Genomic DNA, 461,373 nt, shown 5'->3' on the forward strand with positions numbered 1-461,373 from the left:
CCCAGGTAATCGTTAAAGCTATAAATAAGCTTTGCCCCGGCATCGGTACCGTATCCTTTAGCTTTGTGCCGGTAGCTTACCGGGTGTTCAAACTCATTGATTAAATTCCAATTGCCTTGTGCATTATAATTTACCTGGTTGTAGGTAACATCGGCAGTAACCTTTAGCGCGTGCGAGAGCCGGTAGGTGGAGCGCACTTTTATAAAAGGCCCTTTCCAGTTGGTTTGATAACTGCTGTTTAAACCCGGGAACTGCCCGCTGCCATCAAGAATGTAAAGCGATTGTCTGCTTATCCCATAGCCAATATAAGGCACAAGGCTTAGCAGGTATTTGTTGATAACGGCGTAGCCTATACCCGTATGCCAGGCATCGGCATAGCCTTTGTTATCAATAAAGTTTTGCTGATAAACAGGCGATGTGCGGTTATCACCGCTGTAATCCATATCATTTACTTTTCCGGATGTTACATTTAAGCGGCTATAATCGGCCCAAACAAAAAAACGGTGCCATGCATTCCATTGTGCCGATGCATTATAGTTACGCCCCTTAACAGTTTTCCATTTAAGTTCTGACAGTACATTCGGGCTTTGCCCGTTAGTATTTCCGGCGATAGACCAACGCAGATCTTCCTGCTGACGCCCGGTTGATAGGGATAGCTGTAATTTATTTTCGATACCCTGTGCATATCCTAAACGGATATAGCACAGGGTTATCAATACAAAAAAACTAAGTTTTGTAAGTTTGCTCAATTAAAAAATGTTAGTAAGGCAGCTTTAATTAGCTTTATATACCCTTACATAGTCAACATACATTTTTGCAGGTAGTTTGCTTTCATCAACAGTTTGTCCCGGAAAATCTCCGGCAACGGCCATATTCAGCAAAATAAAGAAAGGCAGGTGAAATGCCCCTGTGTTATTGATGTTATTGGCAATATTGGCGGTTACATATAACGTATCATCAATATACCAGCGTATAGAGCTGTCGTCCCAGTCAATAGCGTAAATATGGTAATCATCAGGTGTTGGCGTGGTGGTGGTAAGGCCGTATTGCACATGTCCGTTAACGTTCCAGTGCATGGTGCCGTAAATAATATTATCGGCATTAACATGTTCCATAATATCAATTTCGCCACAGGTTGGCCACGATACCGAGTTGATATTTGTACCCATCATCCAAAAGGCAGGCCATAAACCGGCACCTAAGGGCAACTTGATCCGCGCTTCAACACGGCCAAGCTTAGCCGACATTTTGTTTAGCGTATTCATCCTGGCTGATGTGTATGGCATACCGCCGACAGATTCTTTTTTGGCCGTGATCACCAAATTGCCACTCTCCACGGTAGCATTTGCAGCCTGGTAATATTCCTTCTCGTTGTTTACGCCAAGGCTGCCTTTTTCCATATTCCAAATGGTGGTGTCAACAGCAGTACCGTTAAACTCGTCAGACCACAGCAGGGTATAAGTTACCGGGGCAACTGGTGTTACCGGCGTAACCGGGGTTACTGTTATGGTTGATGTTTTATTGGTTGTGCTATCCTTACTGCACGAACTTGCAAAAGTTACAAGTGCCAGCATAATGCCGGCACCTGTAATGGTGTTAAAGTATTTTTTTCTCATAATAATTGGTTCACTAAATATAGTAATATTATTATCGTAAAAGGTAATTATATTTCTACTTATTGACCCCGAATGATTCCCATCCTGATGCAGTTGTTCGTGTGCAAGTCATTGGCTGTGTGCCATCTTCGCTCGAAACATATTTGCCGTTGCTGCCTAATAGTGTAATTGTACCATCGGCATTGGTTCCCCAGGTAAAAGTTTCCCAGGCACCCACACTTGTGCGGTTACAGGTAATGGCCTGTGTACCGTTTTCTGACGATACATATTTACCCTGGCTCTGCAAAGCAACCTTGCCGCCGCCTTCATCAACCACTAAAAATTGCTCCCATGCTTGTGGGGTAGTACGGGTGCAGGTCATGGCGGTAGTGCCGTTCTCACCGCTTACATAATCATTATTAAAACCTTTTAGGGTGATGGTTTGGCCAACCGGCGGCCCGCTTGCTGTGCCCGACATGCTATAAACCCTTACATAATCAACCAGCATATTAGTAGGTAATGACCCATTATCAATGGTATTGCCTGGAAGATCGCCACCTATGGCCAGGTTTAGGATAATGTAGAATGGCAGTTGGAACGCCCCAGTATTGTTAATATTATTTTGAATATTACCGGTTTGGTATAAAGTATTATCTACATACCAGCGGATACTGCTGCTATCCCACTCTACAGCATAAACATGAAAACTGCCTGGTGTAGTTGTGGTACTGCTGCCATACTGCACATGGCCGTTGCCGCCGTTCCAGTGCATAGTACCCAATATGGTGTTTGTGGTGTTTACATGCTCCATAATGTCAATTTCGCCGCAGTTTGGCCAGCCAACCGAGCCAATATTATTGCCTAACATCCAAAAAGCAGGCCAGGTACCTGTTACCATTGGCAGCTGTATGCGCGCCTCAATACGACCGTACTGCACTGAAAATTTTCCCGATGTATTGAGCTTTGCCGATGTATAGGGCTGCCCGCCAACACTTTGCTGTTTGGCTGTTATAACCAAATTACCACCGCTTTCGGTAACGTTGGCTGCCTGGTAATATTCCTGCTCATTATTAACGCCGGGGTTGCCATTATCTATGTTCCATTTGCTGCCGTCAACGCCGGTGCCGTTAAACTCGTCAGACCAGATCAGGTTATAGGTAACCGCTTTTAGTGTTGGCTTCTGGGCATTTGCCAGCTCATAAGTTTTTGACGCATTTGCAGCATCCTTTTTACACGATGTGAACAGCGTTACCAAGGCAAGTACAATACCTGCGCTTGTTAAAAGGTTTAAGACTTGTTTTTTCATCTGATAATTAGTTTTAACAGCACTGAACCATCATCCTGCCTGGAATAGTAGTAAGTAACTGTTTATTGGTTTAACATTTGATTGATTACAGGTTTAATATCAGCCATCCTGAGTTTGATCAGGATGGCTAATGGATATTGTCTATTTATTGGTTCACTTTAAATGATTCCCAGCCCGATGCCGATGTGCGGGTACACGTCATGGCTTGTGTGCCGTTCTCGCTTGATATAAAATCACCATTGTTACCTTGCAGGGTAATGGTACCATCAGCATTTACGCCCCAGGTAAATTCTTCCCAGGCACTATAACTGGTGCGGTTACAGGTAATGGCCATAGTCCCGTTCTCGCTCGATACGTATTTGCCCATGCTTTGCAGGGCTACCTTTCCGTTACCCGCATCAACCACTAAAAACTGCTCCCATGTACCCGCAGTAGTGCGGGTGCAGGTCATGGCGGTGGTGCCGTTTTCGCCACTTACATAATCGTTATTAAAACCTTTAAGGGTTATAGTTTGCCCAATCGGCGCAATAGAACCGCTGGATTGCGTGCCCGACCATTTGAAAGTAGCCACTGCACCGGCAGGCAGGGTATAGGTAAATGACTCGGCCCCCCATTTAATTTTAAACGTTTGGCTTGATGATGCAGTGTTAAGTGCCACAACTACCTTAGTGCCATCAGGGTTTTTAAAGGCTACGTTCTGGATGCTTGATGAAAAGGTATTTGATGAGATGCGCACGGCGCCGGCTTTCACAAATTCGGATGCGTGGGCAACCGTATAGTAAGCTGTATTGCGGGTATAGTTGTTTCCCGATATGGTGACCGCACCTAAGCAATTAGAGCAGCCGCCAGCGGTATGCGGATTATAATTAGGATCGGCAGCAAGGTTCCATTCCAGTACCACACGGCTCCAATTACGCGGTGCACCAATTATCAGGTTATTAACATGCCACGACAGGTCGCCGCCAAAGTTACCCGGGCCACCAATATACTGCTCGGTAAAGTAAATGTTTTTGCCAGGGTAGGCATTATGAACGGTGCTCAGTGCACTGATGTCGCCTGCATACAGGTGGAATGCAGAGCCATCTACATAAGGGTTAGCCCCCGAATCGCCTAATACGGCCTCCGGATAACCCGGCTGATCGCAGTTGTGATCGTAAGCAATGATTTTTGTGGTAATGCCATTTGATGAGAACTGCGGACCTAAATTGTTTTTAATAAAGTTGGCCTCCTCGTTTGATTGCATGGTCATGGCCGGGTTGTTATTAGCATTCAGGGGCTCATTTTGTGGGGTTACTGCGTAAATGGTTATACCCTGGGCCTTCATGGCTTGTATATATTTTACAAAATAGCGGGCATAGGCATCGTAATAAGCGGTATTTAAATTACCGCCTGTAAAGCCGCCGTTGCCGGTGGTGCTGCTTTTCATCCATACTGGGGCAGTCCAGGGTGTTGCTAATATTTTGATAGATGGATTAATGGCGATGATCTTCTTTAAAACAGGCACCAGGTCGGTCATTTCCTGGCTAATGCTGAAGTTGTTAAGATTTACATCTGTTTGGCCCGAAGGCATGTCATCATAAGTAAAATCAGATGCACTCATATCAGATGCACCTATAGTGATACGCACAAAGCTTGACCCTACATGCCCTGAAGCCGTTGAAAAAATATCATTCAAAAAGGTACTTTGATTAGCACCCAACCCATTGATTAGGGATGCGCTGCCGCCGGTTAGGCAATAGCCAAAGCCATCAATGGTTTGGTAGGTGGTATTTTCGTCAACGGTAATGGTTGTTGCATTGGTGCCCGCATCGGCAGCAAAATTTATACTGGTTTGTTGTGCCAGCAGTTTGCTTTGGTCCGCTGTGGTTTCCCAAACGCCAACGGTTTCATTGGCTGCACGGGCAACTGTTGTGCTCCCCGTATTGGTTAAACCTGGGATGGGTTTGGAAAGATCCTTTTTACAGGATGAGTAAAATAATACAGGTAATACCAGCAGTACCGCCAGCAATTTGATTTTGTAATTTGTTTTCATAAAAATGGTTTAGTTGATCAATTGGTTTAAGAGCATTTAAATTAACCCTGTAAAAACCATGCAATTGCACAATTAAGCTTGCTGAAATTAACCCACGCTTAAAAAACAAACATCAATAAGCCGATAGCCGGGCAGGTGCTTTAAAAGTTTTTCAATAACAGGTAGCTGTATAGTTTATACTTGGTATTACAAAGCTATGTTAATTTAAACTTAAAAAACAAATAAAATATTTATAAATAGTTGATTTATAATGAATTATAGTTAATATAATACGCTTTAAACACAATACATCAGCTTGCAAAAACAGCTTTAGCGCATAGGAAAGTGTATTTTATACAATAGGCACATTAATAGTGATACGCTTACCTCACATATTAATTTTTAAGCAAGTGTGATCATTTAGCTTAAAAGTCAATAGGATGTTAAAGCAGGAAGATATTTTGGGAGAACTATTGTGTGTCGTAGCAGCTATTATTCTATTACTAATTTGCTCCAGCCTTTGTCGCCGGCATTTTTTAGGTCGTTCTTTTTGCTGTTCATCACTTTTTTAATGCGCGAGCTGTAGGCCCAGCAAGTGCTTTGACGAATGGAAAGTATTTCGGAGAGTTTATGGGATGATATTTTTCCATTGGTGGAGTACATTAAAAATATCATGTAAAAGGCTTTGTTAATGGGGATGCGCGTGTTCTGCAATATTGTATAAGCAATAACCGATTCTTCGTAGCCACATTTGGAGCACCTGCGGCTGTAGGGTAAATGGCCGTGCCCGTAATGCGTATTACTGCATTTACGGCAGGCATAGCCGTTATCCCATTTAAGATCTGATAAAAACTTGAAACAGGTTTCATTATCCGGGTAAATTTTGCTGAACTCCTCAAAATCAACCTCGGTAGACATAACGCGGCTATGCGTTATTTTTTCAATATCATTATGCAGCGATGTATTGTCCTGTTCAAGCAATACATTCATCCTTGATATTTCTTCGGCCTGTAGCTGCAATTGTTGGTTAGCGGTTTTTAATTCTGCTACCTGCTGCTCAATAAGGGTTGATTTTTCAACCAATTCTTTGGTGCGCTGGTGTACCTGGCTCTCTAAATTTTTATTCAGGCTATCCTTTAGTTCCTGATTTAATTGCAATTGCCTTATTACCCGCAATTGCGCCTGCTCTTCATTTTTTTTAAGGATGCGCACTTTATCGCCAATGGCGAATGATATAAATACCATCTCCATTATAAAACAAAAACTTAAGCTGTAATAGTTAGCGGCAGTAACCGGCAGCCACCATATATTTAATGCAATAAGTGCTTTAATAATAAAACCCGTAAGCAAAAAAGAATAACCGATAACAAAAAAGCGGGCAGCCCGGTAGCCTTTTATTAAAACATAGCAACCTGCAAAGTAGGCCAGCGCTAAAGGCACTATCTCAATTATTTTATAGCTGAACCAGTTTGGATTTATCGTTAAACATAAAATAAAAAATAAGCTCCTTAATCCAATAACCCAACCGATGAGCTTATTTAGGCGGGGGGCATTCACCTTTAAGTTTAACAGGCTTTGTGCAAAAAGTACTGAAAATATGCTTGCCGAAAAAAGCGCCACCCCGTAAGCATTATGGTTCCACATGGGCGAGCCGGGCCAGATGTATTGATAGGCTATGCCGTCGGCACACATTTCGTAAAGGCCAATGCTCAGGTTATAGACTATATAATACAGGTATTGCCTTTGCCGCATGGCCAAAAACATCATGAGGTTGTAGAGTCCGAAAACCAATATCATCCCATAAAAAATGCCGAAGAAAAAATATTCATCAAGTGCATAGCTGATAAACCAGTTTACCGAACGCAGCACCATGATCACATTTACTGGCTGGTGCGAGCGGATGCGGATATAATATACCTGGTTGCCGGGCTGGCTGTTGTTGATATTAAGACTAAAGTTTTTATGCTGATAAAGCCTTGCTGTAAATGGCCTGCTGCTGCCAAGCTGGGTGGTGCGGTAACCGTGCTGCTTAAGGGGCGAGTAAACGGTGATGCTGTCAATCGTCTGGTCGAAAAACTCCAGGATCCAGTTATTAGCTGATGCTGGGTTGCCGGCTATTTTAATACGGTACCAATAGGCAGAGTTAGGATCGGCTGTGATGGGGGTAGCCTCTTTGTTTACTTTGAACTGCCCGATAAAAGCCGGGCTGGTAATCTGACTAATGGTAAGTGTTGAATGAACATCCTCCAAATAATCAACCTGGTTATACCTGAAGATCTGTTGTTTTGACGTATCGCTTATTTTAACGGCAAGCTGCGCATGGGCAAATACCGGGTTTAAAAGCATCAGCAAAAACGCGGGCACAAAAATCCTCAGTAAAAATTTACTCATACGCAAATGCAGGTGGCCAACTACTTAAATAGCTTGATTTAAGAAAAATAGGTTTATAATTGGTTAGCTGGGCAATGATAATATTTTTCTTTTTATAATCCTATTAAAGGTAATTTTTACAGTTATTCTGCAACGGGAGGCTCAAGGTACTTTAAAGCCTAATGCTTCCATATAGCCCTTGTTTGGCCTGCAATTTTCAAATTTGCTGTTCTCTAAAAAATCGTACAACGCTTTCTTTATCTGCTCGCGGTTTTGTGGTGCCGCTTTGCGGATAGCTTCAAAATTGCCGCGCGGTATTTCTGTATAATTTATCAGGCTATCGTATTTTGCAGGTACATTAAAAGTGATAATGCCTTTGGTATTGTCTAACTTTTTATAAGGCCAGTAATGCCAGCCAATATTATTTTTTTCGAGTAATTTTTTAAAGGTGCCAACCCACTCATCTGTGTTTTCGCCGGTTTCGCCGCAGTAAATGGGTACATTGTATTTATCCCTGAAATCAACATAATCCTGTATCACATTTTGGGTTGGGTCGGTCCAGTATTTATGAAACTGGTAAACTAATTTCGGGTCGAACGGGGGGCCAAATGCTTTAAAGTTACTATCCCACTGTGCACCACCTAAAATCAGGATATGGTTTTTATCCACCATGCGGATGGCTTTGGTTATCTGCTTGTAAACAGGCTCCAGGTGGGGGTTAAGTTCGGCAGCATTAAAATAAGTAGCAATAGGTTCATTTAACAGATCGTACCCTAAAATGGTGGTTTCATTTTTATAATGGGCGGCAATCCGTTTCCATATATCAGCAGTTAACTGGCGCATGGCGCTGCTTTTAAACAAAAAAGGATAGCCATAACCGTCGTCAATATTATCACCTGTTTGGCCGCCTGGTGCGCAGTGCATATCTAAAATAACATATAAACCTTCTTTTTTACACCAGCCAACTACCCTGTCTAACAACTCGAACCCCCTGTTTGGGTTGTTTTGGCCCATGTAGCTTTCGGTAGTAAAAAGGCGGTAATTAAAAGGGATGCGGATAGAGTTCATACCCGATGCCTTTAAAAAATGAATATCGGCAGCGGTTATGTAAGTATCCTGGTATTTTTTCCAGAAGATAGAAGTTTCTTCGGGACCCAGCAATTCCAAAAAGGCCTCATTAATAAGCCTTGGTGAACTGATGTCTTTAAACTTGAACATATAACCTTCGGGCACCAGCCAGTTACCCAAATTGGTACCCCGCATTAAAAAGGGTTTGTTATTTGTGTCAATTATTTCTTTCCCTTTTACGGTGATGAATTTACCGGTTTGCGCCATTAGCACTACCGGGATAAAAAGGGTTAAAAGCAGGGTGTATAAAACTGTTTTTTTCATGGGGATTGCTTATTTCCAAACGTAGGTTGCTGCTGCGCCTGCTGCCAAAGTGCTGCTAACTGATTTGCCATTAAATTGTATATTGAATGTTTGACTTGCACTTGCCGAATTCATCACGATCAGCACTTTTGAGCCATCGGTATTTTTAAAGGCTACGTTTGGCAGGTTAGCAACATCGGGCGATGCTATGCGCGTAGCCCCCGGCCTTACAAACTTAGCGGCATGCGCTATAATATAGTACGATACATTGCGGGTAACTACACCACCGCTAATGGTTAAAGCACCCTGGCAAACGCCGCAGCCACCAGCAGTATGCGGCCCTAAAAAGCCATCGGTAGCCAGGTTCCATTCCAGTACGTTGCGGCTCCAGTTTTTGGTTGCGCCAACAATAAGGTTGGTAATATGCCAGTTCAAATCGCCGCCGAAACCTCCGGTTGATGCGGTATATTGCTCCGTAAAATAAACGTTTTTGGTTGGGTAAGCATTGTGCACCGGGGTAAGCGCATCAATACTGCCAGCATACAGGTGAAATGCTGAGCCATCAACAAAAGGGTTGGCAACCGGATCGGCAAGTATAGCTAAAGGGTAATCGGTACGGTCAGTATTATGGTCGTAAATAATTATTTTGGTGGATAAGCCTGCCGTTTTTAACTGCGGACCTAAATTATTCTTTATAAAGTTACATTCCTCTACGGGCTGCATCACCATCGCGGGGTTATTGTTAGCATTCAGTGGTTCGTTTTGCGGGGTTATGGCATCAATGGTGATACCCTGTGCCTGCATGGCCTGTATGTATTTTACAAAATAGGTTGCATACACATCATAATAGGAGGTATTTAAACTCCCGCCGGTAAAGCCGTTATTGCCGGTTGTGTTAACCTTCATCCAGGTTGGGGCGGTCCATGGGGTGGCTAGTATCTTTATTTTAGGGTTAAGCGCAATTATCTTTTTTAATACTGGGATCAGGTCTGTTTTTTCCTGATCAATGCTAAAGCTGCTTAAACTAACATCTGTTCCTGATGGTACCTCATCATAAGTAAAATCACTGGCGCTCATGTCTGACGCACCTATCGAGATCCTTAAATAACTGATGCCTATATGGGTACTATCCGTTAAAAACAACTCCTTCAATAAGGCATCCTGCTGTGCAGCTGCCAGTCCGTTTATTACCGATGCACTACCGCCGGTTAAACAAAAGCCAAAACCATCAATGCTTTGATAGGTTGTTGTAGTATCAACAGCAATAGTTTGGTTTGCATTGGTTGCGGCGCTAAAAAGCAGGCTTATATTTTGTTTTTCTAATAATGATGATCGGTTGGCGGTGGTCATCCACATGGTAACATCTGTTTTGGCAACAGTTACCGGGGGTGTTACCGGGGGTGTTACCGGGTTTGGCTGCGGCGATGTGCTTACCGCTTTTTTGCTACAGCTAATACCCGTAAATAGGATAACGGCTAATATAAAAACGGTTGCAATTTGAAAGATGCTTTTTTTCATAAATTTTTAAGCAGCTGCTTTGTTAAAGCATTTTTGTAAGGTAAAATGGATGTAGTTGGTTTATAATAGCAAGGCCGAAAAGCCCTTATATTGCTAATATAGTATTAATACCTGTTAACCTTTATATACTTTTACGGTAAGTTTTTTAGTTTTATTGAGAGATTAAAAATTCTGATACGGTTAAATAACAAGGTATATTAGTGCATTATTAGCTGTTTTAGCTATAGGGAGTAAAAAAGCGAACGATATAATACCAATACAATGAAACGGATAAAAATTTTACTTGGGATACTTATATTTTTAAATGTACCGGTTTTTGCACAAAATTTAAAAGTGGCGGTAGCCGCCAACCTGCAGGCAGTTATTAAAGTATTGCAAAAGGATTTTAAACAAAAAACCGGGATTGAGATTGAGCCCATTGTAGGCTCATCGGGCAACCTGGTAAACCAGATCAGGAACGGGGCGCCTTACGACCTGTTTTTATCAGCCGATATGAGCTTTCCTGCAACTTTGTATAAGGAGGGTTTGAGTATAAAAAAACCGGTGGTTTATGCACAGGGCAGTTTAATTATTTGCAGCGATCAAAACATTGGCTTTGAAAACTGGGAAAGGATGTTATTAACCGCCAGGGTAAAGAAAATTGCCATTGCCAATCCTAAAATTGCACCTTACGGCAAGGCGGCCGAAGAAACCTTAAAGGGTAAAGGGATTTTGGACGATGTTAAGCCAAAGGTTGTTTATGGCGAAAGTATATCGCAGGTAAATACTTATATAACCACGGGTGTAGTTGATATTGGTTTTACCACACTTGCATTGGTTAAAGATCCGGCCAACAAAACAAAGCTATACTGGCAGGTTATTGATGCAAAGGCATACGCGCCAATAGAGCAGGGGATGGTTTTACTAAAAAAAGCAGATAGCAATGCCGAAGCCCAAAAGTTTTACCAGTATATATTAAGCCCTGCGGCCAAAACCATATTTGAAGAATATGGCTATCACGTAACAAAATAATAAGTTCAACCTTATCAATGGACCTGACCCCAATTTGGCTTACGCTAAAGCTTGCTGCCATAACCACCGTGTTATTGTTAGTTGTGGGCTTGCCTGTTGCCTGGTGGCTTTCACGGGGGCGGTCTTTTTTTAAAATAGTGCTGGAGGCTATTATTACCATGCCATTGGTTTTACCTCCATCGGTTTTGGGCTTTTACCTGCTGCTGGCTTTTAGCCCACAGCATGGCATCGGTAAATGGCTGCATCAAACTTTTGATGTTCAGTTTGTATTCTCGTTTAAGGGGCTGGTTTTAGCCTCGGTTATTTATAGTATGCCTTTTATGATAGGGCCTATAAAATCAGCATTGCAGCAATTGCCGGTATCATTGTCTCAGGCATCCTATTCGTTAGGTAAAAGCAGGTGGCAAACATTTATCAGCATATTATTACCCAATATAAAGCCACCGTTATTAACCGCAATAGTGCTCACCTTTGCCCATACCCTTGGCGAGTTTGGGGTTGTTTTAATGATAGGCGGCAACATCCCTAACGTAACCAGGGTAGCCTCTATAGCGGTGTATGATGCCGTTGAACAGATGGATTACAACACCGCCAATACCTATTCGCTTATCCTGTTTGCTATTACTTTTGTTTTGGTGATAGGTGTGTTCATTTTTAATAAATACCAGTTAAAAAGCCCCTTGGAATGATCAGCATCGATATAGAAAAAAAGCTAAAGGCTTACCAGGGGCAGCAGGTATTAAAAGTTGTAAGGCAGTTTGCTGCGGGTAGTATCACCAAGGTTTATGGCCCGTCGGGTGTAGGGAAAACAACATTTTTAAAAGTGATTGCCGGGTTTATTAAACCCGAAAAAGGAAGTATTTTGGTTGATGGCATTACCTGGCTTAATACCGGTTCAAAAACAGACCTTGCTCCACAAAAGCGAATGGCTGGCTTTGTTTTTCAGGATTATGCACTTTTCCCAAACATGACGGTTAAGCAACACCTAAAATATGCTACGGATGATGAGCAATGGGTCAACAGGCTGCTGATAACCGGTAAGCTGGAAACATTGATCGATCATAAACCCGAACACCTGTCGGGCGGGCAACAGCAGCGGCTGGCTATTTTAAGGGCATTGGCTAACAAACCTAATCTGTTGTTAATGGATGAGCCGTTTTCGGCCCTTGACCAGGAAATGAAAGTGGAGCTGATTGATAAATTGAAAGTGCTTTTTAAAGAATTAGGCACAACCGTTTTAATTGTAACCCATAACCCCCAGGAATTAGCCGGACTTACTAACGACGAACTTTTGATAAGCTAATTGCACACCTGCCAGTTTATGCAATCAGCTTTCAATTATTTTATAATGCTTTAGCAATGGCGCTTATGGATGCCCTTTTGGTGTAATCCTTATCAAACTGAATAAAAACTATTTTGCCGGCACTGTTTATTACATAGGTAGCCGGCACTGGTAAAACCCTGTCAGTATTGCCATTATTTTGATCCAGGTCAACGCCATAATTTTTTAGTTTGGCAAAGGTTGCATCGTCCACAGTATAATTTACCTGGTAAGCCTTCATTATTTTATAACCTTTATCCTGCACTATCGCAAAGGATGCATGTGTCTTCTCAATCGTTTTGTTAATGTTTCCGCTGGTTTCAGGCGTTACACCAATTACGTAAGCGCCCTTACCGGTAAGCAGCTGTAATGAATCCTGTAATTGCTGGATATGCTTATTACAGTACGGGCACCATTGCCCGCGGTAAAAAAACAATACCACTGCCTTATGTGATTTAAGCAGGCTTTTAAAATCAACTGTTTTACCCGAATTATCTTTTGTAATAAAATCTGGTGCCTGCATCCCATTTTTGAGCCCCGTTTGTGCCGAAATCTGTATCGATATTAGCAGGCTAACGGCTATTATGATATATTTTTTCATTGTATTGTTGCGTATAAATTCTTTTATCAGGTTAGTTTAAAATAGAAAAGGGGAATGATTCCCCTTTTCTCATTCAAGCAAAAAAAACTCACATTTTGCTTGGGCTGTCTTTAACCATTTTGCTTTTATCCATCTTCATCTTGTCCATCTTTTTGTCGGTTTTCATTTTGTCTTTCGACATTTTGTCCGTTTTCTTTTTATCCATTTTATCCATCTTCATTTTGTCCATTTTGCCGGTATCGCTAACAGCAACAGTAGGTGTTGCAGATACATGGGTTAATGGTTTTGCCTGAAGATTTAATGATAAACAAGCTACAATGGCAGTTGCTAATACTGCTCCGGAAATAATTGATTTCATACTTTTGTTTTTTTAGTTTTTAACTGTTATTTCCCGTTTAGTCGTGGCCTTACAGCAAACCTTACAAAGTATTTTAGTTTTTATTAAGCTCTTCTTCAATCCTTTCCTGCAGCTCTTTTTTAAAGCCATCGTCAAGTTTAATATCCTCTTTTATCGAGCTTCGGAAAAGCTCCTGTACCATTTCATTAATTACCCGGCTTTGTTTTTTATATAATCTGCAAAATGAGCAACCGTATAAATGGATCCGCAGTTCAATCATTTCTTTAAAGCTTATCCTTCCGAATGATTTTTTTTCGATCAGGAAGGTAGCCTGTTTGCAGTTATATATAATTTTCTTCAAATTGCTCATAGCTAAAATTTTTAAATCCAGTTTTTCTGAAGGCAGGTCCTCAGGTTAAGTTTGGTACGGTGAATTATTACCCAAAAGTTTGATGCTGTAACCTTTAGTTCGGTACATATAAAATCAGTAGCCTGCTCTTCTATATGCTTCATGGTAAAAACAGCCATCCATAGCGATGGTAATTTTTGCATACACATTTGCATAATTTGCTCAAACTCTTTGTTGACTAAATGATCTTTATCTTCAATTCCAATTTCTTTAGGGCCATGTTCTGGCTTCCAATGCCCGTCATCCTCAAAAAAATCCTGTTGTTCCTGTTCGGCATCTTTTACCTCAATGTTTTTTAACCCTGATGATTTTTTACGGTACACATCAATGATCTTGTTTTTGAGGATGGCCGTGAGCCAGGTACGTTCGGCACTTTTACCTTCAAAATTTGTAATTTTTTCTAAAGCAGCTAAAAAGGTATCCTGTACCAGGTCGCGCGCCTGTTCTTCATCATTAATACGGGTTATTGCAAAACTGTAAAGGTAATCGGCATGTGCTGCTACCCAATCATGGGGGTTTAGTTTATGATTCATGTTATTTACATGGTAAAATAAAAGTGTTTGATCTGGCCACAAAAATGGATTAAGCACTTTGTAGATCAATAGTATCTTCTTTTAGTCGTAAATATTAAAAAAACCTTACAAGCTATTAAATTATTAATTCATCCAGCACAAATACAATTTCGTAACTATATTTAAGGTAAGCTATTAAATTGTTTTGATACAGGCATTTAAAATAATTGATAAAATTTGTAAGGATTTTAAAAGGAGCGCGACTAAGCGTGAAAAGACCATTAAACTAATTCGTACAAAAAAATGAGAACGATAAAAATATTAAGCCTTGTTGCCTTATTGGCAATAACAGCCATAGCTTCGAGCGCGTTTATTAATGCCAGGGTGTCAAAAAAAATAAATGGTGATAATAAAGGATTTGCCGTTGTAGAATTGTTTACTTCCGAGGGGTGCTCAAGCTGCCCGCCGGCAGACGAACTAATAGCTAAAATTGAGAAAGAAAGTAAAGATAAACCGGTTTATATACTGGCGTTTCATGTAGATTATTGGAACCGTTTAGGCTGGAAAGACCAGTTTAGCAGTGCCGATTTTTCAAAAAGGCAAAATGATTATGCTAACTACCTGAACCTGCAATCGGTTTATACCCCGCAGATAGTGGTTAACGGTAAAACGGAATTTGTAGGCTCGCAGGAAGGTACATTACGCAATGCACTCCGCAGCAGCCTGCAAAAAGCAGCAACTGCTCAATTGGAGCTAAATGTGTTAACAGCCGATCATAAACAAGCCAGCCTGAAATATAATACTGAGGGGGTGGATAAAAACACTGTATTGCAGATAGCTGTTATTGAAAAATCAGCACAATCAAAAGTTGAACGTGGCGAAAACAGCGGCCGTACATTATCGCATGTGCAGATAGTGCGTAAATTGCAGCAGGTTGCTTTAAACAGCAACAGCGGCATGGTAAATATTGCGTTACCGCAGGGCTTTGATGCCAAAAGCTGGGAGATCATCGGCTTTTTCCAAAATACGGCAAATGGCTCAATAACAGGTGCTTCAAAGGCTTCTTTTTTAAACGAAACGGGAGCAGGCAGTATGTCGGCAGTAAAAAATTCTAAATAATATTAGCTTAACTTTGAGTATAAAGTATTTGGTTGTGCGGTAAAGCAGCCAAATACTTTAAAAATTAAAATCTATACAGAGTAATGAAAGCCATAAAAGAAAAGCACTCATTAGCCATGCGGTGGTGCCATTGGGTTAACTTCCCGATACTGACCGTAATGATATGGAGCGGAATGCTGATCTACTGGGCAAACGATGAGTATTCCATAACGCTGTTTGGCCATACCTTTTTTCGCTTCTTTCCGGATTGGTTTTACACTTATCTGAAAATTCCCTTTCGATTGTCTGAAGGGCTGGCCTTTCATTTCCTGTTTATGTGGTTCTTTACGCTTAACGGTATCCTGTATATATTATACACCCTTATATCAGGCGACTGGCGCGAGCTGGTGCCTCAAAAAAAATCATTTAAGGAAGCCTGGCTTGTTTTGCTGCATGATCTGCATATCCGTAAAATGGCACCTCCACAAAAAAAGTATAATGCCGCCCAACGGATAGCTTATACCGCAATTATTGTAATGGGGCTTGGGTCTGTTATTACCGGTTTGGCTATTTATAAGCCTGTACAGTTTTATTATTTAACGTGGCTTTGCGGAGGCTACCATTTTGCCAGGATCATTCATTTTGCATTAACCATTGGCTATGTTTTGTTTTTTGTGATCCATATTGTACAGGTTGTACTGGCCGGGTGGAATAATTTCAGATCTGTTATTTCAGGTTTTGAGATAGTTAATGAAGATCCTAAACCTGCTATTCAAAACACTAATAAAGATGAGTAATCCGGATAAAGAACCCAAAAAAGAACTTACTGTTCAGCAAAAGATAAACAGGCGCAACTTTATATCTTTTACCAGCTTTGCGGTATTAGCTGGCGGCGCTTTTGAGGGCTGGCGCTGGTTATATAAATCGCCGGAGGAAACCGCCGGAATTACCGCTGGTGCACGCAAGCCATTACGCCGCGCGCTTAATAAAACCGAACTTTTTTTTAAACGGGTTTTCAGCGATAATCATTTGGTTAAAACTTATCCAAAATCAATGGCGGCCAAACACGTGCGTGTTAATAGTGATATTGGGGTAGAACAGGTAAAAAAGTTTGACCCTGCTACCTGGAAACTCCAGGTTAATAAAAAGGGCGGCGAAGTATTACAGATCACCTTACAGGAGCTGATGACATTGCCCAAAACGGAGATTGTTTATGATTTTAAATGTGTTGAAGGCTGGGATCAGATCTCGCATTGGGCAGGTGTGAAATTCAGCGATTTTATTAAACATTACCAGCTGGAAGATTATGCCAAAATGGAATTTGTAGGTATGGAAACCCCCGATAAAACCTATTTTGTAGGGCTTGATATGCCAAGTGCCATGCACCCGCAAACACTGCTGGCTTATGAGATGAATGATCGGTTGCTGCCCTTGCAAAACGGAGCGCCGCTGCGCCTCATCATCCCGGTTAAATACGGAATAAAAAATTTAAAGCGCATTGGTACCATTAGCTTCAGTAATACCCGGCCTAAAGATTATTGGGCGCAACGGGGGTATGATTATTACTCGGGCTTGTAGTGATAATTATTATTGATTCAAAAAAGTATAAAGCTTCTGAATATGCTGACTTGGGATGCCTCAATATAAGCAGCCTGTAATCACAATAAAAATTCAATTAAAACTTCAGGTTGGTTTTAAGCCATTGCTGTACTTCTTCCTGTTTAGCTATTTCTGCAGGTAGCTTATCGTGGATTAGTTTTTCCATTTTATTACCGGTATTGGCAAATCGATAGTCCCACAAAATCATCAGTTTGTTAATCAGGTAAACAACCTCATTCCCTTCTTCTTTATTAAAAAGGGTATCATCGGGCCTGCCGTTAACATGCGGGTCATTCTGAACGTACGATGTCCATTTATAATCTGAATAATGTAAGTTTCTTCTTGAAAACAGCGTCATGTGCGGGTGGGATTTCTCTAAAGGTACTTATAATTAACGGGCTTAGTCCGTTTTTCTGTGCCGCGGGTATGTTATGGTTATAATACTTCATGTTCTGTTAAAATAACATTCAGGATCTCTACAGAATGCTGTCAATCTTTCTACAGAATAGTGGCCTATACTTGATTAAAAAAAAGCGATGAAAAAGAAAATGATATTAGCCGGAATGCTTGTAATTGCAGTTATCGGCGTAAAAGCACAGGATCTGAAAGTTAGTGAAGTGCCCAAAGTAGTAAAATCAGCATTAGCAAAAAAATACCCAGAAGCTGTAAAAGTAAGCTGGGAAAAGGAAAAAGGGAATTATGAAGCCAACTGGGGAGGCAAATCAGGCGAGGATAACTCGGTTCAGTTTACCCCGGCGGGTACATTTATTGAGCTTGTAAAAGCTATCAAAATAAGCGATCTGCCTAAAAATATAGCGCCTTATGTAATTGCGCATTATAAAGGAGCAAAGATTCGTGAAGCCGGTAAAGTAACAGATGCCGCTGGTAAAACCATATACGAGGCCGAAATAAAAGGCGGCGACCTGATTTTTGATGAGAACGGCATTTTTATTAAAAAGGACTAACAAAATGCAGCTCTCTGTGTATCAATCTCAGTGCACTTTGTGGTAAAAATAACCGCAAAGGGCACTAAGATTAATCTCAAAGAAACGCGGAGATTGGAATGCGGGCTTTGAAGTTTATATATCTAATGGCTGTTTTGCTTTAAACTACCAGCCTTTAAGCCGTTTAATATAGGCGGTTAACTCGTCGGCAATCAGTTTATGTTCATCTATATCGGGGTGGGTTCCGCAGCCATTGCTGAACCGCCTGGAGAAAAAGTATTTACTTACCTTTTTATCACTCTGTTTATTCATATAGGCAGTAATGCTGGTTATATATTTTTTTAATACCGGGCTTAATGTATTATCGGCCATTGGGCTGTTCAGGCAAATAATATCGGCATTTGGGTATTGCTGGCGCAGGGAACTGATAAACTTAACATAAGCGCCGCAAAACTTAGTTGAATCCTGCGGGCCGTCATTCTGCCCCAGGCATATAGTAACAACATCGGGCTGGTAGTTTTTAAAATCCCAGGTGATACTATCTGCGGCCAAAAATACTTTATCATAAACCTGCGGAAGCACATATTTTAAATTACAGCAGCTATGAATAAGGCCAATGCCCGCCCATGAGGTTAGCTGCCATTGCGCATCCAAATTTCGCGATGTGCGGGCACCGTAGGTCATGTAGGCATTATGCTGATCGTACCATTGACCTTTATCGCAGGCAATAACTGATTGGTCCATACCGGCACCGCTGGTGATAGAATCGCCGAAGTACTCAATTTTACGTTTAGGCTTTGCCGGGAGGGATAAAAGCGCTTCGCAGCGGAAGCCAATAAAATCAATGTACCCTATGTTTGATTCAGTATCCTTGCAAATCAATATCGTATGCTCCCCGGCGGATAAGCCCACAGGTACTTTAACTACATTGTTTTTTTGAGTGATCTGGATGCGGTAGGGGGCATTGTTATCAATCACTATCTCCAGATAGTTGTGATTATTGCCGCCCAGCGCTTCATCATTAATAATGGCTTCACAATATGCACCCTTAAATTTTGCCTTTATGTATACACCCGGCGCCCAGATGCGGGGCTTGGTTTTGTCGGCAAAATCTATGCGGCCATAGTATTGTATATTGCTGTTATCTGCTTTAAAAAATTTCAGATCGGCATGTTTATTTGATGCTTTGGCTATTGATGTATTTATAAGCAGGGCAGCAAGCAGGTAGATAAAACACTTCATCATAAATGGTTAAATATGTCAACTAAATTAAACAATTGCCCGGTGCCGCATTAATAGTATTATAACATTTAATTGATGGCATATAAACGGGGACCAACAAAAAAAGGTGACCTGATACCAGGCCACCTTTTTATATAAGTATTTTAAAAGCTTATTGCTGATTTTGCTCAGGCTCTTCGGATGGTAAACCTACAATTTTATAGGTTTTGTTGCCATTGGCATCAACCTGTTCCTGGTAATAAACACCATCCGGAGATACATAAAGCTTCTCGCCGTTAACTTTTATCTTTCTGCAATCCTGCGGTAACTGAGCAACAATATCGCCCATTTGCGGGCCTTGTGGCTGATCGTCCTGTACGGCACCACCGGTATTTAATTCACCGTCTTTACCGGCAATCTGGTAAACAATAGTACCATCATCCTTGGTAACCGGTTGGTAGTATACACCATTCAGCTCATAATATTGCTGACCATTGATCACAATAGATTGTGCCTTATCTGGTAAATTAGTAACCTCGGCGCCTATTGGCGGTTCAACAACTGTATATTGATTGTTGTCGTACTGATAGAACAAACCATCGCTGTAATAAAACTGGTAATCGCCATAAAAGAATGGATAATAACCATAAGGTAATACGCCGATTGAAAATCCTAATCTTGGTAAATAGTAAGAGTTGTAATACCCGTGATAATAGTGGTAGTAACCATGATTACCCCAGTAACCACCCCTGCCATAACCAATTGCCGGAGCTGTACGGTAATTACCGCCACCATAAGTGCCACCTCTTGGAACTAAAGCCGGACGGCCACCACCTGCAACGCTAACGCCAGGGCGTGGAGCATAACCGTAGTTACCCCTGTTAACACTAACGCCGGGACGTGGTGCATAACCGTAGTTGCCTCTTTGCGAAACACCTACACCCGGGCGTTGCTGCCCGCTTTGGATAGTTCTGGGTGTGCCAAATGAAGCACCACCTGATGGTCTTGAAACGCCTCCGCCTGATGGCCTTGAAACGCCTACGCTTCCACCTGATGGTCTGCCGCCGCCACCGCCTCCGCCACCTGATGAATGGCTGCTACCACCTCCACCGCCACCGGTTGAGGGTCTTTGTGCACTTGCAGGCAATGCTAAAGCCACACATACAAGTGCGCCTAAAGCGGTACTGAGTAAATTTTTATATGTAGTTTTCATGATGAAAAAGTTGTTAGGAATACATTAAACATTGTGAATCGGTTCATCTATGGAAATTAGACTAACAAACTGATAAACGGTTTAATGCGTATTAAATTATTTGTAATAATAATCAAAAAACAAGCCAAGTTTCAAATACACCAGCATTATTACAAATAAGGATGATAATCGCCCGGTTGAAAGAGTTATTATGACATAAAAACAGGATTTTATGACTTATAACTCTTCGGCTATAAACAAAAAAGGCTCATTAAAATGGAAACTGATCATGCCATCATCAGTAGTGCTGTATTTATTACTGCTGATCTTTTTTAGGCCCTTAACGTGGAGATCATTTACTATGCTCAGTAATTCAATGGTTTCGCCACTGGGTTTCCATTTGCTAAAGCCGGGGCTTATGGGGTAAATTTTATGATGCTTATTAAAAATTACCAGGTTTATTTTATCGGCAAAGTGCTCATAATCCTTTATCAGCAGCTCATCGGTTATAATGTTTACCGATGGATACTCATAACTGGTAAGGTAATTTAAAGCGGCATCGGTTAGGTTACCATCCCCGGCAGACATCAGCTTAACATCCGACTGTAAAACTTCATTATCGCCGTTGGTAATAATCCAGTCTATCTTGATACCGTAGGCATTCAGTTTTTCGGCTGTTTGGGCGGTTGTTATAACGGTAGGGCTCCATTCTAAAAGCTGACCCAGCAATTCGTCAGAAAAATTATCAAGGCCCAGCACCAGCAATGCAGGCTCCTGTTTTTCGCGAACGATATGATGGGATGACATGGGCTGATTAAATTAGTAACCGGTTAGTATATCTGATGATAAAATGCTTTCAATTCCTTGCCGGGATCAAAAGCCATATTAATGGCTGCCGAAACAGCTATGCCAAAAATACCGGTTTCCATCAGGTTATTCACATCAATTAAATGTATGCCGCCTACTGCAATAACCGGGATCTCTATCTCCGGATGGTGCTGTAACAGGCGGTAACCTTCGTAGCCAAGCAATGGTTTATTGTTGGGTTTGGTATCGGTATGCGCAAAAGGGCCATATCCACAATAATCAACAACCCCTGTTTCCTGAACATCAAGCAGGCGCTTAATGTTTGTGGCCGATGCGCCTAATGTTTTGTCTTTCCCTATTATGGTACGGATCTCTTTCAGGTCGGCATCGAAATCTTCAATATGCACGCCCTGCGCATCAACCTTGTTTAATAAATGATAATGGTTGGTAAGTATCAGAGTTGCGCCCCAGTTATCGCAAACGTCTGCTATTTCATTAATCTCCTCAATCAGTTCATCGTCGGGTTTGGTAAGGCAGCGGTACTGGATCCAATTTGCGCCGGCCTCACAGGCGGTGGTTACCTGTTTTAAATGGCTGCGTACCCGCAGGTCCTGTGTTAGGTAATGGAACTTTGAGATGTACTTTTTCATAGCATTAATAAAACCGGGAAAATGCTTTTACATCTTCCCGGTTTTTAGTGTTTACTGTGCTTCTTTCTTTTTAAGCACTTCGCTTATAGGCTGGCCAATACTTCCGTTTGGTGCCTGTATGTGTAACAGGGCTGCAATGGTTGCAGCAATATCTGTCATGTGGGTTTCGCGTACCAAGCTACCATGTTTAATACCCCAGCCCATAAATACCAATGGGATATGGTTATCATAAGGATTCCAGGTGCCATGGGTGGTTCCGGTTGGTCCGCTATCGCCTGATCCGTGGCCGGTAAAGTAGCCGGGTTTTAAAATGATCTGTATCTCGCCGCTATGCTCTTCACTATAGCCGTTAATAATGCGGGTACGTAAGGCCTCAGGAATATTAGCGGTCTGTACTTTTTTCATGTCTACCACAAAAGCAACAGCCGGGTCTTTTTGCAGAAAATTAATACAATCCTGTTTCAATACATCCTCATCAAGGTGCAGGTACCTTACATCTTTATAGTTTAAGTTTACCTGGTAATTGGTTAAGCTTAATACCAAATGATCGGCTTTGTATTTATCTAACAGATATTTATTAAGATCTTTTAAAACAACACCATCATCCCAAACACCGGCAGGGATTCCATTATCATTTAAAAATGCTGTGTTATGTGCAGCACCATGATCGGCAGTTAAAAAAACAGTATAGTTGCCTTTACCTACCTTGGCATCTAAAAAGGTGAAGAAATTGGCCATATCACGATCTAAACGGAGGTAGGTATCTTCAATCTCAACAGCGTTAACCCCAAACTGGTGGCCAATATAATCGGTTGATGAAAAGCTGACAGCTAAAAAGTCGGTTGCCTGGTGCTGGCCTAATTCTTCGCCGTTTATGGCAGCAACAGCAACGTCAAGCGTCATGGTGTTACCATAAGGTGTCGAGCGGATCAACCCTAAATTGTTCTTATACATTCCCGATGTTTTAATCGGCATTGTAGGGGCATCCATCCCCTTAAATTTACCTTCGTACTTGTTGTTATCAGGTGTGCTTTGCTGGTAGGTGTCAATTGGGTATAAGGTATTCCAATCCTGCTTTAAATAGGTTTCAGGTAGTTTTTCGTCGTTTAAATCCTTCATCCATTGTGGCAGCTCTTTCATGTAATAAGTACTGGTTATCCAGTTGCCACTTTTATCATCAAACCAGTAAGCTGCATTGGCTGTATGACCGGCAGGTAAAATACCGCCACGGTCTTTCAAGGCTATACCGATCACCTTTGAATGGAAATTTGTAGCCAACCTTAACTCATCAGTAACGGTAGTGGTTAATAAATTGCGGGGCGACATTCTGCCTGCTAACGAGGTGCTGCCAACTGTTTGTACGGTGGTATCCTCGGTGCAATAAACAGATTTACCGGTTGCCTGGATAATAAAATCATTACCGGCTATACCATGTATAGATGGTACCGACCCTGTGTAAATGCAGGAGTGGCCGGGTGCGGTAAAAGTTGGTATATAATCAACCTGTGTGTTATCGCAGGTAAAGCCTTCGTTTAATAAGCGTTTAAAGCCATTATCCTGGTAGCGGCTATAAAAACGGTACAGGTAATCCCAGCGCATTTGGTCAACAACAATACCAACCACTAATTTTGGGCGCGGCAATTCTGTTGAGGTTACCTGAACCGGAACATTGTCTTCAGTTTTATTTTTGTGCTTGTTTTTTGTTTGTGCCGATACGGTAAGCGTACCAAAAGCCAAAGTGATGAAAAGCAGGTTTTTGATCTTCATTTAAAAAAATGTTAAGTAAACGCAAATATCAACAATGCAATTAAAATTCAATGTGATATTTGCGTTACCCTAATTTAAATTTTATGGTGCAAAGGTTAGCAAGGCATGCTGGCTTGCAGTATGCAGATCGCGCCAGGCGCGGTTAATTTCAGTATCGGGGCTTGCTGCTGCAAGGCCGCATAAAGGGTAAAGCACATCTACAATTTTGCGTGCATGTTTTGCAAGCTGATGACTGGTAGTGCTTACCTTGTATAGTTCCTCATGAGGAATTACAGGGTTATTTTGGATGGATGCCCAGGATTGATCTACAGCTTCAAAAAAGGCTACCCTAAACTGGTCCATTTCTTTTTTTGCATTTGACAATTCATCATCCAAAAATATCCTTTGCGCATCTGTAAGCCGCGGCTGTTTAGCCTTTTCGCGGAAGATGTCTTCGCATAAATCCATAAAATGAATAGCTATGCCCGATATATTTACAGCCAGGGTAGCCTCGGCCAATTGCAAAAAGGGATAAAGATATAATGGTGCATTAACTACGGCTGCAGATGGTGCTATTTTAAACTGCCTGTTTGCTGCTACTGCCAGTTCCTTAACCTCAAAGGCATCGCTGGCGGTGGCTATCATGCCGGTATATTTCCAGGCGGGTAAAATGTTTACATCCTTTTTATCAAAGATGAAAGGTAATATCAGCTGCTGCCCGTCATCATCCAAAACACGCACTCCATCTTTTTTAATGATGCAGTTGGCCGTAATATGGGTAGCGTGATGCGCCCCGCTGGCATATTTCCAGCTGCCGTTTACTGTGTAGCCGGTAGCTGTTACTTCGGCAGTACCAAAGGCTGCTCCGCTGCCTGCAAGGCAAACCGTATCATGGCTAAATACTTCAGCTGCTATATCAGGATGTATAAAACCACCGAACCAGCCTGCGCCACTGCAAAGGGTAACTACCCATCCGGTACTGCCATCGGTCCAGCTTATGGCTTCCTGCAGGCGCACCAGGTTTGGTAAAGTTATCTGGCAACCTGAGTAAACCCCGGGCACTAAAAGCCTGAACCATTTTTGCCTGTAAATAACGGCTAACTGTTGTGGGTGCAGCATTTCCATTTGTTCGGCTGCGGCGGCGGTGCTGCGTATAATATTTACATCTTCGGCATCAATAAATGCTGAAGGATGGGGGATGATGGTGTTTTCCATTTTTATTGAACTAATAAAATACCTTCACCGGCTTTGTCTTTTTTAATAATGGCAAGCCAGTCAAAAAAGCCAAAAAAGGCCACAACAAACAGAAACAGTGTTAATGCCGAAAACAGGATAAGCTGCTTATAGCACAGCAGCGGGATTGCAAACAGGTTGGAGATATTGAGCCAGATCCAATTCTCAATTTTTCGCCTGGCCAGCAGCCACATACCTGCCCATGCGGTTGACGATACCAAAGCATCCCATACCGGTACGTTTGATGTAGTGAACCGTTTAAGCAATACATATAATATTGCCCAGCCAGCAAAAACAATGAATAAAGTGATGGTAAACTCGCGCCGGGTGCTCCAGGTAATTTTAACCGGGGCCTGGTTCCGTTTTTTTACCCAGTAGATCCAGCCGTAAACACTCATTACCAGGTAATAAACATTCAAAACCGATTCGGCATACAGGCCCGCCATCAGCAATATATAAATACCTATAAACGTGCCCGCAATACCTGTTGGGTAAAGCCATATATTGTTCACTTTGGCTAATAATACTTCGGCTACGCCTAATAATACAGCCGCCCATTCCCATAGGGTAGTTTCGTGTAACTGTTCTGTAAAAAGTTGTATCCAGTGCTGAAGGTTCATGATAAATGATTTTTGTTAAGCCATCATCATTTTTGAAAGAGAGTAACTCCTTTTCAAAAACGATGATGGGCTTTAATTATCTTAAAACCTTAAACTTAAAGATGCTAAAAAGTTGATAGGCGCCTGCGGGTAGAAATAGTTGTAGTTTATCACCTTGCCGCCCTCGATATCCGGATAGGTTGCCCCGTCAGACTGGTACTTTTTGCTGAACACATTGTTTACCAGCAAGCCTACGCCAATATTTTTAACGCTTTTTATACTGAAGTTGTAATTAAGGCGCACATCATTCACCATATACCCATCTAACGACCGGCTTTGGGTTGATGTATTGTCTAAATACTGCCTGCTTACATATTTACTGATAAAGGCAATCTCCCCGTTTTTTATAGGGTGATAACTGATGGTGCTTGAACCTACAAAATCAGGTGAGTATGCAATATCTGTTTTACTGTATTGCTTGCCGTCTAAGGTATTGGTATCATAATTCATTAAAAATTGCTGAAAGTTTTTAACCTTATTGGTGCTTACTGATGCGTTTACATACCAGCTTAACTGCTCGGCTATTTTAACGCGGGCATTGGCTTCAATACCTGCGCGGTAGCTATCCTTTATATTGGTGCGGATAGCTTCGCCAACATCATCAAGGGCGCCGGTTAATACAAGCTGGTTTTTATAAAGCATATAAAACCCGTTAATGCCTGCGCTAAAAGTTGGTTCGCTTACGCGGTAACCAAATTCAAGGTCTTTCAGGTTTTCGGGTTTAGGGCGGCTTAAGGGCGATGAGTTTACATAATCGCTCCTGTTAGGTTCATGGTTACCCACCGCTACCGATGCATACACATTGCTGTTTGCATTTAGCTGGTAGGTAATACCCGCCTTTGGGTTAAAAAAGTTAAGGCCAACCTGTTGTTGTACATTATTTAAATTTTCATCAAACCCTAAAAACGAATAACCGATGTGGCGGTATTGCATATCGCCATAAAACAGCAGCTTGCCTAAATGATATTCGGCACGGGCAAAAATATTAAAATCTGTTTTTTTGGCGTTATTGCGTGAATATTCATAGTCTGGAGGAATGTTGGTGCTTTGCTGCGTCCACTCAATATTATTATAATGCGCGCCTTTATACTCGTTATAGGCGCCGCCTAATATGGCGCTCAAATCCTTATTGGGCTTGTAGTTTAAGTTATAGGTAAGGCCATAAAAATCATTGTTAAGCCATAAGCGGCGTACCAGGTCGGTAGCTGCAATGGTAGTACCGCCAACAGTAACCGGGGTAACACCATAGTTTTTTAGCGAGTCGGCATTTTTATATTCTTCGTAATAACCATAACCTTTGGTATAATGCAGGGCACCGCTAAAAGAAAGCTTATCACTTAGCTGCTGGTTATATAATAGCTGGTAATAGTTCTGCGTATAATTATCGGTTTGGTTTTTATAAAAGCTATTGGTTGAATTAATATACCCTAACTCGTTATAGGTACGGTTGCCTTTATTTACACTATCCTGTGGTACGCCATCCCAGGCCTGGTATGTTTTTTCGTAACCCGAAAATACATTGAGCCTCAGCACGCTTTTTTTACCGTAATAAGCACCGCTTAAAAAGAACGACCGCAGGTTAGACGATGCGCGGTCAATATACCCGTCGGAGCTTATTCTTGATGCCCGGCCGTCAAAACTAAAATGGCCGCCCAGCAAGCCTGTCCCCAAGCTGATGGTGTTTTTTACCGTTCCGTAGGAGCCTGCCGAATTGTTCAATTCGGTATAAGCTGTATCGCGGCGGGTAGTGGTTTGTATATTAATGCTGGCACCAAAAGCACCTGCACCGTTGGTTGAAGTACCTACACCACGCTGTATCTGTACATTATCAACAGAGGAGGCCAAGTCAGGGAGATCGACAAAATAAACACCCTGGTCTTCCGCATCATTAAGCGGGATGCCGTTGAGCGTTACGTTGGTACGGGTAGCGTCAGAACCGCGGATGCGGATGCTGGTATAGCCAATTCCGGCACCTGCATTTGAGGTTACTACTGCCGATGGTGTTTGCTCCAGCAGGTATTCAAACCCCCGGCCCGAGTTGTTTTTATCAATATCCTTTTTACTCAGGTTGGTAAAAGCCGTTGGCGAATTATCGGTTGCGCGGGTTGCACTAACAGTAACCTCTTCGGTTAACAGGGTTGCACGCACAATGGAAAAATCATTTACCGCATTGGCAGTTAAACTAATGTTTTTGGTGATGGTTTGATAACCGATGTAGGATACCTTGAGCGTATAGCTACCGGTTTTGAGGTTATCAATGTGGTATTTTCCGCTGGCATCGGCAATAATACTAATGGCTGGGTTGCTTAAACTAATGGTAGCGCCGGGCAGTGCTTCGCCGGACTGCTGATCTGTGATCTTTCCTGATATGGAAAGCTGGGCTGCCGCCAAAACAGGAAGCAGCAGGGCGATGAACGCCGCAAATAAATTTTTCAAAATGATTAAAAATAAATAGTAGTTAAACCATCTCCGTATCAGGGCAATACGCAGTACACTTAACTTGTTACCTCTCCCTACGCCGGCATTACCCGGATCAGGTGCATGTAATTGGTCATTAGGTCATCAGTTGTATGGTTATTGGTTTGCTTTCACAAAACCTTAAACCTGCAACTAATTACTTATAACTAATTACAATGGGTTTGATCTCAGCCTGTCTTTCAGTTTGGTAAAATAATCTGCAGTTTATTTTGCAACCAAAGCAAGGCACCCCTTGAGAATTATGGGGCAAATATATATTTTTTTAGGTATTAAAGGTAAAAAATGCAGTATCTGCCCTAAGTATTAAGATTTTTTATAGGGTTTACTTCAGTTTCCACGGTGCAGACTTGCAGACATTCCGACTAAAACCCTACTTTTGCAAACTTTATAAAATGCTATCATGTTAAGAACACATACTTGCGGCGAATTAAATATCAGCCATTTAGGTGAAACGGTTACTTTATGCGGTTGGGTGCAAAAATCACGCGACCTGGGCGGAACAACATTTATTGACGTTCGTGACCGTTATGGTTTAACCCAGTTAGTTTTTAATACTGATACTGATGCCGCCCTGCGCGAAACCAGCCGTGAGCTTGGCCGCGAGTTTGTTATCAGGGTAACCGGTAAGGTATTGGAGCGTTCAAACAAGAATGCAAAAATGGCTACCGGCGAAATTGAGATAGTTGTTGCTGATATTGAAGTATTAAACGCCGCTAAAATTCCTCCGTTTATGATTGAGGATGAAACCGATGGTGGCGAGGAGCTGCGTGCAAAATACCGTTACCTTGATTTACGCCGTAACCCTATCCGCAATAACCTGATGCTGCGCCACAAAATGGCACAGGAAGTACGTAAATACTTAGATGGCCGCGATTTTATTGAAGTTGAAACCCCGGTGCTGATCAAATCAACCCCCGAAGGTGCACGTGATTTTGTAGTACCAAGCCGCATGAACCCGGGCGAATTTTATGCTTTACCGCAATCGCCGCAAACCTTTAAGCAATTACTTATGGTGAGTGGTTTTGACCGCTATTTCCAGATCGTGAAATGTTTCAGGGATGAGGATCTGCGTGCCGACCGTCAGCCGGAGTTTACACAGATCGACTGTGAAATGGCTTTCATTACACAGGAAGATATATTAAACATATTTGAGGGCCTTACCCACCATTTATTCAGAACGGTAAAAGGTATTGAATTAGGCGCCATCCCAAGGATGCAATACGCTGATGCCATGCGTTTATACGGTTCTGATAAACCTGATATCCGTTTCGGGATGCAGTTTGTTGAGCTGAACGATGTGGTAAAAGGTAAAGGTTTCAGCATTTTTGACAATGCGGAGCTTGTTGTAGGTATTAATGCTAAGGGTTGTGCCGATTATACCCGTAAGCAAATTGATGAGCTTACCGAATGGTTAAAACGCCCGCAGATTGGCGTTACCGGGATGATCTATTGCCGTTATAATACTGATGGTACTTTAAAATCATCGGTAGATAAATTTTACAGTGAAGATGAGCTGACCAATTGGGCTGCTGCCTTTGAAGCTGAACCGGGCGATTTGATGCTGGTACTTGCAGGCAATGCTGATAAAGTACGCAAGCAACTGAACGAACTGCGTTTAGAAATGGGTAACCGTTTAGGCCTGCGCGATAAAAATACATTTGCAGCATTATGGGTACTTGATTTCCCGCTGTTGGAGTGGGATGAAGAGAATGGCCGCTACCATGCCATGCACCACCCGTTCACATCGCCAAAACCCGAAGATATTACCATGCTGGATACAGCACCCGGCGATGTCAGGGCAAATGCATATGATCTGGTAATTAATGGTACTGAAATTGGCGGCGGTTCAATCCGTATCCACGATCGTGCTTTACAATCACTGATGTTCAAACACCTTGGCTTTTCGCCCGAGGAAGCTCAGAAGCAATTCGGCTTTTTAATGGATGCCTTTGAATATGGCGCACCTCCGCATGGTGGTATCGCGTTCGGTTTCGACCGTTTATGCTCTATTTTTGCCGGATTGGATTCTATCCGCGATGTGATCGCGTTCCCTAAAAATAATTCAGGCCGCGATGTAATGATCGATACCCCATCAACCATTGCTGATGCGCAGATGAATGAGTTGAAGATCAAAACAGTATTATAAGATATAGTCAATTTAATCAAATATTTTAGCCCCCTGTCAGCCCTTTTGACAGGGGGCTGCTATTTAATATGGCTTTTTATACCTTTAGTACGTCTATTTATATGCCATTTATTATATTGGCATCCTGATTGTTAATCATTAATTAATGAAGCAAAAATTTTATGATACTGCTGTGAAGCAGGAGCGGGCTGTTTTGGTTGGCGTAATTGTACAAGGCGAAACAGATGAGCAGGCGAAGGAATATTTGGAAGAACTGGAATTTTTAGTGGCCACGGCTGGCGCTGAAACGGTAAAAACATTTACCCAGAAATTGCAGAAACCGGACAGGGCTACCTTTGTAGGCTCGGGCAGGCTGGAAGATATAAAGGCTTATGTAACAGCCGAAGAAATTGATATGGTTGTTTTTGATGATGAGCTAACGCCATCACAACTGCGTAATATTGAAAACGAACTACAGGTAAAAATTCTTGACCGTAATAACCTGATCCTGGATATTTTTGCCGGCCGTGCACAAACGGCACAGGCACGTACACAGGTTGAACTGGCACAATTACAATACTTATTACCACGATTAACACGTTTGTGGACTCACTTAGAGCGCCAGAAGGGTGGTATCGGGATGCGTGGTCCGGGTGAATCACAGATAGAAACAGACAGGCGTTTGATCCTGAATAAAATATCACTGCTAAAAGATAAGCTGAAGCTGATTGACAGGCAGAATGAAACGCAACGCAAAAACAGGGGCCAAATGATCCGTACGGCATTGGTAGGTTATACCAACGTAGGTAAATCAACCATCATGAACATGATCTCCAAATCGGAGGTATTTGCCGAAAACAAACTTTTTGCTACGCTTGATACTACCGTGCGTAAGGTGGTTATTGAAAATGTACCATTTTTATTGTCAGACACTGTTGGGTTTATCCGCAAGCTGCCTCACCACCTGGTTGAATGTTTTAAATCAACGTTGGATGAAGTGCGCGAAGCCGATATATTGATTCACGTAGTGGATATTTCACACCCTCATTTTGAAGATCAGATCCGTACGGTAAACGAAACGCTAAAAGATATTGGCGCTATTGATAAACCGGTTATTACTGTTTTTAACAAAATAGATGCCTTTAGACCAGAGCAGCACCAGATAGAGGAGCAAACAGAACCAATTACCCTGCACGATTTTAAGAATAGCTGGATGGCGAAAAACAACAGCCCCGCTATATTTATATCAGCCACCGAAAAGGAAAATATCGACGAGTTCAGGGCGTTGCTTTACGAAGAGGTAAAAGCAGCACATACGGTAAGGTATCCGTATGATCATCTGTTATATTAATAGTTATTTATCTGTTTAGAGGGTAGAGACACAAAACGGGTGTAATGGCTTTAGGCAGGTCATCGGGCTATGATTGGATTTCTTTTTTACATCTGTTAGATAGGTCATACCCTAAGTTTGGGCATACGTTGAAAATACTGTTTCCAGGAGATATTGAAAAAAAACCAAAACTACCACCTTTATCCGACTTCAACGATAAACTGAACAAAGCCCTTAACTACAATCCAAAGAAAGATAAGAAGGACGATGAAGATGACGACGAAGATTTAGAAACTGGTGCTGTTGTATTAAAATAAAAAATCCTAACTTATTTCATACATTTAAGCCACCTAACAAGTGGCTTTTTTTATTTAAGGAATGGATCAAAAAAGAATAACGATATTAATAAAGTCTTCATTGATTTCATTAGCATATGTTGCATTGGGTACAGTTGCTGTTTTATCAAGCTATCCAAGTTCGCCGCTTTATGGGGAATGGGTTTTACCAACTACGCTTATAACATTTCCAGTAAGCATTTGGAGTTTCGGAATTATGTTTGCTGATTCTCATGCTTTTTGGTTGGTAATAATTGTTCAAAGTATTGTTTTCTTTATTTTTTGGCTAATACTATTTAGATGGATGCAAAGAAAATTAAAGAAACATTCAATTTAAGAAAGATATTTGGTGTAAAGTAGTATATAGTTACCAAAGTATTGTTTCTCTACATAAATCACATGATTGGTGTAACAATTCAAAATCCCCTGTAGAGGCACAATACATTTGTGCCTCTATATTTGGCACTAAATGCAACTACGCTGTTTGCAGCGCTGTGGTGGTAAAGTAAATAACAATAATTACTATACCCGCTACAATACGGTAAACACCAAAAAGCTTAAAGCCCTTTTTCTCTAAAAAGGTAATAAAGCTTTTAATAGCCAGCAAGGCAACAACAAATGCAATGGCACTGCCTATAAGCAGGTATATAATATCATGATGCATTTCATCGGCAGTAAGGGTATTGTGTTTGTGGAAATCCCAAAGATCTTTTAATGTAGCACCAAACATAGTAGGTACCGCCAGGAAGAACGAAAACTCAGCAGCAGCCTTGCGGCTTAGCTTTTGCGACATACCACCTACTATTGATGCCGCCGAGCGCGAAACACCTGGTACCATAGCTAAACATTGAAAAAAACCGATTTTTAAAGCGGTTAAATGGCTTATTTTTTCTTCGTCATCAACAGTTGGTTTATTAAACCATTCGTCAACAAAAAGCAGGATAACACCACCTACTACAAAAGCAACGGCTACCACAAGCGGGCTCTCTAACAATATGTCAATCCTCTTTTTTAACAGCAGGCCAAATATTACAGCCGGGATAACACCTATAACTAATTTGATATAAAAATCTATCGACCTGAAAAAGCGCTTAAAGTAAAGCACCACAACGGCAAGTATTGCTCCTAACTGAATAACAATTTCAAAAAGTTTAACAAATGCATCGGTACTGATGCCCATTAGGGAACTTGTGATAACTAAGTGCCCGGTTGAGGATACCGGCAAAAACTCTGTTAAGCCTTCAATAATTGCAAGGACTATAACTTGTATAATATTCATTAGGGTTGTGAGGTTAAATCAGGTTTGGGGGTTTAATTAGGTTATTAGTTAACGCTTGGCTTTTTAAATATAGCAAAAAAGCCTAAGGCAAAGCCGGCTAATACAACCAATGGTGCTATAACAATTTTAGTATTGCTGTAAATATCGGTAGTGCCCGACATTAGTATAAACCCGAATGCTACCACCGCAATGCTGATGATAAACAGGCGGTAATTGCCTTTATCAAATATAAAGTTTACTGCTTTTGCTTCGGTAGTTTTTGCAGTTGCTGGTTTAGTTATGCCCGAGGCTTTTGCTGCAGTTGGTTGAGCTTGTTTTTGTGCCATGTTGAATATCTTTTATTTATTGAATGATCAATGGTGATTTAAAATGCTTTCGCCTTTTTTACCGGTAAAGGTTATATATTTTTAAACGTAAAAATTTATTTACTGCTAAAAAGGTGCTGAATCCGGATATAAAGATACCTGCTCCTAATAGTCCGATAAATATCAATCCAAATTCTGTATAATTTCTGAGGATGATCAGATCAGGGATTTCTTTATAAGCCAATGAAAGGGTTCCTACTAAAATTACGATAGCAATAAGGCCCCCTAAAAGGCCATGCCAAATACCATACAGCATAAATGGCTTGCGGATAAATCCTTTGGTAGCACCAACTAACTGCATTGATTTGATCAGGAAACGCTGCGAATAAATTGCTAACCTGATGGTATTGTTTATTAAGGCTACTGAAAGAATGATAAAGATCCCGGCAAATACCAAAATGATAAGGCTGATGGTAGTAATGTTCTCATTCATCTGATCAACCAATGATTTTTGGTATTTAACCTCTTTTACCAATAGATTTTTAAGCAACTCAGCTTTGAATCTTTCAATATCGGTATTGTTGGCATATTCGGCCTTAAGGTAAATATCTAAAGATTGCGAAAGCGGGTTGTAACCTAAAAACTTGACAAAATCTTCACCTAAATCTTTTTGCAGGTTACGGGCGGCCAACTCTTTACTTACATATTGGGTTTGCTTAACCATAATATTGCCTTCAATTTGCTTTTGCAATTGCAATACATCGGTTTCGTGCGCGGCATCATCCACAAAAACGTTAAGTACAATGTTTTCCTTAACGTATCTCGACAGGTTATTTGCTTCAACCAATATTAAGCCCAACAGGCCTATCATTGATAAAACCATAGCTATACCAAATACGGTAGAAATGTATATCGTTTTAGTTTTTTTTGCGGATGCGCTTGCTTCAAATTCTTCCATACATAGATTAGATTTGAGATGTTAGCTTTATTATTGGCGATATAAAACAGCGTTGTACACCCTTCAACATAAATCTTTTACCCATCTTAATTTGCGAAAATAAGAAACCTAAGCCTAAAGGTAAAAGTTTATCTGTTATTATTATTGCCACTGGCTATAAACGCTAATAAGTTTAACAAAATTTAACGTGTTTTTAAGCTTGCTTAATAAGCCAGTAAGCGCTGCATGGTTTCTTCCAGACGGGCCTTTGCTAAAAACTGGTCTTCCAATGCTTTATTCATGGGTATGGCGGTATCTAAGCTGGCACAGCGCATAATGGGTGCATCTAAATATTTAAAGCAATGTTCGGCCAGGTGGGCGGCTACCTCGCTGCCAAAACCATTGGTTAGCGTATCTTCCTGTAAAATCAGTACACGGCCTGTTTTACGGGCGCTTTGCTCAACGGCCTCTTTATCCCAGGGTTGTAAGCTGAGCAGATCAATGATCTCAACAGATAACTCAGGATGTTTGGCTGCATATTCAATGGCCCAGTGTACACCCAGCCCAAAGGTAATGATGCTGGCGGTGTTGCCTTGCTGTATTACTTTGGCTTTACCAATCTCCACATAATAATCACCCTCGGATACTTCGCCGCTGTTGCTGCGGTAAAGGTATTTATGCTCAAAGTAGATAACAGGATTAGGATCGTCAATGGCTGCCATCAGCAAGCCTTTGGCATCGTCAGGAAAAGCCGGGTAAACTACTTTTAGTCCCGGTGTTTTAGTGAACCAGGCCTCATTAGTTTGCGAATGGAACGGCCCGGCACCCGTGCCCGCCCCGGCTGGCATCCGGATCACTACATCAACCGGCTGGCCCCAGCGGTAATGTGTTTTGGCCAGGTTATTAATGATCTGGTTAAAGCCAACGGTTGCAAAATCGGCAAACTGCATTTCCATAATGGCTTTATAGCCATTAAGTGCCAGCCCCATTGCGGCTCCAACAATGCCCGATTCGCATATGGGAGTGTTGCGTACGCGGTGTTTTCCAAACTCTTCCACGAAGCCCTGTGTTATTTTAAATGCACCGCCATATTCGGCAATATCCTGTCCCATAATCACCAGGTTATCGTACTTGCGCATGCCCTGTTTAAGGCCATCGCTTATGGCATCAATATATCGTTTAGTTGTTTTAGTGGCCGATGGCTGGTAAGCAGGCAAGCTGTAGGCTTTATACATATCATCCACCTCTGTTGCTATGTTGGGGATAATATCGGGCTCGCTAAAAACTTTTTCTATTTCTGTTTCTATTTGTGCGGTAAAATCGGCTTTTATTTGGGGGATCCATTCAGGGCTAAGCACTTCTTCATCCAGCAGGTAATTCTGAAAATTTATCAGCGGATCCTTTTCACGCCATAATTCAAATAAATGCGGCGGTACATATTTAGTGCCCGATGCTTCCTCGTGGCCCCGCATCCTGAAGGTCATACACTCTAACAAAACAGGGCGCGGGTTTTCGCGCATGCTAACCGCCAACTCATTTACCGTATGGTAAACCTCCAGTATGTTGTTGCCATCAATCTGCCTGCCCTCCATGCCGTAACCAATGGCCTTATCCACCAAAAACTTTGCCTTGTATTGTTCACTAACCGGGGTCGACAGCCCGTAGCCATTATTCTCTATCAAAAATATAACCGGTAGGTTCCAAACGGCGGCAATGTTTAAAGCCTCGTGAAAATCACCTTCGCTGGTTGCGCCTTCGCCGGTAAATACTAATGTTGCTTTTTTCCGGTTACTTAAAACATCTGCCAGGGCAATACCATCGGCCAGGGCTAACTGCGGCCCCAGGTGCGAGATCATCCCGATAATCTTATACTCTTGTGTGCCGAAATGAAAGGAGCGGTCGCGCCCCTTAGTGAATCCAGAAGCCTTGCCCTGCCATTGGGCCATCAGGCGGGATAAGGGAATATCCCTTGCCGTAAAAACACCCAGGTTGCGGTGCATGGGCAAAATGTATTCGTCGGTATGCATGGCCAGGGTGCTGCCAATGGCTATGGCTTCCTGCCCTATGCCCGAAAACCATTTGCCTATGCGCCCCTGCCGTAAAAGGATCAGCATTTTCTCCTCAACAAGCCGCGGCCATAACAACTTTTTGTAAAAATCTATCAGTTGGTTATTATTTAGGGTTTTTCGGTCGAAAATCATACAGTAAAACTACTGAAGTTTTTAAAACTTTGTATGTTTGAGTAATAGTTCAAAGGTTCAATTATTTGCCGGTTTAGCGATTGCTTTATATAAGCCATTTTAACCGGTGCGATGCTTGCCGAAGAATTACAACTACCGAACCCAGCAACTTTTAGATGAAACGTACCCCCTTTGTAATATTGATCTTAGCTGCCGCAATTGGCATTGCCGCAACCACGCATGATTATTTTATGCTGCCCGAAAACTTTTTTATGCACAAAGGCGATAAGCTTAACCTGCACCTGTTAAGCGGCGATGTATTTGTAAAGGATGCTGAAATTGCTTATCAGCCGGCTAAAACAACCAGGTTTATGTTGTTCAACGGATCAAAAAAGATTGATCTTACTAAAATGGCCAAGGATAGCGCCGTGCCGCTGATCAACCATGAACTGGTAAACAGCGGACAGTATTTGGTAGAGATGACCAGAGGGTATGAATCCAGCAGTTCATCACGCGATACTTATGCCGAGTTTTTAAACAGCCAGGGGCTTGATAAATTAGCTGAGAAGGTGAAAGCGGGCAATCAGTTCAGGGTGAAGGAAAAATATACCCGCTATATGAAAACTCTTTTTTCTGTTGATGACCATGACGGAAAGGCTTATGAAAAGGAGTTGAATGAGGAGTATGAGATCATCCTGAAAGATGATCCTTACAGCAAAAAATATGGGGATGACCTGTCGGCCGAGTTGAAATTTCAGGGAAAACCTGCAAAGGGTGTTTCGGTACAGTTATATATTAAAACAACTACGGGCAATGTTTATACCCAAAACTTTACTACCGATAATGATGGCCGGATAACATTTACCATGAGCCGCGAAGGTATTTATTTATTAAGAAGCGTAAGGGTTGATGCAACCAAGGATAAGGATGCAGATTATGAAAGCTGGTGGACGTCCTACACCTTCCCCTTCAGCAGCTCGGACGATGTGCCGAACACTTATAAGGAGTTCGGATTTGGAAACAAGCATTAGGCTTATAGGTAGTATGGCTTAGCGTGTAAGGGGCCTTAATCAAATTTGGTATGATTGGCATTTTGCAGGCCTGTCATGGTGAGGCACTCGAAGCATGAGGGCAAAGGCCAATATACAACCGGATAAGCAAACGATGAGTCCACCGCACGCATGCTTCGAGTGCCTCAGCATGACAGGCTCTTTTGGGAAAAACAATGGGAGGTGTTGTCTTCTCGAACTATATGAGTATGGCCTCTGCGCTTATCCTTTGAATATCTCAGGAAGGTACCATCTAAAAAAAGCTAAAAAGAGTTACTCCAGCCCATTCTTTTCTTTCCATAACTGGCTGAATGATTTGTCGGCAACTTTTGGCATCTCTTTAAAATGACCCCATGTTTTTTTGAAGAAGGTGCGGAGCATAAAGTTTTTCATTCGCCCGCCAAAAAAATCAGTGAGTTTGCGGCTCAGCATTCCTTTTTTCCAGATGGCCCAGCCCCATTGTTCTTTTTGGGTTACCAGATTTTCTTTAACCGCATCGCGGCGGTTAAGCAACAGCATTTTATGAATATCAATTTTTACAGGGCAAACCTCCGTACATTTACCGCAAAGGCTTGATGCGTAGCTCAGGTGTTTAAACTCATCCATCCCGTTCATGTGCGGGGTAATGATGGAGCCTATTGGGCCGCTGTAAGTAGTTTCGTAAGTGTGGCCGCCTATGTTTTGGTATACCGGGCAGGCATTTAAACAAGCCCCGCAGCGAATGCAGTAGAGTGCCTGGCGCTGGTCCTTTTGAGCAAGCAGGTTGGTACGGCCATTATCCAGCAGTACAACATACATTTCATCAGGGCCGTCAGTTTCTTCGGGTTTGCGGGGGCCGCTTAAAATGGTATTATAAACGGTTAGGTTTTGGCCCGTTCCATGAGTGGCCAGCATTGGCCAAAATAAATCAAGATCAGCAATTGAAGGGATTACTTTTTCAATACCCACCACCGCAATATGTATTTTGGGGAACGATGTGCTTAAACGTGCATTGCCTTCATTTTCGGTAATGGCAATACTCCCGGTATCGGCAATTATGAAATTAGCCCCGGTAATGCCAATATCTGCCTGCACATATTTTTCGCGCAGCAGCTCGCGGGCTTTTTGGGTAAGTTGCTCGGGGGTGGCATCAATAGGGGTGCCAAAGCGTTCATTAAATAGTTTGGCAATATCCTCTTTTGATAGGTGCATGGCCGGTGTTACAATATGATAAGGTTTTTGCCCCAACAATTGTACAATATATTCGCCCAGGTCTGTTTCTAATGATTCAATGTGGTTGGCTTCCAGAAATTCATTCATCTGAATTTCTTCGGTAACCATTGATTTTGATTTTACAACTGTTTTAGCACCTGCCTTTTTTATAATGTTCAGGATCTCGCGGTTGGCTTCTTCGGCATCGTTTGCCCATATCACCTTGCCACCACGCTTTTGGAAATTAGCTTCAAACTCGGGCAATATCTTGTCCAGGTTTTCCATCACCTTCCACTTAATCACGTGCCCTTTACGTTTGGCATTTTCAAGGTTGATGATCCTCGATAAACCTCTGTCTACCGCTGTATCGTACTTACCAATATTATAGTTGATGATTTTGCGATGGCGCAGATCAAATGCCTTGTCTTCCGAGGCAACCAAGAATTCTTCCGCAGTGCTTCCCATATATGCGAAGTTAGGGATTTTGTTTTATTAAGTAAGTAGCCGGCCGTGCTGATTGTATTAATTTATTGTTCTTAATTTAACAATCGGCCCGGTCAGCTACTTCAACTTTAATATTATTTTTTGCCGTCAACAACCGGGCGGTTGTCTGCATTTAATATGTCCCAGGCGGTATAAAATACCAGCTGTGCACGTTTTGCCAGCAATGGGAAATTGATCTTGCTTACTTCATCGCCAACACCGTGGTAATCGGCATGTACGCCGTTAAAGTAAAAAATAATCGGTACGCCGTGCTTGGCAAAGTTATAATGATCGGAGCGGGTATAAAAGCTATTCGGATCGTTCGGATCATCGTATTTATAATCCAGATCCATTTTAGTATAGGTTTTATTAGCCTTGTCATTTGCGTTATGCAGATCGGTACTTAACATGCCGGAGCCAATTACATATACATAATTTGCTGAATCAGGCTTGCCTATATATTCATAACCTACGCGGCCAATCATATCAATATTTAAATCGGTAATAGTTTTTCCTAAAGGGATAACCGGATGATCGGTATAGTATTCAGAACCTAACAATCCTTTTTCTTCGCCTACGTTACCCAAAAACAAAATGCTGCGGCGCGGGCCGTGTCCATCTTTTTTTGCTTTGGAAAAGGCCCTTGCAATTTCTAATATACCGGTCGTTCCTGAGCCATCATCATCGGCACCATTGTTAATCCTGTCGCCTTTTGTACCTTCAGGTAATAAACCGATATGGTCATAATGTGCCGAGATCACCACAACCTCATCCTTTAATTTAGGATCAGAGCCTGGCAGGTAACCTAATACATCTACTGCTTTCACATCCTTACCTTCGGTAGCATAGGTGGTTGATATATCTGCCCTTACCGGTTGTGTTTGCGGTGTGCCTGCCTCATCAATAGCCGCTTTAAACTTGGCATAAGTTCTGCCTGAGTTTTTAAGCAGTTGGTCGGCTACATCAGTAGTTATGTTAAATACGGCTGCCTGTGCTTTTGGGGCCTCGGTGGCTTCTTTTTTAATGGTTAAACGCGGGGCGCCTATCTGCGCACCAAATCTTTTAAGGTTGGCAGCTACATTGGGCCCGGCTGATAATATTAACAGAGGATTTTTACTTTGGATAAATTTAAGGCGTTTTGAGCGGTTGGTGCTCCAGTCTGATTTTTTATCAGTACCGGTAATTTTTGATACACCGTTTACAAAGGGCTCCCCATCGTTTATATATAATACTACCTTCCCGGTAATATCAGTGCCTTTTAAATCGTCGTAGTTATCGGCACCAATACCGTAACCTATAAAAACAATGTCGCTCGCTGTAATTGTTTTGGCATCACCGCTGCCTGAAGCGTAAAAATCTTTACCGCTTGTGTATGATGTGCCGTTTATGGTAAAAGCGCTTACTTTAAAAACGTTTTCAACCAAGGGGACATCTAAGAAATAAGAGCCTTTCACTATCGGCTGCAGGCCTAATGATTTAAACTCATCAGCAATATAATGAGCAGCTTTATCGGCACCGGGTTTGCCGGTTTCACGGCCCTCAAAGGCATCCGAAGCAATAATACTCAGGTGTTTTTTAGCCAGATCAGCATCAATGATCTGCGCATACTTTACGGCGGTAGGGTTTTGCTGCGCACAGGCAACAGTTACCAAACCAACCGAAGCCAGTACAAGTAGTGTTTTTTTCATGTATGATTAATTTTAGAGATCAGTTTCTTATTAATGCCATGCGCAATCAGCAGGCAATTTTATTTACCCGGTTTGCATGGCGGCCGCCTTCAAAATCGGTGCTTAAAAATACTTCAATTATTTTTTTAGCCTCATCAATACTAATGTGGCGCGCAGGGATGCAAACAATGTTTGCGTTGTTATGGCTGCGGGCTCTTTCTGCCAGTTCTTCGTTCCAGCAAATAGCTGCGCGGATGCCCTGGTGTTTATTGGCAGTAATAGCTACGCCATTGCCGCTGCCGCATACCAATATGCCAAGATCAAACTCACCGCTTTCAACGCCTAATGCTACGGGATGCGCAAAGTCGGGATAATCGGCAGATGCTGCCGAATAAGTACCGAAATCTTTAACCTCCTCAACGCCGGCAAGCGCGTCAATAATAAATTGTTTGTAATCAAAGCCGGCATGGTCGGCACCAATGGCAATCTTAAGCCCCTCTTTCATATCCTCAAATTTAATATAATTGTAAGGGGCTAAAGGTAAAATTTTTGTTAGAAATAAAGTGTTGGCCGGTGCTGATTATTATGCCCGGGCAATGTAACCCCAACAAAAAAAAGTCTTCCCGGTTTGGGAAGACTTTTTTTTGTTATTTAAGTTTCTGAAGAGATTATGACTCCATCAGGTCTTTGTTTCTTTTTATTTTGCGTCTTTCAACTACTGCCGATACCAGGATACCTACTTCATAAAGTATTAAAAGCGGGATACTAACTATCGTCATGGTTAGCATATCGGGGGTAGGGGTAATTACCGCAGCAACTATTAATATAACCACAATAGCATAACGGCGCGTTGAACGCATAAACTTTGGCGTAAGGATACCTAAGCTTGATAATATGAAAACCAGGATAGGTAATTCAAATACCACACCGGTTGCCAGCGTAAGCGTACTTACTGATGAAAGGTATGAATCAATACTGAACAGGTTTTCGATACTGGCGCTTACCTGGTAATTGGCAAGGAAAGCGATTGACTCGGGTGCTATTACATAATACCCAAACATTACACCAACTATAAACAGGAACGTAGCATAAACTACAAAACCTGATGCTGCCTTACGTTCTTTTTCGTGCAGGGCGGGTTTTATAAAGCGCCATAGCTCCCATAACAAGTAAGGGAAGCCCAGCATAATACCTATAATTATGGATGAGTTTATTTGCAGTGTAAACTGCCCGGCCATTTCGGTATTGATCAGTTTGCCCGGGATTTTGGTTATGCAAAAACCATCCATGTGCAATGCGGCACCCAGGTGGCACATTTGGCGGTATGTCCAGAAATTGACATTCATGGGGCCCATGATAATGTCGTTCCAGATAATATCGTAAAAATAAAAAGCAACACCTGTAAAAACAACGATGGCTAAACAAGCGCGGATAAGGTGCCACCTTAAAGCCTCAATGTGCTCAAAGAATGACATTTCAGACTCGATGTTTTTTCCTTTATCCTTGATCGCGTTGACCAGTTTACTGCCTAAGTTAGCCATTGTTGATTGTAAATCGCCGGGTGCAAAATGCACCGGAGTTGGTATATACGTTTAAAGTTTAAAACGCGGTTTCAATTATTCGGAATATTCAAAGGTTTCCATAAACTTGGTAGTAAAATTACCCGCACGGAAGTTAGGATCCTGCAATAATTTCAGGTGGAAAGGTATGGTTGTTTTAACACCCTCAATTACAAACTCGCTCAACGCACGTTCCATAGTACTTAAAGCCTCATCGCGGGTTTGCGCCATGCAGATAACTTTAGCAATCATTGAATCGTAGTTTGGCGGAATCACATAGCCTGTGTAAACATGTGTATCAATACGTACACCATGACCACCCGGCGAATGGAAATTAGTGATTTTACCCGGTGACGGGCGGAAGTTGTTAAAAGGATCTTCGGCATTGATACGGCACTCAATTGCGTGCAATATCGGCTCGTAGTTTTTGCCCGAAATTGGGATGCCCGCGGCAACTTTTATCTGCTCTTTTATCAGGTCGAAATTAATTACTTCTTCAGTAACCGGGTGCTCTACCTGGATACGGGTATTCATTTCCATAAAGTAAAAGTTGCGGTTCTTGTCAACCAAAAACTCTACTGTTCCGGCACCTTCATATTTAACGGCTTTGGCACCTTTTATAGCTGCTTCGCCCATTTTTTTACGCAGTTTATCTGTCATAAAAGGAGAGGGTGATTCTTCAACTAATTTTTGGTGACGGCGCTGGATAGAACAGTCGCGCTCAGATAAATGGCATACTTTACCATATTGATCACCAACCACCTGTATTTCAATGTGGCGTGGGTCTTCAACATATTTTTCAAGGTACATGCCATCGTTACCAAAGGCAGCGCCTGATTCTGCACGGGCCGAATCCCAGGCGGCTTCAAACTCTTCATCTTTCCAAACAACACGCATACCACGGCCGCCACCGCCTGCGGTTGCTTTTAATATAACCGGGTAACCTATTTTTTTAGCGATCTCGATACCTTCCTTTACGCTCTGTAATAAACCTTCAGAACCGGGGATGGTGGGCACACCAGCTTTTTTCATGGTTTCTTTAGCCGAAGCCTTATCACCCATTGAATTGATCTGCTGTGCGGTGGCACCAATAAATTTTATACCATACTCGGCACAGATTGCAGAGAACTTTGCATTCTCAGACAAAAATCCGTAACCTGGATGGATAGCATCAGCATTAGTTAGTTCGGCAGCTGATATGATATTTGGAATATTTAAATAAGAATCGCGACTTGGCGGCGGACCTATACAAACAGCTTCATCAGCAAAACGTACATGAAGGCTATCACGGTCGGCAGTTGAATATACAGCTACGGTTTTAATACCCATTTCCTTACAGGTGCGAATAATTCGCAGGGCAATTTCACCACGGTTAGCTATTAATATTTTTTTAAACATGTTTTAAATTAGTTATTAACTGGTTGGGTTAAGCAAATTTACGGCATTTAAATACCGTAAATCACAGGCCTATCAGCCAAATAATTACATAGGTTCAACTAAAAACAAAGGCTGGTCGTACTCAACCGGCGAAGCATTATCAACCAGTATTTTTACAATACGGCCTGATATTTCGGCTTCAATTTCATTGAATAATTTCATAGCTTCAATAATACAAAGCACTGATCCTGTTTTTATTTCATCGCCCACGTTTACAAAAAGTGGTTTTTCAGGGCTTGCTGAACGGTAAAAAGTTCCGATCATAGGCGACTTGATGGTCACATATTTTGAAGTGTCATCAACAGGCTGTGCAGCGGGTGCACTTGCTGGTGCAATAGCTAAAGGTGCAGCGGCAACAGGGTGTTGTGCATCTGGTATAGTTGCATTAACTACAGTTGTTACCTGGTTGGTTTTGATAGTGATCTTGAAATTTTCCTGCTCTATAGCAACTTCGTTCACTCCTGATTTAGAAACAAAGCGTATAAGATCCTGAATTTGTTTAATATCCATGCTCGGGCGTTAATTGGTTTTGGATAAGTTTATATCTAAGTTATATGATAATTTGCAGCGGTGCAAATATACACCAATGCAATTGTTTTAATTAGTATTCAGTAAATTAACAAAACATATTTGATAATGTTCCTTCCTGCTGTGCAATTTTGGATGCTTAAACCAAACGATTTGTACCGTTTGTGTTTATATCAACTGCACATTTAAACACTGCAAGTTAACTATGCAGATTAATAAGCCCATTTTAAATAAATGGAACCCCAGGTAAATCCTCCGCCAAAGGCCGCTAATATTAAATTATCGCCTTTTTTGAATTTGCTTTCCCACTCCCACAAACATAAGGGAATTGTTCCATTTGTTGTATTACCGTAGCGCTCAATGTTTATAATTACTTTATCCGCACTAACTCCTGTACGGTTAGCGGTTGCATCAATTATGCGTTTGTTGGCCTGGTGCGGTACCAGCCATGCAACATCTTCAGATTGTAAATCATTGCGCTCCATAACTTCGGCAGCAACATCAGCCATTTTGGTAACCGCAAATTTAAAAACTGCCTGGCCTTCCTGGTAGGCAAAGTGCTCACGGGCGTCAACAGTTTCGTGAGTGGCAGGTTTTATTGAGCCACCTGCTTTTTGATGCAGATAAACTACGCCCGAACCATCACTTTTTAATATAGAATCAATAACACCGTTACCTTCGTCATTAGGTTCTAACAAAACAGCACCGCAGCCGTCACCAAATATGATGCAGGTGGCGCGATCCTGGTAGTTGGTTATTGACGACATTTTATCGCCGCCTACTACTAATACTTTTTTATGTTTTCCGCTTTCGATGAACTGCGATCCGGTTGCAAGGCCAAATAAAAACCCTGAGCATGCAGCCTGCAGATCATAACCCCATGCATTGGTGGCCCCGATTTTATGTGCCAATATATTTGCAGTAGCCGGAAATACACGATCGGGGGTAGTGGTGCAAAAAATGATCAGGTCTATCTCGTCAGCACTAATGCCGCGTTTTTTTAACAAGCCCTCAACAGCCGGAACTGCAAGGTCTGATGTGCCAAGGCCTTCGCCTTTTAATATTCTGCGCTCTTTAATGCCTGTACGGGTGGTTATCCACTCGTCATTAGTATCTACCATCGTTTCCAGCTCCTGGTTAGTTAGTATATACTCGGGTACGTAACCATTTACAGCTGTAATAGCAGCATGAATTTTGCTCATTTTAATATATTTTACTAAGAAGCAGGTTTATTTTAATTGCAAAAAAACTCTTAACTATTTTTTGTTGAAGTGCAGATCAATAGGCCCATTTTAAATAAATGGCACCCCATGTAAATCCTCCGCCAAAGGCAGCTAATATTAAATTATCGCCTTTTTTAAATTTGCTTTCCCACTCCCACAAACATAAGGGTAATGTTCCGTTTGTAGTGTTACCGTAACGTTCAATATTTATAATCACCTTATCGGCACTAACGCCGGTGCGGTTTGCAGTAGCATCAATAATGCGTTTGTTGGCCTGGTGTGGTACCAGCCATGCAATATCATCGGCTTTCAGGTTATTGCGCTCCATAACTTCAGCGGCAACATCGGCCATATTGGTTACAGCAAATTTGAATACTGCCTGTCCTTCCTGGTAAAGGAAATGCTCGCTATCGTCAATAGTTTCGTGTGTTGTTGGTTTAACCGAGCCACCTGCGGGCTGGTTAAGATAAGGTAAGCCCGATCCGTCACTTTTTAAAACAGAATCAATAATTCCGTAACCTTCGGTATTGGGTTCTAATAAAGCAGCCCCGCAGCCATCACCAAAAATTATGCAGGTTGCACGATCTTTATAATTGATCATTGACGACATTTTATCGCCGCCAACTACCAATACTTTTTTATGCTTTCCGCTTTCGATGAATTGTGCACCGGTTGCCAGGCCAAATAAAAAGCCCGAACAGGTAGCCTGCAAATCATAGCCCCATGAATTAACAGCGCCAATTTTACTTGCCAGGATGTTTGCAGTAGCCGGGAATACACGATCAGGAGTGGTGGTACAAAAAATGATCAGGTCGATCTCGTCAGCATTAATGCCGCGTTTTTTGAGCAGGCCTTCAACAGCCGGAACTGCCATATCTGATGTGCCTAACCCCTCGCCCTTTAATATCCTTCTCTCTTTGATACCGGTACGGGTGGTTATCCACTCGTCATTAGTATCTACCATTGTTTCCAGCTCATGGTTGGTTAATACATACTCGGGTACGTAACCGTTCACAGCCGTAATAGCAGCATGAATTTTGCTCATTCTAATATTTTTTACTGGAAAGCCAGTTTTATTTTATCTACAAGGGCGCTTTCAACCATGTTTTTTGATAAAAGCACCATGTTTTTAATAGCCTCGGGGCTTGATATGCCATGCCCAACAACAACCGGTGCATTAACACCTAATATAGGGCTGCCACCGTATTGCTCATAATTAAACCTGTCAAAAAACTCATTCTTTAATCCCTTTTTAAGGGTGATCACGTAGAATGATTCGGCAAGTTTTAAAATAATATTACCGGTATAGCCATCGCAAACTATTACGTCTGCCATATCATTAAAAAGATCGCGCCCTTCAACGTTACCAACAAAATTAAAAAGCTTGGTTTCTTTCATCAGGGGGTAGGTAGCCTGGCAAAGTAAATTGCCTTTTTCCTCCTCCTCGCCAATGTTCATCAATGCAACCCGCGGATTTTCAACATCATAAACATATTGTGCAAACAGGCTGCCCAATACGCCAAATTGTAATAAAAATTCGGGTTTGCAATCGGCATTGGCACCTACATCAATTAAAATACCCAAGCCGCCTTTTAGCTTAGGTACTATAGTTGTCATTGCAGGGCGTAAAACGCCGGGAATGGCTTTTACGCTAAACATAGCTCCAACCAGCATAGCTCCGCTATTGCCGGCCGAAGAAAATGCCTGAATACTATCCTCTTTTAGCAGTTTAAAACCAACAGCAATGCTTGAGTCGGTTTTTTGAACTATTGCTTTTGTAGGATGTTCGCCCATGCCAATCACCTCCGTTGTGTGAACAAACTCGAAGTGATCAGGGCTAAAGTTATTTTCCTGAAGGATTTTTACAGCTTGCTCTTTGTCGCCAATTAAAACCAGTTTCTGGTCGGCAGACAGATGCTCATAAGCCGCAATTGCCCCTAAGACTGTTGCTTTGGGGGCGTAATCACCGCCCATAATATCTAAGCCAATCTTCATTTCAGAAAATTAAACTTATGCTACAGCTGCTTTCTCAATCAGTAATTTACCGTTGTAGTAAACATTACCATCAACAGTATAAGCTCTGTGCGGTAAGTGTACAGCGCCGGTAGTTTTGCAGGTAGTTAAGGTAGGGGCTACAGCTTTGTCGTGTGTTCTGCGCTTATCTCTCCTTGATTTGGATATTTTACGTTTTGGATGTGGCATAAAACCTGTTATTAATTAATCATTTAAATTTTTTGAGCGCATCCCACCGTGGGTCTGTTAGCTCATTCTGTCCATCATTTGCTGATAGCTTGTTAAGGCTTTCCAGCATTTCTTTATCACAATAAGGGGTGTTACCCTCATCATCGCATACCGTTATAAATGGCAATGCAACGTTTATATATTCATAAATCAAACCTGAAATATCGATCTCGTGATCGTTTTTATTCAGTGTGATGATCTCTTCATCCTCGTCAATCGCCTCTTCACTAAACTTGGCTACCTGCTGTTCGTTTATATCCACTTGCTGTGGGTATTGCGCCAAACAACGGTCGCAGTTAGTGTTTATAGTGCCATTGATGTGGAAATTCAGGATGATCATAGTTTCCTGTCTTTCCAGCTCTACATCACATTTTAAGTTTGCTTTTTTAACTAATGAGTATTCAAACTCGTTAAAAAATGCATCATCAATAGTGAACTCAAACTGGTGTTTCCCCAGTTTCAGGCCGGTAAAAGGAATCGAAAATATTTTTAGCGATTTCAATGAGCGACAATTAGCCCGCAAATGTAAGGATAAATATCATATTAGAAAAGTGTTTTTTCAAAAGAATAAATTACCCTTATTTACATAAAACCACGAGGCCTAAAAACAACAAAAGGCCCTGGAAAGGGCCTTTTGTTGTTGTGATTTTTATGGTATTAGTTTTTGGTAGCCAAATCCCACCATAACCTGGTGCCGCCGTTATCAGGGCCGCCAAGCAGTGAGATAGCCTTGGTTACCTCTGCAAGATTGTTCTTATACTCATTTTGTGAGAAAGGTAACCTGCGGATAAAGCCTGTGGTAGATATAGTGCCCTGGCTTGCATTAATAACTACTGGCATTAAAACCGGGTAGTTTGTTCTACGTTGCTCGGCCCATGCCTCATCGCCATCAGGCCATAAACCCAGCCATTTTTGTGTGATGATACGCTCTAGCTTGTGCTGGTAGGTATCGGCCTCGTTCCACTTAATAGTAATGGTGCTCAGGTAAGGTGAGCCAGCAGGTACGTTGTTTGATGCCCTTACAATATCATTAAAAGGTGCTTCGGTACTGGTTGCATCATTTAAATAGTTACCTATTGCTGCGCCGGCCTGCTCAAACGAAAGGTTTACACCCTGCTCATAAAAGCTTTGGGCTGTACCACCCATGTTCCAGCCGCGTAAAGCGCCTTCGGCACGTAAAAAGGAGATCTCATCTGCAGCCATAAACCTGATTGCCGAGGTTTTGGTAAGATTAAGCTTGCTGGCTGGCGCATACTCGTCTGAGTTATCTAACTGTACCCCATTGCGAATACCGTGGTATACACTTGTTCCTTTTATTGCAAGGGTATCAGGGTTAGCAACAAAATAGGCACTTAAACGGCTGTCTTTATAGCCTTTTAAATAGCTTTCCATTGGTGCACCCAGGTTAATATCAAGATACTCATAACATACCGACCATAATGGATTGGTAAAAGTAACGCCATTAGCTGCCTGTACATAAGCATTATCGGCATTGGTAGCAATTAATCCGCCGGCATCGTTTACTGCTGCTTCCGCTTCGGTTTTTGCAAGCGCCGGATCAACCATTGAGATACGGATAGCTAAACGAAGTTTTAAAGAGTTGGCAAATTTTATCCATTGCTTGTAATCGCCGCCATAAACCAGGTCATAAGGTGCAAAAGGTTTATCACCCGGATGTGCCTGAACGTAAGCTTTCAGGGTTTTAATAGCAAAGTCAAGCTCGGTAAAAAATGTGGTATAAATAGTTTGCTGGCTATCATACGGTGTAAAGAAACCGCCTTTACCAAACTGGGTGTATGGCATTGGTCCATAAACATCGGTTACGCGGTGCATGCCTTCAACTTTAAGTATGTTGGCAACAGCAAGATAATCAGGTGCTGATACAGCAGCTCTTTTGCTGATCTGTAACCAGTTTGACATGATGGTACCAAAACCAATATCAAATGGGGCGGTGTTCCAGCCTGTATTAAGGTTGTAGTTATGATTTTCAGCACTACCAAATCCGGCATCGCCAGACATCATATAGCCCGAAAATATATCAGCATTCAGGTTTTCCTGAACCTGGAAGTTATAATTCACGCTGTTGTAAATACCCAGTTGCATTGGCAGCATAAATGTGCCAAGCCCTTCGCCGTCAATTTTTAATAATGAATCGGTTGCGTTGTATTTATTGGTGTTATATTTTTCAAAATCTTTGGTACACGAAGATTGAAAAAAGGTAAAGCCTAAACCTGCAATGGCCAGTGCAATACCGAATTTTGTATTTAAATATTTTGTTTTCATTTTACTATCGTTTATGAATTTAATAATTAAAACTGGGCACTGATTTTAAATCCTACGCTTCTGATGGTTGGCAGGTTAAATAAATCAAGGCCTTGCAAACCATTACCTGTTGATAAGGCAGCATCCGGATCAAACGGCGCGTTGTTTTTGATGAAGAATAAGTTACGGGCCAAAACAGAGATGCCTATGTTTTTAACTTTATTATTAAAGTATGAACCCGGCATAGTATAGCCTATTGCTAATTCGCGCAGGCGGATGTTTGTAGCGCTGTATACATACTCAGATGCTACACCGTTTCTGCTGCTTATAATATCGTAATAAGCTTTTGAATCAACTTTTTTACCGTTCACATCAACACCACCGTTATCACGTGCCTTGCCTGTTGCAGCAGAAGTACCAAACTGGTCAAGAACCGCATTGGTCATTGATACCACCTGGCCACCAAAATGCCCGTCGATCAGGAAGCTTAAAGTAAAGTTTTTATAACCGAACTGATTTTGGAAACCAGCAAGGAAGGTTGGGTTATAGTTACCTATCTTGCTGTAATCTGATGATTTTATTGGCAAGCCGTTTGAATCAGTGATGTACTGGCCGTTAGCATCTTTCTCTAACGTATGTGAGTACATATCGCCAAATGAACCACCCTTTTGTACCCTTAGGTCAAAAAAGTCGGTTGATAGGGTTACATAAGGCACACTTACAGGGCCATGTGTATATGGGTCAGTATATTCAAGTACGTCTAATATCTTGTTTCTGTTTAAGGAAAAGTTTACGTTTGATCTCCAGGTAAAGTCGCCAAGTTTGGTGTTATAACCAACAGTTGCTTCTAAACCTTCATTTCTTACTTTACCACCATTAAAATAGTAGCTGCTGTAACCGGTAGACTGGCTTACGGCAACAGTATAGATCTGGTTAGTGGTAAATGATTGGTAAGCATTAACAGTTAAGCTCAGCTTATCATTCAAAAATCTCCAGTCGGTACCTATTTCGTACGAGCGGGTATTCTCTGGTTTAAGCGATGCAAAAGGAGCTGCCCCGATAGCATTGGTAGTACCGTTGCTGATAGCGTAGGTAGGATTAGTAGCATACGGAATAGCACTTGCTCCGCTACCAACATTGGTTAAGTTAGCCCTTAACTTTGCAAATGATACAAAATCAGGCATTTTAAATATCTGGCTTAAAACAGCATTTAAACCAATTGAAGGGTAGAAGAAATTATCCTTTGGGGTAAACGCAAGGCTTGAGTCCCAATCATTTCTTCCGGTAACATCCAAAAATAATTCATCCTTGTAACCAATGGTAGCTGTACCAAATAATGATTGGATCTGGCTGCGATCTGAATATTGGGTAGGGAACACACGGGTATAATCAATATTTGAAATTGAAAATACGTTGGCAAAATTCAACAAGTTACCGGATGTGTTTGAGCCCGAGCTTAAATTGTTTTGTAAGCTGGCACCCAAATTGGCGTTAATCGTAAAAACGCTAACTTTTTTGTTAAAGTTGGCAATAAAGTCGGCATAGGTTTGGGTTACACCACTTGGGTTATATTGATAGCCACCCTTTGAGCCAACCAAGGTGTTAATAGTTGAAGCATAGTTTTCAGCTTCAAAAACATCGTTTGAGCGGTCAACCTTAATACGGCCCTGTATGTTAAACCAATCGGTAAACACATATTTAGCCGATACTGTACCCAATAGGCGGCTTAACCTATCCTGGTTAATATTGCGGTTAACTATCCAGTACGGGTTTTGTGTAGCAATATCAGCAACAGCATATGGCCAGTTCTGAACCTTTAAGTTCCTGTTCGGGTCATACACTTCGTAGTTGTTTTTATATTGATTAAAATCAACTCCACGAGGGAAAATGTATAACGGAACAAGCGGGTTATAATAAAATCCCTGGTTAGGTCTGTCATCAACATTTTGTGTGATATAATTTGCAGATACATCCAGGGTTAACTTGTCGTTTAAAAACTGGCTGCTGTTACGTACAGTAAAATTGTATTTATCCAGCTTATTGTTTGGAATTATACCTGTAGCGTTAGTGCTCTCGAACGAAAAATAGGTTTGGTTAGTTTTAGTACCAGTTTGTATAGATAACGAATTGGTATAAGTTTTACCTGTGTTGTAAAACGACTTAGGATCAAATGTTGACGGCGAAGCTAATTTTGTATTGCTCCAGCTGTCATTTGCACCATCAGATGACGGGCCATAGCTGTTTTGAAACTTAGGTAGTTCAAAAGGATTTTCGAACGTTGTGTTTGATGAAAAATTGATCACCGTTTTTCCGGCAATACCTTTTTTAGTAGTTATCAAGATAACACCATTTGCTCCCTGGCTACCGTACAGAGCTGCTGATGCCGAACCCGGTAATACAGTAATGCTCTCCACATCTTCTGAGTTCAGGTTTTCAATACCGTCACCTCTGTCCATACCGCCAAATACACCGGCAATCTGTCCTGATTCTAACCTTGGCATTGGTATACCGTCAATTACAAATAAGGCATTGTTATCCCCATTGATGGATTTGTTACCACGTAAAACAACCTTGGTTGATCCGCCTAAGCCCGATGCGCTTTTTGTTATTTGCGCACCTGCAACTTTACCCGATAGAGTGTTTACCAGACTTGGGTCTTTTACTGTATTAACATCACTCCCCTTAAAGGTTTGTACACCATACGAAAGTGTTTTTGACTCCCTTGAGATACCAAGCGCTGTTACTACAACTTCCTGCAATGTTTTTGAGCTGCTGCGCATTACCACATTGATGGTGCTTTCGGTACCTACTGTAACTTCTTTTGTTGCATAGCCTATATAGGTAAACACAAGTACGTCACCGGCATTAGCGTTTAAAGTAAACAAGCCGTTAACATCGGTTTGGGTACCTGTAGCAGTGCCTTTAATTGATACAGATACACCTACCAGTGTTTCGCCGGTGGTATCTTTTACTGTTCCCTGTATTTTTAACTGCCCTAATGAAACAGCATTGGCCGATACGATCAGCGTGTTTTTAAATAGCGAAAAATGCAAGCCGGTTTGGTCTGCCATTGCAGTCAAAACATCCTGAACAGGTTGGTTTTTGCAGTTGATAGAAACTAATTTTTCTTTGTTAAATGCATTACGGTCGTAATGAACGTCAAGACCGGTTTGCTTGCTTAAGCTTGCTAAAACCTCCTCCAATGGTTTTTTCACAACATTCATGGTCAATGTTGTTGCCGGTTCTTTTACCGGGCTTGCAGTTGCCGGCTGGGCTAAGATACCCACTGGTGCCAGGAGTACCGCCAAACAGCAGATCTTTAAAAAGTGTAAAGTGATTTTCATATTAAATGATTAATTGGTTGCTAATTAAGTGTGATGTTGTTTTTATTGATGTTAAAGGTTAATCCCTCGGTAAGGCATACTATTTTTAAAACATCGGCAAGCGGCTCATTTTTAAATGTGCCGGTATAGCTCCAGTTTTTGTGGTTGTTACGGTTGGTTATGGTTACGTTATAGTGGTTTTCAATAGCGTTGATAACCTCGTCCATTGAAGCATCCTGAAAAATTAATACTTTATTGGTCCATGCGGTAATAGGGGTTTCATCCTTAAAATCGGCCTTTACTATAGTACCCGATTGCTTGTTAAGTACAATTTGCTGGTGGGGCAGTAATATTTTTGAAGCTTCGGTAAGCTTTGCGGGGTGCAGGTCATCCACCCTTATTTTTCCGTGAATTAAGGAAATAGATATTTTATGCTCCTTTGAATAGCTGCGGATATTAAATGCGGTACCAAGTGCCGTGGTTGCAAACTTGTTGGTATATACGGTAAAGGGGCTTGTTTTATCTTTGGCTACATTAAAAAGGGCTTCGCCTTCGTCCAGGTAAATAGGGCGTTTATGGTTGATGAACTTAACAGGGAAACGTAATTTGCTGGAAGCGTTGAGCGTTATCATACTCCCATCAGGAAGGTTGATATTATAATTTTTGCCTTTTGGTGTTTTTATATATACCCAGCCGTTGGCAATGTGGCGCTCAATAACAGCTTGTTGCGTTAACGGACCTGCACCTGTTTTTTTAAAATAGAAGTTCCAAACGAGGGCCGATGCAGATAATAGCAATATTAAGGATGCCGCAACAGACAGCCATTGTTTGTTTTTACGCAAAACAACTACAGGCGGGGCAGCTATATGTCCGTCAATCCTGCTTTTAACAAATTGCAGGTTTTCATCAATAAGGTCTTGATCAAAGTTGCCGTTATCGTCATTTTTTATGGTCGATAGCCATTCCTCAATAATTTGTACTTCGGCCTTTGAAGCTTTACCCTGCAGATATTTTTTAAGAAGATTTTTAAGTAGATGTTTATCCAATTTACCTTTGGTTTAAAAAGGTAGTCGGGCAAAGCGCGGGCAGGTACTATCCGTTTTGAAAATAAATTTACGAAAGCAGTAAAATAAAGGAAGTGAAAAGGAAAATAACATCAATGCTCATATAATTAAGCCGCAGGATTCGCAGTGCTTTTGAGATCTGGTTTTTTACAGTTTGGTTGGATAGATTGGTTTTACTGGCAATAGCATTGGTTGATTGATGCTTAAAACGGCTCAGGATAAATATTTCCCGCATCTTCTCGGGCATTTTATTTACGGCGACCTCTATATCCTGTAGTTTTTTACGCTGATCAATCCGGTCGGTGATCAGGGAATGGTCAACAATATAATCGGCTAAGCCCGAAAGATATTTTTGATATTTAACATCGCGGCGGTATATATCAATAATTTTAAAACGCGCCGCCTGGAAAAGATAGGCTTTTAACGAGGTGTCAATATCCAACTCGCCACGTTTTTCCCAAACATTAACAAAAATATCCTGCAAAACATCGTTGCAAATATCCTGGTCTTTTAATTTATGCAGCAAATAAGTATATACAGGTTTGCTGTAACGCTTATAAATTGCATTAAAAGCAGTGGTATCATCCTGCTTTAAATAAATAAGAAGGTCAGTGTCACAATACTCAGCCAACATTGGTAATCAGTGGTATATTGGCGCTAAAGGTAAAGATTTTATAATATGAATTTAACACCTAATGCCACTAAAAGGTAATTTATGTTTTAACCTTAGTGTACCAGTTGAAATTATATTGGGGTATACTGGCTAATAGCGTAATTAAAGCTAAACAGTTTTAGTTGGTATTGACTCTTGTCCCAAATTTGTTTTTGGTCTGTTTATAGCCTTAATGGGTGTAATGATGTGTTAAACGATCCGTATTAATCCCTGTCGCGGCTTAGCTTGGTTATAACCAAAGGATTTTCGTGCAGTTCAACCGTTTCGCGGCGGTGCTTAACAATATGTATGGCTGTAAAAAGGGCTTCGCGGAAAGATACTTCTGACGCTTTATTTTTACCGGCAATATCATAAGCAGTGCCATGATCGGGCGAGGTGCGTACAAAATTCAGTCCTGCTGTAAAGTTAATACCCGATTCAAAGGCAATTTGCTTAAACGGTATCAGGCCCTGATCGTGATACATAGCCAACACGGCATCAAACTGCATATAGGTGCCGTTTGCAAAAAAACCATCGGCCGAGTAAGGGCCAAAGGCCAGAATATTGTTATTGCGGGCTTCTTCAATAGCGGGGATGATCACCGTTTGTTCTTCACTGCCTATCAGACCATTATCGCTGGCATGCGGGTTTAAGCCCAATACCGCAATTTTTGGTTTGCGGATCCAGAAATCATTACGAAGGCTGGCATCCATTAGTTTAAGCTTGGCAACTATTTTTTCGGCAGTAATGCTTTCTGCTACTTTCGAAATAGGAATATGACCGGTAACCACGCCAACCCTCAATGTATCGCTAACCAAAAACATTAATGATTCGGCGGCGCCGTCGCGTTCCTGCAAATATTCGGTATGCCCCGGAAAGTTGAATTGATCGCTTTGAATATTATCTTTATTAATAGGCGCAGTAACTAAGGCATCAATTTCTCCGCTTATCAAATCGTTGGTAGCACGCTCTAACGACATAAAGGCATATTTGCCTACAGCTGCATTGGCTACACCCGGTTCAATTTTTACATCCTCTTCCCAGCAATTGATCATATTGGGTTTTTTATGTTCACGCTTGCTTTCGGCTGCGTTATTGATCACAAAAAAGTTAAGATCCTCAATAGTAGTAGTACGGCGATAAAAAGAAGCCAGCTTGGTATGGCCATAAACAATGGGGGTACAATAATCATAAATTCGGCTGTCGGCCAATGTTTTAATAATTATTTCCAGCCCTATTCCGTTTACGTCGCCTATGCTGATCCCTATTTTTATTTTCTCGCTCATCTTTATATCTATGATTACGCCTTTATAATACAATTATACCGGCGGTATTAGTTTTAACTGGTAATTAGCGGTACAACCGGCATTAAGTTTTTAGCTTTGTGCAGGTACCATAATCATGCAAATAAAAGATTTTAAGCTTATAGTTCATGATTAAAGGACAAATATGTATAATATTGCCCAATATTTTGATTAATAATGACATTGGTAAGAGCAAAAAAGCATCTGGGTCAGCATTTTCTTACTGATAAAAATATCGCTGCCAAAATAGTAGATAGCCTGCGCCCCGGCGAAAAATACAAGCAAGTGCTTGAGGTAGGGCCCGGTATGGGTATTCTTTCTGATTTCTTATTACAAAAAACAGAGTACGAAACATCCCTGATCGATATTGATACCGAATCATACGATTACCTTAAAAAAAGGTACCCCCAGTTAGGCCCCCGGTTAATTAATGCCGATTTTTTAGAGATGGACTTCCCCGCTTATTTTAACGGGCCAATGGCTATCATCGGGAACTTTCCTTATAACATATCGTCACAAATTCTTTTTAAGGTACTTGATAACCGCCAGCAGGTAATTGAAGTGGTGGGTATGTTTCAAAAAGAAGTAGCCGAACGCTGTGCATCTAAAGCGGGCAGCAAAGAATACGGCATACTCAGCGTGTTTTTACAGGCTTATTATAAAGTTGAATATTTATTTACCGTGAAAGCGGGCGTATTCAATCCACCGCCTAAAGTGTTATCGGCAGTGATCAGGTTAACGCGTAACGAAACTGCCGAGCTTGGCTGCGACGAAAAATTATTTTGGCAGGTAGTAAAGGCGGGCTTTAACCAGCGCCGTAAAACCCTGCGCAATGCTTTGTCATCGCTCATCAATAAAGAAAAAATGACCGAAGACCCATTACTGGATTTGCGTGCAGAGCGTTTAACGGTAGCCGATTTTGTAAAGCTTACCATTCAAATAACGGCAAACAGGTAGCAAAAAGCTTTTAAAGGTTCATTGCCCCTGTCTTTAAATTCATTTAAAATACCTGTATCGGTTCAGTTGGTGCAGCCAATTGAAGTTTTTTGACCGAAACGGCCATCCGTTTAATAAACAGATAATTGGCCGTTCCGCCTATTACGGCGCCTACAACCGGCACTAACCTTTCGGCAGTACGGGTGCCTAATATCATTAATAGCTTTTCGGCAATACCTTCAATCATGGTTTTGGTAAGAGTTACGCCGGCTTCCACTTTAAGTGAGGTAGCTATAAGGGTCATAAATTCTTCAAACCCCATCTGGTAGCTGCCCTTGTTATAGTACATTATAGCCATTGTGACCCTGAATTGCTGCGTTATCAGGTTCACAAAATCCATTGGTACGCCTACCACCATGGTGATCAAGCCACCGCTGCCCGATATAATTCCCGACCCCGCCGCAAGGCAGGCACATTGTTCAATAAACCTATCAAGGCCCATTTTATCAACGCCCTTTTTAATTTTGAGCTGGTCAATATGCTCAAATATCTGCTTAAAGCCCTCGTGCGAAAGTTTTTGTGCCTGTACTTTTATATCCGATCTTATCTTTGTAAATTTGATGATCTTCATGGTTTGTTGTAATTAAATTTTTGAGGCAGATGATTTGCCGCTCTACAACCTAATACCATTTACGTGCCAGTTTATAAAACTGGCGAAAATGTCATCTTTCATTAATAAACCTATCAATTACAGTTAATTAATGCTGCCATTTTATAATTTTGCTGCCTTTACTTTTAAGGACTAAGCAATTGGAAAAAAATATTCTCATCGTTGATGATATACACCCCATATTTATTGAGCAGGCCGAAGCAATGGGTTACCATTGCGATTACAGGCCCACTATAAAAGCAGATGAAGCTTTACAGCTCATAGGCAATTACCAGGGGCTGGTTATCCGCTCAAAGTTTTTACTGAACAGACAATACCTTGATGCTGCCAAAAAACTGCAGTTTATTTGCCGTGCAGGTGCCGGGATGGATAATATTGATGAGCCTTACGCTGCCGAAAAGGGGATAACCTTAATTAATGCACCCGAAGGCAATATGGATGCTGTTGGCGAACACGCCGTTGGTATGCTGCTTTCGCTAATGAATAACTTTAACAGGGCCGATGCACAAATACGCAGTGGTAGCTGGCAGCGCGAAGCTAACCGTGGCTATGAACTAAAAGGCAGAACGGTTGGCATTATTGGCTATGGTTTTATGGGGAAAAGCTTTGCTAAAAAACTATCGGGCTTTGAGGTAAATGTAATTGCCTATGATAAGTATAAAACCGGTTTTAGTGATAAATATGCCCGCGAGGTAAGCATGGAAGAAATTGTTAAGCATAGCGACATTGTTAGTTTACATGTGCCCTTAACTAAAGAAACCAATGGTATTATCAGCGAGGAGTTTTTGTTCCACTTTAAAAAGCCTGTGTTTTTTATCAATACCTCGCGCGGGCAAACGGCTAAGGTACGCGCAGTACTTAATGCTATTAAACAGGGCAAAATATTAGGTGCCGGGCTTGATGTGCTGGAGGTTGAAAAATTCCCGGCCCTTGCCGAACAGGAATGGTTTGATGAGCTAAAACAATCGGGCAAGATATTGCTGACCCCGCACGTTGCCGGGTGGACCTTTGAATCGTACCGAAAAATTAGCGAGGTAATGGCCCAAAAATTATCGGCGCTTAATTCAAGGCCTTAAGTTAAAAGTGAAAAGTTTTTAACTTAAGGCTTTGATGTTATCAGCTTAAAATAATATTATCTATCAGCCTTGTTTTGCCAACCTTTGCGGCTACCAGTGCAACGGCGCTTTTGGTGCTTTCGTTAGCCGGGTGCAGGGTGCTGCCATCGGCTATCTCAAAATATTCCAGCTCAACGCCGGGTTCAGCGCTTATAAGTGAGGCGGCCTCGCTTTGTAATGACGCTATTTGGTGGCTGCTGAAATTTTCCTTAACCCAGTAAAGTGTTTTTGAAAGGATAAGGGCATGCAGCCTGTCGTCGGCAGTTAAATGGATGTTTCTTGAACTCATGGCCAGGCCATCATCTTCGCGCTTAATGGCGCACATTACTAACTTTACGGGCAGTTGCATCAGTTCAACCATTTTGCTGATCACTGCAAACTGCTGGTAATCCTTTTGGCCAAAATAAGCGGTATCGGGGTTTACAATGTTAAACAGTTTATAAACTATCTGTGTAACGCCCTGGTAATGCCCCGGGCGAAATTTGCCCTCCAGTAAACGCTCCAGTTCGCCCATGTTTAAATGCCAATGTTCATTACCATCATACATTTCATTTACTTCCGGGTTGAACAAAACATCGCAGTTTACCTGCTCAAGTAAGCGGGTATCGGCCTCAATGGTACGGGGGTATTTCTCCAGGTCTTTAGGATCATTAAACTGGCTCGGGTTAACAAAAATGCTGCATACAATAACATCGTTTTGCTGCTGTGCCTGCTCAATTAATGACAGGTGCCCTAAGTGTAATGCGCCCATAGTAGGCACAAAGCCAATGGTTTTGCCTGCTGCCTTTATCTGCGCCAGGTATTGCTGCAGGGCTTGCTTTGTTGTAAAAATTTTCAATACGATGTAGTTTTATAATTTGGCAAAGTTGTACAATTGATTAAAAATTACCAAAAGTTACTTGCATAATTGGTTGCCAGTTCATATAATAATGCTTATATTTGCACACTCAATTTTTTTGGACTTCTTTATAAATTAAATACTGATATAGTGATGGGTAAATCTAAGCTTTTGTTTATAACTCACGAAATGTCCCCTTTCCTTGAACTCTCAAAAATTTCTGAAATTACACGCCAGCTTCCGCAGGCTATGCAGGAAAAAGGTTACGAGATCCGTATCCTTATGCCGCGTTTTGGAAATATCAATGAGCGTAGGAATCGTTTACATGAAGTGATCCGTTTATCCGGTATGAATATTATCATTAATGATAATGACAATCCGTTGATCATCAAAGTTGCGTCTATCCCTGCTGCACGCATGCAGGTTTACTTTCTGGATAATGAAGAGTATTTTCAACGTAAGCATGTTTTCACCGATAAGGATGGAAAATTTTATGCTGATAATGATGAGCGAATGATCTTCTTTTGCAAAGGTGCTTTAGAAACTGTTAAAAAATTAGGATGGGCTCCTGATGTAATTCACTGCCACGGCTGGATGAGTGCATTGGTACCGGCTTACCTGAAAACTACTTACAAGGACGATCCGACATTTAAAAATTCAAAAATAGTTTACTCTATTTATGAAAATGATTTCAGCGGACAAATGGATGCCGATTTTGCACAAAAAGCAGTAATGGGCGATATGACCGAAAAGCATACCGAAGTGTACAAACCGGGTACAAATTCAGCATTGTATGCTGGTGCTATCCAGTACAGTGACGGAATTGTGCTGGCAAGCGAAACCATTGATGCTGATGTGTTAAATAATGTTAAAAACAGCAATAAATCGGTTTTAGAGTTCGAATCCACCGCAGATTTCGAAAATTATTACAATTTTTACGACGAAATTGCCAGTGAGGAATTGGCACAAGTTGTATAAGCTTTGAGATCATATATGAAATTTTTCCGTTTAGACTTATTAACGTTGTTGATAAGTCTTTTTATTTTGAATAGTTGTAAAAATCAGGATACTGTAGGTTTAGGCGTTAATTCGTCTTCTCAGCTCAACGGCAGCCTGGTTGATACATCAACAATTGTTATCAATACGGTTCTTGATGATACTGTTGTTACCTCGGGCCCGCTTGGTAAAAATCCACTGGCATTTTTTAACGACCCTATTTTTGGTACAACAGAATCAAGCATAGCCACCAATCTTAATTTACCAGGGGCAGCAGCTTACGCACTTCCGGCCGGAACAATCTCTATAGATTCAACCAGGCTTGTTTTGAATTACGCCGATGGTTTTTATGGCGACTCTATTGCCTCGAGCTACAAGGTTAATATTTACCAGCTTAATGAAAAATATAGCAGCAGTACAGGCTATTATAGCAACAAAAAGTGGGATGTAAATACAGGTACTCTTTTAGGCAGCATGAGCTTTAAAGCCCGTACCCATGATTCAATCAAGATCTATAACATTATAACAGGCAAGCCCGATACGCTTATTAAAGTTCCGCCTCAGTTAAGGATCCCTATCAGCAATAGCTTTGTAATTAATAACGTTTTTAATGCAAGTGGTACAACATTAGGTTCAAATTCTGTTTTTCAAAACACGATTAAAGGACTTTACATTACGCTTGATAAAGCAAATACAACGGGTGCAGGCGGTATTATTTTAATAAAACCTACTGATAGTATATTTGTGTACTGCAAGATCACTAACGGAACAACCATTGATACCACGCAGATAAAACTGCCTATCACTCAAATGGCTGCTGCAATTACGCATACTTATTCGGCTGCTATTAATACCGAGCTTAGCAATACAGGCACGTCAAGAAATACCTTCTATCTACAGGGTCTTGCGGGTTTAAGGGCAAGGATCAAGTTTCCTAACCTGTTGGTAAACCTTAGGAATAATCTGCTTAAAAAAGATAGCGATATTGTTCTAAACCGTGCTGAACTGGTTGTAACGCCAAGCCCGGGGTCGGGTATTCCTTATGTACCGCTGCCTAAGCTTACGTTGTATACATTAGATATTGCGCATCAGCGTACAGTTATTGAGGATGCTAATAAAGGCGATCCACGATCTGGTGGCGTAGGTGTTTTTGGTGGCTTCTATAATCATACCAAACAAAACTATCACTTTATAGTAACAGCATACCTTCAGGATCTGTTGCTGAAGAGAAGTATTGATTATGGTACTTTTATAGCGCCAATTGATACCACAAATACCAAAACGGTCGACTTTGCCGCTACACCACAGGTAGCCGCACGTACGGTTGCTGTTGGTAATGATAAAACAAACGGTTACCAGATAAAACTGAATATCATCTACACCAAGATCAAGAAATAAGATCATACAAAATACGTTTAATCCGGAAGGGATGTGGTTAGCTGCATATCTTCCGGATTTTTTATTTTAGGGTATTTTGGGATGATTGTTATAAAGTTGGATCACTTTTTAAAATATTTTAATATTAACGGCCTGCCCTATATCTATACCCGCTAACCACTAATCTTATTACTTTTGTCAGGTTACATTTAAAATTCTATTTATGTGCGGAATTGTTGGTTACATAGGCTTTAGAGATGCCTATCCTATAATAATAAAAGGACTTCATCGCCTGGAATATCGCGGATATGACAGCGCCGGGATCTCCTTATTTGATAAAGAACTAAAGGTTTATAAAAAAGCAGGTAAGGTAAGTGACCTTGAAAACTTTGTTAAGGATATTGACCTGGGCGGTACCATTGGTATGGGCCATACCCGCTGGGCAACACACGGCGCGCCAAGTGATCGTAACTCACACCCCCATTCATCTGGTGACCGTAAGCTTACCATCATCCATAATGGTATTATAGAAAACTACGGTGTTATAAAAGAAACGCTTTTAGCCAAGGGTCACATTTTTAAAAGTGATACCGATACAGAGGTATTGATACACCTGGTTGAGCACATACAGAATGAAACAGGGCTTGATCTGCGCGAGGCCGTCAGGGTTGCCTTAACCAAGGTGATAGGCGCCTATGCTATTGTTATTATGAGTGCTGATGAGCCCGATTTGCTGATAGCCGCACGTAAGGGTAGCCCAATGGTTATTGGTGTTGGCAAAGGCGAATACTTCATTGCATCGGATGCTACGCCGATTGTGGAGTATACCAAAAATGTGATCTACCTGAATGATAACGAGGTGGCTTACATTCGCCGGGAAGATTTGTTGATCAAGAATATTGATAATACCGTACAAACTCCCTACATACAGGAGCTTGACCTTAAGTTAGAAGCTCTTGAAAAAGGCGGCTATGAGCATTTTATGCTGAAAGAGATATATGAGCAGCCACGATCTATCCGTGATTGTATGCGCGGTCGTATCTACCCGCAGCAGGGTAAGGTGCAGTTAGGCGGTATAAAAGAATATACGGAAAAGCTTAAAAATATCGACCGTATAATTATTGTTGCCTGCGGTACATCATGGCATGCGGGTTTGGTAGGGGAGTATTTGATTGAAGAATATGCCCGCGTACCTGTTGAAGTGGAGTATGCATCAGAGTTTAGGTACCGTAACCCAATCATCACCGAAAAGGACCTGGTGATCGCTATTTCACAATCCGGCGAAACTGCCGATACGATGGCTGCCATTGAGCTGGCTAAAGAAAAGGGTGCAACTATTTTCGGGATCTGTAATGTGGTGGGGGCATCTATTCCGCGTACTACACATGCGGGGGTTTATACCCATGCCGGGCCTGAGATTGGTGTAGCATCAACCAAAGCATTTACCGCTCAGGTAACCGTTTTAACACTGATGGCTTTTTACATAGCACAACAAAGGGGTACCATAACCCAAGGTAAATTAGTTGAGTATTTAACCGAGCTTAACCAAATACCTGAATTGGTGGAGCAGGCATTGAAATCAAACGATCATATCAAGGAGATTGCCGCTAAGTTTAAAGATTCAACCAATTGTTTGTTCTTAGGTAGAGGTAGTTCATTCCCGGTTGCGCTTGAAGGTGCATTAAAGCTTAAAGAAATATCATACATCCATGCCGAAGGTTATCCGGCTGCCGAGATGAAGCATGGCCCTATTGCTTTAATTGATGATGATATGCCGGTAGTTTTTATTGCTACCAAGGATTCATCGTACGAGAAAGTGATCAGTAACATACAGGAGGTTAAAGCCCGTAAGGGACATGTTATAGCTATTGTTACCGAGGGCGATACCGAGGTAAAGGCAATGGCCGACTATGTGATAGAAATCCCGGCGACTGATCCGGCATTTGTGCCGCTGTTGGCTACCATTCCTTTACAGTTGTTGGCTTACCACATTGCGGTAATGCGTGGCTGTAACGTTGATCAGCCCAGAAACCTGGCTAAATCGGTTACGGTTGAATAAAGAATGACCCTGATAGATAATAATTAGTCTATCCCGAAATAATAAAGCAAAAAATAAAAGGCCGTTGATCTGATCAGATCAACGGCCTTTTTTGTATTAACATGCTCATGGATTAACCATCAACAGATATTTATACTGTTTGCGGCATTTGTTTCATGGTTTCATTCAGATCAAGCTCAAGGCCTTTGGCAATAGCCATACCTAAACCAATATCAGCACGGAACCAGTGGCAAAGCTGTCTGTTAACTATCAGATCTTTTTTAGGCCCGTCAATACCGCTCATGGAGTTAACAATGTTTTTTATCAGGTCATGTTTAGCCTGTTCGTCCATCAGGCGGTATAAGTTGCCCGGTTGGGTATAATGGTCGTTTTCGCCTTCGGCGTTACGGTCATACCAATCAGCGGCACCTGTTCCTAAATCCCATGATGGTTCTTTGTAGCTTTGGTCGGCCACAATATCATCAAAGCTGTTAGGGAAATAGTTTGGAGCCGAACCTTGATTGCCATCCACACGCATCTGCCCATCGCGCTCATAATTGTTAATGGCATACGGGCACCTGTTTACCGGGATCTGCTCGTAATTACCACCCAAACGATGACGGTGTGCATCAGGGTATGACAGTAAGCGGCCTTGCAGCATCTTATCAGGCGAGTAGCCAATACCATCAACCACATGTGCCGGCGCAAATGCTGATTGCTCCACGTGGGCAAAATAGTTATCAGGGTTTTTGTTTAGTTCCAGCACGCCAACATCAATTAACGGAAAATCAGCATGCGGCCAAACTTTGGTTAGGTCAAATGGGTTCCATTTGTAAGTTTTAGCCTCGTCCTCAGTCATCACCTGAATCTTTAATTTCCATTTAGGGAAATCCCCCTTGTCAATATGGCTTAACAGATCGTGCTGCGCAAAATCAGGATTTTTACCGCGCATTTCGCCGGCTTCTTCATCTGTAAAGTTTTTAACGCCTTGCTCCGTTTTAAAATGGAATTTAACCCAATGCCTTTCATTATTGGCATTGATCATCGAAAAGGTATGGCTTCCAAAACCATGCATGTGGCGGTAACCGTATGGGGTGCCGCGGTCGCTCATCAATATAGTTACCTGGTGCAGGCTCTCCGGATTTAACGACCAGAAATCCCACATCATGGTAGGGCTCTTACAGTTGGTATATGGGTCGCGTTTTTGGGTATGAATAAAATCTCCGAATTTTTTAGGATCCTTCACAAAAAACACCGGGGTGTTATTACCAACCAAATCCCAGTTACCTTCTTCGGTATAAAACTTAATAGCAAAGCCACGCGGATCACGCTCTGTATCTGCCGATCCTTTTTCGCCACCAACGGTAGAGAAGCGTAAAAAGGTTTTAGTTTCTTTACCAATGGTATTAAAAACTTTAGCCCGTGTATATTTTGAAATGTCGTGAGTAACGGTAAATGTACCATAAGCGCCTGATCCTTTTGCGTGTACAACACGTTCAGGGATGCGCTCGCGGTTAAAGTGAGCCATTTTTTCGTGCAGGATAAAATCCTGTAATAGTATAGGGCCGCGTGGCCCAACGGTCATGGAATTTTCATTCTCGGCATAAGGTATGCCCGATGCCGTGGTTAGTTTCTTCTTGTTGTTTTCCATATAGCTTTTAGTTTATAAATCAAAATTGACGATAATTGTTCGATAGAAAAAATCAATAATTACTATATTTGAATAGATTTAATCTATATGACGATTACACAATTAGAATATATTGTTGCTGTTGACACTTACCGGAGCTTTGTTGCCGCAGCCGAAAAATGCTTTGTTACCCAGCCTACTTTAAGTATGCAGGTGCAAAAATTAGAGGATACGCTGGGTGTAAAGCTTTTTGACCGCAGCAAGCAGCCCGTGACCCCAACCGAGATAGGCATTGAGATAATTACACAGGCCCGCATCCTGTTATCAGAGAGCGAAAAGATTAAGGAGATTATCACCGACAGGCAAAAAGAACTATCCGGCGAATTAAAGATCGGTATAATTCCAACCATTGCCCCTTATATACTGCCCAAAATATTACACGGCTTTATTGAAAAATACCCTCAGGTAAAACTCATTGTATGGGAGCAAACTACCGAGCAGATTATCAGTGAGCTTAAATTGGGGATGATTGACTGCGGGATACTTTCAACCCCGCTGCACGAGAGTAACCTTACAGAACTTCCCGTTTTTTATGAAAATTTTGTGGCCTATGTTTCAAAAAACAGCAAGCTATCAAAAAAGAAAAATATCAGCCCGGAAGATATTGACATGGAGGAGATCTGGATACTGAACGAGGGGCATTGCATGCGCGAGCAGGTATTAAATATTTGCCAGCGCCGTAAGGCTACTCAGGGTTTTAAGCATTTTGAATACAATACAGGTAGTGTTGAAACCCTAAAGCGCATGGTTGATCAAAACAACGGGGCCACCATTTTACCCGAGTTGGCATTAGCCGATTTAACCGAGAAACAGCTGGATAAGGTACGATACTTTAAATCGCCGGAGCCTGCGCGCGAGGTAAGCATAGTTATTCAGCGGAACTTTTTGAAGCGCCGCATGATAGAAGCCCTTAAAAACGAAATACTTGAATTTTTACCTAAACGGATGAAGAGCAAAAAGAAGAAGGAGGTGATGGATATATAAATCCACATCACAATTTTGCCCGCTTTTCCAGGTCCGCTTCTTTGGCGGGGATTTAGGTGGGGCTATTCTCAAATAATCCTTACTTTTACCACATGGCAAATGTTCAATCCTTTGTAAATAATCCTTACCAAGAAAACACTTATATACTGTTTGATGAAACCGGCGAATGTGTGATCATTGACCCGGGTATGTATACTGCACCCGAGCAAAATGCAGTAGTTCACTTTATCCGCGATAATAACCTGAAGCCTGTTTTGCTGCTCGATACCCATTGCCATATTGACCATGTACTGGGCAATAAATTTGTGTTTGATCAGTATGGTTTAAAGCCCCAATTTAATATCGGCGAATTGCCGGTATTGCAGGCCGTGGTAGCTTATGCACCGCAAATGGGGATCAGGTATGAGCTTTCGCCATTGCCGGATGAGTACCTGCCCGAAACCGGCAGCATCAGTTTTGGTAAAACGGAGCTTACATTAATATTTGCTCCCGGCCATTCGCCGGCGCATTTATGTTTTTATGATAAGGCAGCCAATATTTTAATAGGCGGCGATGTGTTGTTTCGCAGCAGCATAGGCCGTACAGATTTACCGGGTGGTAATTTTACGCAGTTGGTTGATAATATTGAACAAAAACTATTTACCCTGCCCGATGATTGTACGGTATACCCTGGCCACGGCCCCGAAACAACCATTGGTTTTGAAAAGCAGACTAACCCTTTTTTAACTTAAATAAAGCTTATTACTCAATAATTGAACACCTCCATTTACATAGCTAAGCGGTATCTGTTTTCGCGAAAGAAAATGCATGCCATCAATATTATCTCGGGCATATCTATGTTAGGGGTACTTATTGGCAGCGCGGCACTGATCATTATTTTATCAGTGTTTAATGGCTTTGAGGAGGTGATTCTTTCTATGTACAGTAATTTTACACCCGAAATAAAGATTGAACCGCGGCTTGGTAAAACATTTAACCCTAATACGGTTTATTTTAATGCCCTGCGTAAGGATGCCAACGTGTTTTCGGGCATAGAGGTACTGCAGGAAAAGGCCCTGATAAAATACGAAGGCAAACCATTTATAGGTACTATCAGGGGAGTAAGCGCCCAGTTTATGAAAAACAGGCAGCTGGATAGTATTATCCAAAACGGCTCATTTACCCTGAAGCTTAATGGTAATAACTTTGCAGTTATTGGCTCAACGGTACAGAGTAGCCTGAGCGTGAGCATAAGGGATCAGTTTGCCCCGCTCGAGATCTATTCGCCTAAAAGGGATGCAAGCAGCTCGGCAAGTGCGCTTAACCAGTTTGTAGTGCGCTCCATTTACCCATCGGGCGTGTTTGCTGTAGGGCAGGAGTTTGATGATATGGTAGTTACCCCGATTGATTTTGTGCGCGACCTGCTCGATCAGCCCGTAAATGTATCATCGCTTGAGTTTAATTATAAGCCCGGTACCGATATTGAAGCAGTACAGCAGGCCATAAAAAATAAAATAGGGAATGATTTTACTGTAAAGAACCGTAAAGAACAAAATACCGAACTTTATAAAACATTAAACTATGAGCGTTGGTTTATTTTTATGATATTAACCTTTGTGTTGATTATTGCAATATTTAACATCATAGGCTCGTTAACCATGCTGGTTATTGATAAGCGTAAGGATATAGCCATTTTAACCAGTTTAGGCGCCAATAAACAAATGATACAGGGCATCTTCTTTTTTGAGGGGATGATGATCTCTGTAATTGGTTGCATAGCAGGTATAATATTAGGTTTGGGATTTTGTATATTGCAGCAACGCTATGGGTTAGTAAAAATGGGCTCAAAAATGTCGCTCATTGATGCTTACCCGGTTGCCATAAGGCTTACTGATTTTGGCCTGGTATTTTTAACGGTTGGAGCCATAGCTGTCATAGCATCGGGTATAAGCGCCAGGTTGAGTATTAAAGGGTTGGATGATATTAAACAGGATCTATAATTTTAACAAATGCAGTTAAGGCTGATAAAATATTTAATGTGTGTGTTGGTTATTGCAGTATGTTCGTGCAGTAATAAAGACCAGGAAACAAAATATGTTGTTTATAAAGGGGTATATAGCTTTGGCCCCGAAGAAAAACTATTTAAAGATTGTAATACCGGCCGTGAATTTTGGGCAACCGATAGCTCTAAACAACTGGAACTTAAATACTCGCAGCTAAACTTTGAAAAACCTTACGAACCCGTTTATGTTGAAGTAGAGGGTGTAAAGATCCATTCGGGTAAAGAGGGCTTAGGATCAGAGTACGATAGTACGCTGGTAGTAAAAAAAGTAATAAAAATAACCAAAGAGATTCCGCAGGATATGTGTAACTAAGGCGGGATAAAACTTAAAAGATTTATAGGGTAAAAAGCTTTCTGCTTTTATCTTCATTTATAACAGAATCATGGAATCAAAACGTCAGCAAAAATTTGCAGGAGTAATACAGGAAGACCTTGCCGCTATATTTCAGCGCGAAGGGATGAACTATTTGCCTAATACACTTATTACCATTACCAAAGTAAGGGTAACGCCTGACCTGGCAATCGCAAGGATATTTTTAAGCTTTTTTAATAATACCAATAGCCAGTTAGCTTTAAATACCATTAAGCTGCATGCTTCCGAGATCAGGTATAAGTTAGGTGCACGTATAAAAGACCAGGTAAGGGTAATCCCGCAACTTGAGTTTTTTGTGGATGATACCAGCGAATATGTTGAGCGCATGGATAAGATATTTGACAAAATAAACAAGGAAGACAAACAACCGGAAACGGAATAATTGTTTGTGATGGATTCCAATGCTAAGTTAACCGCTTATCTAAACGCCAACCCTGGTGTTGCAGGTAAAGTAGTTGATTTTAACGCCGCTACTGATAAACTTTATCATTTTAATCTTACAGCATCAAACCAGGAGCTTGATGCTGATACCTTTTCTGATACCAACAAATTTACAAGCTGGATAACCGCAAAGCTTAGCCAGGCCAATTGTAGATATGGCATTGGCGGCTATATGGAAAACAGAACCATTTATGCCCGTAGCGCTCATTTTGATACTACAGACGAACCACGCCGCCTGCACTTAGGTGTTGATATATGGGCCGATGCAGGCACACCCGTTTATGCCCCACTTGATGGCGTAGTACATAGCTTTCAGGATAATGATAATTTTGGTGATTACGGGCCAACTATTATTCTATCACATAATCTGGATGGCCTAACGCTATATTCTTTATACGGGCACTTGAGCCGCGAAAGCCTGAAGAGGTTAAGTGTAGGCCTCGCCATTCATAAAAATCAAAAAATTGCCGCCTTTGGTAAGCTTAACGAAAATGGTAACTGGCCGCCACACCTGCACTTTCAGCTCATATTTGATATGCAGGGTAAAGCAGGCGATTATCCCGGCGTATGCCGTTTCTCTGAAAAGGAGATCTACCTCAAAAATATCCCTGATCCACAATTGATCCTCAAATTTCCTGCTGCTGTTAATCAATAATTAGCACTTATTTGCGCTGTTTTGCATCGGTATAGTTTACCATGCTTCAAAATTGATTTTTTAAAACCTATCAAAATGATAATCATACTATCAAAATGATAGGCTTTCTTGATAGTGTAAATAATACACCGAAATCGCAATTATTTGTAAATCAGTTTGTTTTGTTTGTATTGGGTTTTGTATATTGCCGTGGCATGGCTATTGGCGTAGCAGTTTATCAAAAACTGATCTTCTCAAAATGATAGTATACTGTTATTTGTGTTTAGTCTATGCATTTCTATGTTCCGGTTATACCGTTTTGTACTATCGTTTTCCAATTTCCACTTTATCCTGATTCATGAACTCCCATTTAAAAACACTTTCTTTTGCGGGTGCCCTAATTACCCTTGGTATTATTTTTGGCGATATTGGTACATCGCCACTATACGTTTTTCAAACTTTATTGGTTGAAGGGGGCAAGATCAACCCGGAATTGGTATTAGGATCTATATCCTGTATTTTTTGGACTTTAACCCTGCAAACCACTTTTAAGTACATTGTAATTACCCTGCAAGCCGATAATCATGGCGAGGGTGGTATATTTTCACTTTATGCGTTGGTTAGGCGTTATGGCAAATGGTTAGCTATACCAGCTATAATAGGTGCCGGTACTTTACTGGCCGATGGGATTATTACCCCGCCCATATCTGTAACATCAGCTATTGAAGGCTTGAGCAATGTCCCTGCGTTGGCTTCTATGTTTGTGCCAGGAAACAATCTTATTTTGGGTATTGTAATTGGTATCATGTTATTGCTGTTTTTCTTTCAGCAATTTGGTACAAAGGTGGTGGGCTCTGCATTTGGGCCGGTAATGCTGCTTTGGTTTTTGATGATCGGGGTTTTGGGAGCAATTCAGTTTGCACACAACCCTTCTATTATAAAAGCTATTAACCCTTATTATGGTATAACCTTGTTAATGAATCATCCAAGGGCCATATACCTGTTGGGTGCTGTGTTTTTATGTACCACAGGTGCCGAGGCCTTATATTCAGATTTAGGCCACTGCGGGCGTAAAAACATCCAGGTAAGCTGGATCTTTGTAAAGATAACGCTAATATTAAGTTACCTGGGCCAGGGTGCATGGGTACTGATGCAGCCTGCCGGAAAAGATTTTACGGGTGTAAATCCATTTTACCAGATAGTGCCTAACCCGCATTTGTTTATGATCCCATGTGTCGCATTGGCAACAATGGCAACCATCATAGCCAGCCAGGCATTGATCAGCGGATCATTTACCTTGATAAGCGAAGCGGTAAGTATGAATTTTTGGCCAAGGATCACTATTAAGTACCCATCAAATATCAGGGGGCAGATCTATATCCCAAGCATTAACTGGATCCTTTGTTTTGGTTGTATCGCGGTATCGCTTTACTTCCGTACTTCTGAAGCTATGACAGCTGCTTATGGGTTCTCTATCACTATTGCCATGCTCATGACCACTGTATTAATGTACTACTTTATGCGTTACGTTAAGCATTGGCCTGTTTGGTTGGTTACCATAATTTTATGTGTGTTTTTAACCGTTGAGTTCTCGTTCTTTGTAGCTAATGCTATTAAGTTACTTAAAAGGTTATTTTTCTTAGTGTTTGAGTTTGGGTTAATATTTACCATGTACATCTGGTTCAAAGCTCGTAAGATCAACAACCGCTTCCTACACTTTATTGATCTTAAGGATCAGATCCCTTTGTTAAATGCGCTAAGCTCAGACCAATCGGTAAGTAAATATTCAACGCATTTAATCTACCTTACAAAGGCAAACAACTCAAAACAGATAGAGGAAAAGATCATGTACTCTATCATGAGCCGTAAGCCAAAAAGGGCGGATACGTATTGGTTTATCCACATTGAAACTACTAACGAGCCTTATACTATGGAGTATAGTGTTGAACAGCTTGAAGAAGGTAAAGTGATAAGGGTTGAGTTTAGGTTAGGTTTCAGGATACAGCCACGTATCAATGTATTATACCGTAAGGTTATTGAAGATATGGTTTCGCGTAATGAGATTGATATTACCAGCCATTATGATTCCTTAAAGAAATTTAAGATCACTGCCGATTTCAGGTTTGTGATAATGGAGAAATTCCTGTCGTACAACAACCATTTCAGCTTAAAAGAAGGATTTATATTGAACAGCTACTTCGCCATAAAAAAATTAGGGCTATCAGAAGCCAAAGCTTTTGGATTGGATACCAGCGAAACCTATGTTGAAAAGATCCCAATGATAGTGAAACCATTAGGTAACATTATACTGAAACGGATAGACGCTGTATAAGCTATCCTGTAATTAATAAAAAAAGGGTGTATAAAGTAATTACTTTATACACCCTTTTTTTATTATCTATATTGAACAACTTAGTTGCCGTGAATATCTCCGCTGCCGCTTTTGGCTTTTGAAACATTTTTAGGGCTGCCTGTATAGTGAATATCGCCTGATCCATTAACGGCGGCATCTAATTTTTCACTTGCGTTAACGTAAGCATCGCCCGAGCCTGATACGCGGATTGCGGTGCTTAAAGTAGTAAGATTTCCGCCTGAATAATCGCCTGAACCAACTACGCTTACAATGCTGCTTTCAGCATGGCCCGATAATGTCATATCGCCCGAGCCTGTGATGCTGCTTTCAATTGATTTAGCCGTGATCTTACCAGACATATCGCCCGATCCGCTGATCCTTAATTTAATAGCACCTACGGTGATACCATCTCTGAACCTTACATCGCCCGATCCGGTTATGCTGATGTTATTTAAATCTTTAGCAGTAACATAAATAGCTATTTTTTTATGATTGCCAAACCAGTTGCCCCAGCTAAAGGTATCGTGCTTGCTGTATACTTTTAATACACCGCCGTTAACATCTGTCATAACTCGGTCTATCACATCGGCAGGGGCTTCAACCTTAACAGACTCAACCGCGCCTTGTGTAATAAACACATCAAACGGGCCGGCTACATTAATGGCATTAAAGCCCGATAAATGGCGGTCTACAGTTTCTCTGATACTTATTTTTACCGCAGGAGCTGGTTTTGCAAATGTATAGCCGGTACCTGCCAAAAGTAAAGCAGCCAGCAAAAATTTAGTAATTGATTTCATATTGCTTACAGTTTTGTTTTATAAGACGCAATATATGCGTTTAGGTTGCATACGTGGTAAAATAAGTAGCCTGCATCATTAAAACGGAGCACCTTTTACATTATACTAACCAAATAGTGTCGGGTTTTATTAAGAAATGATTTTTGTTGCTCTGGATTAAAAAGGAGTGTTAAAACTCCAGCCATTTACTTAGTTTTATATTTACTTTATCGCCCTCGGTGTATTTATCAAACTGGTAATTAAGCACACGGATGCCAACACCATTGTTTTCAAGGATCAGATCTTCATAGCAGCCTTTAAAAAGTATTTGCTTAACCTGCCAATCGTTACTGGTCCAGGTTTTAACAATCTCAACCCATTCGGGGTATATCACAATGTGCTCGGCTTTGGTTTTAAGTCCGCAGGCTTTAGCTTCCTCGTTGGTCCACACGTTGCAGTTTGTAAGCAGGCGTGCTGTATATAAATGTTGCGGCATTTGATAAAGCGACTTAGGGTTCCCGGTTTCCAGGATCTCGCCATCCTTTATAACGATCAACTCATCGGCCATAGAGAGTACCTCGGCCGGATCGTGCGATACAATGATCACGGTTAACCCGGTTTCCTTAACTATACGCCTGATGTCTTGCTGCAATCCTTCTCTAAAAGAGGTGTCAACCTGGTTAAAGGGTTCATCAAGCAATAAGATCTGCGGGTTGGTGATCAATGCCCTTGCAATGGCTACCCGTTGTTTCTCGCCGCCGCTCAAATCAACAATGCGTTTATCGGCCAGGCGGGTCATTTTTAGCTGCTCTAATATCCTTTCGGTTTTTTCTTTTTTACCTTTCAGATCGGTATGCGGCAACATGGAGGCTACGTTATCCCAAACTTTGGCAAATAAATTTAAATCGTCGGTATGTTGAGTAACCATTTTCATGGCATCATGGCCGGGTATCAGCTTTTCTTCGGGTCCCCAAATACGGTCGCCCTTAAAAAGTACTTCGCCATTATCTGGCGATAACAAGCCATAAAACAAACGGAGCAAGGTACTTTTACCGCTGCCGCTTTCGCCAATTATGGCGGTAATAAGCCCCGGGGTTATGCTTAAATGTAGTTTTTTAATCCCCGATCCCTGTACGCCCGGGTATATTTTGCTTACCGAAACTGCCTGCAAAAATGATGTAGTAGCCATTGCGGTAAAGATACAACCTGAATCAGGATTTACAGAATTTTAGAATTGGCATAATATTTTAGGCTACCGCGAGTTTAGCACAGCGTAACTTGTGGTAGCTATTGTTAAAGCTTATAGCTTTTAACAAAAAATATTAAAACCCTAAAGTAATACCGAACGAGAAGTTTTTTAAACCCTTTTGTTCGGGACTGTTCTCAAACATATCATTAAAGTAGTACTTGGCAAATATACCCCAGCCGCCATAACCAACACGGGCAAAACCGCCATAACGGAACGTGGTGAAGTGATAGTTATCATCAATTTTTTGCTTGCCGTTTTCCTTGCTGATCTGTTTAACGCGTCCGTTGAGCAGGAAACCACCATCAGGGCCCAATACAAAGTGAAATCTTTTGCCATCGGCATCCTCATTGGTACGGAAATCAAAAGAGAGCGGGATGCGCAGGTAGCTCGACGAAAAACGGTTTTTGCTGTAATCTATATTATCCTGGCGGTAGGTTAATACGGGCTGGTTAGGCAGGATAGTAATGTTTTCACGCAGGCGGATCAATGTCCAGTCGAAACCGCCCGACAAATAGATCTTAAAGTTGTTGTTAAACCTTACACCTATCTGTACCAGATCAAAACCCACGTTACTTGTTTTCCACGACCGGTAGCGCAAAAACTGGTTCTGTGGCGATAAGGTAAAGCTACCATTATCAACCAAAGTAGCCAAGCCCAAATCAAGGCGTGAAATAGTGATGCCCATGGAAAATTTAGGATAGATCTTGCTGCTGTGGGTAACAATTGTGTCGTTCCTGTCTTTATTGATATTTATTGCCGAAGCATCTTCGCCATAACCCAGGCGTATGGTTTTGCCCTTTTTGGTTTTTATACTGTCGGTTTTGGTTTTAACCGTATCAGCATTCATGTTTATTGCAAATGCCCAGGTTAGGGTAAGGCTAATTATGGTTGTAAATAACAGTCGTTTCATATAATGGTTATTAAGGTCAAATTAATTATTTATCAGATTCTTTTTTTATTTTAAATATCCCGAGGTTAACACTGGTAATGTTTGATTCATCGTCGTCATCGGTATCGGTAAATTCAATTATTTTATGCTTCCGTTTATCTACGGTGGCAACCACAACATTTATTAAATCGCCCAGGGTATTTAATCGGTGTTTTTTTACCGGGGCAGCATCATGCTTTACAGCAGGTAACTGCGTTGCGGCTATAACAGGCTTGGTAATAAAAGCAGGCGGCGTATCATCTGTAACCTGTTTAGTTAGCAAGGGCGTTTCGTCACCGGGTACAACAGCATTTATAGCATCGTGTTTTGGTGTATTTGATGCAATTAGCTGTTTATCGTCGGTATTAACGGGTTGTTGTTGTTCAATATCCCGCACTGGTGTTTTTACAGCAGCATTTAGTGTTCTTTTAGGCTGATAAAGATTTTCAATTTTAGGCTGATGAACCTTTGCCATGCCCTTAGCTGCAAGCAAAGTTTTTGTGGCAGCAGGTGCCGGGTTTAAACCGGCAGCATTAATACTGTTTTTTGCTGGCGCCAAAGTGTTTATGGGCTTAGCAACCTTAACCAAATTGTTTTTGTCGGGATGCTGTGTGCTTGTTTTGCCCCCATGCGGGATAAACAATACACCTGCTGCAACTAATACCAATATGGTTGCTGCTATACTTAAAAGAGGCATTAAAAGCTTTTTACGTTTTGAGGTATCCAGCTGTGTGGTTATGCCCTCCCAAACAGCTGCCGATGGCTTAACCTCCAAATCGTTTAGCTGTGCGCGAAATAATTCATCAAATTCCTTATCCTGCATATCCATAACTTTTACCTTCCAATTTTAAAACCTGTTCTTTTAATACGCTTCGCGCTCTTGACAATTGCGATTTTGACGCCCCTTCTGTTATGCCCATTATCTCCGATATCTCTTTATGCGAATACCCTTCAATGGCATAAAGGTTAAATACCATGCGGTACCCCGGCGAAAGCTGCTGTATCAAAGCCAGTAACTCATTAGCTGCCAGTTTTGAAGTAGCTAATGGGTTAGCTGATGTTTGGCCTGCGGCATCGTCTAACTCAACCAACTGCATCATTTTATGGTGCTTTCGGTAATATTCGATAGAGCTGTGTACCATAATGCGCCTTACCCAGCCCTCAAATGATCCGTCGCCCCGGTAATCATCCAGCTTTTGAAACACCTTTACAAAACCATTCTGCAACATATCCTCGGCCTCCATCCTGTCGGTAGCATACCTTAGGCAAACCCCCATCATTTTTGAGGCAAACTGCTTGTACAGCAATTCATGTGCTTTACGCTCATTTGCCTTACAGCGGGTTATCAGTTGATCAATAGTATAGGTCTGTTCCAAAAACATCATTTAAAGGTAAGATGAAAACCTTGGTTAAATGGTTGCACGTAATTGAAAATAAATTTAAGCGAAGGGTAACAAGTAGTAATACAGGCCATAAGCCTTTTAAGAAGTAAATAGCTCTACTTTTTTGTACGGAAGTACTTATAAATTTTAACTGCCGACATAATGATGAGTGTAAACAATACGAGCCCAACAATGCCATACATCCAGTTTACGGCATCTTTTAGTACCGCAAGGAAAACTATAGCGAAGAGGAGTATAGTGGCTACCTCGTTCCAGATGCGTAGCTGGGTTGAGGTCCATTTGTAAATACCTTTGGCCATTTGGTTCATCTTTTTTTGGCAGATGATATGGTAAACCAATAAGCCGCCAACAAAACCAAGTTTAATATGCAGCCAGGGTTGCTGCAGCCAGGCAGGGTCAATATAAAGCATGGTGATACCTGCCGCTAAAACCAATACCATTGATGGGGTAGCTATAATATACCACAGCTTACGCTCCATTATCTCAAACTGTTTGCTCAATATGGTACGGTCGGGTTCGGGTTTTTCCTGGGCCTCGGTATGGTAAATAAACAAACGCACAATATAAAAAAGCCCCGCCATCCAGCAGACTACAAATATGATATGTACAGCTAAAATATATAAGTACATGAGCTTGTTTTAAAGGGCATTATAAAAAAGTCAACCAAATAATATTTTCTTAGCGCGCTCTGTGCTTTTATCTTAGTGTCCTCTGAAGTAAAGTTAACTACAGAGGGCACTAAGAAAGTGTTCAAAGAAACACGGAGATTATGAATTTTTGATAGTGCCCCTTTTTATTTTATCGAAATTAGTATCTGTATTCTTTTATTACCTCTACCGCGTATTTCACGTTATCAAAAGGAATGTCGGGCATAATGCCGTGTCCTAAGTTAAATATGAAACCCTTTTCGTCTTTCATCCTATCAAACAGGCGGTAAATGCGTTCTTTGATAACCGTTTTATCGGCATACAAAATATGCGGATCAAGATTACCCTGAACGGCTATGCCTGCCGGTAAACGCTTCTTCATATCAAGCAGGTCAACGTTCCAGTCTATCGAGATCACGTCCGGTTTAGCTTCGGCCATCAGCGGGGCAAAAACAGAACTTCCCTTGCAGAACGATATAACAGGTATATCTTTTCTGTTTAGTTTGCTGATGATCTCGTAGATGTAACGGTGCGAAAATTCTTTATAATCATCCCAGGCTAAAGCCTGTGCCCAGCTATCAAAAATCTGTACGGCATTAACCCCAGCTGCAATTTGCAGGTTCAGGTAATCGGCAGTTACAGAAGCTATTTTTGATAACAGCTGATGTGCTAGCGCAGGCTCATTGTGCAGCATCAGTTTAGTAAGCTTAAAATCTTTTGATGAACCACCTTCAACCAGGTAACTCATTACCGTGAAAGGTGCACCTGCAAAACCAATAAGCGGGATACTGCCGTTTAACCTTTGCTGTATCACCTTTATGGCATCAGCCACGTATTGCAGCCTTGGCATCACATCAACATCCAGTTTATCAATATCAGCCTTGGTACGTACAGGGTTGGCAAACTTAGGGCCTATGCCCTGGGTAAAGCTCAGGTCGCCGCCCATAGCCTCGCCGGTAACCAATATGTCCGAAAACAGGATGGCGGCATCAATGCCTAAAAGATCAACCGGCAGCATAGTAACATCGGCAGCCAGTTCAGGAGTTTTGCACATTTCCAGAAAAGAATATTTATTCTTGATGTCCCAGTATTCTTTCATAAAACGGCCTGCCTGGCGCATCATCCATACGGGTGGGCGTTCGGTTTGCTCTGAAAATGCAGCTTTTATTAATAACGAATCTTTCATGTATCTATATACGGGAAACAAAGTATGTTGTAACCCTACAATTTGTGTTTTTTTAATTCCTGGCGAAGGCGATCAATAACATCGCGCATTTTGGCATTTATATTGGTATCGTGTTTTTCGGTTAGGTGTAAATAGGCCTCTGCCTTTTCATAGTTACCCATCCTTATGCTGATGTTGGCAACGTGCACCAATGCAGCAACATGATCATTGATTGACCGCAGCGGATATTGGGCTGCTATCTCATAATGCAACTCGGCATCAACATACTCCTGCTTTTGCAGACAAACGCCGCCCATTAAAAATTCATAATAGCCGCGGCGGTTTTTACTCAGCCATTCCGGCCTGAAAATTTCCAGTAAAGTGCGCTCGGCTTTATCATACTGTTTATGATGAAACTGGCGTGCTGCCACAACAAGTGTTCCCTGTTTAAAGTAGTCCCATCCCAGCAATACGATCATGGTGAAGGCTACCGCTGCAAGCTCATAAATATGGATGTGCACTAACAATATCAGCGACAAAAAAAATATAAAACCAATAAATAAGCGTGTCCTGTTTGTAAACATTAATGCTGATTATCGGTAAACTTATAACCTACCCCACGGATAGAGTGAAAGTAAACCGGGTTTTTAGGATCTGGTTCAAAATATTTACGGAAGGTTAGGATAAAGTTGTCAATAGTACGGGTTGATGGGTAAACATCATAGTTCCATACGGTTTCTAATATCTGCTCGCGCGATACTGCATCATTTCTGCGTTCAATAAGCAGCTTTAAAAGCATGGTTTCCTTTTTGGTTAAAGGAGTGATAGATTCATCTTCATTAACCAGCTCGAAAGAGTTGAAATGAATAGTTTTATCACCAATTTTATAGCTGTTAAATTCTTTTAGCTCGTCGCCTTTTAGGCTGCGTTTTACTAAGTTATTAACCCTTAAAATCAATTCTTCCAGGTTAAATGGCTTGGTCAGGTAATCATCAGCACCTTTTTTAAGGCCCGATATTTTATCTTCGTTAGTGTTTTTGGCGGTCAAAAACATTATTGGGACTTCAGAGTTTTCAAGCCTGATAGTTTCAGCAACTACAAAGCCGTCAATCTCGGGCATCATAACATCTAATATAACCAGGTTAAAACGCTCTTCTTTAAATATTTGTAACGCCTTTTTACCGTTATTGGCGGTTGATACCTTGTAACCTTCCAGCTCGAGGTTAAGTTTTATGGCTTCAAGCAAATGCTCTTCGTCCTCGGCTAATAAAATTCTTTTTTTGTTTAGCATGTGATCTTATTTAAGTTTAATCAAAAACTACTTCAAATATACTACCTACCGGGCGGTTATCCTTTACCTTTATGCTTGCCTGGTGTTTGTCAAGTACTTCTTTTACAATGAACAGACCTAATCCTGTTCCTTTAGTATTACGGGTATCTTCACTGCCAACCCGGTAAAACTTATCGAAAATACGGTTTTTTTCATGATCGGCTATACCTATGCCATGATCCGCCACTTCTAAAAATATTTTTCCATCTTTCAAAAACAGTTTTACATCAACCGTTTCGCAAGGACCAGAGTATTTAATAGCATTCTCAATCAGGTTGGTAACAACCGATGTAAGGGCAAATTTATCACCGGTTATTTCAATTTTCGGTTCAATTTCGGCATCAATAATCTGCTGGGTACCTTCGCATTTGGTTATCTGCAAACGGTTTACAATGCTATCAACCAATACCGATAAGCTAAACTTGTCTTTAGGGAAAGTATAGGAGCGGTTATCAATTTTTGAGGCCAGCAGCATATTCTCAACCATATCATCCAAACGCTCAATATCCATTAATGATTTACCGATAAAGTTTAACACCTGCTCTTTGGTCAGATCTCTTTTTTGGATAGTTTGCAGTAATATTTTAATAGATGCCAGTGGTGATTTCAGCTCATGGGTTACCGATAGCAGGAAGTTCTTTTTCTGCTCCTGTAGCTTGCGCTCGCGGTTAATAGAGCGGTGCAGTGAGTATGCCCCGGTAAAAAAAACCACTATAAATATAGAGCCCTCGCCCAATATCATGGCAAAGCTGCTGGGCATCATTTTAACCAGCAGGTAACCCCACCATACCAGTTCGGCTAATGCATAAATAATAAGTGCATAAAATATAACAAACGATCGTTTCATGTTATTCATTTCTGTTTGCTTTAATTATGGTTTATGGCCTGGTATATTTCTGCAGATGCTAATATAACTTGCTTATTTACCGCTAAATACAACTTCCAGGCTCTCAAATATAGCACGTTTTGCTTTCTCCAGGTCTATTTTAGTATGGGCAGCTGATATAAATCCAACTTCATAGCCACTTGGGCCAAAATAAATGCCCCTGTTTAATAGTTCGCGGTGCATTTTTTTGAATTTCTCCATGCTGCCTGCGTCTATCTCGTCGGCCCGGTGGATAGTTTCCTGATCGGTAAAGGCAAACCAAAAGATAGAGCCAATGGTAAATACTTTAAACTTATAATTACGTGCCGTAGCAAAACGCTGTATAGCGGTAGTAAACTCTTCTGTTTTATTGTTCAGGTCTTTATAAAAACCTATCCGCAGCAATTCGGTAAGCTGGGCAATACCTGCGGCCATAGCAACCGGGTTGCCTGATAAAGTACCTGCCTGGTAAACTGCACCTTCCGGAGAGATATTGCTCATGATCTGTGCCGAAGCACCATAAGCACCTACGGGCAGGCCTCCGCCAATAATTTTACCATAGGTGATAATATCAGGTTTGATCTGGTAATGTCCGGCAGCGCCCTCAAAGCCTATCCTAAAGCCTGATATAACCTCGTCAAATATCAGCAGCGTACCGTTTTGGGTGCAAATCTCCCTTAAAAACTGCAGAAAATCTTTTTCCTGCAAAAGCAAACCGTTATTGGCAGGTACAGGCTCAATAATTATGGCCGCTATCTGATCCTTAAAATCTTCGAAGGCTTTGGTTACGGCTTCCTTATCGTTAAGGGCTACAACAATAGTTTCGTCGGCAAAGGCTTTGGGTACACCGGCTGATGAAGTTTCGCCAAAAGTAACCAGGCCCGAACCTGCTTTTACCAATAGTGAATCGGTATGGCCATGGTAACAACCCTCAAACTTTAAAATTTTATCGCGTTTGGTATTACCGCGTGCCAGTCTGATGGCCGACATAACCGCTTCTGTACCTGAACTTACAAATCGTATTTTTTCAATATACTTATTGTTTTTAAGAATCAGCTCTGCAAGTTCGTTTTCCAAAGCAGTAGGTGCACCGAACGACATGCCGTTCTGCATTATCTCTATTACTTTTTCGCGAACCTTGTTATTGTTATGCCCAAGGATAAGCGGCCCCCACGAGCAGCAAAAATCAATAAACTCGTTATCGTCAGCATCCCATAAGTGGCAGCCATCGCCCTTTTTTATAAACAGCGGTGTGCCATATACTGATTTAAAGGCCCTTACCGGCGAGTTAACCCCACCCGGAAATAGCGTTTTAGCTTTCTCAAATAATTCTGCCGATTTTTCCCTGCTGATATCTGGCTTGCTTGTTGAACCTGTTGGCTCATTACCCTCTGCAGAAAACTTCTTTTTTATTGCTTCAAACATGTTCTTCTATTTTATCAGTAACAGGTTAACCCTGTTGCGGATCATTGAATGCTGATTTTTTTATAACCACTTGTTTTCTAAAACCTCTTTTGCGTGGTAGGTTAATATAGCACTTGCGCCTGCCCGCCTTATGCTGGTAAGCACTTCGGTAATGGCACGTTGCTCATTTAGCCAGCCTTTTTGTATGGCTGCCTTAACCATTGCGTATTCGCCACTTACGTTATACGCAGCAACGGGCAGTTCAGTATTATCTTTTATTAATTTTATAATATCAAGGTAGGGTAGGGCTGGTTTTACCATCAGGAAATCGGCACCTTCAAACTCATCCAAGCGGGCTTCAATCAATGCTTCCTGCTGGTTGGCGGGGTTCATCTGGTATGATTTTTTATCGCCGAATTTAGGGGCCGAGTTTAATGCATCCCTGAAAGGCCCGTAAAAAGCACTGGCATACTTGGCCGAGTACGACATAATGGATACGTTGGTGAACTTATTATCATCAAGCACCTTGCGGATATAGCCCACACGGCCATCCATCATATCTGAGGGGGCAATAATATCTGCACCGCATTGCGCATGTGCCAATGCCATTTTACCTAATATCTCCAGTGTTTCGTCGTTCAAAATTTCGCCGTTTTCAACAAGGCCGTCATGGCCATCGCTGCTGTATGGATCCATTGCCACATCAGTAATTACGCAGGCCTCCGGAAAATTCTTTTTTACCTCGCGGATGGCGCGAAGGTAAAGGCTTTCCTCGCGGTGACTTTCGGTGGCAAATTTGTCTTTTAATGATTCTTCGATATTTGGAAAAAGATCAAATGAGTTTAAGCCGAGTTTCAGGCAGCTTTCAATTTCGCGCAGCAAATTATCAATAGAATAACGATAGATGCCCGGCATAGAAGCCACTTCTGTTTTTTGCCCAATACCGTCAACAATAAACAGCGGGAATATCAGGTTAGCAGCACTAACATGGGTTTCCTGCACCATCTGGCGGATCACTTCACTTTTTCGGTTTCTTCTTGGCCTTTGTAACATATTTTTTAGTTCATAACTTATTGCTTAGCCGTTTCATCGGCCCAAAAATCAATAAGCTTATTTAACATTTATAGCTTAAGCAAATAGTTCCAAATACGGCTTCTGCCAGCCCTGTTTCATCGGGCGAATAGGGTAAAGTATATTTAACGCCCATTTCATCAAGCTTTTTACCGGTTGATAAACCAATCGCAATTATTTTTTGATCGGGTTCCAGCAGGTTATCAACAAAGTAAGCCTCAACATTTGATGGGCTGGTAAATACCAATATTTCGGCTCCGCTTCCTTCCACATCATCCTCTAATATGGTTTCGTATATAGGCAGGTCAATGATTTTTGTTTCGGAAGATAAAGCATGCTGAATGCTCCGCATAGAATTTTCGGCAGAAGGAAATACTACGGTTGTGCCATTTGCTATTTTTGCAAATTCGGCGGCTACATCAGCAGGGTCAACACCTGCACCTGTGTAATCAACAAAATGGCCTTTGCGACGCAGCATATCTTCTGATCCGCTTCCCATCACCCCAAACTTTACCTTTTTTGGTAAAAGGGGATCTAGCTGAAAAAAATATTCAACCGCATTTTTACTGCTGAAAAATATCCAGTCTACATTTCTTAAAATATAATTATCAAGCTTGGTTATAACAGGCACGGTACGGATAAGCGAGCGTGCCTCAACTTCAATATGATGCTTGGTTAATGCTTTGTGGAAATAGCTATGGTCAGAAAGCTCGCGCGAGATAAATACCTTTTTAGGGAAAACGCGGCCTGCAGCAAAAAAGGAATATACTTTTTCAACAAGTCCTTCGGTTGATTTAGCCTCAACAAAAAGCCTGTCAGGAAACTCTTCGCTATCATCAGCTTTTGAGGTAAATACCTGGTAGGTATCACCATCCTTGCGGCAGTAACAGCCTAATGGTAAATGACAGCCGCCGCCAAACATTTTTAACAAATTACGCTCAACAGCCAGTGCCTCGGCTACATCAGGATGGTTCAATGCTTGTAGCGCGTTAAACAATTCCGGGTCGTTTTCACGGATCTGGATGGCTAATGCGCCTTGAGCCGGGGCAGGTATCAATTCTGTAGGGCTCAATTCTTCTACATGAAACTCGCTCAAATCCAAACCTAAACGTGAAACGCCTGCCTTTGCCAGCATAATAGCATCGTAGCTTTCGCCGCGCAGCTTATTTACACGGGTGGGTACATTACCCCGCAGCTCAATTATATCCAGGTCAGGGCGGTAAGCTAATAGCTGTGCCTTGCGCCTGTTTGATGATGTACCCACTATGCCGCCGTATTTTACAGATAGCTTTTGGTGCACATCAACACAATCTTTAAATATCAGTAATAATTCGGATGGGTCTTCGCGTTCAGAAACTGCCGCAATAATAAGGCCCGGCGGGTTTTCAGTCGGCAGATCCTTGTGGGAATGTACGGCCAGGTCAATAGTGCCTGCCAATAACTCTTCTTCCAGCTCTTTGGTAAAAAAACCTTTGCCTTCCAGCTTATCAAAACTCAAATTAAGGATCCGGTCGCCCTGTGTTTTTATGATCTTTAAATCAGCAGTTATACCGATAGCGGCAAGGCTATCCTGTACAAAATGTGCCTGCCATAATGCAAGGTCGCTTCCGCGTGTTCCAATAATTAGTTTTCTGTCCAAGGTTAAATTGTTAGCAAGGGCAAATTTAACTTTTTATAGGGATGATTAAAGGAATAATTGAGGATATGAAAGTTGGCTGACTAAGAAGGGATTAATAAGCCGGTATTGGTGCTCCCGCGGGTTTAGCGCAGCGTAACCCGTGGGGTGCCAAGGTAAAAGCTTTTAGCTTGAAAAAAAGAAATGAGTGTTAACGCTAAGCTAAAAGCCTAACAACTTGCCCCGTGATTTAGCACAGCGTAACCTGAGGGAACCAAATAAGGAATGATTAATTATTGTTGATCAATATATCTTTAGCCATTATCATGGGCACGCTGATATATTTTTTCTCCATGTAGTTGATCACTTTCTCCAGTATTTCGCGGGAATGCTGATCCATGTTCTGAACCTCTTCGGCAAAAACAGAATTGATAGCAGTATTACGGATCTCTTTGATCTTTTCAGGTACCTGGCGCATGGCCAGCTCAATGCGGCGTTGCTTTAATTCGACGAAGAAGGCAGTAATGTTTTCATTAATGATGGTTTCGGCATGGGTAAGCTCTTCGTAGCGTTCCTGCAGGTTGCGTTTGGCTACTTCGTTTAATGAATGTACCTCAATAAAGTTTACCGGGTACTGCAAAAGCACATCCGGATGCGTATCATTAGGGATGGCCAGGTCAACAATAGTTTTGCGGCCGGTATCGCCATTTAAAAGCGAGGTGTAAATTTCTGTAGTAATTATGGGCTCAGTAGCTGATGTACAGGTAATAATTACATCAAAGCCACCTTTAAAATCTTTTAATGCTTCCAGGTTAAATGCTTCACCACCTAAATCATCAGCCAATTGCTTTGCTTTTGATACCGTGCGGTTAAATACCGAGAAGTTTGAGAACTTATGTTTTTGCAGATATTTTGAAATATTGCGGTTGGTTTCGCCGGCACCAATAATCAATACGCGGGCATTGGTACACAAATTTAGATCCTTTAGCTTGCGGTAAGCCAATGACACTACCGAAATAGGATTTTTTGAAATATTGGTGTGGGTATAAACTTCCTTAGCTGTTTTAACAATGCAGTTCATAAACATGCGCAAACCATCGCCGGTAAGGCCTGCTTCCTTGCAGTTTTCGTATGCTTTGCGTAATTGCGAAAGGATTTCTTTTTCGCCAACTATCAAACTCTCTAATGAGCAGGAGGTACGCAATAGATGCTCAAGTGCATCCCTGTCTTCGTAAATAGAAGCAGCATCTAAAAAGGTACCTGTTGACATTGGGCAAAGCCCCATATCAATGGCATCCATAAATTGTTTTGCAAACACTTTATCTACCACTTGCGCTGTAAGCATCACAAACTCAACACGGTTACAGGTGGCGAGGTAAAAAATTTCGGAAATACCGAATTGCGTTTTTACCCGATGAAGTTTATCTGTCAGATCCTCCTGGCATATAACCAATTTCCCCAACTCCTTCAGCTCAATCTGTTTATGCGTAAAAGCTATTACCTTTAGATACTTCAAAGCAATTTAAAATTTGACCCGACAAAAATAGCAGGATAAATAAGATGCAGTGTCAATACTTTGTCATACAGATGCATTTAGAATGATTATAAATTACCATCATTTACCTTTTTATGACGTATATATTCTGTTTAAACTGTGTTAACTAAAATATTATATCTTTAATTTATGTATAAACTTAAAAAAATAAGCCTTTTTATATTGATTGTAGGGTACCTGGTGGCTGGGGCAAATCATTTTTACAATCCTGGGTCTTATTATAAAATTATACCGCCTTATATTCCTTTTCCAAAAGTAATGAATGTGCTGGCCGGTTTTTTTGAAATACTGTTTGCCTTAATGCTGATTTTTGCCAAAACAAGAGCGTTGGCAGCATGGGGAATAATATTAATGCTGATTGCTTTTGTGCCGGTACATGTTCAAATGGTTATTGATGCGCCATTTTTATTGGGCGGCACTATCAAAATATCGCCAATGGTTGCCTGGATCCGTTTAGTGGTTTTGCAACCTTTGCTGATATTGTGGGCTTGGTGGTATACCAAAAGTGAAGGTGAGCTGATGCCATTTAAAACGATGGGGAGTAGCAACAATAATGTTTAATTTTGATAATAAACTTTCTTCGGAAATTAACTATGATAAAAAAACAAGACTTCAACATTCCCGGTGCTAAGGGCCGGGGTATGCTGATGGATATTACCTATAAAACATCCAACAAAAATGCACCGCTGGTTATATTTGCCCACGGCTTTAAGGGCTTTAAAGACTGGGGTACGCATAACCTTGTGGCCCGTTACTTTGCCGAGCATGGTTTCAGGTATCTGAAATTCAATTTTTCGCACAATGGTACCACGGCTGATAATCCGTCTGATCTTACTAATATGATCGCCTTTGCTGATAATACTTTTTCTATTGAGTTAGAGGATCTGAAAGCGGTTATTGATTTTGCCTGCGGCGGATCGGGAATTGCTGCGGCCAGCCATGTTTACCTGATAGGGCATAGCATGGGCGGCGGCATAAGCATCATCAAAACAGCCGAAGATGAGCGCATTAAAAAATTAGTTAGCATGGCATCTATCTCAGGTTTCCGTAATTTATGGCCCAAAGAGATGGAGGAGCAATGGCGTTTAACGGGTGTTACTTATATGGCCAATAAACGTACAGGGCAGCAAATGCCATTAAAAGTTGGCTTGCTTAATGATCTTGATAAAAATCCCGCCCGGCTGGATATACTGGGCCATGCCGCACAAATAAAGCAACCCTGGCTTATAGTGCACGGTGATGCAGATACATCTGTACCCTTAGCCCACGCCGAAGAGTTAAAAGCAGTCCAACCTGCTGCCGAATATTTGGTAATTAAGGATGCCGACCATGTATTTAACGCTTCGCATCCTTTTGTGGGCGATTTATTACCTGATGCTTTACTGGAATTTTGCAACCATGCAATTTCGTTTTTTAATAAATAGTTTTACAATTTAGCATCTGCATACAAACATTTTATCGTTAATTATACTTGTAGCGATTGTGAACGCCATGCATTATTTAGCCAAACAACCTATCCGTTTGGTTGAAAAATAACTGAGCAAATCAATTACAATTTGAGCGTTACCGGGAATTATTTATGAGCATAACAGGGGCAAAAAAAAAGGGAAAGAAATTTCAAAACCCAATACCTACAAATGAGGTTGGTTTTGGACAATTTATCCCAATTATAAAAGAACAGATTAATAACAAGGCAGAGAATGTGCCCCATAAAACCTTAGGGTCATTTAAAACCGATATAGCAGTTTATGATACACCTGCCGAAAGTGGTTTAAGAATAACCTGGGTGGGGCATTCGAGTTTATTGATCGAAATTGACGGTAAACGCATACTCACAGACCCGGTTTGGAGCGACAGGGCTTCTTTTACCTCGCTTTTTGGGCCTAAGCGCTTTTTTAAGCCGCCATTGGCGCTTAATGAACTGCCTGCTTTAGATGCTATCATAATTTCGCACGATCATTACGATCACCTTGATAAAGACACGATTAAGTTTTTTGCTGATAAAACCATTCCGTTCATTTGTTCGCTGGGCGTTGGGCAACATCTTGAAAAATGGGGTATTGAAAAAAACTTCATCAATGAGGTTGACTGGGGCGAAAGCGTATTAGTAGGCGGTGATTGTGTGATAACAGCTACGCCGTCGCGCCATTTTAGCGGCAGGGGTTTAACGGGAAGGAATGAAACTTTATGGTCATCGTTTGTAATAAAAGGGGCACAGCATAATATATTTTTTGGTGCCGATTCGGGCTGGTTCCCTGGTTTTGCGGAGATAGGTGAAGCCTTTGGTCCGTTTGACCTTACCATGCTTGAAATTGGCGCTTACGGCCAATACTGGGCCGATATACACATGGGGCCAGATAATGCTTCAAATGCCCATATCGCCCTGAAAGGAGCGCTGATGATGCCTTTACACTGGGGCACATTTAACCTTGCACCGCATGCCTGGTACGAGCCGATTGAAAGACTAACAGTTTACGCTAACGACAAGCATATTAAATTATTTGTACCGGAACCGGGTAAACCAACAGAGCCTGAGCCCTACGTATCCGACTGGTGGAAGAAGTATATGTAAACTGATAGAATTGCGGATGTTTAATTGAAACATCCGCAAATTCAAAATATTACACTAAAAACTCAAACAGGGTTTGGTCCCTGTTTAGTTCAAGTACCTCAAAGCGGTGTGCTTCCATGCGTTTCATTAAGGCAGGATAATCGGCAGCTGATTTCAGTTCGATACCAACCAGTGCCGGGCCGCTTTCCTTCGATGTTTTTTTGATGAACTCAAACCTTGTAATATCATCGGCAGGGCCTAATACGTTATTTACAAACAGCTTTAAAGACCCCGGGCGCTGCGGAAATTTAATGATGAAATAATGTTTAAGTCCCTCATATAGCAGTGATTTTTCTTTGATCTCCTGCATGCGCTCAATATCGTTATTACCCCCACTAACTACACACACCACGTTTTTACCTTTTATTTTATCCTTACAGGTATCCAGTACCGCTACTGATAATGCACCCGCAGGTTCAACAACAATGGCATCCTCATTATATAGTTTTAATATAGTGGTACATACCTTGCCTTCGGCTATGGTAAGCATATCATCCAAAACCTCGTGGCAAAGCTCATAGGTTAATTTACCTACTGTTTTAACAGCGGCGCCATCCACAAAGCGGTTAATATCAGGCAGGCTCACGGGGCCACCATGTTCAAATGCCTTTAGCATGCTGGGTGCACCTTCGGGCTCAACACCTATCAGTAAAATACCTGGTTTTTGATGTTTCATATAACTTCCGGCACCTGCCGCAAGTCCGCCGCCACCTATAGGCATAATAACCACTTCGGTTTCGGGGAGGTCTTCCAATATTTCAACGCCAACAGTTCCCTGACCTTCAATAACACGATAGTTATCAAAAGGAGGGATGAATGTCATTTTATGTGCCTGCGTATAAGCCAGTGCTTCCATCAGGCAATCATCAAAAGTATCGCCAACCAAAACTATCTCAATATTGCCATTGCCAAACATTTCTGTTTGTTTAACTTTTTGTTTGGGTGTTATTTCGGGCATAAAAATTACCCCTTTAATACCCATTTTATTGCAGGAGAATGCTACACCCTGTGCGTGGTTACCAGCACTTGCACAAACTACCCCGCGGTTTAATTCATCCTGGGTTAGCTGGCTTATCATGTTGAAAGCACCACGCAGTTTGTAGGAACGTACCACCTGCAAGTCCTCGCGTTTAAGGTATATTTTACAGTCGTACTTTTCAGAAAGGCCCGCATTATAGAGTAAAGGCGTGTGCTTAACAGTACCTTTTAATCTTTCGTACGCCGAAGCAAAATCCAACTGGCCTTTAGTTTCAGTTTCCATGGTTATTGTTTAACCAAACGATATGCTATTAAACCAAGCAGATCATTATCGTTTATGTTCAATTTATTATCAGCCAGGGTAAGGAAGTTTTTGTAAACTTCGTTCAGCTCATCTTTATCTAAGCTATAACCCAGGCGCTCCATGTGGAACTTCAGTGCATGCCTGCCGCTGCGTGCGGTAAGTACGATGGTAGCATTGGGGAAACCTACGTCCTCCGGCTTAATAATCTCGTAATTTTCGCGGTTCTTCAAAAACCCATCCTGGTGGATGCCAGAGCTGTGTGCGAATGCATTGCTGCCTACAATAGCTTTGTTTGGCTGTACCGGCATGCGCATTTGTGTGCTTACCATGTGGCTCAGCTCGTAAAAATTACGGGCATTTATATTGGTATATAAGCCTAACTGATGAGTTTTTAAAATCATCACTACTTCTTCTATAGCTGTATTGCCTGCGCGCTCGCCAATACCGTTAATGGTACCTTCAATTTGCCTTGCACCGTTTTGTAAGCCTGCAATTGAGTTGGCAGTAGCCAAACCTAAATCATTATGGCAGTGTACAGATATAATGGCTTTATCAATATTCTTTACGTTCTCTTTCAGGAAACGGATCTTATCGCCATACTGGTTAGGCAGGCAGTAGCCGTTGGTATCCGGAATGTTTACTACGGTAGCACCGGCAGCAATAACGGCTTCAACCATTTGCGCCAAGTAAACCACATCGGCACGGCCGGCATCTTCTGCGTAAAATTCAATATCCTCAACAGATTTTTTGGCATATTTTACAGCTTCAACAGCGCGCTCCAGTATTTCTTCGCGGGTGCTGTTAAATTTATGTTTGATGTGCATATCAGACGAGCCTATGCCTGTATGTATGCGCGGGCGTTTTGCGTATTGCAATGATTCAATAGCGGCATCAATATCGCCTTTGTGGGCGCGTGTAAGGGCGCAAACAATGGGCTCTTTTACGGCCTTTGATATTTCAACAACACTTTGAAAATCACCAGGGCTTGATACCGGGAACCCGGCTTCAATAACGTCCACACCGAGAAGTTCCAGTTCTTTTGCTATCTCTATCTTTTCTGGGGTCGTTAACTGGCAGCCTGGTACCTGTTCGCCATCGCGAAGCGTAGTATCAAAAACATAAACGCGGTTTGGATCGTGTAACATATCTTATTATGATTTTTGATGCCTGGTACCAGGTTTGCCGCCTGTAACCTGCATCGGTTAATGTTCATTTTATTTATTCATCCTCAGTTGTAAATTGTGTAATTGAAGCTCAATTATTCCTTTACAGCTATAAATCTTAATCTTTTATAATCGGCGTACCACTGGCCGTCTTCGTTATAATGTGGTTCAAGCAGGGCGGTTATCTCCGTTAGCATTTGCTCAACCTCTGGTTGGGGTATACCTTCAAAAAACTGTGAGCCAAACATTTTTATCCATTTGGTTACACCCTGGTCGCCATCCTGCAAGGGTGTCTTACGGTCAAAGTGGATAGCAAATGTTACCCTGAAACCATGTGCCTCTAAACGGCTGGTATACTCACCCAATGATGGGAAATACCAAACCTGTATTTTGGTTTGCTCTAAATAGCCATGCTGGGTTAATACCTGTTTGGTAGCCGCTATCAGTTTGCCTACATTATCCTTGCCGCCCATTTCGGCCACAAAACGGCCGCCGGGTTTAAGGCTTTTGTAAACACTGTCCATCATACCATCCTGGTTTTTTACCCAGTGCAATGCCGCGTTCGAAAACACCGCGTCGTATTGGCCTGCTTCATCAAAGTTACCGGCATCAGCTACGGCAAACTCAACGGCAGGGTAGTTTTCTTTTGCTTGCGCGATCATATCGGGCGAGTAATCAGTCCCTTTTACAATTGCACCTGCGTTTTGGATCTGCTGTGTTAAATAACCTGTACCGCAGCCAATATCGAGGACGTGCTCCCCGGCTTTAACATCCAGTACTTCAAGCACGTTTTCACCAAACTGGTAAACAAATGCATGTTTTTGGTCATATAATTCAGCGTTCCATTTCATGTTTTAGTCTTTGTGTCATTGATCATCATTCATTGGTTGACTTTTGATCGATGACGGTTATTTACATCTTCCCCTTTAATGGCCGGGGATTTAGCCTAATTCAAGTAGTCCAACACTTTTTGGCCCATTGCCTTAGTGCCTAATATTTTACTTTTATCTGTTTTGGTATCAGCAATGTCGCCTGTACGGTAACCGTCTTTAAGGGCTTTATCAATGGCATCGGTAATTTTTTTAGCTTCTTCTTTTAAGCCGAAGCCTATCTCCAGCATTAGCGCTACCGAAAGCATGGAAGCCAGTGGGTTGGCTTTATCCTGCCCGGCAATATCATGTGCTGAACCGTGGATCGGCTCAAAAAAGCCCGTTCCATCGCCAATTGATGCTGATGCCAGCATACCCATTGAACCAGCTATCTGCGATGCCTCATCCGTTAAAATATCACCGAAAAGATTGGCAGTTAAAACCACATCAAACTTTTTAGGGTTTTTAACCAACTGCATGGCGGCATTATCAATAAACATGTGCTCGGTTTCAACCTCGGGGTATTGTTTGGCTATTTCCTGCACAACTTCGCGCCATAAGCGCGATGATTCCAAAACATTTGCCTTATCAACCGAGCATAATTTTTTGCCGCGTACCATTGCTGCTTCATAAGCTTTTATGGCAATGCGCTCAACTTCGTAACGGCTGTAAACCATCAGGTCTGATGCTGTATTCCTGTCTTCGCTGCGTTTTTTCTCGCCGAAATAAACATCACCTGTAAGCTCGCGGAAAAACAAGATGTCTGTTCCTTTTAATATCTCGGGTTTAAGGCTCGATGCATCCAGCAACTCATCAAAAAGCATAATTGGGCGCAGGTTAGCATATAAACCTAATTCCTTACGGATCTTTAATAAACCCTGCTCCGGCCTTACTTTTGCCGATGGATCATTATCATATTTAGCATGGCCAACTGCACCAAATAATATGGCATCGCTGGCTTTTGCTTTGGCTAATGTTTCATCGGGCAAAGGGTTGCCGGTAGCCTCAATAGCTACGTGGCCCATTAAAGCCTCATCAAAAGTAAACTGATGGCCAAAAGCTTTTGCAATTTGTTCTAAAACAGCTTTTCCCCAGGTTGTTACCTCGGGGCCTATCCCGTCGCCGGGTATTACTAATATATTTTTTGTTAGTCCCATTTGTTATATCTTATTGTCATTGCGAGGCACAAAGCAATATCAAGTTACCTTTCAGCTTTCAGCTTTCGCCTTTAACCCCTTACTTTCCCTCAAACTCCTCAACCAGTTCTTTTTTGCTCAGGATGTAGTCAATATCATCATAGCCATTGGTCATGCAGGCTTTTTTGTAAGGGTTAACCTCAAAAGTTTCCTGGTCGCCGGTAGCTACCAGCCTGATGAACTGATCTACTAAATCTATCTCAATCACCGCATTTGGATCGGCATCGACAGCATCGAAGATCTTCTTTAAAAAATCTTCGCTAACCTGTACCGGCAGTAAGCCATTGTTAAGGGCGTTGCCTTTAAAAATATCGGCAAAAAAACTGCTGACCACGGCGTCAAAACCATAATCGGCAATAGCCCAGGCAGCATGTTCGCGGCTACTGCCGCAACCAAAGTTTTTGCCTGCAACCAGTATTTTACCGCTGTAGATGGGGTGATTTAAAACGAAATCCGGCTTAGGGTTGTCGTTTTCATCAAAGCGCCAATCGCGGAATAAGTTATTGCCAAAACCATCGCGGGTAGTGGCTTTTAAAAACCTTGCGGGAATTATCTGGTCCGTATCTATGTTTTCGATAGGTAAAGGCACCACGCTGGTTTGTATGTGTTTGAATATTTTAGTTGCCATAGCAATTATATATTTTCGTAATGTTCAACAGTTGGAAAAGGGTTATAAAAATGATGTAACAGCCTTTTCCATTCCTGGTATTCGTTTGAGTCTCTGAAGCCTTCTGTATGGTCAGTGAGTTTTTCCCACTCAACCAATAAAATAAACTGACTTGAATTTTCAACACATCTTTTTAATTGATGTGAGCTATAGCCTGCCATTTTTGATATGATGGCCTTAGCCTGGTCAAATGCTTTTAAAAAGGCATCTTCCAAACCGGGTATCACATTTAATATGGCAACTTCAAGTATCATTTTATTCTTTTTGTTATACTATAGCATTCGAGGCATAATGGTAAAGGCCTGTGCGCTCACCCTTCGGGTAACTCAGGGTGACAAGCCTCTTAATTTCTATAATTCTGCAAATTCTGATTCCGACAAAAACTCCCTGATATCAGTTACCACCCCTGTAATTGCCGAAGCAGCCGCGGTTAATGGGCTTGCCAAAAATGTACGTGAGTTTGGTCCCTGCCTGCCTTCAAAGTTTCTGTTTGATGTTGATACGCAGTATTTGCCTGCCGGGATCTTATCTTCGTTCATGCCTAAGCATGCGCTGCAGCCTGGCTCGCGCAGCGGGAAACCTGCTGCATCAAATATCTTATCCAGTCCTTCGCGGATAGCTTGTTCCTGAACTTGTTTTGAACCCGGAACTACCCATACCGTAACGTTATCGGCCTTGTGTTTGCCTTTTACAAATTGGGCAACCTCGCGCAGGTCTTCAATACGTGAGTTGGTACAGCTGCCTATAAAAACATAATCAATAGGTTTGCCTAATAACTGTTCATCATCATGCAGGCCCATGTATTCAAGGGCTTTTTTATATGATCCCTGTTCTTTGGTTTCGAACGATAATGTTTCCGGCACATGCTGCGTAACACCGATACCCATACCCGGATTTGTTCCGTAGGTGATCATCGGCTCAATATCTTCGGCATTGAAGCTTAATACTTTGTCAAAAGCCGCATCAGCGTCAGAGTATAAAGTTTTCCAGTAAGCTACTGCCTTATCCCATTCTTCGCCTTTAGGGGCAAATTCACGGCCTTTAACATAGTTAATGGTAGTTTCATCCGGAGCAATAAGGCCACAGCGTGCACCCATTTCGATGCTCATGTTACAGATGGTCATGCGGCCTTCCATACTCAATGAGCGGATAGTGTCGCCAGCGTATTCAACTGCATAACCGGTACCGCCGGCAGCAGAGATCTGCGAGATGATGTAAAGGATAATATCCTTGGCACCTACGCCTTTTTGTAGTTTGCCGTTAACTTCAATCTTCATCCTTTTAGGGCGCGATTGCAGTAAACACTGGGTGGCCATTACCTGCTCCACCTGTGAGGTGCCTATACCAAATGCAATGGCACCAAAGGCGCCGTGTGTTGAAGTATGGCTATCGCCGCAAACATAGGTGCCGCCGGGGCGGGTAATGCCTAATTCAGGGCCTATAACGTGTACAATGCCTTGAAAAGGGTGGCCTAAGCCGTATAATTCAATACCAAATTCTGCACAGTTTTTTGTGAGCATGTCAACCTGGTAACGGGAAAGTTCTTCTTTGATGGGTAAGTGCTGATCAATGGTGGGTACGTTATGATCTGCGGTGGCGACCGTTTGTTTGGGTCTGAAAACCGGTAACCCTCTTGCGCGCAGGCCGTCAAATGCCTGCGGACTGGTTACTTCGTGTATAAAGTGTGTGTCGATGTATAAAATATCCGGGAACCCCTCGTTGCTACTGACGACGTGTGCATCCCAAATCTTATCAAATAATGTCTGTCCCATAGTGTTATTTGTTTAATAACGCTATTACCGGGAACGAAGCAATCCACTATTTACAGATAGGATTGCTTCGTGCCTGGTAATAACGTGTGGTGAATTTATTTAAAGCTTCCGCTTTTTTACCTTTCGGCTTTCACCATTATTTACGCTTCTACAACCTGGTTTTCAGGGCGTAAGCTGCGTACAGTTTTACCTGCCTGCCATAATTCGCTTTCGCGTAATTCTTTTAATTCAGCATCTAATTTTTCGCGGTAATCATCCTTGCTGTTTGAATCAATTGATTTTTGTGATTCAACACCGGTTGCTACGCTTTCGTATAATTCTTCAAATACCGGTTTAGTAGCATCGCGGAATTTTTTCCACCAATCCAATGCACCACGTTGTGCAGTAGTTGAGCAATTTGCATACATCCAGTCCATACCATTTTCTGCAACCAAAGGCATTAATGATTGGGTTAGTTCTTCAACAGTTTCGTTAAACGACTCAGATGGTGAGTGGCCCTTGCTGCGTAATACATCGTATTGCGCAGCAAAAATACCCTGGATACAACCCATCAGCGTACCACGCTCGCCGGTTAAATCACTGTATACTTCTTTTTTAAAGTTGGTTTCAAATAAGTAACCGCTGCCTACAGCAATACCTAATGCAATAACACGGTCAAATGCCTTGCCTGTTGCATCCTGGAAGATAGCGTAGCTTGAGTTTAAGCCACGGCCCTGTAAAAACATGCGGCGTAATGAAGTACCAGATCCTTTTGGAGCAACCAGAAATACGTCAACATCAGCAGGAGGGATGATGCCTGTTTGCTCGTTAAAGGTGATACCAAATCCATGCGAAAAGTATAATGCCTTACCCGGGGTTAAGTGTTTTTTAACAGTTGGCCATAATGCAATTTGAGCGGCATCGCTTAATAAGTAACAAATAACGGTTCCTCTTTCAAGCGCTTCTTCAATTTCAAAAAGTGTTTCTCCGGGTACAAAGCCGTCACTTACAGCTTTATCCCATGTTTTGGTGCCTTTACGCTGACCAACAATAACGTTGATGCCATTGTCTTTTTGGTTAAGCGCCTGACCAGGACCCTGAACGCCATAGCCAATTACAGCTACAACTTCGTCCTTCAATACTTCCTGAGCCTTTGCTAAAGGGAACTCCTCGCGGGTTACTACATTTTCTTCAGTGCCGCCGAAATTTAATTTTGCCATTGTTTTTGATTTTTATGATTACACCGTTTTTTAATGATTGGTACGGTGCGTGATTTTATATTATGGTTTATAATTTACTTTTTTGTTATGATTATTAAGCCCGATGCCCAGCCCATTTTGGTTAAAACTATATTGTCCCTGCTATCCAGGTAACTTATTAAATTGTTGGCTTTTTCAGCATGACCCGTTGGCCAGTTTTGCTGCGGCAGCATATCGTCAATAAAATAAATGCCTCCTTTTTCAAGCATTTCCAGTGCTTCATCAAGCAGCAGGTATTTACCCGGCCATGCGTCAGCAAAAATAAAACTGAATTTTTGCCCGGCATTTTGCCTTATCCAATCGGCACCATCGGCGCAGATCAGCTGCAGGCGTTTATCTACCCCTAAGTTTTCTTTAGCTATACTTAAAACAGCCTCGTCATTATCAATCGAAATTAATTTTGACGCTGCATCCATGCCATCCAATATCCACGTAGTTGATAAGCCTGTACCAGTACCAAGCTCTAAAAACTTACCGCCCGGCTTTGATGCTGCCAGCGTTTTAAGTAAAGAACAGGTCAATACCTCCGATGGCATGGTAAAACCACTTGCTTCGGTAGCAACCTTTATGGCATTGTAGGCAGCTGGATATTGTTGTCTTATTTCTTCTAACATGTTTTATAAACTGTTGCCATTGCTTCGTTCCTCGCAATGACGCTTTTCTGTATTACATTGTAAAAACTTTTTCGCCTTTGTTAAGGTATTCGTTTTCCATTACGTCTTCGCCCGGTTCAAGTCTTTCAAACTCACGCAGCTTGCTGTTAAAGCCCTCGCTATCTTTAATAATAGCTACACGTGCGCTACGTACAAACTCAATCAGGCCAAAGGGTTGTAAAATGCTGATCAGGTTATCGGTTTCTTCGCGGTGCCCGGTGGTTTCAAACACGGTATAATCCTTACGGATCACCACCGCACGTGCACCATTTTCGCGAAGCAAACGTTCAACGCTTACCTTTTCGGCAATCACATCGGTTGATACCTTGTAAAGGGCCAGTTCCTGCCATATCACATCCTCGTTGGTATGGTAGTATACTTTTAAAACTTCCACTTGTTTTTCTATCTGGCGGGTAAGCTTACGTACCACATCTTCCGATTCGGTGATCACGATATTAAAACGGTGAATGCTCTCAATTTCTGATGGGGAGGTATTCAGGCTGTCAATATTTATTTTTCTGCGGGTAAATATGATAGCTATGCGGTTTAAAAGCCCGATCTGATTTTCGGTATAAACCGTTATGTTATATTCCTGTTTAGCCTCACCCCGGCCCTCTCCAGTAGATAGGGAGGCCTTATTTTCGTTTTTTGAGTTTTCCATTTTTTATTTTTTAAGTCCTCTCCTGTAGAGAGGATTTAGGTGAGGCTGTTATTTTAGCCTGATCTCACTTACACTACATCCCTGCGGTACCATCGGGAATACATTATTCTCTTTGGTAACCATTACTTCTAAAAGGAACGAACCTTTACTTTCCAGCATTTCTTTTAATGCCGAAGGCAGATCCTTACGGTCATCGATCATTTTGCCGGGGATGTGGTAAGCAGCAGCAACAGCTACAAAATCCGGGCTCTGTATATCAACAAATGAGTAACGTCGTTCGTTAAATAATTCCTGCCATTGGCGTACCATACCCAGGAAACGGTTGTTCAGTATAATGATCTTTACGTTAACGCCGGTTTGCATAATAGTACCTAATTCCTGCAGGGTCATCTGGAAACCGCCATCGCCAATTATGGCAACAACATCGCGCTCCTGTGCACCAAATTTAGCACCTATAGCAGCCGGTAAGGCAAAGCCCATAGTACCCAAACCGCCGCTGGTAACATTGCTGCGGGTTTTATTAAGGTTAGCATAACGGCAGGCCACCATCTGGTGCTGGCCCACATCGGTTACAATAACTGCATCGCCTTTGGTTATTTCGTTTAGTTGTTTAATTACTTCGCCCATTGTTAGTTCGGGCGTTTCAGGGTTTAACTCTGCATGTATAACTGCATCATATTCCTTTTGGGTGTAATCATTAAACAGATCCAACCATTCGGTATGCTGTTTTTGCTCAACCAATTGGGTAAGCAATGGCAATGTTTCTTTACAATCGCCCCAAACCGGAACGGTTGATTTTACATTTTTATCGATCTCGGCAGGGTCAATATCCAAATGGATAACCTTTGCCTGTTTTGCATATTTATCAAGGCGGCCCGTAACACGGTCGTCAAAGCGCATGCCTATTGCAATCAGTACATCGCATTCGTTGGTTAATACGTTAGGGCCGTAATTACCGTGCATGCCTAACATACCCACGTTTTGAGGATGATCTGTAGGGATAGCGCCTGCGCCTAAAATTGTCCATGCTGCGGGGATACCGCTTTTTTCGACAAAGGTTTTAAATTCCTGCTCGGCACTACCCAATATTACACCCTGGCCCCAAATGATGAATGGCTTTTTAGCAGCATTGATCAATTCGGCAGCCTGTTGTATGTATTGCGGGCGAACGATAGGTTTTGGCCTGTAGCTACGGATATGGTTACATTTTACATAACCCTCAAAGTCAAACTTCTGGATCTGGGCATTTTTGGTAATGTCGATCAATACAGGGCCCGGTCTGCCGCTTTTGGCAATGTAAAATGCTTTGGCAATAACCTCGGGAATCTCTGTAGCATCAGTTACCTGGTAGTTCCATTTGGTAACCGGGGTTGTAATGTTGATTACATCAGTTTCCTGAAAAGCATCGGTACCTAAAAGGTGCGCAAATACCTGTCCGGTAATACATACCAGTGGGGTGCTGTCTATCTGTGCATCGGCCAAACCGGTAACAAGGTTAGTTGCACCCGGGCCGCTGGTGGCAAATACCACACCTACTTTACCCGATGTACGTGCATAACCCTGCCCTGCATGAATACCGCCCTGTTCGTGGCGCACCAAAACATGGTTAAGCTTTTCTTTGTAATCAAACAAAGCATCATAAATAGGCATAATTGCGCCGCCCGGATAGCCAAAAATGGTATCCACACCTTCAGTTAGTAAAGCTTCTAATAAAGCTACTGATCCTGAAACTTCAACTGCTTTTTTTGCAGCCGGTGCTGTTAGTACTTCCTGTGCAACTTCCATAATGCCCCCCAACCCCCTTAAGGGGGAGTTTTTAATTAGCCTTACCCAAAGGCGGCTATTGTTATTGTTAATTTTATTTATTCTCTATTTGCCTCTTATTTCCCTTTCGGAGATAAGAGGAATCCTACATTTCATCTGTAACACAACCTTCGGCGGCCGAGCTAACAGTTTTTGAGTATTTATATAATAGTCCTTTTTTAACTTTTAATGCCGGTTGTACCCAGTTGGCGCGGCGGGCGGCAATCTCTTCGTCTGATACCTTTAGCGTCATGGTGTTGGTAATAGCACTGATCTCAATAATATCCTCGTCTTTTACAAAGGCAATTAAACCACCATCGTAAGATTCGGGCGTGATGTGACCCACCACAAAACCATGCGTACCACCGCTAAAACGGCCATCGGTAATTAATGCTACCGAAGCACCCAAGCCAGCACCAAAAATGGCACTTGTAGGCTTTAACATTTCGGGCATACCCGGTGCACCTTTGGGACCAATATTGCGGATAACCACCACATCACCAGCACGCACATGGCCGCTTGAAATACCGTGTATCAGTTCAAACTCGCCATCAAAAACACGGGCAGGGCCTTCAAAACGCTCGCCTTCTTTACCGCTTATTTTCGCAACGCTGCCACCTTCGGCAAGGTTGCCGTATAATATTTGTAAGTGGCCTGTAGCTTTTATCGGGTTTTCGGCCGGGAAGATGATCTTCTGTGTGTCAAAATCAAGTTCAGGCACATCAACTAAGTTTTCGGCAATGGTTTTTCCGGTTACGGTTAAACAGCTGCCATCTATCCAGCCTAATTTTAATAAGTATTTCATTACAGCAGGAATACCGCCCACGTTGTGAAGATCCTCCATCATGTACTTTCCGCTTGGTTTCATATCGGCTAATACCGGGATACGGTCACTAACCGATTGGAAATCGTCCTGCGTTAATTTTACTCCCACACTTTTAGCCATCGCTATCAGGTGCAGCACGGCATTGGTTGAGCCACCTATTACCATAATGGTAACAATGGCATTTTCAAATGCCTGGCGGGTCATGATATCCGATGGTTTGATGTCCCTTTCAAGTAAGATCTTTATGGCTTTACCGGCTGCCAAGCACTCGGCTTTCTTTTCATCGCTCAGTGCAGGGTTTGATGAGGAGTAAGGCAAGCTCATTCCCAAAGCCTCAATTGCCGAAGCCATAGTATTTGCTGTGTAGATACCGCCGCATGCCCCTGCGCTTGGACATGAGTTTTTTATCACACCTATAAAATCTTCGGGGGTGATGGTGCCGGCTATTTTTTTACCTAAAGCTTCAAATGCCGATACAATGTTTAAATCCTCGCCTTTATAATGGCCCGGCTTGGTAGTACCACCGTACACCATTATAGATGGGCGGTTCAACCTGCCCATAGCAATTACTGAGCCCGGCATGTTTTTATCACAGCCCGGCAGTGTTATTAAGCCATCGTAGTACTGGGCGCCGCAAACAGCCTCGATAGAGTCAGCAATAACATCACGGCTAACTAAGGAATAGCGCATGCCTTCGGTTCCGTTGCTCATGCCATCGCTTACGCCAATGGTATGAAATATCAGCCCTACTAAACTCTCTTCCCAAATACCCTGTTTTACCAGTTTAGCAAGGTCGTTAAGGTGCATGTTACAGGTATTACCATCGTAACCCATACTGGCTACGCCTACCTGTGCCTTTTTCATGTCCTCTTCTGTTAAACCAATACCATAAAGCATGGCCTGTGCAGCAGGCTGGGTAGGGTCCTGGGTTAAGGTTTTGCTGTATTTGTTTAATTCTACCGCTTCTATCGTTTCGTTTGGTGCACTCATTTTGTTATATGCTGTATCAGCTATTTGGTACTAAAAACTTTAATAATTAAAAGGCTTATCTGGTATTGTAAATTGATATTTGTAAGTTATATATAGCCTCAAGGAATAGCAAGGGTTAAAAAAAAATTATTCAATTAGTATTTTATTCTGTCTTTAATTACTATATCAATATAAAAAGTTGTTATAAAACGATATAAAGATATAAAATATTTCATAAAATAGACCAAAGTTCAAAACGGTATTCAGTACGTTTTTTATGCATGCATAGCATTCAGGCTGTTTTCTTCCTGAAACAGGCGATTTAGCCAAAAAAGCGCAAAAAAAAACGTCCGGGTAGTTATCTACCCGGACGTTTCTCAATATGGTAGAAAATTTATTTTTGCATAATACCTTCAGCCAGAATAATGACCTTGTTATTTGATGCTTCAACAACTCCACCTTTTATAAAAAAAGTATCTTCTTTAGCCGAACCGCCGCGCACAGTTACCTTGCCATCCTCTAATGTAGAGATGATAGGGGCGTGGTTGTTCAGTATCTCAAAAAATCCCAATGTACCTGGAAGCGTTACCGAGGTGGCTTCGCCTTCGTATATTGTTTTATCGGGAGTAAGGATCTCTAACGTCATGTTTTATTAGATTCAAAAATCGGGGATCAGGATTAAGATCACTCTTTTCCTGATTACCGATTCTTATGTTTTGATTCTACTAGTTATTAGCTTCAGCTAATAGTTTTTTACCTTTTTCAATGGCTTCTTCAATGTTTCCAACAAGGTTAAAGGCAGCTTCCGGATATTCATCCACTTCGCCATCCATAATCATGTTAAAACCTTTGATGGTTTCTTTAATATCAACCAATACACCTTTTAAGCCTGTAAACTGCTCAGCAACGTGGAAAGGTTGTGATAAGAAACGCTGTACACGGCGTGCACGCGATACCACTAATTTATCTTCTTCAGATAGCTCGTCCATACCAAGGATGGCGATAATATCCTGTAATTCTTTATAACGTTGTAATGTTTCTTTAACGCGTTGAGCAGTATTGTAATGCTCGTCACCTAAAATAGTCGGGCTAAGGATACGTGAGGTTGAATCCAGAGGGTCAACCGCAGGGTAAATACCTAACTCAGCAATTTTACGTGAAAGTACGGTTGTAGCATCCAAGTGAGCAAATGTTGTAGCCGGTGCAGGGTCAGTTAAATCATCCGCAGGTACATATACCGCTTGTACTGATGTAATTGAACCACGTTTGGTTGAGGTGATACGCTCCTGCATGGTACCCATCTCTGTTGCCAGCGTTGGCTGGTAACCTACTGCCGATGGCATACGGCCTAATAGAGCTGATACTTCAGAACCTGCTTGTGTAAAGCGGAAAATATTATCAATAAAGAATAATATATCACGACCCTTACCATCAGCATCACCATCGCGGAAATATTCGGCAATAGTTAAACCTGACAATGCCACACGTGCACGTGCACCAGGAGGCTCGTTCATTTGTCCGAAAACGAATGTAGCTTTTGAATCTTTCAAAGCTTCAGGATCTACTTTAGATAGATCCCAGCCGCCTTCTTCCATTGAGTGCATAAACGCATCACCGTATTTGATAATGCCTGATTCAAGCATCTCACGTAAAAGGTCATTACCTTCACGTGTACGCTCACCAACACCGGCAAATACTGATAAACCTGAGTATGCTTTTGCAATGTTGTTGATCAGTTCCTGTATCAATACAGTTTTACCTACACCAGCACCACCAAACAAACCAATTTTACCACCTTTTACATAAGGCTCTAAAAGGTCAATAACCTTTATACCTGTAAAAAGGATTTCTGTTTCGGTTGATAGGTCTTCAAACCTTGGAGGGGTTGCGTGGATAGGACGGCCATTGGCTTTGTCCAGATCAGCGATACCATCAATAGCATCACCAACCACGTTAAACACGCGGCCTTTAATATCATCGCCAACAGGCATTTTTATGGCTGATTCCATGTCAACAACCTTCATTCCGCGTAGCAGTCCGTCAGTTGAATCCATCGCGATCGCACGAACACGATCTTCACCTAAATGTTGTTGAACCTCTAAAATAACCTTCTGGCCATTTTCTTTTGTGATCTCTAACGCATCATAAATTTTAGGAAGATGAGCGTCATCAGCGAAGCTTACGTCAACTACCGGACCGATGATCCGTGATATTTTTCCAATGTTTGGCATATATTACCTGGTAATTTATAGTATTTATAGCGAAATAGTACGATAAAAAAATACCTGCTATTTCAGAGGCGCAAAGTTATGATTTATAAACAAATATTAAAATAGGTTTGATAAGATTTTTAACGATGTTATTGATTTAGTAATTTAAGTTGTAAAATTACAGGTATAAGGTTATCAGTTAAGCGGTTAGTTTACGATAATTAGTGGACAGTAAATATTTCTTCAATGATTAAATATTACCCAATAATTGAACTTGAACGCATAAAAACAGCCATATTAAAACTCCAGCACTATTTTACCAATGTGCTCACCGCTTTCCATTAGCCTGTGCGCATCAGCCGCCTTATCAGCTGCAAAAACTTTATTAATAATTGGTTTTATTTGGCCCGAAGCAATAAAAGGCCAGATGGTTTCTTCTAACTTTTGGGCTATAGCGGCCTTAAACTCAGTTTGGCGGCCGCGCAGCATGGAGCCTGTTATGGTGATCCGTTTGCGTATCACTATAGATAGATCAACCTCTACATCTTTACCTTTCATGGTATTGATCATCACCAGGCGGCCCTCGTCTGCCAGCGATTGAAGGTTACCCGGTGTATAGTCGCCGCCTATCATATCTAAAATAACAGCTACGCCTTTGCCCTTCGTTAATTCTAAAATAGCATCCTGAAAAACATCCGTTTTATAATTGATAGCCTTTGTAGCGCCAAGCTCTTCACAGAAGCTGCACTTTTCGGCCGAGCCCGCAGTTACATAAACTTTATTACCCATAGCCTTCGCCATTTGAATAGCGGTAACCCCGATGCCGCTTGAGCCGCCATGTACCAATAGCGTTTCGCCTGTTTTTAACTGGCCCCTGTCAAACACATTGCTCCACACGGTAAAAAAAGTTTCGGGCAAGGAGGCTGCTTCAGTAAAAGATAATTCGCCGGGTATGGGGAGGCACTGGCATTGTGGTACGGCACAATATTCGGCATAGCCGCCGCCATTTAACAGTGCGCAAATTTTATCGCCAACCTTCCAGCGGGTTACATTAGCCCCTGTTTCAATAATAGTACCCGCAATTTCAAGCCCCGGAATATCGGCAGATGCTCCCTTTGGCGGCGGATAATTTCCCTTGCGCTGATAAACATCGGGGCGGTTAACCCCGGCCGCTGCAACTTTAACAAGTACATCATTATCAGTATAAGCAGGTATTGACCTTTCGGCCATCTGCAAAACTTCGGGTGCGCCTGGCTGGGTAATTACTATTGCCTTCATTAAGCTAATATATCTGTTTTATTAACAGCTTAGGTCAGCAGATGTTTGCTTATTCACTTTGCAGGCTGTTTATAGGATTAACCAGGGCAGCCTTGGCTTTGGTATTATATCTATCATAACTCAGCTCATCAATCACGTAAAAAACAATAAGCATGCAAGTTGCAAGCCCTAATGCGAGCCCTGAAATATTCATAAAAGTAAAGCCTTTGTTTTTCAACAGGCTGCGAAATGCGGTTTTAATATAATTCCTGAATATAGTTTAAGCAAATTGATACCCTAAAGCCATAGCTAAATTTTTAGTTTTTAAAACAATCTCAATAAAAATTGACTAAATGATTATGCTGCAAAGGCACAACATTGATTTAATTATTATTTCTTTGCATAAAAAAACAATTATGTCATTACAAACTGGTTCAGCAGCCCCGCAGTTTACTTTGGTATCATCAGCATTAAAGGAAGTATCATTAGCCGATTTTAAAGGTAAAAAAGTGGTCCTTCACTTTTTCCCAATGGCTTTTACAGGAGTTTGCACTACCCAACTATGCACCATGCGAGATAGCTTTGGCTATTATGATGGGTTAAATGCAGTTATTTTGGGAATTTCTGTTGATTCGCCTTTTACACTTGCTAAGTTTAAAGAAGAGAATAATTACCAGTTTGAATTACTATCAGACTTTAATAAAGAAGTCTCAACTGTTTACGATGCAATTTATGAAAACTTTGTATTCGGCTTAAAAGGCGTTTCAAAACGTGCCGCCTTTGTGATAGACGAAGAGCAGAACATTATTTATGCAGAAGTACTTGAATCAGCTGGCGACCTGCCTGATTTTGCTGCAATTGCCGAAGCGGTTAAGTGATTTATAAAGCATCATAATATCCTGGCTGGCTAAACTTAGGTTTGGCCGGTTTTTTTTTATGGAATAAGATTTTGTGGTTTTTTATTGGTGAATTTGGTTAATGGTCATTAGTATAGAGACAAACTATAACTAAATTTAATCCTGTGAAAGCAGTAATATAGCCGGGATCTCTTTTATTTCAGAAAACAAGTTTAAGCTTTTATTAGATCTCACGCTGAGGTATTATATGTTTGAAGTTTTTAAAGATAGGGAAACTATCAAAAAAAGGACAATATTGTGTATAAATGAACGGACAGAAGGATAAAATACACGTTTTTAAAAAAAAAATATGATGATTTAAAAAAAATCCTATCTTTGCAGTCCGTTTAAAAAGGCACTTGTAGCTCAATTGGATAGAGCACCTGACTACGGATCAGGAGGTTAGGGGTTCGACTCCCTTCAAGTGCACTTAACGTTTAAGCCTTTCAGTGTTGTACCGAAAGGCTTTTAATTTGAAAAAAGCATGCTAAATCTGGTATTGTTTGGTCCTCCCGGAGCCGGGAAAGGTACACAGTCACAAAAGCTTATTGAAAAATATGGATTAATCCATTTATCAACTGGCGATATATTACGCGGTGAAATTTCGCAGGGTACTGAGCTTGGTTTAGAGGCAAAAAAGCTGATGGACCATGGTCAGTTAGTTCCTGACGCCGTTGTGATTGGAATGATCAGCCATAAGCTTGACGCAAACAAGGATGCCAAAGGGTTTATTTTTGATGGTTTCCCGCGTACTGTTGCACAGGCCGAAGCATTAGATGTATTGCTTGAAAGTAAAAAAGCACCCATATCAGGCATGATAGCGCTTGAGGTTAATGATACAGAGCTTGAGCAGCGCTTACTGCTGCGTGGTAAAGATTCAGGCAGGCCTGATGATGCTAACCCCGAAGTTATCCGTAAACGAATAAAAGAATACAATGATAAAACTGCACCCGTTGCCGGTTTTTATCAAAATCAAAATAAATATAAAAGCATAAATGGAATTGGTTCGGTTGACGAAATTTTTGATGCCATTGTTGCTATTATAAATAAATATTAAGAAGACCGAAAGTCGGGAAGATCAGTAAAGTCCGGAAGTTTGCTCAGCATCTTCCGGACTTTTCCGATTAAAAAAGTAAATCCGGAATCGTAATTCTAAAATCCGAAATAATATGTCTCAGGGTTCAAATTTTGTTGATTATGTGAAGATCTGTTGCCGCTCAGGCCACGGAGGGGCTGGTTCATCTCATTTACACCGTGATATATTGACTTCAAAAGGCGGTCCTGATGGTGGCGATGGCGGTCGTGGCGGCCATGTTATTGTAAAAGGCAATGCCCAGCTATGGACAATGCTGCACCTTAAATATCGCAAGCACGTTATTGCCGGCGACGGCGATCCGGGTGGCAGCTCGTTAAGAAGCGGTAAAACAGGTCGTGATGAGATTTTAGAAGTGCCTTTAGGAACTACCATAAAAAATGCCGAAACCGGGGAGATCATTTTTGAGATAACCGAAGATGGCGAAACCAAAATATTAACACCAGGCGGCCGTGGCGGCCAGGGTAACTGGCATTTTAAAACATCTACCCAGCAAACGCCGCGTTATTCACAACCAGGAGAAGATGGGCAGGAAGAATGGAACGTACTGGAATTAAAGATCCTTGCCGATGTAGGTTTGGTAGGTTTCCCAAATGCGGGTAAATCAACCTTGCTTTCAGTAGTGTCTGCTGCTAAGCCAGAGATTGCTGATTATGCTTTTACTACCATTGTCCCTAATTTAGGGATAGTTGCTTACCGTGGTGGCAAATCATTCGTAATGGCAGATATTCCGGGGATTATTGAAGGTGCTTCGCAAGGCAAAGGTTTAGGATTCAGATTTTTACGCCATATAGAACGAAATTCAGTATTGCTATTTATGGTGCCTGCTGATACGGCACGCACGATAAATGAAGAATACCAGATATTATTGCACGAACTAAAGGAATATAACGCCGAGATGCTTCATAAGCCAAGGGTGTTGGCAGTTACAAAGTCGGATTTATTGGATGATGAACTGGTAGCCGAAATGAAAAAGGAACTTCCGTTGGATATTCCCTCAATTTTCATATCCTCTGTAGCACAAAAAAATATAGATGGTTTAAAGGATCTGCTTTGGACAGAGATCAACAAAGACAGGGCTTAACCCGATTTATTTCTTCCTTTCCATATAAGCTGAGTACAATACATAATTATCGCTCAGCATGGATATGTTGAAGCCTGCATAACCCGGGAATGATTTCATGATCATTTTTTCTTTTGGCCCGTTATAGCTTTCGGGCAGTATTATGTATAGCGGGCCCGCAAAGCCTTCATAACGGTAATCGTCCATATCAATTTTAAGGTCGTCACCTACAGGGGGCAGTGTAATAATGCGGTTATGGCCAATCTCTAGCCCTATATCATTATTTACAAAAACAAATATTGCATTTTTATTTGCCCTGTCTAATTTCATTATCGCATTTAAAGATGCCTGGTCAATGTTGGGTTGTGATATGCCGGTTACGCCCTTAGCGCTAACATTTTTATTAATCACATAACCTTTAATTACGTATTGTAGTGAAAAGCAAAGTAAAGTAAAGCATGCAGTAGCAAATAGCGTTCGGTATATCGGTTTAAGCCTAATGGCAAGCGTAATAATGCATGGTGCAATTAACAGCCCTATAATACGGAAATGCCTTGCCTCGTACGAGATATTGAGCTGTTTAAGAAAAGCAAAACCAAAAAACAACAAAGCACCAAAGTAAAACACAGCTACCATTATCTTGTAATTATTGTTAGGCGTACTGAGGATGATGCTTACAATAAGCAACAGACTTAATACAGCCAGCAAAACAAGTATGAGGATTGCCCATTGATGATCAACCGTAGGTTTACCAAAATGATAAATCAGGCCGTGAAAAATATCATCCAGCGAAAAGCTGGTAAGTAATGGTGTAGCCAGCGGGAAGCTGAATGTTTCGGCAGCTAATTTAAAACCCTTTGAGGTTGTTGCCGGGCTTTGCCCTTTAGACATGAAAAGGAAATAAATAGCAGCCAATGAAACCGCTGCCGGGATGCCTATCCAAATCCCTTTTTTTATCCATTCAGCAATTCCGGCGCGATTGGCGCATAGGCTAATCCATAAACATATCAACCCGGCTATATAGATCCATAAAAAGGAAGATTTGAAAAAGAAGCCGATCCAAACTGAAATAAGTACAAAGAGCACTAATTTCCAGTCCGGTTTTTTTAAAGCGATACAGCCGTATAAGAACCAGCCTTCAAAGGCAAAAAGTAATATTTCGCCGCCATTATAGTAAACATCGGGTACATAAAAGGCAAGCTGGCAAATAATAAATATAAGGCTCAGCGCTGCTACAAGTGATGAAAACCCAATCCTTTTAAAGAAAAAGTAAAAACCCGCAAGGCCTGATATATTGGCCAGTGTAATAGTTACCGCCGTTGCCTGCCCAAGGTTAATACCGCTTATCAGCTTAAAAAAATAAGGAACAAGGTATTGCCCCGGCGACCACCAGGTTAAAAATTCTGTATAATTTTGTGATATATCGCTTTGATCGGGGCTGGCAAAAACGTTAAACCCGCTGCCCATCTGCATCGATCTTAGCACTTGGAAACCATTTGCCGGATCAGGAAACAGCGCAGGCGGGATACAAATTAAAACCACCCCCATTATTACCACCAGCAGTGCAATAATTATCAGGATTACTTTATGCAGATTACTTTTTTGTGCAGGCATTAAAATAGGTTTTACAGGTAGCTTTTGCAGTAAGCGTCTAATTTATACATAATCTCTAAAAAGATCTTATTCAATAATACGCGAACGCGTTTTTATAGCGGGGTTACCTTGGTAAACAGCATAGGCTTCCAGGTTTTTTGTGGCTACAGAACCACTTGTTAACACAGCGTGCGAGGCTGCTGTTATACCCGGGGTTACCATAGCTGCGGCACCTATCCAAACGCCATCTTCTAAAATAATACTTTTGGTTATGAGGTCGAAACTGGTTTTTTTGTAATTATGGCTGCCTGTAAGTAATATGGCTCCCTGCGATAAGCAAACATTATTACCAATGGTGATGGGCACCAGACAATCAATCCAAACATTTTCGCCTATCCAGGTATGGTTACCAATAGTTAAGTGCCAGGGGTATTTAACATTTACACCGGGTTTTATGGTAACGCTTTTACCTATGCGGGCACCAAATAGCCTCAGCAAAAATGTTTTAAAACTGTTTGATGGCAGCAAACTTGTTTTCAAAAACAAGGCATTAAGGTAATACCATAAAACCCTTTTAACAGCCGAACCGCCCGGGTTAAACGGGAAGTTGTTATAAGTTGACAGATCAGTTTGCTGCATCATTTTTTAATACTTCATCGTGCTTTACCCAAAAGTAAAGCGTAATAGCTATTACAATGTATATAAAAATATTAAATATGGTGTGATGATCGAACGAGTGGCCATAGTTCTTATTCCAGAATATGGCAAGTACCACAAAGCGGATTACATTTAAAACCTCTATACCTAATATACCGCATAGCAGGAAAATGATTTTAGCTTTCCATTTTTTAGGGTAAGATAAAACAAAAGCTGCAAAAAAGCTGCTCACCCCCAAACCAAGGCAGGAGTAAACCAACTGTATGCCCCCGTGCCCGGCTACCAAAAGGTCATATTCATTGTAAATAGCCGAAAAACCAAGCCAGTTTAATATTTGTGCGCTGCATAATAATAGCAGGTGGCGTAGTCCCCTAATGTAATTCAGGTTGTTATCTAAAAAAGCACTGTAATGGCTGCCCGGCGATGTAATACCAAAGTATAGAATATTGAAGTAGTAAAACACAACAAACAAAATAACGAAGGTAAAGATGAAATGCAGGGGTTCATTCTTGCTTTTATTATAGTCTGTCTTCGCTGGTATTTGTTGTTGTTGTAATAGTTCATCAATTTTAATATCAACTACCAAACGGAACCAAAAAGCTTGAAGGAAATGGAATATTACCCCCGTGCGCCCATCTAATATACCTAATTGAAAAAACATACGGTATATAAAATAGAGCATTGGCCTTACGTAACGGGGCATTTGCCACCATAATTGTTTAAGCCTTGCCGTGCGCTCGTCCGGTGATCCCCAAAAGTTGGGTTTAAGTGTTTGTGAACGTAGGGCCATCATTCGTTCTACTTCTTCTTGCGCAACTAAATCACTGTAACGGTTATGCTTGTTAATCCAAAAGCTGATGTTGTTTTCCTTTAAGTTCTCCTCTAAAATATAACCGTCTTTCCAGATCAGCGTTTCCCCGGGAACGATAAAACGATGATCCATATTCTCGTTTAGGTCTGAGTACCCTTTGCCAAAGCGGATCATTTTAAGCAGATAAAGAGGGGAATAACCACCATGCTTTATCCAGCGGCCCTTAAAAAAGTTTTTACGGTTAAAGTAAATGCCGTTCACCTGTTGATAATCGGCATCCTGAAAATTATGGAGCTTATTTTTTAATTCGGGGGTAACTATCTGATCGGCATCAAGGCAAATGATCCAGGGCGTTTTAATATCAAAGTTTTTTAAGGCAAAATCCCACTGTTTTGGATGGTTTTCAAATGCATGGTGCAAAACTGTGGCCCCGGCCTGCTGTGCTATGGCCAGGGTTTTATCGGTACTGCCCGAATCTAAAATAAACAGCGGGGCATTGAGCTCACTGATTGAAGCCAGCAAACGCGGAAGATGAACCTCTTCATTGTAAGTAATAATTATAAATGAGAACTGGTTGTTCAAGATATCCTTGCTTTAATTACCATTGATTTCCAAAAGTAAGGAACGCGCCCGCAGCCTATAAAATCGGTAACTGTAAAACCTGCGTTGGTTAACAGGGTGCTTAACGTAGCTTTAGACCAAAATTTAATATGCCCCCCATGCCAGATAGGCCCTAAATGAGCATCCCATTTATTTAAAATACTGAGCGAAAGGTTTTTTAAATAACCGTGATATGGGGTTGAGATAATAATTTCGCCCTTGCTGTTTAAAGCTGTTTTGCAAAATTCTATAAATCCTTCGGGGTCATATAAATGTTCAATTACCTCGGTGCTTATTATGGTGTTAAATTTTATGGCTTGCAGTTCATCAGGTAATTTCCCTGTCGAAAGATCCTGCAAAAAAAAGCGGTCGGGATTAGCCCGGCGGGCAATTTCTATTCCTTTTTCAGATGCATCAGTACCATAAGCATTGTACCCCTGCGATAGGAGGTAGTTAACCAAATACCCATTGCCACAACCCAAATCAAGGATACACATCTCTTTATTCAGCAGCGAAAGTATGGGGGCCTGCAAATAATCAAACGTATGGGCAGGGCTATCGGTGTAAAAGTTATAGTCTTTGTAATCTGTCATGGTTTAACTATTTGTTGGTACATGCTAATATATTTATGTACTAAATTATCCTCGTTAAAGTCGCTGTAAATAATGCCGGGTGCATCCAGCCTGATGCGCTCAAGCTCCGTTTTTTTATTTTGTGCGATGTTATTTATAGCCCCGCTTAAAGCAGCACTATCTGTTTGGCAAACCCAGCCCAGTTTATTCACCGTCACATAATCGGCTAAACCAACACCATCAGTTATCAGTACGGCAGTACCAGTGCTAAGGCTTTCAATAACTACGTTACCAAAATTTTCATCGTACGATGGCAGCACAAAAAGATCATGCTCATGCAGCATTTCAAATTTATCGTTATTACGGAAACCCACCCAATTTATTTTATCGGTAGCCTTCATTTCTGCAGCCAATACCTTCAATTGGGCTATATAAATTTCATCCCCATTGCCGGCTATGGTAAGCTGGTAAGGAATAGTTAATAAAGGGAGCGCCCGCAGCAGGATCTCCAAGCCTTTTTTTTCTTCTATCCGCGAAAAAAATATCAGTTTTATACAGGGCGCATCTTCCTGCCTAAGCTGTATTTTGTGTTCAGGGAGCTTAACAAAATTAGGCAGTACCACCATGCTTTTTGGGTTTACCAATTGCGCTATTGCTCTATCCTCTCTTTGCGAGGTAACATGAAAGTAACACCTGTTGAGCAACGGCTTGCTCAATAAATTATGAATAAGCCATTTTACGCTGTTGTTTTTATTTTGAAACGAATAAGGACTTAATGTGCCTCTTGGTGATATTACAACAGGTACTTTCCTCAACAGCGCAATAGCGCAGGAGAAAATGGATACTAAATTCCACCAGGTGTGGATATGGATCATGTCAAATTCCGGGCTTTGCTGCCAAACTTTTTTTAATAACGCGGGCGAAAAATGGCTGTGATCTTTTGTTAGGCGGGTAAAATAAGTAACAAAAACGCCATCAACATTGGTTGGTAGATTGGGCACTACCGGCAATTCGGCTTTTCCATTTGCTGTGGTAGCAAATACATGGGTATCAATACCTGCTTTTGCCAGTTGCTCGCTCAGCATAGATACCGACATGGTAGGCCCTCCGTAAACGAAAGCAGGTTTATAGGCAGCACAGATCTGTAAAACTCTCAAACCTCTTTAAGTATGTTTCTGGACCTTAGTATTTTAAAAATGACCAGCATGCTGATATAACTCCAAAAGACAGAGTTAATGAGGAACTCAAAACTCAGGCCGCGCCAAAATATCTGGAACAAACCGCTGAATATAAGCGCGGTGCCCAAGGTATATCCCCCAAAAAGCTTTTCGGCCTTGAGTGCTATGATCTGGGCAATGGCGCCATATAAAAACGAAAATATAAATACCCCAAATGTGCCTGCCGATAAATAAGCATCAACAATAAAAGCCGGTTTGGCCGATACCGATGAGTTTTGGTTAACTACCCCTGCATCATATACGCGCTGCATCACCAAATCTTCGGTTATGGGCTTTGATGGCCAGAAAACACGGGGTATTATAGCTATAGCCGATTGCTCCAGCAGCTGCGTTTTGTAAAATCCTATCTGGCTGGGTGTCGACTTAACAAACAGCGTAAACATATCAATCTCACTAAGGCGGTATACCAAAAACTCCCAGTTGGTATTGTCATTATTATTAAGGGAGGCATCTAAAGCAATCTTTGAGGCATCCTGCGCATTCTCATCACCCGACCATGCATTTTGCCGGAAACTGGCCACATACGATGGCAGTATTATAAATAAAAGGATCAATGCGGGCCCAAACGTAACAATCACTATTTTTTTATAGCTTGGGTATAAAAAAAGGCCTAATACCAATACGCTGATAATAATAGGCTCTTTAAATCCCGATATGGTGGCCTGGTAAAAGTTAAACAGGTATAGCGAAAGGCAAATTAATGTATTGGGTATTTTTTTGAGTGGGATAGCAAAAGCCAATGCTAATGTACCGGCAATAAAACTGAGGGAACTTAGCTGGTAATAAAACTGTGATAAGCCGGGTAAGCGTAAAAATATTTCAGATACGGGGAATGTTATTACTGCCGTTTTCATGAGCAGGTTGGCTAAAATATCCTTTTCTATATAATACTTTTTCTCTACGGGATAATTCATGAAGTACAGGATGCCGGCGGCGAAGGCGGCATGCCCAAGGCAGTAATACCGCTGGCATTCCGCAGTAAGTGCCAGCTTATCACTATCAATTAATAATGCTGCGCCTGCTCTTGAAAAATACTGGTAACCTAATACACTTAAAAAGTAAAAGATAGAGGTGCAGCTCATATAACCGGCAAAAATTATCTGCACAATGAAGATAGGCCGCATTACCTGCTCGGGGATGGTCCTGTCTGTTGGTAAGGGTTTTACTTTACCAGTTAAGGTCATGAAAAAGATAAAGAACGACCCCAGCCAGGCAATCATAAACGAAGTGCCGGGAGCGAACGAAAATAAACACGAAATAGCCCAGGGGATAAATAGTACAATGAACTTAGCTATGTCGTTATCTTTTTTCATAAAAAACTGTAGCAGCAATATGCGCCCTACTTAAATGCTGGTTATTTATATTGCTGGTTAAAGTATGAAAAATCTCTTTAATTGATCGTGTTTCAGTTATCCGTTTAGCAATTTGGCCTCTATAGCCGCTGCAACATGCTCAAATGTCCAATCTTTGATCATATTGCGGGAGTTATTTCCTAAGGAAGCTAACAAATGCTTATCAGCAGTTAAATGCTTTAGGCATTCGGTCAGGCTGTTTACATCACCCTCAATAAATATGGCTCCATTTTTATCTTTTTGTATCAGGTCAATAGCGCAGCCCACTTTATCCGATGCTAATATAGCTTTTCCGCAGGCCATAGCCTCATTAATACTTAAACCCCATGTTTCGCTTTTTGAGGGTAGGCAAAAAAGATCAGCCGCCTGGTACAATACCGGCATGTAGGATTGATTTTTAAAATCAAGAAAATGTATGTTTTCTGCAAGCGTACTTTGAACTGCGTGATTACGTAGCTCATTTTCATTTACACCGTTACCAACCAATAGTAAATGTACATTTTGCCTGTTCAGGTTGATAAAAGCCTGCAACAGCAGATCAACATTTTTAATGGGCTCAAACTTTCCGGCAAATAATATTAATATATCATCTTCTTTAAGCTTCAGGGATGAACGAAGTTCGGCTGCCTCTTCTTTCCGGCTTTCGCTGAAACGGGCATTATCTATAGCATGCGGTGCAAAGCTTAATTGGTTTTGCTTTAAACCATATTTTAAAAAGTAATTTTTATTGTTTTGGCCCACGTAAAAAGCATGGTCAACATGGCTATAGATCCAGTTTAAAAAAGCAGACTTTAAAAGACCTTTGAGCAGCCCGGTATCCCTCAGGATGGTTGAATCTCCCCGAAAATAAACCGGGATCTTTTTACTGAAATAACGGATCAGCTTTAAGTGGCTTTTATATGCCCAGCCAAAAATCAGCAAAGCATCAGGCTGCCACTTCTCTATCTGGCTTGCTAATCCTGGAGTAATTATGCCTTTAAACGACCGCGTATCAGGATTTTCAGCAATATTATTTGCCCATTCATAAGGGTAAGCTTCTAAAAGCGGAATATCCCAGCTTACTACTTTATTAAAACCTGGGTCGTACTTTTCAGCTTCCTGGTTTCCCAGCGTATAAAATACTTTTATGCTGATGTTATTGCGCTGGTGCAGTAGCTTAAATATGGGTGCGTAGTATTGTATAGGGTGAGTGCTTACTATAGCCAGCTTTTTCAATTGCAGGTGAGGTTATCTGTTAGCAGGAATGGGTTTTAATATTTTACGGCTTACCATTTATGGTGCGCTACCGCAAGGTTAAAAAGATCAGTTTGCTGATGGGTTAGCTGCCGGGCACTATAATTATCAAAGCCTTTTAAAAGCGTTAAAGGCGTAAACTTACGTTTGCCCCAATTGCTGAGTGTTTGATACAGCGTATCGGCTATGATGGTTTTATCCGTTGTAAAAGTTAGTATAATGGCATTATTGACACTTTCTGTTAATGCTTTTATAGCGTTACTTTCAGCATTAAAAAAGGCAAGCAATGGTTTTTTGGTAAGCAGGTAAGGATAAATTTTTGATGCAGTATACCGCGGATCATCAGACCCCGGGATAAATAAAGCATCGGCCTGTTGCAGGGTGGCTAAGGTATGGTAATAGCTTATGCGGTCGGTAATTTCAATAACACTGTTTTCAACGCCGTATGTTTTGGCCAGTGGTAAAATGGTAGCCTCGCCTGTTCCCTGCGGTGCATAGCTGGTGCCTATAAAGTAAAATTTTAAATTACCGAACAGTTCCGGTTCAACATTTAAGCCTTTTTTTAAGGCCTCAAAAACAGGGATAATAGCCTTATGCATATCAAACCCACCACGGCCCACATACACTATATTAACAAAGCCAGGTTGCAGCAAGGAGCTAAACTTATGTTGATTTTCGGTGGCAATTTCCAGATCAGGCTCAAAAGCACCAAAGGTTATGGTGCTTGCAGGCACATCCTTTAGTTCCGCATACCGGGCTTTCAAGTCTTCAATATAATATTCAGATACACTGATCAGTCCATCTGCCTGTTTCATAGCTATGGGCTCTAAGCGTTTATGCAAGTTATAGGAAAACCAATATTTTGGTGGGCGCTGCGCTTTGGGCTTATCCTGGTAATACTCGGAGTGCCAGGGATCTTGCATATCAATAACGTAGGGTACACCGAAACGCTTTTTCCAGTAAGCTCCTAATATACAAAGCGGAAACTGCGTGGTTGAAAAATAGATCAGGTCGTACTTGTCTTTTTTTAGCAGCTCATTTATCTTTTTACGATAATAAGGTAAGGAGCGCAGCGCAAGGCTACCCAAGCCCAGCTTAGAAGTGAGCTTTTTACTTAAAGCACCCACATAGTGAAATTTTATATCAGCCGGAACGCTTTGAAGCAGCAACTCATCCTTCACAATTTCGGAGTACTTATCTTCAACACAAACAACCTCAGCTTCCCAGCCAAATTCTTTAAAGTAAGGAAGGCTGGTGCGGATGCGGTGCATATCAGCCGCATTTGAGGGTGCAAAGTGCGGCGAAATAATAAGTACTTTTTTAATGCTCAATATATTGGTTAAGTGTTATGCCCGTGAAAAATATCTTTTCCACCAGCGTTTGTTTTTTAAGTTTTGGCGGCCCTCCGTCCAATCGCAAACCTCGTCAACAACATCGTAATAGCCATTTTGCGCGGCAGGCAGACCACCATTTTCAACATCGGAAATCAGTTTTTGTAAGCCTGCGTAAAATGTTTTGGAACGATAGGGTGGGTGCAATGACCACAAGCCGGGGCTATCGCCCAAAAAGTCGATGCGTTTTAAGTGGTGCTTCTTCAAATAATCAGAGATCATGTGTTCCGGCAGATCAGCATTAGAGTTTCCGTCGATCAGCGCCTTGATCTGCGAACGGATGGCCGGCTTTTTAAGTGATAGTTTCTGAGTTTTAAACCGGGATTTATCAAGCATAAATATCCGCGTGCTCATGTTGGTAAAAGCAAATGTATAAGGGGCTATTTTGCTTTCAATATCCTGGCCTATCAATATATCTTCGGGGTGCGGAGGCCCAGGTAGCGGCGATACGGTGAAGCAGCTTGCATCATTTTTAAAAAGCTGAACTGCCTCATTAATCCAGGTCTGGCTGCCGCCGCCCAAAAAAATATCTGAGTCTAAATGAAAAACAAGGTCATTTGCTGCATTAAACAAACCAAAAAAGTAAGCGTAGAAAGGGCCGCCCCTAAAATCTTTATCGGGGATATGATCCCCACCAAAAAAGTATTGGGCAATGGCTTGTTTAACGGGTTTGCTATAGTCTACAAAAATAATCCGCACTTTGAATCCCGGCTCAATCTCAGTTTTTAAAAAGGTGTTTAAAGCATCTTTATAAATTTCCCAATCCGTACTGAAACGGCCTTTGCTGACGCGGGTATCAACCGTTAAAAGTATCTCATCAACCTGGCCTGATAGTGCTTTAAGCTGGTGTTTAAGCAGGTATTTAGCATGTAAATAATCTCCGGGCGAAAGATTGATCTGCAGGCTTACTTTAGGACTGGAAGGCATGGTTAATTAAGCTTAATAATTTGGTCGACTCATTTTCCCAGCAATATTTTAATGCTGCTTTTTTTGCAACTTCACGGGCTTCGCTTATAGCTTCCGGATCATTGAGCCAGTTTTGCAGACGTTCTATATCTTTTGTATCCGGATTTTTGGGGATCATGATACCGGGGGTAATTTTATCAAAGATCTCTTTTTGCCCGGCGGTTTCGGTTGCTATAACCGGAAGACCCGCCTGCAGGTATTGAAAAAATTTATTAGTTATGGTATAATTACGACTTGGCGGATTGGTTAATTCAAGGGCCAGGCCAATATCAAATTCAGATATTTTTTTGGCGAGCTCTGTTTCGCTAACCTGCGGATGAAAGAATAAGGTATGCTGTGCAGGTATCATAGTTATTAAGTGCTGCTGATAGCCGGTATCAACATCACCAAGCAAATGCAACTGCAAGGGCTTAATCATAGCTTTTAACAGGCCCATAAACTCTTCAATACCACGGCCCGGGCCAATAGTTTGCGAAAACCAAAATAACTTTAAGGGGGGTAAATACGACTTTTCCTTTTGCAATAACTGCTCTTTTAAAGGGAATACGTTGTAGATCACTGCAGGTTGTTTGCAATGGTATTCATCAGCTAATTTTTTTGCCAATGCCTGAGATGTGGTCACACAAAATGTAGCCGTGTTAAGCGCAATACTTTCAACCTTTTTTAAAAGGTTTACAGGTCTTTTTGTTCTTGCTTCGGGCAGCAAATCTGCCGAGTACCAGTCTTCCAGGTCAAATGCTACCTTGTAACCAGCCTCAATTAACCGGGTACCCAAATAGGTAGCTAACTCCTGGTGGCAGCTGTAGAGATCTGCATTAATGGCCCTGCACCTTTTCAGATACCTGTGTGCACCATAACCAAGTGCCAGTGATGATTCAAGCTTAAAATACTGAACCAGCAAACCGCCTAATTTATAAACAAGGCGATCGGTAAAAGAACACCAACCTTTTTGCGTGAGATCAGAAATACTTTGAAGCTGAATAGATGGATGATCTTTAATCAATTCCAGATCCATCAACTGTAACTCTTTTGAAAATATTGAATTTAAAATATGAACGGTATACCCATTTTCACTCAATGCAATAGCCTCTTTTAAAACCCGCGGATTACGGCAAAGATGCGATTGTGATATGATCAGTACTTTATAAGCCAATGAGCCTGTGTTTTTTGGGTAGTTAATTTTTAAAGCTGTTCTTTAATTTTTTGGTAAGCTTCCACCCAATCAGGGTGGCTAATGTTTTTGTATATCCCCCGGCCAAAAACGGAAGATTAGCCCCGCCAAGCGCCTTGATATTTTGTTCGGCTTTGCGGGTTAATTCATTTTCGTAAGGGTATACTTCATGTACAAAGCCCTGCCAAAGGTTTGCGCAGCTTTGCTTAATATGTGCATTATCGCCAAAATGTGCTAAAATAAGTTCCGTTGATAGTTGGATGGATTTGTACAATGATAAATAAGCATTTGATCCTTTTTTAGAAGATAAGCCCTTTATGCCTGACCGGTAGTAAAAAGTAGCATTATGGTTAAATAGTATTTTTTTAGCCTTTAAAAACACCCTCGAATAAAATTCAAGGTCATCATTTAAATTCAGGCTTTCGTTCCATGGCCCGGCTTGTTCTACTATTTTTTTTGGAATGATTACCCTGCCGGGTGTGGTCATTGGGTCATTGTTATGCCAATGATCGTTGATCCAGTCCTCAAAAAAAAGTTCATCGTAAGTATTAGCTTCTTTAACAAAACTGTTGAAGTCATCGCCATAAAAACGACCCCAGTCTGCTAATACCACTACATCATCAAGATCATTTATTTTTTTTACCTGCTGCAAAATAAAATCAGGCTTAACATGATCGTCCGCATCAAAAAATATAATGTACTTGCCTTTTGAATGTTGATAAGCAATATTACGGGCTTTTGCAGCACCGCCGTTGGTTAAGTTTATCAGGGTGATCCTTTGGTCGGTAATGCTTTCAATTTGGGCTCTGGTATCATCTGTAGAGCCATCATTAACCACAATTATTTCAATGTTTGAATAGCTTTGTGCGCACAAACAGGCCAATGTTTGCTGTATAAACGGCCCGCAATTATAGGCAGGCATACAGATGGAGATCAACGGCATGTTTATATTTCCCGGCTCGTTGCTCATTATTAAGTTAGCTGTTGTTTCCAGCTCTCTTTAAAATAAAACTCTTTGGATTCATTAACATAATGATGCAGCACACCCTCTTGTTTTATAATCTGCTCCGTTGTGGGCGACACGATATAATCAGATGGCGGGGCGACAAACAGGTTACCCGATTTTTCCAGCAATATCCCGGTTATCAGTTGCTCCATATAGTATTGTGTACCTAACTGCGTATCAAACTCTTTGATCATGTTTTCGATAAATGGCAGATCCATTTTTTCGCTATGCATAGCATACATGCCCGAATTTACATCATTTTTGATAGGCACCGGCCATATTTTCAGGATCTCGGCATCTGTATAACCATAACTTCTTTGCACATCCTGTATACAAAGTGTATGGTCGGCAATATCACCGTGTTCATTTAGCCAGTTTAAAAATGCTGTTGGTTTGTGTATAAAAAGCATATCGGAATCAAAAAAGATAGCCGGCCCCTTATTACTTAAATGCGGGAAGATCATTTTTTTAAACAGTGGCAGGGTTTCTATCTTTTTAGTTAGATACGGAAACGCAGCTGTGGATAAAACAGCATTAACAGCCGCCATTGATTCCTCAAAGCTGATCACTTTTATTTTGGGGAACCTTGTTTTTAAAATGGCTGAGGTGGCATCACTTAAAGAACCATCGCTGTAATAATTGACAGAAAAAGTTTTGGCTTCATCGGCACTCAGGTGCCTGAAAAAACTGTAGGTGCAAAACAACGACTGATGAATAAATTTATCGCCCGTTAAAAAGTTCAGTTTAAATTTCCCATCCGGCGTAAAGTCACTCTTTATAGTCAGCTTATTTAAAGCATAGGCTTTCATTTCCTGTTCGGCGGCCAGCATATTTAAATAGTTCTGTTTGCCGCCAAACTTTTTAATGGTAGCCTGTTTCGATTTTTTTTCGAAGTAGAGTTTATATACTAATTTGCCTATGAATGACATTTATGCTGTAATAATAAAAGATTTGCAGGCCGGTTTATTGAGTAAGCCCTAATAAAGCTTTGTCTGTTTTTTTTCGTAAATTAATAAATGGCCTTTCAACCAAAATATAGCTTAGCAATCCTAATATAGCGGAGATCAACAGGGCAAGGCCTATAAAAACAATCACCGGAAGCTTGTTCCCTACAAGCTGAAACAATAATTGCTGTACCGGGAAGCTGTAGATATATAAGCCGTACGATACATCGTACCTGATCTTAAATTCAAACAGCTGAAAGGTATTGATCAGCACCATTGCAATTAGAAGCGGCGATAGCAGGTTATAGCCGCCGAATTTTATGAGCATCAGGGTAAAGAGCAGTAAAAAGATAGTTCCTTTTTTATCAAGCGATAACTGATCGCGAAAGATGAAGAGCAGCGCACCCGCCATGTACGATGCATAAAGCTTAAGTGCCGGGGATAATATCAGTATAGTTGGCCCAAAGCTTTTTGAAAAATTAAAGTTGATGGCAAAAAATACAAATACCGTAATGCTGAAAATGAGGTATAAAAACTTGTTCCGGTTAAAAAGGCCCAATGAGCCTGTCAGCAACGTGAAGCAATAACATTGCATTTCGGGAAACAAGCTCCATAAACTGCCATTCAGGGAATCTTTATAAGCTTCAAAATTTAACAGGTCTTTGATGCTCCATTGGTTTATTTTCAGTAAAAAGTTATGATAAACAAACCCAATAGCGCTTTCGGGCCCTGTAAAACTAAAGGTAGCTAACGGCCTGCCGCTTAAAGTAAAAATAAGCGGAGCAATTATAAATGCAGTTATTATTAAGCATACCCAAAAGCCAGGGAAGATCCTTAATAAACGGTGACTTAAAAAGATCCAGATATTTTTGGCCCTGTCAAAACTTGCGGTAATGAGGTAGCCGCTAAGCGTAAAAAAGCCCATAACGCCAAACTCGGCCAAATCTGTTTGCCCTTTTGATGGATAAGAAAGCGGATCATGCAGTTTGTAGCCGCCCAGCAAAATACCATGCGTAATTAATACGCAAAGTGCTAACAGGAGCCTGAGCAGATCGAATGCATTTTTTTTATCCGTCATTTATTTATAATTACTGTAAAGGTCCGTTAATATCAGATAATCCGTCGAATGTTCCGCAGGCCCCGCTCCACCTGATGTGGTTAGCATCGCCTTTCCAGGCCTTGTAAGTAAGCCAGGCTTTAGCTTTTCTTAGGGGCACGGTCCACAAAGGTATTTTTTTCCAGGGGTTGATCTGATGATACTCCAGCAGCTGGATCCATGACCGGTTGGTATTGTTGATCAACCGTGACAGGTATTCAACCTGGGTTCTTTGCTTTGGAATGATGTGCAGCAGGCTAAGTGAAGGGAAATACCCAACCTGCCAGCCTGCTTTAAGTACTTCTAAAACAATATCGTTATCTCCCCCCGAACTTAGTGAACTGCCCGACCTATCGGTTATCAGCTTTGTATTACTGCTTACTTTGGCAATATAATTTTCAAGTGCCGCTTTTCTTATCGCAATGCCTGCACCAATAGGAGATGATGCCGGGTAGGTATTATCCCAAGTGTTTAAAATTATGTTTTCGCCCAAATCGCGCAGCGCTAAATTTCCATAAAATTCTTTCAGCCATTCCGGTTGTTCCTGCTCAAACAGCGGGATGGATTTGCCACCGATAGCACCCGCCATTGGGTTGTTTTTAAAGACCTCTAAAGTGTTTTGCAGGTAATGCTGGTCTAAAATATTATCATCATCAACCAAAATAATAATGTTTGCTTTGGCTGCTAAAAAGCCTTTTAAGCGGGCATAGGTAAGGCCTTGTTTGGGTTCAGCAATTATCCGGCTGTTTGCATGCCAGCTTAAATCTATTTTTTCGGCGATGTTGAAGGATGAATTATTATCTATTATGATCAGTTCCCAGGCATCAATGGCTAAAGTTTGCTGCTTTAAACCGTTAAGTGTTTGGTTAAGCCGCTCAATATTGGGGTTATATGTGGGTATAATTACTGATACATCCATCAGGCTTGCTTAAAAAGGGTTAGTGCCTGTTTATAATAAGCCACCGAGTTTTCGGCGAGTTTCTCTTTGGTAAATTTATCCTCAACTGTTTTACGGGCATTTATTCCCATATCTATTCTTAACTGATGATTGTTGATGAGGATGAGTATTTTTTCGGCAAGATTTACCGGATCGGCCATTTCAGCAAACAGCCCGTTTTGGTTATCTTCTATAATTTCAGGCACGCCGCCAACCCTGCAGCCTATTACCGGCTTACCAAAACTCATGGCTTCTATGTATATTAAACCGAATGATTCATACCTTGATGGGGCTACAAAAATATCACATCCAGCATACGCATTATTGGTTGCTTCATTGCTCGCATTGCCGCTGAAGGTAACGTTGGCAAACACTTGCGGGCTATTCTGAGCCTTAAACCCTGTTTCATATTCATTTTTAGGGTCTGATCCTATCAATTCAAAATGAACATTGGGGTTTGTTTTAAGTACCAATGGAATAGCTTGCAGTAAAGTATCGGTGCCTTTTCTGTATTCAAAACGGCCGACGTATAATATTTTTAAAGGCTCAGTATCCTTTTTTTGTATTGATGCGGCAACTACCGGCAAGTTAATACCATGCGGTATAATGGTGAAATTGCTTGCATTTACGCTGTAAAGTTTTTCTATCTCTCGGGCATGGTCATGCGCATGGGTGATCAGGAAACGGCTTTTTTTGATCATTTTGATTTCTAATTCGCCCAGCTCCCTTTGCGCCCTTGATTTAAAGGGATAGTAATTATCCATCATCTGCAAAAAGGTGGTACTTACCCTTACAACTATGGGCAACTGCTGTTTTTTAAATAGATACAGGTAGCCTAATGAAAAATAGCTGGTTGTTTCAATTACCTGCAGGTTGTATTTCTTTTTTATCCGGTTAATGTTTTTAAATGCTGTAGCCATGCATTTTAGCTTCAGCAAAAGATCAGTTACGGCCCATTTATTCTTAAGCTTTTTATGGAGCCATGCAGGCAGGCTAACCTTATAAGTAAGCAGGTTTATATTTTTGCTGAGGCTTTGCTCGACGGGTACATCATCCTGCTCATAAGCCGAACGGATATGGATAATGACAACCTTATGCCCCAAATTATCCAAAGCTTGTGCCAATACTGCAAAATGATTTGCCAGGCCGCTATTGGTGGTTTGGGCATCAGGATAGTAAGGTGTCAGCAGCCCGATGTTCATGCCTTTTTTACGGGTGTTAAACTCCACATTAGCATGCGGGCAATGGTTTTAATTCTGAAACCTATAGTGAATGGGTTTTGGCCCGTAACATAGTATAATAAGTTTTGCCAGGCAAATAAAATATTGACCTTGTCTTTAGCCATGTATAAACAGCAATAAACCGAGGTATCCAAACATCTTTTTGGCTCATCTATTTTTGCAATGCCATTATTTTGCGCCAGCATTTTGTATTGATAGCTGTAAAAGGTATGGTCGTAATTTTGTGAGCTAAAGCCCGATTCGCCATAAGCGGCTATATCCATGTCAAGGTATCTTTTTTTGAAGCTATCGTTTAAAAATACTTTGAGTGTAAAATGATAATCTGCCGCTGTTTTAAACCTGAGATCATACTTACCAAACTCATTGAAAAGTGAGGCTTTGTAAAAGATGCTTTGGTGATGGATGCCGGTTGATAAAACCTTTGAAAGCGTATCATACACATACCTTGTATCGCTTGATATGCCGTACACGTTACCATAAATAAGATCGGTATCCGTTTTGTTGATCTCCCTTTGTATGTCGCTTAAGACAGCAGGCGAGTGGAGCCTGTCATCGCTGCCCATAAAATAAAACCAGCTGCCTTTGGCTAAATCAAGCCCTTTGTTCATGGCATCGTAAATACCATTGTCGCGTTCAGACAAAATCTTGATCCGTACTTCAGGATTTGATTTTTGAAGGTCTGCAATTATCTGCAGTGTATTGTCGGTAGATGCCCCGTCTACAAAAACAAGTTCATAATCCTTTTCATCCTGCATCAGGATACTATGAATAGTATCATTTAGCGTCCCTTCACTATTATATAATGGAATGATGATAGAAAAGAATGGGGTCAATCGTATTTAGGCTTGTTTGGTACGGATGTAAATATCGCCAAAGCTGGTTTGGTTAAACCCTTCGGAAAAGATGTGGTTGCGCATCTCTTCGGCCGAGAGCCAATCCGTAAGCGCCCAAACCAGATCTTCGCCAATGCTGTAATTACATTCAATATTTTTGTTGTGCTTTTCTATCTGGTTAAGGCACATTATGGCCCTGTCGGGTTGCTCGGGTACGGTATATTCAAAGCTGATCAAACCGATAGGTTGGGTAAGGCCCTTCAGTACCTCTAACTCATAACCTTCCACATCAATTTTTATAAATGAGGGTATGCCATTGGCTTCAATCACTTCATCGGCAGTGGTCATTTCTATCATTACGGCTTTGTTCCAGTTCTTTTCTTTAAAGCGATGCGTGTCTTTAACCGCATTGATCCACTCGTCAGAAAAGGAAGAAATAGTAGAATCATTTGAGATATGGAACTCCTTAACACTCTTTGCCTCGCCCAATCCTTTACGGATAAGCGTTATTTGGTTACCAAATTTTTGTTTCAGAAACTTCGCGCACTTTTCCTGCGGCTCAACAGCCACTACTTTAGCGCCGATATATAATAACGGTGCTATGCGGTTGCCTACGTTGGCGCCAACATCAAAACAGGTGTCGCCTTTTTTGATAAATGACGAATAAAATACGGCTTTGCGCTCAATCTCTCTTAACTCAGATCTTTTTTGAACAGCTGAGGGGAACCAGGTTCTTAATTGAGTTATAACCTTTGGTCCAATTGCTTTCTTTAATGAAGATCTCATTCAGCTGTTATAATTACCATGTGTTTATATTTTTGTTTACTTCTTTTATCCAGGTATCAAGCCCAGTTGGGTTCCAGTGGGTATCACTCCGGTAATAGATATTATCCGGTGCTGTTTTAAACTTATTGAAAATACTTATGACCGGGAAACGGTTATTTTGTTCAACCCGCTCAAGCAGGTGATTATAAGGCATTCTTTTATCATCATAAACCGAAACTGCATTTGGAACAACCGAAAGGATCACCTTTTTAAAGCCGATAGAAAGGTAATATTTATTTGCATCATCCAGGTTGCCGATCAGTTTTTTCAGTTCGCCATCATTTACGTTCCTGAAATCAGACTCGCGGTTTGAGGTATCAACCGTTATGTTCATCAATAACCTCTTCTTATCAGTGCTTACCGCCACCTCTTTAGCCACCCTGCCAAACAGTTTATAATTTATAGCTGCTTTAAGCTCTTTAATTGGCGTGAAAAGCTTATCATCAAAAAGCAAAAGTTCAAGGTTCCGGCTCAGGTCTTTATTAAAAATAACCTTATTTATTCTCTCCGGAATGCTTGTTGGTAAGTAGGCATCAGCAGCACTATTCGCGGTTGTGGGGTTAAAGTTTAATTTAGCGGCTATATCTTTTGCTGCCCATCTTTTTTCGGCAGTTTTGCCCAGGGCGTAATCATTCAGGTTCCTTTCGGCAAACTCCATAATCAGGTAGTTTTGCCTGGTGCTGTCAAGGGTTATCGGGCCAAATGGAAACCGTCTGTCTAAATAAACCACGTTATCAAATCCATCAAAAGCACCACTCAGGGTTTTATCAGCCAGGTAACTATCACCAATTATATAAAGTATGCGGCCGGTCAATGGTTTCCGGCCATCCCGGTTATATTCTTTAAAAGGCTCCAGCGGAAATTTATAATCATGCAGGAACGATACGCCATAAAGGTCGCCGTAGCGCCAGTGGTCTGATCGTACAAAAACACGGTAATACAACGAGCTATTATAACCGGTCGGGGCTTTCAGGTGATCAAAATACCTATCGCTTTTTATTTTGTTAATAAAGGTTTGGTTCATTGATCCTAAAAGGATAACCATACTTATTAATAACACCAGTAAGCAAGCTATTTTACGTATCAAAACTGAAAGTAAATAAATTGAGCCTCGTTAAATATGCCTAAAAAGTAACAGGCTATAATTAACCCAATGGTTGTAATGATCTTTTTTTTGTTAGAGAAGGCGGTATAATTACGCAGGTACCATTCGCCAACCAACAGGCTTATAATAATGATCACACAGTATATAATCTCCTTAACTGCCATAATTGAATTGGCTGAATAAGCCAGGCCATTAAAAGAGCAGATCTTGTGAAGGATATAAAAGCCATCGGCAACGGTATCTGCCCTGAAAAAGATCCATGCCAGGCAAACCATATTAAAGGTAATAAGCCATTTTAAATAGGTAAAGCCTTTTAATTGGATGTTGAGCTTTTTTAAAACCTGATAAATAATCAATAAGCAGCCGTGTATAAAACCCCAAACCAGGTATTTCCAGTTGGCACCATGCCAAAGGCCGCTTACCATAAATACAATAAGCAGGTTTATGCAGGTTATAAAAAATGATACCCGGTTGCCGCCAAGCGGGATGTACAAATAATCTCTGAACCAGGTAGAGAGCGAGATATGCCAGCGTTTCCAAAACTCGGCTATGTTTTTGGCGAGGTATGGCATGTTGAAGTTTTTCATCAGCTCAATACCTAAGGTAAGGGCTGCGCCGATGGCAATGTCCGAGTATCCGCTAAAGTCGCAATAGATCTGGAAGGCGAAAAAATAGGTAGCCAAAAGCAGATCCAGGGCGGAATGACTATGCGGGTGCGAAAAAACCGGATCAACATAAAGGCCCAGCCTGTCGGCAATCACCATTTTTTTAAACAGGCCTACAATTATTAAAAAGATGCCCGTTATAAATTTACTGTTGCTGAATTTATTTACCCGGTGCAGCTGCGGCAATATATGCTTCGGCCTTTCAATAGGGCCAGCCACCATTTGCGGATAAAACATTACATACAGGGCATAGATACCAAAGTGGCGCTCGGCCTTTTGGTTGCCGCGATATACCTCAATAGTATAACTCATAGCCTGAAAGGTGTGGAACGAAAGGCCTATAGGCAAAATGAAATCAAGCAGTGGTATTTTATGTGTGGCTGATGGCAGCAGGAAGTTAATATTCTCCGCAAAAAAGTTAAAATACTTATAAAACGCCAGCACGCCAACATTGGCTATGATGCTGATGAGCAGAAAGAGCTTTCGCTTTTTGCCCGATGCTTTTTCAATAAGCAGGCCTGCTATATAATCAACAATAATGGTGAACAGTATAATAAGGATATACTGCGGCCTGAAATACATGTAAAAATAGCAGCTGGCTGCCAGTAACCATACCCACCTTATTTTATAAGGCAGTAAATAATAGCAGGAGGTAACTATTAAAAAGAACAGTAAAAACAGGAGGGAGTTAAATAGCATTCAGATTAGCGGATACTTTTTGGTGATTATATTAGTTTAAAAAGCCGGTAAAGCTTAATCCTTATCCTGTTTATAAAATTGATCCTTTTCCATTCAAACACTTCGCCGTGTGCATCTGCCGACCAGATCTTTAAATGGTCCTCTTCCCATTTTACCTTTAGTTTAGGGTCGAAAGTTTTGGCATCATCATGCACTTTGGCTATGGCAAGCGGTTGCCTTATCAGCTTTCTTTTATTTCCTTTTACCAGCCGAAGCCATAGTTCAAAATCCATAGAGCAGTGCAGCTCTTCCCATATGGGTTTATGAATATCAGCAGCCCAAAAGGTTGCCGGCTGCACCAGCGCGGGTATCTTGATAAAATAATCTAAAAAAGGCAATACCTTAACCGTGTCAAAGCGGTTTTCGTCGGTATAGTGGTTAACTCCGTATCCGTAAACAAACTTGGCCCCGGTTTTTAAAAAGATGCTTATCACCGTATGAAAAACATTTTTTAAATAATGATCATCGCTGTTGATCCAGCCATAATGATTGCCCGATGCCAGGCTGAAACCCATATTAATGGCATGGCCCTGACCGCCATCTTTTTCGCTTTGCCAGTAGCTTATCCAGGGTGCATATTTTTCTATAACCTGGCGGGTATCATCTTTACTGCCGCCATCCATAATAATGTATTCAAGATTAGGGTAGTTTTGTAACAATACGGCCCTTATGGTTTCTTCAATAAATTGTCCCTGCTGGTACGATGGCGTTACAATAGTGACCTTGGGCCAGTCTGTCCTGCTGTTATAAATGGCGGGATCGGTTTCTTCTGTCCACGGCCAGCCCGATTTGCCTGCCGGTGCCGCGGGTAAAAGAGTTAGTAAACCCTGTTTTGCTGTTGGAACCTGCGGCAAAGGCATCGCCACGCCTTTTGTTGTAAAATTTGAGCGGTATTGTTTTAGATCGGGTAGCTTCATTATTTGTTTAGTGCCTGGGCAGTTATCACTTTTTCAATAATATGGTATACATCCTGCACCCTTATATCATTAATGGTGAATGATGAATACTGATCGTAGTTTTTAATGTCGGCTGTATAGTTAGCAGGGAATACAGTGTGAATATTATGGGTGATAGTTGATGGATAAGGTACAAACCTGCCGTATAGATCGCCTTTTGAAATACAAACAGCCGGTACAGCTAATGCTGCCGCGATATGGATAGCAACGGTATCGCCCGAAATCAACAACCTTGCACCGCCAATAAGCTGGCACAAACCGATTAGATTTAAATCTGGCAGGGCAGAAAACTTTCCGCCGGGGAAGTTATGACCAATAAGGGATAATTCCTTTTCATCATCCTTGCCGCCTGCTGCAATAATATTAATGTTCAGATTTGAAATAATTGACTGGCAAAGTTTATTGAAACTGCTTGCCGGCCATTTTTTATCGGCGGTACTTGCCCCGGGAAAAATTACTATGCTTTTGTTAGGCGTTATGTTTAAATGGTCTTTTTTTATAAAAGGGGCGGAGAGCTGGCACTGCTCACCCGTAAGCGCCTCAAAGATCTGTTTGTTACGATCAAACTCGTGCAGCGGTACGGTATCTACGCTTATAAGTTGGGAATAGTATTTATCGCCATTGCTTTTTAATGCTGCTGATTGATTGATCAGGTCGCCGTCAACCGCAATTTTGGTTTTTGCGTTTATGCTATTTATCAGCTCATCAGCAACATATTTTCGCGAATAATTGGGGTAAATAATAGTTTGTATCCTTAAGCGCTGCAGTGCGAATAGCAATTTAACTAAATCCCATTTTAAAAAGAAACCATCTGCATACCAGTAAAAGCCATCAACCGTATCCGAATCTAAATGGAGCGCCAGATCTTTGCTTGCCCTGTTGGCCAGCAGATATATTTTATAATGCTTGTATTTTTCAGCATTTTTTAAAAACTCAAGGTAGTTGCGGAATAGCAGGTGATCGCCTATGCCATCATTTTTTACTATCAATAACGTGTTCTTTTTGCGGGGAACAAAAAAGAACAGCACCTTAAGTATAGCCGGGGCCAATACCCGGATAATGATAAACTTAAATTTGTTTTTTGCTGAACTAAGGATGGGCATAGCGGCCAGGTTTCAAATTGATCTAATAGTTGATCAGTTTTTTGATCCTGTTCTTTATTCGTTGTTTGATAGAAAGCGGAACTATTTTGAAGTAGTAAAGCAATTTTGAGTAGGCGTTAAGGTTTATAGAGGATTGGTAGACTAACGGAAATTCGGACAGGTAGATATCCTGCTCCAAATCTTCATTACCGCCATGCGTACCGCTGCCATCAAAACCAATATTTTTAGTTAATGATTTGGTAGGAAACACGCCCACGCCGTTATTGATAAATGCGGTGTAGTACCAACGCAGATCCCAGGTGTTCATGTATTTAAGCATGCTGAAATGATTGGTGCTGCCAAAATTGAACCGGCTCCTTAACATCCAGTTATCTTCCAGCGCATCAACATATTTGGGCTCCGTTTCAAACTTTGCCCACCTGTCGGCCCAGGTAGCCCATCCCCACGAGCTTGTAGCCAGCGGGCACAAAAACGTAGTTGGCTCCGTTTCAAAATCAATGGGGAACATAAATGCATTAATTGAAAAAACGCTTTTAGTATCCCCGTACATTTTCAACCCGTCATTACAATATTTCAAAAAGTAGGGCGAGGTTATTATGTCGTCCTCTAAAACTACCACCTTACCATGCTTTTGAACAATCTGGGTAACGCCATCAATAACGTTATCCTCCAGGTTCATATTAGTTTCACGGATGATGAGCGTTACTTCTTTACACCATTTTTTTTCTTTAATAACGGCGCGTGTTTGCTCAATTACTTTCAGATCTTCGGCGCTTGCATTATTTTTTGCCCCATCAGCAAAAACATATAGAACAGAGTTACTGGCATACATATTTTTTTGCAATGCCTCTAAAACGCGCCGGGTATGATCGGGGCGTTTATAAATAAATAATATAATGGGGGCCAGTTCTTCAGTCATCACTTAATGGCTAATAAGGCTTTCGTTTTATTATGGTGATCAATAACTCTTTTCCTGTTTTTAAACAGGGCGCTCCATGTGCCGTAGATCTTGTTAAAAGTGATCTGTTGCTCAGCCGTGGGTTTCCCTAACGAAATAGTTTTGTAGTAGCCGAATATAAGGGTTTGTTTTAAAAGGGTTTTGGTTGCGCCTTTAAACCAATTGTCCATAATTTGTTTAATGGGGCGTTCATCATTATTTAAAATAGCAAAATAACTATTGAGCAGTACATTGGTATAGCTGAGCCAAAAACTTAACGAAACTATATAAGCTAACTTTTGCCTTTGTGCGGGTACAAAATGTTTAAATAGTAGTTTATCGTCAGCTACAATTTTATATCCGCTCAAGTAGATCATAAAGCAGATCTCTACATCCTCTCCACAGATAAGACTTGTTCCGGTACGACCTGTTGTTACCTGCTGCCAGCCATTGTTAAAAAGATCCTGAAGAATACTTTTCCTATATACCGAGCCTGCGCCATAAACCCAATGATCTTTAGCTACCCAGGTTTGCGGGCCATTTACAAAAAAGTTGGTGAAATTGGCAATCTCTTTGTTTAAAGGCTCCTGTGGTGCAAATACCGCATGTGCACCAAGCGCGCCTATTTTAGGGTCGGCACTCATTATGCCGAATGCTTTTTCAATATAATTGGGGGCAAGCCAGTTGTCGTCATCGCAGGTAAGTACGTACGCATATTTAGCGTGGTTTACACCTGTTTTAAATGCATAATTTTTTCCTGGCGTTGGCTGGTCAAGAATAGTAAAGCCTGTATGGGGAACATTATATTTAGCCCATTCCTGCCTTGCAACTTCCCTTGTATTATCCGTAGATGCATTATTAACTACAATTACTTCCCAGGGGATATTGGGAGATACCTGCTGCCCGGCAAGGTGTTTAATAGTTTCGGGTAAGCGAAGGCTGCTATTATAACAGCATAATATTACAGAGATACCCGGTTCCAATACTTAATTATTCATTTAGTTAAGATAAGCGGCATCCATCGCCTCGCTAAATTTTTCGTAACTAAAAAATTGCTGATACTTTTTATATGCATTAAGTCCGTACTCACTACGCAATGCGTCATTATTAATTAGTTTTATAATAGCCGACACATGTTCCGCTTCGTTTAGCGGCGAAACTAATAAGCCATTATAATTATCCTGGATAGATTCGGGTAAACCACCAGCATCTGATACAACGCAGGGTAAATGATTGTACATCGCCTCTAAAACAGCAATGCCATGCGTTTCATGTAAGCTTGGCTGGTAATAAATGATCGCGTTTTTTAAATAAGCTTGCGGGTTGCTAACTGCTCCTTTAAAAGTGATCCGTTCATTTTCAGGTGCTTCTTTTTTTAGTTCGTTCAATTGGGGGCCGTTACCCAGCCACATAAAATGTACATCATTATAAATTGCTGTAACCTGTTTAGCCACGTTGAACCAAAGCACAGGATTTTTATAAGCTATAACGTGGCCCATTGTAATAATATAACGGTTGCTTTTGTCCATTAAATCAGCCGGGGCAGTTAGCGTTTCTGTTTCAGTAATACAATTATAGATCACCTTTACAAAAGACTGTTTATGAGTTGCAATATCCCATTTTTCGCAAAGCAAGGCTTTGTTATTTTTTGACACGGTAATGAGTTTTTTCTTTTTCCCTAACCGGGCATTGCAGGTATAGGTAGTAAAAAAAGTAAATCTGTTTTGCGGCGTTGTATGTACTATATAATTTACCCTGATAAATGGCAGCCACAATAGGTATAAGTATTTTTCAGGCTCTACCACGTTGATGGTTACCCCGGCAAAATTGTTTTTAAGGCAAAGTATAAATATTGATGTAACAGACCTACATACTTTTAAAAACTCCTTTAGGTTTGATAATACCGATGGATAGGCTAAATGCGCATATTTGTGCAGCCCGGATAGGATCTTTATCTTAATAGTGTTTTCTTCGCCAATATTTTTAAGATATTGAAGCTGGTTTTGATCCTCTAATACCAGGATGATATTTTGATCACCGAAATATTTAATGAGCATTTTGAGGTGCGAGTTACTACCCCCAAATTCAAATAGTTTGGTGAGAATAATTTGCTTTCTCATTTAACGCTTGAATTTGCCCTCCAGTAAACAGCACATTTAAATGCCAGCTTTACATATTCCAAACTTGTAAAATAACCGCGAAATTCATTTACCATACTAAACTCAAGTAATACTTTTGGGCTGTATGATGTGGTATGCAAATAAAATGTGCGCACCAGTTCTTTCTTTTTCTTTTTGATAAAGCTTTTAAATAAGTCTGCTTTATAAAATGTCGTATTTTGATTGCTGTCGAAAAGCTTATCCAGCCAGTTCAAAACTTCTTTTAGTTTTTCAAGGCTTTTTATAGGCGTTTTTCTAACTAACAAGGTGCTTGTTTCTATATCCGTAATTGTTGATTGTGCTAAAGGGGCGCACATCATCCTAATGCGGCAACGGTCTGCATTGGCCGATTGTTTAGCCTGTTGTTTTATCGAAACCTGTTCGGCATGCGACCGGTAGGAAAGCAACACTTCGGGCAGGTTTGCCAACTTGCCTAAGGCAGAAATCCTGATCCACAGGTCATAATCCTCGGCCGCAAAAAAATCCGGGTTATAATCTAATTTATGGAAGGTTATAAAGTCTTTCCTAAACATCACCGTAGGATGACCTAAAGCGCAATAATCTAAAAAAGCGATTTTAATACTTTCGTTTACTTCCGGATTTTTAACTATTTCGTTAGAATCCATTAGCTGGTACCATGTGCCGCAAATTGCAATATCAGGATGCTCACTAAGAAAATCAACCTGCTTTTCGAGCCGGGTAGCATGGCTGATGTCGTCGCCATCCATCCTTGCTATAAATTGTCCTTTAGATATGGATAAACCAAGGTTGAGACTGTTGATAAGGCCTGAGTTTTCCTGTTTTTTGATGAAAACGATCCTTGGGTCTTGAAAACCATCAATTATACCACAAGTACCATCAGTAGAATGATCATCGATTATGATCAATTCAAAATCAGTCAGCGTTTGGGTAAGTATGCTTTTGACAGCTTCGGCCACAAAGCTTTCGCAATTATATACCGGCATAATTATACTCACCAACGGATTGATTACAGTGTTATCCAAGTATCAGGGATAATAGTCTGACTTTGTGAATTTAATTGAGGGTCACTAAACCAATTTTTTGGCGCAATAACAATTTTATCGAGTGATGGATTTAACCATGCAGCCCACCAACTGAAACTGCTGTTAGCAATAATATGATGACGGCAATAACTCATCAGCGCCATATCTTTCCAGCTATCTTCGCCCTGATTATGGTTAATATAATGTGTTGCAAGGTTGTCTGTACTTAGGTTTGCCTGCGCCCAAGCCACATCATCCGAAAATACGAAAAGCGTTAATGGGCTAAGTTTATTTTGTAAAAACTCAATAGCCTTTTGGTAATAATCAATGGGTAATACGCCGTGTATATCAGAAACCACCTTCGACTTTAAATAATCACCACGACGGATATGAATACTTACAGCATTAGGAACATCTGTAATGTTTTGATGTGCGACTTTATTCACTAAATCCAACTCCGGAAATTGAAACTCCTTAAGCAATTCCTCCCGGCAATGTTTAAAATATTCTTCAGATTGAAAGTAACCATCAAGATATAAATACTGATTATTAACCGGGTTTGGTAATGATACAAACTCATTTCCCTGTTGTTGCAACAGCCTGAAAAAACCTTTTGAAAAATATATTAAAGCTTTAAGATAAGCCGAAGGCTTTTTAAAAAGGTTGATTTGCTTTAAAGTAGCTTTGCCAGCTTTTATGTTTTTAAAAATATGGAGCTCATATTTTCTTGCCGTAAAGTGCTCAGTATCTTTAAAATTCTCATCTAAAAAACTATGGTCGAGGTAAACCTGACTTTCTTTTTTTAATAATCCCCTCGCCGCAGCATACTGAAACATCTGATTTCCTAATCCACCCTGAAGTTTAGTGAGGATCATTAGAGTACTTTGCTATAAAGAGTTTAATATCATGCAAGTCTTTATAATTGGCTTTTAGCCACTCCTCATCTTTGTCCCACCATTTGAATTTTTCTAAAAATTCAATTTCACTTTTTTCAAATCTATATTTAATAACTTGTGCCGGAGCTCCAACTACAATAGCATAAGCTGGAATGTCTTTTGTAACTATTGCTCCTGCTCCAATAATTGCACCATTATGTATGGTAATATTATCCATAATAATAGCGTTTACACCAATCCAAACATCATGACCAATGATTGTATTCCCCATTTCTTCAAAATAGTTTTTATCACTAAAAGTCATGCCATTTTGTTTAGATAATGAAAAAAAGGAAGGATGCGTGCTTACAAATACTGATGATGGATGCATGCCTAAACTTGCACTAACGCCTTGTGCAATTGAGCAGAATTTCCCAATCGAACAATTCATAAACGATACATTTTTACTTAGATACGAATAATCGCCTACTATTGTATTAAACAGGTAACAGTCTTTTCCTATTTTGCAAAACTTACCAACGCTACTTTTGTCAATGATGTAATTTAATTCTTTAGCAGGTGCATTTAGTTCTACTTTTTTTTTTTTGAAGAATTTATTAATGATTTTCTTAAAAATATAAATCACGTTTTTATAGCCTATTGATAAAGTCTTGATCGAAGAATTAAAATTGGCGGTATTTTACCATTATATCCCATGGCCCTAATCTCTTTTTTTGTTGAAATGCCATATTTTTTACATAACTGAGATAAAACTTTAAGGGCATCAAAATAATAATTGATGCCCTTAAAAAGGAAAAGTCTTTTGATTTTGTCAAATAGATAAAAATTTTCAAATATCTCTATGGTAGGGTTATTTACACAAATATCAGTTACACGTCCCTCAGCGCCAAAAGTTGTTATTAACGCTTCGTTGATGTAATTCACTCTTTTTGTTTTATTTATTACTCTGATATAAAATTCAACGTCTACCAGCCATTTTAGGTTTTTATCGAATATTTCCAAAATGTCTTTTCGGAAAATAACTGCACTTGGACTGCCAATTTTATTGCCAAAAAATAATGATGATGGACATGATCTTAATTTATCTAATTCTTCTATCGATACTTCGTGAATCCAATTTTCTCCATTATCCAGTAATACATGTGACGATGAAAATGCAATGTCAATTTTATCATCAGCTAATAGATTCACATATTTTTCTAAGCTTTCATTAGTTTTAAACCAATCGTCATGATGTAAAATTTTTATATATGTTCCATTAGCTTTCTCAATTGCCTTATTCCAGTTTTGTGGGGAGCCCAGTGGGGTTTGATTTTTAAAATAATGTAGCCGACCTTCAAAATTATATTGATCAACTAAATCTTTTACCATGAATCCGGTTGTGTCATCGGTGATAATTATCTCATAATCCTGAAATGTTTGTATTGCAATAGAGTCTAATGTTAGTTTTAAGTATTCAATTTGATTGTAGGTCGGAATACAGATTGATACTTTTGGCATTAAATACTATTAGTTTTTTGAGCAGTACATACAATAAAGTCTTTTTCAGAGTTATTTCCTATAGTGTGGGTTCTATAATTCTGATATTCAAAAGTTAATACAGTGAATCCCGCACTATTTAACCAGCTGTTTATAACCTCTTCATTAATAAAGAAAGTTAAGTGATGCCCAAGTTTAATTGCTGCTTCATCATCTTTTTGCATATATGGAGTCGAAATTATAAGTTTTCCACCTGGCTTAAGAGCTTTATTAAAAATTAGAAGCAATTTTCTTATATCCACTTCTTTAAAGTGCTCAATTGTTTCGAAAGAGATGATATTTTCAAATTCAGAATTGAAAGTTAAGTCCAAAAGATTGGCATTTATAAAATCTACGTTTTTGTTTTTTTTATATCTTTTTTTAATAGCTTGAACAACTTCTGTATTGATATCTGCACCAATTATCTTTTTTGCTTTTTTTGAAAGCATTATTGATCCATAACCTGTTCCACACGCGAAGTCGCCGCAAGTATCGTCAGGCTTAATTTTCTTTAAAGCATATTCATATCTTTTGTAATGACTTTTTTGATACATGTCCAATTTTTCATAATCAATTTCGTCAGCGAAGAAAATATCAACTCTTTCGCCTGTTCCATCAAACCGATCAGTTTTTTTTTCTAATATTTTCTTTAATTTTCTGTAAGCCCTTCTTATCATACTATTATATAATCTTTTAACTAATTTGATAATTTAATAGATCGCCAATTTAAAAAAGGTCTTACAACTCCTGGGATTGTTCCGGTATTTTCACCCCTTGTTAGGTTATTTACCGACTTATCTATCATCGTGAATGCAATTACATCAGTTTCGTGAAAATGAATTAAAAATGGGCTGTATGTTAATACCGCAATACCCATAATTATTGTGCCTTCAGCCAATAGGTTTCCGGGTACTATTACCGTTGACTCATAATAGCCTGGTACTAACGTTTCTTTAAATATTGGATCAGTAGTTTGATGGGAGTCGAATAAATTAACCCCATTGGCATTAAAAAAATTAACCGCAGGATTTAGCTTAGTTTTATTACTTTTAACTAAATAACGGAAGGTTATATTTACTTGATCTGAAATATCAAAACAATCTTTTATGTTATTTTCTGAATCATGGGCTCTTACTTCAAGCAGTCTGACAGTATCATTCCCAGGACTGTTGTTTTCGTCCCATTTTCTTAATGCTGTTGTTCCAAAATCTGCTCTAAGATAATTATCAATTATATGGTTCGTTTGGCCATATCCTTGTAAGGTGCCATTTTTTAATAAGATGGCGTGTGAGCATAATCGCATTACCGCATCCATATTATGGCTAACAAACAATACTGTTCTGCCTTCTTTGGTTGATACATCTCCCATTTTACCGAGGCACTTTTTCTGAAACTCTGCATCGCCTACGGCAAGTACCTCATCGACAATCATTATCTCGCTTTCAAGGTGGGCTGCAACTGCAAATGCAAGGCGCACATACATCCCGGATGAATATCGTTTTACTGGTGTATCTATATAGCGCTCAACGCCCGAAAAGTCAACTATCTCATCAAACTTTCTCTTAATCTCGGCTTTTCGCATGCCCAATATGGCGCCATTTAAATAAATGTTTTCTTTACCCGTTAGCTCCGGGTGAAATCCGGTACCAACTTCCAGTAAGCTGGCTATTCGTCCTTTAACTTTAATGGCTCCGGTGGTTGGCGCTGTTACACGACTCAAAATTTTAAGTAAGGTACTTTTACCTGCTCCGTTACGGCCTATAATACCTACAGCATCTCCCTGTTCTATTTCAAAATCAAGGTCTTTCAAACTCCAGATAATATCACCATTTCCTTTTTTTGCGCGGTCATTTACCTCACCGATCTTTAAAAAAGGGTCTTCTTTACCTCTTATCTTTGCCCAATAGCGCTCCAGGTCGCGGGTAATTGTCCCGGTACCAATCTCGCCTAACTGATAGGCTTTTGACAGGTTTTCTACTTTAATTGCTGCTGGCATATTTATACGGTATCAATAAAAGTACGCTCAACGCGGTTAAAAATTATAATGCCAACTAACATTATAAAAACTGTTATTATAGTAGTTATACCTAATGATAGCATGGTAAATGAACCTTTACCTAAAAACCCATATCTGAAAGCTTCGATGATAGAAGTCATGGGGTTGTAGGCTACCAGCCACTCGTATGATGGGTACTTTTTCTTAACAACAGAAAGCGGGTAGATAACAGTAGTAAGATACATCATTAGCTGTATGCCAAAAGCTATTAGGAAACTCAGATCCCGGTATTTGGTTGTTAGTGCTGATATGATCATGCCTAAACCAAGCCCCAGCATTGCCATTAATAACAATAGTATCGGGAATAAGAGTATATAAACATTAGGATGCAATGCAGTACCTTTTAACCAATATATACCCATCATTATAAAAAACAAAGTCATTTGGACACCAAAACGGATCAGGTTTGATACTACGATACTAAGAGGAACAATTAACCGTGGGAAATAAACTTTTCCAAACAGTGCAGAGTTAGCCGTAAAAACAGTTGATGTTTTTGTAAGACAATCTGAAAAGTAGTTCCAGGCAGTAATTCCGGCTAAATAAAAAAGGGGCTGTGGCAAACCGTCAGTAGGGATGGCTGCCAGGTTACCGAATATATAAGTGTAAATTATAGTTGTAAATATGGGCTGGATAAAAAACCATAAAGGCCCCAAAATAGTTTGTTTGTAAAACGAAACAAAATCGCGGCGCACCAGCAACAGCAGTAAATCACGGTAATGCCAAACATCCTTTAATTTAAGATCAAAAATATTGTTTGCCGCGGTTATCTCAAGGTCCCAGGTTTCCTTGTCTACATCACTCATTGCGTCAGTATTTTTTCTAATTTATCCATATAATCGTTTTCATTAAAATGCATCAGGCATTTTCTTTGTAACTCTTGTCGTTTTATTTCCGTCAGCGGTTTTGTCAGATGATCGGTAAGGGCTGTTTCTAATTCGTTAATGTCATCAACATTGATTGCTTTGCCAAGTTCACCGTTGCATATAGCATCAACGCTTCCATCGGCATTGCCGCAAATAACAGGTAACCCACAAGCCAGGGCCTCAATAAATACAATACCAAAACCCTCTTTTTTACTTGGCAGCACAAACATATCGGCTAATAAAAAATGGTCAACCAGTTCATGCTCCTCAATAAAGCCGGTAAGTATAACCTGCTCATCAACTTTGTAGGCCGATATTAGTTTTTGTATCCTGATCTCTTCGTCATGATCATACTGGCCAGCCAGTATGTATCTTATATCAGGAAATTGTGATTTAAGTTTACTTATCACCTTTATTACCTGATCGTGACCCTTATATTGCTCGGTAGATGCCAGGCGGGTTAGGGTGAATATTACAGGTGTTTTATCATTTAACCAGTAGCGGCTTAGTAAATGAGCCGGCTTTGTAAACGTTTCCGGTAATTTCATAAACGGATCAACAGCGTTGTTCAAAACAATACAATTTTCAGGTACTGTATTGTGCCTGCTGATCATTTGCTGGCGCGTAAAGTTGCTTACGCAAATTATTTTATCGCAGCGCTTTAAAAACATATTTTTAAATATCGATAGTGGGCGCCATACCTCAATGCCGTGCGCAATAAGCCAAATTTTGCACTTTGGGTTAATAGTTTTTATCAATAAGCCAATAATAGCTAAATTAATATGGCTTAGTATTATAATATCAGGTTTTTGAGCGGCAACCATGGTTTTTAAAACAAAACCTATGCGGTTAATTCCAAACCCCCTAAAATTTTCAGCGGGCAGATATTGCGGCATAAGGTCGTTCTTTTTATCGTAGGCCGACCACAATTTAAAATCCCAATTATTGCGCTGTGCTAAAATATTTAATGAATGAGCTAACGTTCGGGTCATTTTTTGAATGCCCCCGGTAGTACTAAACGTTTGTAAGGTATAAAGTATAACTTTTTTACTCATGCATTTGTATTTGGTAAAGCGCAAAAATTTTGGACCAGTGCATTTGGCCATTTTTGAACCTTTCAACAGCGTTTTGTGCAAATTTGCCTCTATACAAATCTTTTCTGCTTATCTCTGTATGCTGACTCATCCATTCCTGTAAAGGGAAGGTGAAGCCCATTTTGGGCCTGTTCCATGTTGCATTCGGTAAAATGTTCTTAAATGTATCAATTAATATTTTCTTAGGCTGTTTATTGTCAAATCTTATTTCGGTTGATATGCTTTCGGTAAGTTGCTGTAAGTCTTCATCTAAAAAAGGCACCCTTACTTCTAGCCCGTGGCTCATGCTCATTACATCCGTATCGCGCAGTAGCTGGTTTTGCATGTAAAGGTTAGTCTCAAACCAGGCCGCATGCTTTTCATCATAATTACCCAGGCTATTAACAGACACTTCCTCAAACAATATTTCATTTACCTGCCTTGCATCCAGGTCAAGTATTTTGGCAATATCTTCGGGTACATACAAGCCGCGCAGTAATAAATAATCAGCCAGGTGATGATCATGTGCCAGGAATGATACCTTCCGGTACTTATCAGCTTTAAAATAATTAGCCGCATTAAACAATGTTGACGGTACCTTACGCAGATACTTTAGATACCTGATCCTGTTAAAGGATGGATAGCCCCCAAAAAGCTCATCGGCGCCAACTCCAGATAAAACTGCTTTTAATCCATCTTCATGGGCATATTTACTAATAAACCAGGTGTTAATGCCATCGGTTGTTGGCATATCCATGTCACTTATAATGTGTGGAAAAAAGTTTTCAAAATCCTGCTTTTGTACAAGGTGTGCAAACTTTTCGCCGCTTATTTTATCTAATACTGCGTTTTGATAAGCCCGCTCATCGTAGGTTTTCTCATTAAAGTAAATAGATATGGTTTTAAGCTGCTGCTTTTTTTGCTCATTGGCTAATAATGAGATCAGGCTTGAATCAATACCGCCACTTAAAAATACGCCGATAGGCGCATCGGCCATCAGCTGCCGTTGTACGGCGGCTCTGAGCGCATCGTCCAATAGTTGGCGGGCAGTGTTATGGTTGGTAATAAGCTGGCCTGCAAAAACGTTGTTATTATATGGTGCAATACTATGCGTGTTGCTTTGATGATCCCACAACAGGAAATGGCCCTTTGCCAGGCTATATACATCTTTTAGTGTAGTATATGGCTCAGGGATATGTCCAAAGGCAAGGAACCTAACAGGCCAGTTGGCATCAGCATCGTTTGCTATGCCTGCTGTTTTAAAAGCACGCACCTCTGATGCAAAACTCAACTGCCCGTTATTTACATAATAATATAGCGGTTTTACACCTGTGGTATCACGCACCAGGTAGGTTTTAGCTTTGTGAGCATCATAAATTGCAAAGGCAAACATTCCCCTTAGCTTTGCAAATGCTGCAGTACCCCACTGCTTGTAAGCATTAATTATAACCTCAGTATCAGTATTTGAATGGAACTGAGCCCCTGCTTTAACAAGTTGATCCTTTAATTCAAGATAATTATAGATCTCACCATTAAACGTTATCCAAACCTTTTGCTGCGTATCAGCCATAGGTTGATGCCCGTTTTTACTCAGGTCAATAATTGATAGCCTCCTGTGTCCAAACACAAGGCCTTTACTTTCGTCGGTAAATATACCTTCATCATCAGGGCCGCCATGTTGCAGTGCATTGCACATAGTACGTACCTTCTCACTAATTTCATCAACTAATAGTCTATTTGAAATTATTCCTGCTATCCTGCACATAACTTATATTTATTCATAGCTTCGCCCGGTAAGTCACAAAAAATACTGTAACTTATTACTTATCAGTCAATTGTATTTTATATATTTTTACAATTTAATGGCTTTAAATTATAAAAAAATGCCGTCTTGCCAGCTATAAATTACTAACATTAAGCACTTATAATCTGTTTATTAAGGATGATGCCACATGTACTATTATGGAGTAGCCAAGATCATCAAGCCTAAGAACTAATTGCTTTTGTGAGCGATAGGATATTATCTCGCCTTTAAGGCCTTTCAACGGGCCTGCTTTTATCGTTATCTTTTCGCCGGGCTGTAAGTTTTCTTCTGTGATCTCTAACTCATACGAGCTGGCCATTAAAAGTTTAAGCTCCTCAATCTGGCGGCCCGGCATGGATGTTATCTTGCCCGAAAAGTAAATGAACCGTGCTATACCGGGTGTCATCAATACTTCTGTTTGCTCATACTCCCTTATGTTTACAAACAGGTACGATTTTATCAGCGGCTCTTCAACCCACTTTTTACGATCGCTCCATTGCTTAAGCTGACGGTGAAGGGGTAAATAAGCCTCAATGCCTTTATTGATTAATGCCTGGAATGCCTTTTTTTCGGCACGTGCATGCGTGTAAACCGGATACCACTTGTTGATTTCTGTACTTGATTTTAAAGCCATGTCAGCTGTAGTACATCATCGTTTAAATAATCGTCTTATATCCCACCATTTAAGGTCCTTATTATCTATATAATAACCGGAGCTTTCATAGCCGGTATAATCAGAGTAGTAATAATACTTGCCTGCATAACTCTCGCCCGAGAATTTGGTATTATAATACCTGGAGTGTAAAAGATCCTGCTCAAAGGCGTTTAGTACTATTACTGTGTTATCTAAATTATACTCCTGTGCAATTCGTTGCGGAATGGTGGCCGCATAGAATTTTGATTTACCCGACCGGATAACAAATAAATTTATATCGCTTATTCTTATCAATGGTATCGCATCCGAAACAAGACCGATAGGTGCTGTATCAATCATTACAATATCATACCTTGAGGTAAGATCATCAATCAGTTCGGTCATTCTTTTTGAATGTAACAGCTCTGACGGATTGGGTGGGATAGGCCCTGAGATAATAAAATCAAGGTTTTTTTGGTTTGATTTTGAAATTACCTCATTAGCGCTAAGCTGGTTTGACAGGTAACTGCTTAATCCAACATCATTAGGTACATTAAAGGTTTTATGTAGTTTCGAACGCCTTAAATCTGCAGCAACCAATATTACCTTTTTATCAATAAGTGACAGGGTGCTGGCAAGGTTAACGGCCACAAATGATTTTCCTTCGCCCGCAACCTCTGATGTGATACAAATAACTTTACTTGTTTTGTTGGATGCCAGGAAACTCAGGTTGGTGCGGACAGAACGCACAGATTCTGCAAAAATGGACTTGGGCTTACTTATAGCCAATATCTGGGTGCTGTATTCGTCTATCTCTTCAGGAAACTTTCTTATCACCCCGATAATAGGGATAGAGGTAAGGCTCTCGATAGTTTCTTTGTCGTAAATAAAAGGATTAAGTATCCTGATAAGGACGATCAAACCAATACCGATACAAATGCCGAATATGATTGATGACCGTTTAATGCCGTTTTCATCGGGTGATACAGGATTGTAATTAGGTTGCGAAAGATCAATAATTGTAGCCCCCGGTAAAATACCTGAGCGGCTTATCTGTGCATTTAATTTTTTCTCGGATAGCAGGTCATACACCTTTTCGTTAACGCTAAAGCTGCGCTGCAAGCCTGCCATATCATTTTCGGCAACAGGAAAATGGGTTACTTTCTCGTTAACCTGGCCAAGCTGATCCGATATGTATTTTATATTTTTTTCTACAATATTGCGCGAAATGTTAATGTCATTAATGGCCGTACTTTTTATCTGTAATATTTGCTGGTTTATATCATTAATGGGCTGCGCATTGGCATTATAAGTTTTTAATAACGAGTTGCGGGCATAGATCAGGTTATCAAGTTTATTGATAGCTAATTGTAATTGCGGGTCAACAACGCCTTCCATATTAAAGTTGAGCGTTACATTATTCTTTTCCTTTATGATATCTGCTTTTAGTTGGTCAATCGCTATCAGCTGTATGTTTAATAAGGATTTTTGCGATTCCAGGTTATCGGCTTTCGAAATTGCGGCAGTGGCTGCAGTACTAACATCAACAATTTTTAAGTTCTGCTTGTACTTTTCCATTGATTTTTCTGACACGGCAACCCTATCTGACAGGTATTTCAACTGGCTGTCAATAAAATCAATCATCTGCGTTGCCGACTGCATTTTCTGGATCCTGTCATAAGTCAGGTACTCGGTCATCACCGCATTCAACACATCCGATGCAAATTGCGGGTTGGGGTCAGTTTCCTGTAGGGCAATTATATTTGAGTTTTTGGCAGTTTCGGCAATATGCAACCCACCTCTAACCCGGTCAATAAAATCTTCGGGTGCATTGAGTTTAAATAAGTACGATGTGTTTTTTGATATAACGCTTGGTGCGCTTATGTTAAACCCGGTGGGGCCAATCATAAACGGAATATTATAGGCATACGTACGCAGTACATCTTTACCTGCCAGCTTATAGCTTAATGAAAAGCTTTTTTCATTAATTGGCTTAAAGGTGATAATATCATGGTAAAAGTTCAGGCTGTCAAACTTTATAAGTTCAACATCAAGGGGCTTTTGGGGGTATAGTTCATTGGTGCGGTTAAGTACGCGGCCAATAATGTAAAAGCTCATACGGTAATCAAGGTGCTTTATGGCATTGAGTAAAAGCGCATTGCTTTGCATTACAATGGTTTCGCTTTGTACCCTTGAGGTATTGGCCCGGTCACTAACAGGCATAACGCCGGCCAGATCAGGAAGCTCTGACTTTTTTTCCTCCAGCTTCATGGTGCCAAAGGTTGCGTAAATTTTAGGGGTGTACCACAAGTAAATGTTGGCCGTAATCATACAAACAACAATTGATCCTGCTATCCAATACCACCTGCTTACAAATATTTTTGCAACCTTAAAGTAATCAATCTCCTGGTTGGGGAGCTTGTTCTGAGCTTTACTCTTGCTTATTTCTTCCATTTAACGGCGTGTAAACGTTAATATAATTAGTGCCGTATTAAATAACAGCAATGCCGGCTGAATTAGTTGTGAAAGGTTTAAGAAATTATCGTTCCTGATAGCCCGTTTGTTTTTCTCAACATAAACAATATCCCCGCTTTGTAGTATTGCCTTTGGATCATTAATTGCCTGGATATTGCTCAGATCAATTACAGTTACCTGCGGATCTTTTTGTGTACCACGGATTATTTTTATATCAGTTTCATTAGCCTGCTCGGTAATGCCGCCTGCCGTACCTAAAATTTGCACAAGTGTGGTCCTGTCCCTGGTTAACGGATAATTACCCGGCGATTTTACTTCGCCAAATAACGAAACGGTAAGGTTGGTGATCTTTACCTCAATTATAGGGTTTTTAAGTAAAATTTTATGGTAAAGCCCTTCAATTAAGGTTTGTGCCTCAACACGGGTTAAGCCGGCAATAGGAATACGGCCCAAACCTGTTAATGCAACCGTTCCGTCATCTTCAACCAGGTGCCCTTCGGGCTGGTTTTGGGTGGTGTTTGTTTGTATGGCATTAGCGCCGCCAATAGGCGGGTTAAGGTCGACGATGTCTTTACTGTTCTGTAAATTCCTTATCTGTAAAATATCCTGGGGCTTAATGCGGTAGCTTTCCTGTTTCGAAGCAATTTTTTGAGCTGTGGTATCCGTACTGCTGCTTTTTTGCTGAAATAGGTATTGGTATTGTCTTTTTGAGCACGAAGTACATATCAGCAAGACCAGTAAAATCAAATAAGTATATTTTATATGACGCATATATTACCGCAGCATTTTTTTAAGTAACCAATTAATTAGGTATCGACTTCAAAAATACATAAATTTGCGACTTATAAACAGTGTTTTTTCCTAAGTGCAGGATTTTAAGATTTCTTTAATAACCGTAAGCTTTAACGCCGAAGGCACCATCCGCCGCTGCATTGAATCTGTTATCAGTCAAAATTTTAAAGCAATTGAATATATTATTATTGATGGCGGATCAATCGATCAAACCATCAATATTATAAATCAATATAAAAATAATATAAGTATTATATTATCTGAACCTGATAAAGGGATCTATGATGCCATGAACAAAGGGATCAAACTGGCCACCGGGGATGTAGTAGGGATGCTGAATGCGGATGATTTTTTTGCTGACGATAAGGTATTGAGCACTGTAGCAGATGCTTTTATACAGCAAAATGTTGAAATAACTTACGGTGACCTGGATTATGTGAGTTTGGATGATAAGATAATACGTAAATGGAGATCGGGTAAGTATTTGCGTAGCAATTTTAGCTGGGGCTGGATGCCTCCGCATCCTACCTTTTATTGTAAAAGAAATTTATTTGAGAAACTTGGTTTTTATAGCCTGGGATACGGTACTGCTGCGGATTACGAATTGATGTTAAGGTTTATGTTTCTCAACAGGATACCTGCTTTTTATATAAAAAAAGTACTGGTTAAAATGAAAGTTGGCGGAGTAAGTAACAAAAGCTTTAACAGTCGCGTAAAAGGATTAAAGTTTGACTTGAAGGCTATGCGTAACAACGGTATTATTTATCCAATAATAACATTGATCCTTAAGCCGGCACGAAAAATCATACAATATTTTTAAGTAAATATTGAAATGTTAATATGTTAGTAAGAAATGGCGGGTTTAGTTTAGGAATGTTAGTTAATTGCGCGCTGATGCGATAATTGTTAACTGCCCTAACGATAATATTGATTAACTATGATGGAATATTTACACAATTTTACTTTTATATATTACGTTCTGGTAGTGGCTGTATCTATTCTGATCACATCAATAGCCATCCCCTCAATACTCCACGTAGCCCGTTTCCGCCACTTATATGACGACCTTGGACACTTCAGAAAAGAACATGATCATGGTATCCCGAGGCTTGGCGGCGTTGCCATATTTGTAGGCTTTACCATAACATCCCTGTTGCTTTGTATGACTAATAAGTCGTTACCTATCAACTATATACTTACGGCCTGTATCATATTGTTTGCAATGGGTTTAAAAGATGATCTTTCGGGCGTAAATTCAAATACAAAGTTTTTAATACAATTTATTGTTTGTGCTATATTGGTATTATTAGGCAATATCCGCCTTACTAATTTATATGGTGTTTTCGGGATTTATGAACTGCCTTATATAGTAAGCGTTTGCTTATCCATTCTTGTTATTTTATTGCTTATAAATGCGTTTAACTTAATTGATGGTATTGACGGTTTAGCCGCCACTACCGGGATAATTGCAAACGGCGCATTTGCTTTATTATTTATTTATCTGCATCAGTATGAACTGGCGGCAGTATCATTGGCAATGGTTGGTGCAATTATTGGCTTTTTACGATTCAATATTACCCCTGCAAAAATATTTATGGGCGATACCGGCTCCCTGCTGATCGGTTTAATATCAGCTGTGATGGCGCTTAAATTTATGGAAGTAAGCAGAGCCGGCAGTAATACCAGTTATTTTTATCCGGCTCCCGTATTAACAGTTGCTATATTAATAGGCCCTATATTTGATACCATCAGGGTGTTTGTTATCCGGATAGCGAGCGGTGTTTCACCTTTTAACGCTGATCGTAATCATATTCATCACCGGATGCTGCGCCTTGGCTTTAATCATATCCAAACTACACTTATATTAACAGGCGCTAATGTTTTAACCATATTTATGGCGCTTTTATTAAAGGGATACGGTAACTCTGTACTTATAGCACTCATCATACTGATGTCGTTCATGTTCAACTGGGTAATTACATTTTTCCTCCGATCAAAAGAAAGAGAGCGCCTTGCATTCCGTAACCTGTTTGTTTAACCCGGCGGTTTCCTTTAAATAGCCTCAGTTTTTTTATTTCCTGTTATAATTAATGCAGAGATGCAAATGCAATTGCCCTGTAAATACTTTCTTTAGTTAAGGGTAGCAATTACAGGGCAAAGCATATGTTTATTATTGTCTACAAATAGGTAACCCTCAAAAGGGCTTAAATATGTATTAGGCTATTGTTACAAATACGCCTGTTAATTATTTTATTGGTTCAATTACCTTTTTGCTTTTATAGTAGCGTACAGCAAACAATATAATACATCCTAAAGGTAGTAGTACCCAAAAGTTGGCAAGGCTTATCAGTATATACATAAATACATCCCATCCATTCTCTAATGCCATACCCATTCGCTTCATAAACGGAACGTTATAGGCTGATAGGTCATCATTTGCAATGATCTCTTTACTTAGTACATTGCTATCATAAAAACTAAGGGTAATTGTGCTGGTTTTAACAGAGTCGTCAATTTTATGGTTGATCATTTGCTGGTCAACCATGCTGTTTTTAAAGGCCAGTACATTATCGTTGCCGGTACTGTTTTTTTCTTGTTTATTTAATGATTCACGCTGGTTTTTGAGTTTGAGCTGGGTAGAGAGATACGCTGCCGATTTATCAGTTATATCCATATTGCTATTGTTTACATAAATACCTAATCGGGCAACCTGGTTCATGAAGTTCTCCAAGCTTGCGGGTGGTATTTTTACCGTCATTTCGGCTACTGTATTAATAACAGTTACCCTCATTAATGAATCATCGCTCTTTTTTATATCAATGGTATTACCCGGGGTGGCATTCATTACATGATGAATCACCATTCCGTTACAACTATTTGTTAAAGCAACAATGCGTTCGCTGGTTTGCTGTACATTTTTTACTTTAAAATGCATGTCAGCTTTTCGTACCAGCTTAGAGTCAATTTGCATTGTATCTGTTTTGGAAATTGACGATTTATGGAAAAGGCCCGTTTTGCCTGTCGTATCAGCGGCTTCAGATGATCCTTTTCCCTTGCATGCGTCTAACAGAACAACGCCTGCCAGCAGCGGAATTAACAGTTGTGTTTTCATAAAAATTGTTTTGTTTTTGGTTGATATTGATACATGTCAATGCCAAAAGGTGACCCTCAACATACACTGGCTATCAAAATGTTACAGGATTGTAAAAAAAGCAGATTAGCTTTAAGTATAATATATTAAGTTTACAAGCACGTTTTTTCTGCTTATTGTAATGTATTTATATGGCAAATCAAACGGTCATCCGTATGTTCAAAACGCACTATTTATATATGGAATTAGCTGTTTTTTTACAATATTATTATTTATTTAGAACAATTATAAATTAGATATTGCAATCATTTAATTGTAAGTGATAGTGTAATAAGTTTTACTTTTGTGACTGAAAAATTCGGGTTGTACATACATTTCTGCGTGAATATCAATCATTAATAATAAAATTATTTAGTATAAATACACTTTATGAGGAGTTTCTCATTGATTTTTAAACAATTCTCAAGGTCGGTTCTACTGGTTGCCTGCTTTACTTTTTTGGGGATTTCTGCATTTGCGCAGGGGGATGCAGCTAAGGGCGAGGCGCTTTTTAAGGCCAAATGTACCACCTGTCATAAAATTGACAGCAAACTGATAGGTCCTGCTTTAGGCCCAACCATAACATCTGAAACTGATGATAAGTGGTTAACGCACTGGATTCAGAACAACCAGGCTTTAATAGCTGCCAAAGATCCTAAGGCGCTTAAAATTTACAACGAGTATAACCAAAGCGGTATGACCGTTTTTGGCGAGCTTACTGACGGCGATGTGGCCAACATCCTTGCGTATGTACGTACAGAATGGAAAACCATGCAGGCTGCCCCTAAGCCTGGTGCTGCTACCGGAGCTGCTGTTGCAGACGAAGGTCCGAGCAGTCTTGTTATATGGGCGCTTATTGGCGTAATTGTTTTGGCCTTTATTATTATACTGGTATTAAACAAAGTAATTGCAACGCTTGAGCGTTTATTGTTGAAAAACAAAGGCATCGTAATTGAAGAGGATACTACTGACATTGTAGCTGCCGAAAAAGCATCTGCTGATCGTAAGGCTGTCTTCAAAAAACTACTTAAAAATAAAAAACTGGTTTTCTTTGTACTGCTTTGCGGTACACTGGCGCTTGGAAGCTGGACATGGGTTACCCTTTGGACAACCAATGTTCACACAGGTTACCAACCGGTACAGCCTATTAAATTCCCGCATGATCTGCATGCAGGTGCAATGAAAATTGATTGCCAGTATTGCCACTCAGGTGCATACAAATCAAAAAATGCATCTATTCCATCATTAAATGTGTGTATGAACTGCCACAAGGTTGTTAAAACTGAGTCGCCAGAAATACATAAGATCTATGATGCTTTGGGATACGATCCGCAAACACAAAAATACGACAGCACAAAATCACGTCCTATGCAATGGGTGCGTGTACATAACCTGCCCGATCTGGCTTACTTTAACCACTCGCAACACGTTAAGGTTGCAGGTTTAAAATGCCAAACTTGCCACGGTCCTGTTGAAACCATGAAAGAGGTTTACCAATACTCACCACTTACCATGAAATGGTGTATCCAGTGCCACAAACGCACAGATGTTAACATTAAGGGTAACGCATACTATGAGAACTTACAACAGGTACATGACTTGTTAAAAGAAGGTAAAAAGGTTACAGCAGCCGCAATGGGTGGTATTGAGTGCGGTAAGTGCCATTATTAATATTTATTAAAACGTAGCATTACAGTTTATATAGCTTAAATGGATAGCAATAAAAAATACTGGAAAGGTTTAGAAGAGCTGAACAAAACCCCGGAATTTGTTGAATTAAATAAAAACGAATTTGCGGAGCCTATTCCTATCGAAGATGTTTTAACCAGTGGTGGTTTGTTAGGAAAAACCCCTCGTCGTGACTTTTTAAAGGCGCTTGGCTTTGGTGTGAGTGCGGTAACATTGGCTGCCTGTCAGCCGGTGCCTGTGCATAAGGCATTGCCATATTTAATAAAACCTGAAGAGGTAACCCCGGGTATACCCAATTACTATACTTCAACTTATGAAGGACAGGCAATTTTGGTTAAAACCCGCGAAGGCCGCCCAATTAAAATTGAAGGTAACCCTAATGATATTATAGGTAAAGGTGGTGTTAGTGCGCAGGCACAGGCATCGGTACTTGACCTGTATGATGTTAACCGTATTAAAAACCCATTGAAAGATGGTGGTGATTACGGATGGAGCCAGCTTGACGAATTTGTTAAAGCCGAACTTACTGCTATTAAAGCAGGCGGTAAAAAAATCCGCATCATTGCTTCAACAGTTCACAGCCCTTCAACCAAAGCGGTAATTGCTGATTTTGTTGCACAATATCCTACAGCAAAACTGATCAATTATGATGCTGTATCTTATACAGGTATCATCCAGGCAAATCAAAATAGTTTCGGTAAGGCTGTATTGCCTCACTATAACTTTGATAAGGCTGATGTGATCGTTAGTTTCGGTGCCGACTTTTTGGGTACCTGGATCTCTCCGGAAGAGTTTACCCGTCAGTACGTTTCAAACAGGAACAACAAATCGTTACAGGCTAAAAAGATGTCGCGCCATATTCAGTTTGAAACTGGCATGAGCATCACCGGTTCAAATTCAGATGTTCGTATCCCTATTAAACCATCTGAAGAAGGTATTGCACTTATCGCATTGTACAATGCGATATCTGGCGCAACCTTACCGGGAACTAAAAAATTAAATAACGTTGTTGCCGATAAGGCTATAGCTATAGTAGCAAAAGAATTACTGAACGCTAAGGGTAAAGCTTTAGTGGTTGCAGGTTCAAACGATGTTGCTACACAAGTATTGGTAAATGCTATTAACTCGTTATTAGGCAGCTACGGTACTACTATTGATTTAGATAATCCATCATTACAATACGCTGGTAACGATGCAGAGTTTGTTGAGTTTGTAAGCGATATGAAACGCGGCGATGTTGATGCCGTTTTCTTCCTGAATGCAAACCCGGCTTATGATTACTACAACAGCAAGGATATTGCAGCCGGCTTGAAAAAAGTACGCCTGAGAGTATCATTTGCACCAACAACTGACGAAACATCTTCGCTTTGTAATGTTGTAGCACCAAACCACTATTATTTAGAAGCATGGGGTGATGATAACGCTTTAGAAGGTTACTATACCATTGTACAGCCAGCCATTAACCCTGTATATGACACCCGCCAGGCTGAACACAGCTTATTGGTATGGAGTGCAAGTACTTATAAAGATTACTACAGCTACGTTAGAAACAACTGGGATAAAAACTTATTAGCTAAAGGCGGCTTAAGCGGCCAAAGCGGATGGGAAACTTTATTACAAACAGGTTTTGTAAAAGTTGCTGATAAACCAGCAGGTTCATACACTTTCAGCCGTGATTTAAATGCAGTTGCACAAACTATATTAGATCATAGCAGCCAGCTTGCCGAAGGCAACAAGGTTGAGCTACAGGTTTTCCAAAGCCCGGCAATGCGCGATGGTAAGAGAGCTAACAACCCTTGGTTACAGGAATTACCTGATCCGGTTTCGAAAGTTACCTGGGATAACTTCATAGCCATGTCGCCAAGCGATATGAAAAAGCTGAACTACCAGGATGGTGATGTGGTTAAGATTGATGCAAACGGTTACACTGTAAGCTTATCAGTATTATCACAGCCAGGCCAGGCACAGGGAACTATTTCGGTAGCTGTTGGTTACGGCCGCACAGTTGTTGGCCCGGTAGGTATCAACGTAGGTAAAAACGCATTTCCGTTCTTTAGCCTGCGCAACGGTACATTCCAAACCAGCGCACCTGCGGTATTAACTGCAACAGGCGAAAACTCTGAGCTTGCGCAAACACAAACACACCACTCTATTGAAGGGCGTAACAGTATCATAAAGGAAGCAACCTTTACTGAGTACATTAAAAACCCATCAGTAGCAACTGGTAAAGAAGAAGATCACAAAGATTACAACGAAAATAACCTTTTCTGGCAGAAACATGATCGCCCTACTTATGATTGGGTGATGGCTATAGACTTAAATGCCTGTACCGGTTGCGGTGCCTGCGTGGTAGCATGTAGTGCCGAAAATAACGTGCCGGTTGTAGGTAAGGACGAAGTAAGACGTCGTCGTGAAATGCACTGGATCCGTATTGACCGTTATTATAGCTTTAACGATAAAGGTGATGGTGGTGTAACCCGTGAGCATGAAATTGCAAAATTGGAAGACCTGGATCACGTAAAGGTTGTTTACCAGCCAATGCTTTGCCAGCACTGTGAGCACGCACCGTGCGAAACTGTTTGCCCGGTATTAGCAACTGTTCACTCATCCGAAGGTTTAAACCATATGGCTTACAACCGTTGTGTAGGTACCCGTTACTGTGCTAACAACTGCCCATACAAAGTACGCCGCTTTAACTGGTTCAATTACTGGAACGATTCTCGTTTTGATAACTACCTTAACAATGAGCATACACAATTAGTACTTAACCCTGATGTGGTAACACGTTTCCGTGGGGTTATGGAAAAATGTTCAATGTGTATACAACGTATACAAGCTGGTAAATTGAAAGCTAAGATTGAAAAACGCCCGCTTAAAGATGGCGATATAAAAATGGCTTGTCAGCAAACATGCTCGGCTAATGCTATTGTGTTTGGTAATGCAAATGATCCTGAATCAGAAGTATCAAAAGCTTTAAAGAGCGACAGAACTTATTATGTACTGGAAGAATTGAATGTACAGCCAGGTGTTGGTTACCAGACAAAAATCAGGAATATATCAGAATTAGAAGCTTAAATTATACAAGAGAGATTTAAAATATGGCATCTCATAGTGAATCAATAATCCGGGAACCGTTAATTACGGGGAAGAACATCACATACGCCCAAATAACCAATGATGTACTTCGCCCAGTAGAAAACATGCCTGGCAAAGCCTGGTGGATAGGCTTTTCTGTTGCATCGTTAGGCGCATGCCTATGGGTGTTTGCAGTAAGCTACACTTTTTGGTACGGTATCGGATCGTGGGGCTTGAACAAAACAGTAGGCTGGGCCTGGGATATTACGGGTTTCGTATGGTGGGTAGGTATTGGTCACGCTGGTACACTTATCTCGGCAATCTTATTACTGTTCCGTCAAAACTGGCGTAACTCTATCAACAGGTCGGCTGAGGCGATGACCATCTTCGCAGTAATTTGCGCGGCAACCTACATTGTTGCTCACATGGGCCGTCCGTGGATGGCTGTTTACTCATTACCATTACCCAATCAGTACGGATCATTATGGGTTAACTTTAACTCACCCCTTATCTGGGACGTATTTGCGATCTCTACATACTTCTCTGTATCATTAGTATTCTGGTACACAGGTTTATTGCCGGATTTAGCCACCATACGTGACCGTGCTACAGGTCTCCGCAGAAAAATATATTCTGTTCTTTCTTTCGGATGGACAGGATCAGTAAAAACATGGCAGCGTTTTGAAACTGTATGTTTGATATTGGCAGGTATTTCAACACCATTGGTATTATCAGTACACACCATTGTATCAATGGACTTTGCAACCTCTCTTGAACCGGGATGGCATACTACTATTTTCCCTCCTTACTTCGTTGCGGGAGCTATCTTCTCAGGTTTTGCCATGGTGCAAACACTGTTGCTGATAACCCGTAAGGTATTAGGATTAGAGAATTACATTACCATGTTCCACATTGAGGCCATGAACAAAATTATCCTTTTAACAGGATCAATTGTAGGTGTGGCTTATTTAACTGAGTTCTTTATCGCCTACTATTCAGGTGGCGAATACGAACAGTATACTTTCCTTAACAGGTTTATCGGTCCGTACTGGTGGGCAGGTTGTATGATGTATGGCTGTAACGTATTGATGACCCAGTTAATGTGGTTCAAAAAGATCAGAACAAACATCCCTATCTCATGGGTACTATCAATTGTAGTAAACATCGGTATGTGGTTTGAGCGTTTTGTGATCATCGTAGTATCATTACACCGCGATTATTTAACATCAAGCTGGGCTATGTTTTATCCAACCCGAATAGATCTGAGTGTATTTATCGGATCAATAGGTGTGTTCTTTACCTTGTTCCTTTTATTTATCAGGGTGTTACCATCAATTGCAATGGCTGAGGTGAAACTTATCCTGAAAAGCTCAAGCGAGCAATCTAAAAAGAAACTTATTGACGAAGGTCATCTGGATAAAGAGCACGTTGATTTTTACACCGAATCGTTAACCAAGTTTGACAGCGTTGATATGGCTGATTACGAAAAAATATAAAAATGAGCAGCACGAAATATATTTTAGGCCTTTTTGAAGATCCCGATGAAATGATGCACGGGATTGATCTACTACAAAAAAATAGTGTTCCTATTTACGATGTTTATACACCAATGCCTATTCACGGTATTGATGCTAAATTGGGTTTAAAGGATTCACGGTTAGGTTATGCAGCGTTTATGTTTGGCTGTTTAGGTGGTACAACTATATTCAGTATGGCTTATTTCATGCTGGTGCATGATTGGCCTATGAACATAGGTGGTAAGCCAGCCTTCGCTATCCCTGATTTTGTGCCGATCACGTTTGAGTGGACTGTATTGTTCACCGCGTTTGGTATGACATTGACCTTCTTTTACGCCACTCACCTTTTCCCGGGCCGTACGCCAAGGGTAATGGATCTGAGAGCAACTGATGACAGGTTTGTTATAGCCATTGATGCAAAGGGAAATATCCCCCATGATGATATTACTAATTTATTAAAAGAAGCTGGAGCAGTAGAAGTTAAGCATAACGACAGAAAATATGTTAGCTATGAATAAAGTAAAAATATTGGGCATAACCGTTATTACTATTGTTGCTACGATTATAGTTACATCGTGCAAGGATAAGAGGAGTACCGGATGGGAATACGCTCCCAATATGTATGAGCACATTGCATACGACCCCGATCAGAAAAATAATAATTTTAAGGATGGTAAAACTGCTCAGCTTCCGCCGGCAGGTACTATCCCAGTTGGTTTTGTGAAATTTGACTATCCTAATACTAAGGATGGTTACGAAAAAGCAAGCCTTGAAGTAAAATCAACATTACCCCAAACACAGGCAAACTATGCTGAAGGTAAGGTATTGTTTGAGCACTTTTGTTCACCCTGCCACGGTTTAAGCGGCCAGGGAAATGGTTTGGTGGTTCAGCACGGTTACCCGGCTCCTCCATCATACTCAGCAGGACAATCATCACGCGGCGGCGCTATGAAAGATCTGACAGACGGTAAAATTTATCATACTATTACTTATGGTGTAAACGCAATGGGATCATACGCATCACAGCTTGAGCCTAAAGAACGCTGGAAAGTAATTATGTACGTTCACCATTTACAAACTTTATAAGACAATTATTAATGAACAATTCTCATAGTTTCGACGAGCAATTTGAATTTAAAGGCAAGGCCAAAACCTGGAGCTTAGTCTTAATCGCTGTTGGTGTGATTGGAATACTTTACGGTTTTTTGTCAAGTAACGGCGAACGCACATTTGCAAACCTGTTGTTAATGGGTTATTACTTTGCTTGTGTTTGTATTTGCGGTATATTCTTTTGCGCTATTCAATATGTAGCACAGGCGGGCTGGTCTGTAGCGGTACTCCGCGTTCCGCAGGCATTTGCTAAAGTGTTACCTGTTGCAGGTATCATATTACTGGCTATTATTTGTGCCGGTTTATTTATTACACATCCCGGACTTACCGAAGAAGGTAAGCAGGCAGTTATACCATATCTATATAAAGGATGGGCGCTTAAAGGTATTGCTACCAAAGGCGATCCAAACTTTAACCAGGTAATTGCTGATAAATCGGGTTACTTAAATGTTACTTTCTTCCTTATCCGTTTAGTGATATACCTGGGTAGCTACAGCCTTTTAGGCCGTATGATGGTTAAGTATTCAAATAACGAAGATGAGTTAGGCGGTATGTTTAACTACAACAAGAGCTTTAAAATTTCAGTTATCTTTTTATTAATATTTGGTTTTACAGTTCCATTATTTGCTTTTGATACCATTATGTCTGTTGAGGCACACTGGTTCTCAACCATGTTTGGCTGGTACAACTTTGCTGCTCTTTGGGTTAGCGGTTTATCAGTAATAACTTTAACACTTATTATTTTAAGAGAGAACGGTTATATGCAGTGGGTAACTGAAGATCATTTACATAACTTAGGTATGTTTATGTTCGGTTTCTCAATCTTCTGGACATATTTATGGTTTGCACAGTTCTTATTGATCTGGTACGCCAACCTTCCTGAAGAGGCTGCCTATTTCTTTAAGAGATGGGAACCACAGTTTAAACCTTGGTTTTGGTTAAACATCATTGTTAACTTCCTTACACCATTATTATTGCTGATGGCGCGTGATTCAAAACGCAGGATTAAATTACTGAAGGCAGTATGTATCATTTTAATATGCGGCCACTGGCTTGACTATTTCCAAATGATCATGCCTGGAGCTGTAGGTCCGCAAAAGGAATGGTACAACGAGATTGGAATAATTGAGATCACTATATTCCTTGGTTTTGCAGGCTTATTTACCAACCTGATGTTGAATGCTTTAAGTAAGTTTAAATCTCTTGTGCCTAAAAAACACCCATTATTGGCTGAGAGCCTTCATCATCACATATAATAATTGTTATTTTTGCAAAAACTAAAGAATACCAAACATCACATTAAAATGGGATTCAAAAAACTAATAAATTCTAAAAAAACATTGTCGCTTATCGCTGCACTTGTGCTTTTTGGCACAAACCAGTTAATGGCGCAGGATGTAGCAGTAGCACAGGGTACAACAACGGCAACCACTCCTGATTCAATGGCAAGCAGTGCCATGTGGACTGGCGTTGGTTATTATGTATTGCTTTTTCTGATAGCGAGCGTTTGTGTTGCTATTGTAGGTAAAATACTTAAGATCTATGATCTGACCCTTACTATACAGGGTAAAAAAGGATTAAACTGGAATGGTATAATGGGTGTAGTTTGCCTTTTGTTCCTGATCTCTGGTTTATACGGCGCTTATTGGTCATTAACTGTACAGGGAAGCATGAGCCTTCCTGAAGCAGCATCGGCACATGGTGTTGATATTGATAATATGTTTTTGGTAACAGCTATCCTTACACTGATTGTATTCTTTATTACACAAACTCTTTTATTTGGTTTCGCATTCTTTTATCGCGGTTCTGATAAACGTAAAGCATACTTTTTACCACATAACAATACGATCGAAAAGATCTGGACAATTATCCCGGCTGCTGTTTTAACAGTGCTGGTAGTATTTGGATTTTTTACCTGGCAAAAAATTGAGAACAGCACACAGGTTGCTGGCGATATTAACATTGATGTAACCGGCCACCAGTTTGCATGGGAGTTGCGTTACCCTGGTCAGGATGGTAAATTAGGTAATGTTAACTATACTTTGGTTACGCCAAATAACAAGGTAGGTGTTGATTTTAAAGATCCTAACAGTACCGATGATATTCAGGCAGATACTTTGGTTATCCCTGTTTACAAATACATCAGGTTAAACATACATGCGCAGGATGTTATCCACAGTGTTTATATGCCTTATTTCCGTTTGCAGCAAAATGCGGTACCGGGTTTACCAACCTTCTTCAGGTTTGAGCCTACCATTACTACAGCTGCAATGCGTTTAAAAACAGAGAATCCTAAATTTGAATATAACCTTTATTGCAACAAAATATGTGGTGGAATACACTACAATATGCAAAAGGTTGTGCGTGTGGTAACACAAGCCGAATACCAGGATTGGATAGCAAAGCAAAAACCATATTTAACTGACAGGTTGAAGAAGGATTTGAAAATGGCTGATGTAAAATCGGCAGGTAACCAAAAGTTATCAGTAAACAGGTTAGCGTTAAACAATTAATATAAGATTAGCGATTATGTCAACATTAGCAGTTCACGATCACGGCGTTGTACATCACGAAGAGAGTCACGAACATCACCATAAACAATCTTTTCTAACTAAATACGTATTTAGTCAGGATCATAAGATGATAGCCAAGCAATTCCTTATTACAGGTATTATCATGGCGTTTATTGCGATGAGTTTGTCGATCTTATTCAGGATTCAGTTAGCTTACCCTGATAAATCATTTCCTTTACTGGAAACTTTATTAGGACGTTTTGCACCAGGCGGACGTTTAAGCCCTGATTTCTACATGTCATTAGTTACCATACATGGTACCATCATGGTATTCTTTGTATTAACCGCAGGCTTAAGCGGTACTTTTGCCAACTTATTGATTCCACTTCAAATTGGTGCCCGCGATATGGCGTCACCATTTGTAAACATGCTTTCTTACTGGTTCTTCCTGGTAGCCAGTGTTATCATGCTTTCATCATTCTTTGTACAAAAAGGACCTGCAAGCGGTGGCTGGACAATTTATCCGCCACTATCAGCATTGCCAAAAGCTATGCCTGGTTCGGGTATGGGTATGACGCTATGGCTGATCAGTATGGTATTGTTCATTGCATCACAGCTGATGGGTGGTATTAACTACGTAAGTACTGTTTTAAACATGCGTACAAAAGGTATGGACCTTTGGAAAATGCCTTTAACCATTTGGGCATTATTCCTTACTGCAGTATTAGGTATGCTTTCATTCCCGGTATTAGTAGCGGGTGTGGTATTGTTAGTATTTGACCGCAGCTTTGGTACAAGTTTCTACCTTTCAGACATTGTATTGAACGGAACCGTACAGCCTTTTGAAGGTGGTAGCCCGATATTATTCCAGCACTTATTCTGGTTCCTGGGTCACCCTGAGGTATATATCGTTATCATGCCTGCAATGGGTCTGTCATCAGAAGTATTATCAGTAAACTCACGTAAACCAATTTTTGGTTACCATGCGATGGTTTACTCACTTATCGGTATTTCTGTATTATCATTTATCGTATGGGGTCACCACATGTTTGTTACTGGGATGAACCCGTTCCTGGGTGGTGTGTTCATGATCACTACGCTAATTATTGCGGTACCATCGGCAGTAAAAACATTTAACTGGTTGGCTACGCTGTGGCGCGGAAATATCCGCTTCACCCCGGCAATGTTATTTGCTATAGGTATGGTATCATTCTTTATCTCTGGTGGTTTAACAGGTATCTTCCTGGGTAACGCAGCTTTGGATATCAACTTACACGATACTTACTTTGTAATTGCCCACTTCCACCTTGTAATGGGATCGGCAGCTATATTTGGTATGCTTGCGGGTGTTTACCATTGGTTCCCTAAGATGTTCAAGCGTATGATGGATGAACGTTTAGGTTATCTGCACTTCTGGTTAACATTTATTGGTGCATACCTTGTGTTTTTCCCAATGCACTTTATGGGTTTAGATGGCGTTCCGCGTCGTTACTATGCCTTTACCGAGTTTGAATCAATGAAACGCTGGTTAACAGTAAATACATTTATTACCTGGGCGGCAATTATGTCTGGTATAGCACAGCTTGCGTTTGCTTATAACTTTGTTCATTCCATATTCTGGGGTAAAAAAGCAACACAAAATCCATGGAATGCCAATACTTTAGAGTGGACAACCCCGGTTGAACATTTACACGGCAACTGGCCAGGCGAAATACCAACTGTTTACCGTTGGCCATATGACTACAGCAAACCAGGACACGATACTGATTTTATACCGCAAACGGTTCCTTATTCGCAAACAATGAGTTCAAACCTTCCGCATGATTTTGAAGATAATCCTGCAGGTTTGGAAGAGTACACCAAGTGGACTAAAACTCAGCGTGCTAACGAAGAAGTAAAATAATTATACCCACTTATTTTTAGGGTAGGTGCCCAGGTCCTAAGCCACTGGTCTAAAGTTATTAGTCAAAATACTTTTAAATATTTTGACTAATAACTCAGGACTTAGAACTCAAGACCGCAGGCAGCTACCCTAAATTTTTAGATACTATTGTTACAACATCTGAAACGGGCTCACTAACAATACATGTTTATTGCTTAACGCCTTTAGCTTTCAGCTTTAAAATAAATGACGATATCCGCATCAAAATTAAGGTTCCAGAAAACTAACTTCGCTACCATTATTCTGCTTTTTGTACTGATACTTGCCGGCGGAGTAGTTCGTAGTACGGGGTCAGGAATGGGATGCCCGGATTGGCCAAAATGTTTTGGAAGGTATATTCCGCCCGTTAGCAGTTCAGAACTACCCAAAGATTATAAGCAAAAGTATGTTGCAGGCCGCCTGGCTAAAAATCAGCGTTTCGCTAAAACGCTTGATGTTTTTGGTTATAGTGATCTGGCCCGCCGCATCCGCGAAGACCGTTCCATACTGGTACCCGAAGAATTTAATGGTGCTAAAACCTGGACAGAGTATATTAACCGTTTAATAGGTGCAGCATCAGGCTTTTTCCTGTTGTTTACAGCGTGGTTCTCGTTCAGCTACCGTAAAGAAAATAAGCTGATCCCTATTTTAAGTATCCTTAATTTGGTTTTGGTGGTTATCCAGGCATGGTTAGGCTCCATTGTGGTATCAACAAATTTAGTAGCCGGCATTGTTACCGTACACATGCTGCTGGCACTGGCTATAGTTGCCTTGGGCATTACAACGTATCACTTAGCAAGGGTTTATGGCAAGCATAAATTGCAGAGCACCCCTATAGTGCATGTGGTAACCATATTTGCATTGTTAGTAAGCATATTGCAGATAACTTTTGGCAGCGAGGTAAGGGAGAAGATTGATGCAGTAGCAGGCCATTTACAAGGCGGCTACCGCGAAGACTGGATCAACTACGCAGGTGCAATATTTCAGCAGCACCGCGATGTGGCAATTATCGTATTGATATTAAATGTTTTATTGTACGCCCTGATCAGAAGGGGATATAGCAGGCATTCGTTACAGCAACAAATAATGAGCTTTACCTTTTTGATGATAGCATTGCAGATTGTTACCGGCATATTATTATCATACTGGTCATTACCGCCATTTGCACAGGCAGCGCACGTTGTTTTGGCATCACTTATATTTGGTGCACAATTTTACCTGATGCTAAATTTATACAGATCAGTTAAACAAGGGGAGGTATATAAATGATCTGGAGCGACTTTTCAAAACTAATAAAGCTAAGGCTTACCTTTTTGGTAGTGTTCTCGGCTTCCATATCATTTTTAATAGGCAGCAAGGTAAACGGGCATATCGACTGGATGAACTGGCTGAAGCTTATTGGCGGTGGCTTTTTAGTAACAGCCGCAGCAAACTGCTTTAACGAGATCATTGAAAAGGACCTGGATAAGTTAATGAAACGTACCGCCGACAGGCCAATCCCTGCCGGGCGTATGACAACTGGGCAAGGCCTTGTATTAGGCTTGTTTATGGGCATTGGCGGTACCTATCTTTTAGGCAGCCTTAACCTGGTTACCGGTTTGCTATCGGTATTTTCAATACTATTGTATGCATTTGCTTATACGCCGTTAAAACGTAAATCACCAATTGCGGTTTTTGTTGGTGCAATACCTGGTGCTTTACCGCCGCTTATTGGCTATGTAGCCGCACACGAAAAAATTGATGCCATCGCGCTTATCCTTTTCGGGATCCAGTTTGTTTGGCAGTTTCCGCATTTTTGGGCAATTGCCTGGGTTTTGGATGATGATTATAAACTGGCTGGTTTCAGGCTGTTACCATCAGGAAAAAGAAATTTAACCAGCGCAATATTTACCTTTGCATCATCTTTAATATTAATACCGGTTAGTTTATTGCCAACCTATTATGGTTATGGTGGTTATTACGTAGGCGGGGTATCGTTAATATTTGGTGTGGTGTTTTTATACCTGGCATTTAACCTTTTAAAAGATCTGGAAATACCATCGGCCAAAAAGCTGATGTACGGATCATTTTTTTATTTGCCGGTAGTACAGTTAATGTTTTTGTTTGATTTTATAGGAAAAGTGAAATGATGGCTCAGATACAACAGGAAGACCGGTATAATTTTGGCGCAAGAAAATTTAGCATGTGGTTATTTATATTCACATCCTTTATGCTTTTTGCAGCCTTCTCAAGCGCATTTATAGTTTACAGCGGTGGCAAAGGCCACGGGCTTGATGTTATAATGCCACAACCTTTTAAATACAGCACCATACTTATTGTTTTAAGCAGCTTAACGCTGTTTTTAGCATCAAGGGCAGCAAAGGGGCTCGATTTTGACAAACAGCGCCTGTTTTTATGGGCAACGCTTGCTTTGGGATTAGTGTTTTTGGCATTCCAGGTTTACGGATGTTATGTACTAACCTTTAAAATGGGGGTGTTTTTTACTAATCCAAATGCATCACGTACTTTTATTTATGTATTTGTAGGCGCGCATTTATTACACATTTTAGCAGCTATACTTTTATTACTTAACACAATATATAGCACTTACCGGAAAACACCACAGGTAATGAATTTATATAAAATGGAGATGACGTCTATTTTTTGGCATTTTCTCGATATTATATGGATTTATCTGTATGTTTTTTTACTTTTGAACCAATATTAAAACAAACATCCAAGTACAGATGAGTTTAGCAGTAACACAACAAGTTGATGAGGTAAAATCAACACCATGGTCTGGAGGCAGATCGCCTTTTAATGTAGAGTATGGTAAAATAATGATCTGGTTTTTTCTCCTTGGCGATGCATTTACCTTTTCGTCATTACTGATCGCTTATGGCGCCTTACGTTTTAGTGCACCGGTATGGCCGTCACCATCATTGGTATTCCAGTCAATTCCAGGTTTAGTTGAGCACGGCGCCCCGTTAGTATTTGTGGGTTTGATGACCTTTATTTTGATTGCCAGTTCGGTTACTATGGTATTGGCTGTTGAGGCCGGCCACCGTAATTCAAAAAAAGAAGTGGTGATGTGGATGATATTTACCATTATTGGCGGTTTAATGTTTTTGGGTTGCCAGGCATTAGAGTGGAGCCACTTACATAGCGAAGGTTTTTGGTGGTCAGCAATACCCAATAAAGAAACATTGCAGGAATTTTTTGAAAAAGGCGTACCTTACGGGCAGCAGCAATTATCAGCACATCAGTTTGCTAATTTATTTTTTACCATAACAGGTTTCCACGGTTTTCACGTATTTTCAGGTGTTATCATCAATATCATTATCACTGTTAATGTTTTAGCAGGAACTTATGAAAGACGCGGCAGCTACCTGATGGTTGAGAAAATTGGTCTTTACTGGCACTTTGTGGATTTGGTGTGGGTGTTTGTATTTACTTTCTTTTACTTAGTTTGATAATTTAACCCGTTTTATATATGTCATCACAAACTACAGATGTTCATGCAGCAGATGCTGAACATGGCGAACATGATTCAATGACCAAGGGTAGAATATGGAAGGTGTTTTTCATATTATTAGCTATAACCTGTGTTGAGTTCTTTATAGCGCTTTATTTAGCGCCGCATTTTGGAATATCAGCACACTGGATAAACCCTATATATATTGTATTAACACTGTTTAAAGCATTTTACATTGTTGCTTACTTTATGCACTTAAAATTCGAAAAAATAGGCTTAATGATTGCTATCATCGTCCCTATTCTTTTTATCATCGGTTTAATATTGGTGCTTACAAACGAGAGCCACTATTGGATTGATTTAAGGCGATAATGAAGAAAGCCGGTATATTTAAAAAGATCGTGATCCTGGTACTTGTATTAATAGTACCAGGATTTTTATATTATTTACTAACCGCTCATGGCAAAAACAGGTACACCCCCTTGCGTGTATTTGGCCCAAAGCAGGTTGCTAAAACTACGCACAGCGTTAAAGGGAAAGATATTCCGGATACGCTGTACCACTCCATTCCGGATTTTAAGCTGACAGATCAGAATGGTAAACAGGTTTCACTAAAATCGTTTGATAACAAAATACTGGTTATTAACTTTTTTTATACAGGCTGCCCAAGTGTTTGTAAGCTGATGAACACTAATATTACCACGGTTGCATCAGATTATGTGCGCAACAAACTGGTTTACTTTTTATCTATAACTGTTGACCCTGCGCATGACGATGTATCCTCGCTAAACAAATACCAAAAGGAGTTTAAGCCGTTCTCGCCAAAGCGCTTGTTTTTAACCGGAGATACGGGTACCATTTATAGTTTTGCCCGCAACGGCCTTTTAGTAAATGCCCTGCAAACAGGAAAGGATGATTTTATTTATAGCGATAAGTTTATATTAATTGATCCGGAAAAGCATATCCGTGGATATTATAATGGCGTAGCCAATGATGAGGTTACCCGCCTTAATGATGAAATTAAAGTATTGATATCAGAAGTGCTCCGCAAAAAGGAAGCACCATTATATTAAACAAGAAATAAAGCAGGAAGCAGCGCATATTCGTAATCATTTCCCTGCCACTAAAACTATATAGCAATGAACGATAAACTTATATTCCGTTTTGTAGCAGCCATATCAGTATTTGTATTTGTAGTGGTTTTAATACTGAACCGCAAAATTTTACCTACACCGGATGTAATGCCGGCTTTTACGCCCTTTTTGCCAAAGCTTAATGCCATACTGAATGGTACATGCAGTGTATTGCTGCTGGTATCATTATATTTTATTAAACAGCGTAACATTACGGCGCATAAACGGATCAATATTTTAGCATTCTGTTTATCATCAATGTTTTTGGTATCGTACATCCTGTTTCATTACCTGATGAAGGTAGAAACCCGTTACGGCGATCTGAATGGCGATGGAGTACTTTCAGCATCAGAGATTGCAGCAGCGGGAAGTTTAAGGTTTGTATATTATGTTATTCTTATTACCCATATCATATTGGCTGCAGGCGTATTGCCATTAATACTGCTCAGCTTTTACAGCGGACTGCAACTACAGGTTGAAAAGCACCGCAAATTAGTAAGGTGGACGTTCCCGATCTGGTTATATGTAACCGTAACAGGAGTAATAGTTTACTTGATGATAGTTCCATATTATCATTTCTAATCAGCGTTCAATAATTACAGGCTATTATTTTTTTCACGCGTCATTGCGAGGAATGAAGCAATCCCCGACTTTGCAGAATGGACTTTGCTGGGTCTAAGCTATTCTATTTGCTATGTATAGTAAGTGATTGCTTCTTCATACCTCATCGCAATGACGGTATAGTATAGTTCGCTTGTCTCCCACGCGTCATTGCAAGGAACTAAGCAATCCCGGGCATTGCAAGACGGCTTCGCGTTGTCTAACTATTCTGTTCGCTCTGTATAATATGCGATTGCTTCTTCGTACCTCATCGCAATGACGTGATCAGGGGTTGCCTTTCTCACAGCTGCTATCACCTAAATTCTATAAAAACTGATTTTAATAATTCAGTACAATAATCACATGGTCATATTAGTTATTATGGGATAAAATGCAGCTTTACCCCAATTGGTTGCTAAGTAATTATTAGCTAAATTTGTTGTTATGAAAACAGGCTTAAAAACGGCGTTATTTCTAATCGTATTTGCTTTAATAGTTGTTGCTAGCGTACCGGCTATGGCACAGTGCTCACAATGTGCTGCGCAGGTGGCTAACGGTTCAAAAGATGGCAACATGGCTGCCAATGGCTTAAATAAAGGAATTGTGTTTTTATTAGGGGCACCTTACCTGGCTGTTGCGGTTATCGGTTTTATATGGTACAAAAAGTTTCGCCGTAAAAACGTTAACCTCGATATAAAGAAAGAAAAACTGCACTTAAACTAATCTGTATACCATTGCTGTAATACAGTTTGATTTGCATATAGCAATATCAGCATAAATGAGCGCAGCCTCAATAGCATAAACTCCAATATGTCTCTAACCTCCAAATCATGGGCAATGCTGCACACCAAATGTCCGCGCTGCCGTCGTGGTAATATGTTTAGTGGGGGAATGTATGATTTTGGCTCAAATAAGATCCATAAAACCTGCCCGCATTGCAACCTGCACTTTGAGATTGAGCCCGGTTACTTTTATGCAGCCATGTATGTTAGCTACGCCCTTAATGTTGGCGAAGCAATAGGCTTAGTAATCATTACTTACTTTTTAACGCATAATGCCGACTCGCCCTGGCTATATACCTGGGTGTTATTAGCAGGATGCCTTTTGCTTGCACCAATAAATTTCAGATATTCGAGGGTGATATTGCTGTTCTGGTTATCGCCCAAGATAAATTATCAACCACATTTAGATACCGATGATACAACGCCATACCTTTGATTTTTTAAAAGAACTGGTTGAAAATAATAACCGCGAATGGTTTCTGGCAAACAAAGAACGCTATGATGCCGCCCGCGAAAATGTAATTGAGTTTACTGCCGACTGGCTAAAACTGATGCATAAGGTTGACCCCAATATTGATGAAGCGCTTGACCCTAAAAAGTGCGTTATGCGTATTTACCGGGATATACGTTTCAGCAAAAATAAAACACCTTACAAAAACAACTTTGGCATAAGCATCCCAACCCGTGGCCACAAATTAGGTGGTGCAGAATACTATTTACAAATAGCACCCGGAAACTCGTTTATAGCAGGGGGTTACTGGATGCCCGAAGCCCCGCACCTGAAGGCCATAAGGCAGGAAATTGACTATAATGCTCACGACCTGAAAAAAATAGTTGATGATTCGGAATTTATTAACTTATTTGGGGAGTTCAGGAAACAGGATCAGTTAAAAAATGTGCCCAGGGAGTATACTGTTGATAATGAAAATATTGAATTGTTAAAGCTGAAAAGTTTTGTAGCCTTCCATTACCTTAAAAAGGATGAGTTATCAAAAGAAAATGCTGCTGCCGCAGTTGCAGCTATATGCAGCAAAATACAACCGCTTAATGTGTTTTTAAATAATGCCATTGCCTAAAATCATATAAATAAAATGAAACTCAAATACACCTTACTTGCCGCCGTTATTTGTTTAGCGTTACACTCATGCGTGGTGCTATCGCCTAAAAAATATAAGGCTTTACTTGCCGAACGCGATTCATTGTCTATCCGCTCAGGTGCTTTGGAAGATACCGTAGCCCGGCTGCGCGCTGATACCATGCGCCTGCATCGCGAATTAAAAGATCTGCATGCCAGTTATAATACCTTAAATGGTACTTACAATGCGTTGAATGATAAGTATAACTCATTGAACAATAATTTCAGCGCCAGCTCATCAAAGGTCAATGAGTTATCGAGTGATTTGAAAAAGAGAGAGGCCCGCCTGAAAGAAGTGGAGGATGCCCTGCACAAACGTGATGAGGCTACCAATGCGCTGAAGGATAAACTACAGCAGGCGTTGTTAGGTTTCCAGCAAAATGGTTTATCTGTTGATATCAGAAACGGAAAGGTATATGTTTCATTAACTGATAAATTGCTGTTCCCATCGGGAAGTATTGTAATTGATGCACGTGGTAAACAGGCATTGGAGCAATTAGCAATTGTACTAAACAAAGAACCGGATATTAATATAGCTGTAGAAGGTCATACTGATGATAAAAAAGTAATTAGCCTTGGCCAGATAAAGGATAACTGGGATTTAAGCGTATTACGGTCTACCTCGGTTTGCCGTTACTTAACCGAAGTTGAAAAGATTGATCCGCACAGGCTTACAGCAACCGGCAAGAGCCAATACCAGCCAGTTGATCCGGCTAATACAAATGAGGCCCGTACTAAAAACAGGCGTATTGAAATTATACTTTCGCCAAAGCTGGATGAATTGTATAACTTAATAAAATAACCATTGTCTTAAAAATAGACGAAAAGCAAAAGGCTTACAGATTCTGTTAAGCCTTTTGCTTTTTATTGAGAAAAATTATTGAACACTGATATAATCCAGTTCTGGCAATCCCTAAATCCTGAAAATTCTGATCAAAACGGACTTGTAAAAGATTTAAAGTCGGGGAGAATCTCATCCTTTGGCGAAAGTAAAGCATCTTCTGGTGCCACACCCCAGTCAATACCCAAAGCAGGATCGTTCCATAATACACCAATTTCTGATGCCTTGTCGTAATAGTTATTTACTTTGTAGGTAAAAATGGTATTATCTTCTAAGGTAGAGAATCCATGCAAAAAACCCGCCGGGATCCAGAGCTGCAATTTATTATCACCGCTCAGTTCAACCGAAAAGTGTTTACCAAAAGTAGGGGAGTCCTTACGTATGTCAAGCGCAACATCTAATGCCCGGCCGCTAATAACGCGCACTAACTTGCCTTGGGCAAATGGGTTAGCCTGCCCATGTAAGCCGCGCACTGCTCCTTTATGTGAGAACGACTGGTTATCCTGTATAAAATCAACAGGTATGCCAGCTTCGGTAAATTTACTTTTATTATAGCTTTCATAAAAATAACCGCGATCGTCACTAAAAATGCGTGGTTCAATAATCAATAAGCCCTTAATATAGGTTTCTATAATGTTCATTTAATCAACAGTTTTCATTAAAGTGTTAAAGATCACAAACTGGTTCTCAAACTCCTGGTTATGTAATGCCTGTAACTGGTGCAGGTGCTGGTTGTAAAATTTGTTAAAATGTTCAATGGTTTCGGCATAGTACTGAACGCAATAAGTTACACCCTCGTTAGGCGAATCAATAACATTCAATATCTGGTACGATTGAAAATAACCGGTTGCCATTACTGCCGGGATATGTATTTCCTTAACCCAGGCCAGCCATTTATCGTGGATAGCTTCTTCCACAATTACAGTATCGTTAAATATGATCATCGTTGTAAAAGTACAATTTTAGTTGGAGTAAATTGAAAGCGCGGTGCAAATGTTGCAGATAGCTTGCGTGGCAAGAAGCATACATCAGCCCAATATCCGATATATATATATGCGCTAAAAATTTAAGACGATACATCATTCTTATCTCCACGCAGCAGCCTGAAACGTTTGCGGGCTTCATTGAGCCAAAGGCTGCCGCCGTAACTGGTGATGATTTTTTGATAATAGGTTTTAGCCTGCTCTTTGTCCGATAAATGATTTTCATAAATATCACCCAGCATAAAAACGGCATCATCGGCCCAAAGATCGGTGCTGTGTTCTTCGGCAATCTTTTTAAGTAGCGGTACGGCGCCGGCATAATCCTTTTGTTGCATCAGCAAGCGTGCTTTAGCCATCAAAATATCATCAGTAAGGGAATTGCCCGGGTATTTTTTATCAATGCTATCCAAAGTGAGTAAGGCTTTATCGGGCTGCTCGGCAAATATCAGCAGATCGGCGCGGGCATATATTTTAAGCGCGGCACCGCTGGTATCGGCTGCAATATTGTCCGAGATCAATAACGAAAGGTTAAGTGCATCGTTAGCAATTAATTGCGATGTGGCGGCTTTTAAAACATCTAACTGGCCCTTGGCCCAGGTAAAATCGCCGGTATAATAGGCTAATTTAGCATTGCGGTACTTGGCATCCTGGCCAATGTATGTATTAGGGTAATCCTTTTCAACTTGGCTATATAATAGTGTAGCATCCCAGGGGTGATTATTTAACAGGCTGATATCGCCTAAATCGAGCTTGCAGCTTGCCAGCAGGTTAGGGTCAATACCGGGTAAGTTGATGGTTTCTTCCAAAAGCTTTTGGGCATCGGCTAATTTGTGCAGCTTAAATGCCTGCAGGTTAGCTAATTTTTGCATGGCAAAGGCTGTATTATTGTTTTTACCGAACTCCGTTAGCAGGTCAATATAATCTTTTTCAAGACTTAGCAGGTCGTCCTTTGTGTACTTGCCCGATGTTACCCTCAGGTTTTTAGTGTTGATGAGTTCGATTTTTGCAGGGATATAAAATTGACCGTCCTTGCCTTTGCTCACCAGGTATTCGTACCCGCGTATGGCGGCGTCATAAGCATCGTTAGCCGTAAGCGTGCGGCACAGCTCAAAAATAGTTGAGCCATCATCGTTTTGGCGACGGCTTAAAGCCAGAGCCTGATTCAATGCAAGGTCAAACTGTTTTTGTTGTAGGTATTGCCAGGTAAGCAGTTCGGCAAAGAGCGTTTGTTGCGGATCTTTCTGGATGCGTTTAAGCAGGGCAAACTTTAGTAAATCATAATCGGCAGGGCCTTCGTAAAGCGTTGATAAAGTATTTTCGGCCTGGCTGATAAAGGTTGGATTGGTTGGCAAAAAGTTTAAATATTCTTCGGTTATGGCCGTCTTGTCCCTTTTATACCGGTACAGGTTGATCAGTTCGAAAGAAAAAAGCGCATCATTTTTTAAAAGCTTGCGGCCTTGCTGAAATATCCTGATGGCATAATCCACATTGGCATTCTGGTAAAACTGTGAAGCAAGCGTTACAATTTCATTCTGATCAGCGGGGAGGTTTTTAATCAGGTCTTCGTAAAGTGCATCCGCTTTTTCGATAGAGCCTTGTTGAGTGTAGGCAGTGCCTAAGGTGATAACATACTGCGGATCACCAGGGTGCTTTCGTATCATTTTTTTGGTGACGCTTATTGCTTCATCAAACTTTTTTGTGCCCAGCAGGCTATAAATATAAACGTTAAAGTAAGCCTCGTTATCCTGTTTGTAAAGTTTCTGGTATATGTCAAGTGCTTTTTGCTGCTCGCCGTTTGCTGCAAATTGTTTAGCTAAGAGCAAATCAGTATCCTGCGCAAAAAGTGTTGAACAGCTTATAAAAACAAAAAAAATACCGATGAAAAATTGCTTCATTTGCTCAAAAATAATCAATTATTACGAATGATTTGGACACGCTGTTAAATGATTATATAACGCTGTTTATGGGTAAAATTGTAGTGACACTTGTAATAGATTGAGTTTATTGTATAACTTAACCTGATTAATTACCACGACTAATAAACTAATGCTAAAGCATTTTAGAATATTAATTTTTATTTATGCAGTAATGGGTTTAAGTGCCTGCAGGCAGCACAAAACAACCCAAATACCCATTATTGATTTTTTTAAAACGACTGAAAAAAGTGCTTTCAAAATATCGCCCGATGGTAAATACATCTCCTACCTTAAGCCTTATAAAGATAAGCAGAACCTTTTTATACAAACGCTGGCCAACGGGCATGAACGGATGGCTACCTCGTTTAATGATTACTCGGTTAGAAACGATTATTTTTGGACCTATGATAACCAGATAGTTTTTAGCCAGGATATAATTGCCACCGATGAGTTTAAAATGTTTGCCCTGGACATAACTAAATTTAGCGTACGTAATATTTTATCGGAGCAAAAAGTAAGGATAAGTTTACTGAACAGGGACAAGCATGATCCGGATGTGGTTACCATAAAGATGAACAAACGCGACCCGGCGAATTTTGATATTTACAGGTTGAATATCAGAACGGGCGTACTTACTATGTACCTTGTTAATCCGGGTAATATAACCCAATGGTACCCTGATGCTGATGGTAAGATCCGTTTAGTAAAAGCATCAGATGGGGTTGATGAAAATGTAATGTTTCGCCCTGACGAAAACTCACCATTTAAAACCATCATCGCCAATAACTTTAAAACATCCGTTAAGCCGATAGCCTTTACAGGCGAAAAGAATTATTTCTACGCGCTTTCAAACGTGAACCGTGATAAGGCGGCACTGGTTGAAATTAATGCGGAAGACGGTAAGGAAATAAAGGTGGTTTACGCATCAGACAATGCTGATATTCAGGATGCCATTTATTCAAGAAATAAGCACAGGCTTGAGCTGGTTTCGTGGGATGCAGCAAGGCCGCAGAAATATTTTATAAACCCTGATATAAAAGGCATTTATGATAAATTACTGAACGAGCTGAAAGGTAACGAAGTGGATATTGCCGATAGGGATAGTGCCGAAGATAAATTTGTTGTAAGTACCTACACTGATAAAAATCCGGGCTCGTTTTATCTTTACGAAAACAAAGCAAGTAAGCTTACCAAGTTAGGTGATGCAAATACCACCCTTAAAACTGAAGAGCTTTGTGACATGAAACCGGTATCATTTACCGCCAGCGATGGTATGCCTTTAAACGGATATTTAACCTTGCCTTTAGGTAATAAAAAAACTAACCTGCCGGTAGTGGTTTTGCCGCACGATGGCCCTTTTAGTCATAACAGCTGGGGCTACAATCCCGAAGTACAGTTTTTAGCCAACAGGGGCTATGCTGTTTTCCAAGTAAATTATAGGGGGTCAACTGGTTTTGGAAAAGCTTTTCATAGTGCCGGCTTTAAGCAGGTTGGTGGTAAAATGCAGCAGGATATTACCGACGGCGTTAACTGGCTCATAAAAAATAAGATTGCTAACCCTAAAAAAATCGCCTTTCTTGGTGGTGGTTTTGGTGGCTTTTCGGCATTGTATGGCTTATCGTTTCACCCGGGTATGTACAACTGTGCCGTTGTGCAGCATTGCTTAATTAACTTTTTTACCTATATCAAAGATGCACCGCCATTTTTTAAACCATCAGTAAAAATGATGTACGAAATGGTGGGCGACCCTGAAAAGGATGCCAGCCAGTTGAGGGCCATATCGCCCGTATTTAATACGGATAAGATAAAAGCACCTGTACTTATTTTTCAGGGTGCAAAGGACGACCGGGCAAATATCAGCGAGCTTAACCAGTTTGTACGCGAACTGCGCAGGCAAAACGGAAACGATAACGTAAAATATTTTTTGAAACCCAACGAACGGACATTCTTCCGCAGTCAGCGTAACCGTACCGAAATGTATGCCGAAATTGAGCTGTTTCTGGATAACAACATGCGGGTAAAACCATAAGCCTCCTTTATATGAAAAGGCAGGAGAACATCTACCGTAAAAATTTTTCGCTCATCATTTTCTTCCTGGTGCTTATTTCGGTAACCTTTATAATTGCGCTTATTGTATCCTACAGCCTTAATGCCAAATATGTTGAAAATGAATTTTCCTCTAAAAAGATCGACGTATTAGAACAAACCATAAAACCCTATAATGATCTTTTTCAAAATAAAATTCCCGAGATAACCTCCTACCAGGGCTTTTTGGATTCTACCTCCGCAGCTAAATATACCGATGCTGTTTTCCACGATTATAAGTTTGTTAAAAAGGTTGTTTTTTATGATATAGAAATAGGGAAGCAAAAGAACAATGCGGTAGTAAAGGATAACCTGGGCATCTCCATACGGTCAATGTACCAGTTTTGGCCCAAAGATGGCCATGTAACCGGCTTACGTATCTGGAATACTACCGATGAACCTGATTTTAACCAAATGGCGATAAAGCTGGGTAACTACATAGCACTGTCAGATACCACGCGCGGATCAACACAAGCCGAGATCTTCCGGTCTTTTTATGATGTTAAGCCTGATAAGATAAGTTACTCAAACATTTTGCGCAGGGAGGATGTAAAGATGTTCCGCGAGCTGGAGAAACATGGTAATTTATCATCTTTCTATAAACAAAATATGATGACGTTTTTTTTGGATCCTTATTTGTTAAAGGTGAAAAATTCGCATAAGGAGCTTTACCAGGATATTAGCATTCAGCCGGTAGTTTATGATCCGCCCGATAACCAAAATGGCAACCTGATAACCGAAGTGGCCCTGCCTGGTGCTTTTTCTGATTATAAACTTTACTTTAGCTCGGCCCCAAACTATCTGAATGCCGAAACTAACCGCAGGTTTATGCCTATTGGTGCGCTGGTATTGCTTATTTATTGTTTTTTAGTGCTTATTGGCTGGCTTATTTACCGTAACTTAAATGCAAACATTAAGCTGTTTAAGTTGCAGTACGATTTTATAAACAACTTTACCCATGAGTTTAAAACACCAGTGAGTGTTATAAAAATTGCAGGCTCAAACCTGAGCGGCGATGGCGAACTGAGCGAGCGGCAGCGCAAACAGTACGGCAAAATTTTAAATGAAGAGGCAGATAAATTAAACGAGCTGATGAATAAATTGCTTTCATTTACGCAGCTTGAAAACAAATCCATCAACATAAAAAAAGAGGAAATAAATGTTGAGGTATTTGTAAGTAGTTATATTGAAACTTTCAGGGTGAAATATCCTGATTTTAAGCTTAAATTTAAAGTTCTGGATATAATGTCTTTTTATACCGATCCGGTTTTATTAGGCAGTATATTTCAGAATTTAATGGAGAATGCCTACAAGTATTCGCATCCGCAGAAAAAAGAATTAAGTATAACGGTTAGTCACGGCAAAAAGAATATTATATTTTCGTTTGCTGACAAGGGGATAGGGATACAAAAGAATGAACTGCTTAATATATTTAAGAAATTTTACCGCGTAGAGAACCAGTACAACCAAAACGGAAGTGTAGGCTTAGGCTTGGCTTTTTGCAAAGAACTGGTTAATTTTATGGACGGAGAGATAATAGTTAACAGCAAAGTAAATGAAGGGTCGGAGTTTATTGTTACTTTACCCTATGAAAATTGAGATATGAACAGAGAAATAAAGATAGCGCTTGTTGAAGATGATGAAAACCTGCGTTTCCTGGTATCGGAGCGCCTGCAATCAGAAGGGTATAAAGTATTAGAGGCTGCAAATGGTGATACTGCCGAAAAAATTATCCTCCAGGAACTACCCGACATTGTGCTGCTGGATTGGATGCTTCCCGGTAAGCAGGGATCAGAAGTTTGTACCAACATCCGCGAAAAGGGTTTTGATAACCTGGTGATCATGATGACTGCTAAAGGGCAGGATGTAGACAAGATTGAGGCATATAACTTTGGCGTATCTGATTATATCATCAAACCATTTAATATGGATGTTTTAGTGGCGATGATTGATAATAAGATCAAGTTTTCGCTCAATAGCGAAAAATCAGAATCGTATAAGTTTGCTAACATGGAGCATTTGCCAAACACGCACCTGCTGATACGGGATGGCCGCAAAACTGAGCTTACAATATTGGAGAATCGTATTTTGCTTTATTTCCTGAAAAACAAGAACAAAGTAATTAACCGCGAAGAACTGATGATGGAAGTTTGGGGTTATAATGCCGATGTAAATACCCGTACCCTTGATATGCATATTGTAAGGCTGCGCAAAAAGATTGAAACCAATGCCGACTCGCCACAGTACCTGCAAACAGTAAGGGGAATTGGTTATAAGTTTGTTTACAACGGATAGTTATCACCGTGCGTCATTGCGAGGTATGAAGCATTCCCGACTGTACAGAGCAATTAAGCAAGGTTGATCTGCATAGTTCGTGATTGCTTCTTCGTTCCTCATCGCAATGACGATTGTTAAAAAAGTCTTTCTCCGCGCGTCATTGCGAGGTACAAGAAATCCCCGATTTTACAGGGCCGCTAAACATGGTTGATCTGCATGGGTAGAAACACAAAGTATTGTGCCTCTACCAAAAGACTATTCCCCCGCCTTATAAACCTTTGATATAATAAATTCATTGAAAAAGGTTTGTTGCCCAATTACGGTATAACCATTGTTTTTAAAGTGCGTTTCAATATCCGGCAGCCGGGAGGCCTCAATATTACAGAGAATCCTGAAAAACATAAACATCGTCTTTAATAATACATTTTGCCACCATTTACCGGTAAGCTGAAAATCGGCATTCAGCCATAAACCATTTGGCTTAATTAACAGGTTGATATGGTTAAATACCTTTTGCAGGGTTTGCTCAGTAAAATTATCAAACAAAAAGGGGGTTATTACCACATCAAAAACACGGCTCAATTCCGCGTTTTCAATTGGCAGGTTCATGTATGTGATTTTATTAGCGGCTACATTTCTTTTTTTTGAAAGGGCCATCATATTGGCAGCTACCTCAACATAGGTTATCTGTAAACCTGCGGGATGAAGCTTAGCGAGTTCGTCCAGTATCCAGCCGGTACCTCCGCCCACTACAAGGATATTGCTGTTTGCCGGGATATATTGCAGCAGCCATACTTGTGCATTTACCAATGCTTTGCCATAAACCATCCGCGATAGCCTGTCATAAAACCATGCAGAATTGTTGTAGTTAGCAGCCATTGGCGTTTGTTTTAGATAGATGGATTAGCAGGGTATTCCTTAACTAAATCCATACCGCAGCTTTGTTAAACAGCAGCAGCATAAAATATTGCAGTATCAGTATACCATCCATAAAAAAGAAGTAATAGTATTCATTCTTTTCCCATTTAGACCTGAAAATGAGCCAGCCCGTTAATACGGCGGTTAAGGTTAGCGCAAAGAAACTGGCATTAAAGCCCCCGTTCCGGAAAAGGAAGAGCAAAACAACATAGCCAATTAGTAATACCTGGCAAAACAGGTAAGCATTTTTTTCGCCCCATACTACGGGTACTGTTTTTAAGCCCGATTTGCGGTCTTCAAAAAGGTCGCGGATGTCAAAAGGTATGGCAAGTGCCGCAATCAGTAAAAATCGCTTAGCAATAAGGATAGTGGTGTCTCGCAGTGAAACATTAGTGAGGTGCAGGTGTTGTGCTTCCAGAACGGGTAACAGAACGGTGCTCATGGTCCACACTAAGGTGATCATAAAATGCTTTAATCCGGGGATATTGCGAAGGCCGAATTTTTGATCGCCTACTGTAAACAGCGGCAGGCTATAGCAAAAGGAGATGACACTTAAAAAAATAAGCAGTATCCTTGACTCCATCGACATCAGCACAAATAGCGGCACAAGCGACAGCAGCGATACAATGGTAAACGTAACCATTAACCGGTAGTGCGAGAAAAACCAGCGGATCCGTTTAAGCGGCGATTTATCGGGCTGTGCCGGTTTGGTAATTAAAATGCTGAAATTATAAATACCTAATGTTGAGGTAAATAATAAGGCAAGTACCGGGAAAACTGGCTTGGCGCCAATTAAGTAAAACGTTACCAATCCCTGCGCTATAGCACATAGCGACATGAAAATATTACTGAAGAGCAGAAAATCAAAAACGGCGTGTAAATTTTTTTTCATCTTCAATATAAGTGGCCAACCTTAGCCTAAAACCTAAGCTTTATTAAGCAATGGATTGGTGCCACACTTTAATTCAAATATCGTAATCTCCGGCAATATTCCAACCCTTCCCCTGAAGCCTAAAAAGCCGTAGCCCACGTTTACATATAATTGCTGCTGGCCATGGTGGTACAAGCCGGCCCATTCGTTATAAACATACTCAATAGGGCTCCATTGAAAATGTTCGGTTTGGATACCCATTTGCATGCCATGTGTATGGCCCGAAAACATGGCATCAATTTGCGGGTACTGCGGCAATATCTGCGCGCGCCAATGTGATGGATCGTGCGAGAGGAGTAACTTTACCGGCAGATCGTCCGTATTTTTTACGGCAAGGTCCATTCGGCCATGCTTTGGAAAACGGCTTAAATCGCCCCAGTTTTCAACCCCTAAAATGCCAATTTCTTCGCCATCAATTTTTAGTCTGCGGTTTTCATTCATCAGCAGGTCATACCCCATATTTTTATGTGCGGTAATTATTTCCTGCAAATTTTTACGTTTGGCGGCTTCATTTGGCCACCAGGCATAATCGCCATAATCATGGTTACCAAGGCATGAATATACTCCTAAAGGTGCTTTTACCTTGCTGAAAATGTCCTGGTACTGGCCTAACTCACTGCTTACGCTATTTACCAAATCGCCGGTAAAAAATATCAGGTCGGCCTTTTCGCGCATCAGCATTTCAACACCGCCCAGCACTGCTTTTGGGTTGTAAAAACTGCCCGAATGAATATCAGAGATCTGGCCGATCCTGATACCATCAAACGCTTTGGGTAAATTAGTTAAGTATAGTTTTTGGTGCTTTACATGATAATCATAAAGCCCGCTTTTCATGTTCAGTTTTAAAGCAGCCAGCGGCACCGCACCGGCTAATAACCCGGCTTTCATCAAAAACTCGGAACGGGGAATGGTATCCATTTTTGGGGCTTCAGTTTTTTCGGCAGGCAGGGGCTTTTTAAAGCGGTTGCTGGTGTAAATAATTAATCGGCGGATGTCGTCAATCAAAATAACCGGCACATACGATGCCTTGAACAATAGCACCACAAAAAACATAGTAATAAATGCCAGGCGGATCATGTGATCAATCTGAATGTAGATTGAAATAACTAAAATCATCATCAAAAAGGCAGATAAGAGCCAGTAAACCAGTGGAAACTTTTTGCTGTTAACAAAACGCCATTTTTTTGAAGCTCCGCGAAGCCCGTTTAAAACATAGGTGTCAATCAGTAAAAGTACTGCTGCCAGGATAATTATCTGGAGGGTTTGTCCCTTCATTTTGTAAGCTGATGATTTATGTGAGCTGCCCCTTATTTGAACGCAAAGTTTGTGAAAAAAAACTTGCGGTTGGAAACTAAAAAAAAGAAATCTTTTACAGGATGCAGTGCGGACAATGCATCCTGTAAAAGATTGCTCTCTTGGGTGGGAATAACCTTTTAATTAATAACGGTCATCATCTATATCCAGGTCGTCCTCATCGGGCTGCAGGTTAAACAGACTGTTAAACATATCTGAAAACGCAAAGCCATTATCAAGGAAACCTTTATTTAATTGAGAAAATTCAGACAGGCCGTGCAAAACAAATTCCATCAGCAAAAGGTCCTGGTTTTCGCTTAAACGCGGGTGGAATTTTTTAACCAGTGCTTTTAACCCGGTTACCGAATTAAGCATCTTTTTATATTCCTGCTGCGGCAGCTGGTCTATCACTGATAAGCTATTGCCATCGCTAAACCAGGCAATGATCTCGGCATACGGATTTGGTGCCTTTGATTTTTTAGATTTCTCAGGATCAGGGAAAAATTGCAGCATCAGTGTTTTGATAGCTTTGCCGATAAGAATGTTGGCTACTTTACCCGGGCCCTCTAATTCGCCCTCATAAACTAACTCTATTTTACCGGTAATAGCCGGGATAACACCTAAAAAATCAGAGATGCGTACAAACGTGCTTTTTTCATGGTTGATGAGCATGCGCCTTTCGGCATTGCTGATCAGGTTTTCATAAGCCGATATGGTTAAACGGGCTGATACACCTGATTTTTTATCAATATATTCAGAATTACGGGCCTCAAAAGCTATTTGTTCAACCAAATCTTTTACTAATCCATCAGCTTCAACTGTAGCACGTTGCTCTGCCGACAGCGAGGCTTCCTGCTGGGTGATCTTACGGGAGATCTCAACAGAACGTGGGTAGTGAGTAAGAATCTGGCTTTCAATACGATCTTTAAGCGGCGTTACAATAGAACCACGGTTGGTATAATCTTCAGGGTTTGCCGTAAACACAAATTGCAGATCGAGCGGCAGGCGCAGTTTAAAACCACGGATCTGGATATCTCTTTCCTGTAAAATATTAAACAGTGATACCTGGATCCTTGCCTGCAGATCGGGCAGTTCATTAATTACAAATATACCCCTATGCGCACGCGGTATCAATCCGAAGTGGATAACACGCTCGTCCGAATAGGTTAACTTCATAGTAGCGGCCTTAATAGGGTCAACATCGCCAATTAAATCGGCAACGGTAACATCCGGGGTAGCTAACTTTTCGGTATAACGTTCTGAGCGGTGTACCCAGGCTATTGGCGTAGCATCGCCCTTAGCTAAAATTTCATTATGGCCAAACCACGAGATTGGCGCCAAAGGATCATCATATAATTCTGATCCTTCAATATATGGTACATACTCATCAAGCAGGTTAACCAGCAAGCGGGCAATACGTGTTTTTGCCTGCCCCCTTAAGCCTAAAAGTAATATATTATGACGTGATAATATAGCGGTCTGCAGATCGGGGATAACCGTATCCTCAAAACCAACAATACCTTCAAAACCGCCTTCGCCTTTTTGCAATTGCGTTATCAGGTTTTCTCTTAACTCATCCTTTACCGATCGGCTTTTGTAATCAGTTTTCTTTAACTGGCCAAGGGTTTTTATATCTAATTTATTCATTCGTTTTTCTGATAGTTTTAAAAGCCGGTAAACGGCTGCATTAGTAATTGCTCACCTCAATGAGGTTTTGATCAGGATCTCTGAAATATACCAAACGTATTTTACCGGTAGCACCCGTTTCTTCAAATATCCTTAACAGTTAAAACCAGGTAATCTATGCTGTCAATGGTCATTAGTCATTTTGTGTCATTGGGCATCTGCCTGCAACAAACTTACCTTACTGTTTTACGGCGGTTGCGGATATAATCCTCAAAAATATATTCGCCTAAACCGTTCAATGAACTGTAAAATGCCTTGCCACCGTTTGTTTCTGTAAACTTACGTACAAATTGTTGCAGGTAAGGGTCTTTAGCTATCATAAAAGTTGTGATAGGTATTTTGAGCCTTTTACATTGTGCAGCCATATTCAGGGTTTTGTTCACTACCTTTCTATCAAGCCCTATGCTATTTTTATAATATTTATTCCCTTCTTTTAAGCACGTAGGCTTACCGTCAGTTATCATAAATATTTGCTTGTTGTGCGTTTTACGGCGGCGCAGCAAATCTGCTGCTAACTCAAGCCCGGCATAGGTATTGGTATGATAAGGGCCAACCTGTAAATAAGCCAAATCTTTTAAAGTAATGGGCCATGCATCGTTTCCAAAAACCACAATGTCTAAGGTATCTTTAGGATATTTGGTGCGTATCAGTTCGGCCAATGCCATTGCAACCTTTTTTGCGGGGGTAATTCTGTCCTCGCCGTAAAGAATCATGGAGTGCGATATATCAATCATCAGCACGGTTGAAGTAAGGGTTTTAAAGTCCATTTCTTCAACTTCCAGATCGCGCTCGGTCATCATAAAATCACCGATGCCATGGTTTACCTGTGCGTTGTGGATTGACTGCGTCATGTTGATCTGGTCCAGGCTGTCGCCAAACTCAAACTCCCTGCGCTCCGCATTTTTTTCATCACCCTGCCCTGATTGTGGCGCACGGTGATTACCTTTCCCCGATTTTTTTAGCTTCCCGAAGATCTCTTCGAGTGCCGATTGGCGAATGCTTTGTTCTGTTTTTGCGGTGATTTTAATCTCACTGCTTTGTTCGTCTTCACTCAAGTAGCCCTTTTGTTTCAGATCGTCGATAAAATTACCCATGCCATATTCGTCATTGGTAATATTATATTGTTTATCAAGCTCGTTCATCCAGGCCAAAGCTTCGCCTGCATCGCCTGATGTATAGTTAAGCAATTCCAAAAATAATTTCAGTAATTCCTCAAATCCGCCTTTTGGGACTTGATTGGGCTTAAACTTCGAAAATTCAAATCCACGCATACGTTACCCTTTCTGACATAAAATAACGGATTATTTCTCTTAAAAGTTTTAATTAGATGAATTGTTATGATAGAATGACAAAGTGCAGGAAAATATGCTGGTTGTTAATTTATTATAAGCTAATAACGGGGATATGCATTAATCTTTTTGCATGCAGAATGGGCATTAATAGCGCAAAAATGATTTGAACTGTAAGGGCTACCCAATCATTAAAAGGTGAACCTAAAAGTGCAATTGCAAATAAATAATCAATCTATTAAAACATTGCTTTTAAACTATCGTCATAAACTGGGTTTGCACCACGGTGGCCGGCTACAAATGCGCCAACATAACAAGCTTTTTCAATCAGTTGCTGCATGGGCTCTTTTTTTAACAGGCCCGAAACAAAAGCCGCTAAAAATGAATCGCCGGCACCTACCGTATCAACTACAGATACATGACAGCCGGGGTGTTCATAAAATTCATAATCGTGCCAGGCAATGGCACCCTTATCGCCGCGGGTAACGCAAATGGTTTGCGCATGATACTTTTTCTGAAACTCAATAATATTCTCCTTTATATTATGGGTGTTACCACCAATTAAAAGGGCTGCTTCGTCCTCATTCATCTTGATCACATCTGCACCTGCCACCAGGGTTTCAATGGTTGAGAGTGTGTAATGGGGGGCACGCAAATTCACGTCAAAAACTTTTAACGCGGTGGTTTCATTCAATAAATTCAGCAGGGTATCACGGGTGGTACTTTCCCGGCAAGCCAAACTGCCATATATAATGGCAGATGCTTTCTCAGCAGCTTTCGTGAGTAATTTGTCGGGTTGAATGTTATCCCATGATACAGGCTCGGGGATAATATAAGTTGCTGCCCCCTGCTTATCTAATTGAACAGTAACTTCGCAGGTGGGTAATTTATCATCCATCTGGATCAATTCGCTGAATAAGCCGTTGCCTTTTAAAAAGCTAACCAATCCCTCGCCCGAAGTATCCTTACCAATACGGCTGGCAAACTGTACCTCCATATTTTGCTGTACTAGGTGCCTGGCAACGTTCATTGGTGCGCCGCCGGCAACTTTTTCGTCGCCAAAGGTATCCCATAAAATTTCACCGAAGCAAAGTATGTTTTTCATGATGGTAAATATAGTTGCTGGCTTTGAGAATTATTGGAATGATTATGAATTATTGATAAATTAGGAAGCCCGAAAATTTATTATTTAATATGCTGCTATGAAAAAAATCGTCCTTTTATGCCTTTTGTTTATTACAACAAGTTTTTGCCTGCATGCGCAGGATAAGGAAGCTATTTTAAAAGTACTGGAAACACAGCGCCTTGCCTGGAACAACGGCGATATTGAAGGCTTTATGAAAGGCTATTGGAGATCAGACTCGCTGTTATTTGTTAGCAGTAAGGCACCAACCCATGGCTGGAACGCCACTATTGCCCATTACAGAAAAACCTATCCCGACAAAGCCGCAATGGGTAAACTTACCTTTACCGTTTTAAAGGTTGATTTGCTTGATGCCGATAATGCCTTTATGTTAGGCGGCTGGCACCTTGACCGTGAAAAGGATGCACCGGGCGGATACTTTACCCTTTGGTTCAGAAAAATTAACGGCGAGTGGAAAATAGTGGTTGATCATACTTCGTAATAAAAAATCATCGTGGATAACTTACCATCAATGCACAATAAAGAGTTGGCTATGAACGGAGAAGAAGAAAATATTATCCAATAAAAAAGCCCCATCGGGGCTAAATACTGGTAGAACAAAATATTGTTCTTTACCCTGCGTGCCGTAGGTACGTAACCAACTAATAAGGTTTACCGGAAGCTAATTCTCTGTTGGCCCATTTAACCGCCAACTCCTCGCGGAATTTTGCATAGTTAGCCTTAAACGCCATTTTTAAAACACTGTCCAACCCACCTTTTACAGCCAGGTTGTATACGCTCGCTGCTTTACGGGTAATAGAGGCATCCCATGCGCGCAGGCTTAGGGAATAGCCACCTTCCAGGTATTTCATCCAGTGCCAGTAGCCGGTAGGCATAAACAAAGTGTCGCCATGCTCTAAAAATGCTTCGGTGCCCTCAACGCCTTCTAATGCCGGGAATTTTTTGGTGTCCGGGTTCAATACATCATAATCCTCCAGCGCGTATGTTGCATTGGGGATACAGTATAAACGGCGTTTCCATTTGTTTTCAAAAAGGATAACGTGTTTTTTACCGCCAAAATGTGTGTGAAATATGTGCGGAAGATCAATATCGTAATGTAAAAAAGTTACCGAGTTTGATCCGCCAAAAAACATAGATGGCATGCTTTCAATAAAACCGCCCATTAATTCTTTAGGAAAGGCAATATCTTCTAATAAATGCGGGGCTTGTTTAAAAATATTGAAGAAGAAAATCCTCAGCTCAGTTGGTTCAGACATGATTAGGTCGATATACTCATCAAACGGCATTTCGGCTGCTGATGAATTGATCGGCTTTGATGGATCGGCTTTTGAATTATCATAAAGCGGTACTATTTTGCTACCAACGGCTTGCTTCAGATATTCAGGGGTCCACTTTTCGCGGGCGGCCCAGTTATTGGTAAGCCCCTTTATAACCACCGGCCGGCGAGGCTTTAAATAGTTTGCTGTAAAATCTGCCTGGCTAATATTGTCAACAGTGTCTATCGGGTTAAGGATAAAGCTCATATTTTATTTGCTTCCTGTATCAACATAAACTAATAAACATAGTCTATTCACCAGGAACTAACAAAATAACGAAATAAAACCACTAAGTATATTAACAGATTGTTAAAAATTACAAAACTACACGGGTTCGTGCTCTTGCAAGGCCTTATTTGCACGCTTAACTGCCAGCTCTTCCTTCCAATCCATATACTTGGTTTTAAAATTCTTTTTCATCAGGTCGTCAAACTTGCGCTGTACAAGCAGATTGTATAAGCTTTTGGCTTTAATGGCCCATGATTTGTCCCAGGCCCGTAGCGAAATGGAGAACGACCCATCCAGGTACTTCATCCAGTGCCAATAACCGGTAGGCATAAAAAGGGTGTCGCCGTGTTCTAAAAATGCTTCCTGCCCTTCAACCCCATCCAATGCCGGGAATTGTTTAAAATCAGGGTTCTCAATATCATAATCTTCCAAAGCATAGGTAGCAAAGGGGATACAATACAACCGCTCGCTCCATTTCTGGTCAAACAGGATTACGTGCTTGCGGCCATTAAAATGAGTATGAAAAATATGGGCAAGGTCAATGTCATAGTGCAAAAATGTAACCGATCCGGCACCGCCGAAAAACATATTGGGATACTTATCCAAAAAACCGCCCATCAGGTCGGTTGGCGAACGGTAATCATCCAGCAGTTTGGGTGCATGCTTTATCGGGTCGAATAAAAAGATGCGGAGGTCTGTCGGTTCTTTTTGTATCAGGTCAATATAATCACCAAATTTCATTTCTGCAGCCGCTGCATTGATGGGTTTTGATGGATCAGCCTTTGAGCTATCGTACAGGGGGACTAACTGGTCGCCAACAGCTTCTTTTAAATAATCGAAGGTCCATTTTTGCAGGGCCGGCCAGCTTTCGGTGGCTTTACGGATAATGAGCGGCTTGCGTGGGATTAAATAATTGTTAATGAAATCAGCTTTGCTGATATGATCAACTTTATCTATAGGAGAGATAATTAAGCCCATGTTCACAATTATTTAACAACCAAAAATAATTAAAACCTAAAAACCAATAAATACTAAAATTTGTTTTTGATATTTTGCTGACAAAAAGAGGCCCGGCTGTTTTACACAACCGGGCCTCTTTCTTTTGTTTTTTCTGTAGAAGAAAAAAAGCTTAGTTAGGCATTAATACTGTATTTACTACATGTATAACACCATTGCTTTGCATTACGTCGGCAATGGTAATCCATGATTTACCGCCTTTTTCATCAACAAGGTATAGTTTTTTTCCTTCGGCCATTACGGTTAAGGTTCCACCCTCAACTGTTTTTAATTCAGCTTTACCCATACCTGCTTTAACCTGCATCCATAAATCTTTTGATGTTAAACGGCCTGCAACAACGTGGTAAGTTAAAATTTTGGTCAATGTTGCTTTATTCTCAGGTTTTACCAGGTTATCAACTGTTCCGGCAGGCAGCTTGTTAAAAGCTTCGTCTGTTGGTGCAAATACGGTGAAAGGGCCAGTGCCTTCTAAAGTTTCAACCAAACCGGCAGCTTTAACAGCAGCAACCAAAGTTTTATGGTCGTTTGAGTTTACAGCATTTTCAATAATGTTTTTGGTTGGATACATTGCTGCACCGCCTACCATTTTTGTTTGTGCGTTTGCTTTTGGCGCAACTGCAATAGCTACTAATGCAAACGCCGCGATAATTAATTTTTTCATAAATAGATGTAAGTTGTTATTTAAATCAAGTTACGGGGATAAGCCTTGATTGGTTTTATAATGCAGCTATAATCATACTCCCGCAGGTTTTAGGCGGTGGTTGATGAGGGGTATTTATTGGGGATAAGGATTAAATAAAAACTTATCGCAGACTTACCCACCCCAGCCACTTCACAGGCTAAAGCACCCCCTCTAGGAAGGGGAACTGGAAAAATAAAAGCCAGGTCTGTGGGATTCCCTTTTGAGAGGGGCGGAGGGGTGTGTTTTTACTTTTGACAAACTTAAAATGGACGAGCCCACCCCAGCCACTTCGCAATCCTTACGCGCCCCCTCCGAGGAGGGGAACTGAATTAAAAATTAAAAAAATAATTCGGAAGCGATGTGGTCTGCGTATAACTTACCCATAGGGCTTAAGGTAATCACCCGGTCCTTTTGTTCTATCCAGCCGTTTTCAAAAAAGCGCTGTGCTGGGCTATTTAATTGGTTTGATGCGCCCGCCGCAATGGTGTTGAGCTTATCCAGATCAAGCCCCCAAATGGTTCTCAGGGAGGTCATGATGTATTCGTTCAGGCGGTCGGCTTCGGTTAAAACTTCGGTTTCTGCCGAGAGTTCATTTTTCTCCAACACCTGTATGTATTTGGCATTATTGGCTACATTCCATTGCCTGCTTTCGCCGTTAAAAGAGTGTGCCGATGGGCCGATGCCTAAATATTTTACACCTTTCCAGTAATTGGAGTTATGCCTGGAGTAATGCCCTGGCTTGCAAAAGTTCGAGATCTCATAATGCTCAAAGCTATGTGTTTGCATGGCATCCATCAGCAAAATAAACTGCTCGGCGCTTTGCTGGTCGTTCATAGCAGGTTGTTTTTTCTTGTGGATGAATGAAGCAAGTGCCGTTTGGGGTTCAACCGTCATGGAGTAGGACGAAACATGCGGAATATCAAGTGCAAAAACCTTGTCGAGATTATATTTCCATTTTTGATCACTCAGCAGCGGGTACCCATAGATGAGGTCGACCGTTATGTTTTCAAAACCAATATCTTGTGCCCTTTTTACAGCTGCTTCGGCTTCGTTACCACGGTGTACACGGTTCATCCATTCTAAATCCTCATCAAAAAACGATTGTATGCCTATACTGAACCGGTTAATATCTGTTTGGCGCAGGGCCTGTAGTTTTGCCTTATCCAAATCGTCGGGATTAGCCTCAATAGTAATTTCGGCATTGGCTGCAACCGTATGCAGATTGCTTATGGTACCAATAAGCAGGTTAAGTTCGTTAGCGCTTAGTATAGATGGTGTGCCCCCGCCAAAATAAATGGTTTCGATGGTTTCGTTTGCGAGGTAGGTTTTTTGCAGGTTGATCTCTTTAACCAATGCCTGTAGCAGTTCATCTTTATATTTTAGTGATGTGCTGAAATGAAAATCGCAGTAATGACACGCCTGCTTGCAAAAAGGAATATGGATATAAATGCCGGCCATGCAGCAAAGGTAAGGTATTTGCCGCTGCCCGTACTGTTTCACGAATAAATGACACAAAATGAATCACCTTAAATAGCTGAAACAGACCCTTGTTGTAAATCAACCACTTAAACCCTTTGCTTGACACAAGCTGAAACAAAAAGAAACAAAAATTCCGAGTTTTGCTCGTTTTTGCTGTATCACACGAAACAACAAATCGGCTGATTAGGACTGACTGAAATTACATTATGAACACGAGGTAATCAATCTATAAGAACTAATGTATCTAAAATAATGCTTTTATGTTTGATGATGCTGTCGCTTAAATCGCGAAGCCTACAATTTCTGGCTGGTCAAGGCGCTTACCCAGATGTGGCTAAGACCATTGACACAAAGTTGACAGATGACCCTAATGGATTTATAGAAATGGCTGAAAAAGCAATGGTCAAACAGCAGACGATTATTGCTGCGGAACCGGTAGCAGCTCAGACAGAAAAAGATCAAAAGGAAGCCAAGCTTAAGCTTGAAAAGGTAAAGGCAAATAAATGATGCGTTTGCGATAGACGTAATAGGCCGCTGCGGCAGGTTGCTGCATTGCACCACACGTGAGGTTCGCAGCCAGCCTCGCTACCGCAAACAGGCAGGTATTCGTACCTCATACACGCCTGCCTTACAGCGCACATAAAACCCACAACACCGCAGTCACAAAGTTAGCGACACAGGAAAAAAGTCAAGGGTATAATAAACCGCGGCCATCACCGCGGCCCATGACAATTTTCCTGTTTTGGGCTTCGGTTGTTTAAGCGGTAATGTGGCAGGTGTGCGCAGATGAAAAACCATATTATTTATGCGATCTGACTGCCTACAAATTGTGAATGTACGATAGCATCAGCCCCACCGAAAATTGCGACGCTTTGGTATATCCCGGATTGCCGCTTAAATAATTAGCTTCACTCGGATTATCAAAATTTACGGTTTGCAAGTACTTATTGGTAGTTCCATAGGAAAGCAGCAGGCCCGTACGAAGGTTAAATTTGCGCTTTTTAAAGTTGGCGCCTATCTGACAATGATAAATATTGTAGTTGGCGGTGTTTGATCTGTATCCGTCATCATTAATGTTGTAAAGAGATGGGCTTATACTATTAAAGTCGGTGTGTAATGATAGGTATCCCATCAAATCGGGCTTTAACAAATAGCTTGCGCCTATGCCGAAGTTAGTTACTGCTTTGCGTGCATCTTTAAATTTTAAGAATTCAGGCGTGAGAAGATCGTCGCCGATATCCACTCCCTTTATAAAGCTTTGATTTTTAGGTGTTAAAATATCGTACTCGCCCACTTTAGCAAAATATTCAGTAACGATATAAAGCTGTCCTCCTTTATAATCAAAAGCATAACCCAATGCAACGCTTACGGGCATTTTGTAATTAACCTTAAGGTTGCGCTGCCTTGAATTAGTTAGTAAATTGACAGTATCTGCCTCGTGAGGCATTATTAAATTACTGATCTCATTGTCACTTAATAAGTTTCCGCTGCCTGCGATATGTAATAATGGCGATGATAACGTTAAACCGAGGTGATGTTTTTCATTATCATAGGCAATTCCTCCTTTAAACCTGATTCCTACATGATAATAACCGGCAGTATATGATTCCTGTACATTTGAAAACTGGGGAAGCAGGGCACTATTGGTATTATACAAAGCCCTTGAACTTACATCATAATCATAGTCCTGTTTACGGATTTGTCCTTCGGCCGAGATACCTATAGCGAAATGATCAGATGCTTTAAAGCCGCCGCTTATAATTCCGGCCGTTTCATTAATGGTATTTACATTTTTATACTGACCCAAAAAATACTCATTGCCGGGGCTGTAAGAGTCATCAAGCACATTGATAGTAGCATCACGCTGTTGGTTAGCCCGGAAACTCATTACCGGGTTGTTGGTTAACGCATACCCAATTGTAAAAGGATGTTTGCCTTTTAGTGACAACGTTGCCGATATCATTTGAGGAATAATACTGGCCGATGTTGATTTAAGATCAAGCCCGCTGCCCGCCCCGTTTTTAATATTAATACTGCCGTATTGATAAATAGATGCATTGATTGATGCCGTGTTTTTTGTGTTGTAGGCCAGTAATGCCGGGTTCAGGAACATAACCCCGCTGTCGCGGTTAAAGGCTATTACAGCGCCAGGGGTCAAAAAACCTGCCGGATTATAACTTGACGACCAGTAGTTTGCATCTTGGGCCCTAACGGCTTGTGCAAATAAGAAAACGCACAAAAAGGTGGCAAGGGTTTTTGTCATTGGTTCGTTTTTACATAAAAATATTATAAATTCACTTAAAATAAACAATCAACACATGTTTTTTTCATTTTAAGTAAAAACCTTATTTTGTTTTAACTTAAACAACTGCTTTATGAAATTTTTCAGGTCCGCCTTTTTACCCGCCTGTGTGTTTATACTCGTAAATGTAGGTACATTAAGAGCCCAGAATTTAAGTCTTACTCCACCATTAAACTTTTTGCCTGCTGCGAGAACGGACAAGGCCATTGACATCACTAATTTTAAAGGCAGGTATTTTGTTACCTGGAAAGAAGCCGGGGGCGCTGGTGTTATCCACGTTTGCTATCTTGGCAAACAATACGATACTCAATTTTCACAGCATGATGTTATCGTTGGTACCGAAACGAGTGCTTTTTCTCCCGTGCTCAGGATAACCGATAAACACATCTATGTCTTTTGGATAAGTACCGATGGTGCTTTGAAGTACATTATCAACAACAGCGATACCACTTTTAATACCCAGGCTGTTAATACGGTGAGTTTTGACGGTGCGCCGAAATTAAAGTTGGGGATCACAGCTACGCTGATCAGCGGCAAGGTCATGATTGCCTCACATGCCGATAATAAAAATAACATGGTGATTGCTTTGCTCGATGCCGGCGATGATGGGATATTTAAACCTGCTGTTTTAGAAACTATCGCGAATAAGAGAAGCGGCGATTATCCTTTTATAGTTACACTTTCTAATAATCGGGCTCGTATCTGCTATACTAATGATGATGGGATGTTTTATGCTGATTACAATCCCAGGGATAAAACCTGGACGAAAAGAACGGCGGTAGAAAAATCAAAAACGAAGGTTGCCCCTGCAGTTTATCATGCATTTAATACTACCCGTTTATTTTATATGTGGAAAGGGTACAAAAAAGATAACCTTATTTATTATGCTTCAGAAGTTGAACAAAATCAGCCTGTAAATGGCTATAAGCTTCCTGACTATTTTAAAACACTATATCCCGTTTCGATATGTAACGTTGATGCCAAAAAGTTTATCATGGCTTTTGTTGGCGAGGATCAAAAACTATACCTCAGCTATTTTGCAAATTATGACCCGGCAAGTTGGATGGAAGATACTTTGTTTCCGGCAAAGGGCAATTTAACGTTAAAGGATATTGTTATTCCCGGCGCGCATGATGCCGGTATGTCGGCGTTAAATGGTACAGGTGGCATCCATGGCAATTCTATCAATCCATGTAATACACTCACCCAAAAACTCAATATCGGGAAGCAATTAAATGCCGGAATCAGGATGTTTGATTTAAGGGTAGGGGCGTTTAAAAATTCCATTTACACTAAACATAGCTCGTCAGATTGTATGGAAGATGCCATGGGAGGCGGGTATGGTGAACAGTTTAAAGATGTTCTCGATTCAGTTAAAACATTTCTTGATCGCCATAAAAAAGAATTTTTAATTATAACCTTGAGCCACTTTTGCCCGAAAGAAGTTTCGGCAGATCATGTGGCCGATACCATTTTCAGCGTGCTTGGAAAAGACAGGATCTTTAACAACCAGTTAAATAGCATAGATCATATCAAACTGAATGATCTGGCCGGTAAGGTAATCATCACTTTTGAACAGTATGCTAACAGCCAAAAGTTAATTGACTCAAACTCCATGGCCGATAAGTCTAAAACCTTTTTAAACTTCCGTCGCGCTTATGCAGCTACTAATCAAATAGACAAGCTATTGGCAAGGGAAGAATCGTTTTTTAGATCAATGAAAGATGGTATTAATAAAAATGACCTGGTAAGGCTTGACTGGCAATTAACCCAAAGCAGTGAGGAGGCTGCACTGATCTGTAATGCTTTTGAGGACGAAAATGTAAACCCTGTTGTAAATGGATTAATGCTGCTTACAAACGGTGTAAAAAAAAATCAAAGTATAATTAACCTGGCCCAATTTGGCAACAGATATCTGCCACCTAAGGTCAATGCCTGGATAAATAACGGTACCATCAATAAAAACAATAAGCCAAATGTGTTATACGTTGATGTTGCAAGTGCATGGATAACCGATTATTGTATTGAATTGAACGGTTCAACTTTATATAATTAATAGGTCTTTAAAAATGATAATTGCCATTTACAGCTGTTCAATTATTACAAATTAATATGTTAATTTCTTGTAGCGGACTTTTTTTCAGCAAATATTCAAGTTGACTGTTATATGAGCCGTCTGTATTTGCCCAAAAGTTTTTACGTGTTTGACTGAAAATGTTTAAATTAGTGTCCATATAAATCATCAAGCTAACAGATACAACATAATGTTGATCGGTGTACGTGCTATTGGAATTATAACCGGAAACACTTTTATCTCCACTATTTTTTACCGTTGCAGAACCGTATCCACTCGCAGAACTGATTTGTGACTCTCTGTTTTTAGTAACTGTACCTGCAATTCTTCACCATTACTTTTGTAACGACCTTTGGCTTAGCTATTGTTTGGCCCTATGCAATGAATTGGTAGCAATTATTATTCCCAGTAGCAGGTAAATAAAGTTTTTTCATGGCTTTGATGTTATAAATAAATATACTATTTTGATATAATTTAGTAAAAAGCTGCTATATTTTAACATTAATTTGATTTTGCGTATAAAAATATATCTTTATAATTAACCACCACTTTTTGAAAGAGCTATCCTATTTGAAGCATTTATGACTAAGCGTAGATTTTTATTGGTAATAATCCCTGTCTTTTTCTTTGTATTCAACTCACTGTACGGTGAGAATAAACTCCAGAAATCCATATTTTACAAACCGGCACTTGCCTTTATAAAAAAATGAAATAGTTTTTGAAAGAAGAAGCCACTAATAGCAATTATAATTTTTAAAGCAAACGGTCGCGGCCCAATATAAGCGAACTTATGTACCTTAAAAATCATTTACCTGGATGAGAAATTATTTATATCTGTTCTTGTTACTATTCAGCAATTCGGTTTATGCGCAAAAGCCGTATGGCCCACAACGAGATACCCCCTCAACCACATCGGCCCAAAAGCTCGATTTTGTACATATGATGCAAAAGCGCGGTCATGATGAAACAGTCCGAAGTATTAAAAAATACAATGACGGGAAAATTGATTTCCACCAGCGGCGTGCCATGGAGTTATTGAAGGGAATAAATCGGCAAGCTAAAATTGTCCTGAAAGAAGGCATCGATACCGCCGGGATCAAGGTCCTGCTTGATCAAACAACCAAATCAATTGCTGTGGTGAGTGATGGCGTTTTCATCAACAAAGGGACATCACAAACACAAAGAAACTTATCTGTGTCAGCCGCGATACTCGTTGAATTTTCAAAAAAATTAGAAGACAGAAAGATATTACTGGATAATTATACTAATAAAGTAGCAGGCTTTAGATTTAAGATAGATTCTTTGTACAGCGATTCGGTGTTATATGTATTTCCAAATGATTCAGTGGCGGTAAAGAATTACATTGCCAAAATAATTGTGGTAGTTAAAGAAACCGCCCCCATTGATACTGCTATAAATAAAGCCCTGCTAAGTTTACAGGCGCTACAGTTAAAGGTGGATTTATTAGTATATCAGCTGCGATCACTAAAGGAGGATGTGGATATATATAGCAATAACCTATCCGCAAGGGCATTTGAAAATGAATTTCCATTTTTATGGGAGCCTTCAGGGTATAGCCGACCTATAAAAGATGTAATAGAGTTTTCATGGATAAAAGGTAGTTTGGTCTTATACTATTATTTTATAGACCATATCGACGAAATTTTTGTATTGCTGGTATTGATTACCGCTGCGTTCTATTTCATTCGGGCATTGAAGCGGCAGCTGGCAAATGAGGATAAACTTAACACCGCTTTTTCCGGGCAATTGCTGATACGTTATCCCTGGTTATCAGCCACGCTTTTAACGCTATGTGTTTTTCAGTTTATATTGACAGATCCTCCTTTTATCATCAGTTTTATTATTTGGCTTATAGCTGCTGTATGCCTGACTTTTATATTTCACAGATATATCGTTGGCTACTGGTTCAGGTTTTGGATTGCAATGGGTGTGTTTTTTATAGCGGCCGGCTTGGGTAATATGTTACTGCAAATTACCAGGATAGAAAGATTGTTTACTTTATGGCTTTCGATAACCGGTATTGTCTACATTGTTTACAAATTATGGAGACCCTTACGACGAAAAGAGTTGAAAGAACGAAGTATATTATATTTTATACTGTTTGTTTTTTTATGCCAGTTGACGGCTGTAGCATTAAATTGTTTTGGGCGTTTTAACCTTGCAAAAACCTTTTTTGTAAGTGGCTACTCCGGTGTGGTTATCGCCATCATGTTTTTATGGGTGGTAAGATTAATTAACGAGGGATTAACTTTGGCGCTTGGGATTTATAAAAAGCCAAACCGCGAGCTGTTTTTTGTAAACTTTAACCGTGTTGGGAGCGAAGCCCCGACATTTTTTTACGTGATGCTGGTTTTAGGCTGGTTTTTTCTGGTAGGCAAAAATTTTTATGGATTTAAGCAGATTTATGAAGCTTTTGTGGCATCGCTAACGCAACAGCGCTCTATAGGGAGTTATAATTTTTCGATCATGGGGCTGGTCGTGTTCTTAACTATCATGATATTATCACTCGTGTTGTCAAAACTGGTGTCTTTTTTTACTTCCGATGCCGTAACAAGTCATGAAAAGGATAAACACAAAAAAAAGGTCAATTTGGCAAGTTACATGTTGCTTATCCGCATCTTCATTATTTGTGCCGGACTTTTCTTTGCTTTTGCAGCCGCCGGCATAGCATTAGATAGAATAACCGTTATTTTCGGTGCGTTAAGTGTGGGCATTGGTTTAGGCTTACAGGGTTTGGCAAATAACCTGGTAAGCGGTCTTATCATTTCCTTTGAGCGCCCTGTGAATGTAGGTGACCTGATAGAGGTCAATGACAAGATGGTTACGATGAAATCCATCGGCTTCAGGAGTAGTATAGTTACCAGTGCAGATGGATCACACATTGTAATACCTAATGGAGAACTGCTCAACCAGCACCTGGTTAACTGGACCATGGGCGCACACCTTAAGCGTAACACTTTTATAGTTGGGGTGGCTTATGGCAGTGATTTAAAACAGGTTAAATCCATTATTATGAAAATACTGAATGATGACAAAAGGATTTTGCGTGATCCCGAATTTTCCGTTGTAATAAAGGATTTTAATGTGAGCAGTATTGATATTGAAGTGATTTTTTGGCCAAACCATATTTCGATGTTAAAATCAATTAAAAGCGATATTATTGAACAAATTGATGAAATATTCAGGGCGAATGGAATTGTGATCCCAGTACCGCAACAAGATGTATTTATTAAGGCATTGCCGGATAATGACAAAAAGAATGATGCAAAGCCAGGTGCAGGAGTTGACAAAGATTAAAGCTTCCATCCAAGTTTTAGGTTGATAATGTAATCTGATTTGCTGCTCGTTATCGGGGGCTTGCTATCTGTATTGAGCATAAAGCCAAGCCCTGTTCTGAAATGTGCAGAAAAGTTTACCGTCAAATCTGTTTTAACAGCCGAGCGAAAACGGCCCGATTCTGTTAAACTGGGGAAAGCCAATACTTCCGAAACGATATTGATGTCCTTTAGTAAGGAATACTCAAAATGTAAATCGCCAAAAGCTTCGCCGCTCTTGAAACTTTGAGTCGATCCCGAAAATAATTCGTCGTTATAGGTGCCGCCTAACGAAAAAGAGAGGTAACCATTAGTCTGTCGGAAAAAGTAATTACCTGCACCTAAAAAAATAGGTATAACGGTGATCTAAATTTTGTTCGGTACTTGTAAATACAGTTCCCTTACCCAATAGAAACCAGTTAGCTGGTAAAATATAAATGATACTCAAACCAGCACTACCCTTACTGTTGTGGATGGTATCGGTAACAGAGGCGTATGAGAAATAATCAAAACTCAAATCCCAACGCCTGGCTTCGTAGGCTGCACCAAAACTCAGGCTTAGCGTAAAAGCCTTACTGGCCTTTATCTCAGTAAAGCCGAAGTCGGCATTCATTTTAAGCCTGTCAGTTAACTTTTTATTGGCGTAATAATTTATACTGGCAATTTCAAGCCGGGAAATATGAATGGTGTCTTTTTCGCTTATAATGGTTACGCTTTTTTTGGTCGTAGTATCCATTTTTATCTCGCCAATATACAGGTTACCACGTGTATCTAATATTTTAAAGCGGCTGTCGCTTACCAGGTATTCGATTTTGCTCCATTTTAACGGCAAGCCATTCGAGTAAGGCGTGTTCAGCGTTAGTATGTCATGATCTAATGAAATAATTCGCCCCACCATTCGATCACCATTTTTCATGATCATAGTATCATGTTGGGCGAAGGCCTTATGTTGAATGGCAAGTTGCAAGGAGAGGCATATAATTAAACAAAGCTTATAAATACCATGACTTTTCATACCTGATTTCACAAATTGCTAAATTATACAAACTTATCTCACCGCAAAGGATGTTTAGAAGCGTATTGTGATGGCCTTTAAAAAATATAGTTGGATTATCACAAGGAGGGTTAATTTGAAAAAAAAACTTATGAAATCCTATTTTCGCAATCATTTTTGAAAATAACTTAACAATAATTCGAAAAGTGATGAATCCGAAGAAAGCATTAGTAATTTATACAAAATTATGATAATCAGGATTTTGTATAAAATATTAACCGGTCCGATTATCTCTTATTTTCCATGAAAACTAACTGTTTTTTCGATAATATCTGTCACTCTTTATTGTTACTCATTTGTTACTTTGAGATCGTAACTATTTGTAAATCAAATAAAAATAACATTTCGGCCATGCAGCAAAGGTAAGGTATTTGATTTGGCGCAAGCCTCAAGCAAGTAAAAAGTAATTAATCAACAAAGCCTTTGTAAGGCTTGTTCCGCATCATCACCCAGGTTCTGTCGTACGATACCATGTAATGTATTTTTACTACAATAGCCATTATGAGGCCTAACTTTAAATAGCCGGTGCGGTACAAGGCAAAAACCGAGAGGGTGAACAGGCTCCATTCCAATATTAACCTGAGCATACCGGGAATTTCTACAGGGGCAGGTTTAGGATCATTGGCAATCCGGAAAATTCCCCACAGCGCAGCCGCCATCAGCGGGAAGCCAATTGCCGCAGCGTAGCCTAACCAGCCGGTAAATAAATGCAGGCCCCAGTTGCTTAATGCAGCTAACATGGCAACCTCCAATAAAAACCTTACAACCATGTTGATTGGATTGGTATTCATATAAAACTAATACGTTTTTGGCGCTTATGGTTTTAATTATTAATGTTTATTTAAATATCACCCTATAAAACAATCAATTATTAAGGTAATTTTGCGGCTATTATCAGGGTTGGTTTTATACGGATGAGATTTGTTGCTTTATGTTTTCTGCTTGTTTTAATTGGTTGTGCAACGGCGTTTGCGCAGCAGGATTCAACGGCAGTTAGCAGCAGCAGGGTTATCCAGCCAGGTATAAAGCCAGTTAGCACCGTCGCTGTTGATTCAGTCGAGATCGCTAAAGAAAGCCGGGAGCAATTTCAGGCCGATTCTATAGCTATGGGATACCTTATCCCTGATTCGCTGCGTGAAAACCAGTTTATGACACAGGTTTTCAAAAACAACATTGCCAAAATAAATTTCTTTATCAATAAGCCTTTAAAGCAAAGGTATGTAGCAAAGGGGCAGCTCCGTAACTACCGCGATCCGTGGTTGATCTTTGTAATACTCTGTTTGTTTGTTTATACAGCATTGCTCAATCTTTTTTTAGGGAACGATGTACGGAGTGTTATCCAGTCGTTTTATAATAAAAATGCGCTGTCACAAACCGATAAAGAAGGTGGCCTCATTAACTCATGGGCATTTATAGGTTTGTTTGTACTGTTTTGCTTTACCTTAGGCATAGTGTTATACCAGCTAACTATTTATTATAAGGTTGATTATAATATTGGCGGCTTCCAGCTTTTTATTTCATTATCAGTAATTATAGCAATGCTTTTTGCGCTTAAGTTTTTGATGCTTAAGTTTTTAGGTTTTGTTTTTGACATTAACCGAATGGTGAGCGAATATATATCCATATTAAACCTTACGTATTTTAATATGGCCTTTGTGCTGTTAGCTGTTGCCGCCTGTTTAAGCCTGATTGCTGCCCGTTTTGTACCCTTGTTACTGGCGTTTACTGTTATAGCTACTGTAGTAATATTTACGTGGCAATACCTGCGAAACAGCGTAAACGTTATTTCTAATATTCGATTTCATAAATTTTATTTATTTGTCTATCTTTGTGCCCTCGAAATTTGCCCCGTTTTAATTTTGATTAAGGCACTTAACATATAATTTAGGGAGTTACACGAATTGAACTTGGAAGAGAGAAAGAAAAAGGTAAAAAGCATTTTAGTTACTTTGCCAAAGCCTGAAAACGATAAAAATCCTTACGCCGAGCTTTCTAAAAAGCTTAATCTGAAGATTGACTTCCGGTCATTCATTCATGTTGAAGGTGTACCGGCTAAAGATTTCCGTAAGGAAAAGATCAATCTTGCTGATTTCACTGCTGTGATTTTTACAAGCCGTAACTCTGCTGACCATTTTTTCAGGATCTGCGAAGAAATGCGTTTTGATGTACCTGTTGAGATGAAATATTTCTGTCTTTCAGAAACCATTGCCCTTTATCTTCAAAAATATATTCAGTACCGTAAAAGAAAGATCTTTTTTGGTAAGCAAACCGCTTCGGATCTGGCTGAGGTATTGAAAAAACACTCAAGCGAGAAGTTTCTTTACCCATGCTCTGATGTAGCTGCCGAAGAAACACAGAAATTTTTGCTGGAGAATGGTTACAACTTTACGCCTGCGGTTCTTTTCCGTACCGTATGCAGTGACCTATCTGACCTGGCCGAAGTGTTTTACGATGTGATCGCATTTTTCAGCCCTTCGAGCATCCAGTCGCTTTATAAAAACTTTCCCGATTTTAAACAGAACAATACCCGTATTGCAGCCTTTGGTGCAACTACGCATAAAGCTGTTTTAGAGGCCGGGCTTATACTTGATATTCCTGCACCAACACCAGCAGCTCCGTCAATGACGATGGCTATTGACCAGTATTGCAAGCTGGTTAATAAATAAGCACACCCAACGTTGCTTTTTTTAATTTATTACACATAATAACTACATCATTTAGGCGTTATTATGCTTATTGTATAAATTAATTTTTTCTCTTAAGCTTACTGCTGCCCAGCAATTTATCCAACCTTTCTAAATAAATCCTTGAAATTTATTTAACTGTATTGCAACTATTTTTAGAAGTTTATCGTATAAGTGCAAAGTAATTAGCATAATTGTAGTGATAAATTAATGGCAATGTGCATTTACCGGTTTTTGGTTTATGTAATTTCAACTCAAAATAAGGCTGTTTTGACTAATAAAAAATGTTTTTTACAGATTTGTGAGTCAAATTTAATATATTCGGGGGTCACATGGTGTTATATTTATATAGCTAAATATTGATTTTAAGATGAAACAATTATACTTTTTAGTAGGGATTTTGGCAGTAGGGGTTTTAAGCAGCTGCAGTAAGGGGGGCGACAGGGGTGAACTGACGGGTGTCCGTGAGCGTTCATTCAGGGCAGAAGTGCCCTTCGGGATGGTTTATATCCCTGGTGGCTCTTTTTTAATGGGGCAAACAGATCAGGATGTTACCTTTTCGCAAATAGCACAAACCAAGCAGGTTACTGTTCCTCCATTTTTTATGGATCAAACAGAGATCACCAACAGCCAGTACCGCCAGTTTGTTAATTGGGTGCGCGATTCAATCGCCATCACCAATTATGTAGGCGATGATAAGTACTACTATAAACCGGGTAAAGGCGCTGCGCCAAATCCGGGTGGTAAAAAATATATCAACTGGGATTATGTAAAAAGATACCCGGTAATGAGCCCTAAAAAAGGCAATAACTCAAGTGCTGCAACAGCAAAGCTTCAAGGTATGTTTTACCAGGGCGATGACAGGGTGTTTGACCGTAACGAGCTTGATGTACGTATTTTAAAATATGCATTTGCTAAAATGGTTTTGCGTAACGCATCTGACTATAAAAACGACAGAACCAAAAGACGTTCGGATTTCATCCTGCGTGATACAGTGCCGGTTTATCCCGATACGCTGGTTTGGTTAAGTGATTTCTCTTATGCGGCCAATGAGCCAATGGTTGAAGGTTACTTTTCGCACCCTGCCTTCCGTAACTATCCGGTGGTAGGTGTTACCTGGCGCCAGTCACGTGCATTTACCGTATGGCGTACCCGTTACAACGAGGCTTATAAAGACAAAAGACATTTACCACACCGCGCCGATTATGAACTGCCTACAGAGGCTGAGTTTGAATATGCATCCCGCGGTGGTCGTATAGGTACTGATTACCCTTGGGGTGGTCCGTACATTAAAAATGCTAAAGGATGTTTACTGGCAAACTTTAAACCGGGCAGAGGTAACTATACTGATGACGGTGGTGCATATACAGTAAACGTTAAATCATATTTCCCTAATGATTATGGTTTGTACAACATGGCCGGAAACGTTGCTGAGTGGACTTCATCAGCATTTGACGAAGCTGCATCAACATTTGTACATGATTTGGCACCAACATTTAACTACGAAGCTAAAGCAAGTGATCCTGAAGTACTGAAACGTAAAGTTGTACGCGGCGGATCATGGAAAGATATTGGCTATTTTCTTCAAAACTCAACCCGTACTTACGAGTATCAGGACACTGCAAAATCTTACATCGGTTTCAGGTGCATAACCAAATATCTTGGTCGTGACTTAAGAGACAAACGATAAACACGCTAAAAAACAATAAAAACTATAATTAAATCTTTTTCAAATTACTATGGCTGGGAAGAAACAACCTTACGGAATTAACAATATTGTGTCATGGGGTGCTACAGTGGTTATTGTAGGACTGATGTTCAAAATATTACACTTACCAGGAGCAACCTGGTTTATTGCAGGCGGATTATCGGCGGAAGCTATCTTGTTTTTTCTGTTAGGATTTCAGAGAGATGAAAAGGAAATTGACTGGCGTCGTGCTTATCCTGAACTGGATGAGGATTATGACGGCGAATTACCAAAAGCATCAACAAAAAAAGCAATTGTACAGGGCGACAGTTTTTCAAATACTGCAGCTTTAGATGCTATGCTTGCCGAAGCTAAGATAGGTCCTGAACTGATTGGCAGCCTTGCAAATGGTTTAAGAACTTTTGGTGATAAAGTGAGTTCAATATCACGTGTTACTGATGCTGGCGATGCAACTATTGCTTTCACCAACAAAATTAAACAGGCAACTGCAAGTTATGATAACCTGAGCAATGCTTTTGAAAAAGCATCGGCTAACCTGTCTGAAATGGCCAATTCAAATGTTGATTCAAAATCATACCATGAGCAGATCAACAAAATGGCTAAAAATTTAACAGCCTTAAATGCTGTTTATGAGCTTGAGCTGCAGGATTCAAGCAACCACTTAAAATCAATGAACAAATTTTACCAGGATATGTCTGTAACCCTGAGCAATTTTACCGATTCGGCAAACGACTCGAAATTGTTTAAGGATGAGGTTAACCGCTTAGCTAAAAACTTGTCAACACTGAATTCTATCTATGGCAATATGCTATCAGCAATGAATCAGCCGCGTGTTAATTAAGCAGTATATTAAGGTTTTATTTAGTTAACAATATAACAACAAAAGACACATGGCTGGAGGTAAGCAAACCCCAAGACAACGAATGATGGGTATCCTGTACCTGGTACTATTGGGCCTTGTGGCGCTAAGTGTGCCAGACAGTTTATTGGATGCATTTAAAAATATAAAAAACAGTTTGGATACATCAAGCTCAAACGTTCAAAAAGGTATTGAAACCACCTATACAACTTTTGAGAACAGCAAACTGAAAGAGCAGCACGAAAGAGCACAGCCCATATATGATAAGGCTAAAAAGGCAAGCGCTGTTGCAAAGGCACTTAATGATTATATACAGGCTTTAAGAGATCAGTTGGTTGCAGAAGGCGGGGGTATTAACCCTAATACTAACGATGTGGAAGCAAGGGATAACCTTGATATTTCGCCACGTATAATGATCACCCAAAAGAAAGGTGATGAGTTAAGACAGAAAATAGAAGATACCCGTAGCCAGCTATTGGGTTTACTGACAGAGAAAGAAAAGCAAGGGGTTAATTTTTCGCTGAATGTTGATGTACCAACCTCAACTTCGGGCTTAAAAAAAACATGGGAAGATGCTTATTTTGGCGAAGGTATCCCATTGGGTGCAACGTTAACCACGCTTGCTAAAATCCAAACGGATACTAAAAATGCCGAAAGCGAAATTGTGAAAAAGATATTAGGCGAAGTTGACGTAGCGCAGGTTACTTTAGATCAGTTTGGCGCTGTTGCTGTAGCTCCAACAAGCTATGTAATTGCCGGCCAGCCTTACACTGCCGATATCTTCTTAACTGCTTACGATTCAAAATCTAACCCTACCATTACGGTAAATGGAAGTACCATTGGCGTAGCCGACGGGAAGGGTAAGTATACTGTTAATACTTCTAAAGAAGGTGTTTTCACTTATTCAGGTTCAATTTCAGTAAAAGGACCGGATGGTACTAAAACCTACTCTTTACCAACGCAAACTTACCAGGTATCAAGGCCATCGGCTGTAGTATCTCCTGATAAGATGAACGTTCTTTACATTGGTGTACCTAACCCGGTCTCAGTATCGGCACCCGGTATTTCAAAAGAGAACCTGCGTGTGAGTATGACAGGCGGAACCTTAAGCGGTTCGGGCGGTCATTACACCGTTACAGTAAGCCAATTAGGTGAGGCCACGATCAATGTATCGGGCGAATTAACCAAAGGTAAAGTAACTAACTTAGGCAGCTCATTGTTCCGTGTAAAACGTATCCCTGACCCTAAGGCACAGTTTGCCGGTAAAAGTGGCGGTAATACAAGTGCTGCTAACTTAAGGGCGCAGGACAGGGTTTTTGCCAAATTAGAAGGCTTTGATTTTGATGCTAAATTTAACGTTACCCGTTTTACTTTAATGGTAGCTAAGCCACGCCAGGATGTTGTGATATTATCAGCAACAGGCGGCGAATTATCAGGTGCTATGCGCTCATTAATGAATACTGTTACACCAGGTACAACTGTTGTTTTTAAAGATATTATTGCTGTTGGCCCTGACGGAACACAACGTGGACTTGACTCGATTGTATTAAGTGCTAATTAAAAGGATTATGAAAACAAGGATTTTAGTTGTTTTACTCTGCTTAGCCTGCATAACATCTTATGCACAGCGCCGCAAAAAAAAGAGTACAAAGAAACCTGCCAAAACAACGCAGCAAATACCTTATACAGCTACAAGTGCGCAGCCGTCAATTGATACTACAAAAAGGATAGCAAGGGCACCGTTAAAACCTTTTGACAGGCCATTGGATGGTTACTTTAAAAAGAACAATATTTTAAGTGCCAGGGTAACGCCTTATCCAAACCTGCGCGAATCGGACGTTGCGTTTGCTAAACGCATTTGGCGCGAAATTGACATCCGCGAAAAAATGAACCAGTTCCTGGCTTCGCCAAAACAACGTTTAATTGATGTTTTACTGAATGCAATTGATGCCGGTGAATTAACCGCTTATGAGCCTACACAAACCAAAGACGATCCGGGAGGCGATGGTTTTGCTATCCCTATGGCTGCCGGTGGTGCAAGGTCACGCATGGCTGATAGCAGCTTAGTTGATAAGTTTGATGCCAATGGTAACAAAATAGGATCAGTACTAAAAGCAGGTGAGTTTAATCCTGATAGTGTGGTGAAATTCCGTATTAAGGAAGACTGGATCTTTGACAGGCAGCGTTCTATATTTGAGCCCCGTATTATTGGTATTGCACCATTAGTAAAGGTTAAAATTGGTAACTCTGAAGATTATCAGCCGGCATTTTGGGTTTATTTCCCTGATGCAAGGCACATATTAGCTAATAAGGAAGTAGTAAGCCGTAACAGCGATGCTACCGGCTTAAGCTTTGATGATGTGTTTATGAAGCGCATATTTACAAGTTACATTGTAAAAGAATCGAACGATAAGGACGAACGTATTAAGGATTACGCCACAGGTATTGATAAGCTCTACGAGTCGGAGCGAATCAAAAAGGGCCTGATGGATTGGGAACTTAATTTGTGGCAATACTAATTAGTACAGCCCCTGAAAATATAAAAGCCCTGGTGATTAATTCATCAGGGCTTTTTTATTCGTGTTGGTTTTAGTTAAATCAAATCAGCTCCTTCAGGCTTTAGTCCTCAACGGCTAAAGTCTTTTCGCCAAAATAGGCCAGTATAGCTTTGGCTTGCTTGGTATTCACTACCTCCATTAGCTCGGTTTCTGTGGCTAACTTTACCTTTTTTACAGATTTAAAGTATTTGAGCAGTTTTTCGGACGTGGTTTTACCAATGCCATCAATAAGTTCCAACTCGGTAACCAAAGTCCCCTGATCGCGTTTTTTACGGTGAAAGGTGATGCCGAAACGGTGCGCTTCGTCGCGCAGCTGCTGAATAACTTTTAACGTTTCAGACTTTTTATCTAAATACAAGGGATACTGATCGCCGGGGTAGTAGAGTTCTTCCAGTCGCTTGGCTATACCAATTACGGTTACTTTTTTATCAATCCCCAATAATTTCAAGCTTTTTAATGCTGATGATAACTGGCCCTTGCCACCATCAATCACTATCAGCTGCGGCAGTTCGGTGCCTTCATCAAGCATACGGCGATAACGGCGGTGCACCGCTTCTTCCATCGTAGCAAAGTCATCAGGACCTACCACTGTTTTAACATTAAAGTGGCGGTAATCCTTCTTTGATGGTTTGGCATCCCTGAAAACCACGATGGCCGAAACCGGGTATTTACCCTGAAAGTTAGAGTTATCAAAACATTCAATATGGCGCGGCAGCTGGTTCATCCGCAAATCCTTCATCATTTGGGTTAGCAGGCGGTCAGTACGGATCTCCGGGTTTAGTTTTTCGTACTGATCTATCTTTTCCTTTTTAAAGAACATTACATTCTTTTGTGACAGATCGAGCAGTTTTCTTTTTTCACCAAGTTTAGGCACGGTGAATTTGATCGAGGCTTCATCCAGGTCAATATCAAAAGGTACGATGATCTCTTTCGAGTGGCTGTCATACCTGCTCCTGAACTCTATTATAGCCAGCGTTAAAAGCTCCTCATCGCTTTCGTCCAGCCGTTTTTTAAGCTCAATAGTTTGGGTTTGGATAATGGTGCCATTCATTACCTTCAAGTAGTTCACAAAGGCTATTTTCTCTTCGGATGCGATGCTGAAAACATCCACATCTGTAATAGATGAGTTTACAATGGTTGATTTGCTCTGGTAATTGTCCAGTAGCTCAAACTTACGTTTCAAACGGTGTGCCTGTTCATAGTTCATATCGCCCACGGCCTGTTCCATATCAGCACGCAGCTTACGCAGTACAACGCCTATTTTGCCATTTAATATATCAGATATTTCGGTGATGCTATTATTGTAATCATCTTCGGTCTGGTAGTTTTGGCATGGCCCTTTACAGTTACCCAACTGGTATTCAAGGCATACCTTAAACTTACCCTTATCAATATTTTGGCGGGTAAGTGCCAGGTTACAGGTGCGCAGGGGATAGGTTTCTTTGATCAGTCCTAAAATATTATGCATCATACTTACAGATGCATACGGGCCCAGGTATTTGGAACCATCGCGAACGATACGCCTTGTCCAGAAGATACGCGGGTAGTTTTCGTTTTTTATGATGATCCAGGGATAGGTTTTATCATCCTTTAACATCACATTGTATCGCGGCTGATGCTTCTTGATCATGCTATTTTCCAGCAGCCAGGCATCAACCTCGGTATCAACAATTGTAAAAGTTATGTTCCTGATCTTTGAAACCAGTACCCTGGTTTTGGCATTTACATTGGTATCTTTATTAAAATAGCTGGTTACCCGGTTACGCAGATCCTTAGCCTTACCAATATATATCAGTTCTTTCTCACTATCCCAAAATTGATAAACACCAGGTTTATGAGGCACGTTTTTTAATGCCGCCTTATAATCGAAATTGCTCATTAGTTCACTTGTTCAATAGTTCATTGGCCATTTATTTTGAGCTATTTGCATAATTCAAAAATAAATGACCTTAAACATAGTAGCCCTGCAGCTTTAGAATCCTAATTTTTTATCTACCTCGCCGGTTCCTTGTTGCTGCTGTTTGTAAGCGTTACAATCCAGCGTGATGCTTGTGCCATTTTTAGGGGCATCAAAATCAACGTTACGCTTAATGCCCAAGGAAGGGTTGTTATACACCTTTTGCATAAACAGCGCGAATATAGGTAAGGCCGTATTTGCACCCTCGCCAAGCCTTGTGGAGCGGAAGTGTATATCTCGGTCTTCGCAGCCTGTCCAAACGCCAGTTACTAATTGCGGGGTAATGCCCATAAACCAACCGTCGGAATTGTCCTGCGTGGTACCTGTTTTACCACCCACCGGGTTGCGGAACCCATAAGTGCGGATCAGCCTTGAACCGGTTCCATCCTCAATAACACCTTTAAGCATATAGGTCATTACATAGGCGGTTTGCGCATCCATGGCCTGTACTATTTTTGGGGTATGGGTATAAATTACGTTGCCGTTCTTATCTTCAATACGCAGTATATAGGTTGGCTCTGTCCAGGTGCCGTGATTTGCAAATACAGAATATGCCCCCGTCATGTCAAACACCGAAGCATTGAACGTCCCCAGGCATATTGATGGATATGGCGGTACCGGGCTGGTGATCCCCATTTTTTTGATGAGTTCCATAACCGGGATGGGTTTTACCTCGTTCATAATATAAGCAGCCACGTAATTTTGGGAGTATCCCAATGCTTTGCGTAAAGTGATGCTACCCTGCAGCCAGTCTGACGATGATTGTTTTGGCATCCAGGGATCTCCATAACCGGTTATGGTTACGGGCACATTGTCCACCTCCATACAAGGCGAATACCCGTTTTCAATAGCTACCGAATAAGTAAATGGCTTGGCGGTTGAGCCTACCTGCCGGGTACCCATTTTTACCTGGTCGTACTTAAAGTGTTCAAAGTTGGTGCCGCCTACCCATGCTTTAACATAACCCGTGGTTGGGTCCATACTCATCATGGCGTTGCGCAACATCATTTTGCTATAAACAATGGAGTCGATAGGCTTCATTACGGTATCAATCGTGCCTTTCCAGGTAAATAGCTCAAGGCTATCGGGCGTATCGAAGTTCTGTCTGATCTCATCTTCCGATTTTCCCTGCAATTCCAGTTCCTTGTACCTGTCTGACCGGTACATGCCCTGGTCAAGCAGCAGCTTAAAGTTTTTAATGGTTTTCCACCTGCTTACACCGCGCCATTGGTCATTAAATTGTACTTGCAGTTTGCGCATATATTCCTGCTGTGCCTCTTCGGCATATTGCTGCATGGTGGCATCAATGGTGGTGTATATTTTTAAACCATCGCGGTCAAGATCATAAGGTGTACCGTCAGATTTGGTAATGTTCTGATCCTTGAATATTTTTTGAACCTCTTGTTTCAGTATCGCCCTGAAATAAGGTGCAGGCCCGTCATTGTGACTGATCGGGTTAAAACTAAGGTTAAGCGGCTTTTGTTTAAACTCGGCTAATTGGCCCTCGCTTAAAAACTTTTGCTTGGTCATCAACTCTAAAATAAGGTTGCGGCGGCTTAAAGCCCTGTCGGGATGCCTGATAGGCGAGTAATAACCCGGGCCTTTAACCATACCTATTAATAGGGCAGCCTGATCAGGTGTTAACTTATCAGGCGTAACATTAAAGTAAGTGCGCGCAGCTGATTTGATGCCGAAGGTATTATAAGCACCAAAATCAACCGTATTAAGGTACATGGTTAAAATCTCCTGCTTGGTGTAGCGGCGTTCAAGCTGTACGGCTATTATCCATTCCTTTAGTTTTTGGGTGAAACGGAAAAAAGGATTGCGTGCAACCTCGCCCGAAAACAGATTTTTGGCTAATTGCTGGGTAATGGTACTGCCACCTTGTTTTTTGGTAACAATATTTAAAAATACAATGCTGATGACACGTTGAAAATCAATGCCGGAGTGTTCGTAAAAGCGGGAGTCTTCGGTAGCTACCAATGCATTTACCACGTTTGGCGATAACTGCGAATAATTTACGCTCGACCGGTTTTGTACATAATAAGTACCCAAAACTGTTTTATCGGCAGCTAAAACCTCGGATGCCTGGTTACTTTTAGGATTTTCAATAGCCCTGAAGGTTGGCAGCGGCCCGAATAAGCCGAAATATGTAACTACAAGCAGTAAAATAAAAAGCATTAAACCACTGATAACGGTTTTCCATATATACCAGTTGTATCTTCTTATATCCTGCGGAGCGAGTTTAATGATCATTTGGTCAATAATTTTTTTGGTAATAGTCTATATAGCTATCCAATGTTTTTCTGTCGGCTAATTTATCCAGATTTTCCTGTGTTATGATAAAAAAGCTGTATTTATCCTTTGGCACCTTCATAATATCGGGCATTATAGGGATAATTTGCCTGGCATATTTCTTAACATCCTCTAAAGATGCAAATTTACCAACATATATTAATTGAGCATCATCGCCAATAGGTTTCACCAAATGCCTGATGCCTTTACCCGCATAATTGGCCCTATCAAATTGCCCGATACCAAAACGTGATGATGCTAAATTAGTTGTAGCCGTACTTACATTCACAATAAAATAGTAATTGGTACTATCCCGTAAGGAGAATATAGAACTGATGATCTCCGTTTTTTTTATAGTTACCGTACTTAAGTTACTGCTGATGGTTGGCTGTGCCGGAGCATTTGCCGTAAGTGTTTGAGCCGATATTGGTGCCTGTACAGGTGCCGGAGTTGGCACTACAGGTTGTGGCACCTGTGGCTTAACCTCGGGCTTGGGTGCGTTTTCAAAAGGCTGTACATTTTTATGGTAAGCAGTTTGTTTCTTTAAGGCCGAAGTAAGGGTAAAGGGGATCTCCTGCGGATTATCATCGGCTAATACTACAGGGCGGCTTTGCATTTCGGTTTCGTTGGCGCTGATAAAGGCTAAATGCTGATTTACCAGGGGCGTTACTAATTTATCAAGCGGAAATAGTTTTACTATCTGCTGCAGGCTATCCTTAAATGGAGTTACCTTTTCATTATGACCCTCGGCAATGGTTTTAAGGTAGTATAACTGTGCCGAGTATTTGTTACGCGGATACTGCTTTAATAATGCAGGCACTTCGGTAATTACCTCTGTGTACTTTTTATGGGTGTATAAGTCAAATACCTTGTTATAGGCATTGGTAAACTGGTTATCCTCATTGTCTAACTTTTTGGTGTAGTCGGGGTCAATAATTACTTTGGCAAAAGGTGTTTCCGGATATTCCTTTATTAGCCTGTTTTTATACATTTCAGATTTTGCCAAATCAATATCGCTGTATAAACGGTACAGGTTATAATATATAGCCGGTTTGTTAGGATCATCGGGGAAACGGCGCAATACGGTTTCGTAGGTTGCAATCGCTTCTTTTTTATCGCTTAAAACATCCCGGTAAAAATTAGCCAGATCAATATAGGCATTATAAATGCGCAGGTTTGATTGCGAAAGCTGCTGCGGCGTAAGTGGCAGGTCTTTTAAAAGCGCAGCCCTATAGTTGCCCGCCTTAACAGTTGTTTTTCCTGGCGATGGCTCACCGAAGGGATCTACAGAATCAGAAGTGGGTATCTCCGTTGTTGCGTTGTTTGATCGTGTACTTAGCCGCCAGTTATCTGTAAGCTTACGGTTGCCCCAAACCCGTTTAAAATCATTATACCCCTGGCTAACGGCATTTGAATTGTAAAAATAGAAGGAGCTGCCGCCGCTGCCCTGGTTTACCTGCGTACTGGCAGCATTGGCGGGTGCATTGGCAATGGCGGCATTAGCTGTGGCTTGTTGCTGTAAAATCTGGTCGTTCACCATCCTGTCAATTACGGCAAGGCGGGTAGTTTCGTCCATTTTAGCAAGGGCCTGCAGGGTATCTTCGCGGGTAATCATCTGCATTCGGTCGGCAAGTACCTGTAAGTTGTTCCCCTTTTTTTGAATGGCCTTATAGCCAGGGTAATTGATAGGCAGGGTAGTTAGCGTACTGTCGTAATATTTTTTGGATCCTAAATAATCGGCTTTGTTTTTAAAATATACCTCGGCCAGGCGCAGGTACGACAAGCCCTTTTGATTCTGATTTTTTAAACTGCTCCTTACCGAAAGCTTATAATTTTTAATAGCACCATCAATATTTTTATTGGCTAACTGCAATTCGGCTACATGGTAATAGATCTGATCTTTAAACTCCTTGTTGTTGGGGTTGCGCAATAAGCTCAGCAGCCTTTCTGTTTTGCTAAGTTTAATACCTTCCTTAATATCCTCAATACGGATGCGGTTTAGGCTGGCATTAAAAGCCATCTCGAAAGATGCGTTGCTTTTTACAATTTTAGTATAGCTGATAATAGCGTCGTTGTTTTTTTTGTTGAGCTCCTGCAGCTGGCCCAATATAAAGGTAAGGCGCAGCCTTTTTTCCTGGCCGCTTACATATTTAAGGGCTTGTATGGCCATTTCTTCGCCATCGGCATAATCCTGGGTGTTTATATCATATTGCAGCTTGGCGGCATACACATCGGCAGTAATGTTTTCTTTAGGGTTGATGTTTTGTATAGCCGTATCCAAAGCCTGTTTGGCCTGCTTCAATTGGTCGAGGTACAGTAAAGAGCGCGCCTGCCAAACCAGGGCGTCTTGTTTCAGGTCTTCCCTTTTCGGAAAAGAACGGATAACATAGCCGCAATACTCATTGGCATTAAAATAATTACCTTCCAGGTAATAGGCTTTGCCCAAAACAAGGTAAGCGTCGCCTAAATAATGGCTTTGCTCTTTAATGTTGATGATCTTGTTGGCTTTTAGTATGGCCTCTTCTAAATCTTTATCAGGCGTGGCGGTTTGAGCGATGGTATCGGGGTAAACACTTAATACTTCGTTATAATTATCAATAAAGGCAGCGGCATAAGCTTCCTGTTTTTGCCGTAATATTTCTTTGGCATTAAACAGGATATTATAATGCGCCGTAAGATTTTGCATGTTGCGGTTAAACCCGCTTTGTTTTTCGAGTGAACAGCCTGCCATGATAACTATCAATGCAGGCAGCAAATACTTAAAGGATTTTAATACAGGTAATTTGTAAACTCGCTTCAATGTAAACGATGGTTGTAAAAAGCCTTGCTAATTTACTAACAATTATGCCAATAGGATTAATAAATTTGCAGATGGAAAAAAACGGGCAAAACGACAATAAGGATGAGGGAGTTAGCAGCATAGCTAAATTCTCGGGCATAGCCTTCCAGATGATTGCGGTAATTGGCATATTTACTTATGCCGGTTATAAAATAGATCAGGCACAAAATAATACCACCAAATGGTTTACAGCTGCATTATCGCTTATTGGCGTATTTGTATCATTATATATTATTATTAAATCACTAAAAAATTGAAAACTTATAAACCTGTTATTTCCTTTTTAATATTTACTCTGCTGCTGGCCGTGCCGCCAGTGCTGTTAAAGTATTTTTACAACGGTTATTTGCTGGTTAAAGGCTTTTGGCCTATGTTTTTATTCCTGTCGGTTTTAACATTCATCGTTGTAATGTTTGTTTTAATTATCCAGCAAAAAAATAATGAGATGTATGCCGCCGCCTTTTTAGGCGCAACAACTTTCAAAATGCTTGCTTGTTTAGTTTTTGTACTGGTTTTTATCAAAAAAAATCATCCCGAAAAGCTGTTTTTTGTGGCCGATTTTATGTATTTATATTTCTTAAATACGGTCTTTGAAATCTACGGTTTGTTACGTAACTTGCGCAACCAAAATTTAAAGTAAAAAGTTCATTTTAAATGGAAAAAAGGTCGATTTTGTACTCAAGAATTTCTAAGCTTTCCCGTATTTATGCCCTTTTTGTGGTGTTGCTGGTAATTCCTGCACTCGGTTTTTCGCAAGAAAAGGCCTCTGTAGACGGTGAGAAGCCATATGATCCTAAGGTTGCCATTTTTGAGCACATAGGCGATGCACACTCATGGCATACTTTTGGTAAAGGAGCCATTCCGCTGCCGGTAATACTATATACCAACAAAGGTTTAGAAGTATTTATGTCGAGCAGGTTTTATAATGCACAGCACGAAGAGGTGGCTTATAAAGGCAATTACAACTACATCCTGGTAAATGATAAGGTAAAAATTACCGATGATGCAGGTAAGGTTGATGATACCCAAAAGGTTTATGATTTTTCAATTACCCGTAACGTTGCCAGTATGTGGATGGGTATGATAATATTGCTTATTATTTTTGGCAGTGTTAGCGCTGCCTACAAAAAGCGTCATGGTAAGGCACCGCGTGGCTTACAGTCGTTTATGGAGCCGGTTATACTATTTGTACGTGATGATATTGCCATCCCTAATATTGGTATAAAACACGGCAAGTATATGTCGCTGTTGTTAACGGTGTTCTTTTTTATCCTGATCAATAACCTGTTAGGTTTGGTTCCGTTCTTTCCGGGTGCTTACAACCTAACCGGAAATATCTCGGTTACGCTAACCTTATCATTTATTATTTTAATAGTAATAAACTTTAGCGGTAATAAATATTATTGGAAACACATATTTACGCCTGAAATTCCATTGTGGTTATATATCATCATGGTACCGGTTGAGCTGATTGGTATTATCTCAAAGCCATTTGCATTGATGATCCGTTTGTTTGCTAACATTACAGCAGGCCACATCATTGTGCTGAGCTTAATATCGCTGATATTTATATTTAAATCATTAGCAGTATCTCCGGCATCTGTTGTATTTGTGGTGTTTATGGATACGATTGAATTATTGGTAGCCTTTTTACAGGCCTACATATTTACCATGCTATCAGCATTGTTTATAGGTATGGCGGTTCAGGAGCATCACCACGAAGTAGTATAAGAATAATTATCTAACATATATATTAAATTATCAAACAATGACAGGAATGATCGGAATGATTGCCCAGGTTGCAGCAGTAGCTGGAATAACAGGTAAAATTGGAACACTTGGTGCAGGTTTAGCGGTTATCGGTGCAGGTATCGGTATTGGCCAAATCGGCGGTAAAGCCGTTGAAGGTATTGCCCGCCAGCCAGAAGCTGCTTCAAAAATTCAGACAAACATGATCATCGCTGCAGCCCTTGTTGAAGGTGTTGCGTTATTTGCGGTGGTTGTAGCCATGATTGGCTAAAAAAACTAAATATCCCGGAGCGATTGGCTCCGGGAATATTTAAAATTGAAATTATTAAAAGAATAAGCCTAACATTACAGTAAGCATTTATTATGGAGTTAGTTACACCCGAGATAGGTTTGGTTTTTTGGACGACAATATCGTTCCTGATACTATTGATTTTACTGCGTAAGTTTGCCTGGAAACCAATTTTAGGCGCTGTATCTGAACGTGAAAACACGATAGAAAAGGCGTTATTACAGGCTGAGGCAGCTAAAGAAGAAATGGCTCGTTTAACCAACGAGAACGAAGCTTTGTTAAAACAAGCCCGTGTTGAACGCGATGCTATTTTAGCAGAAGCCAAAAAGATTAAAGACCAGATCATCAGCGAAGCTAAGGATGCAGCCGGTAAAGAAGGCGCACGTATGATTGAAATGGCGCGTATAGAAATTAACAATCAAAAAACAATTGCTATGGCCGATGTTAAAAATCAGGTGGCAAGCTTATCGTTAGAGATTGCTGAAAAAGTATTGCGCAAACAGTTTGAAGATCAGAGCAAACAAGATGCTTTGGTTAGCGAACTATTAAAAGAAGTAAAACTTAGCTAATCGGATATTCCGGAATATAAAGATATGTCAGAATTAACAGTAGCAGCCAGGTACGCCAAAGCATTGATCGATCTTGCCGCAGAGCAAAATCTGGTTGAGGTAATAAAAGGCGACATGGAACTTTTCCTGCAGACCTTAAAAACAAGCCCGCAGTTAAAAGCGGTATTGGCTAACCCTATTGTATCTCATTCAAAAAAAGTAAAAATTCTTGACGAGATTTTTGAAGGTAAGGTTAACAAGGCAAGCATTGCATTTTTTAAGCTAATGGTTAATAAAAGCCGCGGCGAGGTTTTATATACTACTGCAATTGAGTATGTAAATCTGTATGATATTAAAAATCATATTGTACATGCTTCTGTAGTATCAGCTTCGGCATTATCAGCAGCTAATAAAGATACCATGATTGCAGATATACAGGCAGCCGTTGGCGGTACTGTAAAATTAAATGCAAAGGTAGATCCATCATTAATTGGTGGGTTTGTTTTAACCGTTGGCGACAGGGAAATTGATACCAGCATTGCCAGCGATTTAAAGAAATTGAAAAAGGAATTTGCCCAAAAGGTAATTACTAATTAAAACTAAAACTCTAAAATAAATTTAAAAATGGTAGAGGTAAGACCAGATGAGGTTTCTGCAATTTTGCGTCAGCAGTTAGCAGGCTTCAAGTCAGAATCTGAATTAGAAGAAGTGGGTACCGTGCTCCAGGTGGGTGATGGTATTGCACGCGTTTACGGATTAACGAAAGTACAATCAGGCGAATTGGTTGAGTTTGGTACCGGTTTACAAGGTATCGTACTTAACTTAGAAGAAGATAACGTAGGTGTGGTTTTGTTAGGTAGATCCGATGATATAAAAGAAGGTGACACCGTTAAACGTACTAACAGGATCGCTTCTATTAACGTTGGTGAAGGCATGCTTGGCCGTGTTGTGGATACCTTAGGTACCCCGATTGACGGTAAAGGACCAATTACCGGTACAACTTACGAAATGCCTTTGGAGCGTAAAGCACCGGGTGTTATCTACCGTCAGCCGGTTACTGAGCCTTTGCAAACTGGTATCAAAGCTATTGACGCGATGATCCCTATTGGCCGTGGCCAGCGTGAGTTAGTTATTGGTGACCGTCAAACAGGTAAAACTGCCGTTTGTATCGATACCATTATCAATCAGAAAGAATTTTATGATGCCGGGAAACCGGTTATATGTATCTATGTTGCCTGTGGCCAAAAAGCTTCAACAGTAGCAAACATAGTGCGCACGCTTGAAGAAAAAGGTGCAATGCCTTATTCTATCATCGTTGCTGCTAATGCATCAGACTCTGCAACCATGCAATTCTTTGCTCCGTTTGCAGGTGCTGCCATTGGCGAGTACTTCCGCGATACAGGTCGTCCTGCTTTGATCATTTATGATGATCTTTCAAAACAGGCGGTTGCATACCGTGAGGTGTCGTTATTATTACGTCGTCCACCGGGCCGTGAGGCTTACCCGGGTGACGTGTTTTACCTGCACAGCCGTTTATTAGAGCGTGCTGCTAAGATCAACCAGAATGATTCAATTGCGCAGGCAATGAATGATCTGCCTGAATCTATCAGGGGCATTGTAAAAGGTGGCGGTTCATTAACAGCATTACCTATCATTGAAACACAAGCGGGTGACGTATCAGCTTATATCCCAACCAACGTAATTTCAATTACTGATGGTCAGATATTCCTTGAGTCTAACTTGTTTAACGCAGGTGTTCGTCCGGCTATTAACGTAGGTATTTCGGTATCACGTGTAGGTGGTAACGCGCAGATCAAATCAATGAAAAAAGTAGCCGGTACTTTGAAATTAGACCAGGCACAATACCGCGAGCTTGAGGCTTTCTCAAAATTCGGATCAGATCTTGATGCTTCTACAAAAAACGTATTAGATAAAGGTGCCCGTAACGTTGAGATCCTTAAACAAGGTCAATACTCACCGGTAACTGTTGAAAAACAAGTTGCTATCATTTACTTAGGTACTAAAAACCTGATGCGTAATGTACCGGTAAATAAGATCCGTGAGTTTGAAAGCGAATTTACAAGCCAGTTAGAATTGCGTCATCCTGAAGTTTTAGCTGCCCTTAAAGCAGGTAAATTTGATGATCAACTAACAGGCGTACTGGAAACAGTTGCAAAAGAACTGGCTGGAAAATATTAATTTAGTTAGTAATGCTGAGCCTTTTTAAATAAAGGCTTAGCATTCAACACTCCAAAAAAAGAATGGCTAATTTAAAAGAAGTAAGAAACAGGATAAAATCTGTAAGCTCAACACAACAGATCACCAAGGCTATGAAAATGGTTTCGGCAGCTAAGTTGAAAAGGGCTACAAACGCTATTGTACAATTACGTCCTTATGCCAATAAGCTAAAGGATCTGTTGGCTAACTTATCTGCAAGTTTAGAGGATGGTTCATCCCCTTACTTACAGGATCGTGAGCCGGTAAAGGTATTGGTAGTGGTGGTATCATCAAACCGTGGTTTGGCTGGTGCTTTTAATGCCAATGTTATTAAAACTGCCAACAACCTGATTGCCGAGAAATACGGCGAGCAGCTAAGGGCTGGTAATGTTTCAATAGTAGCTATTGGTAAAAAGAGCCAGGAGTTTTATCAACGCCGCAAGTACAATGTTATTGGTAACAATAACGATCTGTACCTTGACCTGAACTTTGCCAATGCATCAGTTATTACACAAAGCATTATGGATGGCTTTTTAAAGGGTGATTATGACCGCGTTGAGCTGGTTTATAACCATTTCAGAAACGCTGCTATGCAGTTTTTGATAACTGAGCAGTTATTGCCTGTTCCGAAACCTGAAAAGAAAGAAGAACTTAAAGCAGCACAGGTTGACTATATACTTGAACCATCACAGGAAGAGATTGTAGCCGAACTGATCCCTAAAAACATCAAAATTCAGTTATACAAAGCCGTATTAGATTCAAATGCATCTGAACACGGCGCACGTATGACCGCAATGGATAAAGCTACCGAAAACGCGGGTGACCTGTTAAAGGCACTTAAGTTAGCTTACAACCAGGCACGCCAGGCAGCAATTACTACCGAGCTTACCGAAATTGTGAGTGGTGCAGCAGCCTTATCGGCTCAATAAGTGCTTAAATCCTTTTAAAGGATAATTAAAATATGAAAACTGCTTTCCTGAAAAGGGAAGCCATTTTTGTTTGAGGCTTATTTTTCTGATTCAGACAATTAAACAAAATGCCCTGTTCTGCTGTTGTTTTATTATGACAAAGCCAGTAAACGCAATAGACAAGCCATCATCAACTGACAAGCCGGTAGATAAGGGTGGTAAAAGCAAAGTTCGGAAAGAAGACAAGCAATATCATGCAGACGAGCCTAAGCAGGAAAATATAGCAAAGCGCCATGAAAGGGAAGAGCAGCCAGTTGATCCGGTAAAGACCGCGCCTGTTAAGTAATTAAACTTACGACTTAACAATCCCGGCCGAATTAAACTGCAGATCGTAAAGCTTGCGGTAATAGCCACCATCAATGCGCAGTAATTCCTGGTGAGTGCCCATTTCTTTGATCTCGCCGTGGTCGAGCACAATGATTTTATCGGCATTTTGGATGGTAGACAGGCGATGCGCTATTACAATGGCAGTACGGCCCTGCATCAGCTTGCTGATGGCATTCTGAATCAGGATCTCTGTTTCTGTATCAACCGAAGAGGTGGCTTCATCTAACACAAGGATAGCCGGGTTGTAAACCAACGCACGGATAAATGAGATGAGCTGCGATTGCCCTGCCGAAAGCGTGGAGCCCCGTTCCATCACATTATAATCATAACCACCGGGCAGGCGCTCAATAAATTCGTGGGCGCCAACATCTTTAGCTGCCGCGATGATCTGCTCGCGGGTAATCTCCGGGTTATTCAGGCTGATGTTATTGCCGATGGTATCGGTAAATAAAAATACATCCTGTATCACAGTAGCAATACGCGATCGAAGGTAATTAACATCATATTCCCTGATGTCGATCCCATCAACCTTAACATCTCCTTTACCAATTTCGTAAAAACGGTTCAGTATATTAATGGTTGATGATTTACCTGCCCCGGTTGCGCCAACCAGAGCCAGGGTTTTGCCGGGTTCTAAATGAAAGCTGATGTTTTTTAATACCCAATTCTCATCGTTGTAAGCAAACCAAACATTATTAAATTCTATTTCGCCTGCTAAAACGGCTGGCTTTAAATGACCTGTGTTTATGGCAACTTCGTCGGTGTCCAAAACTTTAAAAATCCTGTCGGCACCCACCATACCCATTTGCAGGGTATTAAACTTATCGGCCAGCTGGCGGATAGGGCGGAACAGCATATTCAGCAATACAATAAACCCGGTAATAACACCCGGTGTAATACCATGCGGCGAAGCCGTAATAGATTTGATCTGTTGATCAGAAAGGATACGTTTACAACCATACCATACCAACAGCCCAATACATACGGCAAATAAAATTTCAACCACCGGGAAAAAGATAGAATAATACCAGTTGGAGCGGATATTTGCATCTCTGTACTTTTGGTTTACCGCCTTAAACTTGCGCATCTCCTGGTCTTCGCGCGCAAAGAACTGGATAATACTGATACCCGAAATATGCTCAGCCAAAAATGTATTTAATTGCGCCACCTGTGTACGCACCTCCTGAAAGGATGATTTGATAGCTTCCTTAAATACGTAGGTTGACAATAATAGGAAAGGCATCGGGATCAGCGTGATCAGCGCCAGCTTCCAGTCGATAAAAAGCATATAACCTATTACCGCAATAACCAACAGCAGATCGCCCATTATTGAGATCAAACCTTCCGAAAAAATATCGGCAATGGTTTCTAAGTCTGATACGGTACGGGTAATCAGCATCCCGATGGGGGTGCGGTCAAAATATTTAAGCCTCAGGCTGGTAATATGATTAAATATATCGATCCGGAGATCGCGGATCACAGACTGGCCCAGCGAGTTGGTTAAATAAGTTTGATAATACTGCGCAACCGTTTGTATAATCAGCTGGCCTATCATCAGCTCAACCATAAATACCAGACCTTTATAATCGTCTTTTAAGATATGATCGTCGAGCGTTTTTTGGATCAGGATAGGTTGTATCAGGGCCGAAACCGCCAAAAATATGGTAAGAAATGCGGCAACGTAAAACGTAACGTTATATGGTTTAACATAATGCATTACCCGCTTTAGCAGGTTCCAATCAAGCGCTTTCCCGGTTACTTCGGCCATTTACTATTTATACAATTAATGATGGTGTTATGAGCAAATTTAAATTTATAAATCCGGAATAAGGCCTTTTGGGTTTGTCGTTTTACCTTTCAGTAACAAAAGGGTACTTAACCGCTGTTAAATAAAGGCCGCAGGCAGGTACAGACATCCCCGCATTGCTGCGGTTCTTACTCTCAATAATAGCGCGAACTGCTTCGGGTTCAATCTCTTTTTTGCCCACTAAAATTAATGTACCTACTATAGCCCTCACCATATTGCGCAAAAAACGATCGGCCGAGATATGGAATACTATACCATCGTCCTTAACCACCCATTCGGCTTTGGCTATTTTGCAGTTATTGGTTTTTACCTGTGTATTTGATTTGCTGAAACAGCTAAAATCGGTGTATTCTGTAATAATGGCCGCTGCCTTATTCATTAGCTTAATATCAGGATAGTCGCGCAACTCCCAGGAGTAGCCGTTCTTAAATGGATCTTTACTAAAATGGATATGGTATTCATAGCTTCGCAAAGTTGCGTCGAACCGTGCATGTGCTTCGGCAGCTACTGCAAAAATATTTTTTATACCAATATCTTTTGGGAGGATGGCGTTAATGCCCCTTACAATCCCTGCTGCTTTTTCTGTAGACCAGGGCATATCTGTTTCGGTAGCTACATCAAAGTGTGCAAAAAACTCTTTACTGTGTACGCCGGTATCGGTACGGCCGCAGCCCGTGGTTTCAATAGGCTGGCGTAAAATGGTTGCAAGGCTTTTGTTTAATATCTCCTGCACGCTAACCGCATTTTGCTGTATCTGCCAGCCATGATAGTTAGTGCCGTCGTAAGCAAGTTCAATAAAATAGCGTTGTTTGGTCACGCTTCAAAGTTAATAATTGTAGCAGTACTTTTAATAACCGGCTTTTAGGGTTTAACTAATGTATTCTTTATAGATCTGCTCAAAGAATAATTTGTTTTCAACGGCAAGGTCAAAAGGCTGATCGAGAAATGAGCTGCTGTACCCAATGGATTTAGCCAGGTTTTTCAACACCTTAAAGTAAGTGATCTCGATGCCTTCAATTTGTTGCAGGTAAAAAAGAATAAAAACATCTTTCTCTAATGCAGTTTTACCGGTTTTGATGGTTACCAGGTAAGCCTCAAGCGTCATCGCTTTTATACTTAACGTATTAGCTTGTGAAGGGTTTTCTCCAATAGCTTTATACACTTCATCCATTTGTTTTATCTGGCTTTCGGTGTCGTCTATGCACTCTTGTAAGGCTTGCTTTAAAACAGTTAGTTTGGCTATATCTTTAACTTCATTAAAAAAATTAATTAAATGATGCTTGCCGTAATATATATAATTCAGATGTTCTAAAAAAGTTCTTTTTAGCAGCAGGTCATCTATCTGTACATCTTTCGGTTGCATAGCGGCTAAGGGCTGGTCCATGATAAAATCAGTAGGGGATGAATTACCGAATAAATATACATTTATTAATTGAAAATAATATTTAGTTGCAGTGCTGCATAAGTAATTCTACAATAGCTAAACAATTATATCTTTGCTGTTATAATTTACCCCGTATGTTACAACGAATACAAAGTATATATCTTTTTTTGGCTGGCCTTGCGCTGTTCGCCTTGTTTCTTTTTCCGCTGGTGCATAATGTTTATGTTAACAGCAAGCCACTAACTATTATGGTTACCGGCGTTTACCAGGATGTAAACGGGCAACCCACACATACCGAGTTTTTTGTAGCCTTAACTGTAGCTACCGCTATTTTAGGCCTTATACCCTTGTTTATAATATTTTTATATAAAAACCGCAAGCAGCAGATAGCCTTATGTTACAGTGCCCTGCTTGTTATTATTGGCTACAGCTTTTGGATGTCGCAAACGGCTAAACAAATAATGGGCGAGGTACAGATAGATACCCATAACTGGGGTATCGGGCTGTTTATGTCGTCGTTAAGTTTAATATTTATATTGTTGGCTATCAGCGCCATTAAAAAGGATGAGAAGCTCGTAAAATCAGCAGACAGGTTAAGATAATCCTATCGCTAATTAAACTTCCCAAATCCCTCAATCTTACGGTATGGTTTGCTGAAAAAATCGCCCACAACCTGGTTAAACATATCCTTATAGTAAATAGGAGTTGAATGCCCCGAGTTTGGTAGTATCCACAAGTATGCATTTGGAATAGTTTGAGCTATCAGCATGGTATGCTTGGGTAGTATCACATCATGATCGCCGCCAATTACAAGGGTGGGGCAGCTTATCATTTTCAAGTCCTCTAATTTAATATGCGGCTCGTACGATAAAAGGTGAAGCAGCTTAAGCTGATCTTTGATAGCAGGGGTAACGGTCTTCATTTTTTTAACGGAATCCTGCCCGATCTTATTCATTTTCATTACATAATTGTAAACAAAAGGATCAACGGCTGTGGTATCGGGCCATAGATTAGCGCCGGTTACCGCTAATTTCTTTACCTTATCCGGATGGTGCATGGCCAGCAGCAGGCCATTGATACCGCCATCGCTCCAGCCAATTACATAGCATTGTTTTAAGTTCAGCTTATCAAGCAGGGCATTAAGGTCGTCAGCCATCATTTCGTAGCTTAATGAATCGGTATGGTCAATTGATTTGCCCTGTGCGCGGCTATCGGCAATTATAACCTGGTAATTTTTTGCAAAGTAAGGGATCTGGTATAAAAAGTTATTGATGGAGCCTCCGTTGCCATGTATAATTAAAAGCGGTTCGCCTTTGCCATAGGTTTCATAATACATTTTAAAACCGCGTATATCTGCGTATTTCCCAGCTGCTGCATTGCGGCCGTATTTAGTGGTATCAAAAGGCGAATTACCTTGCTGGGCAAAGCCCGTTTTAATAAACAGACCGAAGATTAACAGGAGTGATATTTTTAATTTCATGAGGTGATAAGATAAATTGAATAAAAATAAGATAATTATCTAAAAAGTAGATATTTAGGCGGATAAAATACCATTATGATAAATTTCGCAAGAGGTATTGCTATTGTAAATTATAATGGATACCTTTGCGCCCGATTTGGCGATGTAGCCAGATCCGTTATTTAAATTCATGAACCCATTTATTCAACTGGGAATCCGTCATGATATTGTTAATGCCATCTCTGAGTTAGGATTTGAAAATCCTACGCCAATCCAGGAACAGTCAATTCCGGTATTGTTAACAGGCAGCAACGATTTTGTCGGATTAGCCCAAACCGGCACTGGTAAAACTGCTGCCTTCGGACTGCCGCTATTAGAACTGCTGGACTTCGAAGTAAATTATCCGCAAGCACTTATATTGTGCCCAACCCGTGAGCTTTGTTTACAGATCACGAACGACATAAAAAACTACTCCAAAAAAATGAACAACGTTAATGTTGTTGCTGTTTATGGCGGAGCAAGTATTTCTGATCAATTACGCCAGATTAAACGCGGTGTGCAAATTGTTGTTGCAACCCCTGGCCGTATGCTTGACATCATTAACCGTAAGGCGATTGATTTTTCGCAGGTTAAGTTTGTTGTATTGGATGAAGCTGATGAGATGCTAAACATGGGCTTCCAGGAAGACATTGACAGTATTTTATCCACTACTCCCGACGAGAAAAAAACCTGGTTGTTTTCAGCCACAATGCCTTCAGAGGTTCGCAGGATCGCGAAAAAATACATGACCGATCCATTTGAGCTTACAATGGGCGAAAAAAATACCGGTAATGCTAACATTGAGCATGAGTACTATATAGTACGTGCCCGTGATAAGTATGCCGCATTTAAACGTATTGTTGATTTTAACCCTGATATTTTTGGTATCGTATTTTGCCGTACTAAAATTGAAACGCAGGATATTGCAGAAGCTTTGCTTAAAGATGGCTACAACGCCGATTCTTTACATGGTGACCTGTCACAACAACAACGTGATAAAGTAATGAAACGCTACCGCGACCGCAGCCTGCAATTATTAATTGCTACTGATGTTGCTGCCCGTGGTATTGATGTTAGTGATATAACACACGTTATTAACTATTCATTACCTGATGAAGTTGAAAACTACACTCACCGTAGCGGCCGTACAGCCCGTGCAGGTAAAACAGGTGTATCAATCTCTATCATCAACGCTAAAGAATTAGGTAAAATACGCCAGATAGAACGCGGTTTAGGTAAAAAGTTTGTTAAAGCTGAAATACCTACAGGTTTTGATGTTTGCGAAAAACAACTTTTCTCCATCGTACATAAAATACATGATGTACAGGTTAATGAGCAGCAAATTGAGCAATACCTGCCACGTATAATGGAAGAGTTTAAGGATTTGACCAAAGAGGATTTCATTAAACGCTTTGCATCAATTGAATTTAACCGTTTCCTTGATTATTATAAAAATGCACCTGATCTTAATGCACAGGTTGAAGAAGGCCGTCGCTCTGAAAGAGGTGATGAGCGTTCATCAAGCCGTGGCGAAAGCGGTGGCAAATCAGAATACACCCGTTTATTTATAAACTTAGGTTCTGTTGATGAGTTTAACCGTGGCGATTTGTTAGGTTACATCTGCAACCAAAGCAAAATAAGCGGCCGTACAGTAGGTAAAATTGATGTTAAGGGTGTTTACTCTTTCTTTGAAGTACCTAATGATGACGTTGAAAAAGTGATGGCTGGCTTTAAAGAAGCTGAATTTAAAGGTCGTCCTGTAAGGATAGAAGTATCTGGCGAAGGCAGCAGCGAGCGCCGCGAAGGTTCTCCACGTCGTGAAGGTGGCTATAACCGCGAAAGAAGCGGTGGTGGCGAGCGTCGCGAAGGTGGTTACAACCGCGACAGAAGCAGCGGTGGTGGCGAGCGTCGTGAAGGCGGTTTCCGCGATTTCTCTGGCAAACGCCGTGAAGATCGTGGTAGTGCTGGCAGTGGCGAACGTCGTAAAAGGTTCTAAAATTTGTTAGTTTTCATAGTGTTCGTCTCAGGGCGGACAAAAGTTTAGTTTAGTTTTGTTTTACAAAGCCCTCGTTCTGCAAAAGATCGGGGGTTTTTGTATTTACAGGAACTTGTAAGTCTTTTAGATTACCTCGGCCGGAGGCCGGAAAATATTCGTTACCCGGATGGAGCCGGGCGACTGCTGTTTAGGATAATATAAAGGGGTTATTTAGAATATTCTACAGCGACAGAATCAGGACCCATCAGTTTCAGGTAATGATCATCCATTTTTTGTACAACAAATTTGGTGTAAGGCTGGTTACCCTGGAAAGACGTGCATATCGTATCGCCTTTAATAAAGTAATCTTCGTCAATAGCTTCACCATCGTCCATACTAAAACCTTTTTCTGTTATGTTAAGCTTAACAGATCCATCTTTTGATTTCCAGTTTCCCTGTAATTTACTTTTTACAGGGTTTGAACATGCCACAATCAGCAAAGCCAACGCACAGGCAACATGCACAAATGTTAAAGCATATTTATTCATAGGGTAGGGTATTAAAAAACGCCTGCTAAACTGTATTTATTAGCAGGCGTTTCAAAATTAGTGAAGTTATTACATGGGTTTGTCCATCAATTGTGATTTTTTCAGATAAACCCTGTGCCCTTTTTTATTTACATAAAAGTAGTGTGAGTTTTTATTGATGTAAACGGTTTGTCCTTGCGGGCCACATTTACCTTCGTATTTTTTATCGGTAATAGCAGCTGCACCTGTAGCGGCTATCTGTGATGTTTTATGGCCAACCTTTTTAGCTGTTGTTCCAATTTTGTGACCAAGTGTTGAATCTTTGTGAGTTTGTGCCTGGGTTTGTCCAAATGTGAAAATTCCCGCGGTAAATAAGGCTACTTTAAGTATGTTTTTCATGATTACTGAATTTTTATTTCAGTAGCACTAACTCAATTTTTCGGCCAAATGTTTCATTTCTTGTACAGGTGGCCTTTTTTCATATAAAATGGCATAAACAGCATTGCAAATAGGCATATTCACATTGTACTGTTTGTTAACCTGGTGTAGGCAATTTACTGCATAATATCCCTCGGCAACCATGTTCATTTCCAGCTGTGCCGATGTTACGGTATAGCCTTTGCCTATCATATTGCCAAAAGTACGGTTACGGCTAAACTGCGAGTAGGCGGTAACCAACAGATCGCCAAGGTAGGCCGACTCTTTTATATCACGGTTTATGGGGTGTACGGCATCAACAAAACGCATCAATTCGCGGATGGCGTTCGAGATCAGTACCGCCTGGAAATTATCTCCATAGCCAAGCCCGTGGCAAATGCCGCTGGCAATAGCGTATATGTTTTTAAGCACAGCACCATATTCGGTACCATATATATCATCAGATATGATGGTTTTAATATAACGGGTGTTAAACATGCCTGCAAACTCAGCAGCAAGCGTTGTATCGCGCGATGCTATGGTGAGGTAGGATAACTTCTCCAGTGCTACCTCTTCGGCATGGCATGGGCCGCTGATCACTATAAAATCATCGAACGAAACATTATAATGCTGGTTCAAAAATTCGCCGATGATCTGGTTCTCATCCGGAACGATCCCTTTTATAGCTGATATTATCTTTTTACCCGACAGATCTTCTGGGGTAATACCAGTTAACGCATCTTTTAAAAATGCAGCAGGCACGTTGAGCAAAATAAAATCTGCTTTCTGAATGATCGCCTTTAAATCCGACGAAACGTTTTGCGCGGGTATATTGATCTCTACCGAGCTGAGATAGTTTGGATTATGCTTGAATTTCTGAATATGTTCTACCGCATGGGTATTGCGCATCCACCAAAAAATTTCTTTTTCGGTGGTATTATCGGTCAGTATTTTAACATTGGCCGTAGCCCAGCTGCCACCGCCAACAACGGCAACCTTGTTGTTTTTTGTATGCATTAACAATAAAAAAAGTCCTGCCAGGTTTAATTGACAGGACAAAGCTAATTATATTTTTGTGATACTTCAGCAGTTCATTTGCGTATTGGCAATAGGTGCTTTATAAGTGGTTACTTACCATCGCCGGTAAACAGCTTGTTTTTATCAACCTTTTCAACAGTCATATTATCAGTTAATAATTTAGATATGGTAGCAAACGGAGCCGAAACAACCTCGTCGCCATTTTTAAGGCCCGATAATATTTGTATGTAAGTATCATCCTGTATGCCTGTAGTAACCAGCACCTGTTTTACTTTGCCTGCTTTGTATACATAAACATATTCTTTTACAGGGGCAGTGATGGATGGTTTACTGCTATCCGGATCATCCTGTTTTTTATTCAGGCTGTCTTTCTTTTTCTCCTGGCGGGTAGTTACCGATTGTATTGGTACTGATAATGAATGTGTTTGATTGGTATTAATATCAACAGTAGCGGTTAATCCCGGGCGGAAAGGTGATGGGTTGGTAGCTGTTTTAACCAGCAGGTTTTTGTACGAATCAGCACTGATCCTTACCTTAACGGTAAAGTTGGTAACCTGATCGGCATTGGTGCCCACTACGTTAGCCGAACTGCCTATTTCAATTACAGTACCGTTAAAAGTTTTACCCAAAAATGCATCTACCTCAATTTTTGACGAATCGCCAAGTTTTATGCGGTTAATATCATTTTCGTTTACGTCAACATTAACATCAAGCTGACCAAGGTCTGATATGGTCATGATCTCGGTACCGGCAAACTGCTGGGTTCCTAAAACACGTTCGCCTTTTTGTACAGATAGTTTAGAAACCACCCCGTCAACCGGTGCATAAATAGATGTTTTGGCCAGGTTATCTTGTGCTTCTTTAACTGATGCTGATGTTTGTGCCAGGCCATAAGTTGAACCAATAACATTTTGCTTGGCAGCTTCAAGGGCCGCTTGTGCACCTTCAAAATTAGCTTTAGCTGCATCAAATTCAGCTGCGGTTAATACCTTGTTTTCATAAAGTATTTTATCGCGTTTATAAATTGATGCCTGGTTATTAAAGGTAGCTTCGGCTTGTTTAAGTAACTGGCTGGAGTTACCTACACTTGCTTTTTGGCTGTTGTAGGATGCAACGGCCCTGTCATAACCTGATTGTAGAATATCGGGCCTGATACGGCAAAGCAACTGGCCTTTTTTAACCACGTCACCTTCCTTTATAGGCAGTTCAACAATCTCGCCCGATACTTCGGGGCTTATCTTTACCTCCACATGTGGTTTTATTTTACCGCTTGCCGATACCGACTCATTAATATCGCGTACAGCAGCTTTCTCGGTAGCAACCTGTGTTACCTGGGGCTTGCCTATTACACCCGCTACCTTAAGTATAACGAGTAAAACGATCAGCGCGACTAATGAGATCAGAATATATTTTGTAGTTTTTCCCATGATTATAATTGTGAATGGCGTATTGGTGTTTTATTTAGTATGCTAATTTTTTAATTTATGTATTATAAAGTAATCGGGTTACCGATGTAATAATCAATTACCTTGCTTCTGAAAATCATCTGGTAGCGGGCCTCAATCATATCGTTTTGCGATTTGTTGTAATTGGTAACCGCCGTGTTATAATCAAGCGTATTTACAAAGCCAGCATCGTAACGTTGTTTGGTGATATTTAAAGCCTCTTTATTTGAGTTATAGGTTTCTAATGCCGATTGGTAGCTTTTTTCGGCAGCCTGCAAATCAAGTACCGCCTGTATAATGGTTTTACTCAGCGTGTTTTTTGCAAGTTGTGTGGCAAGCTCTGCATTTTGATAGTTAAGCCTTGCTTTGCGTACCGATGTACGGGCCGAAAAGCGATTAAAGATCGGGATTTGTACGCTTAAGCCTATTGATTGGTTAAAGTTATCGCCAAACTGGTTAAACATAGAGTAATGTGCATAAATAGGTTGTAAGCCTGGTGTTACAACTGCCTGCCCAGTTGCCTGCACTGTGCCTATCTGCTCGCTTATGGGTGTAACGCCAATAACTTTTTGAGTAATCTGGTTCGTATAGTTGGTACCCACCCCACCAAATAGTGATACTGTTGGGTAATAGCTTCCCTGAGCAACCTTAATGGCCTGTGCCGATGTTTGCTGCTGCAATTCGGCCAGGCGAATATCCGGGTTTACGCTAAAAGCAGTTTTAATAACTTCGGAAGCATTATACAAGGTTTTAATATCGGTAAGCTTGCTGATGTCCGGCTTTTGAACGGTAATATCATTGTTGGGATCCATCTCCATGTACTGCTTTAATATCAGTATAGAAAGATCAACCTGGTTTTGGGCATTTGTTAAATTAAGTTCGGCAGTTGATACCTGCGCTTTAGCCTGCGCCAGATCGGCAAGGGTAGCATTGCCCTGGTCAAAGTTTTTCTGTGATCTGTCTAAGGTTATCTTGGCCAGGTCAATCTGCTGTTTGGCAGCAATAACTAAATCCTGATCGGTTAATATGGTCAGGTAATCAGTTACTACATTTAAAAGCAGGTCGTTTTTAACTTTGGCAGTGTTGGTTTTATCAACATCAAGCATCAGTTTGTTCTGTAATATCTGGTTGCGCAATTGCCCACCCTGAAAAAGCGTAACAGCCACTGAGGCCTGACCGGTAAGATATAAAAACGACTGGCTGCTATAGGAGTAGGTAGTTAAATTTGCGCTACGGCCAAAGTTGTATGATGCCTGCGGATTTGCCGATACACTTGGCAATAAATTATACTTTGCTTGTTTGTAATCCTCGGTTGCTAAGGCCTCGGTTATTTTGGCTTGTTTTATGGTAAGGTTGTTTTGCAGGGTAAGGTCAACCGCTTGCTGCAGGCTTATTACCTGCTGGGCCTTTGCTGTAAAGCTTAGGGTTGCTGTAAGCAAAATGCTTAATATGCCGGCCTTTTTAAAGTTTAATATACGTGGTGTCATAAGGTTATATTTGTTCATCCGTCATAGTTGCTGCTATGGCGTTCCTAATATCTAAATAATTAATACTTTTAAGCCCAGGTGCAAATGGCTTTTTTGTTATGATCCATTAACCGTTAAAACGAACCAATAAATGTACCCTATAAAAACGCCCTGGCTGCTTAAAAAGCTATATCCCAATTTAATATGGGACGCAAACCGAAGCAGCCGGTGCATTTATCTCACTTTTGACGACGGCCCTGTACCTATTGTTACACCGTTTGTTTTAAATATTTTAAAACAATACAATGCTAAGGCTACATTTTTTTGCATTGGAGATAATGTGCGCAAGCATCCTGATATTTTTGAGCAGGTAAAAAACCAGGGGCATGCTATAGGCAACCATACTTTTAATCACCTTAAAGGATGGGATACCCCTGCCGAAACTTACCTTGATAATTTTTTACAGGCTGATAAACTGCTGGATACCAAATTCTTTCGTCCGCCTTACGGACGCATAAAAATGGCGCAGGCTAAGTTATTAAAGCAGGCAAAGCCCGGGCTTAAAATTATAATGTGGAATGTTTTATCGGCCGATTTTGACATCAATTTAAAGCCGGAACAATGCCTGGATAATGTGGTAAAGAATGTGCGGAGCGGCGACATAGTTTTGTTTCATGATAGCCTGAAAGCACAGGAAAGGGTTGAGTATGCCTTACCACGGGCTTTGGAATATTGGAGCAAAGAGGGCTATAGTTTTCTTACCCTTGATCAGAATTTATAATGAAGCAGTATATCATATCTGGTTAATTAATCCTATTTAGAACATATCCAAATAGTAATTGTACAAATTGCTGACTTTCATTTACCTGTAATTTTTGTAAATTCGCCGCGATAGCTTGCTTACTGGCAGGTTAATCGTCTTTAATTTCACCTAAAAAATCAAATACAAATGGCTTTTGATTTAGATATGATCAAAAAGGTTTACGACCGCTACAGCACCCGTGTGGCTGCTGCACGTAAAGCGACTGGTAAACACCTTACTTTAACCGAAAAAATATTATACGCCCACCTTTCTGAAGGCGATGCAAATACTGCATTTGGCCGCGGGGTTGATTACGTTGACTTTGCACCGGATCGTGTTGCTATGCAGGATGCTACAGCGCAAATGGCATTATTGCAGTTTATGCAGGCTGGCCGTCCGCAGGTTGCTGTACCTTCAACCGTACATTGCGATCACCTGATACAGGCAAAAATTGGTGCTACTGAAGATTTAAGTACCGCCAAGGATGTAAATAAAGAGGTTTATGATTTCCTTGCATCGGTATCAGATAAATACGGACTGGGTTTCTGGAAACCGGGTGCCGGTATAATTCACCAGGTAGTATTAGAAAACTATGCTTTCCCCGGTGGTATGATGATAGGTACAGACTCACACACGCCTAATGCAGGTGGTTTGGGTATGATAGCTATTGGTGTGGGTGGTGCCGATGCCTGCGATGTTATGGCCGGCTTACCCTGGGAGCTTAAATTTCCAAAACTTATTGGTGTTAAATTAACCGGAAAACTTTCCGGCTGGACATCAGCAAAAGATGTGATCCTTAAAGTGGCCGGTATTTTAACCGTAAAAGGTGGTACAGGCGCTATAGTTGAATATTTTGGTGAAGGTGCACGTTCACTTTCTGCAACAGGTAAAGGTACCATCTGTAATATGGGTGCCGAAATTGGTGCTACTACTTCTATTTTCGGATATGATGAAAAAGCAGCAATTTACCTTAGTGGTACACAACGTGCCGAAATTGCCGAGCTTGCAAACGCAGTTGCTGAGCATTTAACTGGCGATGATGAAGTTTATGCTAACCCTGAACTTTATTTTGACCAGGTTATTGAAATAAACCTTTCTGAGCTTGAGCCGCATGTAAACGGTCCGTTCACACCGGATTTGGCTTGGCCTATCTCAAAATTTGCTACCGCTGTTAAAGAAAACGGCTGGCCTGTAAAATTAGAGGTTGGTTTGATCGGTTCATGTACCAACTCATCATACGAGGATATTACCCGTTCGGCATCTATCGCTAAACAAGCAATTGATAAGCACTTAAAGACCAAGGCTGAGTTTACCATTACACCGGGTTCTGAACTGGTGCGTTACACTGTTGAGCGCGATGGTTATTTATCTACTTTTGGCGATATGGGCGGTGTTGTATTGGCTAATGCCTGCGGCCCTTGTATCGGTCAATGGGCACGTCACACTGACGATCCTACACGCAAAAACTCTATCATTACTTCATTCAACCGTAACTTTGCCAAACGTCAGGATGGCAACCCTAATACACACGCATTTGTTGCATCACCCGAAATTGTAACAGCTTTTGCTATCGCAGGTGATTTAACCTTTAACCCATTAACCGATTACCTGACCAACGATAAAGGTGAGCAGGTTAAGTTTGATGAGCCTCAGGGTATTGAAATGCCTTTAAAAGGTTACGCAGTTGAAGATGCAGGTTACCAGGCACCAGCCGAAGACGGCAGCGCCGTTGAGGTTAAGGTTGACCCTAAATCTGCACGTTTACAATTGCTTGATCCTTTTGCAGCTTGGGAAGGTACTGACATCACCGGTTTAAAACTGCTGATAAAGGCTAAAGGCAAATGTACTACCGACCATATTTCTATGGCGGGCCCGTGGTTAAAGTTCCGTGGTCACCTTGACAACATATCAAACAATATGCTGATCGGTGCTATTAACTACTTTAACAACACTGCCGATAGTGTTAAAAACGAATTAACAGGCGAATATGGTCCGGTTCCGGCTACCCAGCGCGATTATAAAGCACATGGTATAGGTTCAATTGTTGTAGGCGACGAGAACTATGGTGAAGGCTCATCACGTGAGCATGCTGCTATGGAGCCACGTCACCTGGGTGTACGTGCCATACTGGTAAAATCATTTGCCCGTATCCACGAAACCAACCTTAAAAAGCAAGGTATGCTGGGCATTACTTTTGCCGATAGCAACGATTACGATAAAATTCAGGAAGACGACATCATTGATATAACAGGCTTAACAACTTTTGCCCCAGGCAAACAGTTAACTGTTGTATTGCACCATAAAGATGGTTCGACAGAATCATTCGCGGTAAACCATACTTACAATGCACAGCAAATTGAGTGGTTTAAAGCAGGTGGCGCGCTGAACATCATCCGCAGACAAATGGCATCTTAGATTTTAGATTCCAATCTGTAATTCAGATTTAAATATTTCAAGCCTCTCCAATTTTTGGGGAGGCTTTTTTTATTGATTCGCTTTGCGGATTAATATACTGATTGTAATAATAACATTACTTAATGTGCACTAAACCGGTGATTAATATGGGTGTCATAAGTTTATAAATCAAAACTTAAAACCATGAAAAATCACCATTTTGTTATTTTGGCTTTCGGCCTTTTTTTATCGTCATGCGCAATTAACCAGCCATCCTATTTCGGCGATAAGTTGACACCAACCACCAATATTGATATTTTTTACTCAACCCACGATGTTAAAAAGGATTATAAAGTAATTGGACACATGAACTATCCAAACGTGGGGCAGGAACAGGTAAAGCAAGTATTTGTAGGCTATGCAAAAAAAATTGGTGCTGATGCCATTGTTATTACCGGCAATAATGTTGATTACAGCGGTAAAACAGGATCGGATGTGGTAAATGCCGATGTACTGAAGTATAATAATTGATTTAGAGAAGTTAAAACTTTAATACTCTGCGCGTCCTTGCGAGCGTTAGCGAAACAATCCCCGAATTACAGAGCCGCTTAGCAATGTTGCTCTGCATAGTGGGCGCGACAAAGTATTGTGGCGCTACAAAAGCGATTGCTTCCAAAAATGTAGAGCCACAATACTTTGTGGCTCTCTAAATTAATTCTTCCTTACCCTTTTTAACGTTAGTAGGTTTTGCCCGTTAACGCTATAGCCTGATATGTTATTTTGATACAGGTTAACCCGCTTATCATAATAAAGTATCACAACAGGCGATTGTTGCATCACTATATTATCCATTTGCCGGTACAGCGTAAAACGTTTTTCGTCGTTCACTTCGTGGTAGGCCTGCTCAAAAAGGGCATCAAATTGTTTATTGTTAAAGCCGGTATAATTAGGGCCATAAGGGATCTTATTTTTGGAGTAGAAAACCGAGAGGTAATTCTCCGCATCCGGATAATCGGCTATCCAGGTTCCGTAAAAAAAGTTAACGCCGTTTTTTGATACCAGTTCGCGCAAACTGGCACCCTGCGTTATCTCCACACTGGTCTTTATACCTACCCTGTCTAACTGTCCTTGTACGTACTCAATCAGGCCACGATAACCTACCGTGGTTTGTAAAACTATCTCGGGCAGGTTATCGCCATTGGGGTAGCCTGCTTCTTTTAACAACTGCCTTGCTTTATCCGGGTTGTAGGAGTAGCCTTTAACCTGTTTGGCATCAAAGCCGGGCATCCCCATAGGTATAAAACCCGCCGAACCGGCAGTACCCATACTGTTGCGCAGGTATTTGATCATCTTTTGCTTATCAATAGCATAGTTGATGGCCTGCCTGATCTTTAGTTTTTTAAGGGGCGATCTTTTAACTATCGGGATGTTACTATCAACCAGCATCCCCAAATAAATAGTATTTAAATAAGGACCTGTACTAAGCGTGAATTTACCCTTGTACTTTTGTGTTACCTGGCCAGCTTTGGTAAGGATATCATCCCGGTAGCTGCCATCAATATCGTTCAAAAAATCAAGCTTTTTACTGATAAACTCCATAAAGGCTGTTTGTTTATCGCCAATAAAAGTAGCCCTGATAGCATCCAAATGGGGGAGGGTGCTGCCGTCTTTATCTTTTTCCCAATACTTTTCGTTCTTCAATAAAACCATTACTTCGCCCTCTTTCCAATACTTAAATTTAAAGGCACCGGTACCAACAGGATGCTGGCGAAAATCTTTACCGTAATGATCAACAACCTCGTGCGGCACTACCGAGCAGTATTGTGCAGTAAGCATGCTTAGCAAGGGTGGAAAAGGCTGTTTAAGCCTGAGTTGAAAAGTACTGTCGTTTTTGGCAATAAAGGGGGTGTCGCAGTCTATTTTATCGCTAAAGATCCATGAGCCCGACGAGGCAACTTTCGGGTCCACAAGGCGGTGAAAGCTGTAAACAAAATCTGATGCTATTACCCTGCGGCCTTTACCGTTTATAAAAAGTGGATCATCCTGAAAGTTAACATCATTGCGCAGATGAAACGTATATACCATGCCATCGGGTGAGATATTCCAGCTTTTGGCAATGCAGGGGCGGGTTTTAAGACTGTCATCAATTTGTACCAGGCCGTTATAAACCTGGTTAACCATCCAAATGGTATTTTGGTTTCGCGCAAAGGCGGGATCAAGCGAGCTAAGACCCTCGTCGAGGTTAATATTGAAGATGGTTTTGCCGGAATTTGAGGTATCAGTTTTACAGGCAATGAATAACGAAAGCAATAAGCAAAACAAAAAGCCGGTCAGTTTATTCATCAGGCTAAATATATTGATTATTGCAGATAAGGGGATAATTGGAAAGTCATAATCTTAAGGGATGCAAAGTGGGGGCCTGTGCGCTCATCCTTCGAGTGCCTCAGGATGACATGCCTGATACCCTTATTAATACACCACGTCATTGCGATGAGGAACGAAGAAGCAATGAGCACCATATAGGTCAACCTGCTTAGTGGCTCTGTAAGTCGGGGATTGCTTCGCAATGGCTTGCAATGACGTGCGGAATATAGAGCCACTATACTTTGTGCTTTTTATCTATACTATCTTTCCGTTTACCAGCTCAATAATCTCCTGCTCCAAAGCAATGGCTTTGCGCTCAATTTCGGCGCCATCAGCAATTACCTTAACTATATAATCCTTGTCTTTGTAACCTGATGCATTGATCTTTACGTTCATAAAAGCACCAATTACAGCGCTGCGCGCACAGAGGGCTGCCACTCCAGCATCGGTAACAGAGTTTGGGTTCCCTGTTTCGGCCATAGCCTTAATAACGGCTAAGCTTTTATAAGCAATCTCCATTACTTTAAAAGGAATCTCAATGGCGTATCTGGTTGCATCCTGTATCGCGTTGTTTCTTACTGCTTTTTCCTCGTCGGTTGATTTGGGCAGACTAAAGGCTTCCATTATTTTATTGAAAGCAACGGTATCCAGGTCAACCAGCTTTATCAGTTCATCTTTATATTGCTGACCTTTTTCGGCCCAGGTGCTAAATTCTTCCCACCGGCTGTCCCATCCTTTTTTGTGAGATGAAAGGTTAGCCACCATAGTTGCTAAGGATGCGCCTAATACACCCATATAGGCCGATATAGAGCCGCCGCCCGGGGCAGGACTTTCACTTGCTGTTTCATCCGCGAAATCTATCAGCGTCATGCTGGCTAATTTTGATGATGCTTTGTCTTTAAGCAAATATTCTATGATCCTTTCTTCGGGATTAAAGGGTGCCAGTTCTGCCAGCCCCATTGATTTGATGGCTATTTTAATCAGTTCTTTTTCACTTACCCCAACAGAACGCTGTTGTTTAAGCAAAAAGTACTTACCCGCATCAAGCATTGCTTTCAGGGGGATCAAGCCTACCAGTTCGCTGCCGGTTACCCGCATGCCACGTTCGGCTGCTTTGGTACATACCTCATCAAAGGCAATATGTAACGGGGTAACTTCAATATTGGTAAGGTTCATGGAGATCTGCGCAATGCCATATTCCTCAATATACCAGCCTATTGCCTTTACCGATTTTAATGAACCCGGTATTGATTTTGGTTTTCCATTCTCATCAGTAATTATCTTGCCATTTATAGGGTCGCCTTCGCGCATTACGCGGCCAGCCTCACGTACATCAAACGCAATGGAATTTGCCCTGCGGGTTGACGTGGTATTAAGATTAACATTATAGGCGATTAAAAAATCGCGTGCGCCGATAACTGTTGCACCGCTTTTGGCATTAAATTCTGCCGGGCCAAAATCCGGCTTCCACTCAGGTAGCTTTATCTTCTTAAAAAAGCCTTCATACTCTCCTGCACGGATCACCGAGAGGTTATTACGCCGGCTATCGGCCTGCGCATGCTCATATAAATAAGCAGGTATGCCCAACTCTTCGCCTACACGTTTGGCCAATTGTTTGGCGTATGCTGCGGTCTCTTCCATGCTGATGTTGGCAATGGGTATCAGCGGACAAACATCTGTAGCGCCCATTCGCGGATGCTCGCCTTTGTGCTTGCTCATATCAATCAGTTCCCCCGCTTTTTTAATGGCTAAAAAAGCAGCTTCAATAACTTTTTTCGGTTCGCCCACAAAAGTTACCACGGTACGGTTGGTAGCCTTGCCGGGGTCAACATTTAGCAGGAGCACACCCTCAACAGATTCAACCTCGTTGGTTATTTGCTTAATAATATCAAGGTTTACACCTTCGCTAAAGTTTGGTACGCATTCTATTAATTTAGTCATTGGTCAATTGTCATTAGGTCAATGGATCTTTAATCTTTTTATTGCTCTTTGTTATTTAAAACAAAATCAGCGAAATCTTTAATCAATAATCACCGGTTTAAGCTTTCCCTGCTGGTAGAGTATTTCCCTGTAATCGGTACAAGGATAAGCTTGCATATCAGCCCGCATTCCGGCTGCTAATATACCACGGTCGGTTAAGTTAAGGGCCTTTGCTGCGCGGAAAGTTAAGCCTGCAAAAACTTCGGCAGTGTTTAGTTTTTCGGCGGCACTCATTATGGCAGCTTGCATCAACAGGTCACCCATTGGTGCCGATCCCGGGTTCCAGTCGCTGGCAATAGCGAGGCAGGCCCCGGCATCCAGTAGTTTTCTTGCAGGCGCATAAGGCATTCCTAAACCTAATGATGCGCCGGGTAAGGTTACTGCTACAGTATTTGAGCCAGCTAATAATTTTATTTCGGCATCGCCGCTTGCTTCCAAATGATCGGCAGAAACAGCACCAACATTAACTGCAACATGGCTGCCACTGGTAGTAAACTGATCAGCATGCACGGTAATATCAAACCCAAACTGTTTAGCTTTATTTAGGTAGACGAGTGCATTATCTCCATTAAAAGCATTTTCCTCAATAAATATATCAACCCGGTTGGCAAGGTTCTCTTTTTTGATAATGGGCAGCAGGTCGGTTAAAATATATTGCAGGTATTCGGTCTGGCTGCCATTAAAATCTTTTGGTACCATGTGCGCTGCCAAACAGGTAGCAACCAGGCTAACATTTATTTGTGTTGCTGCTACCTTTATGGCCCTTAACTGTTTTAATTCCTGCTCAACAGACAGGCCATAACCGCTTTTAACTTCGATGGTAGTAACGCCTTCGGCTAAATGGCGCTCGGCCCTTTTTATTAATAATTGGGTAAGCAGGGCTTCATCAGCAGCACGGGTTTGGGTCACCGAATCCCAAATGCCACCACCTGATCTGGCAATTTCCAGGTAAGTTTTGCCCTGGATCCGCATGGCATAATCTTTAGCCCGACTGCCTGCAAAACAGATGTGAGTGTGGCAGTCAACAAAGCCGGGGAGCAAAACCTGCTGGCCCTGTGTTTCTTTTATTTGTGCCGATGGATTTTCCCCACGTAATTTTTCAAAACTATCCACGGCAATGATCAGCCCGTTTTCGGTCAGTATCCCGCCTTGCAGGATGATCTGTAATTGATCATCCTGCAGCGCACCTTTTAAAGGCAAGCCCGTTAAGGGCAAAATCTGCGTAAAGGGGCCGTGTAGTATTTTCATTTAATATTTTTCTGTTTTTTAAGATCGATCAAAGGATTGTTTCTGTCAAATTCTACCAATCAACCAATGGCAATAATGCCCAATAACTAATATTACCAAACCTTCAGATCAAACCGGTCTGCCCATTCATTGGCCTTTTCGTAACCTGCATCGGCATGGCGGAAAATACCCATTGCCGGGTCATTGTATAAAACCCGGCTTAAACAGCTTGCAGCACGGTCTGTTCCATCAGCCACCACAACCATCCCGGCATGTTGCGAATAACCCATTCCAACACCACCACCGTGGTGGAACGATACCCAGGTTGCACCACCTGCTGTATTAGCCATCAGGTTTAACAAAGGCCAGTCTGATACGGCATCCGAGCCATCCTTCATTGATTCTGTTTCGCGGTTTGGTGAGGCTACCGATCCGCAATCCAGATGGTCGCGGCCAATTACTATCGGACCTTTTACTTTGCCGGTTTTAACAAGCTCATTAAACATTAGCCCGGCCTTTTCACGGTCGCCCATGCCTAACCAGCAAATGCGGGCAGGCAAACCCTGGAACGAAATTTTTTCCTGTGCGTTCTTCAGCCATTTTATCAATGGTTTATCCTCAGGGAACAGTTCCATCAGGGCGCGGTCGGTCGTAAAAATATCTTCCGGATCGCCGGAAAGAGCTACCCAACGGAATGGCCCTTTACCTTCGCAAAACAACGGGCGGATATAAGCCGGTGTAAAGCCTGGGAAATCAAAGGCATCACCCTCGCCGCCCTGCCTTGCAAATTCGCGTAGGTTATTGCCATAATCAAAAGTAATGGCACCGCGTTTTTGCAATTGCAGCATCAGGCCTACATGCCTTGCCATACTGGCTAATGCTAGTTTTTTATATTCTGCCGCATCGGTTTTTCTTAATACCGATGCTAAGGTTAGGGATAAGCCATTAGGGATATATCCATTCAGCGGGTCATGTGCCGATGTTTGGTCGGTAAGCATATCGGGGATAAAGTTGTCATGCAGCAATCTTTCTAACATATCACCGGCATCGCTCACTAAACCAACCGATAGTGTTTCGCCTTTAGCCATCGCATCCTTTACCCAGGTAATAGCTTCCTCGTAGGAGTGAGTGATCTTGTCAATGTATTGCGTATCTACCCTTTTCTGGATGCGCGATGCATCAATATCAGCCCCTAAAAATACAGCCCCTGCCATAGTTGCGGCCAAGGGCTGTGCGCCACCCATGCCACCAATACCAGCGCTAACTATCAGTTTGCCGGTAAGGTCGTTATTAAAATGCTGGCGGCCTGCCTCTACAAAAGTTTCGTAGGTGCCCTGCAAAATTCCCTGTGTGCCGATGTAGATCCAGCTACCGGCGGTCATTTGCCCGTACATCATTAAACCTTTTGATCTTAACTCATTAAAATGTTCCCAGTTTGCCCATGCCGGTACAAGGTTACTATTGGCAATAAGTACGCGTGGTGCCTCAGGGTGACTGCGGATGATGCCCACCGGCTTACCCGACTGTACCAGCAAGGAGTGATGCTCATCCAATTCCAGCAAAAGTTCAATGATCTTGCGCAGGGCTTCCGGGTTGCGTGCGGCCTGGCCAATACCACCGTATACTACCAATTCATCGGGGTTTTCGGCAACCTGGCCGTCAAGGTTATTGAGCAGCATCCTTAACGGTGCTTCTGTTTGCCAGCTTTTAGCGTGCAGTTGCATGCCGTGCGGCGCCTTGTAAACCGGGTGCGTGGCATAGGTTTTAATAAATTCCGAAGTCGTCATCGTCGTTAAGGTTAATATCGTTTTTAATGGCTGTATGGTTTGCAGTGGTTAAAAATTCACCACTGGTAATTAGCTGGTGTAAAGCGTTAATATCGTCGGCAAAAATGCGGTCATCATCAATAAAAGGAACTTTTGTCCTCACAAGTGCATGGCAGGCTTCAATCACCGGGGTTGATCTTAGCGGCCGCCTGAAATCCATTGCCTGTGCTGCGTAAAGCAATTCAATGGCTTGTATATATTCAACATTATCTATTACCTGGTGCAGCTTGCGCCCGCTGATAGAACCCATTGAAACATGATCTTCCTGCCCTAATGAAGTGGGCACGCTATCGGCACTGGCTGGAAAGCAAAGGGTTTTATTTTCAGTAACCAAAGCCGCCGTAGTGTATTGCGGAATCATGAGGCCTGAGTTTAATCCGGCATTGTTGGTCAGTAATTTGGGTAAGCCATAACGGCCCTCGCTCATTAAATAACAGCGGCGATCGGCAATATTGCCTAATTCTGCTGCCGCTATAGTGGCGTAATCAAGCGCCATAGCCAATGGCTGCCCATGAAAGTTACCACCGCTGATGGTGTCTTCCGCGTTAAAAATAATGGGATTATCGGTTACGGAATTAAGCTCAATTTCGGTTAATTCTTTTAGATGCAGCCATGCATTGCGCGATGCACCATGCACCTGCGGCATACAACGCAGCGAGTAGGGATCCTGCACTCGATCACAATTAATGTGCGAGTTGCAGATCTCTGAGTCTTTTAACAAGGTGAATAATCGTTTGGCAACCAGCTTAGTCCCTTTATATGGGCGAAGTTGGTGCAGCCGCTCATCAAATGGCCGCGCCGAGCCCATTAAACCTTCTAATGATAGTGCGCCTCCCAGGTCGGCAGTATTGAGAAGGTCGTTTAAGCGTTGCACCGCTTTTATGGCGAACGAGAGAATAAATTGTGTGCCGTTTATTAATGCAAGGCCTTCTTTTGGTCCTAATACCAAAGGTTGTAAACCATGCTGGCTTAGTACAGTTGCGGCGGCAAATTTATCGCCATTGGCATAAACTTCGCCTAAGCCTAATAGGGGTAAAAACAAATGAGCCAAAGGCGCCAGATCACCGGATGCGCCGACTGAACCCTTTTCGGGCACTACCGGGATAATATCATGGTCAATATGCCAGATGATACGCTCCAAGGTTTCCAGGGCAATGCCCGAGTAGCCTTGTGCCAAAGCCTGTACTTTGGTAATCAGCATTAGTTTGGCAATTTCCTGCGGGATGGGTTTGCCTATGCCAACGCTATGGCTTTTAAGCAGGTTGCTTTGCAGCAATGACGTATCAGCTTCAGAGATGCGCGTATCACAAAGCGGGCCGAAGCCGGTATTGATACCATAAACCGGAAGCTGTGCATGCACTATTTTTTTAACCTCGCCGCGCGATGCCCGGATCCTTTTAGATGCTTCGTTATCAATTATACCTTGTACTTTTCCGCTTGCAATATCCAGGCAGGTGCCTATGCTTAGGTGGCTGCTGCCATAGTTAAATGTTTTACTCATGGTTAGCAGTTTTAAGTTCGGTGTTTAATTTATCGCCAATCCTGTCGGCAAGGCCCGTTACCTTAAAAGCATTCTCTAAGGCACCTATGGATGATAAAAGCTCATTGCAGGCAGGCTCATTGGCAAGCAGTTCGTCCATCGCTAATAAAATGGCATCCCAAATAGGTAATATCTGCGCCAACAGATCGCGGCCGCTATCAGTAAGCTGTACCAATTGCTTGCGGCCATCATTAGCACTGGTAACACTGGTTACCAGCTTTTTATTTTTAAGATTAGTGATGAGCTGGCTTGCCGCAGGGTGGGATACCTCGGTTTGATCGCTGAGCTCTTTGATTGAAAGCGAATTGTTTTTTGATAACAGGTAAAATACCGGGAACCAGCTGGCCTCAAAATCAATTCCCTCATTTTGGTAAGCCCGGTTAATTTCTGACAGAAAACTTTCGCTAAGCCTCCTTAAGCGGCTGCCTAAAACAAGGTAGCCCAGGCTCTGATATAAATTCATAGTGCAATTTATATAAGTGCTTATATAAATGCAAGTATTTTAACATATTTAATGTTTAGGCTTCGCCCCTGATCCTGAAAACCATGCCTTCCATATCTTCACTGATCCGTAACTGGCAGGCCAATCGGCTGTCATGAGCAGCATCGGGCAGGGTATCAAGCAGGTCCAGTTCAGTATCTGAGGGGTGGAAATATTTTTCGGGTCCTTCAAGCACCTGTACGTGGCAGGTTGCACAAAGCGCCATGCCGCCGCAGGTAGCTAAAATATGATGGTCAGTGGCTTTCAAAACTTCCATCAGGCTCAGGCTGATCTCTTCAGGGATCTCAACAGGGCGGCGGGTGCCGTCCCTGTCTTCAATAGTTATATTGATCATGTTATCAATTTTTTAGAATAAAAAACACCTTCAGCCTTAAAATGCGCTAACGCCGTAAACGGTGGTGTATTTAAAGCTTAGCTTTTGATCGGGATAAACCTGTTTAAAAGCGCTTTGGGCCATCAGAGCCGCTTCGTGAAAACCGCAGAGGATGAGCTTTAATTTACCGGGATAAATATTTATATCGCCTATGGCATAAACACCTTTTACATTTGTGCTATAATCAAACGTATCCACCATAATGGCAGATTTATCTACGTTTAAACCCCAGTCTACTATTGGGCCAAGCTTTGGGGTTAGTCCGAACAAGGGGATCAAATGATCGGCTTCAATTATGGCTATTTCATTGTTTTTATCAACTATCTCTACCTCCTGTAAATGGCCGTTCCCTCTTATGGCTTTTATATGTGATTGCAGGATAAGGTTGATGCGCCCCTGGTTAGCTAATTCAAAAACCTTTTCGGCTGAGTCTGGTGCACCGCGGAAAGTATCGCCCCGATGAATCAAGGTAACTTCTTCGGCTATATCGGCTAAAAACAAGGTCCAGTCTAATGCGGAATCACCGCCACCTGCCAAAACTACTTTGCGGCCGCGATAAGCTTCGGGATTTTTGATCATGTAAGCTACGCCTTTGCCCTCAAAATCTTCCAGTCCATCAATGGCAGGTTTACGTGGCTCAAAGCAACCAAGTCCGCCTGCTATTACCACTACTTTGCTATGTACTTCGGTGCCATCGCCAGTGGTGGTAATAAATGAACCATCGGCTAATTGCTGTAGTTCGTTAACCCGTTCGCCTAATGAAAACGTGGGTTTAAAAGGCGCTATCTGCTCCATCAAACCATCGACCAACTGTTGCGCATTAATGGTAGGGAAGCCGGGAATATCATAGATTGGTTTTTGCGGATAAATTTCAGAGAGCTGCCCGCCAACCTGCGGCAAAACATCAATTAAATGGCAGCGCATTTTTAATAAGCCGGTTTCAAAAACCGCGAAAAGCCCAACCGGGCCAGCGCCAATAATGCAAATATCAGTAGTAATAGTTTCCATAACCCCTTGTTGAAATAATAACTAAAATTGCGTGTTATTATAACCTGCGGCAAATGATAAATAGTAATGTTATATTACTTTAGGTTATGGCTTGTAAGGCAAAATCTTTTAAAAAGATCAATCAGTTTGGAGTTTTTACCATGAAGCTGGATGAACTGAAAGGTCCGGAAAATTTCTAAACCTTTAATTTCGATGATACTCAGCTCATTGTATTTTAGCTCGCTGATAACCGACTGGATAGATAAGAATGTAGCCGTTTCGGAGTAAAGCAGGTATTGTTTAATGGCGATACTGCTCTCCAGCCTGATCTCAACATTCAGATCTTTTGGGTTGATGCCTGCATCGCTGAGGGCATTAAAAATAATATCAAGCGTTCCGGAGCCGGCTTCGCGCAGTATAAGCGGGATGTTTAATAATTGTCTGGGACTGATCTCTGCTTTTTTTGAAAGCTGGTTATTGGCCCGCGTAACCAGCACGATCTCATCCTTAACAAATGGTGCATAGGCAATCTGCGGATAATGGGCCGCACCTTCTACAATGGCAATATCAACCTTCTCGGCTAATACCAATTGGGTAATCATATCGGTATTGCCCTGCGTAAAGGTAAAGTTTACTGCCGGGTATGTTTTTTTAAACAGGGCCAGTATTTTTGGCAATATAGTTTGGGCAACCGTGGTACTTGCGCCAATATGCACCGTGCCCGATTCCATATTGTTCAGCTGCGCCAGTTCGGTTTCCAGTTCGGTATAGGTTTGGAAAATACGCTCAGCATATTGCAGCAAAATTTTACCGGCATTGGTTAAAACAATGGAGTTGCCATTACGCCTGAAAAGCTGGTTGTTAAGCTGATATTCAAGTTCTTTAATATGCTTGGTAACGGCAGGCTGGGTAATAAATAATTCGGCAGCGGCTTTGGTAAAGCTTAGCCTTTGGGCAACCGTGTAAAATACCTTTAAGCGAAAATCGAAGATCATTGAATGCTAAGGTAATAATATTTATGGCTGCTAACAGGCAAAGTAAACGCAACCTTAGGTGGTTTTCTTCGCAGTAACAACAACTACAATACCGCCTATTAAAAATATGGCACCAAGGTAGGGGGGCCAGTTCACTGTTTTTTGCCGCTCGGCCGAGATTTGTATAGGGCCTGCATTAACAATGTTTTCTTTTTTGTTATAAGTAAAGCCCGTCCAGATAAGCATTATCGCTCCTATAATAATTAGTACTACTCCTGTAATCCTGTTCATATCAATAAAGTTTATTATGGAAGATAAAAAGGGCTGAAATTGTTTTTGCAGTGACCTTATTATCAAAATATACAACATATAGTTGCAGGACTACATAAAAGCGCAATACGCTTACTAATATATTGTGCTAATTATTTTTACTTCGGCGGGTGGTTACAAATATACCGGTAACAAAAACTACCGCCCCGGCATAAGGGAACCATTTGAGTGAACTTTCCTGAACAGGAGCTGCGGTGGTTTGGATAGTGCCGTTATCATTCATTACCTTGTTACTGCGCGAACTACAGCCATTAAAACTAAGCATGCCTGCACCTAAAAGGATCAGCATAATTCCTAAGGTTTTCATTTGGGGTGGTTTATTGTGCGGTAAATATAAGCAGGTTTCTTATTTCCGCACTATCGAAATTACAATTCTAAACCCATCCGGATCGGTAAAGGTAATACCATTTTTGGTCCAGTAAGGGTTTTTAGGCGTAGCAGGTTTTACCCTGTTGGCAATAAACCTTTCTTTAATTATATTAAATTCCTCTACCGATTCTGCGTAAAATACTAAAAGGTCATCATTATCCGGATAGTGTACCGGCATAGTACCGGATACGGTGAACTCCAGGTGCCAGCCAGCGCCGGGGATACCTAAAAATACACCGTCGTAATTATGATGGTTCTTAAATTCGCCCAAAACCTTCATGCCTAATATCCGGCCGTAAAAATCAATTATACGGTTCAAGTCTTTTGTGTGCCGGGCAATCCTAAACTTCATATTGCTTTATATAAATAAACCCAATTGGCTAAATATAATAATTTATGCGCTGCCCGCATAAAAGCTAGTGGGTATAGGCAAGGCTTCCCGCCTTTGCTTCGCAAAAAGCGCGCAATAAAATTGAAAATGCCTGTTCCTATCATCACTATTTGATGATTTGCAATCAATTACCTACCTTTGTAATCCCTTGAGAATGTGAAAGCTGTTTGACAATGGATATAAAAGCATATATAGAAAGTGGTGTTTTGGAGGAATATTGCCTGGGTTTGCTAAATGCAGAAGAACAGGCTTATCTGATCCAGATAACCATGCTATATCCTGAAGTTAAAGCAGAATTAACAGCTGTTGAGTTGGTGATGGAAAACATTGCGATAGCTACAGCTACAGAACCTGCCCCGGCAAACAGGCAAAGGATACTTAGCTCATTGGGTTTTGAGGATGCCAGCGCAATGTTAGATATTAACAACCTCCCGGCTGTTGATGAAACTGCCGATCACCAAACCTGGCTAAATACTTTAGCCCACCTGATACCGGAAGCGGAACCAACCGAAGATTTTTTGGTACATGTGATTAGGAATGACAGCCGTTACCAGCAAATGCTGGTGATCACTAAAAACGATGTGCCCGAAGAAGAGCATGGCGATCTTTTAGAAAGCTTTTTTATTTTGGAAGGCCATTGCGAATGTACCGTTGGTAACGAACTGTATCAACTAAATCCGGGTGATTTTTTGGAAATCCCGCTTAATGTAAAGCACGATATTAAAATAGTATCACCTTATGTAGTTGGTATTTTGCAGTACCAGTTTGTATAATCAAAAGGAAACCATTCAGCTTCATCTCTCCTTATTTTTAGTCCGTTTTATTTAAGTTCCCTTATTTACTGTAAACAGGTTATCTTTAGTCGTCATAAACCAACCGACTAAACCCATTTTATGAAACCGCCTGTTATTTTATTAGCTATCTTATATGCTTTTTTATCAGTTAACTGTTTGGCACAGCCCGCTATTTATGTTAACCAAATAGGGTTTGATACCAAGGGGCCTAAAATGGCGGTTATAGGTACCGATAAAAAGTTGGCAGGCAAACCAACGTTCAGCATCATTAATGCAGGAGCTATTAATGCCCGTTTTACAGGATTGCTCAGTGCGCCGCAAAGCATTGCAGAATGGACACCCGGAAAAATTTATTACCGTGCAGATTTTTCCTCTTTTAAAACTCCCGGCAAGTACCAGGTTAAAGTAACTATCGCAGGGAAAGCAATTTATTCTTATCCTTTTATAATAGAAGAAGATGCGCTGGCTAAGCATACCATTTCGTCCATCATTCATTATTACAATAAACAGCGGGCCAATACTCCGCAGGAATTAGCGGCAGATGAGCACATGCACATTAAAGGGAGCGATAAAACGGTTGATATGCGTGGTGGCTGGTGCGATGCATCGGGCGATGTAAGCAAATATTTTTCGCACCTGGCGTATGCCAATTTTATGTCGCCGCAGCAAACGCCATTGGTGGTATGGTCAATGGTGAACACCTCCGAGGCTATTCCCGGCTTACTAAAAAAGTGGAACATCAAAGATTCTTTAGATAACGAAGCGCTTTACGGTGCCGATTATATGATGCGGGCACTCTCAAAAGATGATTATTTCTATATGATCATTTTTAGCTATTTTAATAAAGACCCCAATGCCCGGCAGATAGTGGGCTTACGTGCCAATAGTGTTACTACGGATGAATATCAGTGTGCCTTTCGCGAAGGTGGGGGGATGGCTATTGCCGCGCTGGCCCGCATTTCTCAATGGAAAAAGCACGGTGAGTTTACCTCACAGCAATATCTTAATGGGGCAAAGCGGGCTTTTGCACATCTGCTGATCAACAACACACGATACGATGACGACGGCAAAGAAAATATTATTGATGATTATTGCGCGCTGATGGCCGCTACCGAATTATGGATAGCTACAGATAGCTCGCTTTACCGTGATGAGGCCCGCAAGCGCGCTCAAAACTTAACTAAAAGAATGACCCCGGCCGGCTATTTTATTGCTAACGATGCTAATCGCCCGTACTGGCATGCCAGCGATGCCGGTTTACCCGTAGTTTCTTTATCCCGTTACCTGGCTAAAGAAAAGGATGCCCAATTGCGTGCAGCAGCTTTAAATACCATAAAAAAAACATTGGATTATAACCTTGCCGTTACCAATAGGGTAAGCAATCCGTTTGGTTATGCAAGGCAATCGTTTGCTTATAATGGCGCTGTTAAGGATGGTTTTTTTATACCGCACGATAATGAAACCGGCTGGTGGTGGCAGGGCGAGGATGCGCGTTTAGGTTCATTGGCTACTGCTGCATTGCTTGGCGGTAAGTTAGTTTATCCGCAAAAGGGCGGTTGGGGCGTAAAAGCGCCGGTGGCTGCGTTTGCATCGCAGCAGGTAGCGTGGATATTGGGTTGCAATCCTTATGCTATGTGTTTTATGTATGGTTTTGGTAAAAATAATGTGCCTTACATGCATTCAAACTTTGGGCATGGGTCTGAAAGGGGAGGTGTATCAAACGGTATTACAGGCAAAGAGGGTAATGGCGATGGCAGCGGGATAGATTTTAAAACAGAAGACAAAGGCGATGAATGGCGGTGGACAGAACAATGGATTCCGCATGCTGCCTGGTTTTTGCAGGCCATAACCGCAATGGTGCAGGATAAAAAATAATTTGCCCTTCATTCGTTTTGTAAAATGTAAGATGGAATAGCGAGCTATCTGAAAAATAATTGTCAGTAAAACATTTATATTATACCTTTAACACACCAATTGTATCTTTATGCTAAGCGCACCTAACACTTTGTTCAGCAAGTTAAAAGGCTTTTTACTGCTTGCTTTTTTAATAACAGTATCAGCAACCATTAATGCGCAAGGGCGCCGCAATGGTATCCCCGGCAAACCTTTTGAAATAGAGGTTACACCCTTTAAAACCACTATGATTGCCAATGGCAAGGATCAGGCACTTATCAACATAAATATTATTGATGTTAAGGGCGATAGCGTGCAGGAAAAACGGGTTAACGTTAGGTTTTATGTAACCGGCGATGCCAGGCTGATAACCATCTCTCCCGATGGTAATAATGATCTGAAACATACCGATACTACATGGCAGGTTGATGTTGTTGGCAGCTGCCAGGTCATTCTGCAGGCCGGTTACACCCGCGGAAAAATTAAGTTTGAGGCTAAGGCCGATAGCTTGTGGATGGGTTCTACAGAGATCCAGATGGTGCAGCCTGGTATAGCACACGCTGTTACTAAAGACAAATACATCCCCAAAACAGTAACTGATAAAATATTAGGTGCCGACATTTCTTTTTTGCCCGAGTTAGAGAGCAAAGGGGTAAAGTTTTCGGACAAAGGTGTACCTGGCGATGCAATAGAGATAATGAAGGCGCATGGCTTTAATTATATCCGCTTGCGCATTTTTAACCAGCCCGCTAATCCAAAGGGATATTCACCGGGCAAAGGCTTTTGCGATCTGGAACATACCAAGCAAATGGCTAAACGCATAAAGGCCGCAGGCATGAAGTTTCTGCTCGATTTTCATTACAGCGATTACTGGGCCGATCCGCAGCAGCAAAATAAACCTGCCGAATGGGTTGGGCAAAATTTTGCTACGCTTAAAAAATCATTATACGACTATACCGTTAATGTAATGCAGCAGCTGAAAGATCAAGGCACAGCGCCTGATATGGTACAGGTGGGTAATGAAATTAACCACGGTATGGTTTGGCCCGAAGGCGCAATCAATAACCTGGATAGTTTGTCGCAATTGATATACCAAGGGGTTAAAGGCGTTAATGCCGTTAGCCCTAATACGGTAATTATGCTGCATGTTGCCTTAGGCGGTCAAAATGAGGAAGCGCGTTTCTTTTTAGATAATATGGCTAAACGCCATGTGCCTTTTGATGTGATTGGCCTGTCCTATTATCCAAAATGGCATGGTACGCCATTAATGCTTAAAAACAACATGGCCGATTTAGCTAAAAGATATAATAAGCAGGTAATGGTTGCCGAATACTCGCAGCTTAAAAAGGAAGTGAATGATATAGCCTTTACCGTACCTTATGGTAAGGCGGTAGGTTCATTTATATGGGAGCCGCTGAGTACCTGGGAAGGTATCTTTGATCATGATGGTAAATCAAATGATTACATTAACCTTTACCCGGTGATAGCTAAAAAGTATGTGACGGATAAATAAATTAAATAGCCCAGTTTAATAAAAAGGGCTATTTAATTATTATTAGTGTTTACCAAAAAAATATCTTACACCAAAACTCGCGGTCTGGTTATTTACATTAAACCCACTGGATGATAATCCGACACCCTGATGGCTGTAACCGGCACCTGCTATATAGGCAAATGAAAGTTCAATTTTTTTGTTGAGTACAACTCCTGTTTGTGCCACAAAAGAATCCCAAATAGCATCAAGATTGTAAGGTTTCTCTATAGTTGTAGTGGAGTTATCAATATCGCCGCTTTTTTTAAGTATTAACCTGTTATTAGAGTATGTTGAAACGTTAAGAGCTATTCCACCGTCAATGTAAATCTTTAATTTATCAGCATTATAAATATTATACAGCAGTTGTGGGGTTAAGGATACGGTATATTGTTTAAAAGCATAGTCAGCATTTGTATGTAATATTACCGGATATGTTTCTGTTTCTGCTGAAATATACTTAGGATTAACATATGAAAATGAAAGCTCTCCCCTGAAAACAAATTTTTGAACATCAGGATTGCCAAACAGATCAATACCGACATTTATTTTAGGCAGTACATTATTTAGTTTTTCCTGATGGTTATAATAATTAACATTATTAATGGTTGTTTGAGTGCTGTTTATGGCAATACCCGCAAAAAACCTTGCTAATGATCTTCCCTTATTACCAACCTTATTTTTGTTTATTTTATTGATTAAAGCAACAAGGTCCGTTTCTTCGTACTTGATATATTCCACACCATTTATTAAATTGTTACCGGCAGGATAAAATTTGCCTATTTCATATACTAATTGTCTTTTATAAACAGGTACATATTTTATTTCTTTATCATCATTATAATAGGAGTAGTATTTAAGCTCTACAGGGTTATGATCTTTTTCAGCTATAAAATATCTCGGTTTAATCTCGTCGTTATGATAATAAAGTGTTAGGTATTGCCCCGTTGTCAGTAGTTTAAAAAACACTGTTTTAATTTTCTTAGTAGTATCAAAATGATCCGGTAATTCGGGGAATCGGGTTTTATCCATACTTATAAATCCATTATAAGTTATATAGGTTTCCTTTCCGGTTACTTGAAAAGCTTTGGTGTTATTAGGGCTAAGTTGAATTGCATCCTTGTCATCTTTATTGTATTTGAACTCTATTGATGTAGGCGATTGGTCCCATTCGCGGTAGTTGATAAATCCTTTAACGGTATCGCCATTGTTTTTCAAAAAATAGCCTGCACGATAATTAGCTTGTGCGAAAATAAATGACGGAAAAAAAATAAACAGGATAATGCTGATTTGTTTCATTTTTAATTGTGAATAGTTTGGTGCTTAAATGTAGGGAATTTTTTAATGATTAAGGGATAAGCTCAGTGGTCGCTTTTTTAAATGGTTCACATTTAGGTTTGTATTTAAAGTACAGGCAAAGAAATTACACCAGCCGCCAAACCCTTTAACGCTTCCGATGGTTATGTGAACTATAAATACATTGGTTATGAGAGCTATCTGGAAAGGTTCATTGGGTTTTGGTTTGGTAAGCATCCCCGTAAAATTATACTCGGCAGTACAGGCCAGCTCGCTTGATTTTGATATGCTGGATAGCCGCGATCATTCACGCATCCGGTACCAAAGGATCAATGAGCAATCGCGTAAGGAAGTGCCCTATGATAAAATTGTAAAGGGGTATAAGCTGAACGACGACTATGTAATAATGGACGATGCCGATTTTGAAGACGCTGCCCCCGAAAAAAGCAGGGTAATTGAAATTGAAAGCTTTGTTGATATAGCCGATGTAAACCCTATGTTTTACGAAACGTCTTATTATACCGAGCCCGATACTAAAAATAATAAAGCCTATGCGCTTTTAGTGCAGGCATTGATAAAATCAAAAAAAGCAGGCCTGGCAAGATTTGTATTGCGCAGTACAGAGTCGCTTTGTATAGTGCACCCGGTTGAGCAGGTGCTGGTAGTAACCCGCATCCGCTTTGCGCAGGAGATCCGCAGTACAGACGACCTGAATATTGCCGGCGATGTTGCTATAAGTAAAAAGGAACTGGACGTAGGTATGGCGCTTATAAATCAATACGCCGAGCATTTTGATGTTTCGAAATTTAAGGATGAGTACAACGATGAGCTGCTGAAGATCATTAAGCTGAAATCAAAAGGTAAGCGCGCCACCGTTAAAAAGATGAAACCTCAGAAGGCTACAGGCGATGATCTGTACGAGCAATTGATGCAAAGTTTAAACACCAAGAAGGGAGCATAAGATGAGCCTGCTGGATTATATTAAAAAACGCGATTTTAAAAAAACCACAGAACCCAAAAGTGGTAAAAGCGATGAGAAAACATTATCGTTTGTGGTGCAGCGGCATCATGCATCGCACTTGCATTATGATTTCAGGCTGGAGCTTGATGGCGTGCTGAAAAGCTGGGCCGTGCCAAAAGGGCCGTCGATGAATCCGGATGATAAGCGCCTGGCCATGATGGTTGAGGATCACCCGTTCGATTATCGGAAATTTGAAGGGATCATCCCTAATGGTAATTATGGTGCGGGGGTGGTGCTGATATGGGACAAGGGGACTTATGAATCACTGGGCGATGAACGGAAAGATGATGTAAAGAATTTACGTGCCGGACTAAAAGCAGGTAATTTAAAATTCAGACTGAAGGGTGATATTTTAAAAGGAGAATTTGCGCTGGTAAAACTGCACAAAGCCGAAGATAACTCATGGTTGTTGATAAAACACCGCGACGAACATGCCGTAGATGAATTTAACAGCGAGGATTTAGTGCCTGATAAAATAAAGGCCATGAAAAATAACAAGGATGGCGAGGCCACCACCTTGCCACCCTCAAAGGCAGTTAAGGCTCAAAAAAAAACTCCTGAAATAATTGAAGAAGAGCCTGTTGCTGACAAGCAACCACACCCACAAAAAGCATATAAGCCCATGATGGCTAAGCTGGAAGCCAAAGTTTTTGATAATGAAAACTGGATCTACGAGCATAAGTTAGATGGTTACCGCGCGTTGGGCTATACCGGAAACAAGCCTCTATTAATATCACGCAACGATATAGATTTTAGTGATGACTATAAAAAGATTGTAGATGTGCTAAGGTCTGTCCCACAAAAAGCGATCCTTGATGGAGAGCTGGTTATTGAGGATAGCAGCGGGAAAAGTCGTTTTCAGGATATACAGCATTATGATAGCGATACAAAAGAGTTGAAGCTTAAGTATTATGTTTTTGATTTGCTGAATTTAGATGGGCACGATCTGCGCGGGATGGAATTGATAAAAAGGAAGGCGTTGCTTAAATCATTCGTGGCATCCATTAATAACTCCGATATTATTTATAACGACCATGTTGAGGGTAAAGGGGTTGCTCTTTTTGAAAAAGCGAAAAAAGAAGGCTGGGAAGGTATAATAGGAAAAGACGGACAAAGCTATTATGAAAGCGGAAAACGAACAGATCGCTGGCTTAAATTTAAATTGCAAAACTCGCAGGAGGCCATCATTTGCGGATATACTGCCCCCGCAGGATCAAGGAAGCATTTTGGCGCGCTTATTTTGGGAATAAAGCCCGGCAATAAGATGCAGTACATAGGCAATTGCGGTACCGGCTTTGATGATGCCGGGATAAAAGAGCTATATGCAAAACTGCATCCGTTAGAAACTGATGAAAAACCTTTTGATGATAAGGTAAATCACAAAACTAAAATTACCTGGGTTAAACCAGAATTAGTTTGCGAGGTATGGTACTCGGAGTGGACTGCCGATAAACATTTACGTCACCCGGTTTTTAAGGGTTTACGTACTGATAAAAAATCTGAAAAAGTAGTTATGGAAACACCTGATAAACAACTGGCCGATGAGGTGATAATAACCTATGGCCGCAAAAAGCTAAAAATTACCCATCTTAACAAAGTGTTCTGGAAAGATGAGGGTATTACAAAAGGTGAGCTGATCAATTACTACCGGGATATGGCCGATTGGATTTTACCTTATTTAAAAGATAAGCCGATCTCCATGCGAAGGCAACCAAATGGAACGGAAGATCCGGGTTTTTTTCAAAAGGATACAGATACTGCGCATCTCCCTGATTTTATAAAAACGGAGCCGCTATATTCAGAAAGTAACGATAAAAATATCAATTACATTATCGGTGATGATGCAGCTACGCTACTGTATATGGTAAACATGGGCTGTATTGAGATCAACCCCTGGTTAAGTTCGTATAAAAAGCCCGAAAATCCTGATTTTGTGGTGATAGATCTTGATCCGCACGATGTGCCGTTTTCGCAGGCAGTAGAGGCGGCCTTAAAAACAAAAGAGGTTTTTGACCGGATGAAGCTGAATGTATTTATCAAAACATCGGGATCAAAAGGATTACATATTTACTGCTACCTGGGTGCTAAATACGATTACGACTTTGTGAAAATGTTTGCCGAATACGTGGCCAACATGATACACAACGAACTGCCGGATACCACCAGTGTGGAAAGAAGCCCGGCCAAACGAAAAAACAAGATCTATATTGATTTTTTGCAGAACCGGCGCGGGCAAACTATAGCCTGCCCATATTCGGTTAGGCCAAAACCGGGAGCCACTGTTTCAACTCCTTTGCACTGGCACGAGGTTACTGACAGTTTAAAACTATCCGACTATACCATTTTTAATATAAAAGAGCGGGTAAATAAAATAGATAATCCTTGGAAGGACCTGACAAAAAATAAAGCTGATCTGAAAAAGGCTTTAGAACTGTTAAAGAAATAAAAAAAGCCCTGAACATTTATTTGTTCAGGGCTTTTTAACAGAATGAATTTGAGTTTATGTTTAAACAGCCGTTGGTCTTCTGATAAGGCCAAAAACAAAGGCAATAACAGCAATAACCAATAATACGTGTATTAAGCTGCCTACAGCAGTAAAGAAAAATCCGATTGCCCAACCTATAACAAGGATAACTGCAATGATGTACAATAATGAATTCATGATAGATATATTTTAGTGATTATAGTCTTTAGTATTATAATATAATATCCACCTAAAATGTTTTAACAATTATGAAATTAATTTTGGAATGTACGCTGTAACTACTTGTTCAGGAGCCGGATATATGTAAAGTCAACGCGTCCTTGGGAGCGATAGCGAAGCAATCCCCGACATACAGAGGGGCCTAAGAGGGTTGATCTGCACTGCAGGTGATTGCTTCTTAGTTCCTTATCGCAATAATGCGGTTTATAAAAAGAGATAAATTACCCAGCTTATAAATTAAGCCACTTTTTTCTTACCGTTAACTGGTCTGCTGTAGGGTTTGGTAATGAATCTACTTTGTACTTATATCTATTGTTCCTTAACAGGGTTACGTTAAGTGTAACAGGCAATCCATCGCGGTTAACAATAACTATAATTTTATCACCAACCGCTTTACCGCTAAGCAAATTAGCGGCATCGGTTACCGGGGTGCCATCAATTGATACCAGTTCGTCATTAACGTTAATGCCATCTATCCAGGCAGCAGTGCCGCGTATTACAGTGGTAACTATTTTTTTACCATTATTGTTACCTAACATTACCCCTAAAGTGGGTTCGTTGGTGCCTGCTAATTCATCTGTTGATTTGTAGCCGGCATAGCCAAGGTATTTGTTATAGTTAAGCGGGGTTAAGCCGTAAACATAATTTTTGTAAAACTCATCCAGGTTTTTGCCGGCAAATTTTTCAAAACCCTGTTTAAATTCGGCATCAGTATAACCGCGTTTTTTTAGTTTGTAGTAAGTATCATACATGTATTTCATTACATCATCCAGGCAATATTTACCTTTTGAATCATTGATGATCTCCAAATCAAGCAACATGCCTACGGCAGCACCTTTATCATAATAGGAGATACCGGTATTAAACGAGTTCTCGTTAGGGCGGTATGATTTTATCCAGGCATCAAAGCTGGCTTCGGCCAAAGGCTGAATTTTTGCACCCGGCTGGTTCTCTACTATATTGATCTCGCCGGTAACAGCATTCAGGTAATCTTCGGGCGTGGTGATATGCGCATGGCGCAAAATCAGGTTTTGATAATAGGCGGTAAAGCCCTCTGCTATCCAAAGATCGGTTGTGTAATTTTCATTATCGTAATCAAAAGGGCCAAGCACAATTGGACGCAGGCGCTTTACATTCCAAAGGTGAAAATGCTCATGTGCAACAAGGCTTAAAAAGTTGTGGTAACCGGCTTCGCTGCCATATTGATCGCGTGATGCGCCTAATGTGGTAGAGCTTAAATGCTCCAGCCCACCGCCACCGCGCTGATAGTTGTGCACTATAAATATATAATGTTTGTTAGGGTTTTCGCCAAAAACAGCAGTTTCCTGCTCTACAATTTTGGCCATATCTTTTTTAAGGCGCTCTTTATCATAGTTGCCGCCGCCTACCATACATACCTCGTATTTTACACCTGCTGCATAAAAGCCAAAAACATCCTGCGTACCAATTTCAATGGGCGAATCAAACAGAATATCATAGTTAGGCGAGTGGCGGGTAAACTGATCGCCGTTTACCATATCCAGGCTGGTTGATACGGTGGTCCAACCTTTATAAGGAATAATGTGTACGGTTGATGGCTGGTTAAGCATTTTATCAGGATACATAAAGATCCCTGTAGTTGAAAGGAAGCCATGCGAAGCATCAACAAAACTGGTGCGTACCGAAATTTCAAAGCAATACACCCTGTATTTTACCGTAACTGCTGTTATGCCCGCAGTATTAATGTGCCAGCAATTTTTAGTGGTTTTTGGGGCAGCTATGGCTTTCCCGTTGGCCATGGCCGTAAATGATTCCACGTTTTTGGCAAACTCCCTTACCAGGTATGAGCCGGGTGTCCAAACGGGCATTTTAAGATCTAAGGTATTTTGCTGTAATCCTGAAATATTCATTTCCACATCGGCATAATGCGCCTGTGCTTCGGGAAAGGTAACAGTATATGAAATTTTAATATTTGGTGCGGCATTGCCGTTGGTAGTATCCATAAAAAGCAATATTATAAAAAAAAGGATAGCTAAATGAATTGATTTCTTCATTGTTAGTGAGGTCAGTTTATGATGTTATTGTTTGCAGAAAGGTTGCTGCGTAAATTAAACTGCAATTTATAAATTTTTAGCTGTTATGCAGGGCTGACAGTTGTAAAATGATTGATATATACAACTATACAGCAGGTGTTGATAATTATTTTGATTGCCCCGAAAGTGCAAAAATAGCGCTTAAAATACTTTTAATTATGTTGATTACGATTGGCGCAACATTAAATATGCAATAATAAAAAAGTATATTTTTTAAATTGGTTTAAAAAGCTATTTTTGAACTTAATGGCTATATGCTTTGAAACTTGTTTGCTGATTGATGACAATTACATAGATAATTTTGTCACCCGTAAAATATTGGAAGGCAGTAACTTTGCCGGCAACATTATTGTGGTCCGCTCTGCTACTGAAGCTATCAATTCACTAAAAGATGGTATTGTAAAACCGGATGTTATTTTTTTAGATGTCAGGATGCCTTTAATGAGTGGTTTTGAGTTTTTGGAAGAATATGATAAGATAGATATTGATAAGAGTGAAATAAAAATATTTATGCTTTCGTCATCACTTGACCCTGTGGACCTTAAAAAATCAGCAGATAATAAGTATATCACCCAGTTTATTCACAAACCACTTACACAAAAAGCACTCGAAGAACTTTGTCCATGATCTTAGTGGCTGATAGCGGGTCGACAAAGACAGATTGGTTGCTTACCCTTCCTGATAATGAAGTAAAGCAATTCAGAACCGCAGGTTTAAATCCTTACTTTTTATCTGAAAAAGAAATTGTAAAAATATTGCAGGAGCAGGCCGTTGATCTGATAGCCTATGCCAATGATATTACAGAGATATACTTTTTTGGTGCAGGCTGCTCCAGCCCCGACAGGCATGAGATTGTAACCAATGCCATCAGCCAGTTGTTCAACAAATCATACATCAGCGTTGACAGTGATCTTTTAGGCTGTGCCTATGCCACCTGCGGGCACGAAAAAGGCCTTTGCTGTGTGCTTGGAACCGGCTCAAATATTTCTTTTTTTGATGGGAATGATATTCATGCAGGGCAGCATGGTCTTGGTTTTGTATTAGGCGATGAAGGTGCCGGTACCTGGTTTGGCAAAGCGCTGGTAACTGATTTTTTGTACAATAAAATGCCTTATGATATCAGCCATAAGTTTTATGAGGCCTATCATCTGGATAAGCAAACGGTTATAGAATACGTTTATCAAACCCCGAGGGCTAACTCTTACCTGGCATCGTTCTGCCGTTTTTTAGGAGAGATCAGAACTACCGGGTATGCACAAAACCTGTTGCGCAAGGGCCTGTTGGAGTTTATTGAAACCAATATTAAATCGTACCCGCAATACCATAAATACAAATGTCACTTTGTAGGCTCTATAGCCTATGTTTTTACAGATGAGCTTAAAGCTGTTTGTGATGAGCATGGAATCCATATAGGTAAGATCATTAAACAACCGATACATGATCTGCTTGCTTTTATATTAAGCAGGGAGGCATAAAACCTCACCCTGCCCTCTCCACAGGAGAGGGTGCTAATAAAAAATTGCGAAGGTTAAAGTCCTCTTTTTTGGAGAGGATTTAGTTGAGGCTACACCACTACTTTTTTCCTGACCAAAAATCTTTTCAGCACAATAAAGCCAATACCCAATAAAGCAAGCAGGCAGCCAAGTTGAGCTAAATAATCGCCATATAAAACATAAAATGTAAGGTCGGAGTTTAGGTTAATATCCTGTTTAAGGGCTGTTTTAACCCACCATTTTGATTGTTGTACCATATCGCCACGCTGGTTAATAAATGCGGAGATCCCCGTATTGGCCGACCGGCAAACCCAGCGGCGGGTTTCAATGGCACGAAGCTTGGCATAATCAACATGCTGGTCTTTCCCTGATGTGTTTTCCCACCAGCCATCGTTGGTTATAATGGCAATAAACTGCGCACCCTGGTGTATCGATTTTGCAACCCAGCCACCCCAGATAGATTCATAACAAATAACAGGTGCAGCGCCTATCCCGCTTTGTGAGTAGAATACAGATGGGTCCGGCTGACTGCCGTAATTGCCCGTTGCCCCACCCAAATGTGCAAATACAGGTTTTAAAAACGAAAGTGCCGATCCAAATGGCATTGACTCAGCCCCTGGTACTAATTTTGATTTATGATAAAATTGCACCTCGGCAGAGTTTTCAATATTGATGGCCGCGTTAAACGAATCATAAAACTGTCCGTCCATTGGCCGGGCCGTAGACGTAGCATCGGTATTGTATAGCTTAAACGTTTCGGCTCCGGTTATCAGGTTGCCGTTTTTGTACTTATTTAAAAAGTGTTGTGCCTCCAAAAAATAATTGTTGGTACGTATCCTGTCCTCATTTATAGGGTCAGGTATTGCGGTTTCGGGCCATAAAAAAAACTCGGTATTAGGCTGGCCAATAGAGTCAGACAAATTGGTAAGGATCTTTAATTGTTCCTGTGCGGGCACATCTGTTTCCTTGGCGTAAGGGTCAATATTTGGCTGTACTACCACAATATTTGATGGGTTTACCTGTTCGTGGTAATTACTGTACTGGTATAGTGAAAAGCAAATTGGGGCCATCAGCACCACAACAAATGCCGAAATAAGCTTAAGCCTGAGCTGTTTGTTTTGCCCTTCTCTTAACCCTGCATATACTAAAAATGCCAGTATGTTTACCGTCCAAACCCATACGGTACCACCATAAACTCCGGTATATTCATACCATTGTATCCATTTGTGGCTTACGGCAAAGCCATTGCCCAATGTCATCCATGGAAAGTTGAGATCCCAGCTTTGGTGCAGGTATTCGTAAGTTATCCAAAAGCACACCAATGCCACAAGGCCCAGGCCACGGTTTGTTACCAGCCTGAAACGGTAATACAACCAAAATGCCGTTGCCATTAATAATGGCCCCAGGGCATAAGGGATAAAAGATATAGGCACGGCTACTACCTCGCCAACAATTTTTAAGGCATTATACACCCAGTAAATGGATAAAGTGTTCCACACAAAAAAGCCCAAAAATGCAGTGCCGAAGATTTTTTTACCTTTTTTAGAATAATCAGACCGGATGATATTTTCAATGGCCACCAGCATTGGCAGCAAGCCGATAAAAAGTAAAATGGTAGTATAAGGCGTTGGTGGCCACGCTATCCATAACAATAGTCCTGAAAATATGGATAGTAGGATATTTTTCTTCATAAAATTTATTCCAAAAGTATATTGCAGGGATGCTGCAGTGTCACGGTATATAAAACAGTTTTAATCAGCTTCCTGATCTTTTTCCTTTGATGTTTTTGGCGAAGCTCCTGCCACGCACATCACAAACTCGCCCTTTAAAGGGTGGGTTTCAAAATAGAGTTTAACTTCGGCAACCGTACCTCTTACGGTTTCTTCAAACATTTTTGTCAGCTCTCGCGATACGGAGATCTGCCTGTCTGCACCAAAATAGGTAGCCATTTCATCCAGTGTTTTTAATACCCGGTGCGGCGATTCGTATAAGATCAGTGTCCGCTCTTCAGTCGCCAGTGTTTTATAGCGTGTTTGACGGCCTTTTTTCAAGGGCAAAAATCCCTCAAAGCAAAACCGGTCAGTAGGAAAGCCGGAGTTAACCAGGGCCGGGACAAAGGCCGTTGCGCCGGGCAGGCATTCAACCGCTATCTCGTTTTTTAAAGCCTCGCGAACCAGGTAAAAACCGGGGTCGGATATGGCGGGCGTACCCGCATCAGATATTAGGGCGATGTTTTTACCTTCCTTTAAAAACTTAATGATCTCGTTTGATGACTGGTGCTCATTATGCTGATGGTGAGAAAATACCTTTTGGTGGATCTCGAAATGTTTAAGCAGCGGGGCGGATGTGCGGGTATCCTCTGCTAAAATCAAATCTACCTCTTTTAGTATACGGATAGCCCTGAAGGTAATATCCTCAAGGTTGCCTATTGGTGTGGGTACTAAGTATAATTTACCTTGCTGGTTCATTTGTTAATTGTTTGTCGCATAGAAACTATTATTTTATTCATGGCACATAAACTCAAATTACTATGGAACTATAGACTATGGACTATGGACTTATTTATATCTTTGCCTAAAAATAATATAAATGCTGCAAGTTACTTATATCCGCGATAACAGGGAACAGGTTTTAGAACGTTTGGCTGTAAAAAATTTTAAACAGCCGCTTTTAATTGATGAAATACTTCAGTTAGATGAAAAACGCCGCCAGACACAAACCAGCATGGATAGCATATCGGCCGAGGCCAATGCAGCAGCAAAGCAAATTGGTGAGCTGATGCGTGCCGGCAAAAAGGAAGAAGCCGAAGGCCTGAAATCAAAAACAGGTACCTGGAAAGAAGATATAAAACAGCTAAGCGAAACCTTAGCCGCTACCGAAGATGAATTGCAGCAAAAATTGGTGTTGTTACCAAATCTGCCGCATAGTTCAGTTCCGGCAGGGTCAACCCCCGAAGAAAATGTTGTGGTACTTGAAAACGGTACAAAACCCGTATTGCCCGAAAGTGCTTTACCACATTGGGAACTGGCAACAAAATACGGCCTGATTGATTTTGAATTAGGTGTTAAAATAACAGGCGCCGGTTTCCCGGTTTATAAAGGCAAAGGTGCTAAACTGCAAAGGGCACTTATTGCTTTCTTTTTAGATGAGGCCGAAAAGGCTGGATATAGAGAACTGATGCTGCCTTTATTAGTTAATGAAGCATCAGGCTTTGGAACGGGGCAACTGCCGGATAAAGAGGGCCAGATGTATTTTGTTGGTAACGATAATTTATACCTTATACCCACTGCCGAAGTGCCTATCACTAACCTGTACCGCGATGTTATTTTAAAAGGTGATGAACTGCCTGTTAAAAACTGTGGCTATACCCCATGTTTTCGCCGCGAGGCAGGTTCATACGGTGCGCATGTGCGTGGCCTTAACCGTTTGCACCAGTTTGATAAGGTAGAATTGGTACAGGTAGTGCACCCTGATGATTCATATAATGTGATTGAGCAAATGAGCAATCATGTGCAGAGTCTGCTTCAAAAATTGGGCTTACCTTACCGTGTATTAAGATTATGCGGCGGCGATATGAGCTTTACCGCAGCCCTAACTTATGATATGGAAACCTGGAGCGCGGCACAGCAGCGCTGGCTCGAAGTTTCATCCGTATCAAACTTTGAAACTTTTCAAAGCAACCGCTTAAAGCTGCGTTTCCGCAATGCCGAAGGTAAAACACAGTTAGCGCATACCCTTAATGGCAGTGCATTGGCTTTACCACGTATTGTTGCAACCCTGCTTGAAAATAACCAGACTGAAAAAGGGATCAGGATTCCTGAAGTATTAGTGCCTTACACTAAATTTGAGTGGATAGATTAATTACTGTAAATTAAATACAAAACAGCTCATTATAGAAACAACTATAATGAGCTGTTTTTTTATAGCGGTTTTGTGAGAATATACGAGGGGAATAAACTTTAGTTACCCGGTAATATTAGCAACCCACTTAATAATAGAAGCATCAATAAGGGCGCTTAACGGGTTTACCGCTTTTTTACTTAGCGCTGCTTTGTTCAGTTCTTCCCGGTAAATTAATTGATCTACCCCCAAAGCTTTCAACAGGCTATCGGTTTTTTCGTTAGGTGAGTTTTTATAAGTGCAGATCTTTATGTGACTGTAAAACTTATTCACCTTGATACGGCGCAATACTTTTTCCATTTCTTTGCCCATAAACTCATAGTCAAACACAATCAGATCCGGGCTTAATTCATAAATGGCGGGGAAAATACTGGGAACGGCAGAAACATGTTTCACGTTGGTATGCTCAGCCATTAACTGATGCGGAAAAATAGCTGGTGCAACTAAAAGCACTTTCTTAAAGCGCGTACGGATCATGCTTAAACTAATTAGGGAGCCTAAATATAAATTGTTAAATTCATATTGTCAAGTGCCTGTAAGTCAGCTATTAATTGGTTGGATATATAAGTGACCCAATATTTATAAGCAGATATAGCCACTAATTAATTAGAAATTAATTTTTGATACTCCGGGGTTATATTAAGACTTAAAACAGCTAATAATAACCAGTAATTTTATTTTTTTTAAGACATTTTTAAATATACTTTATGAAAATAAATTTCAATTTTATTTAAAAAGGAATAATTTTTTATAATTATTATAAAAGATAAAGCAAAGGATCCGGAAAATCAGCAAAATGATAGTTCCGGATCTTGGTGAAAAATTATTTTACAATTTCAAAAACGGCATTGATCTGGAAGCTTAATTTTATCTTCTTAAAATCAATATCTGATTCGGCTGGTGCTGCATTTGCTGTCATGGCCATGCTTTTATACATCACTGCTCTTGGGGCCGGGTAATTACTGTTATCAACTTCTGATATATCGATTGCGCCACCTAATTTCTCATCAATGCTGGCTAAAAGGTAACCTGCCTTGTCTTTGGCTGATCTGAGTGCTTTTATTTTAAGATCGCGTTTAAGATCGTCTATTTTTGAATAATCGTAGCTGTCAATATTGGTTGATTGTATGCCCTTAGGGTCAACGCCAGCCAATATTTGGTTAAACTTATTCAGATCGTGAAACTTGATAAGATATTGCTTGCTTGCCAAAAAATCGGGGTTCTTTTTCTTTTGGTAAGTATTGTTATAAGCCGATGTACTGCTGATGGTAAAATCATCCTTAGCAATGCCGGCTTGCTTTACAGCTACTTCTAACTGGCTTTCTAACTGATCAATGGTCACTTTGTTTTTACCGTTAATGTATTCCTGCAGCGAGATAGAAACATTAATAATATCAGGCGTTACTTCCTGTTCGGCAGTGCCGCTTACTTCAATTTTTCGTCGCAGGTCAACATTCTGTGCAAATGCACCGCAGGTAAATGTGATAAAGGTTATTAAAATGAATACTTTTTTCATGGTTGTTATTTTGATATGTAGACTATAACAACGAAGGTAAAGTTTAATTGGTTAACAAGGATAATTTGAAAAGTGCATATCACATACACGCCTCATTAAAAGCCGTATTGTTTTTTGGATTTTATACAAGTACGGCATTGCCTGTACCTAAAGTTAACAGCTTGGTTTTTATAGTTACCATCTGTGTTATAAATATCCTTTTGATCAATGCCTTTAACCGGTTCATCAGGCTATGGTGCTGCAATTTTTGTGCTGGTGGATGATCTATCAACCCTTGGTCATTTGATGGATCATTAAAATGATCAGCCTTATCCGGAAAGAAGCTTTCTATAATAATTCTTTCGCGGATGGCAGGGTCGGCATTTACGATGGAATCAAGCTCGGTAAGCTCATTAAATGTAGCCTTACCCGCGCGTTGTCTTTTTATTAATATCTCCAGGCGGTCCTGTAAAAAGGTGCGTCTTTCGGGTTGTTTGTTGTGGCTCATTGTAATATACTTGTTGCTGTATAATAAATGCTCAAACTACGTGCCGATGTTATATTATATTGATAATCAATTTATTGTATAGTTGTTAATGGGCGTATTGAATCAGTTTGATACATAACACTGTACGTATCCGGTCAGTGCCTTTAGCTTTAGTATTTCATCTTTTTTATTAGATTTGGATAAACAGCACCATTCAATGAATATTAAAAACAACTGTCTTGTAATTTTGGCCTCTGTAGCTTTATTAGCAGGCTGTAAACAAAAAGAAACGCCAACCAGTATCACAGCCGATGATATAAAAAGCCACATCGCGGTATTGGCTGATGACTCACTAATGGGCCGTAAGCCATTTACTCCCGGCGAAAACAAAGCCATAGCTTATATATCATCGCAATTTAAAAAGGAAGGATTAGCACCCGGGAATAACGGCAGCTATTTTCAGGATGTGCCTATGGTTGAAATTACCAGCACACCATCGGCTATTATGGCTTTAAGCGGTGCTAAAGGAAATATTAACCTTAACTACATGACTGATTTTGTGGCCTCAACCCGCCAGGAACTTCCGGTAGTAAGTTTAAATAACTCGCCGCTTGTTTTTGCCGGTTATGGCGTTGTGGCACCCGAATATAAGTGGAATGATTATGCCGGCCTTGATGTTAAAGGTAAAACGGTTGTTGTTTTGGTAAACGACCCGGGGTTTAAATCGGGCATAAGCAATTTCTTTAAAGGCGATACCATGACCTATTATGGCCGCTGGACTTACAAATACGAAGAGGCTGCACGCCAGGGTGCGGCAGGCATTATCATTGTTCATCAAAAAGAGCCCGCAAGTTACGGCTGGAATGTGATTACCAATAGCTTTACAGGGGCAAAACTATATCTTCAGCAGCAGGACAAACACCTTTCGCGCTGCAAGGTTGAAGGCTGGATGACTGAGGATGCTGCCAGGAAGTTATTTGCAGCAGCTGGTATAACCGGAGATTTCCGTGCACTTGCCCGCAAGCGCGATTTCAAAGCTATCCCGCTAAATATGATGGCATCTTTAACTATTAATACCAAGCTAAAATATTCAACATCGCATAATGTGATAGCCATGTTAAAGGGTAGCACCACACCCGGTGAATGTGTGCTTTACACCGCGCATTGGGATCATTTAGGTGTGGGCAAACCCGATGCAAAAGGCGATAGTATTTACAACGGAGCGGTTGACAATGCGAGCGGCGTGGCTGCGGTTTTAAGCGTAGCTAAGGCATTTTCGCAATTAAAAGATAAACCTAAGCGTTCAATTGTGTTTTTGGCGGTAACGGCAGAGGAGCAGGGTTTATTAGGTTCGGAGTATTATGCTACGCATCCTATCTTCCCGCTTAATAAAACAGTAGCCGATTTAAATATGGATGCCCTTGGCAGCTATGGCGAAACCAATGATTTTGCAATAACAGGTAAAGGCCAAAACGACCTTGACGATTATGTAGCTGAGTTTACCAATGCCGATGGTAAAAAAATAGTAGGTGATAAAAACCCAGGAGCAGGCGGTTATTACAGGTCAGACCATTTTAACTTTGCCAAAGTAGGCGTACCCGCATTGGATATAAACAACGGCGCCGAAAGTACCGAACATGGCGAAGCATGGGGCAAGCAAAAGCAAAAGGAGTATAATGAGCTGCATTATCACCAGCCATCTGATAATTATTCGGCTGATATGAATACGGCCGGTATGGCCCAGGTAGCCAGCCTGCTTTTTAAAATTGGCGATAAACTGGCTAACGAAACAACTTTCCCGGGCTGGAAACCAGGTTCGGAGTTTAAAGCCATCAGGGAAAAATCAATGCAGAAATAAGAATTAGTCTAATAAGATTATGTCACATATAAAAGCTCCATCAGCAATTAAGCAGATGGAGCTTTTAATTTATAATATATGATAGAGTAGGGAGGTTTTCAGTTTTTATCTATTGGGCTCCCTTGTTGGTTCTTAGTTATTCATCCTGGCAATCTGGTAGCAATCGTAGGCCAAATGCCTGTTGTAATCGTTGGTAATACCTTTATAGTTAATCAGGTCTATCAGGGTACCTATACCTAAAAAGCCGCCGGTAAATAAAAAGGCTAAACCTAAAAGTATCTTGTTGGTCATAAATCTTTGTAAACCTGCAAATCCTAAAAAGCCTAATAAAGTGGCTAATAGTATATCGGTTGGGTTTTTCCTCCTGCTATTGTAAACGGCAATAAAGGTTTGCATTTGGTTTTGGGTAAGCCCAGCTGATGCATGATGGATGAAACTATATTCATCCATAGTCATATCTGCAAATGCTGTATATGAGGTTTGATAAGTTTCCATTTTATTCAGATTGTTGTTGTTTTAATTATCTGGTATAAAAGTATAACGCGGCAGCAAAAATGGCAACGGCAATTAGGTTAGTGGTTTAAACAAGTCGGTAAATGCAGGTTTTTTGTCGGTGGGCAAGATTTTTAAAAAAGCACGTTATTGCGGGCGATAGCGAAGCTTCACTGTTTGCAGAGTCTTTAAGCAAGATTTGATCTGTAAAGTAGGTGATTGCTTCTTCGTTCCTCATCGCAATGACGCAGGGTGTAAAAAGCGATTCTGATGGCAATAACTAAATCCTAAAACTCATAATCGCGTTCAACCAAACAAATGCGGGTTTTATAACTTTCGTACCATTTTTCGCGTCCTTGTTGTTGGGCAAACAAATGGCGGGCATTGGCTTTCCAGTTCCGGATATCCTCTAATGATTGCCAATAAGAAACAGTAATACCCAATTCTTCCCTTGCAGACTCTACCCCTAAAAAACCGGGCTGCTGCTGGGCCAACAGGTTCATTTCATCTGCCATAGAACTATATCCTTCCTCCGTATGGGTGCGCAATGAAGTAAATATTACTGCATAGTAAGGTGTGCGTGGCGTTTGTGCTATCATACTTAATATAAATGCGGGGCTATATGTAATTATAAAATATTTTTTGCTGATATAAAAAATGCCGCTGAATATTATTTATCCGGCGGCATTTAATTATTTAGTCAGCAATTTATATGCATCCAGCACATTTAAAGCTGTAAGCTATTCTCACGTTCCGTACTCAGGGGTGGTTACTTCGCTTTCTTCAAATTCGTAATCGGTTAATGGCGGGCATGAGCAGATCAGCATTCTGTCGCCATAAGTATCGTTTACCCTGCCAACTGATGGCCAGAATTTGTATGCAGCAACATAAGGCAGCGGGTAAGCTGCTTTTTGACGGCTGTAAGCATGTTCCCATTCGTTAGCAGTAATTACTGCTGCCGTATGCGGCGCATTTTTTAAAGGATTATCAATTTTGTCTGACAGGCCTTTTTCAACTGCGTCAATTTCATGACGGATAGCGATCATAGCATCACAAAAACGATCAAGCTCGTGTTTAGGTTCTGATTCTGTAGGCTCAACCATTACCGTACCCGCAACCGGGAAAGATACAGTTGGCGCATGGAAACCATAATCCATTAAGCGTTTGGCAATATCGGTAACCTCAATGCCAAAGTTTTTAAATGAGCGGCAATCCAATATCATTTCGTGTGCGCAGCGGCCACTTGTACCGGTATATAATACCGGGTAATGGTGCTCTAAACGGGTTTTGATATAGTTAGCGTTCAGTATAGCATAACGGGTTGCATCGGTTAAACCTTTGCTGCCCATCATGGCAATATAAGCATGTGAAATGATTAAGATAGAGGCTGATCCCCAGGGGGCTGATGATACGGCATGGATAGATTTTCCTTTTTCAATATCAACTACAGCATGGCCCGGTAAGTAAGGCACCAGGTGATTTGCCACACCGATAGGGCCCATACCCGGGCCGCCACCACCATGCGGAATACAAAATGTTTTATGCAGATTTAAGTGACAAACATCGGCACCAATATTGGCCGGGCTGGTTAAGCCTACCTGTGCATTCATGTTAGCACCATCCATATAAACCTGGCCGCCATTTGCATGGATAATCTCGCAGATCTCGATGATCGATTCTTCGAACACACCATGTGTTGATGGGTAAGTAACCATCAGGCATGAAAGTTCGTTTTTATATTGTTCAGCTTTGGCCCTTAAATCGGCAACGTCAATGTTTCCATTTTCATCACATTTAACAACCGTAATTTTCATGCCGGCCATTGCTGCTGATGCAGGGTTGGTACCATGTGCCGATGACGGGATCAAAGCAATATTACGGTGACTATCGCCCCTGTCGTTATGATAAGCACGGATCACCATTAAGCCTGCATATTCGCCCTGTGCACCAGCATTTGGCTGTAAGCTCATGGCTGCAAAACCTGTTATCTCGCTTAACCAGGTATTCAGTTCGTCAAATACCTGCATGTAACCGCCAACCTGGTCGCTTGGTGCAAACGGATGCATCTTGCTGAACTCTGCCCAGGTAACCGGCACCATTTCAGTAGTCGCATTCAGTTTCATGGTACATGAACCCAAAGCTATCATTGAATGGCAAAGTGAAAGGTCCTTAGCTTCTAATGATTTAATATAACGCAGCATTTCATGTTCTGAATGATGCGAATTAAATAAGGCATGCGTTAAATAAGCCGATTTACGTTGCAGTTCGGCAGGGATAACGGTTACCAAATTAGCCTTTAACTCTTCGTAGTTAACATCACTTAATGTTTTGCCTTTTACCTTAGCAAAAAAGCGAACGATGTTTTTAATATCCTCAGGCGATGTAGTTTCATCGATTGAGATAGTAGCGGTTGAACCTTTATAGTTAAAGTTCATCTCGTTATTCAGCGCTTCTGATTTAAGAGGGCCTGCTAAAACACCTAACTCAACCTTAATGGTATCAAAATAAGAATCGTTTAGCTGCTCGTAACCTAATTCCTGTAATGATCCGGCTAATAAAACAGCTAAGCCATGTACCCTTTCGGCAATCAGCTTAACACCAGCCGGGCCATGGTATACAGCATACATACCGGCCATAATAGCCAATAATGCCTGCGCGGTACAAATATTTGAGGTTGCTTTATCCCTGCGGATGTGTTGCTCGCGGGTTTGCAAAGCCATGCGCAAAGCATAGTTTCCTGCACTATCAATAGTAACACCTATTATACGGCCTGGGATAGAGCGTTTGTATTCTTCTTTAGTGGCAAAAAATGCAGCATGTGGTCCGCCAAAACCCATCGGGATCCCGAAGCGCTGGGTTGAGCCAACAACTATGTCGGCACCCCACTCGCCAGGAGGCGTTAATAATACTAAGCTCATTATATCGGCAACAACGGTAAGTTTAATGCCTTTTTCGTGAGCTTTTGCAGCGTAAGCTGTATAGTTATAAACTGCGCCATTTCCGGCTGGATATTGAACTATGGCACCAAACATATCATCTGTTAACTCAACAGACTGGTGGTCGCCAATTCTTAATTCAATGCCGTAAGGCTGTGCGCGGGTTTTTAAAATATCAATAGTTTGCGGAAACAATTCTTCGGATACAAAGAACACGTTAGCGCTTTGGTTTTTACGCAGGCTGTATTGCATAAACATCGCCTCGGCTGCAGCGGTACCTTCGTCAAGTAATGATGCATTTGCAATTTCCATCCCGGTAAGTTCAATTACCATGGTTTGGAAATTTAATAAAGCCTGTAAACGCCCTTGTGCAATTTCGGCCTGGTAGGGGGTATATTGGGTATACCATCCCGGGTTTTCAAGAATGTTACGTTGTATAACACCCGGAACAATTACATCATAGTAACCTTGGCCAATAAAAGATTTAAATACCTTGTTTTTTGATGCCGTTTGCTTTAATGTGTTTAAATAATCAAACTCACTTTTTGCCGGCGGAAGATTCAGCGGCGCTTTAAGCCTGATCTTTTCAGGTACGGTTTGGCTGATCAGTTCATCAAGTGAATTTACACCTACAGCCTTTAACATTTGTGCGGTATCAGCTTCGTTTGGAGCTATATGACGCGATTGGAATTTTTCCTGGTAATCAATATTCAACATCATCAAATGGGTATCCCTTAAATTTAGCGCAAAGGTACAATTTTAACACATCAGTAGCAATTGGCAGGCGCATGAGTTAGCTATTTTACAGAAGGATGTAATATGCCCTTTTGCTATACCGCAAGCTGCCTTAAATACATTTGGATGGTGTTTTCCAAACCGTAATATAAAGCATCACTTATCAGTGCATGGCCTATACTTACTTCAGCCAATCCGGGGATGTTTTGGGCAAAGTATTTAAGGTTTTGCAAATCCAGATCGTGCCCGGCATTGATACCTAAACCGGCTTTTTGGGCAACTTCGGCAGCCTGTACATAAGGTTCAATTGCCGCCTCCCTGTTTGCCTGGTAATTATGTGCATAGGCCTCGGTATATAGTTCAATACGGTCGGTTCCGGTAGTAGCGGCCGCTTCAACCATCTCAGCAATAGGGTCAACAAAAATAGAAACACGGATACCTGCATTTTTAAATACAGCAATCATATACTTCAAATATTCCTGGTTGGTAATGGTGTCCCAGCCGTGGTTACTGGTTATCTGTCCTAAAACATCGGGTACTAAAGTTACCTGCTCAGGTTTATTGGCTAAAACCAAATCAATAAATTTTTGCTCCTGGCAATTACCTTCAATGTTAAACTCGGTGGTTACATTTTTTTTAAGGTCGAAAACATCAGCATAGCGGATATGCCTTTCATCCGGCCGCGGGTGTACCGTAATGCCTTGTGCGCCAAAACGCTCACAATCTTTTGCTACTTGAACCAGATCGGGGTTGTTACCACCGCGTGAGTTGCGCAGGGTTGCAATTTTATTTATGTTGACAGATAGACGGGTCATAATTTATTTATTGTTTCAGCTATTCAATATCAGTTTTAGTATTATAAGTTTGCTATTAAGGATTTGTGTTTATAAAACTTAAATAAATTTGATCCGTTATTGCAATTGCAAAACTACTATGAAACAAGCATTAAAATATTCTATACTGTTTTTTTTATTTACGATTGGGACAATAGCTGCTAATGCACAGGCTAACTACCGCAAAATTGAAAATTATAAGGTTTACTATGGCTGGGCTAAGCACTTTCCGCAGGATTGGATGATCATCAGGGAGTTTCAAAATGAGGGTAAGGATTATTTTCTTTTGGTAAACCCCCAAACGCTGGAAACCAAAATTGATGAAAGCAATTTTTACCAGGTTAAGCCCATGTCATTATCCGAGGCCCGTACATTTTTTAAAACAAGCCCTTACCAAAAGGCGCTTACCAAAGCCGAAAAACAATCGGTAAATATCCAGGATGCCGGCATTGAAAGCGGGATGCCCAAAGAAACCGGGATCAGCCTTACTGCCGATCTTTGCCCATCACACCGCCCATTAGATAAGCGCATCTTTACCGATATTATAGCTGAATTTAAAAAGGTAGAACATCCTGTACCCGTAGCCTTATCAGTTACCGGGATATGGATGCGCCAGCATCCGCAGGATTTAGACTGGCTAAAGAAAATGCAGGCCGATCATGAGATCTACATCACCTGGATCAATCATTCCTTTAATCACCGCGTAAGCCTGAAGCTTCCTCTTAGGGAGAATTTTTTGTTGGAGGCAGGTACAGATATTAGTTATGAAGTGCTGGAAACCGAAAAGGCAATGCTTAAAAACGGATTGCTGCCATCGGTTTTCTTTCGTTTTCCGGGCCTGGTGTCTGATCAGCAATTGGTGTACAGGATCACTGATTTTGGATTGATCCCTATAGGTACCGATGCCTGGTTAGCTAAGGGTCAGCAGCCACAGGCCGGCAGCATTGTACTGATACATGGTAACGGAAACGAGCCGGTTGGTGTAAATGATTTTATTAAACTACTGCAATCAAAATCACAATCTATCGCTAAAAAACAATGGCTGCTTTACGACCTGCGCCAAAGTGTTGACGAAGAATTTGAAGGAAGTAATTAATTACCAACGGTTTTTTCAGATGCTACGGCCTCGGGCGTCTGGATCTCATTTAATGATAACGGGATCAGTTTTTTGGTTTTAAGATAGGTGATAGTAACAATTGCAATGGTCATACTTCCCCCAAAAATTACCGATGGTACGGTTCCTAATAATTTAGCAGCCGTACCTGATTCAAAGGCACCGATCTCATTTGATGAACCTATAAACATAGAGTTTACCGCCGATACCCGGCCGCGCATGTGATCAGGTGTTAAGAGTTGCATAATAGTCCCCCTGATGATTACGCTGATACTATCAAAAGCACCCTCGGTAAACAGGAAGAACAAGGAAAGATAAAAGCTGCGCGAAAGGCCGAAACAGATAATAGACAAGCCAAAGCCGGTAACTGCTATCAGCAGGTTGCGCCAGGGCTTACCCATAGGCGAGAACCTTGCCATGGCCAGCATGGTTAAAACAGCACCTAATGATGATGTTGCCCGCATTATACCTAACCCTTCGGATCCTACCTTTAAAATATCATTGGCAAATACGGGTAGTAAGGCCACTGCACCACCAAAAAACACCGAGAATAGATCAAGGCTCATAGCCCAAATGAGCATTTTGCTTTTAAAAACAAAGTTTATACCTTCTTTAAGGCTCTCCCAAATGTCTTCCTTCGGAACAAATACCGGCGGGTACGACCGTAGCCTGTAGATCAATACAATAGAAAGGATCAGGAATGCAATGATAACGCTAAACGCAGCCGTGATGCCATAAAAACCATAGATCAAACCACCGGCAGCGGGGCCAAGGATGGAGGCAACCTGCCAGCTTGAACTGCTCCAGGTGCTTCCGTTAGGATAAACCTCTTTAGGGATGCTATGGGCATAAATGGTAAAGGTAGCCGGGCCATAAAAAGCACGGGCCAGTCCATTTAAAAATATCATACTGTAAATAATGGGGATGATCCAGTCTTTATGAATATAGCCGCTCATGCTTTGCATGGTAACGGTAAACATAACGATGGATGCAAAAAATACAAGTGCAGAGATAATGAGGAGCATTTTTCGCTTTTCAGATTTATCAGCAACATAACCTCCATATAAAGCAATGCCAATTGCCGGAATTGCTTCGCAAAGGCCAACAAGACCGAGTGCAAAAGCACTTTTGGTTAACTGGTAAATGTAAAAGCCTACAATAACGGCCTGCATTTGATAGGCAAACGTGAAGAAAAACCGCATACCTACGTATGAGCGAAAGTCCTTGTATCGCAAGGCTGCAAAAGAATCTGTTTTGGGTTGACTATCTCCGTCTTCTGACACTGTGAGTTTTTAAGTTGCCGCAAATTTACAATTTGTGGGGCAATGCAGAAAAACTATAAGCTATTTGTTAAAAAATTACCGTAAATACACAATTAGTGGCTTTACGGTAATTTTTAAATTCCTTCTGGTTTTGAGGTACAAAGTATTGTGCCTCTACAGTACAAATTAAAATCCGTGCTGATCTATCAGGTAAACTAATGATGCCATAGCTGCCGAACCAAGTTCCAGCTCGCGTTTGTTTACGTTTTCAAATACATCTTTAGCCGTATGGTGCAGGTCGAAATAACGTTGCGAATCGGGCAGATAGCCTATAATTACTACGGATGGCGCTGCACTTACAAGCGGTTCAATATCCGAACCTCCGCCACCGGCAATCAGGCGGTCAGCTTCATAAGGTTCCAATAATGGTTTCCATTCTTTATTGATCTTTTTTAATGCTGATGCAGATAAGCCGGTAAAGCCAAATCCCCTTGGGGTAAAACCACCTTCGTCGGTTTCAATGGCGGCAATATGCTCTTCCTTGTTTTTAGCAGCTAATTCAGCGTATTTAATACCGCCTTTTTCGCCGTTCTCCTCGTTCATAAAAAATACCGCCCTGATAGAGTTTTTAGGGTGATAGTTCAATGTTTTTAAAATGCGCAGTACTTCTAAAGATTGCATTACGCCTGTGCCATCATCATTAGCACCCTCGGCCAAATCCCATGAATCCAGGTGACCGCCTACAGTGATAAATTTATTAGGGTTTTCGCTCCCCTTTAATTCGGCTATTACGTTGTATGATAAAGCATCAGGTAATTGCTTGCAGCTTTGCTTAAAGTAAAACTTAATCAAAGGCATTTTGCGCATCTTTAGCATGGAGCTTAATAAGTTGGCTCCTTTGGTTGATATGGCTGCCGCAGGGATCTTTATGTCACCATAAACAGTTGCGCCGGTATGCGGGTAATCATCAATAATTTCGGTAAGCGAGCGTACTATAACACCTACTGCGCCATATTTAGCAGCTTCGCCCGGGCCTAAAAATCGCTGATCGCCTGCTGTGCCGTAGGCCATTCCGGTTTCAATAAAACGCGGGTCAAACGGGCGGTTAAAGAAAACTATTTTTCCTTTAATAACATCTTTACCTAATGTTTTAAGTTCCTGCAAGCTGTGTACTTCTATCACATTGGCAGTTATACCCTCTTTTGGAGTAGCAACCGACATACCCAATGCACAAATAGGTACGGCTATCTCTTTAGTGCCGTCAATTATTTTGGCTTGTTCTTTTTCTCCGCGTACCCAATGCGGTACCATTACTTCCTGTAAAAAAACATGGTCAAAGCCATAGCTTTCCATAAGTTTTTTACCCCATTCAACAGCCTTTTGAGCATTTGCTGATCCGCTTAAGCGCGGGCCTATGTTTTTACACAGATAATGCAGGTTTTCATAGCATTTGCCATTAACCAAAGCTTCATCATAAATTTTACGGATGGCTAATGAATCCTGCGCATTAGCAAGTGCTGTTGTAAAAAGCAGCAAAAGGGAAAGTAAAAGTTTTATTTTCATTCAGATCAGTTTAACAATCGTAAAAATAACATTTACAGCCAAAGTTTAAAGCTGTATTTTTATTATGAAGAGATATGCTGGTTATATTAGGAAATCTTATCCCAGCTAAGACCAAGGTCTTTTGATTTTACGGAGTGGTTAAGGATCTGATTTTCGGGCAGGGCCAGTTGCGGGTCTTTTTCAAATATGCCCTCAACGCATTTGCGTGCCTTTAAAAGTAGTTCCTGATCGGTTACCAGGTTGGCAACTTTTAAATCAAGTATCCCGCTTTGTTGCGTACCATCAATACTGCCCGGGCCGCGAAGCTCAAGGTCGGTTTCGGCAATTTCAAAGCCGTTATTGGTTTTTACCATGGTATCAAGCCTTATCTTTCCATCGCGGCTTAGCTTGTGGGTACTCATTAATATACAGAATGATTGCTCAGCCCCACGGCCAACACGCCCTCTTAACTGGTGCAGTTGCGACAGGCCGAAACGCTCTGCATTCTCAATGATCATTACCGATGCATTAGGCACATTAACGCCTACCTCAATAACGGTGGTTGCTACCATAATCTGTGTTTCGCCTTTTATAAAGCGGTTCATTTCGGCTTGCTTATCCGCGGCTTTCATTTTTCCATGTACAATACTGATCCTGAAATCAGGCAAAGGAAACTCTCTCGACATTACCTCTGTGCCATCCTGCAAGTTCTTAAGGTCAAGTTTTTCGCTTTCCTGAATTAAGGGGTAAACCACGTAGATCTGTCTGCCCTTTGCAATCTCCTGCTTCATAAAACCAAACATCCGCAGCCGTTGGTTCTCATAAAAATGAACGGTTTGGATTGGCTTACGCCCTGCCGGTAACTCATCAATCACGGAAACATCCAGGTCGCCGTACAAGGTCATGGCCAGGGTACGCGGAATAGGGGTGGCTGTCATCACTAATATATGTGGCGGGATGGTGTTTTTGCGCCATAGTTTTGAACGCTGTTCCACACCAAAACGGTGCTGCTCATCAATTACTACAAAGCCTAAGTTTTTATATTGAACCTTGTCTTCTATAAGGGCATGGGTGCCAATCAATATTTTAAGATCGCCGCTTTCTAATTTTTCATGGAGTACCCTGCGTGCTTTTTGTGGGGTACTGCCTGTTAGCAAACCCACTTCAATTAAATCATCGCCAACTAATTCTTTGATGGTTTGGTAATGCTGATTAGCCAAAATTTCGGTTGGTGCCATGATACAGGTCTGGAAACCATTATCAATCGCTATCAGCATGCTCATCAGGGCAACAACGGTTTTACCGCTGCCAACATCCCCCTGCAACAGGCGGTTCATTTGTACGCCGCGCTGGGTGTCCTGCCTTATCTCCTTTAATACACGCTTTTGTGCATTGGTTAATGGGAAAGGTAATTTATGGTGATAAAATTCATTAAATATATTGCCAACGGTACCAAATATATTCCCTTTGAATTTTTGGGTATGCAGCAGTTTGGTTTTTAACAGCTTAAGCTGCAGCAGGAAAAGCTCCTCAAACTTTAAGCGGTGCATGGCCTCATTAAGCTTTGTGGCATCCTCGGGGAAGTGGATGTTACGGTAGGCTTCGGCCCGGCCCATCAGCTTAAACTGCTGAATAATATACAGGGGCAAATTTTCATGGATGTCCCTTATATGCTGCTCCAATAAAGCAGTTACTAATTTTTGGATCCCCTTGCTATCTAAAGTGTATGTTTTTAGTTTTTCGGTAGAGTTATAGGCAGGTTGAAGAGTTAAGTTACCCTTGCGTTGCGCTGTTGCGGCAGGAGCATATAACTCCATTTCGGGATGCGCCATTTGGGCCTTGCCGTTAAAAAAACCCGGCTTGCCAAACAATACATATACCTTACCCGGGATAAGCGTTTTTTCGATCCACTTAATTCCCTGAAACCATACCAGTTCAATTACCCCGGTATCGTCCTGTGCCTGGGCAACCAGGCGTTTGGTATGTTTTTCGCCAATAAGTTCTTTATGCGTTAGGCGGGCCAGCACCTGTACATAGGGTAGTTCGGGTTGTATTTCCTTTACTTTATAAAAACGGGTACGGTCAATGTATTTGTAGGGGAAATAGTTGAGCAGATCATCAAAGTTTGCAATTTGCAGTTCTTTTTTGAGGATCTCTGCGCGGCTAACACCAACTCCTTTTAAATATTCAATCGGCGTATCAAATACCTGGCTGTTCAATTATTAAAATATCAGGGCTTAAGGGCTGTAACAGTTATCTCAACATTAACATTTTTAGGCAGGCCGGCAACCTGAACGGTTTCGCGCGCTGGAAAGCTTTCTGTAAAGTAGGTGCCGTAAACCTCATTAACCAGTGCAAAGTTTTGCATATCCATTAAAAATATACTGGTTTTAACAATATGACTAAAATCAACACCAGCCTCTGTCAAAATAGCTTTAATGTTTTCCATAACCTGTTTGGTTTCGGTTTGTATATCGTCCATAACAAGCTCGCCTGTTGCCGGGTTAATAGCCACCTGGCCCGATACAAATAAAAGGTTACCGGCAAGTACAGCCTGGCTATAAGGGCCAATAGGTGCAGGGGCATTATTGGTATTGATAATTGTTTTCATGCAGTGTTTATGTTTATGAAGGGCAATAGTATGGTATTGTTATGCTGATGCAGCTATTATTTAAATAGCAGCCAATAAACCAGTTTCCAGATGATGGCGATTAAAAAAACACTTATAGCAATTGCATTTATAATATGCATAGCCCTAAGGTTAAAGTTTGTTGGCCTGTTTGGATCTTTTTTCCGGAAAAAATACATGAACAAATTTACATAATTTTTTTTCTCAATAATATCTTCGGGCAATACAAATGACTTTTTATGCGGTTGTTTTAGCGGGGCTAATAAAAAAACAGGCCACAACAAAAAAGGCCTCCCTATTCGGGAGGCCTTTTTGATATAATTTTTCTACAAAATTATTTGTGGAACTCAACGCGACGGTTTGCAACACGTCCTTCTTCAGTTGAGTTATCAGCAATTGGATGAGTTTCACCAAAGCCTTTAACTTTAATACGTTTTGCATCAACACCTGAGTTAACTAAGTAAGTTTTTACAGAGTTAGCACGGTCTTTTGATAAACGCATGTTGTGAGCAGCAGTACCTTCAGATGAAGCGTAACCAGCTAAAGTAAGCACACTTGAAGATGATCTTAAGTCAGCAGATGTAGCATCTAATACTGGGTAAGAAGAAGTCTTCAATACTGAGCTATCAAATTCAAACTGGATGTTTGAGTAAGCAGCAGCAGCTACAGTAGCAGCTTTAACAGTATCAGCTTTAGGGAATACGATAGGGCAACCTGAACCATCAACTACAGTACCTGCAGGAGTGTTAGGGCATTTATCGAATTGATCAGCAACACCGTCACCATCAGAATCTTTCTTCAGGTCATTAACTGCAGTTTCAACATTTGTAACACGGCCTTTTAAAGCTTCAACTTCCTGACGTAAAGCTGCATCGTATAATTCATCATACATCATTGCAACCGGGTTAACCCACTCTAAATTTTGTTTAGATTTAGGACCGAAAGTATACTCTAAACCACCGTAAGTGTATGAGTAGTGGTTAAATGTAGGGTAAGTATGGAAACCTGAGAAATTGTAACCTTTAACAAAGTCAACTGTGTAACCAACATTCAATGCTAACGCATCTGTTAGTTTGAATTTAACACCAACACCAACCGGAGCAACTAATTCTTTTACGTTTTTACCGTAAGAACCTGTATTTCCTGCTGCATCAGTAAAAGTTGGATTGTAGAAATCTAAACCTAAACCGGCAGAACCATAAAAGTTAACTGCGTTTTTGCGGTGTAAAAAGCTAACACTACCGAAATCAACAACGCCACTTAAAGTAACTTGGTTGAATTTAGTTGTGTAAGAAGAGTAGCCAAATTTAGATGTACCACTTGGGTTGTAAGTAGATGCCTGATCTTCACCTTTAACTTTACCGCCAGTGTAATCTAACTGTAAGCTAAAAAAGTGTGATAATTGATCTCTTAATGAAGCGCCATAGCCTAAAGCGGCTTTGAAGTGATTAGTAGAGTTGTTAGCAAAAGGAACAAGTCCTGATGTTACACCTGCATTAATACCAAGGCTGAATGTGTTGTACTGACCTGCACCACCAAATACCTTGGCAGTAGAAGTTGTGTCAGACATTGCCATTTTTTTCATTGATTTAGCTGAGTCGGTTTGGGCAGAAGCTGCACCAACTGCCATCAAGGAAACACAAGACAATACGACTGTTTTCTTTAATGTAGAATAGTTCATAGTTTTAAGATTAAACGATTTAATTGTGATTTTTTTCAAAAATAGTAATTATGTTTGAATTTGTAACCAAACATTGTTCCAAATTTTGTAATATTAGTACAAATAAAGGGAAAAAATTGTTTTCTAAAAACTACAAAACATATATAAATGAAATATCTGCCCATTAATAATGAGATATTTATAAATAACAGGATAAATTACGTTTCACAATTAAAGCCCTCGTCCTTAGCCATTTTCCATTCAAATGATGAATTTCCACGGAGCGGCGACCAAAATTTTCTGTTCAAACAAAATCCAGATTTTTTTTACCTGTCAGGCATCGATCAGGAGCAAAGTATAATTTTACTGTATCCCGACTGTCCTAATCCACTATACAGAGAAGTACTGTTTTTAAGACAAACTAATGAACACATTGCAGTGTGGGAGGGACACAAGTACACTAAAGAGGAGGCAAAGAAGGTTTCAGGCATTGAAAATATTTATTGGCTGAGTGAATTTGATGTGATCTTGCAGTCGGTTATTAACTATGCAGAACACGTATATATTAATACTAACGAGAACGACAAATACGCCGCTACGGTTCCATACCGCGATATAAGGATGTATGAAGCCATGCGGGCTAAATACCCTTTACATAAGTATGAGCGTTCGGCTGTTATACTTCGCAGCCTTCGGGTGGTAAAGTCGCCCATTGAAATTGAATTAACCCAAAAAGCCTGCGCAATTACCCGTGATGCCTTTGTACGGGTGCTTAAGTTTATAAAACCCGGTGTTGCCGAGTATGAAATAGAGGCCGAGATAACCCATGAGTTTTTACGCCAGCGTGCAACAGGCCATGCTTATAGCCCTATTATAGCATCAGGCAAAAATGCCAATATCCTGCATTATAACGATAATAACCATGTTTGTAAAGATGGCGACATCATTCTGTTTGATTTTGCCGCCGAATATGCCAACTACAATGCTGATATGAGCCGTAGCGTCCCGGTTAATGGCCGTTATACCAAACGCCAGCGTGCTGTTTATGATGCAGTGCTGCGTGTTATGCGCCAGGCCACCACGCTGATAGTTGATGGCGCCGTATGGAGTGATTACAATGATGAGGTTGGAAAAATTATGACCAGCGAACTGATTGGCCTGGGTTTATTGCATAAACACGACGTAGCCAAACAAAATCCTAAAATGCCATTGTATAAAAAGTACTTGATGCACGGTACCTCGCACCACCTAGGTTTAGATGTGCATGATGTTGCCAGCCGCTATAAAAACTTTGAAGTTGGCAATATTCTTACTTGCGAACCCGGTATATATATCCCAGAAGAGGATTTAGCTGTGCGTATTGAAAATAACATTTTAATTACTGCCAGTGGTAATATTGATCTGATGGCTGATATTCCGGTAGAGGCTGAACATATTGAAGAAATTATGAACAGTTAACGAGGAGCTTACATTAAGCTATATAAGCAGCAATAAAACTATACAGGTTAAACCCTGGTAGTAAAGAAGCTTCAGCAATTGCATGCTGGAGCTTCTTTTTGTTGATACCGGCCATTTGTTTTTGCTGGATAAGCTTGTAGGCTTTTTCGGATAAAAGAAATTCCTTGCGCTCATTTTTTTGATCGGGCTTTGAAAGAATAAACGCAGTTACCTCATCAATCCCTTCGCCTTTTGAAGCTACTGTTTTAAATACGGGCAATGAATCATGCTTTTTTTGGCCGAAGATCTTTTTTAAATTATTTACAAACAGGTCGGCATCTGCCCTGTCGCCCTTATTTACTATAAAGGCATCAGCAATTTCCATCAGTCCCGATTTTATATTCTGGATCTCGTCGCCGCTTTCGGGCACCAATACCAGTAATGTAATATCGGCAAGGCCGGCTATTTCAATTTCTGATTGGCCTACGCCAACCGTTTCTACCAAAATATAATCAAAACCTGCGGCGCGCAAAACATCCGTCATTTCAATAGCCTTTGCTGATAGCCCACCTAATGAACCGCGTGTGGCCAACGACCGGATAAAAACATCGGGATGGTTAAAGTGTGGTGCCATCCTGATCCTGTCGCCCAATAAAGAACCAAAGTTAAATGGCGAAGTAGGATCGACCGCCAAAACGGCAACCTTACTGCCTTTTAATAATAGGTTGCTGATAAGGGCATTTACCAGCGTGCTTTTACCTGCCCCCGGCGGCCCGGTAATACCTATAACAGGTACACTTTTATTAAAGGTGAGTTTTTTTAAAAGCTCATCGGCGCCGTTAAGGTCATTTTCAACAATAGTTAAGGCACGTGCCACCGAACGAAAATTATCGCTGGTAATTATTGCCGGTAAATTGTTAATGCTGCTCACCCTTGTTGTTTGTAAATGCAAATGAATAAAATTATCTCAACATACATTAATATATCTTTATAATTGCAGTTATAAGCGTTTTTACGTTCATAAATTTATAGTCCTGGTTATTTTAAATGTCAAAACCATCAGTATTAGTTACGTTCGATTCAATGAAAAACCCAAACTCGGGTTATTTTTCTTTTGGAAAAGGCTTAGGTGATGCGCTTATCCGCCAAAACCAGGAACGTTTTAAGCTGGAGTATTACATGTTTAAAAACACAACCTACTTTTTTAATGGTAAGGTTGATGTAATGTACTTAAACAGGCTGCACAATATTTATTTTCCGGCCCGTAATAAGTTTGATGTTGTTCATTTTACCGATCAAACCTGCCGCCTTAAGCCCTACAGTGTAAATGCCAAAAAGATCATGACCATACATGATATTAATAAGGTACACCTGGAGTTTAGCAAGCCACATAAAATAGAGGCACATATCAACAAAATAAAAAGATATATATCCTACTGTGACAAGGTGGTTACCATATCGCAATTTGTGGCCGATGATATATTAAAATACATCCCCGGGGCTCAAGAGAAATTAAGCGTTATATATAATGGTGCTGATAAGCTTATTGTTCCGGCTGATCATCAGCCCGCGTATCAGCCTGAAAAAAAGTTTTTATTTACTATAGGGCTATTATCGGTTCAAAAAGGATTTCATTTATTGCCGCCACTTTTGCAGGGTAATGATTATGAACTGGTGATAGCCGGCATTGAAACCCCGCATAAGGAAAAGATATTAGAAGTTGCCGAAAAGTTTGGCTGCCGCGACAGGGTAACCATAACCGGCCCGGTAAGTGACGATGATAAGGCCTGGTATTATAAAAATTGCAGCGCTTTTTTATTCCCCTCTGTTGCCGAAGGTTTTGGTTTGCCCGTAATAGAGGCCATGTACTTTGGCAAGCCTGTATTTTTATCAAAATTTACTTCACTGCCCGAGGTTGGGGGTGATGCAGCTTATTACTTTGATAACTTTGAGCCTGAACACATGCAACAGGTTTTTAAAAAAGGAATGCAGGATTACCAGGAAAACAACAGATCGGCAGCTATTAAAAAACATGCAGGCAAATTCTCGTGGGATTCAACGGCACAGCAGTATATGGATTTGTACTTAGAATGCCTTGGATAAAAATTTAACCTTTAGGCAGGAAGTTTGTACCTGCCATTAAAATATAATGAAAGTTGCCGGTTTTACATTTATCAGGAATGCGATAAGGAACGACTATCCCGTTGTGGAGGCCATTACTTCCATATTGCCTGTTTGCGACGAGTTTATTGTGGCTTTGGGTAATTGTGACGATGATACCGAACAATTGATAAAAGGAATTGATTCGCCAAAGATCAGGATTATCAATACCGTTTGGGATGATTCCCTGCGAGATGGCGGAACCGTATTTGCTGCCGAAACTGACAAAGCATTTGCCGCCATAGCTGCTGATTTTGATTGGGCCTTTTATATACAGGGGGATGAGTGCGTGCATGAAAAATACCTTCCGCTGATAAAAAAGGAAATGGAAGATAATTTGAATAATAAGGCTGTTGAAGGCCTGTTGTTTAAATACCTGCACTTTTATGGCTCGTACGATTATTATGGGCATTCGCGCAGGTGGTACAGGCGCGAGATCCGGATCCTGCGGAATAATAAAGCCATCCACTCGTACAGGGATGCGCAGGGTTTCAGGTGGGGCGACCGTAAAATAAACGTGAGGTTGATTGATGCCTATATTTATCATTACGGCTGGGTAAAACCGCCCGAAGGTTTAAAAAGTAAGCTACGCAACTTTAATCTTTTTTATCATGACGATGCCTGGCTGGCCGAAAATCTGCCCGAAACGTTTGAGTTTGATTATAAAAATGCCGACAGGCTGATTCATTTTACAGGCAGCCACCCGGCAGTTATGCAAAAACGCATAGCAGCCACCAACTGGAAACTGGACATCGACCTTGAAAAACTCCATAAAAAGATGACCTTCAGGCGCAAGGCATTGCAAAAAATTGAAGATATTACAGGCTGGCGGGTAAGTGAATACCGGAATTATAAAATAATTAAATAGCAGGCATAGTTTAAAGCGCAACAAAAGATGTTTAAAAAGAGGAATGCAATAAGCAAGCTATGGCTAAAGTTTACCGATAAGCCTAAATACAAGGAGTACAAGTACGACTTTGTAAATTATAAGCAGTTTCAGTTTACTGCCTCGCTTACCGGGCGGGTAAATAGCATTGACAAAATAAAAGCAATTACTGATGTAAACCATCAGCTTAATTTGATACACAGCGGTAATGCAGGCGATATTATTTATGCCCTGCCCACGCTTAAAAAAATTCATGAGTTAACAGGCGCGGCCATTAACCTGTATTTTAGGTTAGGCAGGCCTATGGATTTGCCATTATACAGTACTCATCCGCTGGGTAATGTGATGCTGAATCAAAAAATGGCCGATATGCTGTTTCCGCTTATCAGGTCGCAAGCTTATATTGATAGCTGCGAGATCTATACCGATCAAAAAATTGATGTGGATCTTGATTATTTCAGATCGGGCCTGATCCCTATGAACAAGGGGAATATTGCCCGCTGGTGTGGATATGTTACCGGCGTTAGTGCCGATCTGTATAAAAGCTGGTTATCAGTTGAACCTGATAAAACCTTTGCCGATACCATATTAATAGCCCGGAGCGGACGCTACCAAAATACCGAAATAGACCACTCATTTATCAGCAAATATCCAAAACTGGCATTTATTGGGGTTGAAAGTGAGTATAACGATATTAAAAAATACCTGCCCAACATCCAATGGATCCAGATGAATGACTTTTTGCAGATGGCACAAACCATTGCCGGCTGTAAGTTTTTTATAGGTAACCAATCATTTCCGTATTCAATTGCCGAAGCTTTGAAGGTGCCCCGGATCCTTGAGGTTGCTTTTGATGTGATCAACGTTGTGCCCGAGGGCGAAAATGGGTATGATTTCTTTTTCCAGGATCACTTTGAATGGCTGGTAGCCCATCTTAACGGGGATAAATAGTTACGCCCTTGGGTTATCCCTGTGCTTAAACTTATGTATCTGGTACCTGATCCACGTTTTTACGCCGAAATTTTTTAAGATCAGGCTTGCCTTGTCTTTTTGAAAAAGCTCATCAATCTGGCTGCCCGAAAGCCCGGTATGGTTAAAGTTTGCCAATATATGATCCTTATAAATAAAGTGATAAGCCTTATCCCCGCATAGCTTAAGGGTAAGGGCAAAATCTGCCGAGATGCGGTAACGGGTATCAAACTTATACTTTTCAAATACCGATTTTGGGTAGATCATGGCCTGGTGATATGGCCCGAACTTAGCAAACTGATAGGGGGTTAGTTCGCCGAGTCTTTTTAAACCCTCCGCAAATACATTGCCATAATATATTGCGTTCGGGTCACTCAGGTGCAACACCATGTCTGAAAACCCGGGTGCAAGTTCATCATCGGCACCAATAAAATAAACCCAGTTCCCGGCAACATGTGTAAGGGCTTTGTTCATGGCATCATAAACGCCGTTATCCGGCTCGCTTTTCCAAAAACTGATCTTGCTATTGTTGGCTTCTAAAATATTTAGGGTGCCGTCGGTGCTTTTGCCATCAATAATAATCAGCTCAATAGCTTTATACTTTTGCGCAAATATGCTATCCAGGCATTTTTGCAGCGTAGCAGCAGCATTATAGGTTACCACAATTACCGATATTACTGATTGCCGGCTTACTCTAATATCATTTTCCGGATGTTTTATTGGCATAACTAATTGCAGGTGTATAAAGTATCCGGCATTGCAAAGCTATTATATATTTTATTTAACTAATTACAGCGGTGTAAAATTCATCTATGGAGAAGGCATAGTTGGGTATATCAGCCAATAAACAACTTTTTGTTATTTTTATTAGATTAGCTTCAACAATTATAGGTTTCTATTTTTGTTGGAGCTTTTCTTTTTTGCTGCTAAACGGCAGCAATTTGAAATGTATAAAAACAAGCAAGGCGGCTTTGAATTTTTTACTCCCTTGCTTGGTAACAAAGGTATTTATAAGTACTCAAAATATACGTTATCCAATTCCTTGTCAACATGAAAAAACTGTACCTGTTACTGTTCTCAGCACTGCTGTTTCAAAACTTTGTTAAGGCCCAAAGCCAGGAAGTTTATTTTACATCGTACCCAACGCTTACTCCCGATGGCAAAACTGTAGTTTTTAGTTACGAAGGCGACTTGTGGAAGGTAGATTTGAGCAACCCTATAGCCGTAAGGCTTACTGCAATGCAGGGCGAAGAAACACACCCGAGGGTATCGCCCGATGGTAAATGGCTGGCTTTTTCATCAAACCAGTTTGGTAATAATGATGTGTATATAATGCCACTTGCCGGGGGCGACATTAAACAACTTACTTATAATGATGCAGGCGATGAGGTTGATTCATGGAGCTGGGATTCAAAATCTATATATTATACATCAAGCATGTATAACCAGTTCAGCGAATATAAAATAGGCATTACCGGGGGTACACCTTCAAGGCTTTTCAGCAATTATTTTAATACTATACATGGGGTGTTTGAGCATCCGCAAACAGGCGAATTGTTTTTCAGCAATACCTGGGAGAGCTATATTTTTGAGCAGCGTAAACATTATAAAGGATCGTACAACCCGGATATTCAGTCCTACAATCCTAAAACAAAAACCTATAAGCAGTATACCAACTGGATAGGTAAGGATTTTTGGGCTTCGCTTGATCAGAAAGGGAATATCTTTTTTGTATCTGACGAGAGTAACGAGGAGTATAACCTGTACACTTTTACCGATGGAAAAAAGACAGCCCTCACCCAGTTCAATACTTCCATTAAACGCCCTTTTGTAAGTGCCAACGGAGAAAAGGTGGTGTTTGAAAAGGATTACCAGCTGTATGTGTATGATGTTGCTTCCAAGCAAACACAAAAACTCAATTTCACCATCTATCGCAATGATGTATTGCCAAAGCAGCAGGAGTTTAACGTAAGCGGTAAAATTGAGGCTGTGGATGCCTCGCCGGATGGTAAGAAACTGGCCTTTGTATCGCGCGGTGAGCTTTTTGTGAGCGATGTTGAAGGCAAATTTATCCAGAAGATTGAGCGTGGCAATGCCGAGCGTGTTACCGAAGTAAAATGGCTGCCCGATAACAAATCATTAATATTTGCCCAAACGCTGGGTGGCTATTGTAACTGGTATACCATATCGGCAGAGGGTATGGGCAAGGAAAAACAACTCACCAGCGATAAACAAACCAACAGGTTGTTAACCGTTAACAAAGCGCATACACAAGGTGTTTACCTGAGTGGCCGCAACGAAGTAAGGCTCATAGATCTTAAAACCCTGATCAGTAAAACCATTGTAACCGACGAAGTTTGGGGTTTTGAAAACTCGGCGCCCTACCTGTCACCAAATGGCGAATACGTGGTATACAATGCTGTGCGCAATTTTGAGCAGGATATTTTTATTTACAGCACAAAAAATGGCAGCATATTAAACCTCACCAATAGCGGCGTTACCGAGTCTGAACCATTTTGGTCGCCCGATGAAAAGTATATTTATTTTACTTCGGCACGCACCAAGCCGCAATATCCAACAGGCCTTGGTGATGCGCATGTATACCGTATGCCATTGCAAAAGTTTGATGAGCTTTTCAGGATAGATAAATTCAAGGAGCTTTTTAAGGAAGAAAAAAAGGATAGTACCGCTATAAAAGGGAAGGATAAAAAGGCAGCAGCTAAAAAACCCTTATCAGAGCAGCCATCGCCAAAAGCACCTGCCGAAATTGTGATTAATACGGATGGTTTGATGAAGCGCCTGGAACAGGTAGGCCCTGAATTTGGCGTGCAGCATTCTCCTTACGTTATTCAAAAGGGCGATAAAACACTGGTGTATTATATCTCAAATCATGCAGAAGGTAAATCGGCCATTTACCGCACAACCTTGCAGCCTTTTGAAGATAATAAGACAGAGAAAGTTGGAGGGGATGATTTAAATGGTTTTGATATAGTTATAACCGGCGACAAATATTACGCTTTGGGAAATAACGGCAATGTTTATACCCTGAACATTGATAATAATAAATTAGAAAAAATAGACATTAGCTATAAGTTTGACCGCAATTTGGATAGCGAGTTTAAGCAGATGTTTGATGAGGCCTGGGCCGGGCTGGATGAAAATTATTACGATGGTAATTTTCATGGGGTTGACTGGAAAAAAATGCACGACCGCTATAGTACTTACCTGCCTTACCTGAATAACCGTGCCGATCTGCGCATTTTGTTAAATGATTTGCTGGGCGAGCTTAATTCTTCGCACCAGGGATTTTATTCAAATGGCAGCGAGGAAAAAAAGACTCTCAGTTATCAAACTATGGAAACCGGGATAGTTTTTGATAATGAAGACCCATACAAAGTGGTATCCGTATTAAAAAACAGTAATGCCGATAAAGCCGGTATCACCATTGAGGCTGGCGATAGACTGAAAGCTGTAAATGGCAATGTGGTAGATGAGAAACAGGATCGCAACTATTATTTTACCAAGCCATCAATTGATAAGGAAGTACAACTAACATTTAACCGTAAAGGAAAGGATGTGATCGTTAAAATTCATCCGGAAGGAAGAGGCGCTTTTGTTGATGACCTGTACGACAACTGGATTGATAACAATAAAAAGATAGTCACCGAAAAAAGTAAGAACCGTATTGCCTATGCCTATATGAAAAATATGGGTACAGGCGCATTAGAAACCTTTTTGGAGGACATGGTTGATGATGCCTATAAAAAGGATGCCCTGATCCTTGATCTGCGTTATAATACTGGCGGTAATGTGCACGATGCGGTATTGCAATTCCTGTCGCAAAAGCCTTACCTGCAATGGCAGTATCGTGGCGGACAAAAAAGTCCGCAGCCCAACTTTGCGCCTGCGGCAAAGCCTATCATATTGCTGGTAAATGAGCAAACGCTGAGCGATGGGGAAATGACTGCACAAGGCTTTAAAACCTTAGGCCTTGGTAAAATAATAGGAACAGAAACCTACCGCTGGATAATTTTCACAAGCGGCAAAGGCCTGGTTGACGGATCGTTTTACCGCCTGCCTTCGTGGGGTTGTTTTACGCTTGATGGTAAAGACATTGAAAAAAATGGTGTAAGTCCCGACATCTACGTTAAAACCAGCTTCACCGATCGTTTGGAGGGTAAAGATCCACAGTTAGACAGGGCAATTGAAGAAATTATGAAGGATTTAAAGTAGCGTACATTTATTGCATGATGCGACGTACCATTCCCGTCATTGCGATGAGGAACGAAGAAGCAATCACCAACCATTCAGATCAGCCAGGCTTGGCGGCTCTGTAAGTCAGGGATTGCTTCGCTGTCGCTCGGAAGGACGCGCAGTGAGATCCGTCAACGTCATTGCGATGAGGAACGAAGAAGCAATCACCAACTATGCAGATCAGCCAGGCTTAGCAGCTCTGTAAGTCAGTGATTGCTTTGCTGTCGCTCGCAATGACGGTTGGAAAAAAAACGTTATTACTTCTTAACCAAATATTTATCCTGTAACTGCTTTATAAACCGAAGGCCGCGTTTTAACAAACTGCCTTTACGGTTTTTAAGGAAATGCTTAATAGCCTGGTAGGCCTGCTGATCTTCCTTAATTTCTGCAGGGAACTGCTTAACCTGTTTTTTGGTTATCGGCACCTGGTACATATTTTCCTTATTGGAGTGCCTGCCCGTGCCGTCGTTACCAATGTTCTGGATCAGCGATGCTGATGGGTTTAAGGTTAAGCCGCCTTTTAAAAAGATGGAGGCATACCACCGTATGGCCCACGAATCATTTTTACCGGCTTTAAAATGTTCAATCTGTTTCCAAAAATTCATGGTGCCGTTAATAGAGAACTGGTCTATCTTTTTAGCATCGAATTGTTTGATCAGTACATCAACATCAGGTTCAAACTCTTTCCATGCCCTTGCCCAGGTTGCCCAGCCCCAGCTGGTTGCTGCGCGGAAAAAGAAGGTTTGCGGCAATTTTTTATCGGCAAGGTTATACATATAGGCACCAATGTGCATCACCTTTTCTTTGGTGGCATAGCGGGTTAGTGCTTCGTTAAAATATTGCAGCGTATGGGTTGATGATAGCAAGTCGTCTTCAAATACAATTACTTTACCATATTCATTTACTAATTGGGTAACCCCGCTAATGATGGAATTAGCAAGCCCGAGGTTTTCTTTACGGGTTATTATCTTAACCGACTTAAATCCAGTAACCTCTTTTATTAAATGCCTTACCTGCTCTACTTTGGGCTTATCATCTTCTGTTTTTGCCGCATCCGAAAATATGAACAGGCGCGATTCATCTGCCAGCAAATTTTTTTGCAGGTAATTGAGCGTACGCCGGGTATGTTCGGGGCGGTTATAAACAAATAAGGCTATTGGGGCAAGGTTTTGCATAGGTGGTTAACAGGTCAGAATATTTCAAGCTGATGATCGGCTTTTTTACATAGAACGGTATAAGCGTTGGCTAATTGCTCACTCATCTTTTTTCCTAATATTTTACTAAGACTATCCTTAGCCGTAAACTCTGCCGTTATCTTCAAATCGGTAATGATGCTTTTAGCCTTTTTCTGATTTACGTAGGTATTGAATTTGGTAACCTCCGGCGGGATGATCGATGTCAGATCGCCCTCTACTTCAAAACCCTCGGTATTCAGCAAATAGCGTAAAGCGGTAGGGGTATACATATTAATGTGCCCATAAGCCAAAAAATGCTTAATGCGGCTGTCTACTCCTGGCTTATAGTCGATGGGTACTTCAATAATGGTATGGCGTGCTACCCGTTTTATCTCGCGCAGCAAGAGGCGCTCATGTTCTACATGCTCTAATACATGCGACAGGATGATGAGGTCAAAACTGTTGTCATCAAATGGCAGTTTATAACCGTCAAATGCCTGCACGGACTTTACATCTTTTATGTTTCTTGACAGGATATGCTCTACACCGCTTTCAGAGATCTCAACGGCATAATACTCAGGCGCAAAGTTTTGTTCTGAAAGAAATTTCAGGATACTTCCGTCGCCTGCACCAACTTCTAATACTTTTTTAAAGGTGCGGCCCTTGCTCACATCAATTATATGCTGTGCCTTATATTTAGCGCCAAGCATACGCCATGCTTCATCATGGTTTTGGTAAAATTCGTCGTATGCTGTTTTAACGTTATCGCTAATGGCCGATTGCTGCATAATTGTGCTGATTATTCAAGTTTCAAATTTAGATTATTCAGCTCTTTAATGCTGATAAACTTTTATTTATTTACGATCTTAAAATAGGTTGCCTGTTAAAATCTGGGGCAAATTTCGGCAGGATTGGTAGACTTGCGGAAAATATAGCTAATAGAAAGCTCAAAGCCCCCTTGTCCGTTGGTTGCGGTATTTAAGGGCGAAGTATTGAAATCATAGCTCATGCCTATAACCAGGCTTTTTAAGTGGTAACCAACATCGGCCACTACGGCATCATTTACACGGTACATGGTGCCTAATATCAGTCCATCTTCCTCATCAATCTTTAATTCAGAATATACGCCTAATGCCCTTATCTTATTTTGCTGCTGGGTAATGTAAATAGCGTGCGGCGTAATATCAAAATAGTCAGAGGCCTTGATCTTTACCCCTGCATGCAGGTTAAACCTTACCGGTAGCTTGCTGCTTATACCTCCGGTTGCAAAAGGGTCTTTGGCATCGGTTAAATGGGCGGCACTGGCACCTGCAAAAATATTGGCGGTGTGGGTAGGGTCGCTATCGTAATAAAAAATACCTGCGCTGGCATCAAATATGGTAGCATTGGTACTGGCAAAAGTTTCAAAGCTGGGCGAGGTAGGATCGTACCCGGTTATAGGATTGTACTGGTTGCCAAATTGTAGTTTGCTGGGGTCAAAGCTGCGGTTTATTATTCCAGCCTGTACCCCAAAGTGAAGTTTCTGTGTACCATCTGCCGATATTGCTATCCCATAGCCGAATGAGCCATAAGCTGCAAAATAATTGTACCCGGCCGTTCCTGCTGCCTGGTTAATCACATTAAATCCCAGGCCAACCTTATCGCCGGATTTAAAATCAACCGATGCACCGCCGGTCTTGTAACCATTGGGGATACCCACCCATTGGTCTTTAAAGTTTGCATTGATCCGGGTATCACCATCAATAACACCTGTTAGTGCCGGGTTAAGCCATAAAGGATTGGCATAGTATTGCGAAAAGTGCGGATCTATCTGCGCCCTCACCATGCCCACCGCCCCAAACTGGAGCACCACTAATATAATCAGCTTTAATTTTTTCACCTTATTAATGTAATCGTTCCTTTTTTGGTAATCTGCTGGCCGTCGTTCATTACAGCTTCTAAATAATATACATATACACCAACAGGCTCTTTGTTGCCTTTGTAAGTGCCATCCCATCCGTTTTGCTGACCAAAGGAGGCATAAAGCAGTTCGCCCCACTGGTCGTACACATAAAACTTAAGGGTTTTAATATTTTCGCTTTGTACATATACTATATCATTCTTTCCATCGCCGTTTGGTGTAAAGGCATTCGGTACAAATATGTAATCACCCAGCGGACTTGCAGCTATACCTGTTACCGCAGTTGAGCTTCCGCTCAGCTGGCATGACGCGCTCCCTATGGCCCTTACCTGTATCGTTACGCTTTGGCGTAGCAGCAAACCGGTAACTGTATGGGTGAGTCCGTCACTGCCCGAGCTTGGATCTGTAAATGTTTGTCCGTTATCAATGCTTACCTGGTATCCGGTGGCCCCGCTTACATCATTCCATGCAAATGTTACGCTTGATACGGTAGTGCCATCAATCTTTACCACTGGTGCGGCAAGTGGCACAATGAGCTGGGCCTGCGCCGCAGCACGGCTTGCCGAAACGCAGCCTGTTGTAGTAGCAACAGCCTCGGCATAGTAAGTTGTATTGGCATTAACGGCTGGGGTGGTAAATGTACTGCCTGTAAATAAAATATTGCCCCCGGTAGCGCTGGCATACCAGTTTATAGTAACAAAAGGATCATCGCTGCTGGCCGTTAAGGTAGTGGTTGTACCCGGGCAAGTACTGTTGCCTTGTGCAGTAACTACAGGTAACGGATTTACTGTTATGTTTACTGCCGTGCGGCTTACCGAGGTACAACCCGAACCATTGGTAGCATCAACATAATAAGTTGTATTGGCTGTTAATGCAGGCGTGGTATAAGTGTTGCCGGTAAATATAGCTGTACCGCCGGTTGCTGCCGTGTACCAGTTATAAGTTAACGCCGACTGTGTATTTGACACCGCAGGCATAGCTATTGATCCCGAGCATACCTGGATAGGGTTGGTAACAAAAGCTGGTGCAGCAGGCACAGCGTTTACCGTTACTTGTACGCTGGTTAATGCGGGGCTGGTACAAATATCATTTGATGCCTCAACATAATAAGTAGTGTTGGCAGTTAAAGGATTAGTTACAAAAGTAGGGCCTGTATACACCAGGTTATTTTTAGCAGGCGAATCAAACCAATAATAAGTTAGATCGGACTGCGGCGATGCTACCGAGAGTGTTGCAGTATTACCAGAACATATAGGTACCGTTGCGGCGGCAACCACCACATTTGTAGGGCTGCTTTTTATAGTGAATTTTATAACATTACTAATTAAAGGCACGTTACAGGCGCCCGATGTTACCAAGCGGCGGAAGTAAGTAGTTATGCTGAACGCTGGCGGATCATAATCTATTCCTGTAGCGCCAGGGATGTCGGTAAAGTTAACTCCATCTGTTGAGCTTTGCCATACATAGGTGTAGGTACCTGTCCCGCCCGAAGTAAAGCCACCTGGAATAATGCCAGGGTTGACGCTTGAACAAAAATTGGTAATGAGCGGCGGCGAGATAGAGTTACTGGCCAAAGCAGGCAATATGGTAAGCTTAACCACATTACTTATTACAGGGGTAGTACATACACCGGATATTGCCGTACGGCGATAATAAGTAGTTGTTGTTATGGTTGGCGGCATATAATCAATAGCGGTGGCTCCGGCTATATCTGTAAAGTTAACACCGTCATCCGAGTTTTGCCATTGGTAGGTATAAATGCCATTGCCACCTGTAGGCGTGCTGCCCGTAATAGCCGATGGACTTCCGGTAACACAAAAAGATGATTGGGCAGGGGCCGTTATGGTATTATTGGCAACAGCCGATAAAATGGTTATGGTTACTATATTGCTTATGTTAGGCGTTGTACAAACCCCTGATATTATCGTGCGGCGATAGTAGGTAGTTACATTCAATATACCCGGATCATAATCAATAGCAGTAGCCCCGGCAATGTTTGTAAAATTTACATTATCGGCCGAGCTTTGCCATTGATAAGTATAAACGCCATTCCCGCCGGTAGGGGTACTGCCTGTAATTACAGCAGCATCGCCGCTTAAACAAAAATTAGTAATGGCAGGAGCAGTTATGGTATTATTAGCAATGGCGGGTATTACCGTAATAGTTACCACATTACTTATAGCCGGAATAATACAGCCGCCGGAAACTACCGTACGCCTGTAATAAGTGGTAGCGGTAACTGATGCCGGGGTATAATCAATAGCATTAGCGCCGGTAACATCATTAAAAGTCACATTATCGGCTGAGCTTTGCCATTGATACGTATAGGTGCCATTACCGCCGGCAGGCAAGCTGCCTGTAATGGTTGCAGGGCTGCCACTCGCACAAAATGTGGTAATAGTAGGAGCAGTAATGGTGTTGTTAGTTACCGCAGGGATTATTGAAATAGTAATAATATTACTTACCAAAGGTGTTGAGCAGCCAATGGTAGCCACGGTACGGCGATAATAAGTGGTAACATTAGCAACCGGCGGATCATAATTTATAGTGGTTACGCCTTGTATAAAAGTAAAGTTAACCCCATCCGTTGAGCTTTGCCATAAATAATTGTAGGATTGATCTCCCCCGGATGGGAAGGAACCATTAATTACACCTGCATCCCCGGTAACACAAAACTCAGTTATCGGTGGCGCTGTAATGGTGTTATTGGCAAGTGCAGGCAAAATGGTGATTTTAATTACATTGCTGTATGAAGGGGCGGGGCATGTAGTTGCTACTACCGTACGTCGGTAGTAGGTAGTTTGAGATAATAATGGAGGATCATAATCTTTAGAAATTACTCCGGTAATATCTGTAAAATTAACACCATCAGCAGATGATTGCCATTGATATACAAATGTGCCGCTGCTGGTAGGAGTGCTGCCTGTAATTACAGGCGGATCACCATTCACACAATATATTGCTGATGCAGCAGGCAACGTAATAGTGTTATTGATTATGGAAGAGTTGTTTACAGTAAAATCTTCTGTGGTGCTTGCGGTTCCGTTATAGTTTGATCCCGGAACTGCAGCTGCACCAACAAAATAAGTTGTATTTACACCGGTAAATGCATTTGTTACGGCTGTTATTCTTCTGTTTGGAGTAGTATAATCACGTGTTGGGTCAAGGTAAAGCGCTTCAACGCTGCTATTATAAGTTCCAGTAGCTACGCAATCAATAGTTACATCTAAAGTAATAACTACACTATCCCCGGCTGGGATATTAAAATCTCCCAGTAATGGCTTATTAGGAGTGCCGCTGTTTGTTAATACAGCGGGTCCGCTTGCTGCACCATAATATTGTACCGTAGCATCTTTAAATGAAAACCCTGTAGGAAGAATATGGTCAGCTTCAACACCGCCTGCATTACCACCTGTTGCATTATTGCTTATCCTTATAAAATAAGTTGCGGTGCTGCCAGGGCTTACCGGAATGCCGTAAGCTTTAGCCCGCATTGTAGTTACCAATATTGGATAGCAGGTAGCGCTATTGCCTTGTAAATACGGGGGCAAGCTTGCAATACTAATTGTTTGCTTAGTACCCGGCTGGCCGTCAGTTGCAAAATGAGGTATGCCCGCTCCACCGTTCGATTTACCTGATGCGCCTCCATTTATGTTAACATTTACAGTGCCAGATGAAATAGCGTAAAAAACATTTCCCCCCCCACCACCGCCACCCGGCCCATGTGGTTGTACTCCACTACCACCAGGGTCATTTTGAGTATTGCCACCCAGGCCGCCATTTGCATTTATAGTTAAATTGGCTGACGCATTTGGGTTTGAAACTTTTATAAAAACAGTACCGCCTGACCCACCGCCACCTGATCCATCAGGGTGTGAACCATAAACTCCCGGGGCTCCATCAGCGCCATTGGCTGATACTGTTCCTGTACCTATAATAGTTGCTGCAGTAATAATTACTATACCTCCGCCAACACCGCCTTTTACACCGGTTAGCGCATCGTTAGCATGGCCACCGCCACCGCCACCGCCCATAACCAGGGTAGTAACATCAGGTGATAAGTTTAAACCGGGCCTTCCTCCGCTTGGTAATGTACCACCAATAGGTTCATAGCCGCCTCCGCCGTTTCCTCCGGCGCCACCGTTTGCGCCACCACCGCCACCTGCGTTTGAGTCATTACCCCCTCCACCTGCATTTGCTGGTGCACCACGGCCGCCTGATCCACCTGGAAGGCCTTCTATTACATTGTCAATAGCATTATAACCATCCCACACATATCTTGGAGTTCCTGCTATACCTTCGCCTTTGCCTGATACCCGCTGGTCATCGGCAGCAGCAACATACAGATCGTTAATATTTGATACGGATGTTTTAACTAAGCTATATCCACCTCTGAATCCTCTGCCTGTAACATCAATAGTAAAACCATTAAAGTCCATATTGCCCGATACATCAAAGGCAATTATACCCCCAGCGGTACCATTGAATGGTGGGGGAGAAACATTGGAAGTTAATTTTAAGTTAGAATATTGTGGAATACGGATAACCTGAAAGGTTTTTTTTCCTGATGTGGCAGTTGGAGCGGCATTAATGTAAGAGTAAACTGTTCCGCCGCCAGTGCCCGATCCTTTAAAGGTCAGGGTACCGCCGGTAAGCGGAATATTATTTGTAGCTATTATATATTCAAATTTACCACTATTGCCTGTGCTTATGTTACCTGTTGCGCCTAAGCCATCGGGGCCAAGTGTTGAGTTGTTGCCGCCATATAAAGTACTGTTTGAAAAATTAATGGTTGCATCCTGCATTTGCATAATCAGCAATAGATCACCAGCCTTGATGGGTACTGTTCCGAAACTGTTTCCGTGAGTATCAGTAGGTGGTATAGCACCCAGGCTTATCGTATTGCCACCGGCTGCTAAGGTTAAATAACCAGACGGCGGAAAGTAGCTATTAATAGAACCATTTATATTGGTTGGCCCGTCTGCCCCTGCCGTTGCACATACTTGTGCATTTGAAGGAGGAACTGCAGGAGTAGTTCCCCCCGCGTACACTACATTAACCGTATAATTTAATGAAGCACATGGTGAGCTTAGCTTATAAGCAACCGGCGCGGTAAAACTTTGTGTAGCACCTGATGCTGGCGATAGGGTTACGCCACTGCTAACTGTAATTGATGGTTTTAAAGCGGTAACATCTGTGCCTTGTGGTACAGTAACTGTTATTTGTAATTTGGTTTGATCAATATTGGCTGGCGCAACTTGTTGAGAAACTGAAAAAGCAGTTATCTGCGAAGCAGGAGTTGGTGTGCTTTGTATATACTTGGCTATAAAACTATCTCTAACATCGCTTTGGGCTGTTAGGTTATAAGTTGAGCATTTTGATGCATCAAAATTAACCGTAGTACAAAAAGAACCAACTAACAATACATCATTATTACCATCAACAGCAAGGTTACGGCCCAAAGTATTTGAGCAGTTTGCATTACCGGCGCTAAATGCCCATTTGTAATCCCCATTACTATCATATTTTGCAAAAAATAGGTCGCGCTGCCCATGATCTGATACCGGGGCAACTGAGGTAGTTGATGGATCGAAATCAACGGTGCCAGAAAAATATCCTGAAATGTAAAGATTGTCATCCTTACTGGATACAATGCCATAATTATAAACAGTTGCAGAACTTGCACCAATATCCTTTACCCATTGATAATTACCGGATGATGAGTATTTGGCTAAAAAAATATCCTGATTACCCACTGCGTTTAAAGTTGTAGTGTTTGAATTAAATCCTAAGACTGATGAAAAAGGGGCATCCAGAAAAACATCGTTAGATGAATTAACACAAAGATAGATGTTGTTATTAGTTGCAGTACCAGATAAGGATGTTGCCCATGTTAATGCTCCGGCGGGAGAGTATTTAGCAAGAAATATACCTGCCCCATTCCCGTTTAAAGTATAACCGGAACCTAACGGATCAAAATTATCGGCCCCGCTAAAATTGCCGGATACAATAATATTACTATTACTGTCAACAGTAACTGCCCTTGTTTCAGAATCATTATTGTCTGCTAAATTGACCGCCCACAAAACATTTCCGGCCGGATCATATTTAATAATCATTCCGTTAAAACTACCTTGTGATGAATAGCTATTGGCACCTACTATAATAGTTGACTGATACTTTATCACTTCAATAACATCACCGAAAGCATCTGTTGCTACCCTATTGCCGTAATCTGTAAATGGTCCGCCTACTGACTTGCCCCATATCAGTTTACCATTAGTATCAAACTTAACAATAAAGGCATCGTTATCGCCATTGTTATTAATTATTGAGGTTGCAGCGCTGGGGTCCACATCCATAGCCGGGGAGTTGTACTGGCCTGTTATAGTGGGGTTCCCGTTAGCATCAAGGGCCATATCATTTACCTGGTCAAGGCCACTGCCACCAATACTTACAGCCCAAATAAGTGTGCCAGTTGTGGTATACTTGGCTACATAAACATCAAAATCGCCAACTGATGTTAGGTTATATGCACTTGCCGATGGGTCAAAATCAACAGTACCGCTGTATATTCCTGTTATATAAATATTATTTTGGCTATCAACTTTAACACTTGCCGGGATACTTGATCCCGGGCCAGGGCCACCTATATCATCAACCCATTTAGGAACAGAAATCTGGCAATTACCAATAAGTGGAAATAACAGAATAAAAAATGTAACAGTTAAAATTAGATTTTTAAGCTTATACATAAAAAAGCAGATCCAGGTATTTTAACATTGCATGTTTTATTAATGAGGATTAGTTTATGCACTTTAAACTAACTTTTAAAAATAATTATATTAAAGGGATTATTTATTTTTTTGATAAAAAATTATTGAAAACGGCATTGATGTCTTCAGAAATATTGAACTTATAAGCTAAAAAGCAATAGATGGATGTAACAATTACCGACCTGTAAATGGTATTTAAGTATATATTTGATATTGCCGGTAAATAAAATCCAATTAAAAAACAAATAACACTTATGCCAATAATTAACAAATGCACCTTACCAAATGGCTGTAAACCAAACTTTACTTTTACAAATAACCAGTATACAAAATTAAGCACAAGCATGGTAAGGAAATAAGAGACCGCAGCGCCCATCATTCCTATAGCAGGAATAAGTATCCAGTTAGCTACAACACAAAATACAACCGCCGATACAATGAATACAGTAGTTAAACGATAATATTTTGAGACGTTCATGATATAGCCGTTTAGCCCTCCGGTCATATCAACTAAAAAAGCAAACCCCACTATTATAAAAACATTAAAATAACCGGCATACTGTGGTTTATGCAACAGCATAACAATAAAATCTCTGTTTACAACCATACCTATAAAAAGCAGGCAACCTATCAGCATTTGTACTATTGATGTTTTATAATATATTTTACCAATTTTAGCGAGGTCATTTGTTACCCATGATTGTGCAACTATTTGCAATGAAGTGCGACTGAGGGCCTTAGCCGGTAAACTGATTACCATTGCAATACTGAAAAAAGTTCCATAAATACCTACAAAACTGAGTGACTGGGTAGTAAGCAAGCTCAGCATAATAATATCCAGATTTTGGATCATCACGAATGAGCTACCGCTTAATACAGTAAAAATACCGTAGCTAATAAATTTTTTCTTTTCGCTTAATAATTGGGGCGATACAACTGGAAGCTTAAAATGCTTTCCTTTTACTATACTGATTAGCAGTATCAATATAATGGCTACGTTAGCAGCCATATAGATCAATAAAAAATCATGGTAGTTTATAACAGCTGCCGCGATAAGCAATACGCTTACCAATGTAAATGCCCGTAGAGCTACTTCGCGTAGAAATGAAGATAATACGTTTTTAAAAACGGTAAGAGCCATACTCTCCAACACAGCAAAAGCCATGGTTAAAAACGATAATGGGATAAGGTAATAAAAGTATTTTACCAGCAATGATGCTCCCTTTTTTTCTTTATAAAAATCAATAATTGAATTTTTGAAAAGTAAAAAAAGTAATGTAAACAGTGCAAAGCTTATCAGGCTCCAAATAATTGCAAGCGTGGCAAAACCGCCATGTTGCTTATCGTCACTACGGTAATATGGGAAAAACTTAAGAATAACATTACTTATACCTAATGATGCAATTTGGGCGTAAAGAAGGGATATTGCGATCATGAGGGAGAAGAACCCAATTTCCTCAATAGTTAAAAAACGCTGAAATAAAACAATAAGGTTAAAAAAACCTAAGGCCGTACCTGCATATAATATCAGGCTGTTAAAAAATCCCTGCCTTTTTAATAGGTCCATTTTTTTGTTAGTTATTACCTATGCTTTTTTTTATAATGCTATCCAGCAATTCTATACGTAAATTAATATCATAATTATTTACCATGTGCTCATGCCCTTCCTCTCCCATTTTTATAGCAAGTTGCGGTGATTCAGCCAGACTTATCATTTTTTGCGCCATGCCATTTATGTCATACTCATCTGTTAAAAAGCCGGTTTTATTTTCAATAACGGCCTCTTTTATGCCGGAATGCCTGGTCGAAACTACAGGTAGGCCTGATGAAGATGCTTCTAAAACAGTAAGCGGCGTACCTTCCTTGTCGCCATTTTTAGCCTTTACGGAGTGTTGCACAAATGCCCGCATCTGTTTCATCAGCTTGCGGATCTCTGCAGGTTTCTGAACGCCGGTAAGGGTGATTTTATCTTCGAGACCAAGTTCGTGTATAAGACTTTTGGTTGCATCAAAAAGGGGGCCCGCACCAACCATCCATAATCGTGCATCGTTGAGTTTTTCAGTAACTATTTTAAATGCTCTGACTAATGAGAGGGGGGACTTTTTTTCAACAAACCGGCCTACAAACAGAAAGTTATTTTTTGAGGCTGAAATATCTAATAAAGGGAATGCATTTGTATCTACACCGCATGATGCATTATAAATCTTATCGGCAGGTGCGCCCATTTGTTTAAGCGTTTCGGCCATATCAGCCGATACGGCAATAAATGCACTGGCATATTTAAATGCAGACTGGTAAAGAGCGGCATAGGATGCAACTGTTTCGCGATGATAAACATCAGCACCATGAAAATGAATGATCAACGGAACTTTTGCCAGCTTGCAGGCGTCGGTTACCGAAGCGCCAACCATACCATATTCGGCAAACACAATATCAATTTTGTTATTGAGCAAATAATTTTTAAGCGCATTTGTTCTGACCCGGATGTTTTTACGCCTAAAAATTTTTTTTTGGATCAAATAGCTCAGTAAGCCAAGCTTTGATTTGATAAGTGTTTTGTCTTCACTGTCATAAACAGGAAATGCCCCGCCGTACAATACCTTTTTATGGCCTGCAAGGCGATCAATATGCGCCTGGATAAAGGTTTCGGAAAAAGCAGATTTATTAGGCTTTATAATACATAAATTGTATTCAGCGCTCATATTTATCCTAATTTTTTACGGACGTAATATTTGCGAAATATGCTTCCCAGTTTGTACTTTGCTTTATTAAATATACGATTACTGCGCTGAAGTGCTGTTACTGGTTTGTTTTTGAAAAACTCAGCTTCAAAATCATCGTTTTTTTCAGTTACGATGTGAGCGTAATCACCAACATTCCAAACGTTTTTCTTCTCGTAAAATATAACTTCGGTACCAGTATCAGCAGCTAATTTACCAATTACATCAAATGAGATATGCTCATCAACCGGCTGCATGGTTTCCGGCTTATTAACTAATGACCATATCAGGTTATGCGGTGTTGGTACTGTTAAAATAACACGCCCTTTGTTCCTTAATATTTTGGCCAGTGCCGCGTGTACATCTGGTCTGTCATTTACAGCAATATGCTCGTAAACATCCATAAATATAACCAGGTCGAACTGCTCATCAAAAGTATCAGGAGTTAATATTGATTCTTTAAAATTAAGCTTATCATCAGCAAAAAGTTTTTGCGCAATTTGTATAGATAAAGTGCTTATATCCATACCCGTAATTACTGCTTCAGGCCAGCGTTTATGCATGCGGGCGCTGATGCTACCCATGCCGCAACCAACTTCTAATATACGCTTGGGATTTAGCGGTGCAAATTGTTTAATAGTTTGCCATCCAAATTCAATACGAGGGTTAACTACTATATAATCGTTAAGCTTGTTTTTAACGTGCTCATCGTAATAAGACACAACATTGTCGCGGTTCGGATTTTCAGTCATTACAAATACAGAGAATATATTTAAAGCGATATATCAGTTACAAAGTTACTTAAATAATTATTAAAGGGGCTTTTGTGCTACAATAACATAGATAGCTCCATCGCGGTTGCGCTGTTCCTGCGAGTTTATTTTATTGAATAGGCCAATCAACCCTTGCATGACCAATGCAAACGGCGGAATTAAAAACTTAGGAAGCTTAACGCAGATGCCATCCTGAAATAGTTGAAGCCCACTTGCAGCTAAGCCCATGATCCCGAAAAATGAATTTATTTTAAAACCTTCGGCCTCAATTATTTTTCTTAAGCCGGCACTTGTCCATCTCCAGTAATCATTAGGTGTAGGGTGGTAAAACCAATATCCATGTGTACTAATGATCATTGAACCACCTGGTTTCAAAATACGCAGGGCTTCCTGTAAATATCCCGGTGGAGTATCAACGTGTTCCAACACCTGGTTAGAGAGAATTATATCACAATAATTATCGGGTAAGGTGGTTTTACTGTCAAACCCTATATGATGATCAGCCTTTGAGTTCATTTCCAGGTCAACACCAAGGTATTTGCCTGTTAAAGGTTCAATAATGCTACGATAAGGCATATCCCCACAGCCAAAATCAACTAATAGCTGATCTTTTTTTTGATCGGTAAGTTTGTTTATTTCTTTAACCGTTGCATCTCTTAGTTGCGTGAGTGAAATATAGCGGGTATGGAATATAGAGGGGTTTAACCGTGTATTACCTTTCATGCGGCGAATTTAACATTTTCTAACTGCATTGCTATTCAGATAGCTCTAAAATGATAAAAGGCATAAAATTAATTCCACTCCTTTTAATCTTTTTTAACAGAATGCTAATGAGTTAGATTGTATAATTTTTTAACTTCCGAGGCAGAAATAGCCCTGTTATAAATCCGGATATCGTCAAGAAGTCCTTGTATAAAATAACCGTTATCGGTATTGTTTGGATCATCCCGGCCTATGTAAACATTAGCACCTATACTTGCATTAGGAGCAGCTATATTTGTTGTAATATTATCCAAAATACCATCAACATAAATGGTAAGGGTTTGGTTAGTATAGCTATAAATGTTTGTAACCATATGCCATTGATTTAACGTTACAATTTTAGTGCCGAATGCATTGTTAATTGAACCGCCGCCAGGGCCAAAATGTAAAGTGCCTTCAGTTAACATACCGGGAGTGTTTATATAACCGCCAATAGAAAAAGTGTATCCGGCATCAGCTATTCCAGGGATTCTTTTACCTAATATTACTGAACCATATGACGGATTGTAATCACTCAACTTAACCCAGGCATTTTGCGTGAAATCAGTTTCATAAAGCCTTAGGTATAAATTATCTTTAACTGATATATAACTGCTCATACCATCAAATTGGAATGCTGCATTTGCGTTACCAAAACGGTCGGGTACTGACTTTGCTCCGTAAACAGTTCCATTATTTCCTAAGCCGGAGGAATCTGAGGCGCTACTCTTAGTAAACGGATAATACGCTATTAATGCAAGTTTTAAACTATCAATAGGGGCAGGTACAACCGTTACATTTGTACTAACTGTTATAGACTTAGATATGTTAGTTATTGAAATTTGAGAGGTTCCTATTTTGAGGGCTTTCATTACGCCGCTATCTGAAATAGTGATTACCGAAGGATCAGATGAGATATACTTTAATGAATCCAAATGATAGTTTGAAGGTGAAATGGTGATGGGTACATTTTTTACTTCGCCAACGTACAATTGTAATGTATCCTTTAAAAGAAGTTTTTGAAGTCTGTCATGCGGTACTATTGATTCGGTTTTCTTACAAGAACAATAGGCAACAGCAACAAGTGCAATTAACAGGAGGTGGTATTTTTTCATGATGAGGTTTAGTAAATCAGATAGATTGATTTCGGTTTAAATATCACAAGAATTTACCAGATATGCAATAAATAAAAAAGCCCCCTGTTTTAGCAGGGGGCTCAATATTATGTTTTACTAACCTTATTATTGGTTTGTAAACTTCTTAGCGTTAATCCTTCTTTCGTTTTCATTCAGGTAGATCTTACGCATACGGATGCTTTGTGGTGTTACCTCTATGTATTCGTCGGCCTGGATATACTCCATTGATTCTTCTAACGAGAATTTGATAGCTGGTGCAATACGCACGTTGGTATCGCTACCTGATGCACGCATGTTGGTTAATTGCTTGCCTTTAGTTAAGTTAATAACCAAATCGTTATCGCGGATGTGCTCGCCTAAAACCTGTCCTTCGTAAATATCAACTCCCGGATCGATGTGGAAACGACCACGATCCTGTAATTTATCAATAGCAAAAGCAGTAGTTTTACCAGTATCCATTGATACCAATACACCATTTGCCCTGCCGGGGATTGAACCTTTCCAAGGCTCATAAGCTTTAAAGCGGTGTGCCATAATAGCCTCGCCACCTGTAGCTGTTAATACGTTGTTACGTAAGCCGATAATACCACGTGCAGGTATATCAAACTCAAGGTGCTGTAAATCGCCTTTTGGCTCCATTACCAATAAATCACCTTTACGTTGTGTTACCAGTTCAATTACCTTACCGGCAACTTCTCCGGGTACGTCCACTATAAGCGTTTCAACCGGCTCACATTTAACACCATCAATTTCTTTGATGATAACCTGCGGCTGGCCTACCTGTAACTCATAACCTTCGCGACGCATGGTTTCAATCAATACTGATAAGTGAAGGATACCACGGCCATATACCAAGTATGAATCAGGAGATTCGGTTTCAACAACCTTAAGTGCAAGGTTCTTTTCCATTTCTTTGTATAAACGGTCGCGCAGGTGACGTGAAGTCACAAACTTACCTTCTTTACCAAAAAACGGCGAAGTATTGATGGTGAACAACATGTTCATGGTAGGCTCATCAATTTTTATAACTGCAAGTTGTTCTGGTTTGTCAAAATCAGCAATGGTATCACCAATGTCAAAACCTTCAATACCTACAACCGCACAAATATCGCCCGAGCTTACTTGAGTAGCACGTACTTTACCTAAGCCTTCAAACGTATATAATTCTTTTATTCTTGATTTCTGGATAGATCCATCACGTTTTACCAATGATACCGGCATGTTTTCCTTAATGGTACCACGGGCCACACGGCCAATTGCAATACGACCAACAAATGAAGAGTAATCTAATGATGTGATCTGCATTTGTAAAGTACCTTCGGCAATAGGAGCAGGAGGGATGTTAGCAAGAATAGCATCCATTAACGGAAAAATATTATCTGTAGGTACTTTCCAGTCGGTGCTCATCCAGCCTTGTTTTGAAGAACCGTAGATAACCGGGAAATCCAGTTGATCTTCAGTAGCTTCGAGGTTAAAGAACAATTCAAAAATTTGTTCATAAACCTCTTCAGGGCGGCAGTTTTCTTTATCAACCTTGTTTACAACAACAATTGGTTTTAAGCCTAAAGCCAAAGCCTTTTGTGTTACAAAGCGGGTTTGAGGCATAGCGCCTTCAAAAGCATCGCAAAGTAAAAGAACGCCATCGGCCATTTTCAATACACGCTCAACCTCACCGCCAAAGTCGGCGTGACCAGGAGTATCAATAATGTTAATCTTAACATCTTTGTACATAACCGAAACGTTTTTTGAAACGATGGTAATACCACGTTCGCGTTCAAGGTCATTATTATCCAGTATCAATTCACCGGTTGATTCGTTGTCTCTGAAAATTGAACAACTGTGTAATATTTTATCAACCAGAGTAGTCTTACCGTGGTCAACGTGAGCGATGATCGCTATGTTTCTAATTTTTTGCATTAAATGCGCCTCTTAATTTTGGCGCAAAGGTAAGGTTATTTAGTTAATTTTTAAAGCGTTTGCAAGTAAATAGTAAAATAATGATGTGGAGTTAACAAACAAAGGTTAATTAAAAGGCATAAATCTTAATAAATTGACATCTTGAAGCATAGCTGTACGTTATATAAAATACATGCACCGGTTTAATACAATCATTGTAAAAGCTGATTATGTTTAATAACCGTATATGAGTGTATGTTTAGCAAAACAATATCTTTTGTATACGTTTAATATTAATATAACGATCAGACCTTTTTTTCTCTTTTTTTTATGACGGATAAGATTTCTTCTTCCCTGTATAAATCACAGGGTAAAAAACTAACTTTACTTTTATGAACCTGCTAACGGAGCAAAAAGCCATTGATACCGCGCTGGATGATTACCGCGCACAACTTGATCTTATTCCTGATGATCTGTTTACGGTAACTCCTCCGGGTGGCGGCTGGTCTTACGCCGAAGTGTATTCGCATATTTTAAAGGCAACCTTAAAATCGTGCATTGCCATGGAGCGTTGCACCCATAGTAATTGTGAGCCAACAAAAAAAGGACTATCATTTTGGGGATACTATACGATGCTAATGGGGAGCTTTCCGCCGCTAAAAATAAAAGAACCTCCAAAGGTTGCTGAAAAAATGCCTGCCGAGAAAATAAGTAAAGAAGAAGCTAAGAATCAGCTTATTAAATGCCGTAAGCGGATAGATGAGATTGCCCTGCTGGTTTATAATTCATCAGACGAAGCGCGTATCAAGCACCCGCGGTTGGGTGTGCTTAATGCCAGGCAGTGGTTAAAGTTTATCCGTATCCATTTGCAGCACCATATCAATCAGTTACACCGTGTTGAAAATAAATTTCGCGCTGTGTGAAACCTTTTACATTTAACAAAGTCTTAACACTATAATAATCTGATTCACGGATATTTGTAAAAATTTGTAGACGATGCATTTTGAGTTTGCTTATATGGTTGTGGTGGGCTTACTGTTTTTAGTAGGTGTTTTTTACCTCAGCCCATTTGAACTAAAAGTTAATGACGACGACGAAGAAGATTAATCGTTGCTTGTATAATTCTCTTACATTTTGCCGGTACAACTTACCGGATGGAACAATATCCCCCCAATTTTAATGGCAAAACGCGAAGTAGATATTGTGGTAATATCCGATGTGCATTTAGGCACCTACGGCTGCCACGCCAAAGAACTGCTCAAATACCTCAAGAGCATAAAACCCAAGATGCTTATTTTAAACGGCGATATTATTGATATATGGCAGTTTAGTAAATCGTACTGGCCCGAGGCCCACATGAAGGTGGTGCGCCGTATCCTGAAGTTTGTTACCGAAGGTGTGCCTGTTTATTACCTTACAGGCAACCACGACGAAATGCTGCGCAAGTTTGCCGATTTTGATCTGGGGTCGTTCCAGCTGCTTAACAAAATAGTGTTGAATATTGATGGTAAAAAAGCATGGATCTTCCATGGTGATGTGTTTGATGTTACCATGCAGCACTCTAAATGGCTGGCTAAATTAGGCGCCGTTGGTTATGATACACTGATATTGATCAACAGCCTAACCAATTGGTTCCTTACTGCTTTGGGCAGGCAAAAAATGAGCTTTTCGCAAAAGGTAAAAGCCCGCTTTAAGGAAGCCGTTAAATTTATTAACCAGTTTGAGCAAACGGCCGCTGATCTTGCTGTTGATAAAAACTATCAGTACGTAATTTGCGGGCATATTCACCATGCCGAGATAAGGGAGGTTGAATCAACCGATAAAACAGGTTCTGTATTGTACCTTAACTCAGGCGATTGGGTGGAGAGCCTTACCGCGCTTGAATATCACAATGGCGACTGGACCATTTTTAAGTACGAGCCCGAAAACTTTAACAGCGATACTGACGAGGACGATAAAACAGATATTGAAGACCTGGATGCCAAAATGGATATAAAAGTTTTGTTTGAAAGATTTAAACAGGAACAGGATTGATTTTAAACAAGTCCGTCTATATTTGTTAACTCAACCAAATGAAAATACTTTACGCAATACAGGGAACAGGGAACGGCCATATAAGTCGTGCCCGCGAAATTGTACCCCTGCTGCAAAAGTATGGCGAGGTTGATCTGCTGGTAAGCGGTACCGAGGCCGAGGTTAGCCTGGCACAGCCGCTTAAATATAAATTTCATGGGTTTAGCTTTGTTTTTGGCACCAATGGCGGGGTTGATAACTGGGCAACGCTAAAATTAATGAACCTGCCCCGGCTGTTTAAAGATATACGCAGCCTGCCATTAAAACAATACGACCTTATTATAAATGATTTTGAACCGGTTAGCGCCTGGGCCTGCAAACTGCAAAAAATACCATCAGTATCATTGAGCCACCAATGCTCTTTTGTATCGCCAAATACGCCGCGCCCTGTAAAATGGAGTTATGCCGAGTGGCTGCTTAAATATTATTCGCCCACTACGTACCATATTGGTTTCCACTTTGAGCGTTATGATGATTTTATCCATACCCCGGTCATCCGAAGCGAGATTCGCAATTTAACCACATCAAACCTGGGGCACTATACCGTTTATTTGCCTGCTTATGATGATAAGCTGCTTACCCGGCATCTTAATAAAACAAAAGATGTGCAGTGGCAGATTTTTTCAAAACGCCAGAAAACGCATTACCGCGAAGGCAATGTGGAGATCTTCCCGGTAAATAACGAAGCGTTTAATAAAAGCCTTGCCAGTTGCGAGGGCCTGCTTACAGGCGGCGGCTTTGAGGGCCCTGCCGAAGCATTGTATCTGCAAAAAAAGGTATTAATGATACCTATGAAAGGGCAGTACGAGCAGCAATGCAATGCCTTGGCTGCCTCGCGGATGGGTGTACCTGTAATTCACGAAATTGATGACCAGTTTGTTTTCCACATCAATAACTGGCTGAGCGATGATAAAAAAATACGGGTAAACTTCCCCGATGAAACAGCGCAAATCATAGATAATATGATAAAACGCTTTGTAAAGCCTTAAGCCGCTTTAATCATAATTAGTTTTGTGCTAATTTCGCACTCGCAAACAAAGGCTTAATGATCAATTTCTTCAAGGCGCTTAATCCACTTAGTATTTTATGGCTTGCAATATTATTGTTTGTACTGCGCATAGGCTATTTGCATAGTGCCCCGGCTCAAATAGAGTTTGCTTTTGCGCGTCCATTTAACCGTTTGCTGCTGCCGGTATCGTACCAGTACGCTATGCGGGCATCTGTTAATGTGTTTTTTGCGGCAGTGCTTATATTTATACAGGCCTTGCTGCTAAATCACCTGGTAAATCATTATAACTTGTTGGGCAAGCCTACGTTTTTACCGGGTTTAATGTACATCACAGTGTCGGGCTTGTTTACCCCTTTCCTTATTTTGAGCCCGCCTTTACTTTGTAACTTTTTGGTAATATGGATACTGTTTAAGTTGTTCAGTTTTTACAAAAGCAATGATGTAAAGTCGACAGCATTTGATTTGGGGATGATAGTAGCCGCAGGCACTATTTTATATTTGCCATTTATTTACCTGTTTTTAGTGGTATGGGTAGGTTTACTGATCTTCAGGCCGTTTAACTGGCGCGAGATTTTGGCCGGTGTTATTGGCTTTGCCACCCTGTTTTTCTTTTTGGCAGTATATTACTATTTAAATAACAGCCTCGGGCAGTTTTACAATATCTGGCTCCCGCTGGGCACCAAGTTTCCTGATAGTATCAGTATTCATTACACCAGTTACCTGATATTAATTCCGGTTATTGTAATTTTGGTGCTTTGCGTGGTTAAGCTGCAGCAAAACTTTTTTAAAAGCTATGTGCAGGTGCGCAAATCGTTCCAGTTATTGTTTGTTATTTTTCTGATAGCGGCTTTATCATTTTATGTAAATACGCCGTTTAATATTGATCATTTTTTATTGTGCACCATCCCGGCGGCTGTGTTTTTTTCATACTATTTTTTATATGCCAGCCGTAAATGGTTTTACGAAACACTGTATTTATTGCTGTTAATCAGCATAGTTTATTTTCAGTTTAACACTTTTTAACTTTTACATTCGTTCAAATTACCGCTGTTATATTAGTTTTGTACCATAAAACCATCATGTACAGTTTTGTAAATTGAATAAAACAGTTCATGACAGGCTTAATTGCCGCTTAAAATCAATTTTAATGAAATTTGGAGTAGTAGTATTTCCGGGATCTAATTGTGATGAAGACATCATTTACGTATTAGAAAAAATAATGGGCCAGGAAGTGGTTCGTTTATGGCATAAAGACCATGATTTGCAAGGCGCCGAATTTATTGTGTTGCCGGGCGGATTTTCTTTCGGAGATTATCTTCGTTCAGGAGCCATAGCGCGCTTCTCACCAATTATGCAGGAAGTTATCCAGTTTGCTGCCAAAGGCGGTTACGTATTGGGTATTTGCAATGGTTTCCAGGTATTAACAGAAGCTGGCCTTTTAGAAGGTACGCTGCTGCATAATGAGAACCGTAAGTTTATTTGCCGCAATATTTATATGAAGGCACAAACTACGAACTCGTTAATTACATCACAGATTGATCCTGAGCGGGCATTAAAAATCCCGATAGCACATGGCGAGGGTAATTACTTTGCTGATGCCGATGTAGTAAAAGCACTTTATGCTAACGACCAGGTATTGTTTAAATATTGCGACGAAGCCGGTAACATTACTACAGACGCTAATCCTAACGGATCATTGGATAACATTGCAGGTATTTGTAATGTTGGCCGTAACGTATTTGGTTTTATGCCGCATCCGGAACGCGCATCTGATGCATTGGTAGCTAACGAGGATGGGCTTGCAATTTTTGAATCAATATTAGCATTGGTTAAAGCCTAATGGCCAACCTGGTTATTGATATTGGCAATACGTATACAAAAATTGCCATTTTTAATCATAACCAGTTGCAGCACACTGAGCAACACCAGTTTACAGATACAACAACCATCAATAAACTACTGGATAGTTACGCCGTTGAAAAGGCCGTTATATCATCAGTAAAAAAAGAAAAACAAGAGTGGCAAACCCTGTTGGCAACAAAAGTTAAGCTGATAGAATTTAGTGCGGCAATGGCAACAGGTATCAAAAACCATTATTTAACACCACACACACTCGGGCTTGATCGTTTGGCGGCAGTTATTGGGGCGCATAATTTATACCCCGCTAAAAGCAATGTGGTTATTGATGGCGGTACTTGTATAACTTATGATTGGGTTGATGCAGCCGGAAATTATTTCGGCGGCAGTATATCACCGGGATTAAATATGCGTTATAAGGCTTTAAATTATTATACATCGGGCCTGCCATTGATCAGTGCCGATGATGATTTTAAAGCAGGTTATGGTAACAATACCACAACGGCCATACAATCGGGAGTGCAAAACGGAATAAAATACGAATTAACAGGCTTTATTGAAAGCTATAAAAAAAACGGTGAGGAACTGAATATTGTACTTAGTGGCGGTGATAGCATTTTTTTTGATACTCTACTGAAAAATAGCATCTTTGCCCCCTATGTTAAAATTGAACCCCACTTGGTTCTAAAAGGATTAAACGCAGCCATACAAACTAATAATGACTAACTATACCAGGATTTTTATACTATTTTTACTTACCGTTTCTGCATCGGGAGCAATGGCACAATCGGCCGCTACCACAAGTTCGCCTTACTCAAGGTATGGTTTGGGCGATTATGATCCTGCATTAATGCCACAAACCCGCGCTATGGGTAGTATTGCCACAGCTATAAACAGAATTAGCGGCTACAATAATATAAACGTACTTAACCCTGCATCGTACGGTGCAATAAACTTAACTACTATTGATGTTGGTATTTACTCAAACGTAGTAAGCCTTAGCCAAAGCGGCCAAACAGGTTCAACCAATGCAAATTTCAGGTTAAGCCACGTAGCATTTGCCATACCGGTTACGCATAAATCAGCATTAAGCTTTGGTTTATTACCTTATACCGAAATGGGTTACAACTACAAGCAAACCCTTAAAACAGGTTATGGAACAGGTTCGCCGGTTGATACCAATGCTGTTAATTATGTTTACCAGGGCGATGGTGGTTTATCAAAAGCTTACTTAGGGTATGGTTTTGGTTTAGGCAAGCATTTGCTTATTGGTGCCAACATATCATACATATTTGGTAACCTGATACAAACCAGCTCAACTGAGATTCCTTCACTTTATGGTACATTAAACTCAAGGGTGCAATCAAGCAATAGTATTAACGGCTTTAATTATGATTACGGTGTACAATACTCTTTTGATTTTACTGAGTTTAAACACCTGGTATTAGGTTATTCAGCATCTACCGCATCATCATTAAATAACACAAACACTTATATTGTAAGCCAGTATACTTATGATAGCAGTGGTAATGAAAACGTTGCTGCCGATTCAGTAATTAGCAGAACAGGTACTAAAACCAAGATCAAATTACCGCAGATCAACCACTTCGGGGTATCATACCAAAGCGACGGTAAGTTTTTATTAGGTGCCGATTATACCATTGGTAACTGGAGCAGCCTTACTATATCAGGCGCAAATGCAGGTTTCCAAAATAGCAAAACTGTTAACGTAGGCGGGCAGATAACACCAAATTCAAGCAGTACACACAACTATTTTGCACGTGTTGACTACAGGTTCGGTGCTATTTATGATGATACTTACTTAAGCTTAAACAACACTACCATCAAAAAATACGCTTTAACCTTCGGGTTTGGCTTGCCACTGGCACCATCACAAAACTTAACCAGTTTTTACAAGATCAATTTCTCGGCCGAGTTAGGCCAGCGTGGAACATTGACCAACGGATTGGTTAAAGAAAACTATGTTAACTTGCATTTAGGCTTTACGCTTAACGATAAGTGGTTCCAGAAATATAAATTCGAGTAATCCTTTCGTTTATGGATAGTCAGGCAAAAAAGATCTTAAGCCTATATTTGCCGGCACTGTTAATTTGCATGCTGCTGTTAAGCGCATGCGAAAACAATTTGAACGATATTCAAAAAATAGCGTCGAAGGAAGAAGATAAACCCATTTCACGGTCAACCGGCGTTGATGTTATTTACAGCGATTCGGCCAGGGTAAAGGCGCATCTTACGGCGCCTTTAATGATTGAGCACTCTGAAACGCCCAAAACATACCGTGAAACCCCAAAGGGTGTAAAAATTGTTTTTTACGATGAGGATTTGAAAGAAAAGGGCACCATCACTGCCGATTATTCTATCATGCACGATAAAGAAAACGTTATCGAGTTCCGTAAAAACGTGGTGGCCACCAACACACAGGGCGAAACATTTAAATCAGAAGAGTTAATTTACGACGGCGATAAAAAAAAGATGTACACCACCAAAGCCGTTCAGCTAACCAGTGCAAACGGCAATGTAATGGAAGGTACAGGCGCAAACAGTAACGAAAGTTTGTATCCCTGGCACATTGATAATTCAACAGGGGTGTTCCACGTAAAGGAAAATCAGGGACAATAAATCTTAATTTTTTGATACAAAATTTTGTGTTATAGAATTTTACTAAAAATTGTATCTTGCGCCCTCTTTTTAGCAATATAAAAATTATATAGGTATATGGGTATTATGGGTTTTTTGCGCGAGAGGATGGGGAAAATTCTCGCATTCTTTATTGGATTCGCGCTGCTTGCTTTTATTATAGGTGAGGTTGTACGCTCCGGAGGATCATTCTTTAGGGATGACCGTAACATGCTTGGCGAAGTTAGTGGTGAAAAAGTTCCTTATGACGATTTTAACAAAAGGGTTGAGCAAAACAGCGCTCAGTTCAAACAACAATCTGGTCAAAATGAATTAACGCCTCAGATTATGAGCTACGTACAGGAAACTACCTGGAATACGTATGTTAGCCAGCTGATACTTCAAAAAGAAGTTGAAAAATTAGGATTAGTTGTAGGATCAGACGAAGCGCAGGCAATGGTTAGCGGTAACAACCCTAACCCACAGATTGTACAGGCTTTTGGCGACCCTAAAACAGGGCAGCTGGACAGAAACAGGTTGAATACATTTTTAACCAACCTGAACGCTGCAAAAGCCGACGATCCGTTAAGACAGCAGTGGAAAGATTTTATCACGCAAATGATCCAGGCCAAAGTATCTGAAAAATACCTTTCACTGGTAACTAACGGTTTATACGTTAACTCGCTTGAGGCTAAGGATGATTACGAAGCCAAAAATAAACTGGTTAACTTTAAGTATACTACTTTAGATTATGCTTCTGTACCCGACAGTAAGATCACCGTTACCGATGATGATTACAACAGCTACTATAATGATCATAAAGCCGAGTTTAAATCTCCGCAGGAGTTAAGAACGTTTGATTATGTAAGCTTTAACGCTTCACCATCAAAGGCTGATTCGGCAGCAATAAAAGCCCAGGCCGAAAAATTGGCTGCTTCTTTCAAAGCAAGCACCAACGATTCATTGTTTGTACAGATCAACTCTGAAACTAAAGTGCCTATCGCTTACCTGCATAAAGGACGTTTAGATCCTAAGCTTGATTCAGTAATGTTCAGCGCTTCAAAAGGATTTGTATATGGCCCTTACTTAACGGCAGGCAGCTATAAAATGGCAAAACTTGAGGATTCGCGCGTTGAGCCTGATTCGGTAAAAGCACGTCATATCCTTATTGATGATAAAACTATTGGTTTAGATAAAGCAATTGCCAAAGCCGATTCGATCAAAAAACTGATCGAGGGTGGTAAATCATTTGCTGATATGGCTAACATGTACTCTATTGATAAAAACTCAGCTGTAAAAGGCGGTGATTTAGGAACATTTGCCCGTGGCGCAATGATCCCGGTTTTTGAAGATGCAGTATTTAGCGGTAAAAAAGGCGATATAAAAGTTGTTCCGTCACAATATGGTGTTCACCTGATTGAAATCCAGGATCAAAAAGGATCATCAAAGGTAGTTAAAGTAGCATTGGTTGATGTGCCTTTAAAAGCCAGTAGCACTACGCAAACAGCTGTTTACAGCAAGGCACAAGGCTTTTTAGGTAACTTAACAAAAGATAATTTTGATGAATTAGCTAAAAAAGAAGGCTTGCAAAAGAAAACTGCAACTGATGTAAACGGTGTTGCTGCAACAATTCCGGGTGTTGAAAGTGCCCGCGATATTGTTAAATGGGCATTTGGTGCTGAAAAAGGTGATTTTGCCGATAAGGTTTATATATCGGGCGATCAATATATCATAACCCATTTAGTGCAGATTAAACCTAAAGGTCAGTTATCATTGGATGCTGTTAAAAAACAGATTGAGCCAATGGTTAAAAACTTAGTAAAAGGTAAACTACTTACTGATAAGCTACAGGCAGCATTAAACGGATCATCATCAATTGACCAGGTTGCTCAAAAAGCAGGCAGCAAGGTTGTACCAATCCAAAACATTGTTTTTGCTAACCCGGTTATCCCAGGTTCATCAGCTGAGTATAAATTAATTGGTACTGTGTTTGGTTCACAGCCTAATAAAATATCAAAACCTGTTGCGGGCCAGCAGGGTGTATTTGTATTTGTTGTTGACAGCTTTATTAATCCGGCTCCTTTAACCAATGCGGTTAGAGAGAAGGAACAATTGGGCCAGGCTTTGCTACAGAGGTCAGAACCACAAATATTTGATGCGCTGAAAGATAAGGCGAATGTAAAAGATTACAGAGCTAAGTTCTTATAGTAATATTTTAAAGTAATTTTACATCCGGGATGGCTTTAGGTCTGTCCCGGATTTTTTATTTTATAAGACAATGGAGATACAGGAAAATTTTGTGAATAAGGTAGCACAGAGCGGGTTGGTCACTTTAGATCCTGCTGCGTTTTATCCCCAAGGCGAAAGGGTGATCTATGATATAAAAGATAACCTTTTTATGGAGCTGATGCTGCGGGAAAAGGATTTCCGTGAGTTTGTAAAAGCACACGACTGGCAGCAATATAAGGGCAAGTATGTGGCTGTAACCTGCAGTGCCGATGCAATAGTGCCTACCTGGGCCTATATGCTGTTAGCAAACAGGATGGCACCCTACGCGCTCGAAGTTGTTTTTGGCGATCTGGATGTACTGGAAACCGTGCTGTTTGAAAAAAACCTTGCAAAAATTGATGTGGAACAATACCGCGATCAGCGCATCGTTATAAAGGGCTGTGGCGATATTGCTGTACCGGTTTCGGCTTATGTTGAATTAACAAAAAAACTTACACCGGTTGTAAAAAGCCTGATGTTTGGTGAGCCTTGCTCAACTGTTCCGATCTATAAAAAGAAAGAACAGGTTTAAGTTTCAGGGCCTAATGTCAATATAATGAAAGTTTATATTCAGTAAATTGACTTTTGGCCGGTTATAAAGTCAGAAGTATCAGATCAAAAAAAGAAACAATTATAAAGCTTTAGACTTAAGCTTAAAGCATCTGACTTATAACAACAATGAAGAAATATTTTCTGTTCCTGTTCTTTTTAGCAACAAGTGTTTCCCTGTCATTCAGCCAGGAAATAAATTATTTAGGCGAACCTGTATTTAAGGCAGGCGAGGAACTGGACTACAAATTAAAATATGGTTTTTTTACCGCTGCCGAAGCGAATATTAAGGTTTCGGAAAGCGATAAGAAGTTTGACGGGCACCCAGCTTATCATATTGTAGCCGATAGTAAAACTGCCGGTACCTTTGATGTTTTTTACAAGGTACGCAACCGCTATGAAACCTATGTTGACCAAAAAACATTACAACCTTACTTTTATACCGAAAACAGGAAAGAAGCCAGCTATAAGCATAGCGATAACGTAACCTTTAACCATTCGGATAATAAAATAACCGCTAATAAGGGTGTTTATCCTTTTAAGGGCAAAGTTTTTGACTTTTTATCGGCCTATTATTTTGCGCGGAGCATTGATATTTCAAAGATCCATATAGGTGACAAGTTTGATCTGCAATACTTTTTAGAGGATGGCGTACATACTCTGGAAATCACTTATGCAGGGAAGGAGAAGATGGAATGCTCGATGGGGACATTTAATTGTTTGAAATTTAATCCTACAATTATTCCAGGCCGTGTGTTTAGAAAGAACAGTAAGCTATATTTGTGGATTACTGACGATAACAACAGGATTCCCGTAAAGGCGCATGTTGAATTGGTTGTAGGTAGTGTAACTATGGATTTAACAGGAGCTAAAAATTTAAAGTTTCCATTAAATCCTTTAAAAAAATAAAGATGATTGAGGTAGGCCACGTTTTAGTGCATGAAGATGTAGTAAATGAAAATTTTGTATGTAACTTAAATAAATGCAAAGGTGCCTGCTGCCTTGAAGGCGATTCGGGCGCACCGCTTGATGCCAATGAACTTGAAATTCTTGATGAGATCTACCCGAAAGTAAAACCCTTTATGACGGCCAAGGGAATTGCAACCATTGAGCGCGAAGGAACCTACGTAACAGACTTTGAAGGGGATTATACCACGCCTTGCGTAGATGTTAATAAAGAGTGTGCTTACGTGATATGGGAAAACGGCATTACCAAATGCGCTATTGAAAAGGCATACGAAACCGGTGCTATAAACTGGAAGAAACCTATCAGCTGCCATCTGTACCCTATCCGTATAACCAAGTACCCTGAGTTTGACGTACTGAATTACGACAGGTGGAGCATTTGCAGCCCCGCATGCTCATTTGGCAACGAGTTGAAGGTAAGTGTTCACCAGTTTTTAAAAGGCCCGCTGATCCGCAAATACGGTGAAGAATGGTACCAGGAATTAGAGGATACCGTTGCCGGGATATAAAGACAAAACTTTTTCAACTATTTCATACAATTGCTTAAATTTGGGAAAAGAGGCCTATTATGCGCACAACACAAATAAGACAACAATTGCATGATTATATAGATTCGGCAGAAGATAAAAAGCTAAAAGCTATTTATACTTTGCTTGAAAGTGAATTTCCGGGTGATTATAAATTAAGTACCGAGCAAAAAAAAGAGTTGGATAAAAGAGCTGATGATCATAAACTTGGTATAGGTAAAATATTTACATGGGATGAAACAGTAGCGATAGCACAACAGGCTTTAGCAGACCGAAAAGCCATTAAATGACCTACTCTTATGTATTAAGGCAAGAAGCTTTAGAAGAATTTACCGATGCCTACATCTGGTACGAAGAACAAAGGGAGGGCCTTGGTAAACTATTCAGCGTTGCGATCTATAATAAATTAATCCACGTTTGTAATAACCCACTTCATTATAAAGCTTCATACAAAAACTTCCATGAGGCACGGGCTGATAAATTTCCTTTCTTAATTGTATATACCATAAACAAGGAACTTGAACAGATTACTGTCTTGGCTATATTTCACACCAGCCGTAATCCTAAAAATAAATTAAGATAATTCAATCAAAGTTGGATGTTAATATTAATTATAGACTAATTTAGGCTATAATCATTCAACCTGCTTTGCTAAAGCTACAATGTCTTTTACTTCCAAAATTTGTTTGGTATAGCCAAAGCGGGTAACATTTATCATAGCTAAGCCTAATTCGGTAAGGGTGCTTACAAAATTGGGGAAGATGGTTCTGAAAGCCGGGTATAACCAGCCGATATATTTATAGTAAGGTAAAACATTCTTTAACCCTTTGATAGGGTGCATATAACCTGGCCTGAAATTAAATACCCGTTTAAAGGGTAACTTCATCAGGTCGTTTTCTGTTTTGCCTTTTACTCGTGCCCACATGGATCGGCCTTTTTCGGTGCTATCCGTACCGCTGCCCGAAGCATAGCAGAACGTCATCTCCGGATTTACCCTGCTCAAGGTTTCAGCAACATGCAAGGTAAGGGTATAGGTCATTTTATAATATTCCGGCTCTTTCATCCCAACAGATGAAACACCTGAGCAAAAATAACAAGCGTTATAGCCAGACAGTTGACTTTCAATAGCGGTAATGTCAAAAAAATCAGCATGAATGATCTCTTTTAATTTAGGATGTGTTACTTCACACGGCTTCCTGTTGATCACCAAAACGGATGCTACATCAGGATGCTGTAAGCACTCGTGCAGTACGCCTTCGCCAACCATGCCGGTAGTTCCTGTTATAATCGCTTTTATTTTTGTTTCCATTTTTGATAATGTTTTACAGGCTTGCCCGCATACCTGTTGTGAATACAGCATTTATACTAACGGGCAACCTGCCTGTAGCTTTTAACTGCCGGGTAATTACTTTCACTGCCGATCGTTGCAGCTCATCCGTCATCTGGTAACAGACAATAAGCGTACCGCTTTTCTCAATCCCGGGTAGACCGGCAATGGTATAGGCATTAGCAAAAACGCTGATTACTGTATTTCTATGTCCTGCTAATTCGCTTATAAATGTTTTAACATCACTACTGTAATCCAACTTGCTTGCAGGGCGTAAGCGGGTATCGTTTATGCTTAAATAAACCTGGTCGTATTGGGTTAATGTTGCCAGCAGGGCTTTTAATTCGGCTTGCGGAGAGTTTTTTCCTACCATAAACATAGTGCTGTTGGTATACCAGCGCCCTAATTCCTGCTGAAAAACTGTTCCCTTTGTTACGCCTATACTGATAATAGCTGTTTTTTGTAGTGGATTTAATTGCAGGGAATTTGCATCGCCCTTTATTACGGTAACAGCAGCATCGCTAAGCTGCTGGATCAGCTCTTTCGCTACAGGCCTGTTCAAATCCTGTACAAGGTTGGCTGTTTCAATTTCGTGGTAATGATTTAGCCCTGCCCAGTATTTAGCCGCCAATACCTTTTTTACCTTGGCATCAAACTCGGCCAGGCTAATTTCATCCTTGCGGATGGCCCTCCTGATTTTCTTTATGGCGAGGGCTGAATTTTCTGACAGCTCAATAATATCATTACCGGCTAAAAACGCTTTTAGATCAGCTTCGCCGTCAGGAAAATATTTGGTAACGGCTTTCATTTCCATTGCATCAGATACCACAAGCCCTTTAAAGCCTAATGAATCTTTTAAAACTCCGGTCACGATAGGCCTTGACAGGGTAGACGGTAATTTTTTGGTAGTATCCAAAGCCGGAATGTTCATGTGCGCTATCATAATACCGCTGATGCCAGCTTTTATCGCTTCGCGGAAAGGATATTCTTCCAGAGAGTCTAATCGCGCCCTGCTAAAGGGCAGCAAAGGCAGATCGAGGTGCGAATCGACATTGGTATCACCATGCCCCGGAAAGTGCTTAGCGGTGGTTAAAAGGCCCTCATCCTGCATGCCCTTTAAGTAGGCAATACCCTTTGCTGCCACATTGTATTTGTTATCGCCGAATGAGCGGTAATTGATCACGGGATTATTGGGGTTGTTGTTGACATCCATATCGGGCCCAAAATTCATTTGCATGCCCAGGCGCTTAAAATCAAAAGCAACAAGTTGCCCCATTTTATAGATCAGGGCATTATCCTGCACAGCACCTAAAGTCATCTGGTAGGGGTATGAAGTGGTCGAATCCAGCCGCATCCCTACACCCCATTCGCCGTCCATGGCAATCAACAGGGGTGTTTTAGCCAGTTTTTGGTAACTGTTTGCCAGGCTTGCCTGGCGCACGGGCCCACCCTGAAAAAATACGAGCCCGCCAACCTGCTCATCTTTTATTATCCCGGCTACTGAATCAGCATAAGCCTTTCCCTTATCCGTGTTTGCACGAACAAAAAATAGTTGCGCTATCCTGCGTTTGCGGTTCATTTTCCTGAAAACCGAATCAACCCAATGATTTTGATGATTTAATGATTTTATAAAATCTTCTTTTTGCCCAAATACGTTGAGTGCCGTTAAATTAATTGCAATAATTAAGGCGCATTTAAAGCCCCGTTTACTTACCATCATAGTTCAAATGTAGCTTAAATCTGATGTCGTTAAAATGATTTTTGATCAGATAATGTCATAAAAAAAACAATAGTGAATAAACCTTTGTATTGTTTTTAACTCTATGAGTATATTAAAACATATTATCATGAAAAAAATTCTCTTTTTAGCTATATGCCTGCTGGTTGCGGGTTCAGTAAGCGCACAAGGTTATTATTATGGCCAACGCAGGGTAGTAAGACGCCCGCCGCCACGCCGCCAGGCTGATGATTTTTACCGGGTTAGGGTTGGTGTTGCCGGAGGTTTAAATATTGCCAATACGGTTGATGCCTATAACTCCAGTTTTAGTACAGGTACCATAGCCGCATGGCATGCAGGTTTAACACTTGATATTCCGCTGGTGTACCCTTTATCATTTGCACCCGAAGTTTTGTATTCGCAAAAGGGTTATAGTGCTCAAACCACCGATGGTAATTTTACACAGCGCAGTAACTTTATTGATGTACCGCTGTTGGCTAAATTCCGTTTAACACCAAACTTTAATTTTGTGGTAGGTCCGCAGCTATCGTTCCCAATATCAACAACTAATACTTATGATAATGGCTTTGCCGTTACGGAGCGTGATCATTACAGCACCACATCAGACAAAACAGTAGTTGATGGTGTAATAGGTGTAGGGTTTGATATAAACCCAAATGTTGAGCTGCGTTTCAGGTATACGATTGACTTTGCACAAACCGATGATAATAGCTATTATGTACCCGGTTACCGTAACCAGGTATTTCAAATTGGCTTAGGGTTTAAATTTCAATAATTACATACCCTATTGATAAAAAAGCCATCCTGATTATTTCAGGATGGCTTTTTTTATGGGTGGTACCCTAATTATATTGACGCTGTTTTGATCAGGCTAAAAAGGTAGCCGCACGTTTAATAACTGATTTAAACCAGCGCTTTACCTTTTTACGGAAAGCATTTTGCCTGCGTCTTTTCTCTTCAATATTAAAATCGCGGTTTAATACTAACAGATCTGCCTGCTTTTCGGGCAGTATAAATACAGGGTTAGTGATCTCATCAATCTCGTGGATAGGCATATTGGCATAAATGCTGTTCTCATCCAGCGTATGCGTAGCGCGGGAATCAAAGCCAATGTTCGAGATCATGTTTTCGTTAGGGATAATGGTAAGCCCGTTATTAAAAAAGTTAGCAAAATCAAGCTGGTAGCCCCAAGCATTTATTTTGCCTGCCTTAACCTCTTCAAAAATATGTTTCCAGGTATCAACCACTAAGGGGTCTTCAAAAATATTTCTCAGCTGTTCTTCAACCTCGTCGTTATTGTACTTGTTAAGGTTCTTGTCGTAATCTTTCCAAACACGTTTCCAGCTGGCCCAACCCCAAACATGTGTCATGTTTGAAAAATAATAGGTGCTGTTACCCCATTTTTTACCTTGCTGCAGGTTGCAGCCTGTAATGTGCCTTATACGGGTATCATCGCGGTATCTTTCTAACAAAGTATCGCAAAAATTAAAAAAGCTGATAGCAGGGAGGCAGTCATCCTCTAAAATGATACCTTCTTCTTCATTTTCAAAAAACCAGGTGACTGCGGATGATACACCCTCGCGGCAGCCCACATTTTTGTCCTTAAAAAGAGTTTTTAATTCACAATCCCAATCAATAGCATTGATTATGGCCCTGGTTTCGGCACATATCAGGTCCTCGCCCTCTATTTCAGGGCGTGGAGCGTCAGCAGCGATATATAACCGCTTTGGCTTAACCGCTCTTATTTGTTCAAAAACACGCACCGTTGTATCGGGCCTGTTAAAAATTACAAATAATACGGCAGATTTGGTTTGGTAGTTGGAGTTAAGTTCACCCATGCTTTACATAGTATTTTCTTATTAACTCAAAGTTGAGAAGAATAATACGTATGCTAAGTAACAATTAGGATGGAAAAGGGTTTGAAAAAGAATTGTTACAATATGAAAATCAAGGGCTTACAAACTAAGTCTTTAGTGTAAAGTGCGAAAACACTTTTATACACTTAATCGGCATTAAAGGTTTGCATATCTATTAGCTTGCGGTACAACCCGTTATTGTTTATTAACTCCATGTGATTGCCTTGTTCAACAATTTTACCATTCTCCAAAACCACAATAATATCAGCATTTTGAATGGTACTTAAGCGGTGGGCTATAATCAGCGAGGTACGGTTCTTCATCAGGTTGTTTAATGCATCCTGAACTAATTTTTCTGATTCAGTATCTAATGCTGAAGTAGCCTCATCCAGTAGCATAATTGGCGGGTTATTTAAAACGGCCCGCGCTATACAGATCCGCTGTCTTTGTCCGCCCGATAATTTTGCACCCCTGTCGCCAATATTGGTTTCGTAGCCTTTTTCGGTTTCGGTAATAAAGTGATGTGCATTGGCTATGCGTGCAGCCGCCTCAACTTCTTCTTTGGTTACATTGGTTTTGCCAAAGGCGATGTTGTTATAAATGCTATCGTTAAACAAAATAGATTCCTGGTTAACTACGCCTAATAATGACCGCAGTGAACGTGCAGTAAGATCATTGATATTAATCCCGTCGATCATGATCTCGCCCGATTTTGGTTCAGTAAAATGGGGGATAAGGTCCATCAGTGTTGATTTACCACCGCCCGAAGGGCCAACCAAAGCTACCGTTTTTCCTTTAGGCACGATAAGGTTAATGTCAGACAGGATCTGCTTCTCCGCATAGGCAAACGATACATTTTTAAACTCAATGCTATCATTAAAACCGGTAATATCTTTAGCGTTGGGTTTATCAACTATTGCTGGTTTTTCGTCAATAAGAGCAAGCACCCGTTCGCCTGCAGCAACACCCGAATGAATATTGCTGAAAGAATCAGACATTGCCTTTGCCGGGCGCATCAACTGCGAAAAAATAGCGATGTAAGCGATAAACTGCCCGCCATCCAAATCTGATTTTTTATTGAGGATAAGGTAACCACCGTAAAGTACGATGCAGGAGATCATGGTGACAGCCAGCGTTTCAGACACCGGCGACGCCGATTGCTGGCGTTTGGCCATTGAGCGTAAAATTTTTGAATACTTTAAGTTCTCGTCATTAAAACGCTTTTTAATAAAATCGGTAGCGTTAAATGCCTTTATAATGCGGATACCCTGTAATGATTCGTCGAGGTAGCTGATCATATTGCCATAGGTTTGCTGTGCAGAAACTGCCTGGCTTTTTAGTTTTTTAACGATACGAGAGATCAAGAAACCGGAGATAGGTACTACCAATAACGACCATAAAGTAAGCTTTACCGAATAGGTAAACAATAATATAAGGTAAAAGATCATGGTAGCAGGCTCTTTAAAAATAACCTGCAAGGTTGCCGTTACCGAAAACTGTACCACCTGCACATCCGATGCTACTTTTGAAATAATATCGCCTTTGCGCTGGTTGTTAAAATAACCCAGGTGCATATCCATCACGTTCTCAAAAACCGAACGGCGTAAACTTAACAAGGTATGAACCCTTAAATTTTCCATAGTACGGGCAGACAGGTAGCGGAAAAGGTTGCCTATTACCATAGTAATAATGATAACGGTACAGGTGTATTTTAATGCTCCCCAGGGGCCTTCGGCTTGTACAAAGTAGCTCATATAGTACTTAAACCAGCCGGTAACATTCCAAATTTCGGGGTGTTGTACTACGGCAACTGCTTTTGTGGTACATGCATTATTATCTACAAAAAGTGTATTTAGCAATGGTACAAGCAGCGGAAATACTAAAGTGCTGAAAATTACATATAGTAGGGTGTATATGATATAGGGGATAGCAAACTTTTCAATAGGTTTTGCAAAAGATAGAAGCCTGAAATATGTCTTCATTAAACGTGAAAATAAAAGTGCAAAGCTAATAGTTATTAGCTAATTACCATTAACGGTATTTTTTAGGTTAACAATATTTTGATAGTGTAAAGATTAACATCTTTTTTAACACACGCCTACTTATTATTTAAATGGCTGCTAACTGCTGCAAGGCAGTAGTGGCAACCTCATCAATAATTACATTAGCTATACATGGAAACGGGGCCTGCTTGGCTGTTTGGTATATACACTCCCAGTTACAGTTAAAACATTCCATTTTTTGGTACACGCATAATGGTGCATTATTTATATATGCAGGGTAAGGAGCAAAGCGCCCGAAGTGCCCACCACCTAAAATACATACAGCCTTTGTTTTTACTGCTGCCGCGATATGAATGGCACTTGTTTCATTACCGATAACAAGGCTTGCCCCGGCAATAAGTTCTATTAACTGAGGTAAAGACGTTTTATTAATTAAGTTAGTTATGTTCCCCACAGAAAGGTTTGTCATAAGATATCTTCCTGCTTCTTCCTCGCCCGGGCCGCCAGCCAAATAAATTGTTTGTTGGGTATGCTGCATCAGCTGTTTTATCAGCGCCAAAAATTTGTCAGCCTCCCAGCTCCGCTTAAAAACACCTGCACCGGGGAATATGACAATCCCTTCTTTATCCGGATTGTTGATAGAGAAAGACGGGCCATTCAGTTCAATATGCTGCGCTAAAACCGACTCAAAAAAGAACCTTGACCTGTCAAATTCAAAATAGCAGGCTGCTGGGAGCAGGAGCATTTGGGTATAAAATGTATCGGTTTTGTTTTTGTAGCGAGCGGCAATACCTTCGTTATCACTTTCAAACCCGATGATCTGCCAGGCTGCGGTTAGCGCTGCTAGGCCATCGGTAATTAGTAACCGGGTTGATGATGGCTGTAACACTACCTCAAAGTTTTTGCGGAATAAGAGCCAGCCTAATTTTAATGTTTGCCAAGGCATATCATAATAGCCGCCGGGTTTTATAAAAATAAACTCATCAACAAAAGCGCTGTCATACTTGTTGGCAACATCGGCCCATAAGGTATTACCTAATAAGGTGATTTTGTAACCTTCAAATTTTGGGGTATGCCTTACTACCTCTAAATAGTTACGAAATAAAATATAATCGCCAATGGCATCTGTCTTGATAATTAACAGGTGTTTTTGAGAGGCGCGGAATTTTGCAAAAAACTTAAATAATGCAGGGAGCCTAAGCAGTACAAAACGGGTGAGTCTGAATAAGTTTCTATTTTTGATACGCTTTGAGTTTATTACACCAAATTTAATATAGAATATTGGGCTAACCTATTTAACCGCTTTCAATACAATATATGGTGAAAGTGCTTTGCTTTCAACCGGGATAATTTTTGTGGCTATTTTACCGGCCCACCAAATTGCTTTTACCAGTGTTTTAGTTAAACTGCCTTGCTCTGCCTTGTTTTCCAGCCATACCGTAAACCTGCCATGATAGTAGGATTCTACTTCCTTAAGGCCAAGTGCGCGGCAGCTATCGGCAAGCAAATCAGGGTTCATGCTGCTGATGTTATGCTTATCGTAATTATCTTTATCAAACTTGCGTTGTACCCAGCCATTTACTCCTGTAAAGTTGGGCAGGGTTATAAACAAGGTACCACCCGGTTTAAGAAACTGTAGGTGTGTTTCAATTATGGCTTTGGTATCATTAAAATGCTCTATCAACCCAAAAGACAAAACCATATCATACAGCTTTTCAGGTTTGTAGGTGAATAGGTCAGCTTCAATTATGCTGATGTCGCCCGGCTTTAATCCATTTTTTTCAAGCAGTTGATTGATCAATTCGGGGTGAACATAATAATCAAACAGGGAAGTATCCAAATGCTGATACTTTTTTAAATACGTAGCATAATAACCGGGGAACCCCCCAAGCTCAATAGCCGTTTTTATTTTTTTTTCGGCGATGAGCTTGCCCAGTATATCACCGAAAACGTAGTTTGGTTTAATATAAAATATAAGGTCTTTTTTTGATTCCCAAAAAGACTTCCAGAATGAACGGTCAGTTAAATTTTGTTCCATTAATATGTTCCGGTAAACGGATTAAACGCCTTTATTATTTTTTTCCCTTTTGCAAAGCAAAATCAGCTCCGTGCTAATATCCTTGCCGGGTTACCAACCGCTATGCTATTGGCTGGTATATCTTTTATCACTACTGATCCTGCACCTATTATCACATTATCGCCAATGGTGATGCCGCCAATAATACAAACATTAGCACCAATGTCCACATTATTACCTATCACCGGGCTTTTGCTAAAGCTGCCATCTGCCAGTTTTTTATGGCCTATGGTGGTACTATTCCTTAAAACACAGTTTTCGCCTATTACAGTGCTTTTATTAACCACCAATGCCTGCCCATGATACAGGGATAGCCCTTTGCCAATGGTTAGTTTACGCGGTAGTTCAATTCCCCAGCTCCACTCCACCCAAAAGCGGTAAAGCATAAAATAAGGGAAAAATATAATTTTGGTGATGGTGTACCGATTAAAGAACTGAACCAGCCGGAATAAGAACAGAACCAATTGCGCCTTAAAGTTTTGCCTGTTGGCACTCCAGTCCTGGAATAAGTAAGCAAAAAAGTTCATCTTTTTAATAGTTCCGCTTTTGATGTTGAATAATGGAAGCAATTGCAGCCTTTTCAAAAGTAAAGTTTTCATTTTAGAATTGTTATAATTGCTGCGATAAATAGCACCACCAAATGAAGGTTACATTAATTAATACGTCTGATGCCGGGGGTGGTGCGCCAGCAGCCTGCATGCGCCTGCTAAAAGCGCTTCAGTTAAAGCAGGTTGATGTTGCTATGCAGGTGCAGGATAAGAAGACAGCTGAGCCCTGCGTTAACAGCATCAGCAATAGCCGGATTGGTAAACTAAGGAGTAAATTCAACTTTTTATATGAGCGTTTGCCTTTTATCTGGTTTAAAGCAAAGGACAGGTCATTAAGGTTTGCTTTTTCAACAGCCGATGCCGGTACCGATATAAGCAATGAGGCAGCCATTACCAATGCAGATGTTTTACACCTGCACTGGACAAACGGGGGATACCTTTCCATCGACAATTTAAAACAACTGATCGCCACAGGGAAACCCATAGTTTGGACCCTGCACGATATGTGGGCCTTTACTGGTGGCTGCCATTACTCCGGCGATTGTGATCATTTTACCAACCATTGCGGTAATTGCTGGATGCTGTGCGATGCCGGGGATAAAGATATTTCGTATGAAGGGTGGGTGCGAAAAACAGATCTTCTCGCATCGGCAAAAAATATAACATTTATTACCTGCAGCCATTGGCTGGCTGATGTTGCGCTTACCAGTTCGTTATTAAAAGGACACAGGGTTGAGGCTATACCGAATCCGATAGATGTTGAAATATTTTCGGCAAAGGATAAAAATATTGCGCGCTCCCGCTGGAATATCAATCCAAATGCAAAAATTATTTTATTTGGTGCGGCAAATATTATGGACCGGCGCAAAGGCATAAGCTATTTGGTTGATGCGCTCAACGATCTTAAAACCAATTACCCGGATACAGAGGATATAGAGATATTGATCTTCGGAAAAAATAAAGCTTTTGATGTGGGTACGCTGCCGTTTAAGGTTCACGAGGTGGGGATCATTACCTCGCAGGATGATATGGCGCAGCTTTACAGCCTTGCTGACCTGTATGTTTCCCCGGCGATAGAAGATAACCTACCCAATACCATTATGGAGGCACTGGCTTGCGCTACGCCTGTGGTGGCATTTAATACAGGCGGTATTCCTGATATGGTGGAGCATCAGCAAAATGGTTACCTTGCTCAATTTAAATCGGCTACTGATTTTGCAAAGGGAATCAATTATGTTTTAAATGCAGATAAAGAGCTGTTAGCAGCTAATGCACGTAATAAAGTGTTAAACACTTTTACCAACAGCATAGTTTCCGGGCAGTATATAAAAGTTTACCAATCAATGCTAAACAAATGAGGGCCTTTAAACCTACCTTATCTGTAGTTACTATTGTTTACAATAATGTAAGGGATATTGAGCGCACCTTGCTCTCGGTATTTAACCAAACGTATCCTCATATTGAATATATTGTGGTTGACGGCTTGTCTACAGATGGTACTTTAGCCATCATTCAGCAATATAAAAATCGAATAGCCAAGATCATCAGCGAAAAAGACAAAGGTATTTACGATGCCATGAATAAAGGGCTTGGCACAGCAACCGGCGATTATGTGATCTTTATGAACTCGGGCGATGAGTTTTATTCAGTTGATACCGTTGAAACTGTTTTTGCTGCTGCACCTGATGCCGATATTTATTACGGCGAAACAGAGATGGTAAATGATGACAGGCAAAGCCTTGGCCAGCGCCGCCATAAAGCCCCCCAACAATTTAATTGGCGTGGTTTTAAATATGGCATGAGCATAAGCCACCAGGCAATTTATATCCGCCGCTCATTAACAGAACCCTACGACAACAAATACCAGCTTAGTGCCGATATTGACTGGATTATCCGCGCAGCAAAAAAAGCAAAAAAGATAGTTAACGTAAACCAATACGTAGCTAAATACCTGGTTGGCGGCATGTCGAAAACGAAACACCGCCAAAGCCTGCAAGAGCGTTTTGATATTATGAAACGGTATTATGGTTTAGTGCCAACCCTTTTTTACCACACCGTTATTGCTTTTAATTTAGGCCGTTACTGGCTGAAGCACAGAAGAACGAATGATTGATGTTTTAACCCTCCACGTTATTGCGATGAGGTACGAAGAAGCAATCACCAACTATGTAGATTTGCCTGCTTAGCGGCCCTTTAAAGTCGGGGCTTGCTTCGCTATTGCTCGCAAGGGCGTGCATGTTTTATGCCTCACAAACAAAAAAGGTCGATGGTATTATACCATCGACCTTTTTCTATCAATCACCTGCTTACGCCTTTTTAGCAGCAGGTTTAACTTCTGGTTTCTTTTTCCTGGTTTCTGCATAAGCGGCGCCGCCTAATGCAAGTACCAATAGTACTGAACCTGCTAATGAGATACTTTCGCCGGTATAATATGCTGCCGGGTGGAAGATGAACTCAATTTTATGGTTACCTAAAGGGATCTGCGCTGCACGTAAAACATAATCAGCACGGAAGTATGGTTTTTCAACACCATCGATCAGCATTTTCCATCCTTTTTCATAATAGATCTCTGAAAAAACAGCAATCTGTCCGCTGGTTGAACCACTTTGGTACACCATGTGATCAGGATTATAGCTAACTAACTTAATGGTCGCAGCAGCATCCCCACCAACCGACTGTTTATCATCAATCAATGGTTTATACTGCTTATCAACAATGGCCTCATCCTTTGGTGCAAAGCTGCTGATGGCCTGCATTTCCTGATCGGCATTGGCGGCAAATTTGATGCTTTTTACAAACCATACATGCCCACAGGCTGTGGCGTTTGATACCATTGCCAGGTTTTGTGATTTATCTTCGGTGATGATATACTTGGTGTTCAGCATGTCCAATACATCATGGTTGGGTGTATTTTGAGCTAACTGTGCATCCATCAGTTCGTCATAACGTTTTAAACGCGCTGCCGAATAACCGCTGATTGATTTATGAAAGAAAGGGTTAAGCCTGTCAAACTTGATCTGTGCCGTTAAATCAAACACACGGAAATCAGGGTCGGTATCCCTGGCTATAAAGTTATCTACCTCACGTGGTTTTATCTGCGCATCAAGCTTATCTGTAAAGTTCGAATCTTTTAAATAACGCTTATCTACCTGCCAAACATCTACTAAAGTAACTACCAATAATATAACAGATAGTACAGTGATGTTGATCTTTTGCTTTATAAATGCCCATAAAAGGCCAAATGCTATTGCAATAAATATTAACGATCTGATGGCATCTGCACGCTCTAAAGCAATCCTGTCTTTCACAAGTGCCGCCGCAATTGAGGTAGCTAATCCACTGTCGCCTTTTAGGGCCTGCGTTAAATAGGCTACGCCGTTATCTTCGGCAGTGGACCTGAATTTCAGGAACAGATCAGGCAATACAGCCAATATAAGGGTAAGGCCGCCGGTTATATAAAAGGCAATCTTTAATTTATTAAAGATGATCTTTTTATCCGCAGTATCAATAATTTCCTGGATAGACAGCAGGGCTAATATCGGGAAACACAAACTGGCAACCGCCAAAATGGATTCAACAGCGCGGAACTTATTATAGAGCGGGAAGTATTTAAAAAACAAGTCAGATACATACGGCCAGTTAGCACCGAATGATAGCAACATGGTTAATACCACAGTACCTAACAACCACCATTTAATGCGGTTTTTTACCACCATTAAGCCAAACACAAACAGGAAGCAGATAACCGCCCCAAAGTAAAACGGACCCGATGTTGATGGTTTATTACCCCAGTACAAGGTAAGCCCGGGGATGCCTGATATTTGCTGTACATAAGTAACTGCCTGATCTTCGGCAAGGCCTTTGTTTATAAATACCTTGGCCGCTTCAGAGTTTTGATCAAGCTCTGCACCGCCGTTTGAAGCACCGCCATAAGCATTGGGCACTAAAAAGGTTAAGCACTCGCCAATACCCTGGCTCCATTCGTAAGCATATTCTTTAGTTAAGCCGTTGCTTGGTTCTTTAGTGTTTTGTGTAAGGTTTGATTTACCACGGTAGCTATCCTTGCTGTACTCAGATGTGCTCCAGATCAATGAGGCATTAATTAGGATAGCCAATAAGGTTGCAGCAGCTATATAACCAACCGATTTTAAAAACGCAACTGTTGTTTTTGATTTTACGGCATGATAAAGCTCAATACCCAATAAAATAAGTAAGGCTAACATCAGGTAATAAGTCATCTGGAAATGGTTGGCCTTAAGCTCCATTGCCAAAAAGAAGGCTGTTAATGCACCGCCTGTAAGGTATTTTCCGCGAAGCGTTAAAATAATACTGGCTATGATAGGGGCAAAAAAGGCAATGGCAAAAGCCTGGTTGGAGTGCCCGGCCACTAACAATATAATATTGTAGGACGAAAACGTAAAAGCTATAGCGCCCGCAGCGGCAAGCCAGGGGTTAAGCTTCAATACGATGAACAGGAAATAAGCCCCTAAAAGGAACACCAATACCGTAAATATAGGATTAGGGAAGGCAGCTGTACCGGCACGTACTATCCAGGTGGTTAAGTTGTTTGGATACGGTGCCCAGATCTGGTAGGCAGGCATCCCGCCAAAAATCTGGTTGGTCCACAAAATGGTGGTATCCTTAGCCTTGTAATCATTAATTTCTTTTTGGGTGGATTGCGCGCCAAGTACATCACTCTGACCTAAAATTTTACCCTGAAATGCAGGGGCAAAATAAACAAGGCATAACACAAAAAAAATTGCAGCAATTATAAAGTGTATGCCGTTACGCTTGAACCAGTTATTCATCTAAGTTTTTTAAAAAGGATTATATCAATCCTCAAAAATAGACATTTGGATGAGAAATGGAATTATAAGTTTAATTGATGGTTTAAGGGAATTATGCTTTACCCCTGAATATAAAAAAACAGGCAATAAGTAAAACAACGGTAGTAATGTAGGTTATGGTGGTAACCTTATCAAAACTCTCAATATTCCTTCGGATAGTAAAGTAGTTGTAAACCCCAAGCGCGGCTAAAACCACCCAAAAAAACCAGTTGATGTGCTTGCTATCGGTAAACAGATCAAGCGCTACAAAAACAACTATAAAATTAGCAATGATAAGAAGTAAAGATTCGGGCGTATTGTTATGCCTGCGCCTGCGCTTAAATACTTCCTGGGGGATCATTTATAAATTTTACCTAAAAGGTTAATATGGGTTAATTAAGACCGGTCAGCTTATTTTATCTCTTCGTAGTCAATAAATTCGCCTTCACTATCGGGTACCTTATTTTTCGGAGCATCCGGAATATAATCTACCTTAACACCATTGCCCGGCTTGGCCTGCTGCGATTGGCGGTAATGTTGCTGCTGCTGATTTTGTTGCTGCGCCTTGCTGATAACGCTTTGAAAAAGCATTGGCAGTAAAGCACGTGCTATATTTCTGATTATATATAGTACAAGTATTGCAATTAAAAGGAAATCTAATAACCTACCCATTTTATTAAAGTTAAGCCCACAAATATAATATTATAACGGCAAAATTGTTTGCTTATGATATTGCTTTGTTTTATGACTGCGTTTTGATGCTAATTGTTACAGCTATTTGGACTTTGATAAAACTATGGCATTTTGAAGGAGTACCGGGACTCATCCCCGGGTTAAAATTTTTCTTCCATCATTTTCTCAAGCGCAAACATCTCATCGCGCAGCCTGGCTGCTAATAAAAAGTCCATGTTTTTGGCGGCGGCAAGCATCTCCTTTTTGGTGTTATCAATTGATTTTTTAAGATCAGGCTTGGTCATATAAGCTACAATCGGATCTGCCGCAAGTGTGGCAACATCTGCCTCAATGTATGCTTTCTGAACGCCACCTTTAAAGTCGACCACTGAGGTTTGTTCAATTATTTCCTCGCGTGTTTTACCTACGGTTAAAGGTGTTATGCCATGTTTGGTATTATAGGCGGTCTGGATTTCGCGACGGCGGGTGGTTTCGTCCATCGTGATCTGCATTGATGCCGTAATTTTATCAGCATACATAATTACCCGGCCACGGTCGTTACGGGCAGCACGGCCTATGGTTTGGATCAATGAACGTTCTGAACGCAGGAAACCTTCCTTATCGGCATCTAAAATAGCTACCAATGAAACCTCCGGTAAATCCAGCCCCTCGCGCAATAGGTTGATCCCTATCAGTACATCAAACTCACCAAGGCGCAGGCCCCGCAATATCTCCACCCTTTCCAGGGTTTTAACTTCTGAGTGTATGTACCGGCACTTAATGCCCAGCCTGTCCATATATTTTGCAAGTTCTTCGGCCATGCGTTTGGTTAGGGTAGTCACCAAAATACGGTCGCCCATTTTAATGGTTTTGTCTACCTCTTCCAGCAGGTCATCAACCTGGTTAATTACGGGACGTATCTCAATAATAGGGTCAAGCAAGCCGGTAGGGCGTATCACCTGCTGTACTACAACCCCTTCTGATTTTTCTAATTCAAAATCGCCGGGAGTAGCACTTACATATATGGTTTGCGGGGCAAGCCTTTCAAACTCCTGGAAATTCAATGGGCGGTTATCCATAGCAGCAGGTAAGCGGAAACCATATTCAACCAGCGAGATCTTGCGCGATCTGTCGCCGCCATACATGGCCCTTATCTGCGGTACGGTAACGTGGCTTTCGTCAATTACCATCAGGTAATCATCCGGGAAATAATCTAACAGGCAAAAGGGCCTTGCACCCGGCTGGCGGCCATCAAAAAACCTGGAATAGTTTTCAATCCCTGAGCAATAACCCAGCTCGCGGATCATCTCCAGGTCGTAATTAACCCTTTCTTCCAAACGCTTGGCCTCTAAAAAGCGGCCATCGCCAATAAATTGTTTTTTACGGGTTTCCAGCTCTTCCTGTATAGCCCAGATAGATTGTGTAAAACGCTCGCGCGGAGCCACATATAAATTGGCAGGGAACAGCACCATGTGCGTCATTTTTTCAATGGTTTTCCCGGTACCCACATCAAAAGTGGTCAGCTCCTCAATATCATCACCAAAAAACGAGATCCTGTAGGCCAGATCCATATAGGCCGGAAAAATATCAACCACATCGCCTTTTACCCTGAAGGTACCGCGTTTAAAATCGGCAGTGGTGCGTGAGTATAAAATTTCAACTAACCTATGTAAAAATGCATTGCGGCTAATTCTTGTCCCTACGGCAAAGCGGAACACCGAATCCTTAAAATCCTCGGGGTTACCCATACCATAAATGCAGGATATGGACGATACCACGATCACATCCCGCCGGCCGCTCATCAAAGCGGAGGTGGTTCGCAGCCTTAGCTTTTCAATTTCCTCATTGATCTGTAAATCTTTTTCAATATAGGTATTGGTGGTTGGGATAAATGCTTCGGGCTGATAGTAATCGTAATAGGATACAAAGTAGTTTACCGCGTTATCCGGAAAAAACTGCTTAAACTCGCCATACAATTGTGCGGCAAGGGTTTTATTATGGCTTAATATAAGCGTAGGCTTTTGCGTTTGCTCAATAACATTGGCTATGGTAAATGTTTTGCCCGAGCCGGTAACCCCAAGCAGTGTTTGAAAAGGATCACTGTTGTTAACCCCTGTAACTAATTGCTTTATAGCTTCGGGCTGATCGCCGGTGGGTTGATATTGAGAGGTGATTTTAAAATCCATAGTGTAATACAAAAATACAAATAATAGTACAACAGAAATCCGTTACGGTTTTAATTCAAAATAAACAATGTGTTGTGACAACCCTATGTCAATAGCATTTTAATTGCTTAAATTTATTTGATAAAATTTTAGCCCTCAGCACAATTTAACAATTGTGAGGCATTAGCTGCAAGCAGGCAAATAAATTATATGTATTTTTAGCTATGATCTTTATCCTGAATAAAACAAACACTATAGCCAACCAATTTTTAGCCGAGCTGCGCGATGTTAACCTGCAGCAGGATAAGGTGCGTTTTAGGCGCAACCAGGAAAAATTAGGCGAGATATTGGCCTATGAGATCAGCAAAACGTTAAGTTATACAGAACAGGAAATACAAACCCCATTAGGTATAGCCCCAATAAACATGCCTGCTGATGAACCTGTTTTGTGTACCATATTACGTGCAGGCCTGCCGTTTCACCAGGGGTTTGTAAATTATTTTGATAAATCGCCATCGGCTTTTGTTACGGCTTACCGCAAGGTTAAAAAAAACGGCACTTTTATTATCAATATAGATCATATTTCGGCCCCGGACATGGAGGGTAAAACCCTGATCATTTGCGATACCATGTTAGCCACCGGGCAAAGCCTGGTACAGGTTTGTAAAGAGCTGATAGCCCAGTACAACCTTAAAGAGCTACATATTGCCGCAGTAATAGCCAGTACGGAAGGTATACAGCATGTACGCGCTAATTTACCAAAGGCAAAACTATGGCTTTGTGCGGTTGATGAGGAGATGACCAGCAAATCATACATTGTACCGGGCCTGGGTGATGCCGGCGACCTTGCATTTGGCGAGAAGGTTTAGGATAAATATTTTATTGGGATACCCTTTGTTTAGCATCCCATTCCCTTTTTAACATAGCGTATTGAAACTCGCTGCCCCAACTGCCTTTAAAAAATACATTCTCAACAAAATAGCCTTCAAGCCTGAAGCCTACACTTTTTAATAAATTAACGGATGCGGTGTTTTCGGTATCGCAAAGTTCAGCCACCCGGTGAAGGTTCAGCGTATCGAACAAAAAGCCTAATACCCCGGTCATCGCTTCTTTAGCATAGCCCTTTCTTTGCTCAAGGTGCGATATGGTGATGCCTATTTCGGCAATCCTTAAATCATACTCATCAATTTTAATAGCGCAATCACCAATTATTCTTTGTTCGGCCCTGTTTTCAATACCATATTGTATCCATTCGCCAGGGTTGCCCAATAGCTTATCCTTTTGTTCCTCAATAAATGCTGCGGCCTCTGTAAGGGTCATTACATCAAAGCCCTGATATTTCACCACTTCGGCATTTGAGCGGTAAATAAAAAAATCGTTCAGATCTGTCGGTTTAAGGTTCCGGATAAAAAGCCGGTTGGTATTTATATTTACGCTTTCCAATTTAGTTTTGCTGTTACAATTTGCTAATATGCGGTTTTTAACGGAGGGGATACATATACCAGCTTACCCCGTTTTGATTTATGCTAACTTCGCATTTTAATATTTACTACAATAATGGATCAATCTGCCATAAAATACAAACACATCTTTTTTGATCTTGACCATACCATCTGGGATTTTGATAAAAACGCCGAAGAAACCCTGTACGAGCTTTATGATATTTACAGGTTAAGCGAAATTGGCCTGCCATCGGCACCCGTATTTATTGAAACTTACACCCGTAATAACCACCAGCTTTGGGCCGAATACCATACCGGGAAGATAACCAAAACGGAGCTGCGCGAAACCCGCTTTAAACGCACCTTTATTGAATTAGGTATTGCGCCCGATAGTATTCCCTTAGCTTTTGAAGATGATTATGTGCTGCTTTGCCCTACCAAAACTCATCTTTTTCCGCATGCGCACCAAACGCTGCAATACCTGCAAGGTAAATATACGCTGCACCTGATCTCGAACGGATTTAAGGAATCATCGGAGTTAAAGATCAACAATACCAAGATCGGGCCTTATTTTCAGAACGTGATCATATCCGAAGTGGTTGGCGTAAACAAACCCGACCCTGCCATATTTGAACACGCCCTGAGCGTTGCCAATGCCAGTAAAAATGAAAGCCTGATGATTGGCGACAGCATTGAGGCCGATATTTATGGTGCATTGAATTTTGGTATTGATGCCATATTTTTCAATCCATTCAATGCTGTTAAGCCCGATGATGTACCAACGCAAATTCACCATTTAAAGGATTTGATAGTGTTATTATAAGACTGTAAATTATACCTCTCCCGAAAGTAATGGGGGCGTAATTGATAGTAATTAAAAAGCCCGTTTATGCAAAGGATGCATGAACGGGCTTTATTCTTTTCGATAAACTTTCGCTTATCAATTATATTACAGGCCGAAAGCTTGTTTTACTTTATCAACGTAATCAAGTTTTTCCCAGGTGAAAAGCTCAACCTCGCGTTTTATCTCGCTGCCATCATGTCCAATGAACGATTTGGTTACCACCTCGTTAGGGCGGCCAAAGTGACCATAAGCAGCAGTTTCGCTGTATATAGGGTTACGCAGTTTAAAGCGGGTTTCAATAGCATAAGGCGTCATGTTGAAAATAGATTCAACCTTTTTAGCTATTTCGCCATCAGTTAAGCCCAGTTTGCTGGTGCCATAAGTATTTACATAAATACCCATTGGTTTTGCAACGCCTATGGCGTATGATACCTGTACCAAAACTTCCTGTGCAATACCGGCAGCCACCAGGTTTTTAGCAATATGGCGGGTTGCGTAAGCAGCAGAACGGTCAACCTTTGATGGATCTTTACCAGAAAAAGCACCACCACCGTGTGCACCTTTACCACCATAAGTATCTACAATAATTTTACGGCCTGTTAAACCGGTATCACCATGCGGGCCGCCAATAACAAACTTGCCTGTTGGGTTAATGTGATAAGTAATATCATCATTAAAAAAGTGAGCGTATTTTTCGTACTTGGCTTTTACCCTTGGGATAAGGATGCTGATAATATCCTTGCTTATTTTGGCAAGCATGGCAGTTTCCTCGTCAAAGTCATCATGCTGGGTTGATATAACAATAGCATCAATACGTACCGGTGTATTGTTATCATCGTACTCAAGCGTTACCTGCGATTTTGCATCAGGGCGAAGGTATTTAATATCCGAGTTTTCGCGGCGGATAGCTGCAAGCTCTATTAATAAAGCGTGGGCAATATCCAAAGCTAAAGGCATATAGTTATCAGTTTCGCTGGTAGCATAGCCAAACATCATACCTTGGTCGCCGGCACCCTGCTCTTCTTTAGCAGTGCGGTCAACACCCTGGTTAATATCAGGAGATTGCTCGTGAATGGCTGACAATACCCCGCATGAGCTGCCATCAAACATATACTCACCTTTTGTATAGCCTATTTTATTAATAACCTCGCGGGCAATTTTCTGCACGTCTAAATAAGCTTTTGATTTTACTTCACCAGCTAAAAAAACCTGGCCGGTAGTAACCAATGTTTCGCAGGCTACCTTTGATTCAGGATCAAAAGCTAAAAAATGATCTATCAAAGCATCCGATATCTGGTCGGCAACTTTATCCGGATGTCCTTCTGATACGGACTCTGATGTGAATAAGTATGACATAAAATTTTATAAGATAAACTTAAAACGAACTAAGAAATGTTTTTATAGATTAAACGAAAAAACAAAGAAAACAGATTTGAAGGGGATTGTAGTAAAAAGAAGCATTGGTTTTAGCACTTTTTTACGTGGTTGCAATCCAGTTCGTTGTAAAACGAATCAATAAATCAGTCCACTTTCAGGCGGCTAAATTAAAACAATTTTTACAAAGCCGAAAATAGATTTACTTTTGCCGCAATAATTATATATAGTTGGAACGGAAAGCGTTATTTATTATAAATCCAATATCGGGAGGGAAGAAAAAAGACGGTGTTCCGGATTTGATCAGGCAGTACCTCGATGCCAATATATATAAGGCAACAATTGTATTTAGCGATGGCGTATCACACGCCCGGCAGATAGCTAAAGAAGCGGTGAACGAATTTGATCTTATTGTTGCCGTTGGCGGCGATGGTACGGTTAATGAAGTAGCATCGGCCATTACGGGCAGCAATACCGCTTTAGGTATAGTTCCTTTTGGCTCAGGCAATGGCTTATCCCGGTTTTTAAGTATCCCCATGAATACGATTGAGGCCATCAAACTGCTTAATACCGGCAAAGCTATTTTTATAGATTCGGGTAAAATGAATGGCCGCTCGTTTTTTAATATGGCGGGTATGGGTTTTGATGCCCACATCAGCGAGGTTTTTTCGCATACCAAAAAACGGGGTTTCTTTTCTTATATCAAATCATCCATACAAGAAGTAACCAATTATAAGCCGCAGCTATATCAAATTGAAATTGATGGTAAGGTTTATGAGCGCGAAGCGTTTATGCTGAGTTTTGCCAATTCATCGCAATATGGTAACAATGCACATATCTCACCCGGCGCATCAGTTCAGGATGGTTTGCTGGATGTTTGCGTGATAAAGCAGTTCCCTTTATGGCGTTTTGTGGAGATGGGGATCAGGATGCTGACAAAAACGGTTGAAAGCACCAAATATGTTGAGATCATCCGCGGAAAAAAAATTCATGTTAAACGTGCCGCACCCGGCCCGGTGCACCTGGATGGCGAACCCCGCATTGCAGGTGAAGATACCGAGGTTGAAGTAGTGCCTCACTCATTAAAAGTAATTACCGGCAGTGGCTACCATAAGGGATAGTGCTCATAGCTGCAATACTGCTTATATTGGTATTAAATTTATAATACAGGCCGTTTTATTATAAGATTTTTAAATCATGGCAAAAAAGAACTTTACAGGCGTAGTTTACTCAACCGATCCGGATTTTGAATACCAGGAAAACGGGGGTAATGGATCGGCAACCCTGCCACCGCAGCAACAAAACCTAAAAATATACCTCGACCGTAAGGGTGGGGGCAAGCTGGTTACCCGGGTAAGCGGCTTTATAGGTACTGATGAAGACCTGGAAGTGATCGGCAAAAAGCTAAAATCAAAATGTGGAGTAGGCGGATCGGCAAAAGATGCCGAGATATTAATACAAGGTGACCACCGCGAAAAAGTGCTTACTTTATTGGTTGCCGATGGCTATAAAGCAAAAAAAGCAGGCGGATAATGTATTTCTACGCTTTTTTTTGACTTTTGCTTGATGAATTTTACCTCCTTTCGCGCCTAAATATGCCAATTGTTGCAATTAAATTGCAACTGAATAAATATTACTTGCTACCACAAGTTAACAATCAGGCAAAATTTACCTCCTTGAATATCAGGCGTATTTGAAGCCGTACTTAAACAGTAAATACCCCCTTAGACTAAACTATATCATGTTAGTTACATAATTTTTATGTGTTACCACTTGTTATTATTAAAAAAAATAGGTTTTATTGTAAAAAATTGTTGTGCTAAACACAATTTTTGTTTTCCGGTACGTTATGTATCCACCAATGTGCTAACCGAAGGAGGCTTGTATTATTAAATTATAAAGAATAACATAAAAAGTTTTTTTATTTCATATAAATCCTATTTTTGTTATTCGCATAACTAATTGCATTTAAATAACTTATACATAAACTAAAAACTAAAACTAAAAACTAAAAGTAATGGCAAACGCACCAACAAAACCAATTAGCCCTATTAAAACCGAGAAACCAGCTGCATCAGGCTTGTTTGCAACGCTTACTATTCCAATCTGTATTGTGGTTGCTATCTTAATATTCATATTTATATTAGGCGATGCAAGTCACTTTGAAGGTGGTGACCCGGAAAAAGGTCTTCCAACTGACTTCTTCGGTAGGATTCACAAGGGTGGTAACCTTGTACCGGTTATCATGTCTTACCTATTAATGGTAATCGTATTTTCTATTGAGCGTTTTGTTGTTATCGGCAAAGCATCTGGAACAAGCAATGTTGACGTATTTGTAAGAAAAGTACAAAGCTTCCTTAACGCAGGTAACATTGATGCTGCTTCAGCTGAGTGTGACAAGCAAAAAGGTTCAGTTGCTAACGTTATCAAATCAGGTTTGAAAAAATACCGTGAAATGGAATTAGAGGCAACACTTGATGTTGATCAAAAAACATTAGCTATCCAAAAAGATATTGAAGAAGCTACTTCATTGGAAATGCCAATGCTTGAGCAAAACTTAACCATCATTGCTACCTTAGTATCAATCGGTACATTAACAGGTCTATTAGGTACAGTATTTGGTATGATCAACGCGTTCGCGGCATTAGCAGCTTCAGGTTCGGCAAGTTCAACTGCACTTTCTGCATCTATCTCTGAAGCATTGGTTAACACTGCATTAGGTATCAGTACATCAGCAATTTCAATTGTTATGTATAACGTGTTTACATCTAAAATAGACAAGTTAACTTACGCAATTGACGAAACTGGATTCAGCATCGTTCAAACATTTGCTGCATCTCACAAAAATAAATAAGAGATTCGCTATTGCTTAGTTTTCACCGATAGTCAGTCCTGCTTAAACTGGCCTGACTATCGGATAGTATAATCAATTTATACACTCTATTAAAATTAACAAATTATGCCCAGAGTAAAAGTTGCCAGGAAAAGCACTCATATAGATATGACCGCAATGTGCGATGTGGCTTTCCTGTTGCTTACCTTTTTCATATTAACAGCAAAGCCAAGGGTTGATGACCCCGTGAAGGCTGAAGTGCCTTCTTCATCAAAAGAAAAAATTGTACCCGAAACCAATTTAGGATTAATAACCGTTGGTGGTAACAACCAGATTTTTTATTCAGTATCAGGTAGTGACGTACGTTCAGAGGCTTTAAAGGCAATGGGCGATAAATACAAACAATCTTTTACACCCGAAGAAATTGTTAAGTTTTCAAACACCGAAGTATTTGGTGTGCCTATGGCTCAGCTAAAATCCTTTTTGAATATGAGCGATGATGAAAAGAAAGCTTATAAACAACCAGGTATACCTGCTGATACAACCAACAACAATGAATTGTCAAACTGGATATTAACCTCACGTAAGGCTAACAAGGCATTACATGATAAGGATCTTGATATTGCTATAAAAGGTGATAAAAAAGAACAATACCCGGTAATTCATGAAGTAATTGAGGTATTAGGGAAACAAAAATTATTTAAGTTTAGTTTAATTACCGATCTAAAAGCGGCACCTAAAAAATAAAAAATCATGGCAGAATTAGATACCTCCAGCGGGGGCGGTAAAGGCGGGAAAGTAAGGAGTAAAAAAGCTTCAACACGTGTTGATTTAACAGCAATGGTTGATTTGGCTTTCTTGCTGATCACTTTCTTTATGCTAACCACCACCCTTGCAAAAAAGAAAGCAATGGACCTGGCCATGCCGGATAACTCAGTAAAAACGAGTAATTTACCAGTTGCTGCTACCCGTTCCATGACTATCCTTTTAGGCAGTCATAACAAGATCGAGTGGTACATTGGCGAACCCGGTAAAACAGCCCCTACGGTTGACAACTATGGTAAAGACGGATTAAGAAAAGCATTAATTGAAAACGGTAAAGCAATTGCCGATTCACATGCTGCTCCTGATAACTTTATGATTGTTCTGATCAAACCAAGTGATAAATCAACTTACGAAAATTTGGTTTCAGCACTTGATGAAATGAGCATCACCGCCGTTCAATCGTACGCAATTGTTCCAATTACACCACTTGAAATTGGTGATTTGCAAAAAAATCAAATCTATTAGTAATTTAATAATTACTATAAACGTTAATTAATACTAAAGCTAAACAAATGTTTGGATCAAAATTAGACATATTAGATCAGAAGTGGATCGATGTCGTATTTACGGGTCGTAACAAAAGCTATGGTGCATACGAATTAAGACGAGATAACGGACGTAACACCCGTAATGCTCTTATTATAGGTATCATATTCTTTGTGGTTGCTGTATCAGCTAATACCATCCTCAACATGATCGCTGGGTTTATACCCAAGGCCAAGGAGAAAGTTAAGATCACCAACGTGGTATTGTCACCACCCCCTGTGGATTTAAAAAAACCACCTCCCCCGCCGCCACCTGAACCGCCTAAACCAAAGGTTGACCAGGTTAAGTTCCCTCCTCCGGTTGTAAAACCAGATATTGAGGTTAAAGAAAAACCACCAACCGTTAAAGAGTTGGAGGTTGCTGACCCAGGTCAGAAAAACCTTAAAGGAGATAAGAACGCCGACGTAACTATTGATGAACCGGTAGGTACATCTGACCAAAAAGTAACCGAAGAGGATCCTAATAAGATCTTTACCTCGGTAGAGAAGATTCCGGAGTTTCCGGGAGGCGCTGATGCTTTTGGAAGATACTTATCAAAAAACATCCACTACCCGGCAGTAGCCAGGGAAAATGGTACTCAGGGACGTGTAATCGTTAGTTTCGTTTGCGAACGCGATGGCTCATTAACTGATGTTCACGTTGCCCGTGGTATTGGAGATGGTTGCGATGAAGAAGCTATCCGTGTAATTAAAGCTTCTCCGCATTGGACACCAGGTATACAAAACGGCCGTCCGGTTCGTGTTGCATACAGCGTACCAATCGCGTTTACTTTATCTGAATAAAAAGATCAATGTTATTGAACAATAAAAAGCAAAAATCGCTCAAAAGGCGGTTTTTGCTTATTTTAGGAGTCGCAACATTTATATGTGTGTGTACTTTAGGCGGGATGATCATTTTTTGGGACCTGATGCTGCCCAGCATGTCAAAAACCCAGAAAATTGTTATTGGCTCAGTTTTAATTATTTATGGTGTTTTACGTTTCTCAAGAATATTAAAGAAAGACCCGGATGAAGAATAATTTTAAATTATTACTTACTGGTTTGGTTTTACTGACCGTTTTTCAAGGCTGTAAACAAAAAGAGAAGAAAGATAATCTGGATCGTTTTACCAATAATAATGCACAGATAACCGTCGACGAATCTTTTCGCCCTATTGTTGACGAAGAACTCTACGTTTTTAAGGCGATCTACAACGATGTTAAGCCGAGGATCATTTACGGGCCCGAAAGTACAGTGATCAACCTGTTGCTCGAAGATACGGTAAGGATAGCCATCCTGTCGCGAGATTTAACCAAACCCGAATACCAGGAGTTAGCTACCCGCAATTTAAAGCCTATTGTAAACCGTTTTGCCATTGATGCAGTTACCTTAATTGTTAACCAGGCATCAAATGACACCACCATTACGGTAAGCGATATTAAAAAAATGCTTAACGGCAATACTAAACAGGACAAAAATATCGTTTTTGATAATCCTAACTCTGGTTTGGTAAGGTACCTGAAAGAGCTTTCAGGTAATAATGATCTGAAACAAAAAAACATTTACGCGCTTAAATCAAATAAGGATGTTATTAAATACGTTAGTGAAAACCCCAATGCCATAGGTATCACGGGGTTTAGCTGGCTTAATGACCCTGATAAGGATTATGCAGATGCAGTTGCAAAGGTTAAAATTGTTTCGGTTAAGGATGATGGTGCTAAAAGCAAATCAGATCAGTATTACGCACCTTCGCAAAATACACTTGCTTTAAAGCAATATCCGTTAACCCGCAATTTGTATATTTTAAATTGTACTGGTAATTTTGGTTTGGGTATGAAATTTGCTGCCTTTATAAGCAGTGACCGCGGACAACGTATAATTTTAAAATCAGGGCTATTGCCTGATGAGATACCCGGCAGGGAAATTAATGTTGTATCAAAAATAAAACAATAACAGTTGTATTAAACTTATAACTAATAATACAATCTAATAAGTATTATATTGCCGGGGAAATATTAACTTTATACTCCTGCTAAAAATAAACTATTAAACAACGGTGTGGCCTTTTGGGTATCGCTAAATATTAACTAAAATGAATGATTAATCCGGTGATTAGTATGAGCCCAATAAACAAAACAGCTCAAATTCTTCATTGTCTTAAAAACAAAATTACTCAAAATGAAAATGATCAGTAAAATAGCTGGCGCAGGATTGGGATTGGTGTTATTAGGCTCATCAGTTTTTGCGCAAAGTTTAGCCGATGCAAAAAAGGCTATCGACGCAGAGCAGTATCAAAAAGCCAAATCGATGCTAAAAAACCTTACTACCACGCAGGCAGATAAGGACGAGAACTTTTTTTACCTGGGATGGGTTTATCTGAAACAAGATTATACCGACTCGGCAAAAGCGGCCTTTAACAAAGGTATTGCAGTAAACAGTAAATCTGCCTTAAACTATGATGGTTTAGGCGCAGCAGCACATGTTGAAAAAGATAACAGCACAGCTGCAACAAACTTTAACCAGGCAATTGCATTGGCTGGTAAAAACAGCAAACCTTACCTGTATGCAGGTTTAGGTTATTTGTTACCGGTTAGCGGCGCTGTGGTTGGTCCAAACGGATCAGCAATTGCCCCTGCAGATGCCGACGCAGCTATTGCGGTTTTAACCAAAGGAAAAACCATCAATCCAAAAGATGTTGAATTGCTTATTGCCCTGGGTGATGCTTACCGTTCACAATTAAAAAGTAACGATGCTTACGATAACTATTCGGCAGCATTGGCCATTGATCCAAAATCAGCAGCAGCTAACGTAGCTACCGGTGTATTGTGGAGATATGCTGATAACTTTGAAGATTCGCAAAAGCAATTTCAGGCAGCATTGGCAAGTGATGCCAACTACGGCCCTGCTTACCGCGAGTGGGCTGAAACTGATGTGCGCTGGGCAGGTAAAGAACCTACACAGTATGATGCAAAGGTTAAAGAAGCCGTTGAAAACTTTAAAAAATACATTAGCTTAACTGATTATTCAGTTGAAACGCAAATGCGTTATGCCGATTTCCTGATCAGGGCTAAAGATTATGTTACGCTGCAAAAAGTAGCCTCCGATCTTACTGCATCAGCAAAAAGTAACTTAAGGGTTTACCGTTATTTAGGCTATGCAGCTTACGAAAATAAGGATTACCCTGCTGCAGAAACAGCCATGAGCAAATGGGTAACTCAAGCTGGCGATAAACGTGTATTGCCAAATGATTACTTGTACTTAGGCCGTATTGATATAGCCATGAAAAAGGATTCAATGGGCGTAATGAACCTGCGTAAAGCCTTAACTATGGATACCACCCAAGGTGATATTTATGGCGATATTGCAAAATCATTATACCAGATAGGTAAATACAAAGAAGCTGCTGAAGCTTATCATAAATTCGGTGAGAAATCGCGTTCAGCTACTCTTAATGATCACTTTAAAGAAGGATTCAGTTACTTCCAGGCTTATACTGACGATTTAGATAAAGCTAAAAAGGATAAAAATTATAAAGCTGATACTTTACTATTAATCAGAGCTGATTCTGCTTATTCATACGTAGAGCACAAGGCTGCAAAACCAAATGCATCTGTTGCATTATATCATGCTTACATTAAGGATTATGAGGATAATGACAGGAACAACATTAAGGGTTTAGCTAAACCTTACTACGAACAGTATATTCAACTGGTTTTAGCAAAGGGTACGCCTGATGATAAAACTAAATTAAGCCTGGCAAATGCTTATGCTTATTTAGGTAACTATGCCGAAAATAAGGAAAAGGATCAGGCTAAAGCACTTGATTTGTATACAAAAGCTAAGGAAATGGACCCTACCAATAATCAGGTAGTGTATTTCTTCCAGAAAAAAGGTGCCGGAAAAACTAAATAATTCAATTATTATAAATAGAAGGAGCCCTATGATTTATCATAGGGCTTTTTTATTGTAGTTGCATTTGTATATTTGCAGCATGGAAGTTCAAAGTTTACCTATTAATTACCTGCCCATCATTTTCCAAATGCTGGTTGCTTTGGGTTTTGTGGTTCTCGTTATGTTGATAACTCACAAAATTGGTCCTAAACGTGCAACTAAAGATAAGTTAACACCATTTGAATCAGGTATTGAGGTGGTAGGTAACGCGCGTACTCCAATATCAATCAAGTACTTTTTGGTTGCTATCCTTTTTGTATTGTTTGATGTGGAGGTTATTTTTATGTACCCATGGGCAGTAAACTTCAGAGATCTGGGTAACCAGGGTATGATTGATATGTTCATCTTTATGGGTACGCTGTTGGCCGGCTTTATCTATGTAATAAAAAAAGGTGCTTTAGATTGGGATTAACCCATCTTTTATAAACAAACCCATCAACCCCGAAAGGGCAAGGAAAATATTTTAAGGGTTTGGCAATAATTAGATGATTTACCTGTTTAGAATAATTCTAAATATAATCACCTTGTTGCATAGTGTATATCTTACGTTATAATTTGTTGTAAATTTGCCTTATTAAAGTGTCAGTTATAATACGCTTTTATTAAAGGCAATTACAAGGTATACCATTTATACCCGGGCTTTACAATAAAACATTGCTGACCCAAAATGGATGGGTTTTTGTATCAAATAGAATCATGAGTGATATTCAATTAGTTGATTCCCCCGCAGGCGTAGAAGGAGCAGGTTTCTTTGCTACTTCGCTTGATAAGGCAGTAGGTTTAGCACGCGCAAATTCATTATGGCCATTACCATTTGCAACATCATGCTGTGGTATTGAGTTTATGGCCACAATGGCTTCCCATTATGATCTTTCGAGATTTGGGGCCGAGCGCTTAAGCTTTTCTCCGCGCCAGGCCGATCTTTTGATGGTGATGGGCACAATCGCAAAAAAAATGGGTCCGGTTTTAAGGCAGGTATATTTACAAATGGCCGAGCCCCGTTGGGTAATGGCTGTTGGTGCCTGCGCATCAAGCGGTGGTATATTTGATACTTACTCTGTTTTACAGGGTATTGACGAAATTATCCCTGTTGATGTTTATGTTCCGGGATGCCCTCCGCGTCCGGAAGCTATTATTGATGGCTTTATGAACATACAGGAATTGGTGAAAACAGAAAGCGTACGCCGCAGAAATGAGCCGGAATACCAAAAACTATTAGCATCATACGGAATACAATAATGGGTAAGATAACTAACGAAGAGCTTTTACAAAAGATCAGCGGCAGGTTTCAGGATCAGTTTACCGTAGTTGGCGAGCCTTATGGTTTGCTTACGCTGGAAACCAGTGGGGAGCAGATCATTGATCTGTTAACGTATCTGAAAAATGAGCCCGTTCTTCAATTTATATATTTAACAGATATTACAGCTATACATTATCCGCAGCAGGAAAAACAAATAGGTGTTATTTATCACCTGCACAGCCTGGTTAATAATGTACGCATCCGCCTTAAGGTTTTTTTAACCGATAGCGATGTGCATATCCCTACCGCATCATCCATTTGGAATGGTGCAAACTGGATGGAAAGAGAAACCTACGATTTTTTCGGGGTTATATTTGACGGCCACCCGGATTTACGCAGGATATTAAATGTTGACGATATGACAGCTTTCCCGATGCGAAAAGAATTTCCGTTGGAAGACCCTAACCGAGTTGATAAAAAAGATTACTTTTTTGGAAGATAAGAATGCAGAACCATCCGGTATATACAGATAACGATCCGCAAAATGAGCTTTCAACCCTAAATTTAGGGCCAACCCACCCTGCAACACACGGTGTATTTCAAAATGTGCTGCAATTGGATGGTGAAAGAATTGTAAGCGGCGTATCCACCATAGGTTACATACACCGCGCATTTGAAAAAATTGCCGAACACAGGCCATTTTATCAGATAACCCCGCTAACCGACAGGCTAAACTATTGCTCATCGCCCATAAACAATATGGGCTGGCATATGACAGTTGAAAAGCTATTGGATATTAAAACCCCAAAACGTGTTGATTACCTGCGTGTAATTATCATGGAGCTTGCCCGCATCAGCGATCACATTATTTGTAACGGTGTATTAGGGGTTGATACCGGTGCCTTTACAGGTTTCCTTTACATGATGGAGTTTCGCGAGTCTATTTACGAGATCTACGAAGAGATCTGCGGCTCGCGCTTAACAACAAACATTGGCCGTATAGGTGGTTTTGAACGTAACTTTAATACCATTGCTTTTAGCAAGCTGAATAAGTTTTTAGCAGATTTCCCTAAGACGCTCAGAGAATTTGAATCGCTGTTTAACCGTAACCGCATCTTTATAGATCGTACTAAGGATGTAGGTGCCGTAACTGTTGAGGATGCTTTAAACTACAGCTGGAGCGGCCCTTTACTGCGTGCTGCCGGTGTTGATTACGATGTAAGGGCTATGAACCCTTACTCATCCTACGAAGATTTTGATTTTGAAGTACCCGTAGGTACCAATGGCGATGTTTACAGCCGCTATTTAGTACGTAATGAAGAAATGTGGCAGAGCCTGCGCATTATTGAACAAGCTTTGGTTAAGCTGGAAAAAGAGCCGAAGGATATTTTCCATGCTGATGTACCTGAATTTTACCTGCCTCCAAAAGAGGAAGTATATAATAACATGGAAGCTTTGATTTATCACTTTAAAATAGTGATGGGCGAGGTGCCAACCCCAACAACCGAGGTTTATCATTCGGTTGAGGGTGCAAATGGTGAATTAGGGTTTTATCTGGTTAATGATGGCGGTCGTTCGCCATACCGTCTGCATTTCCGCAGGCCAAGTTTCATCAACTACCAGATGTATGCACCTATGAGCCGCGGTATGTTATTGTCTGATGCGATTATTAACATGAGTAGTTTAAACATAATAGCCGGAGAGTTAGATGCTTAGAGTTGAAGAAACACAGGTGCCGGTAGCATTTACTCCGGAACTGATTGCTAAGTTTGATGATATAGTAAGCCGTTATCCCGAAGGGAAACAAAAATCAGCTTTACTGCCTATCCTGCATTTGGTACAGGCCGAGTTTGGCTGGCTAAGTTCGGCAGCGATGGATAAGGTAGCCGAGTATCTGAAAATACAGGATATTGAAGTATACGAGGTAGCAACATTTTACAGTATGTATTTTATGCGCCCGCAGGGCAAATATGCACTGGAGGTTTGCCGTACCGGGCCTTGCTGCCTGGTAGGTGCCGAAAAAATAATGGATTATATTGAACAAAAACTGGGTGTTAAGGAAGGCGAAGTTACTGCCGACGGCTTATTTAGCTGGCGCGGAGTTGAATGCCTTGCTGCATGTGGTTTTGGACCGGTTTTACAAATTGGCCCTGAATATACTTTTTATGAGAATTTGACACCGCAATCGGTTGATCATTTAATTGCCGATTTAAAAGTAAAGGGTAACAACTAATGGCACGTAAATTACTTTTAGAACATATCAACGTACCGGGCATCAATACTTTTGATGTTTATCGCCAAAAGGGTGGTTATGCCTCGGTTGAAAAAGCTTTGAAAACTATGTCGCCTGATGATGTGGTTGAAGAGGTTAAAAAATCCGGGCTGCGTGGCCGTGGTGGTGCAGGTTTTCCTACCGGGATGAAGTGGAGCTTTTTGGCTAAGCCGGAGGGTGTTGCACGTTACCTGGTTTGTAATGCTGATGAATCAGAACCCGGTACATTTAAGGATCGTTATTTAATGACCCACATCCCTCACTTATTAGTTGAGGGTATGATAGTTGCCAGCTATGCGCTGGGTGCTAAAACATCATACATCTACGTTCGTGGTGAAATGATGCCGCAGATCAGGATACTGGAAAGAGCTATCGCGGAAGCAAAAAGTAAAGGATTTTTAGGAAAAAATATATTAGGCAGCGGTTATGACCTTGAGCTTTATGTACAACCCGGTGGCGGTGCATACATCTGCGGCGAAGAAACTGCCCTGCTTGAATCATTAGAAGGTAAACGCGGTAACCCGCGCATTAAACCTCCATTTCCGGCTATTGCTGGTTTGTATGGTTGCCCAACAGTGGTTAACAATGTTGAATCAATTGCCGCAGTAGTACCTATTATTAACGAGGGTGGCGAAGAATATGCTAAAGTAGGCGTAGGCCGCAGCACAGGTACCAAACTAATTTCGGCAGGCGGTAATGTAAAGAACCCCGGCGTTTATGAAATTGACCTTGGCTTACCTGTTGAAGAGTTTTTGTACTCCGATGAATATTGCGGCGGTATAGCAAATGGCAAACGCCTTAAAGCGGTTGTTGCAGGTGGATCATCAGTGCCAATTTTGCCGGCTAACCTGTTCATGAAAACTATCAATAACGAGCCTCGCTTAATGAGCTATGAATCATTGGCCGATGGTGGTTTTGTTAGTGGTACCATGATGGGATCTGGCGGTTTTATTGCGTTTGACGAAGACCAGTGCATTGTACGTAATACCTGGAACTTTACCCGTTTTTATCACCACGAAAGCTGCGGACAATGTTCGCCATGCCGTGAGGGTACCGGGTGGATGGAAAAAGTATTGCACCGCCTGGAGCATGGCCACGGTAAATTGAGCGATATGGATCTTTTGGTTGATGTATCTAAAAAAATTGAAGGCAATACGATTTGTCCGCTGGGTGATGCAGCAGCATGGCCGGTGGCAAGTGCTATCCGCCATTTCAGGGATGAGTTTGAGTGGCATGTAACTAATGGTGCCGAAGCCATAACCCGCAACTACGGAATAGCACATTATGCTGATCCGCTTCCAAAAAAGGAAGAAGTAGTTTAAGTATGGCTTAAAAAGCAATCCCGAACTATACGGGGTGGATTTGCTTAAGGTAAAAGGAAGAGAAAAAGATAATTTTGACTAATACAGAATGTCAGTTAAAGTAACCATAGACGGAATACCCGTTGAAGTAGAACCAGGAACAAGCATCCTTAATGCCGCAAGGCAAATAGGGGGAGATATTGTTCCGCCTGCTATGTGCTATTATTCCAAGCTGGAAGGCAGCGGCGGTAAATGCCGTACTTGCCTTGTAAAGGTGAGCAAAGGATCAGAAAAAGATCCGCGCCCTATGCCTAAGCTGGTAGCATCATGCCGTACCCCTGTAATGGATGGTATGGAGGTACAGAATATTACTTCGCCCGAGGTGGTAGAGGCGCGCAGGGGTATTGTTGAAATACTATTGCTTAACCACCCGCTGGATTGCCCAATTTGCGATCAGGCTGGTGAGTGTGATCTTCAGAATCTGGGTTTTGAGCATGGATCAGCTAAAACACGTTATGAATTTGACCGCCGTACATTTGAAAAAATAGACATTGGTGATAAAATACAGCTGCACATGACACGCTGCATACTTTGCTACCGTTGTGTGTTCACTGCCGATCAGATCACTGATCACCGTATCCACGGGATATTGAACAGGGGCGATCATTCAGAGATCTCAACCTATATTACTGCAGCAGTTGATAATGATTTTTCAGGAAACGTAATTGATGTTTGCCCGGTTGGCGCATTAACCGATAAAACTTTCCGCTTTAAAAATCGTGTTTGGTTTACCAAGCCCGTTGATGCACACCGCGATTGCGATCACGAAAAATGCAACGGAAAAGTAACCCTGTGGTATAAAGGCGAAGAAGTATTACGTGTAACAGCACGTAAAGATAAATACGGCGAGGTTGAAGAATTTATTTGCAATACCTGCCGCTTTGATAAAAAGAAAACTTCTGATTGGGTAATTGAAGGGCCGCGTAAAATATCGCACCACTCGGTTATCAGCTCCAATCATTATGAATTTATACCGTTGCCGGTTGTTAAAACAAACCCGGTATTAATGGAAGCGAACAAAGAACAATTTGAACGAGATACACGCTTATAATGGGATTAGCAGATATAGTAATTAAATTTGTATTGATAGTGATCATTTTCACTATCAGCCTGGTTATTGCCATGTATTCTACCTATGCTGAACGTAAAATAGCAGCATTTTTTCAGGATAGGATAGGCCCTAACCGTGCCGGCCCATGGGGACTTTTACAACCCCTTGCCGATGGTGGCAAGATGTTTTTGAAAGAAGAGATCATCCCAACTAATGCAAGCCCTTTCCTGTTTATTGCAGGGCCATCGCTTGCTATTCTTACCGCATGTATAGGTTCGGCAGTTATTCCCTGGGGGCAAAAAATAGTAATTGGCTCACATACCGTTGATTTACAGGTAACTGATATTAACGTAGGTATCCTGTACATATTTGGTGTGGTATCATTAGGCGTTTATGGCGTAATGATAGGCGGCTGGGCATCTAACAATAAATACTCTTTATTAGGCGCTATCCGTGCAGCCTCACAAAATATCAGCTACGAAATCTCGATGGGTTTATCCATCATAGCCCTGCTGATGCTAACCAATACCTTAAGCTTAAGGGAAATTGCCGAACAACAGCATAGCTGGCACTGGAATATTATACGCCAGCCATTAGGCTTTTTGATATTTATTGTATGTGCATTTGCCGAAACCAACCGTACCCCGTTTGATTTACCGGAGTGCGAAACAGAGTTAGTAGGTGGTTACCATACAGAGTATTCATCAATGAAACTTGGTTTTTACCTGTTTGCAGAGTATATCAACATGTTTATTTCATCGGCAGTAATGGCTACCTTATACTGGGGTGGTTATAACTATCCGGGGATGGATTGGATGCTTGCGCATACAGGGCCAACTATTGCGCCTATTATAGGAGTTATCGTATTATTTGCTAAAGTTTTTATGTTCATCTTCTTTTTTATGTGGGTACGCTGGACAATTCCGCGTTTCCGCTACGATCAGCTGATGGACCTGGGCTGGAAGATATTGATACCTTTGGCTATTGCCAATATTGTACTTACCGGTATAGTGAGTACAGGACTTAAATACCTTGGATTGTAATTAAATGGAATCACTAAGTAATAAGAAGAAAGTACTGGAAGTAAAGCCGCTCAACTTTTTAGAGCGTGCCTATCTGCCTGCCATTGTTGGCGGCTTGGCCACTACAATGAAACACTTTTTCAAGAAACCTGTAACCATCAGTTATCCTGAAGAAAAGCGTGAGTTTTCTGAAAACTTCCGGGGTATGCACTCGCTGAAGCGCGATGAGAATGGTAAGGAACGTTGCACAGCCTGCGGTTTGTGCGCCCTATCTTGCCCGGCCGAAGCTATCACCATGACTGCTGCTGAGCGCCAGAAAGGCGAAGAGCATTTATACCGTGAAGAAAAATACGCTGCCGTTTACGAAATAAACATGCTGCGTTGTATTTTTTGCGGCTTATGCGAAGAAGCATGCCCGAAAGAAGCAATTTATTTAGATGGCGATATTGTACCGGCCGACTATTTAAGGAAAGATTTTATTTACGGTAAAGACAAATTAGTAGAGGCTCCCTTAAATCAATAAAGAAGTTTTATACCTTTGCCCAACTCTTTTAAGGAGTAAAGGTATTTTGAAATATAAACCATGAGTACATTTTACTTCATCGCATTTTTGTCCGTATTTTTTTCAATACTGGTTATTACTGCCAAAAATCCTGTACACAGTATACTTTACCTTATACTAACCTTTTTTACATTCACCATCCATTATATTTTAATGAATGCCCAGTTTTTGGCCATCGTTAACTTTATAGTATATATGGGTGCCATCCTGGTGTTGTTCTTATACACTTTGATGCTCATCAACCTGAATAAAGAATCGGAGCCGCGTAAATCAAACCTGGTTAAAATAGCCGGCTTTATTGGCGGCGGTTGCTTTTTAGTAGTAATTATTGCTGCAACCAAAGCATTTAAGGTATCGGCCCTGTAGTATTATCAAACCCTGACCTGGGCCTGGTAAAAAACTTAGGAAAAATATTGTTTAACGAATATTTACTGCCATTTGAAGTATCTTCAGTATTGCTGTTATCGGCAATGGTGGGTGCGGTATTATTAGCTACTAAAGACACAAAAACTGCCTGATGGAAACACTAACTAAAAATATACAAGGCGTGCCGCTTAACCATTACATCTTGTTGTGCGCTGTCATTTTTTCGATAGGGGTTATCGGCGTATTGATACGTCGTAATGCTATCGTAATATTTATGTCTGTTGAGCTGATGTTAAATTCAGTTAACCTTTTGCTAACCGCATTCTCTGTTTACAGGGGCGATGCAACCGGGCAGGTATTTGTGTTTTTCATAATGGCCCTGGCAGCAGCCGAGGTAGCTGTAGGTTTAGCCATCATTGTAATGATCTACCGGAACACAAATTCGATTGACATCAATGTGCTGAACAGGTTAAAGTGGTAAATTAAATTTTAGAGCCGCTCGCCGGTTTTAAATCATAATAAACAATATACGCATTATTGCGGGTAACTAAGCAAGCACTAACCGTAAGGGCAGGTTTGCATAAGAGCATTATAAAAGTTAAAAATGGATAAATATATCTGGCTTATTCCTTTATTACCGTTAGCCGGTTTTATTATTAATGGTATCGGTCGTAATACCCTGCCAAAGGCAGCTATCGGGTTTATCGGTAGTGTACTGGTATTAATTTCTTTCGGTTTAAGTGTAGCTGCTTTTCTTCAGATAAAATCTACAGGTCATCAAATTGATGTAACTCTTTTTAACTGGTTCTCTGCCGGGAGCGTTAATGTATCATTCGCGTTTCTGATCGATCAGTTAAGTTCCATCATGCTGTTAATTATAACAGGGGTAGGCTTCCTGATCCATTTATATTCAGTGGGCTACATGAAGGATGATGCTGGCTTTGGTAAGTTTTTCGCCTACCTTAACCTGTTTATCTTCTTTATGCTTTTACTGGTATTGGGCTCCAACTACCTGATCATGTTTATCGGCTGGGAAGGCGTAGGGCTATGCTCATACCTGTTAATCGGCTTCTGGTATACTAATCCTGATTATGCCGATGCAGCAAAGAAAGCCTTCATCATGAACCGTATTGGTGATCTTGGCTTTATCATCGCTATATTCCTGATCATGATTGTTTTCGGTAGCGCCAACTATGCTGATGTTTTTAAATTAGCAGGTACGCACGAATATTCAGGAACACCTTACGTATTAATTACCATGTTGCTGTTTGTAGGCGCGGTAGGTAAATCGGCACAGCTGCCTTTGTTTACCTGGCTGCCCGATGCAATGGCCGGCCCAACGCCAGTTTCGGCATTGATCCACGCTGCAACAATGGTTACAGCTGGTATCTACATGATAGCGCGCTCAAATATTTTGTTTACACTGGCACCGGTAACGCTTCATGTAATTGCCATAGTAGGTTTAACTACTGCGGTTATTGCAGCACTGATTGCCCTATCACAAACAGATATTAAAAAGGTACTGGCTTATTCAACCGTATCACAATTAGGTTATATGTTTTTAGGCTTAGGCGTTGGCGCTTATACCGGGGCATTTTTCCACGTACTTACCCACGCATTTTTCAAGGCATTATTGTTTTTGGGTGCAGGTTCGGTTATCCACGCAGCAAGCGGGGAGCAGGATATGCGCAAAATGGGCGGACTAAAAGGTAAGCTACCTATAACCTTTGCTACCATGATGATTGGTACACTGGCTATTTCAGGGATCCCGCCGTTTGCAGGTTTCTTTTCAAAGGATGAGATCCTGGCACATGCCTTTATGCAAAGCACTACCATGTACGTAATAGGGGTTATCACAGCAATGTTTACGGCCTTTTATATGTTCAGGATGATGTACCTTACTTTTTACGGAAAGTTTAGAGGTACGCATGACCAGGAACATCACCTGCATGAATCTCCTGTATCTATGACCATACCGCTTATTGTATTAGCCGTATTATCAATAGCAGGTGGTTTTATCGGCGTACCCGAATCATTGGGTGGTCATCACTGGCTGGAGCATTTCCTTGCCCCGGTTTTTGAAAGATCATCTGCGCTGATGGTTCAAACCCCATTGTCATCATCGTTCGAAATTACTTTAATGTGCATATCAGTTGGCGGTGCCATACTTGCTATTATATATGCCTATATTAAATATGTTAAAAATGCGCACATCCCGGTTGCTGATACTGAAGAGCGCCCGGCATTGGTTGCTATATCATACCACAAATTTTACCTGGATGAATTATATGATACCATTATCCGCAAGCCATTGGATGCCTTATCAGTATTCTTTTACAAAGTGGTTGACCGTTTAGGAATTGATGGTTTTGTAAATGGTTTAGGTAAAGGAACTATAGAAACAAGCAAAGGTTTACGTTTATTACAAACAGGTAATGTAGGCTTTTACATATTTATGATGGTGGTGGGTATCATCTCCATATTGATGTATATTTTGGTTAAAGCATAAAAAAACGATAGCGTTTACAATATAAAATGACGGTTAGTATCTTAATTTTTTTACCGGTAATTGCGGCTCTTGCTGTTTTATTATTCAAGAACGGTGCAGCTAAGCATGCGGCGTTAACTTTTGCTATTGCAGAACTGGCGGTCGCCTTATTATTCTTAAGCCGCTTTGTGCCCGATGCCTCCTTTCAGTTTGGTACAAGTGCACCGTGGATCCCTAAATTAGGTATCTACTTTAGCGCAGGCATTGATGGTATTAGTATGATGATGGTATTGCTTACCACTATACTTGTGCCGCTTATTATTTTAACTACTTACAAGCACGAGTATAAAAATGCATCTGCTTTTTACGCTTTAATATTATTTATGCAGGCTGGCCTGCTGGTAGTATTTACAGCGTTAGACGGATTTTTATTTTATATAGGATGGGAAGCAGCACTGATCCCTATCTATTTTATCTGCTCAATGTGGGGTGGTCAAAATCGGGTTAAGGTTACCATTAAGTTTTTCATCTATACGTTCTCGGGTTCGTTATTTATGTTGCTGGGTATAATTTATCTGTACCTGCAAACCCCTGCAAAAACTTATGATCTTTTTGAGTTCTACCGTTTAGCGCTCGATCCGCATCACCAGGCATTTATTTTCTGGGCTTTCTTTTTAGCGTTTGCTATCAAGATGCCTTTGTTCCCTTTCCATACCTGGCAGCCGGATACCTATACCGAAGCACCTTCGGCAGGTACCATGATGTTAGCCGGTATAATGCTGAAGATGGGGGTTTATGGCGTTATCCGCTGGATGATCCCTAATGCGCCGCTTGGCTTTTTACAATGGCAAAGCCTTACGGTTATGCTGGCCGTAATAGGTATTGGTTATGCTTCAATTATTGCATTTACCCAAAAAGATGGTAAGCGTTTGGTTGCTTACTCATCAATAGCTCACGTTGGCTTAATAGCCGCAGGTATTTTTGTATGGAACCGCGAAGGTGTACAGGGTGCCATGATCCAGATGCTTACACACGGTGTTAACGTGGTGGGTTTATTCTTTGTCTGGGATATTATCAGCAGCCGTTTAAATACCAGGGATACCAGCGAATTGGGTGGAATAGCTAAAGTGGCTCCTAAGTTTGCCGTAGCGTTCCTGATCATTGTATTGGGTACCGTAGCTTTACCTTTAACCAATGGATTTATTGGTGAGTTCCTGTTGCTGAGCAGCGTTTTTCAATGGAATATATGGATGGTAACCGCAGCAGGCTCAACCATGATATTTGGTGCAGTTTATATGCTGCGCATGTATAAAAAAGTAATGCACGGCGAAACCAATGCCCTTACAGCAACCTTTACCGACATCAGCGGTTCAGAAACGCTTACTTTGGGTATTATCTGCGCCCTTGTTATAATTGTTGGTGTTTATCCGCAACCTATTCTTCATATCTCTGAAGCCGCAGTAAACCATTTGGTTGATGTGGTGAATGTAAAATTTGGACCAGTAAAATAATGAATACTCTAATTATTATATCTGTTTTACCTATTGTGCTTTTGTACCTGGGTTTATATAAAGCTCAAAAAGCTTTGTTACCGGTTACTGTAATTGGTTTGCTGGTTGCTTTAGGTTGTGCTATTGCACAATGGAGCAACAATGCACAGCCAATTTATCATGGTATGATGTTGTTTGATAACTTCTCCATCGTTTTTGCGGGCATTACTATTGTAACTACCATCCTGATCATCTTTCTTTCAAAAGGATATTTTGAAAAGATCAGCAGCCATATAGCCGAGTACTATGCTATCATATTGTTCTCATTAGCGGGTATTATTGTAATGGTTTCTTTTTATAACCTTACCATGATGTTTATCGGTATCGAGATCATGTCTGTAAGTTTATATATCCTTGCGGGTATTAAGAAGAGCGATTTTGCATCCAACGAAGCAGCTTTAAAATATTTCCTGATGGGTGCTTTTTCAACAGGTTTCCTGTTGTTTGGTATTACCCTGATTTACGGTACCTGCGGTTCATTTAACCTGGAAACTATCCGTAACTGGGTTGTTGAGCACCCGCATAATATCGACCCGATGTTTTATACAGGCATCCTGTTAATTATTGTTGGTCTTTGCTTTAAAATAGGCGCAGCACCTTTCCATTTCTGGACACCTGATGTGTATGAAGGTTCCCCAACGCTGATCACTGCATTCATGTCTACAGTAGTTAAAACAGCTGGTTTTGCAGCGTTTTTACGCCTGTTCACTGCTTGCTTCGCACCCCTGTCTGATTTTTGGGTACCGGTATTATTAATCATTACAGTTGTTACCTTGTTCATTGGTAATATTACGGCACTTTACCAGCATAGCTTTAAAAGGATGCTGGCGTTTTCAAGTATTTCGCATGCTGGTTACTTATTATTTGCTATAGTGGCGTTAGGCGCAAGTTCTGCCAATTCGGTGTTTGTGTATGCTACGGCTTATTCTATAGCATCTATCATTGCATTTGGCGCCTTGATATTGGTTCAGCAGGAATCAGGCAGCGATAACTTCGAGAGCTTTAACGGCCTTTCAAAAAAGAATCCTTTTCTGGCGCTTGTATTAACCATAGCCATGTTATCATTAGCTGGTATCCCGCTTACAGCAGGCTTTATAGGTAAGTTCTTTATGTTTACCGGCGCGCTAAGCCAGTATCATGTATGGATGGTTGTATTGGCTGTTGTTAACGCTGTGATCAGTATATTCTACTATTTCAGGGTTATTATAGCTATGTATTTCCGCGATGAGGACCGTGCAGAATTAACCATCCCGGTTTACTATAAACTGGTACTGGGCTTCTCGGCATTGGTAACTATCCTGATCGGTATTTATCCTGCTTTCATTTCGGGCCTCATATAATCTGTAACATAAGCATTACAAATTGATTTAATATTTGTAGCTTTACGGATATAGTGAATGGATAATTTTTGGGAACATCTTCAAAATTTAACGGACGCTCAATCCATAATAAGCTTGGGGTTTTACTTTTTGCTTATTGTTGTATTTGCTGAAACCGGTCTGTTTTTCGGGTTTTTTTTACCCGGGGACTATCTCCTGTTTATGGCTGGCGTGTTTTGCTCATCCGGCAGATTCAGCGTATCCATCTACACATTAGTACTTTCACTTATTGCTGCAGGCGTTTTAGGCAACTTTACGGGCTACTGGTTTGGATACCGAACGGGGCCAAAACTCTTCAATAAAAACGATTCTTTGTTTTTTAAAAAGCGATATGTAACACTTGCCGAAGAATTTTATACAAAATATAGCGGTATGGCTATTGTTTTAGGCAGATTTTTCCCGATAATTAGAACTTTTGCACCTATCTTTGCAGGAGTTGTTAAAGTTGACCTTAAAAAGTTTACATTATACAACATTATTGGCTGTGTTGCCTGGGTAAACACTTTTACTTTGGCTGGGTATTTTTTAGGTATGAGATACCCGCAGCTGAAAGACAATATGCAGTATATTATTATCGGATTGATAATAATTACAACAATTCCGCTTATTATGGCTTTTATAAGGCAATGTGTAAACAGGCGAAATATTAAAGAACTAAAATAAAATAACTTAAATGAGTACTCAACACCCATGGCACCAGGTATCTCCTGGTAATAATGTTCCTGAAATTGTTAACGCTATTATTGAAATACCAAAAGGTTCAAAAGCTAAGTATGAAATTGATAAAGACTCCGGCTTATTAAAGCTTGACCGTGTTTTGTTTTCATCAGTAATGTACCCTGCTAACTATGGCTTTATCCCGCAAACTTTTTGCGATGATAACGACCCGTTGGATATTTTGGTACTTTGTTCTATCGACGTATTCCCTATGTCAATCATCGAAGCTAAAGTTATCGGTGTAATGCATATGGTTGATAATGGCGAGCAGGATGACAAGATCATCGCGGTAGCAAAAAACGACATGTCAGTAAATTACATTAATGACCTTGCCGAACTACCTCCGCATGCGATGACCGAAATTGTTCGTTTCTTTAAAGACTATAAAAAGCTTGAAGGTAAAAACGTAACTATTGAACACTTATTAGGTATGCGTTATGCCCATAAAGTGATAAAAGAGAGTATGGAATTGTATCAGTCTACTTTTCCTGTGTACCAATAATTGATTTATGGGGCCCGATCTTGAAATAAACGGTTACTACCTTTTCCTTACCTTATTTTTGGTTGCGCTCAACGGCTTTTTTGTAGCTGCGGAGTTTGCTATGGTGAGGGTTCGGGGCTCACAGATTGAATTAAAGGCTAAAACCGGCAGCAATGTTGCCAAAATAGCCCGTAGTATAATGCATAATTTAGATGGTTATCTTGCTGCAACGCAGTTAGGGGTAACCATTGCTTCGTTAGGGCTGGGTGTAGTTGGGCAGGATGTGTTCACCAAAATAATATTCAGGATCTTCCTGTTGTTCGGCGTACCTATCCAATCCACATTTATCATCAATACCAGCCATGTGGTGGCCTTTGCGCTTATCACAACGTTCCATATCATATTTGGAGAGTTAGCACCTAAGTCTATAGCCATCCAAAGATCGGTACGTACCGTTATGGCTATATCGCTGCCGTTAAGGTTTTTCTTTGCCGTGTTTAAGCCTATTATTTGGCTGTTAAATAATGTAGCCAACTTTGTTTTAAGGATGATAGGCATCAATCCATTGCAAGGCGAAGCGGTACACAGCTCAGAAGAACTGCAATACCTGCTTGACCAGGGTAAAGAAACTGGTGCGCTCGACTCTAACGAACATGAGTTGATTCAGAATGTGTTTGACTTTAACGAGCGTGTAGTAAAAAATATCATGGTGCCCCGTACCAAAATATCGGGCGTTGATATTAATACCGATACGGAAGAACTATTGCAAATCATCATAACCGAAGGCTACTCGCGTATGCCGGTTTATGATGATGTTATTGATAAAATTATAGGTATAGTACACGCCAAGGATATTTTGCCTTTGCTGGCCCGTAATGAAGAGATCATCCTGAAAAATATTATCCGCAAACCATACTTTATCCCCGAAACCAAAAAGATCAATGATCTGATGGCCGAGCTGCAACAAAAGCGGATCCAGATTGCCATCGTATCCGACGAGTTTGGCGGTACAGCAGGTATGGTTACCCTGGAGGATATTGTTGAAGAATTAGTAGGTGAGATACAGGACGAATACGATGAGGAAAAGCCAATTGTAGAAGTGGTGAACGAGCGTGAATTTATTGTGAATGCCCTTGCACCTATTTACGATGTGAACGGCCATTTACCGCACGATCTGCCTGAGGATGGAGATTTTGATACCGTTTCGGGCTGGTTGGGTGATATTTTTGGTAAGATCCCTGACGTAGGCGAGCAAAAGGAGTCAAACGGCTATAACATTACCGTATTAAAGAAATCTGATCAAAATATCGAATCAGTAAAGCTCGAATTACTGATAAATGAGGAAGATGCTGTAGATTTACATTAATCTGCCAAGTATGCAACTTTTTTACACCCCCGATATTAACCCATCGCACCCGCAATATTTTTTGAGCGAAGAGGAAAGCAAACACTGTATCCGTGTATTGCGCCTTGATGCAGGCAGCGAGGTACAGTTGATTGATGGCAAAGGCGGCCTTTACAATGCCAGCATAAAAGATGCGCACCCTAAAAGAGTGATCCTGCAGATCAACTCGGTAGTTACGGAGTTTAACAAGCGTAACCATTACCTGCATATAGCCATTGCACCCACAAAAAATATTGAGCGTATTGAATGGTTTTTAGAAAAGGCCACCGAGATAGGTATCGATGAGATCTCATTGATCATCTGCCAGCGGTCAGAACGAAAGGATGCGAAAGTGGAGCGCTTAAATAAGATCATTACCTCAGCTATTAAGCAGTCTCTTAAGGCATATCATCCCATTTTAAATGAGGCAATGGCTTATGATAAGTTTATTGCTAAACCATTTGAGGGGCAAAAGTATATTGCCCATTGCGAGGATGGAGATAAAACCAATCTTAAGGTTGATGCACTAAGCAATGGCCGCTACCTGGTATTGATTGGCCCGGAGGGTGATTTTTCGCCAGGGGAGATTGATAGCGCTTTGCAAAATGGTTTTAAAGCCATAACTTTAGGTGAAAGCAGGTTAAGAACAGAAACCGCCGCATTGGAAGCTTGTTTTGAAGCCAACTTTTTGAACCGATAAATGAAAAAAGCCTTTTATACCGGGTTTGCTTTTTTGCTGCTGATTACCATCAGCAGCTTTAATAGACCTGCCTATAAAATGGCTAAGCTTAAATATAATGGTGGCGGCGATTGGTATGGCGACAGAACCGCATTGCCAAACCTGATTAAGTTTTGTAACGATAACCTGAAAACCAATTTTCAGCCCGAAGATGAGGTTGTTGAAGCCGGTAGTGCCGAGTTGTTCAACTATCCGTTTATATTTATGACAGGGCACGGCAATGTGATCTTCTCAGATCAGGAGGTTCGTAACCTGCGTAAATATTTAACAGGCGGTGGCTTTTTGCATATTGACGATAATTATGGCCTCGATCAGTTTGTGCGTCCGCAAATGAAAAAGGTATTCCCCGAGCTTGATTTTGTGGAGCTGCCGCTTAATCACCCCATTTATCATCAAAAATACAGCTTCCCGATGGGCTTGCCGAAAATTCACGAGCATGATGGTAAACGCCCACAGGGTTTTGGCCTGATCTACAAAGGACGGCTGGTGTGTTTTTATACCTATGAATGCGATTTAGGCAACGGCTGGGAGGATTATGGTACCTACGCTAATGATACGCAGGAAAACCGTATAAAGGCCCTTAAAATGGGTGCAAACTTAATACAGTACGTATTAACACAATAAGGATCACAGATTTTTTTACTGCTATTTTTAATTGCACCGATTAATTACAGTGTTGCTTCTGCATGCTTGTCAAATCCTGATTTATATATCTTCCTGTAAACCTTTCATAATAAGCGTTGATTTTATTAATTTGTGCGGAACATAAATATTTTAACCTAATATTGTTAAAACGCAAACCAATCCGATAAGCATGTACCAGGTAAAAGTAAACAGCGATTATAATTTTGAGATCGATAAAAAAGGGGATGAGCTTACCGTTAACGGTGTTGTTTTGCGGCCCGATATTCAGCAGTTAAATGCTTCATCGTGGCATATTATAAATGAACTGCAATCATATAATGTGGAGGTGGTGAACTTTAACAGCGATGAGAAAACTGCCGAAATTAAAGTAAACAACCATATTTATAAAGTTACGGCTAAAGATCAGTTTGATGTTTTGCTGGATAAGATGGGTTTGAGCAGTTTAAATGCAACCAAGGTAAGCGATGTTAAGGCCCCAATGCCTGGAATGGTACTTAAAGTATTTGTTACCGAAGGAGAAGAAATTAAAAAAGGTGATAACCTGTTTGTGCTGGAAGCCATGAAAATGGAGAACATTATCAAAGCGCCGGCTGATGTTACCGTTAAAACAGTTAAAATAAAGCCGGGTGATAAGGTAGAAAAGGGCCAGGTTTTAATGATGTTTTAACCACTCATCATAAAAAATATATACACAAAAAAAGGCCCTGATAATTCAGGGCCTTTCGTATTTACTTAAAGTTATAATTACTGTTTTGCTTTAAAGCTTTTTTGCTTTTTAACGCTAAAGTGTGGCTTTCCTTCCGGATGAACTTCCGGTGCACCAACTAAGGTCATTGCACAACGGAAACCAACTTCGGCACTTGCATCATCATCATTCATAAAGCGGCGGGCAGCAGGGTTTAACCAAAAAGCCATATCATTCCATGAACCACCTTTGTAAACCTTTGAGTGATCGCTCACCAAAGATGTTTTACCGTATAGTGAAGTAGTAACCGTGTCATTATAACCGCGGTAATCGGCATTAAATGCTTTACCTGCAAGGTCGTTTTTATTAGCAGCACCACCCGGGGCAATAGCAGCACCAGTTTTACCGGCTTCGGCAGACCGTACGGCAGCAACAGCAGCAGCAGGGTCAGTTCCGTTAGCCTGTGCCTGTTGCATCGCTACTAATTCGCTGTATTTAAGTTTTTTGTTTGATACTGATGGATCCTTGATAGGGCGGCCATACTTATCTTTAGCATATAACCCTTTTGAAGGATCTGATAAACGTTTATTTGTAAATTCGTTACCACGGAAAGGGTTAAAATCATCAAACTCTTCAAACGATGTTTGGCGGTAAGTATCCTCAACCCACTCGTTCACGTTACCTGCCATCTGGTATAAACCAAAATCATTCGGCGGGAATGAACGTACAGGAGCAGTAATATCTGCCTTATCATTCAAATAACCACCCACACCGGCGTTATCACCCAAGCCACGTTTAAAGTTGGCTAATATCATACCGCGGGTAGCTTTCTTGGCCGATCTAACGCCTAAGCCGTTCCATGGGTATACTTTATTATCGTCGATGTTTTCAAATTGGGTATTACCAATTAAAGCTAAAGCAGCATATTCCCACTCCGCTTCTGATGGTAAACGGTAAGCCTGTTTCAGGATACCATCTTCCAAACGCACAGGGCGAACCGGAACTTTACTGCCTTTACCATTAGCACCTGTAGCAGGTTTGGCATTCGGGCTTAAATCCTTAACCATATTTTTACCGTCAATACCTGCGCCTTTATATTGGCCGTTAAGGTAAATGTCGGTATTGAAAGGATCTTTATTGGCAGGAGCAGGGGCCGCATTTTTGCCTTTAGCCTTGCTGTTGCCGCTTTCGTCTTTCCAGGCTACCATTCTGCCTGTTTCACGTAAAATATTTTCGTTGGTACGGTCGGTTCTCCAGGTACAGTAGTCACGTGCCTGATCCCAGGTTACACCCACAACCGGGTAATCCTGAAAGGCCGGGTGCCTTAAATAGTTATCAACATAGGGCTCATTGTATGATAATGGTTTACGCCATACCAAAGTATCGGGCAAAGCATTGTAATACAATTCATGATCCTGCGGATAGGTTACGCTTATCCAGTGCAGGTAATCCAGCCAGTCCTGGTTAGCAACCTCAGTTTCATCCATATAAAATGAAGGCACTGTCACCCTGCGGCGAACATTGTTATAATCATAGGTAACATCCTGATCTGCACTACCGCCCACCACAAAGGTACCGCCCTCAATAGGGATAAGGCCCGGACCCGGTGAAGGGTGTGTTTGCCTGAAACGCTCATAACCACCAGTGTTTTTGTCGTTATAAGTAATCCCAGTCTTTTCAGATTGCTGATGTTTACTGCAGCTGCTCAATACTACGCCTAAGCCCACCAGCACTATTGCAGTTTTAGTAAAAAGTACTTTCATATTTTTACAGTTATTTTAAAGGGTAAATTTAATAAATTTTGCCAAAAATGCTAATTTTTTAACCCAAATCTTTTAAAGAAGTTAAACTTTTACAGCCCTTTTTACGCGTTTTTTTATCAATTTGTTACAATGTACTCATTTTTTCTGGTGGAAAACTTATTTTGAAACATATACGTATTAACAGGCAATAAGCATATATTTATTACTTGAAAAAATACGACTAATTTGCACCAATGAGGTTTTTATATACTATAATTATTGTTTTTTGTATTGCCCTGTTAATCCCCTTTTTAGGCTTTTCACAAACATCGGGAGCTAACACAATTGTTATCCCAAATACCGAAGTTCCCTTTTTAAATCTAACACCCGATTCCCGCTCCGGCGCAATGGGGGATGCAGGTGTCGCCATCTCGCCTGATGTAAATGCAAATTACTGGAACCCTTCAAAATTGGCTTTTTTAGAAACTAACGATAATGTATCCATCTCTTATAGCCCCTGGCTGCGCCAGTTAGTGCCGGATATAAGCCTGTCGTACTTAAGCTATGCACACAAAATCGATGATCGTAACACCATTGGCGCTTCGTTGCGCTATTTTAATTATGGCTCAATTCAACTTACGGATGATCAGCAGAATAACCTGGGTACTTATACACCGAATGAGTTTTCCCTGAACGGATCATTCGCCCGTAAATTCGGGGATGATTTTTCTTTGGGCTTAACCGTTGGCTATATCCATTCCAGCTTTTCGAGTTCTTCCTTTTCAGGTAGCTCGGGTGGTTCAACCTCAAAGGCAGGTAATGCTATTTCGGCGGGAGTATCTATGTTTTACACCAAGCAAATGCAGGAGTTTGGTACGGATGCAACCTTTTCATTCGGTACAAATATTTCCAATATCGGTTCAAAGATCAGCTACAGCGATAATGGCCCTAAATACTTTTTACCTGCCAACCTGAAAATTGGGGTAGCCAATACATGGAACCTTGATGATTATAATGAGCTAACTTTTGCGCTTGATCTGAATAAACTATTGGTGCCAACGCCCCCTATCAGGGATGCTAATGGCAATATTATAAAAGGTAAAGACGATAATGTATCTGTTCCGGCTGGTATTTTTGGTTCATTTACCGATGCTCCTAATGGTGGGAGCCAGGAGTTGCAGCAGATAACGCTTTCGCCCGGGTTAGAGTATTGGTACAATAAGCTGTTTGCCTTGAGGGTTGGTTATTTTTACCAAAATGCCAATAATAATGGCGGTGCGCACTACCTTACCACGGGTGTTGGTTTTAAATACAATGATTTTACTTTCGACTTTTCTTATCTTGCTGCCCGTCAGCAAAACAGCGGCTTGGCTAATACCTTACGTTTTACGCTAAGTGCCAGCTTTGGTGGCGACAAAAATGTATATAAAAGGCAATGAGTAAAATTAGGGTAGGATTTGGGTTTGATGTACACCAGTTAAGAGAGAATCATCCGTTTGTTTTAGGGGGCGTTAATTTAGATCATCATGCTGGGGCCTTTGGCCATTCGGATGCTGATGTATTGTTACATGCCATTTGTGATGCCCTGCTTGGGGCTGCCAACCTTCGCGATATAGGCTTTCACTTTTCAAATACCGACGAACTATGGCGCGGTATCAGTAGCCTGATCTTATTGCAACACGTGATCGTACTGCTTAAGGAAAAAGGCTGGCAGATTGGTAATATTGATGCTATGGTTTGCCTGGAAGCACCCAAGATAAACCCGCATATCCCGGCTATGCAAATTAATATTGCTGAAGCAGCGGGTATTGATGCTGATGATATTTCCATTAAAGCGACTACGAACGAAAAGCTTGGCTTTATAGGACGCGAGGAAGGTATAGTTGCCTATGCCGTTTGTTTGATTGAGAAAATTTAAAGCGCTGTATTAACTCAATATTGATATTGGCTCCTTAGATGCCCAATATCGGTAGCTAACAATATTAGAGGTTATTGCATGCCATAGGTATGCCACCCGTTAGAAATGTATGCTCAGCATCTACTAATCCAACCTCGCTGGATAATTCCCTTTGCCATATATGGCAAAGGGAATTGAAAATTCAACTACGCTACCGGAACATCCTTTTTGATCACCACGTTACCTGTCCGTTTTAATGCTCCCCAACCGCTTAGTTCACCCTTCAAGGCTTTCCTGAACGATTTAAACAGTACGTAATACATTAGCTGGCGCCATATAAAACGCTGCGGTATAATGTAGATCAGCTTTTTATAATCCTCTTTCTGCATCCAGAAAGCAATAATAGCTACCACAAAATCTATCAGTACAAAGGCTGCATAGTAAAACAATATCTTTCCCGGTTTATCACCAAACAGGCCAATGATCATGATCAGATCGGCCAAAGGAGAGAATAACGGCAATATGATCTGGAACAGCAATATGTTTGGCATGCCCAGCATACCGAAAAACTTATATTTTTTGTTAAACAGGGCATCCTTGTTTTTCCAGAAACTTTGGATAACCCCAAAGCTCCAGCGGAAACGCTGTTTCAGCAGGCCATTCAATGTTTCGGGCGCTTCGGTATAGGCAATGGCTTCGGCACAGTTTTTAACGATGTAGCCTTGCTTTAAAATGCGCATGGTAAGGTCACAATCCTCGGCCAGGGTATCATAAGTAAAGCCGCCTGCCTTGTATATGGCCGATTTGCGAAAGGCACCTATAGCCCCCGGAACCACCGTAATGCTATTGATCAGATCGAATGCACGGCGGTCCATATTCTGGGCCGTAATGTACTCGATAGATTGCCAGCGGGTGATCATATTGTTTTCATTACCTACCTTAACCGTACCTGCAACGGCACCAATTTCCTCATCAGTAAAGTAGGTCATCAGGTGGTAAATGGCATCGTTTTTTAGCTGGGTATCCGCATCAATACAAATCACATACTCGTATTGTGCATGGCTGATCCCAAAGTTTAATGCTGATGCCTTACCGCCATTTGGTTTGGTAAGCACCTGTACCGCCGGGTGATGGCCAAATGCATCATTAACTAAATCAAATGTTTTGTCTTTTGAGCCATCATCCACAAAAATGATCTCGAATATCGGATATTCTGTTTTTAATAAACTTTCAATGGTTTTTATGGCTGTTATTTCCTCATTATAGCCCGGTACAATAATACTTACTGCCGGCATGGTTGATTTATCCACTACTGCGCGGTTAATCTTCTTGTCTTCGGCGTATTGCCTTACCGCAAGTATCCCTATAAGTATTACACGGCCAACAGCCAGGAATATGGCCGATAAAAACAGGTACAATAAAAACCAGTTGCCATAAAAATAAAACTGGATCAGTAAGTTATACAGCGAGCCTAAAATACCTGAGTTGGCGTCATCTTTTATCGGCGGCATCAGGTCGGCTTTGGTTTTGCCCAATACATCGGCTATGGTAGTAAAGGTATAGCCGTGAGTTTTAAAGAAATGGATAATCTCTGGCAGTGCCTTTACCGTTTCCTCGCGGGTATCGCCACCGGCATCGTGCAGTAACAGCATGGAGCCTGCATCCTTTTGTTTTATAACGCGGGCTATAATACTATCGGCAGTTACGCCGGGCTGCCAGTCCCATGGGTCAATGGATTCACCAATATTGATATAGCTTTGCTTGCGGCTTTCGGCCACTGGAATAACCTCGGCAAGGGTTTGTGGCTCTGCATCGGCATTGAAGGGCGGCCTGAATAATATGGTGCTGCGCCCGGTTACCGATTCAATCAGCTTACGGGTAGCATTAAGCTCCAGGTTTACTCTTTGCAAACTTACGGTTGAAATATCAGGGTGGAAAAACGTATGGTTCCCAATCTCATAACCTTCATCAAATTCGCGGCGAAGGATCGGGATATTTTTTTCGGCCATTGAACCCACTACAAAGAAGGCGGCAGGCACATGCTCCTTCTTTAATATATCTAAAATACGCGGGGTATAATCCGGGTCGGGGCCGTCATCAAAGGTTAAAACAATCTTTTTAGGAGCATAACCATATTTCCTGATCACATATTTTGTAGGCAGCTTGATATATTGCTGATCGGTGATCACAAAATTGGTGGTATCCATCGCTACATTGATCTGCCCGGTAGTAGGGGTAGTGATCAGATCCAGCACTTCGCCTTCACCATCATAATCAATCTTATTATTTAAACCTACGGTGGTTAATCTCCTGATGTCGATCCCTGTTTTTTTCAAAGAGTCGATAGATAAATTCTTTTGGAAGAAAGTCCACAAGCGCGGGTCTTCAAAGCCGAGGCGCCAAAGTGCCACACCACCCGTTGCCCAATCATCCGCCATGCGGATAATGTTGAAGTTGGTAGCTGCATCCGTAAAATAAACGGTGTGTTTTAGGCTGTCGTCATCAAAATAATTGTAGTGCAGGTTAGCCGAGTTTTTATCAAAAATGATCTTGCTTTTGTTTTCCTGCGCAACACTGATGGCCTGCGGATAACCTATTGGTTTACCAACGCTGTTTTCGGGCCAGTCATAAGCACCGCCGGCAACGGTTAGTATTACCTTTTCGCTCGGGATCTGCGAGCAAACATCATCCAATATCTGTTCAACCCAGTGCTGATTTGAAAGATCGCCGGCATTACTGCCATCGTTGTGCTGATCAATCGCCATTACAAATAAGAAGTCGTTTACATGCTGTAAGCGCTTTAAGTCGAACTGGTCATCATTAGGCACTACGTTTTGGGTAACCAAAAAGCCCTGGGCATGTAAAATGCTGTACAGGTCGTTTTCAAAAGTGATGTAGTTTTTGCTGTTACGATCTCTGATATCGTCAAAATCAAGATTAACGCCCTGAAACTTGAAACGGGTTAACTGACGCGCAATGCTGTTTATAAAACCAATACGCAGCTTTTTATTTTTGATGATGCGTTCAACATCCTTACTGTCGTACCCACCGGTTATGTTGTTATAATTAACATAATTGGATAACGACATCAATACTGGCTTTTTATATTTTTTGTTGATATTGATCAGCCCGGTATCAACATTGGCAACAATGGTATCTCTTTTTGGCGCAATGTATAAACCCTCGCTCACCACCATATCCAAACGGGCAATATGGTCAACAAGCGAATTATAGGCCTGTGGCTCCCATGCACGGTAAAAGGCGGCATTGATGCGATCTTTATTATTAGGATGCTTTAGCTGGTGTAAATGGCGTGTACGGGCCAGTTTCTGGATTTCTTCCTTGTCAATACTAAAATCCTTATATTTTTTTGATTTTTTTAACTGGTCAAGCTCCTCTTTGGTAAGTTTTTTAGGGGCAGGGTTTAAGTTTGGTAAGCTGGGGTATTGTTTGGATGTTACCGTTATAGCAGCAGCAACTACGCTGCAAACCAGCACAATAATAAGCGCGCGGCTAAGCCACTTAAAACGAATCCATCTACCCGGGGTATCAGTTTGAAAAACCTGTTTATCGGCCATTAAAATCTTTTAAAATGAGGTGTTGTTATGATATAAAGGTTTATTAAGTGGTTTTTTATTGTTATTTGTTTGATTTTGCGGCATCAATGGCCGAAAAATCAACTCCGCATTTGCAGTTGCTACCGCAGCCTTTTTTTACGAACAAACTTTTATAAATAAGCCTGCCAACATAAAACACTGCTGCTGCAAATAGGATTGCTATTATAATTACCTGGATATTCACGTCACAAATTTAATACAATTTATATATATACGTACAGACAAGTTAAATAGTATAAAGTTTAATGTATAGTGTTGAACCTTAGGTGCCAGGTTTATAGCTTATAGTGCTAATTAAGGTGGCATCATTGAGTTTGATACCTTAAATGGCTATTTGCAGGGCATAAAAGCAATTGTGCCGCCAACCCATTCAAAATCTTTATTATACCTAACGCCAATCATTTTACCTTTACTTAAGCGGGCCAGGTTAATGGCTAAAGTTGGCTTTTCATCGCCATTGGGCCAAAGGTAAAGCAGCCTGATCTCAACTTTTACACCCCCATCGGGGGCCTGCACAACAGGTTCATAATTTACTTTTTGTTGTAATATCCAGTTTTCAGGGTCTTTAATGTTTTGGATGTCTTCTTTTTTTACATCGATGATAACGCCCTGCCCGGCAAACGAGAACAGGGGTTTTAAAACATAATTTTCCAGATCGGCAGGTATCTCATTCCGCAAATGCAGGAACTGTGTTTTGGGATATAATCGCCTTTTAAAAAGGGCATGGTAAACTTGCTGATGCGGTAAAACCAGTTTGGGTGGGTTATCCACTCCACATCAAATGGCTGCCTTATATCAACTACTTTGTTAAATATGTCGGGGTCAGCGGCTATCTCATCAAAAATTAACCGGTTGTAAATGCGCTTAATTAGTTTCTTTTCGCCGTTTAGGCGGTAAAAAAGCTGGTTGCCTTCCTGTTCCAGGTCACTTAAAGAAATAACCGGGGTGCCGATATATTTTTCGGTTAAATAAAAATCAATGGCTGTTTTTTGGTCTGGTGCATTAACATCCATTAAAACAACTTCATGCGGCTCATAAGGGCCTACAATGGTTTCTTTCAGCAGTTGGATATAGGCATCTTTATCCAGGCCGCCGAAGTAAACGGTCAGATCATCCGGAATATCGAATGTTTCCCTGAAATTATCAGCAAGGCTCACCTGGAAACCATAAAGTGATGGGAAGCCCTGTAACTCTATCAGCTTGGGTACAATATGGCCTACTTCGTCTGTACAAACCCCAAAATCGAGCGCGATAAAGTGCGGATGGTCATTTTCGCCGGCAACATACCATTTGGCCGGGATGGCACGCTCCGTAAATTCCTTAAAATTTGGCTGGAGTATGGTGTCAATAATATTATTGCCTGCACTGATCAGCTTGTCCCTGAAATCGGCTGTTAAAAAAACGGGGGTTTCGGCCACGCGAAAGGCAACCGGGTTATGCTGGCCTTTGTTTATATTCTCCAAAAAAAGGGCATACTTTTCTGCAGAGAAATTAGCGTTGTATGTTTTCCTGGTGGATGGTATCATAATATAAAATTAATAGCTTCTCCGGTTGCTAACTGCCTTTATACAAATGGGCTATGCATCCTGTAAACTCAACACGGCCTGATCCAGGAAATTAGGGATCATGGTGTTTTGTGTATGCGTTATTTTGTCAGGATCTTCCAGGCGTTCAAGCATCTCATTGTATTTATCCAAGCCATGCTCGCTCACTACTTCCTGCTTTTTTTCGTCCCTTAGCAGCATAGATTTAACACCGCTGGCATCAGCCTCTGGGTGAAACTGGGTTGAGAAAAAGTAATCGCTGAAACGGATGGCCATCATTGCCCGCGGCAGATCAATATAGGGTCTTTCTTTTTCAATGGCCAGCAATTGCATGCCCAGGTCCATAAAGCGTTTTTCGTTAGGATGGATTACCTGCCATAGGCGGGAGTCAACCGCATAAAACGGATCGGCCAGGCCCTCAAATACAGGCTCGTGTTTACCAATATGGGTTTGGTTAACAGGCAAAACACCAAAGGAGGCCGATTTGCGCATATTTATATCACCTAATTTATACTTGCGGCACATTAGCTGAAAGGAGTGGCAAACAAAAAAGCCATGTTTTTTTTGAGATGTGGCAGATAGGTTATGATCTTCTAACTTATCTATCAGGTTGAAATATTTTTTTTCCCATTCTGTACCCTCGCTGTCAATAGGGCTCCCCGGCCCGCCGCTCGAAATATAAATATCAAAGTCGGTTCCCGGCACTTCAACCTTTTTGCGCACATCAAAAAGCTGGTAACTTAAATTCAGATTGTTTTTAACCTTGTAGCGTTCCAGTATCTCCCTGAAACCACGCATACCTTCATTATCAATCCCATTATACAAATCAAGGATGGCTACTTTTACCGGCTGTTTATCTGTTTGTATCGTCATTTACTAAATCCCCTTTAACGTTTGTGATGTAATATAGTCAACTACATCCAAAAAGCTGTTATTTTGCTGATAAACGGCCAGCTGCCTGTCGGCACCGGTGCCGTGTTCCAGTATTTTGTGTACATATTGCAGATCCTGGCGGCAACCTAATTCATCAACCACATCATCCACAAAATCCAACAGCTCTAATATCAGCGATCTTGTATTTACTTCAAGCTCCTTGCCAAAATCAATCATTTTACCATCAATGCCGTAACGGGCGGCTCTCCATTTATTTTCGTTAATAAGGGCGCGGTTATAGGTAATAAACTTCATGTTTTGCTGGCGAAGCTTGTAAAGCTTGGCACAAAGGCATTGAAACAGGGCCACAAAGGTCATGGTTTCATCAATCAGCATGGGGCAATCGCAAATGCGGAACTCAATGGTTTCAAAAAACGGGTGCACCCGGATGTCCCACCATATTTTTTTGGCATTATCAATGCAATTTGTTTTTACCAGCAGCTTTACATAATTATCGTAATCTTCAATGCTGTTAAAATAATCGGGGATGCCGGTACGCGGAAATTTATCAAAAACCTTGGTGCGGAATGATTTATACCCCGTATTTCGCCCCTCCCAAAATGGTGAGTTGGTTGATAAGGCATACACGTGTGGCAAAAAATACCTTACCTGGTTGGCAATATGGATAGCCATATCGCGCGATTGGATGCCCACGTGCACATGCAAGCCAAAAATAAGGTTGGATCGGGCGGCTTCCTGCAACTCATCCACAATTTCAAAATACCGGGGATGATCCGTAATAAGCTGATGCTGCCAGTGCGAAAACGGGTGTGTGCCTGCTGCACCAATACGCAAGCCGATATCGCCCGCTAATTGCGCTACGGTACCCCGTAGTTTGCCTACCTCTTTACGGGCTTCGTCCGTATTGCGGCATATCTGTGTGCCTACTTCAACCACGGCCTGGTGCATTTCGGCCTTTACCTGGTCTTCGTGAATTTTTTGGGCACTATCCACAATTTTTTGCTCGTGCGATTTTAGCTCCCTGCTCACAGGGTCAATCACCATAAACTCCTCTTCAACACCTAAGGTAAACTCGTTTGTAGCCATAGTTTAGTTTTGATTAACTGGACCTAATAATGGTTGCAGCATTTTTAAGTTTTCGGGCCATTCCTTTTGCCACGGATAAATTCCTTTTGTAGTAGGATATATGCATTGCACTACTGGGAAGTTGCTTCCATTGTAATACCAACTGGCGTAACCCATATATTTTCTGTAATTGGATTTATCAACTTCAATAAAGTAGCATCCAAACCCATCAATAATATCATTGTAATAACTGTATGGCGTAAATATTTTTCCATTCTTAATGTCAGCCGCCATATCATTTATTAAAGAATGAATCAACTCGCGTTTTAGCCCCGCCATTATTATTTCGGGGTGATTGTAATTTTTAAATAATCCTACTGAAAAGCCAAAGGGTGGGTTTTCTTCATCAGCCAAAATATGAACAATATGAACGCCATATTTTTCAATATCACTTAGCAGTTTTTTATCCCCGTCATCAAGCTTTTCTTCGGCCATAAATTATTTTTTAACAGCCTTTTTACTCTTCACCACTTTTTTGGTTTCTTCTTCTGCCGCTATCTCGTGGTCAATTAATCCGGCGCTTACTTCTTTTTTCTCAGCCTTCTTCTCCACCTTTTTTTCTGACGATAACAGGTGCTCTTTTGCTGCCCCGGTTTTTACAAACTCGCCCCATGTTAAATTATCGGCATTATCCTTTTGCTTTTTAGCACGCTCAATGGCATAATCGGCAGCGGTTTCAACCACCCATTCAAAATTATCCTGGCCAACGCTGGTTACTTCGGCATCGGGGGCGGGGTTGCAAAAGTCAATGGCATAAGGTATCCCATCGCGGATAGCAAACTCAACCGTATTAAAATCATATCCTAAATACTTGTTCAGTTTTATTACGTAGTTCTTTACGGTTTCTAATAATTTTTTAGCGGCTGGGGCTTTGCCATGCTCATAACGCAGGTGATGCGGATTGCGCGGCTCATACTGCATAATGCGCACATGCTTGCCGCCAATGCAGTAACAGCGAAAATAGTCTTCAAAAACAATCTCTTCCTGCAGCATCATTACATATTGCTTGGTTTGGTTGTATTTATCCCACAAATCATCCAGGCTGTTTATCTGGTAAACCTCTTTCCAACCACCGCCGTCAAAGGGTTTCATATAGGCCGGGAAACCTACATACTTAAATATTCCATCCCAATCCAAAGGATAGGCCAGGTTACGGAAAGAGCGGTCGGTCGTATCATCCGGCAGGTCTTTTGATGGCAGTATCACCGTTTTGGGTACAGGCACACCAATTTTAACAGCCAGGGCATTGTTAAAAAATTTTTCGTCAGCGCTCCACCAAAATGGATTATTGATAACCGCCGTACCGCAAATAGCCGCATTTTTTAAGGTTGCCCGGTAAAAGGGAACATCCTGCGATATACGGTCGACTATTACGGCATAGTCAAGCGGTTCGGCTTGCATCACCTTGTCAATGCGTACAAATTCTGCACTTATGTTTTTCTCTGCCTTTTGATTTATCCGGTCTACAAATGCTTGTGGGAACGAATTTTCCTGTCCGAATAAGATGCCTATTTTTTTCATGGGTAGTTGATATTATAGAAGTGTGGTTATTCTTGTTCTATTTAATAGTTGATAAATAATGCGGGAACATTTCCTTCCATATGGGCCAGTCGTGCCTGGCAAACGGGCGGATGTCCAACCAATGATTAATATGTTTTTGCTTCAGAATGTTTGAAAGCTGGATGTTATAATCTTTACAAATATCATAATCCGATGTACCGAGGATGATATTCATTTGCCAAAGCTCGTGCTGATTGCTGCCGGGCAGGTAATCAACCGGGTTGTTATAAAAAATGTTATCATCGTAATAGCCATCGGTAAACATCTTTATATCAAAAGCGCCACCCATAGTAAACAGGTTTGAAACCTTTTCAGGATGCTTAAAGGCAAAGTTTGCGGCATGGTAACCGCCAAAGCTGCAACCGGCGGTAACAATTTTGTTTACCCCCGTTTCGTGCATGGCCCACGGCGCAAGCTCATCAACCAGCATTTTATCGTACCAGGCGTAGTTGCGCGCACGGTCTGCCGGGTGGATACCTTTATCGTACCAGCTCAGGCCATCAATCGTATCCGGGCAATAGATCTTCACCAGGCCCTGGTCAATAAACCATTTTACGCTGTCAATAAGGCCCATGTCCTTATTTTGATAATAACGGCCCTTTGTGGTTGGGAAAAGGATCACCGGGTAACCGCGGTCGCCAAAAACCAACATTTCCACGTCCATGTTTAAATTGGGGGAGTACCAGCGGTGATATTTTTCTGTCAAAACAGGTTTGATTTAATTGTGATGGTAAGTTAAGTGGTTTGATTGAAAAAGACAACTGTGTGATAAAGAAATTGATAGGCGGCGTAATAGCATGATGCTGTTTGCGTAAATAATTATTCCATGACAAATAAATTAAAGGATAAGCTTATTTTTGCGCCCTTAATTAATGAAAACGAGATGTACTGGAATTTGACGGAGATGGAGATCACGATAGCAGAAAAGACAATTACTATACGATCTGAAGCGTTGAACCGTGATATGGTTTGCACATTGCTGATGCCCGAAGAAAGTGATATTGCCGAACCACTGAATTTATTATTACTGAACGATGGGCAGGAAACCGCCAGCCTTCAGCTTAAAGATACTTTATATAACCTGATGCGCAACAACCGGATAAAACCGGTATTAGTTGTTGCTTTACATGCTGATGAAGACCGCTTACAGGAATACGGCACAGCCGGAAGACCTGATTTTAAAAAGCGCGGTGCAAAGGCCGATCTTTATAGCACCTTTATTACTACAGAGCTATTACCTGCCATTGCCAAACTTACCGCTTTATCAAATTTTGAATCAACGGCCTTTGCTGGTTTCTCTTTAGGTGGATTATCGGCTTTGGATATAGCGTGGAACAATTCGCAGTTATTTAATAAAGTGGGTGTATTTTCAGGCTCGTTTTGGTGGAGGAGCAAGGATTTGGCCAAAGGATATACGGATGCCGACCGTATTATGCACAGCATTATCAGGGAAAGCAGGGTTAAACCTGATTTAAAGATCTGGCTGCAAACCGGTACAAAGGATGAAGCCAGCGACCGCAATAAGAACGGGATCATTGATTCGATAGATGATACCATCGACCTGATAAAAGAACTGGAGCAAAAGGGCTTTACCCGCCCGGCTGATGTGCAATACCTTGAAATGGTTGGCGGCAGTCATAATACCGAAACATGGGCCAAAGCAATGCCTAAGTTTTTGATTTGGGCATTTGGCAGGTAAGTACTATTTCGTAGTTTTAGTTTTTGATGATGAACCATTTGTTGATGGTAATTGTCATTAATAAAAAACAAGCCACTATTACATGCAGCATCCCGAAGAAAATCCCTGGCAAATTAATGCGGAGAAAGTTATTTACGATAACCCGTGGATTAATTTGACGGAGTACCAGGTTACCAATCCATCGGGCAACCCGGGCATTTATGGTAAGGTGCATTTTAAAAACATAGCCATCGGTGTTTTTCCGCTGGATGCCGAACTCAATACCTACTTAGTTGGCCAATATCGTTTTGCATTAAACCAGTATAGCTGGGAGATGCCCGAGGGGGGTGGCGCTTTAGGCGTTGACCCCGTTGATTCGGCCAAACGGGAACTATTAGAAGAAACAGGCCTCAAAGCACAAAGCTGGACCGAACTTTTGCGCATGCACTTATCCAACTCAGTAAGCGACGAGCTTAGCATAATTTATTTAGCCCGCGATATGCAGCAGTTTGAAGCTGAGCCGGAAGATACCGAGCAACTGATAGTTAATAAGGTGCCTTTTGAAACGGTTTATAAAATGGTTTGCAAGGGCGAAATAACAGATTCAATGACCGTTGCTGCCGTTTTAAAAGTAAAGCTGCTGCTGTTGGAGAATAAACTGGGTTAAGTGCTAAACTGGTTCAAATTGCCACATTGTAGTTTTAAAATTTATTAAATTTCTCAGCATTTTTAATAAAATCAGCCCTCTGCATCTATTTCATATTCCGGAAAAAAACTAAATTTGAGTCCTTTATGAGAAAGTTTTTCGGGTATATTTTATCGCCGCTAACCATTATTGCATTTTTTTTAGTGCTGATCATTTTTCAGCCACTGCAATGGATCAGCTATAGGTTTTTTGGCTATTCGGCACACAAAAAAGTGGTTGACGTATTGAACTGGTTTTTGTTCAGCACTTTTTACCTGACCGGTAACAGCGTTGTTTTTACCAATAAACAACACTTACCTATTGGCCGACCTATAATTTTTATGGCCAATCACCAAAGCCTGGCCGATATACCCCCGCTTATTTATTACCTGCGTAAGTATCACGCCAAATTCATTTCAAAAATTGAGCTTACCAAGGGCATTCCATCCATATCTTATAATTTAAAATATGGCGGCGGCGCCAATATCGACAGGAATGATTCCAGGCAATCCATTACCGAAATAGTGAAGCTGGCCGTGAGGATGAAAGAAAACAAATGGTCGGCAGTGATATTCCCGGAGGGAACCCGATCAAAGGATGGGATAGTGAAGCCTTTCCTTGTTGGTGGGATAGCAACTATATTAAAGAAATGCCCCGAAGCCTTAATTGTGCCTATAGCTATCAATAACTCTTGGAAATTAAACCGCTGGGGATATTATCCACTCAATACCTTTACCCGTGCTACCTGGGATGTGCTTGAACCCATTGAACCTGCAGGCATACCTGTTGAAGATGTGGTTAAGGAAGCTGAAAACCGGATTAAAAAAGCATTAGGACAAGCCTAATAATCCTATAAATAAGGCTTATATATTTTTTCCGTCGATGATCTTGAAAAACTCTTCGCGGTAAGTATCGCCTACGGGGATCACTTTTTCGCCTATAAAAATGCGGCTGCGTTCAATACTATCTATTTTATTGATGGATACGATGTACGATTTATGTACCCGGGTGAAGTTTTTGGCAGGCAGGGCATCTTCCATCTTCTTCATATTCTGCAGCGTAATAATCCGCTCCACAGGGGTAAAAATGGAGATATAATCCTTCAATCCTTCAATAAACAAAATATCGTTCAGGTAAACCTTTTGAATTTTATGTTCGGTTTTAACAAAAATAAAGTCGCTTAAAAAATCCTGTTTGGGTTGCTGCGGTGCTTCTGGTTGTAAAGGTGCTGCTGCGGGTTGTAACACCGCCTGCGCCTTTTGTACCGATTTAAAAAAGCGTTCAAATGCAATGGGTTTAAGCAGGTAATCAATCACATCAAGATCATATCCCTCCAACGCATATTGCGGATATGCGGTGGTTAAAATAACCTTTGCCTTGCCGTTGGCTATACGTAAAAATTGTATGCCGGTAAGTTCTGGCATCTGCACGTCCAGAAAAACAAGGTCAATGCCTTTTTCCTGTACAAGTGTAAGTGCTTCAATAGGGTTTGTTGTAGCCTTAATTAATTGCAAAAACGGAATCTTTGATATATAGTCTTCCAGTATATGCAATGCCAGCGGCTCGTCATCAACAATAAGGCATCTGATCATGCTATAAAACTAAAGATAATTCAACAGTATAAGTATCTGCTTCATCGCGAATATCTAAATTATATTTATGCGGATACAGCAAATCAAGCCTGCGTTTTACATTATTTAAACCAATACCACCGGCAGGATCGCGGTTATTGGTGTGTTTTTTATTTTGTATGTAAAAATGCAAATTTTCGGCATCCACATCAATCAGCAAACGGATAGGGGTAAGTGGATCATTGGCCACGCCATGTTTAAAGGCATTTTCAATAAAGGCGATCAATAATAAAGGTACAATTTGCTGGCTTGCTATAGCACCATCAACCTTATAATCAATATACGCCTTATTACTAAACCTTATTTTTTGCAGATCAATATAGTTATGCAGGTATTGCAGTTCTTTAGCGAGGTCAACCTTGTTATCATTACACTCATACAGCATGTAGCGCATAATTTCTGACAGCTTAAGGATAGCCTCGGGTGTAGTTTCAGACCGCTGGTAGGCCAGCGAGTATATACTGTTGAGCGAGTTAAATAAAAAGTGGGGATTGATCTGCGATTTTAAAAAGGCAAGTTCGGCACTTAAACGCTGGTTCTCTAAATCGCGCTGGATGCGTTCATTCAAAAACCAGTCTGCTGTAAATTTCAGCGCTGTACTTAAAAATAAAAATATAAGGCTGGTAAATATGGTGCTTAAAAAGTAAGACAGAAAACCAACAATATGCCCTTTGGTGCGCATTAAAATATATTCCTTAAATACAACCGCGAGACCGTATTTACCCAGGCCGAATATGATGAGCGAGCTAACTATGGCAATAGCATAAATACTGTATTTCTTTTTGTCTAAAAACCGGGGAATAAATACCAGGTAATTGAGGTAGAACAAGCCGATGTTGATTATTGGATATAATACAAACAGCACGAGTATATCATTGGCTGATATTTTTGAATCATCGTGCGCAATAAATATCAGGAAGGAAACGGCGATAGCCCAAAAAAATAGATGCCAGAATATTTGCCAGCGTAGTTTCATCCCTCCTAAAGTAATATTTAGATAGCGCTGTAGCTTATATTTTATATATAGCACATGCTTTTATCGATGAACTGGCTAAAATATCCGACGAACCGGTGCTTATAGGTATAATACCGTTCATCTATAAATCCCGTGTGTTGGTCTAAATGTTTTTAGCGGCTCATTTTTTTGATATTCCTTTGTATCATCAAAAGCAATCACAATGAAAACGCTCATCAAAAACTCAAATCCTTTTATGTTACTACTGTTACCGGTATTATTTGCGCTTATAATGGGCGTAAGTTACCAGTTGCACCAAAAAGGGAATGCTGTAGTTGGTACCACAGTACACGCCACTTCACTTTTTTATAAAAGTGTTAGTTTGGTAAAAACAGTTTGTGCTATAGCTAAAGAAAAAGTATGGTAATTAGTACTCAAGGACTAACCTTTACCTTCGGCAACCAAACGGTTGTTAAATCATTATCGTTACAGGTACCTGAAGGGAGTATTTACGGCTTTTTAGGGCCAAACGGAGCCGGAAAAACCACTACCATAAAATTGCTGCTCAACCTGCTTCAAACGCAGGAGGGCAGCATTCATATTTTTGATAAAGAACTGAAAGGAAACCGGATAGAGATCCTTTCGCAAATTGGCTCATTGATTGAGCAGCCTGCCATATACCTGCATCTTACCGGGAAAGAAAATTTAATGAACAGGGCTTTGCTATTGCAACTGCCTGAAAAGCGTGTTACCGAAATGCTTGGCCTGGTACATTTAACCGATGCTGCCCATAAAAAGGCAGGCCAGTATTCGTTAGGGATGAAACAGCGTTTGGGTATTGCCCTTGCCCTGCTTTCGGACCCTAAATTGCTGATATTGGATGAGCCTACCAACGGCCTTGATCCAAACGGTATTATTGAGATCAGGGAGCTGTTGATAAAACTGACCCACGAGTATAAAAAAACGGTGTTTATCTCCAGCCACTTATTAGCCGAGATACAGCGCATGGCTACCCATGTGGGCATTATTAATTATGGCGAATTATTGTTTCAGGGTAGTATAAACGAATTAGAGGCCCTAAGCAAGCCTTTGATCCAGATTGAAACGGATAACACGGTTGATGCCGCCAACTTTTTAACCCGCAGCAATTTTAGTGTTGCCGAGGTTAATGATCATCACTTATACCTGCCATATACCTCTAAACAAAACATGGGCGAGATCAATATGCTGCTTAACCAAAACGGCTACACCATTTATAGCATTAATAAACAACAGCAAGACCTGGAAAAACTGTTTTTATCCATCACACAAAAAGCCTGAGCACATGAAAGGATTTATACTATCATTCCGGTCTGAGTTTTATAAAACCCGCAAAACTATGGGTTTTTGGAGCGCCGTTTTATTACCGCTGCTGCTTTGCCTTTTGCTGTTTATAGGCTTTTTTAGTAAAAGCGATCGTTTGCTTCACATACCTGCAATGGTGCTTTGGTTTCAGTTTGCCGGGGCCATTTTGGGTATAATGGGCCTGCTATTATTGCCTATGCTCATCATTTTTATAGCCTATTCGGTAAATAATATAGAGCACAGGGCTGATACCTGGAAAACATTATTCAGCCTGCCAATTCCGAAATTTTCGGTATATGCAGCCAAATATTTTTATGCGCTGTTCCTCCTGTTTTTATGTTTAACGTTATTTGTGCTTTTTACGCCGGGTTTTGGTAATTTATTAAGCGTGCTAAAGCCTGGGTTAAAGTTCAATGAGTATAGTATAGCAAGTGTGCTGGTACAGTTGTACTTTAAATTTTTCCTGGCATCGTTAGGCATATTATCTATCCAGTTTTTACTGAGCCTTTTGTTCCGCGATTTTTTAAAGCCGATGGGTATTGGCTTTATATGTACCATTACCGGCAGTATTTTAGCTTCAAACGGCTGGCAATATGCTTACCTGTTCCCCTACGCGCACCCTATGATGGCTATGAAATCATTGACGCAGGCAAAAGGCAATGCTCCGTCTATGCCGCAATTAACCATTGAGATGCTTACCAAAGAAACCTGGGTTAGCCTTGTGGTAGCTATAGTGGTTTTTATAATAGGATATTTTATTGTGTTAAAAAAGAGTGTTAAATAGGGTTTAAAAGCATCCAAATAATATTTTCTTTGTGCGCTCTGTGCTTTAATTCTTAGTGCTCTTTGTGGTAAAATTAACCACAAGGGCACTAAGAAAGGCGCGAAGATTTCAGAGATTTTTACTTTTAATTTAGCCGAACTTACTCCATTTCTTCTTCCTGCATCACATCGCCTACCTGTTTAAAATTGCTTTTTACAAAGTGGCACCAGTCGCATTCTTTTTTGCCGCAGCCGGTATTAAAATCATGGTCCATTATTTTTTGATATACTGTTTTTATTTGTCCGGTTACATCGTCAATATCCTGCGGGGTTATCACAATCTTTTCCTTGTGGTATTCACCATCGTTTATGGGTTCAACAAATTCAAAAAGCGTACTTACCACTTCCCAGTCAAGGGAATGGTCGTTATCAATTAGTATCTTATAAAATACCGCTTGCCGCCAGTAATCGCCGCCATTGGGTTTGTCATCTGTAGGGCGCAAAAATTTATCCTTTGCGTATTTTAGCTTACCTGTTTTATAATCAACCACGGTTACCTGTTTGCCATTAAATTCAACCTTATCCAGGTTTCCTTTTATCGGCACGCCTGCAACTTCTACATTTTTAATGCTGCGTTCGGTAACGGCTACTTTGTTCCATACTTCAATATTCTGGTTATAATAATCAGGCAGTATCTTCTCGCCATAATCCAGCCTTAATTTAAATTCTTCCTTGGTAAACGAGTCGCGGTTACGGAACATATACCACTTAAACTCCTTCATGAAGTCCTCAGTAAGCGGAAACTCGTTACTGTCGTCCTTCAGCATTTTAAAAGCCTTATTTAAGGCCCAGTGCACGGCCTGCCCAAATGTAGCCGACGGGCTTTTACCCGATGGCACCCTGATCAAACACTGAAAATAAAACTTAAGCGGGCAATCAAGGTAATTGCTTAAATGCGTTACCGAGAGCGTGTAATTTTGAAGTAACAGGCTGATATAGTTGGTATCCAGTAGTTCAACCTTTGGATGGTTGGTTTCGCTAAACTGTATAGCTATAAAATCGGTCATCACATCTTCGCTTACTTTAGGGTGATTTACCTGCAAGTCAGTATCGGCTAATATTTCACCAACAAATTGCGATGCTTCCTGCTCCTTGCCATTTTTATCCTTGTTAGCAAACGAAATTGACAGGCATTGTTTGGCGCGGGTAATAGCTACATAAAACAAACGGCGCGATTCCTCTTTTTGTGCAATCTCATCATCAGGTGCTTGTGTTAAGGTATCGGGGTAGCTAAAGCCATAATTGCGACCTTTACCATCCCATATTTTTTTATTACTGCCGATCAAAAATACATGCTCAAACTCCAGCCCCTTTGATCCATGTGCTGTTAAAAAGTTAATCCCATTGTCTGAATAGATGACCTGGTTTAGGGGCAGCCTGATCTTGTTTTCTTTCATCAGCTTGATCATAGCAACTAAATCACCTAATTTTATCTCCGGATTTTTGCGACTTTCATCTTTTAAAAAATCAAAAAAGTTGGTCAGCACCTGCATATACCAGCCCTTATTGGGTTGCATCATGATGTATTTAAGGATACCCATTTTGGCTATCACCTGCTGAAAAAGCTGCTGTAGCGTATTACTTGCTGAGTAGGTAAGCAGGTAATCAATATCGCTGATCAGAAATTTCATTCCATGGTTTTGCGGCTGATCGAACAGGCCTGCCTGCGCAGGTGTTTTTATTTCGCTGATGTAACGGCGAAGCGAGGTTTTGGGCTCATTGTTTCTTGAGGTCGAAAAGTTTTCTTTAGCAACGGCCACACTTGCTTTGGCAATTTCGATAGGGGGGATGTCGAAAAAATCATAATGCATAATCTCGAACAGCAGTTCATCCCCGCTATATGGCGCTTCCATCTCCATTGCCAGGTAGCGCAGTATGTTAATGATGCGCTCACCAAATGGCAGCGTAAAAATATCCAGTTTACGTTTGGTGTTTACAGCAATGTTCTGGGTATCTAAATAAGCTATCAGTTCTTCCACCTGGCTGTGGTTGCGGTATATCACCGCTATCTCGCCAGGTTCGGTGCCTTGTGTAATAAGCTTTTTGATCTGCATGGCCACGTCAACCAATTCCTGCGATGGGTTTTCGTATTCATTTATTACAGGCGTTACAGTACCGCTATCAAAACGCGGGTGGGCTGCCTGCAGGTTTTTATCCAATGCAAGCTGCGTAGTTAAACGCTCCTGGTTATTACTGATTAGGGCTTTTGATATATCGAGGATCTGCTGATTTGACCGGTAGTTATGTTTTAACACTACAGTTTGCAGGGCTTTAACATGATCGTTAGCAAAATCAAGGATGTTTTTCATGTTTGCACCCTGAAACTTAAAGATAGACTGATCATCATCACCAACCACAAAAACATTGGGGATGTCCCAATAGTTCAGGATGTATTTAAGCAACTCGTTTTGCGAACCGCTGGTATCCTGAAACTCATCCACCAAAATATACTGGTAACGCTCCTGGTAGCGGCGTAACAACTCTTCATTTTGGCTAAAGGCATTCAATACCCATGTTATCATGTCGTCATAATCATAACGACCGCGCTCCTTCATCTTTTTATCAAAGTTGCGGTATTCACTTACGGCAGCTAACAGTTTTTTCATCTGCTCGGTTACCTTGTCAATATCTTTTTGCTTCAGGTCGCCAACCTTTATGCCTGTTTTGGCATTGGCTCTTTTGTAAACATATTTTTCGCGGTTAGGCAGGTCGTCAAGGTATTCTTTAACCGCAGCTTCAATTGCTGCCTCATTCCAGCTTTCCTTTTTCATGTCCGAAAAAAGAGATTTCAGGTTCGGTGCCTCAAAATATACCTCGCCCGTAAAGCGCTTTAATAAATGCGTATTCGGAAACTCATCAACCAATTCCCTGAATAGCATGGCCGATTCCAGGTCAGACAATGCTTCCAGGCTCAGTTTCCCAAAGTAGTCAAGATTCTCCTGGATAATCTCATTACAAAAAGCGTGGAAAGTATATATATTAACCCTGTAAGCATCGGGCCCAATAAAATCAAATAAACGCTTGCGCATGGCAACAGCACCTGCATCAGTATAGGTAAGGCATAAAATTTCGTGCGCGTTGGCATCGGTTTCTAATAATATTTTACCAATGCGGGCGGCTAATATCTGGGTTTTGCCTGTACCAGGGCCGGCAATTACCAAAACCGGGCCATCCATCTGGTTTACAGCGGCCAGTTGTTCGGGGTTAAGCTGGGCAAGTGCCTGTTGAAATTTTTCGTTGTATTTATGAGGGGTAGATTGATTCATTGTTAGGTAAAGATAGCAAAGATGGTGTTAGATGTAAAGAGCTAAGCTGTGCTGTATTTTAGTAAATGCGATTTAACTAAGCTTTAAAATCTTTATAAATTCTATTTTTTTATTGTGTTGAATTGCGATATTTATATAAAATTTAATTATGGCCACAATTGATGCTTTGCGCAACAGCTTAATAGATAAGTTACTCACTATATCAAATAAAGAGTATTTGCTTGCTTTAAATCAATTGGTTGAAAAAAGTACGGCAAACAGTAATGTCCAGCTTTCCGAAAACCAAATACTTATGCTTCAATTAAGCGATAAAGATATTGAGGCGGGTAAGCTGATTGCTCAAGAACAATTAGACAAAAATGATCTTGCGTGGCTAAAAGGAAAGTAGTTTGGACCGAAACTGCGGCATAGCAAAGGCGTGAGATTTTAAAATACTGGACGATTAGGAATGGGTCGACAACTTATGCCGAAAAATTAATTAAACTCACTGCCGCAAGAATCAAAGTAATATTAAGGCATCCGGAAGCCTTTCCAACTACCATTTATTCTGATACGAGAGTTTCTGCAATGGAGCATTTTAGCCTGCTCTATAAATTAAGTGAAAATTAATAGTTACCGCGTTTGGGGATAATAGGCAACACCCTGAAAAATTGCTTCAGATCATAAGTGAAGATTTATAAAATCTAAAAGAAAAATTAATCTCGGTTACCCTAAATACCCACAATTACAATTAAATTGGATAATATTGTAATTAGATAGGCATTTGACCCTACTATTAATGAAAGTAGTTTTAATAACCGGTATTACAGGGCAGGATGGTGCTTATTTGGCAGAGTTTCTGCTGAAAAAGGGCTATGAAGTGCATGGTGTTAAAAGACGGTCATCGCTGTTTAATACGGCGCGTATTGATCACCTTTACCATGATCCACATGATATTGGCGTGAAGTTTAAACTTCATTACGGCGACCTGACCGACTCCACCAACCTGATTCGCCTGGTACAGGAAATACAGCCTGATGAGATTTACAATTTAGCTGCGCAGAGCCACGTAAAAGTTAGCTTTGATACCCCCGAATATACGGCCAATGCCGATGGTGTTGGCGTGTTAAGGATATTAGAAGCCGTACGGTTACTGAACCTGACACAAAAAACACGCATTTACCAGGCCTCAACCTCTGAGCTTTATGGTTTGGTGCAGGAAGTACCACAAAGAGAAACTACTCCTTTTTATCCACGATCGCCTTATGCGGTGGCTAAACTATATGGTTACTGGATAATTGTAAACTATCGCGAAGCCTACAAAATGTATGCTTGCAATGGCATCCTGTTTAACCATGAGAGCCCTATTCGCGGCGAAACTTTTGTTACCCGTAAAATTACGCGTGCCGCTGCAAAAATAGCAATGGGTTTGCAGGATTGCCTGTATGTAGGTAACTTGTCGGCTCAACGCGACTGGGGCCACGCAAAGGATTATGTAGAGGCTATGTGGCTGATGTTGCAACAGGATACTGCCGAAGATTTTGTGATTGCAACAGGTGTAACCACTACCGTACGCGATTTTATAAAAATGGCCTTTAATGAGCTGGGTATTGAGGTTGAGTTTAGTGGTAAGGACGAAAATGAACGCGGCGTAATAATTGATATTGACGAGCAAAGGGTTAACGAGTTAGGCTTAAACAGTGAGGCACTGAGGTTTGGCCAAACGGTGATAAAGGTTGATGCCAAATACTTCAGGCCTACTGAGGTTGAGCTATTGATAGGGGATGCAACAAAAGCTAAAGAGAAATTAGGCTGGGTGCCTAAATATGATTTGCAGGCTTTGGTTAATGATATGATGCAGGCTGATTTGCATCTGATAAAAAAAGACGACTATTTAAAAAAGGGTGGATTTAAAACCCTTAATTATTTCGAATAAAAATATTAATACAATTTTCAACCTACTTATGAAGAAAATATTTACCACTATAATACTGCTGTTTTTAATTGCCGGTGCAGCGCGTTCGCAATCGGTGTATCAACCTTATTCGTATCAGTTTTATCAAAAGCTGGATCAGGACATTTATTCAACAAAAACACGCGAACACTCTTCGATGAAGCCCATTTTTGTTGATGATTCATTGTTGAAGCATCATTACGATTCATTGATGAATTATGGTGCCGATGGTAAACCACATAGCTGGGGCTATAACAAAATATTTAATGAGCATTTGATTGATATAAAAAGCCACAACTCCACTTTTTATGCCGATCTATTGCCTGATTTTGACATTGGCCGAGATTTTTCAGGCAAGCTTACTACCAGTACCACTTCCCTCGGGGCGCAAATTGGCGGTACAGTAAGCAATAAATTATCTTACAATGTATCAGGTTACCTTAGCAGTGCTGTTTTGCCTGATTATCTGTCAACCTATATTAACCAGGTTGGCATAATACCTGGGCAGGCTTATGCTAAAATTTATAAAACCAATGGTTACGATTGGAAATATATAACCGCAACTGTATCATATACCCCGGTCAAATTTCTGAATATTACCGCAGGGCGTGATAAAACCTTTATAGGCGATGGCTACCGTTCGGAGTTATTGTCTGATTACGCTTCGCCTTATCCATTTCTTAAATTAACGGCCACGTTGGGTAATGTACGCTACATGGCCATGTATGCCAGCTTTAATGATCCTATTGATTTAGATGCCAACGGCAACAATCAGAAAAAATGGGGCGTGTTTCATTACCTGGACTGGAACGTTACTAACCGTTTCTCCGTTGGTTTTTTTGATGCCGTTATTGGCTACAGCAAGGACGAATTGGGGCACTCGCGCGGCTTTGAGTTTAGCTACTTAAACCCGATAACATTCCTGCGCCCGTTGGAGGCATCAAACGGCTCGCCTGATAATGCCCTGATTGGTTTTACAAGTAAGTATAAAATTACAGATGGTATAACTGTTTACGGTCAGTTTGCGCTGGACGAGTTTGAGTCAAAGAATTTCTTTTCGAGCAATGGTAGTTCACGTAATAAATATGCCTGGCAAATTGGTTTCAGAGGGGCAAACCTCTTCAATGTTCAGGGTTTAAATTATTTGGTTGAAACCAATAATGCTAAACCATATACTTATTCGGAGCGTGGCCCTATCATCAATTATGCTGAGAATGGCGAGCCTTTAGCTCATCCCTGGGGTGCCAACTTTAGGGAAGCAGTTGCTTTGTTAAATTATTCGTACAAACGATTTGATTTTTCGGGCGAGCTGGATTATGGGCACTATGGTTTAGATATTAACGGCCAGAACTATGGTAAAGATCCTTTTCAGGATTATGTTAACCCGGTAAAACTATTGGGTAATTATACAGGACAGGGCTTAACTACCAATATGATCTATGCCGAAGGTAAAGTAGCTTACCTGCTTAACCCTAAATATAATTTACGGATTGAAATAGGTGCAATGGTTAGAGATGATAAAAACAGCCAGTTTAATGATAAAACTACCATGCTTACCATTGGCCTGCGCAGTTCATTCCGCAATATTTATAACGATCTGGTTAGCTATAAAAATCACTAATCGATTTATTGAAATACAAAAGCATCTATACAAAAAATGCCTTTCCGTTTTGGAAAGGCATTTTTTGTATAGTAATAATCCAATTCCCGTTAGGTAAATCTTAAAAATTATGAAGCGATAATATGCTTGTTTTGTTTGATGCCTAAGTTTTTAACCTGCGCGGCAATGCTATTAGCGTCGTAACCGCAATCGGCCCACAGTTCGGGCTGGTCGCCGTGCTCAATAATATGGTCGGGGATACCTAAACGTACCACTTGCGATTTATAGTTATTATCGGCCATAAATTCAAGTACTGCACTACCCATTCCACCTTCCAGGCAACCATCTTCTACCGTAATTACCTTGCTGAATTTCTTGAATACTTCGTGCAGCAATGCTTCATCCAATGGTTTCACAAAGCGCAGATCGTAATGTGCCGGGTAATAACCTTCCGTATTCAGGTCGGCAGTTGCTTTTACAACTTCATTACCTATGGTACCTATTGATAAAATGGCAACTTCTTCACCATCGCATATTTTTTGGCCTTTACCAACTTTAATAGCTTTGAACGGGCGCTGCCAGTCAACCATAACACCATTGCCACGCGGATAGCGGATAACAAACGGCCCCATGTTTTCCTGCTGTGCTGTAAACATCAGGTTGCGCAGTTCTTCCTCGTTCATCGGTGCCGAAATGGTCATGTTAGGTATGCAGCGCATAAAAGCAAGGTCATAAGCACCGTGGTGCGTTGGTCCGTCAGCACCGGCAAGTCCGGCGCGATCTAAACAAAATACCACGTTAAGGTTTTGTATGGCCACATCATGTATCACCTGGTCATAAGCCCTTTGCATAAAACTGGAGTAGATATTGCAAAAAGGCACCAGGCCCTGCGATGCCAATCCTGCCGAAAATGTTACGGCATGCTGCTCGGCAATACCTACGTCAAATGCCCGGTTTGGCATGGCCTTCATCATCAGGTTTAATGAACAGCCCGATGGCATTGCAGGCGTAATACCCATTATTTTAGGGTTTTGCTCCGCAAGCTCAATAATGCTTATACCAAATACATCCTGGTATTTTGGTGGCTGTGGCTTATCGTATTTTGTTTTTTTGATCTCTCCGGTTATCTTATCAAATAAGCCGGGCGCATGCCATTTGGTTTGATCCTTTTCGGCAAGGGCGTAACCTTTACCTTTAACGGTAATGCAATGCAAAAGCTTAGGGCCGGGAATATCGCGCAGATCGCGCAGTACCTTAACCATGTGCTCAACGTCGTGCCCATCAATAGGGCCAAAGTACCTGAATTTAAGGGCCTCAAAAAAGTTGCTCTTTTTAAGTAAGGTGCCTTTAATGCTCTTTTCTATTTTTTGCGCTATCTTAAAAGCATCAGGGCCAATTGCCGATAGCTTGGTAAGGATATGTGCAATATCGTCCCTGAAACGGTTATAAGGTTTTGAAGTGGTAATATCGGTTAAATATTCTTTCAAAGCCCCTACGTTAGGGTCAATAGACATGTTGTTATCATTCAATATCACAAGCAGGTTTGAGTTTTCAATACCCGCGTGGTTAAGGGCTTCAAATGCCATACCCGCTGTCATGGCACCATCACCAATAACTGCAACGTGCTGGCGATCGTTTTCGCCTTTATATTGCGAAGCCACGGCCATACCCAAAGCAGCAGAGATTGAGGTTGAGGAGTGCCCAACGCCAAAGGTGTCAAATATACTTTCTGAACGTTTTGGGAAACCGCTTAACCCGCCGTGTACACGGTTGGTATGGAAATCATCACGACGGCCGGTAAGTATCTTATGGCCGTAAGCCTGGTGGCCTACATCCCAAACCAACTGATCGTAAGGGGTGTTTAAAACATAATGCAATGCCACGGTTAATTCAACCGTGCCCAGGCTGGCCGCAAAATGCCCGCCGTTTACCGATACAACATCAATAATATATTGACGAAGTTCCTGGCAAACCTGCTTTAGTTCATCTTCTTTAAGTTGCTTAAGATCAGATGGATCATTTATTTTTTGTAATAAATTACCGGCGGGTACCTGCATTGACATTCATTAGATCGTTTAACTTACAAATTACGGCAAATTATTGCTAAAAATTATGATAAATATTGGTTAATAATTTACACCCGCTAACAGATAGTCTGTCAGATTATTAGAGAAGTTAAATTATTATTAATATACCTTAATATTTGTAGCAGTTTAAACTGTTAAAATTCCTTTTAAACTTTATTTTTGAACACGTATGATGGCCGAAGATAATTTTGAGATAAAGCTCCCCCAGTTTGAAGGGCCATTTGACCTTTTGCTCTTTTTTATTGAGCGCGATGAGCTGGAAATCCATAATATCCCCATTGCCCGTATTGCCAATGATTTTTTAGACTATATCCACCAGATGACCATCCTGAATATGGAAATAGCCAGCGAATTTATTTTTGTGGCGGCAACACTGATGCGTATCAAAGCTAAAATGCTACTGCCGCGATACGAGGCGGATGATAACGGCGACCAAACAGATACTAAAGAAGACCTGATCAGGAAGCTGATAGAATATAAAAAATTTAAGGAACTATGCGTAGAGTTGCACCCTTTTGAAGACGAGCGATTTAAACAGGAAAAACGCGGTAATATAAAGGTAGATATTGAACATGCAGATGTTATCCCGGCCCCCGGCGAAGAACTATCTGAACTTAACTTATACAAGTTAATGGTGGTATATGGCCGCCTCATGAAACGTTTTCAAAACCGTAGCGAAGAGGTTAAGCATACAGTAGTACAATACCCTTATACTATAGAGCAGCAGAAAAAAGCAATTGAAAACCTGTTGAAGATAAACACCCGGATGGATTTTAAGGCCATTGCAGGTAGTTCAGACAATAAGGTGCATTTTGTTTATAATTTTTTGGCCGTACTTGAAATGTTGCAACAGGAGTTGATTGATATACAGGTAGGCTTGGGGTACAACAACTTCTGGATCTCAACCAGGGAGCCTGGTACAGAACAGCCGGGTAATTAAACGGCGTTTTTCGTCGGTTAAGCAAGCCATCCTATTTTTACTGCTTTTACACTTAAAAATCTGACCGTTAACCTTCAACCTCTAATACCTTTTTATTACCTTAGCCGCGTTTTTAAATATCACATGAAAAGAGACAAATTGATTTTTAAGCTATTGGATGAAGAGCAGGAACGCCAGGAAGAAGGCATAGAACTGATCGCATCTGAAAATTTTGTTAGCAAGCAGGTTATGGAAGCTGCAGGCTCTGTAGCAACCAATAAATATGCCGAAGGCTTACCGGGTAAACGCTATTATGGTGGTTGCCAGGTGGTTGATGAAATTGAAACGATAGCTATTGAAAGAGCTAAACAATTGTTTAATGCCGAATGGGCAAACGTGCAGCCACACTCTGGCGCACAGGCTAATGCAGCAGTAATGCTTGCCTGTCTGCAGCCCGGCGATAAAATTTTAGGCTTTGATCTGTCGCATGGCGGCCACTTAACACATGGTTCTCCGGTTAACTTTTCAGGTAAATTATATCAGCCTCATTTTTACGGTGTTAAAAAAGAAACAGGCTTGGTTGATTATGATCAGCTTAAAGCAGTGGCTCTAAAAGAAAAACCTAAAATGATCATTTGCGGTGCTTCGGCTTACTCGCGCGATTGGGATTATGAGTTTATCCGCAAGGTAGCTGATGAGGTAGGTGCTTTGGTACTTGCCGATATATCACACCCTGCCGGCCTGATAGCCCGCGGCTTACTTGCCGATCCGCTTCCGCATTGCCATATTGTTACTACTACAACCCATAAAACCCTGCGCGGCCCGCGTGGTGGTATGATAATGCTTGGTAAGGATTTTGAAAACCCTTGGGGCTTAAAAACACCTAAAGGCGAGATCAGGATGATGTCATCATTATTGGATATGGCTGTTTTCCCGGGTACACAAGGTGGCCCGCTGGAGCATATTATTGCTGCAAAAGCTATTGCTTTTGGCGAAGCTTTGAGCGATGAGTATATGAAATATATTCTGCAGGTAAAAAAGAACGGCGCTGCAATGGCAAAGGCTTTTACCGACAGGGGTTACGAAATAGTATCAGGCGGAACAGATAATCATTTGATCCTGATCGATCTGCGCAATAAGAACATTACCGGTAAAGCTGCCGAAAATGCTTTGGTTGCTGCCGATATTACTGCCAACAAAAACATGGTGCCTTATGATGACAAATCACCCTTTGTTACTTCAGGTATTCGCGTAGGTACAGCTGCCATAACTACACGTGGCTTGAAAGAGAAACATATGGAAGAGATTGTTGAGCTGATTGATGATGTGATCAATGATCCTGAAAATGAAACTACTTTGAAAAAGGTAAGGAAAAAAGTGCACAAGCTAATGCACGATCATCCTTTATACCGCGATAAAGACGTTGATTAATAAAATCACGGTCTGCATAATTTAAACAGAACAAGCGCTAATCGGCGCTTGTTCTGTTTAAAAATAAAACCTTTATTGGCTGTAATAGTCAGCAAAACATCTCTATAAAAAGGATTATAGTATAACCTTTTAAGCGCTGCACGCGTTAAAAGTGCTGTTACAGTATAAACAGTAAATCATTTACCTTGGAAACTGCATTAAATTTAAACGTACTTGTTGTTGATGACAACAATATAAACAGGCTATTGATTAATAAAGTATTAACCAAATGGGGTGCAAAAGCCGATTTTGCCGAAAATGGATTACAAGCGGTTGAGAAAATAGAAAGCAACAGGAATTATGATGTTGTATTAATGGATGTTTATATGCCAGAAATGGGCGGTATTGAAGCCACGCAGATCATCCGTGCCAAAACAGAAGCTTATTTTCAGCAATTGCCAATCATCGCGCTAACAGCATCTATGTTAAGCTCTGAAAAAGATCAGATCCTTGAAGCTGGAATGAATGATTATATCTTAAAACCATTTGAGCCCGCATCGTTGTTACAAAAATTAAGCGCTTTCCAGAAGGTTTAGTTATTTTGATTGGTGAAAGGACATTAATTATTCGGCATAGGCAATTGTAGCTATGCTTAGCTTAAGCCCCTCAATTTTTAAAAGCTCAGCGCCGCAGGCCTCCAGTGTCGATCCGGTGGTTATTACATCATCAACCAGCAAAACATGTTTATTTACTAATTGGGCCGGGTTTAAAACCGTAAACACTTCCTGCATATTCTCAAACCTCGCAAACCTTGATTTATGGGTTTGCGTTTCTGTTTTTATAACACGTACCAAGTTATTATCCAAAACCGGTGCATTCAATTTTTGAGCTAAGCCTTCAGCAAAGCAGGTGCTTTGGTTGTAGCCGCGTTCCCTTAATCTTTTTTTATGCAGGGGTACAGGTATAATAGCATCTACCGTATTAAAAATGGGGTTCCTAGTTAATTGCTCGCTGGCAAGGTTGCCTAACAGGTTGCCAATTTGCTGCATCCCCTTGTATTTAAACTGGTGCATTAAATTCTGGACCTTTCCGCCCTTGGTAAAATAATACAGTGCATAGGCTGCCTCAATATCAAGTTTACCCCAAAACTGGCGGGCAACAATATTGTCGGGCTGTAAATGAAAATTGGTAAAGGGTAAATTATAGCGGCAATCGGTACAGATCAACCGCTCATTAGCTACCAGGCTCTGGCGGCAGGCCACACAAAGTTCAGGAAAAAGCAGCGAAACAAAATCGGCCAAGTAACTGCGTTGCAAATTCATTATATGAATGTACCGCAGTTTTTTATTATTCCGAAACTTTTGCCTCTTCTTTTATAGCTAATTGTCCGCAGGCTGCATCAATATCCTTACCACGGCTGCGGCGTAAGTGCGTATTAACATTATTTTTACGCAAATACTCGGCAAATGCCTCTACCTTATCCTCACCTGCATTTATAAATGCAGCAAACGATATGGGGTTATATTCAATGATATTAACCTTGCAGGGTATGTGTTTACAAAATTGTGCTAATTCAACAGCATCCTGAATGTTATCATTAAAGCCATCAAAAATAATATACTCGTAAGTAACCGGGTTTTTAGTTTTGGCATAGTAATATTTTAATGCTTCGGCCAGTGCCTTTAATGAGTTTTGCTCATTTATGGGCATTATGGTGTTTCGTTTTTCGTCATTTGCTGCGTGCAGCGAAAGGGCCAGGTTAAACTTAACCTGGTCGTCGCCCAGCTTTTTAATCATTTTGGCAATACCCGCTGTTGATACGGTGATCCTTTTGGCGGCCATGTTCAAACCCTCTTCGGATGTTATCTTCTCGATAGAGTCCATCACATTTTTGTAGTTCAGCAAAGGCTCGCCCATGCCCATGTACACAATGTTTGATAGGGGGATACCATAATTTTGGCGCGCCTGCTGATCAATCAGTACAACCTGATCATAAATTTCATCTGGATTTAAGTTGCGTTTGCGCTCCATGTAGCCTGTAGCACAAAATTTACAGGTTAAGCTGCAACCCACTTGTGAGGATACACAAGCGGTCATTCGGCCCGGAGTTGGAATTAAAACGCCCTCAATTAAATGCGCATCATGTAAAATAAAAGAATTTTTTATAGTTTTATCCGCGCTGAACTGTGAGTTGTGGATTTTCACGTTGTTGATGACGAAGTTTTCGTCAAGTTTAGCCCGCAGTTCTTTTGAAATATTACTCATCTCGTCGAAAGAAAAGCATGATTTCTTCCACAGCCACTCATAAACCTGTTTCGCCCTGAAGCCCTTTTCCTCCATACGGACGAAATGTTGCTGTAAGGTATCCAGGCTTAAACTGCGGATATCTATTTTATCTTTTGTATTAATCACGATACAAAGGTACAAAATTTAAAAAACTATCTTTTTTAAATGACATTCGTTTATATTTAAAACAATAACTAAAAGTTAAGTGTATTTATAAAGTTGGATTTGTTTAACAAAGGATGTACGAGAAGTGTTATTTATACTTGAATGAAAAGTTTTAGAGCCGATTACGTTTTCCCTGTTTGTGCCGATCCAATTAAAAACGGAATAGTAACTGTTGATGACCGTGGAAAGATAATTTCCATTGCTGATACAGTAGCTATTAATGCACCTCCCCCCGAACATCTGAGTGGTATTATTTGCCCCGGGTTTATCAATACGCATTGCCATTTGGAGCTTTCGCATCTAAAGGCTAAGCTTACCCCACGCACCGGTTTGGTCAATTTTATTATGGATGTACAAAAGTTTAGAGGGGCCGACCCCGCTTTTGTACTCGACGAAGCTTTAAAAGCCGATAATGAAATGTACGAAAATGGTATTGTTGCCGTGGGCGATATTTCAAATACCAATATCAGCATCCCTATAAAGGAAAAGAGTAAGTTATACTACCATAGTTTTATTGAAACCTTTGGCTTTTTGCCAGACAAGGCAGCTGAAACGTTCGACAGGGCATTAGCCTTGTTAAATGAGTTTAAGCCAATGTCGTGCTCAATTACGCCGCATGCCCCATATTCGGTTTCGAAAGAGTTGTTTAAACTGATCCAAAAGTATAGTGATACGGGCCACAACCTGATCAGTATGCACAACCAGGAGTGCGAGGACGAAAACAAGTTTTACCGCTATAAACTTGGGAGTTTTAACGATCTCTATGCTTCCTTCGGTATGGATATTACCCATTTTAAACCGCAAGCGCGTAACTCCATCCAATCGGTTATACCATTACTTACCAGTAAGCAGGATATATTGCTGGTGCATAATACCTGCACCAACTTAAAAGATATTTACTTTATAAAACGGTTTGACCGTAAAATACACTTCTGCTTTTGCCCAAATGCCAATTTGTATATTGAAGGCCGGGTACCAAAGGTTGAACTTTTTGTAGGGCAGGGGTATAACCTAACATTAGGTACCGATAGCCTTGCATCTAATAATAAGCTTTGTATTTTAAGTGAGATGCGCGTATTGCAGGACAAATTCCCAGCTTTAAGCACCGCCCAGCTGATTGAATGGGGTACCATTAACGGTGCTGAATATTTAGGTATTGCTGATGAAAAAGGCACCATTGAACCTGGCAAAACCCCGGGCCTTAACCTGATAACCGGCCTTGACGGTTTAAAGATTACCCCCGAAACCAAAGTAAAAAAGTTGATTTAACAACATTACTTCGGTAGCGGTGCAATACTTTGCGTTGCTGATGAATAGTTACAAACTAAATGTCAATTTTAAATAACTTCTTACTTTTCAGGGTTTAACTTTGCATTATATTTTAATAATTAATGAAACACTTCGATATTACTATAAAAGGCAAGGTACAGGGCGTTCAATACCGGCTATCAACCAAGGCCGTTGCCGATCAGTTAGGCGTTAAGGGCTTTGTTAAAAACGAGCCCAATGGTGATGTTTCCATTGCTGCCGAAGGAAGTGATATGATTATTGAGCTTTTTATGGAATGGTGCAACGAAGGCCCCCAAGGTGCCGAAGTAACTTCTGTTGAAAGCCATGAAGGCGAATTGAAAAACTATCGTAATTTTGAGGTTGTAAAAAAGTAGTTTTTACTGCTTAAACTTTCACTATTAATACCTTTTAGTATTGTCAACCGCTAAAAAATTTGCCGGGCAAACGGCCATATATGGTTTAAGTACCATTATTTCCCGGATGATTTATTTTGTTCTAACACCAATTTATACACGCACACTCCCTGTGGGCGGCAATGGTGTATTCACTGCCATGTATGGTAATGCTTCCATTGTGAATGCTATCCTTGCGTTTGGTATGGAAACTACCTATTTCAGGTATCTGCAAAAAAGAGGAGATAATAAGCAACAGGTCTATAATAATGCGTTTGGCGTTGTTATAGCAATATCTTTAGTGTTTTTGCTTTTTTGTCTTTTATTTTTAGATCAGATCATCAATTACATGCAGGCCGGTGTAGTTAAGGATCATGCTGATTATGCTTTTTATGTTAAAAGCTTCCTGGTTATATTGGTTGCCGATGCTTTTTGTGTAATTCCATTTGCGAAAATACGTGCCGACGGGCGCCCGGTTAAATATGCGGTAATAAAATGCGTCAACATCTTATTTGTAATGGCGTTTAACTTATTTTTCCTGTTTGGTATCCCATTTATTATTAAGCATAATTTGGTTGGCGCACAATGGTTATCGGGCTGGTACAGGCCACATTGGGTAGGCTATGTGTTTTTTGCCAATGCAACCGCAAGCATATTAACCATATTTTTATTATTACCCGAGATTATAAAGCTTAGGCTAAAGTTTGATTTTTCGATGTTCAGCGAAATGTTTACTTACAGCTGGCCTATACTTATTGCTAATATCTCGTTCATCATCAATGAGTCGTTAGATAAGGTGATGTTAAAGCACATGCTTCCGCAAACCATTAGCGATCAGCAAGTGGGTATTTATGGTACTTGTGCAAAAATCGCGCTGTTTCTAAGCCTTTTTGTGCAGGCTTTCAGGCTCGGGGCAGAACCTTTCTTTTTCAGTCATGCAAAAAATAAAAACTCGGGCGAAACTTATGCCCGCATAATGAATTATTTTGTGATTACCGTAGCTGTTATCTGCGTGGGCCTTATAGCTAATGTGAACTTTCTGGCCCTTATTATAGTAGGTAAGCAAACACACCTGGTTCATAACCAGATGGTAGCTAATATTTATTGGTCTGGCTTGGGTGTTGTTCCGCCTTTGCTGTTCGGTTATTTAAGCCTGGGTATTTACATGAATCTTTCCGTGTGGTATAAGCTTTCTGATCAAACAAAATATGGCCTGTATATTTCAGGTATAGGTGCTGTATTAACTATTATTTTAAACTATATCCTGATTCCTAAATACAGTTATATGGCATCAGCCTGGATATCATTTATAGCATATGCCACCATGATGTTGTTTTCATATATGTGGGGCCAGTGTAATTATCCAATACCTTATAATCTTAAAAAAAATCTTGCCTATATTATTTCAGCAGCTGTAATCGTTTACTTATCGTTCTATGTTTTTAACAGGAATATATTTGTAGGGAATGCGCTGTTCCTGTTGTTTGTATTAATTGCTCTTTATTTTGAGGGTAAAAATTTAAGGGCTATATTTAAGAGGTAATGAAGATCAGGATAATCAACAAATCAAAAAATACTTTACCGGCCTATGAAACCCTGCATGCTGCCGGGATGGATCTGCGTGCCGATCTGGACGAAAGAGTTATGCTGAAGCCTATGGAGCGCAAACTAATTGCAACCGGCCTGTATATTGAACTGCCCGAAGGCTTTGAAGCGCAGATTCGCCCAAGGAGCGGCCTGGCTTTTAAACATGGTATAGGCATAGTTAATTCGCCCGGAACCATTGATGCCGATTATCGTGGTGAAATAAAGGTTTTGCTCATCAATTATTCGGAGCAGCATTTTGAGATCAATACCGGCGACCGGATTGCCCAAATGGTAATTGCCCGCCACGAAAGAGCCGTGTGGGAAGAGGTGGAAACCTTAAACGAAACCCAAAGGGGCGAAGGCGGTTATGGCCATACCGGCATAGGTTAACATCAAACTAAACAGCACCCATAAAACTATATGAACAATAAAAGATTTGAATATGGAACACTAATGAATATTGCCGCGGTACGGTCAGTACTTGGTGCGTTTATTCTTGTTTCTGTTTTTCTGTCTTTTTCTGATACGGCCTTTGCGCAGGATAAAAGCAAAAGCAATCCGGTTGTAATGGTTGTTGGCCGGCCCATGACCTCAATGGACAGCCAGGTGGTGAAACAGCTTTTCTTTTCGGCCCTGCGCGAAAAAGTAGTGGAAAACCTCACCCTTGCTTCGGAGTTTTTAGAAAGGGTGATCCAGATCGATCCCTCAAACGATGCCTCGCTTTATGAACTGGCTATAATTAAGCGCACAAAAAATAATTATGCCGATGCCCAGCAACTGCTTGAAAAGGCTGTGACCGTTAACCAGGATAATGAATGGTACTGGACAGCCCTTGCCGATTGCTACGAGAAAAACAATGAAATAGCCAAGCTTGAAAATGTATTTAACGAGTTAATAAGGTTAAACCCAGATAAAGCGGATTACTATTATGATAAAGCCAATGCATTTTTTATTCAGCAAAGGTATGATGAGGCATTGCAGGTTTATGCTCAAATAGAAGCGTTAACAGCCCCCTCTGATGATCTTTTAGCTAACCGTCAAAAAATATACCTTAAACAAGGTAAGGTTGATTTGGCAGCTAAGCAGTTAGAGCAAATGATAGCCGCTAATCCATCGCAAATAAAATATTACCTGTTTTTGGCGCAGCTTTACAGTGCCAATAATTTTAACGATAAAGCTTTTAAAACCCTGCAAACTGCCGAAAAGATTGACCCTAACAGCGGCTTGGTCCATTTAGCGCTTGCTGATATTTACCGGGATAAAAAAAATTACGAAGCCAGTTATGACCAGCTTACGCTTGCATTTGCCATTCCTGATGTTGATATAGAGCAAAAACTAAAGATCATTTTAGGCTATCTGCCTAAATTTCCTGATCCTAATGCCAAAGCCAGTGCACTTGATCTGAGCCGCATACTTACAAAAACTTACCCCAGTGATGCCCGTGCTTTTGCCATTTATGGCGATATGCTGCTGCAAAACGAAAAATTGAAGGATGCCAAGATTGCCTATAAACAATCGGTAGCGCTTAACAGCCAGGTTTATGAAGTGCAGGAGCAGTTGGTACGGATTGAATTGGGCGATAATGATATGGATGGCGCCATTAAAGATGGCGAAAACTCACTGTCGCTTTTCCCTAACCAGGCCTGGATGAATTACCTGGTAGGCGTAGCTTATTTACAGAAAAAGGATGTTAATAAAGCCGTGGGGTATATTAAAAATGCAACCGAGTTAGAAACCCAGGATAAGGAGCTGCTTTCCCAAAGCTTTTCCACATTGGGCGATTGTTACCACGATTTAAAGGATAACAAAAGCGCCGACGATGCTTATGAAAAGGCTTTGAGCTACAATCCGGACAATGTATTCACGTTAAATAATTATGCTTATTATTTGTCGCTAAGGGGCGAGCAGCTTGATAAAGCGGCTAAAATGTCAAAACACTCTAACGATCTGCAACCTAATAATGCATCGTTTGAGGATACTTACGCCTGGATATTGTTTAAACAAAAAAACTATGCTGATGCTAAAACCTGGATGGAAAAAGCGCTGGCCGATGATAAAACTAAAAGTGCAACCAAGGCCGAACATTATGGCGACATATTGTTTTATCTGGGGAATATTGAGGGAGCAGTTGACAATTGGAAAAAAGCTAAGTCAAACGGTGACCAGTCGCCTCTATTGGAACGGAAAATAAATGAAAAGAAATACATTGAATAAGGTTTTATATAAAAACGCATCACAGGTATTGGGCAGCATAAAATTACTGTCGGTATGCGGTTTGCTGCTTATATGCAGCTGTAAAGCAAAAAAACAGGCCATTGTAAAAAGGGTGGCTGTAGATAGTACAGTGGTTAAGCCTGTAGATACCAAAGCGGTTAAGCTTAATGCTATAAAAAGCAGGCAAACCAATTTCAATACCTTTTCGGGTAAGGCACATACCAAGCTCGATATGGGTAACAGCAGTAACGATGTTACCTTAAATATCCGCATCAAAAAGGATCAGAAAATTTGGGTTTCAGTTACAGCTATTGCAGGGATTGAAGTAGCCCGGGCACTAATTACGCCCGATAGCATTATGCTGATAAACCGTTTGCAAAGCCTTTATGTGCGCAAGCCATTTAGTTATATTTATAAATTTACCGGCAGGCAGGTAAATTATAAAACGCTTGAATCACTATTGATAGGCAATGCAGTACCTGAATTATTGAACGAGAACAGTGATTTTCAAACCCTGAACGGTAATACCACCTTATCGGGCAGTTTGCAGGGCATGGTTTACAAACTTATTATAGGTGCTGATATGAAGGCTACGCAAACTAATTTAAACAACCAAACAGCCGGGCAATCGTTATTGGTTACCAATACAGCGTTCATCCAGACTACCAACAGGATCATTCCATCACAAATAGATATGGCATCTGCAGTGAAAGATAAAAAAATACAGGTTAATTTGCATTATATAAAGGCCGACTTTGATCAACCGCTCGAATATCCGTTCAGCATTCCGTCAAGGTACAGCCCGGCAGATTAAATTACCATTAGATTTAGGTATTTATATTGCCATAATACATAACTAACATATTTTTGTGTACGTTCAGTTTAGCGACTGACAACTAAAGCAGGTTAATGAAATTTTTTAAAGCGGCACTATTTGCACTTTTTGTTTTTATAGCAGTAAGTGCACACGCACAAAGCAGCGCTGAATTAAAACATCAGCGCGAAGTATTGACGCAGCAGTTAGATCAGCTAAACCATGAGTATCAGGAAACATCAAATAATAAAAAGACTACTTTAAAACAGTTAAACTTATTAAAGCAGCAAATAGGTATTCGCGAAGAAAAGATCAATAATATAAATTCGGAGGTAAGAAACTTAGATAATCAAATCTCTGAGAGCAATAATTCCGTACGTAGTTTACAATCGCAGTTAGATCAGTTAAAAAAGGAGTATGCGGCAATGGTATTATTTACCTACCGTAACCAAAGCGCCTATAATAAACTGATGTTTATTTTTGCCGCAAAAGATTTTAACCAGGCTTACAGGCGTTTAAAGTACTTACAACAAATAGGAACCTATCGCGAACGACAGGCTAAATACATACAGGAAACGCAAGGTGAGCTGCATGTTAAAATTGGCGAACTGGATAAAAACAAAAAGGAAAAAAGTAACCTGTTAGTTGACCAGGAAAAAGAGAAAAAAACACTGGGCGAAGAAAAAAATGCCCAAGTACAGGTGGTAGCTGATCTTTCAAAGCACGAAGGCTTATTGAAACAGCAGCAGCAGGATGTACAAAAAAAGATAAGCAGAACCAATCGGGAGATTAGTAATGCCATCCGCAGGGAGATAGAAGAAGCAAGGCGCAAGGCCGAAGAACAAGCCAGGGCAGAGGCAAGGGCAGCCGCAGCAAGAAAAGCAGCAGAGGCCAAAGCAGAACGCGCTGAGAAAGCAGATACCAAGGAAGTATATATTCCTAAAATAAAAGCGATAACTAAAAACTCAAGCGATCGTGAAGTTTTGAATGCAACACCAGAGGCCGCCAAACTATCAAGCGACTTTTTGGGGAATAAGGGATCATTGCCTTGGCCGGTTGCAGCAGGCAGCATTAAGCAGGGTTTTGGTATTTATTATGATAATGTAGGCATCAAGAACGAAAGTGACGGATGGGGTATCAAAACAAATACGGGCGCTTCGGTAAGGGCAGTTTTCCAGGGCGAGGTATCCAGCATTATAAACGTATTGGGTACATGGCTGGTGGTTATAAAACATGGTGAGTATTTTACAGCATACTCTAACCTTAAATCCGTTAGCGTAAGCGATGGACAAAAGGTAAGTACCAAACAAGTTATTGGTACTGTGGCTACTGATTCATCAACTGGGGAAGCAATAGTTAATTTTGCACTGTATAAAGGTAAGGTGCCGGTTAACCCTAAAATTTGGCTGGTGTCAAATTAGATTAAACTTTATAAATTTTAAATTGTCTATATTTGTAGGCTTTAATTAATAAACCGTATGCATAGTTCAGTTTTGTTATTTTTGAACATAGGTTCATCGGAGATGGTGCTTATTGTATTTGTGGCGCTTTTGCTGTTTGGTGGCGAAAAACTGCCAGAAATTGCCAGGGGCTTAGGTAAGGGGATCCGTGATTTTAAGGATGCATCAGAAGGTGTAAAACGTGAGATCAATAACCAGATCAATAGTTACGAGGAAAAAAGAGAAGAAAAGAAAATGGACGAGATTGCAGCTGCCGCACAGCAAACTGCACTTAATCCTGCTCCTGAATCAAGCGAAGCCTTATTGGAGGCTCATCAGCCGGTTTCAGGTACCATGCAGTTTATTGAAAACCCTAACCCGGTAATTAATGAGCGTGCTGTTGAAACACATGCAGAAGAGGCCCCGGCAACAACGCATGATATTTCACATATTGATTTGACAAAAACTGAATCAACAAAAAATTCGTAATAAGAATATAAACATAACATAAAACTTAAAAAATCATGGGTGGATTAGGCGCACCAGAAATTATTCTGATCATCATTGCAATTTTAATACTGTTTGGCGGTAAAAAAATTCCTGAACTTATGAAAGGTTTAGGCAAAGGCATGAAAGAGTTTAAAGACGCTCAGAACGGCGAAAGCAATACTGGCTCTACAACTACAAGTACTGAAGAAAAACCTAAAGTTTAGGTTGTAAGCCGGGTTAATTTATTTAACCCTGCCCCTTTATTTATAATATTTCAAACTTATCTGTTGATAATTTCACATTCAACGGATAAGTTTTTTATTTTAGCCCCATGACTAAATCTTATGCCTCTTTACACGAGATAAAGAGTGAGATTGCAATTGGGAAGACTACAGTTGAGAAACTGGTAAAAGGCTATTTAGCTAAAATAGCTTCAAACACCCATCTTAATGCTTTTAACGAAGTATTTGGTGACGAAGCCCTGGCTAATGCCAAACAGGTGGATGCCCGCATTAAACAGGGTACCGCAGGCAGGCTTGCCGGGATGGTTATTGCAATTAAAGACAATATTTGCTACAAAGGGCATAAAGTTAATGCCTCATCAAAAATCTTAGAGGGTTTCACCTCTGTTTACTCCTCAACCGTAGTTGAACGTTTACTTGCCGAAGATGCAGTGATTATAGGTCGTTGTAACTGCGATGAGTTTGCAATGGGTGCATCTAACGAAAATTCTTATTTCGGCCCGGTAAAAAATCATGCCGATCAAACAAAGGTTGCGGGTGGTTCATCAGGTGGTTCAGCAGTTGCTGTACAAGCCGGTATGTGTCATGCGGCTTTAGGTACTGATACAGGTGGTTCGGTAAGGCAACCGGCATCGTTCTGTGGGTTGGTTGGTTTAAAGCCAACTTATGGCCGCATCTCAAGGCATGGTATTATTGCTTATGCCTCATCGTTTGACCAGGTTGGTCCTATAACAAGATCAGTAGAGGATGCTGCATTATTATTAGAGATAATGGCAGGTACTGATGCTTACGATAGCACATTAGCCAATGTGGAAGTACCCTCATTCAGCAATAATATTAAAAAACCGGGGCTTAAAAAAATAGCTTATTTGCAGGAAGCGTTGTCAAGCCCTGGTGTAAACGCCGAGGTTAAGGATACGCTGGTAAAATATATTGATAAACTAAGGGCCGAAGGGCATACCGTTAAACCTATTGCTTTTGAATTGTTAGAGTACCTGGTGCCTACCTATTATATTTTGGCCATGGCCGAGGCATCATCAAATCTTTCCAGGTATGATGGGGTGCATTATGGTTATCGCAGTCCTAATGCTGTCGATCTATTGTCTACTTATAAAAAATCACGTTCCGAAGGTTTTGGTAAAGAGGTAAAACGACGTATAATGCTGGGTACATTTGTGCTTAGCGCAGGTTATTACGATGCTTATTTTGCCAAAGCACAAAAAGTACGCAGGCTGATCAGGGAAAAAACAGAGGAGATTTTAAAAGAGTACGATTTTATACTGATCCCTACCGCTCCCGAGCCTGCATTTAATTTGGGCAAAAAAGAGAAGGATCCGGTTGTAACGTATCTTTCTGACATATTTACCGTACAAGCTTCATTAACCGGCGCACCCGCCATATCGTTGCCTACAGGCAATAATAGTAAGGGATTACCGTTAGGTTTACAATTGTTAACCAAGCATTTTGGGGAGCAGGAGCTGTTAAATTTTGCTAAATATTTCCTTGAACTATAAAAAATTTAATATTTTAGTAAAATATCCTGCTAAACAGCATTCGCTTAGTTAAATAAAATCTAAAGAATGAAGAGAATATTTACGCTTTCGCTCTGTTTATTTTCACTCCAGATAATTACTGCCGCCTTTTGCCCGGCTGATGTTAAAGCATCGGCAATGCTGCAAAGTGGTCAGTTAATGGGGCAAAACTATGCCGATACGGTAATAGTACCGGTAATTAATACTCCAGCTCCGCTTACCAGCCAGAGCGGCATGTTCAAGCGACGTCTTGACTCTATAAAAAAAGATATTCCGCTTGATTATAACGAATACGTACAAAGCTACATTGACATTTATGCCCGCAACCGCGAGGAAATGGGCCATGTTTTGGGCTTATCAAAATATTATTTCCCTATTTACGAAAAGGCGTTTCATGATGCGGGGATCCCCGATGAAATAAAATACCTGTCAATAGTAGAGTCAAAACTTGATCCTTATGCCGTATCAAGAGTGGGTGCAACAGGCCCTTGGCAGTTTATGTTTACCACGGCAAAGCTGTATGGTTTAAACATGGACGATTATGTTGATGAGCGCCGCGACCCTATCCAGGCCAGCTATGCTGCTGCTGCTTACCTTAAAGATGCTTACCAGGAGTTTGGTGATTGGCTGCTTGCCATAGCCTCATACAATTGTGGTAAAAGCAACGTGGAGCGTGCTATGGAAAAAGCTGGTGGAGCAAACGATTTTTGGTCTATCCGCCAGTATCTGCCTGCCGAAACACGCGGATATGTGCCTGCATTTATTGCGGTGGCTTACGTAATGAATTATTACGGCAAGCATAACATTATCCCGCAGGCCTGTACGTTCTCGATGAAAACAGATACGGTTTTGGTAAATAAATATGTGCCTTTAAGCACAGTATCTTCGGCATTAAGTATTGATCTGAGGGAACTGACCATCCTTAATCCATCCTACAAAAGACAGATCGTTAACGGGACAGTAAAGGCACCACGTCGCCTGGTTATTCCGCAGATTGATAAAAACAGGTATGCTGCTCTGTACGAAGCACTAAATAACTCCAATATGCCGGCAGTGGCACCGCAACCGGTTTATGCAGCTTATCACGAAAGTAAGGCTGAAAAAACACCAGCCTATCATAAAGTAAGGCGTGGCGAAACCCTAAGCGATGTTGCTGATACCTATGGTATTGAGGTGCAGGACCTGAAGGTTTGGAACCACCTGCACAGTAACAAAGCGGTAGTAGGGCAAAGGCTTAAGTTAAGCAGCGCAGGCGATGAGCCTGAGGAAAAACCAGCTGCAAGCCATCATACCAATTACATTACCTATAAAGTAAAAAGAGGCGATACCATTAGCGGGATAGCTGAGAAATTTGATGGGGCATCGGTTGAAAAGATCAAGTCGTTAAACGGCTTAAAAAAAGATCGTTTACAACCCGGGATGACTATCAAAATTAATCGCGGATAGTTGATTCCTGATCCGGAAAGTTTGATTCCGGATTTACATTCGTTTAATCTTTTTGCCTGAATGTTGATGCTTTCCAACTATATCATTCTCCTTTCCGCTAAAAAGAATTGTAATTTTGCGCACTTGAAACTGAGATGATGAATAAACCAACCCGTAACCAGGACGCATTAAATTACCACTCAAAAGGCCGTCCCGGCAAAATACAGGTAGTTCCTACCAAGCCCACCAATTCGCAAAGAGATTTAAGTATGGCTTATTCGCCCGGCGTTGCCGAGCCCTGCCTGCAAATTGCAAACAACATTGAAGATGTTTATAAATATACCGCCAAAGGTAACCTTGTAGGGGTTATCAGTAACGGAACCGCTGTTTTGGGCTTGGGTAATATTGGCCCTGAGGCCAGCAAGCCGGTAATGGAAGGCAAGGGACTGCTGTTTAAAATTTATGCCGATATTGATGTATTTGACCTGGAGGTTAATGCTAAAACTGTTGATGAGTTTGTAAATATTGTTAAAGCGCTTGAACCTACGTTTGGCGGTATTAACTTGGAAGATATATCGGCGCCAACCTGTTTTGAGATAGAGCGCAGGCTAAAGGCCGAAATGAAGATCCCCGTAATGCACGATGACCAGCACGGTACGGCAATTATATCGGGCGCAGCATTATTAAATGCCTGCGAGATACAAGGAAAAAAGCTTGATAAAATAAAAATGGTGGTTAATGGTGCAGGGGCGGCAGCGGTATCATGCTCCAAAATGTACCTGGCACTGGGCGTTAAAAGAGAAAATTTGGTAATGTTTGATATTAATGGATTGATAACGCCTGAGCGTACCGATCTGGACGATATTCGTATGGAGTTTGCCACCACCCGCAAGGATGCCAAAACACTTGCAGAGGCTATGAAAAATGCCGATGTTTTTGTTGGGCTATCAGCCGGGAACATAGTTACGCCCGAAATGCTGAAAGTTATGGCAAAAAATCCCATAGTTTTTGCAATGGCTAACCCCGATCCTGAAATTTCATATACTCTGGCTATAAACGCCCGTAAGGATATTATAATGGCAACCGGGCGTTCTGATTTTCCTAACCAGGTAAATAACGTATTAGGTTTCCCTTATATTTTCAGGGGTGCACTTGATGTAAGGGCTACCGCTATTAATGAGGAAATGAAAATTGCCGCGGTTAAAGCTATTGCCGAAATGGCTAAAAAGCCTATTCCGGAGGCTGTTAATTTGGCTTATAATACAACCAGCCTAAAATTCGGGCGCGATTATATCATTCCAAAACCGATGGACCCGCGTTTAATAACCGAGGTATCATCAGCAGTAGCCAAAGCAGCAGTTGATTCGGGTGTGGCACGTAAGGCTATAACCGATTGGGATGCCTACACGGAGGAGCTTAGATTGCGCATCGGAATTAATGATAAATTACTGAGGAGCCTTACCAACAAGGCCAAGCAAAACCCTAAAAAGATAGTTTTTGCCGAAGCTGATACGTATAAAATTTTAAGAGCCGCCCAAATTGTAAAAGAAGAAGGCATTGCCACACCAATATTGCTGGGCAATGTGAGCAAGATTAAGCAGATAATGAAAGAGTATGACATTGAATTAGGCGATGTACATATTATTGACCCACGTGATAATTGCGAGCGGATAGACGATTACTCAGAATACTTATATAACAAACGCCAGCGCCGAGGGGTTACCAAAGCCGAATCAAGGAAACTATTAACCGACCGTAACTATTATGGTGCCTGTATGGTGCAGTTTGGCGAAGCCGACGCATTGATTTCAGGCCTTACTAAAGATTATGTTACTACCATTAAACCTGCCTTACAAATCATCGGTACCGATGATGGGGTGAGCCGTGTAGCTGGTATGTACATGATGATCACTAAAAAAGGACCTGTGTTTTTTGGGGATACTACGGTTAACGTAAATCCTTCTGTGCAGGAATTGGTTGATATTACTGTTTTGATTGAAGACTCGGTACGTAAGTTTAATATTAACCCAAGGGTTGCGGTATTATCTTATTCCAACTTCGGATCTAACGAAGGTATGATCCCTGAAAAAACAAGAGAAGCCGTAAAAATTCTTCATCAAAAATATCCCGACATGGTGGTTGATGGTGATATGCAGGCAAACTTTGCCTTAAATGCCGATCTGTTGGCAGAGAACTTTCCGTTTTCGACATTAAAAGGTAAACCAGCCAATACACTGATATTCCCTAACCTTGAATCGGGCAATATTGCCTATAAACTATTACAGGAAGTAGGCGGTGCCGAAGCTGTTGGCCCAATACTTTTAGGGCTTAAAAAACCGGTGCATGTATTGCAGCTTGGCAGCTCGGTACGGGAGATAGTTAACATGATAACCATTGCAGTAGTTGATGCGCAGGCTAAAGCACTAAAAGCTTAACCAGGCGATCAGTTAAATAGTATTTACCATGCCGGCAGCTTGATCCCTTAAGCTACCGGCATTTAAAAAGATAAATTATAGTAAAACATGTACGCATATATTGATGGTAAATTAGTTTTTAAAAGCGCCGCTTTTGTGGTGATTGATGCCGGAGGAGTGGGCTATCACATCAATATATCTGTAAATACCTATTCAAAGATCGGTACCGGCGAACGCTGTAAACTTTTTACGTGGCTGCACGTAAAAGAGGATGCCCATACACTATACGGTTTTTTTGATGAGGGAGAGCGGCGTTTGTTTCTACATTTAATATCTATATCAGGCATAGGCCCAAATACTGGCCGTATGATGCTTTCGTCCATCACCCCGGAGGAAATACAGAATGCAATAATTTCCGGTAATGTTTCCTTAATTCAGCGTATAAAGGGTATAGGCCCAAAATCTGCACAGCGCGTTATACTGGAGCTTCAGGACAAGTTACGTAAAGAAGGTTCAGATACATTGAGCACTATTCCTTTAAATAAAACAGCAAGGGAAGAAGCGTTATCGGCATTGGTTATGTTAGGTTTTGTAAAAAATGCAGCTGAAAAAGTACTGGATCAGGAAATAAGCAAAAACGGTACTGATTTAACGGTTGAACAGCTGATTAAAGCTGCCTTAAAAAGTTTATAATTACGTATATTTTTAACTTGAATCTTGATTAGAATTTTTACCTGGAAGGTTAATGTACTGGTTCTGCTTATTTCTGCATTTTGCGGGATAGTACCTGCTTTAGCCCAACAACAAGCTCCGGGTACAAAAAAAGATTCGCTCACCGTTAAAATTCCTGTTAAAAACCCCGACTCCAGGAACTACCGTTTACGTGCCGGCATATTTGATGCCGACCCGCCAAACATGGTGCGTACCATTGAGTATGATGCCATTACCAACAGGTATATATTGTATGAGCGCGTAGGTAACTTATTGTACCGCCCGCCACAGTACCTCACCTTTGACGAGTATTTACGTTTTATGGAACGGGCCAATCAGCGCAGTTATTTTCAGCAGCTTTCTGATACGTATGCCTATCAATCGCAGCAGCCTGGTTTTATCCCGGTGTTTAAAGTGCGCAGTCAAACTTTTGATCAGATCTTTGGCGGCTCAACCATTGACATAAAGCCACAGGGATCGGTTGAGGCTATATTGCAGGGGCAGGTTAATAAGAACGAAAACCCGCTATTTAATACCAAGCAGCGTACACAGTTTAACTTTAATTTTGATCAAAAGATACAGCTAAACGTAACCGGTAGCATTGGCGATAAATTAAAAATAACTACCAATTACAATACCGATGCTCAGTTTCAGTTTGAAAACCAGATAAAGCTTGATTATACCGGCAAGCCCGATGAGATCATCCAGGAAATTGAAGCCGGTACGGTAAGTATGCCGCTTAATACAACACTGATAACAGGCAGCCAGGCCTTGTTCGGTATTAAAACAAAAATGAAGTTTGGCAAGCTGGATGTAACTACCATATTATCACAGCAGCGGTCGCAATCCAAAACTATTACCATAAATAATAAAGGGCAGCAGGGCGCATTTAAACTTACCCCGGCAGATTACGAGGCCAACAAGCACTACTTTTTGTCGCAGTTTTTCCGCAATAATTATAATAAGGCGCTTTCCAATATTCCCATTATCAGTTCAAACGTAAACATCACTAAAATTGAGGTTTGGACAACTAACCGTACCAATATCACCACCGACTCAAGGGATATATTGGGATTAATGGATTTGGGAGAAAACGTACCTTATAACAAAACATTGGTGCAGGGCGGTGCCGGTTATTCGGGCTTACCTGCGGGCTTCCAGGGGCCAGGGTTTACACAGCAATCAAACTCATTGTTACGTAATTTGCCGGCAAGTACCCGCTTAACAAACGATCCCCAGAATACCATAGGTACTTATTTCAGGAGTACTGGCGGGGCAGATAACTATGCCAAGCTTACCTACGCACGTAAACTAACCTCAAAAGAATATACGCTGCAGCCGCAGTTAGGTTATATCTCGTTAAATACCTCTTTAAATAATGATGAGGTGCTGGCCGTTGCCTATCAATACACCTACAACGGTGTGCAGTACCAGGTGGGTGAGTTTTCGAGCGATGTGCCTGTGAGCCCAACTACCCCGAAGGTATTGTATGTTAAATTGCTTAAGAACGAATTGCTTAAAACCAGCCTGCCTACCTGGAAGCTGATGATGAAAAACATTTACTCGCTAAATGCTTTTCAGATCAGTCCGACAGATTTTAAGCTGACCATTACGCGGCTTGATGATAAATCGGGCATTGAAAAAACCATAATGGAGGAGGGCCAGAATACAAAAAGTAAACTTTGGATTCAGCTTACCGGCCTTGACAACCTCGATCAGCAGCAAAACAAACAACCCGACGGTTATTTTGACTTTTTAGAGCACATCACCATCGATTCACAAAACGGGCGCATCATATTCCCGGAGTTAGAGCCTTTCGGATCAGACTTAGCTAAACAATTTACGGCAAGTGAGGGGGCATTGGCAAAACGCTATGTTTACCAACCGCTTTATGATTCAACCAAAACCATAGCGCAGCAGTTTTTTCCGCAGCTTAACAGGTATTTAATAAAGGGGACTTATTCGGCAACCGGGGGTTCAGAGTATCAGTTAAACGCGGTAAATATTCCGCAGGGATCGGTAGTGGTAAATTCAGGTACCTTAAAACTTACCGAAGGCACGGATTACACGGTAGATTATGGCGCAGGCCGTATCCGTATATTAAATACAGCCTTGCTTTCATCGGGCCAGCCCATAACGGTTAAGGTAGAAAACAACGAACTGTTTGGGGTGCAGCAAAAATCATTGTTTGGCTCCCGGTTTGATTATCATGTTAATGATAAATTATTATTAGGTGCCACCATAATGCACTTAACGGAACAACCCATCACCCAAAATGAAATTGTTGGCGAGGAGTCGATCTCCAATACCATTTATGGGTTTGATGCCAATTATAATTCCAACTCGCGCTTGCTTACCCGTTTGGTTGATAAGATCCCCTTCATCCATACTAAAGTACCATCGTCCATCAGTTTCAGCGGGGAGTTTGCCCAACTGTTGCCTGGCAGCCCTTCGGTACTAAATTTCGCGGGCTCAAAAAACGGAACATCTTACCTGGATGATTTTGAAAACAGCCAGTCGGTAATTGATGTAAAGAGTGCCAGCAGCTGGCAGATTTCGGGCACACCACAAATGTTCCCTGAGTCGGCTGCTTTTAATGATCTGAGTTATGGCTTTAACCGCGCCCGCCTGGCATTTTATAATATCGATCCTATATTTTATACCAACTCCGGCTCCATACCCGTCAGCAAAAATGAGCTGTCAAATAACTATGTAAGGCAGATATTGGAAACAGAAGTATTTCCTTTTAAACAATCGCCAACCGGGCAGCCTATCAATATCTCAACGCTCGACCTGGCTTTTTATCCAAACACACGTGGGCAGTACAATTACAGAACTACCGATTTAAAAAGCGACGGAACTTTTAATACGCCGCAAACAAAATGGGGTGGGATCTTCCGCGGTATCAACGCCAATGATTTTGAAGCTTTAAACGTACAGTATATTGAGTTTTGGGTGATGGATCCCTTCACCTATAAAAAAAATTCAGCAGGTGGCGATCTGTATTTTAACTTGGGTAATGTATCAGAAGATATATTGAAAGATGGACGCAAGAGTTTAGAAAATGGACTGCCGGTTGATGGCACTTTAACCAACGTTGATGAAACAAACTGGGGCCGTGTAGCCAAACTGCAGCCCGTAGTTAATGCATTTGATAATAACCCGGCATCGCGCAAGCTACAGGACGTTGGTTTGGATGGTTTGGCCGACGCTGATGAGCAAAAAAAATTCAGTACGGTTGTTCAGCAGGTAAAGGGACAATTAACCGGAGCAGCGGCAACCAATTTTGCGGCGGATCCATCATCTGATGATTACCAGTACTACCAGGGCCCTGAGCTGGATAAAACTGGTGCGGGCATATTAAGCCGCTATAGCAAGTATAACGGCACCGATGGTAACTCACCAACTGCCGAGCAATCGCAGGCCATATTGGGGCTGCAAACATCGGCATCAACCTCATTGCCCGATGGTGAGGATGTAAACCATGATAACACGATGGATCAGGATGATGAATACTTTCAGTACAAAGTATCCATGCGCCCGCAGGATCTGGTTATCGGTAAAAACTTTGTTACCGATAAGGTAACCTCATTGGTTAAACTGGCCAATGGCAGCCAGGAAAATATTACCTGGTACCAGTTCAGGGTGCCTATTAATGCTTACCAGTCAACCGTTGGCGGTATCCAGGATTTTAAGTCTATCCGCTATATGCGTATGTTCATGACCAACTTTGCCGATACCGCTGTACTGCGTTTTGCTACCATGCAGTTAGTTAGAGGCGAGTGGCGCGCATTCAACACAGAAAATAACCCGGTAAATGTAATTGCCGATCCATCAATAGTTAACCCGCCGCTTGATAACTCAACCATAGATGTGGGTACGGTAAATATTGAAGAGAACGGCAGCCGCCCGTCTATCCCTTATGTAGTACCACCTGGCATACAGCGCCAGCGCGATTATAACAACATACAAAGTAATACCAAGCTTAATGAGCAATCGCTATCCGAAGTGGTAACAACCCTGCGCGATGGTTACTCGCGTGCGGCTTTCAGGTTGTTTAATAACGATCTGCGTAAGTATAAAACCATGCAGATGTTTATCCATGCCGAAGGTGCTCAGCTAAAGGATAATGATGTAAGCGCGTTTGTACGTTTAGGGGTTGATTATGTAGATAATTACTACGAGTACGAGATTCCGCTTAAAGTTACGCAGCCCAATACTTCCGATCCATCGTCTATCTGGCCGGATGCCAATGAGCTCGATCTGCAGCTATCCTTGTTAACAACAGCTAAGCTTGCCCGTAACAATGCCAAATATAATGGTAAGCCATGGCCGTTTACCATGCCTTTTACGGTGACTGACGGGCATAACCGGATCACTATTGTTGGTCAGCCTGATTTGAGCAGGCTCACAACGGTAATGTTAGGGGTACGTAATCCGCTAAAAACATCAAGCAGCAGCGGAGACGACGGCCTTGATAAAGCAGCCACTGTTTGGTTTGATGAATTACGGCTTAGTGATTTTGACCAAAAAGGCGGTTGGGCCGCCATTGGCCGATTAGATACCAAACTTGCTGATTTTGCCGATATAACCGTATCCGGCAGTAAAACAACGGTGGGCTTTGGCTCGCTGGATTCAAGGCTGGCTGACCGGAGCCTTAATGATACCCGCACCTATGATGTAGCGGCGAGTGTTGAACTCGGAAAATTCTTTCCGGATAAAAGCGGTGTGCATATCCCTGCTTATGTAAATGTATCATCGCAGGTTAGCATGCCGGAGTATGACCCGGCCTCGCCCGATGTTACTTTAAAGCAAACGCTCAACGCCACCAGCAGTGCGCAAAAACGCGATTCAATTAAAAATGCAGCGGAGGATTATACCATGCGCCGGAGTATCAGCTTTACCAATGTGCATATTTCTAAAACAGATTCAAAGGCACAAAACCATGCATGGGATATTTCAAACTGGAACGCTACCTATGCCTACAGCCAATATGTGCACCATGATTTTACGACAGAAAACGACCTGGAGAAAACTTATAAGGCGCAATTAGCCTATAATTATACCAACCAGCCAAAATATTACAGCCCTTTAAGTAAGGTGATAAAAAACAATATGCTGGCCCTGTTTCGTGATATTAATTATAGCCTGCTGCCATCAAGGTTAAACTTCAGTATCAGTTTTGACCGTTTTTATTCGGAAAATACCTTGCGGAATAACGATCCGAACAATTACATCTCTATCCCAACCACGTTTAACAAAACCTTTAATATTACCCGCGTTTACGGCATCGGCTGGAATTTATCAAAATCATTAACTATGGATATTGATGCCACCAACCTATCAACCGTTGATGAACCCGCCGGAAGATTAAATGGTTTAAAAATTGATACTCTTTGGCAAAACCTGAAAAAATTGGGCCGTACCACCAATTATAACCACAACATCAACTTTAATTATACCGCACCATTAAGCAAAATACCGGGTATGGACTGGACAAGCTTAATTGCCCATTACAGCACCAGCTTTAACTGGCAGGCCCAGCCGCTTTTTGCACTCAATGATCCGCAGTTAGATGTGGGTAACAGCATCCAGAACTCGCGTAAAGTACAGCTTAACCCTATACTGAACTTTGATATGCTGTACAACAAATTCAAATTCATTAAAAGGGAAATGAACTCGGAGAGTACAAGCCCGTTCAACCGGTTTTTATTAGGCCTTTTAACAGGAATTAAAAACATAAGCGGAACGTACACCCGTACCGATGGTACTTTTTTACCGGGCTACCTGCCGCAATCTAATTTATTAGGAGAGGATTTGAGCTATAATGCACCGGGTGTAGGGTTCCTGTTAGGCAGCCAGGCCGACATCAGGGCTAAAGCCATTAATAACGGCTGGATAAGTACGGATACGCTGCAAAACAGTTTATATGTAACCACACTGAATACCGACCTGGAATTAAAATCAACCCTTGAACCTATAAAAGGATTGCGGATTGATTTGATGGCCTTTAAAAAGCAGGATCATACTTACCAAACAAGTTTTAAATCTATTGATGGCTCCAGCAATATACAGGACCTTAACCCGGTAACTACAGGTGATTATAGTGTATCCTATTTAACTATTGCAACCGCGTTCTCAAAAATTAAGGGAGCCGATAATTCGTCGCCAACGTTCCAGAAGTTTTTGGATAACCGTACCATTATTTCGCAGCGGCTGGGTAAACTAAATCCAAATTCATCAGCCGCCACCACCGCCGGCTATGCTGACGGATATGGCCCTAACTCGCAAAACGTATTGGTGCCGGCTTTCCTGGATGCCTATGCCGGTAAAACTGCAGGTACATCAGGTTTAAGCCAGTTCCCTAATATCCCTATCCCTAACTGGCAGATAACCTATAACGGTTTAAGTAAAGTGCCTTTTTTAAGTGATATTTTTGAATCTGTTGATGTTAGCCATGGCTACCGTTCATCTTACAACGTAACCGGCTATACCACGCTGCTGCAATACCAGCAGGCAAACGGGGCCGTAAGTGCCAGGGATGCCAATAACGATTTTCTGCCTTTTTACCAGTTCTCGTCGGTTACTATTTTTGAGGAGTTTGTGCCTTTGATTGGGCTAAGCGGCCGGTTTAAAAACAACATGACGGCAAATTTTGAGTACCGGTCGAGCAGGTCGTTGAGTTTAAGTTTGCTTAACAGCCAGCTGGCGCAGCAAAATCAAAACATCCTTGTTTTTGGCTGGGGTTATCATACCAAAAATTTCAGGTTCCCGTTTGGCTGGTTTAGCGGCACCAAGCAAAATAACGATGTAACGTTTAAGTTCGATATGTCTTTACAGGATAATAAAACGCTAATTTACCGTGCCGATGTACAAGCTGCCGAGGTATCATCAGGCGCGCAGAATATTACCGTTCGCCCGTCAATTGATTATGTAATAAACCAGCGGTTTAACCTGAATGTATTTTACGATTCAAACCTTACGCGGCCATATACTTCACAAACCTTTAATACGGCATTCACCAATTTCGGTATCAACCTCAAATTGCTGCTGCAATAACCAGCTCTTAATAATGGAAGACATTAAAGTAACCAGCATAATTGACCTTAAAACTTATTTCAACATCAGTTTAATGATGTACCTGCGGTTTAGAACCATAGTGATTATTTTGATCACGTTTGGTCTTCTCTCCTATACCATCATGTCCGATCCTTCATGCCGGTGGTGGGAAGAAGCGGGGGTAGTTGCTGTATTGCTAATTATTTATGGTGGTTTAATTCCTTACCGGCTTTATCTCACTTGTAGCAAAAATATTAAAAAGATGCCTGCTTTATATGAGCCTTTATATTTCACAATTAATGAAGAAAAAATTGAATTTAAGGCAGAAAGTTTAAGCCTGATGACCAAATGGCCTCAAATTGAGAAGCTGGTGGAACGGGAAAAGTATTTTTTATTAATGAATGGCCGCACCTTTAATTTTTTACCCAAAGCAGGTTTTGCAGATAACGATGATATAATCCGTTTTAAAAATATGGTAAAGCAAAAGGGAATAAAAATGGTGTTTAATTTATTTTATTAAGCAAAGCTTAAACAAAAAAGATCCTATAAAAACTGCAAAGTAGGCCATGCAGTTTTTATGGGATCTCTTATTTATGTTTGAAAGTGCGATAGTTTTTAAAACCTGATTAGTCTTCTTTACTCACCCTTCCTGAACCAAGGGTATGGCTATCAACAGTTGCACTGCCCGAGTAGATCACATTGCCTGATCCAACAATACGTGCCGAAATAGTTTTATCTGCATGGAAATAAGCACTGCCTGATCCGGTTATGGTTACAGATGCCGAGCCTGTTGTAAGTCCTTTACCCAATACCTCGCCCGATCCGCTGATCAATACTTTGGCATCATTGGCGCTACCTGTTAAATGAATAGAACCGGAACCGCTAAGGGTTGCATGTAACTGTCCTGATTTTACAGATGAGGAGATACTGCCTGATCCGCTTAGTATCACATTTACATCCTCACCGCTAACAGTACCGTCAACATCCATAGATCCAGAGCCTGAATTAGCAAGTGCCAAAAGTGATTTTGCGGTAATGTAAATATCTATTTTACCATAGCTTTCGTTACCCCAGTTATGGTGTTTAAATTTAATTTGAAGCTTACTGCCTTCAACAGTGGTTTCAATTTCTTTGGTTACATCGGCACTTGCTTCAATTTTTAAGCTTTCTGTACCATTAATTTTTATATGAACGTTGAACGGGCCGCTTGATGTAATGGTATTATAGCCTGATACGCTGCGTGTTTCATCGGCTTTTGCCGGGTTTATTGTTGCTGTAAGTACAAGTACTGCTGCAACAATGGAGTATGCTAATTTTTTCATAATGCTTAGTTTTAGTAATAAGATGCATGTTTAGGGATAAAGGTTGCACAAAGAATCACTTTTAAGCACATTAATTATCTGACCCTGTACAAATCAGTGTGCATTTTTCTTTTCCTGCCTTTTTCTTTTACGTTCGGCACGGCGTAGTTTTCTTTCCTCTTTCTTTATCTGGTGATTTTGCTTGTTCAGCTTATGCTCATTAAGCATAGCGGCGGTTGCATCAACCGTTTTTTTATCAAGCCCTACAGATGGTTTTAAACCGCTCAGCAAAGTTTGCCATACCATTTTAAAAAAAGGTGTTTCATCTGCGCGCTTGTAATCCATGTAAAAAGACCGGGGTACACCGCCCGCAACATCCGGGTTGTTATGTTTTAAAATAAACAGGTTGGCAAACATAGAGGCTATGGTTTGCCTTTTAAACTTGTTTAAATTGGTATCGGCTTTTAACAGGCTTACTTTAAGGTTATTATACAAAAAGGTCAATTTTCCCTTAGCACCTTTATTATCCGCCTGTACATCAAAATCAAGCTGTTTAAGTATACCCGAATTCACTTTAACCATAGCAAGCGACATGGTTGCCGGGTTTATATTTTGCAGATCCATTGGCCCAAGGCTGCCCTTATAATTAAAAGAGCTGTTTTTATCTGTCAGGTTAAAATTGAAAGTTAGGTTAAGCCTGCCGCGGTTCATAAAATAACTGGTAAGCTGTACGCTGCTGATATTGTTTTTTTGCATAGCGGCCTTATTGGTAGTTATATTTAAAATACGCCCGCTGGTGCTGTTAAAAGAAACCCGCCCTGTTTTTTTTGAATTGGTATTGTATTCGTTATAGGTTACATTAATGTGGCGCAGTATTGCCGTATCAATTTTTATATCGGCACTGATATTGTTAAGCGCAACGTTTGGGAAACTTTTGATCTTGTTTTCTTTTACGGGCGAAGAATTTGGATTACCAAAAACCTGGAGATCGCCGTTTTTTAAGGTGAGCCTTGATGCGTTGAGTATCCTGTATTTATGATAATTTAAAAAATCAAAATTGTTGAGCTGTAAGGAATCTAAGTGAATAGTATAACGGTCTTTATGAGTTTTCGCAAAAAACTCATCGGTGTTTACCGGCTTTAGGTTAAAGCCCTCAATATCCAGTTGCGATTTTTGAGTGGATAGCTTAAGCTGATCAATTTTATAAGTGTATAAGCCGTTCGGAGTTTTACCCCTGTAATTATTTAGTTGGGCAACAATATCCTTGCAATACAGCAACCTTGTTTTATCAGTTTGTGTGGCCGAATCAATGAGCAAGTCTGTTGCGCTCAGGTTCATTTCCTTTAATTCAGATATAGCTAATTTATTACCCGAATAGTCTTCATAGCGGAATTTTACATCGCCCATTAAAATACTGCCTATCCGTACCGAATTAAGGCTTTTAGATATTTTTTCCCAGGCCGTACGGTGGTCTTTTTCAACCGTATCCTTAGTATGATTACGCTGATAGCTAATGCTTACAACTGGCTCATACAGCATTACCTGGCTTATATAAAGCTTATGCTGAAAATATAATTTAAAAGGATGGATGTGCGAGAGTACAAGCTTTTTGATATGGATTTCAACCAGGTTGTTTGGGGCCAGGTGCTGTAACTTTTTACGGTTATAAACTGCCGTATCGGGTTTTAAGGTGATATTGAAAAAAACGATAGAGCCCCTGATTATATGCAGCTCGGCCGATGAGAAATCAGCTTTGTAAAGGCTGTCGCTGCTTTTTAAAACAACTTCTTTAACCCTGTCGGCCAATATGGGCGACCAATACATGTTAACTAAAAAAGCTAAAATGGAAATAACGACTGCAAAAGCCACCAAAGCAGCAGCACCTATTTTATGCCATTTGTGCTTCAGTAGGTTATAAGCCATTAATTGCCCTCATTTTTTTTCTTTAATTTTTTTAGTGAGTCCTTCACAGCTCTTACAGAATCGCGCTTAGCCCGTCGTGTTTCTCGTCTCTGCTTACGGTCTTCTTTAAACTTGTTAAACTTGTCAAGCAAATTACTAACTTTTACAATAGCAGTATTAACTTTGCTCTCAGTTTTTTTATCAAAACCAACACTTGGCTTTAAGCCATCAAGTAATCCCTTGTATAAAAAGCTAAAAAACGAAACAGTAGGGTCTCTTTGCAGGTCTATCGGGCCAGGTCTGAAAACTCCTTTTTTATCCGGATTATTATCTTCAATAATTAATTTATTGGCCAGCATGGAGATAAAGCCCTGTTTTTGAAGGCCTGGTTTACCCGCCACTTTTTTAAGCAGATCAACCTTCAGGTTTCTGTAATAAAATTCAAGATGGCCCTTGCCAGCATAGTTGCTGGCATCCACATTAAAGGTAAGCTTATCAATATCGGCAGATTCTACATGAACCAATGCCAACGGTTTTACTAACTTATCCAGCTTGCGGCCATCAAAGCTGCCCAATTCGCCCGAGTAATTGAAAGCACCATTTTTTGCTATCAGGTTAAATTTAAAATTAACCTGCAAATTGGCGGCATCCATAAAGCGGGTATTAATATAGGCTTGCATATAGGGGTTTATCTTTTTCTGGTCATCATCATTAGTTACATTTAAAATATAACCGTTGGTGTGCTTAAATATGATCTCGCCGGTAGCGCCAGATGTGGCATCAGTTTCTGAATAATTAATATTAGCGTTCTTAATGTTAAGGCGTTTAAGCTTCATATCAAGGGCTACATTTTGCAGCGCCTGGTGCGGGTCTTTACCAATTTTACTAGTCTTTTTTCCTTTGTAAGCATTGTTGGTATAGATCTGTACATCCGGATTGTTTATATCCATAACACCTGCGTACAATACCTGGTCGCGTAGAAAACTTTGCAGGTCAATATCATTAATATCAATCCGTTTAAATTTTAAGGTATAAATATCGCCGGCTGTGCCGCTTACCTTATAAAAATCGGTACGGTTGTACCTTGGTACAAATGATACCTTATCCAGCACAATCTTTCGTTGCGCGGTTGAAAAGAAGATCCTTTTTAAATCGGCTTTATATAAGCCATCGGGGGTTAAAATACTATAATCATGTACGGTAACGTCAACTCCTTTGGTATAATAAAAACGGGATGGATCTTTGTCAGAAAGTGAATCAATAACAATATCAGATATATTAATATCCAGGTGCTTTAAGGCTGTTTGCTTTACTACCGGGTGGCTTTTGTTTATATAATTCAGACTGATGTCCTTTAACGAAATAGAATCAATGTGTAACTGCTTAAAAGTTTTTTTAATAATCTCGTACGGGGTTTTAGGCTTACCTACCTTTACAGTATCGTTAAACTTATAACGCTTGTTTATAATGGTAAGGTCGGGTTTTTCTATATCTATATTATCAATATTCAATATTTTTTCCTTGTAGGCTTTACGTGCCCCCACATTTTTAATGGCTAATTTTTTTACACTCAGGATAAAAAGATTATCTGGTGCTTTATGGCTCGCTACCAACTTATTATAAACATTTGTATCGGGTATCAGCTTAAAATTATATACCGAAGCATCGCCCGATGTGATGTTAAGATCAAAATCAGAATATTCAATATGATACAGGCTATCAGTTGATCTGAGTACAAGATCCTTCAGTTCCTGCTGTAATATGGGTTTCCAACGGTTGGATGCAAGGAACTTTGAGTAATAATAATATCCTGCTGCCGAAAGGATCACTACTGTTGCTAATAAAACAAATGGCCACTTGCGCATCGGTTTTTTGTGGTGTATATCTGCCTGGTTCACTGAAATATAAATGGGTTTTGAATAATAACAATGAAAATACAAAAATGTTATTGCTGCCAATCTGTCACGCTGTAATTAAATTTATGTATTTTTGCAGACTAATTTTTATAATGATGATGGATTTGCTTGTTCCGGATAAGACACATGATGAAAGCAGACAAGGTGAGGCTTTAGTTTTAGATGCGGTTAACGAAAAAAATAATGGTCGTAAATTGTATATAGAAAGCTATGGCTGCGCTATGAATTTCTCTGATAGTGAGATAGTAGCATCCATATTATTAGAAAAAGGATTTGAAACCACTTCTGATTTTGCCACAGCCGACGTTATTTTTATCAATACCTGCTCCATTCGCGAAAACGCCGAACAGCGCGTTCGCAACCGCTTAAAAGAGTTTAAGGTAGCTAAGGTTAAAAATCCGGGTTTGGTAGTTGGCGTGCTTGGTTGCATGGCCGAACGTTTGAAATCGAAGTTCTTAGAAGAAGAAAAATTAGTAGACGTTGTTGTTGGCCCTGATGCCTACCGCGATTTACCTAACCTGATAGAGCAGGTTGATAGCGGCCAGAAAGCAGTAAACGTGCTTTTATCGCGAGAGGAAACTTATGCAGATATAAGCCCGGTTAGGTTAAACACCAATGGTATAAATGCATTTGTATCTATAATGCGCGGATGCGATAACATGTGCTCATTTTGCGTGGTACCATTTACCCGTGGCCGCGAACGCAGCCGCGATCCGCAATCGATAGTTAACGAATGTGTTGACCTGTTTAACAGGGGATACCGTGAGGTAACTTTGTTAGGGCAAAACGTAGATTCGTACAAATGGGATAGTGAAAGGCAAAAAGCAAAAGCCGACAAGCTTGATGCCGAGCTAAGTAATGAGGCACGCCAGGAAAAAGGACTTATTGAAAATGAGGAAGCTGCTGAAACCAACGGGGCAACAGTGAACTTTGCCAATCTTTTAGAAATGGTAGCACTGGTAAGCCCTGAATTGCGCGTACGCTTTTCAACATCGCACCCTAAGGATATTACCGACGAGGTTTTATATACCATTGCCAAACACGATAATATCTGCAACTATATTCACCTGCCGGTGCAATCAGGCAACAGCCGCATTTTGGAATTAATGAACCGTACCTACACCCGCGAGTGGTATATGAACCGGATTGATGCTATCCGCCGTATCATTCCGGGATGTGCTATATCAACAGATGTGATCACCGGTTTTTGTACCGAAACAGATGAAGAGCATAAAGATACAGTAAGCATGATGGACTATGTTCAGTATGACTTTGCCTACATGTTCATGTACTCTGAAAGGCCGGGAACATTAGCAGCCAAGCGCTATGCCGATGATATTCCGGAAGCTGTAAAACACAGCCGCTTAACAGAGATTGTGGCTAAGCAGCAGGAACATTCATTTATCAGGTTGCAGCAGTTGGTGGGCACCACGCAAAAAGTACTGATTGAAGGTTTCTCAAAAAAATCAAAGAATGATCATTGCGGCCGTAGCGACCAGAATGCGATGGTGGTTTTCCCGGTGCATGAAAATTACAAGCCGGGGCAGTACGTAAATGTGTATATTGAAAAAAGTACAACCGCTACCATGATAGGGCGCGTAGTTGTACCTGAAACTGTTTAATAGCGCATGCCCATTAGGGTATGTTTAAGATAAAGAGCTCATAAAAATATTTAACTAACTCTCCTTTACCGGAGAACGGGAGGTATGGAAGTACAAGAAATTAAACAACGCTTCGGGATCATTGGCAATTCGCCATTGTTAAACCGGGCAATAAATATAGCCAACCAGGTATCGCCTACAGATATTTCCGTTTTAATAACCGGGGAGAGCGGAAGCGGTAAGGAGGTTTTTTCGCACATTATACACCAGATGAGTCCGCGCAAGCACGGTCCGTTTATAGCGGTAAACTGTGGTGCAATACCCGAAGGTACCATTGATTCGGAATTATTCGGGCACGAGAAGGGTGCCTACACAGGTGCCGTAGGCGAGCGTAAAGGATATTTTGAAACTGTAAATGGCGGCACCATATTTTTGGATGAAATTGCCGAAATGCCTTTAGGAACACAAGCCCGATTGTTGAGGGTGCTTGAGTCGGGCCAGTATATTAAGGTAGGGTCGTCGAAGGTCGAGAAAACAAACGTGCGGGTAATAGCAGCAACCAATGTTGATGTTTACGATGCCGTTAAAAGCGGAAAATTCAGGGAAGATCTGTACTACCGTTTAAACACAGTGCCGTTGCGGATCCCGCCACTGCGCGACAGGAAGGAAGATGTTTACCTGTTGTTCCGCAAATTTACTTCAGATTTTACCGATAAATACCGCACGCCGCCAATCCAGCTGGATGATGATGCGCAGCAGGTGTTGATAAATTACTCATGGCCCGGTAATGTGCGCCAATTGAAAAACATGGCCGAGCAATTGGCTGTGCTTGAACGCGACCGTGTTATTACCGCGCAAACCTTGCTTACCTACATCCCGCAGGAAACAGGACGAAACCTGCCCATGCGTGTTGAAAACCAGGCAAAGGAAGATTTTTCTGAACGCGATATTTTATACAAAGTATTGTTTGATATGAAACGCGACATGGTTGAACTGAAAAAATTAGTTGCCGATATTATTGAACACGGCGGTGTTTCAGTTAACCATGCCAGCCATACACAAACTTTAAATCAATTATACAGGGATATTGAGCTGCCCGGAACACCCGAAGCGCAATTTACCTTGCAACAGCCCGTTATTAGCACTAACAACAATAATGGCAGTGTTAACCCTTACAATATAACCCACGATGCCGAAGAGGTGGAAGAATCCCTGTCGCTGATTGACAAGGAATCAGACCTGATCCGTAAGGCATTAAAAAAGCACAAAGGCAAACGTAAGCTGGCGGCAAATGAGTTGGGTATATCTGAAAGAACATTGTACAGAAAAATAAAAGAGCTAAATTTATAATTAAATGAAGAGGATAACGGGGCCTTTAGTAATACTTGGATTGATCCTGATAAGCCAGGCGTGCACCTATAGTTTAAGTCTTAACGGGGCATCTATCCCGGCAACAATGAAAACCATAAGGGTTGATTTTTTTGAGAATAATGCACAGCTGGTAGTAAATACACTGAGCCAGCAATTTACCGAAGCACTGAAGGATAGGATCAGGAACACCACCCGTTTAAACGTGGTAAGGGGAGAGGCCGATGCAATTATGTCTGGTACTATTACCGATTATAATATTGCTCCGGTATCTATCCAGGCAACCAATAATAACGTGGCGCCAATTGCCGGACAAAGCCGTTTAACTATTACAGTTAACGTAAAATATGTATACGATGCCGATAAAAAGCTTAGTTTTGAGCAGTCATTTTCAAAATACAAAGACTTTAGCGGCGATATAGCCTCGCAAGAACAGGCTTTGATTGCAGATATAAATAAACAGTTAACCGAAGATATTTTTAACAGAGCCTTTGCAAATTGGAATTAGCTTGTATGAGCAAGCCCTGATTGCAGATATAAATTAACAGGTAACAGAAGATATTTTTAATAAAGCCTTTGCAAATTGGTAAGCAATTTGTAGTTTCAACAACGTGGAGCAAAATATTAACAACAGTCAGTATGATTTTTTATGGAAATTATTAGCAGATCCTGCTACTGATGCCCATTTGTACAACTATAATTTACAACGACTGGTTAATGATTTTCCGCAAAGCGGCATTTTACAGGCCCTGCTTGCCCATGCAAGCGATGAAAAAAACCTGAGGCGCGCATCTGTTTATTTCAATGCCAGGTCTTTATATAAACTCATCAATTCGCCATCAGCCATTGGTAGCGTAGCCAATGATCGTATTGTTATTCAGCCAAATGGGCATGCAAGTAATTTATCCGGCTATCAAACACACAGTGTTGATACCAGTGGAGCAGACAACTATTTTAGTGATCTGCCGGCTGCTGAATCTGCCATTGAAGAAACGGAACATACCTGGGCACATCAACCCGAAGCCATTGAGCACGAAGTTACCCAAACTGTTGCCGGCGAGCATCAGCATGTAGAAGAAACAATTTCGCATACCCCGGCCCCTGAAGAATCTTTTGAGACGCTGCATAATGAACCTCATGAAATTGCAGCGCCTGAGCATGTGCATGAAGCGCCCGTTGAAGCTGCTGCAGAAGAAATACATCCTGAATCATCAATAGTCCACGAGGTATTGAATGAAGCCAATGTTGAAGAACATGCTCCTGCGGATGAATTACCTGCTATTGAAACAGAAATAACAGAAGCTGTGCGCAAGCACGATCCTTTTGAATATGGATACAACCACGCAAATGCGGTATACAATACCGGGATCGAAGCAGTTAAAAGTGAAGAAGAAACCCACCAGCCAATTGAGCAGGTAAATGAAACCGTGCATGCTGTTGAACACACTGAAGTAGCTGCACCGGCAGATCACCACGATTTGCAAGAAGAAGTACCTGTTGAGCATCATTTTGCAGAACACATAGACGACACCCCAAACGAAGAGCATAGTGCCCCGGTTGAAGAGGTGTTTCATGAAATAGCAGCGCTGGAACATGTCCATGAAAATGATGAACCGGTAGCATCATTCAGCGAAAGCATAGCACACGAAGAAGCGCCAGAGGAAACGCATCAAACGGAAGCAACTGAACATCCTAACCACAACATCGAGGAAGAAACTTTTGATGAAATTGTGGGCATTGACCAGATCAACCTGCACGATGAGGCTGACAGGCTGATATTAGGCAGTATAGCATCTTCTGATTATTTTTTATTCGATAGGGCATTTGGTGAGCATAAGGATGCCACACCGGTTGACGATAGCCCGGTAACGGTAGCGCAGCCTTTAGCAGAAGAACCAGTGAAAAATAAGCCGGTTGCTGATACAACCGAGCCTGTATTTGGAGCCCCTGCTGCTGAAGAAGCAGACCAGCAGGACGTTTCAAAATACCACGACGAAAAAATGCCTTATTCGTTTTTATGGTGGCTGGATAAAACCCGTAAGGAGCACGCAACAATTAATCAGCCGTATGCTGAAACTGAAAAGCCTGTTTCTACAACTAAAAAAAGAGCCAATACCGACGAGTTACAGCAGCAGTATTACGAAAATATATTCCACATTACCTCTGTTGAAGAACTTGACAAAAGTGTTCCGCCGCCTGCCGAGCCTTTTAACCTTGATCCTTTAAAAAAGGAACATGTAATTATTGAGCGTTTTATACAGGAAGAGCCGCAGATAAAACCACAAAGCAGCGATAAACTGGATAATGAGAACAAAGCCAAGAAAAGCTCAGAAGACCGCGACGAAATGGTAACCGAAACACTGGCCGCTATTTACTCCGATCAGATGCTATATCACAAGGCAATAGCATCCTATAGAAAATTGATGTTGAAATTCCCGGAAAAAAGTAGTTACTTTGCCGGCAAGATTGAGCAGTTAGAAAAGAAAACAAACTAATATAAAAAGAAATGTATTTATTATTAATGATCATCGCCATTGTTGTATGTGTACTTTTAGTACTTATGGTGTTAATTCAAAACCCTAAAGGCGGCGGTTTGTCATCAAATTTTTCAAGCTCATCACAGCTAATGGGCGTACAAAAAACAGGCGACTTTTTAGAAAAAGGCACCTGGGTATTAGCTATTACCTTAATGGTATTATCAATGGCAATTAATGTATCTGTAAAAGGCGGTACCGAAAAAAGCGACAGCCCGCAGTTAAAGGAACAAATTGACAAAGCTTCAAAGCCGGTTAATGCACCTGTAAACGCACCAATGACATTGCCAACTGCACCAAAACCAGCAGCACCTGGTAAGTAAGCAATTTAAAATATAATGAAAAGGCTTTGGGGATTCCCAAAGCCTTTTTTTATTTAAGGAGCTTACTGACACGATGGCATTAGGATGTTAAGCTATCGTTAATAATAAAAAAGCAGGGCTGCTTAAAAGTGACAATTGAACAGTTAATATGCCAAATTTTAACCTTAAAGCTTGCTTGGCATAATTGATGTTCATACATAGCTGAAAACTTTATAAATTTAAAATCGATTATAATTATGTCATTTAACATTAAGCCTATTGCAGGTACTGCCAATCGAGTGATTGTTGAGCCTGCACCAGCAGAAACCAAAACAGCTTCTGGTATTTACATTCCTGAAACGGCTCAGGAAAAACCTCAAAAAGGTACTGTTGTTGCCATCTCGACTGAAGACGGAGAAGGTAAAAATCCTACTGTTAAAGAAGGTGATATTGTTTTATACGGAAAATACGGTGGTACTGAATTCCCGTATGAAGGTAAAACTTATTTAATAATGAAAGAATCTGATATCTACGGAGTGTTAAATAACTAATCATTAAGTCTAATTTCTAAAAATTAAAATATGGCAAAGCAAGTTAAATATAATGTTGAGGCACGTGACGCTTTAAAGCGCGGTGTTGATATATTAGCTAACGCAGTAAAGGTTACGTTAGGTCCTAAAGGCCGCCACGTAATTATCGACAAAAAGTTCGGTTCACCAGCTATTACTAAGGATGGTGTTACTGTAGCAAAAGAAATTGAGTTAAAAGATCCTATTGAAAATATGGGTGCTCAAATGTTAAAAGAAGTAGCATCAAAAACTGCTGATATAGCTGGTGACGGTACTACTACTGCAACAGTTTTAGCACAGGCAATTGTTACAGCTGGTATTAAAAACGTTGCTGCGGGTGCAAATCCAATGGATTTAAAACGTGGTATTGATAAAGCTGTAAAAGTTGTTGTTGAAAACCTTAAATCACAAAAACAAGATGTTGGCGATGATTTCAGCAAAATCAAACAAGTAGCTTCAATCTCTGCAAACAATGATGAGGTTATTGGCGAAATGATTGCTGATGCAATGAAAAAAGTTGGTACTTCAGGTGTTATCACTGTTGAAGAAGCAAAAGGAACTGAAACTGAAGTTAAAACTGTTGAAGGTATGCAGTTTGACCGTGGTTACCTTTCTCCTTATTTTGTTACCAATGCCGACAAAATGGAAGTTGAATTAGAAAATCCTTACATCCTGATCTACGATAAAAAGATCTCATCGATGAAAGAATTGCTTCCTATTTTGGAAAAACAAGTACAAACTGGCAAGCCATTATTAATCATTGCTGAAGATTTAGACGGCGAAGCTTTGGCTACATTAGTAGTTAACAAGATCCGTGGTTCACTGAAAGTTGCTGCTGTTAAAGCACCAGGTTTCGGCGATCGCAGAAAAGCTATGTTGGAAGATATTGCGGTACTTACAGGCGGTACAGTTATCTCTGAAGAAAGAGGTTATAAATTAGAAAGCGCTGACCTTTCAATGTTAGGCCAGGCTGAAAAAATCTCTATCGATAAAGATAACACCACTATCATCAATGGTATTGGTGATCCGGAAGTTATCAAAGGCAGGATCAGCGAGATCAGAACGCAGATAGAAACTACCACTTCTGATTATGATAAAGAAAAATTACAGGAACGTTTAGCCAAATTATCAGGCGGTGTTGCTGTATTATATATCGGTGCAGCTTCTGAAGTTGAAATGAAAGAAAAGAAAGATCGTGTTGACGATGCTTTACATGCAACCCGTGCGGCTGTTGAAGAAGGTATTGTTGCAGGTGGTGGTGTTGCTTTCATCCGTGCAGTTGCAGCATTAGTTGATCTTAAAGGTGATAACGAAGATGAAAACACTGGTATCCAGATCATCCGTCGTGCTATCGAAGAGCCTTTACGTCAGATCTGTGAAAACGCAGGTATTGAAGGTTCAATAGTAGTGCAAAAAGTTAAAGAAGGTACTGCCGACTTTGGTTACAATGCACGTACTGATAAATACGAAAACTTAATTGCCGCTGGTGTTATTGACCCTACTAAAGTAGGCCGTGTAGCATTAGAGAATGCTGCATCAATTGCAGCTATGCTTTTAACTACCGAGTGTGTATTAGCAGATGATCCGGATGATGACAAAGCTATGCCTGCAATGGGCGGTGGCGGCGGCATGGGCGGTATGATGTAATATCCCCTCCGTTTTATAATATAAAGTGGTCAGTATTTAGGCCACCTCAAAACCCTGTCTGTTTTTACAGACAGGGTTTTTGTTTTGCAGGCTACACCCCAAGCGCTATTTTTTAGTAAATGAAATGTCATTTGTTAATCAAATGATTGATTAAGTAATAATTGGGTTACAAATAGGCGTATTTTTGTTGCAGCTATTCAAAACTAAGTTATTAGGCACAGCATTTGAATAGGTATGAGTATTATGAAACATATAACAGAAAAAACCAGACAAATACATAGCTCATTAGTTGAATGGCTGTTGTTTAAAGGCCCAGAGCTTTTTATAACTATATACGGTAAATAATAAAATTATTAACTTCGCTTTCATTGTATGAAAGTAGAAGAGTTTTACCAGCAATTTCACCACTGGCTCATTACGCGGGGCCCACAATATGTCTTCGGCATATTTGTTTTTTTTGCAGGCCTTTGGGTAATCAGGTTTATCCGCTCACGCATGCGCGACAGGATGAGCCGCAACAAGGTTCATTCATCATTACAGCCTTTCTTTCTTAGTCTCAGCATCACCAGCTTATATGTATTACTGATTATTTCGGTAATGAACATTGTAGGTTTCGAGATGACCATCTTTACCACCATAATTGGTGCGTTTAGTGTGGCGGCTGGCCTTGCCCTTTCCGGAACTTTCCAGAATTTTGCAGGCGGCGTACTCATTTTATTATTGAAACCTTTTGAACTTGATGATAGTATTTTAGCCCAGGGGCAGGAAGGTAAAGTAACATCTATCCAAATATTTTATACTGTTTTAATTACTGCCGATAATAAAACGGTAATTATCCCCAACGGCAAGCTGTTTAACGAAGTTATTGTGAACGTAACCCGCGAAGGCAAAAGGCGTCTTGATTTTGAGGTTAAGTTAGCATACGCTGCCGATATTGATAAGGCCAAACAAGTTATGCAGGATGCCATTACCTCCACTGATAATGTATTGACCGATCCAGCCATAAGGGTTGGCGTAATAAGCCTTGATGTTGACAGCATAAAATTCACTGTTAATGTTTGGGTTGAACCTGCAAATTATCTCACCGTAAAAATAGCCCTGATGGAAAAAATCTTTAAAGCACTTGGTGCTGCCGGTATCAGTTTCCCTAAAGCGGGTTAATAAATTGCATTCGTCATCATAAAACCAGCCTGCGCTATTATTAAAGGCCTTTTGTCGCTGTAATTCCATTATACTATTGTAATTTTGACCGATGCAAAAAGAGCAAATTTCTGTTTTTGATATGTTTAAGATCGGCATTGGGCCTTCAAGTTCGCATACGCTTGGCCCATGGCGTGCTGCACAGCAATTTGTAGAAGCTATTCAAGAACGCGGAACGCTTGACCTAGTTGTTGAAATTAAAATTTTATTATACGGCTCGCTTGCCAAAACTGGCAAAGGGCACGGTACTGATATAGCCATTCTTTTAGGTTTAAGCGGCGACGACCCCGTAACATTTGAGGTTGACAGGGTGGGCCCTAAAACCGACCTGATCAGATCATCGCACAAGCTGATACTGGCAGGCAAAAAAGAAATTAGTTTTTTTGCGGATGATGATATGCTCTTTCTGTTTAACGAGAGCCTGCCTTATCATCCTAATGCGGTAACCTTCCAGGCATTTTTAAGCAATGGCACCGCCATATCCGAAACTTATTATTCTATCGGCGGTGGCTTTGTAGTAAAAGAGGGCGGCAGTAATCATTCAAAAGCTGAGGTTGATCTGCCCTTCCCTGTCGAAACAGCCAATAACCTGCTGCACTGGTGCATAAAAACAGGTTTAAAGATCTCGGATATTGTAATGGAGAATGAGCTGGCCTGGCGCAGCGAACAGGAAACCATAACAGGTGTACTGAATATCTTTACCGCTTTAAAAGAGTGTATCTATCGCGGCTGCCATACAAAAGGTACATTACCCGGCGGGTTAAATGTTGCCCGCAGGGCAGCTACGCTTAACCGAAAGCTGATAGGTAACCATAGTTATAGTAATTATGATGAGTGGGTTGCCGCAATCCGCAAAACTGGTGACAGCTTTAAGAATACGCTGGATTGGGTAAGCTGCTTTGCGCTTGCTGTAAATGAGGAAAATGCCTCATTCGGCAGGGTAGTTACGGCGCCAACCAATGGTGCTGCCGGGGTTATACCAGCAGTGCTGCAATATTATATTGTTTTTTGTGACAGCTATACGGATGAACGAATCATCCAGTTTTTACTTACCGCATCAGAAATAGGCAGCATCTTTAAAAAAGGAGCTACCATATCAGCCGCTATGGGTGGTTGCCAGGCAGAGATAGGGGTATCATCGGCAATGGCTGCTGCGGCGCTTACAGAGTGCTTAGGCGGCACACAACGCCAGGTATTAATGGCAGCAGAGATTGCTATGGAGCACCATTTAGGCATGACCTGCGACCCTATTGGCGGCCTGGTTCAAATTCCATGTATTGAACGTAATACGATGGGCGCTATAAAAGCAATAACTGCCTCGCAGCTTGCCCTGCAAACCAATCCTGATAATGCCAAGGTAAGCCTTGATGCCGTGGTGAAAACCATGTGGCAAACCGCGCTGGATATGAACTCAAAATACAAAGAAACATCAGACGGTGGCCTGGCCATAAATATCCCTTTAAGCTTGCCGGAGTGTTGATAATAAGGCACTTGGAATACTAAAGCTAAAAGCTTAAATTCGTTTGTATGATGACAAACGATCGCCGCATATTCCTGAAGCAGGCAGCAACCCTTGCCGGAGCTTTTTCTGTTAACAGTTTATTTAACCAGGTGCATGCGGCAGATTGGCAGCAGGCATCAAAAAAAGTAGCCCATTTAACGGCCATCGAGGTTGCCCAGGATGAAGATTACTGGAGCACCATACAGCGGTCGTACAGTGTAAACCCTAACATCATCAACCTTAATAATGGCGGTGTATCACCGGCACCTATCGTGGTGCAGCAGGCAGTTGAGCGTTATAACCAATTGGCAAACGAGGGCCCGTCCTATTTTATGTGGCGCATCCTTGATCAGGGTCGTGAGCCACTGCGCGAAAAGTTAGCTGCTTTGGCTGGTGTACTGCCAGAGGAGATCGCCATTAACCGGAACTCCACCGAAGCATTAAATACCATTATATACGGCCTCGACCTGAAAAGCGGCGACGAGGTGCTGGGTACCAAACAAGATTATCCAAATATGATCAATGCCTATAAACAAAGGGCCGCGCGCGAGGGCATTGTTTATACGCAGATAAATTTTAACCTGCCTATAGAAGATGATGAGCAAATTGTAAAAGGTTACCAGGATGCTATCACCCCAAAAACAAAACTGATCCATATAACACACATGGTGAATTGGGTAGGCCAGATAATGCCCGTACGTAAAATAGCGGATATGGCCCATGCAAAAGGTATTGAGGTGATTGTGGATGGTGCACACTCATTTGGTTTGCTTGATTTTAAGGTGAGCGATTTGCATTGTGATTATTTTGGCACCAGCTTACATAAATTTCTTTCGGCGCCAATTGGCAGCGGAATGATGTGGATCAAAAAGGATAAAATCGAAAAGATATGGCCGCTGATGTGTAACGATAAACCACATAGCAGCGACATCAGGAAGTTTGAAACCATTGGTACCCGTAGTTTCCCGATTGAGCAGGGCATTGGCGAGGCCATTAATTTTCATGAAGGCATAGGCAGCAAACGGAAAGAAGAGCGGATAAGGTACCTGAAAAACTACTGGGCAACAAAAGTACAGCAGGTACCCAAAGTAAAACTCCATACTTCCCTCAATCCAAAATACTCCTGTGCTATTTGCGGGGTAAGTGTGGATGGCATGACGCCCGGCGAATTAGACAGCGCTCTTTTTAATCAGTACAAAATACACGTGGTTGGCATAAATTGGGAAAACATTAGTTGCGTGCGCATAACACCACATGTTTATACCACTATACCCGATATGGATAAATTAGTAAGGGCTATTGAAGAAATTGCAGCCAAAAAATAAGAAGGTTATTTTTTAAGTTTTGCTTTTACCATTGGTTCAAGCTGGGCCACCCATAGCATATACATTTTACCGGAGGGATGCAGGCCATCAGGAGCAACTAAAGTAAGATCGTTAGCAGCCTGCCTTGATATGGCCGTAATATCCAGATAATGCACGCCGGCTTTTGTGCTTTCAGCCTTGTTAATGGCGTTGAACTGGTCAATATCTGGTCCAATAATGCTATCCTGTCCCCCTGCAAATGGCGTTACCCCATAATCCGGGATCGACAAAACAAAAACCCTGCTGGTATCACCTTTGGCAAAGTTAATGGCGGTATGTAAAACCTGCACAAATTTGGTTCGGTAGTTATCCTGGCTTAAACGCTGAAACTGATCATTAACCCCGATAAGTAAGGTCACAAAATCATATTTTTTACCGTTGATGTTGCTGCGGACAATCGCACTGATCAGGTCGTCAGTGGTCCAGCCGGTGGTTGCAATAATAGTTGGGGCATTTACACCCAGTTTATCAACATTTAAGGCATTGGTAAGCTGGTATGGAAAAGATTGCACCTGCGGTACAGCTTCGCCAATAGTATATGAATCGCCTAAGGCAAGATAATTCAGTGTATCTGTCATTGTTTTTTTGGTAGTATCCGTAACTACGGTTGTTTGGGTTACCTGTGCGCTGCTGTCAGCCTTTTTGGTACACCCGGCTAATGCGGTTAAGCTTATTAATATGATCTGTACTATCTTCATAACATCTCCATACCAAAAAGTACGGAAATATGATGTTTCAGGATTTTTTTAACTTCATTAATATCAACCTCGTGCCCAAGTTCTCTTTTTATACTGGTTACATCCTTATCATCAATACCACACGGAATCATGTTATTAAAATAATCCAGATCGGTATTTACGTTAAGTGCAAAGCCATGCATGGTAACCCAGCGGCTGCAGCGTACGCCCATAGCACAAATTTTGCGGGCCTTCTCGTTATCGGCATCAAACCAAACACCGGTATAGCCGGGATAGCGGCCTGCTGTTAATCCAAAATCGGCAAGGGTAAGTATTACGGCTTCCTCAAGGGTACGCAGGTACAGGTGTATATCGGTAAAAAAATTATCCAGATCAAGTATGGGGTAGCCAACAATTTGGCCCGGCCCGTGATAAGTAATATCGCCGCCACGGTTTATGGGGTAGTAAACTGCATTTTTTTCCTTAAGGCCCTGTTCATCCAATAACAAATGCTCGGGCTTGCCGCTTTTACCTAATGTGTACACATGCGGGTGCTCGCAAAAAATAAGGTAATTGGGGGTTGGTATATCTTCTTCCTCATCAACACCTGCTGCCACTTCGCGGTTACGGATCTTAATCTTCAGGTTTACGGTTTCGGCAAAAATAGCTTCCTGCTTTTCCCATGCCTGCTGGTAATCAATCAGCCCCCAGTCAATAAAATTTACCTTTTTGTTCTTCATCTTTCTATCCCTTAACGTAACCAACCATGTAGTCCTGGTATTCCAGGTAGCCAACATCATATTTAATATCGGTATTGCCTTTAAGCAGGTTGGCCTTTATCCAGCCATGCCCCTCAAACTGAAAAGGTTCCAGCAAAATATTATTAGCAAATGATACTTCTTTTTGTCCGAAGCACTTGTACACCGCTTCTTTAGCGCACCAGCAAACGTACAGTTGTTTTATTTTATCGCGGGTGGTAATAAATTTAAGCTCTTCTTTGCGCATAAACTTGTGGGCAATGCGCTCCACCTTTTGCTTTACCTGCTCAATATCAATACCAACAGGCCTGGTACTTATCATTACGGCGGCATAATCAAAGGAGTGGCTTAAGGAGATATGGTAAGGCAGGTTTACCAGGTAGGGCTTGCCATGTGCGTCAATCTTACAGTCAATATATTCATCGGTGCGCAGCAATTTACGCAGTAAAACACGCGTACCCAGCCAATGCAGGTTTCGTTTACCTATCTTCAGTTTTTCGTAATGGGCTTTTTCGTGCTCATCCAATTGTAACTGGCTGTATAATTCGTCAGCTTCTTCTTCTATTTTCCAGATCGCAAATTCCGTTTCATCATCAATCTGCTGCCTGTACGCTATAGCCATAAAGTAAAATTGCTAAAAGGATAACAAAAGTATAACAAATAACGGTAATTTTATTTGGCAGGGCCGACAATAAACCATCGGCCACCGGCTACATAATTATAAACCAATTAATACCTGAAATATGAATATTGCCATGTTAGGCTCGGGCTTTATTGCCCGCTTTTATGCGGATGCTTTAGTGGCACAACGCGGCCGCGATACCTTGATCAGCGTTTACTCGCGCAATTTAGATAAGGCTCAAAAATTTGCTGCCGACTATAAGCTCAGTATTTATACCGATGATATGGATGTGCTGGTAAACCGGGCTGATGTTGATGTGGTAATTATTTCGCTGCCCAATAACCTGCACGAGGCTGCCGTTGCTGCCTGTGCCAAAGCAAAAAAACATGTTTTATGCACCAAACCATTGGGGCGTACAGCCGCCGAAGCCAAACGAATGCTGGATATGGTAGAAGCAGCCGGAATAATGGGCGGTTATCTGGAGGATCTTTGTTATACTCCGAAGTTTTTAAAGTCGATGAAATCGGTTAAGGATGGGAGTATTGGTAAAGTGCTCTGGGCAAAATCACGCGAGGCACATCCCGGCCCGCATAGCGATTGGTTTTGGGATCAGGAGCAATCCGGCGGTGGTGCAATGGTTGATTTAGGATGCCATTGTATTGAGATAGCCCGGAATTATATTGGTAAGGAGATAAGGCCCGTTGAGGTGATGTGCTGGACAGCCACACAAGTGCATCCCATAAATGCCGAAGACAGTGCTATGGGTATGATAAAATATGCAAACGGGGCTATGGGGCAGTTTGAAGTTAGCTGGTGCTTTAGGGGTGGAATGGACCTGCGCGATGAGGTTATGGGAACCGAAGGAACTATTTGGCTGAATAACTTTTTACGCACAGGGTTTGAAATGTTTAGTACCGGTAAAGGGGGCTACGTGGCCGAAAAGGCCGAAAGTAATAGCGGATGGTTATTCCCGGTGGGGGATGAGGTGCATGAACTTGGTTACACCAATATGTTTACCAATATGTTTAATGCCATTGAAAATAAAACCGAGCCACTTGAAAGCTTTTACGATGGCTATATAGTAAATGCTATAATAGATGCGGCATACCTGTCTGCCAAAACAGGAAGGTGGGAAACAGTTCAGATTGAAGGTTGGCGGGGTAATAAAACGGAGGATAATACAGCAAACTTCCAATCGTACGATGACGAACATTATTTGATAAAAAAAGAGATCCTGCCATCGGGCGAACATAAGTTAGTATTAAAGCATAAGGTAAGCGGGCAGGTTTCAGTAAAGGATGTTAGCGCCGGGTAATCTTATTTTTGCTTATTTCAAGTTGCGGGTTAAGGTTTATTTACTTGTTAGATAGATGAACAAGATAAGTATATCTATGAAGGATTGTTTTTAACCGATGGATATCGCATTTATTTAATTATTAACTATTTATGCGTATTGGTAGATGGTGATAAGCCTCCGGTCTACATAAAAAAGACGGTGGTCTACTTGATTTTTTTAGTGTTTTAAAGTGTTGTTTCTTTGAATTGTAAAACGATAACAAATACAATACATAAACATTAAAAAAATTAAGATCATGAAAAATTCAATCAAATTAACCGCATTATTTTTATTAGCAAGCACCGGCCTTTTTGCTGCAACTTCAAAAACTTTAGCTGATAAAGCACCTGTTAAGGACGAAATTACTTTTTCAACATTAGCATCAAACAAAGGTGTTAGTATTAGGGTAGATAAAAACACACCGGGCAAAGCCATTGTGATCATTTACGATCAGGATAAAAATGTGTTACGCAAAGATGTTTTTACCAGTAATAAGCCAGCCGAAAAAGCTTACATTTTAAACAAGCTTGAAAACGGTGATTATACCATCGAAGTAACTTCAAACAAGCAAGTGATTAAAAAGGATATTCACGTTTATGATGAGTACAAAATCAAAACCTTTATAGTTAAACAATAAGAGTTTATTCATCCACGCAAAAAAGCACCGCTTTCCATAAAGGAAGCGGTGCTTTTTTGTGATTTTATTTGATAAAAATTCGTACTTATCGCCAGCCGCCGCCTAAGGCGCGGTACAGGTTAACTATTGCCTGCAACTGCTGCAAGCGGTCGTTAACGCCGCTTAGCTGGGCAGATAAAAGGCTTTGCTCTGAGGTTAGCACATCGGTATAGTTGGTTGCTGAGCTGTAGCGTAAAAGGTCCTGTGTATAGTCTACCGATTTTTGCAGGGCAATGATCTGCTTGCTGCGCGAGCCATCTTTTTCAATAGCCGTTTGATAGGCGTATAATGCGTTTGAAACTTCCTGCCCGGCATTTAATAAGCTTTGCTGAAAGTTATACAGCGCCTCTAATTGCTGTGCCTGCGCTGTTTTTAATCTTGCTTTGTTTATCCCCTGGTTAAAAATTGGCTGGGTTAAGCCTGCTGCAAAATTGTAAAATACAGAGTTGGTAAAAAAATCATTCAGCTGTAGGTTTGACCATCCGCCGCTGGCGGTAATGGTAAACGACGGATAAAAGTACGTACGTGCCAGGTTAGTGTTTTCAAAAGCACCCCTGAAAGTATATTGCGCCTGTTGAACATCTGGACGGTTCTTTAACAACTGTGATGGTACACCCGTTTGCAGATTGGTTATAGCTTGCTGTGCATCCAGCTTACCCCGGTTAAGCGCACCCGGCGGTCGGCCAACTAAAATATCAATCGCATTTTCTGTTTCGCGAATACTTCTTTTCAGATCGGGGATCGCAACCTCGGCAGCATAGCGGTTAGCTTCGCTTTGCACTACTGCGGCACCATTCACTACGGCACCTTCTTTAAGGGCTTTCATGGTTGCTACATCCTTAATTCGATTTTGCAGGGTTTGGTTAGTTATTTCAAGTTCCTTATCTAAAGCTAACAAGGTGTAATAGTTGTTGGCAATATCAGCTATCAGCTGGGTTTGAACGGCTCTTTTAGCAGCATCGGTTTGTAAAAGGTTGGCAAATGCGGCTCTTTTAGCACTGCTTAATTTCCCCCAAATATCAGCCTCCCATGATGCGCTAAGGCCTAATTGGTATGATGTTGTTAAGGTGCTGATGGTTGTCCCGGCAGGGTAATCCAAACTCGCAGCTGATAATTTAGACCGCGTGGCACTTGCATTACCGCTCAAGTTTGGTAAGTAAGCAGCCTTGCTTTGGTTTAATGTTGCCTGTGCTTCATAGATCTTTTGCACAGCCACTTTTAAATTCAGGTTGTTGTAAAGCCCTTCGTGAATCAGGGCTTTTAAAACCGTATCTGCAAAAAGATTTTCCCAGGGCATGCTGGCAATGGTAGTGGTATCGGTGTTGTCTTTTCCGCGGTACAGATCGCTGGTGTTCATTTCAGGCTGCTGGTAAGGCTTTGTTATCCGGCAGGATAACATTACGCTTATCGGCAACAATACTAAAAAGGTATATTTTAAATATATTTTGTTCATTACAATAGCTTATTTTGAAATGATAACTGCTTCCTTATCATCCTCGTCAAAATTCTTTAAGTGTGGCGGGCCGCTTATTTTTTCCTGTAAGCTTTGGAAAATGATGAATAATACCGGTATGGCAAATACACCTAATAAGGTACCTATAAACATACCACCAACTGCACCCGTACCAATTGAACGGTTACCAATTGCTCCCGCACCTGTTGAAAACATTAAGGGCATTATACCAAATATAAAGGCAAATGAGGTCATCAAAATTGGGCGCAAACGGGCTACTGCACCTTCAATGGCGGCTTGAACAATTTCCATCCCGGTACGCCTGCGTTCAAGCGCGAACTCTACGATCAGGATGGCATTTTTGGCCAGCAAGCCGATGAGCATGATCAATGAGATCTGTAAATAAATATTACTGTCGATACCCGCAACCTTAGCAAAAATGTAAGTACCTGATAAACCGATAGGCAATGATAGGAGCACTGCAAAAGGCAAAATATAGCTTTCGTACTGCGCACTCAAAAGGAAGAATACAAACACCAAACAAAGCAGGAAGATATAAGCCGACTGTGTTCCGGTAGATAATTCCTCGCGTGTTAAGCCCGAAAACTCATAGCCATAACCCGCAGGTAGTTTTTCGGCAGCTACTGCTTTTATAGCATTAATGGCATCGCCCGAGCTATAACCCGGGTTTGGTGAGCCCGTAACCGAAATAGCCGTGAACAGGTTAAACCTCGAAATAGATTCGGGGCCAAATACTTTAGTCAGCGTAACAAATTCGGTAATAGGCGCCATGGTGCCGGCATCATTACGTACAAATATTTTATTTAAGCCAACCGGGTTTGAGCGGTAACCGTAATCGGCCTGGATCATTACACGGTATTGCTTGCCAAACTCGTTAAAGTTTGATGCGTAGATACTACCATAATAACCCTGCAAAGTACTGATAACAGAAGTTACCGTAACCCCGGCCTCTTTACATTTGGGCACATTAATATCAACCTGGTATTGCGGAAAATTAGGGTTAAAGGAAATATTGGCACTTTGAATTTCCTTGCGTTTTTTAAGGGCATCCAAAAAGGTGGTACTTACTTTATATATTTCTTCTGTAGAGTGGCCGCCTTTATCCTGTAACTGAAACTCATAGCCACCACTGTTACCAAAACCTTGTATGGTAGGCGGCGAAAAGTAAAAGATACTGGCACCGTTTATACCAGCCGTTTTTTGCGACAGCTTGCCGATTACACTCTCCAGGCTTTCATTTTTGCGGTCGTCCCAGGGTTTTAGCTTCATAATCACCATAGCGTATGCACTGCCCGAACCGGCAATAAAGTTAAAGCCCACCAAACGTAAAGTGTTTTGTACCGATGGGATGGTATGGCCAATACTGTCAACCTGCGCGGCAATGGCGTTGGTACGGTCCATTGATGAGGCTGGAGGTAAGCTGATCGCAGCAAACACGGTTCCCTGGTCCTCATTAGGCACAAAGCTTGATGGGGTGGTTTTTATCAGCAAAAATAATCCTGCCGAAAACAATACGATTGCGCCGATAACTATCCATTTTTTATGCGCTAAAAAGTTAACCGATTTTTTATATTTCTGCGTGGTAACATCAAAAGCGGTATTAAAGCTTACAAAAAGCTTTTGTACAAAATTTTTCTTTTTATGTTCCTCACTGTGGGGCTTTAAAAATATGGCACACAATGCTGGGCTCAGTGTTAACGCATTTACTGCCGATAATAGGATGGCTATAGCCAGGGTGATACCAAACTGTTTATAAAATACACCTGTTGAACCTGATATAAAGGTTACCGGTAAAAATACGGCCGACATTACCAGCGTTATAGATACGATAGCACCCGAGATCTCGCTCATGGCATCAATAGATGCTTTTCTTGCCGATTGATAACCCAGATCGAGCTTGGCATGTACCGCCTCGACGACGACGATGGCATCATCTACCACAATACCTATGGCCAGCACCAGGGCAAAAAGCGTAAGCAGGTTAATGGTAAAACCAAACAGGTTTAAAAAGAAGAAGGTACCAATAATAGCCACCGGAACCGCAATGGCCGGGATCAGGGTTGACCTGAAATCCTGCAGGAAAACATACACCACAATAAACACTAATATAAATGCTTCAATCAGCGTGCGGATAACCTTTTCTATCGATGCATCCAAATATTCGTTGGCATCAACCAGGTAAGTGATCTTCATCCCTTTGGGGAATGAGGTGGATGCTTCGTCTAATATCTTTTTGGTTTCGTTAATTACATCACGGGCGTTGGAGCCTGACGTTTGGCTGATAGCAACACCTACCGCCGGTAAGCCATTGGTTCGGATGTGGAACGAATAATCTAAAGCACCCAACTCAACACGGGCAACATCTTTTAAGCGTAAAAGCTGACCTTTGCCTACCGATTTTATTACAATATCGCCAAACTCGGAAGCGGTTTTAAGGCGGCCTTTATAACGTATCACATACTCAAAGCTCTGCCCGCTGTTTTCACCAAATTTACCGGGTGCGGCCTCAATGTTTTGCTCGTTGATAGCCGTATTAATATCATCTGGAACCAAACTATATTGCGACATTACATCAGGCTTTAGCCAAATACGCATAGAATAATCGCGCGAACCAAAAACGTTGGCATCGCCTACACCGGTTACACGTTGTATTTGCGGTACTAAGTTTATTTTGGCATAGTTTTGTAAAAAGGTTTCGTCATAAGCAGGGTTATCGCTGTAAAGCGCAAAAATGATCAGGTTACTGCTCTGGCTTTTTTGTACCGTAACGCCCGATTCTGTTACCACCTGCGGCAAAAGGCTTGCTGCCCTTGATACCCGGTTCTGTACGTTTACCGCAGCTAAATCTGGGTTGGTGCCTACCTTAAAGTAAACAGTAATAGAGGCCGAACCATCGTTACTGGCAGATGAGGTCATGTAAGTCATATTCTCAACACCGTTAATCTGTTCCTCTAAAGGGATGATCACACTTTTTAATACCACGTCGGCATTGGCACCATTGTACCCGGCTGATACCTGTACCGTAGGCGGGGCAATGTCAGGATATTGAGAAATAGGCACGCTGATTAAACCCAGCATCCCCAGTATAACCAGCAATACCGATATAACAGTTGAGAGTACGGGCCGCTGTATGAATTTTTTTAACATTTTTATTTTTTATGTAGCTAACGCAATGCGTCTTTTTGCTGATCAGGATAGGTGGATCTTATTAATGCCACCGTTATATATTTCAGGGAACACAAAGTATTGTGCCCGGTACAGACCTTATTTTAAGTCTTTGTAAACAGATTCGGCACTAACCTCGTTAGGTTTAATTTCGGTATCGTCCTTAATATTGCTTACCGTTTCAATAATTATCCTGTCGCCACCTTGTAAACCGCTGGTAACAATATAAAACTGGCCTGGGGTATTATCCATAACGGTTATTACCTGGTTCTTTATCTTGTTCTGTTTATTCACCACAAAAACAAAGCGCTTGTCCTGCAAAGCATAAGTAACCGTTTGCGGAATTACAATAGCCGATTTTACCGTAGAAGGGATCCGGATGGTGGCACTGCCGCCGCTGCGTAAAAGACCTTTAGGGTTTTCAAAAGCAGCCCTGAAATTTGCGGAGCCTGTGGCGGTGTTGATCAATCCATTAATGGTTTCAACTTTACCGGTATGGTCATAAACGGAACCGTTAGATAGCAGTAGAGAAACTTTTGGCAGGTTACTTAATTTTGATTTAAGTGAGCCGCTATTCCCTGTGCTATCCTTACTAAAATCAAGTAGTTGCTTTTCGTTTATAGCAAAGTAAACATACACGGTTGCTGTATTATAAACGGTTGTTAAAGGATCGGTAGTGCTGCTGGTTACCAGGCTACCTAATTTATAAGGTAAGGAGCCAATAACGCCATTAACAGGGCTGGTGATAGTAGTGTAACCTAAGTTTACGCGTGCATTTACCAATGCGGCTTTTGCCTGCGCCAAAGCAGCTTGCTTTGATTGAAGCGTGAATTGTGCCGATTCCAATTCATAATGGCTGATGATGTCTTTTTCAACCAGTGGCTTTACTTTGTTTACCTGTAGGCTGGCAGCACTTACGTCGGCTTCGGCAGTTTTTATGCCTGCTTCGGCGGTGCGTACATCCTGCTCATATTGGGGTGCCTTTATTTTGAAAAGTAATTGTCCTTTTTTTACCAATGAACCTTCATCAACAAAAATGCCCTCAACAAAACCATCAACTTTTGGCCTTATTTCAATGTTTTGTAACCCTTGTATACTTGCAGGATAATCGGCATTTAAAGTGGCCGACCGTGGTTGCAGCGTAAGTACCTTATAGCTTGGTGTACCACCGGCTGCCGGGCCACCGTTTGGAGCACCCTTGCTGGCGCATGACAACATGAATAGCGAAACGGGTATTGCCAGTAAAGTGGTTTTTAGCAAATGGTTAAAAGTAGTTGTTAACGATGAAGCAGAATGTTTGTTAAAATTCATTGGGTGATAAGCGTGTGCAGGCTTTTGTTTAGTCTGCAAATATAACAGCGTTAGTTTATTAGTACCGGAAATAAATGTTAATAATAGTTAATGATTTTACAAAACAACCATCCCGGTAAATGGCAATCAGCAGATAGGTAAAAAGCATTATTTACCGGCAGCGAAACAATTATGAGGGGACTTATATAATTGTATAGCCTGTTTTGCCCGGACTTTGTTATTTGACGTTTAAAATAGCAAAGTGTTACAAAAAAACTATACCCATTTGCTTAAAAACTGGCTAAAGGCTTCTTTATACTGATCGCCAACGGTAATATTGATCTTGCCAATTTGCAGTGCGTTGCGGGTTATAGAGTTGATCTTATCCAGCGATACGATGAAGGAGCGGTGTACGCGCATAAATTTTTTTGAGGGCAGTTTTTCTTCGAGCGATTTTAAACTGGTTAATGATAGTACTGGTTTTTCGGCACTGTGCAGCCAAACCTTTACATAATCTTTTAAGCCTTCAATGTATAAAATATCATTAAGCGCTAGGCGAACCAGCTGGTATTCAACCTTTAAAAACAGGTATTCATCCTCAATGCGTTCTTCAACATTGGCTGTTGCAACAGGCTGCACTATAGGAGTTGCTGTCGATTTTTTAATCAACTCGGCATAAGCCAATGCTTTGTGTGCAGCATGCAAAAACTCTTCGTAATTGAATGGTTTGAGCAGGTAATCCAAAGCATCAACGCGGTAGCCTTCTAAGGCAAACTGATTATATGCCGTGGTAAAAATAATGCGGGGTTTATTGGTTTTGCTGTTATCAAGCACACGGGCCAGTTCAATACCGTTAAGATCAGGCATCTGAATATCTAAGAAAACTACATCAACCTTTTGCGAATGGATTGCCCGCAAAGCCTCTACCGCACTTGAATACCGGCCAACCAAATTTAAAAATGGTGTTTGCTCAATAAATGAGCATACCAGGCCCAGGGCCAAAGGTTCGTCATCAACAGCTATGCAATTAATTATCATGACAGATCGAGCGTTAGGTAAACTGAATAAATGCTTCCGGCAGTGTCCTCATTTATAGCTAAAGTATATTTCCCGGGATATAGCAGATCGAGCCTGCGGCGGGTATTATTTAGCCCTATGCCACTGCCTTCCTCTAAGTTATTACTTTGTTCCTTAATTATGGTATTAACTACCGATAATTCGAGCTGGTTATCTTTTTGGGATACTGATATATTGATAGAGCTTGGCTGGGTTGCACTTACTCCATGTTTAAAGGCATTTTCAACAAAAGGTAAAAATATCATGGGTGCCAGTGCGGTATCCTTCAATACATCGGGCGAAGTAAATTCTATTTTAACCACATCAGTTAAGCGAAGCTGCATTAGGCTGATATAATCTTTTATAAAAGCAATTTCCTGGCTAAGTTGTGTGGTGCTGTTTTGCGTATCATATAATACATAGCGCATCATTCTTGACAACTGGTGAATAGCCTTGCGGGAAGTATCGCCGTTGATCAGCGTAAGCGCATAAATATTATTAAGCGTATTGAAAAAGAAATGCGGGTTGATCTGCGCTTTCAGGAACGATAGTTCAGAGCTTACCCTGTCCTGTTCCATTTCCTGGTGAAGCTGTTTATCATACTGCCATTTTTCAATGGCGGTAATGCTGGTGCTTATGCCAAGTACCAGTGCGCTGGTGCCCAAAAGTGCCGCCATTGTAGCAATATCCCAGTCGTGATGGCCCCTGTGCCTTTTTGGCGGGCCGCTTTTATGAAAAGCTTCATCCAATAACTGCGGCAAATTCAGCCACTCATCAACATAACGGCTTAAAGCCACAATTACGGTTGCAACTATAATAATGGAAACCATGTAAATGGCTGTACGGTTCTTTAACAAAAACCGGGGAACCAGTATAAACGAGTTTAAATAATAAGCTACAACCAGCATACCTATTGCTATGCTTTGTTTTATCCAAAGCTGGTAGGGCACAGTTATATTCCATGATAATGGGGTGAAGAAAAAAAGCAGCATACCAAATACCGCCCATATTAAAATATGGATGATGATGGTAAATAGCTTGCTTTTTGATTTGGTAACAATCATTTCATAAAGGTTTTGTTATCAGTTGGTTAATTGGCTTATAATATATCAGCAATATTACAAACCAAATCTAAATAAAGTCAATCAAATTCTACCGGGGGCCAAAGTTTACCGACGAAGGTCTGATAATCATCTTTAAAAACCGGGGGTTGCCCTGCGAGAATTTAAACCATGCTTTTATAGGGTAAAACATGGGTTTTGTCTACTTGTATCATACCCCTGTCTATTGTGTTTTTTAATAAATTTTGTTTGGTATTTATTTGCAGCATCTAATTATAAAGATAATATGAAACTTCTATACTTTTTTATCGCTGCACTGCTCTTAATAAGCACACAAAGCTTTGCCCAAACTGGCAGGGACGTGCACGGTACGGTTCAGGACTCAACCAAGCTTACCCTGCCTGGCTCAACTATTAAATTGCTGACAGATAAAGATAGCCTGACTACTGTTACAGATGCGAAAGGTACATTTGTTTTTACAGGTGTTAAGGCAAGCCAGTTTAGTTTGGTGGTACAATCTATAGGGTACGAGCCTATAAAACGCCGCATGGTTTTGGATAATACCAATAACCCGGTGTTTTTAAAACCGATAATTTTAAAAGCTTCAACAACCATGCTGAACACGGTAACCATTAGTGATGTGCTGCCGATAAAAATAAAAGAAGATACCGTTGAGTTTAATGCCGCTGCCTACAAGGTACGTGATGGTGCACCTGTTGAGGATGTGATAAGAAAAATACCCGGTGCCGATGTGGATAAGGATGGTAACATCACCTTTCGTGGTAAAAGTGTTACCAAGGTTAGAGTAAATGGCAAAGATTTTTTTGGTGGCGATTTAAAAACAGCCACGCAAAACCTGCCTGCCGACGCTGTTCAAAATGTGCAGATGGTGAACGACTATGGCGATCAGGCCAACCTTACCGGCATTAAAACCGGGGAGCCTGAAACTGTTTTAAACATTAACATAAAACCCAGCAGAAACCACGGCTACTTTGGCCAAGCCAGCGCAGGGGCCGGCCAGGATGCCATACCGCAAATTGACGGCAGCAAGGATGGTACCCGCTATATTGCGCAAGCCAACTTATTCAACTTTAATGATAACCAGCAGATAGCCGTATTGGGCAACCTGAACAATACCAACACCAACCTGTTTAATTTTGGCGGCCCGGGTGGCCGTTCGGGCGGTGGTGGCGGCCCTCCGGGAAGTAACAATGTTACCAACGGTATAACTACGGCCCGTTCTATTGGCTTTAACTACCGCGATTCCTGGGGTAAAAAAATAACCGTTTACGGCAGCTACAGCTTTTCTGATAATTCTGTTAATACGATCAGCTCAACCATACAGAATAATATATCGCTTGATAACCCAAGCGTCAATAACCAGAGCAGTACCCAAAATGATGAAAAGAAAAATCACCGTTTCAACTTTAACCTCGAGTACAAGCCGGATACTTTAAATTTTTTAAAGGTAACCCCATCATACTCCTACGCTGGTGTAAACACCACGCAGGATGGCTCAAACATTTTAAAAAACAATGCCGGGATAGTATCTGATTATACTTTTAATTCGTTAACCAATTCATCGGCGCCGAACTATGGTGTAAATGCTTTGTATAACCACCGGTTTAATGGGCATGGCCGTAACTTCAGCATCAATATCGGTGCAGGGCGTTCAACCAGTAATACCTATCAAAACCCGGTTTATACCTATATACAAGGAGCTGCAAATGCCCCTTTAGATCAGTTTATCAACACCAACAGCCATACTGATACGCTGGGTACATCAATTTCATACATCGAGCCATTGAGCAAAAAATCATACGTAGAAGTTAATTACAGCTATCACCACGGTTATACCACTGCCGATAAGCTGACAGATACCCTTGCCAATGATAATACGGTAAATAGGTATGATCTGCTGAGCAATAACTATAACTTCACTTTTATAACCAACAGGTTTGGGTTAAACTACCGCTTTATTGATAAAAAATTCAATTATGTTTTAGGGGTAACCGCGCAGCCAACCACATTGAACGGGTACTCACCAACTACGGGTAAATCAACCAGTGTAAGCACCTTTAACTTATCGCCAAATGCGCATTACATCTATAATTTTTCGCGTACACAATCAATCAGCGCTAACTATAGTGGTAGCAGCAACCAGCCTACCTATTCGGAGTTGCAGCCGGTAACTGATTTCTCCAATGCATCGTACCCTATAACAGGTAATCCTGATTTAAAGCCCGAGTATAACAACAGCTTTTCGTTCAGGTACAATAAGTTCAATTTTGAGTCGGGCAATGTTTTCTTCAGTAATTTATCATTTACCCAAACCGATAATAAAATAGTATCAAACACTATAACTTATCCAAGCGGTTATACACCAAATCCCAAGCTATCCAGCACTATTGAAACCCAGTATAAAAATGCAAGCGGTTATTACACGGCACAGGGGTTTTATGTATTTGCCAAGCCCTGGGAAAAACGTAAATACAACCTGTTCTTCATCGGTAATGCATCGTATAGCAACAACATATCATACATTACCAATGTCGATCCAACTACTTTAGATTTTACCACAGAGAAAAATATTGCCAAAACCATTGTATTATCGCAAGGGATCCGTTTCAGGGTGGATATTACCGATGTTATTGACGCAGAGTTGAACACTACCTACGCCATCAATTCATCAAAAAATTCCATCACCCAAACGGGCATTAATGATAATTTCAGAAGCTGGATATTAGGGGTTAACGGTAAAAACTATGTTTGGAAGGATTGGACATGGAGCTACGATTATACAAAGACTCTTTATTATGGCTATAAAGGTGCTACCAACCCCAACATCCTGAATACTTATGTTGAGCGTAGGTTTTTAAAGGGTAATATGGCTACGCTCGGCAATGGATATATTTAACCAAAATACCGGGTATAGCAGCACACAGAATGGCAGCTACGTTACACAAACCAATGCCAACCGTTTAGGTAGATATGCTTTGTTAACGTTTACCTACCGTTTCCAGAAAATGGCGGGTAAGGCACCACGTATGGGTCCGGGCGGCCCGGGTGGGCCAGGTGGTCCGCCGCCGGGTGGCGGAGGCCCTCCTCCGGGAGGTGGTCCAAGTGCTGATTAATTTTTTAACAGTGTAACAGATTGAAATTTCAAGTGTCATATAGACACAATGAGCATAATGAAATTAAAAAGCTTGTAGGTTCTTTTACAAGGATCATGAGAAAAGGCCGGAGGTGAGAGGCTGGCCTGGATTTAGTTGATTGTTATTGATTTGAAAAATTAATAGCGAAGCGTTCCGAGTGAGATACGGAACGCTTTTTTTATTCAGAACAAGATCGTTAATTACGTGTTTGTCGTATATATTTACTCACTAATACCCCGGTCTTGAAAAAAATTAAATACGCCTTTTGCCTTATTGCCTTATTTTGTTGCTTAAAAAGTTTTGCTCAACAGGATACTTCCATTAAAAAACACACTGAGCAAACCACCCCGCTCATCGATTCATCCAAACAGCGGGATGCTATAGACATTTTAAAAGAGATCTTTAAAAAGAATAGTTCTGATGCCAGGAAAAAACCGCAAAGGTTAAATTTCTCGGCTGTTCCGGCAATTGGGTATTCGCTTTCAACAGGTTTCGCGGTAGATCTTACCGGCAACGTGGCTTTTTATACAAGCAGCAGTCATAAAGAAAATTTATCGGCCATTGATGCCGAACTTACTTATGATACCAAAGGGCAAAAGATCTTTGTAAGCAGGTCTGAGATCTGGGCCGATAATAACAACTATAAACTGGTTACTGACCTGCGCTTGGAAAGGTACCCCGACGATACCTATGGCCTGGGTACTTCGGCTACGGATGCTAAAGACGACCCCATTGATTTTTCATATATCCGCACTTATGCAACCTTGTTTAAAAAGGTTATTCCTGATTATTATGTAGGTTTTGGTTATAACCTCGACCGCCATTACAACATCAGCGAAACAGGTACAAAAGATAAGAGCGAAACCGAATTTGATCAATATGGTAAAACATCATCATCAACTTCATCGGGATTTAATATTGATCTGTTGTACGATAGCCGCCGCAACCCTATCAATCCACTTAACGGGGCCTTTGCATCTATCCAGTATCGCAATAATTTTACCTTTTTAGGAAGCGACCACAACTGGCGCGAGTTGCAGTTAGATTTCAGAAAGTATTTTAAATTATCGCCGCTATCTAATAATATCCTTGCGTTTTGGTCGCTCGCCACTTTTACGGGCGGTAATACGCCATACCTTGATCTGCCTGCAACCGGTGATGATATGTATAACAACAGCGGCCGCGGCTATGCCCAAAACCGTTTCAGGGGTAAGGACAGGCTTTATTTAGAAAGTGAATATCGTTTTGGCATTACCCATAACGGCCTCATAGGCGGTGTTGTATTTGCCAATGCCGAAAGTTTTACCGGGTACCAAACTAATAGTTTTGAAAAAATTGCCCCAGCCGGTGGTACAGGTTTAAGGATAAAGATCAATAAACACTCCAATACCAATGTTTGTATTGATTATGCCTATGGCATTTATGGCTCACATGGCTTTTTTGTGAACCTTGGCGAAGTGTTTTGATGTTTTTAATAATTTATGATGATTATTTAGCGTAATCTCATTTCTTTGCATAACCATTATACGTTCCTGTTCAATTAAATTTTAGTGTTTTGCCTGCAGCCTGATAAATATTTAGCATAAAAAATGTTAAATTTTGCTGGTGGTATTTGCAGCCTTATTTAATAAATGTAATATGCACAGATATTGTTTAACACTTGATCTTAAAGACGACCTTGCCCTTATAGCCGAATATGAAAAATACCATAAACAGGTATGGCCCGAGGTGCTTAAAAGTATCAGTGATTCGGGCATAACAGCAATGGAGATTTACCGTTTTGATACCCGTTTATTTATGATAATGGAATCCGTTGATGATTTCAGCTTTGAGAAAAAGAATGAAGCGGACGCAGTTAACAGTAAGGTACAGGCGTGGGAAACCCTGATGTGGAATTTTCAGGAACCGCTGAAAAAAGCCATGAAGGGCGAAAAATGGGTACTGATGAATAAGATATTTGAATTATAAATAAACTTAATTACCTGCCGTTATGTTAAAAAAACTGAATTTATTACTAATACTTTCTTTTTTAACCTTTTCAGCTTTATTTGCGCAAAAAAGGATAGGCACCGAAACTGATGCCCAAAAGGAGAAGCGCATGGAATGGTGGCAAAACGACCGTTTCGGGATGTTCATCCACTGGGGATTATATTCAGGTGCTGCACGGCACGAGTGGGTTAAGCATAACGAGAAAATAACCAACGAAGGTTACCAGAAGTATTTCGATCAGTTTAACCCTGATCTTTTTGATCCGCAGAAATGGGCCAAAGAAGCGAAGGCAGCCGGCATGAAATACGCGGTGCTGACCACCAAACACCATGAAGGTTTTTGTTTGTTCGATTCAAAATATACCGATTATAAAGCCCCAAACACCCAGGCCAAACGCGACCTGGTGCGCGAATATGTTAACGCCTTTAGGGCACAGGGCTTAAAGGTTGGGTTTTACTACTCATTGCTCGATTGGCACCACCCAGATTATACCATTGATGATATTCATCCGCAATCGCCAAAAGATAAAAGCGATGCCAATTATGCCCGGATCAATAAGGGGCGCGATATGGCCAAATACAGGCAGTATATGCGCAACCAGATCACCGAGCTATTAACCAATTATGGCAAAATAGATATTTTATGGCTCGATTTTTCGTTCCCGCAAAAAGATGGGCATGGAAAAGGTAGAGAGGACTGGGGATCAGTAGAATTATTAAAACTGATCAGGAAATTACAGCCGGGAATTATTGTTGATAACAGGCTGAACCTGGAAGAATATAAAGACGGCGCCGATTTTGTTACCCCCGAACAGGTAAGCACCGCCGAACTGGCAAAATACAGGGGCCAAACCTGGGAAACCTGCCAAACATTTTCGGGTTCATGGGGCTATTACAGGGACGAAAATACCTGGAAAACTCACCGCCAGCTGCTCGATCTGTTGATTACCTCGGTAAGCAACGGTGGTAACCTGATTTTAAACGTAGGCCCAACTGCCCGTGGGGAATTTGACAGTCGCGCAACACATGCCTTAGATAGCTTGAGCCACTGGATGCATGCAAACAGCAATTCTATTTATAACTGTACTTACGCGCCTGATACCTATAAAATACCCGAAGGCGAAAAGCTTACTTACAATAAGACTACCAAACGTTTATATGTACAGTTGTATAACTACCCGGCTAATGGCAAGTTGGTATTGTCGGGCTATGGTGGTAAAATTAAATACGCACAGTTTTTAAATGACCATTCCGAGTTATTGTACAAACCGGCTGCTGATAATACAGGTGATTTAATACTTACACTCCCGGAGAAAAAGCCTGATTACGAAATTCCGGTTGTTGAACTTACGCTTGAATAATTACAGGTCATAAAAATTAAGATACAGAGATGTCGGTACAAAGAGATACATATTTACAGATCCATCCAAAAGATAATGTATTGGTAGCCTTGCAGAATTTGACACAGGGTACAATTATAAACTTTAACGGGGCAACATTTGCACTTACTGATAGTGTTGCAGCCAAGCATAAGTTCAGCCTAACTGATCTGCAGCCCGGCGATGAGATTTTAATGTATGGGGTATTGGTAGGCAGGGCAGTTGTACCTGTCCCGCAGGGTGGCCCTATCAGCACGCAAACGGTTCACCATGCAGCAGGTTCATTTAAATTAGGTGAACGTAAACTCAGCTGGCACAAGCCCGATACCGGGAAATATGCTGATAAAACCTTTATGGGCTATCACCGTGCCGATGGTTCAGTTGGTACAAATAATTACTGGGTGGTTGTCCCCCTGGTATTTTGCGAGAACCGGAACATCAATGTTTTGAAAGAAGCATTGTCTGAAAAATTGGGTTACAAAAAAGCCAAAAGTTACGAGGGAGATGTGGATCAGTTGATTGATCTTTACCAGGCGGGCAAATCCGTACAGGAAATATTAAATGCCGATATACAGGCAGGTGCCGATAAGGCCCGGTCAAAACGGCTGTTTAAAAATATAGATGGCATTAAGTTTTTAAACCACAGCATGGGCTGCGGCGGCACAAAAGAAGATTCAGATACGCTATGCGGACTGATAGCCGGTTACATCACCCACCCTAATGTAGCGGGTGCAACCATACTAAGTTTAGGTTGCCAGCACGCACAGGTAAGCATTTTGCAGGAGCAGATAAAAAAGCGGGATGCAAACTTCAGTAAGCCAATGGTTGTACTTGAGCAGCAAAAGGTGGGCACCGAAAGCGAAATGATGCAGCAGGCCTTAAAGCAAACCTTTGCAGGCCTGGTTCAGGCCGATCAGCAGCAGCGGGAGCCGGCACCTTTATCAAAATTATGTATCGGGTTGGAGTGCGGGGGGTCGGATGGCTTTTCGGGTATATCTGCAAACCCGGCTTTAGGTTATGTATCTGATCTTTTAGTATCTATGGGCGGCTCGGTGATCTTAGCTGAATTTCCTGAACTTTGCGGTGTTGAGCAGGAATTGAGTGATCGTTGTATCAATGAGGAAAAGGCCAACTATTTCATGAAACTCATGACCTCCTATAATGCCCGTGCAGAAGCTGATGGATCAGGTTTTTACGCTAACCCATCACCGGGCAACATCAGGGATGGCTTAATTACCGATGCTATAAAATCGGCAGGGGCTGCCAAAAAAGGCGGCACATCACCTGTTATGGATGTATTGGATTATCCCGAAAAGGTGACTAAGGGTGGCCTCAACCTGCTTTGCACACCCGGCAGCGATGTGGAAAGTACTACTGCCGAGGTTGCTGCCGGTGCCAACATTGTTTTATTTACTACTGGCCTGGGCACACCAACAGGTAACCCGGTAACCCCGGTAATAAAGCTTTCAACCAATACGGCAATCGCGCTTAAAATGCCGGATATTATCGATATAAACTGCGGAACCATTATAGAAGGCGAAGAAACTATTGAGCAAGCCGGCGAGCGGATATTAGACTACGTGATACAGGTTGCCAGCGGCGAAATTGAACCCAAGGCAGTGCAGTTAGGGCAGGATGATTTTATCCCCTGGAAAAGGGGCGTGTCTTTATAGGGTTTGAGAAATTGCTGACTAAAAGCTTCGGCTTTCATTAATTAATAGAAGATGTTTAAAATAACCAATAAAACAGTAATTATAACGGGCGGCGGCAGTGGCATAGGTAAAGCTATTTCCTTGCTTTTTGCAAAGCAGGGCGCGGTAGTGCACATCATCGAACTAAATACAGATGCTGCCGAAATTGCTGTTAATGAAATATTAACCGCCGGTGGCCAGGCATTTAGCCACACCTGCGATGTAAGCAAGCAACAGCAGGTAATTGATACCTTTACTAAGATAGGCAAGGTTGATGTTTTGATAAATAATGCTGGAATAGCGCACGTGGGCCGCGTTGATACAACGGCCGAAACTGATTTCGACAGGGTGATGAATGTGAATGTTAAAGGCGCTTATAATTGTTTGTTTGCTGTTGTGCCTATAATGAAAACAAATGGAGGTGGGGTTATTTTAAATACGGCATCAATTGCAGCGCATGTGGGTATTACTGACAGGTTTGCCTATTCAACCAGCAAGGGTGCTATTTACGCCATGACCATGTCTGTTGCCCGCGATTATATTAATGATAATATCCGCTGTAACAGCATCTCCCCGGCACGCATCCATACACCGTTTGTAGATGGATTTATAGCTAAAAACTATGCGGGCAAGGAGGCTGAGATTTTCGAAAAGCTTTCAAAATCGCAGCCAATCGGCAGGATGGGCCAACCGGAAGAAGTTGCCGCGCTTGCCTTATATTTATGCTCGGACGAGGCCGGCTTTATTACCGGCAGCGATTACCCTATTGATGGTGGTTTTATTACATTGAACAATTAAGATTTTAAATAAACCTGCAAAGGTTTACACAACTAATATCCATACCCTATGAAGCTGATACGATTTGGCGAGCCCGGGAAAGAAAAGACCGGGGTTATTATCAATTATAAAAAATATGATACTTCGGCATTTGGCGAAGATTACGGCGAAGCCTTTTTTGAGAACGACGGCTTAAACCGCTTAACCGATTTTGTGGAAAGCAACCTGCTGCCTGAAATTGGCGAAGATGTGCGCTTGGGCAGCCCGCTTGGCCGGCCTTCAAAAATAGTTTGCATCGGCCTTAACTATGTTGATCATGCTAAAGAAACTAATGCAACACCACCAACCGAGCCTGTAATATTTATGAAAGCCACAACGGCCATTGTTGGTCCGTTTGATGATATTATCATCCCTAAAAATTCGGTAAAAACAGATTGGGAGGTTGAATTGGCCGTGGTGATAGGTACAAAAGCAAGTTATGTAAGCGAGGCTGATGCAATGGATTATGTTGCCGGCTACGTATTGCATAATGATGTTTCAGAACGCGAGTTCCAGATTGAGCGCGGCGGCACCTGGGATAAAGGTAAGGGTTGCGATACGTTTGCACCCATCGGTCCGTTTTTTGCCACTAAGGATGAAATTGAGGATCCGCATAACCTGCGCTTATGGTTAAAAGTTAATGGCCAGCTAATGCAAAATGGCACAACCGCCAACTTTATATTTAATTTACCGCAGCTTATATCCTATACCAGCCAGTTCATGACCCTTTTGCCCGGCGATATTATATCAACCGGTACACCGGCAGGCGTAGGCCTGGGTATGAAACCACCGCTATACCTAAAAGCTGGCGACGTTGTTGAGTTAGGTATTGACGGTTTGGGCGAATCCCGCCAGGTATTGGTTGATTATAAACCAGAATAAGAAACCCGTTACATC

411 protein-coding genes, 1 tRNA gene and 1 pseudogene (1 of these 413 cut by a window edge) are annotated in these 461,373 nt (G+C 41.1%); 192 read left to right on the forward strand and 221 right to left on the reverse strand.

Annotation, left to right across the window (positions count from 1 at the left end):
* From ACQY4U_RS05025 to ACQY4U_RS05055, 7 genes are all read right to left on the reverse strand, one after another.
* On the reverse strand, positions 1-749 hold the 5' portion of the coding sequence (locus ACQY4U_RS05025) for a hypothetical protein (RefSeq protein WP_428328296.1). Its footprint begins 151 nt before the window's first position; only the first 749 of its 900 coding nucleotides appear in the window; its start codon is at positions 747-749; its stop codon lies off the left edge, out of view.
* A 24-nt stretch (positions 750-773) separates the two neighbouring features.
* Positions 774-1,616, reverse strand: coding sequence for a glycoside hydrolase family 16 protein (locus tag ACQY4U_RS05030; protein WP_428328297.1), 843 nt, complete (start codon positions 1,614-1,616; stop codon positions 774-776).
* Positions 1,617-1,671: 55 nt separating this feature from the next.
* Positions 1,672-2,901 (reverse strand): family 16 glycosylhydrolase, encoded by a 1,230-nt coding sequence (locus tag ACQY4U_RS05035; RefSeq protein WP_428328298.1) that lies wholly within the window; start codon positions 2,899-2,901, stop codon positions 1,672-1,674.
* A 145-nt stretch (positions 2,902-3,046) separates the two neighbouring features.
* Positions 3,047-4,933, reverse strand: a complete 1,887-nt coding sequence (locus ACQY4U_RS05040) for a glycoside hydrolase family 30 beta sandwich domain-containing protein (RefSeq protein ID WP_428328299.1) — start codon at positions 4,931-4,933, stop codon at positions 3,047-3,049.
* Positions 4,934-5,404: 471 nt separating this feature from the next.
* Positions 5,405-7,303 carry a 7TM diverse intracellular signaling domain-containing protein gene (locus tag ACQY4U_RS05045; protein ID WP_428328300.1) on the reverse strand — a complete coding sequence of 633 codons (1,899 nt, stop codon included), beginning with the start codon at positions 7,301-7,303 and terminating at the stop codon, positions 5,405-5,407.
* Positions 7,304-7,444: 141 nt separating this feature from the next.
* A complete protein-coding gene (locus tag ACQY4U_RS05050; protein WP_428328301.1) occupies positions 7,445-8,674 on the reverse strand; it encodes a glycoside hydrolase family 5 protein in 1,230 nt (409 codons plus the stop codon).
* A gap of 9 nt (positions 8,675-8,683) precedes the next feature.
* Complete coding sequence (locus ACQY4U_RS05055; RefSeq protein WP_428328302.1) at positions 8,684-10,171, reverse strand: glycoside hydrolase family 30 protein; 1,488 nt, start codon at positions 10,169-10,171, stop codon at positions 8,684-8,686.
* Between the two features lie 261 nt (positions 10,172-10,432).
* On the opposite strand from ACQY4U_RS05055, the gene modA reads away from it, so the two are divergent.
* Genes modA through ACQY4U_RS05070 form a run of 3 tightly spaced genes read left to right on the forward strand, consistent with a single transcriptional unit; the run spans position 10,433 to position 12,485 of the window.
* Positions 10,433-11,182 (forward strand): molybdate ABC transporter substrate-binding protein, encoded by a 750-nt coding sequence (gene modA / locus ACQY4U_RS05060; protein WP_428328303.1) that lies wholly within the window; start codon positions 10,433-10,435, stop codon positions 11,180-11,182.
* Positions 11,183-11,199: 17 nt separating this feature from the next.
* Positions 11,200-11,871, forward strand: a complete 672-nt coding sequence (gene modB / locus ACQY4U_RS05065; RefSeq protein ID WP_428328304.1) for a molybdate ABC transporter permease subunit — start codon at positions 11,200-11,202, stop codon at positions 11,869-11,871.
* Positions 11,868-12,485: an ABC transporter ATP-binding protein gene (locus tag ACQY4U_RS05070; protein ID WP_428328305.1), complete on the forward strand. Its 618-nt coding sequence runs from the start codon at positions 11,868-11,870 to the stop codon at positions 12,483-12,485. The genes modB and ACQY4U_RS05070 overlap by 4 nt, the downstream gene beginning before the upstream one ends.
* A gap of 40 nt (positions 12,486-12,525) precedes the next feature.
* On the opposite strand, the gene ACQY4U_RS05075 is transcribed toward ACQY4U_RS05070, so the two are convergent.
* From ACQY4U_RS05075 to ACQY4U_RS05090, 4 genes are all read right to left on the reverse strand, one after another.
* Positions 12,526-13,104 carry a peroxiredoxin-like family protein gene (locus tag ACQY4U_RS05075; protein WP_428328306.1) on the reverse strand — a complete coding sequence of 193 codons (579 nt, stop codon included), beginning with the start codon at positions 13,102-13,104 and terminating at the stop codon, positions 12,526-12,528.
* 88 nt (positions 13,105-13,192) lie between these two features.
* Complete coding sequence (locus ACQY4U_RS05080; RefSeq protein ID WP_428328307.1) at positions 13,193-13,462, reverse strand: hypothetical protein; 270 nt, start codon at positions 13,460-13,462, stop codon at positions 13,193-13,195.
* Positions 13,463-13,535: 73 nt separating this feature from the next.
* Complete coding sequence (locus ACQY4U_RS05085; protein WP_428328308.1) at positions 13,536-13,811, reverse strand: hypothetical protein; 276 nt, start codon at positions 13,809-13,811, stop codon at positions 13,536-13,538.
* Between the two features lie 11 nt (positions 13,812-13,822).
* A complete protein-coding gene (locus ACQY4U_RS05090; protein ID WP_428328309.1) occupies positions 13,823-14,383 on the reverse strand; it encodes a sigma-70 family RNA polymerase sigma factor in 561 nt (186 codons plus the stop codon).
* Positions 14,384-14,665: 282 nt separating this feature from the next.
* Between ACQY4U_RS05090 and ACQY4U_RS05095 the strand changes: the two genes are divergently transcribed.
* The 3 genes from ACQY4U_RS05095 to ACQY4U_RS05105 all read left to right on the forward strand — a co-directional run bounded on the left by ACQY4U_RS05095 (position 14,666) and on the right by ACQY4U_RS05105 (position 17,038).
* Entirely contained in the window at positions 14,666-15,481 is an 816-nt protein-coding gene (locus ACQY4U_RS05095; RefSeq protein ID WP_428328310.1) for a DUF1223 domain-containing protein, read from the forward strand.
* An 83-nt stretch (positions 15,482-15,564) separates the two neighbouring features.
* A complete protein-coding gene (locus ACQY4U_RS05100) occupies positions 15,565-16,257 on the forward strand; it encodes a cytochrome b/b6 domain-containing protein (RefSeq protein WP_428328311.1) in 693 nt (230 codons plus the stop codon).
* Positions 16,250-17,038, forward strand: coding sequence for a molybdopterin-dependent oxidoreductase (locus ACQY4U_RS05105; RefSeq protein ID WP_428328312.1), 789 nt, complete (start codon positions 16,250-16,252; stop codon positions 17,036-17,038). Before ACQY4U_RS05100 ends, ACQY4U_RS05105 begins: the two co-directional genes overlap by 8 nt.
* A 97-nt stretch (positions 17,039-17,135) precedes the next feature.
* On the opposite strand, the gene ACQY4U_RS05110 is transcribed toward ACQY4U_RS05105, so the two are convergent.
* Positions 17,136-17,417, reverse strand: coding sequence for a hypothetical protein (locus ACQY4U_RS05110; protein ID WP_428328313.1), 282 nt, complete (start codon positions 17,415-17,417; stop codon positions 17,136-17,138).
* 178 nt (positions 17,418-17,595) lie between these two features.
* Between ACQY4U_RS05110 and ACQY4U_RS05115 the strand changes: the two genes are divergently transcribed.
* Positions 17,596-18,024, forward strand: a complete 429-nt coding sequence (locus tag ACQY4U_RS05115) for a PepSY-like domain-containing protein (protein WP_428328314.1) — start codon at positions 17,596-17,598, stop codon at positions 18,022-18,024.
* Between the two features lie 144 nt (positions 18,025-18,168).
* Here ACQY4U_RS05115 and ACQY4U_RS05120 read toward each other — a convergent pair whose 3' ends face one another.
* From ACQY4U_RS05120 to ACQY4U_RS05155, 8 genes are all read right to left on the reverse strand, one after another.
* Positions 18,169-19,248: an SGNH/GDSL hydrolase family protein gene (locus ACQY4U_RS05120; protein ID WP_428328315.1), complete on the reverse strand. Its 1,080-nt coding sequence runs from the start codon at positions 19,246-19,248 to the stop codon at positions 18,169-18,171.
* Between the two features lie 148 nt (positions 19,249-19,396).
* A complete protein-coding gene (locus ACQY4U_RS05125; RefSeq protein ID WP_428328316.1) occupies positions 19,397-20,437 on the reverse strand; it encodes a DUF6515 family protein in 1,041 nt (346 codons plus the stop codon).
* Positions 20,438-20,653: 216 nt separating this feature from the next.
* Positions 20,654-21,223: a thiamine pyrophosphokinase gene (locus ACQY4U_RS05130; RefSeq protein ID WP_428328317.1), complete on the reverse strand. Its 570-nt coding sequence runs from the start codon at positions 21,221-21,223 to the stop codon at positions 20,654-20,656.
* Positions 21,224-21,246: 23 nt separating this feature from the next.
* On the reverse strand, positions 21,247-21,873 hold the full coding sequence (locus ACQY4U_RS05135) for a thiamine phosphate synthase (RefSeq protein WP_428328318.1): 627 nt from the start codon (positions 21,871-21,873) through the stop codon (positions 21,247-21,249).
* A gap of 51 nt (positions 21,874-21,924) precedes the next feature.
* Positions 21,925-23,640 carry an alkaline phosphatase PafA gene (gene pafA / locus ACQY4U_RS05140; RefSeq protein WP_428328319.1) on the reverse strand — a complete coding sequence of 572 codons (1,716 nt, stop codon included), beginning with the start codon at positions 23,638-23,640 and terminating at the stop codon, positions 21,925-21,927.
* Between the two features lie 81 nt (positions 23,641-23,721).
* The gene (locus ACQY4U_RS05145; RefSeq protein WP_428328320.1) at positions 23,722-24,834 is read right to left on the reverse strand and encodes an acyl-CoA dehydrogenase; all 1,113 of its coding nucleotides are present in this window, start codon (positions 24,832-24,834) and stop codon (positions 23,722-23,724) included.
* A 2-nt stretch (positions 24,835-24,836) separates the two neighbouring features.
* Positions 24,837-25,472 carry a nicotinamide riboside transporter PnuC gene (gene pnuC / locus ACQY4U_RS05150; protein ID WP_428328321.1) on the reverse strand — a complete coding sequence of 212 codons (636 nt, stop codon included), beginning with the start codon at positions 25,470-25,472 and terminating at the stop codon, positions 24,837-24,839.
* Positions 25,473-25,553: 81 nt separating this feature from the next.
* A complete protein-coding gene (locus ACQY4U_RS05155; RefSeq protein WP_428328322.1) occupies positions 25,554-27,947 on the reverse strand; it encodes a TonB-dependent receptor in 2,394 nt (797 codons plus the stop codon).
* 442 nt (positions 27,948-28,389) lie between these two features.
* Here ACQY4U_RS05155 and aspS point away from each other — a divergent pair, with 442 nt between their 5' ends.
* From aspS to ACQY4U_RS05175, 4 genes are all read left to right on the forward strand, one after another.
* Positions 28,390-30,135: an aspartate--tRNA ligase gene (gene aspS / locus ACQY4U_RS05160; RefSeq protein ID WP_428328323.1), complete on the forward strand. Its 1,746-nt coding sequence runs from the start codon at positions 28,390-28,392 to the stop codon at positions 30,133-30,135.
* 145 nt (positions 30,136-30,280) lie between these two features.
* Positions 30,281-31,465, forward strand: a complete 1,185-nt coding sequence (gene hflX / locus ACQY4U_RS05165) for a GTPase HflX (RefSeq protein WP_428328324.1) — start codon at positions 30,281-30,283, stop codon at positions 31,463-31,465.
* A 44-nt stretch (positions 31,466-31,509) separates the two neighbouring features.
* Positions 31,510-31,761, forward strand: a complete 252-nt coding sequence (locus ACQY4U_RS05170; protein WP_428328325.1) for a hypothetical protein — start codon at positions 31,510-31,512, stop codon at positions 31,759-31,761.
* Positions 31,762-31,822: 61 nt separating this feature from the next.
* Positions 31,823-32,116, forward strand: a complete 294-nt coding sequence (locus ACQY4U_RS05175; protein ID WP_428328326.1) for a hypothetical protein — start codon at positions 31,823-31,825, stop codon at positions 32,114-32,116.
* A 138-nt stretch (positions 32,117-32,254) separates the two neighbouring features.
* Here the strand turns inward: ACQY4U_RS05175 and ACQY4U_RS05180 are convergent, their stop codons facing one another.
* From ACQY4U_RS05180 to ACQY4U_RS05195, 4 genes are all read right to left on the reverse strand, one after another.
* A complete protein-coding gene (locus ACQY4U_RS05180) occupies positions 32,255-33,058 on the reverse strand; it encodes an undecaprenyl-diphosphate phosphatase (RefSeq protein ID WP_428328327.1) in 804 nt (267 codons plus the stop codon).
* 44 nt (positions 33,059-33,102) lie between these two features.
* Complete coding sequence (locus ACQY4U_RS05185; protein ID WP_428328328.1) at positions 33,103-33,384, reverse strand: DUF3098 domain-containing protein; 282 nt, start codon at positions 33,382-33,384, stop codon at positions 33,103-33,105.
* A 58-nt stretch (positions 33,385-33,442) separates the two neighbouring features.
* On the reverse strand, positions 33,443-34,321 hold the full coding sequence (locus tag ACQY4U_RS05190; protein WP_428328329.1) for a cell division protein FtsX: 879 nt from the start codon (positions 34,319-34,321) through the stop codon (positions 33,443-33,445).
* Positions 34,322-34,524: 203 nt separating this feature from the next.
* Positions 34,525-36,501, reverse strand: a complete 1,977-nt coding sequence (locus tag ACQY4U_RS05195) for an alpha-ketoacid dehydrogenase subunit alpha/beta (protein WP_428328330.1) — start codon at positions 36,499-36,501, stop codon at positions 34,525-34,527.
* A 155-nt stretch (positions 36,502-36,656) separates the two neighbouring features.
* Between ACQY4U_RS05195 and ACQY4U_RS05200 the strand changes: the two genes are divergently transcribed.
* Entirely contained in the window at positions 36,657-37,511 is an 855-nt protein-coding gene (locus ACQY4U_RS05200) for a DUF4198 domain-containing protein (protein WP_428328331.1), read from the forward strand.
* 291 nt (positions 37,512-37,802) lie between these two features.
* Here ACQY4U_RS05200 and ACQY4U_RS05205 read toward each other — a convergent pair whose 3' ends face one another.
* From ACQY4U_RS05205 to pdxA, 16 genes are all read right to left on the reverse strand, one after another.
* On the reverse strand, positions 37,803-39,185 hold the full coding sequence (locus ACQY4U_RS05205; protein WP_428328332.1) for a LutB/LldF family L-lactate oxidation iron-sulfur protein: 1,383 nt from the start codon (positions 39,183-39,185) through the stop codon (positions 37,803-37,805).
* Between the two features lie 113 nt (positions 39,186-39,298).
* Positions 39,299-40,891: a M28 family peptidase gene (locus tag ACQY4U_RS05210; protein ID WP_428328333.1), complete on the reverse strand. Its 1,593-nt coding sequence runs from the start codon at positions 40,889-40,891 to the stop codon at positions 39,299-39,301.
* A 46-nt stretch (positions 40,892-40,937) separates the two neighbouring features.
* Positions 40,938-41,375 carry a ribose 5-phosphate isomerase B gene (rpiB, locus tag ACQY4U_RS05215; protein ID WP_428328334.1) on the reverse strand — a complete coding sequence of 146 codons (438 nt, stop codon included), beginning with the start codon at positions 41,373-41,375 and terminating at the stop codon, positions 40,938-40,940.
* Positions 41,376-41,538: 163 nt separating this feature from the next.
* Positions 41,539-42,444 carry a twin-arginine translocase subunit TatC gene (tatC, locus tag ACQY4U_RS05220; protein WP_428328335.1) on the reverse strand — a complete coding sequence of 302 codons (906 nt, stop codon included), beginning with the start codon at positions 42,442-42,444 and terminating at the stop codon, positions 41,539-41,541.
* A gap of 42 nt (positions 42,445-42,486) precedes the next feature.
* Positions 42,487-43,827 carry an acetyl-CoA carboxylase biotin carboxylase subunit gene (accC, locus tag ACQY4U_RS05225; protein WP_428328336.1) on the reverse strand — a complete coding sequence of 447 codons (1,341 nt, stop codon included), beginning with the start codon at positions 43,825-43,827 and terminating at the stop codon, positions 42,487-42,489.
* Between the two features lie 84 nt (positions 43,828-43,911).
* Entirely contained in the window at positions 43,912-44,376 is a 465-nt protein-coding gene (gene accB, locus ACQY4U_RS05230; RefSeq protein ID WP_428328337.1) for an acetyl-CoA carboxylase biotin carboxyl carrier protein, read from the reverse strand.
* Between the two features lie 230 nt (positions 44,377-44,606).
* Entirely contained in the window at positions 44,607-45,596 is a 990-nt protein-coding gene (locus ACQY4U_RS05235; protein WP_428328338.1) for a beta-ketoacyl-ACP synthase III, read from the reverse strand.
* A 76-nt stretch (positions 45,597-45,672) separates the two neighbouring features.
* Positions 45,673-46,662 (reverse strand): beta-ketoacyl-ACP synthase III, encoded by a 990-nt coding sequence (locus tag ACQY4U_RS05240; protein WP_428328339.1) that lies wholly within the window; start codon positions 46,660-46,662, stop codon positions 45,673-45,675.
* An 11-nt stretch (positions 46,663-46,673) separates the two neighbouring features.
* Complete coding sequence (plsX, locus tag ACQY4U_RS05245; RefSeq protein WP_428328340.1) at positions 46,674-47,612, reverse strand: phosphate acyltransferase PlsX; 939 nt, start codon at positions 47,610-47,612, stop codon at positions 46,674-46,676.
* 15 nt (positions 47,613-47,627) lie between these two features.
* The gene (gene rpmF / locus ACQY4U_RS05250) at positions 47,628-47,819 is read right to left on the reverse strand and encodes a 50S ribosomal protein L32 (protein ID WP_302866084.1); all 192 of its coding nucleotides are present in this window, start codon (positions 47,817-47,819) and stop codon (positions 47,628-47,630) included.
* A gap of 19 nt (positions 47,820-47,838) precedes the next feature.
* A complete protein-coding gene (locus ACQY4U_RS05255) occupies positions 47,839-48,360 on the reverse strand; it encodes a YceD family protein (protein WP_428328341.1) in 522 nt (173 codons plus the stop codon).
* A gap of 155 nt (positions 48,361-48,515) precedes the next feature.
* On the reverse strand, positions 48,516-50,141 hold the full coding sequence (locus ACQY4U_RS05260) for a RagB/SusD family nutrient uptake outer membrane protein (protein WP_428328342.1): 1,626 nt from the start codon (positions 50,139-50,141) through the stop codon (positions 48,516-48,518).
* Between the two features lie 26 nt (positions 50,142-50,167).
* On the reverse strand, positions 50,168-53,464 hold the full coding sequence (locus tag ACQY4U_RS05265; protein WP_428328343.1) for a SusC/RagA family TonB-linked outer membrane protein: 3,297 nt from the start codon (positions 53,462-53,464) through the stop codon (positions 50,168-50,170).
* A gap of 20 nt (positions 53,465-53,484) precedes the next feature.
* Positions 53,485-54,489: a FecR family protein gene (locus tag ACQY4U_RS05270; RefSeq protein WP_428328344.1), complete on the reverse strand. Its 1,005-nt coding sequence runs from the start codon at positions 54,487-54,489 to the stop codon at positions 53,485-53,487.
* 67 nt (positions 54,490-54,556) lie between these two features.
* On the reverse strand, positions 54,557-55,141 hold the full coding sequence (locus ACQY4U_RS05275; RefSeq protein ID WP_428328345.1) for an RNA polymerase sigma factor: 585 nt from the start codon (positions 55,139-55,141) through the stop codon (positions 54,557-54,559).
* A 242-nt stretch (positions 55,142-55,383) separates the two neighbouring features.
* Positions 55,384-56,445, reverse strand: a complete 1,062-nt coding sequence (pdxA, locus tag ACQY4U_RS05280; RefSeq protein WP_428328346.1) for a 4-hydroxythreonine-4-phosphate dehydrogenase PdxA — start codon at positions 56,443-56,445, stop codon at positions 55,384-55,386.
* 195 nt (positions 56,446-56,640) lie between these two features.
* Here pdxA and rsmA point away from each other — a divergent pair, with 195 nt between their 5' ends.
* Positions 56,641-57,420, forward strand: a complete 780-nt coding sequence (gene rsmA / locus ACQY4U_RS05285; RefSeq protein ID WP_428328347.1) for a 16S rRNA (adenine(1518)-N(6)/adenine(1519)-N(6))-dimethyltransferase RsmA — start codon at positions 56,641-56,643, stop codon at positions 57,418-57,420.
* 43 nt (positions 57,421-57,463) lie between these two features.
* Here rsmA and ACQY4U_RS05290 read toward each other — a convergent pair whose 3' ends face one another.
* The gene (locus ACQY4U_RS05290; protein ID WP_428328348.1) at positions 57,464-58,030 is read right to left on the reverse strand and encodes a hypothetical protein; all 567 of its coding nucleotides are present in this window, start codon (positions 58,028-58,030) and stop codon (positions 57,464-57,466) included.
* A gap of 179 nt (positions 58,031-58,209) precedes the next feature.
* On the opposite strand from ACQY4U_RS05290, the gene ACQY4U_RS05295 reads away from it, so the two are divergent.
* Positions 58,210-59,145: a 2-hydroxyacid dehydrogenase gene (locus tag ACQY4U_RS05295; protein ID WP_428328349.1), complete on the forward strand. Its 936-nt coding sequence runs from the start codon at positions 58,210-58,212 to the stop codon at positions 59,143-59,145.
* 40 nt (positions 59,146-59,185) lie between these two features.
* Here ACQY4U_RS05295 and panC read toward each other — a convergent pair whose 3' ends face one another.
* The gene (panC, locus tag ACQY4U_RS05300; protein ID WP_428328350.1) at positions 59,186-60,022 is read right to left on the reverse strand and encodes a pantoate--beta-alanine ligase; all 837 of its coding nucleotides are present in this window, start codon (positions 60,020-60,022) and stop codon (positions 59,186-59,188) included.
* Between the two features lie 153 nt (positions 60,023-60,175).
* On the opposite strand from panC, the gene ACQY4U_RS05305 reads away from it, so the two are divergent.
* The 3 genes from ACQY4U_RS05305 to glmS all read left to right on the forward strand — a co-directional run bounded on the left by ACQY4U_RS05305 (position 60,176) and on the right by glmS (position 64,454).
* Positions 60,176-61,000, forward strand: coding sequence for a glycogen/starch synthase (locus ACQY4U_RS05305; protein WP_428328351.1), 825 nt, complete (start codon positions 60,176-60,178; stop codon positions 60,998-61,000).
* Between the two features lie 15 nt (positions 61,001-61,015).
* Positions 61,016-62,416: a DUF4270 family protein gene (locus tag ACQY4U_RS05310; RefSeq protein ID WP_428328352.1), complete on the forward strand. Its 1,401-nt coding sequence runs from the start codon at positions 61,016-61,018 to the stop codon at positions 62,414-62,416.
* Positions 62,417-62,618: 202 nt separating this feature from the next.
* Positions 62,619-64,454: a glutamine--fructose-6-phosphate transaminase (isomerizing) gene (glmS, locus tag ACQY4U_RS05315; protein WP_428328353.1), complete on the forward strand. Its 1,836-nt coding sequence runs from the start codon at positions 62,619-62,621 to the stop codon at positions 64,452-64,454.
* Between the two features lie 130 nt (positions 64,455-64,584).
* Here the strand turns inward: glmS and ACQY4U_RS05320 are convergent, their stop codons facing one another.
* Positions 64,585-66,084: a catalase gene (locus ACQY4U_RS05320; protein ID WP_428328354.1), complete on the reverse strand. Its 1,500-nt coding sequence runs from the start codon at positions 66,082-66,084 to the stop codon at positions 64,585-64,587.
* Positions 66,085-66,171: 87 nt separating this feature from the next.
* Here ACQY4U_RS05320 and ACQY4U_RS05325 point away from each other — a divergent pair, with 87 nt between their 5' ends.
* From ACQY4U_RS05325 to ACQY4U_RS05360, 8 genes are all read left to right on the forward strand, one after another.
* Positions 66,172-67,107 (forward strand): LysR substrate-binding domain-containing protein, encoded by a 936-nt coding sequence (locus ACQY4U_RS05325; protein WP_428328355.1) that lies wholly within the window; start codon positions 66,172-66,174, stop codon positions 67,105-67,107.
* Positions 67,108-67,199: 92 nt separating this feature from the next.
* Positions 67,200-67,838 (forward strand): MBL fold metallo-hydrolase, encoded by a 639-nt coding sequence (locus tag ACQY4U_RS05330; protein ID WP_428328356.1) that lies wholly within the window; start codon positions 67,200-67,202, stop codon positions 67,836-67,838.
* 21 nt (positions 67,839-67,859) lie between these two features.
* The gene (locus ACQY4U_RS05335; protein ID WP_428328357.1) at positions 67,860-69,086 is read left to right on the forward strand and encodes an ABC transporter permease; all 1,227 of its coding nucleotides are present in this window, start codon (positions 67,860-67,862) and stop codon (positions 69,084-69,086) included.
* Between the two features lie 9 nt (positions 69,087-69,095).
* Positions 69,096-69,461 carry a hypothetical protein gene (locus ACQY4U_RS05340; RefSeq protein ID WP_428328358.1) on the forward strand — a complete coding sequence of 122 codons (366 nt, stop codon included), beginning with the start codon at positions 69,096-69,098 and terminating at the stop codon, positions 69,459-69,461.
* A gap of 70 nt (positions 69,462-69,531) precedes the next feature.
* Entirely contained in the window at positions 69,532-69,903 is a 372-nt protein-coding gene (gene rbfA, locus ACQY4U_RS05345) for a 30S ribosome-binding factor RbfA (protein ID WP_428328359.1), read from the forward strand.
* Between the two features lie 9 nt (positions 69,904-69,912).
* Positions 69,913-70,617 (forward strand): peptidoglycan DD-metalloendopeptidase family protein, encoded by a 705-nt coding sequence (locus tag ACQY4U_RS05350; protein ID WP_428328360.1) that lies wholly within the window; start codon positions 69,913-69,915, stop codon positions 70,615-70,617.
* Between the two features lie 95 nt (positions 70,618-70,712).
* The gene (locus tag ACQY4U_RS05355) at positions 70,713-70,859 is read left to right on the forward strand and encodes a hypothetical protein (protein WP_428328361.1); all 147 of its coding nucleotides are present in this window, start codon (positions 70,713-70,715) and stop codon (positions 70,857-70,859) included.
* 95 nt (positions 70,860-70,954) lie between these two features.
* Positions 70,955-72,928 carry a KUP/HAK/KT family potassium transporter gene (locus tag ACQY4U_RS05360; protein ID WP_428328362.1) on the forward strand — a complete coding sequence of 658 codons (1,974 nt, stop codon included), beginning with the start codon at positions 70,955-70,957 and terminating at the stop codon, positions 72,926-72,928.
* Positions 72,929-73,008: 80 nt separating this feature from the next.
* On the opposite strand, the gene ACQY4U_RS05365 is transcribed toward ACQY4U_RS05360, so the two are convergent.
* The 14 genes from ACQY4U_RS05365 to hemA form a co-directional block, all read right to left on the reverse strand.
* Positions 73,009-73,746, reverse strand: a complete 738-nt coding sequence (locus ACQY4U_RS05365; protein ID WP_428328363.1) for a head GIN domain-containing protein — start codon at positions 73,744-73,746, stop codon at positions 73,009-73,011.
* Positions 73,747-73,915: 169 nt separating this feature from the next.
* Positions 73,916-74,914: an ABC transporter ATP-binding protein gene (locus ACQY4U_RS05370; protein ID WP_428328364.1), complete on the reverse strand. Its 999-nt coding sequence runs from the start codon at positions 74,912-74,914 to the stop codon at positions 73,916-73,918.
* 133 nt (positions 74,915-75,047) lie between these two features.
* Complete coding sequence (locus ACQY4U_RS05375) at positions 75,048-75,884, reverse strand: outer membrane beta-barrel protein (RefSeq protein ID WP_428328365.1); 837 nt, start codon at positions 75,882-75,884, stop codon at positions 75,048-75,050.
* A 25-nt stretch (positions 75,885-75,909) separates the two neighbouring features.
* Positions 75,910-76,731 carry a hypothetical protein gene (locus ACQY4U_RS05380; protein WP_428328366.1) on the reverse strand — a complete coding sequence of 274 codons (822 nt, stop codon included), beginning with the start codon at positions 76,729-76,731 and terminating at the stop codon, positions 75,910-75,912.
* The gene (locus ACQY4U_RS05385; protein ID WP_428329724.1) at positions 76,715-77,284 is read right to left on the reverse strand and encodes an RNA polymerase sigma factor; all 570 of its coding nucleotides are present in this window, start codon (positions 77,282-77,284) and stop codon (positions 76,715-76,717) included. The genes ACQY4U_RS05380 and ACQY4U_RS05385 overlap by 17 nt, the downstream gene beginning before the upstream one ends.
* 116 nt (positions 77,285-77,400) lie before the next feature.
* Positions 77,401-77,934: a protoporphyrinogen oxidase HemJ gene (hemJ, locus tag ACQY4U_RS05390; RefSeq protein WP_428328367.1), complete on the reverse strand. Its 534-nt coding sequence runs from the start codon at positions 77,932-77,934 to the stop codon at positions 77,401-77,403.
* Positions 77,935-78,112: 178 nt separating this feature from the next.
* Positions 78,113-79,138 carry a uroporphyrinogen decarboxylase gene (hemE, locus tag ACQY4U_RS05395; protein ID WP_428328368.1) on the reverse strand — a complete coding sequence of 342 codons (1,026 nt, stop codon included), beginning with the start codon at positions 79,136-79,138 and terminating at the stop codon, positions 78,113-78,115.
* A 35-nt stretch (positions 79,139-79,173) separates the two neighbouring features.
* A complete protein-coding gene (locus ACQY4U_RS05400) occupies positions 79,174-79,701 on the reverse strand; it encodes a hypothetical protein (protein WP_428328369.1) in 528 nt (175 codons plus the stop codon).
* On the reverse strand, positions 79,701-80,408 hold the full coding sequence (locus ACQY4U_RS05405; RefSeq protein ID WP_428328370.1) for a response regulator transcription factor: 708 nt from the start codon (positions 80,406-80,408) through the stop codon (positions 79,701-79,703). The genes ACQY4U_RS05400 and ACQY4U_RS05405 overlap by 1 nt, the downstream gene beginning before the upstream one ends.
* Before the next feature lie 16 nt (positions 80,409-80,424).
* Positions 80,425-81,294 carry a sensor histidine kinase gene (locus ACQY4U_RS05410; protein ID WP_428328371.1) on the reverse strand — a complete coding sequence of 290 codons (870 nt, stop codon included), beginning with the start codon at positions 81,292-81,294 and terminating at the stop codon, positions 80,425-80,427.
* 72 nt (positions 81,295-81,366) lie between these two features.
* Positions 81,367-82,737 carry a glutamate-1-semialdehyde 2,1-aminomutase gene (gene hemL / locus ACQY4U_RS05415; RefSeq protein ID WP_428328372.1) on the reverse strand — a complete coding sequence of 457 codons (1,371 nt, stop codon included), beginning with the start codon at positions 82,735-82,737 and terminating at the stop codon, positions 81,367-81,369.
* A gap of 60 nt (positions 82,738-82,797) precedes the next feature.
* On the reverse strand, positions 82,798-83,769 hold the full coding sequence (hemB, locus tag ACQY4U_RS05420; protein ID WP_428328373.1) for a porphobilinogen synthase: 972 nt from the start codon (positions 83,767-83,769) through the stop codon (positions 82,798-82,800).
* Positions 83,770-83,830: 61 nt separating this feature from the next.
* The gene (gene hemC, locus ACQY4U_RS05425; RefSeq protein ID WP_428328374.1) at positions 83,831-85,426 is read right to left on the reverse strand and encodes a hydroxymethylbilane synthase; all 1,596 of its coding nucleotides are present in this window, start codon (positions 85,424-85,426) and stop codon (positions 83,831-83,833) included.
* 265 nt (positions 85,427-85,691) lie between these two features.
* The gene (hemA, locus tag ACQY4U_RS05430; RefSeq protein WP_428328375.1) at positions 85,692-86,918 is read right to left on the reverse strand and encodes a glutamyl-tRNA reductase; all 1,227 of its coding nucleotides are present in this window, start codon (positions 86,916-86,918) and stop codon (positions 85,692-85,694) included.
* Between the two features lie 168 nt (positions 86,919-87,086).
* Between hemA and ACQY4U_RS05435 the strand changes: the two genes are divergently transcribed.
* The 3 genes from ACQY4U_RS05435 (at position 87,087) to ACQY4U_RS05445 (ending at position 89,529) form a co-directional block, all read left to right on the forward strand.
* Entirely contained in the window at positions 87,087-87,518 is a 432-nt protein-coding gene (locus ACQY4U_RS05435; protein WP_428328376.1) for a DoxX family protein, read from the forward strand.
* 32 nt (positions 87,519-87,550) lie between these two features.
* Entirely contained in the window at positions 87,551-88,381 is an 831-nt protein-coding gene (locus ACQY4U_RS05440; RefSeq protein WP_428328377.1) for an alpha/beta hydrolase family protein, read from the forward strand.
* A 155-nt stretch (positions 88,382-88,536) separates the two neighbouring features.
* A complete protein-coding gene (locus ACQY4U_RS05445) occupies positions 88,537-89,529 on the forward strand; it encodes an MBL fold metallo-hydrolase (RefSeq protein WP_428328378.1) in 993 nt (330 codons plus the stop codon).
* A 49-nt stretch (positions 89,530-89,578) separates the two neighbouring features.
* Here ACQY4U_RS05445 and ilvA read toward each other — a convergent pair whose 3' ends face one another.
* The 16 genes from ilvA to ACQY4U_RS05525 form a co-directional block, all read right to left on the reverse strand.
* Entirely contained in the window at positions 89,579-90,829 is a 1,251-nt protein-coding gene (gene ilvA, locus ACQY4U_RS05450) for a threonine ammonia-lyase IlvA (RefSeq protein ID WP_428328379.1), read from the reverse strand.
* Positions 90,830-90,831: 2 nt separating this feature from the next.
* Complete coding sequence (locus ACQY4U_RS05455; RefSeq protein ID WP_428328380.1) at positions 90,832-91,995, reverse strand: 2-isopropylmalate synthase; 1,164 nt, start codon at positions 91,993-91,995, stop codon at positions 90,832-90,834.
* Positions 91,996-92,108: 113 nt separating this feature from the next.
* Positions 92,109-92,864 (reverse strand): class I SAM-dependent methyltransferase, encoded by a 756-nt coding sequence (locus ACQY4U_RS05460; RefSeq protein ID WP_428328381.1) that lies wholly within the window; start codon positions 92,862-92,864, stop codon positions 92,109-92,111.
* A 95-nt stretch (positions 92,865-92,959) separates the two neighbouring features.
* Positions 92,960-94,039: a 3-isopropylmalate dehydrogenase gene (leuB, locus tag ACQY4U_RS05465; protein ID WP_428328382.1), complete on the reverse strand. Its 1,080-nt coding sequence runs from the start codon at positions 94,037-94,039 to the stop codon at positions 92,960-92,962.
* 79 nt (positions 94,040-94,118) lie between these two features.
* Positions 94,119-94,706 carry a 3-isopropylmalate dehydratase small subunit gene (leuD, locus tag ACQY4U_RS05470; protein ID WP_428328383.1) on the reverse strand — a complete coding sequence of 196 codons (588 nt, stop codon included), beginning with the start codon at positions 94,704-94,706 and terminating at the stop codon, positions 94,119-94,121.
* Between the two features lie 5 nt (positions 94,707-94,711).
* Positions 94,712-94,999 carry an antibiotic biosynthesis monooxygenase family protein gene (locus ACQY4U_RS05475; RefSeq protein WP_428328384.1) on the reverse strand — a complete coding sequence of 96 codons (288 nt, stop codon included), beginning with the start codon at positions 94,997-94,999 and terminating at the stop codon, positions 94,712-94,714.
* Positions 95,000-95,095: 96 nt separating this feature from the next.
* Entirely contained in the window at positions 95,096-96,517 is a 1,422-nt protein-coding gene (gene leuC / locus ACQY4U_RS05480) for a 3-isopropylmalate dehydratase large subunit (protein ID WP_428328385.1), read from the reverse strand.
* Between the two features lie 140 nt (positions 96,518-96,657).
* The gene (ilvC, locus tag ACQY4U_RS05485) at positions 96,658-97,716 is read right to left on the reverse strand and encodes a ketol-acid reductoisomerase (RefSeq protein WP_428328386.1); all 1,059 of its coding nucleotides are present in this window, start codon (positions 97,714-97,716) and stop codon (positions 96,658-96,660) included.
* A gap of 74 nt (positions 97,717-97,790) precedes the next feature.
* A complete protein-coding gene (locus tag ACQY4U_RS05490) occupies positions 97,791-98,369 on the reverse strand; it encodes an O-methyltransferase (protein WP_428328387.1) in 579 nt (192 codons plus the stop codon).
* Positions 98,370-98,421: 52 nt separating this feature from the next.
* Positions 98,422-99,069: an acetolactate synthase small subunit gene (gene ilvN, locus ACQY4U_RS05495; RefSeq protein WP_428328388.1), complete on the reverse strand. Its 648-nt coding sequence runs from the start codon at positions 99,067-99,069 to the stop codon at positions 98,422-98,424.
* Positions 99,070-99,117: 48 nt separating this feature from the next.
* A complete protein-coding gene (gene ilvB, locus ACQY4U_RS05500; protein ID WP_428328389.1) occupies positions 99,118-100,854 on the reverse strand; it encodes a biosynthetic-type acetolactate synthase large subunit in 1,737 nt (578 codons plus the stop codon).
* Positions 100,855-100,978: 124 nt separating this feature from the next.
* Complete coding sequence (ilvD, locus tag ACQY4U_RS05505; RefSeq protein ID WP_428328390.1) at positions 100,979-102,688, reverse strand: dihydroxy-acid dehydratase; 1,710 nt, start codon at positions 102,686-102,688, stop codon at positions 100,979-100,981.
* A gap of 373 nt (positions 102,689-103,061) precedes the next feature.
* Positions 103,062-103,313: an ATP synthase F1 subunit epsilon gene (gene atpC / locus ACQY4U_RS05510; protein ID WP_428328391.1), complete on the reverse strand. Its 252-nt coding sequence runs from the start codon at positions 103,311-103,313 to the stop codon at positions 103,062-103,064.
* 79 nt (positions 103,314-103,392) lie between these two features.
* The gene (gene atpD / locus ACQY4U_RS05515) at positions 103,393-104,898 is read right to left on the reverse strand and encodes a F0F1 ATP synthase subunit beta (RefSeq protein WP_428328392.1); all 1,506 of its coding nucleotides are present in this window, start codon (positions 104,896-104,898) and stop codon (positions 103,393-103,395) included.
* Positions 104,899-105,174: 276 nt separating this feature from the next.
* Positions 105,175-106,155 carry an NAD(P)H-quinone oxidoreductase gene (locus tag ACQY4U_RS05520; RefSeq protein ID WP_428328393.1) on the reverse strand — a complete coding sequence of 327 codons (981 nt, stop codon included), beginning with the start codon at positions 106,153-106,155 and terminating at the stop codon, positions 105,175-105,177.
* A gap of 49 nt (positions 106,156-106,204) precedes the next feature.
* Complete coding sequence (locus tag ACQY4U_RS05525) at positions 106,205-106,348, reverse strand: hypothetical protein (protein ID WP_428328394.1); 144 nt, start codon at positions 106,346-106,348, stop codon at positions 106,205-106,207.
* Positions 106,349-106,550: 202 nt separating this feature from the next.
* On the opposite strand from ACQY4U_RS05525, the gene ACQY4U_RS05530 reads away from it, so the two are divergent.
* From ACQY4U_RS05530 to obgE, 4 genes are all read left to right on the forward strand, one after another.
* Complete coding sequence (locus ACQY4U_RS05530; RefSeq protein WP_428328395.1) at positions 106,551-107,012, forward strand: redoxin domain-containing protein; 462 nt, start codon at positions 106,551-106,553, stop codon at positions 107,010-107,012.
* Between the two features lie 373 nt (positions 107,013-107,385).
* Positions 107,386-107,459: transfer RNA gene (locus ACQY4U_RS05535), tRNA-Arg, on the forward strand.
* Positions 107,460-107,514: 55 nt separating this feature from the next.
* Positions 107,515-108,087: an adenylate kinase gene (locus ACQY4U_RS05540; protein ID WP_428328396.1), complete on the forward strand. Its 573-nt coding sequence runs from the start codon at positions 107,515-107,517 to the stop codon at positions 108,085-108,087.
* A gap of 112 nt (positions 108,088-108,199) precedes the next feature.
* Positions 108,200-109,207 (forward strand): GTPase ObgE, encoded by a 1,008-nt coding sequence (obgE, locus tag ACQY4U_RS05545; protein WP_428328397.1) that lies wholly within the window; start codon positions 108,200-108,202, stop codon positions 109,205-109,207.
* Positions 109,208-109,213: 6 nt separating this feature from the next.
* On the opposite strand, the gene ACQY4U_RS05550 is transcribed toward obgE, so the two are convergent.
* The 36 genes from ACQY4U_RS05550 to ACQY4U_RS05725 all read right to left on the reverse strand — a co-directional run bounded on the left by ACQY4U_RS05550 (position 109,214) and on the right by ACQY4U_RS05725 (position 148,412).
* A complete protein-coding gene (locus tag ACQY4U_RS05550; RefSeq protein WP_428328398.1) occupies positions 109,214-110,800 on the reverse strand; it encodes a hypothetical protein in 1,587 nt (528 codons plus the stop codon).
* 66 nt (positions 110,801-110,866) lie between these two features.
* Positions 110,867-111,421: a putative colanic acid biosynthesis acetyltransferase gene (locus tag ACQY4U_RS05555; protein WP_428328399.1), complete on the reverse strand. Its 555-nt coding sequence runs from the start codon at positions 111,419-111,421 to the stop codon at positions 110,867-110,869.
* A complete protein-coding gene (gene xrtY, locus ACQY4U_RS05560; RefSeq protein ID WP_428328400.1) occupies positions 111,405-112,829 on the reverse strand; it encodes an exosortase Y in 1,425 nt (474 codons plus the stop codon). The genes ACQY4U_RS05555 and xrtY overlap by 17 nt, the downstream gene beginning before the upstream one ends.
* Complete coding sequence (locus tag ACQY4U_RS05565) at positions 112,826-113,440, reverse strand: class I SAM-dependent methyltransferase (RefSeq protein WP_428328401.1); 615 nt, start codon at positions 113,438-113,440, stop codon at positions 112,826-112,828. Before ACQY4U_RS05565 ends, xrtY begins: the two co-directional genes overlap by 4 nt.
* Positions 113,437-114,576, reverse strand: a complete 1,140-nt coding sequence (locus ACQY4U_RS05570; RefSeq protein ID WP_428328402.1) for an XrtY-associated glycosyltransferase XYAG1 — start codon at positions 114,574-114,576, stop codon at positions 113,437-113,439. Before ACQY4U_RS05570 ends, ACQY4U_RS05565 begins: the two co-directional genes overlap by 4 nt.
* Positions 114,573-115,970 (reverse strand): exosortase Y-associated Wzy-like protein, encoded by a 1,398-nt coding sequence (locus ACQY4U_RS05575; RefSeq protein WP_428328403.1) that lies wholly within the window; start codon positions 115,968-115,970, stop codon positions 114,573-114,575. The genes ACQY4U_RS05570 and ACQY4U_RS05575 overlap by 4 nt, the downstream gene beginning before the upstream one ends.
* A gap of 96 nt (positions 115,971-116,066) precedes the next feature.
* Entirely contained in the window at positions 116,067-117,224 is a 1,158-nt protein-coding gene (locus ACQY4U_RS05580) for a glycosyltransferase family 4 protein (protein ID WP_428328404.1), read from the reverse strand.
* A gap of 50 nt (positions 117,225-117,274) precedes the next feature.
* On the reverse strand, positions 117,275-118,573 hold the full coding sequence (locus ACQY4U_RS05585; RefSeq protein ID WP_428328405.1) for a glycosyltransferase: 1,299 nt from the start codon (positions 118,571-118,573) through the stop codon (positions 117,275-117,277).
* A gap of 15 nt (positions 118,574-118,588) precedes the next feature.
* Positions 118,589-119,560 carry a hypothetical protein gene (locus ACQY4U_RS05590; RefSeq protein WP_428328406.1) on the reverse strand — a complete coding sequence of 324 codons (972 nt, stop codon included), beginning with the start codon at positions 119,558-119,560 and terminating at the stop codon, positions 118,589-118,591.
* Entirely contained in the window at positions 119,544-120,752 is a 1,209-nt protein-coding gene (locus ACQY4U_RS05595) for a glycosyltransferase family protein (protein WP_428328407.1), read from the reverse strand. The genes ACQY4U_RS05590 and ACQY4U_RS05595 overlap by 17 nt, the downstream gene beginning before the upstream one ends.
* A 22-nt stretch (positions 120,753-120,774) precedes the next feature.
* Positions 120,775-121,740, reverse strand: a complete 966-nt coding sequence (locus ACQY4U_RS05600; protein WP_428328408.1) for a glycosyltransferase family 2 protein — start codon at positions 121,738-121,740, stop codon at positions 120,775-120,777.
* A gap of 2 nt (positions 121,741-121,742) precedes the next feature.
* Entirely contained in the window at positions 121,743-122,705 is a 963-nt protein-coding gene (locus tag ACQY4U_RS05605) for a hypothetical protein (protein WP_428328409.1), read from the reverse strand.
* Between the two features lie 34 nt (positions 122,706-122,739).
* On the reverse strand, positions 122,740-123,798 hold the full coding sequence (locus ACQY4U_RS05610; RefSeq protein WP_428328410.1) for an acyltransferase family protein: 1,059 nt from the start codon (positions 123,796-123,798) through the stop codon (positions 122,740-122,742).
* A gap of 10 nt (positions 123,799-123,808) precedes the next feature.
* Positions 123,809-124,735 (reverse strand): glycosyltransferase, encoded by a 927-nt coding sequence (locus ACQY4U_RS05615; RefSeq protein ID WP_428328411.1) that lies wholly within the window; start codon positions 124,733-124,735, stop codon positions 123,809-123,811.
* Entirely contained in the window at positions 124,735-125,955 is a 1,221-nt protein-coding gene (locus ACQY4U_RS05620; protein WP_428328412.1) for a glycosyltransferase family 4 protein, read from the reverse strand. The genes ACQY4U_RS05615 and ACQY4U_RS05620 overlap by 1 nt, the downstream gene beginning before the upstream one ends.
* The gene (locus ACQY4U_RS05625) at positions 125,952-126,827 is read right to left on the reverse strand and encodes a glycosyltransferase family 2 protein (protein ID WP_428328413.1); all 876 of its coding nucleotides are present in this window, start codon (positions 126,825-126,827) and stop codon (positions 125,952-125,954) included. The genes ACQY4U_RS05620 and ACQY4U_RS05625 overlap by 4 nt, the downstream gene beginning before the upstream one ends.
* Positions 126,828-126,833: 6 nt before the next feature.
* Positions 126,834-127,613 (reverse strand): FkbM family methyltransferase, encoded by a 780-nt coding sequence (locus ACQY4U_RS05630; RefSeq protein ID WP_428328414.1) that lies wholly within the window; start codon positions 127,611-127,613, stop codon positions 126,834-126,836.
* A 13-nt stretch (positions 127,614-127,626) separates the two neighbouring features.
* Positions 127,627-128,697: a hypothetical protein gene (locus ACQY4U_RS05635; RefSeq protein ID WP_428328415.1), complete on the reverse strand. Its 1,071-nt coding sequence runs from the start codon at positions 128,695-128,697 to the stop codon at positions 127,627-127,629.
* Between the two features lie 38 nt (positions 128,698-128,735).
* Positions 128,736-130,121: an MBOAT family O-acyltransferase gene (locus ACQY4U_RS05640; RefSeq protein ID WP_428328416.1), complete on the reverse strand. Its 1,386-nt coding sequence runs from the start codon at positions 130,119-130,121 to the stop codon at positions 128,736-128,738.
* A 26-nt stretch (positions 130,122-130,147) separates the two neighbouring features.
* The gene (locus ACQY4U_RS05645; protein WP_428328417.1) at positions 130,148-131,077 is read right to left on the reverse strand and encodes a glycosyltransferase family 2 protein; all 930 of its coding nucleotides are present in this window, start codon (positions 131,075-131,077) and stop codon (positions 130,148-130,150) included.
* Entirely contained in the window at positions 131,077-132,219 is a 1,143-nt protein-coding gene (locus tag ACQY4U_RS05650; protein WP_428328418.1) for a glycosyltransferase family 9 protein, read from the reverse strand. Before ACQY4U_RS05650 ends, ACQY4U_RS05645 begins: the two co-directional genes overlap by 1 nt.
* A 22-nt stretch (positions 132,220-132,241) precedes the next feature.
* Positions 132,242-133,138, reverse strand: a complete 897-nt coding sequence (locus ACQY4U_RS05655) for a hypothetical protein (protein ID WP_428328419.1) — start codon at positions 133,136-133,138, stop codon at positions 132,242-132,244.
* Positions 133,138-134,139: a glycosyltransferase gene (locus ACQY4U_RS05660; protein WP_428328420.1), complete on the reverse strand. Its 1,002-nt coding sequence runs from the start codon at positions 134,137-134,139 to the stop codon at positions 133,138-133,140. The genes ACQY4U_RS05655 and ACQY4U_RS05660 overlap by 1 nt, the downstream gene beginning before the upstream one ends.
* A gap of 15 nt (positions 134,140-134,154) precedes the next feature.
* Positions 134,155-135,276 (reverse strand): glycosyltransferase family 4 protein, encoded by a 1,122-nt coding sequence (locus ACQY4U_RS05665; protein WP_428328421.1) that lies wholly within the window; start codon positions 135,274-135,276, stop codon positions 134,155-134,157.
* A complete protein-coding gene (locus tag ACQY4U_RS05670) occupies positions 135,273-136,319 on the reverse strand; it encodes a glycosyltransferase family 2 protein (RefSeq protein ID WP_428328422.1) in 1,047 nt (348 codons plus the stop codon). Before ACQY4U_RS05670 ends, ACQY4U_RS05665 begins: the two co-directional genes overlap by 4 nt.
* Positions 136,304-137,194: an alpha-1,2-fucosyltransferase gene (locus ACQY4U_RS05675; RefSeq protein WP_428328423.1), complete on the reverse strand. Its 891-nt coding sequence runs from the start codon at positions 137,192-137,194 to the stop codon at positions 136,304-136,306. The genes ACQY4U_RS05670 and ACQY4U_RS05675 overlap by 16 nt, the downstream gene beginning before the upstream one ends.
* Positions 137,181-137,840, reverse strand: a complete 660-nt coding sequence (locus ACQY4U_RS05680; protein ID WP_428328424.1) for a CatB-related O-acetyltransferase — start codon at positions 137,838-137,840, stop codon at positions 137,181-137,183. Before ACQY4U_RS05680 ends, ACQY4U_RS05675 begins: the two co-directional genes overlap by 14 nt.
* An 11-nt stretch (positions 137,841-137,851) precedes the next feature.
* Entirely contained in the window at positions 137,852-138,715 is an 864-nt protein-coding gene (locus tag ACQY4U_RS05685) for a glycosyltransferase family 2 protein (RefSeq protein ID WP_428328425.1), read from the reverse strand.
* Positions 138,715-139,410 carry a class I SAM-dependent methyltransferase gene (locus tag ACQY4U_RS05690; protein WP_428328426.1) on the reverse strand — a complete coding sequence of 232 codons (696 nt, stop codon included), beginning with the start codon at positions 139,408-139,410 and terminating at the stop codon, positions 138,715-138,717. The genes ACQY4U_RS05685 and ACQY4U_RS05690 overlap by 1 nt, the downstream gene beginning before the upstream one ends.
* 20 nt (positions 139,411-139,430) lie before the next feature.
* Positions 139,431-140,729 (reverse strand): ABC transporter ATP-binding protein, encoded by a 1,299-nt coding sequence (locus ACQY4U_RS05695; RefSeq protein WP_428328427.1) that lies wholly within the window; start codon positions 140,727-140,729, stop codon positions 139,431-139,433.
* 2 nt (positions 140,730-140,731) lie between these two features.
* On the reverse strand, positions 140,732-141,595 hold the full coding sequence (locus ACQY4U_RS05700) for an ABC transporter permease (RefSeq protein ID WP_428328428.1): 864 nt from the start codon (positions 141,593-141,595) through the stop codon (positions 140,732-140,734).
* Entirely contained in the window at positions 141,592-142,710 is a 1,119-nt protein-coding gene (locus ACQY4U_RS05705) for a glycosyltransferase family 4 protein (RefSeq protein WP_428328429.1), read from the reverse strand. Before ACQY4U_RS05705 ends, ACQY4U_RS05700 begins: the two co-directional genes overlap by 4 nt.
* Positions 142,703-144,493 (reverse strand): asparagine synthase (glutamine-hydrolyzing), encoded by a 1,791-nt coding sequence (gene asnB, locus ACQY4U_RS05710; protein WP_428328430.1) that lies wholly within the window; start codon positions 144,491-144,493, stop codon positions 142,703-142,705. The genes ACQY4U_RS05705 and asnB overlap by 8 nt, the downstream gene beginning before the upstream one ends.
* Positions 144,494-144,650: 157 nt before the next feature.
* The gene (locus ACQY4U_RS05715) at positions 144,651-145,166 is read right to left on the reverse strand and encodes a UpxY family transcription antiterminator (RefSeq protein WP_428328431.1); all 516 of its coding nucleotides are present in this window, start codon (positions 145,164-145,166) and stop codon (positions 144,651-144,653) included.
* 15 nt (positions 145,167-145,181) lie between these two features.
* A complete protein-coding gene (locus tag ACQY4U_RS05720; RefSeq protein WP_428328432.1) occupies positions 145,182-147,620 on the reverse strand; it encodes a polysaccharide biosynthesis tyrosine autokinase in 2,439 nt (812 codons plus the stop codon).
* A complete protein-coding gene (locus tag ACQY4U_RS05725) occupies positions 147,621-148,412 on the reverse strand; it encodes a polysaccharide biosynthesis/export family protein (protein ID WP_428328433.1) in 792 nt (263 codons plus the stop codon).
* Between the two features lie 94 nt (positions 148,413-148,506).
* Here ACQY4U_RS05725 and ACQY4U_RS05730 point away from each other — a divergent pair, with 94 nt between their 5' ends.
* Both ACQY4U_RS05730 and ACQY4U_RS05735 read left to right on the forward strand, forming a co-directional pair.
* Entirely contained in the window at positions 148,507-149,253 is a 747-nt protein-coding gene (locus ACQY4U_RS05730) for a glycosyltransferase family 2 protein (protein WP_428328434.1), read from the forward strand.
* Between the two features lie 117 nt (positions 149,254-149,370).
* Entirely contained in the window at positions 149,371-150,471 is a 1,101-nt protein-coding gene (locus ACQY4U_RS05735; RefSeq protein ID WP_428328435.1) for an MraY family glycosyltransferase, read from the forward strand.
* Positions 150,472-150,678: 207 nt separating this feature from the next.
* On the opposite strand, the gene ACQY4U_RS05740 is transcribed toward ACQY4U_RS05735, so the two are convergent.
* On the reverse strand, positions 150,679-151,545 hold the full coding sequence (locus ACQY4U_RS05740) for a DUF4349 domain-containing protein (protein WP_428328436.1): 867 nt from the start codon (positions 151,543-151,545) through the stop codon (positions 150,679-150,681).
* Between the two features lie 408 nt (positions 151,546-151,953).
* On the opposite strand from ACQY4U_RS05740, the gene ACQY4U_RS05745 reads away from it, so the two are divergent.
* The 19 genes from ACQY4U_RS05745 to ACQY4U_RS05835 all read left to right on the forward strand — a co-directional run bounded on the left by ACQY4U_RS05745 (position 151,954) and on the right by ACQY4U_RS05835 (position 171,294).
* Entirely contained in the window at positions 151,954-153,234 is a 1,281-nt protein-coding gene (locus tag ACQY4U_RS05745; RefSeq protein ID WP_428328437.1) for a cytochrome c3 family protein, read from the forward strand.
* 39 nt (positions 153,235-153,273) lie between these two features.
* Positions 153,274-156,327, forward strand: coding sequence for a TAT-variant-translocated molybdopterin oxidoreductase (locus ACQY4U_RS05750; RefSeq protein ID WP_428328438.1), 3,054 nt, complete (start codon positions 153,274-153,276; stop codon positions 156,325-156,327).
* A gap of 23 nt (positions 156,328-156,350) precedes the next feature.
* A complete protein-coding gene (gene nrfD, locus ACQY4U_RS05755) occupies positions 156,351-157,823 on the forward strand; it encodes an NrfD/PsrC family molybdoenzyme membrane anchor subunit (RefSeq protein ID WP_428328439.1) in 1,473 nt (490 codons plus the stop codon).
* Positions 157,824-157,825: 2 nt separating this feature from the next.
* Positions 157,826-158,362 (forward strand): DUF3341 domain-containing protein, encoded by a 537-nt coding sequence (locus ACQY4U_RS05760; RefSeq protein WP_428328440.1) that lies wholly within the window; start codon positions 157,826-157,828, stop codon positions 158,360-158,362.
* Positions 158,346-158,930 (forward strand): c-type cytochrome, encoded by a 585-nt coding sequence (locus ACQY4U_RS05765; RefSeq protein WP_428328441.1) that lies wholly within the window; start codon positions 158,346-158,348, stop codon positions 158,928-158,930. The genes ACQY4U_RS05760 and ACQY4U_RS05765 overlap by 17 nt, the downstream gene beginning before the upstream one ends.
* A gap of 11 nt (positions 158,931-158,941) precedes the next feature.
* Positions 158,942-160,210 (forward strand): quinol:cytochrome C oxidoreductase, encoded by a 1,269-nt coding sequence (locus tag ACQY4U_RS05770; RefSeq protein ID WP_428328442.1) that lies wholly within the window; start codon positions 158,942-158,944, stop codon positions 160,208-160,210.
* A 48-nt stretch (positions 160,211-160,258) separates the two neighbouring features.
* Complete coding sequence (locus tag ACQY4U_RS05775; protein WP_428328443.1) at positions 160,259-161,467, forward strand: cytochrome c oxidase subunit II; 1,209 nt, start codon at positions 160,259-160,261, stop codon at positions 161,465-161,467.
* A 127-nt stretch (positions 161,468-161,594) separates the two neighbouring features.
* A complete protein-coding gene (locus ACQY4U_RS05780; protein ID WP_428329725.1) occupies positions 161,595-163,370 on the forward strand; it encodes a cytochrome c oxidase subunit I in 1,776 nt (591 codons plus the stop codon).
* Positions 163,371-163,595: 225 nt separating this feature from the next.
* Positions 163,596-164,657: a COX15/CtaA family protein gene (locus ACQY4U_RS05785; RefSeq protein ID WP_428328444.1), complete on the forward strand. Its 1,062-nt coding sequence runs from the start codon at positions 163,596-163,598 to the stop codon at positions 164,655-164,657.
* Complete coding sequence (cyoE, locus tag ACQY4U_RS05790; protein WP_428328445.1) at positions 164,654-165,517, forward strand: heme o synthase; 864 nt, start codon at positions 164,654-164,656, stop codon at positions 165,515-165,517. Before ACQY4U_RS05785 ends, cyoE begins: the two co-directional genes overlap by 4 nt.
* Complete coding sequence (locus ACQY4U_RS05795; protein WP_428328446.1) at positions 165,514-166,095, forward strand: cytochrome c oxidase subunit 3; 582 nt, start codon at positions 165,514-165,516, stop codon at positions 166,093-166,095. The genes cyoE and ACQY4U_RS05795 overlap by 4 nt, the downstream gene beginning before the upstream one ends.
* A 19-nt stretch (positions 166,096-166,114) precedes the next feature.
* Positions 166,115-166,840, forward strand: a complete 726-nt coding sequence (locus ACQY4U_RS05800; protein ID WP_428328447.1) for a cytochrome c oxidase subunit 3 — start codon at positions 166,115-166,117, stop codon at positions 166,838-166,840.
* Between the two features lie 20 nt (positions 166,841-166,860).
* Positions 166,861-167,214 carry a cytochrome C oxidase subunit IV family protein gene (locus tag ACQY4U_RS05805; RefSeq protein ID WP_428328448.1) on the forward strand — a complete coding sequence of 118 codons (354 nt, stop codon included), beginning with the start codon at positions 166,861-166,863 and terminating at the stop codon, positions 167,212-167,214.
* Positions 167,214-167,915, forward strand: coding sequence for an SCO family protein (locus tag ACQY4U_RS05810; RefSeq protein ID WP_428328449.1), 702 nt, complete (start codon positions 167,214-167,216; stop codon positions 167,913-167,915). The genes ACQY4U_RS05805 and ACQY4U_RS05810 overlap by 1 nt, the downstream gene beginning before the upstream one ends.
* A gap of 66 nt (positions 167,916-167,981) precedes the next feature.
* Positions 167,982-168,557, forward strand: coding sequence for a DUF420 domain-containing protein (locus ACQY4U_RS05815; protein ID WP_428328450.1), 576 nt, complete (start codon positions 167,982-167,984; stop codon positions 168,555-168,557).
* A gap of 534 nt (positions 168,558-169,091) precedes the next feature.
* The gene (locus ACQY4U_RS05820) at positions 169,092-169,298 is read left to right on the forward strand and encodes a hypothetical protein (RefSeq protein ID WP_428328451.1); all 207 of its coding nucleotides are present in this window, start codon (positions 169,092-169,094) and stop codon (positions 169,296-169,298) included.
* An 87-nt stretch (positions 169,299-169,385) separates the two neighbouring features.
* Positions 169,386-169,793: a DUF983 domain-containing protein gene (locus tag ACQY4U_RS05825; protein WP_428328452.1), complete on the forward strand. Its 408-nt coding sequence runs from the start codon at positions 169,386-169,388 to the stop codon at positions 169,791-169,793.
* On the forward strand, positions 169,771-170,433 hold the full coding sequence (locus tag ACQY4U_RS05830; RefSeq protein WP_428328453.1) for a DUF2461 domain-containing protein: 663 nt from the start codon (positions 169,771-169,773) through the stop codon (positions 170,431-170,433). The genes ACQY4U_RS05825 and ACQY4U_RS05830 overlap by 23 nt, the downstream gene beginning before the upstream one ends.
* A gap of 15 nt (positions 170,434-170,448) precedes the next feature.
* The gene (locus ACQY4U_RS05835; RefSeq protein WP_428328454.1) at positions 170,449-171,294 is read left to right on the forward strand and encodes an OmpA family protein; all 846 of its coding nucleotides are present in this window, start codon (positions 170,449-170,451) and stop codon (positions 171,292-171,294) included.
* Positions 171,295-171,425: 131 nt separating this feature from the next.
* Here ACQY4U_RS05835 and rfbC read toward each other — a convergent pair whose 3' ends face one another.
* From rfbC to ACQY4U_RS05850, 3 genes are all read right to left on the reverse strand, one after another.
* Positions 171,426-171,974, reverse strand: a complete 549-nt coding sequence (gene rfbC, locus ACQY4U_RS05840) for a dTDP-4-dehydrorhamnose 3,5-epimerase (protein WP_428328455.1) — start codon at positions 171,972-171,974, stop codon at positions 171,426-171,428.
* Positions 171,975-172,277, reverse strand: a complete 303-nt coding sequence (locus tag ACQY4U_RS05845; RefSeq protein ID WP_428328456.1) for a DUF4286 family protein — start codon at positions 172,275-172,277, stop codon at positions 171,975-171,977.
* 122 nt (positions 172,278-172,399) lie between these two features.
* Entirely contained in the window at positions 172,400-174,211 is a 1,812-nt protein-coding gene (locus tag ACQY4U_RS05850) for a tetratricopeptide repeat protein (RefSeq protein WP_428328457.1), read from the reverse strand.
* 151 nt (positions 174,212-174,362) lie between these two features.
* Here ACQY4U_RS05850 and ACQY4U_RS05855 point away from each other — a divergent pair, with 151 nt between their 5' ends.
* From ACQY4U_RS05855 to ACQY4U_RS05865, 3 genes are read left to right on the forward strand one after another with little or no spacing between them, the layout of a single operon-like run.
* Positions 174,363-176,261: an alpha/beta hydrolase family protein gene (locus ACQY4U_RS05855; RefSeq protein ID WP_428328458.1), complete on the forward strand. Its 1,899-nt coding sequence runs from the start codon at positions 174,363-174,365 to the stop codon at positions 176,259-176,261.
* 11 nt (positions 176,262-176,272) lie between these two features.
* Positions 176,273-177,916: a sensor histidine kinase gene (locus ACQY4U_RS05860; RefSeq protein WP_428328459.1), complete on the forward strand. Its 1,644-nt coding sequence runs from the start codon at positions 176,273-176,275 to the stop codon at positions 177,914-177,916.
* Positions 177,917-177,919: 3 nt separating this feature from the next.
* Positions 177,920-178,612: a response regulator transcription factor gene (locus ACQY4U_RS05865; RefSeq protein ID WP_428328460.1), complete on the forward strand. Its 693-nt coding sequence runs from the start codon at positions 177,920-177,922 to the stop codon at positions 178,610-178,612.
* 237 nt (positions 178,613-178,849) lie between these two features.
* On the opposite strand, the gene ACQY4U_RS05870 is transcribed toward ACQY4U_RS05865, so the two are convergent.
* From ACQY4U_RS05870 to ACQY4U_RS05895, 6 genes are all read right to left on the reverse strand, one after another.
* Complete coding sequence (locus ACQY4U_RS05870) at positions 178,850-179,473, reverse strand: class I SAM-dependent methyltransferase (protein WP_428328461.1); 624 nt, start codon at positions 179,471-179,473, stop codon at positions 178,850-178,852.
* Between the two features lie 43 nt (positions 179,474-179,516).
* Positions 179,517-180,404 (reverse strand): UbiA family prenyltransferase, encoded by an 888-nt coding sequence (locus ACQY4U_RS05875; protein WP_428328462.1) that lies wholly within the window; start codon positions 180,402-180,404, stop codon positions 179,517-179,519.
* Between the two features lie 33 nt (positions 180,405-180,437).
* A complete protein-coding gene (locus tag ACQY4U_RS05880) occupies positions 180,438-181,718 on the reverse strand; it encodes a metallophosphoesterase (RefSeq protein ID WP_428328463.1) in 1,281 nt (426 codons plus the stop codon).
* Positions 181,719-181,880: 162 nt separating this feature from the next.
* On the reverse strand, positions 181,881-183,383 hold the full coding sequence (locus ACQY4U_RS05885) for a sigma 54-interacting transcriptional regulator (protein ID WP_428328464.1): 1,503 nt from the start codon (positions 183,381-183,383) through the stop codon (positions 181,881-181,883).
* Between the two features lie 212 nt (positions 183,384-183,595).
* Positions 183,596-184,693: a vWA domain-containing protein gene (locus ACQY4U_RS05890; protein WP_428328465.1), complete on the reverse strand. Its 1,098-nt coding sequence runs from the start codon at positions 184,691-184,693 to the stop codon at positions 183,596-183,598.
* Positions 184,694-184,949: 256 nt separating this feature from the next.
* Positions 184,950-185,816: a carbohydrate kinase family protein gene (locus tag ACQY4U_RS05895; RefSeq protein ID WP_428328466.1), complete on the reverse strand. Its 867-nt coding sequence runs from the start codon at positions 185,814-185,816 to the stop codon at positions 184,950-184,952.
* A gap of 97 nt (positions 185,817-185,913) precedes the next feature.
* Here ACQY4U_RS05895 and ACQY4U_RS05900 point away from each other — a divergent pair, with 97 nt between their 5' ends.
* Positions 185,914-186,336, forward strand: coding sequence for a YybH family protein (locus ACQY4U_RS05900; RefSeq protein ID WP_428328467.1), 423 nt, complete (start codon positions 185,914-185,916; stop codon positions 186,334-186,336).
* 160 nt (positions 186,337-186,496) lie between these two features.
* Here the strand turns inward: ACQY4U_RS05900 and ACQY4U_RS05905 are convergent, their stop codons facing one another.
* The 4 genes from ACQY4U_RS05905 to hemW all read right to left on the reverse strand — a co-directional run bounded on the left by ACQY4U_RS05905 (position 186,497) and on the right by hemW (position 190,556).
* Positions 186,497-187,378 carry a cupin-like domain-containing protein gene (locus tag ACQY4U_RS05905; protein ID WP_428328468.1) on the reverse strand — a complete coding sequence of 294 codons (882 nt, stop codon included), beginning with the start codon at positions 187,376-187,378 and terminating at the stop codon, positions 186,497-186,499.
* Positions 187,379-187,495: 117 nt separating this feature from the next.
* The gene (locus ACQY4U_RS05910; protein ID WP_428328469.1) at positions 187,496-188,377 is read right to left on the reverse strand and encodes a cupin-like domain-containing protein; all 882 of its coding nucleotides are present in this window, start codon (positions 188,375-188,377) and stop codon (positions 187,496-187,498) included.
* A gap of 151 nt (positions 188,378-188,528) precedes the next feature.
* A complete protein-coding gene (locus ACQY4U_RS05915) occupies positions 188,529-189,077 on the reverse strand; it encodes a fasciclin domain-containing protein (protein WP_428328470.1) in 549 nt (182 codons plus the stop codon).
* A gap of 357 nt (positions 189,078-189,434) precedes the next feature.
* Positions 189,435-190,556 carry a radical SAM family heme chaperone HemW gene (hemW, locus tag ACQY4U_RS05920; RefSeq protein ID WP_428328471.1) on the reverse strand — a complete coding sequence of 374 codons (1,122 nt, stop codon included), beginning with the start codon at positions 190,554-190,556 and terminating at the stop codon, positions 189,435-189,437.
* A 351-nt stretch (positions 190,557-190,907) separates the two neighbouring features.
* Between hemW and ACQY4U_RS05925 the strand changes: the two genes are divergently transcribed.
* Positions 190,908-191,084 (forward strand): hypothetical protein, encoded by a 177-nt coding sequence (locus tag ACQY4U_RS05925; RefSeq protein ID WP_428328472.1) that lies wholly within the window; start codon positions 190,908-190,910, stop codon positions 191,082-191,084.
* A 313-nt stretch (positions 191,085-191,397) separates the two neighbouring features.
* Here the strand turns inward: ACQY4U_RS05925 and ACQY4U_RS05930 are convergent, their stop codons facing one another.
* Positions 191,398-192,840 carry a hypothetical protein gene (locus ACQY4U_RS05930; protein WP_428328473.1) on the reverse strand — a complete coding sequence of 481 codons (1,443 nt, stop codon included), beginning with the start codon at positions 192,838-192,840 and terminating at the stop codon, positions 191,398-191,400.
* A gap of 112 nt (positions 192,841-192,952) precedes the next feature.
* Between ACQY4U_RS05930 and ACQY4U_RS05935 the strand changes: the two genes are divergently transcribed.
* Both ACQY4U_RS05935 and ACQY4U_RS05940 read left to right on the forward strand, forming a co-directional pair.
* Positions 192,953-194,935, forward strand: coding sequence for a phosphatidylinositol-specific phospholipase C domain-containing protein (locus ACQY4U_RS05935; RefSeq protein ID WP_428328474.1), 1,983 nt, complete (start codon positions 192,953-192,955; stop codon positions 194,933-194,935).
* Between the two features lie 834 nt (positions 194,936-195,769).
* Complete coding sequence (locus tag ACQY4U_RS05940; RefSeq protein ID WP_428328475.1) at positions 195,770-198,271, forward strand: mechanosensitive ion channel family protein; 2,502 nt, start codon at positions 195,770-195,772, stop codon at positions 198,269-198,271.
* Here ACQY4U_RS05940 and ACQY4U_RS05945 read toward each other — a convergent pair.
* The 3 genes from ACQY4U_RS05945 to ACQY4U_RS05955 all read right to left on the reverse strand — a co-directional run bounded on the left by ACQY4U_RS05945 (position 198,268) and on the right by ACQY4U_RS05955 (position 200,133).
* Positions 198,268-198,654 (reverse strand): DUF481 domain-containing protein, encoded by a 387-nt coding sequence (locus ACQY4U_RS05945; RefSeq protein ID WP_428329726.1) that lies wholly within the window; start codon positions 198,652-198,654, stop codon positions 198,268-198,270. The two genes, ACQY4U_RS05940 and ACQY4U_RS05945, sit on opposite strands and share 4 nt — an antisense overlap.
* Positions 198,620-199,210, reverse strand: coding sequence for a hypothetical protein (locus ACQY4U_RS05950; RefSeq protein WP_428328476.1), 591 nt, complete (start codon positions 199,208-199,210; stop codon positions 198,620-198,622). Before ACQY4U_RS05950 ends, ACQY4U_RS05945 begins: the two co-directional genes overlap by 35 nt.
* Before the next feature lie 539 nt (positions 199,211-199,749).
* Positions 199,750-200,133, reverse strand: a complete 384-nt coding sequence (locus ACQY4U_RS05955; RefSeq protein WP_428328477.1) for a YrdB family protein — start codon at positions 200,131-200,133, stop codon at positions 199,750-199,752.
* 123 nt (positions 200,134-200,256) lie between these two features.
* Here ACQY4U_RS05955 and ACQY4U_RS05960 point away from each other — a divergent pair, with 123 nt between their 5' ends.
* The 6 genes from ACQY4U_RS05960 (at position 200,257) to gldN (ending at position 207,112) form a co-directional block, all read left to right on the forward strand.
* Positions 200,257-201,225, forward strand: a complete 969-nt coding sequence (locus ACQY4U_RS05960) for a DUF4271 domain-containing protein (protein ID WP_428328478.1) — start codon at positions 200,257-200,259, stop codon at positions 201,223-201,225.
* Between the two features lie 24 nt (positions 201,226-201,249).
* Positions 201,250-202,008, forward strand: coding sequence for a uroporphyrinogen-III synthase (locus ACQY4U_RS05965; RefSeq protein WP_428328479.1), 759 nt, complete (start codon positions 201,250-201,252; stop codon positions 202,006-202,008).
* A gap of 388 nt (positions 202,009-202,396) precedes the next feature.
* Positions 202,397-203,716, forward strand: a complete 1,320-nt coding sequence (locus tag ACQY4U_RS05970; RefSeq protein WP_428328480.1) for an SUMF1/EgtB/PvdO family nonheme iron enzyme — start codon at positions 202,397-202,399, stop codon at positions 203,714-203,716.
* Between the two features lie 49 nt (positions 203,717-203,765).
* The gene (gene gldL, locus ACQY4U_RS05975; protein ID WP_428328481.1) at positions 203,766-204,575 is read left to right on the forward strand and encodes a gliding motility protein GldL; all 810 of its coding nucleotides are present in this window, start codon (positions 203,766-203,768) and stop codon (positions 204,573-204,575) included.
* 49 nt (positions 204,576-204,624) lie between these two features.
* Positions 204,625-206,154 carry a gliding motility protein GldM gene (gene gldM, locus ACQY4U_RS05980; protein ID WP_428328482.1) on the forward strand — a complete coding sequence of 510 codons (1,530 nt, stop codon included), beginning with the start codon at positions 204,625-204,627 and terminating at the stop codon, positions 206,152-206,154.
* A gap of 7 nt (positions 206,155-206,161) precedes the next feature.
* Positions 206,162-207,112, forward strand: a complete 951-nt coding sequence (gene gldN / locus ACQY4U_RS05985) for a gliding motility protein GldN (protein WP_428328483.1) — start codon at positions 206,162-206,164, stop codon at positions 207,110-207,112.
* A gap of 100 nt (positions 207,113-207,212) precedes the next feature.
* Here gldN and uvrC read toward each other — a convergent pair whose 3' ends face one another.
* The 3 genes from uvrC to ACQY4U_RS06000 form a co-directional block, all read right to left on the reverse strand.
* The gene (uvrC, locus tag ACQY4U_RS05990) at positions 207,213-209,030 is read right to left on the reverse strand and encodes an excinuclease ABC subunit UvrC (protein ID WP_428328484.1); all 1,818 of its coding nucleotides are present in this window, start codon (positions 209,028-209,030) and stop codon (positions 207,213-207,215) included.
* A 93-nt stretch (positions 209,031-209,123) separates the two neighbouring features.
* Positions 209,124-211,364, reverse strand: a complete 2,241-nt coding sequence (locus ACQY4U_RS05995) for a penicillin-binding protein 1A (protein ID WP_428328485.1) — start codon at positions 211,362-211,364, stop codon at positions 209,124-209,126.
* Between the two features lie 4 nt (positions 211,365-211,368).
* Positions 211,369-214,203: a tetratricopeptide repeat protein gene (locus ACQY4U_RS06000; RefSeq protein WP_428328486.1), complete on the reverse strand. Its 2,835-nt coding sequence runs from the start codon at positions 214,201-214,203 to the stop codon at positions 211,369-211,371.
* 71 nt (positions 214,204-214,274) lie between these two features.
* Here ACQY4U_RS06000 and ACQY4U_RS06005 point away from each other — a divergent pair, with 71 nt between their 5' ends.
* The 9 genes from ACQY4U_RS06005 to ACQY4U_RS06045 all read left to right on the forward strand — a co-directional run bounded on the left by ACQY4U_RS06005 (position 214,275) and on the right by ACQY4U_RS06045 (position 220,299).
* The gene (locus tag ACQY4U_RS06005) at positions 214,275-214,499 is read left to right on the forward strand and encodes an AtpZ/AtpI family protein (protein ID WP_428328487.1); all 225 of its coding nucleotides are present in this window, start codon (positions 214,275-214,277) and stop codon (positions 214,497-214,499) included.
* Positions 214,496-214,882, forward strand: a complete 387-nt coding sequence (locus ACQY4U_RS06010; RefSeq protein WP_428328488.1) for a hypothetical protein — start codon at positions 214,496-214,498, stop codon at positions 214,880-214,882. The genes ACQY4U_RS06005 and ACQY4U_RS06010 overlap by 4 nt, the downstream gene beginning before the upstream one ends.
* Before the next feature lie 14 nt (positions 214,883-214,896).
* Entirely contained in the window at positions 214,897-215,973 is a 1,077-nt protein-coding gene (gene atpB / locus ACQY4U_RS06015; protein ID WP_428328489.1) for a F0F1 ATP synthase subunit A, read from the forward strand.
* Positions 215,974-216,019: 46 nt separating this feature from the next.
* Positions 216,020-216,262: an ATP synthase F0 subunit C gene (gene atpE / locus ACQY4U_RS06020; protein WP_428329727.1), complete on the forward strand. Its 243-nt coding sequence runs from the start codon at positions 216,020-216,022 to the stop codon at positions 216,260-216,262.
* A 92-nt stretch (positions 216,263-216,354) separates the two neighbouring features.
* Entirely contained in the window at positions 216,355-216,849 is a 495-nt protein-coding gene (locus tag ACQY4U_RS06025; RefSeq protein ID WP_428328490.1) for a F0F1 ATP synthase subunit B, read from the forward strand.
* Between the two features lie 24 nt (positions 216,850-216,873).
* Entirely contained in the window at positions 216,874-217,425 is a 552-nt protein-coding gene (gene atpH, locus ACQY4U_RS06030) for an ATP synthase F1 subunit delta (protein WP_428328491.1), read from the forward strand.
* Positions 217,426-217,452: 27 nt separating this feature from the next.
* Positions 217,453-219,027 carry a F0F1 ATP synthase subunit alpha gene (atpA, locus tag ACQY4U_RS06035; RefSeq protein WP_428328492.1) on the forward strand — a complete coding sequence of 525 codons (1,575 nt, stop codon included), beginning with the start codon at positions 217,453-217,455 and terminating at the stop codon, positions 219,025-219,027.
* Positions 219,028-219,089: 62 nt separating this feature from the next.
* Positions 219,090-219,974, forward strand: a complete 885-nt coding sequence (atpG, locus tag ACQY4U_RS06040) for an ATP synthase F1 subunit gamma (RefSeq protein WP_428328493.1) — start codon at positions 219,090-219,092, stop codon at positions 219,972-219,974.
* A 133-nt stretch (positions 219,975-220,107) separates the two neighbouring features.
* Complete coding sequence (locus tag ACQY4U_RS06045; RefSeq protein ID WP_428328494.1) at positions 220,108-220,299, forward strand: hypothetical protein; 192 nt, start codon at positions 220,108-220,110, stop codon at positions 220,297-220,299.
* A gap of 6 nt (positions 220,300-220,305) precedes the next feature.
* On the opposite strand, the gene ACQY4U_RS06050 is transcribed toward ACQY4U_RS06045, so the two are convergent.
* The 3 genes from ACQY4U_RS06050 to ACQY4U_RS06060 form a co-directional block, all read right to left on the reverse strand.
* Positions 220,306-222,108: an ABC transporter ATP-binding protein gene (locus ACQY4U_RS06050; protein WP_428328495.1), complete on the reverse strand. Its 1,803-nt coding sequence runs from the start codon at positions 222,106-222,108 to the stop codon at positions 220,306-220,308.
* Positions 222,109-222,190: 82 nt separating this feature from the next.
* Positions 222,191-222,964, reverse strand: a complete 774-nt coding sequence (truA, locus tag ACQY4U_RS06055) for a tRNA pseudouridine(38-40) synthase TruA (RefSeq protein WP_428328496.1) — start codon at positions 222,962-222,964, stop codon at positions 222,191-222,193.
* Positions 222,965-223,015: 51 nt separating this feature from the next.
* Entirely contained in the window at positions 223,016-223,531 is a 516-nt protein-coding gene (locus ACQY4U_RS06060; RefSeq protein WP_428328497.1) for a DUF892 family protein, read from the reverse strand.
* A gap of 134 nt (positions 223,532-223,665) precedes the next feature.
* On the opposite strand from ACQY4U_RS06060, the gene ACQY4U_RS06065 reads away from it, so the two are divergent.
* Positions 223,666-224,133, forward strand: coding sequence for a DUF4293 domain-containing protein (locus tag ACQY4U_RS06065; RefSeq protein ID WP_428328498.1), 468 nt, complete (start codon positions 223,666-223,668; stop codon positions 224,131-224,133).
* An 8-nt stretch (positions 224,134-224,141) separates the two neighbouring features.
* On the opposite strand, the gene ACQY4U_RS06070 is transcribed toward ACQY4U_RS06065, so the two are convergent.
* Positions 224,142-225,011: an alpha/beta fold hydrolase gene (locus ACQY4U_RS06070; protein ID WP_428328499.1), complete on the reverse strand. Its 870-nt coding sequence runs from the start codon at positions 225,009-225,011 to the stop codon at positions 224,142-224,144.
* 169 nt (positions 225,012-225,180) lie between these two features.
* Here ACQY4U_RS06070 and ACQY4U_RS06075 point away from each other — a divergent pair, with 169 nt between their 5' ends.
* Complete coding sequence (locus ACQY4U_RS06075) at positions 225,181-227,025, forward strand: DEAD/DEAH box helicase (protein ID WP_428328500.1); 1,845 nt, start codon at positions 225,181-225,183, stop codon at positions 227,023-227,025.
* Between the two features lie 206 nt (positions 227,026-227,231).
* Here ACQY4U_RS06075 and ACQY4U_RS06080 read toward each other — a convergent pair whose 3' ends face one another.
* The 5 genes from ACQY4U_RS06080 to ACQY4U_RS06100 all read right to left on the reverse strand — a co-directional run bounded on the left by ACQY4U_RS06080 (position 227,232) and on the right by ACQY4U_RS06100 (position 231,918).
* Entirely contained in the window at positions 227,232-227,552 is a 321-nt protein-coding gene (locus ACQY4U_RS06080) for a hypothetical protein (RefSeq protein WP_428328501.1), read from the reverse strand.
* A gap of 69 nt (positions 227,553-227,621) precedes the next feature.
* Positions 227,622-227,930, reverse strand: coding sequence for a hypothetical protein (locus ACQY4U_RS06085; protein WP_428328502.1), 309 nt, complete (start codon positions 227,928-227,930; stop codon positions 227,622-227,624).
* A gap of 27 nt (positions 227,931-227,957) precedes the next feature.
* On the reverse strand, positions 227,958-228,965 hold the full coding sequence (locus ACQY4U_RS06090; protein WP_428328503.1) for an NAD(P)H-dependent glycerol-3-phosphate dehydrogenase: 1,008 nt from the start codon (positions 228,963-228,965) through the stop codon (positions 227,958-227,960).
* 110 nt (positions 228,966-229,075) lie between these two features.
* A complete protein-coding gene (locus tag ACQY4U_RS06095; RefSeq protein ID WP_428328504.1) occupies positions 229,076-230,413 on the reverse strand; it encodes an efflux RND transporter periplasmic adaptor subunit in 1,338 nt (445 codons plus the stop codon).
* Between the two features lie 62 nt (positions 230,414-230,475).
* The gene (locus ACQY4U_RS06100; protein WP_428328505.1) at positions 230,476-231,918 is read right to left on the reverse strand and encodes a TolC family protein; all 1,443 of its coding nucleotides are present in this window, start codon (positions 231,916-231,918) and stop codon (positions 230,476-230,478) included.
* Between the two features lie 130 nt (positions 231,919-232,048).
* On the opposite strand from ACQY4U_RS06100, the gene ACQY4U_RS06105 reads away from it, so the two are divergent.
* The 3 genes from ACQY4U_RS06105 to ACQY4U_RS06115 all read left to right on the forward strand — a co-directional run bounded on the left by ACQY4U_RS06105 (position 232,049) and on the right by ACQY4U_RS06115 (position 235,624).
* The gene (locus ACQY4U_RS06105; protein WP_428328506.1) at positions 232,049-232,678 is read left to right on the forward strand and encodes a polysaccharide deacetylase family protein; all 630 of its coding nucleotides are present in this window, start codon (positions 232,049-232,051) and stop codon (positions 232,676-232,678) included.
* 168 nt (positions 232,679-232,846) lie between these two features.
* Positions 232,847-235,114, forward strand: coding sequence for an aconitate hydratase (locus ACQY4U_RS06110; protein ID WP_428328507.1), 2,268 nt, complete (start codon positions 232,847-232,849; stop codon positions 235,112-235,114).
* 183 nt (positions 235,115-235,297) lie between these two features.
* Positions 235,298-235,624, forward strand: a complete 327-nt coding sequence (locus ACQY4U_RS06115; protein WP_428328508.1) for a hypothetical protein — start codon at positions 235,298-235,300, stop codon at positions 235,622-235,624.
* A 180-nt stretch (positions 235,625-235,804) separates the two neighbouring features.
* Here ACQY4U_RS06115 and ACQY4U_RS06120 read toward each other — a convergent pair whose 3' ends face one another.
* The 12 genes from ACQY4U_RS06120 to ACQY4U_RS06175 all read right to left on the reverse strand — a co-directional run bounded on the left by ACQY4U_RS06120 (position 235,805) and on the right by ACQY4U_RS06175 (position 247,917).
* Positions 235,805-237,436: an ABC transporter substrate-binding protein gene (locus ACQY4U_RS06120; protein ID WP_428328509.1), complete on the reverse strand. Its 1,632-nt coding sequence runs from the start codon at positions 237,434-237,436 to the stop codon at positions 235,805-235,807.
* A gap of 276 nt (positions 237,437-237,712) precedes the next feature.
* On the reverse strand, positions 237,713-239,398 hold the full coding sequence (gene ftcD, locus ACQY4U_RS06125; RefSeq protein ID WP_428328510.1) for a glutamate formimidoyltransferase: 1,686 nt from the start codon (positions 239,396-239,398) through the stop codon (positions 237,713-237,715).
* Positions 239,399-239,476: 78 nt separating this feature from the next.
* Positions 239,477-240,685 (reverse strand): imidazolonepropionase, encoded by a 1,209-nt coding sequence (gene hutI / locus ACQY4U_RS06130; RefSeq protein WP_428328511.1) that lies wholly within the window; start codon positions 240,683-240,685, stop codon positions 239,477-239,479.
* Between the two features lie 92 nt (positions 240,686-240,777).
* On the reverse strand, positions 240,778-242,451 hold the full coding sequence (gene hutU / locus ACQY4U_RS06135) for a urocanate hydratase (protein WP_428328512.1): 1,674 nt from the start codon (positions 242,449-242,451) through the stop codon (positions 240,778-240,780).
* The gene (gene hutH, locus ACQY4U_RS06140) at positions 242,429-243,991 is read right to left on the reverse strand and encodes a histidine ammonia-lyase (protein WP_428328513.1); all 1,563 of its coding nucleotides are present in this window, start codon (positions 243,989-243,991) and stop codon (positions 242,429-242,431) included. Before hutH ends, hutU begins: the two co-directional genes overlap by 23 nt.
* Positions 243,984-244,493, reverse strand: a complete 510-nt coding sequence (locus ACQY4U_RS06145; RefSeq protein ID WP_428328514.1) for a MarR family winged helix-turn-helix transcriptional regulator — start codon at positions 244,491-244,493, stop codon at positions 243,984-243,986. The genes hutH and ACQY4U_RS06145 overlap by 8 nt, the downstream gene beginning before the upstream one ends.
* 55 nt (positions 244,494-244,548) lie before the next feature.
* The gene (locus ACQY4U_RS06150; protein ID WP_428328515.1) at positions 244,549-244,866 is read right to left on the reverse strand and encodes a 2Fe-2S iron-sulfur cluster-binding protein; all 318 of its coding nucleotides are present in this window, start codon (positions 244,864-244,866) and stop codon (positions 244,549-244,551) included.
* A 36-nt stretch (positions 244,867-244,902) separates the two neighbouring features.
* The gene (locus tag ACQY4U_RS06155; RefSeq protein WP_428328516.1) at positions 244,903-245,913 is read right to left on the reverse strand and encodes an NAD(P)/FAD-dependent oxidoreductase; all 1,011 of its coding nucleotides are present in this window, start codon (positions 245,911-245,913) and stop codon (positions 244,903-244,905) included.
* 74 nt (positions 245,914-245,987) lie between these two features.
* The gene (locus tag ACQY4U_RS06160) at positions 245,988-246,887 is read right to left on the reverse strand and encodes a LysR substrate-binding domain-containing protein (protein WP_428328517.1); all 900 of its coding nucleotides are present in this window, start codon (positions 246,885-246,887) and stop codon (positions 245,988-245,990) included.
* Positions 246,888-246,941: 54 nt separating this feature from the next.
* Positions 246,942-247,157: a hypothetical protein gene (locus ACQY4U_RS06165; protein WP_428328518.1), complete on the reverse strand. Its 216-nt coding sequence runs from the start codon at positions 247,155-247,157 to the stop codon at positions 246,942-246,944.
* Between the two features lie 127 nt (positions 247,158-247,284).
* On the reverse strand, positions 247,285-247,503 hold the full coding sequence (locus ACQY4U_RS06170; protein ID WP_428328519.1) for a hypothetical protein: 219 nt from the start codon (positions 247,501-247,503) through the stop codon (positions 247,285-247,287).
* 39 nt (positions 247,504-247,542) lie between these two features.
* Positions 247,543-247,917 carry a VOC family protein gene (locus tag ACQY4U_RS06175; protein WP_428328520.1) on the reverse strand — a complete coding sequence of 125 codons (375 nt, stop codon included), beginning with the start codon at positions 247,915-247,917 and terminating at the stop codon, positions 247,543-247,545.
* Between the two features lie 212 nt (positions 247,918-248,129).
* On the opposite strand from ACQY4U_RS06175, the gene ACQY4U_RS06180 reads away from it, so the two are divergent.
* The 3 genes from ACQY4U_RS06180 to ACQY4U_RS06190 all read left to right on the forward strand — a co-directional run bounded on the left by ACQY4U_RS06180 (position 248,130) and on the right by ACQY4U_RS06190 (position 252,156).
* Positions 248,130-248,729 (forward strand): cupin domain-containing protein, encoded by a 600-nt coding sequence (locus ACQY4U_RS06180; protein WP_428328521.1) that lies wholly within the window; start codon positions 248,130-248,132, stop codon positions 248,727-248,729.
* A 120-nt stretch (positions 248,730-248,849) separates the two neighbouring features.
* On the forward strand, positions 248,850-250,625 hold the full coding sequence (locus ACQY4U_RS06185; protein WP_428328522.1) for a glycoside hydrolase family 9 protein: 1,776 nt from the start codon (positions 248,850-248,852) through the stop codon (positions 250,623-250,625).
* 109 nt (positions 250,626-250,734) lie between these two features.
* Positions 250,735-252,156 carry a glycosyl hydrolase 53 family protein gene (locus tag ACQY4U_RS06190; protein WP_428328523.1) on the forward strand — a complete coding sequence of 474 codons (1,422 nt, stop codon included), beginning with the start codon at positions 250,735-250,737 and terminating at the stop codon, positions 252,154-252,156.
* Between the two features lie 42 nt (positions 252,157-252,198).
* Here the strand turns inward: ACQY4U_RS06190 and ACQY4U_RS06195 are convergent, their stop codons facing one another.
* Complete coding sequence (locus tag ACQY4U_RS06195) at positions 252,199-253,473, reverse strand: hypothetical protein (protein WP_428328524.1); 1,275 nt, start codon at positions 253,471-253,473, stop codon at positions 252,199-252,201.
* 187 nt (positions 253,474-253,660) lie between these two features.
* Between ACQY4U_RS06195 and ACQY4U_RS06200 the strand changes: the two genes are divergently transcribed.
* Positions 253,661-254,431, forward strand: a complete 771-nt coding sequence (locus ACQY4U_RS06200; protein WP_428328525.1) for a Ku protein — start codon at positions 253,661-253,663, stop codon at positions 254,429-254,431.
* A gap of 1 nt (position 254,432) precedes the next feature.
* A complete protein-coding gene (gene ligD, locus ACQY4U_RS06205) occupies positions 254,433-256,937 on the forward strand; it encodes a DNA ligase D (protein ID WP_428328526.1) in 2,505 nt (834 codons plus the stop codon).
* Positions 256,938-256,997: 60 nt separating this feature from the next.
* Here the strand turns inward: ligD and ACQY4U_RS06210 are convergent, their stop codons facing one another.
* Together ACQY4U_RS06210 and ACQY4U_RS06215 are read right to left on the reverse strand one after the other, a co-directional pair.
* Positions 256,998-257,153 carry a lmo0937 family membrane protein gene (locus ACQY4U_RS06210; protein WP_428328527.1) on the reverse strand — a complete coding sequence of 52 codons (156 nt, stop codon included), beginning with the start codon at positions 257,151-257,153 and terminating at the stop codon, positions 256,998-257,000.
* A 272-nt stretch (positions 257,154-257,425) separates the two neighbouring features.
* Positions 257,426-259,228: a M61 family metallopeptidase gene (locus tag ACQY4U_RS06215; RefSeq protein ID WP_428328528.1), complete on the reverse strand. Its 1,803-nt coding sequence runs from the start codon at positions 259,226-259,228 to the stop codon at positions 257,426-257,428.
* Between the two features lie 285 nt (positions 259,229-259,513).
* Here ACQY4U_RS06215 and ACQY4U_RS06220 point away from each other — a divergent pair, with 285 nt between their 5' ends.
* Positions 259,514-259,894: a response regulator gene (locus tag ACQY4U_RS06220; RefSeq protein ID WP_428328529.1), complete on the forward strand. Its 381-nt coding sequence runs from the start codon at positions 259,514-259,516 to the stop codon at positions 259,892-259,894.
* Positions 259,891-260,742 (forward strand): N-acetylglucosamine kinase, encoded by an 852-nt coding sequence (locus ACQY4U_RS06225; protein ID WP_428328530.1) that lies wholly within the window; start codon positions 259,891-259,893, stop codon positions 260,740-260,742. Before ACQY4U_RS06220 ends, ACQY4U_RS06225 begins: the two co-directional genes overlap by 4 nt.
* 89 nt (positions 260,743-260,831) lie before the next feature.
* Here the strand turns inward: ACQY4U_RS06225 and lnt are convergent, their stop codons facing one another.
* Both lnt and rsmI read right to left on the reverse strand, forming a co-directional pair.
* Positions 260,832-262,451, reverse strand: coding sequence for an apolipoprotein N-acyltransferase (gene lnt / locus ACQY4U_RS06230; RefSeq protein ID WP_428328531.1), 1,620 nt, complete (start codon positions 262,449-262,451; stop codon positions 260,832-260,834).
* Between the two features lie 60 nt (positions 262,452-262,511).
* Positions 262,512-263,228, reverse strand: coding sequence for a 16S rRNA (cytidine(1402)-2'-O)-methyltransferase (rsmI, locus tag ACQY4U_RS06235; RefSeq protein ID WP_428328532.1), 717 nt, complete (start codon positions 263,226-263,228; stop codon positions 262,512-262,514).
* A 121-nt stretch (positions 263,229-263,349) separates the two neighbouring features.
* Here rsmI and serS point away from each other — a divergent pair, with 121 nt between their 5' ends.
* Positions 263,350-264,621: a serine--tRNA ligase gene (gene serS / locus ACQY4U_RS06240; protein WP_428328533.1), complete on the forward strand. Its 1,272-nt coding sequence runs from the start codon at positions 263,350-263,352 to the stop codon at positions 264,619-264,621.
* A 102-nt stretch (positions 264,622-264,723) separates the two neighbouring features.
* Here the strand turns inward: serS and ACQY4U_RS06245 are convergent, their stop codons facing one another.
* From ACQY4U_RS06245 to ACQY4U_RS06255, 3 genes are all read right to left on the reverse strand, one after another.
* The gene (locus ACQY4U_RS06245) at positions 264,724-265,137 is read right to left on the reverse strand and encodes a hypothetical protein (protein WP_428328534.1); all 414 of its coding nucleotides are present in this window, start codon (positions 265,135-265,137) and stop codon (positions 264,724-264,726) included.
* Between the two features lie 346 nt (positions 265,138-265,483).
* Positions 265,484-266,176, reverse strand: coding sequence for an SIMPL domain-containing protein (locus ACQY4U_RS06250; protein ID WP_428328535.1), 693 nt, complete (start codon positions 266,174-266,176; stop codon positions 265,484-265,486).
* Positions 266,177-266,297: 121 nt separating this feature from the next.
* On the reverse strand, positions 266,298-266,663 hold the full coding sequence (locus tag ACQY4U_RS06255; RefSeq protein ID WP_428328536.1) for a hypothetical protein: 366 nt from the start codon (positions 266,661-266,663) through the stop codon (positions 266,298-266,300).
* A gap of 196 nt (positions 266,664-266,859) precedes the next feature.
* Here ACQY4U_RS06255 and ACQY4U_RS06260 point away from each other — a divergent pair, with 196 nt between their 5' ends.
* Positions 266,860-268,500 (forward strand): M28 family metallopeptidase, encoded by a 1,641-nt coding sequence (locus ACQY4U_RS06260; protein ID WP_428328537.1) that lies wholly within the window; start codon positions 266,860-266,862, stop codon positions 268,498-268,500.
* Between the two features lie 132 nt (positions 268,501-268,632).
* On the opposite strand, the gene ACQY4U_RS06265 is transcribed toward ACQY4U_RS06260, so the two are convergent.
* From ACQY4U_RS06265 to ACQY4U_RS06280, 4 genes are all read right to left on the reverse strand, one after another.
* Positions 268,633-268,995, reverse strand: coding sequence for a TM2 domain-containing protein (locus ACQY4U_RS06265; protein WP_428328538.1), 363 nt, complete (start codon positions 268,993-268,995; stop codon positions 268,633-268,635).
* A gap of 284 nt (positions 268,996-269,279) precedes the next feature.
* Positions 269,280-269,591 (reverse strand): antibiotic biosynthesis monooxygenase family protein, encoded by a 312-nt coding sequence (locus tag ACQY4U_RS06270; RefSeq protein ID WP_428328539.1) that lies wholly within the window; start codon positions 269,589-269,591, stop codon positions 269,280-269,282.
* Positions 269,592-269,738: 147 nt separating this feature from the next.
* A complete protein-coding gene (gene gcvP, locus ACQY4U_RS06275) occupies positions 269,739-272,648 on the reverse strand; it encodes an aminomethyl-transferring glycine dehydrogenase (protein ID WP_428328540.1) in 2,910 nt (969 codons plus the stop codon).
* 110 nt (positions 272,649-272,758) lie between these two features.
* The gene (locus tag ACQY4U_RS06280; RefSeq protein ID WP_428328541.1) at positions 272,759-273,478 is read right to left on the reverse strand and encodes a pyridoxine 5'-phosphate synthase; all 720 of its coding nucleotides are present in this window, start codon (positions 273,476-273,478) and stop codon (positions 272,759-272,761) included.
* A gap of 118 nt (positions 273,479-273,596) precedes the next feature.
* Here ACQY4U_RS06280 and ACQY4U_RS06285 point away from each other — a divergent pair, with 118 nt between their 5' ends.
* Positions 273,597-274,592 (forward strand): polysaccharide deacetylase family protein, encoded by a 996-nt coding sequence (locus ACQY4U_RS06285; protein ID WP_428328542.1) that lies wholly within the window; start codon positions 273,597-273,599, stop codon positions 274,590-274,592.
* Here ACQY4U_RS06285 and ACQY4U_RS06290 read toward each other — a convergent pair.
* The 6 genes from ACQY4U_RS06290 to ACQY4U_RS06315 all read right to left on the reverse strand — a co-directional run bounded on the left by ACQY4U_RS06290 (position 274,589) and on the right by ACQY4U_RS06315 (position 281,763).
* Positions 274,589-275,893 (reverse strand): MFS transporter, encoded by a 1,305-nt coding sequence (locus tag ACQY4U_RS06290; protein WP_428328543.1) that lies wholly within the window; start codon positions 275,891-275,893, stop codon positions 274,589-274,591. The two genes, ACQY4U_RS06285 and ACQY4U_RS06290, sit on opposite strands and share 4 nt — an antisense overlap.
* Positions 275,894-276,058: 165 nt before the next feature.
* Positions 276,059-277,435 (reverse strand): M20/M25/M40 family metallo-hydrolase, encoded by a 1,377-nt coding sequence (locus ACQY4U_RS06295; protein ID WP_428328544.1) that lies wholly within the window; start codon positions 277,433-277,435, stop codon positions 276,059-276,061.
* Positions 277,436-277,521: 86 nt separating this feature from the next.
* Positions 277,522-279,633, reverse strand: coding sequence for an ATP-dependent DNA helicase RecG (gene recG / locus ACQY4U_RS06300; RefSeq protein WP_428328545.1), 2,112 nt, complete (start codon positions 279,631-279,633; stop codon positions 277,522-277,524).
* Positions 279,634-279,644: 11 nt separating this feature from the next.
* Positions 279,645-280,025: a RidA family protein gene (locus ACQY4U_RS06305; protein WP_428328546.1), complete on the reverse strand. Its 381-nt coding sequence runs from the start codon at positions 280,023-280,025 to the stop codon at positions 279,645-279,647.
* A 56-nt stretch (positions 280,026-280,081) separates the two neighbouring features.
* Positions 280,082-280,222: a DUF6728 family protein gene (locus ACQY4U_RS06310; protein ID WP_428329728.1), complete on the reverse strand. Its 141-nt coding sequence runs from the start codon at positions 280,220-280,222 to the stop codon at positions 280,082-280,084.
* Positions 280,223-280,377: 155 nt separating this feature from the next.
* Positions 280,378-281,763, reverse strand: coding sequence for an OmpA family protein (locus ACQY4U_RS06315; protein WP_428328547.1), 1,386 nt, complete (start codon positions 281,761-281,763; stop codon positions 280,378-280,380).
* A 108-nt stretch (positions 281,764-281,871) separates the two neighbouring features.
* Here ACQY4U_RS06315 and ACQY4U_RS06320 point away from each other — a divergent pair, with 108 nt between their 5' ends.
* Positions 281,872-283,161: an aminopeptidase P family protein gene (locus tag ACQY4U_RS06320; RefSeq protein WP_428328548.1), complete on the forward strand. Its 1,290-nt coding sequence runs from the start codon at positions 281,872-281,874 to the stop codon at positions 283,159-283,161.
* A 13-nt stretch (positions 283,162-283,174) separates the two neighbouring features.
* Here the strand turns inward: ACQY4U_RS06320 and meaB are convergent, their stop codons facing one another.
* Positions 283,175-284,071, reverse strand: a complete 897-nt coding sequence (gene meaB / locus ACQY4U_RS06325; protein WP_428328549.1) for a methylmalonyl Co-A mutase-associated GTPase MeaB — start codon at positions 284,069-284,071, stop codon at positions 283,175-283,177.
* 116 nt (positions 284,072-284,187) lie between these two features.
* Between meaB and ACQY4U_RS06330 the strand changes: the two genes are divergently transcribed.
* Genes ACQY4U_RS06330 through ACQY4U_RS06340 form a run of 3 tightly spaced genes read left to right on the forward strand, consistent with a single transcriptional unit; the run spans position 284,188 to position 287,137 of the window.
* Positions 284,188-285,243, forward strand: coding sequence for a glycosyltransferase family 4 protein (locus ACQY4U_RS06330; RefSeq protein WP_428328550.1), 1,056 nt, complete (start codon positions 284,188-284,190; stop codon positions 285,241-285,243).
* Between the two features lie 46 nt (positions 285,244-285,289).
* Positions 285,290-286,168 (forward strand): glycosyltransferase family 2 protein, encoded by an 879-nt coding sequence (locus ACQY4U_RS06335; RefSeq protein ID WP_428328551.1) that lies wholly within the window; start codon positions 285,290-285,292, stop codon positions 286,166-286,168.
* 27 nt (positions 286,169-286,195) lie between these two features.
* Entirely contained in the window at positions 286,196-287,137 is a 942-nt protein-coding gene (locus ACQY4U_RS06340) for a hypothetical protein (RefSeq protein WP_428328552.1), read from the forward strand.
* Here ACQY4U_RS06340 and ACQY4U_RS06345 read toward each other — a convergent pair whose 3' ends face one another.
* The gene (locus tag ACQY4U_RS06345) at positions 287,138-287,881 is read right to left on the reverse strand and encodes a glycosyltransferase family 2 protein (RefSeq protein ID WP_428328553.1); all 744 of its coding nucleotides are present in this window, start codon (positions 287,879-287,881) and stop codon (positions 287,138-287,140) included.
* Positions 287,882-288,205: 324 nt separating this feature from the next.
* On the opposite strand from ACQY4U_RS06345, the gene ACQY4U_RS06350 reads away from it, so the two are divergent.
* Complete coding sequence (locus ACQY4U_RS06350; protein ID WP_428328554.1) at positions 288,206-291,388, forward strand: S41 family peptidase; 3,183 nt, start codon at positions 288,206-288,208, stop codon at positions 291,386-291,388.
* 278 nt (positions 291,389-291,666) lie between these two features.
* Here the strand turns inward: ACQY4U_RS06350 and ACQY4U_RS06355 are convergent, their stop codons facing one another.
* The 10 genes from ACQY4U_RS06355 to typA all read right to left on the reverse strand — a co-directional run bounded on the left by ACQY4U_RS06355 (position 291,667) and on the right by typA (position 308,547).
* The gene (locus ACQY4U_RS06355) at positions 291,667-292,584 is read right to left on the reverse strand and encodes a sugar transferase (RefSeq protein ID WP_428328555.1); all 918 of its coding nucleotides are present in this window, start codon (positions 292,582-292,584) and stop codon (positions 291,667-291,669) included.
* Positions 292,585-292,598: 14 nt separating this feature from the next.
* The gene (locus ACQY4U_RS06360; protein WP_428328556.1) at positions 292,599-293,372 is read right to left on the reverse strand and encodes a class I SAM-dependent methyltransferase; all 774 of its coding nucleotides are present in this window, start codon (positions 293,370-293,372) and stop codon (positions 292,599-292,601) included.
* Between the two features lie 95 nt (positions 293,373-293,467).
* Positions 293,468-294,463 (reverse strand): PorP/SprF family type IX secretion system membrane protein, encoded by a 996-nt coding sequence (locus ACQY4U_RS06365; RefSeq protein WP_428328557.1) that lies wholly within the window; start codon positions 294,461-294,463, stop codon positions 293,468-293,470.
* Complete coding sequence (locus ACQY4U_RS06370) at positions 294,460-301,239, reverse strand: gliding motility-associated C-terminal domain-containing protein (RefSeq protein WP_428328558.1); 6,780 nt, start codon at positions 301,237-301,239, stop codon at positions 294,460-294,462. The genes ACQY4U_RS06365 and ACQY4U_RS06370 overlap by 4 nt, the downstream gene beginning before the upstream one ends.
* A gap of 103 nt (positions 301,240-301,342) precedes the next feature.
* Positions 301,343-302,827 (reverse strand): lipopolysaccharide biosynthesis protein, encoded by a 1,485-nt coding sequence (locus ACQY4U_RS06375; protein ID WP_428328559.1) that lies wholly within the window; start codon positions 302,825-302,827, stop codon positions 301,343-301,345.
* Positions 302,828-302,834: 7 nt separating this feature from the next.
* Positions 302,835-303,962, reverse strand: coding sequence for a glycosyltransferase family 4 protein (locus tag ACQY4U_RS06380; protein WP_428328560.1), 1,128 nt, complete (start codon positions 303,960-303,962; stop codon positions 302,835-302,837).
* A 2-nt stretch (positions 303,963-303,964) separates the two neighbouring features.
* Positions 303,965-304,732, reverse strand: coding sequence for a class I SAM-dependent methyltransferase (locus ACQY4U_RS06385; RefSeq protein ID WP_428328561.1), 768 nt, complete (start codon positions 304,730-304,732; stop codon positions 303,965-303,967).
* A 60-nt stretch (positions 304,733-304,792) separates the two neighbouring features.
* On the reverse strand, positions 304,793-305,476 hold the full coding sequence (locus tag ACQY4U_RS06390) for a class I SAM-dependent methyltransferase (RefSeq protein WP_428328562.1): 684 nt from the start codon (positions 305,474-305,476) through the stop codon (positions 304,793-304,795).
* Between the two features lie 104 nt (positions 305,477-305,580).
* Complete coding sequence (locus tag ACQY4U_RS06395) at positions 305,581-306,609, reverse strand: LamG domain-containing protein (protein ID WP_428328563.1); 1,029 nt, start codon at positions 306,607-306,609, stop codon at positions 305,581-305,583.
* Between the two features lie 126 nt (positions 306,610-306,735).
* Entirely contained in the window at positions 306,736-308,547 is a 1,812-nt protein-coding gene (typA, locus tag ACQY4U_RS06400; RefSeq protein ID WP_428328564.1) for a translational GTPase TypA, read from the reverse strand.
* A gap of 371 nt (positions 308,548-308,918) precedes the next feature.
* Between typA and ACQY4U_RS06405 the strand changes: the two genes are divergently transcribed.
* From ACQY4U_RS06405 to ACQY4U_RS06470, 14 genes are all read left to right on the forward strand, one after another.
* Positions 308,919-309,449 carry a DinB family protein gene (locus tag ACQY4U_RS06405; RefSeq protein ID WP_428328565.1) on the forward strand — a complete coding sequence of 177 codons (531 nt, stop codon included), beginning with the start codon at positions 308,919-308,921 and terminating at the stop codon, positions 309,447-309,449.
* A 256-nt stretch (positions 309,450-309,705) separates the two neighbouring features.
* Complete coding sequence (locus ACQY4U_RS06410; RefSeq protein ID WP_428328566.1) at positions 309,706-310,560, forward strand: UDP-2,3-diacylglucosamine diphosphatase; 855 nt, start codon at positions 309,706-309,708, stop codon at positions 310,558-310,560.
* A 38-nt stretch (positions 310,561-310,598) separates the two neighbouring features.
* The gene (locus ACQY4U_RS06415; RefSeq protein ID WP_428328567.1) at positions 310,599-311,588 is read left to right on the forward strand and encodes a glycosyltransferase family protein; all 990 of its coding nucleotides are present in this window, start codon (positions 310,599-310,601) and stop codon (positions 311,586-311,588) included.
* 56 nt (positions 311,589-311,644) lie between these two features.
* The gene (locus tag ACQY4U_RS06420; RefSeq protein ID WP_428328568.1) at positions 311,645-312,631 is read left to right on the forward strand and encodes a DUF6427 family protein; all 987 of its coding nucleotides are present in this window, start codon (positions 311,645-311,647) and stop codon (positions 312,629-312,631) included.
* A gap of 124 nt (positions 312,632-312,755) precedes the next feature.
* Positions 312,756-313,448 carry a phosphoribosylformylglycinamidine synthase subunit PurQ gene (purQ, locus tag ACQY4U_RS06425; RefSeq protein WP_428328569.1) on the forward strand — a complete coding sequence of 231 codons (693 nt, stop codon included), beginning with the start codon at positions 312,756-312,758 and terminating at the stop codon, positions 313,446-313,448.
* A complete protein-coding gene (locus ACQY4U_RS06430; RefSeq protein WP_428328570.1) occupies positions 313,448-314,191 on the forward strand; it encodes a type III pantothenate kinase in 744 nt (247 codons plus the stop codon). The genes purQ and ACQY4U_RS06430 overlap by 1 nt, the downstream gene beginning before the upstream one ends.
* The gene (locus ACQY4U_RS06435) at positions 314,184-315,512 is read left to right on the forward strand and encodes a hypothetical protein (RefSeq protein ID WP_428328571.1); all 1,329 of its coding nucleotides are present in this window, start codon (positions 314,184-314,186) and stop codon (positions 315,510-315,512) included. The genes ACQY4U_RS06430 and ACQY4U_RS06435 overlap by 8 nt, the downstream gene beginning before the upstream one ends.
* 11 nt (positions 315,513-315,523) lie before the next feature.
* Positions 315,524-316,105, forward strand: coding sequence for an LPS export ABC transporter periplasmic protein LptC (gene lptC / locus ACQY4U_RS06440; RefSeq protein ID WP_428328572.1), 582 nt, complete (start codon positions 315,524-315,526; stop codon positions 316,103-316,105).
* 105 nt (positions 316,106-316,210) lie between these two features.
* Positions 316,211-318,310 carry a peptidylprolyl isomerase gene (locus tag ACQY4U_RS06445; RefSeq protein ID WP_428329729.1) on the forward strand — a complete coding sequence of 700 codons (2,100 nt, stop codon included), beginning with the start codon at positions 316,211-316,213 and terminating at the stop codon, positions 318,308-318,310.
* Between the two features lie 70 nt (positions 318,311-318,380).
* Entirely contained in the window at positions 318,381-318,902 is a 522-nt protein-coding gene (locus tag ACQY4U_RS06450) for a DUF2480 family protein (RefSeq protein ID WP_428328573.1), read from the forward strand.
* Positions 318,903-319,048: 146 nt separating this feature from the next.
* Positions 319,049-319,828 (forward strand): DUF3108 domain-containing protein, encoded by a 780-nt coding sequence (locus ACQY4U_RS06455; protein ID WP_428328574.1) that lies wholly within the window; start codon positions 319,049-319,051, stop codon positions 319,826-319,828.
* A 2-nt stretch (positions 319,829-319,830) separates the two neighbouring features.
* Positions 319,831-320,394: a DUF3109 family protein gene (locus ACQY4U_RS06460; protein WP_428328575.1), complete on the forward strand. Its 564-nt coding sequence runs from the start codon at positions 319,831-319,833 to the stop codon at positions 320,392-320,394.
* 59 nt (positions 320,395-320,453) lie between these two features.
* Complete coding sequence (locus tag ACQY4U_RS06465) at positions 320,454-320,702, forward strand: hypothetical protein (protein ID WP_428328576.1); 249 nt, start codon at positions 320,454-320,456, stop codon at positions 320,700-320,702.
* Entirely contained in the window at positions 320,699-320,995 is a 297-nt protein-coding gene (locus ACQY4U_RS06470; RefSeq protein WP_428328577.1) for a type II toxin-antitoxin system RelE/ParE family toxin, read from the forward strand. The genes ACQY4U_RS06465 and ACQY4U_RS06470 overlap by 4 nt, the downstream gene beginning before the upstream one ends.
* A gap of 51 nt (positions 320,996-321,046) precedes the next feature.
* Here the strand turns inward: ACQY4U_RS06470 and ACQY4U_RS06475 are convergent, their stop codons facing one another.
* Positions 321,047-321,721: an NAD-dependent epimerase/dehydratase family protein gene (locus ACQY4U_RS06475; RefSeq protein ID WP_428328578.1), complete on the reverse strand. Its 675-nt coding sequence runs from the start codon at positions 321,719-321,721 to the stop codon at positions 321,047-321,049.
* A gap of 13 nt (positions 321,722-321,734) precedes the next feature.
* Complete coding sequence (locus ACQY4U_RS06480) at positions 321,735-323,459, reverse strand: glycoside hydrolase family 3 protein (protein ID WP_428328579.1); 1,725 nt, start codon at positions 323,457-323,459, stop codon at positions 321,735-321,737.
* A 127-nt stretch (positions 323,460-323,586) separates the two neighbouring features.
* On the opposite strand from ACQY4U_RS06480, the gene ACQY4U_RS06485 reads away from it, so the two are divergent.
* A complete protein-coding gene (locus ACQY4U_RS06485; protein WP_428328580.1) occupies positions 323,587-324,252 on the forward strand; it encodes a porin family protein in 666 nt (221 codons plus the stop codon).
* Positions 324,253-324,343: 91 nt separating this feature from the next.
* Here the strand turns inward: ACQY4U_RS06485 and ACQY4U_RS06490 are convergent, their stop codons facing one another.
* The 5 genes from ACQY4U_RS06490 to ACQY4U_RS06510 all read right to left on the reverse strand — a co-directional run bounded on the left by ACQY4U_RS06490 (position 324,344) and on the right by ACQY4U_RS06510 (position 330,012).
* On the reverse strand, positions 324,344-325,315 hold the full coding sequence (locus tag ACQY4U_RS06490; RefSeq protein WP_428328581.1) for a nucleotide-diphospho-sugar transferase: 972 nt from the start codon (positions 325,313-325,315) through the stop codon (positions 324,344-324,346).
* Positions 325,316-325,479: 164 nt separating this feature from the next.
* A complete protein-coding gene (locus tag ACQY4U_RS06495; protein ID WP_428328582.1) occupies positions 325,480-327,315 on the reverse strand; it encodes an ABC transporter ATP-binding protein in 1,836 nt (611 codons plus the stop codon).
* 127 nt (positions 327,316-327,442) lie between these two features.
* Positions 327,443-328,282, reverse strand: coding sequence for a glycosyltransferase family 9 protein (locus ACQY4U_RS06500; RefSeq protein ID WP_428328583.1), 840 nt, complete (start codon positions 328,280-328,282; stop codon positions 327,443-327,445).
* 345 nt (positions 328,283-328,627) lie between these two features.
* Positions 328,628-329,374: a class I SAM-dependent methyltransferase gene (locus ACQY4U_RS06505; protein ID WP_428328584.1), complete on the reverse strand. Its 747-nt coding sequence runs from the start codon at positions 329,372-329,374 to the stop codon at positions 328,628-328,630.
* 62 nt (positions 329,375-329,436) lie between these two features.
* Positions 329,437-330,012 (reverse strand): serine acetyltransferase, encoded by a 576-nt coding sequence (locus ACQY4U_RS06510; protein ID WP_428328585.1) that lies wholly within the window; start codon positions 330,010-330,012, stop codon positions 329,437-329,439.
* A 41-nt stretch (positions 330,013-330,053) separates the two neighbouring features.
* Here ACQY4U_RS06510 and ACQY4U_RS06515 point away from each other — a divergent pair, with 41 nt between their 5' ends.
* Both ACQY4U_RS06515 and ACQY4U_RS06520 read left to right on the forward strand, forming a co-directional pair.
* The gene (locus ACQY4U_RS06515; protein ID WP_428328586.1) at positions 330,054-331,319 is read left to right on the forward strand and encodes a glycosyltransferase; all 1,266 of its coding nucleotides are present in this window, start codon (positions 330,054-330,056) and stop codon (positions 331,317-331,319) included.
* Positions 331,316-332,074 carry a glycosyltransferase family 2 protein gene (locus tag ACQY4U_RS06520; RefSeq protein ID WP_428328587.1) on the forward strand — a complete coding sequence of 253 codons (759 nt, stop codon included), beginning with the start codon at positions 331,316-331,318 and terminating at the stop codon, positions 332,072-332,074. The genes ACQY4U_RS06515 and ACQY4U_RS06520 overlap by 4 nt, the downstream gene beginning before the upstream one ends.
* Before the next feature lie 193 nt (positions 332,075-332,267).
* Here ACQY4U_RS06520 and ACQY4U_RS06525 read toward each other — a convergent pair whose 3' ends face one another.
* The 4 genes from ACQY4U_RS06525 to uvrB form a co-directional block, all read right to left on the reverse strand.
* Complete coding sequence (locus ACQY4U_RS06525) at positions 332,268-334,769, reverse strand: hypothetical protein (RefSeq protein WP_428328588.1); 2,502 nt, start codon at positions 334,767-334,769, stop codon at positions 332,268-332,270.
* Between the two features lie 91 nt (positions 334,770-334,860).
* Positions 334,861-335,148, reverse strand: coding sequence for a hypothetical protein (locus tag ACQY4U_RS06530; protein ID WP_428328589.1), 288 nt, complete (start codon positions 335,146-335,148; stop codon positions 334,861-334,863).
* Positions 335,149-335,198: 50 nt separating this feature from the next.
* Positions 335,199-335,459, reverse strand: coding sequence for a DUF4834 family protein (locus ACQY4U_RS06535; protein WP_428328590.1), 261 nt, complete (start codon positions 335,457-335,459; stop codon positions 335,199-335,201).
* A gap of 161 nt (positions 335,460-335,620) precedes the next feature.
* Complete coding sequence (uvrB, locus tag ACQY4U_RS06540; protein WP_428328591.1) at positions 335,621-337,645, reverse strand: excinuclease ABC subunit UvrB; 2,025 nt, start codon at positions 337,643-337,645, stop codon at positions 335,621-335,623.
* Positions 337,646-337,848: 203 nt separating this feature from the next.
* On the opposite strand from uvrB, the gene upp reads away from it, so the two are divergent.
* Complete coding sequence (gene upp, locus ACQY4U_RS06545) at positions 337,849-338,493, forward strand: uracil phosphoribosyltransferase (RefSeq protein ID WP_428328592.1); 645 nt, start codon at positions 337,849-337,851, stop codon at positions 338,491-338,493.
* A 10-nt stretch (positions 338,494-338,503) separates the two neighbouring features.
* On the opposite strand, the gene ACQY4U_RS06550 is transcribed toward upp, so the two are convergent.
* Positions 338,504-339,067, reverse strand: coding sequence for a GNAT family N-acetyltransferase (locus tag ACQY4U_RS06550; RefSeq protein WP_428328593.1), 564 nt, complete (start codon positions 339,065-339,067; stop codon positions 338,504-338,506).
* Positions 339,068-339,181: 114 nt separating this feature from the next.
* Between ACQY4U_RS06550 and ACQY4U_RS06555 the strand changes: the two genes are divergently transcribed.
* Complete coding sequence (locus ACQY4U_RS06555) at positions 339,182-339,889, forward strand: YjjG family noncanonical pyrimidine nucleotidase (protein WP_428328594.1); 708 nt, start codon at positions 339,182-339,184, stop codon at positions 339,887-339,889.
* A 126-nt stretch (positions 339,890-340,015) separates the two neighbouring features.
* Here the strand turns inward: ACQY4U_RS06555 and metK are convergent, their stop codons facing one another.
* Positions 340,016-341,266: a methionine adenosyltransferase gene (gene metK, locus ACQY4U_RS06560; RefSeq protein WP_428328595.1), complete on the reverse strand. Its 1,251-nt coding sequence runs from the start codon at positions 341,264-341,266 to the stop codon at positions 340,016-340,018.
* A 248-nt stretch (positions 341,267-341,514) separates the two neighbouring features.
* Between metK and ACQY4U_RS06565 the strand changes: the two genes are divergently transcribed.
* The 29 genes and pseudogenes from ACQY4U_RS06565 (at position 341,515) to ACQY4U_RS06705 (ending at position 367,341) form a co-directional block, all read left to right on the forward strand.
* Positions 341,515-342,405, forward strand: a complete 891-nt coding sequence (locus ACQY4U_RS06565; RefSeq protein WP_428328596.1) for a diacylglycerol/lipid kinase family protein — start codon at positions 341,515-341,517, stop codon at positions 342,403-342,405.
* A 76-nt stretch (positions 342,406-342,481) separates the two neighbouring features.
* On the forward strand, positions 342,482-342,817 hold the full coding sequence (locus ACQY4U_RS06570) for a translation initiation factor (RefSeq protein ID WP_428328597.1): 336 nt from the start codon (positions 342,482-342,484) through the stop codon (positions 342,815-342,817).
* A 484-nt stretch (positions 342,818-343,301) separates the two neighbouring features.
* Entirely contained in the window at positions 343,302-344,138 is an 837-nt protein-coding gene (locus ACQY4U_RS06575; RefSeq protein WP_428328598.1) for a MotA/TolQ/ExbB proton channel family protein, read from the forward strand.
* Between the two features lie 105 nt (positions 344,139-344,243).
* Positions 344,244-344,864 carry an ExbD/TolR family protein gene (locus ACQY4U_RS06580; protein ID WP_428328599.1) on the forward strand — a complete coding sequence of 207 codons (621 nt, stop codon included), beginning with the start codon at positions 344,244-344,246 and terminating at the stop codon, positions 344,862-344,864.
* 6 nt (positions 344,865-344,870) lie between these two features.
* Entirely contained in the window at positions 344,871-345,407 is a 537-nt protein-coding gene (locus ACQY4U_RS06585) for an ExbD/TolR family protein (protein ID WP_428328600.1), read from the forward strand.
* Positions 345,408-345,454: 47 nt separating this feature from the next.
* Positions 345,455-346,270 (forward strand): energy transducer TonB, encoded by an 816-nt coding sequence (locus tag ACQY4U_RS06590; RefSeq protein ID WP_428328601.1) that lies wholly within the window; start codon positions 345,455-345,457, stop codon positions 346,268-346,270.
* 104 nt (positions 346,271-346,374) lie between these two features.
* The gene (locus ACQY4U_RS06595; protein ID WP_428328602.1) at positions 346,375-346,506 is read left to right on the forward strand and encodes a hypothetical protein; all 132 of its coding nucleotides are present in this window, start codon (positions 346,375-346,377) and stop codon (positions 346,504-346,506) included.
* Complete coding sequence (locus tag ACQY4U_RS06600) at positions 346,496-347,419, forward strand: PstS family phosphate ABC transporter substrate-binding protein (protein ID WP_428328603.1); 924 nt, start codon at positions 346,496-346,498, stop codon at positions 347,417-347,419. The genes ACQY4U_RS06595 and ACQY4U_RS06600 overlap by 11 nt, the downstream gene beginning before the upstream one ends.
* A 225-nt stretch (positions 347,420-347,644) precedes the next feature.
* Positions 347,645-349,378, forward strand: coding sequence for a tetratricopeptide repeat protein (locus ACQY4U_RS06605; protein ID WP_428328604.1), 1,734 nt, complete (start codon positions 347,645-347,647; stop codon positions 349,376-349,378).
* A gap of 79 nt (positions 349,379-349,457) precedes the next feature.
* Positions 349,458-349,829 (forward strand): NADH-quinone oxidoreductase subunit A, encoded by a 372-nt coding sequence (locus tag ACQY4U_RS06610; RefSeq protein WP_428328605.1) that lies wholly within the window; start codon positions 349,458-349,460, stop codon positions 349,827-349,829.
* Positions 349,830-350,113: 284 nt separating this feature from the next.
* On the forward strand, positions 350,114-350,656 hold the full coding sequence (locus ACQY4U_RS06615; protein ID WP_428328606.1) for an NADH-quinone oxidoreductase subunit B: 543 nt from the start codon (positions 350,114-350,116) through the stop codon (positions 350,654-350,656).
* Positions 350,656-351,159 carry an NADH-quinone oxidoreductase subunit C gene (locus ACQY4U_RS06620; protein WP_428328607.1) on the forward strand — a complete coding sequence of 168 codons (504 nt, stop codon included), beginning with the start codon at positions 350,656-350,658 and terminating at the stop codon, positions 351,157-351,159. Before ACQY4U_RS06615 ends, ACQY4U_RS06620 begins: the two co-directional genes overlap by 1 nt.
* Positions 351,160-351,161: 2 nt before the next feature.
* Complete coding sequence (locus ACQY4U_RS06625; protein WP_428328608.1) at positions 351,162-352,373, forward strand: NADH-quinone oxidoreductase subunit D; 1,212 nt, start codon at positions 351,162-351,164, stop codon at positions 352,371-352,373.
* Positions 352,366-352,890, forward strand: coding sequence for an NADH-quinone oxidoreductase subunit NuoE (gene nuoE, locus ACQY4U_RS06630; protein ID WP_428328609.1), 525 nt, complete (start codon positions 352,366-352,368; stop codon positions 352,888-352,890). Before ACQY4U_RS06625 ends, nuoE begins: the two co-directional genes overlap by 8 nt.
* On the forward strand, positions 352,890-354,251 hold the full coding sequence (gene nuoF, locus ACQY4U_RS06635) for an NADH-quinone oxidoreductase subunit NuoF (protein ID WP_428328610.1): 1,362 nt from the start codon (positions 352,890-352,892) through the stop codon (positions 354,249-354,251). The genes nuoE and nuoF overlap by 1 nt, the downstream gene beginning before the upstream one ends.
* An 88-nt stretch (positions 354,252-354,339) precedes the next feature.
* Entirely contained in the window at positions 354,340-355,341 is a 1,002-nt protein-coding gene (locus ACQY4U_RS06640; RefSeq protein WP_428328611.1) for a 2Fe-2S iron-sulfur cluster-binding protein, read from the forward strand.
* Complete coding sequence (nuoH, locus tag ACQY4U_RS06645) at positions 355,341-356,384, forward strand: NADH-quinone oxidoreductase subunit NuoH (protein WP_428328612.1); 1,044 nt, start codon at positions 355,341-355,343, stop codon at positions 356,382-356,384. The genes ACQY4U_RS06640 and nuoH overlap by 1 nt, the downstream gene beginning before the upstream one ends.
* Before the next feature lie 4 nt (positions 356,385-356,388).
* Positions 356,389-356,886, forward strand: coding sequence for a NuoI/complex I 23 kDa subunit family protein (locus ACQY4U_RS06650; RefSeq protein WP_428328613.1), 498 nt, complete (start codon positions 356,389-356,391; stop codon positions 356,884-356,886).
* Positions 356,887-356,946: 60 nt separating this feature from the next.
* A pseudogene (locus ACQY4U_RS06655) lies at positions 356,947-357,443 on the forward strand (NADH-quinone oxidoreductase subunit J family protein).
* Positions 357,443-357,772, forward strand: coding sequence for an NADH-quinone oxidoreductase subunit NuoK (gene nuoK / locus ACQY4U_RS06660; RefSeq protein WP_428328614.1), 330 nt, complete (start codon positions 357,443-357,445; stop codon positions 357,770-357,772). The pseudogene ACQY4U_RS06655 and the gene nuoK overlap by 1 nt, the downstream one beginning before the upstream one ends.
* A 123-nt stretch (positions 357,773-357,895) precedes the next feature.
* A complete protein-coding gene (nuoL, locus tag ACQY4U_RS06665) occupies positions 357,896-359,800 on the forward strand; it encodes an NADH-quinone oxidoreductase subunit L (protein ID WP_428328615.1) in 1,905 nt (634 codons plus the stop codon).
* 26 nt (positions 359,801-359,826) lie between these two features.
* On the forward strand, positions 359,827-361,290 hold the full coding sequence (locus ACQY4U_RS06670) for a complex I subunit 4 family protein (protein WP_428328616.1): 1,464 nt from the start codon (positions 359,827-359,829) through the stop codon (positions 361,288-361,290).
* The gene (locus ACQY4U_RS06675; RefSeq protein ID WP_428328617.1) at positions 361,290-362,669 is read left to right on the forward strand and encodes an NADH-quinone oxidoreductase subunit N; all 1,380 of its coding nucleotides are present in this window, start codon (positions 361,290-361,292) and stop codon (positions 362,667-362,669) included. The genes ACQY4U_RS06670 and ACQY4U_RS06675 overlap by 1 nt, the downstream gene beginning before the upstream one ends.
* A gap of 57 nt (positions 362,670-362,726) precedes the next feature.
* Entirely contained in the window at positions 362,727-363,371 is a 645-nt protein-coding gene (locus ACQY4U_RS06680; RefSeq protein ID WP_428328618.1) for a DedA family protein, read from the forward strand.
* A 10-nt stretch (positions 363,372-363,381) separates the two neighbouring features.
* Positions 363,382-363,927, forward strand: coding sequence for an inorganic diphosphatase (locus tag ACQY4U_RS06685; RefSeq protein WP_428328619.1), 546 nt, complete (start codon positions 363,382-363,384; stop codon positions 363,925-363,927).
* 7 nt (positions 363,928-363,934) lie between these two features.
* Positions 363,935-365,272 (forward strand): hemolysin family protein, encoded by a 1,338-nt coding sequence (locus ACQY4U_RS06690; protein WP_428328620.1) that lies wholly within the window; start codon positions 363,935-363,937, stop codon positions 365,270-365,272.
* Positions 365,273-365,282: 10 nt separating this feature from the next.
* Positions 365,283-365,990: a 16S rRNA (uracil(1498)-N(3))-methyltransferase gene (locus ACQY4U_RS06695; RefSeq protein ID WP_428328621.1), complete on the forward strand. Its 708-nt coding sequence runs from the start codon at positions 365,283-365,285 to the stop codon at positions 365,988-365,990.
* Entirely contained in the window at positions 365,991-366,653 is a 663-nt protein-coding gene (locus ACQY4U_RS06700) for a DUF4159 domain-containing protein (protein ID WP_428328622.1), read from the forward strand.
* A gap of 190 nt (positions 366,654-366,843) precedes the next feature.
* Positions 366,844-367,341, forward strand: a complete 498-nt coding sequence (locus ACQY4U_RS06705) for a biotin/lipoyl-containing protein (protein ID WP_428328623.1) — start codon at positions 366,844-366,846, stop codon at positions 367,339-367,341.
* 77 nt (positions 367,342-367,418) lie between these two features.
* On the opposite strand, the gene ACQY4U_RS06710 is transcribed toward ACQY4U_RS06705, so the two are convergent.
* Positions 367,419-369,122 (reverse strand): SUMF1/EgtB/PvdO family nonheme iron enzyme, encoded by a 1,704-nt coding sequence (locus tag ACQY4U_RS06710; RefSeq protein WP_428328624.1) that lies wholly within the window; start codon positions 369,120-369,122, stop codon positions 367,419-367,421.
* 233 nt (positions 369,123-369,355) lie between these two features.
* On the opposite strand from ACQY4U_RS06710, the gene porV reads away from it, so the two are divergent.
* On the forward strand, positions 369,356-370,540 hold the full coding sequence (porV, locus tag ACQY4U_RS06715) for a type IX secretion system outer membrane channel protein PorV (RefSeq protein ID WP_428328625.1): 1,185 nt from the start codon (positions 369,356-369,358) through the stop codon (positions 370,538-370,540).
* The gene (gene ispF, locus ACQY4U_RS06720; RefSeq protein ID WP_428328626.1) at positions 370,537-371,019 is read left to right on the forward strand and encodes a 2-C-methyl-D-erythritol 2,4-cyclodiphosphate synthase; all 483 of its coding nucleotides are present in this window, start codon (positions 370,537-370,539) and stop codon (positions 371,017-371,019) included. Before porV ends, ispF begins: the two co-directional genes overlap by 4 nt.
* A 185-nt stretch (positions 371,020-371,204) precedes the next feature.
* On the opposite strand, the gene ACQY4U_RS06725 is transcribed toward ispF, so the two are convergent.
* From ACQY4U_RS06725 to ACQY4U_RS06765, 9 genes are all read right to left on the reverse strand, one after another.
* Positions 371,205-374,576, reverse strand: coding sequence for a glycosyltransferase (locus ACQY4U_RS06725; protein ID WP_428328627.1), 3,372 nt, complete (start codon positions 374,574-374,576; stop codon positions 371,205-371,207).
* Positions 374,577-374,637: 61 nt separating this feature from the next.
* Positions 374,638-374,799, reverse strand: coding sequence for a FeoB-associated Cys-rich membrane protein (locus ACQY4U_RS06730; RefSeq protein ID WP_428328628.1), 162 nt, complete (start codon positions 374,797-374,799; stop codon positions 374,638-374,640).
* A 146-nt stretch (positions 374,800-374,945) separates the two neighbouring features.
* The gene (locus tag ACQY4U_RS06735; protein WP_428328629.1) at positions 374,946-375,293 is read right to left on the reverse strand and encodes a hypothetical protein; all 348 of its coding nucleotides are present in this window, start codon (positions 375,291-375,293) and stop codon (positions 374,946-374,948) included.
* The gene (locus ACQY4U_RS06740) at positions 375,251-376,141 is read right to left on the reverse strand and encodes a hypothetical protein (protein ID WP_428328630.1); all 891 of its coding nucleotides are present in this window, start codon (positions 376,139-376,141) and stop codon (positions 375,251-375,253) included. Before ACQY4U_RS06740 ends, ACQY4U_RS06735 begins: the two co-directional genes overlap by 43 nt.
* A gap of 51 nt (positions 376,142-376,192) precedes the next feature.
* Positions 376,193-377,032: a type 1 glutamine amidotransferase gene (locus tag ACQY4U_RS06745; RefSeq protein ID WP_428328631.1), complete on the reverse strand. Its 840-nt coding sequence runs from the start codon at positions 377,030-377,032 to the stop codon at positions 376,193-376,195.
* A 3-nt stretch (positions 377,033-377,035) separates the two neighbouring features.
* Complete coding sequence (locus ACQY4U_RS06750) at positions 377,036-378,139, reverse strand: carboxylate-amine ligase (protein ID WP_428328632.1); 1,104 nt, start codon at positions 378,137-378,139, stop codon at positions 377,036-377,038.
* A gap of 3 nt (positions 378,140-378,142) precedes the next feature.
* On the reverse strand, positions 378,143-378,613 hold the full coding sequence (locus tag ACQY4U_RS06755) for a DUF4262 domain-containing protein (protein ID WP_428328633.1): 471 nt from the start codon (positions 378,611-378,613) through the stop codon (positions 378,143-378,145).
* 3 nt (positions 378,614-378,616) lie between these two features.
* Positions 378,617-379,699, reverse strand: a complete 1,083-nt coding sequence (locus ACQY4U_RS06760) for an ATP-grasp domain-containing protein (protein WP_428328634.1) — start codon at positions 379,697-379,699, stop codon at positions 378,617-378,619.
* Positions 379,700-379,736: 37 nt separating this feature from the next.
* On the reverse strand, positions 379,737-380,444 hold the full coding sequence (locus tag ACQY4U_RS06765) for an esterase family protein (protein WP_428328635.1): 708 nt from the start codon (positions 380,442-380,444) through the stop codon (positions 379,737-379,739).
* 120 nt (positions 380,445-380,564) lie between these two features.
* Here ACQY4U_RS06765 and ACQY4U_RS06770 point away from each other — a divergent pair, with 120 nt between their 5' ends.
* The 3 genes from ACQY4U_RS06770 (at position 380,565) to ACQY4U_RS06780 (ending at position 382,946) form a co-directional block, all read left to right on the forward strand.
* Positions 380,565-381,437 carry an alpha/beta hydrolase gene (locus ACQY4U_RS06770; RefSeq protein ID WP_428328636.1) on the forward strand — a complete coding sequence of 291 codons (873 nt, stop codon included), beginning with the start codon at positions 380,565-380,567 and terminating at the stop codon, positions 381,435-381,437.
* An 82-nt stretch (positions 381,438-381,519) separates the two neighbouring features.
* Entirely contained in the window at positions 381,520-382,083 is a 564-nt protein-coding gene (locus ACQY4U_RS06775) for an NUDIX domain-containing protein (RefSeq protein ID WP_428328637.1), read from the forward strand.
* A gap of 125 nt (positions 382,084-382,208) precedes the next feature.
* Complete coding sequence (locus ACQY4U_RS06780; protein WP_428328638.1) at positions 382,209-382,946, forward strand: lysophospholipid acyltransferase family protein; 738 nt, start codon at positions 382,209-382,211, stop codon at positions 382,944-382,946.
* 18 nt (positions 382,947-382,964) lie between these two features.
* Here the strand turns inward: ACQY4U_RS06780 and ACQY4U_RS06785 are convergent, their stop codons facing one another.
* Complete coding sequence (locus ACQY4U_RS06785) at positions 382,965-383,693, reverse strand: LytR/AlgR family response regulator transcription factor (protein WP_428328639.1); 729 nt, start codon at positions 383,691-383,693, stop codon at positions 382,965-382,967.
* A 1-nt stretch (position 383,694) separates the two neighbouring features.
* Positions 383,695-384,708, reverse strand: a complete 1,014-nt coding sequence (locus ACQY4U_RS06790) for a sensor histidine kinase (RefSeq protein WP_428328640.1) — start codon at positions 384,706-384,708, stop codon at positions 383,695-383,697.
* A 202-nt stretch (positions 384,709-384,910) separates the two neighbouring features.
* On the opposite strand from ACQY4U_RS06790, the gene ACQY4U_RS06795 reads away from it, so the two are divergent.
* From ACQY4U_RS06795 to ACQY4U_RS06805, 3 genes are read left to right on the forward strand one after another with little or no spacing between them, the layout of a single operon-like run.
* On the forward strand, positions 384,911-385,114 hold the full coding sequence (locus ACQY4U_RS06795; RefSeq protein ID WP_428328641.1) for a hypothetical protein: 204 nt from the start codon (positions 384,911-384,913) through the stop codon (positions 385,112-385,114).
* Positions 385,108-386,007, forward strand: a complete 900-nt coding sequence (locus tag ACQY4U_RS06800) for an ABC transporter ATP-binding protein (RefSeq protein WP_428328642.1) — start codon at positions 385,108-385,110, stop codon at positions 386,005-386,007. The genes ACQY4U_RS06795 and ACQY4U_RS06800 overlap by 7 nt, the downstream gene beginning before the upstream one ends.
* Before the next feature lie 4 nt (positions 386,008-386,011).
* A complete protein-coding gene (locus ACQY4U_RS06805; protein WP_428328643.1) occupies positions 386,012-386,815 on the forward strand; it encodes an ABC transporter permease in 804 nt (267 codons plus the stop codon).
* 139 nt (positions 386,816-386,954) lie between these two features.
* Here the strand turns inward: ACQY4U_RS06805 and ACQY4U_RS06810 are convergent, their stop codons facing one another.
* Positions 386,955-390,119 (reverse strand): ATP-dependent DNA helicase, encoded by a 3,165-nt coding sequence (locus tag ACQY4U_RS06810; protein ID WP_428328644.1) that lies wholly within the window; start codon positions 390,117-390,119, stop codon positions 386,955-386,957.
* Between the two features lie 148 nt (positions 390,120-390,267).
* Here ACQY4U_RS06810 and ACQY4U_RS06815 point away from each other — a divergent pair, with 148 nt between their 5' ends.
* The 3 genes from ACQY4U_RS06815 (at position 390,268) to ACQY4U_RS06825 (ending at position 393,673) form a co-directional block, all read left to right on the forward strand.
* On the forward strand, positions 390,268-390,507 hold the full coding sequence (locus ACQY4U_RS06815) for a hypothetical protein (RefSeq protein ID WP_428328645.1): 240 nt from the start codon (positions 390,268-390,270) through the stop codon (positions 390,505-390,507).
* A 390-nt stretch (positions 390,508-390,897) separates the two neighbouring features.
* Positions 390,898-392,034: a GDP-mannose 4,6-dehydratase gene (gmd, locus tag ACQY4U_RS06820; protein ID WP_428328646.1), complete on the forward strand. Its 1,137-nt coding sequence runs from the start codon at positions 390,898-390,900 to the stop codon at positions 392,032-392,034.
* A gap of 28 nt (positions 392,035-392,062) precedes the next feature.
* Entirely contained in the window at positions 392,063-393,673 is a 1,611-nt protein-coding gene (locus ACQY4U_RS06825; RefSeq protein WP_428328647.1) for a gliding motility protein RemB, read from the forward strand.
* 107 nt (positions 393,674-393,780) lie between these two features.
* Here ACQY4U_RS06825 and dxs read toward each other — a convergent pair whose 3' ends face one another.
* Positions 393,781-395,709: a 1-deoxy-D-xylulose-5-phosphate synthase gene (gene dxs, locus ACQY4U_RS06830; RefSeq protein ID WP_428329730.1), complete on the reverse strand. Its 1,929-nt coding sequence runs from the start codon at positions 395,707-395,709 to the stop codon at positions 393,781-393,783.
* Positions 395,710-395,908: 199 nt separating this feature from the next.
* Between dxs and ACQY4U_RS06835 the strand changes: the two genes are divergently transcribed.
* The 3 genes from ACQY4U_RS06835 to ACQY4U_RS06845 all read left to right on the forward strand — a co-directional run bounded on the left by ACQY4U_RS06835 (position 395,909) and on the right by ACQY4U_RS06845 (position 398,664).
* Positions 395,909-396,679 carry a segregation and condensation protein A gene (locus ACQY4U_RS06835; protein WP_428328648.1) on the forward strand — a complete coding sequence of 257 codons (771 nt, stop codon included), beginning with the start codon at positions 395,909-395,911 and terminating at the stop codon, positions 396,677-396,679.
* 123 nt (positions 396,680-396,802) lie between these two features.
* Positions 396,803-398,089, forward strand: coding sequence for a serine hydroxymethyltransferase (gene glyA / locus ACQY4U_RS06840; RefSeq protein WP_428328649.1), 1,287 nt, complete (start codon positions 396,803-396,805; stop codon positions 398,087-398,089).
* Positions 398,090-398,274: 185 nt separating this feature from the next.
* The gene (locus tag ACQY4U_RS06845; protein WP_428328650.1) at positions 398,275-398,664 is read left to right on the forward strand and encodes a response regulator; all 390 of its coding nucleotides are present in this window, start codon (positions 398,275-398,277) and stop codon (positions 398,662-398,664) included.
* A 27-nt stretch (positions 398,665-398,691) separates the two neighbouring features.
* On the opposite strand, the gene ACQY4U_RS06850 is transcribed toward ACQY4U_RS06845, so the two are convergent.
* Positions 398,692-399,390, reverse strand: a complete 699-nt coding sequence (locus tag ACQY4U_RS06850) for a ComF family protein (protein ID WP_428328651.1) — start codon at positions 399,388-399,390, stop codon at positions 398,692-398,694.
* A 25-nt stretch (positions 399,391-399,415) separates the two neighbouring features.
* Entirely contained in the window at positions 399,416-400,477 is a 1,062-nt protein-coding gene (rlmN, locus tag ACQY4U_RS06855) for a 23S rRNA (adenine(2503)-C(2))-methyltransferase RlmN (RefSeq protein WP_428329731.1), read from the reverse strand.
* A 144-nt stretch (positions 400,478-400,621) separates the two neighbouring features.
* On the opposite strand from rlmN, the gene ACQY4U_RS06860 reads away from it, so the two are divergent.
* From ACQY4U_RS06860 to ACQY4U_RS06930, 15 genes are all read left to right on the forward strand, one after another.
* Positions 400,622-401,788: an amidohydrolase family protein gene (locus ACQY4U_RS06860; protein ID WP_428328652.1), complete on the forward strand. Its 1,167-nt coding sequence runs from the start codon at positions 400,622-400,624 to the stop codon at positions 401,786-401,788.
* A 122-nt stretch (positions 401,789-401,910) separates the two neighbouring features.
* The gene (locus ACQY4U_RS06865) at positions 401,911-402,183 is read left to right on the forward strand and encodes an acylphosphatase (protein WP_428328653.1); all 273 of its coding nucleotides are present in this window, start codon (positions 401,911-401,913) and stop codon (positions 402,181-402,183) included.
* Positions 402,184-402,223: 40 nt separating this feature from the next.
* Complete coding sequence (locus tag ACQY4U_RS06870) at positions 402,224-403,744, forward strand: polysaccharide biosynthesis C-terminal domain-containing protein (protein ID WP_428328654.1); 1,521 nt, start codon at positions 402,224-402,226, stop codon at positions 403,742-403,744.
* Complete coding sequence (gene dut, locus ACQY4U_RS06875; RefSeq protein ID WP_428328655.1) at positions 403,744-404,178, forward strand: dUTP diphosphatase; 435 nt, start codon at positions 403,744-403,746, stop codon at positions 404,176-404,178. Before ACQY4U_RS06870 ends, dut begins: the two co-directional genes overlap by 1 nt.
* Before the next feature lie 30 nt (positions 404,179-404,208).
* A complete protein-coding gene (locus ACQY4U_RS06880; protein ID WP_428328656.1) occupies positions 404,209-406,002 on the forward strand; it encodes a tetratricopeptide repeat protein in 1,794 nt (597 codons plus the stop codon).
* Positions 405,980-406,816, forward strand: a complete 837-nt coding sequence (locus ACQY4U_RS06885; protein ID WP_428328657.1) for a DUF4292 domain-containing protein — start codon at positions 405,980-405,982, stop codon at positions 406,814-406,816. Before ACQY4U_RS06880 ends, ACQY4U_RS06885 begins: the two co-directional genes overlap by 23 nt.
* A gap of 95 nt (positions 406,817-406,911) precedes the next feature.
* Positions 406,912-408,237 (forward strand): murein hydrolase activator EnvC family protein, encoded by a 1,326-nt coding sequence (locus tag ACQY4U_RS06890; protein ID WP_428328658.1) that lies wholly within the window; start codon positions 406,912-406,914, stop codon positions 408,235-408,237.
* Positions 408,238-408,294: 57 nt separating this feature from the next.
* On the forward strand, positions 408,295-408,744 hold the full coding sequence (locus ACQY4U_RS06895) for a Sec-independent protein translocase subunit TatA/TatB (protein ID WP_428328659.1): 450 nt from the start codon (positions 408,295-408,297) through the stop codon (positions 408,742-408,744).
* A gap of 35 nt (positions 408,745-408,779) precedes the next feature.
* Complete coding sequence (gene tatA, locus ACQY4U_RS06900; RefSeq protein ID WP_428328660.1) at positions 408,780-408,968, forward strand: twin-arginine translocase TatA/TatE family subunit; 189 nt, start codon at positions 408,780-408,782, stop codon at positions 408,966-408,968.
* Between the two features lie 107 nt (positions 408,969-409,075).
* Positions 409,076-410,500, forward strand: coding sequence for an Asp-tRNA(Asn)/Glu-tRNA(Gln) amidotransferase subunit GatA (gene gatA / locus ACQY4U_RS06905; RefSeq protein ID WP_428328661.1), 1,425 nt, complete (start codon positions 409,076-409,078; stop codon positions 410,498-410,500).
* Between the two features lie 66 nt (positions 410,501-410,566).
* The gene (locus tag ACQY4U_RS06910; protein ID WP_428328662.1) at positions 410,567-411,964 is read left to right on the forward strand and encodes a LysM peptidoglycan-binding domain-containing protein; all 1,398 of its coding nucleotides are present in this window, start codon (positions 410,567-410,569) and stop codon (positions 411,962-411,964) included.
* 137 nt (positions 411,965-412,101) lie between these two features.
* Positions 412,102-414,378 (forward strand): NADP-dependent malic enzyme, encoded by a 2,277-nt coding sequence (locus tag ACQY4U_RS06915; RefSeq protein ID WP_428329732.1) that lies wholly within the window; start codon positions 412,102-412,104, stop codon positions 414,376-414,378.
* 87 nt (positions 414,379-414,465) lie between these two features.
* Positions 414,466-415,050, forward strand: a complete 585-nt coding sequence (gene ruvA, locus ACQY4U_RS06920; RefSeq protein WP_428328663.1) for a Holliday junction branch migration protein RuvA — start codon at positions 414,466-414,468, stop codon at positions 415,048-415,050.
* A 24-nt stretch (positions 415,051-415,074) separates the two neighbouring features.
* Positions 415,075-422,127: a cell surface protein SprA gene (sprA, locus tag ACQY4U_RS06925; RefSeq protein ID WP_428328664.1), complete on the forward strand. Its 7,053-nt coding sequence runs from the start codon at positions 415,075-415,077 to the stop codon at positions 422,125-422,127.
* Positions 422,128-422,140: 13 nt separating this feature from the next.
* Entirely contained in the window at positions 422,141-422,647 is a 507-nt protein-coding gene (locus ACQY4U_RS06930) for a YcxB family protein (RefSeq protein ID WP_428328665.1), read from the forward strand.
* 106 nt (positions 422,648-422,753) lie between these two features.
* Here ACQY4U_RS06930 and ACQY4U_RS06935 read toward each other — a convergent pair whose 3' ends face one another.
* The 3 genes from ACQY4U_RS06935 to ACQY4U_RS06945 all read right to left on the reverse strand — a co-directional run bounded on the left by ACQY4U_RS06935 (position 422,754) and on the right by ACQY4U_RS06945 (position 427,195).
* Positions 422,754-423,449 (reverse strand): head GIN domain-containing protein, encoded by a 696-nt coding sequence (locus ACQY4U_RS06935; RefSeq protein WP_428328666.1) that lies wholly within the window; start codon positions 423,447-423,449, stop codon positions 422,754-422,756.
* Between the two features lie 93 nt (positions 423,450-423,542).
* Positions 423,543-425,351 carry a hypothetical protein gene (locus tag ACQY4U_RS06940; protein ID WP_428328667.1) on the reverse strand — a complete coding sequence of 603 codons (1,809 nt, stop codon included), beginning with the start codon at positions 425,349-425,351 and terminating at the stop codon, positions 423,543-423,545.
* Positions 425,351-427,195 carry a hypothetical protein gene (locus ACQY4U_RS06945; protein ID WP_428328668.1) on the reverse strand — a complete coding sequence of 615 codons (1,845 nt, stop codon included), beginning with the start codon at positions 427,193-427,195 and terminating at the stop codon, positions 425,351-425,353. The genes ACQY4U_RS06940 and ACQY4U_RS06945 overlap by 1 nt, the downstream gene beginning before the upstream one ends.
* 146 nt (positions 427,196-427,341) lie before the next feature.
* Between ACQY4U_RS06945 and ACQY4U_RS06950 the strand changes: the two genes are divergently transcribed.
* From ACQY4U_RS06950 to ACQY4U_RS06995, 10 genes are all read left to right on the forward strand, one after another.
* A complete protein-coding gene (locus tag ACQY4U_RS06950) occupies positions 427,342-428,868 on the forward strand; it encodes a MiaB/RimO family radical SAM methylthiotransferase (protein ID WP_428329733.1) in 1,527 nt (508 codons plus the stop codon).
* A gap of 84 nt (positions 428,869-428,952) precedes the next feature.
* Entirely contained in the window at positions 428,953-430,197 is a 1,245-nt protein-coding gene (locus tag ACQY4U_RS06955) for a sigma-54 interaction domain-containing protein (protein WP_428328669.1), read from the forward strand.
* 4 nt (positions 430,198-430,201) lie between these two features.
* On the forward strand, positions 430,202-430,723 hold the full coding sequence (gene lptE / locus ACQY4U_RS06960) for an LPS assembly lipoprotein LptE (RefSeq protein WP_428328670.1): 522 nt from the start codon (positions 430,202-430,204) through the stop codon (positions 430,721-430,723).
* 103 nt (positions 430,724-430,826) lie between these two features.
* Positions 430,827-432,710, forward strand: coding sequence for a hypothetical protein (locus ACQY4U_RS06965; RefSeq protein WP_428328671.1), 1,884 nt, complete (start codon positions 430,827-430,829; stop codon positions 432,708-432,710).
* Between the two features lie 11 nt (positions 432,711-432,721).
* Entirely contained in the window at positions 432,722-433,072 is a 351-nt protein-coding gene (secG, locus tag ACQY4U_RS06970; RefSeq protein ID WP_428328672.1) for a preprotein translocase subunit SecG, read from the forward strand.
* Positions 433,073-433,308: 236 nt separating this feature from the next.
* Positions 433,309-433,602: a co-chaperone GroES gene (locus ACQY4U_RS06975; protein WP_428328673.1), complete on the forward strand. Its 294-nt coding sequence runs from the start codon at positions 433,309-433,311 to the stop codon at positions 433,600-433,602.
* Positions 433,603-433,632: 30 nt separating this feature from the next.
* The gene (gene groL / locus ACQY4U_RS06980) at positions 433,633-435,267 is read left to right on the forward strand and encodes a chaperonin GroEL (protein ID WP_428328674.1); all 1,635 of its coding nucleotides are present in this window, start codon (positions 433,633-433,635) and stop codon (positions 435,265-435,267) included.
* A 372-nt stretch (positions 435,268-435,639) separates the two neighbouring features.
* A complete protein-coding gene (locus tag ACQY4U_RS06985; protein WP_428328675.1) occupies positions 435,640-436,428 on the forward strand; it encodes a mechanosensitive ion channel family protein in 789 nt (262 codons plus the stop codon).
* Positions 436,429-436,519: 91 nt separating this feature from the next.
* The gene (locus ACQY4U_RS06990) at positions 436,520-437,947 is read left to right on the forward strand and encodes an L-serine ammonia-lyase (protein ID WP_428328676.1); all 1,428 of its coding nucleotides are present in this window, start codon (positions 436,520-436,522) and stop codon (positions 437,945-437,947) included.
* 47 nt (positions 437,948-437,994) lie between these two features.
* Positions 437,995-439,293: an aminotransferase class V-fold PLP-dependent enzyme gene (locus ACQY4U_RS06995; RefSeq protein WP_428328677.1), complete on the forward strand. Its 1,299-nt coding sequence runs from the start codon at positions 437,995-437,997 to the stop codon at positions 439,291-439,293.
* Between the two features lie 5 nt (positions 439,294-439,298).
* On the opposite strand, the gene ACQY4U_RS07000 is transcribed toward ACQY4U_RS06995, so the two are convergent.
* The 3 genes from ACQY4U_RS07000 to ACQY4U_RS07010 are packed head-to-tail and all read right to left on the reverse strand — an operon-like array spanning position 439,299 to position 441,389.
* Positions 439,299-440,030 (reverse strand): SGNH/GDSL hydrolase family protein, encoded by a 732-nt coding sequence (locus ACQY4U_RS07000; protein ID WP_428328678.1) that lies wholly within the window; start codon positions 440,028-440,030, stop codon positions 439,299-439,301.
* The gene (gene lipB / locus ACQY4U_RS07005; protein WP_428328679.1) at positions 440,027-440,749 is read right to left on the reverse strand and encodes a lipoyl(octanoyl) transferase LipB; all 723 of its coding nucleotides are present in this window, start codon (positions 440,747-440,749) and stop codon (positions 440,027-440,029) included. The genes ACQY4U_RS07000 and lipB overlap by 4 nt, the downstream gene beginning before the upstream one ends.
* 4 nt (positions 440,750-440,753) lie before the next feature.
* Positions 440,754-441,389 carry a 4'-phosphopantetheinyl transferase family protein gene (locus ACQY4U_RS07010; RefSeq protein ID WP_428328680.1) on the reverse strand — a complete coding sequence of 212 codons (636 nt, stop codon included), beginning with the start codon at positions 441,387-441,389 and terminating at the stop codon, positions 440,754-440,756.
* Between the two features lie 121 nt (positions 441,390-441,510).
* Here ACQY4U_RS07010 and ACQY4U_RS07015 point away from each other — a divergent pair, with 121 nt between their 5' ends.
* Together ACQY4U_RS07015 and ACQY4U_RS07020 are read left to right on the forward strand one after the other, a co-directional pair.
* Positions 441,511-442,704 carry a Gfo/Idh/MocA family protein gene (locus ACQY4U_RS07015; protein ID WP_428328681.1) on the forward strand — a complete coding sequence of 398 codons (1,194 nt, stop codon included), beginning with the start codon at positions 441,511-441,513 and terminating at the stop codon, positions 442,702-442,704.
* A 277-nt stretch (positions 442,705-442,981) separates the two neighbouring features.
* Positions 442,982-443,362: a DUF4469 domain-containing protein gene (locus ACQY4U_RS07020; protein ID WP_428328682.1), complete on the forward strand. Its 381-nt coding sequence runs from the start codon at positions 442,982-442,984 to the stop codon at positions 443,360-443,362.
* 85 nt (positions 443,363-443,447) lie between these two features.
* Here the strand turns inward: ACQY4U_RS07020 and ACQY4U_RS07025 are convergent, their stop codons facing one another.
* The 5 genes from ACQY4U_RS07025 to ACQY4U_RS07045 all read right to left on the reverse strand — a co-directional run bounded on the left by ACQY4U_RS07025 (position 443,448) and on the right by ACQY4U_RS07045 (position 451,450).
* Positions 443,448-444,854 carry an efflux transporter outer membrane subunit gene (locus ACQY4U_RS07025; RefSeq protein WP_428328683.1) on the reverse strand — a complete coding sequence of 469 codons (1,407 nt, stop codon included), beginning with the start codon at positions 444,852-444,854 and terminating at the stop codon, positions 443,448-443,450.
* A gap of 9 nt (positions 444,855-444,863) precedes the next feature.
* The gene (locus tag ACQY4U_RS07030; RefSeq protein WP_428328684.1) at positions 444,864-448,022 is read right to left on the reverse strand and encodes an efflux RND transporter permease subunit; all 3,159 of its coding nucleotides are present in this window, start codon (positions 448,020-448,022) and stop codon (positions 444,864-444,866) included.
* A 117-nt stretch (positions 448,023-448,139) separates the two neighbouring features.
* Positions 448,140-449,351 (reverse strand): efflux RND transporter periplasmic adaptor subunit, encoded by a 1,212-nt coding sequence (locus ACQY4U_RS07035; RefSeq protein WP_428328685.1) that lies wholly within the window; start codon positions 449,349-449,351, stop codon positions 448,140-448,142.
* A gap of 255 nt (positions 449,352-449,606) precedes the next feature.
* The gene (locus ACQY4U_RS07040; protein WP_428328686.1) at positions 449,607-450,368 is read right to left on the reverse strand and encodes a LytR/AlgR family response regulator transcription factor; all 762 of its coding nucleotides are present in this window, start codon (positions 450,366-450,368) and stop codon (positions 449,607-449,609) included.
* Complete coding sequence (locus ACQY4U_RS07045; protein WP_428328687.1) at positions 450,365-451,450, reverse strand: sensor histidine kinase; 1,086 nt, start codon at positions 451,448-451,450, stop codon at positions 450,365-450,367. Before ACQY4U_RS07045 ends, ACQY4U_RS07040 begins: the two co-directional genes overlap by 4 nt.
* 283 nt (positions 451,451-451,733) lie before the next feature.
* On the opposite strand from ACQY4U_RS07045, the gene ACQY4U_RS07050 reads away from it, so the two are divergent.
* From ACQY4U_RS07050 to ACQY4U_RS07085, 8 genes are all read left to right on the forward strand, one after another.
* Positions 451,734-454,364 carry an outer membrane beta-barrel protein gene (locus ACQY4U_RS07050; RefSeq protein ID WP_428328688.1) on the forward strand — a complete coding sequence of 877 codons (2,631 nt, stop codon included), beginning with the start codon at positions 451,734-451,736 and terminating at the stop codon, positions 454,362-454,364.
* On the forward strand, positions 454,351-454,581 hold the full coding sequence (locus ACQY4U_RS07055) for a hypothetical protein (protein WP_428328689.1): 231 nt from the start codon (positions 454,351-454,353) through the stop codon (positions 454,579-454,581). Before ACQY4U_RS07050 ends, ACQY4U_RS07055 begins: the two co-directional genes overlap by 14 nt.
* Positions 454,582-454,844: 263 nt before the next feature.
* On the forward strand, positions 454,845-456,068 hold the full coding sequence (locus ACQY4U_RS07060) for a BamA/TamA family outer membrane protein (RefSeq protein WP_428328690.1): 1,224 nt from the start codon (positions 454,845-454,847) through the stop codon (positions 456,066-456,068).
* A gap of 172 nt (positions 456,069-456,240) precedes the next feature.
* Positions 456,241-456,570, forward strand: coding sequence for an L-rhamnose mutarotase (locus ACQY4U_RS07065; RefSeq protein WP_428328691.1), 330 nt, complete (start codon positions 456,241-456,243; stop codon positions 456,568-456,570).
* 22 nt (positions 456,571-456,592) lie between these two features.
* Positions 456,593-457,951 (forward strand): alpha-L-fucosidase, encoded by a 1,359-nt coding sequence (locus tag ACQY4U_RS07070; RefSeq protein ID WP_428328692.1) that lies wholly within the window; start codon positions 456,593-456,595, stop codon positions 457,949-457,951.
* Between the two features lie 29 nt (positions 457,952-457,980).
* Positions 457,981-459,642 carry a UxaA family hydrolase gene (locus ACQY4U_RS07075; RefSeq protein ID WP_428328693.1) on the forward strand — a complete coding sequence of 554 codons (1,662 nt, stop codon included), beginning with the start codon at positions 457,981-457,983 and terminating at the stop codon, positions 459,640-459,642.
* Between the two features lie 51 nt (positions 459,643-459,693).
* On the forward strand, positions 459,694-460,458 hold the full coding sequence (locus tag ACQY4U_RS07080; protein WP_428328694.1) for an SDR family NAD(P)-dependent oxidoreductase: 765 nt from the start codon (positions 459,694-459,696) through the stop codon (positions 460,456-460,458).
* A gap of 48 nt (positions 460,459-460,506) precedes the next feature.
* Positions 460,507-461,358: a fumarylacetoacetate hydrolase family protein gene (locus ACQY4U_RS07085; RefSeq protein ID WP_428328695.1), complete on the forward strand. Its 852-nt coding sequence runs from the start codon at positions 460,507-460,509 to the stop codon at positions 461,356-461,358.
* Positions 461,359-461,373: the final 15 nt, after the last annotated feature.

Source organism: Mucilaginibacter sp., assembly GCF_965277465.1.
In the GTDB taxonomy this organism is placed as follows: domain Bacteria; phylum Bacteroidota; class Bacteroidia; order Sphingobacteriales; family Sphingobacteriaceae; genus Mucilaginibacter.

What these genes read in the sequence shown, in the direction of transcription:
- ACQY4U_RS05030 (WP_428328297.1), bottom strand. Translation starts at nt 1,616, where the DNA reads ATGAGAAAAAAATACTTTAACACCATTACAGGTGCCGGCATTATGCTG.
- ACQY4U_RS05035 (WP_428328298.1), bottom strand. Translation starts at nt 2,901, where the DNA reads ATGAAAAAACAAGTCTTAAACCTTTTAACAAGCGCAGGTATTGTACTT.
- ACQY4U_RS05040 (WP_428328299.1), bottom strand. Translation starts at nt 4,933, where the DNA reads ATGAAAACAAATTACAAAATCAAATTGCTGGCGGTACTGCTGGTATTA.
- ACQY4U_RS05045 (WP_428328300.1), bottom strand. Translation starts at nt 7,303, where the DNA reads ATGAGTAAATTTTTACTGAGGATTTTTGTGCCCGCGTTTTTGCTGATG.
- ACQY4U_RS05050 (WP_428328301.1), bottom strand. Translation starts at nt 8,674, where the DNA reads ATGAAAAAAACAGTTTTATACACCCTGCTTTTAACCCTTTTTATCCCG.
- ACQY4U_RS05055 (WP_428328302.1), bottom strand. Translation starts at nt 10,171, where the DNA reads ATGAAAAAAAGCATCTTTCAAATTGCAACCGTTTTTATATTAGCCGTT.
- modA (WP_428328303.1), top strand. Translation starts at nt 10,433, where the DNA reads ATGAAACGGATAAAAATTTTACTTGGGATACTTATATTTTTAAATGTA.
- modB (WP_428328304.1), top strand. Translation starts at nt 11,200, where the DNA reads ATGGACCTGACCCCAATTTGGCTTACGCTAAAGCTTGCTGCCATAACC.
- ACQY4U_RS05070 (WP_428328305.1), top strand. Translation starts at nt 11,868, where the DNA reads ATGATCAGCATCGATATAGAAAAAAAGCTAAAGGCTTACCAGGGGCAG.
- ACQY4U_RS05075 (WP_428328306.1), bottom strand. Translation starts at nt 13,104, where the DNA reads ATGAAAAAATATATCATAATAGCCGTTAGCCTGCTAATATCGATACAG.
- ACQY4U_RS05080 (WP_428328307.1), bottom strand. Translation starts at nt 13,462, where the DNA reads ATGAAATCAATTATTTCCGGAGCAGTATTAGCAACTGCCATTGTAGCT.
- ACQY4U_RS05085 (WP_428328308.1), bottom strand. Translation starts at nt 13,811, where the DNA reads ATGAGCAATTTGAAGAAAATTATATATAACTGCAAACAGGCTACCTTC.
- ACQY4U_RS05090 (WP_428328309.1), bottom strand. Translation starts at nt 14,383, where the DNA reads ATGAATCATAAACTAAACCCCCATGATTGGGTAGCAGCACATGCCGAT.
- ACQY4U_RS05095 (WP_428328310.1), top strand. Translation starts at nt 14,666, where the DNA reads ATGAGAACGATAAAAATATTAAGCCTTGTTGCCTTATTGGCAATAACA.
- ACQY4U_RS05100 (WP_428328311.1), top strand. Translation starts at nt 15,565, where the DNA reads ATGAAAGCCATAAAAGAAAAGCACTCATTAGCCATGCGGTGGTGCCAT.
- ACQY4U_RS05105 (WP_428328312.1), top strand. Translation starts at nt 16,250, where the DNA reads ATGAGTAATCCGGATAAAGAACCCAAAAAAGAACTTACTGTTCAGCAA.
- ACQY4U_RS05110 (WP_428328313.1), bottom strand. Translation starts at nt 17,417, where the DNA reads ATGACGCTGTTTTCAAGAAGAAACTTACATTATTCAGATTATAAATGG.
- ACQY4U_RS05115 (WP_428328314.1), top strand. Translation starts at nt 17,596, where the DNA reads ATGAAAAAGAAAATGATATTAGCCGGAATGCTTGTAATTGCAGTTATC.
- ACQY4U_RS05120 (WP_428328315.1), bottom strand. Translation starts at nt 19,248, where the DNA reads ATGATGAAGTGTTTTATCTACCTGCTTGCTGCCCTGCTTATAAATACA.
- ACQY4U_RS05125 (WP_428328316.1), bottom strand. Translation starts at nt 20,437, where the DNA reads ATGAAAACTACATATAAAAATTTACTCAGTACCGCTTTAGGCGCACTT.
- ACQY4U_RS05130 (WP_428328317.1), bottom strand. Translation starts at nt 21,223, where the DNA reads ATGTCATCCCATCATATCGTTCGCGAAAAACAGGAGCCTGCATTGCTG.
- ACQY4U_RS05135 (WP_428328318.1), bottom strand. Translation starts at nt 21,873, where the DNA reads ATGAAAAAGTACATCTCAAAGTTCCATTACCTAACACAGGACCTGCGG.
- pafA (WP_428328319.1), bottom strand. Translation starts at nt 23,640, where the DNA reads ATGAAGATCAAAAACCTGCTTTTCATCACTTTGGCTTTTGGTACGCTT.
- ACQY4U_RS05145 (WP_428328320.1), bottom strand. Translation starts at nt 24,834, where the DNA reads ATGGAAAACACCATCATCCCCCATCCTTCAGCATTTATTGATGCCGAA.
- pnuC (WP_428328321.1), bottom strand. Translation starts at nt 25,472, where the DNA reads ATGAACCTTCAGCACTGGATACAACTTTTTACAGAACAGTTACACGAA.
- aspS (WP_428328323.1), top strand. Translation starts at nt 28,390, where the DNA reads ATGTTAAGAACACATACTTGCGGCGAATTAAATATCAGCCATTTAGGT.
- hflX (WP_428328324.1), top strand. Translation starts at nt 30,281, where the DNA reads ATGAAGCAAAAATTTTATGATACTGCTGTGAAGCAGGAGCGGGCTGTT.
- ACQY4U_RS05170 (WP_428328325.1), top strand. Translation starts at nt 31,510, where the DNA reads ATGGCTTTAGGCAGGTCATCGGGCTATGATTGGATTTCTTTTTTACAT.
- ACQY4U_RS05175 (WP_428328326.1), top strand. Translation starts at nt 31,823, where the DNA reads ATGGATCAAAAAAGAATAACGATATTAATAAAGTCTTCATTGATTTCA.
- ACQY4U_RS05180 (WP_428328327.1), bottom strand. Translation starts at nt 33,058, where the DNA reads ATGAATATTATACAAGTTATAGTCCTTGCAATTATTGAAGGCTTAACA.
- ACQY4U_RS05185 (WP_428328328.1), bottom strand. Translation starts at nt 33,384, where the DNA reads ATGGCACAAAAACAAGCTCAACCAACTGCAGCAAAAGCCTCGGGCATA.
- ACQY4U_RS05190 (WP_428328329.1), bottom strand. Translation starts at nt 34,321, where the DNA reads ATGGAAGAATTTGAAGCAAGCGCATCCGCAAAAAAAACTAAAACGATA.
- ACQY4U_RS05195 (WP_428328330.1), bottom strand. Translation starts at nt 36,501, where the DNA reads ATGATTTTCGACCGAAAAACCCTAAATAATAACCAACTGATAGATTTT.
- ACQY4U_RS05200 (WP_428328331.1), top strand. Translation starts at nt 36,657, where the DNA reads ATGAAACGTACCCCCTTTGTAATATTGATCTTAGCTGCCGCAATTGGC.
- ACQY4U_RS05205 (WP_428328332.1), bottom strand. Translation starts at nt 39,185, where the DNA reads ATGGGAAGCACTGCGGAAGAATTCTTGGTTGCCTCGGAAGACAAGGCA.
- ACQY4U_RS05210 (WP_428328333.1), bottom strand. Translation starts at nt 40,891, where the DNA reads ATGAAAAAAACACTACTTGTACTGGCTTCGGTTGGTTTGGTAACTGTT.
- rpiB (WP_428328334.1), bottom strand. Translation starts at nt 41,375, where the DNA reads ATGAAAGAGGGGCTTAAGATTGCCATTGGTGCCGACCATGCCGGCTTT.
- accC (WP_428328336.1), bottom strand. Translation starts at nt 43,827, where the DNA reads ATGTTTAAAAAAATATTAATAGCTAACCGTGGTGAAATTGCCCTGCGA.
- accB (WP_428328337.1), bottom strand. Translation starts at nt 44,376, where the DNA reads ATGGATATTAAACAAATTCAGGATCTTATACGCTTTGTTTCTAAATCA.
- ACQY4U_RS05235 (WP_428328338.1), bottom strand. Translation starts at nt 45,596, where the DNA reads ATGAGCAAAATTCATGCTGCTATTACAGCTGTAAATGGTTACGTACCC.
- ACQY4U_RS05240 (WP_428328339.1), bottom strand. Translation starts at nt 46,662, where the DNA reads ATGAGCAAAATTCATGCTGCTATTACGGCTGTGAACGGTTACGTACCC.
- plsX (WP_428328340.1), bottom strand. Translation starts at nt 47,612, where the DNA reads ATGAAGATTGGCTTAGATATTATGGGCGGTGATTACGCCCCCAAAGCA.
- rpmF (WP_302866084.1), bottom strand. Translation starts at nt 47,819, where the DNA reads ATGCCACATCCAAAACGTAAAATATCCAAATCAAGGAGAGATAAGCGC.
- ACQY4U_RS05260 (WP_428328342.1), bottom strand. Translation starts at nt 50,141, where the DNA reads ATGAAAACAAAATATTTAAATACAAAATTCGGTATTGCACTGGCCATT.
- ACQY4U_RS05265 (WP_428328343.1), bottom strand. Translation starts at nt 53,464, where the DNA reads ATGAAAATCACTTTACACTTTTTAAAGATCTGCTGTTTGGCGGTACTC.
- ACQY4U_RS05275 (WP_428328345.1), bottom strand. Translation starts at nt 55,141, where the DNA reads ATGTTGGCTGAGTATTGTGACACTGACCTTCTTATTTATTTAAAGCAG.
- pdxA (WP_428328346.1), bottom strand. Translation starts at nt 56,445, where the DNA reads ATGAGCGAGAAAATAAAAATAGGGATCAGCATAGGCGACGTAAACGGA.
- rsmA (WP_428328347.1), top strand. Translation starts at nt 56,641, where the DNA reads ATGACATTGGTAAGAGCAAAAAAGCATCTGGGTCAGCATTTTCTTACT.
- ACQY4U_RS05290 (WP_428328348.1), bottom strand. Translation starts at nt 58,030, where the DNA reads ATGAAGATCATCAAATTTACAAAGATAAGATCGGATATAAAAGTACAG.
- ACQY4U_RS05305 (WP_428328351.1), top strand. Translation starts at nt 60,176, where the DNA reads ATGGGTAAATCTAAGCTTTTGTTTATAACTCACGAAATGTCCCCTTTC.
- ACQY4U_RS05310 (WP_428328352.1), top strand. Translation starts at nt 61,016, where the DNA reads ATGAAATTTTTCCGTTTAGACTTATTAACGTTGTTGATAAGTCTTTTT.
- glmS (WP_428328353.1), top strand. Translation starts at nt 62,619, where the DNA reads ATGTGCGGAATTGTTGGTTACATAGGCTTTAGAGATGCCTATCCTATA.
- ACQY4U_RS05320 (WP_428328354.1), bottom strand. Translation starts at nt 66,084, where the DNA reads ATGGAAAACAACAAGAAGAAACTAACCACGGCATCGGGCATACCTTAT.
- ACQY4U_RS05325 (WP_428328355.1), top strand. Translation starts at nt 66,172, where the DNA reads ATGACGATTACACAATTAGAATATATTGTTGCTGTTGACACTTACCGG.
- ACQY4U_RS05330 (WP_428328356.1), top strand. Translation starts at nt 67,200, where the DNA reads ATGGCAAATGTTCAATCCTTTGTAAATAATCCTTACCAAGAAAACACT.
- ACQY4U_RS05340 (WP_428328358.1), top strand. Translation starts at nt 69,096, where the DNA reads ATGCAGTTAAGGCTGATAAAATATTTAATGTGTGTGTTGGTTATTGCA.
- rbfA (WP_428328359.1), top strand. Translation starts at nt 69,532, where the DNA reads ATGGAATCAAAACGTCAGCAAAAATTTGCAGGAGTAATACAGGAAGAC.
- ACQY4U_RS05350 (WP_428328360.1), top strand. Translation starts at nt 69,913, where the DNA reads ATGGATTCCAATGCTAAGTTAACCGCTTATCTAAACGCCAACCCTGGT.
- ACQY4U_RS05355 (WP_428328361.1), top strand. Translation starts at nt 70,713, where the DNA reads ATGATAGGCTTTCTTGATAGTGTAAATAATACACCGAAATCGCAATTA.
- ACQY4U_RS05360 (WP_428328362.1), top strand. Translation starts at nt 70,955, where the DNA reads ATGAACTCCCATTTAAAAACACTTTCTTTTGCGGGTGCCCTAATTACC.
- ACQY4U_RS05365 (WP_428328363.1), bottom strand. Translation starts at nt 73,746, where the DNA reads ATGAAATCAATTACTAAATTTTTGCTGGCTGCTTTACTTTTGGCAGGT.
- ACQY4U_RS05370 (WP_428328364.1), bottom strand. Translation starts at nt 74,914, where the DNA reads ATGGCTACTACATCATTTTTGCAGGCAGTTTCGGTAAGCAAAATATAC.
- ACQY4U_RS05375 (WP_428328365.1), bottom strand. Translation starts at nt 75,884, where the DNA reads ATGAAACGACTGTTATTTACAACCATAATTAGCCTTACCCTAACCTGG.
- ACQY4U_RS05380 (WP_428328366.1), bottom strand. Translation starts at nt 76,731, where the DNA reads ATGGATATGCAGGATAAGGAATTTGATGAATTATTTCGCGCACAGCTA.
- ACQY4U_RS05385 (WP_428329724.1), bottom strand. Translation starts at nt 77,284, where the DNA reads ATGTTTTTGGAACAGACCTATACTATTGATCAACTGATAACCCGCTGT.
- hemJ (WP_428328367.1), bottom strand. Translation starts at nt 77,934, where the DNA reads ATGTACTTATATATTTTAGCTGTACATATCATATTTGTAGTCTGCTGG.
- hemE (WP_428328368.1), bottom strand. Translation starts at nt 79,138, where the DNA reads ATGAAAGATTCGTTATTAATAAAAGCTGCATTTTCAGAGCAAACCGAA.
- ACQY4U_RS05400 (WP_428328369.1), bottom strand. Translation starts at nt 79,701, where the DNA reads ATGTTTACAAACAGGACACGCTTATTTATTGGTTTTATATTTTTTTTG.
- ACQY4U_RS05405 (WP_428328370.1), bottom strand. Translation starts at nt 80,408, where the DNA reads ATGCTAAACAAAAAAAGAATTTTATTAGCCGAGGACGAAGAGCATTTG.
- ACQY4U_RS05410 (WP_428328371.1), bottom strand. Translation starts at nt 81,294, where the DNA reads ATGAAACGATCGTTTGTTATATTTTATGCACTTATTATTTATGCATTA.
- hemL (WP_428328372.1), bottom strand. Translation starts at nt 82,737, where the DNA reads ATGTTTGAAGCAATAAAAAAGAAGTTTTCTGCAGAGGGTAATGAGCCA.
- hemB (WP_428328373.1), bottom strand. Translation starts at nt 83,769, where the DNA reads ATGTTACAAAGGCCAAGAAGAAACCGAAAAAGTGAAGTGATCCGCCAG.
- ACQY4U_RS05435 (WP_428328376.1), top strand. Translation starts at nt 87,087, where the DNA reads ATGTATAAACTTAAAAAAATAAGCCTTTTTATATTGATTGTAGGGTAC.
- ACQY4U_RS05440 (WP_428328377.1), top strand. Translation starts at nt 87,551, where the DNA reads ATGATAAAAAAACAAGACTTCAACATTCCCGGTGCTAAGGGCCGGGGT.
- ACQY4U_RS05445 (WP_428328378.1), top strand. Translation starts at nt 88,537, where the DNA reads ATGAGCATAACAGGGGCAAAAAAAAAGGGAAAGAAATTTCAAAACCCA.
- ilvA (WP_428328379.1), bottom strand. Translation starts at nt 90,829, where the DNA reads ATGGAAACTGAAACTAAAGGCCAGTTGGATTTTGCTTCGGCGTACGAA.
- ACQY4U_RS05455 (WP_428328380.1), bottom strand. Translation starts at nt 91,995, where the DNA reads ATGTTACACGATCCAAACCGCGTTTATGTTTTTGATACTACGCTTCGC.
- ACQY4U_RS05460 (WP_428328381.1), bottom strand. Translation starts at nt 92,864, where the DNA reads ATGAAATGGAACGCTGAATTATATGACCAAAAACATGCATTTGTTTAC.
- leuB (WP_428328382.1), bottom strand. Translation starts at nt 94,039, where the DNA reads ATGGGACTAACAAAAAATATATTAGTAATACCCGGCGACGGGATAGGC.
- leuD (WP_428328383.1), bottom strand. Translation starts at nt 94,706, where the DNA reads ATGGCAACTAAAATATTCAAACACATACAAACCAGCGTGGTGCCTTTA.
- ACQY4U_RS05475 (WP_428328384.1), bottom strand. Translation starts at nt 94,999, where the DNA reads ATGATACTTGAAGTTGCCATATTAAATGTGATACCCGGTTTGGAAGAT.
- leuC (WP_428328385.1), bottom strand. Translation starts at nt 96,517, where the DNA reads ATGGGACAGACATTATTTGATAAGATTTGGGATGCACACGTCGTCAGT.
- ilvC (WP_428328386.1), bottom strand. Translation starts at nt 97,716, where the DNA reads ATGGCAAAATTAAATTTCGGCGGCACTGAAGAAAATGTAGTAACCCGC.
- ACQY4U_RS05490 (WP_428328387.1), bottom strand. Translation starts at nt 98,369, where the DNA reads ATGTTAGAAGAAATAAGACAACAATATCCAGCTGCCTACAATGCCATA.
- ilvN (WP_428328388.1), bottom strand. Translation starts at nt 99,069, where the DNA reads ATGGAAAACTCAAAAAACGAAAATAAGGCCTCCCTATCTACTGGAGAG.
- ilvB (WP_428328389.1), bottom strand. Translation starts at nt 100,854, where the DNA reads ATGGAAGTTGCACAGGAAGTACTAACAGCACCGGCTGCAAAAAAAGCA.
- ilvD (WP_428328390.1), bottom strand. Translation starts at nt 102,688, where the DNA reads ATGAGTGCACCAAACGAAACGATAGAAGCGGTAGAATTAAACAAATAC.
- atpC (WP_428328391.1), bottom strand. Translation starts at nt 103,313, where the DNA reads ATGACGTTAGAGATCCTTACTCCCGATAAAACAATATACGAAGGCGAA.
- atpD (WP_428328392.1), bottom strand. Translation starts at nt 104,898, where the DNA reads ATGCCAAACATTGGAAAAATATCACGGATCATCGGTCCGGTAGTTGAC.
- ACQY4U_RS05520 (WP_428328393.1), bottom strand. Translation starts at nt 106,155, where the DNA reads ATGAAGGCAATAGTAATTACCCAGCCAGGCGCACCCGAAGTTTTGCAG.
- ACQY4U_RS05525 (WP_428328394.1), bottom strand. Translation starts at nt 106,348, where the DNA reads ATGAATATTTCAGGGCTCGCATTAGGGCTTGCAACTTGCATGCTTATT.
- ACQY4U_RS05530 (WP_428328395.1), top strand. Translation starts at nt 106,551, where the DNA reads ATGTCATTACAAACTGGTTCAGCAGCCCCGCAGTTTACTTTGGTATCA.
- ACQY4U_RS05540 (WP_428328396.1), top strand. Translation starts at nt 107,515, where the DNA reads ATGCTAAATCTGGTATTGTTTGGTCCTCCCGGAGCCGGGAAAGGTACA.
- obgE (WP_428328397.1), top strand. Translation starts at nt 108,200, where the DNA reads ATGTCTCAGGGTTCAAATTTTGTTGATTATGTGAAGATCTGTTGCCGC.
- ACQY4U_RS05550 (WP_428328398.1), bottom strand. Translation starts at nt 110,800, where the DNA reads ATGCCTGCACAAAAAAGTAATCTGCATAAAGTAATCCTGATAATTATT.
- ACQY4U_RS05555 (WP_428328399.1), bottom strand. Translation starts at nt 111,421, where the DNA reads ATGATGCAGCAAACTGATCTGTCAACTTATAACAACTTCCCGTTTAAC.
- ACQY4U_RS05565 (WP_428328401.1), bottom strand. Translation starts at nt 113,440, where the DNA reads ATGACAGATTACAAAGACTATAACTTTTACACCGATAGCCCTGCCCAT.
- ACQY4U_RS05575 (WP_428328403.1), bottom strand. Translation starts at nt 115,970, where the DNA reads ATGAAAAAAGATAACGACATAGCTAAGTTCATTGTACTATTTATCCCC.
- ACQY4U_RS05590 (WP_428328406.1), bottom strand. Translation starts at nt 119,560, where the DNA reads ATGCCTTCCAGTCCTAAAGTAAGCCTGCAGATCAATCTTTCGCCCGGA.
- ACQY4U_RS05600 (WP_428328408.1), bottom strand. Translation starts at nt 121,740, where the DNA reads ATGAGCAACGAGCCGGGAAATATAAACATGCCGTTGATCTCCATCTGT.
- ACQY4U_RS05605 (WP_428328409.1), bottom strand. Translation starts at nt 122,705, where the DNA reads ATGTCATTCATAGGCAAATTAGTATATAAACTCTACTTCGAAAAAAAA.
- ACQY4U_RS05610 (WP_428328410.1), bottom strand. Translation starts at nt 123,798, where the DNA reads ATGACGGATAAAAAAAATGCATTCGATCTGCTCAGGCTCCTGTTAGCA.
- ACQY4U_RS05615 (WP_428328411.1), bottom strand. Translation starts at nt 124,735, where the DNA reads ATGGATGTATCAGTAATTATACCCACATATAACCCCAATATTGAGCGG.
- ACQY4U_RS05620 (WP_428328412.1), bottom strand. Translation starts at nt 125,955, where the DNA reads ATGAACATCGGGCTGCTGACACCTTACTATCCTGATGCCCAAACCACC.
- ACQY4U_RS05630 (WP_428328414.1), bottom strand. Translation starts at nt 127,613, where the DNA reads ATGAGATCTTCATTAAAGAAAGCAATTGGACCAAAGGTTATAACTCAA.
- ACQY4U_RS05635 (WP_428328415.1), bottom strand. Translation starts at nt 128,697, where the DNA reads ATGGTTATCCTTTTAGGATCAATGAACCAAACCTTTATTAACAAAATA.
- ACQY4U_RS05640 (WP_428328416.1), bottom strand. Translation starts at nt 130,121, where the DNA reads ATGCTATTTAACTCCCTCCTGTTTTTACTGTTCTTTTTAATAGTTACC.
- ACQY4U_RS05645 (WP_428328417.1), bottom strand. Translation starts at nt 131,077, where the DNA reads ATGAAGCTACCCGATCTAAAACAATACCGCTCAAATTTTACAACAAAA.
- ACQY4U_RS05650 (WP_428328418.1), bottom strand. Translation starts at nt 132,219, where the DNA reads ATGCCCATCCTTAGTTCAGCAAAAAACAAATTTAAGTTTATCATTATC.
- ACQY4U_RS05655 (WP_428328419.1), bottom strand. Translation starts at nt 133,138, where the DNA reads ATGACTGAAGAACTGGCCCCCATTATATTATTTATTTATAAACGCCCC.
- ACQY4U_RS05665 (WP_428328421.1), bottom strand. Translation starts at nt 135,276, where the DNA reads ATGAGAAAGCAAATTATTCTCACCAAACTATTTGAATTTGGGGGTAGT.
- ACQY4U_RS05675 (WP_428328423.1), bottom strand. Translation starts at nt 137,194, where the DNA reads ATGATCCTCACTAAACTTCAGGGTGGATTAGGAAATCAGATGTTTCAG.
- ACQY4U_RS05685 (WP_428328425.1), bottom strand. Translation starts at nt 138,715, where the DNA reads ATGCCAAAAGTATCAATCTGTATTCCGACCTACAATCAAATTGAATAC.
- ACQY4U_RS05690 (WP_428328426.1), bottom strand. Translation starts at nt 139,410, where the DNA reads ATGATAAGAAGGGCTTACAGAAAATTAAAGAAAATATTAGAAAAAAAA.
- ACQY4U_RS05695 (WP_428328427.1), bottom strand. Translation starts at nt 140,729, where the DNA reads ATGCCAGCAGCAATTAAAGTAGAAAACCTGTCAAAAGCCTATCAGTTA.
- ACQY4U_RS05700 (WP_428328428.1), bottom strand. Translation starts at nt 141,595, where the DNA reads ATGAGTGATGTAGACAAGGAAACCTGGGACCTTGAGATAACCGCGGCA.
- ACQY4U_RS05705 (WP_428328429.1), bottom strand. Translation starts at nt 142,710, where the DNA reads ATGAGTAAAAAAGTTATACTTTATACCTTACAAACGTTTAGTACTACC.
- asnB (WP_428328430.1), bottom strand. Translation starts at nt 144,493, where the DNA reads ATGTGCAGGATAGCAGGAATAATTTCAAATAGACTATTAGTTGATGAA.
- ACQY4U_RS05715 (WP_428328431.1), bottom strand. Translation starts at nt 145,166, where the DNA reads ATGGCTTTAAAATCAAGTACAGAAATCAACAAGTGGTATCCGGTTTAC.
- ACQY4U_RS05720 (WP_428328432.1), bottom strand. Translation starts at nt 147,620, where the DNA reads ATGGAAGAAATAAGCAAGAGTAAAGCTCAGAACAAGCTCCCCAACCAG.
- ACQY4U_RS05725 (WP_428328433.1), bottom strand. Translation starts at nt 148,412, where the DNA reads ATGCGTCATATAAAATATACTTATTTGATTTTACTGGTCTTGCTGATA.
- ACQY4U_RS05735 (WP_428328435.1), top strand. Translation starts at nt 149,371, where the DNA reads ATGATGGAATATTTACACAATTTTACTTTTATATATTACGTTCTGGTA.
- ACQY4U_RS05740 (WP_428328436.1), bottom strand. Translation starts at nt 151,545, where the DNA reads ATGAAAACACAACTGTTAATTCCGCTGCTGGCAGGCGTTGTTCTGTTA.
- ACQY4U_RS05745 (WP_428328437.1), top strand. Translation starts at nt 151,954, where the DNA reads ATGAGGAGTTTCTCATTGATTTTTAAACAATTCTCAAGGTCGGTTCTA.
- ACQY4U_RS05750 (WP_428328438.1), top strand. Translation starts at nt 153,274, where the DNA reads ATGGATAGCAATAAAAAATACTGGAAAGGTTTAGAAGAGCTGAACAAA.
- nrfD (WP_428328439.1), top strand. Translation starts at nt 156,351, where the DNA reads ATGGCATCTCATAGTGAATCAATAATCCGGGAACCGTTAATTACGGGG.
- ACQY4U_RS05760 (WP_428328440.1), top strand. Translation starts at nt 157,826, where the DNA reads ATGAGCAGCACGAAATATATTTTAGGCCTTTTTGAAGATCCCGATGAA.
- ACQY4U_RS05765 (WP_428328441.1), top strand. Translation starts at nt 158,346, where the DNA reads ATGTTAGCTATGAATAAAGTAAAAATATTGGGCATAACCGTTATTACT.
- ACQY4U_RS05770 (WP_428328442.1), top strand. Translation starts at nt 158,942, where the DNA reads ATGAACAATTCTCATAGTTTCGACGAGCAATTTGAATTTAAAGGCAAG.
- ACQY4U_RS05775 (WP_428328443.1), top strand. Translation starts at nt 160,259, where the DNA reads ATGGGATTCAAAAAACTAATAAATTCTAAAAAAACATTGTCGCTTATC.
- ACQY4U_RS05780 (WP_428329725.1), top strand. Translation starts at nt 161,595, where the DNA reads ATGATAGCCAAGCAATTCCTTATTACAGGTATTATCATGGCGTTTATT.
- ACQY4U_RS05785 (WP_428328444.1), top strand. Translation starts at nt 163,596, where the DNA reads ATGACGATATCCGCATCAAAATTAAGGTTCCAGAAAACTAACTTCGCT.
- cyoE (WP_428328445.1), top strand. Translation starts at nt 164,654, where the DNA reads ATGATCTGGAGCGACTTTTCAAAACTAATAAAGCTAAGGCTTACCTTT.
- ACQY4U_RS05795 (WP_428328446.1), top strand. Translation starts at nt 165,514, where the DNA reads ATGATGGCTCAGATACAACAGGAAGACCGGTATAATTTTGGCGCAAGA.
- ACQY4U_RS05800 (WP_428328447.1), top strand. Translation starts at nt 166,115, where the DNA reads ATGAGTTTAGCAGTAACACAACAAGTTGATGAGGTAAAATCAACACCA.
- ACQY4U_RS05805 (WP_428328448.1), top strand. Translation starts at nt 166,861, where the DNA reads ATGTCATCACAAACTACAGATGTTCATGCAGCAGATGCTGAACATGGC.
- ACQY4U_RS05810 (WP_428328449.1), top strand. Translation starts at nt 167,214, where the DNA reads ATGAAGAAAGCCGGTATATTTAAAAAGATCGTGATCCTGGTACTTGTA.
- ACQY4U_RS05815 (WP_428328450.1), top strand. Translation starts at nt 167,982, where the DNA reads ATGAACGATAAACTTATATTCCGTTTTGTAGCAGCCATATCAGTATTT.
- ACQY4U_RS05820 (WP_428328451.1), top strand. Translation starts at nt 169,092, where the DNA reads ATGGCACAGTGCTCACAATGTGCTGCGCAGGTGGCTAACGGTTCAAAA.
- ACQY4U_RS05825 (WP_428328452.1), top strand. Translation starts at nt 169,386, where the DNA reads ATGTCTCTAACCTCCAAATCATGGGCAATGCTGCACACCAAATGTCCG.
- ACQY4U_RS05830 (WP_428328453.1), top strand. Translation starts at nt 169,771, where the DNA reads ATGATACAACGCCATACCTTTGATTTTTTAAAAGAACTGGTTGAAAAT.
- ACQY4U_RS05835 (WP_428328454.1), top strand. Translation starts at nt 170,449, where the DNA reads ATGAAACTCAAATACACCTTACTTGCCGCCGTTATTTGTTTAGCGTTA.
- rfbC (WP_428328455.1), bottom strand. Translation starts at nt 171,974, where the DNA reads ATGAACATTATAGAAACCTATATTAAGGGCTTATTGATTATTGAACCA.
- ACQY4U_RS05845 (WP_428328456.1), bottom strand. Translation starts at nt 172,277, where the DNA reads ATGATCATATTTAACGATACTGTAATTGTGGAAGAAGCTATCCACGAT.
- ACQY4U_RS05850 (WP_428328457.1), bottom strand. Translation starts at nt 174,211, where the DNA reads ATGAAGCAATTTTTCATCGGTATTTTTTTTGTTTTTATAAGCTGTTCA.
- ACQY4U_RS05855 (WP_428328458.1), top strand. Translation starts at nt 174,363, where the DNA reads ATGCTAAAGCATTTTAGAATATTAATTTTTATTTATGCAGTAATGGGT.
- ACQY4U_RS05860 (WP_428328459.1), top strand. Translation starts at nt 176,273, where the DNA reads ATGAAAAGGCAGGAGAACATCTACCGTAAAAATTTTTCGCTCATCATT.
- ACQY4U_RS05865 (WP_428328460.1), top strand. Translation starts at nt 177,920, where the DNA reads ATGAACAGAGAAATAAAGATAGCGCTTGTTGAAGATGATGAAAACCTG.
- ACQY4U_RS05870 (WP_428328461.1), bottom strand. Translation starts at nt 179,473, where the DNA reads ATGGCTGCTAACTACAACAATTCTGCATGGTTTTATGACAGGCTATCG.
- ACQY4U_RS05875 (WP_428328462.1), bottom strand. Translation starts at nt 180,404, where the DNA reads ATGAAAAAAAATTTACACGCCGTTTTTGATTTTCTGCTCTTCAGTAAT.
- ACQY4U_RS05880 (WP_428328463.1), bottom strand. Translation starts at nt 181,718, where the DNA reads ATGAAGGGACAAACCCTCCAGATAATTATCCTGGCAGCAGTACTTTTA.
- ACQY4U_RS05885 (WP_428328464.1), bottom strand. Translation starts at nt 183,383, where the DNA reads ATGAATAAATTAGATATAAAAACCCTTGGCCAGTTAAAGAAAACTGAT.
- ACQY4U_RS05890 (WP_428328465.1), bottom strand. Translation starts at nt 184,693, where the DNA reads ATGCGTGGATTTGAATTTTCGAAGTTTAAGCCCAATCAAGTCCCAAAA.
- ACQY4U_RS05895 (WP_428328466.1), bottom strand. Translation starts at nt 185,816, where the DNA reads ATGAAAAACATACTTTGCTTCGGTGAAATTTTATGGGATACCTTTGGC.
- ACQY4U_RS05900 (WP_428328467.1), top strand. Translation starts at nt 185,914, where the DNA reads ATGAAAAAAATCGTCCTTTTATGCCTTTTGTTTATTACAACAAGTTTT.
- ACQY4U_RS05905 (WP_428328468.1), bottom strand. Translation starts at nt 187,378, where the DNA reads ATGAGCTTTATCCTTAACCCGATAGACACTGTTGACAATATTAGCCAG.
- ACQY4U_RS05910 (WP_428328469.1), bottom strand. Translation starts at nt 188,377, where the DNA reads ATGGGCTTAATTATCTCTCCTATAGATAAAGTTGATCATATCAGCAAA.
- ACQY4U_RS05915 (WP_428328470.1), bottom strand. Translation starts at nt 189,077, where the DNA reads ATGAAAAAATTAATTATCGCGGCGTTTGCATTAGTAGCTATTGCAGTT.
- hemW (WP_428328471.1), bottom strand. Translation starts at nt 190,556, where the DNA reads ATGGCCGGCATTTATATCCATATTCCTTTTTGCAAGCAGGCGTGTCAT.
- ACQY4U_RS05930 (WP_428328473.1), bottom strand. Translation starts at nt 192,840, where the DNA reads ATGACAAAAACCCTTGCCACCTTTTTGTGCGTTTTCTTATTTGCACAA.
- ACQY4U_RS05935 (WP_428328474.1), top strand. Translation starts at nt 192,953, where the DNA reads ATGAAATTTTTCAGGTCCGCCTTTTTACCCGCCTGTGTGTTTATACTC.
- ACQY4U_RS05940 (WP_428328475.1), top strand. Translation starts at nt 195,770, where the DNA reads ATGAGAAATTATTTATATCTGTTCTTGTTACTATTCAGCAATTCGGTT.
- ACQY4U_RS05950 (WP_428328476.1), bottom strand. Translation starts at nt 199,210, where the DNA reads ATGATCATGAAAAATGGTGATCGAATGGTGGGGCGAATTATTTCATTA.
- ACQY4U_RS05955 (WP_428328477.1), bottom strand. Translation starts at nt 200,133, where the DNA reads ATGAATACCAATCCAATCAACATGGTTGTAAGGTTTTTATTGGAGGTT.
- ACQY4U_RS05960 (WP_428328478.1), top strand. Translation starts at nt 200,257, where the DNA reads ATGAGATTTGTTGCTTTATGTTTTCTGCTTGTTTTAATTGGTTGTGCA.
- ACQY4U_RS05970 (WP_428328480.1), top strand. Translation starts at nt 202,397, where the DNA reads ATGAAACAATTATACTTTTTAGTAGGGATTTTGGCAGTAGGGGTTTTA.
- gldL (WP_428328481.1), top strand. Translation starts at nt 203,766, where the DNA reads ATGGCTGGGAAGAAACAACCTTACGGAATTAACAATATTGTGTCATGG.
- gldM (WP_428328482.1), top strand. Translation starts at nt 204,625, where the DNA reads ATGGCTGGAGGTAAGCAAACCCCAAGACAACGAATGATGGGTATCCTG.
- gldN (WP_428328483.1), top strand. Translation starts at nt 206,162, where the DNA reads ATGAAAACAAGGATTTTAGTTGTTTTACTCTGCTTAGCCTGCATAACA.
- uvrC (WP_428328484.1), bottom strand. Translation starts at nt 209,030, where the DNA reads ATGAGCAATTTCGATTATAAGGCGGCATTAAAAAACGTGCCTCATAAA.
- ACQY4U_RS05995 (WP_428328485.1), bottom strand. Translation starts at nt 211,364, where the DNA reads ATGATCATTAAACTCGCTCCGCAGGATATAAGAAGATACAACTGGTAT.
- ACQY4U_RS06005 (WP_428328487.1), top strand. Translation starts at nt 214,275, where the DNA reads ATGGAAAAAAACGGGCAAAACGACAATAAGGATGAGGGAGTTAGCAGC.
- atpB (WP_428328489.1), top strand. Translation starts at nt 214,897, where the DNA reads ATGGAAAAAAGGTCGATTTTGTACTCAAGAATTTCTAAGCTTTCCCGT.
- atpE (WP_428329727.1), top strand. Translation starts at nt 216,020, where the DNA reads ATGATCGGAATGATTGCCCAGGTTGCAGCAGTAGCTGGAATAACAGGT.
- ACQY4U_RS06025 (WP_428328490.1), top strand. Translation starts at nt 216,355, where the DNA reads ATGGAGTTAGTTACACCCGAGATAGGTTTGGTTTTTTGGACGACAATA.
- atpH (WP_428328491.1), top strand. Translation starts at nt 216,874, where the DNA reads ATGTCAGAATTAACAGTAGCAGCCAGGTACGCCAAAGCATTGATCGAT.
- atpA (WP_428328492.1), top strand. Translation starts at nt 217,453, where the DNA reads ATGGTAGAGGTAAGACCAGATGAGGTTTCTGCAATTTTGCGTCAGCAG.
- atpG (WP_428328493.1), top strand. Translation starts at nt 219,090, where the DNA reads ATGGCTAATTTAAAAGAAGTAAGAAACAGGATAAAATCTGTAAGCTCA.
- ACQY4U_RS06045 (WP_428328494.1), top strand. Translation starts at nt 220,108, where the DNA reads ATGACAAAGCCAGTAAACGCAATAGACAAGCCATCATCAACTGACAAG.
- ACQY4U_RS06050 (WP_428328495.1), bottom strand. Translation starts at nt 222,108, where the DNA reads ATGGCCGAAGTAACCGGGAAAGCGCTTGATTGGAACCTGCTAAAGCGG.
- ACQY4U_RS06060 (WP_428328497.1), bottom strand. Translation starts at nt 223,531, where the DNA reads ATGGACCAGCCCTTAGCCGCTATGCAACCGAAAGATGTACAGATAGAT.
- ACQY4U_RS06065 (WP_428328498.1), top strand. Translation starts at nt 223,666, where the DNA reads ATGTTACAACGAATACAAAGTATATATCTTTTTTTGGCTGGCCTTGCG.
- ACQY4U_RS06070 (WP_428328499.1), bottom strand. Translation starts at nt 225,011, where the DNA reads ATGAAATTAAAAATATCACTCCTGTTAATCTTCGGTCTGTTTATTAAA.
- ACQY4U_RS06075 (WP_428328500.1), top strand. Translation starts at nt 225,181, where the DNA reads ATGAACCCATTTATTCAACTGGGAATCCGTCATGATATTGTTAATGCC.
- ACQY4U_RS06080 (WP_428328501.1), bottom strand. Translation starts at nt 227,552, where the DNA reads ATGAATAAATATGCTTTAACATTTGTGCATGTTGCCTGTGCGTTGGCT.
- ACQY4U_RS06085 (WP_428328502.1), bottom strand. Translation starts at nt 227,930, where the DNA reads ATGAAAAACATACTTAAAGTAGCCTTATTTACCGCGGGAATTTTCACA.
- ACQY4U_RS06090 (WP_428328503.1), bottom strand. Translation starts at nt 228,965, where the DNA reads ATGCATACAAAAAACAACAAGGTTGCCGTTGTTGGCGGTGGCAGCTGG.
- ACQY4U_RS06095 (WP_428328504.1), bottom strand. Translation starts at nt 230,413, where the DNA reads ATGGGAAAAACTACAAAATATATTCTGATCTCATTAGTCGCGCTGATC.
- ACQY4U_RS06100 (WP_428328505.1), bottom strand. Translation starts at nt 231,918, where the DNA reads ATGACACCACGTATATTAAACTTTAAAAAGGCCGGCATATTAAGCATT.
- ACQY4U_RS06105 (WP_428328506.1), top strand. Translation starts at nt 232,049, where the DNA reads ATGTACCCTATAAAAACGCCCTGGCTGCTTAAAAAGCTATATCCCAAT.
- ACQY4U_RS06110 (WP_428328507.1), top strand. Translation starts at nt 232,847, where the DNA reads ATGGCTTTTGATTTAGATATGATCAAAAAGGTTTACGACCGCTACAGC.
- ACQY4U_RS06115 (WP_428328508.1), top strand. Translation starts at nt 235,298, where the DNA reads ATGAAAAATCACCATTTTGTTATTTTGGCTTTCGGCCTTTTTTTATCG.
- ACQY4U_RS06120 (WP_428328509.1), bottom strand. Translation starts at nt 237,436, where the DNA reads ATGAATAAACTGACCGGCTTTTTGTTTTGCTTATTGCTTTCGTTATTC.
- ftcD (WP_428328510.1), bottom strand. Translation starts at nt 239,398, where the DNA reads ATGACTAAATTAATAGAATGCGTACCAAACTTTAGCGAAGGTGTAAAC.
- hutI (WP_428328511.1), bottom strand. Translation starts at nt 240,685, where the DNA reads ATGAAAATACTACACGGCCCCTTTACGCAGATTTTGCCCTTAACGGGC.
- hutU (WP_428328512.1), bottom strand. Translation starts at nt 242,451, where the DNA reads ATGACGACTTCGGAATTTATTAAAACCTATGCCACGCACCCGGTTTAC.
- hutH (WP_428328513.1), bottom strand. Translation starts at nt 243,991, where the DNA reads ATGAGTAAAACATTTAACTATGGCAGCAGCCACCTAAGCATAGGCACC.
- ACQY4U_RS06145 (WP_428328514.1), bottom strand. Translation starts at nt 244,493, where the DNA reads ATGAATTTATATCAGAGCCTGGGCTACCTTGTTTTAGGCAGCCGCTTA.
- ACQY4U_RS06150 (WP_428328515.1), bottom strand. Translation starts at nt 244,866, where the DNA reads ATGATCAATATAACTATTGAAGACAGGGACGGCACCCGCCGCCCTGTT.
- ACQY4U_RS06155 (WP_428328516.1), bottom strand. Translation starts at nt 245,913, where the DNA reads ATGGAAACTATTACTACTGATATTTGCATTATTGGCGCTGGCCCGGTT.
- ACQY4U_RS06160 (WP_428328517.1), bottom strand. Translation starts at nt 246,887, where the DNA reads ATGATCTTCGATTTTCGCTTAAAGGTATTTTACACGGTTGCCCAAAGG.
- ACQY4U_RS06165 (WP_428328518.1), bottom strand. Translation starts at nt 247,157, where the DNA reads ATGAACAGGATTACAGGAGTAGTACTAATTATTATAGGAGCGATAATG.
- ACQY4U_RS06170 (WP_428328519.1), bottom strand. Translation starts at nt 247,503, where the DNA reads ATGAAAACCTTAGGAATTATGCTGATCCTTTTAGGTGCAGGCATGCTT.
- ACQY4U_RS06175 (WP_428328520.1), bottom strand. Translation starts at nt 247,917, where the DNA reads ATGAAGTTTAGGATTGCCCGGCACACAAAAGACTTGAACCGTATAATT.
- ACQY4U_RS06180 (WP_428328521.1), top strand. Translation starts at nt 248,130, where the DNA reads ATGGATATAAAAGCATATATAGAAAGTGGTGTTTTGGAGGAATATTGC.
- ACQY4U_RS06185 (WP_428328522.1), top strand. Translation starts at nt 248,850, where the DNA reads ATGAAACCGCCTGTTATTTTATTAGCTATCTTATATGCTTTTTTATCA.
- ACQY4U_RS06190 (WP_428328523.1), top strand. Translation starts at nt 250,735, where the DNA reads ATGCTAAGCGCACCTAACACTTTGTTCAGCAAGTTAAAAGGCTTTTTA.
- ACQY4U_RS06195 (WP_428328524.1), bottom strand. Translation starts at nt 253,473, where the DNA reads ATGAAACAAATCAGCATTATCCTGTTTATTTTTTTTCCGTCATTTATT.
- ACQY4U_RS06200 (WP_428328525.1), top strand. Translation starts at nt 253,661, where the DNA reads ATGAGAGCTATCTGGAAAGGTTCATTGGGTTTTGGTTTGGTAAGCATC.
- ligD (WP_428328526.1), top strand. Translation starts at nt 254,433, where the DNA reads ATGAGCCTGCTGGATTATATTAAAAAACGCGATTTTAAAAAAACCACA.
- ACQY4U_RS06210 (WP_428328527.1), bottom strand. Translation starts at nt 257,153, where the DNA reads ATGAATTCATTATTGTACATCATTGCAGTTATCCTTGTTATAGGTTGG.
- ACQY4U_RS06215 (WP_428328528.1), bottom strand. Translation starts at nt 259,228, where the DNA reads ATGAAGAAATCAATTCATTTAGCTATCCTTTTTTTTATAATATTGCTT.
- ACQY4U_RS06220 (WP_428328529.1), top strand. Translation starts at nt 259,514, where the DNA reads ATGGCTATATGCTTTGAAACTTGTTTGCTGATTGATGACAATTACATA.
- ACQY4U_RS06225 (WP_428328530.1), top strand. Translation starts at nt 259,891, where the DNA reads ATGATCTTAGTGGCTGATAGCGGGTCGACAAAGACAGATTGGTTGCTT.
- lnt (WP_428328531.1), bottom strand. Translation starts at nt 262,451, where the DNA reads ATGAAGAAAAATATCCTACTATCCATATTTTCAGGACTATTGTTATGG.
- rsmI (WP_428328532.1), bottom strand. Translation starts at nt 263,228, where the DNA reads ATGAACCAGCAAGGTAAATTATACTTAGTACCCACACCAATAGGCAAC.
- serS (WP_428328533.1), top strand. Translation starts at nt 263,350, where the DNA reads ATGCTGCAAGTTACTTATATCCGCGATAACAGGGAACAGGTTTTAGAA.
- ACQY4U_RS06245 (WP_428328534.1), bottom strand. Translation starts at nt 265,137, where the DNA reads ATGATCCGTACGCGCTTTAAGAAAGTGCTTTTAGTTGCACCAGCTATT.
- ACQY4U_RS06250 (WP_428328535.1), bottom strand. Translation starts at nt 266,176, where the DNA reads ATGAAAAAAGTATTCATTTTAATAACCTTTATCACATTTACCTGCGGT.
- ACQY4U_RS06255 (WP_428328536.1), bottom strand. Translation starts at nt 266,663, where the DNA reads ATGAGCCACAACAAACAACCCGAAAGACGCACCTTTTTACAGGACCGC.
- ACQY4U_RS06260 (WP_428328537.1), top strand. Translation starts at nt 266,860, where the DNA reads ATGAATATTAAAAACAACTGTCTTGTAATTTTGGCCTCTGTAGCTTTA.
- ACQY4U_RS06265 (WP_428328538.1), bottom strand. Translation starts at nt 268,995, where the DNA reads ATGGAAACTTATCAAACCTCATATACAGCATTTGCAGATATGACTATG.
- ACQY4U_RS06270 (WP_428328539.1), bottom strand. Translation starts at nt 269,591, where the DNA reads ATGATAGCACAAACGCCACGCACACCTTACTATGCAGTAATATTTACT.
- gcvP (WP_428328540.1), bottom strand. Translation starts at nt 272,648, where the DNA reads ATGATGTTGAATATTGATTACCAGGAAAAATTCCAATCGCGTCATATA.
- ACQY4U_RS06280 (WP_428328541.1), bottom strand. Translation starts at nt 273,478, where the DNA reads ATGACCCGTCTATCTGTCAACATAAATAAAATTGCAACCCTGCGCAAC.
- ACQY4U_RS06285 (WP_428328542.1), top strand. Translation starts at nt 273,597, where the DNA reads ATGAAACAAGCATTAAAATATTCTATACTGTTTTTTTTATTTACGATT.
- ACQY4U_RS06295 (WP_428328544.1), bottom strand. Translation starts at nt 277,435, where the DNA reads ATGAAAATAAAACTTTTACTTTCCCTTTTGCTGCTTTTTACAACAGCA.
- ACQY4U_RS06305 (WP_428328546.1), bottom strand. Translation starts at nt 280,025, where the DNA reads ATGAAAACAATTATCAATACCAATAATGCCCCTGCACCTATTGGCCCT.
- ACQY4U_RS06310 (WP_428329728.1), bottom strand. Translation starts at nt 280,222, where the DNA reads ATGTATTTTTTCCGGAAAAAAGATCCAAACAGGCCAACAAACTTTAAC.
- ACQY4U_RS06320 (WP_428328548.1), top strand. Translation starts at nt 281,872, where the DNA reads ATGAAATATCTGCCCATTAATAATGAGATATTTATAAATAACAGGATA.
- ACQY4U_RS06330 (WP_428328550.1), top strand. Translation starts at nt 284,188, where the DNA reads ATGTCAAAACCATCAGTATTAGTTACGTTCGATTCAATGAAAAACCCA.
- ACQY4U_RS06335 (WP_428328551.1), top strand. Translation starts at nt 285,290, where the DNA reads ATGAAAGTTGCCGGTTTTACATTTATCAGGAATGCGATAAGGAACGAC.
- ACQY4U_RS06340 (WP_428328552.1), top strand. Translation starts at nt 286,196, where the DNA reads ATGTTTAAAAAGAGGAATGCAATAAGCAAGCTATGGCTAAAGTTTACC.
- ACQY4U_RS06345 (WP_428328553.1), bottom strand. Translation starts at nt 287,881, where the DNA reads ATGCCAATAAAACATCCGGAAAATGATATTAGAGTAAGCCGGCAATCA.
- ACQY4U_RS06350 (WP_428328554.1), top strand. Translation starts at nt 288,206, where the DNA reads ATGAAAAAACTGTACCTGTTACTGTTCTCAGCACTGCTGTTTCAAAAC.
- ACQY4U_RS06355 (WP_428328555.1), bottom strand. Translation starts at nt 292,584, where the DNA reads ATGCAAAACCTTGCCCCAATAGCCTTATTTGTTTATAACCGCCCCGAA.
- ACQY4U_RS06360 (WP_428328556.1), bottom strand. Translation starts at nt 293,372, where the DNA reads ATGCAGCAATCGGCCATTAGCGATAACGTTAAAACAGCATACGACGAA.
- ACQY4U_RS06370 (WP_428328558.1), bottom strand. Translation starts at nt 301,239, where the DNA reads ATGTATAAGCTTAAAAATCTAATTTTAACTGTTACATTTTTTATTCTG.
- ACQY4U_RS06375 (WP_428328559.1), bottom strand. Translation starts at nt 302,827, where the DNA reads ATGGACCTATTAAAAAGGCAGGGATTTTTTAACAGCCTGATATTATAT.
- ACQY4U_RS06380 (WP_428328560.1), bottom strand. Translation starts at nt 303,962, where the DNA reads ATGAGCGCTGAATACAATTTATGTATTATAAAGCCTAATAAATCTGCT.
- ACQY4U_RS06385 (WP_428328561.1), bottom strand. Translation starts at nt 304,732, where the DNA reads ATGACTGAAAATCCGAACCGCGACAATGTTGTGTCTTATTACGATGAG.
- ACQY4U_RS06390 (WP_428328562.1), bottom strand. Translation starts at nt 305,476, where the DNA reads ATGAAAGGTAATACACGGTTAAACCCCTCTATATTCCATACCCGCTAT.
- ACQY4U_RS06395 (WP_428328563.1), bottom strand. Translation starts at nt 306,609, where the DNA reads ATGAAAAAATACCACCTCCTGTTAATTGCACTTGTTGCTGTTGCCTAT.
- typA (WP_428328564.1), bottom strand. Translation starts at nt 308,547, where the DNA reads ATGCAAAAAATTAGAAACATAGCGATCATCGCTCACGTTGACCACGGT.
- ACQY4U_RS06405 (WP_428328565.1), top strand. Translation starts at nt 308,919, where the DNA reads ATGAACCTGCTAACGGAGCAAAAAGCCATTGATACCGCGCTGGATGAT.
- ACQY4U_RS06410 (WP_428328566.1), top strand. Translation starts at nt 309,706, where the DNA reads ATGGCAAAACGCGAAGTAGATATTGTGGTAATATCCGATGTGCATTTA.
- ACQY4U_RS06415 (WP_428328567.1), top strand. Translation starts at nt 310,599, where the DNA reads ATGAAAATACTTTACGCAATACAGGGAACAGGGAACGGCCATATAAGT.
- ACQY4U_RS06420 (WP_428328568.1), top strand. Translation starts at nt 311,645, where the DNA reads ATGATCAATTTCTTCAAGGCGCTTAATCCACTTAGTATTTTATGGCTT.
- purQ (WP_428328569.1), top strand. Translation starts at nt 312,756, where the DNA reads ATGAAATTTGGAGTAGTAGTATTTCCGGGATCTAATTGTGATGAAGAC.
- ACQY4U_RS06430 (WP_428328570.1), top strand. Translation starts at nt 313,448, where the DNA reads ATGGCCAACCTGGTTATTGATATTGGCAATACGTATACAAAAATTGCC.
- ACQY4U_RS06435 (WP_428328571.1), top strand. Translation starts at nt 314,184, where the DNA reads ATGACTAACTATACCAGGATTTTTATACTATTTTTACTTACCGTTTCT.
- lptC (WP_428328572.1), top strand. Translation starts at nt 315,524, where the DNA reads ATGGATAGTCAGGCAAAAAAGATCTTAAGCCTATATTTGCCGGCACTG.
- ACQY4U_RS06445 (WP_428329729.1), top strand. Translation starts at nt 316,211, where the DNA reads ATGGGTTTTTTGCGCGAGAGGATGGGGAAAATTCTCGCATTCTTTATT.
- ACQY4U_RS06450 (WP_428328573.1), top strand. Translation starts at nt 318,381, where the DNA reads ATGGAGATACAGGAAAATTTTGTGAATAAGGTAGCACAGAGCGGGTTG.
- ACQY4U_RS06455 (WP_428328574.1), top strand. Translation starts at nt 319,049, where the DNA reads ATGAAGAAATATTTTCTGTTCCTGTTCTTTTTAGCAACAAGTGTTTCC.
- ACQY4U_RS06460 (WP_428328575.1), top strand. Translation starts at nt 319,831, where the DNA reads ATGATTGAGGTAGGCCACGTTTTAGTGCATGAAGATGTAGTAAATGAA.
- ACQY4U_RS06465 (WP_428328576.1), top strand. Translation starts at nt 320,454, where the DNA reads ATGCGCACAACACAAATAAGACAACAATTGCATGATTATATAGATTCG.
- ACQY4U_RS06470 (WP_428328577.1), top strand. Translation starts at nt 320,699, where the DNA reads ATGACCTACTCTTATGTATTAAGGCAAGAAGCTTTAGAAGAATTTACC.
- ACQY4U_RS06475 (WP_428328578.1), bottom strand. Translation starts at nt 321,721, where the DNA reads ATGGAAACAAAAATAAAAGCGATTATAACAGGAACTACCGGCATGGTT.
- ACQY4U_RS06480 (WP_428328579.1), bottom strand. Translation starts at nt 323,459, where the DNA reads ATGATGGTAAGTAAACGGGGCTTTAAATGCGCCTTAATTATTGCAATT.
- ACQY4U_RS06485 (WP_428328580.1), top strand. Translation starts at nt 323,587, where the DNA reads ATGAAAAAAATTCTCTTTTTAGCTATATGCCTGCTGGTTGCGGGTTCA.
- ACQY4U_RS06490 (WP_428328581.1), bottom strand. Translation starts at nt 325,315, where the DNA reads ATGGGTGAACTTAACTCCAACTACCAAACCAAATCTGCCGTATTATTT.
- ACQY4U_RS06495 (WP_428328582.1), bottom strand. Translation starts at nt 327,315, where the DNA reads ATGAAGACATATTTCAGGCTTCTATCTTTTGCAAAACCTATTGAAAAG.
- ACQY4U_RS06500 (WP_428328583.1), bottom strand. Translation starts at nt 328,282, where the DNA reads ATGCCTTGGCAAACATTAAAATTAGGCTGGCTCTTATTCCGCAAAAAC.
- ACQY4U_RS06505 (WP_428328584.1), bottom strand. Translation starts at nt 329,374, where the DNA reads ATGGAACAAAATTTAACTGACCGTTCATTCTGGAAGTCTTTTTGGGAA.
- ACQY4U_RS06510 (WP_428328585.1), bottom strand. Translation starts at nt 330,012, where the DNA reads ATGAAAACTTTACTTTTGAAAAGGCTGCAATTGCTTCCATTATTCAAC.
- ACQY4U_RS06515 (WP_428328586.1), top strand. Translation starts at nt 330,054, where the DNA reads ATGAAGGTTACATTAATTAATACGTCTGATGCCGGGGGTGGTGCGCCA.
- ACQY4U_RS06520 (WP_428328587.1), top strand. Translation starts at nt 331,316, where the DNA reads ATGAGGGCCTTTAAACCTACCTTATCTGTAGTTACTATTGTTTACAAT.
- ACQY4U_RS06525 (WP_428328588.1), bottom strand. Translation starts at nt 334,769, where the DNA reads ATGAATAACTGGTTCAAGCGTAACGGCATACACTTTATAATTGCTGCA.
- ACQY4U_RS06530 (WP_428328589.1), bottom strand. Translation starts at nt 335,148, where the DNA reads ATGATCCCCCAGGAAGTATTTAAGCGCAGGCGCAGGCATAACAATACG.
- ACQY4U_RS06535 (WP_428328590.1), bottom strand. Translation starts at nt 335,459, where the DNA reads ATGGGTAGGTTATTAGATTTCCTTTTAATTGCAATACTTGTACTATAT.
- uvrB (WP_428328591.1), bottom strand. Translation starts at nt 337,645, where the DNA reads ATGGATTTTAAAATCACCTCTCAATATCAACCCACCGGCGATCAGCCC.
- upp (WP_428328592.1), top strand. Translation starts at nt 337,849, where the DNA reads ATGATCTTTATCCTGAATAAAACAAACACTATAGCCAACCAATTTTTA.
- ACQY4U_RS06555 (WP_428328594.1), top strand. Translation starts at nt 339,182, where the DNA reads ATGGATCAATCTGCCATAAAATACAAACACATCTTTTTTGATCTTGAC.
- metK (WP_428328595.1), bottom strand. Translation starts at nt 341,266, where the DNA reads ATGTCATACTTATTCACATCAGAGTCCGTATCAGAAGGACATCCGGAT.
- ACQY4U_RS06570 (WP_428328597.1), top strand. Translation starts at nt 342,482, where the DNA reads ATGGCAAAAAAGAACTTTACAGGCGTAGTTTACTCAACCGATCCGGAT.
- ACQY4U_RS06575 (WP_428328598.1), top strand. Translation starts at nt 343,302, where the DNA reads ATGGCAAACGCACCAACAAAACCAATTAGCCCTATTAAAACCGAGAAA.
- ACQY4U_RS06580 (WP_428328599.1), top strand. Translation starts at nt 344,244, where the DNA reads ATGCCCAGAGTAAAAGTTGCCAGGAAAAGCACTCATATAGATATGACC.
- ACQY4U_RS06585 (WP_428328600.1), top strand. Translation starts at nt 344,871, where the DNA reads ATGGCAGAATTAGATACCTCCAGCGGGGGCGGTAAAGGCGGGAAAGTA.
- ACQY4U_RS06590 (WP_428328601.1), top strand. Translation starts at nt 345,455, where the DNA reads ATGTTTGGATCAAAATTAGACATATTAGATCAGAAGTGGATCGATGTC.
- ACQY4U_RS06595 (WP_428328602.1), top strand. Translation starts at nt 346,375, where the DNA reads ATGATCATTTTTTGGGACCTGATGCTGCCCAGCATGTCAAAAACCCAG.
- ACQY4U_RS06600 (WP_428328603.1), top strand. Translation starts at nt 346,496, where the DNA reads ATGAAGAATAATTTTAAATTATTACTTACTGGTTTGGTTTTACTGACC.
- ACQY4U_RS06605 (WP_428328604.1), top strand. Translation starts at nt 347,645, where the DNA reads ATGAAAATGATCAGTAAAATAGCTGGCGCAGGATTGGGATTGGTGTTA.
- ACQY4U_RS06610 (WP_428328605.1), top strand. Translation starts at nt 349,458, where the DNA reads ATGGAAGTTCAAAGTTTACCTATTAATTACCTGCCCATCATTTTCCAA.
- ACQY4U_RS06615 (WP_428328606.1), top strand. Translation starts at nt 350,114, where the DNA reads ATGAGTGATATTCAATTAGTTGATTCCCCCGCAGGCGTAGAAGGAGCA.
- ACQY4U_RS06620 (WP_428328607.1), top strand. Translation starts at nt 350,656, where the DNA reads ATGGGTAAGATAACTAACGAAGAGCTTTTACAAAAGATCAGCGGCAGG.
- ACQY4U_RS06625 (WP_428328608.1), top strand. Translation starts at nt 351,162, where the DNA reads ATGCAGAACCATCCGGTATATACAGATAACGATCCGCAAAATGAGCTT.
- nuoE (WP_428328609.1), top strand. Translation starts at nt 352,366, where the DNA reads ATGCTTAGAGTTGAAGAAACACAGGTGCCGGTAGCATTTACTCCGGAA.
- nuoF (WP_428328610.1), top strand. Translation starts at nt 352,890, where the DNA reads ATGGCACGTAAATTACTTTTAGAACATATCAACGTACCGGGCATCAAT.
- ACQY4U_RS06640 (WP_428328611.1), top strand. Translation starts at nt 354,340, where the DNA reads ATGTCAGTTAAAGTAACCATAGACGGAATACCCGTTGAAGTAGAACCA.
- nuoH (WP_428328612.1), top strand. Translation starts at nt 355,341, where the DNA reads ATGGGATTAGCAGATATAGTAATTAAATTTGTATTGATAGTGATCATT.
- ACQY4U_RS06650 (WP_428328613.1), top strand. Translation starts at nt 356,389, where the DNA reads ATGGAATCACTAAGTAATAAGAAGAAAGTACTGGAAGTAAAGCCGCTC.
- nuoK (WP_428328614.1), top strand. Translation starts at nt 357,443, where the DNA reads ATGGAAACACTAACTAAAAATATACAAGGCGTGCCGCTTAACCATTAC.
- nuoL (WP_428328615.1), top strand. Translation starts at nt 357,896, where the DNA reads ATGGATAAATATATCTGGCTTATTCCTTTATTACCGTTAGCCGGTTTT.
- ACQY4U_RS06670 (WP_428328616.1), top strand. Translation starts at nt 359,827, where the DNA reads ATGACGGTTAGTATCTTAATTTTTTTACCGGTAATTGCGGCTCTTGCT.
- ACQY4U_RS06675 (WP_428328617.1), top strand. Translation starts at nt 361,290, where the DNA reads ATGAATACTCTAATTATTATATCTGTTTTACCTATTGTGCTTTTGTAC.
- ACQY4U_RS06680 (WP_428328618.1), top strand. Translation starts at nt 362,727, where the DNA reads ATGGATAATTTTTGGGAACATCTTCAAAATTTAACGGACGCTCAATCC.
- ACQY4U_RS06685 (WP_428328619.1), top strand. Translation starts at nt 363,382, where the DNA reads ATGAGTACTCAACACCCATGGCACCAGGTATCTCCTGGTAATAATGTT.
- ACQY4U_RS06690 (WP_428328620.1), top strand. Translation starts at nt 363,935, where the DNA reads ATGGGGCCCGATCTTGAAATAAACGGTTACTACCTTTTCCTTACCTTA.
- ACQY4U_RS06695 (WP_428328621.1), top strand. Translation starts at nt 365,283, where the DNA reads ATGCAACTTTTTTACACCCCCGATATTAACCCATCGCACCCGCAATAT.
- ACQY4U_RS06700 (WP_428328622.1), top strand. Translation starts at nt 365,991, where the DNA reads ATGAAAAAAGCCTTTTATACCGGGTTTGCTTTTTTGCTGCTGATTACC.
- ACQY4U_RS06705 (WP_428328623.1), top strand. Translation starts at nt 366,844, where the DNA reads ATGTACCAGGTAAAAGTAAACAGCGATTATAATTTTGAGATCGATAAA.
- ACQY4U_RS06710 (WP_428328624.1), bottom strand. Translation starts at nt 369,122, where the DNA reads ATGAAAGTACTTTTTACTAAAACTGCAATAGTGCTGGTGGGCTTAGGC.
- porV (WP_428328625.1), top strand. Translation starts at nt 369,356, where the DNA reads ATGAGGTTTTTATATACTATAATTATTGTTTTTTGTATTGCCCTGTTA.
- ispF (WP_428328626.1), top strand. Translation starts at nt 370,537, where the DNA reads ATGAGTAAAATTAGGGTAGGATTTGGGTTTGATGTACACCAGTTAAGA.
- ACQY4U_RS06725 (WP_428328627.1), bottom strand. Translation starts at nt 374,576, where the DNA reads ATGGCCGATAAACAGGTTTTTCAAACTGATACCCCGGGTAGATGGATT.
- ACQY4U_RS06740 (WP_428328630.1), bottom strand. Translation starts at nt 376,141, where the DNA reads ATGATACCATCCACCAGGAAAACATACAACGCTAATTTCTCTGCAGAA.
- ACQY4U_RS06745 (WP_428328631.1), bottom strand. Translation starts at nt 377,032, where the DNA reads ATGACGATACAAACAGATAAACAGCCGGTAAAAGTAGCCATCCTTGAT.
- ACQY4U_RS06750 (WP_428328632.1), bottom strand. Translation starts at nt 378,139, where the DNA reads ATGGCTACAAACGAGTTTACCTTAGGTGTTGAAGAGGAGTTTATGGTG.
- ACQY4U_RS06755 (WP_428328633.1), bottom strand. Translation starts at nt 378,613, where the DNA reads ATGGCCGAAGAAAAGCTTGATGACGGGGATAAAAAACTGCTAAGTGAT.
- ACQY4U_RS06760 (WP_428328634.1), bottom strand. Translation starts at nt 379,699, where the DNA reads ATGAAAAAAATAGGCATCTTATTCGGACAGGAAAATTCGTTCCCACAA.
- ACQY4U_RS06770 (WP_428328636.1), top strand. Translation starts at nt 380,565, where the DNA reads ATGACAAATAAATTAAAGGATAAGCTTATTTTTGCGCCCTTAATTAAT.
- ACQY4U_RS06775 (WP_428328637.1), top strand. Translation starts at nt 381,520, where the DNA reads ATGCAGCATCCCGAAGAAAATCCCTGGCAAATTAATGCGGAGAAAGTT.
- ACQY4U_RS06780 (WP_428328638.1), top strand. Translation starts at nt 382,209, where the DNA reads ATGAGAAAGTTTTTCGGGTATATTTTATCGCCGCTAACCATTATTGCA.
- ACQY4U_RS06785 (WP_428328639.1), bottom strand. Translation starts at nt 383,693, where the DNA reads ATGATCAGATGCCTTATTGTTGATGACGAGCCGCTGGCATTGCATATA.
- ACQY4U_RS06790 (WP_428328640.1), bottom strand. Translation starts at nt 384,708, where the DNA reads ATGAAACTACGCTGGCAAATATTCTGGCATCTATTTTTTTGGGCTATC.
- ACQY4U_RS06795 (WP_428328641.1), top strand. Translation starts at nt 384,911, where the DNA reads ATGAAAACGCTCATCAAAAACTCAAATCCTTTTATGTTACTACTGTTA.
- ACQY4U_RS06800 (WP_428328642.1), top strand. Translation starts at nt 385,108, where the DNA reads ATGGTAATTAGTACTCAAGGACTAACCTTTACCTTCGGCAACCAAACG.
- ACQY4U_RS06805 (WP_428328643.1), top strand. Translation starts at nt 386,012, where the DNA reads ATGAAAGGATTTATACTATCATTCCGGTCTGAGTTTTATAAAACCCGC.
- ACQY4U_RS06810 (WP_428328644.1), bottom strand. Translation starts at nt 390,119, where the DNA reads ATGAATCAATCTACCCCTCATAAATACAACGAAAAATTTCAACAGGCA.
- ACQY4U_RS06815 (WP_428328645.1), top strand. Translation starts at nt 390,268, where the DNA reads ATGGCCACAATTGATGCTTTGCGCAACAGCTTAATAGATAAGTTACTC.
- gmd (WP_428328646.1), top strand. Translation starts at nt 390,898, where the DNA reads ATGAAAGTAGTTTTAATAACCGGTATTACAGGGCAGGATGGTGCTTAT.
- ACQY4U_RS06825 (WP_428328647.1), top strand. Translation starts at nt 392,063, where the DNA reads ATGAAGAAAATATTTACCACTATAATACTGCTGTTTTTAATTGCCGGT.
- dxs (WP_428329730.1), bottom strand. Translation starts at nt 395,709, where the DNA reads ATGCAGGTACCCGCCGGTAATTTATTACAAAAAATAAATGATCCATCT.
- ACQY4U_RS06835 (WP_428328648.1), top strand. Translation starts at nt 395,909, where the DNA reads ATGATGGCCGAAGATAATTTTGAGATAAAGCTCCCCCAGTTTGAAGGG.
- glyA (WP_428328649.1), top strand. Translation starts at nt 396,803, where the DNA reads ATGAAAAGAGACAAATTGATTTTTAAGCTATTGGATGAAGAGCAGGAA.
- ACQY4U_RS06850 (WP_428328651.1), bottom strand. Translation starts at nt 399,390, where the DNA reads ATGAATTTGCAACGCAGTTACTTGGCCGATTTTGTTTCGCTGCTTTTT.
- ACQY4U_RS06860 (WP_428328652.1), top strand. Translation starts at nt 400,622, where the DNA reads ATGAAAAGTTTTAGAGCCGATTACGTTTTCCCTGTTTGTGCCGATCCA.
- ACQY4U_RS06865 (WP_428328653.1), top strand. Translation starts at nt 401,911, where the DNA reads ATGAAACACTTCGATATTACTATAAAAGGCAAGGTACAGGGCGTTCAA.
- dut (WP_428328655.1), top strand. Translation starts at nt 403,744, where the DNA reads ATGAAGATCAGGATAATCAACAAATCAAAAAATACTTTACCGGCCTAT.
- ACQY4U_RS06880 (WP_428328656.1), top strand. Translation starts at nt 404,209, where the DNA reads ATGAACAATAAAAGATTTGAATATGGAACACTAATGAATATTGCCGCG.
- ACQY4U_RS06885 (WP_428328657.1), top strand. Translation starts at nt 405,980, where the DNA reads ATGAAAAGAAATACATTGAATAAGGTTTTATATAAAAACGCATCACAG.
- ACQY4U_RS06890 (WP_428328658.1), top strand. Translation starts at nt 406,912, where the DNA reads ATGAAATTTTTTAAAGCGGCACTATTTGCACTTTTTGTTTTTATAGCA.
- ACQY4U_RS06895 (WP_428328659.1), top strand. Translation starts at nt 408,295, where the DNA reads ATGCATAGTTCAGTTTTGTTATTTTTGAACATAGGTTCATCGGAGATG.
- tatA (WP_428328660.1), top strand. Translation starts at nt 408,780, where the DNA reads ATGGGTGGATTAGGCGCACCAGAAATTATTCTGATCATCATTGCAATT.
- gatA (WP_428328661.1), top strand. Translation starts at nt 409,076, where the DNA reads ATGACTAAATCTTATGCCTCTTTACACGAGATAAAGAGTGAGATTGCA.
- ACQY4U_RS06910 (WP_428328662.1), top strand. Translation starts at nt 410,567, where the DNA reads ATGAAGAGAATATTTACGCTTTCGCTCTGTTTATTTTCACTCCAGATA.
- ACQY4U_RS06915 (WP_428329732.1), top strand. Translation starts at nt 412,102, where the DNA reads ATGAATAAACCAACCCGTAACCAGGACGCATTAAATTACCACTCAAAA.
- ruvA (WP_428328663.1), top strand. Translation starts at nt 414,466, where the DNA reads ATGTACGCATATATTGATGGTAAATTAGTTTTTAAAAGCGCCGCTTTT.
- ACQY4U_RS06930 (WP_428328665.1), top strand. Translation starts at nt 422,141, where the DNA reads ATGGAAGACATTAAAGTAACCAGCATAATTGACCTTAAAACTTATTTC.
- ACQY4U_RS06935 (WP_428328666.1), bottom strand. Translation starts at nt 423,449, where the DNA reads ATGAAAAAATTAGCATACTCCATTGTTGCAGCAGTACTTGTACTTACA.
- ACQY4U_RS06940 (WP_428328667.1), bottom strand. Translation starts at nt 425,351, where the DNA reads ATGGCTTATAACCTACTGAAGCACAAATGGCATAAAATAGGTGCTGCT.
- ACQY4U_RS06945 (WP_428328668.1), bottom strand. Translation starts at nt 427,195, where the DNA reads ATGCGCAAGTGGCCATTTGTTTTATTAGCAACAGTAGTGATCCTTTCG.
- ACQY4U_RS06950 (WP_428329733.1), top strand. Translation starts at nt 427,342, where the DNA reads ATGATGGATTTGCTTGTTCCGGATAAGACACATGATGAAAGCAGACAA.
- ACQY4U_RS06955 (WP_428328669.1), top strand. Translation starts at nt 428,953, where the DNA reads ATGGAAGTACAAGAAATTAAACAACGCTTCGGGATCATTGGCAATTCG.
- lptE (WP_428328670.1), top strand. Translation starts at nt 430,202, where the DNA reads ATGAAGAGGATAACGGGGCCTTTAGTAATACTTGGATTGATCCTGATA.
- secG (WP_428328672.1), top strand. Translation starts at nt 432,722, where the DNA reads ATGTATTTATTATTAATGATCATCGCCATTGTTGTATGTGTACTTTTA.
- ACQY4U_RS06975 (WP_428328673.1), top strand. Translation starts at nt 433,309, where the DNA reads ATGTCATTTAACATTAAGCCTATTGCAGGTACTGCCAATCGAGTGATT.
- groL (WP_428328674.1), top strand. Translation starts at nt 433,633, where the DNA reads ATGGCAAAGCAAGTTAAATATAATGTTGAGGCACGTGACGCTTTAAAG.
- ACQY4U_RS06985 (WP_428328675.1), top strand. Translation starts at nt 435,640, where the DNA reads ATGAAAGTAGAAGAGTTTTACCAGCAATTTCACCACTGGCTCATTACG.
- ACQY4U_RS06990 (WP_428328676.1), top strand. Translation starts at nt 436,520, where the DNA reads ATGCAAAAAGAGCAAATTTCTGTTTTTGATATGTTTAAGATCGGCATT.
- ACQY4U_RS06995 (WP_428328677.1), top strand. Translation starts at nt 437,995, where the DNA reads ATGATGACAAACGATCGCCGCATATTCCTGAAGCAGGCAGCAACCCTT.
- ACQY4U_RS07000 (WP_428328678.1), bottom strand. Translation starts at nt 440,030, where the DNA reads ATGAAGATAGTACAGATCATATTAATAAGCTTAACCGCATTAGCCGGG.
- lipB (WP_428328679.1), bottom strand. Translation starts at nt 440,749, where the DNA reads ATGAAGAACAAAAAGGTAAATTTTATTGACTGGGGGCTGATTGATTAC.
- ACQY4U_RS07010 (WP_428328680.1), bottom strand. Translation starts at nt 441,389, where the DNA reads ATGGCTATAGCGTACAGGCAGCAGATTGATGATGAAACGGAATTTGCG.
- ACQY4U_RS07015 (WP_428328681.1), top strand. Translation starts at nt 441,511, where the DNA reads ATGAATATTGCCATGTTAGGCTCGGGCTTTATTGCCCGCTTTTATGCG.
- ACQY4U_RS07020 (WP_428328682.1), top strand. Translation starts at nt 442,982, where the DNA reads ATGAAAAATTCAATCAAATTAACCGCATTATTTTTATTAGCAAGCACC.
- ACQY4U_RS07025 (WP_428328683.1), bottom strand. Translation starts at nt 444,854, where the DNA reads ATGAACAAAATATATTTAAAATATACCTTTTTAGTATTGTTGCCGATA.
- ACQY4U_RS07030 (WP_428328684.1), bottom strand. Translation starts at nt 448,022, where the DNA reads ATGTTAAAAAAATTCATACAGCGGCCCGTACTCTCAACTGTTATATCG.
- ACQY4U_RS07035 (WP_428328685.1), bottom strand. Translation starts at nt 449,351, where the DNA reads ATGAATTTTAACAAACATTCTGCTTCATCGTTAACAACTACTTTTAAC.
- ACQY4U_RS07040 (WP_428328686.1), bottom strand. Translation starts at nt 450,368, where the DNA reads ATGATAATTAATTGCATAGCTGTTGATGACGAACCTTTGGCCCTGGGC.
- ACQY4U_RS07045 (WP_428328687.1), bottom strand. Translation starts at nt 451,450, where the DNA reads ATGATTGTTACCAAATCAAAAAGCAAGCTATTTACCATCATCATCCAT.
- ACQY4U_RS07050 (WP_428328688.1), top strand. Translation starts at nt 451,734, where the DNA reads ATGAAACTTCTATACTTTTTTATCGCTGCACTGCTCTTAATAAGCACA.
- ACQY4U_RS07055 (WP_428328689.1), top strand. Translation starts at nt 454,351, where the DNA reads ATGGATATATTTAACCAAAATACCGGGTATAGCAGCACACAGAATGGC.
- ACQY4U_RS07065 (WP_428328691.1), top strand. Translation starts at nt 456,241, where the DNA reads ATGCACAGATATTGTTTAACACTTGATCTTAAAGACGACCTTGCCCTT.
- ACQY4U_RS07070 (WP_428328692.1), top strand. Translation starts at nt 456,593, where the DNA reads ATGTTAAAAAAACTGAATTTATTACTAATACTTTCTTTTTTAACCTTT.
- ACQY4U_RS07075 (WP_428328693.1), top strand. Translation starts at nt 457,981, where the DNA reads ATGTCGGTACAAAGAGATACATATTTACAGATCCATCCAAAAGATAAT.
- ACQY4U_RS07080 (WP_428328694.1), top strand. Translation starts at nt 459,694, where the DNA reads ATGTTTAAAATAACCAATAAAACAGTAATTATAACGGGCGGCGGCAGT.
- ACQY4U_RS07085 (WP_428328695.1), top strand. Translation starts at nt 460,507, where the DNA reads ATGAAGCTGATACGATTTGGCGAGCCCGGGAAAGAAAAGACCGGGGTT.